416 protein-coding genes, 3 tRNA genes, 1 other RNA gene, 4 pseudogenes and 1 riboswitch (2 of these 425 only partly in view) are annotated in these 461,373 nt (G+C 46.7%); of the genes and pseudogenes, 225 read left to right on the top strand and 199 right to left on the bottom strand.

Features of this window, described 5'->3' with window-relative positions:
* Positions 1-29: the 5' end (the start) of a thiamine phosphate synthase gene (gene thiE / locus A7981_RS00530; RefSeq protein WP_067262520.1), read on the bottom strand. 607 nt of this gene lie to the left of the window's left edge; the window shows 29 of its 636 coding nt (coding positions 1-29); it begins with the start codon at positions 27-29; its stop codon lies off the left edge, out of view.
* Positions 1-837: a hydroxymethylpyrimidine/phosphomethylpyrimidine kinase gene (locus A7981_RS00535; protein WP_067262524.1), complete on the bottom strand. Its 837-nt coding sequence runs from the start codon at positions 835-837 to the stop codon at positions 1-3. Before A7981_RS00535 ends, thiE begins: the two co-directional genes overlap by 29 nt.
* Positions 838-993: 156 nt before the next feature.
* Between A7981_RS00535 and A7981_RS00540 the strand changes: the two genes are divergently transcribed.
* The 3 genes from A7981_RS00540 to A7981_RS00550 all read left to right on the top strand — a co-directional run bounded on the left by A7981_RS00540 (position 994) and on the right by A7981_RS00550 (position 3,864).
* Entirely contained in the window at positions 994-1,158 is a 165-nt protein-coding gene (locus tag A7981_RS00540) for a rubredoxin (protein ID WP_067262527.1), read from the top strand.
* A 217-nt stretch (positions 1,159-1,375) separates the two neighbouring features.
* Positions 1,376-1,888 (top strand): DUF3015 family protein, encoded by a 513-nt coding sequence (locus tag A7981_RS00545; protein WP_067262530.1) that lies wholly within the window; start codon positions 1,376-1,378, stop codon positions 1,886-1,888.
* A gap of 185 nt (positions 1,889-2,073) precedes the next feature.
* On the top strand, positions 2,074-3,864 hold the full coding sequence (locus tag A7981_RS00550) for a DUF4105 domain-containing protein (RefSeq protein ID WP_165595526.1): 1,791 nt from the start codon (positions 2,074-2,076) through the stop codon (positions 3,862-3,864).
* Between the two features lie 128 nt (positions 3,865-3,992).
* Here A7981_RS00550 and A7981_RS00555 read toward each other — a convergent pair.
* The 16 genes and pseudogenes from A7981_RS00555 to A7981_RS00630 all read right to left on the bottom strand — a co-directional run bounded on the left by A7981_RS00555 (position 3,993) and on the right by A7981_RS00630 (position 17,551).
* Positions 3,993-4,066, bottom strand: a tRNA-Gly gene (locus A7981_RS00555).
* Positions 4,067-4,226: 160 nt separating this feature from the next.
* Positions 4,227-4,784 (bottom strand): hypothetical protein, encoded by a 558-nt coding sequence (locus A7981_RS00560; protein WP_067262538.1) that lies wholly within the window; start codon positions 4,782-4,784, stop codon positions 4,227-4,229.
* An 80-nt stretch (positions 4,785-4,864) separates the two neighbouring features.
* Positions 4,865-5,071 carry a CsbD family protein gene (locus A7981_RS00565; protein ID WP_067262543.1) on the bottom strand — a complete coding sequence of 69 codons (207 nt, stop codon included), beginning with the start codon at positions 5,069-5,071 and terminating at the stop codon, positions 4,865-4,867.
* Positions 5,072-5,260: 189 nt separating this feature from the next.
* Entirely contained in the window at positions 5,261-6,232 is a 972-nt protein-coding gene (locus A7981_RS00570) for a catalase family peroxidase (RefSeq protein WP_088178035.1), read from the bottom strand.
* A 211-nt stretch (positions 6,233-6,443) separates the two neighbouring features.
* Positions 6,444-7,619 (bottom strand): FkbM family methyltransferase, encoded by a 1,176-nt coding sequence (locus A7981_RS00575; protein WP_067262550.1) that lies wholly within the window; start codon positions 7,617-7,619, stop codon positions 6,444-6,446.
* 21 nt (positions 7,620-7,640) lie between these two features.
* Positions 7,641-8,294 (bottom strand): hypothetical protein, encoded by a 654-nt coding sequence (locus tag A7981_RS00580; RefSeq protein ID WP_067262553.1) that lies wholly within the window; start codon positions 8,292-8,294, stop codon positions 7,641-7,643.
* Positions 8,294-9,445 carry an aromatic ring-hydroxylating dioxygenase subunit alpha gene (locus A7981_RS00585; protein WP_067262556.1) on the bottom strand — a complete coding sequence of 384 codons (1,152 nt, stop codon included), beginning with the start codon at positions 9,443-9,445 and terminating at the stop codon, positions 8,294-8,296. Before A7981_RS00585 ends, A7981_RS00580 begins: the two co-directional genes overlap by 1 nt.
* Positions 9,445-10,140, bottom strand: a complete 696-nt coding sequence (locus A7981_RS00590; RefSeq protein WP_067262559.1) for a DapH/DapD/GlmU-related protein — start codon at positions 10,138-10,140, stop codon at positions 9,445-9,447. The genes A7981_RS00585 and A7981_RS00590 overlap by 1 nt, the downstream gene beginning before the upstream one ends.
* A complete protein-coding gene (locus tag A7981_RS00595; protein ID WP_067262562.1) occupies positions 10,137-11,237 on the bottom strand; it encodes a Rieske 2Fe-2S domain-containing protein in 1,101 nt (366 codons plus the stop codon). Before A7981_RS00595 ends, A7981_RS00590 begins: the two co-directional genes overlap by 4 nt.
* Positions 11,237-11,875 (bottom strand): acetyltransferase, encoded by a 639-nt coding sequence (locus A7981_RS00600; RefSeq protein WP_305791262.1) that lies wholly within the window; start codon positions 11,873-11,875, stop codon positions 11,237-11,239. The genes A7981_RS00595 and A7981_RS00600 overlap by 1 nt, the downstream gene beginning before the upstream one ends.
* Positions 11,875-12,621 (bottom strand): annotated as a pseudogene (locus tag A7981_RS00605) (SDR family NAD(P)-dependent oxidoreductase); the annotation flags it as partial. The pseudogene A7981_RS00605 and the gene A7981_RS00600, both read right to left, overlap by 1 nt.
* 18 nt (positions 12,622-12,639) lie before the next feature.
* On the bottom strand, positions 12,640-13,440 hold the full coding sequence (locus tag A7981_RS00610) for an SDR family NAD(P)-dependent oxidoreductase (protein ID WP_067262569.1): 801 nt from the start codon (positions 13,438-13,440) through the stop codon (positions 12,640-12,642).
* Complete coding sequence (locus A7981_RS00615; protein ID WP_067262573.1) at positions 13,437-14,474, bottom strand: ketoacyl-ACP synthase III; 1,038 nt, start codon at positions 14,472-14,474, stop codon at positions 13,437-13,439. The genes A7981_RS00610 and A7981_RS00615 overlap by 4 nt, the downstream gene beginning before the upstream one ends.
* A 6-nt stretch (positions 14,475-14,480) precedes the next feature.
* The gene (locus A7981_RS00620; RefSeq protein ID WP_067262577.1) at positions 14,481-14,705 is read right to left on the bottom strand and encodes an acyl carrier protein; all 225 of its coding nucleotides are present in this window, start codon (positions 14,703-14,705) and stop codon (positions 14,481-14,483) included.
* Between the two features lie 27 nt (positions 14,706-14,732).
* Positions 14,733-15,881 (bottom strand): DegT/DnrJ/EryC1/StrS aminotransferase family protein, encoded by a 1,149-nt coding sequence (locus A7981_RS00625; RefSeq protein ID WP_067262579.1) that lies wholly within the window; start codon positions 15,879-15,881, stop codon positions 14,733-14,735.
* A complete protein-coding gene (locus A7981_RS00630) occupies positions 15,878-17,551 on the bottom strand; it encodes a hypothetical protein (protein ID WP_067262582.1) in 1,674 nt (557 codons plus the stop codon). Before A7981_RS00630 ends, A7981_RS00625 begins: the two co-directional genes overlap by 4 nt.
* A gap of 344 nt (positions 17,552-17,895) precedes the next feature.
* Between A7981_RS00630 and thiS the strand changes: the two genes are divergently transcribed.
* Genes thiS through A7981_RS00655 form a run of 5 tightly spaced genes read left to right on the top strand, consistent with a single transcriptional unit; the run spans position 17,896 to position 20,788 of the window.
* The gene (gene thiS, locus A7981_RS00635) at positions 17,896-18,102 is read left to right on the top strand and encodes a sulfur carrier protein ThiS (protein ID WP_067262586.1); all 207 of its coding nucleotides are present in this window, start codon (positions 17,896-17,898) and stop codon (positions 18,100-18,102) included.
* Positions 18,103-18,107: 5 nt separating this feature from the next.
* Entirely contained in the window at positions 18,108-18,887 is a 780-nt protein-coding gene (locus tag A7981_RS00640) for a thiazole synthase (protein ID WP_067262589.1), read from the top strand.
* A gap of 11 nt (positions 18,888-18,898) precedes the next feature.
* Positions 18,899-19,282 (top strand): Co2+/Mg2+ efflux protein ApaG, encoded by a 384-nt coding sequence (apaG, locus tag A7981_RS00645; RefSeq protein WP_067262592.1) that lies wholly within the window; start codon positions 18,899-18,901, stop codon positions 19,280-19,282.
* Positions 19,283-19,291: 9 nt separating this feature from the next.
* Positions 19,292-20,527 carry a murein transglycosylase A gene (locus A7981_RS00650; protein ID WP_067262594.1) on the top strand — a complete coding sequence of 412 codons (1,236 nt, stop codon included), beginning with the start codon at positions 19,292-19,294 and terminating at the stop codon, positions 20,525-20,527.
* A 51-nt stretch (positions 20,528-20,578) separates the two neighbouring features.
* A complete protein-coding gene (locus tag A7981_RS00655) occupies positions 20,579-20,788 on the top strand; it encodes an alkylphosphonate utilization protein (RefSeq protein WP_067262597.1) in 210 nt (69 codons plus the stop codon).
* A 14-nt stretch (positions 20,789-20,802) separates the two neighbouring features.
* Here A7981_RS00655 and A7981_RS00660 read toward each other — a convergent pair whose 3' ends face one another.
* The 11 genes from A7981_RS00660 to A7981_RS00705 form a co-directional block, all read right to left on the bottom strand.
* The gene (locus A7981_RS00660) at positions 20,803-21,576 is read right to left on the bottom strand and encodes a class III extradiol ring-cleavage dioxygenase (RefSeq protein ID WP_067262600.1); all 774 of its coding nucleotides are present in this window, start codon (positions 21,574-21,576) and stop codon (positions 20,803-20,805) included.
* Between the two features lie 177 nt (positions 21,577-21,753).
* On the bottom strand, positions 21,754-22,176 hold the full coding sequence (locus A7981_RS00665; RefSeq protein WP_067262602.1) for a DUF6691 family protein: 423 nt from the start codon (positions 22,174-22,176) through the stop codon (positions 21,754-21,756).
* A gap of 3 nt (positions 22,177-22,179) precedes the next feature.
* Entirely contained in the window at positions 22,180-22,614 is a 435-nt protein-coding gene (locus tag A7981_RS00670; protein WP_067262604.1) for a YeeE/YedE family protein, read from the bottom strand.
* 27 nt (positions 22,615-22,641) lie between these two features.
* Complete coding sequence (locus A7981_RS00675; RefSeq protein WP_067262606.1) at positions 22,642-23,880, bottom strand: OmpP1/FadL family transporter; 1,239 nt, start codon at positions 23,878-23,880, stop codon at positions 22,642-22,644.
* A gap of 342 nt (positions 23,881-24,222) precedes the next feature.
* Entirely contained in the window at positions 24,223-24,294 is a 72-nt protein-coding gene (pqqA, locus tag A7981_RS12365) for a pyrroloquinoline quinone precursor peptide PqqA (RefSeq protein WP_013440845.1), read from the bottom strand.
* Between the two features lie 349 nt (positions 24,295-24,643).
* Complete coding sequence (locus A7981_RS00680; RefSeq protein WP_067262607.1) at positions 24,644-24,787, bottom strand: entericidin A/B family lipoprotein; 144 nt, start codon at positions 24,785-24,787, stop codon at positions 24,644-24,646.
* 107 nt (positions 24,788-24,894) lie between these two features.
* The gene (locus A7981_RS00685) at positions 24,895-26,520 is read right to left on the bottom strand and encodes a hypothetical protein (protein ID WP_082889165.1); all 1,626 of its coding nucleotides are present in this window, start codon (positions 26,518-26,520) and stop codon (positions 24,895-24,897) included.
* A gap of 28 nt (positions 26,521-26,548) precedes the next feature.
* Positions 26,549-27,757, bottom strand: a complete 1,209-nt coding sequence (gene lplT, locus A7981_RS00690; protein WP_067262609.1) for a lysophospholipid transporter LplT — start codon at positions 27,755-27,757, stop codon at positions 26,549-26,551.
* Positions 27,758-27,852: 95 nt separating this feature from the next.
* Complete coding sequence (locus A7981_RS00695) at positions 27,853-28,926, bottom strand: amidohydrolase family protein (RefSeq protein WP_254258458.1); 1,074 nt, start codon at positions 28,924-28,926, stop codon at positions 27,853-27,855.
* A 143-nt stretch (positions 28,927-29,069) separates the two neighbouring features.
* Positions 29,070-31,205 (bottom strand): bifunctional acyl-ACP--phospholipid O-acyltransferase/long-chain-fatty-acid--ACP ligase, encoded by a 2,136-nt coding sequence (gene aas, locus A7981_RS00700; RefSeq protein WP_067262614.1) that lies wholly within the window; start codon positions 31,203-31,205, stop codon positions 29,070-29,072.
* Positions 31,206-31,244: 39 nt separating this feature from the next.
* Positions 31,245-31,550: a helix-turn-helix transcriptional regulator gene (locus A7981_RS00705; RefSeq protein ID WP_067262617.1), complete on the bottom strand. Its 306-nt coding sequence runs from the start codon at positions 31,548-31,550 to the stop codon at positions 31,245-31,247.
* Between the two features lie 158 nt (positions 31,551-31,708).
* Here A7981_RS00705 and A7981_RS00710 point away from each other — a divergent pair, with 158 nt between their 5' ends.
* The 5 genes from A7981_RS00710 to A7981_RS00730 all read left to right on the top strand — a co-directional run bounded on the left by A7981_RS00710 (position 31,709) and on the right by A7981_RS00730 (position 38,130).
* Complete coding sequence (locus tag A7981_RS00710) at positions 31,709-32,452, top strand: 2OG-Fe dioxygenase family protein (RefSeq protein WP_067262619.1); 744 nt, start codon at positions 31,709-31,711, stop codon at positions 32,450-32,452.
* A 189-nt stretch (positions 32,453-32,641) separates the two neighbouring features.
* Positions 32,642-34,483: a GGDEF domain-containing protein gene (locus A7981_RS00715; protein ID WP_067262622.1), complete on the top strand. Its 1,842-nt coding sequence runs from the start codon at positions 32,642-32,644 to the stop codon at positions 34,481-34,483.
* A 181-nt stretch (positions 34,484-34,664) separates the two neighbouring features.
* Positions 34,665-34,853 carry a hypothetical protein gene (locus A7981_RS00720; RefSeq protein ID WP_067262624.1) on the top strand — a complete coding sequence of 63 codons (189 nt, stop codon included), beginning with the start codon at positions 34,665-34,667 and terminating at the stop codon, positions 34,851-34,853.
* Between the two features lie 238 nt (positions 34,854-35,091).
* Positions 35,092-36,804, top strand: coding sequence for a YbaL family putative K(+) efflux transporter (gene ybaL / locus A7981_RS00725; RefSeq protein WP_067262626.1), 1,713 nt, complete (start codon positions 35,092-35,094; stop codon positions 36,802-36,804).
* 87 nt (positions 36,805-36,891) lie between these two features.
* Positions 36,892-38,130, top strand: coding sequence for an MFS transporter (locus A7981_RS00730; protein WP_067262629.1), 1,239 nt, complete (start codon positions 36,892-36,894; stop codon positions 38,128-38,130).
* A 34-nt stretch (positions 38,131-38,164) separates the two neighbouring features.
* Here A7981_RS00730 and A7981_RS00735 read toward each other — a convergent pair whose 3' ends face one another.
* From A7981_RS00735 to A7981_RS00790, 12 genes are all read right to left on the bottom strand, one after another.
* Positions 38,165-39,028: a transglutaminase family protein gene (locus A7981_RS00735; RefSeq protein ID WP_067266320.1), complete on the bottom strand. Its 864-nt coding sequence runs from the start codon at positions 39,026-39,028 to the stop codon at positions 38,165-38,167.
* Between the two features lie 291 nt (positions 39,029-39,319).
* On the bottom strand, positions 39,320-39,832 hold the full coding sequence (locus A7981_RS00740) for a general stress protein (RefSeq protein ID WP_067262632.1): 513 nt from the start codon (positions 39,830-39,832) through the stop codon (positions 39,320-39,322).
* Positions 39,833-39,958: 126 nt separating this feature from the next.
* On the bottom strand, positions 39,959-41,911 hold the full coding sequence (locus A7981_RS00745; protein WP_067262634.1) for an alpha-amylase family glycosyl hydrolase: 1,953 nt from the start codon (positions 41,909-41,911) through the stop codon (positions 39,959-39,961).
* Positions 41,904-44,108, bottom strand: coding sequence for an HAD-IIB family hydrolase (locus A7981_RS00750; RefSeq protein ID WP_067262637.1), 2,205 nt, complete (start codon positions 44,106-44,108; stop codon positions 41,904-41,906). The genes A7981_RS00745 and A7981_RS00750 overlap by 8 nt, the downstream gene beginning before the upstream one ends.
* A complete protein-coding gene (locus A7981_RS00755) occupies positions 44,108-45,034 on the bottom strand; it encodes a carbohydrate kinase (RefSeq protein ID WP_254258460.1) in 927 nt (308 codons plus the stop codon). Before A7981_RS00755 ends, A7981_RS00750 begins: the two co-directional genes overlap by 1 nt.
* A gap of 197 nt (positions 45,035-45,231) precedes the next feature.
* The gene (locus A7981_RS00760) at positions 45,232-46,977 is read right to left on the bottom strand and encodes a peptidase domain-containing ABC transporter (protein ID WP_067262639.1); all 1,746 of its coding nucleotides are present in this window, start codon (positions 46,975-46,977) and stop codon (positions 45,232-45,234) included.
* Positions 46,977-55,985, bottom strand: coding sequence for a calcium-binding protein (locus tag A7981_RS11970; RefSeq protein ID WP_067262641.1), 9,009 nt, complete (start codon positions 55,983-55,985; stop codon positions 46,977-46,979). Before A7981_RS11970 ends, A7981_RS00760 begins: the two co-directional genes overlap by 1 nt.
* A 106-nt stretch (positions 55,986-56,091) precedes the next feature.
* Entirely contained in the window at positions 56,092-57,420 is a 1,329-nt protein-coding gene (locus tag A7981_RS00770) for a MotA/TolQ/ExbB proton channel family protein (RefSeq protein ID WP_067262644.1), read from the bottom strand.
* Between the two features lie 36 nt (positions 57,421-57,456).
* Positions 57,457-58,755 carry an HlyD family type I secretion periplasmic adaptor subunit gene (locus A7981_RS00775; protein ID WP_067262647.1) on the bottom strand — a complete coding sequence of 433 codons (1,299 nt, stop codon included), beginning with the start codon at positions 58,753-58,755 and terminating at the stop codon, positions 57,457-57,459.
* Positions 58,755-59,486, bottom strand: coding sequence for a hypothetical protein (locus tag A7981_RS00780; protein ID WP_067262650.1), 732 nt, complete (start codon positions 59,484-59,486; stop codon positions 58,755-58,757). Before A7981_RS00780 ends, A7981_RS00775 begins: the two co-directional genes overlap by 1 nt.
* A gap of 13 nt (positions 59,487-59,499) precedes the next feature.
* Positions 59,500-61,551, bottom strand: coding sequence for a TolC family protein (locus tag A7981_RS00785; RefSeq protein WP_165595527.1), 2,052 nt, complete (start codon positions 61,549-61,551; stop codon positions 59,500-59,502).
* Positions 61,552-61,752: 201 nt separating this feature from the next.
* Positions 61,753-62,496: a dienelactone hydrolase family protein gene (locus A7981_RS00790; protein WP_067262657.1), complete on the bottom strand. Its 744-nt coding sequence runs from the start codon at positions 62,494-62,496 to the stop codon at positions 61,753-61,755.
* Between the two features lie 128 nt (positions 62,497-62,624).
* Between A7981_RS00790 and msrB the strand changes: the two genes are divergently transcribed.
* Genes msrB through A7981_RS00805 form a run of 3 tightly spaced genes read left to right on the top strand, consistent with a single transcriptional unit; the run spans position 62,625 to position 66,633 of the window.
* Positions 62,625-63,017: a peptide-methionine (R)-S-oxide reductase MsrB gene (gene msrB / locus A7981_RS00795; protein WP_067262661.1), complete on the top strand. Its 393-nt coding sequence runs from the start codon at positions 62,625-62,627 to the stop codon at positions 63,015-63,017.
* 39 nt (positions 63,018-63,056) lie between these two features.
* The gene (locus A7981_RS00800) at positions 63,057-63,413 is read left to right on the top strand and encodes a DUF4186 domain-containing protein (protein ID WP_067262664.1); all 357 of its coding nucleotides are present in this window, start codon (positions 63,057-63,059) and stop codon (positions 63,411-63,413) included.
* Positions 63,414-63,450: 37 nt separating this feature from the next.
* On the top strand, positions 63,451-66,633 hold the full coding sequence (locus A7981_RS00805; RefSeq protein ID WP_067262667.1) for a DUF748 domain-containing protein: 3,183 nt from the start codon (positions 63,451-63,453) through the stop codon (positions 66,631-66,633).
* Here A7981_RS00805 and A7981_RS00810 read toward each other — a convergent pair.
* The 3 genes from A7981_RS00810 to A7981_RS00820 are packed head-to-tail and all read right to left on the bottom strand — an operon-like array spanning position 66,630 to position 70,573.
* On the bottom strand, positions 66,630-68,714 hold the full coding sequence (locus A7981_RS00810; protein ID WP_067262670.1) for an EAL domain-containing protein: 2,085 nt from the start codon (positions 68,712-68,714) through the stop codon (positions 66,630-66,632). The genes A7981_RS00805 and A7981_RS00810 overlap by 4 nt on opposite strands.
* A gap of 43 nt (positions 68,715-68,757) precedes the next feature.
* The gene (locus A7981_RS00815; protein WP_067262673.1) at positions 68,758-69,207 is read right to left on the bottom strand and encodes a response regulator; all 450 of its coding nucleotides are present in this window, start codon (positions 69,205-69,207) and stop codon (positions 68,758-68,760) included.
* Positions 69,200-70,573, bottom strand: coding sequence for a CHASE3 domain-containing protein (locus A7981_RS00820; RefSeq protein WP_067262675.1), 1,374 nt, complete (start codon positions 70,571-70,573; stop codon positions 69,200-69,202). Before A7981_RS00820 ends, A7981_RS00815 begins: the two co-directional genes overlap by 8 nt.
* Positions 70,574-70,862: 289 nt before the next feature.
* On the opposite strand from A7981_RS00820, the gene A7981_RS00825 reads away from it, so the two are divergent.
* The gene (locus tag A7981_RS00825; protein WP_067262677.1) at positions 70,863-72,182 is read left to right on the top strand and encodes a hemolysin family protein; all 1,320 of its coding nucleotides are present in this window, start codon (positions 70,863-70,865) and stop codon (positions 72,180-72,182) included.
* 74 nt (positions 72,183-72,256) lie between these two features.
* Here the strand turns inward: A7981_RS00825 and A7981_RS00830 are convergent, their stop codons facing one another.
* Positions 72,257-72,529, bottom strand: coding sequence for an HU family DNA-binding protein (locus tag A7981_RS00830; protein WP_067262679.1), 273 nt, complete (start codon positions 72,527-72,529; stop codon positions 72,257-72,259).
* A gap of 159 nt (positions 72,530-72,688) precedes the next feature.
* Positions 72,689-72,976: a PsiF family protein gene (locus A7981_RS00835; protein ID WP_067266326.1), complete on the bottom strand. Its 288-nt coding sequence runs from the start codon at positions 72,974-72,976 to the stop codon at positions 72,689-72,691.
* A 261-nt stretch (positions 72,977-73,237) separates the two neighbouring features.
* Here A7981_RS00835 and A7981_RS00840 point away from each other — a divergent pair, with 261 nt between their 5' ends.
* From A7981_RS00840 to A7981_RS00860, 5 genes are all read left to right on the top strand, one after another.
* On the top strand, positions 73,238-73,438 hold the full coding sequence (locus A7981_RS00840; protein ID WP_067262681.1) for a hypothetical protein: 201 nt from the start codon (positions 73,238-73,240) through the stop codon (positions 73,436-73,438).
* A gap of 302 nt (positions 73,439-73,740) precedes the next feature.
* Positions 73,741-74,358, top strand: a complete 618-nt coding sequence (locus A7981_RS12230; RefSeq protein ID WP_067262684.1) for a PEP-CTERM sorting domain-containing protein — start codon at positions 73,741-73,743, stop codon at positions 74,356-74,358.
* A 319-nt stretch (positions 74,359-74,677) separates the two neighbouring features.
* Entirely contained in the window at positions 74,678-75,433 is a 756-nt protein-coding gene (locus A7981_RS00850; RefSeq protein ID WP_067262687.1) for an ABC transporter substrate-binding protein, read from the top strand.
* A 39-nt stretch (positions 75,434-75,472) separates the two neighbouring features.
* Positions 75,473-79,693 (top strand): response regulator, encoded by a 4,221-nt coding sequence (locus A7981_RS00855; RefSeq protein ID WP_067262690.1) that lies wholly within the window; start codon positions 75,473-75,475, stop codon positions 79,691-79,693.
* A gap of 30 nt (positions 79,694-79,723) precedes the next feature.
* A complete protein-coding gene (locus tag A7981_RS00860) occupies positions 79,724-80,884 on the top strand; it encodes a two-component system response regulator (RefSeq protein WP_067262693.1) in 1,161 nt (386 codons plus the stop codon).
* Positions 80,885-81,084: 200 nt separating this feature from the next.
* Here A7981_RS00860 and A7981_RS00865 read toward each other — a convergent pair whose 3' ends face one another.
* The gene (locus A7981_RS00865; protein WP_067262696.1) at positions 81,085-82,191 is read right to left on the bottom strand and encodes an NADH:flavin oxidoreductase/NADH oxidase; all 1,107 of its coding nucleotides are present in this window, start codon (positions 82,189-82,191) and stop codon (positions 81,085-81,087) included.
* A gap of 103 nt (positions 82,192-82,294) precedes the next feature.
* Here A7981_RS00865 and A7981_RS00870 point away from each other — a divergent pair, with 103 nt between their 5' ends.
* The 3 genes from A7981_RS00870 (at position 82,295) to A7981_RS00880 (ending at position 84,308) form a co-directional block, all read left to right on the top strand.
* Positions 82,295-82,603, top strand: coding sequence for a helix-turn-helix transcriptional regulator (locus A7981_RS00870; protein WP_067262699.1), 309 nt, complete (start codon positions 82,295-82,297; stop codon positions 82,601-82,603).
* A gap of 254 nt (positions 82,604-82,857) precedes the next feature.
* Positions 82,858-83,706, top strand: coding sequence for an archaetidylserine decarboxylase (asd, locus tag A7981_RS00875; protein WP_067262703.1), 849 nt, complete (start codon positions 82,858-82,860; stop codon positions 83,704-83,706).
* A gap of 131 nt (positions 83,707-83,837) precedes the next feature.
* Positions 83,838-84,308 (top strand): cytochrome c, encoded by a 471-nt coding sequence (locus A7981_RS00880; RefSeq protein ID WP_067262706.1) that lies wholly within the window; start codon positions 83,838-83,840, stop codon positions 84,306-84,308.
* A gap of 55 nt (positions 84,309-84,363) precedes the next feature.
* Here A7981_RS00880 and A7981_RS12040 read toward each other — a convergent pair whose 3' ends face one another.
* The gene (locus A7981_RS12040; protein WP_165595524.1) at positions 84,364-84,636 is read right to left on the bottom strand and encodes a hypothetical protein; all 273 of its coding nucleotides are present in this window, start codon (positions 84,634-84,636) and stop codon (positions 84,364-84,366) included.
* 62 nt (positions 84,637-84,698) lie between these two features.
* Here A7981_RS12040 and A7981_RS00890 point away from each other — a divergent pair, with 62 nt between their 5' ends.
* Positions 84,699-86,567: a methanol/ethanol family PQQ-dependent dehydrogenase gene (locus A7981_RS00890; RefSeq protein WP_067266329.1), complete on the top strand. Its 1,869-nt coding sequence runs from the start codon at positions 84,699-84,701 to the stop codon at positions 86,565-86,567.
* A 39-nt stretch (positions 86,568-86,606) separates the two neighbouring features.
* Here A7981_RS00890 and A7981_RS00895 read toward each other — a convergent pair whose 3' ends face one another.
* On the bottom strand, positions 86,607-87,038 hold the full coding sequence (locus tag A7981_RS00895; RefSeq protein WP_067262714.1) for a hypothetical protein: 432 nt from the start codon (positions 87,036-87,038) through the stop codon (positions 86,607-86,609).
* 307 nt (positions 87,039-87,345) lie between these two features.
* On the opposite strand from A7981_RS00895, the gene A7981_RS00900 reads away from it, so the two are divergent.
* On the top strand, positions 87,346-90,150 hold the full coding sequence (locus A7981_RS00900; protein WP_082889169.1) for an EAL domain-containing protein: 2,805 nt from the start codon (positions 87,346-87,348) through the stop codon (positions 90,148-90,150).
* A 32-nt stretch (positions 90,151-90,182) separates the two neighbouring features.
* Here the strand turns inward: A7981_RS00900 and A7981_RS00905 are convergent, their stop codons facing one another.
* Positions 90,183-90,875 (bottom strand): uracil-DNA glycosylase, encoded by a 693-nt coding sequence (locus tag A7981_RS00905; protein WP_067262716.1) that lies wholly within the window; start codon positions 90,873-90,875, stop codon positions 90,183-90,185.
* Positions 90,876-91,095: 220 nt separating this feature from the next.
* On the opposite strand from A7981_RS00905, the gene A7981_RS00910 reads away from it, so the two are divergent.
* Both A7981_RS00910 and A7981_RS00915 read left to right on the top strand, forming a co-directional pair.
* A tRNA-Cys gene (locus tag A7981_RS00910) sits at positions 91,096-91,169 on the top strand.
* Between the two features lie 251 nt (positions 91,170-91,420).
* The gene (locus tag A7981_RS00915; protein WP_067266334.1) at positions 91,421-93,358 is read left to right on the top strand and encodes a bifunctional diguanylate cyclase/phosphodiesterase; all 1,938 of its coding nucleotides are present in this window, start codon (positions 91,421-91,423) and stop codon (positions 93,356-93,358) included.
* Positions 93,359-93,405: 47 nt separating this feature from the next.
* Here the strand turns inward: A7981_RS00915 and A7981_RS00920 are convergent, their stop codons facing one another.
* From A7981_RS00920 to A7981_RS00930, 3 genes are all read right to left on the bottom strand, one after another.
* A complete protein-coding gene (locus A7981_RS00920) occupies positions 93,406-93,720 on the bottom strand; it encodes a thioredoxin family protein (RefSeq protein WP_067262719.1) in 315 nt (104 codons plus the stop codon).
* A gap of 7 nt (positions 93,721-93,727) precedes the next feature.
* On the bottom strand, positions 93,728-94,429 hold the full coding sequence (locus A7981_RS00925; protein ID WP_067262721.1) for a hypothetical protein: 702 nt from the start codon (positions 94,427-94,429) through the stop codon (positions 93,728-93,730).
* An 84-nt stretch (positions 94,430-94,513) separates the two neighbouring features.
* Positions 94,514-95,575 carry an AI-2E family transporter gene (locus tag A7981_RS00930; protein WP_067262724.1) on the bottom strand — a complete coding sequence of 354 codons (1,062 nt, stop codon included), beginning with the start codon at positions 95,573-95,575 and terminating at the stop codon, positions 94,514-94,516.
* Between the two features lie 175 nt (positions 95,576-95,750).
* Here A7981_RS00930 and A7981_RS00935 point away from each other — a divergent pair, with 175 nt between their 5' ends.
* Positions 95,751-96,806 carry a YihY/virulence factor BrkB family protein gene (locus tag A7981_RS00935; RefSeq protein WP_254258463.1) on the top strand — a complete coding sequence of 352 codons (1,056 nt, stop codon included), beginning with the start codon at positions 95,751-95,753 and terminating at the stop codon, positions 96,804-96,806.
* A 19-nt stretch (positions 96,807-96,825) separates the two neighbouring features.
* On the opposite strand, the gene A7981_RS00940 is transcribed toward A7981_RS00935, so the two are convergent.
* Positions 96,826-98,073, bottom strand: coding sequence for an NRAMP family divalent metal transporter (locus A7981_RS00940; protein WP_067262728.1), 1,248 nt, complete (start codon positions 98,071-98,073; stop codon positions 96,826-96,828).
* Between the two features lie 231 nt (positions 98,074-98,304).
* A complete protein-coding gene (locus tag A7981_RS00945; protein WP_067262732.1) occupies positions 98,305-100,491 on the bottom strand; it encodes a bifunctional diguanylate cyclase/phosphodiesterase in 2,187 nt (728 codons plus the stop codon).
* A gap of 453 nt (positions 100,492-100,944) precedes the next feature.
* Between A7981_RS00945 and A7981_RS00950 the strand changes: the two genes are divergently transcribed.
* Positions 100,945-101,514 carry a hemerythrin domain-containing protein gene (locus A7981_RS00950; RefSeq protein WP_067262734.1) on the top strand — a complete coding sequence of 190 codons (570 nt, stop codon included), beginning with the start codon at positions 100,945-100,947 and terminating at the stop codon, positions 101,512-101,514.
* Between the two features lie 614 nt (positions 101,515-102,128).
* Here A7981_RS00950 and A7981_RS11980 read toward each other — a convergent pair.
* From A7981_RS11980 to A7981_RS00990, 6 genes are all read right to left on the bottom strand, one after another.
* Positions 102,129-111,932: a hypothetical protein gene (locus tag A7981_RS11980; protein ID WP_067262742.1), complete on the bottom strand. Its 9,804-nt coding sequence runs from the start codon at positions 111,930-111,932 to the stop codon at positions 102,129-102,131.
* 29 nt (positions 111,933-111,961) lie between these two features.
* The gene (locus A7981_RS00965) at positions 111,962-113,212 is read right to left on the bottom strand and encodes a hypothetical protein (protein ID WP_067262745.1); all 1,251 of its coding nucleotides are present in this window, start codon (positions 113,210-113,212) and stop codon (positions 111,962-111,964) included.
* Positions 113,213-113,331: 119 nt separating this feature from the next.
* Positions 113,332-114,051, bottom strand: a complete 720-nt coding sequence (locus tag A7981_RS00970) for a hypothetical protein (RefSeq protein ID WP_067262749.1) — start codon at positions 114,049-114,051, stop codon at positions 113,332-113,334.
* Positions 114,052-114,557: 506 nt separating this feature from the next.
* A complete protein-coding gene (locus A7981_RS00980) occupies positions 114,558-114,806 on the bottom strand; it encodes a hypothetical protein (RefSeq protein ID WP_067262755.1) in 249 nt (82 codons plus the stop codon).
* A 306-nt stretch (positions 114,807-115,112) separates the two neighbouring features.
* A complete protein-coding gene (locus tag A7981_RS00985) occupies positions 115,113-115,820 on the bottom strand; it encodes an NrdJb (RefSeq protein WP_067262758.1) in 708 nt (235 codons plus the stop codon).
* A 75-nt stretch (positions 115,821-115,895) separates the two neighbouring features.
* A complete protein-coding gene (locus A7981_RS00990; RefSeq protein WP_067262761.1) occupies positions 115,896-118,049 on the bottom strand; it encodes an adenosylcobalamin-dependent ribonucleoside-diphosphate reductase in 2,154 nt (717 codons plus the stop codon).
* Between the two features lie 305 nt (positions 118,050-118,354).
* Between A7981_RS00990 and waaA the strand changes: the two genes are divergently transcribed.
* Together waaA and A7981_RS01000 are read left to right on the top strand one after the other, a co-directional pair.
* Positions 118,355-119,653 (top strand): lipid IV(A) 3-deoxy-D-manno-octulosonic acid transferase, encoded by a 1,299-nt coding sequence (gene waaA / locus A7981_RS00995; protein WP_067262765.1) that lies wholly within the window; start codon positions 118,355-118,357, stop codon positions 119,651-119,653.
* Between the two features lie 83 nt (positions 119,654-119,736).
* The gene (locus tag A7981_RS01000) at positions 119,737-121,200 is read left to right on the top strand and encodes a rhomboid family intramembrane serine protease (RefSeq protein WP_067262768.1); all 1,464 of its coding nucleotides are present in this window, start codon (positions 119,737-119,739) and stop codon (positions 121,198-121,200) included.
* Here A7981_RS01000 and A7981_RS01005 read toward each other — a convergent pair.
* The 6 genes from A7981_RS01005 to A7981_RS01030 all read right to left on the bottom strand — a co-directional run bounded on the left by A7981_RS01005 (position 121,197) and on the right by A7981_RS01030 (position 128,346).
* Positions 121,197-122,507, bottom strand: a complete 1,311-nt coding sequence (locus A7981_RS01005) for a tol-pal system YbgF family protein (protein ID WP_067262772.1) — start codon at positions 122,505-122,507, stop codon at positions 121,197-121,199. The two genes, A7981_RS01000 and A7981_RS01005, sit on opposite strands and share 4 nt — an antisense overlap.
* Before the next feature lie 16 nt (positions 122,508-122,523).
* Entirely contained in the window at positions 122,524-123,081 is a 558-nt protein-coding gene (locus tag A7981_RS01010) for an isochorismatase family protein (protein WP_067262775.1), read from the bottom strand.
* A complete protein-coding gene (locus A7981_RS01015) occupies positions 123,078-124,427 on the bottom strand; it encodes a TolC family outer membrane protein (protein ID WP_067262779.1) in 1,350 nt (449 codons plus the stop codon). Before A7981_RS01015 ends, A7981_RS01010 begins: the two co-directional genes overlap by 4 nt.
* Before the next feature lie 105 nt (positions 124,428-124,532).
* Positions 124,533-125,192 (bottom strand): protein-L-isoaspartate O-methyltransferase, encoded by a 660-nt coding sequence (locus tag A7981_RS01020; protein WP_067262782.1) that lies wholly within the window; start codon positions 125,190-125,192, stop codon positions 124,533-124,535.
* 67 nt (positions 125,193-125,259) lie between these two features.
* On the bottom strand, positions 125,260-126,648 hold the full coding sequence (locus A7981_RS01025; protein ID WP_067262785.1) for a sigma-54 dependent transcriptional regulator: 1,389 nt from the start codon (positions 126,646-126,648) through the stop codon (positions 125,260-125,262).
* Complete coding sequence (locus A7981_RS01030; RefSeq protein ID WP_082889171.1) at positions 126,649-128,346, bottom strand: sensor histidine kinase; 1,698 nt, start codon at positions 128,344-128,346, stop codon at positions 126,649-126,651.
* A 107-nt stretch (positions 128,347-128,453) separates the two neighbouring features.
* On the opposite strand from A7981_RS01030, the gene A7981_RS01035 reads away from it, so the two are divergent.
* From A7981_RS01035 to mutY, 11 genes are all read left to right on the top strand, one after another.
* The gene (locus A7981_RS01035) at positions 128,454-129,455 is read left to right on the top strand and encodes a hypothetical protein (protein WP_067262788.1); all 1,002 of its coding nucleotides are present in this window, start codon (positions 128,454-128,456) and stop codon (positions 129,453-129,455) included.
* On the top strand, positions 129,455-129,928 hold the full coding sequence (locus tag A7981_RS01040; protein WP_067262791.1) for a hypothetical protein: 474 nt from the start codon (positions 129,455-129,457) through the stop codon (positions 129,926-129,928). The genes A7981_RS01035 and A7981_RS01040 overlap by 1 nt, the downstream gene beginning before the upstream one ends.
* Before the next feature lie 74 nt (positions 129,929-130,002).
* Positions 130,003-130,111, top strand: a riboswitch (TPP riboswitch).
* 55 nt (positions 130,112-130,166) lie between these two features.
* A complete protein-coding gene (gene thiC, locus A7981_RS01045) occupies positions 130,167-132,053 on the top strand; it encodes a phosphomethylpyrimidine synthase ThiC (protein ID WP_067262793.1) in 1,887 nt (628 codons plus the stop codon).
* 75 nt (positions 132,054-132,128) lie between these two features.
* Positions 132,129-132,851, top strand: a complete 723-nt coding sequence (locus tag A7981_RS01050) for a hypothetical protein (protein WP_131800924.1) — start codon at positions 132,129-132,131, stop codon at positions 132,849-132,851.
* Positions 132,852-133,036: 185 nt separating this feature from the next.
* Positions 133,037-133,519 (top strand): cupin domain-containing protein, encoded by a 483-nt coding sequence (locus A7981_RS01055; RefSeq protein WP_067262800.1) that lies wholly within the window; start codon positions 133,037-133,039, stop codon positions 133,517-133,519.
* 630 nt (positions 133,520-134,149) lie between these two features.
* Positions 134,150-135,271 carry a pseudouridine synthase gene (locus tag A7981_RS01060; protein WP_067266337.1) on the top strand — a complete coding sequence of 374 codons (1,122 nt, stop codon included), beginning with the start codon at positions 134,150-134,152 and terminating at the stop codon, positions 135,269-135,271.
* Positions 135,272-135,285: 14 nt separating this feature from the next.
* A complete protein-coding gene (locus tag A7981_RS01065; protein WP_067262803.1) occupies positions 135,286-135,678 on the top strand; it encodes a YidB family protein in 393 nt (130 codons plus the stop codon).
* 68 nt (positions 135,679-135,746) lie between these two features.
* Positions 135,747-136,568, top strand: a complete 822-nt coding sequence (locus A7981_RS01070) for an undecaprenyl-diphosphate phosphatase (RefSeq protein ID WP_067262806.1) — start codon at positions 135,747-135,749, stop codon at positions 136,566-136,568.
* Between the two features lie 11 nt (positions 136,569-136,579).
* The gene (locus tag A7981_RS01075) at positions 136,580-137,206 is read left to right on the top strand and encodes an exopolysaccharide biosynthesis protein (RefSeq protein ID WP_067262809.1); all 627 of its coding nucleotides are present in this window, start codon (positions 136,580-136,582) and stop codon (positions 137,204-137,206) included.
* Between the two features lie 71 nt (positions 137,207-137,277).
* Positions 137,278-139,656 (top strand): AsmA family protein, encoded by a 2,379-nt coding sequence (locus tag A7981_RS01080; RefSeq protein ID WP_067262811.1) that lies wholly within the window; start codon positions 137,278-137,280, stop codon positions 139,654-139,656.
* Between the two features lie 4 nt (positions 139,657-139,660).
* Positions 139,661-140,722 (top strand): A/G-specific adenine glycosylase, encoded by a 1,062-nt coding sequence (gene mutY / locus A7981_RS01085; RefSeq protein WP_067262814.1) that lies wholly within the window; start codon positions 139,661-139,663, stop codon positions 140,720-140,722.
* 27 nt (positions 140,723-140,749) lie between these two features.
* Here mutY and fae (A7981_RS01090) read toward each other — a convergent pair whose 3' ends face one another.
* The 3 genes from fae (A7981_RS01090) to A7981_RS01100 form a co-directional block, all read right to left on the bottom strand.
* Positions 140,750-141,301, bottom strand: coding sequence for a formaldehyde-activating enzyme (gene fae / locus A7981_RS01090; RefSeq protein WP_067262817.1), 552 nt, complete (start codon positions 141,299-141,301; stop codon positions 140,750-140,752).
* A 93-nt stretch (positions 141,302-141,394) separates the two neighbouring features.
* Complete coding sequence (locus A7981_RS01095; RefSeq protein WP_067262819.1) at positions 141,395-141,844, bottom strand: GNAT family N-acetyltransferase; 450 nt, start codon at positions 141,842-141,844, stop codon at positions 141,395-141,397.
* Positions 141,828-142,013, bottom strand: a complete 186-nt coding sequence (locus A7981_RS01100; RefSeq protein ID WP_067262822.1) for a hypothetical protein — start codon at positions 142,011-142,013, stop codon at positions 141,828-141,830. The genes A7981_RS01095 and A7981_RS01100 overlap by 17 nt, the downstream gene beginning before the upstream one ends.
* Positions 142,014-142,098: 85 nt before the next feature.
* Between A7981_RS01100 and A7981_RS01105 the strand changes: the two genes are divergently transcribed.
* Complete coding sequence (locus A7981_RS01105; protein WP_067262826.1) at positions 142,099-142,479, top strand: DoxX family protein; 381 nt, start codon at positions 142,099-142,101, stop codon at positions 142,477-142,479.
* Between the two features lie 55 nt (positions 142,480-142,534).
* Here the strand turns inward: A7981_RS01105 and ispH are convergent, their stop codons facing one another.
* From ispH to A7981_RS01120, 3 genes are read right to left on the bottom strand one after another with little or no spacing between them, the layout of a single operon-like run.
* Positions 142,535-143,464: a 4-hydroxy-3-methylbut-2-enyl diphosphate reductase gene (ispH, locus tag A7981_RS01110; RefSeq protein WP_067262828.1), complete on the bottom strand. Its 930-nt coding sequence runs from the start codon at positions 143,462-143,464 to the stop codon at positions 142,535-142,537.
* A gap of 40 nt (positions 143,465-143,504) precedes the next feature.
* A complete protein-coding gene (locus tag A7981_RS01115; protein ID WP_067262831.1) occupies positions 143,505-144,416 on the bottom strand; it encodes a CobD/CbiB family protein in 912 nt (303 codons plus the stop codon).
* Entirely contained in the window at positions 144,413-144,952 is a 540-nt protein-coding gene (locus A7981_RS01120) for a hypothetical protein (RefSeq protein WP_067266340.1), read from the bottom strand. The genes A7981_RS01115 and A7981_RS01120 overlap by 4 nt, the downstream gene beginning before the upstream one ends.
* 182 nt (positions 144,953-145,134) lie before the next feature.
* Between A7981_RS01120 and purU the strand changes: the two genes are divergently transcribed.
* Positions 145,135-145,992: a formyltetrahydrofolate deformylase gene (gene purU / locus A7981_RS01125; RefSeq protein WP_067262834.1), complete on the top strand. Its 858-nt coding sequence runs from the start codon at positions 145,135-145,137 to the stop codon at positions 145,990-145,992.
* A 46-nt stretch (positions 145,993-146,038) separates the two neighbouring features.
* On the opposite strand, the gene lysA is transcribed toward purU, so the two are convergent.
* Together lysA and A7981_RS11710 are read right to left on the bottom strand one after the other, a co-directional pair.
* Complete coding sequence (lysA, locus tag A7981_RS01130) at positions 146,039-147,289, bottom strand: diaminopimelate decarboxylase (RefSeq protein WP_067262837.1); 1,251 nt, start codon at positions 147,287-147,289, stop codon at positions 146,039-146,041.
* Between the two features lie 21 nt (positions 147,290-147,310).
* Entirely contained in the window at positions 147,311-147,481 is a 171-nt protein-coding gene (locus tag A7981_RS11710) for a lipoprotein (RefSeq protein ID WP_082889173.1), read from the bottom strand.
* A 173-nt stretch (positions 147,482-147,654) separates the two neighbouring features.
* Between A7981_RS11710 and A7981_RS01135 the strand changes: the two genes are divergently transcribed.
* The 6 genes from A7981_RS01135 to A7981_RS01160 all read left to right on the top strand — a co-directional run bounded on the left by A7981_RS01135 (position 147,655) and on the right by A7981_RS01160 (position 158,269).
* The gene (locus tag A7981_RS01135; protein WP_067266343.1) at positions 147,655-148,116 is read left to right on the top strand and encodes a type IV pilin protein; all 462 of its coding nucleotides are present in this window, start codon (positions 147,655-147,657) and stop codon (positions 148,114-148,116) included.
* Between the two features lies 1 nt (position 148,117).
* The gene (locus A7981_RS01140) at positions 148,118-148,759 is read left to right on the top strand and encodes a GspH/FimT family pseudopilin (protein WP_067262841.1); all 642 of its coding nucleotides are present in this window, start codon (positions 148,118-148,120) and stop codon (positions 148,757-148,759) included.
* Positions 148,756-149,253 carry a type IV pilus modification protein PilV gene (pilV, locus tag A7981_RS01145; protein WP_067262844.1) on the top strand — a complete coding sequence of 166 codons (498 nt, stop codon included), beginning with the start codon at positions 148,756-148,758 and terminating at the stop codon, positions 149,251-149,253. Before A7981_RS01140 ends, pilV begins: the two co-directional genes overlap by 4 nt.
* Before the next feature lie 2 nt (positions 149,254-149,255).
* Positions 149,256-150,446, top strand: a complete 1,191-nt coding sequence (locus tag A7981_RS01150; protein WP_067262847.1) for a PilW family protein — start codon at positions 149,256-149,258, stop codon at positions 150,444-150,446.
* Complete coding sequence (locus tag A7981_RS01155; RefSeq protein ID WP_067262850.1) at positions 150,440-151,060, top strand: hypothetical protein; 621 nt, start codon at positions 150,440-150,442, stop codon at positions 151,058-151,060. The genes A7981_RS01150 and A7981_RS01155 overlap by 7 nt, the downstream gene beginning before the upstream one ends.
* A gap of 81 nt (positions 151,061-151,141) precedes the next feature.
* The gene (locus tag A7981_RS01160; RefSeq protein ID WP_165595528.1) at positions 151,142-158,269 is read left to right on the top strand and encodes a PilC/PilY family type IV pilus protein; all 7,128 of its coding nucleotides are present in this window, start codon (positions 151,142-151,144) and stop codon (positions 158,267-158,269) included.
* A 55-nt stretch (positions 158,270-158,324) separates the two neighbouring features.
* On the opposite strand, the gene A7981_RS01165 is transcribed toward A7981_RS01160, so the two are convergent.
* From A7981_RS01165 to A7981_RS01190, 6 genes are all read right to left on the bottom strand, one after another.
* Positions 158,325-159,338 carry a DUF3108 domain-containing protein gene (locus tag A7981_RS01165; protein ID WP_067262856.1) on the bottom strand — a complete coding sequence of 338 codons (1,014 nt, stop codon included), beginning with the start codon at positions 159,336-159,338 and terminating at the stop codon, positions 158,325-158,327.
* Between the two features lie 16 nt (positions 159,339-159,354).
* The gene (gene gshB / locus A7981_RS01170) at positions 159,355-160,302 is read right to left on the bottom strand and encodes a glutathione synthase (RefSeq protein WP_067262858.1); all 948 of its coding nucleotides are present in this window, start codon (positions 160,300-160,302) and stop codon (positions 159,355-159,357) included.
* Between the two features lie 8 nt (positions 160,303-160,310).
* Complete coding sequence (gene gshA / locus A7981_RS01175; protein ID WP_067262861.1) at positions 160,311-161,588, bottom strand: glutamate--cysteine ligase; 1,278 nt, start codon at positions 161,586-161,588, stop codon at positions 160,311-160,313.
* Between the two features lie 376 nt (positions 161,589-161,964).
* On the bottom strand, positions 161,965-163,362 hold the full coding sequence (locus tag A7981_RS01180; protein ID WP_067262864.1) for an ammonium transporter: 1,398 nt from the start codon (positions 163,360-163,362) through the stop codon (positions 161,965-161,967).
* Between the two features lie 12 nt (positions 163,363-163,374).
* Positions 163,375-163,713: a P-II family nitrogen regulator gene (gene glnK / locus A7981_RS01185; protein ID WP_067262867.1), complete on the bottom strand. Its 339-nt coding sequence runs from the start codon at positions 163,711-163,713 to the stop codon at positions 163,375-163,377.
* A 100-nt stretch (positions 163,714-163,813) separates the two neighbouring features.
* Positions 163,814-164,635: a TorF family putative porin gene (locus A7981_RS01190; RefSeq protein WP_067262870.1), complete on the bottom strand. Its 822-nt coding sequence runs from the start codon at positions 164,633-164,635 to the stop codon at positions 163,814-163,816.
* Between the two features lie 242 nt (positions 164,636-164,877).
* Here A7981_RS01190 and A7981_RS01195 point away from each other — a divergent pair, with 242 nt between their 5' ends.
* From A7981_RS01195 to metH, 4 genes are all read left to right on the top strand, one after another.
* The gene (locus A7981_RS01195; protein ID WP_082889176.1) at positions 164,878-165,144 is read left to right on the top strand and encodes an accessory factor UbiK family protein; all 267 of its coding nucleotides are present in this window, start codon (positions 164,878-164,880) and stop codon (positions 165,142-165,144) included.
* A gap of 7 nt (positions 165,145-165,151) precedes the next feature.
* Positions 165,152-166,663: a YifB family Mg chelatase-like AAA ATPase gene (locus tag A7981_RS01200; protein WP_067262873.1), complete on the top strand. Its 1,512-nt coding sequence runs from the start codon at positions 165,152-165,154 to the stop codon at positions 166,661-166,663.
* On the top strand, positions 166,605-167,708 hold the full coding sequence (locus tag A7981_RS01205; protein ID WP_254258464.1) for a VIT1/CCC1 transporter family protein: 1,104 nt from the start codon (positions 166,605-166,607) through the stop codon (positions 167,706-167,708). Before A7981_RS01200 ends, A7981_RS01205 begins: the two co-directional genes overlap by 59 nt.
* Before the next feature lie 129 nt (positions 167,709-167,837).
* Positions 167,838-171,710 (top strand): methionine synthase, encoded by a 3,873-nt coding sequence (gene metH, locus A7981_RS01210; RefSeq protein WP_067262878.1) that lies wholly within the window; start codon positions 167,838-167,840, stop codon positions 171,708-171,710.
* A 30-nt stretch (positions 171,711-171,740) separates the two neighbouring features.
* On the opposite strand, the gene A7981_RS01215 is transcribed toward metH, so the two are convergent.
* Positions 171,741-172,994: an EAL and HDOD domain-containing protein gene (locus A7981_RS01215; protein WP_067262880.1), complete on the bottom strand. Its 1,254-nt coding sequence runs from the start codon at positions 172,992-172,994 to the stop codon at positions 171,741-171,743.
* Positions 172,995-173,299: 305 nt separating this feature from the next.
* Between A7981_RS01215 and mpl the strand changes: the two genes are divergently transcribed.
* The 3 genes from mpl to A7981_RS01230 all read left to right on the top strand — a co-directional run bounded on the left by mpl (position 173,300) and on the right by A7981_RS01230 (position 176,036).
* The gene (gene mpl, locus A7981_RS01220; protein ID WP_067262882.1) at positions 173,300-174,673 is read left to right on the top strand and encodes a UDP-N-acetylmuramate:L-alanyl-gamma-D-glutamyl-meso-diaminopimelate ligase; all 1,374 of its coding nucleotides are present in this window, start codon (positions 173,300-173,302) and stop codon (positions 174,671-174,673) included.
* Complete coding sequence (locus A7981_RS01225) at positions 174,670-175,650, top strand: energy transducer TonB (RefSeq protein ID WP_082889177.1); 981 nt, start codon at positions 174,670-174,672, stop codon at positions 175,648-175,650. Before mpl ends, A7981_RS01225 begins: the two co-directional genes overlap by 4 nt.
* 74 nt (positions 175,651-175,724) lie before the next feature.
* Positions 175,725-176,036, top strand: a complete 312-nt coding sequence (locus tag A7981_RS01230) for a ferredoxin (RefSeq protein WP_067262883.1) — start codon at positions 175,725-175,727, stop codon at positions 176,034-176,036.
* 18 nt (positions 176,037-176,054) lie between these two features.
* Here the strand turns inward: A7981_RS01230 and A7981_RS01235 are convergent, their stop codons facing one another.
* Positions 176,055-176,471: an HIT family protein gene (locus A7981_RS01235; protein WP_067262885.1), complete on the bottom strand. Its 417-nt coding sequence runs from the start codon at positions 176,469-176,471 to the stop codon at positions 176,055-176,057.
* Positions 176,472-176,653: 182 nt separating this feature from the next.
* Here A7981_RS01235 and A7981_RS01240 point away from each other — a divergent pair, with 182 nt between their 5' ends.
* Genes A7981_RS01240 through A7981_RS01250 form a run of 3 tightly spaced genes read left to right on the top strand, consistent with a single transcriptional unit; the run spans position 176,654 to position 179,151 of the window.
* Positions 176,654-177,550, top strand: a complete 897-nt coding sequence (locus A7981_RS01240) for an SdiA-regulated domain-containing protein (protein ID WP_082889178.1) — start codon at positions 176,654-176,656, stop codon at positions 177,548-177,550.
* Between the two features lie 7 nt (positions 177,551-177,557).
* On the top strand, positions 177,558-178,010 hold the full coding sequence (locus A7981_RS01245; RefSeq protein WP_067262887.1) for a GNAT family N-acetyltransferase: 453 nt from the start codon (positions 177,558-177,560) through the stop codon (positions 178,008-178,010).
* A gap of 19 nt (positions 178,011-178,029) precedes the next feature.
* Positions 178,030-179,151 carry a redoxin domain-containing protein gene (locus tag A7981_RS01250; protein ID WP_067262889.1) on the top strand — a complete coding sequence of 374 codons (1,122 nt, stop codon included), beginning with the start codon at positions 178,030-178,032 and terminating at the stop codon, positions 179,149-179,151.
* Positions 179,152-179,162: 11 nt separating this feature from the next.
* Here the strand turns inward: A7981_RS01250 and lipA are convergent, their stop codons facing one another.
* From lipA to A7981_RS01305, 11 genes are all read right to left on the bottom strand, one after another.
* The gene (gene lipA, locus A7981_RS01255) at positions 179,163-180,161 is read right to left on the bottom strand and encodes a lipoyl synthase (protein WP_067262891.1); all 999 of its coding nucleotides are present in this window, start codon (positions 180,159-180,161) and stop codon (positions 179,163-179,165) included.
* Entirely contained in the window at positions 180,158-180,796 is a 639-nt protein-coding gene (lipB, locus tag A7981_RS01260; RefSeq protein ID WP_067262892.1) for a lipoyl(octanoyl) transferase LipB, read from the bottom strand. Before lipB ends, lipA begins: the two co-directional genes overlap by 4 nt.
* A 14-nt stretch (positions 180,797-180,810) precedes the next feature.
* Positions 180,811-181,077 (bottom strand): YbeD family protein, encoded by a 267-nt coding sequence (locus A7981_RS01265; RefSeq protein ID WP_067262894.1) that lies wholly within the window; start codon positions 181,075-181,077, stop codon positions 180,811-180,813.
* A 4-nt stretch (positions 181,078-181,081) separates the two neighbouring features.
* Positions 181,082-181,945: a D-amino acid aminotransferase gene (locus A7981_RS01270; RefSeq protein WP_067262895.1), complete on the bottom strand. Its 864-nt coding sequence runs from the start codon at positions 181,943-181,945 to the stop codon at positions 181,082-181,084.
* 15 nt (positions 181,946-181,960) lie between these two features.
* Positions 181,961-183,103 carry a D-alanyl-D-alanine carboxypeptidase family protein gene (locus A7981_RS01275; protein ID WP_067262897.1) on the bottom strand — a complete coding sequence of 381 codons (1,143 nt, stop codon included), beginning with the start codon at positions 183,101-183,103 and terminating at the stop codon, positions 181,961-181,963.
* A gap of 9 nt (positions 183,104-183,112) precedes the next feature.
* Entirely contained in the window at positions 183,113-184,060 is a 948-nt protein-coding gene (locus A7981_RS01280) for a septal ring lytic transglycosylase RlpA family protein (protein WP_067266355.1), read from the bottom strand.
* Between the two features lie 2 nt (positions 184,061-184,062).
* Positions 184,063-185,157, bottom strand: coding sequence for a rod shape-determining protein RodA (rodA, locus tag A7981_RS01285; RefSeq protein WP_067262898.1), 1,095 nt, complete (start codon positions 185,155-185,157; stop codon positions 184,063-184,065).
* Positions 185,150-187,081, bottom strand: a complete 1,932-nt coding sequence (mrdA, locus tag A7981_RS01290; protein ID WP_067262900.1) for a penicillin-binding protein 2 — start codon at positions 187,079-187,081, stop codon at positions 185,150-185,152. The genes rodA and mrdA overlap by 8 nt, the downstream gene beginning before the upstream one ends.
* A 3-nt stretch (positions 187,082-187,084) precedes the next feature.
* The gene (mreD, locus tag A7981_RS01295) at positions 187,085-187,564 is read right to left on the bottom strand and encodes a rod shape-determining protein MreD (protein WP_067262902.1); all 480 of its coding nucleotides are present in this window, start codon (positions 187,562-187,564) and stop codon (positions 187,085-187,087) included.
* Positions 187,551-188,492: a rod shape-determining protein MreC gene (gene mreC / locus A7981_RS01300; protein WP_067262905.1), complete on the bottom strand. Its 942-nt coding sequence runs from the start codon at positions 188,490-188,492 to the stop codon at positions 187,551-187,553. Before mreC ends, mreD begins: the two co-directional genes overlap by 14 nt.
* A gap of 85 nt (positions 188,493-188,577) precedes the next feature.
* On the bottom strand, positions 188,578-189,621 hold the full coding sequence (locus A7981_RS01305) for a rod shape-determining protein (RefSeq protein WP_067262907.1): 1,044 nt from the start codon (positions 189,619-189,621) through the stop codon (positions 188,578-188,580).
* Positions 189,622-189,793: 172 nt separating this feature from the next.
* On the opposite strand from A7981_RS01305, the gene gatC reads away from it, so the two are divergent.
* From gatC to gatB, 3 genes are read left to right on the top strand one after another with little or no spacing between them, the layout of a single operon-like run.
* Positions 189,794-190,081, top strand: a complete 288-nt coding sequence (gatC, locus tag A7981_RS01310; protein ID WP_067262910.1) for an Asp-tRNA(Asn)/Glu-tRNA(Gln) amidotransferase subunit GatC — start codon at positions 189,794-189,796, stop codon at positions 190,079-190,081.
* Between the two features lie 5 nt (positions 190,082-190,086).
* A complete protein-coding gene (gene gatA / locus A7981_RS01315) occupies positions 190,087-191,556 on the top strand; it encodes an Asp-tRNA(Asn)/Glu-tRNA(Gln) amidotransferase subunit GatA (protein ID WP_067262912.1) in 1,470 nt (489 codons plus the stop codon).
* A complete protein-coding gene (gatB, locus tag A7981_RS01320) occupies positions 191,556-193,010 on the top strand; it encodes an Asp-tRNA(Asn)/Glu-tRNA(Gln) amidotransferase subunit GatB (protein ID WP_067262913.1) in 1,455 nt (484 codons plus the stop codon). The genes gatA and gatB overlap by 1 nt, the downstream gene beginning before the upstream one ends.
* A 27-nt stretch (positions 193,011-193,037) precedes the next feature.
* Here gatB and A7981_RS01325 read toward each other — a convergent pair whose 3' ends face one another.
* The 3 genes from A7981_RS01325 to pyrE all read right to left on the bottom strand — a co-directional run bounded on the left by A7981_RS01325 (position 193,038) and on the right by pyrE (position 195,039).
* The gene (locus A7981_RS01325; RefSeq protein WP_067262915.1) at positions 193,038-193,682 is read right to left on the bottom strand and encodes a DUF4124 domain-containing protein; all 645 of its coding nucleotides are present in this window, start codon (positions 193,680-193,682) and stop codon (positions 193,038-193,040) included.
* 155 nt (positions 193,683-193,837) lie between these two features.
* Entirely contained in the window at positions 193,838-194,344 is a 507-nt protein-coding gene (locus A7981_RS01330) for a DNA-deoxyinosine glycosylase (RefSeq protein ID WP_067262916.1), read from the bottom strand.
* A 29-nt stretch (positions 194,345-194,373) separates the two neighbouring features.
* Positions 194,374-195,039, bottom strand: a complete 666-nt coding sequence (gene pyrE, locus A7981_RS01335; protein WP_067262918.1) for an orotate phosphoribosyltransferase — start codon at positions 195,037-195,039, stop codon at positions 194,374-194,376.
* Between the two features lie 26 nt (positions 195,040-195,065).
* Here pyrE and A7981_RS01340 point away from each other — a divergent pair, with 26 nt between their 5' ends.
* Positions 195,066-195,842 carry an exodeoxyribonuclease III gene (locus tag A7981_RS01340; protein ID WP_067262919.1) on the top strand — a complete coding sequence of 259 codons (777 nt, stop codon included), beginning with the start codon at positions 195,066-195,068 and terminating at the stop codon, positions 195,840-195,842.
* A 24-nt stretch (positions 195,843-195,866) separates the two neighbouring features.
* Here the strand turns inward: A7981_RS01340 and A7981_RS01345 are convergent, their stop codons facing one another.
* On the bottom strand, positions 195,867-197,111 hold the full coding sequence (locus tag A7981_RS01345) for an AmpG family muropeptide MFS transporter (RefSeq protein ID WP_067262921.1): 1,245 nt from the start codon (positions 197,109-197,111) through the stop codon (positions 195,867-195,869).
* A 47-nt stretch (positions 197,112-197,158) separates the two neighbouring features.
* On the opposite strand from A7981_RS01345, the gene A7981_RS01350 reads away from it, so the two are divergent.
* The gene (locus tag A7981_RS01350; protein WP_067262922.1) at positions 197,159-197,824 is read left to right on the top strand and encodes a sulfite exporter TauE/SafE family protein; all 666 of its coding nucleotides are present in this window, start codon (positions 197,159-197,161) and stop codon (positions 197,822-197,824) included.
* Positions 197,825-197,828: 4 nt separating this feature from the next.
* Here A7981_RS01350 and metW read toward each other — a convergent pair whose 3' ends face one another.
* Both metW and A7981_RS01360 read right to left on the bottom strand, forming a co-directional pair.
* Entirely contained in the window at positions 197,829-198,449 is a 621-nt protein-coding gene (gene metW, locus A7981_RS01355) for a methionine biosynthesis protein MetW (RefSeq protein WP_067262924.1), read from the bottom strand.
* On the bottom strand, positions 198,449-199,585 hold the full coding sequence (locus A7981_RS01360; protein WP_067262925.1) for a homoserine O-acetyltransferase: 1,137 nt from the start codon (positions 199,583-199,585) through the stop codon (positions 198,449-198,451). Before A7981_RS01360 ends, metW begins: the two co-directional genes overlap by 1 nt.
* Positions 199,586-199,605: 20 nt before the next feature.
* Between A7981_RS01360 and A7981_RS01365 the strand changes: the two genes are divergently transcribed.
* Entirely contained in the window at positions 199,606-200,160 is a 555-nt protein-coding gene (locus A7981_RS01365) for a gamma carbonic anhydrase family protein (RefSeq protein WP_067262927.1), read from the top strand.
* On the opposite strand, the gene prmC is transcribed toward A7981_RS01365, so the two are convergent.
* From prmC to hemA, 3 genes are read right to left on the bottom strand one after another with little or no spacing between them, the layout of a single operon-like run.
* Positions 200,143-200,997: a peptide chain release factor N(5)-glutamine methyltransferase gene (prmC, locus tag A7981_RS01370; RefSeq protein WP_067262929.1), complete on the bottom strand. Its 855-nt coding sequence runs from the start codon at positions 200,995-200,997 to the stop codon at positions 200,143-200,145. The two genes, A7981_RS01365 and prmC, sit on opposite strands and share 18 nt — an antisense overlap.
* A gap of 32 nt (positions 200,998-201,029) precedes the next feature.
* Positions 201,030-202,112, bottom strand: coding sequence for a peptide chain release factor 1 (gene prfA, locus A7981_RS01375; RefSeq protein WP_067262931.1), 1,083 nt, complete (start codon positions 202,110-202,112; stop codon positions 201,030-201,032).
* A 13-nt stretch (positions 202,113-202,125) separates the two neighbouring features.
* Complete coding sequence (hemA, locus tag A7981_RS01380) at positions 202,126-203,373, bottom strand: glutamyl-tRNA reductase (RefSeq protein ID WP_067262934.1); 1,248 nt, start codon at positions 203,371-203,373, stop codon at positions 202,126-202,128.
* A gap of 199 nt (positions 203,374-203,572) precedes the next feature.
* On the opposite strand from hemA, the gene rpe reads away from it, so the two are divergent.
* From rpe to hemB, 8 genes are all read left to right on the top strand, one after another.
* Positions 203,573-204,277: a ribulose-phosphate 3-epimerase gene (gene rpe / locus A7981_RS01385; RefSeq protein WP_067262937.1), complete on the top strand. Its 705-nt coding sequence runs from the start codon at positions 203,573-203,575 to the stop codon at positions 204,275-204,277.
* A 122-nt stretch (positions 204,278-204,399) separates the two neighbouring features.
* Positions 204,400-205,887 (top strand): anthranilate synthase component I, encoded by a 1,488-nt coding sequence (gene trpE / locus A7981_RS01390; protein WP_067262940.1) that lies wholly within the window; start codon positions 204,400-204,402, stop codon positions 205,885-205,887.
* 1 nt (position 205,888) lies between these two features.
* Entirely contained in the window at positions 205,889-208,477 is a 2,589-nt protein-coding gene (locus tag A7981_RS01395) for an EAL domain-containing protein (protein ID WP_067262943.1), read from the top strand.
* A gap of 96 nt (positions 208,478-208,573) precedes the next feature.
* Positions 208,574-209,140 (top strand): aminodeoxychorismate/anthranilate synthase component II, encoded by a 567-nt coding sequence (gene pabA, locus A7981_RS01400; RefSeq protein ID WP_067262946.1) that lies wholly within the window; start codon positions 208,574-208,576, stop codon positions 209,138-209,140.
* Complete coding sequence (gene trpD, locus A7981_RS01405; RefSeq protein ID WP_174545129.1) at positions 209,140-210,162, top strand: anthranilate phosphoribosyltransferase; 1,023 nt, start codon at positions 209,140-209,142, stop codon at positions 210,160-210,162. Before pabA ends, trpD begins: the two co-directional genes overlap by 1 nt.
* A gap of 10 nt (positions 210,163-210,172) precedes the next feature.
* Positions 210,173-210,643, top strand: a complete 471-nt coding sequence (locus A7981_RS01410) for a DUF3465 domain-containing protein (protein ID WP_067262952.1) — start codon at positions 210,173-210,175, stop codon at positions 210,641-210,643.
* Between the two features lie 38 nt (positions 210,644-210,681).
* Positions 210,682-211,470, top strand: a complete 789-nt coding sequence (trpC, locus tag A7981_RS01415; protein WP_067262955.1) for an indole-3-glycerol phosphate synthase TrpC — start codon at positions 210,682-210,684, stop codon at positions 211,468-211,470.
* Between the two features lie 8 nt (positions 211,471-211,478).
* Positions 211,479-212,477: a porphobilinogen synthase gene (gene hemB / locus A7981_RS01420; protein ID WP_067262957.1), complete on the top strand. Its 999-nt coding sequence runs from the start codon at positions 211,479-211,481 to the stop codon at positions 212,475-212,477.
* Here hemB and A7981_RS01425 read toward each other — a convergent pair.
* Together A7981_RS01425 and A7981_RS01430 are read right to left on the bottom strand one after the other, a co-directional pair.
* A complete protein-coding gene (locus A7981_RS01425) occupies positions 212,446-213,132 on the bottom strand; it encodes a hypothetical protein (RefSeq protein WP_067262960.1) in 687 nt (228 codons plus the stop codon). The genes hemB and A7981_RS01425 overlap by 32 nt on opposite strands.
* Before the next feature lie 26 nt (positions 213,133-213,158).
* Positions 213,159-215,516, bottom strand: a complete 2,358-nt coding sequence (locus A7981_RS01430) for a penicillin-binding protein 1A (protein ID WP_067262962.1) — start codon at positions 215,514-215,516, stop codon at positions 213,159-213,161.
* Positions 215,517-215,682: 166 nt separating this feature from the next.
* Between A7981_RS01430 and A7981_RS01435 the strand changes: the two genes are divergently transcribed.
* The 10 genes from A7981_RS01435 to A7981_RS01480 all read left to right on the top strand — a co-directional run bounded on the left by A7981_RS01435 (position 215,683) and on the right by A7981_RS01480 (position 226,224).
* Complete coding sequence (locus tag A7981_RS01435; protein WP_067262965.1) at positions 215,683-216,756, top strand: pilus assembly protein PilM; 1,074 nt, start codon at positions 215,683-215,685, stop codon at positions 216,754-216,756.
* Positions 216,753-217,346: a PilN domain-containing protein gene (locus A7981_RS01440; protein ID WP_067262967.1), complete on the top strand. Its 594-nt coding sequence runs from the start codon at positions 216,753-216,755 to the stop codon at positions 217,344-217,346. The genes A7981_RS01435 and A7981_RS01440 overlap by 4 nt, the downstream gene beginning before the upstream one ends.
* The gene (locus A7981_RS01445) at positions 217,343-217,993 is read left to right on the top strand and encodes a type 4a pilus biogenesis protein PilO (RefSeq protein WP_067262969.1); all 651 of its coding nucleotides are present in this window, start codon (positions 217,343-217,345) and stop codon (positions 217,991-217,993) included. The genes A7981_RS01440 and A7981_RS01445 overlap by 4 nt, the downstream gene beginning before the upstream one ends.
* Positions 217,994-218,046: 53 nt before the next feature.
* Complete coding sequence (locus A7981_RS01450) at positions 218,047-218,553, top strand: pilus assembly protein PilP (protein WP_067262972.1); 507 nt, start codon at positions 218,047-218,049, stop codon at positions 218,551-218,553.
* Between the two features lie 10 nt (positions 218,554-218,563).
* The gene (gene pilQ / locus A7981_RS01455) at positions 218,564-220,660 is read left to right on the top strand and encodes a type IV pilus secretin PilQ (RefSeq protein WP_067262974.1); all 2,097 of its coding nucleotides are present in this window, start codon (positions 218,564-218,566) and stop codon (positions 220,658-220,660) included.
* A 64-nt stretch (positions 220,661-220,724) separates the two neighbouring features.
* Positions 220,725-221,234, top strand: coding sequence for a shikimate kinase (locus tag A7981_RS01460; protein ID WP_067262977.1), 510 nt, complete (start codon positions 220,725-220,727; stop codon positions 221,232-221,234).
* A gap of 3 nt (positions 221,235-221,237) precedes the next feature.
* The gene (aroB, locus tag A7981_RS01465; protein ID WP_067262980.1) at positions 221,238-222,317 is read left to right on the top strand and encodes a 3-dehydroquinate synthase; all 1,080 of its coding nucleotides are present in this window, start codon (positions 221,238-221,240) and stop codon (positions 222,315-222,317) included.
* Positions 222,314-223,441 (top strand): deoxyguanosinetriphosphate triphosphohydrolase, encoded by a 1,128-nt coding sequence (locus A7981_RS01470; RefSeq protein WP_067262982.1) that lies wholly within the window; start codon positions 222,314-222,316, stop codon positions 223,439-223,441. The genes aroB and A7981_RS01470 overlap by 4 nt, the downstream gene beginning before the upstream one ends.
* 290 nt (positions 223,442-223,731) lie before the next feature.
* A complete protein-coding gene (locus tag A7981_RS01475; protein WP_067262985.1) occupies positions 223,732-224,952 on the top strand; it encodes a porin in 1,221 nt (406 codons plus the stop codon).
* Between the two features lie 111 nt (positions 224,953-225,063).
* Positions 225,064-226,224, top strand: coding sequence for a class I SAM-dependent methyltransferase (locus A7981_RS01480; RefSeq protein ID WP_067262986.1), 1,161 nt, complete (start codon positions 225,064-225,066; stop codon positions 226,222-226,224).
* A gap of 51 nt (positions 226,225-226,275) precedes the next feature.
* Here the strand turns inward: A7981_RS01480 and ntrC are convergent, their stop codons facing one another.
* The 4 genes from ntrC to glnA form a co-directional block, all read right to left on the bottom strand.
* A complete protein-coding gene (gene ntrC / locus A7981_RS01485) occupies positions 226,276-227,664 on the bottom strand; it encodes a nitrogen regulation protein NR(I) (RefSeq protein ID WP_067262989.1) in 1,389 nt (462 codons plus the stop codon).
* 26 nt (positions 227,665-227,690) lie between these two features.
* Positions 227,691-228,773 carry a nitrogen regulation protein NR(II) gene (glnL, locus tag A7981_RS01490; protein WP_067262991.1) on the bottom strand — a complete coding sequence of 361 codons (1,083 nt, stop codon included), beginning with the start codon at positions 228,771-228,773 and terminating at the stop codon, positions 227,691-227,693.
* 39 nt (positions 228,774-228,812) lie between these two features.
* Positions 228,813-229,316, bottom strand: coding sequence for a hypothetical protein (locus A7981_RS01495; RefSeq protein ID WP_067262994.1), 504 nt, complete (start codon positions 229,314-229,316; stop codon positions 228,813-228,815).
* Positions 229,317-229,441: 125 nt separating this feature from the next.
* Positions 229,442-230,851 (bottom strand): type I glutamate--ammonia ligase, encoded by a 1,410-nt coding sequence (gene glnA / locus A7981_RS01500; protein WP_067262997.1) that lies wholly within the window; start codon positions 230,849-230,851, stop codon positions 229,442-229,444.
* A gap of 245 nt (positions 230,852-231,096) precedes the next feature.
* Between glnA and A7981_RS01505 the strand changes: the two genes are divergently transcribed.
* The 3 genes from A7981_RS01505 to mtgA are packed head-to-tail and all read left to right on the top strand — an operon-like array spanning position 231,097 to position 233,068.
* Positions 231,097-231,552, top strand: coding sequence for a rhodanese-like domain-containing protein (locus A7981_RS01505; RefSeq protein WP_067263000.1), 456 nt, complete (start codon positions 231,097-231,099; stop codon positions 231,550-231,552).
* 2 nt (positions 231,553-231,554) lie between these two features.
* Positions 231,555-232,379 carry a shikimate dehydrogenase gene (gene aroE, locus A7981_RS01510; protein WP_067263002.1) on the top strand — a complete coding sequence of 275 codons (825 nt, stop codon included), beginning with the start codon at positions 231,555-231,557 and terminating at the stop codon, positions 232,377-232,379.
* The gene (gene mtgA, locus A7981_RS01515) at positions 232,376-233,068 is read left to right on the top strand and encodes a monofunctional biosynthetic peptidoglycan transglycosylase (protein WP_067263005.1); all 693 of its coding nucleotides are present in this window, start codon (positions 232,376-232,378) and stop codon (positions 233,066-233,068) included. Before aroE ends, mtgA begins: the two co-directional genes overlap by 4 nt.
* 4 nt (positions 233,069-233,072) lie before the next feature.
* Here mtgA and A7981_RS01520 read toward each other — a convergent pair whose 3' ends face one another.
* Both A7981_RS01520 and uvrA read right to left on the bottom strand, forming a co-directional pair.
* The gene (locus A7981_RS01520) at positions 233,073-233,309 is read right to left on the bottom strand and encodes a DUF2798 domain-containing protein (RefSeq protein ID WP_067263008.1); all 237 of its coding nucleotides are present in this window, start codon (positions 233,307-233,309) and stop codon (positions 233,073-233,075) included.
* A 61-nt stretch (positions 233,310-233,370) separates the two neighbouring features.
* Positions 233,371-236,184, bottom strand: coding sequence for an excinuclease ABC subunit UvrA (gene uvrA, locus A7981_RS01525; RefSeq protein ID WP_067263011.1), 2,814 nt, complete (start codon positions 236,182-236,184; stop codon positions 233,371-233,373).
* Between the two features lie 72 nt (positions 236,185-236,256).
* Here uvrA and A7981_RS01530 point away from each other — a divergent pair, with 72 nt between their 5' ends.
* The 4 genes from A7981_RS01530 to A7981_RS01545 all read left to right on the top strand — a co-directional run bounded on the left by A7981_RS01530 (position 236,257) and on the right by A7981_RS01545 (position 239,370).
* The gene (locus tag A7981_RS01530) at positions 236,257-237,642 is read left to right on the top strand and encodes an MFS transporter (protein WP_067263015.1); all 1,386 of its coding nucleotides are present in this window, start codon (positions 236,257-236,259) and stop codon (positions 237,640-237,642) included.
* A gap of 1 nt (position 237,643) precedes the next feature.
* Positions 237,644-238,138 carry a single-stranded DNA-binding protein gene (locus A7981_RS01535; RefSeq protein WP_067263020.1) on the top strand — a complete coding sequence of 165 codons (495 nt, stop codon included), beginning with the start codon at positions 237,644-237,646 and terminating at the stop codon, positions 238,136-238,138.
* 119 nt (positions 238,139-238,257) lie between these two features.
* On the top strand, positions 238,258-238,590 hold the full coding sequence (locus tag A7981_RS01540; RefSeq protein ID WP_067263023.1) for a TfoX/Sxy family protein: 333 nt from the start codon (positions 238,258-238,260) through the stop codon (positions 238,588-238,590).
* Positions 238,591-238,605: 15 nt separating this feature from the next.
* Positions 238,606-239,370, top strand: a complete 765-nt coding sequence (locus tag A7981_RS01545) for an alpha/beta hydrolase (RefSeq protein WP_067263025.1) — start codon at positions 238,606-238,608, stop codon at positions 239,368-239,370.
* Between the two features lie 108 nt (positions 239,371-239,478).
* Here A7981_RS01545 and A7981_RS01550 read toward each other — a convergent pair whose 3' ends face one another.
* Both A7981_RS01550 and A7981_RS01555 read right to left on the bottom strand, forming a co-directional pair.
* On the bottom strand, positions 239,479-240,006 hold the full coding sequence (locus A7981_RS01550) for a Spy/CpxP family protein refolding chaperone (RefSeq protein WP_067263027.1): 528 nt from the start codon (positions 240,004-240,006) through the stop codon (positions 239,479-239,481).
* Between the two features lie 189 nt (positions 240,007-240,195).
* A complete protein-coding gene (locus A7981_RS01555) occupies positions 240,196-240,897 on the bottom strand; it encodes a pirin family protein (protein ID WP_067263030.1) in 702 nt (233 codons plus the stop codon).
* 171 nt (positions 240,898-241,068) lie between these two features.
* On the opposite strand from A7981_RS01555, the gene A7981_RS01560 reads away from it, so the two are divergent.
* Complete coding sequence (locus tag A7981_RS01560) at positions 241,069-241,986, top strand: LysR substrate-binding domain-containing protein (RefSeq protein ID WP_067263033.1); 918 nt, start codon at positions 241,069-241,071, stop codon at positions 241,984-241,986.
* A 61-nt stretch (positions 241,987-242,047) separates the two neighbouring features.
* Here the strand turns inward: A7981_RS01560 and A7981_RS01565 are convergent, their stop codons facing one another.
* From A7981_RS01565 to A7981_RS01585, 5 genes are all read right to left on the bottom strand, one after another.
* Positions 242,048-242,620, bottom strand: a complete 573-nt coding sequence (locus A7981_RS01565; RefSeq protein ID WP_067263036.1) for a YceI family protein — start codon at positions 242,618-242,620, stop codon at positions 242,048-242,050.
* A gap of 86 nt (positions 242,621-242,706) precedes the next feature.
* The gene (locus tag A7981_RS01570; protein ID WP_067263039.1) at positions 242,707-243,276 is read right to left on the bottom strand and encodes a YceI family protein; all 570 of its coding nucleotides are present in this window, start codon (positions 243,274-243,276) and stop codon (positions 242,707-242,709) included.
* Positions 243,276-243,830, bottom strand: a complete 555-nt coding sequence (locus A7981_RS01575) for a cytochrome b (protein WP_067263042.1) — start codon at positions 243,828-243,830, stop codon at positions 243,276-243,278. The genes A7981_RS01570 and A7981_RS01575 overlap by 1 nt, the downstream gene beginning before the upstream one ends.
* Before the next feature lie 42 nt (positions 243,831-243,872).
* Positions 243,873-244,763, bottom strand: a complete 891-nt coding sequence (locus A7981_RS01580; RefSeq protein ID WP_067263045.1) for a pirin family protein — start codon at positions 244,761-244,763, stop codon at positions 243,873-243,875.
* Between the two features lie 33 nt (positions 244,764-244,796).
* Positions 244,797-245,399, bottom strand: a complete 603-nt coding sequence (locus A7981_RS01585) for an FMN-dependent NADH-azoreductase (RefSeq protein WP_067263048.1) — start codon at positions 245,397-245,399, stop codon at positions 244,797-244,799.
* A gap of 111 nt (positions 245,400-245,510) precedes the next feature.
* Here A7981_RS01585 and A7981_RS01590 point away from each other — a divergent pair, with 111 nt between their 5' ends.
* The gene (locus A7981_RS01590) at positions 245,511-246,419 is read left to right on the top strand and encodes a LysR family transcriptional regulator (RefSeq protein WP_067263051.1); all 909 of its coding nucleotides are present in this window, start codon (positions 245,511-245,513) and stop codon (positions 246,417-246,419) included.
* 36 nt (positions 246,420-246,455) lie between these two features.
* On the opposite strand, the gene A7981_RS01595 is transcribed toward A7981_RS01590, so the two are convergent.
* From A7981_RS01595 to A7981_RS01610, 4 genes are all read right to left on the bottom strand, one after another.
* Positions 246,456-246,986 carry a hypothetical protein gene (locus tag A7981_RS01595; protein WP_067263053.1) on the bottom strand — a complete coding sequence of 177 codons (531 nt, stop codon included), beginning with the start codon at positions 246,984-246,986 and terminating at the stop codon, positions 246,456-246,458.
* Positions 246,987-247,152: 166 nt separating this feature from the next.
* Positions 247,153-247,893 (bottom strand): phosphatase PAP2 family protein, encoded by a 741-nt coding sequence (locus tag A7981_RS01600; protein WP_067263056.1) that lies wholly within the window; start codon positions 247,891-247,893, stop codon positions 247,153-247,155.
* 377 nt (positions 247,894-248,270) lie between these two features.
* The gene (locus tag A7981_RS01605; RefSeq protein WP_067263059.1) at positions 248,271-248,549 is read right to left on the bottom strand and encodes a hypothetical protein; all 279 of its coding nucleotides are present in this window, start codon (positions 248,547-248,549) and stop codon (positions 248,271-248,273) included.
* 63 nt (positions 248,550-248,612) lie between these two features.
* A complete protein-coding gene (locus tag A7981_RS01610; protein WP_067263062.1) occupies positions 248,613-250,679 on the bottom strand; it encodes a 7TM-DISM domain-containing protein in 2,067 nt (688 codons plus the stop codon).
* A 148-nt stretch (positions 250,680-250,827) separates the two neighbouring features.
* Here A7981_RS01610 and A7981_RS01615 point away from each other — a divergent pair, with 148 nt between their 5' ends.
* From A7981_RS01615 to clsB, 11 genes are read left to right on the top strand one after another with little or no spacing between them, the layout of a single operon-like run.
* Positions 250,828-251,073, top strand: a complete 246-nt coding sequence (locus A7981_RS01615; RefSeq protein ID WP_067263065.1) for an FmdB family zinc ribbon protein — start codon at positions 250,828-250,830, stop codon at positions 251,071-251,073.
* A gap of 33 nt (positions 251,074-251,106) precedes the next feature.
* A complete protein-coding gene (locus A7981_RS01620; protein WP_067263068.1) occupies positions 251,107-251,763 on the top strand; it encodes a DUF502 domain-containing protein in 657 nt (218 codons plus the stop codon).
* A gap of 54 nt (positions 251,764-251,817) precedes the next feature.
* Positions 251,818-253,605 (top strand): aspartate--tRNA ligase, encoded by a 1,788-nt coding sequence (gene aspS, locus A7981_RS01625; protein WP_067263071.1) that lies wholly within the window; start codon positions 251,818-251,820, stop codon positions 253,603-253,605.
* A gap of 11 nt (positions 253,606-253,616) precedes the next feature.
* Positions 253,617-253,859, top strand: a complete 243-nt coding sequence (locus A7981_RS01630; protein ID WP_067263075.1) for a DUF4160 domain-containing protein — start codon at positions 253,617-253,619, stop codon at positions 253,857-253,859.
* On the top strand, positions 253,834-254,094 hold the full coding sequence (locus A7981_RS01635; RefSeq protein WP_067263078.1) for a DUF2442 domain-containing protein: 261 nt from the start codon (positions 253,834-253,836) through the stop codon (positions 254,092-254,094). The genes A7981_RS01630 and A7981_RS01635 overlap by 26 nt, the downstream gene beginning before the upstream one ends.
* Before the next feature lie 37 nt (positions 254,095-254,131).
* Positions 254,132-255,046, top strand: a complete 915-nt coding sequence (locus tag A7981_RS01640; RefSeq protein ID WP_067263081.1) for a restriction endonuclease — start codon at positions 254,132-254,134, stop codon at positions 255,044-255,046.
* Positions 255,046-255,573: an adenine phosphoribosyltransferase gene (locus A7981_RS01645; protein ID WP_067263084.1), complete on the top strand. Its 528-nt coding sequence runs from the start codon at positions 255,046-255,048 to the stop codon at positions 255,571-255,573. The genes A7981_RS01640 and A7981_RS01645 overlap by 1 nt, the downstream gene beginning before the upstream one ends.
* A complete protein-coding gene (gene nudB / locus A7981_RS01650; RefSeq protein ID WP_254258467.1) occupies positions 255,574-256,068 on the top strand; it encodes a dihydroneopterin triphosphate diphosphatase in 495 nt (164 codons plus the stop codon).
* Between the two features lie 56 nt (positions 256,069-256,124).
* Positions 256,125-257,222: a quinolinate synthase NadA gene (gene nadA / locus A7981_RS01655; protein ID WP_067263088.1), complete on the top strand. Its 1,098-nt coding sequence runs from the start codon at positions 256,125-256,127 to the stop codon at positions 257,220-257,222.
* A gap of 36 nt (positions 257,223-257,258) precedes the next feature.
* Entirely contained in the window at positions 257,259-258,011 is a 753-nt protein-coding gene (locus tag A7981_RS01660) for an endonuclease/exonuclease/phosphatase family protein (RefSeq protein ID WP_067263091.1), read from the top strand.
* Entirely contained in the window at positions 258,008-259,165 is a 1,158-nt protein-coding gene (gene clsB, locus A7981_RS01665; protein ID WP_067263094.1) for a cardiolipin synthase ClsB, read from the top strand. The genes A7981_RS01660 and clsB overlap by 4 nt, the downstream gene beginning before the upstream one ends.
* 54 nt (positions 259,166-259,219) lie before the next feature.
* On the opposite strand, the gene A7981_RS01670 is transcribed toward clsB, so the two are convergent.
* The 3 genes from A7981_RS01670 to A7981_RS01680 all read right to left on the bottom strand — a co-directional run bounded on the left by A7981_RS01670 (position 259,220) and on the right by A7981_RS01680 (position 263,058).
* Entirely contained in the window at positions 259,220-259,414 is a 195-nt protein-coding gene (locus A7981_RS01670) for a hypothetical protein (protein ID WP_067263097.1), read from the bottom strand.
* A 147-nt stretch (positions 259,415-259,561) separates the two neighbouring features.
* Positions 259,562-260,701, bottom strand: a complete 1,140-nt coding sequence (locus tag A7981_RS01675; protein ID WP_254258469.1) for an acetate/propionate family kinase — start codon at positions 260,699-260,701, stop codon at positions 259,562-259,564.
* Positions 260,677-263,058 carry a phosphoketolase gene (locus tag A7981_RS01680; protein WP_067263103.1) on the bottom strand — a complete coding sequence of 794 codons (2,382 nt, stop codon included), beginning with the start codon at positions 263,056-263,058 and terminating at the stop codon, positions 260,677-260,679. The genes A7981_RS01675 and A7981_RS01680 overlap by 25 nt, the downstream gene beginning before the upstream one ends.
* Positions 263,059-263,334: 276 nt before the next feature.
* On the opposite strand from A7981_RS01680, the gene A7981_RS01685 reads away from it, so the two are divergent.
* Positions 263,335-263,583, top strand: coding sequence for a hypothetical protein (locus tag A7981_RS01685; RefSeq protein ID WP_067263106.1), 249 nt, complete (start codon positions 263,335-263,337; stop codon positions 263,581-263,583).
* 93 nt (positions 263,584-263,676) lie between these two features.
* On the top strand, positions 263,677-264,042 hold the full coding sequence (locus tag A7981_RS01690) for a hypothetical protein (RefSeq protein ID WP_131800925.1): 366 nt from the start codon (positions 263,677-263,679) through the stop codon (positions 264,040-264,042).
* Between the two features lie 95 nt (positions 264,043-264,137).
* Here A7981_RS01690 and A7981_RS01695 read toward each other — a convergent pair whose 3' ends face one another.
* From A7981_RS01695 to fae (A7981_RS01735), 9 genes are all read right to left on the bottom strand, one after another.
* Positions 264,138-268,289 carry an OmpA family protein gene (locus A7981_RS01695; RefSeq protein WP_165595529.1) on the bottom strand — a complete coding sequence of 1,384 codons (4,152 nt, stop codon included), beginning with the start codon at positions 268,287-268,289 and terminating at the stop codon, positions 264,138-264,140.
* A complete protein-coding gene (locus tag A7981_RS01700; protein ID WP_067263113.1) occupies positions 268,286-274,438 on the bottom strand; it encodes an SdrD B-like domain-containing protein in 6,153 nt (2,050 codons plus the stop codon). Before A7981_RS01700 ends, A7981_RS01695 begins: the two co-directional genes overlap by 4 nt.
* Positions 274,439-274,608: 170 nt before the next feature.
* Complete coding sequence (locus tag A7981_RS01705; protein ID WP_067263114.1) at positions 274,609-275,310, bottom strand: response regulator transcription factor; 702 nt, start codon at positions 275,308-275,310, stop codon at positions 274,609-274,611.
* An 18-nt stretch (positions 275,311-275,328) separates the two neighbouring features.
* A complete protein-coding gene (locus A7981_RS01710) occupies positions 275,329-276,198 on the bottom strand; it encodes a dienelactone hydrolase family protein (protein WP_067263117.1) in 870 nt (289 codons plus the stop codon).
* A 34-nt stretch (positions 276,199-276,232) separates the two neighbouring features.
* Entirely contained in the window at positions 276,233-276,829 is a 597-nt protein-coding gene (locus A7981_RS01715; RefSeq protein WP_067263121.1) for an ABC-type transport auxiliary lipoprotein family protein, read from the bottom strand.
* A 61-nt stretch (positions 276,830-276,890) separates the two neighbouring features.
* Positions 276,891-277,841, bottom strand: a complete 951-nt coding sequence (locus tag A7981_RS01720; RefSeq protein ID WP_067263124.1) for an MlaD family protein — start codon at positions 277,839-277,841, stop codon at positions 276,891-276,893.
* A 3-nt stretch (positions 277,842-277,844) separates the two neighbouring features.
* A complete protein-coding gene (locus A7981_RS01725; RefSeq protein ID WP_067263127.1) occupies positions 277,845-278,636 on the bottom strand; it encodes an ABC transporter ATP-binding protein in 792 nt (263 codons plus the stop codon).
* Positions 278,633-279,748 (bottom strand): ABC transporter permease, encoded by a 1,116-nt coding sequence (locus A7981_RS01730; protein ID WP_067263131.1) that lies wholly within the window; start codon positions 279,746-279,748, stop codon positions 278,633-278,635. The genes A7981_RS01725 and A7981_RS01730 overlap by 4 nt, the downstream gene beginning before the upstream one ends.
* Positions 279,749-279,912: 164 nt before the next feature.
* Positions 279,913-280,461, bottom strand: coding sequence for a formaldehyde-activating enzyme (fae, locus tag A7981_RS01735; RefSeq protein ID WP_067263136.1), 549 nt, complete (start codon positions 280,459-280,461; stop codon positions 279,913-279,915).
* A 130-nt stretch (positions 280,462-280,591) separates the two neighbouring features.
* On the opposite strand from fae (A7981_RS01735), the gene A7981_RS01740 reads away from it, so the two are divergent.
* The 4 genes from A7981_RS01740 (at position 280,592) to A7981_RS01755 (ending at position 284,973) form a co-directional block, all read left to right on the top strand.
* Positions 280,592-281,011 carry a secondary thiamine-phosphate synthase enzyme YjbQ gene (locus A7981_RS01740; RefSeq protein ID WP_067263141.1) on the top strand — a complete coding sequence of 140 codons (420 nt, stop codon included), beginning with the start codon at positions 280,592-280,594 and terminating at the stop codon, positions 281,009-281,011.
* 130 nt (positions 281,012-281,141) lie between these two features.
* The gene (locus tag A7981_RS01745; protein ID WP_067263143.1) at positions 281,142-282,383 is read left to right on the top strand and encodes a Bcr/CflA family multidrug efflux MFS transporter; all 1,242 of its coding nucleotides are present in this window, start codon (positions 281,142-281,144) and stop codon (positions 282,381-282,383) included.
* Positions 282,384-282,493: 110 nt separating this feature from the next.
* Entirely contained in the window at positions 282,494-283,099 is a 606-nt protein-coding gene (locus A7981_RS01750; protein ID WP_067263146.1) for an NAD(P)H-dependent oxidoreductase, read from the top strand.
* 35 nt (positions 283,100-283,134) lie between these two features.
* Positions 283,135-284,973 carry a monovalent cation:proton antiporter-2 (CPA2) family protein gene (locus A7981_RS01755; protein ID WP_067263149.1) on the top strand — a complete coding sequence of 613 codons (1,839 nt, stop codon included), beginning with the start codon at positions 283,135-283,137 and terminating at the stop codon, positions 284,971-284,973.
* On the opposite strand, the gene A7981_RS01760 is transcribed toward A7981_RS01755, so the two are convergent.
* Complete coding sequence (locus A7981_RS01760) at positions 284,964-285,392, bottom strand: CBS domain-containing protein (RefSeq protein WP_067263153.1); 429 nt, start codon at positions 285,390-285,392, stop codon at positions 284,964-284,966. The two genes, A7981_RS01755 and A7981_RS01760, sit on opposite strands and share 10 nt — an antisense overlap.
* A gap of 123 nt (positions 285,393-285,515) precedes the next feature.
* Here A7981_RS01760 and A7981_RS01765 point away from each other — a divergent pair, with 123 nt between their 5' ends.
* The 22 genes from A7981_RS01765 to xerD all read left to right on the top strand — a co-directional run bounded on the left by A7981_RS01765 (position 285,516) and on the right by xerD (position 300,307).
* Positions 285,516-286,025 carry a MarR family winged helix-turn-helix transcriptional regulator gene (locus tag A7981_RS01765; RefSeq protein WP_067263156.1) on the top strand — a complete coding sequence of 170 codons (510 nt, stop codon included), beginning with the start codon at positions 285,516-285,518 and terminating at the stop codon, positions 286,023-286,025.
* A 58-nt stretch (positions 286,026-286,083) separates the two neighbouring features.
* Positions 286,084-286,467 carry a nuclear transport factor 2 family protein gene (locus A7981_RS01770; protein ID WP_067263159.1) on the top strand — a complete coding sequence of 128 codons (384 nt, stop codon included), beginning with the start codon at positions 286,084-286,086 and terminating at the stop codon, positions 286,465-286,467.
* 23 nt (positions 286,468-286,490) lie between these two features.
* The gene (locus A7981_RS01775; protein ID WP_067263161.1) at positions 286,491-287,402 is read left to right on the top strand and encodes a DMT family transporter; all 912 of its coding nucleotides are present in this window, start codon (positions 286,491-286,493) and stop codon (positions 287,400-287,402) included.
* A gap of 59 nt (positions 287,403-287,461) precedes the next feature.
* On the top strand, positions 287,462-288,187 hold the full coding sequence (locus tag A7981_RS01780; protein ID WP_067263164.1) for a YebC/PmpR family DNA-binding transcriptional regulator: 726 nt from the start codon (positions 287,462-287,464) through the stop codon (positions 288,185-288,187).
* Positions 288,184-288,729, top strand: a complete 546-nt coding sequence (ruvC, locus tag A7981_RS01785; RefSeq protein ID WP_067263167.1) for a crossover junction endodeoxyribonuclease RuvC — start codon at positions 288,184-288,186, stop codon at positions 288,727-288,729. The genes A7981_RS01780 and ruvC overlap by 4 nt, the downstream gene beginning before the upstream one ends.
* A complete protein-coding gene (gene ruvA / locus A7981_RS01790) occupies positions 288,726-289,307 on the top strand; it encodes a Holliday junction branch migration protein RuvA (protein WP_067263170.1) in 582 nt (193 codons plus the stop codon). Before ruvC ends, ruvA begins: the two co-directional genes overlap by 4 nt.
* Positions 289,308-289,313: 6 nt before the next feature.
* Positions 289,314-290,351, top strand: coding sequence for a Holliday junction branch migration DNA helicase RuvB (gene ruvB / locus A7981_RS01795; RefSeq protein WP_067263175.1), 1,038 nt, complete (start codon positions 289,314-289,316; stop codon positions 290,349-290,351).
* Positions 290,339-290,758 (top strand): tol-pal system-associated acyl-CoA thioesterase, encoded by a 420-nt coding sequence (gene ybgC / locus A7981_RS01800; protein ID WP_067263180.1) that lies wholly within the window; start codon positions 290,339-290,341, stop codon positions 290,756-290,758. The genes ruvB and ybgC overlap by 13 nt, the downstream gene beginning before the upstream one ends.
* Positions 290,755-291,432, top strand: coding sequence for a protein TolQ (tolQ, locus tag A7981_RS01805; protein WP_067263183.1), 678 nt, complete (start codon positions 290,755-290,757; stop codon positions 291,430-291,432). Before ybgC ends, tolQ begins: the two co-directional genes overlap by 4 nt.
* 2 nt (positions 291,433-291,434) lie before the next feature.
* On the top strand, positions 291,435-291,830 hold the full coding sequence (locus A7981_RS01810; protein WP_067263185.1) for an ExbD/TolR family protein: 396 nt from the start codon (positions 291,435-291,437) through the stop codon (positions 291,828-291,830).
* 5 nt (positions 291,831-291,835) lie between these two features.
* Entirely contained in the window at positions 291,836-292,621 is a 786-nt protein-coding gene (locus A7981_RS12370) for a cell envelope integrity protein TolA (RefSeq protein ID WP_067263187.1), read from the top strand.
* 108 nt (positions 292,622-292,729) lie between these two features.
* The gene (gene tolB, locus A7981_RS01820) at positions 292,730-293,983 is read left to right on the top strand and encodes a Tol-Pal system beta propeller repeat protein TolB (RefSeq protein WP_254258524.1); all 1,254 of its coding nucleotides are present in this window, start codon (positions 292,730-292,732) and stop codon (positions 293,981-293,983) included.
* Between the two features lie 46 nt (positions 293,984-294,029).
* Positions 294,030-294,557: a peptidoglycan-associated lipoprotein Pal gene (pal, locus tag A7981_RS01825; protein WP_067263193.1), complete on the top strand. Its 528-nt coding sequence runs from the start codon at positions 294,030-294,032 to the stop codon at positions 294,555-294,557.
* A gap of 23 nt (positions 294,558-294,580) precedes the next feature.
* Positions 294,581-295,399, top strand: coding sequence for a tol-pal system protein YbgF (ybgF, locus tag A7981_RS01830; protein WP_067263196.1), 819 nt, complete (start codon positions 294,581-294,583; stop codon positions 295,397-295,399).
* Between the two features lie 43 nt (positions 295,400-295,442).
* Positions 295,443-296,084: a 7-carboxy-7-deazaguanine synthase QueE gene (queE, locus tag A7981_RS01835; protein WP_067263199.1), complete on the top strand. Its 642-nt coding sequence runs from the start codon at positions 295,443-295,445 to the stop codon at positions 296,082-296,084.
* Positions 296,081-296,773 carry a 7-cyano-7-deazaguanine synthase QueC gene (gene queC / locus A7981_RS01840; RefSeq protein ID WP_067263202.1) on the top strand — a complete coding sequence of 231 codons (693 nt, stop codon included), beginning with the start codon at positions 296,081-296,083 and terminating at the stop codon, positions 296,771-296,773. The genes queE and queC overlap by 4 nt, the downstream gene beginning before the upstream one ends.
* A 102-nt stretch (positions 296,774-296,875) precedes the next feature.
* Entirely contained in the window at positions 296,876-297,124 is a 249-nt protein-coding gene (rpsP, locus tag A7981_RS01845; RefSeq protein WP_067263204.1) for a 30S ribosomal protein S16, read from the top strand.
* 20 nt (positions 297,125-297,144) lie between these two features.
* Positions 297,145-297,633 carry a ribosome maturation factor RimM gene (gene rimM, locus A7981_RS01850; RefSeq protein ID WP_067263208.1) on the top strand — a complete coding sequence of 163 codons (489 nt, stop codon included), beginning with the start codon at positions 297,145-297,147 and terminating at the stop codon, positions 297,631-297,633.
* An 8-nt stretch (positions 297,634-297,641) separates the two neighbouring features.
* Positions 297,642-298,412, top strand: a complete 771-nt coding sequence (trmD, locus tag A7981_RS01855; protein ID WP_067266376.1) for a tRNA (guanosine(37)-N1)-methyltransferase TrmD — start codon at positions 297,642-297,644, stop codon at positions 298,410-298,412.
* A gap of 18 nt (positions 298,413-298,430) precedes the next feature.
* Positions 298,431-298,832, top strand: a complete 402-nt coding sequence (gene rplS / locus A7981_RS01860) for a 50S ribosomal protein L19 (RefSeq protein ID WP_067263211.1) — start codon at positions 298,431-298,433, stop codon at positions 298,830-298,832.
* A gap of 112 nt (positions 298,833-298,944) precedes the next feature.
* Complete coding sequence (locus tag A7981_RS01865; protein ID WP_067263215.1) at positions 298,945-299,412, top strand: methylated-DNA--[protein]-cysteine S-methyltransferase; 468 nt, start codon at positions 298,945-298,947, stop codon at positions 299,410-299,412.
* Positions 299,393-300,307 (top strand): site-specific tyrosine recombinase XerD, encoded by a 915-nt coding sequence (gene xerD / locus A7981_RS01870; protein ID WP_254258472.1) that lies wholly within the window; start codon positions 299,393-299,395, stop codon positions 300,305-300,307. The genes A7981_RS01865 and xerD overlap by 20 nt, the downstream gene beginning before the upstream one ends.
* Here the strand turns inward: xerD and A7981_RS01875 are convergent.
* The gene (locus tag A7981_RS01875) at positions 300,304-300,660 is read right to left on the bottom strand and encodes a dihydroneopterin aldolase (RefSeq protein WP_067263220.1); all 357 of its coding nucleotides are present in this window, start codon (positions 300,658-300,660) and stop codon (positions 300,304-300,306) included. The two genes, xerD and A7981_RS01875, sit on opposite strands and share 4 nt — an antisense overlap.
* A 61-nt stretch (positions 300,661-300,721) precedes the next feature.
* Here A7981_RS01875 and plsY point away from each other — a divergent pair, with 61 nt between their 5' ends.
* On the top strand, positions 300,722-301,324 hold the full coding sequence (gene plsY, locus A7981_RS01880; RefSeq protein ID WP_067263224.1) for a glycerol-3-phosphate 1-O-acyltransferase PlsY: 603 nt from the start codon (positions 300,722-300,724) through the stop codon (positions 301,322-301,324).
* A 2-nt stretch (positions 301,325-301,326) separates the two neighbouring features.
* Here plsY and tsaD read toward each other — a convergent pair whose 3' ends face one another.
* Complete coding sequence (tsaD, locus tag A7981_RS01885; protein WP_067263227.1) at positions 301,327-302,364, bottom strand: tRNA (adenosine(37)-N6)-threonylcarbamoyltransferase complex transferase subunit TsaD; 1,038 nt, start codon at positions 302,362-302,364, stop codon at positions 301,327-301,329.
* Between the two features lie 116 nt (positions 302,365-302,480).
* Between tsaD and rpsU the strand changes: the two genes are divergently transcribed.
* From rpsU to A7981_RS01910, 5 genes are all read left to right on the top strand, one after another.
* The gene (gene rpsU, locus A7981_RS01890) at positions 302,481-302,693 is read left to right on the top strand and encodes a 30S ribosomal protein S21 (protein ID WP_067263231.1); all 213 of its coding nucleotides are present in this window, start codon (positions 302,481-302,483) and stop codon (positions 302,691-302,693) included.
* Between the two features lie 9 nt (positions 302,694-302,702).
* A complete protein-coding gene (locus tag A7981_RS01895) occupies positions 302,703-303,149 on the top strand; it encodes a GatB/YqeY domain-containing protein (protein ID WP_067263234.1) in 447 nt (148 codons plus the stop codon).
* Between the two features lie 91 nt (positions 303,150-303,240).
* Positions 303,241-305,031, top strand: a complete 1,791-nt coding sequence (locus A7981_RS01900) for a DNA primase (RefSeq protein WP_067263236.1) — start codon at positions 303,241-303,243, stop codon at positions 305,029-305,031.
* A 91-nt stretch (positions 305,032-305,122) separates the two neighbouring features.
* Complete coding sequence (gene rpoD / locus A7981_RS01905) at positions 305,123-307,039, top strand: RNA polymerase sigma factor RpoD (protein ID WP_067263240.1); 1,917 nt, start codon at positions 305,123-305,125, stop codon at positions 307,037-307,039.
* A 9-nt stretch (positions 307,040-307,048) separates the two neighbouring features.
* Positions 307,049-307,127 (top strand) — tRNA-Ile (locus A7981_RS01910).
* 1 nt (position 307,128) lies between these two features.
* Here A7981_RS01910 and A7981_RS01915 read toward each other — a convergent pair.
* The 7 genes and pseudogenes from A7981_RS01915 to A7981_RS01940 form a co-directional block, all read right to left on the bottom strand.
* Positions 307,129-307,602: pseudogene (locus tag A7981_RS01915) on the bottom strand (site-specific integrase); the annotation flags it as partial.
* A gap of 157 nt (positions 307,603-307,759) precedes the next feature.
* A complete protein-coding gene (locus A7981_RS01920) occupies positions 307,760-308,371 on the bottom strand; it encodes a tetratricopeptide repeat protein (protein WP_067263243.1) in 612 nt (203 codons plus the stop codon).
* Positions 308,346-309,410: an RHS repeat-associated core domain-containing protein gene (locus A7981_RS01925; RefSeq protein WP_067263247.1), complete on the bottom strand. Its 1,065-nt coding sequence runs from the start codon at positions 309,408-309,410 to the stop codon at positions 308,346-308,348. Before A7981_RS01925 ends, A7981_RS01920 begins: the two co-directional genes overlap by 26 nt.
* A gap of 166 nt (positions 309,411-309,576) precedes the next feature.
* Positions 309,577-309,762: pseudogene (locus A7981_RS12400) on the bottom strand (hypothetical protein); the annotation flags it as partial.
* Positions 309,763-309,908: 146 nt separating this feature from the next.
* Complete coding sequence (locus A7981_RS01930) at positions 309,909-310,223, bottom strand: hypothetical protein (RefSeq protein WP_067263250.1); 315 nt, start codon at positions 310,221-310,223, stop codon at positions 309,909-309,911.
* Complete coding sequence (locus A7981_RS01935) at positions 310,223-312,940, bottom strand: RHS repeat-associated core domain-containing protein (protein WP_082889181.1); 2,718 nt, start codon at positions 312,938-312,940, stop codon at positions 310,223-310,225. Before A7981_RS01935 ends, A7981_RS01930 begins: the two co-directional genes overlap by 1 nt.
* Entirely contained in the window at positions 312,937-314,724 is a 1,788-nt protein-coding gene (locus A7981_RS01940) for an RHS repeat protein (protein ID WP_165595530.1), read from the bottom strand. The genes A7981_RS01935 and A7981_RS01940 overlap by 4 nt, the downstream gene beginning before the upstream one ends.
* 987 nt (positions 314,725-315,711) lie before the next feature.
* Here A7981_RS01940 and A7981_RS01945 point away from each other — a divergent pair.
* From A7981_RS01945 to A7981_RS01955, 3 genes are all read left to right on the top strand, one after another.
* Positions 315,712-316,152 (top strand): hypothetical protein, encoded by a 441-nt coding sequence (locus tag A7981_RS01945; RefSeq protein WP_067263261.1) that lies wholly within the window; start codon positions 315,712-315,714, stop codon positions 316,150-316,152.
* Positions 316,153-316,298: 146 nt separating this feature from the next.
* Complete coding sequence (locus A7981_RS01950; RefSeq protein ID WP_067266379.1) at positions 316,299-318,344, top strand: LTA synthase family protein; 2,046 nt, start codon at positions 316,299-316,301, stop codon at positions 318,342-318,344.
* A gap of 57 nt (positions 318,345-318,401) precedes the next feature.
* Positions 318,402-319,343 (top strand): SdiA-regulated domain-containing protein, encoded by a 942-nt coding sequence (locus A7981_RS01955; protein WP_254258473.1) that lies wholly within the window; start codon positions 318,402-318,404, stop codon positions 319,341-319,343.
* Positions 319,344-319,689: 346 nt separating this feature from the next.
* Here the strand turns inward: A7981_RS01955 and A7981_RS01960 are convergent, their stop codons facing one another.
* Positions 319,690-320,223: a hypothetical protein gene (locus tag A7981_RS01960; protein ID WP_067263265.1), complete on the bottom strand. Its 534-nt coding sequence runs from the start codon at positions 320,221-320,223 to the stop codon at positions 319,690-319,692.
* 139 nt (positions 320,224-320,362) lie between these two features.
* Positions 320,363-321,292: a rhodanese-related sulfurtransferase gene (locus A7981_RS01965; protein ID WP_067263268.1), complete on the bottom strand. Its 930-nt coding sequence runs from the start codon at positions 321,290-321,292 to the stop codon at positions 320,363-320,365.
* A gap of 304 nt (positions 321,293-321,596) precedes the next feature.
* Between A7981_RS01965 and A7981_RS01970 the strand changes: the two genes are divergently transcribed.
* Together A7981_RS01970 and A7981_RS01975 are read left to right on the top strand one after the other, a co-directional pair.
* On the top strand, positions 321,597-323,816 hold the full coding sequence (locus A7981_RS01970; protein WP_067263271.1) for a TonB-dependent siderophore receptor: 2,220 nt from the start codon (positions 321,597-321,599) through the stop codon (positions 323,814-323,816).
* 112 nt (positions 323,817-323,928) lie between these two features.
* The gene (locus tag A7981_RS01975; protein ID WP_067263274.1) at positions 323,929-324,612 is read left to right on the top strand and encodes a Fe2+-dependent dioxygenase; all 684 of its coding nucleotides are present in this window, start codon (positions 323,929-323,931) and stop codon (positions 324,610-324,612) included.
* Positions 324,613-324,619: 7 nt separating this feature from the next.
* Here the strand turns inward: A7981_RS01975 and A7981_RS01980 are convergent, their stop codons facing one another.
* A complete protein-coding gene (locus A7981_RS01980; RefSeq protein WP_067263277.1) occupies positions 324,620-325,906 on the bottom strand; it encodes a YhjD/YihY/BrkB family envelope integrity protein in 1,287 nt (428 codons plus the stop codon).
* Between the two features lie 68 nt (positions 325,907-325,974).
* Complete coding sequence (gene pip / locus A7981_RS01985; protein ID WP_067263281.1) at positions 325,975-326,934, bottom strand: prolyl aminopeptidase; 960 nt, start codon at positions 326,932-326,934, stop codon at positions 325,975-325,977.
* 300 nt (positions 326,935-327,234) lie between these two features.
* Between pip and A7981_RS01990 the strand changes: the two genes are divergently transcribed.
* The 4 genes from A7981_RS01990 (at position 327,235) to A7981_RS02005 (ending at position 332,307) form a co-directional block, all read left to right on the top strand.
* Complete coding sequence (locus A7981_RS01990; RefSeq protein ID WP_067263284.1) at positions 327,235-329,112, top strand: methanol/ethanol family PQQ-dependent dehydrogenase; 1,878 nt, start codon at positions 327,235-327,237, stop codon at positions 329,110-329,112.
* Between the two features lie 155 nt (positions 329,113-329,267).
* Positions 329,268-330,161, top strand: a complete 894-nt coding sequence (locus tag A7981_RS01995; protein ID WP_067263287.1) for a quinoprotein dehydrogenase-associated putative ABC transporter substrate-binding protein — start codon at positions 329,268-329,270, stop codon at positions 330,159-330,161.
* Between the two features lie 136 nt (positions 330,162-330,297).
* Positions 330,298-330,831, top strand: a complete 534-nt coding sequence (locus tag A7981_RS02000) for a c-type cytochrome (RefSeq protein WP_067263291.1) — start codon at positions 330,298-330,300, stop codon at positions 330,829-330,831.
* A 141-nt stretch (positions 330,832-330,972) separates the two neighbouring features.
* Positions 330,973-332,307 (top strand): NAD(P)/FAD-dependent oxidoreductase, encoded by a 1,335-nt coding sequence (locus tag A7981_RS02005; RefSeq protein WP_067263294.1) that lies wholly within the window; start codon positions 330,973-330,975, stop codon positions 332,305-332,307.
* Positions 332,308-332,424: 117 nt separating this feature from the next.
* Here the strand turns inward: A7981_RS02005 and lplT (A7981_RS02010) are convergent, their stop codons facing one another.
* The 6 genes from lplT (A7981_RS02010) to A7981_RS02035 form a co-directional block, all read right to left on the bottom strand.
* Positions 332,425-333,600, bottom strand: coding sequence for a lysophospholipid transporter LplT (gene lplT / locus A7981_RS02010; RefSeq protein WP_067263297.1), 1,176 nt, complete (start codon positions 333,598-333,600; stop codon positions 332,425-332,427).
* An 89-nt stretch (positions 333,601-333,689) separates the two neighbouring features.
* Entirely contained in the window at positions 333,690-335,087 is a 1,398-nt protein-coding gene (locus A7981_RS02015) for a PhoH family protein (protein ID WP_067263301.1), read from the bottom strand.
* 49 nt (positions 335,088-335,136) lie between these two features.
* The gene (locus tag A7981_RS02020) at positions 335,137-335,592 is read right to left on the bottom strand and encodes a peroxiredoxin (RefSeq protein ID WP_067263304.1); all 456 of its coding nucleotides are present in this window, start codon (positions 335,590-335,592) and stop codon (positions 335,137-335,139) included.
* Positions 335,593-335,710: 118 nt separating this feature from the next.
* Entirely contained in the window at positions 335,711-337,171 is a 1,461-nt protein-coding gene (locus tag A7981_RS02025) for a HAMP domain-containing sensor histidine kinase (RefSeq protein ID WP_067263307.1), read from the bottom strand.
* Between the two features lie 5 nt (positions 337,172-337,176).
* Positions 337,177-337,944: an energy transducer TonB gene (locus A7981_RS02030; protein ID WP_067263310.1), complete on the bottom strand. Its 768-nt coding sequence runs from the start codon at positions 337,942-337,944 to the stop codon at positions 337,177-337,179.
* Positions 337,945-338,091: 147 nt separating this feature from the next.
* Positions 338,092-339,015 carry a quinoprotein relay system zinc metallohydrolase 2 gene (locus A7981_RS02035; RefSeq protein ID WP_067263314.1) on the bottom strand — a complete coding sequence of 308 codons (924 nt, stop codon included), beginning with the start codon at positions 339,013-339,015 and terminating at the stop codon, positions 338,092-338,094.
* A 220-nt stretch (positions 339,016-339,235) separates the two neighbouring features.
* Between A7981_RS02035 and A7981_RS02040 the strand changes: the two genes are divergently transcribed.
* A complete protein-coding gene (locus A7981_RS02040; RefSeq protein ID WP_067263317.1) occupies positions 339,236-340,189 on the top strand; it encodes a beta-propeller fold lactonase family protein in 954 nt (317 codons plus the stop codon).
* Between the two features lie 65 nt (positions 340,190-340,254).
* Entirely contained in the window at positions 340,255-340,854 is a 600-nt protein-coding gene (locus tag A7981_RS02045; protein WP_067263321.1) for a cytochrome b, read from the top strand.
* A gap of 55 nt (positions 340,855-340,909) precedes the next feature.
* On the opposite strand, the gene A7981_RS02050 is transcribed toward A7981_RS02045, so the two are convergent.
* The 6 genes from A7981_RS02050 to moaA form a co-directional block, all read right to left on the bottom strand.
* Complete coding sequence (locus tag A7981_RS02050) at positions 340,910-341,713, bottom strand: quinoprotein dehydrogenase-associated SoxYZ-like carrier (RefSeq protein WP_067263324.1); 804 nt, start codon at positions 341,711-341,713, stop codon at positions 340,910-340,912.
* A 153-nt stretch (positions 341,714-341,866) separates the two neighbouring features.
* The gene (locus A7981_RS02055) at positions 341,867-343,954 is read right to left on the bottom strand and encodes a TonB-dependent receptor (RefSeq protein WP_067263327.1); all 2,088 of its coding nucleotides are present in this window, start codon (positions 343,952-343,954) and stop codon (positions 341,867-341,869) included.
* Positions 343,955-344,126: 172 nt separating this feature from the next.
* Positions 344,127-345,407 carry a gephyrin-like molybdotransferase Glp gene (gene glp, locus A7981_RS02060; protein ID WP_067263330.1) on the bottom strand — a complete coding sequence of 427 codons (1,281 nt, stop codon included), beginning with the start codon at positions 345,405-345,407 and terminating at the stop codon, positions 344,127-344,129.
* Positions 345,408-345,416: 9 nt separating this feature from the next.
* Positions 345,417-345,962, bottom strand: a complete 546-nt coding sequence (gene mobB / locus A7981_RS02065) for a molybdopterin-guanine dinucleotide biosynthesis protein B (protein ID WP_067263333.1) — start codon at positions 345,960-345,962, stop codon at positions 345,417-345,419.
* Between the two features lie 18 nt (positions 345,963-345,980).
* Positions 345,981-346,556 carry a molybdenum cofactor guanylyltransferase MobA gene (gene mobA / locus A7981_RS02070; RefSeq protein WP_067263337.1) on the bottom strand — a complete coding sequence of 192 codons (576 nt, stop codon included), beginning with the start codon at positions 346,554-346,556 and terminating at the stop codon, positions 345,981-345,983.
* Between the two features lie 38 nt (positions 346,557-346,594).
* A complete protein-coding gene (gene moaA / locus A7981_RS02075) occupies positions 346,595-347,605 on the bottom strand; it encodes a GTP 3',8-cyclase MoaA (protein ID WP_067266384.1) in 1,011 nt (336 codons plus the stop codon).
* Between the two features lie 155 nt (positions 347,606-347,760).
* On the opposite strand from moaA, the gene A7981_RS02080 reads away from it, so the two are divergent.
* The 5 genes from A7981_RS02080 (at position 347,761) to modC (ending at position 352,483) form a co-directional block, all read left to right on the top strand.
* Entirely contained in the window at positions 347,761-348,108 is a 348-nt protein-coding gene (locus A7981_RS02080; protein ID WP_067263340.1) for a winged helix-turn-helix domain-containing protein, read from the top strand.
* 150 nt (positions 348,109-348,258) lie between these two features.
* Positions 348,259-349,809 carry an OprO/OprP family phosphate-selective porin gene (locus tag A7981_RS02085; protein ID WP_067263344.1) on the top strand — a complete coding sequence of 517 codons (1,551 nt, stop codon included), beginning with the start codon at positions 348,259-348,261 and terminating at the stop codon, positions 349,807-349,809.
* Between the two features lie 75 nt (positions 349,810-349,884).
* Positions 349,885-350,652: a molybdate ABC transporter substrate-binding protein gene (modA, locus tag A7981_RS02090; RefSeq protein WP_067263347.1), complete on the top strand. Its 768-nt coding sequence runs from the start codon at positions 349,885-349,887 to the stop codon at positions 350,650-350,652.
* 51 nt (positions 350,653-350,703) lie between these two features.
* Entirely contained in the window at positions 350,704-351,414 is a 711-nt protein-coding gene (gene modB / locus A7981_RS02095) for a molybdate ABC transporter permease subunit (protein WP_067263350.1), read from the top strand.
* Entirely contained in the window at positions 351,407-352,483 is a 1,077-nt protein-coding gene (gene modC / locus A7981_RS02100) for a molybdenum ABC transporter ATP-binding protein (RefSeq protein ID WP_067263353.1), read from the top strand. Before modB ends, modC begins: the two co-directional genes overlap by 8 nt.
* Before the next feature lie 3 nt (positions 352,484-352,486).
* On the opposite strand, the gene A7981_RS02105 is transcribed toward modC, so the two are convergent.
* The 4 genes from A7981_RS02105 to trxA form a co-directional block, all read right to left on the bottom strand.
* The gene (locus tag A7981_RS02105) at positions 352,487-354,151 is read right to left on the bottom strand and encodes a glycosyltransferase family 39 protein (RefSeq protein ID WP_067263357.1); all 1,665 of its coding nucleotides are present in this window, start codon (positions 354,149-354,151) and stop codon (positions 352,487-352,489) included.
* Positions 354,152-354,336: 185 nt separating this feature from the next.
* Positions 354,337-354,579, bottom strand: a complete 243-nt coding sequence (locus A7981_RS02110; RefSeq protein WP_067263361.1) for a type B 50S ribosomal protein L31 — start codon at positions 354,577-354,579, stop codon at positions 354,337-354,339.
* Between the two features lie 152 nt (positions 354,580-354,731).
* Entirely contained in the window at positions 354,732-355,991 is a 1,260-nt protein-coding gene (gene rho, locus A7981_RS02115) for a transcription termination factor Rho (protein ID WP_067263364.1), read from the bottom strand.
* 155 nt (positions 355,992-356,146) lie between these two features.
* Positions 356,147-356,473, bottom strand: a complete 327-nt coding sequence (gene trxA / locus A7981_RS02120; RefSeq protein WP_067263369.1) for a thioredoxin TrxA — start codon at positions 356,471-356,473, stop codon at positions 356,147-356,149.
* A gap of 215 nt (positions 356,474-356,688) precedes the next feature.
* Between trxA and A7981_RS02125 the strand changes: the two genes are divergently transcribed.
* Positions 356,689-357,912 (top strand): EAL domain-containing protein, encoded by a 1,224-nt coding sequence (locus A7981_RS02125; protein WP_067266385.1) that lies wholly within the window; start codon positions 356,689-356,691, stop codon positions 357,910-357,912.
* 9 nt (positions 357,913-357,921) lie between these two features.
* Here the strand turns inward: A7981_RS02125 and A7981_RS02130 are convergent, their stop codons facing one another.
* On the bottom strand, positions 357,922-359,508 hold the full coding sequence (locus A7981_RS02130) for a hypothetical protein (protein ID WP_067263372.1): 1,587 nt from the start codon (positions 359,506-359,508) through the stop codon (positions 357,922-357,924).
* Positions 359,509-359,641: 133 nt separating this feature from the next.
* Here A7981_RS02130 and A7981_RS02135 point away from each other — a divergent pair, with 133 nt between their 5' ends.
* On the top strand, positions 359,642-360,199 hold the full coding sequence (locus tag A7981_RS02135; protein ID WP_067263374.1) for a YqhA family protein: 558 nt from the start codon (positions 359,642-359,644) through the stop codon (positions 360,197-360,199).
* Positions 360,200-360,238: 39 nt separating this feature from the next.
* Here the strand turns inward: A7981_RS02135 and A7981_RS02140 are convergent, their stop codons facing one another.
* The 5 genes from A7981_RS02140 to A7981_RS02160 are packed head-to-tail and all read right to left on the bottom strand — an operon-like array spanning position 360,239 to position 363,815.
* Positions 360,239-360,538 (bottom strand): DUF3579 domain-containing protein, encoded by a 300-nt coding sequence (locus tag A7981_RS02140; protein ID WP_067263376.1) that lies wholly within the window; start codon positions 360,536-360,538, stop codon positions 360,239-360,241.
* Positions 360,539-360,584: 46 nt separating this feature from the next.
* Positions 360,585-361,157: a BON domain-containing protein gene (locus A7981_RS12165; protein WP_067263378.1), complete on the bottom strand. Its 573-nt coding sequence runs from the start codon at positions 361,155-361,157 to the stop codon at positions 360,585-360,587.
* Positions 361,158-361,748 carry an SIS domain-containing protein gene (locus tag A7981_RS12170; RefSeq protein ID WP_067263381.1) on the bottom strand — a complete coding sequence of 197 codons (591 nt, stop codon included), beginning with the start codon at positions 361,746-361,748 and terminating at the stop codon, positions 361,158-361,160.
* A 24-nt stretch (positions 361,749-361,772) separates the two neighbouring features.
* Entirely contained in the window at positions 361,773-362,132 is a 360-nt protein-coding gene (locus A7981_RS02155; protein ID WP_254258474.1) for a YraN family protein, read from the bottom strand.
* Positions 362,133-362,144: 12 nt separating this feature from the next.
* Positions 362,145-363,815, bottom strand: a complete 1,671-nt coding sequence (locus A7981_RS02160; protein ID WP_082889185.1) for a penicillin-binding protein activator — start codon at positions 363,813-363,815, stop codon at positions 362,145-362,147.
* Between A7981_RS02160 and rsmI the strand changes: the two genes are divergently transcribed.
* A complete protein-coding gene (gene rsmI / locus A7981_RS02165; RefSeq protein ID WP_067263383.1) occupies positions 363,807-364,661 on the top strand; it encodes a 16S rRNA (cytidine(1402)-2'-O)-methyltransferase in 855 nt (284 codons plus the stop codon). The two genes, A7981_RS02160 and rsmI, sit on opposite strands and share 9 nt — an antisense overlap.
* The gene (gene pyrC / locus A7981_RS02170) at positions 364,658-365,689 is read left to right on the top strand and encodes a dihydroorotase (protein ID WP_067263386.1); all 1,032 of its coding nucleotides are present in this window, start codon (positions 364,658-364,660) and stop codon (positions 365,687-365,689) included. The genes rsmI and pyrC overlap by 4 nt, the downstream gene beginning before the upstream one ends.
* 83 nt (positions 365,690-365,772) lie before the next feature.
* On the opposite strand, the gene cyoE is transcribed toward pyrC, so the two are convergent.
* Genes cyoE through cyoA form a run of 5 tightly spaced genes read right to left on the bottom strand, consistent with a single transcriptional unit; the run spans position 365,773 to position 370,549 of the window.
* Entirely contained in the window at positions 365,773-366,723 is a 951-nt protein-coding gene (gene cyoE / locus A7981_RS02175; RefSeq protein WP_082889186.1) for a heme o synthase, read from the bottom strand.
* An 11-nt stretch (positions 366,724-366,734) separates the two neighbouring features.
* On the bottom strand, positions 366,735-367,067 hold the full coding sequence (locus A7981_RS02180) for a cytochrome o ubiquinol oxidase subunit IV (protein WP_067263389.1): 333 nt from the start codon (positions 367,065-367,067) through the stop codon (positions 366,735-366,737).
* Entirely contained in the window at positions 367,068-367,682 is a 615-nt protein-coding gene (locus A7981_RS02185; protein ID WP_067263393.1) for a cytochrome o ubiquinol oxidase subunit III, read from the bottom strand.
* A gap of 3 nt (positions 367,683-367,685) precedes the next feature.
* The gene (gene cyoB, locus A7981_RS02190) at positions 367,686-369,662 is read right to left on the bottom strand and encodes a cytochrome o ubiquinol oxidase subunit I (protein ID WP_067263396.1); all 1,977 of its coding nucleotides are present in this window, start codon (positions 369,660-369,662) and stop codon (positions 367,686-367,688) included.
* 2 nt (positions 369,663-369,664) lie between these two features.
* A complete protein-coding gene (gene cyoA / locus A7981_RS02195) occupies positions 369,665-370,549 on the bottom strand; it encodes a ubiquinol oxidase subunit II (RefSeq protein ID WP_067263399.1) in 885 nt (294 codons plus the stop codon).
* A gap of 299 nt (positions 370,550-370,848) precedes the next feature.
* Here cyoA and rnpB point away from each other — a divergent pair.
* The 23 genes from rnpB (at position 370,849) to A7981_RS02310 (ending at position 395,252) form a co-directional block, all read left to right on the top strand.
* Positions 370,849-371,180: RNase P RNA component class A (gene rnpB, locus A7981_RS02200), an RNA gene on the top strand.
* Positions 371,181-371,503: 323 nt separating this feature from the next.
* Positions 371,504-371,950 (top strand): division/cell wall cluster transcriptional repressor MraZ, encoded by a 447-nt coding sequence (gene mraZ / locus A7981_RS02205; protein ID WP_067263401.1) that lies wholly within the window; start codon positions 371,504-371,506, stop codon positions 371,948-371,950.
* Complete coding sequence (gene rsmH / locus A7981_RS02210; protein ID WP_067263403.1) at positions 371,947-372,912, top strand: 16S rRNA (cytosine(1402)-N(4))-methyltransferase RsmH; 966 nt, start codon at positions 371,947-371,949, stop codon at positions 372,910-372,912. Before mraZ ends, rsmH begins: the two co-directional genes overlap by 4 nt.
* A gap of 24 nt (positions 372,913-372,936) precedes the next feature.
* Positions 372,937-373,212: a cell division protein FtsL gene (ftsL, locus tag A7981_RS02215; RefSeq protein WP_067263406.1), complete on the top strand. Its 276-nt coding sequence runs from the start codon at positions 372,937-372,939 to the stop codon at positions 373,210-373,212.
* Entirely contained in the window at positions 373,209-374,939 is a 1,731-nt protein-coding gene (locus A7981_RS02220; RefSeq protein ID WP_067263409.1) for a penicillin-binding protein 2, read from the top strand. Before ftsL ends, A7981_RS02220 begins: the two co-directional genes overlap by 4 nt.
* Positions 374,936-376,375 (top strand): UDP-N-acetylmuramoyl-L-alanyl-D-glutamate--2,6-diaminopimelate ligase, encoded by a 1,440-nt coding sequence (locus A7981_RS02225; RefSeq protein WP_067263413.1) that lies wholly within the window; start codon positions 374,936-374,938, stop codon positions 376,373-376,375. The genes A7981_RS02220 and A7981_RS02225 overlap by 4 nt, the downstream gene beginning before the upstream one ends.
* A complete protein-coding gene (murF, locus tag A7981_RS02230) occupies positions 376,372-377,760 on the top strand; it encodes a UDP-N-acetylmuramoyl-tripeptide--D-alanyl-D-alanine ligase (protein ID WP_067263417.1) in 1,389 nt (462 codons plus the stop codon). Before A7981_RS02225 ends, murF begins: the two co-directional genes overlap by 4 nt.
* Complete coding sequence (mraY, locus tag A7981_RS02235; RefSeq protein ID WP_067263420.1) at positions 377,760-378,863, top strand: phospho-N-acetylmuramoyl-pentapeptide-transferase; 1,104 nt, start codon at positions 377,760-377,762, stop codon at positions 378,861-378,863. Before murF ends, mraY begins: the two co-directional genes overlap by 1 nt.
* 8 nt (positions 378,864-378,871) lie before the next feature.
* Entirely contained in the window at positions 378,872-380,269 is a 1,398-nt protein-coding gene (gene murD / locus A7981_RS02240; protein ID WP_067263423.1) for a UDP-N-acetylmuramoyl-L-alanine--D-glutamate ligase, read from the top strand.
* Positions 380,266-381,429: a putative lipid II flippase FtsW gene (ftsW, locus tag A7981_RS02245; protein ID WP_067263426.1), complete on the top strand. Its 1,164-nt coding sequence runs from the start codon at positions 380,266-380,268 to the stop codon at positions 381,427-381,429. Before murD ends, ftsW begins: the two co-directional genes overlap by 4 nt.
* Positions 381,426-382,511, top strand: coding sequence for an undecaprenyldiphospho-muramoylpentapeptide beta-N-acetylglucosaminyltransferase (gene murG, locus A7981_RS02250; protein WP_067263429.1), 1,086 nt, complete (start codon positions 381,426-381,428; stop codon positions 382,509-382,511). The genes ftsW and murG overlap by 4 nt, the downstream gene beginning before the upstream one ends.
* Before the next feature lie 34 nt (positions 382,512-382,545).
* Positions 382,546-383,940, top strand: a complete 1,395-nt coding sequence (murC, locus tag A7981_RS02255; protein ID WP_067263432.1) for a UDP-N-acetylmuramate--L-alanine ligase — start codon at positions 382,546-382,548, stop codon at positions 383,938-383,940.
* Entirely contained in the window at positions 383,940-384,857 is a 918-nt protein-coding gene (gene murB / locus A7981_RS02260) for a UDP-N-acetylmuramate dehydrogenase (protein ID WP_067263435.1), read from the top strand. Before murC ends, murB begins: the two co-directional genes overlap by 1 nt.
* On the top strand, positions 384,850-385,770 hold the full coding sequence (locus A7981_RS02265) for a D-alanine--D-alanine ligase (RefSeq protein WP_067263438.1): 921 nt from the start codon (positions 384,850-384,852) through the stop codon (positions 385,768-385,770). Before murB ends, A7981_RS02265 begins: the two co-directional genes overlap by 8 nt.
* Positions 385,760-386,494: a cell division protein FtsQ/DivIB gene (locus A7981_RS02270; protein WP_067263440.1), complete on the top strand. Its 735-nt coding sequence runs from the start codon at positions 385,760-385,762 to the stop codon at positions 386,492-386,494. Before A7981_RS02265 ends, A7981_RS02270 begins: the two co-directional genes overlap by 11 nt.
* A 47-nt stretch (positions 386,495-386,541) precedes the next feature.
* Positions 386,542-387,780, top strand: a complete 1,239-nt coding sequence (gene ftsA, locus A7981_RS02275) for a cell division protein FtsA (RefSeq protein ID WP_067263442.1) — start codon at positions 386,542-386,544, stop codon at positions 387,778-387,780.
* A 71-nt stretch (positions 387,781-387,851) separates the two neighbouring features.
* The gene (ftsZ, locus tag A7981_RS02280; protein ID WP_067263444.1) at positions 387,852-389,012 is read left to right on the top strand and encodes a cell division protein FtsZ; all 1,161 of its coding nucleotides are present in this window, start codon (positions 387,852-387,854) and stop codon (positions 389,010-389,012) included.
* A 135-nt stretch (positions 389,013-389,147) separates the two neighbouring features.
* Positions 389,148-390,077 carry a UDP-3-O-acyl-N-acetylglucosamine deacetylase gene (gene lpxC / locus A7981_RS02285; RefSeq protein WP_067263445.1) on the top strand — a complete coding sequence of 310 codons (930 nt, stop codon included), beginning with the start codon at positions 389,148-389,150 and terminating at the stop codon, positions 390,075-390,077.
* Positions 390,078-390,097: 20 nt separating this feature from the next.
* A complete protein-coding gene (locus A7981_RS02290) occupies positions 390,098-390,280 on the top strand; it encodes a hypothetical protein (RefSeq protein ID WP_067263447.1) in 183 nt (60 codons plus the stop codon).
* 129 nt (positions 390,281-390,409) lie between these two features.
* Complete coding sequence (locus A7981_RS02295; RefSeq protein ID WP_067263449.1) at positions 390,410-392,344, top strand: transglycosylase SLT domain-containing protein; 1,935 nt, start codon at positions 390,410-390,412, stop codon at positions 392,342-392,344.
* 94 nt (positions 392,345-392,438) lie between these two features.
* Entirely contained in the window at positions 392,439-393,386 is a 948-nt protein-coding gene (locus tag A7981_RS02300; RefSeq protein WP_067263451.1) for a complex I NDUFA9 subunit family protein, read from the top strand.
* Between the two features lie 61 nt (positions 393,387-393,447).
* Entirely contained in the window at positions 393,448-394,662 is a 1,215-nt protein-coding gene (locus A7981_RS02305) for a multifunctional CCA addition/repair protein (RefSeq protein ID WP_067263453.1), read from the top strand.
* Positions 394,663-394,814: 152 nt separating this feature from the next.
* Positions 394,815-395,252 (top strand): hypothetical protein, encoded by a 438-nt coding sequence (locus A7981_RS02310; RefSeq protein ID WP_067263455.1) that lies wholly within the window; start codon positions 394,815-394,817, stop codon positions 395,250-395,252.
* Positions 395,253-395,329: 77 nt separating this feature from the next.
* Here the strand turns inward: A7981_RS02310 and A7981_RS02315 are convergent, their stop codons facing one another.
* Genes A7981_RS02315 through argB form a run of 4 tightly spaced genes read right to left on the bottom strand, consistent with a single transcriptional unit; the run spans position 395,330 to position 398,934 of the window.
* Positions 395,330-396,766 (bottom strand): DHA2 family efflux MFS transporter permease subunit, encoded by a 1,437-nt coding sequence (locus tag A7981_RS02315; protein WP_067263457.1) that lies wholly within the window; start codon positions 396,764-396,766, stop codon positions 395,330-395,332.
* An 11-nt stretch (positions 396,767-396,777) separates the two neighbouring features.
* Positions 396,778-397,341 carry a nucleoid occlusion factor SlmA gene (gene slmA / locus A7981_RS02320; RefSeq protein WP_067263459.1) on the bottom strand — a complete coding sequence of 188 codons (564 nt, stop codon included), beginning with the start codon at positions 397,339-397,341 and terminating at the stop codon, positions 396,778-396,780.
* A 31-nt stretch (positions 397,342-397,372) separates the two neighbouring features.
* Positions 397,373-398,005, bottom strand: a complete 633-nt coding sequence (locus A7981_RS02325) for a pyrimidine 5'-nucleotidase (RefSeq protein ID WP_067263461.1) — start codon at positions 398,003-398,005, stop codon at positions 397,373-397,375.
* 44 nt (positions 398,006-398,049) lie between these two features.
* A complete protein-coding gene (gene argB / locus A7981_RS02330) occupies positions 398,050-398,934 on the bottom strand; it encodes an acetylglutamate kinase (protein WP_067263463.1) in 885 nt (294 codons plus the stop codon).
* A 126-nt stretch (positions 398,935-399,060) separates the two neighbouring features.
* Between argB and A7981_RS02335 the strand changes: the two genes are divergently transcribed.
* From A7981_RS02335 to A7981_RS02355, 5 genes are all read left to right on the top strand, one after another.
* Complete coding sequence (locus A7981_RS02335; protein WP_067263467.1) at positions 399,061-400,734, top strand: formate--tetrahydrofolate ligase; 1,674 nt, start codon at positions 399,061-399,063, stop codon at positions 400,732-400,734.
* Positions 400,735-401,035: 301 nt separating this feature from the next.
* The gene (locus tag A7981_RS02340) at positions 401,036-401,536 is read left to right on the top strand and encodes a spore coat U domain-containing protein (protein WP_067263470.1); all 501 of its coding nucleotides are present in this window, start codon (positions 401,036-401,038) and stop codon (positions 401,534-401,536) included.
* Positions 401,537-401,538: 2 nt separating this feature from the next.
* Positions 401,539-402,279, top strand: coding sequence for a molecular chaperone (locus A7981_RS02345; protein WP_067263479.1), 741 nt, complete (start codon positions 401,539-401,541; stop codon positions 402,277-402,279).
* Positions 402,251-404,614: a fimbria/pilus outer membrane usher protein gene (locus tag A7981_RS02350; RefSeq protein WP_131800926.1), complete on the top strand. Its 2,364-nt coding sequence runs from the start codon at positions 402,251-402,253 to the stop codon at positions 404,612-404,614. Before A7981_RS02345 ends, A7981_RS02350 begins: the two co-directional genes overlap by 29 nt.
* The gene (locus tag A7981_RS02355) at positions 404,611-405,114 is read left to right on the top strand and encodes a spore coat protein U domain-containing protein (protein ID WP_067263482.1); all 504 of its coding nucleotides are present in this window, start codon (positions 404,611-404,613) and stop codon (positions 405,112-405,114) included. The genes A7981_RS02350 and A7981_RS02355 overlap by 4 nt, the downstream gene beginning before the upstream one ends.
* On the opposite strand, the gene argA is transcribed toward A7981_RS02355, so the two are convergent.
* Together argA and A7981_RS02365 are read right to left on the bottom strand one after the other, a co-directional pair.
* Positions 405,111-406,676 (bottom strand): amino-acid N-acetyltransferase, encoded by a 1,566-nt coding sequence (argA, locus tag A7981_RS02360; protein WP_067263485.1) that lies wholly within the window; start codon positions 406,674-406,676, stop codon positions 405,111-405,113. The two genes, A7981_RS02355 and argA, sit on opposite strands and share 4 nt — an antisense overlap.
* A 74-nt stretch (positions 406,677-406,750) precedes the next feature.
* The gene (locus A7981_RS02365; RefSeq protein ID WP_067263488.1) at positions 406,751-407,485 is read right to left on the bottom strand and encodes a 16S rRNA (uracil(1498)-N(3))-methyltransferase; all 735 of its coding nucleotides are present in this window, start codon (positions 407,483-407,485) and stop codon (positions 406,751-406,753) included.
* 188 nt (positions 407,486-407,673) lie between these two features.
* Here A7981_RS02365 and A7981_RS02370 point away from each other — a divergent pair, with 188 nt between their 5' ends.
* The 12 genes from A7981_RS02370 to ppa all read left to right on the top strand — a co-directional run bounded on the left by A7981_RS02370 (position 407,674) and on the right by ppa (position 419,726).
* Entirely contained in the window at positions 407,674-408,231 is a 558-nt protein-coding gene (locus A7981_RS02370; protein WP_067263490.1) for a thioredoxin family protein, read from the top strand.
* Positions 408,232-408,369: 138 nt separating this feature from the next.
* Positions 408,370-409,365: a GGDEF domain-containing protein gene (locus A7981_RS02375; RefSeq protein WP_067263492.1), complete on the top strand. Its 996-nt coding sequence runs from the start codon at positions 408,370-408,372 to the stop codon at positions 409,363-409,365.
* 407 nt (positions 409,366-409,772) lie between these two features.
* Entirely contained in the window at positions 409,773-411,761 is a 1,989-nt protein-coding gene (gene tkt / locus A7981_RS02380) for a transketolase (RefSeq protein ID WP_067263495.1), read from the top strand.
* 72 nt (positions 411,762-411,833) lie between these two features.
* Positions 411,834-412,832 carry a type I glyceraldehyde-3-phosphate dehydrogenase gene (gene gap / locus A7981_RS02385; protein WP_067266390.1) on the top strand — a complete coding sequence of 333 codons (999 nt, stop codon included), beginning with the start codon at positions 411,834-411,836 and terminating at the stop codon, positions 412,830-412,832.
* Positions 412,833-412,906: 74 nt separating this feature from the next.
* Positions 412,907-414,115 carry a phosphoglycerate kinase gene (locus tag A7981_RS02390; RefSeq protein ID WP_067263498.1) on the top strand — a complete coding sequence of 403 codons (1,209 nt, stop codon included), beginning with the start codon at positions 412,907-412,909 and terminating at the stop codon, positions 414,113-414,115.
* A gap of 124 nt (positions 414,116-414,239) precedes the next feature.
* On the top strand, positions 414,240-415,676 hold the full coding sequence (gene pyk, locus A7981_RS02395) for a pyruvate kinase (protein ID WP_067263501.1): 1,437 nt from the start codon (positions 414,240-414,242) through the stop codon (positions 415,674-415,676).
* Positions 415,677-415,685: 9 nt separating this feature from the next.
* A complete protein-coding gene (fba, locus tag A7981_RS02400) occupies positions 415,686-416,729 on the top strand; it encodes a class II fructose-bisphosphate aldolase (RefSeq protein WP_067263504.1) in 1,044 nt (347 codons plus the stop codon).
* 135 nt (positions 416,730-416,864) lie between these two features.
* The gene (locus A7981_RS02405) at positions 416,865-417,284 is read left to right on the top strand and encodes a phosphate-starvation-inducible PsiE family protein (RefSeq protein WP_067263507.1); all 420 of its coding nucleotides are present in this window, start codon (positions 416,865-416,867) and stop codon (positions 417,282-417,284) included.
* 24 nt (positions 417,285-417,308) lie between these two features.
* On the top strand, positions 417,309-418,208 hold the full coding sequence (locus A7981_RS02410; RefSeq protein WP_067263512.1) for a phosphoribosylaminoimidazolesuccinocarboxamide synthase: 900 nt from the start codon (positions 417,309-417,311) through the stop codon (positions 418,206-418,208).
* Between the two features lie 62 nt (positions 418,209-418,270).
* A complete protein-coding gene (locus tag A7981_RS02415) occupies positions 418,271-418,489 on the top strand; it encodes a YkvA family protein (RefSeq protein WP_082889188.1) in 219 nt (72 codons plus the stop codon).
* Positions 418,489-419,124 carry a carbonic anhydrase gene (locus A7981_RS02420; protein WP_067263518.1) on the top strand — a complete coding sequence of 212 codons (636 nt, stop codon included), beginning with the start codon at positions 418,489-418,491 and terminating at the stop codon, positions 419,122-419,124. Before A7981_RS02415 ends, A7981_RS02420 begins: the two co-directional genes overlap by 1 nt.
* Positions 419,125-419,201: 77 nt before the next feature.
* Positions 419,202-419,726: an inorganic diphosphatase gene (ppa, locus tag A7981_RS02425; RefSeq protein ID WP_067263521.1), complete on the top strand. Its 525-nt coding sequence runs from the start codon at positions 419,202-419,204 to the stop codon at positions 419,724-419,726.
* Between the two features lie 31 nt (positions 419,727-419,757).
* Here ppa and A7981_RS02430 read toward each other — a convergent pair whose 3' ends face one another.
* Genes A7981_RS02430 through A7981_RS02445 form a run of 4 tightly spaced genes read right to left on the bottom strand, consistent with a single transcriptional unit; the run spans position 419,758 to position 422,582 of the window.
* Complete coding sequence (locus A7981_RS02430; RefSeq protein WP_067263526.1) at positions 419,758-420,570, bottom strand: ABC transporter permease; 813 nt, start codon at positions 420,568-420,570, stop codon at positions 419,758-419,760.
* Positions 420,570-421,316, bottom strand: coding sequence for an ABC transporter ATP-binding protein (locus A7981_RS02435; protein WP_254258476.1), 747 nt, complete (start codon positions 421,314-421,316; stop codon positions 420,570-420,572). Before A7981_RS02435 ends, A7981_RS02430 begins: the two co-directional genes overlap by 1 nt.
* Positions 421,313-422,113, bottom strand: a complete 801-nt coding sequence (locus tag A7981_RS02440; RefSeq protein ID WP_254258477.1) for a sulfite exporter TauE/SafE family protein — start codon at positions 422,111-422,113, stop codon at positions 421,313-421,315. The genes A7981_RS02435 and A7981_RS02440 overlap by 4 nt, the downstream gene beginning before the upstream one ends.
* Before the next feature lie 52 nt (positions 422,114-422,165).
* Positions 422,166-422,582: a DciA family protein gene (locus A7981_RS02445; protein ID WP_067263532.1), complete on the bottom strand. Its 417-nt coding sequence runs from the start codon at positions 422,580-422,582 to the stop codon at positions 422,166-422,168.
* Positions 422,583-422,610: 28 nt separating this feature from the next.
* Here A7981_RS02445 and A7981_RS02450 point away from each other — a divergent pair, with 28 nt between their 5' ends.
* From A7981_RS02450 to A7981_RS02480, 7 genes are all read left to right on the top strand, one after another.
* Positions 422,611-423,486 (top strand): M23 family metallopeptidase, encoded by an 876-nt coding sequence (locus tag A7981_RS02450; RefSeq protein WP_067263536.1) that lies wholly within the window; start codon positions 422,611-422,613, stop codon positions 423,484-423,486.
* Between the two features lie 133 nt (positions 423,487-423,619).
* Positions 423,620-426,343 (top strand): preprotein translocase subunit SecA, encoded by a 2,724-nt coding sequence (gene secA / locus A7981_RS02455; protein WP_067263538.1) that lies wholly within the window; start codon positions 423,620-423,622, stop codon positions 426,341-426,343.
* A 368-nt stretch (positions 426,344-426,711) separates the two neighbouring features.
* Positions 426,712-427,452: a hypothetical protein gene (locus A7981_RS02460; protein ID WP_067263542.1), complete on the top strand. Its 741-nt coding sequence runs from the start codon at positions 426,712-426,714 to the stop codon at positions 427,450-427,452.
* 179 nt (positions 427,453-427,631) lie between these two features.
* A complete protein-coding gene (locus tag A7981_RS02465) occupies positions 427,632-429,140 on the top strand; it encodes an ammonium transporter (RefSeq protein ID WP_254258478.1) in 1,509 nt (502 codons plus the stop codon).
* A complete protein-coding gene (locus tag A7981_RS11860) occupies positions 429,140-429,517 on the top strand; it encodes a hypothetical protein (protein ID WP_067263545.1) in 378 nt (125 codons plus the stop codon). Before A7981_RS02465 ends, A7981_RS11860 begins: the two co-directional genes overlap by 1 nt.
* Positions 429,518-429,637: 120 nt before the next feature.
* A complete protein-coding gene (locus A7981_RS02475; RefSeq protein WP_067263547.1) occupies positions 429,638-429,829 on the top strand; it encodes a DUF1289 domain-containing protein in 192 nt (63 codons plus the stop codon).
* Positions 429,830-429,882: 53 nt separating this feature from the next.
* Positions 429,883-430,230, top strand: coding sequence for a hypothetical protein (locus A7981_RS02480; protein WP_067263550.1), 348 nt, complete (start codon positions 429,883-429,885; stop codon positions 430,228-430,230).
* Between the two features lie 15 nt (positions 430,231-430,245).
* Here A7981_RS02480 and A7981_RS02485 read toward each other — a convergent pair whose 3' ends face one another.
* On the bottom strand, positions 430,246-432,624 hold the full coding sequence (locus A7981_RS02485) for an ATPase, T2SS/T4P/T4SS family (protein WP_067263552.1): 2,379 nt from the start codon (positions 432,622-432,624) through the stop codon (positions 430,246-430,248).
* A 226-nt stretch (positions 432,625-432,850) separates the two neighbouring features.
* Here A7981_RS02485 and argJ point away from each other — a divergent pair, with 226 nt between their 5' ends.
* The 4 genes from argJ to A7981_RS02505 all read left to right on the top strand — a co-directional run bounded on the left by argJ (position 432,851) and on the right by A7981_RS02505 (position 436,438).
* Positions 432,851-434,077 (top strand): bifunctional glutamate N-acetyltransferase/amino-acid acetyltransferase ArgJ, encoded by a 1,227-nt coding sequence (argJ, locus tag A7981_RS02490; RefSeq protein ID WP_067263553.1) that lies wholly within the window; start codon positions 432,851-432,853, stop codon positions 434,075-434,077.
* 74 nt (positions 434,078-434,151) lie between these two features.
* Positions 434,152-435,036, top strand: a complete 885-nt coding sequence (locus A7981_RS02495; protein ID WP_067263554.1) for an ATP-binding protein — start codon at positions 434,152-434,154, stop codon at positions 435,034-435,036.
* Between the two features lie 33 nt (positions 435,037-435,069).
* Positions 435,070-436,017: a Nudix family hydrolase gene (locus A7981_RS02500; protein ID WP_067263556.1), complete on the top strand. Its 948-nt coding sequence runs from the start codon at positions 435,070-435,072 to the stop codon at positions 436,015-436,017.
* Positions 436,010-436,438: a hypothetical protein gene (locus tag A7981_RS02505; protein ID WP_067263560.1), complete on the top strand. Its 429-nt coding sequence runs from the start codon at positions 436,010-436,012 to the stop codon at positions 436,436-436,438. The genes A7981_RS02500 and A7981_RS02505 overlap by 8 nt, the downstream gene beginning before the upstream one ends.
* 25 nt (positions 436,439-436,463) lie before the next feature.
* Here the strand turns inward: A7981_RS02505 and A7981_RS02510 are convergent, their stop codons facing one another.
* The 5 genes from A7981_RS02510 to A7981_RS02530 are packed head-to-tail and all read right to left on the bottom strand — an operon-like array spanning position 436,464 to position 439,464.
* Positions 436,464-436,907 (bottom strand): copper chaperone PCu(A)C, encoded by a 444-nt coding sequence (locus tag A7981_RS02510; protein WP_067263563.1) that lies wholly within the window; start codon positions 436,905-436,907, stop codon positions 436,464-436,466.
* 31 nt (positions 436,908-436,938) lie between these two features.
* Complete coding sequence (locus A7981_RS02515) at positions 436,939-437,136, bottom strand: DNA gyrase inhibitor YacG (protein WP_067263565.1); 198 nt, start codon at positions 437,134-437,136, stop codon at positions 436,939-436,941.
* Positions 437,137-437,162: 26 nt separating this feature from the next.
* A complete protein-coding gene (gene zapD, locus A7981_RS02520) occupies positions 437,163-437,921 on the bottom strand; it encodes a cell division protein ZapD (protein WP_067263568.1) in 759 nt (252 codons plus the stop codon).
* Between the two features lie 56 nt (positions 437,922-437,977).
* A complete protein-coding gene (coaE, locus tag A7981_RS02525) occupies positions 437,978-438,586 on the bottom strand; it encodes a dephospho-CoA kinase (protein WP_067263571.1) in 609 nt (202 codons plus the stop codon).
* Positions 438,587-438,591: 5 nt separating this feature from the next.
* Positions 438,592-439,464: an A24 family peptidase gene (locus A7981_RS02530; RefSeq protein ID WP_067263574.1), complete on the bottom strand. Its 873-nt coding sequence runs from the start codon at positions 439,462-439,464 to the stop codon at positions 438,592-438,594.
* A gap of 134 nt (positions 439,465-439,598) precedes the next feature.
* Between A7981_RS02530 and A7981_RS02535 the strand changes: the two genes are divergently transcribed.
* A complete protein-coding gene (locus A7981_RS02535) occupies positions 439,599-439,919 on the top strand; it encodes a hypothetical protein (RefSeq protein WP_067263577.1) in 321 nt (106 codons plus the stop codon).
* 48 nt (positions 439,920-439,967) lie between these two features.
* On the opposite strand, the gene A7981_RS02540 is transcribed toward A7981_RS02535, so the two are convergent.
* Positions 439,968-440,936 carry a polyprenyl synthetase family protein gene (locus A7981_RS02540; protein WP_217234047.1) on the bottom strand — a complete coding sequence of 323 codons (969 nt, stop codon included), beginning with the start codon at positions 440,934-440,936 and terminating at the stop codon, positions 439,968-439,970.
* A gap of 254 nt (positions 440,937-441,190) precedes the next feature.
* Between A7981_RS02540 and rplU the strand changes: the two are divergent.
* From rplU to A7981_RS02570, 6 genes and pseudogenes are all read left to right on the top strand, one after another.
* Positions 441,191-441,499 (top strand): annotated as a pseudogene (rplU, locus tag A7981_RS02545) (50S ribosomal protein L21); the annotation flags it as partial.
* A gap of 105 nt (positions 441,500-441,604) precedes the next feature.
* The gene (rpmA, locus tag A7981_RS02550; RefSeq protein WP_067263581.1) at positions 441,605-441,862 is read left to right on the top strand and encodes a 50S ribosomal protein L27; all 258 of its coding nucleotides are present in this window, start codon (positions 441,605-441,607) and stop codon (positions 441,860-441,862) included.
* Positions 441,863-441,964: 102 nt separating this feature from the next.
* A complete protein-coding gene (gene cgtA, locus A7981_RS02555; RefSeq protein WP_067263587.1) occupies positions 441,965-443,020 on the top strand; it encodes an Obg family GTPase CgtA in 1,056 nt (351 codons plus the stop codon).
* Positions 443,001-444,119 (top strand): glutamate 5-kinase, encoded by a 1,119-nt coding sequence (proB, locus tag A7981_RS02560; protein ID WP_067263589.1) that lies wholly within the window; start codon positions 443,001-443,003, stop codon positions 444,117-444,119. Before cgtA ends, proB begins: the two co-directional genes overlap by 20 nt.
* Before the next feature lie 48 nt (positions 444,120-444,167).
* Entirely contained in the window at positions 444,168-444,662 is a 495-nt protein-coding gene (gene purE, locus A7981_RS02565; RefSeq protein ID WP_067263591.1) for a 5-(carboxyamino)imidazole ribonucleotide mutase, read from the top strand.
* A gap of 2 nt (positions 444,663-444,664) precedes the next feature.
* Complete coding sequence (locus tag A7981_RS02570) at positions 444,665-445,819, top strand: 5-(carboxyamino)imidazole ribonucleotide synthase (RefSeq protein ID WP_067263593.1); 1,155 nt, start codon at positions 444,665-444,667, stop codon at positions 445,817-445,819.
* An 83-nt stretch (positions 445,820-445,902) separates the two neighbouring features.
* Here the strand turns inward: A7981_RS02570 and rpsT are convergent, their stop codons facing one another.
* Positions 445,903-446,166, bottom strand: coding sequence for a 30S ribosomal protein S20 (rpsT, locus tag A7981_RS02575; protein WP_067263595.1), 264 nt, complete (start codon positions 446,164-446,166; stop codon positions 445,903-445,905).
* Positions 446,167-446,376: 210 nt separating this feature from the next.
* On the opposite strand from rpsT, the gene murJ reads away from it, so the two are divergent.
* Genes murJ through lspA form a run of 4 tightly spaced genes read left to right on the top strand, consistent with a single transcriptional unit; the run spans position 446,377 to position 452,092 of the window.
* On the top strand, positions 446,377-447,915 hold the full coding sequence (gene murJ, locus A7981_RS02580) for a murein biosynthesis integral membrane protein MurJ (protein ID WP_067263597.1): 1,539 nt from the start codon (positions 446,377-446,379) through the stop codon (positions 447,913-447,915).
* A 3-nt stretch (positions 447,916-447,918) separates the two neighbouring features.
* Positions 447,919-448,830 (top strand): bifunctional riboflavin kinase/FAD synthetase, encoded by a 912-nt coding sequence (locus tag A7981_RS02585; RefSeq protein ID WP_067263599.1) that lies wholly within the window; start codon positions 447,919-447,921, stop codon positions 448,828-448,830.
* Between the two features lie 24 nt (positions 448,831-448,854).
* Complete coding sequence (gene ileS, locus A7981_RS02590) at positions 448,855-451,641, top strand: isoleucine--tRNA ligase (RefSeq protein WP_067263603.1); 2,787 nt, start codon at positions 448,855-448,857, stop codon at positions 451,639-451,641.
* Positions 451,634-452,092, top strand: coding sequence for a signal peptidase II (gene lspA / locus A7981_RS02595; protein WP_067263605.1), 459 nt, complete (start codon positions 451,634-451,636; stop codon positions 452,090-452,092). Before ileS ends, lspA begins: the two co-directional genes overlap by 8 nt.
* 26 nt (positions 452,093-452,118) lie before the next feature.
* Here the strand turns inward: lspA and A7981_RS02600 are convergent, their stop codons facing one another.
* From A7981_RS02600 to A7981_RS02625, 6 genes are all read right to left on the bottom strand, one after another.
* Positions 452,119-452,892 carry a PEP-CTERM sorting domain-containing protein gene (locus A7981_RS02600; RefSeq protein WP_067263607.1) on the bottom strand — a complete coding sequence of 258 codons (774 nt, stop codon included), beginning with the start codon at positions 452,890-452,892 and terminating at the stop codon, positions 452,119-452,121.
* Positions 452,893-453,142: 250 nt separating this feature from the next.
* A complete protein-coding gene (locus A7981_RS02605) occupies positions 453,143-454,210 on the bottom strand; it encodes a sulfate/molybdate ABC transporter ATP-binding protein (protein ID WP_067263617.1) in 1,068 nt (355 codons plus the stop codon).
* Between the two features lie 45 nt (positions 454,211-454,255).
* Positions 454,256-455,152, bottom strand: a complete 897-nt coding sequence (gene cysW / locus A7981_RS02610; RefSeq protein ID WP_067263621.1) for a sulfate ABC transporter permease subunit CysW — start codon at positions 455,150-455,152, stop codon at positions 454,256-454,258.
* Between the two features lie 9 nt (positions 455,153-455,161).
* Entirely contained in the window at positions 455,162-455,992 is an 831-nt protein-coding gene (gene cysT / locus A7981_RS02615) for a sulfate ABC transporter permease subunit CysT (RefSeq protein ID WP_067263624.1), read from the bottom strand.
* 162 nt (positions 455,993-456,154) lie between these two features.
* On the bottom strand, positions 456,155-457,024 hold the full coding sequence (locus tag A7981_RS02620; protein ID WP_067263626.1) for an EAL domain-containing protein: 870 nt from the start codon (positions 457,022-457,024) through the stop codon (positions 456,155-456,157).
* A 62-nt stretch (positions 457,025-457,086) separates the two neighbouring features.
* Entirely contained in the window at positions 457,087-458,070 is a 984-nt protein-coding gene (locus tag A7981_RS02625; protein ID WP_067263628.1) for a sulfate ABC transporter substrate-binding protein, read from the bottom strand.
* Positions 458,071-458,408: 338 nt separating this feature from the next.
* Between A7981_RS02625 and epsC the strand changes: the two genes are divergently transcribed.
* The 3 genes in view from epsC to A7981_RS02640 are tightly spaced (at most 46 nt apart) and all read left to right on the top strand, a layout consistent with a single transcriptional unit that may run on beyond the window.
* Positions 458,409-459,404: a serine O-acetyltransferase EpsC gene (gene epsC / locus A7981_RS02630; protein ID WP_067263634.1), complete on the top strand. Its 996-nt coding sequence runs from the start codon at positions 458,409-458,411 to the stop codon at positions 459,402-459,404.
* Positions 459,405-459,450: 46 nt separating this feature from the next.
* On the top strand, positions 459,451-460,368 hold the full coding sequence (locus tag A7981_RS02635) for a family 2A encapsulin nanocompartment shell protein (protein WP_067263636.1): 918 nt from the start codon (positions 459,451-459,453) through the stop codon (positions 460,366-460,368).
* Positions 460,355-461,373, top strand: partial view of a family 2A encapsulin nanocompartment cargo protein cysteine desulfurase gene (locus tag A7981_RS02640; RefSeq protein WP_067263639.1) — the 5' portion only. Its footprint extends 808 nt past the window's final position; only the first 1,019 of its 1,827 coding nucleotides appear in the window; the start codon lies at positions 460,355-460,357; its stop codon lies off the right edge, out of view. Before A7981_RS02635 ends, A7981_RS02640 begins: the two co-directional genes overlap by 14 nt.

The raw sequence follows: 461,373 nt of genomic DNA on the forward strand, positions 1-461,373 counted from the left end.
TTAATCTGGTTTGCCTTCATCTTCTTCATCGCGCGCCCAGAACATGCGGTCTGGAATATGTTGTCCCATGCCAGGGCGGAAAGCATGTTTCAGTGTTTGCCATGTGTATTCCTGCGCTTCGGCGAGTGCTTCTTCCATACTCAAGCCGTGTGCAATACAAGCGGCAATCGCTGAGGTCAGGGTGCAACCGGAGCCATGAAAGCTCCCGGCCAGACGTTCCCAGCTATAGGCTTTAATGAGTTTATCTTGTCCGTAAAGTGTATTGATCACATTCGGCGAGCGTTCGTGCGTGCCTGTGATCAGCACATATTCGGAACCCATCGCAAGCAATCGCTCTGCGCTTTCATCGAGAGATGCATTTTCGGCATCGTCCGAGTCATCATCGTAGAAAGCCAATCGGCGCGCTTCAAGACTATTCGGGGTGATTAATGTGGCTTGAGGAATGAGCAGATCGATCATTGCCGCCTGCATCTCTTCATTGGCAAGCTCGTCACCACGGCCTGAAGACAGAATCGGATCTATCAGCAATGGCGTATCGGGGTAATCGGCCATGATCTCGGCGATAACGGCGATATTCTCGATACTGCCCAGCATGCCTATTTTGAATGCGGAAACATGCATGTCTTCCAGAATCGTGCGTGCTTGCTCGTTTACCCAATCGGCATCAAACACCATGATGTTATCAACACCAACAGTATCTTGAACGGTGATCGCTGTGACCACAGACAATGGATGGCAGCCTATGCTGGCTAGGGTCAGAATATCGGCTTGTATCCCCGCACCGCTACTTGGATCAGTGGCTGCAAAGGTCATCACGGCGGGTGGCATCAGGGTCATAATAATGTTTGTTTGATGAATGTAGTTTAAAAACAGGGCTTATTTATCAAACATCAGAAAGCAGTCGCTTAAGGATTATTGTGGAAAGTAAGATAGCATTTTAGCTTAAAATCACACCGTTAAACATCAAAGCGATATCGCGAAAGTCATAAGCCCATGAAAACTTGGATGTGCAATATCTGCGGCTGGATATACGAAGAAGAAAAGGGGTGCCCTGAAGATGGTATTCTACCGGGTACCAAGTGGGAAGATGTGCCAGTGAATTGGACTTGCCCAGAATGTGGTGCGCGCAAAGAAGATTTTGAGATGATCGAGTTATAACTGGAGCGGGTGATGGGAGTAAATGCTCTGCCAGAAAGTCCTTATAAAGTTAAAGTGGTACATTAAATTTTTTGGAATTCGGGCTATTTCTTGACAAGCATATTGACCACCCATAGTATGGGATGGCATTAGTTTAAGTTATTAAAAAAACATTACGAAGTCATTAAACGCTTCTAAATTTAAGCTTTATTTTTCAAACTGTCTCAGGGGAATTTCAATGGTAACAATTAAAAAAAATGTATTAGTATCTGCACTTCTTATTGCTATGGTTGGCCTTAGCTCTATGGCACATGCTGACGATACTAAAAAGGCGGGTACTGGACCTAATCCTTACTCCGATTGCGGTATTGGTGCTGCGTTATTTTCTAACACAAACTGGGCTGCTGTTACCTCTAATGTCATATGGGATTTAGGATCAACAGCGATTACTTCTGCCACTGCTTCACCTGAGACTTGCTCTGGTAAGAATGTAAAAACCGCCTTGTTCATCCGTGATACCTATCAACAGCTGGTAGAAGAAGCTGCCAAAGGCGAAGGCACACACCTTACTGCGGCGCTCAACCTGATGGAGTGTGGGTCAGCTCAACAAGGTGTGGCTATTCAATCTGTACGTGAATCTATGAGCCACGTGATTGCTCAACCAAACTACCAAGACCAAACTAACCTAGAAAAGTCGGCTGACTTTTTTAAAGTGATCAACAATGCAGTAGTAAGCAGCTGCAGCGTCTAATTTAATTTATTCGTCTAGGTGCAGAAAGCAGGCTTAAAGCCTGCTTTTTTATTATGTATAAAATTAATTGGATGTTCGCTTTTGTTATTGCTTTAATAAGCTGTAACTCAATATCTTGCTACGCTCAGCCCTTAGATGAACGCACTATATCGCGTCTCGCTGCTGATTCCGTATGGTTAAGGCTTTTGCATTTCGAGACCCCCGTAGCCATCCCTGGCAACTCTAAAAGTGCCATTCATAGCGAGAACTTCTTTCGCTCTCCATCTGGCGCATATGATGCAAGAAAAGAGCTTGAAGCAACTCTGGCAGAGATGGAGCGCATCAATACAGAACCTAATAAAGATATACGTTGTCGTTTTCCTGCCCGTGTTTCCTGGATTGAAGCGCAAACTGGCATAAAAGATGATGTGGATACCAAGCAACTTTGCCCAGCATTTTATGCATGGGCGCATGGTAACAATGATGAAGCGATTGATAGGCGTATTACTTCCATCAGCATCGTGCTGGCGACAGGCTATCTAGGTAATCCAGCTTCGTATTATGGTCACACGCTCTTGAAGTTTAATAGCCACGGGTCGGATACATCTTTAGACTTGTTGGATAAAACCGTGAATTACGGTGCTTTTTCAACACACGGTGATAATCCTGCAACCTATATCATCAAAAGCATACTGGGTGGTTATGATGCTGGCTTTAGTCAGATCGATTTTTATTTTCACGAGAACATGTATGGCGAAAATGAAAACCGCGATCTGTGGGAGTATCAACTTGATTTACCGCAAGCAGATGTCGATTTTGTAGTAGCGCACGCATGGGAGGTGTTGGGGAAAGAATATACCTATTATTTCTTTCGCCAGAACTGTGCTTATCGCATGGCTGAGATTGTGCAAGTATTGCCAGGGCTCGATATTATTCCCCACGACCGCCCATTTACTATCCCGCAAACACTCACCCAAAAACTTGCTCACGCCACTTATGCTGGCCATCCTCTAATCGCTAAGGTGGTGTATTACCCGTCACGCCAATCACGCTTTTATGACAAGTACTCAAAACTGAAGCCGCAACAAATGGCTCTTTTGAAACACATGGTCCGACAAGGGGTTGATATCAACATTGCTGATGTTAAAGCATTGCCTGTGGATGCTAAGCAGCAGGTTATTGATGGTGTCATCGATTACTATCGATTTGCCAACGAAAATCCACAGGCGCCAACTTCGCAACTAGATCCGAATTATCTTAAGGCAGTTACCGCCCGTTTTGTGCTGCCGCCTGGCAATAGCCAAGAAGCAATACAACGTGATGTGTCACCAGATATGGGACGTCCGCCTAGCTGGGCCCAACTTGGCGGAATATATTCCAGCCATGATGGAAACGCTATCAGCTTACGCATACGTCCAGCTTATTACGACCAGTTAGACGGAGATGGTAGCCATGTACGTAATGCGTCACTGAGGATGGGAGATACACAGCTTTCGGTGAAAGAAGGCAATATCAAACTACATCGTTTTGATCTCGTTTCCGTGGACTCAGTCAATCCCGGTATTTCTGGTTTGCCAAGTGACCGTGGCTTAGCCTGGAAAGTACGTGTAGGTGCTGAGCAAGGTATCACTGGATGCCTTGATTGCTTGGTTGCGCGTAGTCAGGCAGATGTTGGTATGGGCAGGCAAGTTACCCAACATACATTTCTTGCTGGCTATGTGGGGGGTGGTCTTCAGACTGACAGGTATGATCAAGGAACGGCGTTTGCAAGAGCATCAATCGATGTGATTTCACGTTTTGATGAATATGGCTTAGGTATGAGAGCCAATATTGAACATCGACAGGGGCTTGAGTCTAGTATTCAAGCCCAACTGTTTTTTCGGGGGGAAATTCGATGGGCAATATTGCCAAGTATAGATTTACGACTTAATTATGAACATAGTGACGGACCAGGTAGCGGACAAGTCTTAAACGCAGGTATTGGTTCATATTGGTAGCAAGATTAATTGGTGATTAATAAAATAGGTTTATATAGTGGGGGAATCTAGGTTTGAGAGATGCTCTGTAGCGAACTGCTTGGCTCGAAGTTCCAAAAAGTCTTTCCTCACACTTTTTAAAACGTCTATGGAGCGGGTGACGGGAATCGAACCCGCGTATCGAGCTTGGGAAGCTAGCGTTCTACCATTGAACTACACCCGCGCAAAAGCAGGTGGCATTTTATCACTAGTTGGTTTTATGTTTCATAGATTATCTTCTTGCCTGCTCTGATGCTAGCCCCGTCTTACCGATTGACTTTAATGCGATTAAGAAGTTACCGTGTTTGAAAACTAGGTAGCTTCTTAAATTAATTTGCTTAAACTTATTGTTTATAGAGCTTTTTAGCGTTGTTTTCACAGGTATCTCTAGCATTTCCTGAAAGCATGTCACATTTTTTAAGTGCCACTGTGTAATCGGCCTCGACTTTTTTGTCGGTGGCTTCTTTTCTGGCTTCATACACTTTTCGGTTGGCTTCTATATCAGCTAATGCGCTATCCCTTTCCGCTTTTGCTTTGGCAAGACACAAAGCCTTGGTGTCACCAGCATAGTCATCACAGACCTGCTCTGACACATTGTAATTACCATTTGCCTTTTCACGTGCGGCTGCCAGATAGGCTGTATTGGTGCCTTTATAGCGCGCCTCTAATACTGACTGCGACGTGCTTTTTATGGTTTTTGCCTGCTCGAGACAGATGTCTTTTTTGTTACCAGAAAAGTCTTCGCAACTGGCCTTGTCGGCATTGTAAGTCACGTCTATCTGGTTCATGCCAGTATCGTATTCCATCTCGCTGATGGTTTCGGCGCTTGCAGAATTTGTGAGCCCAGAACTTGCGATCAATAATGTGAGCAAGCTTGAGACAGTCAGGGTGAGAATGCGCATGTGTGCTCCTAACATTGCGTGAAATTACCGCGCTTGGAAGCGCGGTAATTTAAAAGCCTAAAAAGACTCAGTGTCTAGGCTTAATGCTTAGAACAGCTTTTATTGAAACTGGTAATCTGTTTCTCAGCTTCATCTTTGGAGATACCGTAAAGCTCTTGTAGTTTTCCTGAAAGCATCTCGCGGTTTCCCTTGATCTGTTCTACATGGTCATCGGTTAGCTTGCCCCATTGTTGACGAGCTTTACCTTTAAGTTGTTTCCAGTTGCCTTCAACTTGATCCCAATTCATAGTTTTCTCCTCATTTAGAATGAAAGACATAATCGAGTGCTTTTAAATGACTCGACCATGTGGACATCATAAAGCTGGCTAAGATTTGTTGAAGTCGGTAGCTAACTGAAACCAATGTGGGAGAGCGCTGACAGCCTAAGCTGTCAGCAGGATGAGAAAATGGGGCAGCCGTGAAAGCTGTCCGGTAATTTACTGACCTATGCGGCGGCTAAAACTAATGGCATAGGCCGCAGGGCGGGCCAGCAAGATCGGGTCACTGGATGGACTGATGCCATCAGGGAGAAGCAAGGGATTGAACATAATGCTTTTCTCTGCTTGCTGGCTATCAGCTACCACTGCTTTTAAGGCTAAGGTACCGAGTTCCACCAGTTTTCTGTCATTCGGCCAAACAGCGGTTGGATCGTTGATCGGGTCATCCTTTTCTGCCAACTGTACATAGATCTTGAACTTGGCCTCACCACTTTTCAGGCGTTCAGGCAGCTCTTTCATTAAGTAATTGGGGTCTGCTATTGCAAGCTGTTCGGCAGGCAAGGATTGTTCGCCTGCGACTGGTAGGATACGGTAGCGACCATAATGGCTCTCGCCTTTGGCATTAGTGAAATTGAATGCATTCACACCATAGAATGCGAGTGTGGTGAAGCTTAAAGGGGCTGGTTTGGGGGTGGTGACAAACTTCAATGCGGCAGGGTGCGTACCCAAAAATTGCTCAATCGGTGATGGTTTTGGGGCATCTGTTCCGCTGGCGGCGACTGCATTTAGTAACCCTAGGAAATCTTCCGGGTTGGATACCGGAAAACCGTTGTAAGAGATACTGACGATATCGGTTAAACCACCATCTGGCAGGCTGAATCGAATCGCGATGCCATGCGGGCTTGCATTGTTATCAGCATCTGGCATGACTGGCACACCTGTCGCATTGGAGAATCTTACCGTCACAGGCGTACTCTCTTTTTGTAAATGTGGTGCCTTACTCAAGCTGGCTGCTTCGGCGGTTGGCGTGAATGTGCCTGTTGCCATGATGCCTTTGGCATGGTTAGCCCTGAAACCTTTATAAGGCCCATGTGCAAGCTTTGTGAGTGTATTTACCAGTTGCTCGACAACGGGTTTTGTATTCTCGGCAGCATCTTGTGCATGAACATTTAGTGCGAGACTGAATACCATCAAGCCCAGAATGAGGCCACCTGCGGTATGGGTTGTTATTCTAGGGATAGAACAGGCGCTTTGCATGACGAACCTTTCTGGAATGATTAGCAGATGAAAAGCCAATAAAGATTGTGGTATTTAGCTTTTGAAGCATCATATTACAGACGCTTCTTGACTGCTAGATGACATGGCTCTTTCATATTTTTTAGCGATAAACAAAGCAGAATGGTCAGGCAACCCATTTCTGCGGTTCAACGCCAGACTCAGGTGACGCATAGAGTACCAAGTCATAATAATAACTACCATTATGCTGACGTATGCGGTAATGATAATCGCCCGCTAGTGTATCAATCTTCTCTATTACGTCGAGCAGATCCAATGCATAGTGATACACGCATGCGGCAATGCGGGGGCGATCATTTGCTAATAACCGCTTTGCACCTTGCAGGGTTTTAGGCTCATAGCCTTCTACATCCATTTTGAGAAAGCTCATGTGTTCCAGCTCATTATCCAAACTGGTGGTCTCGACCAATACATTGCCCTCTGCCGATACGGAGCTCGACATGGTGCCGGTTTGGTGAAATCTTAACGTCTCGGCTTGATATGAAACGGCCTTATTGATCAGCTTTAGGTTATCTAGAGGTAGCGTGGAAAGTTTAGACAGTACTTTAAAGTTGAATTCATCAGGCTCAAAGCCTGTGATGCTGGCATATTGCCAATCGGTCGCGCTAAGAAATTTATTGATGATGGGGCCTTGGTAAGCACCGCAATCAACATAGTGTTCGCGGCTACCTAAGCGAAACGTCGTGGGTTGTGCATAAGGGGAGAAATACTCTTCAGTCGGATTTGACCAGACTTTTAATAGAGGGGCACGGTCAAACGTTAAACGCAGCAATAGATTCGCGTAGAGTGTTTCTTGGCTGAAATCATCATCAAACCGTTCCGCAAGGCGAAGAAAGTCATCGAGCCTCTCTAGTGTTTTTTGGCGGTAGACATTCACGGATTCATATACCGAGAATCGATCAAACTGTGCTTGAGCTACGGTGCAATCCCACAGCTCAATACCAGCCTCACGACTGAGTGCGGTAAATAAAGACCGTGCCCAAGGAGATGCTGAGAAATCCAGTGCGATCGCTTTGGGATATTGGCCTGCGCGCTCCAGAAACTCTTTTGTCGACCAGCGTGGTATTCCAAATATATGCGTTTCTGTGGAAACGTCATCTATTGCCGCGATAGGTTGTTTAAGCTGTTCTGCGATTGCCTGGCAATGCATGGAACCTAACCCGGAAAGCGGTGCAAAGAAAAATACCGGACGGTCTATCAAATCAGGAATGATTGGCCCCGCAGAGTTCTTTGCTGCTTCTAGTACTGCTGCTTTGTATATGTCTTTATTGTTGTGGGACATGGCTAGACCTTCGTAGATATTTTAAGATAATGAATGGGTATTTGCGTTGCGGTTTTCAACAATCACGATGTCTTCGTCAAAAGCCGCATATATAAAGGTCTTGGCTGGAATATGCTGGGAGAATTTACCCGGTTTATCTACAACACTTAGTTTGCCGATCTCAATATGATCAGTAACGATAACACCATGTCCAAGTGTGGCATTTGCACTGACTTTTACTTGGGCGCCAATGACGACACCAGGTGCTATCCATGCGGAGTGTGCGATGACAGTATTACTACCAATATTTGTACCTGCCCCTATGACTACGTTGTACCCGATCTGGCAATGATGGTCGATGATTGCACCGCTACCGATGAAGCTGTTCTCACCAACCTTTGTGGTCTTGGCGACTAATGTACCTTGGCAGATCAATGGCGGCATTTTGAATCCACGGGATTTGATTTCTGCCATCAATTCATAGCGTCTGAAATTAAGAAATTGATCATCGAAAGCAACAAATGCAGTGCAGCGCTTTGCGTCGATGGCATCCAGTTCGCTTAAGTCAAAACGATATGCATTATCCTGTTGTAAGCGGATGCCAATGATTTCCAGATCCGGCTCGATCTCTTGCCATGATGCGATTGCGAGATCCACTTGGGGAGCGCTGCCAATAATGAGTTTTGTGGCTGCCATTAGAGTGTGACCTTGCCTTCCATTACATCCATATACCAATCTTGAATCGCACTGATACCATATTCATAATCACCTAGCACTGCATGGGCCGCATTGCTGTGCAAACCAGCCTGAATGTTTTCCATCACCTCAAAATCTTCTCGCAATACTGTATCTGCGCCCATCAGATGCGCGTGTAATACCGCCGCAGAAGTGGCATAAGGACGTTTTTTCTTTGCTGTGACGTAATAGATCATGACATCTGTACGATCAGCAGATACCGGTTGGTGATGCTCGATGATAAAAGAATAGCCCCCGCTGCCGGATGCAATGTGCAGATTGGGAAATATTAGCCAGTTGTAATACCAGTCTTTATCACTATAACGCTCAACATACTCATGCCAAGCATAGGATTCCCGCGTTTTTATAGGCTCATCAGGCCCGCCATTACTGAATCCAGCTAATAAATCTAGCGCTTGCTGGTGATCTTTTGTACCGTTGGCATGGTACTGCTTGGCATGTTTGATGGCGGTTTCATCCATCGCCACCTGGAATCTCACGTTCTGGTAAAGCGAACGTGAATGCAGATAACGTGGATGATGGCCATCGCGCAGATTCTCATAAGCCAGTTTCCAATTTAATTTGGTTTTGTACGTTGTAAATAGCACTTCACTATCAAATGCATTGGAGACATCTTCCAGTTGGGCTATCAGCGCTTGGTTGAACTGAGCATTCAGTGGTAAAGAGTCGGCTGCCAGATTAATGAAAACGAGGTTACCGATAGTTTCCAGCCTGAATCGTTTAAGGCCTAAGCATTCACGTTCCTGTTGTTCATAGCGAAAAACTTCATGTTCAAATGGCATATTTTCCACTTTGCCATCGCTGCTATATTTCCAGCCATGGTAGCCACATACCAGTGACCTGATGCCATGGGCTTGAGTTTGTAATGGATTTTGTCGATGCGCGCAGAGGTTCTCAAACGCACGCAATTCACCATTGAAGTTTTGTATGACAATCGGGATGCCGCCGATATTGCGCGTAATAAAGCTATTGTGTTGTGCCAACATCATTTTTAAACCGACAAACTGCCATAAAGGCTTGAATAGCAATTCACGCTCGCGTTGAAACCAGTCTTGCGAGATATAAGCTTGTGGTGGCATTCTCGACTGCATTATTTGCTAGCCTCTTTTGCCGTTATATCTGTTTGGGGCATCGTCTTATTGGCGGATTTACTTGTATAAATATGCACGGCTGATGGGAAGAGGCTATCAATGAATGTACCCTCAGCTAAAGACGTTAAATAAGCACCCGGCATATCTATTGAGCAATGACGGCCTACGGTGATATTAGCGCCCAGATTGATGTCAGAGCCTATGACGACATGTTGCCCCACTTTCACATATTGTCCTATCGATGCACCTGAGCCGACCCAGCAATTTGCGGCAATCTGTGCACCATAATCTATTCTGGCACCTGTATTGATCAATGTATTGTTGCCGATGCTTGCACCAGAAGCGATGATCGCGCCGGCCCCAATCCAGCAATTTTCCCCTATACGACTATCAGGAGCAATGATCGCACTTGGGTGAATCAAAGTCGTGGATTTCAAACCTAGTAAGCGTGCTTGACCATAGATCTCAAGTCTGGCGAAATTAAGAGCATTTTGGTCGATTGCTGCAAATATCTCTATCTCGGTGTTGTTTAATAGACTCAGTTGTTCATTCACAGCATTTGCCGCGTCATCGGTTGAGTCTAAGCGTATAAGTTGTAATTTACGCTCACCTTGAGATAGTTGCGGCCAAGTGCTGGCGATTGTCTCAAACACAATGCCGCAACCTATTAATACTAGATCAGGTGGCTGGGTCATGGTTGAGTTTCCATCAGGTCAAGATATACCTCGGCAACGTTTTGCAGTTGCACTTCATAAGCACCGTGATAGCTTGGTTTTCCGTTGTCATACAGATTAGATTGCAATCCTTCAAGTAATGCACGGTCTTCATCCAGTACGCGCTTTTCGCTTTTGAGATACCCCCACAAGATTGCAGATAACGCACGGATCTTATTGGTTTCCCGCGCTGTCATTAAACTTAGTCTCACATCGGTAAGACTTGCACTGATCGGGTCGAATTGTTGAATGAGGAATATGAGCCCGCCAACAGAGATGAAATTGACGTTTGGGTAAATGAAATGGGTATGAAATGTATCAGGCTCACCAAACCCTTCGACTGAGGCTTGCCAAGGCCATTTCTTTACCTGCATTTCCATGGTGGAGGCGTAACTCAAGCTGGATAAAAGCGTTTTCTCAGGCAATGCTTTGCGAGCGGGGGCACTTGAGATTGCAGCTTTGTTAATCAATGGTTTAAAAGTTTGCGGATGTACGAAGGGTATATGGTTGTAATCCAGAACATTTTCAAAATTCAATTTCCAGTTGAATTGAGATGGCACACTGGTATGGATGACTTGTGATGAAAAGTAACCAGAAATCGTCGTAAGTTGTTGCCGGAACTCATCTGTAAACTGTTCCTCGATAGGTAATGGATCAGCATCTATGTTGATAAAAATGAGGTTGCCGATTATTTCTATCGCAAATTGGCGCAAACAAAGCTTTTCTTTTTCATCCGCAGTGAAATGATATAAAGCTTCTTGATGCGGAATGCTTTTGACATGCCCATCATCCGTGTAGCTCCAGCCATGATAACGACACGCGAGCTTGCGTTGACCATACGCTTCTAGTTGCAGAGGGGCTTGCCGATGGGCACATTGATTCTCAAATGCCTTGATCTCCCCGGCAAAGTTTTGAATCAGGATGGGTATGCCGCCAATGGTTCGCGTCAAAAAAGCATCTGGTTCACTGAGTAAGGTGCGTAATCCGGCAAAAATCCATAACTTAGAGAAGATTTGTTTTTGCTCTTTGGCAAAGATATCCGGGTCTATATAGTGTTTCTGAGAAAGCTTGGAAAGCATTACTTGAACTCGAAGCGCTTGGCCGGATTACCAAATACGGTCACGCCAGCAGGCACGTTAGCGACGACGACGCTTCCGGCACCGATGATGGCACCATCACCGATTTTGACTCGGGGTAATATCGTGGCATGGGGGTGAATAACCACATCATTGCCAATCACGGCGTCACCCCCACAAAATACGAAATTACCGATATGGCAGAATTCACCAATCTTGACGCCATGCCCGATGATGGATGAGCCTAAAATGGTAACGAACCTGCCAATTTGAGCATCTACACTGATAGAAACATTGTCATCAAAAATACAGCCTAGCCCAATGGTCGCACGTTCTCCCAGACGCAGATTCTTACGTAATATAAAGAAATCCGCATCTTGTTCGCGCAATGGTGCTGTATAGGTTCGGCGATCTGCTGGTGATCCTAATGCATTGATAAAGATATCACCTGGTTCAATCTTATAGCTTAATGGATCGCCCAGAATCGGTACGTCAGGCAGGCCTTCAATATCAGCTCGATTGTCGAGGAATCCTTTGATATCCCAGTCTTTCTGGTACGCTGAATCTTCGCGTAACATCCACAATATGCTGCGACCATAACCACTAGCCCCGATAATAATCACATGTTTTGGCGCGCTCACTATGCGTACTCCAGGCCACCATCCATTGCGAATACCGTACCTGTCACCACACGGCTTGCGTCAGATAATAAATACAGGCAAGCTTGGGCGATATCCGCTGGTTGGCCGACGCCTAACGGATAGCGTTTGCTGATTTCATCGAACCAAGGACGATCTTCGGTCGTCAGGGTAGTTTCTACCAAGGCAGGGCATAATGTATTCACGCGAATCTTGCGACGGGCAAGCTCTAGCGCCATCGGGCGCATCACACCAATCAACGCTGCTTTAGAGCCAGCATACGGGCCTACACCGACCGTGCCGCTTAATGCTGCTACAGATGACATGAAGATGATAGAGCCGCCATTTGTGATTAATTGCTTTGCCAGCAGGTGACGAGTAAGCATGACTGGAGATGTGTAATTAGTTGCCATTACTTCGCTGAGATGAGTCTCACTAACCAGTTTCATTGGCGATAGACCGCGAATGCCTGCGCAATGCACGACACCATCCACCTTGCCGCATTCGACTGCAACATTCATGAGCTTATCCATATCGGTCAACTCGGCGATGATGCTACGGTGCCCACTACCCAACAGTGATTTGAGTGTCTCATCCAAGCGTTGTTGATCGCGACCGCAAATCACCAGTTTTGCACCCGCTGCTGCGAGATATTTGGCTGTTTCCTGCCCCAAACCTTTAGATGCGCCTGTGATAAGAATCGTCTTGCCTGCCAAACCGAACAGCGTCGCGGCTACAAGCTCGGGTGTAATTTCGTTATCAACCATTTATAGCCTCATCGCTATCGAAAGACCGCCATCAATGGTCAGAATGCTGCGTGTGACCCATCGACTGGCGGGTGATAGTAGATAGACTACGCCTGGCGCAATATCCGTGCTTTCGATCTTGCCCATAGGCGTCAGCTCAGATTGTTTGTCCATATCGATCATGGTGCCTAAGCTTTCAAGCATTGGCGTATCTACATAGCCGGGCGCAACATAGGTCGCGCGGATATTTTGCTTGCCATGCTCAAGCGCAAGGGTGCGGATATACGATTCCAACGCTGCTTTTGAAGCGGCATAGCCTGCGCTGGCAGAAGGGCAGGCGCGTGATGCTAGTGCCGTCACATAAACCAATGACGCACCCGTATTGAGCTTTTTCTTGTATAGCAATCGTTGTGTCAGGTTGGCTGGTGCAAGGTAATTGACCGATAACATCTGTTGCAGGTGCTTTTCATTCGCCATACGTACAGGCGCTAATGAGGCTGCACCTGCGCAATAGGCGAGACCATCATAAAGAGGGGCGGCTTCAATCAATGCTTCGCGGGTATCAACTTCTGTTAAGTCACCGATGATCATTTGGTGATCAGTACCATATAACTGATCAAGCACAGCCTGCAAACGTTCTGCTGAACGGCCATTGATGACTAATGTTGCACCCAGACTTGCGCATAATATGGCAACCGCCTTGCCTATGCCGGATGATGCACCCGTCACAAGGATGGTTCTACCCTCGAGAACAAAATTCTCTGTGCCGTTGAATGCCGGTGCGCTGACTGAACTTGTATTGACTATACTAGTATCGCTCATGCCTCGATCAATTCCGGGAATTTGGCGCCTTCTATCTCAATCACACAGCTTCCCCATGATAGGCCTATCCCAAAGCCTGAAAGCAGGAGTGTGTTATGCCCAGATTCCAATGCCTCTCGAATACGGGCAGTCATGGTGACAGGGATGGATGCCCCGCTGGTATTGCCAAAATCATGGAGCGTCATCGGTACTTTTTCAGGCGTCAGCCCTAATTTTTTACGGATAGTCTCATTGATCATTCGATTCGCCTGATGGAACAGGAAATAATCGATCTTGTCTTTATCGTAGCCTGAATATTCCAATAGGCTATTTACTGCTGGTGGTATTTGTTGGGTAGAAAAACTCAAGACCGCCGGACCATCCAGAATCAAACCAGCTTCGGTGCGCCAATTGCCATTCTCGTCTTTATGCGGTACTAAATGATGTACCGCTGTTGGTTGCCGATGGCCGCCAACTGGCAACATGATGGCTTGGTAGCCGCTACCATCGCTATTGAGGTCAAAATACATCGGTGGTGCGGATGGGTCATACTCTAAAGCGGTTGCGGTACCGGCATCGGAGAAGAGTGGGTCGATCACGGTCGCGCATTTATCACCGACAAGCACCAAGCCCTTTTTGATGGTACCTGCCGAGATCATGCAGCCGAGAATATACAGTGCGAACGGGTAACCGGAACAACCTAAATTCACATCAAATGCGATCGTCGTTTTGGTAAGTTTTAATCTATCCTGCAAGATGATTGCAGTCGCAGGGATCAGATAATCCGGCGATTGCGTCACCACGATGAGTGCTTCCACATCCTCTTTCTGCCAGCCGATCTCTTCGAGCAGTTTTTCTGTCGCTACAAATGCCAGATCAGAGAAACATTGCCATTCAGAGCATATACGCCGATGCGATATGCCGATATTGCGCACCAAGCGTTCACGCTCAGATTGCATGTGTGGCGGGCAGTCATCGATATTCGAAAGAATACGTTTCGGCACACAGGTCGTCATGCCGACATATTTGACATTCTTTAATGTGGATTGCGACATGTTGATCTAGCTTGTCAGTTTATAGATATCGTTTAATACGACACACTTTACCAAGTCATTGCCCGTAATGGTTTTGCTGTATTCCATATCACACATGACGATCACACCTAACGCGGCAAGGGAATCCCATTCAGGCAAAGTCAGTAACTCTGTGTCAGCAGTCAGCTCTACAGGTTCTTGAAAGTCTACGGCTTCAGTAAATTTTTCAATGAATGTTTCAATTGTATCCATTTGGTTCCCTAATTAAACTTGATGTGGTTAGTGATTATTTGATACTACCTTATTAACGATATCGGCAATTTGTTGGATTTGTTCAGTCGTTATAAAAACAGAAAACGGCAGGCCGATAAGGTCAGTAGCTATTTTGTCAGCTTCTGTCGTATCCAGATGGATGACCGGGCCGATCTTTTTTGCGTGTTGATGTAATAATGGCTGATACCAGCGTCTTGTGCCAATGCCTTTTTCTGCGCAGATACGTTCAAGGTATTCTCGTTTTGCGCTTGAGCCTACACGTATGCTGAGCGTATTGGGTGCTGCTAATATATCTCCGGATTGCCAAGTGATGGCATTGTTACAAGCATCATCAAGGGTTTGGCGATAATGCGCATAGATCGTTTGGCGTTTTTCCGCTTGTGCATCCCAAGAATCCAGACTCGCCAAGCCAACCGCCGCATGGAACTCTGATAATTTGGCATTGCTGCCAGCATAGGATAGCTGTCCAACAGGAAGATTAGCATCCGGGTTCAAATTGATACCGAAATTACTAAGCTGTGCAATCAGAGCAGTGGTTTTTCCGTCGCCGCAGACAACAAAGCCGCCCTCACCTGCAACAAGGGATTTTGTGGCATGCATACTGAATACGACAGGGATATCCGATGCGGTTACCCACTGGCTGCCGAAAGCGCCTGCGGCATCGATCACGATGCGGATACCTGTGGATTTCTGGAATTCACTCCACGCCACGGTATCTTGTGGTTGACCGAAAGTCGCAACGACCAATGCCGCTTTCGCGTTACTTTCTTTTATCACGTTCTTTGCGATATCTGGGGTCAGTAACCAGCTCGCAGGGTCAATGTCTGTGACGACCGGAATATGCCCGGCGTGGATAACAGCAGTCAATGTTGCAACAAAAGTAAGTGCTGGTACGAGTATGTGTGAACCTTTAGGCAAATCCAGACTGCTCAACGCGAGCTCAAGACCTAAGGTGGCGCTGCTTGTTGTGACGACTTGTAGGGTGTGTGAACTATGCGCTTGAAAGCGTTCTGCAAGGCGGCTCTCCAGCTCTTTCACCAAAGGGCCGAAGTTGGAATAATGCCTTTTTTCATCGATTCGCCCCAAATATGGCCAAAGTGCCTCGCGATCAGGCACTTGTGGCAAAAGTAGAGGAATGGATATTGGTAAGCTCATTTAGCTGATGGTTGCTCTGGCGATAACGTTTTTATTGATTCGACTTCATTACCTATATCGTATCCTGAATGGAGATATTGTGGATTACCCGTGATGAAATTAAACCACATCAGTCGATAGGCATTTTCAAGTTCAATACAGCGGGCTTTGTAACCCATTAAAGCACTTGCCCGCATTCTATCTCTAATGGTTTTTCTATGCATGGCCAAGCTTGCGGGATCATTAAGTAGCAGTAAGGCTATTTTTACATATTCATCTTCATTACTTGCGACTAATAGATGTAATCCTAGCCCTTGTAAAGTGCGGGCACTCGATGCTGAAACGGATTCAGCAGAATCCAGCGCCACGACCGGCAACCCCATCCAAAGTGCGTGTAGAGTTGTTGTTCCGCCAGATATGGGAAATGTATCCAACGCAACATCGGCGATAAATCCACGTTCCATGAATTCGCTTAAGGGAACCGTGGGAGAAATGAAGACCCTGTCCATTGGTAGTCCGAACTGTTCTAACTTTGGTTGCAGCGTGGAGAGAGCATCTTCTTGATTGATTTCCTGCACATGAATCAATAGTCTGGCATCTTCCTGCTGCTCTAGTATGCGTCCCCACAATTGGAGCATCTCATCGGTGATCTTTTTGGAGCTATTCAGGGATACAAGTGTGGGCGCGCCATTCGCCAACATCGGCGGCTCAAGTGCGAGAGGCGATTCAGGTGGTGGTGTATAGCTCGCCATGCATGCCACACGAAATAACTTCTCAACGTAATACTGATCGTTACCTACCGGATCCATACCGTAATCCGTGATACGGTAATCCATCGCTTGCATGCCCAATGTGCCGCCGATGTAACCTAGCCAAGTGACTTGGACAGGTGCTGCCCTACGTGCAAATACGAATAATTTATGGCCTTGCGTATGGCCCGAAAGGTCGATCAGGATATCGATCTTATGTTTGCGGATCAGCGTGAATAGCGCATCATCATTCATGCCAGAAACATCGAACCAATTGGGTACCAGCTTCTTTAATCTATCGGTGACCTTGTCTTTGGCCTTGCTGGTAGAGAAAACGAATACATCCACATTTTCAGGGTCATGGTTGGCAAAGACTGGCTCTAAAAAAAAGGCGATAGAGTGTTCGCGCATATCGCCTGAAACATAACCAACACGCAGTTTGCGCATTGGTGAAAGGTCTATGCTGAATGGTTTGGATTTTGATATCAGCGGGTCGGCAAAACGTTTTCCCCAGTTCTGATAAAGCGCCAGTTTTTCTGTGGGGTCACTATTTGCGATGCTCCTGATATGCGCACGCTCCAAGGCAATCACATAATCATCTGGTCGAATAAGTGCTGCGCGGTCAATGAGGTCACAAGCTTCTGCTTGCCTGCCTAAATAGAAATAGCAGACTGCCATTCCGTAGAGGGTATCTGTCTCGTTCGGGGCTAAAGTACGCACAAATTCAAATGCTTCGGCAGATTGGCGATATTGTCTGGCGCGCATCAAGACATAACCGATTCTTGTCCATACCGTGACTTGTTCTGCAGGCGTGGCATCTGTTCCTAAAGCTGAAAGTGCGGCCGTGAACTTCGTCAATGCCGACCAGTAGTCGCCAGTAGTTTCGGCTTCTAAACCCTGCTGGAATAATTTCTTTGATTGATTTGAAACAGATGTCGACAATATGTTTTCTTTAGCTGATCAGCATGCTTGTAATTTTATTTCACCCTTTAAAATGTTAAAGAGCGCTGATTAAACTCTACCTTTAATCTTTTATAGTCGTTGCATCGATTATAAGGATATTTTGCCATCATATTACTGATTTGCCCGCGCGCTTGCTAGATATGCGTTTAACCAGCTCATAAGAAAGCAAAAGATGCACTGCATGTAGGTTTGCTAATTGGGGGTGAACCTACGTAAAATACGTAAAGTCTCTACTCAGTAGCGTCATCGCTATTTTGAAGCGACTGAATTTTTTGAAATATATCTTTAGGCTCACTTGTTCACGCTCACATGGCAGTACTCAATTGATTCATCTAACTATCAACGGTAATCCACGGCAGTTTGAGGTCGCGCAACTAACGGTTGCGGGGCTTGTCGAAACGCTCGGTTTGATCGGTAAGCGTTTGGCGATAGAGCGCAATGGCGAAATCGTGCCGCGCAGCCTATTTGCAGATACTGCATTATTAGAAGGTGATCAATTGGAAATTGTTGGCGCAGTGGGGGGCGGTTAATTTTTATGCATACACTCGAGATAGCAGGCAAGACTTATAACTCACGTTTGCTGGTGGGCACTGGTAAATACAAAGACTTTACGGAAACTCGCGCGGCAATCGATGCTAGCGGTGCCGAGATCGTCACAGTGGCCATTCGCCGTACTAATATCGGCCAGAATGCAGGCGAGCCGTCGCTTTTAGATTATCTGCCACCGGAAGAATTTACCTATCTGCCCAATACGGCAGGCTGTTATTCCGCTGATGATGCGATTCGTACTTTACGCCTTGCGCGGGAGTTGTTGGATGGGCACACACTGGTAAAGCTTGAAGTATTAGGCGATCAGCAAACCTTGTACCCGAATGTCGTCGAGACCATCAAAGCGGCTGAGGTATTGGTCAAAGAAGGCTTCGATATCATGGTCTATACCTCGGATGACCCCATCATTGCCCGCCAACTTGAAGAGATTGGCTGCTGCGCTGTGATGCCGATGGCATCCTTGATTGGTTCCGGCATGGGGATTCTGAACCCGTGGAATCTGCAGATTATCATTGAGAATGCTAAAGTGCCTGTGCTGGTAGACGCTGGCGTTGGCACAGCTTCTGATGCAGCGATTGCGATGGAGTTAGGCTGTGATGGCGTGCTGATGAATGCAGCAATCGCTGGCGCGCAAAATCCTGTATTGATGGCAACCGCGATGCGAAAAGCAGTGGAAGCTGGTCGCGAAGCATTTTTGGCTGGCCGTATGCCAAAAAAACTATATTCTGCTGCACCAAGTTCTCCGACTACAGGGCTTATTGCCTAAGGCTATCGATGATGAGTAGCGATAAACGTTATGAATTTTCGGTGAGTGTTCAAACGTTATTCATCGCAGAGCAATCCGATATCGAACAGAACCGTTACGTGTTCTCTTATACGATTCGTATCGCAAACACGGGTAATGTATCAGCACAATTGATTAGCCGTCACTGGGTCATCACTGATGCCGGGGATAGCGTGCAAGAAGTACGCGGCCTTGGCGTGATCGGTGCGCAGCCATTACTAAAGCCCGGCGAACACTTTGAATATACAAGTGGCACCGTCATCAAGACTCCTACTGGAAAGATGCATGGCACTTACCAAATGGTGGCTGAAGATGGCAAACAATTCGACACGTCTATCCCGTCATTCACCTTAACTATGCCACGCGTGCTTCACTAAGTTATCTTTATGTATCGCTATATACCCGTTTTACTCGCTTTATTGCTTGCTGCCTGCGGTTCGCAAGAGGTCAAACCGACACCAACTGCTTGTCGTTGCGCAGTTGATGCTGAGCACCCTGCTGTACCAATCCCTGAAGTGCAAAAGCCGCAGCTTGAGCCTAAAACTGCTGAAATAAAGATTCCAGATTATGGCTTGCTACGTCCTGCAAATTGGCAGGATGTGGAGTCCATTCAGCAAGATAATTTAGTGCAAGCTTGGCCTGCATGGATGCAAAGCTGCTCGGCGTTAAAAACTAAACCTGCTTGGCAGAATGTTTGTGAGATCGCAGCAACCATGAATAACCCTGATCCAGTGGCGATTCAGCAATACTTCAAACAGTATTTCAACGTCTATGCTACGACCAATGTTGATAGCACCGATACAGGTATGATCACTGGTTATTATGAGCCTCTGCTCAAAGGTAGCCCTGTGAAGACGGATACCTATAAATACCCTTTGTATAGCAGGCCGGATGACCTCATTACGGTAGAGCTCGCGAGCCTATTCCCCGAGCTTGCCAACAAACGTGTGCGTGGGCGCGTCGTGGGTACTAAGCTGATTCCTTATTACAGCCGTAGCGAGATCGATGCCAATCAATCGCCATTGCAAGGAGCGGAGTTGCTATGGGTCAATGACCCGATCGACCTATTCTTTTTGCAGATACAAGGCTCTGGCCTTGTCGTGCTTGATAATGGTCAACAGATACATGTCGGCTATGCAGATCAGAATGGTCAGTCTTATCAATCGATTGGGCGTGTGTTGATTAACCGTGGCGAATTGAGCGCCGATAAAGCGTCGATGCAAGGCATCAAGAACTGGGCGCGTAATAATGTCGATAAGCTACAGGATCTGCTGAATACTAATCCAAGTTATGTGTTCTTCCGTGAGTTGCCTAAGGGATTGCCAGGGCCACTCGGTGCTTTGGGTGTGCCCATTCTGGCCGAGCGTGCGGTCGCAGTCGACCCTCGCTTTATTCCGCTTGGCGCCCCAATATTCTTGGCGACGACCTATCCTAACAGTAGCAAGCCATTAAATCGCTTGATGATGGCACAAGATACCGGTGGTGCCATCAAGGGCGGGGTTCGTGCAGATTTCTTCTGGGGTGCGGGCAATGAAGCAGGTAAACAGGCTGGTGCCATGAAACAAAAAGGTAAGATTTGGGTGTTCCTACCCAAAGAATTCGTCTTACCCGGCCTTCAATAGCCTAGTCTTCAAAAGTTAGATAAATTAGAAACCACTAAATTAGAAAACACGATGAGCGCAAAAGACAGTAATGGCAATGAATTAAATGAAGGTGACGCCGTTCAAGTGATTAAAGATTTGAAGGTTAAAGGATCATCTATTACTTTAAAGCGCGGCAAGGTCTTCAAAAGCATTCATCTGACAGAGGATGATGAAGAGGTTGAATGCCGTGAGGGTAAGACTACCATCGTACTGAAGACCTGTTTCTTGAAAAAAGTCTGAATCGATTCAGACTTTTAATCCCAAACGTAAGTATCCATCGCCAGAATACCAAACGTGGTTTCTGGCGCATAACGCCTGACATTCTCTCTATCTTTAGCAGCACCCAGCGCTACAAATAAAGGGCTGAGGTGATCCTCATGCGGATGTGCTCTTACGCCACCGGGTGCAAGTGCGCGGTAATTAAGTAAGGCATCAGTATCGTTATGTTCGATCTTGTCGGCGATCCAGTTCGCAAATTGCAGAACGTAATCTAATGAGAGTGCCTCACGGTTCATACTGAAGAAATCACTCAGGTTATGTGTCACAGCCCCTGAACATAAGATCATCACGCCATCATCTTGCAAAGGACTGATTGCCTGCCCTAACTGATAATGTTCTGCAGGGCCAAGATGGCTTTGTATTGATAACTGCGTAACAGGAATATCTGCTTGTGGGTAAAGCAGCATCAATGGCACCCATGCACCATGATCAAGACCGCGATCCAATGAAGTGGTGATAGGAATATTCGCTTGCTCCAACACATCGACCACCTGTTTTGCCAGCCCAGGTGCGCCATTTGCCGGATATTGCATCTTGTACATCTCTGGGGGGAAGCCGCCAAAATCGTGAATTGTTTCTGGTTTCTCTGCAAAACTGACTTGCGCCGCTTTTGTATCCCAATGTGCAGATATGACCAGAATGGATGTTGGTCGCGGTAATGACGTACCTAATTCGCTGAGCATGCGCCCAGTCTCGCCAGGCTCCATTGCCAATGTCGGTGCCCCATGCGAGATAAAAAGAGTCGTCATTTTTTAGTGTGGCAGTGTTTTAAAGAGTGAGTGGTGCTTTAAGGGCGGGAAATAATCTTTTGCTTACTAGCAGTGTAGTTAAAAATGCGATGAAGTGGCAACTGCTTAAGACCCATTAAACATCTTTTAGGCTAGAAAATATTTAGAAGCAACCTATCGATTGGCCTGAGTTGGCAATTATTTAGATAGAAGACGCTTTATTAACAACTCATAAAATACCATGCCCGCAAGCATGGCGATTGAAAACAAGACGGGTGCAACATCACCGATTGCTACACTGACAATCGCTGGACCGGGGCAATATCCAGCAAGCCCCCAACCTATGCCGAATATAATGGCACCGACGATAAGTGGAGCATCTAAATCCCGCTTGGCTGGAATCTCTATGTGTTCACCCAGCGCGGAATGAGGGTTGACCTTTGCTTTGCGAAAAGCGAAATAGGCAATCGAGATCGCACCAATCATAACAAACGCCAGCGATGGATCCCAGTTACCCGCAACGTCAAGAAAACCGATGACTTTTGCCGGATTGGTCATGCCAGAAATGATCAAGCCCAACCCAAAAATAAGACCTGCAATCAATGAAGATAGGTATGCCATGGCTTAAGTTTTAATGAACAGGTGATGGGTCAAGTAAACAACCAATGCTGCACTCAGCATAAAAATAATAGTGGCGGCTATGGAGCGCAGTGAAAGTCTTGATATCCCGCAAATACCATGTCCGCTTGTACATCCAGAACCATAACGAGTGCCAAACCCGACCAGTAAGCCCGCGATGATAATGGTGCTCCACCCGCCTTGGGTAGCAGCAATTGGTAAAGGATGGAATAAAGCATAAATAAGCGGTGCTAAGATTAGTCCGGTAATAAAAGCGAATCGCCAGCCCAGCTCCCGTTTTTTTGCGGATAATGCCTCACCAAGAATGCCACTGATGCCAGCAATCTTGCCATTGATGAGCAATAATATCGAGGTGGCTACGCCGATTAATATTCCGCCAAGCAGTGAGCTCCATGGCGTGAATTCCGACCAATTAATCATTGCTTATCCATCGTCTTGGTTAATCTTTTATAGTACCCAGCTATAGGATACACCAATCGCATCTTGGTACATCTTCAGGTTTGCATTGCCGCCGCCAAAAGCGTTAGGGATTGATTGATCGCCTTTCACGGTATTTTCGAATGCATGGATATAACTGAAAGATAACTCGCTCTTATTTTCAAACTTCCAGCTTCCACCGAATGTAATATGGTCTTCAATAATGCCGGGAGCCAATACATTAAATAAAGTCTGGCTATCTGATATCGGCTGGGTGGAATGATTATATCCAGCGCGCAAAGTCAGCGTATCGTTATAGGCATATATCGCCCCTAATTTATAAACAGTCACATCTTTCCAACCAAATCCCGGGGCATTGCTGGAGCCTAATGGTGAAGTGAGCGCCCCCGGGTTACTGATCGCATCTACGTCACCATATAAAATACGTTGTACATCACCAGCCAATGTGAAACTGGGTGTAACTTTTAAAGCGGCACCAATGCCGTAAGTCGCGGGAATGTCGAAGCTACCGTTATCCGCGAATAATCCCTTATATCGGTCAAATTTTGTTGTATAGGTTTTGGTTTGGTAGGTAGCGCCTAAGGTAATCGCATCGGTTACTTGACCGACCCAACCGATATGTAATCCCGCACCGTAGGAAGAATCCGTGCCTTTATCGGTCACATGATCGGGTGAGGCAGAAAATGCAGGATTATCAAAATTCTGTAAGCCGCGTGCTTTGAATAACTGGTATGCAAGGTTCAGGCTGATACCGATAGATTGTGTGGGTGTTACCTTCCATGAAATCGTCGGTGAAACGAACAGCTGGACTAGATTAACGCCTGCCCGAGTATTACCGAACAAGGGGAATCCATCCTTGTAATCTGTATTCAGCCCACCATTTCCGTAAACACTTATCCCTGCTGCTAGATCTTGGTTGATCTGGTGCTTATAAGCGACCTCGGGAATCACGAAATTCTCGGTATCGTTAGCATCATACGTACCATTCACGGGCGCTAAACTTCCTGTGATCTCAGATTCTCTTTGCGGGCGAAACCACGTTGCACCTACATAGAATTGATCTTCAACCCATGAGATGCCGGCAGGGTTTGTAGCGCCCGCAATCGCATCTTGCGGTAAAGCGATACCTACACCACCCGCAGATTGGGATTTGATACCATAACCGTGCGTGAAATATCCATCGGTTGCATAAGCATTAGTCGCAGAAAATAGTAAGGTCAGTGTTAAGACTTTATAGGTGAACTTCATGGATATCCTCATTACTTAAAGTTTGAGCATCTCAATAAAAAAGGAGGCTAGTGTGGGTACACTAGCCTCCTGAATGCTTGGTGGGCTTTTGCTACTGGAGATGATAATTACATGAGATTAATATAATAAAGTTTATATATAATTCAAAAGAATATTTACTGATATGAATATATGGATTTCACATATTGAATATGTGTGAATACAGCTTAAGATTCGTGATACATATGGCCATAGCCAACGATCTTGCGTTATTGGCTATGACTTCTTGCATCGCGTGCATACAGCAAACAAAAAGGGAGCAATTGCTCCCTTTTTAGTCATACAGTCGTTAATTTTTAAAGATTAACGATTGCAAACGTACATTGTTACTTCAAAGCCGAAACGCATTTCGGTAGCTTCTGGTTTAGTCCACATAATGTTCTCCTAAGTAGTTTTATGTTGTCGTGTTGATGCAAATCTAATTCACATCATCATGAAACACACTTTACTCTTCAGTCAGCTATATCAATCTGCCTAAAGTCATGAAAAACGACTCATGATTTTCATTAGATTAAGTGGTAACTATATATTTAACAGGACTAGACAACCTCACTATATTCAGGACTATTTTATGAACCTGTACAGTCAGGTATATAGTTACCGATTAAGTAGTTTTAGCCATCAAATAAAACAGGTTAATCAATAAAACGGAACTTGAGACTGCATAAATCATGAATTTGATTAGCATGATCGCCTCCATTTTTCTAAGATTCAGCGTTAAGGGCTAATTCTTTTGTGCTTTATCAGCGGAGTTTTCAATTTTCTCACCGCCTGTTTGCACATCCTGACCTACGCCGCGTATGGTATTACAGCCAGAGAGAATCAGCATGACACTTACTAAAAGACCGAATGTGATTTTTGTTAGCATTTTATTTATTCCTATGAGAGTTCGTTGATTGCACTCTATAGGTGCCACTGTGTTTAGTCATCCGGTGTTCAGCTGAATCTTATGTAAGAAAATACTGACGAAAAACGCTAGAAAAACAATCGCTTGATCAACCTGAAAACTAACCAGAATAGCCCTGCCAATAATGCGAAGGAGAGTAATACGGGCAAAGGTATCGGTAATCGGAACGCTTTTTCTGTGGCAAGACCATCCCGCATTTCGTCCGGAAAAGGTCTAGGTTGAGTCGGTATGATTTTCCACTGACTTTTATCTTTAGGTGTTTCTGCCAGATATTGATCAAATGAATAAACAGGTGCAAGGCCATAAGCGCGTTCAGATGGCACTTGAGGAATATGTACGTAAATGATCGCTTCAATATTCTCTACCAGTTTTTGTTCGTATGCCGTCAGTTGACGGGATGATTGGCGCTGCACTAATGATAGTAAGTCGTTACCTATCGCATCAAAGGCTACGGATGGATAAAGTCGAGTCTTTTCTTCAGTCAGATAATCGTAGATATCTCTTCCGGAAGTGATGCTACGCTCTGTGATCGATACGTAAAACCATGCAATAATCGCTTTCAGATAGCCTTCGGGACCTGTCTTGGGTATGTTCCAACCCAATGTGCGGAAAGTATCGATACTGATACCAGCGCAATTGGCCTGCGCATGGTCATAGATAAGATCGTGCCGATAAAAATGCTGATAGACCCGGTTAGAAGCCGCCTGATAAGTCAGTGCTGATTGTTTGTCTTTCATGATGGCTACGATCATGTACGAAGGCCGATAAAGCGACTGGCCGCTATTCAGATCCATCAGATATTTGTCAGCAGGCGTGACGGCGGCAATAATACCTTTTTCACCATATGCGTCCAGGTTGTAGAAGTTATTGACCAACCATTGTGACCAGTTGCCATCGGCCGTATATTGCCCGGTCAGGATAGCGAAATGGCCGCCATGCGCTTCATCGTCATCGCCTTGAGCACCGTTTAACATCGCGCCAATGACGGCTTTATCTGACCAATTGCGTTCTTGTCCGGGTGCACTTTCCCATAGCACACGAGTTGTATAGGGTTTCTGAGCACCACCATGATCCGATTGCACCAATTGTTTGAGAGATTCGCTAGCGGCGAGTGGGTGATAAGGGCTCTCACTGCCAATGTTGTAATCAAGTGGCCAGATAGTCTTCGCGACAAATTGATTGTGAGTGTTTAATTCGCCACGCATGCTTAATGGCCGCTGCGCATAGAAATCCCAGCTTGATTGGTTCAGGTAAGACAAGTTAGTGGGAATCTTGGGAACCACATTGAATGCCATTTCGATACCATCATCACCAATGATGTTTTTGTGGTCTACAGACAATCGCGCAGATGGAATCATTTGCCTGGAGCCCAGCCAGATTGCTGCTGGCAGTGCGGACAAATCATCATTCGTTACCGTTTTGAGCCATGTCGCCACATCTGCTTGTGCACGCTCAGTGGTTGAGTAGCCTGCTATTTTTCGCGCATCATTCGCGATGGCAATTGGCTCTTCCTCAAAATACCAGAGCGCCTGCTTGATTGGTCCACAGTCTTTACAGTTCCCATCTGCAATCTTCAGCGCGCTACTCGGATATAACCCCAAGTAAGGCACGTTTAATGCGTCGACTGCCGCGTTAGATATACTGCTTTGCAAGAGCGTGGCGACGCATGCCGCAACGGCAAAATGTTTATTCATTTGATCGGTTTGCCTTGTTCAGATGATTTTAAGCGCGACGGACTTTTGACCAAGCCAGAGCGCTGATCGCTATAAACACGACTGCCCCAAATGCAACAGCAGATGTCACTACCGGCGTGCCTTGTTTATCCAGCAGGGTATAAAAACCGATCATCAGTAACATACAGATATTCTCAAACAGGTTTTGCACAGCAATCGCATGACCAGCACCTACGCTCTCATGGCCTTTCTCCTGCAGTAATGCGTTTAGAGGAACCACATAGAAACCGCCGCATATGCCAATCGCGATCAACATAAAGATCGCCATATAGAGATTATTAACAAACGCAAATGCCATGATCAAACCACCGATCAGAACTCCTGCTGGCAAGCTGCGATTCACCGATTTCAGGCTTACATATTTAGCGGCGGCAAATGCTCCCAGTGCAATGCCGATAGCTACTGCGCCACTCAGATAAGCGGGTGTACTGAGGTCATGGATATTCAGCGCAACGGGTACCCATGCCACTAACAGAAAGCGTAACGTGCTGCCCGCACCCCAGAATACACTGGTACCAATCAGTGAAAAACGGGCATCGCTATTGCTGAACAAACTACGTACCGCATTGACGAAATCTTTAAGCAGTACCATCGGGGCAAAGTGCGCTAAAGGATGTGCAGGCGTTAAACGGGGGATCAGAAGATTTGCCGCTGCCGCGACAAGATAACAGCCAGTGATTGCGGTCAGTGCGCCAGTTACAGATTGGTCTGCCAGCAAACCGCCAGCCACAGCACCTAGCAGAATGGCAACAATCGTGGAACCTTCCATCATGCTGTTTGCGGTGACCAGTTTATCCTTGCCTACCAGCTCACTCAAAATGCCATACTTGGCAGGTGAATACGCTGCGGCACCTATTCCCACCATGCCGTACGCCAACAAGGGGTGTAACCCTGAAAGCATCGCGCCAGCACCTAAAAATTTAAGTCCATTGGCGATTAACATCACACGACCTTTAGGTAGCGCATCTGCAAAGGGCCCAACAAATGGCGCTAATATGATGAATGCCACCACAAAGAACTCTTGTAGTAGCGGGGTTTGCCACGCAGGCGCCGCTTGTGATTGCAATAGTGCAATTGCTGCAAATAGCAGTGCGTTATCAGCTAATGCTGAAATGAATTGCGCTAGAAGAACCGCGACCATGCCTCTAGAAAGTAGGCTTGTTTCTGATCTAGGAATATGCCCTGTTAGGTTTTGCATCGAATGCTCCCTGAGTTTATTGTTTTCTATAATCTAAATTTATTGTATTAATTTGAAATCAATTACTGTTTGCTTAAATAAAAAGAAATATCACGTTATATTTTCTGAAAAACGGATCTCGTTTCAAAAACCTTACTTGGAAAACTTTTCCCATTCCATTGAATAAGGCGCTTGACTGCAAAGTCGAACATTAGTGGATGATATGAGTGCAACTCTTTCAAAAACGGCAGCGCTGTTTCATCTAACAATCCCATGCTTGCTAGTTTAGTTACGCTAATGAGCGGAAGAATTGCAGGTAATGGATAATCCGAACCATTTGTAAGTCTATCCAACCAATCACTGTTTTCAAGAATGGTTGGGATGGCGGCTGCATGGTTGATCAAAGTTATTGCTGAAATCTCCCCGTACAACAGCTCCTTGTATCTTGGATCATTCATCAGGCGAACGAATAGCTCTAGGCTCCTCACCTTTTTTCCACCATTATCTAAGTCATTGTCATATCCATCAGATGCACAGTGGGCTAATACGACTTGTACGCCAGCATCCAACGCTCGCCTTATTTTTAATGGGTTGCCGTAACTTTGATCACCACCTTGCACTGCACTTTCTGCTCCTGTATGGCTAATGATGGGAATTCTCAAGCGACTTGCTGCTCGATAAAACGCATCACATTTTTCTGATGCAGTGTCTATCCCCATGCCCGATGGTAGCCATTTGATTGCTCGCGCACCTTCGGCATGTGCTTTTTCTAAAGCGTCTACTGCATCAACTCTATAAGGGTGTATTGATGCGACCCATTCAAAATATTGTGAGTATTCTTTAGCGACCTGCGCGGCATATGTATTTGGAATATGAAAGATAGATTGATTACGATCTATATTGCCTTGGCTGTCGTGAAACCAGTCAAAGGCAAACAGCATCGCCTTACACCCGTTAGGCATCTCGGACATTAGAGCCACAAGTCGATCAACATAGCTCTTATCCACTTGTTGGGCATCTACGCAACCACCATGCATGTAAAAAGTCTTTTGTATCTTAAGTATGGGGTGTAACAAACTATCCATGTTGGGATTAAACCAAACTCCGCTGCCACTATCCCCGACACCTATGAGGTGAACATGCCCATCCCATACATTCGCAGGGTTAATACCAGCCCATATTTTTTTCATCAATAGATGATTAGAAAGATGGTCGGGCATGCCGGTAAGACAAGGGTTGATCAAGCCAGATTCTGGCCATAATTTATATGCGCCCAATGCGACACTAGATAATCCGAGGGCAGATATCCCTACCATAAATTGGCGGCGATTCATTAGGATTGCTCTGCCATGTTTTTGAGGGTTACATAGTCTGTCTTGCCAGTGCCTAACAACGGCAGCTCCGAGACTACAACGATCTTGCGTGGTATGGCGATTTCGGGGGCCCCCAGTTTTTTTGCACTGCTCTGTAACACTTCGCGATTCAAACTGGTATCGGTAGTAAACAGTACGATGTTTTCGCCCCGTTGAGCATCTGCCTGTGTGCTAGCCGCATGCTGATGTTCCGGGGATGCTTGATTAGCAATCTGTTCCACAGTTTCGAGCGAGACCATCTCGCCCGCGATTTTGGCAAAGCGTTTAACGCGGCCAAGTATCTTAACGAAGCCATTCTCATCGATATTGACGATATCCCCTGTGTTATACCAGCCATCTTCCGGCGCTTTTAATACCCCGGGGTTGTCATATAGATAATAGCCAAGCATGACATTAGGCCCTTTGACTGACAGCAGGCCGCCGTTTTCTATACCGGGAACATGTTCAAGTCTTGCGTGTAATCCCGGTAGTAAAGGTCCAACCGTACCAGCAAGGTTTGCCATCGGCGTATTAACTGCGAGTACAGGCGCGCATTCGGTAGCGCCATAACCTTCAAGAATGCGTAAGCCAAATTTATCTGTCCACGCTTTCCGTACCTCATCATTGAGTTTCTCGGCGCCCGCGACGACATAGCGCAGTTTGTAGAAGTCATAGGGGTGTGCAAATTTTGCGTAATTAGCTAAGAATGTACTGGTGCCGAAAAGCACTGTGCAGCCACGGTCATAAATCACTTCAGGAATGACGCGATAATGTAGTGGCGATGGATACAGGAACAGTTTGCTACCTGTGACTAATGGCATGATGCCGCCGCACGTGAAACCAAAGGCATGGAATAAAGGTAGCGCGATCATGAATTTATCGCTAGGTGAGAAATCAACGACTGCGCGAATCTGTGCGATATTTGCCAGAATGCTGTGATGCGAGTGCACAACCCCTTTAGGTTTGCCTTCTGATCCTGAGGTAAACAGGATGACCGCAGGGGCATCTGGTTCTGTATTGCTCACCGCCCAACTAGGTAGCCAAAGGGCATAAGCCATTAACCATATTTTATCGATTAAGCTGAATTTGCTACGTAGGTCTTCCAGATAAATGATGTTCACTTTCTGAAGGCCGCTAACAATCTCGGTGAGCTTTGCGGCCTCAAGAAATTGGCGCGAGGTGAGCACAGTTTTTATATTCGCAGCGATGCATGCGTTTTGTAGCCCGGCAGTCCCCGCTGTGTAATTCAGCATGGCAGGTACACGTTGCATAGCGCTCATGCCGAAGATGAGGCAAACGGTATTTGTGACGTTAGGCATCAATAAACCGATGGCTTCGCCGCGGCTACTGATCTTTTCTGTCAGGCGCCCAAGCGCCAGACTCTTTTTCAGCAGATCGCCATAATTTTCTTCTTCTTGACGCATATCCTCGACAAGTAAAGTCTTGCGGCCGTGAATATTGATGGCATCAAGAAATGCGCTGAATAAGGTCTGTACAGGTCGGGATGCAAAAAGCATGTCCTGCATGATGCGGCGCATCGCGTCGCCTGCCATGCGGCGGCGTAGTTTTGCTGTTGGCGCATCTGGCATCTTGAGATGCGTGGCAGGTAAAATCGAAAGTGTGATTTTGGGGAACAGTGATTTCGGGTATTTTCCTGAAACTCTGCTGAAATAAGAACGGGCAGCGCCGTCTAGACGTATCGGTAAAATAGTTGCTCCTGTTTTTGCGGCGACAAATCCTGGCCCGTCATAGACTTTCATCAGGCTGCCGGTGACGGTGATTCGTCCTTCAGGAAAGATAACCACTGACTCGCCAGCCTCTAATAGCTTGATTACCTTCTTCATTGCTAAAGGGCTGGTAGGATTGACTGCGAGGTAAGGCGTTAAGCGTAATATCTGCCGAAAGCCCCAATGATTAAGTACGGTTGTATGAACGACAAATGTTGCGCGGATGGGCAGGAAAAGCCCAAGTAAGAAGCCATCAAGGAATGATTCATGGTTGGCAATGATCAGAAGCGGATTTTTTCCAGTGGCTGAATTTTTAGGCACATTGGATTTACCATGCAACTCGATCCTGAAAAATAGTCTGCTAAGTATTCTTAAAATTGCTGCAACCATGTTGATTTCCCCTTGTATCGCTTAATCTAATGATGTGTTTTATATTTCAGTTTCGACGTAATTCAATACGCTTTTAAGTGCTGTTGCCATTAATGCTTTATTGATCCAGAAGAACACTTCTTTTCCGACTTTTTCACTTTGTAGAATGCCACTGTCTCTTAATACGTTAAGGTGGTAAGTGACAGCGCTTCTGCTTAATGTCGATGCAGCGACAATCTGTGTGATATGCATGCGTTCATTGGGTTCGAATGCGAGCAATATACGTTGCCTTTGTTCATCGCCAAGCGCCACAAAGATTTTTGAGGTGCCTGACCAATCTGATGGAATTGTTTCGATTGTTTTCATAACTATATAATTAGTTATTTAGTTATATGTGTCAATAGGTTTTTTGTATTTATATTTACTTGGTCATTATTTGGTGGATAGTGTGATTAATAGTGACCAGTTTAATAGACACTGCGCCGCAGTTTGCCTAATATGCCTATCTTTCCACGGCGCACCACATGACAAATCATTTAATCAATAATCCAGCCTTAAATGCACTCTGTAAGCAGATAGAGCAGGCTGGATTTTGTTTTGCGCCCACAGCAGATATCAAGCACTGGTTGCAGGTACTTAATGAGCATGGCCTAAACGACTGGGATGCGTTTTCTCAGAGTTGGAATGATATGCCGCTGGACGAATATATGGCGGATGGCGGTAGATATCGTCGTCGACGTCATGCCACGCTTAGCGCTGAAAGTGGCGTAATCAGCCTGGAACCGCATCAGCCGCATTATCAGAGCCGTGATTACAATACCCTGAATGGAGGTATCCCACGACAGTATGAGCCGATTGCCAATGCGGTCATGCTGGGGAATACCATGCAGGGATTACTTAGATTTTGTGATGAGCTCTTCGGCAAGATGTCGGTCAACCCGCGCTGGCACATTGAGTGTCATCAGTTTCGTATCGAGGCGAATCACGCTGAATTAGGCAAACCTGCGCCAGAAGGTATTCATCGTGATGGCGTCGACTTCGTTCTGGTGTTGATGGTGAAACGCGTCAATATATCCAGCGGCACAACGACGATGCATGATCTTGAGCAGCGCACGCTGGATAGTTTTACGCTGACAGAACCTCTGGACTGTGCCATTGTGAATGATAAACGCTGTATGCATGGGGTGACGCCGGTTGAGCAAATCGACCCCAATCAGCCTGCTTATCGTGATGTGCTCGTGATTACTTTCAAGAACCTGAATGATTGATTGATAGTTAAGGTCTGGGAATTAAGATTTTGAGAATTAAGGGATTAAACCTCATTAACTCCATGATTGATTTGATCGTGATTGCGGTATGTTGATGAGATTGATTATTCTAGGCAGGGTATACCCTACGTATTTGCCTGAAATATCCGTTATTAAATAGATGACTTTTATAGAGTTGATCATCGAGCTATGGACAAAAATAGTAAATCAATCGAAATAGCACGCCAGACCTTATTACAACTTACTGCCCGAAAGATTCCGCCAACGCCGGATAATTATCGGAGCGTCTACGACGAGATCAGCGGCATCGTCTCTATCGACCATTCAAAAGAACTTGCCAGAACCTTAGATAGTGTTTTGCAAGAAGCCGGGCATAAGCAGCCAAAATATATCGTCGCGGCACAGGCCATTGCGAACCAGATTGAGAAGCGGGATTGGGCCAAACTGGAAGACCAGTTGCGTAAGCTGATTCCTGTAGGAGCAACGGATGGGGAAAATGTAAGTTGGCCGATGGTGTTGCGCAATCTGTTGAGGCAGCTTGAGGTCAGCCATAAAGGGATTACCGTCACCCGTAAAAAAGAAGGCCTGAATAAAGTACTGACAAATTTTGGGCAAGACCCTGATTTATTAGTACAGAAGATTCATGGGCTGGTTTCTTCCTGGGGAACGGGTGCCGCAACCGAGGGCGCGATAGAAACTCCCGCCTCGGCATCGCCCATTGTGCAAAATTCGGCTGGGGCATCAACGGCGACAACTCAAAAAAGTATCGGCGCTGATGGTGAGTCAGGAGAGTTTGCAGGGCTATGGCGTGACATGGTGATCAAGTCATTAGATCTGGTCTTGATTCCGCAGTTAAAAAATAACCCGGGTGCCGAGGCACGTGCCAAGACATTACTGGCTGGCGTGCAATCTGCGAAGACCAAGTCAGATGTACAGGCGCAAGCTGAAGCTTTAAAGTCGATCTTGTTCACATGCGAGATGCAGTACGATGCGCAGAGTCGTATGCACGAGGCACTGTTACAAATACTGCGATTGCTACTTTCTAGTATGGGTGAGCTTGTCATCGAAGATAAGTGGCTGCATGGCCAGATATTGCTGATTAACGACATATTGAGCCTGCCATTGAATATCGAGGTGCTTTATAACGCCGAAAGCAGTCTGAAAGATCTCATCTTTAAGCAAGGCAAGATCAAGCCTGGTTTGGTTGATGCGCAAGAGACCTTGAAGCGAATGGCATCCACGTTTGTGGATCGATTGGTTGATTTGGCTGAAACTACGGACGATTACCAAGCCAAGATTCAGGGTTATCAACAGAAGATCACGACGACAAAAGATATTCACGAGCTGAATACGCTGTTGGATAACCTGATGGAAGATACGCGCGTGATGGGTCTGAGTGCGCAGCGTTCACGGGATATTCTTACTGAGACGCAGCAAAAGGTAAAAGAAGCCGAGCTTAAGATTATTGAGCTGACTAACCAGCTTGAACACATTAGCGAAGTGGCACATGAAGACTACCTGACAGGAACACTTAATCGTCGTGGTATGGATGAGGCCTTAGAGCGAGAGTTTAGTCGTGCAGAACGCTATAACGTAGCACTTTCTATCGCCATGATGGATATTGACCACTTTAAAAAGATCAATGACACCATGGGTCACACAACAGGTGATCAGGCACTGGCGCATTTGGCGAATGTGATCAAAAAGACCTTGCGGACGACGGATGTGATTGCGCGATACGGTGGCGAGGAGTTCATTATCATCTTGCCGGGAACCGAGTTGTCGGAGAGTATTACTATCGTGACCCGTGCGCAACGCGAGCTAACCAGAAATTTCTTTATGCATAATAATGAGCGTGTATTGATTACATTTAGTGCGGGGGTTGCGCAACGGTTACCGGGTGAGGATGTGAACGCGATGATTCCCCGTGCCGATGCTGCCTTATATCAGGCTAAGCAGAGTGGGCGTAATCGGGTAATCGGCGCAGACATGCCGGATGCTGAGGCTGAACCGCCAATCGATTCAGAGTGATTAAGACAAAGTAGTGATATTTACTGCGTAGGTAATAAGGAAAATGTTTATTTTATGAAGTGTCATCAACGTTTCATAAAATAAACAGATACTGGTCAGGAATTTTTTAGATCAGATATCGTCTGAAAGCGGGCTAGGACAAAATTCTGGCCCGATTTAATGAGTCCCAAAAGGAAATGAAATGCAACCACTTAGTAAAGTCGAGGGGTTTTTTACCTCTCAATCCTATGCAATTCCTCATTTAGCAACACTTCATACTAGTCCCGTAAAAATCAATGCTCGAGTAAATTCAAATCAGTTTGATCAACAAGCGCAGGAAGAAAGAAGTCAGTTAGTGAAAATGCTGGCTGATTGTGGCGATTGTATTTAATCGACTGTCGTTCTAGATTCATTTGCCATAAGTAACGCGATCAGGAATTTTCTGCTGAGAATTCCTGATCGTTTTTATGCGGTGAGGCTGTGTGCTCCACAGTTGCTTTGAGGTTTGCGTTGTTTGAATAGTTTGCCTAATGATAAACTCGGGATAAATCTATGGATTACGCTGTCTGAAAAGTTAGTACAGATTGCAACTCCCTCAAAACATAACTCATCATAAGAAAGTAAGCTGAATGCCGCATGACGTTAGCCTGATCACAACCATTGCTGCAGGCCTTGGCCTCGCATTGATTTTCGGCTTTATTGTCGCCCGTTTACGCATGCCGCCATTAGTCGGTTATTTATTAGCTGGTATCGTCATTGGCCCCGGTACACCAGGGTTTGTTGCGGATGTCGAGCTTGCCGGACAGTTAGCTGAGATCGGTGTGATCTTGCTGATGTTTGGTGTTGGCCTGCATTTTTCCCTGAATGATCTATTGTCAGTTAAACGCATTGCTGTGCCCGGCGCATTGGTACAGATATTAGTCGCTACCTTAATGGGGATGGGAACTGCGCTTTACTGGGGCTGGAGTATTGGTGGCGCATTAGTATTTGGCCTTTCGCTCTCTGTGGCGAGTACGGTTGTATTATTACGCGCACTTGAATCCAGAGGCGTGCTTGAATCGATCAATGGGCGAATTGCTGTAGGCTGGTTGATCGTCGAAGATCTCATTATGGTGCTGGTGCTGGTATTGTTGCCGGTTGTGGCAGGGTTGCTTGGCGGCGAACATGTTACTGCTGCTGGTGACGCCGATACCAGCGTATGGGCGACGATAGGCATTACCTTGGCCAAAGTGACGGCATTCATCGTATTGATGCTAGTGGTGGGGCGCCGTGCTTTCCCACGTTTACTTTGGCTCGTTGCGCGGACAGGCTCTCGTGAATTATTCACCTTATGCGTGATCGCTGCTGCACTCGGTGTAGCTTATGGGTCAGCAAAACTGTTCGATGTGTCATTTGCCCTAGGCGCCTTCTTTGCGGGCATGATGATGCGTGAGTCAGAGTTCAGTCATCGTGCTGCCGAAGAGTCATTGCCATTACGTGATGCGTTCTCCGTTCTATTCTTTGTTTCTGTTGGCATGTTATTCGACCCGCATATTCTGCTTGATGAGCCCCTGAAGGTATTGGCGGTTGCTGTCATCATCATGTTGGGTAAGACATTAGCTGCGATAGGTCTGGTGATCGCTTTTCGGTATCCGCTTAATACGGCACTTACCGTGGGCGCAAGTCTGGCGCAGATCGGTGAGTTCTCGTTCATTCTTGCCGGCATGGGTATTACCCTGAAGCTCTTGCCTGCTGAAGGTCAAAGCCTTATTTTGGCAGGTGCTTTGATCTCTATCGCATTCAATTCCTTGGTATTTGCAGCGATCAAGCCAGTGCAGAATTTTCTGCGCGCACGTTCGCCAATGGCGCGAAAACTGGAATTGCGTGATGATCCATTGGCACAGCTACCGATGTCAGTTGGCCACGATTATCTGACTGGTCAAGTCGTTATCGTTGGATATGGGCGTGTGGGGCGTCGTATCGCTAATTCCTTACAGGAGCAGAATATTCCTTACGTGATCGCAGAACAGAATCGCGAGTTGGTGGGCAAGCTCCGCGCAAAGGGAATTGCTGCTGTCTCGGGTGATGCCGCCGAGCCTGCCGTACTGATACAGGCACATATTGCACGTGCTGGTATGTTGGTGATTGCCACACCTGATACTGTCAGTGTGCGGAAGATGGTAGAGACAGCCCGAATGCTTAACCCAGCGATCGAGGTCATTGTGCGCACGCATAGTGAGGAAGAAGCCGAGCTGCTTGCAAGAGCTAATTTGGGTAAAATATTTATGGGTGAGCATGAGCTGGCATTAGGCATGACCAAGCATGTATTACTGCGTATGGGCGTTCCACAAGATGCACATTGAAATAAATCTATAACTGCACTGCTAATTTCGCTGTAATCTCTTAAAATAGCAGACCCATCGGCAGTCACGAATTCCAGCGAAATTTTCATGCAGCAATCCACAACCTTTTTCCCTCAGGCTGTTTTAAAGAACCGTAACTTTATCAAGTTGCTAATCTTTCGCATGCTGATCGTATTTTCATACCAGATCGTTGCGGTCGTTGTTGGCTGGCACATCTATCAGATCACTCATGACCCATTCTCTTTGGGGTTGGTTGGTCTGGCAGAAGTGATTCCCTATATGTGTAGTGCCTTGTTTGCAGGGTATGCGGTCGATCATCATTCACGGCGCTTGTTTGGCGTGTTTGCCAGTGTGGTGTTATGTATCAACTCTTTCTGGCTTGCAGGGGTTGCACACGGCTTGGTCGGCGGTGAGTCATCGCTATGGATATATGCGTCTATCGCGTTCATTGGATTTGCGCGGGCATTTATTGGGCCTACGTATGGGTCTCTGTTTGCTTTGATCTTACCGCGTGAGCAATATCAGCGTGCAGCAGGCGTAGGAACCTCTATATTTCAGATTGGTTTGGTTTTCGGCCCGGCTATTGGTGGCGCTTTGGTCGGGTGGGCAGATATCACAACGGCTTATATTGTCGGTGCTGTCTTTGCGGGAGCCGCTGCCATCGCATTATTATTTCTGCGGGTGAAAGAGCCAAAGGCGGCAGAGAGTGCCCCTGTATTCAAGAGTATTGCAGAAGGTTTACGATTCGTTTTTGGTAACCAAATTATTCTCGGTGCACAGGCGTTGGATATGTTTGCTGTTCTATTTGGTGGTGCCGTTGCTATGTTGCCAGCATTTATCCACGATATATTTAATCATGGGCCTGAGGGCTTGGGTATCTTGCGAGCAGCCCCAGCTATTGGTGCGATTCTGATGGGAATCATGTTGACACGGCACCCTTTGAATAAGAATTCAGGACGTTGGCTGTTGCTCGCCGTGGCTGGTTTTGGTGTCACCATTATCCTGTTTGCGTTAACTACGCATTTTTGGCTGGCCGCATTCTTGTTGATGATCTCAGGGTTCTTTGACGGTGTATCCGTTGTCTTAAGAACAACCATCATGCAATTGATGACGCCTGATACTATGCGCGGTCGTGTGTCAGCTATCAATGGGATATTTATTGGCTCATCTAACGAGCTGGGCGCATTTGAATCGGGGTTAACTGCACGCATGATGGGCTTGGTACCGTCCGTGATTTTTGGCGGCGCGATGACCTTGAGTGTGGTGTTGGTTACGGCCAAGCTGGCGCCAAAATTACGCAGACTTCACCTGACCGACTTGCACTAAAAAATGGCTCATCTAAAAGTTTAAGGCGATATCCTTAGGACTGTGTAGAGAGCACATCTTCGCAGTCATAGGGCAGATCAAATCCATTGGTAGTATCATCAACAGCATCTATTGAGATAACGGGTGCCCAGGACTTGATACGGCCAAATATCGTTGCGAAAGCGACATCCGCTGCATCTCGACCTGTGCCTAATCTAATCAGCCCCATGGGGGGTGATATACCACTTGGGTCCACGATATACCAGCGACCGCTCAAATAGACTTCTACATAGGCATGAAAGTCGTAAGGGCCGTAAGAAGGGTCTGCACCGTAATCCATGCCTGTAACGAAGCGCGCAGGAATATTCACTGCACGGCATAAGGCGATCATAAGATGGGCAAAATCACGACAAACACCGGATTGCTCAATTAAAGTATCCAAGGCAGAAGTCGTCGCTTTGGTGGTACCCATCTCGAATTTGATGCGCTCACGTATCCAGTCCCGAATTGCCTTTACACGACTGAAACCGGGTTTCATTTTTCCGAATTCGCGCGCTGCGAATTTATGTAGCCTATCTGATTGGCAGTATCGACTAGGGTAGATGTAGCGCATGATCTCTTGTGGTATCTGAGAGATAGGAACCTCTTCTAAAGTAGAAGGGTCAGCATGGTAATGTGCAATATCTACACTCGCGGCATAGCTGATGTGGAGTGGGCCATTTTGCGCCTTGAATCTTGCAAAGCGGGTGCCGTAAAGCGGGTCAGTATACATATCAGCGTGCAGTGGCTGGCTGATACTGAAATGCTCGTTGATAATGGTTTGGTGAGGTGTATTAGCCGCGTGTATGTTGAGTATAAAGTCGGCGGAGGCATCTAGCACTTCATATTGCAGTTCTGCCTTGAAATTCATTCTTATCATATTAAATGCAGCTTTACTCAGTGATGGGGTAGTCAATATCAAAACGCAAGGGAGCCTATGCTCCCTTGTATTCAACGCTCAAACTTACATTAATGAATTAAGCAGGTAACTTTTCTTTTTTGTTGCTAAAGGAGTGAACAACTTTTTTCAAAACATAGCTAACTAAAAGGGTTTTAAGTAAAAATTTCATAATAATGACTCCTTGTTAAGGTGGTTCCATTGTAGTGCCTCAATACATGCCGGATTATCGGCATTTAACTGATTGTGATGTAGGAATAACCAGCACAATACTTAGATCTTGGCGACATACATCTCGCTCTTGCCAGCACTTGAGAAGCCGATGATTTTCTCGGCTTTATCAGTCTCAGTTTCTGATGCTGTATTGGCAACGAGTACTACATGTCCATCATTCACCGCATCTTGAACAAAATCTGCAAAGTGTCCTTTTCGTGTGGCGATAGCAGCGCCTGCGCCAACAAATGCGCCTGTCATTGCGCCCCAGCCTATCATCATCAAGGGCCCTAACAAAGGGCTTGCTATAAAGAGGCTAACATTGGCTGCCGTGATGGCGACTTGCCCTAATGCACCAATACCAGAGCCAACTACAGTACCGATCGCCGTATCTTTGACTACATCTTTGAGGGCGTCGTTGCTATCTTCGACTTGCTTGCTATCGTCGCCGTTATGTTTGAATATATAGAGCTGTTTCGCATCAAAACCGCTTTGAGTCAGTTGTTGCTGTGCAGATTCGGCTTCTTTAAGGGTAGTATATACCCCTGCTACGCGATGGTCGTAGGTCATCATGATTCTCCTTAGCTTTACTTGGCTACATTAAGCTTATATTTGTGCTCAACGTAGGGATATAGGAGAAGTCTGATTTTAATGTAGGACTATTTGTGCACGAGTGTTTGGTACAGGATGATCTGAATTCTATATCTGTAACCAGTAAAAACCGAGTCCGGGTATAGTTAATTGGCCTTCCTGAATAGAGATCATCTCACCTGAGAGCATATCTTTAAAGCTGGTGTGTTGTAGCAATCCCCCAGTTTTTATATTGTTAAGATCCAGTGTCTGCGCATTGTTATCAAAGTTATTCACGACCAGAATACGCGATTGACTATTAATGGTATCAAAGCGGGAAAACACAAAAAGATGCAGATTATCGGTATCGAATAATTCGCGATTATTATGGTCGGCAAATGCGGGGATTTCTTTGCGGATAGCGATCATCTTCTTTAACGCAGCAAAGATTCTGTTTTCTACGGTGCCGGTCTGTGTACGGAGTGCTGCTTTTTCCCAATTCATATTCGGTCTGTGCACCCAGCGGCTGTCATTGAGCTTGTACTCGTCTTCAAGGTAAGAGACGTCATTTAGGGTACCGAGCGCATCGCCGTAATACAGTAAGGGAATGCCGCCGAAAGACATGGTGATGCTATGTAGCAATAAGATTGTTTTGATACTGGCATCAATCAATTCAGCATTATCGAGTGCCAATGCATTCTCAAGCCCCGCGAGCGAAGCCAAAGAGCCTGAAATACGCGCATCCCCCGTTCTTTCGTTACGGCCAAATGCTAAACCACGTGCGATAGAATCAGGGTGTTCGCCCGTAAAGTAATCAACTAGAAATTTTCTATGTGCTTGGGGGTCATAACCTGCGAGACGGATATCATTGTCATCGAAGCCCCAGCCGATGTCGTCATGGCAGCGTATGTAATTCAGCCAAGTGGCCTGCTCGAGTTTATTTGGTAAGTTCCTGATGCCTTTATTGAGTAATGTCGCTTTTTTGGTGGCGACGGCTTCCCAGAGTAGTGCCATGAGTGTTGCGTTATAGGCGATCTCGCATTCTTTGGCATTGATTGCATCTTCACCAAAATATTTGATAATCTCCACTGGCGCGACGATGGCTTCGGCGATAAATAACACCCCGGGTGCGACCGCTTGGCAGCAATCTTTCATCAGTTGCAATATCAGGTGGGCTTCGCGCTCATTCTGGCAAGTACTGCCTATCTTTTTCCAGAGAAATGCCACTGCATCAAGGCGAATGATATCCGCACCGTGGTTTGCCCAAAAGAGAATGATATCGAGCATCTCGATAAATACAGCGGGATTCTTGTAATTGAGGTCCCACTGGAAGTTATTGAATACTGTCATCACCCACTTGCCCATTTCTTCATCCCATGTGAAGTTGCCGGGTGCTGTTTCTGGGAAGACCTCGGGCATGGTTTCTTCATACATGTCCGGGGTCTCCCGGTCGTCAAAGACGAAGTAATAATCTTGGTATTTTTTATCGCCTTGGCGCGCCTTTTGTGCCCATTCGTGTTCATCAGACGTATGGTTGACTACGACATCCAGCGTGATCAGCATATCCCGTTTTTTGAGGTTATTGATCAAATCATCTAATGATTCAAGTGTGCCTACCGCAGGGTATATCTTGCGGAAATCGCGTACTGCATAACCACCGTCACTTTTGCCTTTCGGGCAATCAAGAATAGGCATGATGTGGATCATATTGATGCCCAAATCCTGCAGATAAAAGAGCTTGGATTTCAAACCTTCCAGATCGCCAGCAAATTCCTGACAGTAAAGGGCAAAACCAACCCATTCAGGGCTTAAAAACCAGTTGTGGTCTTTTTCCCGTTTGATATCCAGTTTTTTTAAGTGCGGTTCTCTGGCGATGTATTGCCGGATCATCATTTCCACTAGGCGATGCATCTGTGCCTTAAAGTCTGGCCTATCGCCATAGAGGCGCGAAAACAATGAGTGGATCGCGTAGAAGTTTGCACCAAGCCGGATGTAAAAATGTTGCAGGTTCTGTTTCTTTATCTCGGGCTTTAGCGCTATCAAGATGTCATTGAGTAATGAGTGCGACACCTGTTCATACATGATCCACCGCCTTTTCAGCTTGTTGGGGTTTGGTTTTGCCTGCTTCTGATTTGTTGTAGTGTTCAAGCCCTTCTATGATGCCGTTTGCATAATATTTCTCTGCAAAATAGATCTGTTCCATCCCTTTGAGCGATGCCAATTCGGGGCTATGGTTTCCCACCACGATGGCTTGCGTGTCACCTACCAGCATTTCATGGTCATTGCCTGAATCACCCGCGACAAGAAAACTTTTTAACGGCAATCCCCACTTGTAAGCCAGATAGCGTATGGCATGTCCCTTAGACGCCCTGATGGGTAAGATGTCGAGAAACTCCTCATGTGAGTAGATCAGCTGTGCATGTAATTGCAGCTCATTCAGGTAACGCGATAGCTGTTTGATGGGCGGCATCAGTTTGGAGTCTACGTTATAGCTAAGCTTGAATTCACGTTGATTCTCGGGTGCTTGCAGTGTTAAACCCGCTATATCTGAGAGTGCTTCAGCCAAGGCATCGCGCCGCCATAGATAACGTATATGATTTGCCCAGCCAATATCAGGAATAAGATTTTTGCCATAGTGGATCTCACTACCCACTGATGTGATCAATAGTTCAGGCAAAGGAACTTGCCATTTTTTAAGTATGCTCAGTGCACTCTCAAGTGGCCTGCCTGTAGCGACCCCAAAAGCTAAGTTTCCCTTGTTCTGGCTTAGCCATTCCACCAGCTTCTTCAGCCCTTGTTTATCGCCTATGAGCGTGTTGTCTATGTCGCTGATAAGTGCTTTCTTCACCAACGGCATATGAGATTTGCCTGAGTTGAGGGTGATCGCCTGTTGCCGTCTCCAGCGTTTTCGGTCACGGCGCAACATGTAACGTACTTCTTTCATGTATTTTTCAACATGGGCAGGCCAACTGTAATGGCGTTTTACGCCCGCAATACCATTCTTGGCCCATTGGCGCCATTGTTTTCTATTTGAGAGTGTTTCTACCAGTGCTGTGGCGATGGCAGTGCTTTCCAGCGTATTAGTGAGTAGTCCGCTGCGGCAATTGCGCACGATATCTTGCGGGCCGCCATCATCTGGCGCTACAAAAGGTAAGCCGCTTGCCGCTGTTTCTATCAGTGTGAGGCCAAATGGCTCAGTCAGTGCCGAATTCACGAATACTCCGCACCTGCGCGCCGCTAGTTTATAAAGCTCCGGTATTTGCTCGCGTGAGATATGTTTGGGGATAGCGACTTTGCCCCATAAATCGAAATTGTCGATATCCAGTAGCAGATCGTTCAAGACTTCTTGCTGAGATTCTTCCATCGTGCGGATATCATCCCGGTTGCCGGCCACGATGATGAGATTGGCGAGTTCCTGAAGCTGTGGGCTATTGCCATAAGCTGTAATCAAGCCTTTGAGGTTCTTTCTGAGCTCAGGGCGACATATCGTCAAAATCACCGGTTTGTCAGGTTCTGAAAGAAACCTGTCGATTTCCTGCTGGGTTTGCGATTGTGGTTTTTTTCGACCCGGCGGTGAGAAGCAGGAGGTATCGATCCCTGGTGGGATGACAACGAATCTTTGATGATCAAAATTGTGGTACATGCCATATTGCTCGGTGATCTCTTGCCGAGTGCTGGTGATCACAAGTGATGCATGCTTGAGTACTTCTTCTTCAACGCTGATGCGGCGATTGAAGTTGAATTGTTTTTCAATCGCATTGGCTTTCCTGCCGCTGGCTAGTAAGCGCTCACGTTTTGCGCGACCCAATGAATGGCCTGTGTGTATTTGAGGAATACCAAGCAAAAGGGAAAGCTGGTGTCCAACATAACCGGCATCTGCATAATGTGTATGGATGATGTCTGGTAAGCGGCCCTGATGCCGCAAGAAATGCAGGCATTGATCTACCATCTGGTCGAGGTGTGACCACAGCATCTCTTTACGTAAGTAACGTTTAGGGCCGCAAGGTAGCCGGATAATGCGCGCATTCTGCCCGATATCTTCTTCTGGTAGCGCATAGTCAGGCGCGGTCGCAGGGTCATCGATCAATCGTGTCAGCAGGTCTACCTTTGCTACGTCTTCATGTGCCCCTAGTGCGCGGGCCAGCTCTACCACATAGGCAATCTGTCCACCTGTATCAGCATCACATCCAAGCTCCAGATTCTTGCCACGGATTAATCCATGCAGGCTGATCATTAAGATATAAACGGGCGGATTATTATTGCCGAGGTCTTGCGTCATTATTGCCACTCCCTGATGAATGCATCATAAAACGACATATGATCGGGAGCAGCGCCGCGTATTCCGCAGATGGCTGCTGCGAATTCATTCGCGCGTAGTAAGGTAGTTTCCACTGGCCAATCGAGCAGGGTGCCGAGTATATAAACTGCAGAGAACCCATCACCAGCGCCTACCGTATCTACAATCTGGTTGTTTGTTTTGCTGCCTTTAACATTGAATTTCTTGCCATCACTATTGATAAGCCATGCGCCTTGGTCGCCACAAGTAATCAACATACATTGCAACTGAAAACGCTGAATTAGATTGAGTGCTTGCTCTTCTTTTGTTTGTTTCTTAAGTTGGAATATGTTTGCGAAAATGCCTAGCTCTTCTTCATTCATCTTGACGATGTCGGCATGCTCTAAAGAGTATTCCAGCGTATTTTCATCATACCAAGGTGCGCGTAGATTGATATCGACTAAGCGTAGGGCATCGGTTTCGCGGAGAAAGCTATCTAAGGTCTGTTTGGATGTAGCATGGCGTTGCGCTAGCGTGCCGAAATAGATCAACTCCGGCTTGTTTGCCTGCATCACGGAAAGCATGGCAGATTTATCTATATAGTCATAAGCTTGGTCAGCAAGTATCTCAAAACGGTGAGTGCCCTCTTCAAAGTGCACTTTTACTTGGCCGGTCGGATGGTTAACATCAAGCTGAACACCGGATATATCCATATCCCATGCATTCATCGCTGCTAATAGATCTGCTCTGAGCGCATCGTTGCCTGTTCGCGTGATGAACAGGGGATGCAAGCCAAACGCTTGCAAATGACGTCCTACATTGAATGGTGCACCACCCAGAACACGACTATCTGGAAATACATCAGCTACCACTTCACCAAAAATCGCTACCGTTCTTTGGGCGTCTACCAGTGATGATTTTGATATCACGGTTGCTCCCTTATTATTTGATATTCAGGTATTAAAGTGGGTCATGAACCCACAGTACTCTACTTATCTGAAAGTCAGAAGCGCAAAAAGTTTCCACTGCGTTTGGGACGGGCGTACATCAATTGAGGATGAATGGAGCTGGGAAGAAGGCCTAGAAAGGCATAAAGCGATTTTTTGAGAGAGGAACCTAATTGAAATCAAGCAGTGCGTAAGAGTTTATCTTTTGGGCCATCGGCGACGATCTTACCGTTATCCAGCCCGATGACACGCTGTACGATACTGAGCATGACGGCGCTGTGCGATGTCATGATCAAACTCCCAGTGCCAACGATCTCAAGCAGGCGCTCTGCCAATAGTTTTTCGCCTTCAGGATCAAGCCCCAAGCTTGGTTCGTCCAGCAATAACAAACGGCTGGGTTGTGCGAAGGTGCGGGCAAGGGCGACCTTTTGTCGTTGGCCGCCAGAAAGATTGCTACCCCGATCCGCGATTTTCATAGTCAAGGTCAAGCGTCCTTGGCGTAGTTCTTCATCCAATCCAGAGGCCCAAAGCGCCTTATCAAACTCCGGTGTTCCAGCCCTCACACCAGAAAGTAGCAAGTTGCTTTCAAGCGTGCCTGCAAATAAAACTGGGTCTTGTGGCTTATAAGCTAGCCATTGAGCGCGGTCAGCGGGGGGAATCATGCTAAGCGCATAGCCATCGATTAATATCTCACCATCATCCGGGATAGATAATCCGGCAATCGCTTTAATCAGTGTACTTTTACCAGCCCCCGGATGACCTAATAAGCCGACTTTTTCGCCAGCGGCAATGTTGAGGGTGACATTATCGAGTGATGCTGGTCTATCGGGATAGCGCTTTGTCAGTCGACGGATGGTGATGTCGCCTTTTGCTTGCGGCTTATTCACGGTAAAAGACGCATGTGCCGCAGTATCTGCTGTATCGCTCTCTTGCCCTTTTTTGCCTGCTTCTAACAATGCATCCATTCGTTTTGCGGAACGCGAAAAGTCTTCCCATTTTCCCAGTACTAGATACAGTGAGGTTACTAACATCATCGCACGCGCGGAGAGTAACGAGCATGCGATCAAACCGCCAACGGATAGCATGCGCGCCTCGATCAAGTATGCGCCCGCTGCTAATACGCATACCGTAGTGAAAGTGGACATGGATGCAGATAAAGTATTGCTGTGTCCTGATGCCAGTCGGCGATCGGCCTCAAGCTCGCTGACATGATCTGATTGAGTGCGCCATCCAGTTAATAATCTTGAAACTGAAGGTACTGTCCGCACGACTTCGATCCCTTGCATGATCTCGCCAATGAATGCCATGCGCTCTGTACCTTTGCGTTCAGCTTCACGGCTCAAACGTAAAGTGTGATTTTGCAAAACAAAGCCGATGATGGTGTAAATAATCGTGAGCACAACGACCAGAATCACTAATGGCCATGCAATAAGGCCAATTGCCAATAAATAGAGCAAGTAAAACGGTAAATCTGCGATAGCGAGTAGATAGGTTGAAGAAACGAAGCTAAGAGAGCTGGTGAGGTCCCGATAGTGGGAAAGAAAGGTTGCGACGCCGCCAGTAGGGATATCACGGTCTCCCAGCAGTTTATGCCAGAGACCTTCATCCGTTTTTCGTGACATATTGGCAGCTAATTTCTCAACTGCCCAGTTACGTGTAATCCTCATGCCTGCATCTAGTGATATAAATATCAACATGCCAATCACTAAAGCCCATAAGGTCTCAAATATGCCATTGCTGACTATTTTGTCGTAAATGAGCATTGAGAATAACGGTAATAGCAACTGACCTGAGTTAATCATCAGGCTGCCAATCCCAATCTCAACCCATTGCGTTTTGAGTAGTGGCCACAAGGTAGAAAACCCCTCGCTAAGGTCTCGAGGGGTTAACTTATCTCTTTTTGCTACAGGTGTTACAGAAGCCATTAACTTGCTTGCCAATGCACCGTTGCTAAAGCGGTATTGCTGCTATTGTAGATCGTGTAAGTTTCATTTGCGGCTCCACCTAGGTTAGATACGGAAACCAAGGCATTAGAACTATCTCTGACATATTGGCCTGATGTTAAGTCAATCGAGAACGTATCATTACTTGCTGCGCCCAAAATACTCAAAGCCGGATTTGCTAGAGTACCCGCCGTGCTGTTTGAGATAGACAGAATACTCGCTGAGTCAACGTGGAAGTCAGTCTGTATACCATCATCTTTGATATTGATATTTTCGACTTGCGTTACTATCCCTGTCAGGGTCGAAAGGCTATATACCTGCCCACCGACAAAACCACTCAAAACTAGCGTGTCGTTGTCCGCACCAGCATTCACGCTGGTGAAACGTTCATTGAAGTTCGGCCCGCCTGATGCATCTACTGAGCCGTAGATGGTGTCATTGCCCGCACCACCGGTCACGGAATCCTTACCACCCCTAGCATCTATCCAGTCAGCGCCATTTCCGCCATCTAATGTGTCGTTACCGGCATCGCCAATGATGGAGTCATTACCATCTCCGCCTAAAATTGAGTCGGTACCTGCGCCACCGTATATTGTGTCGTTCCCTGTACCCGTACCCCCGGTAGCGCTGTCATCTCCATAGATTATATCGTTGCCAGCGCCTCCATACATTAAGTCGGCACCTTGACCGCCATAGATCAGGTCATTGCCATCACCTGTTCCTGTTATATCTGCACCACCGTATACTGTGTCGTTACCGATGCCGCCATAAAGGGAGTCGGCACCGTTATTACCCGTTAGCGTGTCGTCCCCAGCACCACCACGCAGAATGTTCGCATTGCCATCACCGGTGAGGCCATCATTGTAATAAGTACCTATTAAGTGGTTTATATTAGTCAACGTATCTACACCAGCAGAATTACCGCCAGTGACAGTTGCGGAGCCCGTAGCCAAACTGGCGTTGACCGCTGTAGAAGAGTGAATATATGTGACTGTATTAGTGCCAGTACCACCATTTAAGGCGTCGTTACCGGCCATGCCTTCTAAAGTGTCATTACCAGTACCACCGGTTAGGATATTGGCACCAGCATCACCTATCAAGAAGCTGTTACCCGCAGTAACGAGCAGATTTTCGATGTTGGTTAGCGTATCGCCCACAGCATCACCAGTATAGGCGATGCTGCCAGCTATTGTAGATTCACCGCCGGTGGTGACATCATAGCTGCCAAGGGCTGCCATGATGCCTGTGCCTGTGAGTTGGACGTACACTGCTGAGGTATAGCGTGCCGTATCATTATCAGAGCCGCCTTCTATAGAATCTGCGCCTGCGCCGCCAGTCAGTGTATCGTCACCATCGCCCCCATAGAGAGTATCGGCGATAGTGCCGCTGCCACCTTCTAGCCAGTCATTACCCAAACCACCATAGATGGTATCAATCGCAGAGCCGCCGATGATACTGTCATTACCAGTGCCTGTGCCATCCAGATTATCACCGTAGATGAGATTGCCATTGTTACCACCATAGATAGTATCGTTGCCATCGCCACCATAGATGCTATTGAATCCTGAATCCGTGCCAAGTGTGTCATTCCCGCCGTAAATCAGGTCTGCACCGTCGCCGCCATATAATGTGTCTAGTCCAGTACCACCAATGATCGTATCATTCGCGACACCACCATCGACATAATCATTGCCTGCACCGGCCGTGATGGAGTCCGTTCCATTGCCGCCCAGTACGGAGTCATTGCCATTACCTGCATCAATGGTGTCGTTACCATCACCGCCATCAACGGTGTCATCACCATCGTTAGCGATCAGGATATTGGCGACAGTACTACCTGTAATGCTGTCGTTACCGTTTGCTGTGGTCAGGTTCTCAATATTGAGCGCGCGTCCAGCAACTCCGTTCACGATGCCCGTACCCAAGTCAGCGACTACCGCCGTTGTGCCTACTGTGTAGATCAGCGTATCTGTGCCAGCAGCACCATCAACGATGCCACCGGTCGTTGCTGTAGGTAACACGGCTAAAGTGATGGAATCATTACCGCCAGTGCCAATGATGTTCTCAATGGTCGTAAGCGTCGAAGTTCCACTGCCCGTACCTGTTACGGTAGCTGTACCGGTTCCGCTGGCATTTAAAACGACAGTAAGCGCACCTAATCCAACGAAACTTGCTGTATCAACCCCGTTGCCGCCAGTTAACGTGTCATTGCCGCCAGCGCCAATTAAGGTATCGTCACCATCATTGCCAACCAGTGCATTTGCAGTAGTTGTGCCGGTTAGGCTGTCGTTACCACTCGCGCCAGTGAGGTTTTCTATATTGCTGAGAACGGTCTGGCCATTGACTACGCCTGTTGTAAGGTTAGCTACTACCTGTGTCGTACCAACATTGTAGATAACAGTATCCGTACCATTACCGCCATCAATCACGCCGCCCGTACCTGCTGCGGGTAACACACCCATCGTAAATGCGTCATTGAGGCTTGTGCCAATCAGGTTCTCGATGCTGAATAATGTGTCATTGCCACTGGCGCTTGTTGCAGTCCCGTTACCTGTTGCATCCAGCACAACAGTCACAGCAGCTAAACCAGCGAAATTTGCAGTGTCAATGCCAGCATCACCGTACAAGGTGTCATTACCAACGCCGCCTGTCAGTGTGTCGTTGCCTACAGCACCGATGAGGATGTTGGCATTATCGTCACCTGTGAGGTTATCCGCAAAAGCAGAGCCTTCTAGGCCTTCTACATTGACGTAGGTATCGCCGATAGCTTCATCGGTATTGCTGGCTGGTGTGATCAGAGAGGCTGTGACCCCTGTGGTTGCGTAGCGGTAAGAGGCGATATCGGTGCCTGTGCTACCATCAAGCGCATCTGCACCAGCGCCGCCAATCAGGGTATCGTCACCTGCTTCGCCATACAAGACGTCGTTACCGTCTAACCCTTCCAGAGTGTCGCCACTTGCGCCACCATAGATAGTGTTGGCATTGCTGTCACCAAGCAATCTATCTGCGAGAGCTGTGCCGCGCAGGTTCTGGATGTCTGTATATACATCTCCGGCTGCATGGCCAGTTGCTGTCACTGTCGCACCTGTTACGCTAAGCGCAGCCGCAGCATCTAGTACGGCTACTACACCGGTCGATGCGTGTTCATAGCTGGCCATGTTATTGCCAGCCCCACCATTGAGTGTATCTGCACCATCCATACCTTCAAGCGTGTCATTATCCGCGCCGCCGTTTAAGATATTGGCATTCCCATCACCAATCAGTTGGTCGGCATAATTCGAGCCTTCAAGTATTTCGATACTGTTATAGGTATCTCCACCAGCGTGTCCGGTGGTCGTAACCAAGCCCGTGGTCATGCTGGCCACTACACCTACTGTAGAGTGGATGTAGGTAACAGTATCTGTACCATTGTCGCCGTTAAATACATCAGAGCCGTTAAGGCCTTCCAAGGTGTCGTCGCCATCGCCACCGCTTAAGATATTGGCATTATTGTCACCGTACAATGCGTCATGACCTATCGACCCGCTCAGGTTTTCAATGCTGTTATAGGTATCTCCAACCGCATCCCCTGTCGATGTTATACCCGATACATCGGATAATTCAGCGATGATGCCTGTGCTACCCGCTGTGACGCCTGTGGCATGGGCGTAACTCGCCGTATCACTGCCGATGCCGCCGTTCAGTACGTCCGCACCATCCATGCCCTCTAGAGTATCGTTGCCATCACCACCAGTAATAATGTTGGCGTTACCATCACCGATTAGTCGGTCATCATATACTGAGCCTAGCAGGTTCTGTATATTCGTGTAAACGTCTCCAACTGCATCTCCCGCAGTGGTGATATCTGATAATCCAGTAGTCAGTGTTGCCACAACGGGCGCGCCTGCATGCTCATAGCTTGCCGTGTTGTTGCCGTTGCCACCATCTAACGAGTCAGCACCGCCCAAGCCTTCGAGGGTGTCATTGCTGTCACCACCGCTCAAAATATTGTTGTTGCTATCCCCAACGAGCTGGTCGGCATAATTTGACCCGGTAAGGTTTTCTATGCCTATATAGGTATCCCCTTGTGCGTCACCAGTAGCGGCAACAAGGCCAGTCGTCAATGAAGCTACGATGGCTGATGAGGCATGGATATAAGTGGCGGTATCGTTACCATCGCCACCATTGAGCGTGTCATTGCCAGCTAGACCTTCCAGTGTGTCGTTGCCAGTATTGCCGGAAAGGTAATTTGCGCTGCTATTACCAATTAGGTAGTCGTTGAATGTTGAGCCCTCAAGGGTTTCGATGCTGGTATAAACGTCACCAGCGGCATCTCCCGTAGTCGTCACTACTGGGCCGACAGCAAATGCCGTTGTAGTCATATTGGCTACCACACCGACTCCGCCACCTAAATCAGCAGCGTGGATGTATGTCGCAGTATCGTTACCTGCACCGCCATCTAATGTATCTGCACCGTCCATGCCTTCAAGCGTATCGTTGCCACCACTACCACTTAAATAATTGGCAGTGCCATCTCCAATAAGATTGTCGTTATAGGTGGAGCCTTCCAACGTTTCGATGCTGATGTAGGTATCGCCAGCGGCATCTCCGCTCGTAATAACAGTGGGGCCAGCACTGAAGGTCGACGTCATGCTTGCGATAACAGCGGCGGTTGAGTGTGTATACGTGGCGGTGTCATTACCTGCACCACCGTCAAGCACATCAGCACCACCCATACCTTCTAAAATATCGTTATTTGCATCGCCACTCAGGGTGTTGGCGCTAGCGTTACCAATTAGGTTGTCAGCGAGAGTAGAGCCATACAGATTCTCAATGCTGGTGTAGGTATCCCCGATAGCATCACCAGTGGCCGTTACTAATCCGGTGGTCAATGAAGCTGTCACCGGGCCTGTTGCATGGATGTAGGTGGCCGTGTCGGTTCCGTCGCCGCCATTCAAGGCATCTGCGCCACCAAGGCCTTCCAGTGTGTCGTCCCCAGCACCACCTAATAGCGTATTGGCGGTGGAAGTTCCGATTAGATAGTCTTTAAAAGCTGAGCCTTCTAGTGTTTCGATACTGATGTAAGTATCACCCGCAGCATCTCCTGTTGTGGTGACGCCTGATAGGCCTGTCGTCATACTGGCAACGACGCCGATACCACCACCCAGGTCTACCGCATGGGCGTAGCTTGCGGTGTCATTGCTAGCGGTGGTGCCGCCGTCTAGTGTATCTGCGCCTGCCATACCTTCTAATGTGTCATTGCCTGTGCCCCCGTTGATCGAGTTATCGCCTCCATCGCCGATCAGTTGATCGTTATAGGCTGACCCAAGCAGATTTTGGATGTTGGTATAGGAATCGCCTGCCGCATCACCTGTAGATGAGATCAGGCTCGCAGTCAGCGAAGCGGCAACCCCTGCAGACGCATGGGCGTAACTTGCAGTGTTAGACCCCGTACCGCCGTCTAATGAATCGGCGCCAGCCAGCCCTTCCAATGTATCGTCACCACCTGCCCCGCTGATGCTGTTGGCATTGACATCACCGATCAGAAGGTCGTTTAAATTAGAGCCTTCTAGGTTTTCAATGCTGATATAGGTATCGCCATTAGCATCGCCTGATACCGTGACACCGGAAAGCCCGGTAGTAAGCGTTGCTACAACAGCACCGCTGGCATGTATGTAGCTAGCGGTATCGCTGCCATCGCTGCCGTTGAGCGTGTCGTTGCCAGCCAGCCCTTCCAGTGTATCGTTGCCGTCACCACCGTTGAGCAGATTGGCATTCGCATCACCGATCAGATTATCATCAAGATCAGAGCCCAACAGATTGTCGATATTGATGTATATATCACCTGCGGCATCATTGGTATTGGTGACACCGATACTTGTGCTGAGTGAAGCCACTACGCCAGTAGTAGCATGTGCATAACTGGCTGTGTCGCTGCCTGCGGCTAAGCCACCGTCTAGCGTGTCAGCACCTACCAGCCCTTCTAGCGTGTCATTGCCTGCACCACCGGTGATTGAATTATTGCCAGCGTCTCCGATTAAAAGATCGGCATAACTGGAACCTAAGAGGTTTTCTATGTCGCTGTAGGTATCGCCATTAGCGTCGCCAGCGTTCGTCACACCAGCAAGCACTGTCAAGCTTGCCGTGACGGCTGCATTTGCGTGCTCATAACTTGCGGTATCGATGCCGATGCCGCCGATAATAGAGTCGTTACTACCGCCCATGCCTTCCAGAGTATCGTTACCATCACCACCAGTCAGGACGTTGTTGCTGGAGTCACCGATCAAGGTGTCATTATTGATTGAGCCGGTGAGATTCTGAATGTTGATATAAGTATCGCCTACCGCAGCTGCACCACTGAGTATGATAGAGCCGGAGGTGGTGAGTGAGGCGAGCACGGCAGTACCAGCATGTTCATAACTTGCGGTATTGGTGCCAGCGCCACCATTTAATGTATCAGCACCATTTAAGCCTTCTAATGTGTCGTTACCATCGCCGCCAAGTAATTGATTGGCTGAGTTGTTGCCAATGAGCTGGTCGTCGTAGTTGGAGCCTTCAAGTATCTCGATGTCTGTGTAGGTGTCACCTGCAGCATCGTTTGTAGCTGTCACACCTGTAACGTTAATCAGGCTGGCGATGACCCCTATGCCGTTCCCTGAGACAGTTTCTAATGCAGTGCGATACGATGCCATATCAGCAGTGCCATCACCACCATCGAGGGAGTCTGCGCCTACGCCACCAATGAGCGTATCGTTGCCTGTTCCACCAATAAGCGTATCGTTGCCATCAAGGCCGGTAAGAAAATCATTCCCAATTTCGCCTGATAATGCATTGGCATCATTGTTGCCAGTTAATGTGTCGTTATAAGCAGTACCTTGGAGGTTCTCAATATCAATAAGTGTGTCAGAGCCGTTGCCATTCGTAATCGCGCCAATGCCAGATGATAGGCTAGCGTTTACTGCACTTGAGGCGTGAAGGTAGCTTGCGGTATCAATATCGGCTCCGCCGTCCAATGTATCGTTACCTCCAATACCTTCTAGAGTGTCATTACCACCTAAGCCTTCTAAAGAGGTAGCACTTGCATTCCCAATCAGGTAATCCGCCTGATTTGAGCCGATGATGTTTTGCAGATTGATATAGGTGTCGCCCGTTGCATCGCCAGTATTGACGATAGCAGCACCCAATGCAGTGGTAAGCCCTGTTGTAAACGTGGCTGTTACCCCGGCAGCAGAGTGCTCAAAACTTAAGGTGTTGGTGCCAGTGCCGCCATCTAATGTGTCGGATCCACCCATGCCCTCTAATGTATCATCGCCAACGAGGCCAAATATCTGGTTATTTAATTCATTGCCAATCAACTTATCTGCAAAGGCTGAGCCTTCCAGATTCTCGATACCGGTAAACGAATCGCCTAAAGCATCGCCAGTACCGTCAGTTGGTGTAGTCATCGAAACAGTCAGCCCCGATGCTGAGTTACGATAAGATGCGGTATCTGTGCCAGCGCCACCATTCAGCACATCTGCATCAGCGTCCCCCACCAGTGTGTCATTGCCGTCACCACCCATGAGCGTATCGATACCGCTACCACCATCTAGGCTGTCGTTGCCTTCATTGCCACTCAATGAATCGGTACCACTGCCACCCAGCAGTGTGTCGTTACCTGCATTACCATTGATTGTGTCGTTGCCATCACCGCCGCTGACAGAGTCGCGACCTGCACCAGCGCTGATATTGTCATCACCGATATTTCCATTGATATCGTATCCAACACCTCTTGCTGGCAAGATGAATATCGGTTTTCCGCCTGACGTAACACCTAAATAATCAGCACTTGTAGCAGGGTCAATATAACTAAAAAATAAGGTACTATTGGATGGAAAATTGAATTGGCCGGACTGACCATCCACCTGAGTCAATAATTGAAAACTTGCATTAAATCCAGATGTTACGCTATCTGGTGTCAGATTATATAAAACATTTAAATCAATCGTGTAAGTACCGTCAGACTGTAGAGTAAATGCTGAAGTGTTAACTTCCCATTGGCCGTTGATGAACGAAACAGTATTGCTGGCACCACTTATATCTGTAAGTGAGAATCCTGGAGCTAATGGGCCGCTGCCATCAGCCACGCCAATTGTGACTGTATTTAGTGTGTCATAACCAGCAATAGATAAATGAAGTGTTTTGCTCCATTGTGTCGCACTGGCGAAATCTGTATTAAGGGCGATCGTGCTGCCACTGGTATTGGTAACATTGATTTGTTCACGAGTAGCCTGAGCTTCAGATGTAGAGTCAGAGGCACCTACTGGTAGATCTGTCCGGAATGACGGGTCAACCTTGAATTCGCTAGAAACGAACAACTGAGCCTGAATATCTGGCACACCGATCGTGATGTCTCCAGGTGGTTGAATTTCTGGAATTTTAACGCCTACGCGGTATTGGGTAGGTTGGTCGACTCTGGGAGGAACGATAGAATCAAGGTTTTCAGTGTCATATCGCCCTGAACCACCGCTGCGGCCAATCGATGAAGAAGCGCTCATGGTTGAAGCTTTAGGCAGCGGAGAGGCAGGTGCGCTTGATGGTGCAGACTGATTCAGCGCCAGCATCATGGAGGTGATATCGGCATCACTATCTGATTCGCCTGAGGCGCGCAGCTTGGTATCGATGTTCTCACTGATGATGCGCAGACTGCCGCCATCAGCCGCATCCACATGGCCAACCTGTTTGAATAGGTCAGCAAGACTTTCTGTCTTGTCGTCAGCGAACAAGACCTTCTCAGATGTGCCCGCAATCGCGTCTAAGGCACCATTAGGGATGATGATATACGTGCCGTCAGCAAAACCAAGTACCAGATCAACGTCAGCAACATCAACAGACTTGAGCGCACCGTGGCTCTCTTTTAGGTGAACGATGCCATCAGAATCAGGATTAACGCGTATGACCTTATTGACGACATTGTTCTTTTCGATAGGAACTTGTCGATTTTCGGTCACTGCTTTTTGTGTTATTGCCATGATTCTGTACTCCTTGGTTCAAGCAAACTGGGCTACTGAAAGTTCAGTGGCCCTATGCATTGACGTGCTGCTATGAAAATAGTTTAACCCTACTCAACATTAACGGTTACTTTCTTAATTCCTGAAGCAAACTTTCCATCACAGCGCGTTGCTCTGAAGGGGAGAAGCGCGCCATCATCTCTGTAATCGCTGTGCGTAGCTCAATCGAGTCATCTGTCATTCGCGTCAACATATCACTCATTTTCGATAAGTCATTACCCTGACGTGCAGTAGTCTGAATCAGTTCGGTAAAGTGTTCATTCAACTGCGTCAACATGTCTGCATTGCCGCGCTCCATCAGACCCAAAATGGTACCAAGCTGACGACCCACACGTTGCAATTCACCACGGAACTGCGAAACTGATTCATTATGGTCGGCCATCGCGCGCATCATTTCGTTACGTTGTTTACCAAAATTATCTAGCTCAGCTTGTAGTGCACGGTCTTGCAAGCGTGAAGATTCGCTTAGGCGTTCTTCAATACGGCGTAATACACGTACTTCTTCTGTTGCGATCTCACGGCGGAATTTAGCTTCAGCCGGATCCATCTCGATTAATCGGCCAGCACTACCACCAACGCCATCTGTGCCGCCTTCTCCACCCACTGCACCGGATTGAAGTGCTGTCTTGCTGTAGGCGAAACCTTCTTGTTGCGCTAGCGCATGCTCAATATGCTGAGCAACTTCCGAGCCAAGTAGTGACATGACTTCTTGTGAACAGCGGCGCACGGAAACCATCATGAAACCGAGAATGATAGAACCCATCAAACCGTACATAGAGGCAGAGAAAGCGATACCCATAGAGCGCATCGGTGCCTTCATGCGAGCGACCATATCGCGGAATACGTCGATTGGGTTATCTACACCCACATTCACTGTAGAGAAACTGGAAATCAGAGAGGCAATGTCATCCAACGTGGCCAATAGGCCGATAAACGTACCTAGCAGGCCCATCCCGACCAATAGGCTGGTCAAGAATTGCGGCAGTGCATTACGGTTATTGAGGCGTGAGGCTGCATTATTTAATTCATTCTCTAGCGCAATCTGTTCTTGATGGCTGATATTACGGTTTGTTGAAGCAGCCATCATGCGCATGACATAAGCAGTGTCTACGTCATAATCGATAGCGCGTGCTTGCAAACGTTCTGCATCATCTCCTTCGCGTACTGCTGTCGTAAATTCATCAAGTTTGGCACCTTCTTGCATCAAACGCCGTACGTTGGCGAGGATAAGTAACCCGCCCATGATCGTGATGACGAAGATCGCGTAGTTGATCTGGGGGTGAGGGTTCTCCGCTAGCGTATTGGCAATCTGCTTATGGTAGATTGCCGCACCTATCAGCAGCAGAATGAACGGCAGCGATGTGTATAGATAGTAGATTCTTAAACGCTTCAGCATGGACGCTTACCTTTAACAAATAATCTTTTCATAAATTTAACGTGGGTCCTTAAAGACCCTGTCACTAAAACGCAGCATGGGTGAAATAAGATAGGAAAGCACAGTGCGCTTGCCTACGACAATATCGGCTGTCACCGACATGCCTGGTGAAATCGGCCCTGCACTCTTCCCTAGCTTGATGTCTTTGATACTGCCTGCATCAACTCTCACTCTGTAATAGCGTCCTTCATGTTCATCCATTAATGTGTCAGCACTTACTTCTGTCACATGGCCTGGTAGCGCGCCGTAAGTTGCGTAATCAAAGGCGCCAACGCGTATTCTTGCTGGTAGCCCGCTGCGTAGATTGGCGCGATCATCTGGTCGTGCACGAGTTTCCACGACAATGCGTTGATCTTCAGGTGTGATCTCCATTAAAGGTTCACCCGGCCTTACTACGCCGCCAACGGTCGATACCATGAGCCTATTCACGAAACCGCCTACAGGTGCACGTACGATATTGCGATCCAGCCGATCTTCATTGGTCTTGAATTCCATGCTGGATTTTTGCAGTTCTGCTCTCACCATCGTCATATCCGAAGACGCATCTGAGCGAAAACGTGCCCATAATTCACTGACTTTCGATTCCGTTTCGGCGAGAGCTGCCCTTAATCGTGGCAATGCAGCATCCGCTTCTTTAAGCTGTGACTCCATGCGCTCTAAGCGACTAGCCGTATCCAGCAATTCCATTCTTGACGCAGCCCCATTCTTATTCAGGCCCTCTATCAGGCGGAACTGTTGCCGTGCCAACTCAAGCTCAGTTGCCAAGTTGCGCTGCCGTGTTTCGATTTCAGCAATCTCACCGCGTTTTTGTGCGCTTTGGTCGCGCAGCACGCGTGACTCTTCATTCACACGCGAAAGCCGGGCTTGTAATGCCGCAGACTCCGCTTGGCGAACATCCTGATCGGTAAGATCGGATGGAAAGTCAATCGTGCTTTGTCCGCGTGACTCAGCCAGTAAGCGCGCTTCACGACCGCGCAGCGCATCACGCTTGGTGCGCTCTTGCCCCAAGTCTGAGCGTGCTTTAATGTCTGACAGTTCCATCAATGGTTGGCTAGCCTTAACAATTTCGCCCTCTTGAACCAATATCGTCCGGACAATTCCGCCTTCTAAATGCTGCACGATCTGCGATTTTCCTGCGGGCACTACACGCCCTACGGTTCTTACGATGACATCCACTTTCGCCAGCGATGACCAGATCAACAATATCAGCACGCCTGAAGCGGTGATCAGCACAAACGCACGCTGCGGCGTCATCTCAGTCCGTTGCTGTTGCAGCCATTGCTTAAATCCAGCCATTAGGGTGTACCGGCGGGATTCACCAATACCAGCGAGCTATCAGCCGTGGGTTTACCCTCTTTCACTAACACTTCGATGCGATCTGATGGCATCTTCATTTCTATGAGCAAGTTACGTACCGCCATTGCCCGGTAGAAACCCAAGCGGCGCGCTTCAGTAAAGCCTGTTGGCACCGTTACCTCAAGTTTTGCACCGCCACTGCTGATAATGCTGGCAAGTGGGCCGCGTAATTGCGCCGCTTCTGGTTCAGAAAGTGTCACAGCATCGTCAACAAAATCGACGACTAGACCACCGGTGACTTTCTCAAGTGTCGAGGTTGGTTCCTGCGAGCTTACAGTGGCTTTTACGACTTTATGCGGGCCACTTTTCCCAGGGGATTTGTCTTGTTGCAATGCCGCTAGTTCATCTTTAAGACTTTGTGTCTCTTGTTCTTTGATTTTTAGATTGGCGACTTGTTGCTTGAGGGCTTCAATTTGCTTCTCTAGCTCACTAGGGTCTTGTTGTTGCGCGCTGGTTTTAGTTGTCTCAGTGGTGTCTTTTTGTGTCGTCTCAGTCACTGGGGTGGGCGTTGTTTCATGCCGCTTGCCTAGTTCCATCGCAAAAATAAACACCGCTACTGTCATGATCACCACGACAAATAGCAGGTTCAGCACAAGGTTAGTGACCGCGTCTACATAACCCGGCCAGAAAACATCGGCTCCATCATCTCCGCCGCCGCCATCAACCTTCATGATTTTTCCTCATTTATTGCTTCACCAGTGGCACAGTCGCATTTTCCACTGGCGGTGCCAATGGAGTGATGACCACGGGATCTTCCTCTTTTACTTCAGGTTCTTTTGCTACTGGGGTAGTGGTTTGTGCTGGCGCAGTCGCTTGTACAGCTAAAGGTTCACCTTCGGGAATAGGTACATCCTTTGCGGCTATCGATTCAGCAGCTAATTCTGAGGCGCTCAATGGTTTTGCCTGACCTAATAGCCTGCTGATTTGTGATAGTGAATCTATCTCTTGTGTATGCAGGGTAACTAACCTTACACGGGCTTGGTACTGGCGATCATATACATCCAGTAAATCCAGCAACGATTGGTTACCCGCTAACATCTTTTCAGACATCGAGCTGGCGGCAGATGAAATGGCATTCAATTCCTTATAGCCGGAAACCAATTGCTCACGTGTGGCTTCCAGCGTTGCATACTGAGACACCATCGATTGTGTGATACGTCTTTGCAAATCATCCAGGCGATAACGCACTTCATCAAGACGTGCACGTTTTTCATTGGTCAGGTGGTAATCACTCCCGCCATTCAACAGGTTCCAGTTCATGACGAACATCATGCGTGTGTCATCCTGCGAGCCTACTGGGCCACCCGCATTATTGGTTTCAATTTTAGAAACCTCGATATCGAAACGTGGTGCGAATTTAGTGCGTGCTACGTTTTGGTCGATCTGTGCAGCCTTCATCTCGGCACGTAATGAAGCGACATCGGGGCTATTTGCCATGGCGATCTTGACCGCTTGAGCGACCGTATTGGGGATTGCGCCCATGTCTGAACGATCTGGCAGTTTGATTTCTTTAGGCGCGATATTGGTGAGGCGCAAGAATTCCACGCTGGCTGCAGAGTGCGCAGACTCTTGCTGTGTACGAGTAGAGCGTGCGGAAAGGCTGCGTGCGCGTACGCGTTCACGATCTGAACCACTGGAGGCACCAGCACTGGCGCGTTTATCTACATACTCAAAAAGTTTATCCAGCTGCTTTTCATAACCTACTGACAAGTCGGCGATCAAGCGGCTGGAGGTTAAACCAAGGTAAGCGGTCACTGTTGAGAGCCATGCATCTGCCTGACTGCCGCGACGGCTTTCTTCACGCGAATTTACAACAGCTTTGCGGCGCAACCAGTCGAATGTAGTTGGCAAATCCATAATAGGCTGGCGTAGGGTGATCGATTTGTCTGTACGGACATGGATGGATTTATCCACGGCCTGCCCGGTATCAGGGTCGACCACTGATGATGGGGATGATATCTCGCGGCCACGGCCGTAACGCACAGAAAGATTCGGCAATAGTAAACCGAACGCTTGTCTTGACTGTGAGTTTGCTTGGTTTACGCGTTCATCTGCAATGTGTACATCGCGACTGAATTCAACGGCGCTACTTGTAGCCGATGAAATATCGACGCGATCAACAAAGCTGGCAGGCAGTTCACCATCTTTTTGGCCGTAATCATCCAGATATTCATTATGTACTTCATTGGTGACCGCAACGGGAATCATGCTGATGCCAAATAGTCTGGACAGGCTAAGATCTTTCACGTCATTTGCAGATTCTGTTTGCGGTTGAATTGTCAGATCATTAGGTTGCAGACCAAGTGGTGCAAGTTTTGGTGGTTTAGCCTGCGCTTGTTGCTCATCAGGTAATTTTGTAATTAGTGGCGCTACTGCAGGCGTTGCTGCTGTGTTTGTTGCAGGCGCAGCCGCATTGGTATTAGGCGGAACCTGATCGAAAATAAGCTGCGGTGCAGGCAACTGCTGAATGCTCTGCGCCGTTGCTTGCACCGCAGCGCTAGCCGCATTGGCTGCTGCCGTCGCAGCATTGGCTGCAGCAGTAGCGGCAACAGCTGCGGCATTCGCTGCTTCAACGGCTGCGTGGGCTGCATCTGATGCAGCCTGTAATGAAGCCGGTATTTCCCTTTTTTCGGTAGCCTGCGGCTCGGCTGCTGATACTGTGGACGCCAGTAGCATGGGCCACATACAGTCCAGAATGATGCGTCTTTTTTTCTTTAACACATTAAACTTTCGCAATTTTTAATTATCTGGTTCTAATCAAGTCTGGTTTGATCAAGCTGCTTAATCAATATAGTAACGATCAATGTAAATCGCTAAAACTTTTAAGGTATAGCGATCCTACAGCAAATAATGTGCCATATTTAAATTATTCCATATATATCAGTCTAATAGTTTTGATTTTGAAAGTCAGCTATTAACATGCGATGGTGTTGAGAATTAGGCGGTGTGCAATGTCCTGCCAAACAGGTCAAGCGAGAGTTGGTAACCTATCATGGCTAGCTGCGGGTCGTAGCGCTCGCCTTCATCCCGCATGAATGCGTGCTGGCCATTGAATTCATGCCATGTGAAATTCAGACCTTGTTCCGTGAGTTTTTGATAAACCTCGACCCGCCCGCTGGTGGGGATGTGGTTATCTTGCTTGCCCCAGATCATCAATAATTCGCCAGTAATGTCATTTAATCGACTCATGCTGTGCTGACCCGGTTGGCTTGGCATAGTGTCGAGGTGTAAATCTGTTGCGTAGAAACAGGCTGTCGCTTTTACTTGTGGTTGTAATGCGGCACGGAAGGCCAGATGCCCACCGATACAGAAGCCCATCGCGCCGATCTGGTTACTGCTCCACGGCTGTTTTTTGACGTATTCGATCATCGCTTCGTTATCGGTGTCGTAACTTTCTACTGCTTTTGCTGCCTTATCTGCATTGCCTTTGATGCGGCCTGCATCGTCGTATCCGAGAATAGTGCCGATAGGGTTGAGCTCATGGAAAACCTCTGGTACAAGAACTGCATAACCTTGGCCTGCCATGAATCTCGCAGCGCGTTCGATAGGGCCTGTTTGTTGGAAGATCTCGGAGTAAAATAAGATGACGGGGAAGCGGCCTTCAGCCACTGGGCGATGGATATAAGTACGCATGACGCCAGTAGGTGTAGGCAAATCTGCGATATGGCTTTGAATGATCATTCGGGTCGTTCCAAAAAGATTAAAATATAGAAAAACTATTCAACCAAATTCTATATGAGTTGTTAAATATACATACAGCTTTTTATAGTTTGAGATGTTACATAATCATAAATATATTTGGAGGCGATATGGCGAAAGTGATTAAGACGGATGAGGAGTGGCAGCAGCAGCTCTCGCCGATGCAATATCAAGTGACCCGGCATGCAGCAACAGAACGGCCTGGTACCGGCATTTATAACAAGCATGATGAGCATGGTATCTATACCTGTGTCTGTTGCGGTACGCCGTTATTTGAGTCTGATACCAAGTTTGATGCAGGCTGTGGCTGGCCGAGTTACTTCGAGCCGATTAACCCTGAAAATGTGCGTGAAGAGACTGATAGATCGGTGGGTATGGTACGTACTGAAGTGATCTGTAATGTGTGTGATGCCCATCTTGGACATGTATTCCCTGATGGGCCACCACCTACGGGACTGCGTTACTGTATTAACTCTGCTTCTTTGAGCTTTGACCCGATATAGCCTGACGTGAAATTAACAAATTTGAATTAAGAAGATTTCATGCGGGATATGGAAGAGCTGTTTGCGGCTTTGGGTAGATCAGGTTTTCGTCGAGGGTTTCAGCTCAAGGTTAAAGAAAGCCAATATTTAAGGGACAAGGGTGTGGATGTCGTGCTGGCGCATGCGCGTGATTTTATTCGTCAACGCATTGCACCCGCTATCATCGCTAATGATGGAAAACAGACCCCATTTAGAGGGCATCCTGTGTTTATCGCCCAACATGCCACGGCTTGTTGTTGCCGAGGATGCCTTGAGAAATGGCACAGGATTCCACAGGGAAGGGCATTGGAACCGATAGAAGAACAGTACCTGCTAGAAGTGGTGGAGCGCTGGCTGCGTATGCAACAAAATCAGTAAGATGGCTTTATACTAAAAGTAATAAAAAAGGACTGCCATGCGTAATAAGATCATCAAGATATTAGTCAGCCTGCCATTCATGATAGTGGCGGGTTTATTTGCCGCTTATCTGCTTTTTGGCTACTTTGCTGTGGACCCGTTAGCTAAACGTATCTTGCCTTGGGTGGCCGAGAACAAGCTAGCAAGCAAAGCCACCGTTGAGAAAGTCAGTTTTGATCCCTTTGGCTTGACTGTTACCGTTGATAATCTGCGTCTGACCCAATTGGATGGCGGCGAATTAGCAGGGTTTGATCGTTTATTCGTTAATCTTGAAGTCAGCGGCATATTCAGGTTCGCATGGCGCTTGAAAGATATCCAGCTTACTGCCCCTAAAGCCAAAGTCGAAGTCGCACCAGATGGCAAACTCAACTGGGCGCAGCTGATCGCCAAGTTGAATGAAGATAAAACTGAAGATGATTCAAAAGGCATGCCACGTCTGCTGATTGATCACCTGCTGATCGAGAAGGGTGATATTCGTTATATTGATCGTAGTCGCCCTACGCCATTGAAAGTGGCGCTAGAGCCATTTGGTCTTCAGCTTGATACCTTATCCACTTTGCCAGAAGATTTGGGGGATTACTCTTTCGTTGCCAACTTACCAGAGCAGGGTGGAACGCTGAAATGGAAAGGTGAGGTCGGGCTTAATCCAATTACCTCCAAAGGTACCGTCGAGTTACAAGGGCTTAAGCTTGTCAAATTGTTGCAATTGGCAGAGCAGCCATCTTTACCAGTCAATGTTGAGAATGGAAAGATCAACACAAGCTTCGCTTATGACTTTGCAATGCAGGAAGAAAAGCCCAAGGCCACCCTGAACAATATTGCATTCGAGCTGAATGATTTTTCAGGCTTTCTTGCGGGGGCCAATGAAGCAAAAGATAGCGCAGTAAAAACCAGTGAAGCAAAAAGCACTGAGGCAAAAACTACTGTGGCATTGAAGGCACTGACTGTTAGATTGCCGCAGCTGGATTTTTCAATGCAACCAACGCCGCAGGTTAAATTTAGCGGGTTGGATATTGTGCTAAAGAATGCCTCACTTAAATATGGGGCCAGCCCGTTATTGGTGATACCGAAGGCGGCTGTGAATGATGTGGCGCTGAATCTTGCTGAGCATGATGTGAAAGTGGCTGACCTTGTATTATCTGGTGCCGCTATTCAGGCGGTGCGAGATAAAACCGGCAACACGGAATGGCAGAAGATGTTGGCTTCTCTTCATAACGTCAAACCAGTAAGCGACACACCGCCAGCTACAGTAGATGCAGAAGGGTTAACTGAACCCGCTGAGAAAACAGAGCCTATAGAACCTTGGAAAGTGGCATTGAGCCGATTCGCCATTGAGGGCACTTCGATCCATATTGAAGATCAGGCAGTGCCCACGCCAGTAGCACTCGATATACAGGATGCGATGATCGAAGTTCGCGATGCTTCAATGGATATGAAGCAAGCCTTGCCTGTAAAAGCCGCGTTCAAGATCAAACAGGGTGGGCAGTTTGATGCAGATGGCAATATCTCTCCGTCACCATTAAAAGGTGATTTGAACCTGAAACTTGCTGGTCTATCGCTCAAGCCTTTTGCGCCGTATGTGAATCAGGCAGCCATGCTTAAATTAAATGATGGGGCAGTGAATGCCTCAGGCAAGTTGGCGATTAAATCCGATAAGACTTTATCTGCTTTGTTCAAAGGTGGTTTCAGTGTGAATCAGCTTGCGATCAATGAGGAGTACGGTGGCGCATTATTCTTGGGATGGAAGAGCCTTGCCAGTGAAAGTCTGGAAGTCGGTATTGCACCTAACAGACTGTCCATGAGTGAGTTGCGCATTATTAAGCCGGTGGGCAAGTTCATTATCCATGAAGATAAGACGCTCAATGTAACGCGCATTATGCGCAAACCAGCTGAAGGAAGTGGAACGCCACCGCCTGCCAAAGTCGAAGCCAATAAAGAGGATGTATTCCCTATCACAGTAGATCGCGTACGTATCGATAATGCTAATCTGGATTTTGCTGACCTTTCTTTGACGCCGCAGTTCGGTACGCATATCAATACCCTGTCTGGTGTGATCAATGGCCTTTCAACCAATCCCAAAACCACTGCGCAAGTCGAATTGGATGGCAAGGTCGATGATTATGGATCAGCGCGTATCCGCGGGTCTGTACAACCTTTTCATGCGACAGATTTCACCGATTTAAAAGTCGTATTCCGTAATCTTGATATGAGCCGATTGACGCCTTATTCAGGCAAGTTCGCAGGACGTCGTATCGATTCTGGCAAGCTTTCAGTCGATCTTGAGTACAAGATCAAGCATCGCCAGCTTGCGGGTGAGAATCAGGTAACCATCAACAAACTAAGATTAGGTGAGCGAGTGGAAAGCCCGGACGCGATGAGCTTACCACTTGATCTTGCGATTGCATTACTGGAAGACAGTGACGGCATCATCGACCTTAACCTACCGGTGAGCGGTAATCTGGATGATCCGCAATTCAGCTATGGCAAAATTGTCTGGAAAGCATTGGTGAATGTGCTGACCAAGATCGTCACCTCACCTTTCCGCGCGTTGGGCAACTTGCTTGGCATCGAGTCGGATAAGCTGGCGGTGATCATGTTCGATCCAGGTAGCAGCGACTTGGCACCGCCTGAGCAGGAGAAACTCAAGATGATCGCACAGGCGATGATCAAACGTCCTGCATTGACTTTATCTATCGGACCTGTGTATGACACTGTTGCTGATACCCATGCGATTCAGGAGCTCACGATACGTCGTGATCTGGCCAAACAGATGGGCTTAAAAGTCGAGAACGGGCAACAAGCTGGGCCCATTGATCTGACAAACCGCAAAACCCAAGCAGCGGTTGAAGCTTTGCATAAAGCGCGTATACAGAATGCCCAGTCGAAAAAGATGCTTGATAAACTGAGCGATATTTTTACCAAGCCAAAAGAGCCTCAGCCAACGAGTGAGCAGTTACTGGCGCAATTGATTAGTAGCGTCCCTGTCGCTGAGAGTGATTTAGTCAATCTTGCAAAAGCACGTGCCAATGCGATACAACAAGCACTTATTAATACAGAGGGTTTGCCAGCTACTAGCCTCAGCATCACTGAACCGACTAAGCATACAGGGGCCAAAGATAGCGTGGACGTAAAAATGGAGCTGGGCGCAAAGGCTTTATCTGCGACAACTCCGCCGAATTAGCTGATGGGTTTTCTTTCTTTATCCAATAAAAGTTGTATTTGCTCGAACGGTACGGGTTTACTGAAATAGTAGCCCTGTACCTCGTTGCAGCCATTATCTTTCAGGAACGCTAACTGCTCGGCTGTTTCGACACCCTCTGCGATGACTTGCACCTGTAGACTGTGCGCCAGTGTGATGATCGAGCGTGAGATGATGGCATCATTCGGATCAGTTGCAATATCACGAATGAACGATTTGTCGATCTTCAGGCGGTTGATGGGGAATCGTTTCAGGTAAGCCAGACTTGAATAACCTGTGCCGAAATCATCCAGCGATAGTTGTATCCCGAGGTCATGGATTTTGCAGAGGATATTAATGGCTTCCTCTACATTATGCATGATCATGCTTTCAGTGATTTCCAGCTCAAGGTATTCGGGGCTCATTCCCGTATGCAGTAAGATTTCTTTAACGGTGTTCAGCAGGTCTTTTTGGCCTAATTGCCGAGCTGAGAGATTGATAGCAACCCGAATCGAGCTACCTTCTTTTTGCAGTTGGCAATTATTGCGGCAGGCGGTTTCCAATACCCATTTGCCGATCGGGATGATCAGTCCATTTTCTTCTGCGATTGGAATAAATCTGAGTGGGGAAATCAAACCCAGCTTCGGATGCTCCCAGCGAATAAGCGCTTCCATGCCAATGATCTGCCCAGTTGCGAGGTCGATCTGCGGCTGGTAATGCAATAACAACTCGTTTTTGCTTAACGCATGCCATAAATCTTGCTCAAGTGCCAAGTGACTGCCTAGCTCTGCATTCATCTCTTTTGCGTAGAACTGGAAGTTGTTACGGCCGTTGGCTTTTGCCCGATACATTGCGCTATCAGCATTTGACAGTAATATTTCAGGTGTTTCGCCATCTCTGGGGAAGCTAGCCAGACCGATACTACAGGTGATAGTGAGCTGTTTATCTGAAATCAGGAACGGTTGTAACAGCTCATTGCGAAAACGTTGTACGACCACCTGAGTGTTCTCTTCATGTGATTGGCTATTGAGAAGCACGACGAATTCATCGCCGCCGACTCTTGATACAGTGTCAGTGTCACGCACGCACATTAATAACCTCTGGCCGAGCATCTTAATCAGCTCGTCTCCGGCTGTATGACCAAGGCTATCATTAACCCGCTTAAAGTTATCGATATCGATGAATGCCACAGTAAATACCCATGCATGTCGTCGACCATCATGAAATGCCTGTTTGATCCGCTCTTTTAGCAGATTACGGTTTGCAAGTCCGGTGAGCATGTCATAGTTGGCCTGATGTTCAAGCGCTTCTTCGGCTTTTCTTTGTTCCGTAATATCGACTGCAATGACACCCACATGATTGAATTTGCCTTCATCATCCTCAAGTGGAAAAGTGGTGATCATCCAATAAGCCTCTTTATTGTGATGGGTGATCTGGTGTATTTTTTGTACAGATGTGCCACTTTCCAAAGCTTGCTGGTCCATCTCATCGAATTTGTTGACGACTTCCTGAGGAAACAGTTTTGCAGTATTACACCCGATGATCTCTTCATAAGGGATGTTCAGTTTTTCGGTGGCGCTTCTATTGGCAAATATATATTTCGCGTTAGCATCCTTAATGAAGGCGATGGCGGGTAGATTTTCCATGAAGACCCTGAATAAACGGGTGCTCTTATCCAGGTCTTTCTGTATGCGTTTGTGCGCTGTTTTCTCTTCTACTCTTTCAAGCGCACTCCTAACTGCACTGGGCAGGCGCGAAAGATTGCTTTTGATAATGTAGTCCACAGCACCTTGCTTCAGTGATTCGATCGCCGTTTCTTCGCCGATGGTGCCGGATACAAAAATAAACGGGATATCTGGCTTTTCTTTTCTCGCGATATGCAGTGCAGATAAGCCATCAAAGCTTGGAAGCGAAAAGTCTGAAAGGATAATATCCGGATCAAATTGATCCAGCTGGATTCTAAAATCGGATTCAGTCTCTACCCGCCGCGCCTCACATTTTATTTCTGATCTTTTTAATTCACGTAGCGTGAGCTCCGCATCCGCTGGATTATCTTCAACTAATAGAATTCGCAGTGATTGCATATCTGCACCTCTAAATGTCGTTCTTGTAAATGGTGTGCTAGGACTATTGGGTGAATTCAGGGATCTTGTTCAAGATGGTCCAGTAACAGCCTACTTTTGAAACCTCTTCAACGAATTTATCGAACTCAACCGGTTTGACGAGGTAGCTATTGACACCCAGTGCGTAGCTTCGGACGATGTCTTGTTCTTCTGCACTGGATGTCAACATCACTATCGGAATCATCTTTGCAGTGTCCGAGGCTTTTAGCCGCTGTAGTACCTCGATACCGTCTATTTTTGGCATTTTCAGGTCAAGTAATATGAGTTTCGGTTCTTTTTTGGATCGATTTGCATAATCCCCAACACGAAATATGTAATCCAAAACCTCTTGCCCATCCTTCACCCAAACTACCTCATTTGTCAGGCCTATCTTTTTAAGTGCCCGCATGGTCATCTCCGCATCGGTCGGACTATCTTCCGCAAGCAGGATACTCACTGGCTGTAAATTACTCATCTCTAGCTCCTAAAGGTAAACTAAAACTAAAAATACTTCCTTCACCTAACTGGCTTTCTGCCCATGCATGGCCGCCATGCCGCACGACGATTCTTTGTACGATCGCTAGCCCTACGCCAGTTCCAGGGAACTCATCTGTGCTATGCAACCGCTGAAAAACCCCAAATAGCTTGTTGTAGTAGCGCATATCGAAACCTGCGCCGTTATCATGTATCTCATAGACGACATCACTCCCTTTTTTGGCAGAAGTGATCTCTATTTTCGGGTCATTTTTCTTACTGCTGTACTTCACGGCATTGGATAACAGATTCATTAGCACCTGTTTGATGAGTGCCCGATCACCCCATATAGGCAATAGCTGGTTCGTATTTAAAGGAGGAAGAGGGGTTTGATGCGCTAACTGGATGTCTTTCCATACTTCATCGACTAGATGCGCCATGTCGATCTCCTCTGCTTGGATCGATTTACGGCCTGAGCGCGCAAAATCCAGAAGGTCATCAATCAACCTACCCATTTTCTGGCTGTTTGACCTAACAACAGTAAGTAAACGTTTACCTTCATCATCCAATTGCTCTGCATAGTCTTCTTCAAATATTCGGGAGTAGCCATCTATTGCCCTTAACGGCGAGCGCAGATCGTGCGATACCGAATAGCTGAAGCTTTCTAACTCTTTATTGGCCATTTCTAGTTTTGCACTGGTTTGTTCGGCATTGCGCTGGGCAATGACGCGTTTCTTGATTTCCTGTGAGGTAAGCCAGAATGAGATGAGTAATAAAACAATGGCGGATAGATTACCCATAATGATGTATTGCTTGGTCGATATGCCATCAGCTTCCACGATCTTGGAACGTTGATCCAACAACTGCTCTTCTAATATCGACATGTTGGCAATATGTACTCGAATCTCATCCATGGTCATTCTGCCGTTAACCAGCATGCCCTCTAAATCAGGATTACCTTTCCAACCGTTTTTCTGTTGGTAGGTGATGCTTAGTTCCAGATAGCGCAACTTACTTTTGACAAGATCGCTAAAGGTAAGAACAGCTTCATATTGCGGTTTGTTGTTGATGGTCAGTTGTTTGAGAAGCGCGATCTCTTTGGGCAGGTTATGCAGCGCTTTATTGTAGGGCTCAAGGAATCTCTCGTTATTAGTGAGCAGATAACCGCGTTGGCCCGTTTCGGCATCTTTCAACTCTGAAAGTGCCACATTGAGCTGAAGAAGGACACTATAGGTATGATCCACCCAGCGAGAGCTGGCGATGAACTGGTTGGTGCGCTGATAAGTGATATACGAGATCGTGATGAGTATCAACACCGCGGATGCTAATCCTAAGGTTGTCAGTGTCTCTTTACGAACATGAATCATAAAGCCCACTCCACTTAAAAACACGAGAAAGTACACCTACTTCACTTGAATCTACCAAAGCCTTAAAGTCGTTGGCATTCTAATTGTAAGTAATTGTAACTGCATCTTAAGCCAATAAAAAATTATTGGGGAGTTTATTTATATATTATTTAATCAAGTGCTTACTGAATGAACAATTATTGTCAGTTGATGAGATATCGTTCTTTTGATGAACGCTATTTAGTAATTTCTGGCAGAATACATCCATCGGAATAACAAGAAAGGAATAGGATTCACCAGAATCCGTCACATGGGTAGTAACCTGCTGTTAATTGTTTTTGCATTTTTTCTGGTACTTCTCAATGGATTTTTCGTCGCAGCCGAATTCGGGTTGGTCAAATTGCGGCAGACGCGCGTGCGTGCCATTGCCAAGGCTTTCGGCTGGCGTGGGCGTATGCTTGCTCAGGTGCATCGCAGTCTTGATGCTTATCTTTCCGCTTGTCAGCTAGGCATCACCCTCGCTTCCCTCGGCTTGGGGTGGGTAGGTGAACCTGCTTTTGCCCAATTGATCGAGCCACTACTGAGCCAGCTTGGCATTGATAATGAAAAAATGCTGCATGGCATCTCCTTCTTTGTGGCTTTCTTTACTATTTCCTATTTGCATATCGTGGTTGGCGAACTGGTGCCTAAAACCCTCGCCATCCGTGCGGCAGAAAAAATCGGCTTATGGACCGCGCCCCCGCTCTATATATTTTATTGGGTCATGTATCCCGCTATCTGGATACTTAACCAAAGCTCGAATCTTGTCTTGCGCGCCTTACATCTACAATCCATTAACCCGCAAGAGAGTCACTACTCAACAGATGAACTTAAGATGATTTTGCGTAGCTCACGAGCTGACGATAAATTCAGCCAGGCTGAGTGGCGTGTACTAGCGCAAGCCATGGATTTTAGGGATCTTGATGTATCCGATTTGATGCGTCCTTTTCATGAGGCAGTCGTGTTGCATGAACAAGATACGCTTGAAGAGAATATCAGCCGTATCACCCAGCACCGTTATAGCCGCTACCCGTATCTGGATAAATCGGGTGAAGTACTAGGGATGATCCACATGAAAGATATCTTCATTGCCAGCCAAAAAGGCAATCTGGGTGAGCATCTGGATGATCTGGTGCGCCCTATCGAGATCGTTTCTCCTGATTTGCCCGCGACTGAATTATTCCGTCGATTCCAGCAAGGAGCTCCACACATTACGGTCGTTGGTTATGAAGGTAATCCGCCGGTTGGGTTTATCACTCTGGATAACCTGTTAGGTGCATTAGTCGGTGAGATTCGTGATGAATTCCGTCAATCGCAAAGCGAATGGACAAGACTGGATGATGGTTCATTATTGGGTAAAGGCAGTTTGCCTATCCCAACCTTGGAGCGCACATTGGGCATAGATATCGAGTCAGATACTGCCGATACGATTGCTGGCCTCATCCTCTGGAAGCTTGGTGACCTGCCTGAAGAAGGGCAAAAGATCGAATTTGAGCAATTTGCCATTGTGGTCAAAAAAATGACAGGGCCGCGTATATTATTGGTACGCGTCTATCCCACGATATCAGCGGATACATCGATCAATCATTAAGATAAAGATGAGAGATTAAATAAAAACGCCAGCATGTAGCTGGCGTTTTTATTTAATCGGGTATGTCGAAAGATTTAGTTGACTGCGTCTTTCAGTGCTTTACCAGCAGTAAATGCAGGAACCTTGCGAGCAGCAATCTTGATCTCTTTACCAGTTTGTGGGTTACGGCCAGTACGTGCAGCACGGCTGCTTACCTTGAATGTACCGAAACCGATCAATGCTACTGGCTCACCTGACTTCAATGAAGAAGTGATGCTATCGGTAATTGCGGAAAGTGTCTTGCCAGCTGCTGCCTTTGAGATACCAGCCTCTGCTGCGATAACAGCGATAAGTTCAGTTTTATTCACTTAATTAGTCCCTAGTGGTTTATTGGAGAGCTTATCTTAAACTATTTTTTGGTGATGTGTAGTGGCGAACCTCACTAAAATCGCACGATTTCAGCGATATGAGCAGGTTTAAGGCGATTTTTTTCAAAATTATTCCGTTTTTGCTCTGAAGTTCGCCTGCTAACTCGATAAGCAACTTTTCATAAAGGCTTTTCTTTCGTCGCCTTTTAGCATCTTTTCTCCGGCACTTTGATTACAGGTTTTCATCTTTGTGTGCTGAGAATTGACGATTTCTTTGTCAGCCGATAAACAGTCTTTCATAAAAGCTCTGCGTTCATCACCTTTAAGCGCTTTTGTTGCAGCATCTGCATTACATGACTTCATTTTCTCTTGTTGTGGCCCAGCAAAAGCTAAGGAACTTACGACAATGCTTCCCACAATGAATAAGCCGATTAAGTATTTCTGCATGATGGTCTCCTCATAAGTTTTTAGATGCACTACTTTTAAAATCCAGAGCAGCATATATAGTCGACTTAAAGTCATGCTTAATCAATATGTGGCTGAAAGTAACTTTACAAATAATTAGGTTAACTCGTGCTGTTTTTTTTAGGCTTTTTACATTACGTAGGCGTCGATGACAATTTTTAGTAATCTCATGCATATATAGTTCACATTGTGTCAATTACGAGGCAGAATGGAACGGTTGAGTTTCAATCTCGGGGAGCCTAGATGTCGACTTTATATCGCAATGCTGGAGAAAAGAAACAAGATGTCATCGTAGCGAATATCGTGGTAGATAATGCTGTGCGTTACTCGCTTACCGAGGGCGGGCGATATTTACCGTTTAACGAGCTTGAAAAAGAGCTCATGCGTGAAGAGAAAGCGCTTGCCATGGCCAGATTGGCGATTGATAGGGCGATGCAGTTTTAGTATTTGATATTTTCGACTGCTTAAATTCTTGTGGGTTTTTCATCAAAACGGTTTAAGGGCCAACGATATTTCAGCGATTGATCATCTAACTGGTTTAATCTCGTGTCATATCAGTAGTAAATAATAAAAAATCCTGCCGATTTTTTATTAAAAATCAATCAATTATATTGAAAAATATAATCTATGATTAAACTTCAATGCTTTTGTCATAATCAGGCATGAAGTTTGCGTATAATATCTAGTTATTATTCAGTAGTTTTGACTTTAGTGTTATAAAAAATAGTATTCAAATAGGGGTAAAAATGAAATATTTTCGTTCATTATTGGTTGTTGCAGCGATTGCATTCGCTAGTGTTGCTCATGCGGCAGGCGAGTACACTGTAACTTCCTCAGCGTCAGATCTGGGTGGCAATACATGGCAGTTTGATTACACGATCACTAACGTGAATCAAGGTACTGCAGGTAGCACCTACGGGTTTGATGGTTTTGCGATCTTCATTCCAGAAACAGCCGTTGTAGTTTCCACTACATCACCAGCGCCTTATGCTGGATCGCCGGGTTACTGGGGTTTCACTGTATCACCTACAACTGATCCTGCTTTTTCAGGTTATTCAGTTGGTCAGTGGTGGGGTTACAACGTAGAGTCCGTATATCCTACAAGTTCTGTAGTTAACTTCAGCATTACTTTGAACAATGTTGCTTCTGGTTCAAATGCTGCTGGTTTAGCTTCATATTGGGGTTTTAGCAGTGAGCCTTCAGCGAACTTCTTTAACTCTTATGGTAACTATACGTTGTACGTGACTACGATTGAGAACTCACCAATTGCTGCAGTCCCTGAGCCTGAGTCATATGCGATGTTGCTTTTAGGAGTTGGTTTCATTGGTTTGTTAGCAAGACGTAGAAAAAACTTGCTGGCTTAATTAGCTGGTATGTATATAAAAAACGGGAGCATTGCTCCCGTTTTTTTATTGTCTGCGTATATCGTGCGTATTCCAGAGCAATGTAACCACCCATTAAATCCAAAGTAGTTAACTGTTCTCAGGGGTTGCCGAAAGTAAACGCTAACTGAATGTCTGTTATCGACCCAAAGCAGACTCTCAATATTAATTTATTCAATGTATCTTCGCTTGTTTTAAAACCTCGTTTTAAAGAAAGTTACGATTGGCATAGTTCTAATTGACGGCATGATTAAATGTGTTCAGAATCATTCAGAACTCCATTTAAAGCAGCCGCAAAAAAATGAAAAATATAATGCGTTTACTGTTTTTGCTTTCCTTTTCTCTGGCTTATTCATGCGCCGCTGCCCAAGACTTAAAAATTATTTTCTCAAAATATACCCCGCCCTATGTATTTGAAAACGAGACCGGGATAGTTGTAGAGATTGTACGTACTGCATTAGAAGATAAAGGCTATAAGATAAAGCCGGTGTATGTACCTATAGGTCGTGGTTTCAAGATGTTTTCTGACAAGGAGGTGGATGGCACTACCATTATTCAGGAAAACACAGGTCTGCAAGCTTATTATTCCGATGATTTCATGCAATACCATAATCTGGCATTCGCATTGAAATCTCGGAATTTCGATATACGGAGCATCAATGATCTCAGAGGTAAAACCATTATCGGCTTTCAGAGGGCAGATAGGTCACTAGGCGAGGATTTTCGGGAGATTGTTACACGTAACTCCAAATATAAAGAGCTAGCTCAACAAGAAGCTCAGGTACAAGTACTGCTTTTAGGGCGAACCGATATTGCAGTCATGGATGAGAGTATTTTTCAGTATTATCGACAGCAACTCATTAACGAAGGCAAGGCTGACAAGAATCAGGAATATGTCGGTTTCGAGATTTTCTCACCCACACCTTACAAAGCGGCATTTAAAGATCCTCAAATCCGGGATGCTTTTAACAAGGGTATTGCTGCGATGCGTAAAGATGGCCGATATGAGGCCATCTATCGTAAATACAACGGGCAGTTCTTCCCCATAAAGAAATAGGAGATGAGCTAAAGCGCTTAGCCATAACTTTTAACAACTATGAATAGATCACTTCGAGCCAAACTGGCAATTCTCCTGATTATAACGGTCACTGCTGTACTTGCTGTCTTTGGAGTTTATGGCCATCTCCAACTTAGGGAAGAGTTAAATAAAGATTTTATAGTGACTGAGAATGCCACACTTGAGCGTGTGTCTGAAAGCGTGGCAACGCCAATGTGGGAAGTCAATATTGACGCTATCACTAATATTCTGCACGCGCAATTCAGAAACCGGGATATCACATTCCTGCGAGTGGATGATAGTAATGGCAAGTTAATGGCCGCATTGGAACGGGATGTTCATGGCAATATCCTCCCTACGCAAAAAATTCCAAAACCTGATGACCTTGTAGTCAGCCAAGATGTATTTCATATCGACGATGTCACTGAGCGTATCGGAAAATTAACAATTGTTTTCACGCGCAATCGATTGGATGACACAATCGCCAGAAATGCTCAGCGATTAGTGATGGAAACATTGGTGATTGTAATAACACTCACATTCCTGCTGCTAATTAGCTTACGAATCATCTTTAAACCTATCAGGGAGCTCCGAGATGCTCTTATGCAACTGGCTAATAACAATGAGACTGGTCAGGGAAATATCTCTGAGTTACCTGAAAGTCCCCACAGAGAGCTTGCTGATGTTACCCGTGGTTTCAATCTAACTTTACGCAAGATTCGTGAAGAGGCTAGGCTAAAGGAGACAATTTTGTCTAGCAAAGCGCAGGCCGGTGAATTATCTCAGCAGTTGCAAGCCGCAGAGGATTACGTCACTTTTGGCCAACGAATGCTTAAATATCTGACCCAATGGTTAGGCGCCGATATTGCAGCCTTTTTCATAAGAGATGAAACTGGAGAACAATTCGAGTTCGTTGCAGGCCATGGAATAAGCGCCGCTCAGCGGAAGACTTTCCATTCAGGTGAAGGGCTCATTGGAGAAGCGGCACTCATTGGCGAGATAGTGACCTGTCGTGATCTAAGCCCTGATATGGTACTTATCGAATCATCTATCATCTCCACTGTACCGCGTGTTGTCTCTATCGTACCGGTTGTCGGAAGCGATGGCACTTTAGCTGTCATCGAGCTTGGTTATTTGCATGAGCCGCATTATCAGACCGAAATCTTGGCAGATGCGCTCCCAGTTATAGCTTTCAGTCTGGAATTGTTAATGAGCAAGCAGGCAATGCTTGAGGAAGTGAAACGCAAGGAAGAACAGCAGCAAGCGCTCGCAGATACCGAGGCTTGGTATCGTAGCATCATCGGTTCTGCCCCAGATGGCATGTTAGTCGTTGATGCGGGTGGCGTAATCACGCACTGCAACAACAAGATGGAAGCCATCTTTGGTTATAGTCAAGATGAGATGCTCGGAATGTCTATAGATATGTTGGTGCCGATGGATATAAGAGGCCACCATTCTCAATTAAGAGAAAGTTTTTTTGCTAAAGGTGGCTCACGCTCTATGGGCGAGGGCAAGGAATTAAACGGGTTACGGAAGGACCATAGCACTTTTCCCGTGGAAGTTAGCCTATCACTCTTACCTGCACTAGGTGGGCGCGGCCCAAGCGTATGTGCCTCAGTGCGTGACGTTACTCAAAGGGTCGCCGCAGAGAAACTCGTTCGGGAAAGTGAGAAACAGATTCGATTGATGCTGGAATCCAGTCCGGTTGCAGTTCGCGTTGCCAGCAGCGAAAGTGGTCATATTGTCTTTGCAAATCGGTCGTATGCCGATATGTTTGGCATTGACCCGACCAACATGGTTGGTTTAGATCCTGCTCGTTTTTATCAGAATGAAACTGATCTGCAGTCAGTCATGCAGCACCTTTCCGATCAACAGGATGTCATCAATCATCCGATTGGTCTCGTGCGGGAGGATGGTGCAAAGATATGGGTGCTTGCTTCGTACTTCCATATTCAATATGGCGGCGAACTATGCATTCTTGGTTGGTTCTTCGATGTCACTGAGCTCCGCCGCGCCAAAGAATTGGCAGAAGACGCTACTCGCATGAAGTCGGATTTCCTAGCTAATATGAGCCATGAGATCCGTACTCCGATGAATGCCATCATCGGAATGGCTCATTTGGCTCTCAAAACAGACTTAACACCTCGCCAGCGCGACTATGTGAAAAAGATACAAAACTCCGGCCAACATCTTTTAGGCATCATCAACGACATCTTGGACTTTTCCAAAATAGAAGCTGGTAAGCTGACTATGGAAAGTGCCGATTTCGAGCTGGACAAAGTGCTGGATAACATCAGTAACCTGATCTCGGAGAAAGCCTTCGCTAAGGGGCTGGAGCTGGTATTTGATATAGAGTCAGCAGTACCCAATCATCTCAACGGCGACTCTTTGCGCTTGGGTCAAGTTCTCATCAATTACGCCAACAATGCAGTCAAGTTTACTGAACAGGGCGAGATCGTGATATCGGCGCGCATATTGGAGAAAACTAAAGAGAACGTCCTTCTTGAGTTCTCTGTGCGCGATACTGGAATCGGCCTTACAGAAGAACAGCGAGGTAAGCTGTTCCAGTCATTCCAACAAGCCGACACCTCGACCAGTCGTAAGTATGGAGGCACCGGGCTTGGGCTTGCGATATCTCGACAACTAGCCGTTCTGATGGATGGCGAGGTTGGAGTAGAAAGTGAATATGGCAAGGGCAGCCGATTCTGGTTCACAGCACGCCTGGGTATATCCAACAACAAATCTAAACCTTTGATCCCTAAGCCCGACTTGCGTGGGCGCCGTATACTTATCGTAGACGATAACGAGATTGCTCGTCAGGTGCTTCAAGAGATGCTTGAAAGCATGACTTTTAAGGTCAATCAAGCTCCGAGCGGAGAGCGTGCACTCGAGATGATCGCTGATGCGGATAGTAACGGTGATCCTTTCGAAGTGGTATTGCTGGATTGGCGCATGCCATTGATGGACGGGATTGAGACCGCGCGTAATATCCGCAAACTACGCATACGACGTCAACCGCACATGGCGATGGTCACGGCCTATGGGCGTGAAGAAGTCATCCGCGAAGCAGAGAAAGCTGGATTTCAGGATATCTTGATCAAACCGGTGAATGCATCGATGCTGTTCGATACCACTATCCGCATTCTGGGAGATACCGAGACTGAATCTCGTTCCAGTGCCCGCGACGTTTCGACCACGGTGGAGGATCTTGCTGTCATTAAAGGTGCCTCCATCTTGTTGGTGGAAGATAACGAACTGAACCAGGAAGTCGCCAATGGCCTGCTATTAGATGGTGGGTTCAAAGTCGACATTGCAGAAGATGGCGTGCAGGCCATACGCATGATTAATGATAAAGCCTATGATGCCGTTTTAATGGATATGCAGATGCCTGTGATGGATGGCATTACTGCTACCATCGAGTTACGCAAACAACCAAAATTCGCTAGCCTGCCAATCATCGCTATGACCGCGAATGTGATGGAGCAGGATCGTCAGCGCTGCGACGAAGCTGGCATGAGTGATTTTGTTGCTAAACCAATCGACCCAGATGACTTGTTCTCAGTTTTGCTGCGCTGGATCAAACCAAGAAATGCCAAAACTCCCAAAAAAGAGCGTTCACGCAAACCTAAAGATATATCGATCACGATTCCTGTAATCGATGGCCTTGATACTGAATTGGGTCTCAAGCGTGTGTTGGGGAAAGCCCCTCTTTACATAGTACTTCTTAACAAATATGTCGTTGGTCAAAGTAAGACTGCGGAAGTGATCCGGCAGTCCTTATTAGCTAAAGATATAGACCTAGCTGAACGTACAGCCCATACAGCAAAGGCTGTATCTGGCAATATCGGCGCCACGAAATTGCAGGAACTCGCCGGAGAGCTGGAATCCATGATTCATAAACAAGATTCTTTTGATGCCATCGAATCCAAACTTGAAATCTTTGCCTCGATGCAAGAGGCGATGGTCACTGCAATTCGGCTTGCCCTTCCAAATTCTGATGAGAAAACGATCCTGATCGATGAAGTAGTGTTATCCAAAGTATTAAGAAGCCTGTCCGCCGTACTTGCTGATAACGATAGCGAAGCCAACGACATATTGGAGTTGAATTTCGCTTTATTAAGAGCTTCCACTGATCATGAGCGATTCACAGCCCTTGAAGGTGCCATCGCCCGATTTGATTATGAAACAGCACTTAATCATGTGGTGCAGATTGCCACCCTAAGGAATATCGCGCTTGATATGCCCACAACGCCCAATTGAGCTCGCTCAAACAACCAAAGGAGCTATCCCATGAACGATTCTACCTATATCGACAAACCCACTATCCTTGTCGTTGATGACACACCAGATAATCTTAGTCTCATGAGTGGTATTCTTAAAGATAGCTACAAAGTTAAAGTCGCCAACAGCGGTGAGAGAGCACTCCAAATCGCAGATTCGGTGCCATCTCCTGACCTGATTCTCCTTGACATTATGATGCCAGGAATAGATGGCTACCAAACTTGCACTCGTTTACAAACCCATGCTAATACGCGAAATGTACCTATCATTTTTCTCACAGCAAAAGCTGAGGTAGAGGATGAGACTTATGGTCTTGAATTGGGCGCTGTCGATTACATTACTAAACCAATCAGCCCACCTATCCTGCTTGCAAGAGTCAAGACCCACCTTGAGCTTAAACGCGTACAGGATTTTTTACGCGACCAGAATCAATTTCTTGAAGCTGAAGTACAAAAGCGTACAGTTGAGGTCATGGCGATTCAAGATGTGACCATACATGCTATGGCCTCGCTTGCCGAAACGCGTGACAACGAAACCGGCAATCATATTCGTCGCACCCAACACTACATCAAAGTACTGGCCGAAAAATTACGACATCATCCTCGATTTGCTTATTTCCTCGATGATGACAAAACGCTCGAGATGCTATTCAAATCAGCGCCACTCCACGATATTGGAAAAATTGGCATACCAGACCGTATTTTGCTTAAACCCGGCCGTTTTGAGCCTGAAGAGTTTGAGATCATGAAAACGCATACAACGATCGGACGAGACTCAATTCAGCATGCTGAGCAACAGCTAGGCATAGAGGTGCCTTTTTTGGCCTTAGCAAAAGAGATCGCATATGGGCATCAGGAAAAATGGGATGGTAGCGGATATCCGCAAGGCCTTGCAGGCGACGATATTCCTATTTCTGCCCGGCTAATGGCTGTGGCCGATGTTTACGATGCGCTGATTAGTAGACGTGTCTATAAAGAAGGGATGCCACATGAAAAGGCTGTTGAGATTATTCTGCAGGGACGAGCCCAGCATTTTGATCCAGATATGGTTGATGCCTTTATTGAGTTACAGGATGAGTTCAGACAAATCGCCGCTTCACATGCTGATAATGATGAGGTAATGGCTGAAAAAGCTAGCTATATGGAGATAGCTATTGCTGAGAAAATTTAACGAATTCACTTCTATAACCACTGGAAATTGCTAATTGATTATTCATTACCACATACGTGGTAATAGCCAAGATTACCGTCTTTATCAAATTCAATCGCTAAGTCTTTTAGGACTTAATTGATGGACGTCCGCTTCTGACCGAAAGCAGACATAGGAGGGAGGGTTATTCCCAACCATCCCCCATTCACTAGCTTAATTGATCAATCGGCTGTAGGGCTTTTATATCTAGACAACCAATGTGCATAAGGGGGTGGCAACACCCATGCTGGGCTGTCTTTACCCAAGACTTTCGCTGCTTCATAAGGCCAATTAGGATTTTCTAAATGAGCGCGGCCTATCATGGCTAAATCAAGTTCCTCATTGCGGATTGCCCCATCGGCCAACTTCGGTGCTCCAAATCCCCATGCGGAAGACACAGGAATTTTCGCCTCATTTCTGACACGTTGCGCTATGGGCGCCATGAAAGCGGGCCCCCAGGGAATATTGGTCTCTGGAATGGTGAAGCCTACGCTGACGCTCAGCATGTCTAGTCCATTCTGCCGCCATTCGGTGACTAATTTAATAGACTCGGTTAATGTTTCCTCATCCTTGCCATCGAATTCGAGGACACCGAACCGTGCAGTCAATGGCAAATTGTCTGGCCATACTGTTCTGACTGCGGCCAATGTTTCAAGGCTGAAACGTGCTCTATTCTCATAACTGCCCCCATACTGATCCGTTCTGTGATTAGAGTGTGGTGAGAAAAAACTCTGGGCTAAGTACCCATGAGCAAAGTGCAGTTCCAGCCATTCAAAACCAATATCAAAAGCACGCTGTGCGGCTTTGACAAAATCCTGTTGAACACGCTTTATCTCATCCACTGTCATTTCGGTGGGAATTCTTGGAAGGTCACCACCAAACGCAATAGCCGAAGGCCCTATGGGTTGCCAGGCATCTGCTCTGTCTGCAGGAATATGATCATCGCCCTCCCAGGGTATATTGGCACTGGCTTTACGACCTGCATGCGCGATCTGTATGCCAGGCACCGATCCTGCATCTTTGATTGACTTTACTATCTCACGCAGCTCTTCTGCCTGCTCATCGTTCCACAGGCCTAGGCAATAAGGAGTAATGCGTCCTTCCGGGGCAACTGCCGTCGCTTCCACAATGACCAGCCCACTTCCGCCACGGGCCAAACTTGCGTAATGGACTTTATGCCAATCGTTTACTACTCCATCTTCAGCCATATATTGGCACATAGGAGGTATAGCAATCCGGTTTTTAAGAGTAATGCCTTTAAGTTGGTAGGTTGAAAATAAATCTGACATGCGAAGTCCTTTAAGAAATCCAGAAATCAATTGGGAAATAAGTATTAATGTTCGAATATAATCGAACTATAGAATAATTTCAAGTCATGTGTTAAATTCAGTCATGCGCAAAATTAAACATCCCACCATAGATCAGGTAGAGCTCACGGACATCATGTATGCCCTCTCCGATCCAACGCGTCTTGAAATAGTTGAGTTGTTAGGCAAAACCGGTCGAAAAATGACCTGCGGTGAACTTGACCTGAATCGACCCAAGTCCAGTATGTCTCATCACTTTAAAATATTGAGGAGCGCGGGGCTCGTCGAGACCGTAATTGATGGAACCGAGCACATGAATTCGTTGAGGATTGCAGAGATTGAAGTAAAATTTCCGGGTGTATTGAGTGCTGTCTTGAAAGTCCGTGCTAGCTAGCTGGAATCAATGGAGCAGTGACTGCTATTGGCTACCAGCTGACATCTAAATTTTCAGAAATTTCCTCTAAATAATATTTAGGGCTGTTTGACCTTTAATAATTGATCAATATTGGACTGGCGCTTGATTTGGAATAGGTGGCTATTATAAGTGTGGAATAAATGCTGGATTTGGTTGGAATAATCATCTCGTAAATGACGGCGCTTAAGAATTGCTATAATGCCTATTCTCTGTAATTTATATAGGCATCCCTCGTGTTTGAACGATTGGCAGTCATTACGCAGTATGTATTACCTAAGCAACTGATTACTGTGCTTGCTGGCAAATTTGCCGGCGCTCAAGCTGGCTGGTTAACGACCAACGTCATTCAGTGGTTCATTCGGCGTTATGGCGTCAATATGGCTGAGGCTGCGAATCCTGATGTCACAGCATATCCAACTTTTAATGAGTTTTTCACCCGTGCATTAAAGTCTGGCGCTCGCCCATTGGCCGAAGCGGATTTTATTTGTCCGGTTGATGGGGCGATCAGTCAATTCGGTGCCATTGAGCAAGATCAGATATTTCAGGCTAAAGGACATGCATATTCAACCACTGCACTTGTAGGGGGTGATGTTGCGCTAGCTGCTCAATTTGAGCATGGTAGTTTTGCTACCTTATACCTTAGCCCTAAAGATTATCATCGTATTCATATGCCATGCGATGGGCGCTTGGTTCGTATGATCTATATTCCGGGAGCATTGTTCTCGGTGAACCCGACAACGGCGCGCGGTGTGCCGGGACTCTTTGCCCGCAATGAGCGTGTAGTTTGTGTGTTTGAATCTGAGCATGGCCCATTTGTTTTAACGCTGGTGGGCGCAACGATCGTGGGTAGCATGGCTACTGTATGGCATGGTGTGGTGAATCCGCCACGCAGTTCAGTGATTCGTGAGTGGCAATATCAGGATCAATCATTGATCTTTAAAAAGGGAGATGAAATCGGACGCTTCTTGCTTGGCTCAACAGTAGTGATGCTGTTCCAGAAAGATACGCTGCATTTCGATGCTACATGGCATGCGCAAAAACCTATTGTGCTTGGGGAGGCGATGGCTAGCAAGGTAGTCTAAAGCTTGTTTTTGCTGTTTACCCATCAGTCTTTTCTTACAAATGATTAAGAAGAAATCCTATATTTGATGGGGATTCCATCATTTATGCTCTGTTTGTGTTCGTTGATTGAAGAACCTGACAGGAGCGTAAAATGAAGCAACTAATCACCCTATTTTTAGTAACAACTGCATTATCTTTTGTTAGTGCTACTTATGCTGCACCAGTGCAATTTGTCGATACGCAAGAAGGTAAGCCGATGAAGATCGATGCGGCGCTTTTTGATACCGATCAATCCAAGAAATTTTTGGAAACGGGGAATAATCCTTATATTGGGAACGCAGAAGCCGCCGCTCGCGGTAAAAAGGTATTCCAGCTCTACTCATGTACGCAGTGCCATGGTGGTAATGCGCAAGGTCAGACAGGCCCAGGTTTAGTCGGGCCAAATTTTCATTATGCAAAGAATGCCACCGACAAAGGGATGTTTGAGACTATCTGGCATGGAACGAATGGTGGGATGGGTGCAAAAGGCAAGGGTCTGATGGATCCCACAGACGCAGATAATGGCATGACGCCTGATGAAGTATTAAAAGTCATCGCATGGTTACGTAGTGGCGCCAAATAATTTAAGCGCGCTGGCTTTTAGTTCTGCTCTAGAGTTAGAGAATTAGCTTTAATAACTAGCTTAAATAAGTAAAAACCTCGTTGAATGTCACTGCTAGAATAACGCTTTGGTTAAAGACGTCTGGCAGATTCATGAGGTTTTTTCTTATTTTGCTTTGTTTCATGTTGATGGTGGATTCACAGATTCTATCTGCAGCACCTGCACCTTGGTTTTTATGGCAAAGCAAAGTCAACTCAAAGATCATCTGCTCGCAGGTTCGCCCCGGTGATGGCTGGTATAAGTTACATGGATCTTTCAATAATGGCCGATGCCAGTGATGTTGACACATAAGTCATTATTCTGCAGTTTCCAATTATCTTGATCGACCTCAAATCGATATTCACTAAAGCTATGTTAAACAGTAGCCTTGCTTGGCTATGCCTTTTGATAGGGCCGGCATGCGCTATACCGGCTTATGCAAAAGATGCATTAGCTGTGCTAATGAAGGATGATGCGCAGTGGGTAAGTCAACGTAAGGATTATGCCAATCAGGGATATAGCGGTCTCAAGCAAATCAATCAGCAGAATGTTAATCAGCTAAAGGTCGCTTGGACATTTGCTCTGGGTGTTAATCGTGGGCATGAAGGTGCGCCTTTGGTGGTCGGCAACCTGATGTACGTGCATACGGCTTTTCCTAATAATGTCTATGCCTTGGATCTGAACAATCATCAAAAGATAGCGTGGTCATATTTCCCCAAGCAAGACGCCATCATACAAGCATTATTGTGTTGCGACAGCGTGAGCCGTGGTTTGGCGTATGGGGATGGCAAGATATTCTTACAGCAAAACGATGGGGTTCTGGTGGCACTGGATGCAAAAACTGGCCAGTTGATTTGGCATGTTCAAGTGACCGACCCTAAGACTGGTGCGACGAATACGAATGCGCCGCATGTGTTCAAAGATAAGGTGTTAACCGGTTGTAGTGGTGGGGAATTTGGGATTCGTTGTTTTATCGTAGCCTATGATATCCATGATGGATCACTGGCTTGGAGAGCCTATAGTACAGGGCCAGATAGTGATGTGCTGATAGGAGCCGGTTTCAATCAGGCGAATCCGCATTACAGCGCACTAGCAGTGTATGAGGATGTGAATGGGGGTAATCGAGAGGGTGGTTCATTCAGAGCATTCTCAAAAGACAAACTGACCTATCCTGAAGCTGAGCTTGGCGTGCGTACCTGGTTAAAACCACAAGCGCTCAAGCAGGGCTGGGAGCATGGCGGCGGCCCTGTGTGGGGCTGGTTCTCTTATGATCCTCTATTAAACCTGATGTATTACGGTACGGGCAATCCCTCCGTATGGAACCCTGATGTACGCCCCGGTGACAATAAATGGGCGATGACTATTTTTGCGCGTGACCTTGATACGGGTATGGCGAAGTGGGGTTACCAAGTGACTCCCCATGATGAGTGGGATTACGATAGCGTGAATGAGATCATTCTTTGGGATGATCATCATCGAAAACTGGCTACACATTTTGATCGCAATGGATTCGCCTATACCTTCAACCGCGCTGACGGAACATTACTGGTGGCCAAGAAAATGCATCCTTTTGTGAACTGGGCAACGAGCATCGATCTTACTACTGGTGTGCCGCAGAAAGATGGGCGTTATTCAACCCATGAAGATAATGCAGTGCAAGGCATTTGTCCTGCTGCAATTGGAGCAAAGAACATACAACCATCTGCCTACTCTCCGAAGACCCATCTGTTTTATGTACCGCTTAACCACCTATGCATGACCTATGAAGCGGCAGAAGCCAAATACGTTGCAGGTCAACCATGGGCTGGGGCTAGCATCACGATGTTCCCAGGCCCTGATGGGGTGATGGGTGGTTTTATGGCTTGGGATGGCCTCAAAGGGCAATCTGTTTGGTATAACCGCGAGAAATTCACGCCTTGGAGTGGGGTCTTGGCAACGGCTTCAAATCTTGTCTTTTATGGCACGCTTGATCGATGGTTCAAGGTATTGGATGCCAAAAGTGGCAAGTTACTTTGGAAAGCTCAAGTGGGTTCCGGCATCATCGGCAACCCTATGACCTATACCCATCACGGGAAACAATATGTCGCGGTGTTCTCTGGTATTGGTGGTTGGGCGGGCATCGCCCTTAACTTGGGGCTGACTGCTGATTCCGACGGCGCAGGCACTGCGGGTGCTTATCGTGAATTATCACAATACAATGCTGCCCCAGGTGGGGGAGCATTGTATGTATTCAGTTTATAGCGAGACTACCTTATAGCTTAGGGTTTAGGGCATAGGGAGTTAAGACTTAGGCGGTACTACGATTTTGCTGCTCGCTATACTGGCGATGATTTTCAATAGTTCAGTATCTCTCATGGCTGCCAGTTTCAATATACCAGCCCGCAATAGCTCGCTCTTTTTGACTGTTTGTCCTTTCGCTAAGCATCGTTCTTTCAGTTGCTGCAATTTGGCATACTCATCTGAAGGGATCGCGTAACTATCGCGAATCAGCTTGGGTTTCTTTAGCTGGGGTTTCTTTGGATCTACCTCTTTTGGCTTAATCTTTTTTGGATTTACTGGCTGCTTTGCTTCGGCGCTATGGGCGACGGTTTTCTTTGCTACTGTTTTTACTTGGCCTGTTGTAGTTTGCTTACCCGGTTTTGCTGTAACGGTTTCAGTCTCGGTTAACTTTGTTGGCAAAGGCTTTTTTGTATCTGTTTTCTTGGCGGCCATCTATATTGTCTTTAGTAAATAGGTAGCTTGCAGTATATAAAGTTTGCCCTGCACACATGTGTGATTGTTTGATGAATTTTTTATGACGATTTTAATAATAATGTGCAGGCGGGCTTGGTTTTTCAGCTGATTTAAGGAGTTTTAATAGAAGTAAATCAGCGTGTAATTCGGTATCTATATGAAATCAATTAGTTTTATCAAGATGGTGTAGAATTTACCAGAATACTTTTGATCCTTGCGATGTCATTCCGGTGCTTGACGCTCGCAACCCCACTCTAATTAGAGGTGTTGATAAAAGGTGGCATAGATGAGCGTGCCTAATCAGGATGATTATCTGCAGTTGGAAACTAGTTTCCTAAAAAAGAAGCGCCTGCTTTTTGTGCAGAGCAGGTTGCGCTCATTTTTACTCTCTTGTTTTATCTTCATGGTATTACTCAGTGCTACTTATGGTTTGTGGCATAGCGCAAATAAAGCAGCAATGAGCGAATTGCAAGCGCATTTCGATTTTCGCGTACGCGATACCATTAGCCTTATTGAACAGCGTATGTCGACTTACGAGCAGGTATTGCGTGGAGTTCAGGGATTACTGTCTGCTTCTCAGATGGTTGAACGTGACGAGTTCAAACAATATGTTGCTGCACTGAAACTTGATGAGAATTATCCTGGTATTCACGGTGTGGGTATCGCTACGATTGTTCCCTATGCAGAAAAATCTGAGCATGTCAGGCAGATACGCAGTCAGGGTTATCCCGGTTATGACATCAAACCTGCGGGTAAGCGAGCCGTGTATGTGCCGATAACCCATATGGAGCCTTTTACGGGCGCTAACCTAAAGGCATTCGGGTTCGATATCTATTCGAAACCCGAACCTTATCCGGCGATGGATAAGGCACGCGATTTAGGCATCGCGATCATTTCCGGCAAGATCAAACTGGTGCAGGATGCTGACAATGCAGCTGAAGTACCGGCGTTCGTCATGTATCTACCCTTCTATGAAAAAGGGGCTACGGTTAATACGGTAGCGCAGCGTCGTGCCCATACACTTGGCTGGGTCGATGCACCTTTCAGAATGGCTGATTTGATGGATGGCTTGGGGGGCGAGCGTGCATCTGACTTAGCTGTGCAGATTTATGATGGTGATGAAGTATCAAAAAAGACCAAGATGTATGAATCCATTGATATGTCTAAAGTGATGCTTAAGCATTCGCCTTTACTCAAGGCCACTCGACAGATGGAAGTCGTGGGTCATCACTGGACGCTAGTGGTGCAATCTCTACCTTTGTTTGAAGCCCAGCTTGATACAGAGAAGGCGCATTTTATTGCCTTTACCGGCACGACGCTGAGTTTTTTACTGGCTTGGCTGACATGGTTGCTGACGACTGGTCGTAGCCGCGCAATCGTCGTGGCCAACGCCATGACGCGCGAGTTACGCGAGAGCGAAGAGCGCTGGAAGTTCGCGCTTGAGGGGTCGGGTGATGGTGTATGGGATTGGGACATAAAGACTGGCCGTGTATTTTTATCCAAGCGCTGGAATGAGATATTAGGGTTTGACGATGTAGATACAGAAAAATATTTTGAGCAATGGAAGCTCTTGATTCATGAAGCCGACTTTAAGGAGACCATGGCTGTTTTGCAGGCCCACCTGAACAAACAGACTCCCACTTACTTTCATGAGCATCGTGTCCGTTGTCAGGATGGTAGTCTCAAATGGATACTGAGTCGTGGCATGGTGATAAGTCGTGATGTGCATGGACAGCCAATACGTATGCTGGGTACTTATACGGATATATCAACACGCAAGATGGCAGAAGCGCAGATCAGCCAACTTGCGCATTATGACGTACTGACTAATTTACCCAATCGCGCCCTGCTTCTGGATAGATTGGAGCATGAGATCAAAAAGACCAAGCGGACGGGTGCTCCTCTTGGATTGATGTTTACGGATATCGATCATTTCAAGGAAGTCAACGATACGCTTGGTCACCATATCGGCGATCTGTTGCTCAAAGAAGCGGCCCAACGCTTGCTAAGTTGTGTTCGTGAGACTGATACAGTGGCGCGGTTCGGTGGCGATGAGTTCACGATCATTCTGGGCGAGTTGGATGATATGGGCAGTGTGGATCGTATCGCCAAGGATATTCTTCACAAGTTGTCCCAACCCTTTGAGCTTGATTGTGAAGTGATTTATGTCTCTGTCAGTATCGGTATCACGCTGTATCCGCATGATGCGATAGGCGCCGAGGGGTTGCTGCAAAATGCAGACCAAGCCATGTATTCTGCAAAATCGCAGGGCCGCAATCGTTATAATTATTTTACCCGCTCCATGCAGGAGGCAGCCCAGACAAGAATGCGGCTCGCCAACGATCTTCGTACTGCCGTATCGAGTAACCAGCTATTTGTGGTGTACCAGCCGATCATTGATCTTACTACCGGGCTAGTACATAAAGCCGAAGCGCTGGTGCGCTGGCAACACCCTACCCGTGGACTTGTAAGCCCTGTTGAATTTATCCCGATTGCGGAAGAGACCGGGTTGATCATCGATGTGGGGAATTTTGTATTCGAGCAGGCTGCGATGACCGTCAAACGCTGGCGTGAATCACATCATCCTCATTTCCAGATTAGTGTTAATAATTCTCCCGTGCAGTTATATCAGGCGAATGAGTCGAACATCGATTGGTTTAGTACGCTGAAAGCGTTGGGCTTGAGCGGGCAAAGCATCTCCATAGAGATTACAGAGAGTTTGTTGATGGATGCCAGTGATATTGTCAGAGAGAAATTGCTGGCTTTTCATGATGTCGGTATGCAAGTGTCTCTGGATGATTTTGGCACAGGGTATTCATCACTTTCCTACCTTAAGAAATTCGATATTGATTACCTTAAGATAGACCAATCCTTCGTGCGTAACCTGACTTCTAACTCAGAGGATCATGTTTTGTGTGAGGCGATTATCGTGATGGCACATAAGCTCAATATTAAGGTGATTGCTGAAGGGGTTGAGACGGCAGAGCAACGCGATCTGCTATTTGCCGCTGGCTGTGATTATGCGCAAGGGTATCTGTTTGCCAAACCTTTAACGGTTAAGGATTTTGAAACCTTCATTACCTTGGCTTGATGCTAAGTCACCTGCATTAAAAGTGAGCTGAATTACCAGTCTATAGCAGGTTTGTGTAATCTGGATAAAGCTGCATTGGCTTGACTGAAAGGCTTGCTACCAAAGAATCCCCGATATACCGATAGCGGTGAAGGATGTACAGATTCGATCACGATGTGATGTGCTGCAATCAGCGCCTTATACTTTTGCGCATCTCCACCCCATAAAATAAAGATGATGCTATCTGGCCTTGCACCCAGATATTGCATCAGTGCCTGCGTGAATCGCTGCCAGTATTTTCGGTGGGCGCCTGCGATACCACCTTTTGTCGTTAATGCGGCATTTAGCAATAGCACTCCCTGCTCCGACCAGCGGCTTAGGTTTCCGGAAGAAACTTTGGATTCTCTGCCGAGATCGCTTTCTAATTCTTTCAGGATATTTTTAAGTGATGGTGGCGGGCGTACACCATCAGGTACGGAAAAAGATAATCCGTGTGCCTGTTGAATGCCTTTGTCTTCACCGTGATAGGGGTCTTGCCCGATGAGCACAACATTCACTTGTGATGGCAATACTTTGCGCAAAGCCTCAAACCATAGCCCCCTTCTTGGTCTGATATCCTGCTCATTAGCTAACATATCGGATATCTGGGTATAAAGGCTCGGTAGGTGCGGGATGGTAGTTGCCCATGCGGATGGCAGCTCTTCTAAGGGTGTCGTAGTTTCTTGCGGCTTATTTAAAATGCTCATGACGTCATTTATCTGGTTAGTTTGCGTATTGTTGCATGAATCTTTTTCTAGATGATTGCTTGAGGGAGGATTTGTTTAAATGTCGGCGATACCATAAAGAATTGTGCTTAGAGATAGTGTGTGGGCATCAGACTTCTATCCATTGCTATCTTTTGTGCCTTTTAGGGCTTGATAAGCGGGAGCATCGTCGCCATATTATACAAAACATCATAAAAGTTATGGTCGAGTGGCCGAGAGAATAGGCGAAAGATTGCAACTCTTTCTACGTTGGTTTAAGTCCAGCCTCGACCTCCACATAAGATTGCTGTAAGAAGCGATAATAAACAAAGGCCTCATTAAGAGGCCTTTGTTTATTATGTTGTTAGCTATGTAATTAACCTATCGTCTATATGAAAGCATGTTTTAATATCAAGCCAGCGGTATATTTTTTGCTTTTTAAATTAAGTGCTTATTCAGAAAGTGAATAGGTTAATAAGCACAAATATGGATCAAGAGTATTCTTGATGTTTTGCAATTAATGAATGAGAGTCGATGAGGATGTATCAGTGACCGATATTTATACTAAACCTCTATCCCGCATCAGTTGGCCTGTTGTGAAAGTGATCTTGGTATATGTGATATTCGGTTTCTTATGGATTTTCTTTAGCGACTCTATTCTTGCCTCTATTGTTTCAAGCCCCGAAGAGTTCAAGCATTACAGTATTTATAAGGGATGGGCATACATACTGGCGACCTCTCTTCTGCTTTATTTCCTAGTTCAAAAAACCCTCAAACAACAGATCAAGATCAAGCAGGATTTAAAGCTTAGTGAGGCACGCTGGAATTTTTCACTTGATGGTGCGAGTGAAGCCGGATGGGACTGCAATTTAACTACGGGTGAATTTTTTCGTTCGGGGCAATGGCATGGTATTTATGGGTATGAAGAAAGTGATATCCCATTTACCACGCAAGCCGTTAAAAGCATTATTCATCCTGATGATTTACCCAGAGTCGTCGATGAGTTGCGCCGCTATCTGGCTAAAGAAGTTCCGGTATTTATCTCTGAATTCCGTATGCAGTGTAAGGATGGCACATGGAAATGGACATTGAGCCGTGGCATGGTAGTCAGTTCAGCGCCGGATGGTAAACCTTTGCGTATGATTGGTACGCATACCGATATCAGTGAGCGTAAATATTCAGAAGCGCAGATTTATCGTCTTGCACATTATGATTTTGTCACAGGGTTGCCCAACCGAACTTCTTTTTTAAACTCGATAGATGAAGAGATCAAGAAAGCCCGGCGTGCCGAGCAACCTATTACATTGATGTATCTTGATCTGGATAAATTCAAGGAGGTGAACGATACGCTTGGACATGATGTAGGCGATCTATTACTCAAAGAGGCTGCAACGCGGTTGTTAAGTTGCGTCAGGGAGACAGATACTGTCGCCCGGCTTGGCGGGGATGAATTCACGATCATTCTGAATAACCTGGAAGATTCAGGCAGAGCAGATGACGTGGCTAGCCACATCTTAAGTAAACTGGCAGAGCCATTCCATATTCACAACGAGCTGATCCATATCACCACGAGTATCGGTATTACGGTATATCCAAACGATGCGGAAGAGGTCGATGTTTTGCTCAAGAATGCAGACCAAGCCATGTATGCTGCAAAAACGGAAGGTCGTAACTGCTACCATTATTTTACGTTATCTATGCAGCAGGCTGCGATTGCCAGAATGCACATCGCGAATGATCTGCGTAGCGCAATCACAAATCGTGAATTCAGGGTTTATTACCAGCCAATCATTGAGCTCAAGAATGGCAATATCCATAAAGCTGAGGCACTGATTCGATGGCAGCACCCCACCAATGGATTGGTCAGTCCTGCTGAGTTTATTCCGATTGCTGAAGATACCGGCCTGATCGTTGAGATCGGCGATTATGTCTTTATGGAAGTAGCCGATCAATTGGCTAAATGGAAGAATATATACCCCGATTTCCAAGTGAGCGTTAACAAATCTCCCGTACAGTTTCGTAATAATAATCGCACACAAGCCGATTGGATGGGCTATCTTGCCTCGATTGGTATCTCTGGTGAACGTATGGTGATCGAGATCACCGAAGGCTTGCTGCTCGATGCGAAAGACCCGATTGTGAATCGTCTAAAAAGCTTTCGCCAAGGCGGTATTCAGATTGCCATTGACGATTTTGGCACAGGCTATTCGTCCCTTGCTTATTTAAAGAAGTTTGAGATCGACTACGTGAAGATTGATCAATCATTCGTCAAAAATATCAAAGCCGGTTCAGATGATATGGCATTATGCGAGGCGATCATTGTGATGGCCCATACGCTGGGATTCAAAGTCATCGCCGAAGGGGTTGAGACTATTGAGCAACGTGACTTGCTTACTGCTGTCGATTGCGATTATGCGCAGGGGTACTTATTCTCGCGACCTGTTCCCATTGAAGCGTTTGAACAATTATTAGCAAATCAACCATAATGGTTAGAAGGTTTGCCTTCTGGATTGCGCCTTGTATATAGATCGTCTTACGTTGCTGTATCCAATGCTTGAGTAATCGATGCAGTATCAATAGGTCTAATAATGCGTGCAAACTCGCTTCCATTATTCAGTAAAATTAACGTAGGCCAGAGTTTGACTGCATATGAACGTCCTAGGCGTTTTCCCTTACCATCTTCGATCCTGATATGTTGCACTTGCGGATAAAGGGCAAGTGCAGATTGAATAAAAGGTTGGGCTGCTTGGCAATGTGGGCACCAGCCCGTACCAAACTCTAATACTGCCAGCCCCGATAATCTATCGGTGGTTTCGCGCGTGAGCTCTTCTAAATCAGTCTCTGTCATTCGATCATTAGAAATACATGCCGATTGAAAGTCGGGTCATATATGATTGCGTGAAATTGACTTTAGGGTCGTACGCCGCACGGATGAAGTATTTTGGCCAGTCGTAAGTAAATGCCGCACCCGTAGCACTGATTGATTTTCCATCTATATCAGCTGTTCCACTTTTATTAAATAAATCGAATGTTGTTTTATTGCCTGTCTGGGTGACGTAATGCATGAGGATATGGTCGATCTGTTGACCTTTAATCTCACGGTTATCCCTTACTCGATAAGCGGCGATATCGTTATTTTTGGAGAACTCGATACCAGCGCCATAAGTCACTGAATCATTGGGGTCAAAGTTGATGTTATCAAAGGGTTTTAGGTTAGTGCGCGAGACGCCTAAAATCGCGTGTACAGAGCCACCGATCTCAGTAAGCAACGCTAAACCCAGAAAATCATGTGTTGCTGCCTGAACGGTTGTTGTGAGTTTAAGGAATTCATTTTCATCATATCGCTCGTAACCTACGCGAGTTTGCTCAAACCCTGAAGCATCATCGTGGTAATAACCAATCCACATTTCCTGATTCTTGATCGTGGTTCTTGCATTCAGATCCTGCGCACGCAAGTCTTTAGCAGCGTAATCAGATAAGGTGATTTTATAGGCAGATTTCTCTTCATCTTTATCCACATCTTCATCTGCATACGCAATGCCAGTATTGAGTGACAAAATAAAGCTGCAATTTAAGAGGGCGGCGCATAGTCCTCCCACGTTTTTTGAGGCTATTTGGTTTAAGTATCGAGGCCGCATGATTTAGGAGCGCTCTGGATTTTTAGCGCCAGTCGAGAAGATATCCCATACCGCAATAAACATGACGGCAATGAGGGGGCCGAGAATAAAACCACTCAAGCCAAAGGCGACAATGCCGCCAAGGGTCGCGATGAGTACGATGTAATCGGGCATTTGTGTATCTTTGCCCACTAGAATCGGGCGCAGGATATTATCAACGAGACCGATCACCAATACGCCAAACGCAATCAATGTAATACCATGCCAGATATCCCCCGTCATTAATAAATACAAGGCTACGGGCGCCCATACCAAGCCTGCGCCAACGGCGGGAATCAGCGAAAGAAAAGCCATCAACACCGCCCATAACAAGGCTGCCTGAATACCTAGAATCCAGAATATCAACCCACCTAGTGCGCCTTGCACTATGGCAACAATCAGGTTGCCTTTGACCGTCGCCCGAATCACTGTGATGAACTTACTAAACAGCTCCTGCTTTTTGCTGGGTTCTAATGGAATAGCCTTGATGATGGTATTGGATAAGGAATCGCTATCTCTAACAATAAAGAAAAGCAGGTAGAGCATGATGCCGAAATTGACGGCGAACTCAAATGTCATCTGGCCTATGTTCAATGCTTGTGTTGCCATGAATTTACTACCTGCCATCATGGCTTGAGATAGTTTTTCCTGCAGGTCACCCATCGTGCCTATGCCTATACGATCCAGAAGACTGGATATCCATGTCGGCAAAGCGCTAACTGCGCGTTCAAAATAGACATTGATATTCAGCTCACCGGATTGCAGTTTTTGATATACACCAGCACCCTCTTGAACAATAAAAGTAGTGACGAGCGATAAGGGCAATATCACCATGACCAATACGAGCAAGACAGTCAAGAACGCGACCAGATTCTCCCGATTAGGCAACTTTCTCATCAGATAACGCTTGATGGGAGCAAACATAATAGCCAGCACGATGGCGCAGAAAATAACACTTAGATATGGCCAGATGACCCACCCAAAGGCGAGTGATATCAATATAAGTAGCAGCAAAAATGATTTTGTTTGTAGTTCTTTTTGAGTCATTGCTTTATCCACGCCTTAGTTTTTTGAATGACAGACTATTTATGATTACCCATATTACTTATCTTGCGTATCTGTGTATGTAGGATAAATGCCGATGTTATCGGGCATCGGCTTTTGATAAGCTGCTTTTGCACATGTATTTTGAATATTCATATGCTTCTTATTGGGTAGATTGATGGGTAATTCATTTAAGGTCAATGATATTGAGATGACAATGAAAGAGACATGGGTATTAATCAAGAGTGCATTCACTTCATGGAGTAATGATTACGCCCAAAGTATGGGGGCTGCCTTGGCCTACTACACTGTATTTTCTATCGCACCCTTGCTGCTTATTGTTATATCCATCACCGGTATTATCTTTGGGCAGGATGCCGCACGGGGTGAGATCACCGGACAACTGCAAAATCTAATGGGCGAACAAGGCGCTTTGGCGGTGCAAACTTTGCTCGAGAGTGTCAATCAGCCTACAGAGGGTATTGCCGCCACTACGATTGGTGTCATCTTGCTTCTCATTGGCGCGACCTCAGTATTCGGTGAATTACAAGATTCATTAGACAGGATATGGCGTGCGCCTTTAAGGGTGCACAGTGGTGTATGGAATCTGATTCGTGCGCGGTTGTTATCCTTTGGGATGATTCTGGGCATTGGTTTTTTATTGATGGTCTCGCTCGTATTCAGTGCGGGCTTATCTGCGATTAGTAAATGGTGGGCGCCCGTCTTTAAGGATTGGAGCGTGATCGCAGGCGTATTCAATTTTGCGTTCAGTTTTTTGCTCACGACCGGCATGTTTGCCATGATTTACAAGATCATGCCGCGTGTGAATATTCGCTGGGATGAGGTTTGGATAGGCGCTGCGATTACGGCAGCATTCTTTACTATTGGCAAATTTCTGATCGGGCTTTATATCGGCAGAAGCGCCATTACCAGTGGTTATGGTCCTGCGGGGTCGCTGTTGGCGTTGCTTTTGTGGATTTATTATTCTGCGCAGATATTCCTCATGGGTGCTGAATTCACATGGGCTTATTCGCATATATTTGGATCACGTAAGGGGAAGGATACCCCTCAGGCATTGGCAAGTGCGCTTCAAGATAGCGGCGCTAAAACACTGGAAAGTACCAGTAAGATAGCCAAAAGTGCGCGGGCAAAGCAACCAATAAAGCCTGCCACTAGAAAGAGCTCAAGTGCGGCCTCCCCTCGAAAGCCAACAACCAAGATTACTAAAAGTTAATTATTGAAGTCTCTGAGCTTCATAAACAGAACATTAAGATGACCGCTAGCGCCATGGTGATGGTCGTCACCCATCCCATTATTTTAAGATAGGGCGGTAAAGTAAAACCTCCCATCACTTTTTTATTGGTGACGACAAACATCATCATCAGCATGATAGGCACAGAGATCACGCCATTGATAACGGCACTCCAGTAAAGTGCTTTCAGGGGATTAATATTCGAGAAACATAAGCCGATGCCGATCAAAATAGAAATGGCGATAATGCTGTAGAAACCCTGCGCCTTAACCAAGTTAAGATCCAATCCTCCTGGCCATTCAAAGGTATCTGCAATCGCATAAGCAGATGCCCCCGCAAGTACCGGGACTGCGAGTAAACCAGTACCGATGATGCCCATTGCAAACAGCCAGAACGCAAATTCACCTGCAATAGGTTTTAATGCGCTAGCCGCATCGGCTGAAGTTTCGATATTGGTAATGCCATGCTGATGCAATGCTATTGCGGTAGTCAGGATGATGAAAAACGCAATCAGGTTTGAGAACCCCATACCCACATAAGTATCGATATTGATGCGCTTAAAACTTGAGTCTGCATCACTCGCATCTTGCGTGAGAGGTTTGATTGCAGGGGATGTCTTCATTTCTTCAGTCTCTTGTGCCGATTGCCAGAAGAACATATAAGGGCTGATGGTCGTACCAAGTACGGCCACAATGGTCGTGATGTATTCGTTTGACCATGTGATATCAGGGATCAGCGTACTGTAGATAACCGTGCCCCATGGGATATTCAGGGTAAATACCGAAGCAACATAGGTGAGCAGTGCCAAGGTCAGCCATTTAAGGACAAGCACATATTTTTGGTAGGGAATAAACACTTGCAGAATCAGTGTGGTGATCCCAAATCCCATCGCATATAAATGTGCTTTTCCGCCAATCAGTAATTTTAGCGCATCGCCCATCGCCGCGATATCGGCGCCGATATTGATGGTGTTTGCGATAAGCAACAGGAGCACGAGGATTTTGATGAGCCAGCCCGGGTAAAGCTTTTTCATGCCGCAGGCAATGCCTTGCCCTGTCACTCTGCCAATACGCGCGCTGATGATTTGTATCGTAGCCATCAGCGGATAAGTAAACAGCATGAGCCATAACATGCTGAAGCCAAACTGCGCACCTGTTTGAGAGTAGGTCGCTATGCCACTTGGATCATCATCTGCTGCTCCGGTGATCAGGCCGGGCCCAAGTTTTTTGTCTGTCGATTTTTTTGGCATAGAGATAAGCTTTTAGTACCTGTATACCTAAGTATTTGTCTTCAGATAAGAGAAGTCGCGTAACACCATATAGTTAGCGACATACGGCATTGCTTGATTCAGTGTATCACTAACATTCTTTATTTTTTGGCTTACTAAGCCATTCGCTTAAACTAAGTAGAGGGGTGGGATCTGAGTCAAATCAATTCACGGTTCGAGTTTCAAGTGCTGGTTAAGCCTGGGTGAATCTGACTATCCAACCGCCCATAGGATTTCGTTAATACCTAGCAGGCTAGAGAACTGAGTTGCTGCCATGGGTTTGCCGAATAAATAGCCTTGACCCTCACTGCATTTCTTTTGCTGTAGATGAATACGTTGATTCTCTGTCTCAATACCTTCAGCAATCGCTTCCAGATTAAAACTGCGTGCCATGTCTAAAGTGGAGCGAATCACGGATGCGTCTTGCTCATGTTCAAGCATGCCATGTACAAATGATTGATCAATTTTGATGCGGGTTAATGGATAAGTCTTGAGCAAACTAAAAGAGGCATACCCAGTTCCAAAGTCGTCAAAGGCTATGCCAACACCATGATCGCGCAATCTACGTAATGTTTTCAGTACCCCGTCATCGTTATCCAAAGCGATATTCTCTGTGATTTCAAGTTCTAATGCCTCTGGAGGTAAACCATGTCTATCTAGTGTTTGCATCACCTCGGCAACCAGATCTCCTACACGGAACTGCGCGCCAAATAGATTAACACCAATGCGCAGGGAAGGTGCTCCGTTACGGCGCCAATAGGCCGCTTGGGCACAAGCTTCATCTAGAACCCAAGACCCTACAGTTGCAGCGAGCGTGCCGCGTTCCAACGCTGGCAAAAACGCGATCGGTGTTAGCAGCCCTCTTTCGGGGTGGTGCCAGCGAATGAGGGCTTCCGCACCTGTAATTTCACCAGTGGCTAAATTAACTTGTGGCTGGTAGAAAAGGATAAACTCGCCCTCATCGACTGCTCGATGTAGTTCCAGCGCGTAAAGTCGTCGCGCAACCGCTTCCATGCGAAGTGCCATCACAAAAAGAAAAACTCGCCCACGCCCCAGACTTTTTGCCTTGAATAAGGCAAGGTCTGCATTACTTACCAATTCCAGTGCTTCTTGAGCCTGAAGTGGCGCAAGGGCTACCCCACAACTGGCTGCAACACGAACTTCCTGACCATCAATCACGATAGGTTGAGCAATATTGTCGATCACTGCTTCTGCCATCTGCATCGCTAAGTCTGTATCAGCCATGGAGGGCAGCAAGATGGCGAACTCATCCCCTCCAATGCGGGCAACGACCCCAATAGCATCTACTAATTTTGCCAGTCGGATAGAGACTTCTTTGAGAATACCGTCTCCTACGATATGGCCTAGGGTGTCGTTCACATCCTTAAAGCCATCCAGATCGATCATCAATACAGCGGCTGGCTCTGGTGCAGTAAGGGTATCTTCGACATTACGATAAAAGCTTGCTCGGTTCGCAAGACCTGTCAGCGGATCAATGTTGGCTTGATAGCGCAATTCAACTTCTTCAAGACGTTGTGCGGTGATGTCTTTAAGTACCGCCTCGAATCTCATATGGCCTGCATCTTTCCAACCAAACAGAGAAAATCCCAATAGAAATTCTGTTCCGTCCTTACGTAGACCGCACACCTCGGAAGGGATGGCCAGCCGATCTAAAGAACCGGAGGCGATAGCACGCGCGATGGTTTCTCGGAAGATTGGATGATCCCGCTCCGGGATTAATATCTCAACAGATTTGCCGATGCCTTCTTCTAGTGTATATCCATGGGATTGTGCTGCGGCCCTATTCCAAGATGTGATCCGGCGATTCTCGTCAAACCAGACAACAGGTGTAGTGGAGTGGCCTGCATATTCTTCAAAATCAGGTCTGGTTCGATTGCTGACTACTTCGATGCGCCTTAATTCCAGACGGTCTGACACTATTTTGGCAAGTTCGCGTAATCGTAGCTGATCTTCTTCTGAGAAATCCAGATGGGGTTTATTGTCGATGACGCATAATGCGCCCAATGCCAATCCATCCGGAGAAAGCAGCGGAACGCCAGCATAAAAACGAAGATTCGCACTACCGGTGACTAATGGATTGTCGTGAAATCGCTCATCGAGTGTTGCATCTGGAACGACCATTACATCGGATTGGTTGATGGCATGCGCACAAAAGGAGACGTCCCGGCGCATATCAACTTCGCCTACCCCGACACTCGCTGCGAAGAACACATGATCACTGCCAATCATGTTCACTGCCGCGACCGGCATGTTAAACATACGTGCAGCAATATGCACCACAGGATCCAAACTGGGCACTAGACTTTCGTCATCCAGCCCATGGTTCGATAAGGCAAGCAGTCTTTCTGACTCCGTTGAAAATATCGCGGGGCATTTCATCAAAGTCTCCTTATTTGATCGTTCAGGATTAACCTTTATGCATCGCTTTATCTTAATGTGGAGCAAAGCATAATTTATTCTATAAATAAATTGTGGAAGTTGCAAACTAAGGTAACTGGGTTGCCGCTTTTAGTCTGAAATATTGTAGGGTTTCATTTTATGTTCGACCGATATTTTGAGCTCGATGATTTATACATATCTAAGGTTTCAAACCCATCGCTTCTTCGATATCGAGGGTAGTCGATTAGAAATTCACCATCCTCGGTTCCAACGCATTTCATAGGAATGAATGGTTTAAATTTATCGCTGAATATGTAACAGCATTAGTGATAAATCTTTGAAGTATCAAATCAATTTTGTCCGTGGCCTCCTACTCATATTTCATCCTTTTATCCCTATGCAGGCAAGCGCCCTCGAGCCAAACTGGATTCTCATTCACGGAGGATCACTAAAATGGCTACTGTAAATAAGGCACCAACTAAACCCAATAAGATTACCGCCAAGAAAGGCGATGTGATCTTGCAACTAATCGCCGACCACGAAAAAGTTAAGAAACTCTTTAAGCAATACGAGAAACTCGCTAAAAAAGGAAATATTGCAGGTAAAGCGCTCATTGCTAATCAGATCTGCGCTGAGTTAACGGTACACGCAACGGCAGAAGAGGAAATCTTCTATACGAAGGCTCTGAGTGCTACTCATGATGATGATCTGATTAACGAAGCCAATGTCGAACATGACAGCGCTAAAAGCTTGATTGCGCAGATTCAAGCTCTTGACCCCTCTGACCCTATGTATGATGCAAAAGTAACCGTTCTTGGTGAATACATCGACCACCACGTTGAAGAAGAGGAAACAGAGATGTTTCCTGAGGTGCGAAAAGCTAAGGTTGATCTTGCTGCATTAGACGAAAAGCTCACCGCCCGAAAAAAGGTACTTTTTGCACAATTAACAGACAAAAACGGGGTAATCGATCAAGCCGCCTTGAAGGCTATGGCAAATAAAGTAGCTGCTCATTCACATTGAGCTCGGGAAGCTTAAAGGAGTAATTCGTTTGACTTATCTAGATGATGGATTAAATAACTTTAAGCTTCCAAAACTATTTTCTTTAGACCTTAGGTAAGGATTGGCAATTTTTAGGAAATAATTCATGCATACATTATCTTTCGAGATTAACAATATGTAGGCCGTAGCATATGCTGAAACCATTAAGAATATAAATTCAATAACTTAATAAATAAAATATAAGCAAAACTTGAAACGGATATTAACTATAAAGTGAAACTATCCTATTTTGTATAGGCATAAGATGAAACTTTCCTAATCTGCGGGATTTTAATAAATCATTACTGGATGAGAGCGCCCGTTACACATGCTCACCATTGACCATTTTTTTGCACATTTTTGATTTCAAACTTTTCCTTAATGGCTTTCATTTCTTCACTAGCTTCAAATTTCTTACAGATATCACAAGCTTCACCTTTCGATAATCGAAAGATAGATACTTCAACATGGAACTTATTTATAGATATGTAGATAGTGATTATCAATCCGTCCATCTCGCTCCAGGAGATACCATTGAGGCAGATATTTAAATAAAAACGACAACCCTAGGGTTGCCGTTTTTCTTACTTTACAAGCTATATGACTAGGAAGTCACTACTTGTTAATGCCAAACCAGCTGAGAGCTGCGCAATCTGAATAGCGGCTGCGCTACCAGCCGTATTTCCTAAAGCATCGTAGTATAAATTACCTGTTGTACTGTCATAGATTAGATAGTCATCTGCATCCTGGCCTGATGTTAGGCCCAATCCTGACTTAAATGACGACAATTGCAAATTACCTGATGATAGAAATGATGTGAAAATCTCATTTTCTAACCAGATATGGTCATCTCCGATAGTAAAATCCGTAATCGTATCTACGCTTCCCGAGGTTGAAAGAATAAATACATCATCATCTAGGCCACCAGTCAAAGTATTGTTACCGCCTAATCCGTTAAGAAGGTTGGCTGCATCATTCCCAATCAATGTGTTATTTAAGGCATTACCAGTACCGTCAATTACATTGAGATTGTTGTTGAGACCTAAACTCAGATTCTCAAGATTGATACCAAGTGTGTATGTTTGAGAAGTAATGACGGCATCATTACCTTCACCAGAATTTTCTGTAATCGTGGTCGTATTGTTGGATACTAAATACGTGTCATCTCCAACACCACCAATGAGCATGTCAGTTCCATTTATGCCATCTAATGTGTCATTGCCGTCTAGCCCCGTGAGAGTGTTATTCCCATTATTGCCAAGAATAAAATTATCCATCTCATTGCCAATACCATTCAAATTCTCGATCCCCAGATCACCTAATAAAGTCAGGTTCTCGACATTTGAAGACAATGTATAATTTGACATTGATAGAGCGGTGTCAGTGCCTTCGCCTGTATTTTCCATAATGACATCATTATCAACGTCAATAATATAGGTGTCGTTGCCTTGACCGCCTGCCAACGTGTCTCTTCCTAACCCCCCATCCAACTGATTTGCTGCTGAATTTCCTGTAAGAATATTATTCAGCTCATTTCCTTCACCATCAATCTCTGTATCTCCAAGCAAAGTCAGATTTTCAATATTGGCTGTGAGGATAAGTGATGTATAGGTTTGGATAGTATCGGTACCTTCTCCTACTAACTCCTGCACGACATCGTTCTGAGAATCAACAATATAGGTATCATCGCCCGCACCACCATAAAGTGTGTCGTTACCAACGCCACCATCTAATGTGTCATTGCCAACTAATCCGTATAAAGTATTGTTGGCATCATTACCATTAACTAAGTTATTGAGTGTATTGCCAGTTCCGCTAATAAGAGAGTTGCCGCTTAGTGTAAGGTTTTCCAAGTAGAGCCCTAATGTATAGCTAATATTGGTAACTACTGTGTCCGAACCACCAGTGGAAGTTTCGCTGATCACATCGGCAATATTATCAATGATATAAGTGTCATCACCGTTACCGCCTGTTAATGAGTCTGCACCTGCGCCACCATCCAAAGTATCGTTACCATCATTGCCATAGAGTTTGTTTATCTGGCTATTACCCGTAATGTAATTATTTAAAGCATTACCACTGCCATTGATAGCTCCAGTTTCTAGAAGGTTGAGGTTCTCTACATTTGCCGCAAGCGTGAGCGTCACTGTACTGTAAATAGTATCAATGCCTTCTTCGAGACTCTCTTGTATAGAGTCTGTCGTACTATCGACATAGTAGATATCGTCGCCAGCACCTCCTGCCATTGTATCTACACCGCCGCCGCCATCGAAGATGTTATCTGCTGCATTGCCAGTGAGTTTATTATTAGATGTGTTGCCAGTGGCATATATGGCTGCCTCTCCAAGCAAAGTGAGATACTCAAGGTTGGTACCGCTGAGCGTATAGCTGATCGTACTCTGAACGGTATCTGTACCTTCACCAACATTTTCAACAATAACATCAGTATCGCTGTCTATGATATATGTATCGTTGTGGATCCCGCCTATAAGTGTATCGTCACCACCGCCACCATCCAGTGTGTCGTGACCGTTACCACCAGTCAGGAGGTTGTTTGCGATATTGCCAATGATAATATTGGATAAAGTATTTCCTGTACCGTTGATTTCATCCTCACCAATCAAGGTTAAGTTCTCAATATTAGCAAACAAAGTTAAAGATATCGTGCTTTGAACGGTGTCATTACCATAACTTACACCTTCATTAGTTTGTAAGTTCTCAGTTACAAGATCATTTGCATGATCCACGATGTAAACATCGTTGCCGAAACCACCTTGCATCGTGTCTGCACCTTCACTACCATCAAGGGTGTCATTACCATTGTTGCCTGTTAAAAAATTATTTAGTTCATTACCTATAATAAGGTTTGCTAGACTATTACCGGTACCATTTATCGCGGTTCCTATGAGCGTGAGATTTTCGATATCGTCGCTAGCCACCGTGAAATTAACACTAGCAATTACTGTATCAATACCTTGATTAGCCGTTTCCCTAATATCATCAAGACTATTGTCTACAATATAAACATCATCTCCTAAACCCCCAATCATCGTGTCCTTACCAATACCGCCATCCAATCTATTGGAGCCCACATTTCCTGTAATAATGTTATTGAGATCGTTGCCAATTCCTTCAGAATCTCCCGTTTCAATCAACGTAAGATTTTCCACATTGGTAGATAAAGTATAAGTTTCAGCCTTGCTTTGAATTGTATCAATGCCTTCATTAAATGCTTCAATGACGACATCTAATTCGTTATCCACTACATAGACATCGTTACCAGCCCCACCTTCTAAGGTATCAATACCAACACCACCATCTAAAGTGTCGTTACCAATCAGGCCTTTTAAATTATTGCCAGCGTCATTGCCAGTGATAGCGTTATTACTGCTATTACCGGTGCCATTAAGATTTAGATTGGAAGACAACACCAGATTTTCAACATTCTCTCCTAGTGTATAAGTGATCGTGCTAATGACAGTATCTGTGCCTGCTGAGGCATTCTCTAAGACTACATCTTCTTCATTATCTACGCCGTAAGTATCGTCGCCAGCTAAACCTGCCATTGTATTGATACCGGAATTACCAAGAATCCGATTATCAGAAGAATTACCCGTACCATCAATATCATCTGTACCAGATAAAATGAGATCCTCGAAATAAGCTTGCAGAGTATATGTGACGCTACTTTCAACAGTATCTAAGCCGCCTGCGTTCGTACCATCTCCATTTTTCTCAGTGAGGATATCGGGTGCTTCATTGATAATGTAGTAATCATTACCACTTCCTCCCCTTAATGTATCAATGCCATCCCCTGCCTCTCCACCATCAAGATAATCATCACCAGAGCTACCGTATAATGAATCTGCACCTCCTTCTCCATAAAGTGTGTCGTTGCCGCTGGATCCATTTAAATAGTTTTTATAATTGTTTCCGGTGATCTCGTTATCAGAAGTGTTGCCTGTTCCATCCATGTCGCCAATACCTGAAGCGAGGGACAGGTTTTCAATATTGGCTAACAATGTATATTCGACAGAGCTGAATACGATATCGAACCCTTCATCTAGGTACTCTGTAATAACATCTGTTGAGTCAACGATATATATGTCGTCGCCCAGCCCACCAATCATCGTATCTTTTCCAGCACCTCCACTGAGCATATTGTCAGCGATATTTCCAGTGATTTGATTGGCTAGCGCGTTACCAGTACCATCTATCTCATCTTCTCCCAAAAGGATCAGATTCTCAACATTGTCTGTCAATGTATAGGTAACAGAACTCTCAACAGTATCAACTCCGCCAGTACTTACAGTTGCAATTGTTTCAATAATGACGTCATCTGTACTGTCAATCGAGTAAAAGTCGTTACCCAAACCTCCAGAAAGAGTGTCCTTCCCACCACCTCCAATTAAAGTGTCGTTGCCGTCATTTCCTAAGAGATAATTTGCCTGCAGATTGCCTTGAATGATATTGGCAGATGCATTGCCTGTACCATTGATTGCAGCATTACCCACCAGAATTAGGCTCTCAATCGCATCGCTTAGGGTATATGTAACGCTACTTTCTACAGTATCCGTTCCACCATTAGCTGCTTCAACTATCACGTCTTGACTACTATCGACTGTGTAATAATCGTCACCAGTACCTCCAGTCATAGAATCTATACCTGTACCACCATCAATAAAGTCATTGCCAGCGCCACCTAACAAGGTGTCATTCCCGGCATCGCCTAACAAGGTGTCATTGCCACTACTGCCATCTAGATTATTTGACTGGATATTACCTTGAATCAGATTATTTAATGTATTGCCTTTACCGATGACCGCACTGCCCAAAAGTGTGAGGTTTTCTACATTAGAGGCTATAACATAATTATTGATACCGGTAATAATAGTATCAATACCTTGACTGGCAGCCTCTGTGACCGTATCACTTAAACTATCAACGTAATATGTATCGTCACCACGACCACCGATCAAGGTGTCGTTTCCTGCTCCCCCATCCAGCTTATTGGCTGCAGCATTACCTGTGATCTTATTATTCAAGGCATTGCCGGTACCATCAATTGCGGCAGTACCTAAGAGGGTAAGGTTTTCTATATGTTCTGAAAGGATGTAAGTTGCTGCAGTACTTTGTACTAGGTCTACACCACCTGCATCGTTGCCGGCCGTGTTGGTTTCAAGGACAACATCACTCACACTATCTACAATATAAGTATCATTACCTGCACCCCCTGAAAGAGTATCTATACCAATACCTCCATCAAGAGTATCGTTGCCTATATCACCCTTAAGCTGGTTACGTGACATATTACCGATAAGATTATTATTTAGCGCATTGCCCATGCCGTTGATGGTAGCAATGCCTGTAAGTGTTAGGTTCTCAAGGTTAGACCCAAGCGAGTGATCAATGCTACTAAGTACCGTATCAATCTCGGTAGTCTTAGTGCTGACCTCAATAATCGTGTCACTGATGTTATCAATGACATACGTATCATTGCCATTACCACCAATCATCTGATCTGCACCTGCTCTGCCGTCAAGGGTATCGTTACCATCTAAACCGGTGAGAGTGTTATTTGCTGAATTTCCAATAATAGTATTATGCAAAGTATTACCTGTGCCAGTTAAGGCACGTTGGCCATTGCTGCCAATTTCCTCATTTAGAATGAGATTCTCTAGATAACTGCCAAGTGTATAACTAAAATTGGCATCAACCGTATCGTTCCCGCCGCTTACTGAACTATCCCCAACAAGGTCACTTGAACTGTTTACTAGGTAATAATCATTTCCGGTACCCCCATAGAGGCTGTCATTACCTAGCCCACCAATCAGTGTGTCATTGCCTGAACTGCCACTTAGCTTATTCGATAATTCATTACCGAGGAGGAGATTGTTTAGTGAGTTACCGACAGCTGTTGTAGCTACACCAAGTAATGTTAGATTTTCAACATTACTTGCAAGTGCAGATAAACTTACTGTTGTGATGACCGTGTCTATACCTTGATTGGCACTTTCGTAAATTTTATCATTGGCATTATCAAGTAAGTAAATGTCGTCGCCATAACCGCCGTACATTGAATCATTGCCGCCCATGCCGTCAATAAGATTGTCGGCGTTGTTACCATAGATCATATTAATTAAAGAATTGCCGGTAGCGTCAGTAGCCAGCAATCCACTGATATTCACTGTGTTGGTAAGAACAAGATTCTCCACATTGTCGCCAAGTGAGTAATTGATATCGCTATAGACGATATCTGCCCCGCCCGTCTTTAGAACAGCATCAGTTTCAGTGACTACATCACCTAAACTGCCAACGAGATAAGTGTCATTTCCGGCGCCACCGATCATGGTGTCTCGTCCAGTTTTGCCGCTCAGGATATCGTTGCCAGCACCGCCATCAAGTACATTGTCTGCACTGTTGCCAACGATTGTATTGTTTAAGCTATTTCCCGTGCCATTTGATGTATTGGTTCCACCTAAAGTTAGGTTCTCAACAAAGTTGCCTAATGTATAGAAAGTAAGGTTGCTTATAACTGAATCGGTTCCTTGGCCAGATACCTCTGTTACTACGTCATTTATGTTATCTACTACGTAGATATCATCACCGGCCCCACCAGCCATAGTATCTTTACCAATGCCACCATTCAGTGTGTCATTTCCCGCCAGACCGTTGAGCTTATTATCTAAAGAGTTTCCGCTAATAACATTATTAAGCTCATTTCCTGATGCGATTGTTGCAACCAGTGTGTTTGCACCTGCAACTTCGCTAAGTGTTAAGTTCTCTAATTCTTTCCCGAGTGTGTAATTAAGACTGCTAATGACGGTATCAGTACCTTCGGCTTTTTTCTCTGTGATTTTGTCAGTTAAGCTATCAATATAATAGGTATCGTTACCTAAACCTCCGATTAACGTGTCATGGCCTGCCCCGCCATCAAGAATGTTGTTATAGTTATTCCCAGTAATAACATTGTTTGAGGCATTTCCGTTCCCAACCAGAGCTTCAGCTATTAATGTGAGATTTTCAATCTCAGCGGATAGAGTATAGGTGGTTATAGAGCTTAATACTGTGTCTTTACCTTGATTTGATAATTCACTAATAACATCATTAACATGATCTACTTTAAATGTGTCATCACCTTGCCCACCTATAAGCGTATCGACACCGATGCCACCATCTAGGGTATCGTTACCCTCACCTCCCGATAATTTGTTGTTTGCAGAATTGCCAGTTAGTTTATTATCAAGAGAGTTACCTGTAGCATCTATTGTATTAGTTCCTACTAATTGCATGTTCTCTACAAAGTTTGATAATGAGTAGGTAATCGTACTGAAAACTGTGTCCGTACCTTGATTGTTAAGCTCAATAACCACATCATCTTGGTCATCAACTACATATGCATCATTGCCTTTCCCCCCTCGCATAGCGTCACCTTCAGGACCTCCAGAAAGTACATCTGCTTTACTTGTTCCGACGAGCGTATTCGCTCCTGAATCTATACCAGTTGTCCCAGTGATCCAATAATCAAGACCATATACACCACCATCAGCGAAGCCAATATATTCAACCTTGAATTTAGTTTGTTCCCAGTTTTGGATAATGATGTGATCGTCTAAACTTAATATGTAATCAATCATTTGTTGGTCGGTATTAACCGAGGCGGGGATGTCCGTATCAACAGGTTTGATACCTACAAGCAGATCATTACCAGAATGAGCTATTACTACATCAGCAAGGGATATGTTGTCGCCTAGTATTAAGGTATCTTTGTCGGCTTTAGCCGTTGCAGAGGCAACTCGTTCAATGATGGTATCTACGCTATCTCCACGTGAAAATATATAAGCATCATTTCCATAGTTCCCTGTAAGAGTATCGTTCCCTTTACCCCCTTCAAGAATGTCGCGAAGCCATCCTCCATTTAGGCTATCATTACCATCTTGTCCGAAAAGTGCTACCGTTTGTTTCGTTTCGGAACTGGTTGCACTGAAAATGTCGTTGCCCTCACTGCCTATCGCCACTTCAATATGTGCTTTAGTAAGATTCAAAGTAACGCCAGTTGTACCTGTAACTAGTACAGTATCAAAACCTTTACCTCCATCTAGCTTAAGGAGATTGTCGGAGGCATCTATGATTAAGGTATCGTCGCCACTGCCGCCGGATAGTTCATCAATACCATTTCCACCATTAAGCCAGTCATCACCACTACCACCTTTTAAAGTGTCGTTTCCATTACCGCCTTCTAAGACTACGACATCACTCCCACTTGAAGTTAGACTATCATTGCCACTCGTTCCAACGGCACCATCAAAACTTCCATTAGATATATTTAATTTAAGTTGCGCCGTCGTAGTCGATGCTAAAGTTAGCCCGCCAGATTCTGTTGTAGTAATCAAGCCATTGGTTACGCTAGTTTTCCAGCTATTTTCCTCGTAGCCAAATCCTACGTCCGCTGCAAAACCTTGTGTAATTACGGGATTGCCATTGGTATCCAGAATAACTTTATCGTAGGTTGTAAATCCACCAACTTGGTTACCACCACTACTCCAATTAGTGGAAACACTATTTAAGCTAATCGAAGTGATTCCCCATTCGTTTAAACTTTTTAATTCTCCCGCCTCGCTAACTCCATTACCATTAATGTCTTGCCATATACGTAGCCCTACAAAGCTATCATCATCAACATCAATCACGCCATCATGATTGTTATCAAACGTAGCCTTAAGTCCATCTAAATCAGAATCATCAGGATTATCTGTCCATAAAGCAAAAGACACTTCTTTTGCTTGATCAATCACGCCATCATGATCAATGTCCAATACTAATAGACCATCATCTGCACCAACCCATCCAGTATGGTTTCTATAGCCACTACCAGTCATATCAAAATAAGCCGAAGAAGTATCTCGACTGATAAGTTCAACACCATCTCCATCTAAGTCGAGGACGATAGGAAATAAAAACCCGAAAGAGAGGGAGAAGCCATCGTTATCTGCACTGAAGCCGAAAGCTAGATTATTTGGGGCTATATAAGTTGCGCTTATACTTGAGGTGCCATGGTTATTATCACCAATAACAAAAAATTGTCCTGCTGAAGATTTGTCTGCAAAGACTTTAGACAGGTCAATGCCTGAATATGAATAACTACTATATGCTTCATTACTGCCAGAGTAGGTTGATGAGGTTGGGTCAACAGGTTTATAACCGAATTTATTTAATAGCTGGTTACCAGCCCATGCCTCGTTTGTATTTTGGGTACCAGAAAAATCTCTTAATTTCCCAAGTTCTAATGCAAATACAATATCTGGCTGAAGTAGCAAATCCATATGATGAGAGATTGACGCAATATCCGAGTCAATGACTTCGGTGTTTGATGGAGACTGCTCATCAGTTACTGTAGCTTGACCTAACAAACGACCAGTTGTCAGATCAAAAGTACTCATCATGCCTATTTTGCCATTATCGTTGTAACCCGAAATGCTGATTTCGGCCTTTCCATTAGCATTTAAAGATTGATTGATTTGGAGTTCTTTGCCATCAGTTGTTTTAACTGTGAAAGAGTTACCATGATCATTTGAGTTAATCTCTGAAATATTATTGAGAACATTTGCTGCTGAACCAGCAGGAGCCTCAGCGACGCCAGGGCCAATCTGATTCATAGCTAAAGGATTCAGTGTCGAAAGTAAATGGGCTTTGCCGCCTGCATAAGCGAATAATCCCAATCCATAACCGCCAGAGACAGTTGCTGTCGCAGCACCAATTACTTCCATCGCTACATAAGGGCTGGCAAGGGTAATAGTTTGAGTTGCGATATAAAGTTGATGTTCAATCGTCGAATATTTTAGGGTAGCTATATCTCCAGAGACATTAACCTCTGTAAAAGAGTGGTCTGATTTATAAATGGAAACTACATCAGCAATGTTTTGACCCGCGAAATATTTACCTATTGTCTGAGTGGAAACTGGCAATGCATTTTGCCCATAGCCATCTAGATTGAATTCAAGCGCAAAGCTTTGAGCCATGCCTCCACCAAGGCTATGTCCATCAGCAATTATTGAGTATCCAGAATAGTTACTCTTTAATTCAGTTAGGGCATCAGCTGCCTTGTCATGTAAAGCATCATATTGCGCGAAGCCAGAATCAAGAATATCTGATTGGAAATCAGGCACGGAGTTTGAGCCTTTGAAGGCCATCACAATTTGCTGTGTGTCAGGATTAACGAAAATACGGAATTGTGTTGATCCGTTATTTGCTGTTTGTGAATTCTCCTCATTATTTATGACTATTTCATGCCAACCAAGCGCAATTACTTTTGAGGTATCTGGGTCAGATGTAGAGTTTATGGGAGCATAAGCTGCAGCAGAGAAAAGGCCAGCATTTTGCGAATTGATTGAATTCGTCATCTAAATAATCCCCTTGAAATATTTAATAATTATTTTTTTATTTTTATGATTGAGAAAATATTTTTAGTATCTTTTCCGATATCAACACTTCTGATGGTTGCTATTTCATTGACAATTTTTGAAGGTAACGCATCATCTATTTTGAAGCTTGATCTTTTGGGTTTGAATACGAAATCATTTCGCTTATTAAGGTCTGACGTATATTGCAAAATAGTTGCATATGGGTTTCTAAAATCCCGATATCCCGTCAGGAAAAACGAATGATCCTGCATTTCGATTGCTCTGGTTATCGCAAATTCATCTTGGATATCATTCGCTATATATGAATTATCACTTAAATCATCATTTAATGTTTTAATAAACATACCATCTTTGAGTACGAATGGGACTAAACGTATCGAATCCGTTGGTAAGGATTGATGGACTAACTGCATCCTTCCAATGATGCTTCTTTGTGCTATCACTTCACCATTCTGATCCACTCTTAAGACGCTAGTCATAGAAACCATACCGGAATCGTTGGGGATTCCAGGGGCAGAACCTGAGAAAACTAAATCACCATTTGACATTTGAAGCCATGTGGACTGTTCGATTGTAGGCAAGAAATCTCTAGAAATAAGTTTTCCCCATTTAATGTCACCATCATTATTCAATGCTATAAGCCAAAAGAAAGACTCCGAAAAAACTGGAGGAAACTTCCCGGGCGAGTTTGTAATAGATTTTTTTGCAGATCCTGCAAGAAAGTATCCATCTCCCCAAGAGCCACATTGACGAATGTAATTGAGCTTAAATTTCTCATCACCTTCTGGAGTCAATAACCTTTGATCGATTAGATTCCCTTTTTCATCTAACTTTGTTAAAAGGCCTTTAACCAAAGGTTTTGTTTCTTCTCCGACATTTTTGTGACCACAAAGGATTGACTGACCATTGCTTAATGAAATCGCGCCGTGGTATTGAGATGCTCGCCACGCATGAGAGTAATGGGTGTTTTCTGGAGGGATATCCGTTGGGACCGTGTATGACCATTTTTCCTCCCCTTCATCATTGAGATACGCTCCCCAAGCTTGCCGACCACCAATATATCCAGTGATGAAGTATCCGTTTCCTTTGGCAGGAGACATCGAAAAGTGAAAGGGTTGGCTGTCAGAAAGCACAATTTCTTTTTTGATCTCGAACTTTTCCGCAGCATTAACAGGTGTAGCAGAATTCATTACAACTTCTCCGATAAAAAAAACTAACATCGGAATGGATGTGAGTGATTGTTGAAACTTCTTATTCATATCATTAAGCCTCTTGATTGGAGAAAATTATTTTTCTCCATGAGTATTGTTTCTTGGTAATCAAATTCTGACAGAGTTATAAATATTGTTATTTTTCGACGTTTATAACCTTCTTGATTTTATCGTGAAACGTGGGAGTCTTCAGTCATGTTCCATTGGTCGATATATTTTGATATTTGGCTATCTATTTCTTTCCAATGACTAAAATGTTTTGCATGGGCTCTCCAAGTAATTTCTAATCCACCATATTTTTTTGTGAAATAAGTGGTTTGCATTATTGGGAATTTGGCATTAACCGAATATGGGGGCATATAGACTCTTAAAGGAATATATTCGTCCAGTGAGGCATCGCGCATTCCATAACAAATTTGAATTGGTCCCATATCTTTATCAAAAGGCTTTTCGTCGTAACACCTCAATCCATACTTATCTTCGAATTTAGATGGGTCAATGACACCGTATTTTTGTAAGCGATAGAATTGATTTGGTGGGTAAGAGCCCGGCGCACCAGGTTCAGTGCTGGCGCCTGATGCAGGTTCAATTGAAAGAACTTTAATTTCATTTTCGTCAAATTCATTTAGAAAATTGTCTGCTGTGTATCCTTGAAAATTGGGCATGAACATAGAAAAACCTAATGCTATAACCAATGGCACGCTAGCCGGCCTGGATTCCGACAATATTATTTCTGGGTGATCCTTTAGTATCCAGAATGCAGTAAATTGAGCAGGTATCTTGAAAACAAGATTATTTTCTAAACGAATCCAGTAAGGTTTTCCTGTCCAGGATTTTTGGAAATCATTTTCAGAGGTATTTAATTTGTGTGAGTTACTGCCTGTCATGGTGGTATTAAACTCTTGAGTTTTATCGCATGAAATAAGAAGTATTGTCGAAATCAGAATGCACAATACTGAAGTTTTTTTTAATGACATTTTTATCTTTAGGATTTAGTTAATTCTTTTGCTGTGGAACGAAGGCAATCAAAGATTGCGCCCATAATTTATGGTAAACATTCGATTATGGCAGTGAATGAAAGATGGCGGCTTAATAAAGCCCACAGACGAGTTAAACAACATTTCCCCTTTACAACATCAAACTTATAATTAAATTTTTATAAATTTTCTATTGATAAAATACAATTTAATAAAAAAAATAGCAATTTTTCTTAAATTAGAATATTCACTTACCTGCCCATCCATATGTAATTGAAGGCTACCCAGTGAGTGCGCGATACCTAACAGCCTTTGAAGTGACATATTCGTCAACGATTCGTATGGCATCCCGTAATCGTGTTCTATTGACCACAGCCTAGATCGCTTTTTGGAATTCCAGTGACTCTCCGGTCTATTCATCTGGATATCTGCGCCACAAGCACACTTGAGTAGGTGTGCCGGGTGCCTGTAGAAGTTTGAGTATAGTCACTATCAAGTAGGATATCAGCGTCACCTCCAGCCAGTAATCGGCCATCACCACTTAGACTAACAGTCTCTATTGCAAGGTTTTGTCCAGCTGAAATGATGCCATTAACATTAGTGATATCTTGCGCATTGAGGGTATTGTGAGTAGATGCTGCGATCGTCCCTGTATTTTCTAACAACCCATCAACTGTGACCGTGACTTCACCGACACTAGCACCAATAGTGCCCGCATTACGTACACCTAGTCCCTTAATAGAGTGCCAATTAAGTGATATTCAGACGATAAAAAAGGCACCTCAAGGGTACCTTTTTATTAGTAAAACTGCGTGAGTTTCACGTTATGCTTAATTTATTTTTATAACTTACTGATTCTTATAAAAGCGTGGTTTCATTATATGAGGCTATAGTTTCTCTTTATGCCTACGGAGTTTCACTATATGGAATTCCCTACACAATAAAAAAGGAGCCGAAGCTCCTTTTTTAATTTAACCGCATTTACTTTCGCCGCAATTTAGACACGTAAGGCACCCATCCATGATGATGGCTGCTTTGGTGCTACATTTATTGCATAACTGCGCCCCTGGTGGAAAGCCTTCCGCGTTTTTAGTATCACCCGCATGTTTTTCCATGTACTCGGCGCGTTTTTCTGCGATGAGTTTCTTTTGGTGCTGATCAGGCTCAGGTTTTTTAAGCATGCCGATTTCTTGCAAATGCTGTTCAACCACTTCACCAATCTCGGCAACCAAGCTAGGAATGTATTTGCCACCTTTTTTGAAGTAGCCACCACTGGGGTCGAATACGCTATGTAGTTCTTCTACCAAGAATGTTACATCCCCACCTTTACGGAACACGGCAGACATCACGCGTGTAAGGGCGACTATCCATTGGAAGTGATCCATATTTTTGGAGTTGATGAATATCTCGAACGGGCGGCGATGTTCTTGCGGCGTGCCTTCATTCATGATGACATCGTTGATGGTGATATAGAGTGCGTGCTCAGTCACCGGGGTTTTTACCTTGTAGGTATTACCCATGAGTTTCTCTGGGCGGCTTAGTGCTTCACCAAGCTGGATGATATCGGCAAGCTTTTGTTCCGTTGCTTTTTTTTCAGCTGCGACTTCTTCAGCTTTTGCCTTATCTTCTTCTGTGATCACGTTGTAGCCAGTGATCTTCTTTTCAATTTTAATTGCCATGTTGTTCTCCTAATGCGTCATTTTCCTGCCATGAGGGTGACGTCTGAGCAGCGGACGCTTAATCCGCTTGCTCAATTAAAACTTGCCGTAGTAGCCTTCTTTTAAAGCGTCATACAGGTTGGCCGCAGAATGAAGTTCGCCATCATATTCAATCTCTTCATTGCCTTTAGCTTCAATCACCGTGCCATCATCAAGTGTGAACTTGTAGGTGGTGTTCTCTAGGTCTTTTTCAGTGACCAATACGCCTTGGAAGGCCTCTGGGTTGAAACGGAAGGTTGTGCAACCCTTTAGACCTTTATCGTATGCATAGAGGTAGATGTTCTTGAAATCCTCATAGTCATAGTCAGTAGGTACATTGATGGTCTTCGAGATGGAGCTATCGATCCATTTTTGTGCTGCAGCTTGAATATCTACGTGTGCTTTAGCTTGAATAGTAGATGAATCCAAGAAGTAGTCAGGCAATTGCTCTTCTTCTTTATCTGAGAATGGCATCGCATTGGCATTCACAAGCTCACGATATGCAAGCAGCTCATAAGAATAGACATCGACTTTCTCTTTTGATTTCTTGCCTTCGCGAATCACATTACGTGCGTAGTGGTGCGCGAATGAAGGTTCGATACCATTGCTCGCGTTATTTGCTAGCGATAGAGAGATCGTGCCTGTCGGGGCGATCGAGCTATGGTGACTGAAACGTACGCCTTTCTTGGCAATCTGCTTGCGTAGCGAATCCGGGAACTGCTGCATGTAGCGGCTGTATAAGCCCATCAGCACTTTACCTTTGACTTTGTCGCCCAGCTTGATGCCGTCTTTTGCCATTTCAGGGCGCTTTACCAGCATGTCGGCCGTGACTTCAAACTCTTCGTCCATGATCGGTGCAGGGCCTTTTTCTTCAGCTAACTGCACGCCGATTTCCCAACCGACTGTCGCCATCACTTTGGTGACTTCTTCAGTGAACTTGAGTGACTCTTCTTCACCATATTTCAGTTTGAGCATGGTTAAAGTGGAGCCCAGACCCAAGTAGCCCATGCCGTGACGGCGTTTACGTGCGATCTCTGCACGTTGCTGCTCTAGCGGCAGGCCATTCACCTCGACCACGTTATCCAGCATACGGGTGAATGTGGCAACGACTTCACTATATTCATCCCAATCGAAACGGGCATTATCAGTGAATGGGTCGCGCACGAATTTGGTCAGGTTGACTGAACCAAGTAAGCAAGCGCCATAAGGTGGTAATGGTTGCTCGCCGCATGGATTGGTCGCGCGAATGTTTTCGCAGAACCAGTTATTGTTCATTTCGTTTACGCGGTCAATCAGGATAAAGCCCGGCTCAGCGAAATCGTAGGTGGATGACATGATGACATCCCACAGACGCTGCGCGCGTATGGTTTTATAAACGCGGCAAGCGACTTTGCCATCGGATTCGCGCGTCAGGTATTTACCTTTGACTGGCCATTCGCGCCATACCACTTGGGACTCGTCTGATAATTCTAGGTTATCGACGGTCGCCTCTTTTGAGGTGACAGGGAAAGCTAGTTTCCAATCGGTATCGGCTTTTACCGCTTCCATGAACTCTTTAGTAATCAGGCATGAAAGATTGAATTGGCGTAAACGACCAGCTTCGCGCTTTGCCTTGATGAAGTCAGTCACATCAGGGTGCGAAATATCGAAAGTCGCCATTTGAGCACCACGACGACCACCAGCAGATGATACGGTAAAGCACATCTTGTCATAGATATCCATGAATGACAGGGGGCCGCTTGTGTAAGCACCAGCGCCCGCTACAAAAGCACCTTTAGGGCGTAATGTAGAGAACTCATAACCGATACCGCAACCAGCTTTCAGTGTCAGGCCAGCTTCATGCACTTTATTCAGGATGCCATCCATGCTGTCTTCAACGATGCCGGAGACCGTGCAATTGATCGTGCTGGTGGCTGGTTTGTGCTCTTGGGCGCCGGCGTTGGATGTGATACGTCCAGCAGGGATAGCGCCACGGCGTAATGCCCATAGGAATTTTTCGTACCAGATAGAACGTTTTTCTTCGGTCTCTTCAGCGTCTGCCAATGCACGTGCTACGCGCACATAGGTATCATCAATGTTTTCATCGATAAATTTACCTTGCTTGGTCTTAAGACGATATTTTTTATCCCAAATATCCAATGAGACAGATTGCATAGGTACTTCCTGAATATCGTTATTCGCTTCTTTTAAAGCTTTGACGGCTTTAAGCATAGGGCGATCCCTTCCTGATTATTTTTATTGGGTGACTATTAAGTCTGAATTTTCAAAACTGGCAAAAATCACGGTGCACCACAAGATGTTGTGCTTGGATGCAAAATTATTCCATTTGGTAGTGTTGGTCAAGAAATTTTTTTGGTGCGCGTGCGCCATTTTGGAGCCCGAATTTGGGGCATTTTTTCAAATCAGCCTGTGCGCTTCGATTAGCGGCTAGGTGAGTCCTTGCTAACAAAATAAAAAATAAACATTTGGACATTTTCTACTGATTTGTGCATGCGTTTATGTGAGAAAATCTAGCTATGCCACGTTATTTATATACTCTGGTTTTATATCTGCTTGTTCCTTTTGCCCCAATCCGGCTTTTATGGAGAGGATTGCGGCAACCAGCCTACCGCCAACACTGGGCAGAGCGGTTCGGTTTTTACAAAACTATCCCTAGCCAACCTATCATCTGGCTACATTGTGTCTCTGTGGGTGAGACGCGCGCAGCAACACCGCTGATCGAACTATTGCAACAAAGATATCCAGATCACCAGGTATTGATCACCCATGCAACGCCGACTGGTCGGGAAACGGGAGAGCAGATTTTTGGAGATCAAGTGCTACGCGCTTATCTGCCTTACGATTTGCCAGGTGCGGTTAAGCGGTTTCTTAATCACTATAAGCCTGTGGTGGGATTGTTAATGGAAACGGAGCTTTGGTTTAACCTGATTGCTGCATGTAAGGCGCGTGACCTTCCGCTATTGCTGGTGAATGCGCGTCTCTCGCAGAAATCTGCACATGGCTATGCCCAAGTGTCGCGTTTGACTGAAAGCGCATTACACGGCCTTGTCGCTATCGCAGCCCAAACGGATATGGATGCCGAACGGTTGCAGAATCTTGGGGCGAAGAATATATCTGTTATGGGTAACCTGAAGTTTGATGTTGACCCTCCAACGGATGCTGTTGAAAAAGGGGAACAGCTACGCAGCCTATTGGGAAGAAATCGTCCGGTATTTTTAGCGGCGAGTACCCGTGAGGGGGAAGAAACGCTGATTCTCGATGCAGTTGCTGCACTACATATCCCTAATCTTTTAACCATTATCGTGCCACGCCACCCGCAAAGGTTTGAAGAAGTCGTCGCGTTGTTCAAGAAACGTGGTGTGGTCTATGAGCGGAAATCAGGATTAGGCGATGCGGAGGTATCGTCTTCAACAACGGCATTGCTTGGAGATTCAATGGGGGAGATGTTCACCTATTATGCCGCATGTGATGTGGCATTTATCGGCGGTAGTCTTTTGCCCTTGGGCGGCCAGAATCTGATTGAAGCCTGCACGATGAGCAAACCAGTATTGGTTGGCCCACATACGTTTAATTTTACGGCTGCCACTGAACAGGCGATTGCCGCCAGAGCTGCTTGGCGGGTAAAGAATACCGATGACCTCGTCGCTGCATTGCAACGACTATTTGATGATGCAGAGTTGCGCCAGAATATGGGTTGGGCCGCTTTAGGGTTTAGCCAGAGTGCGGGTGGCGCAGCACATCGCATTGCGGATTTGGTCGGACAGTATCTTCCGCATACGTATAACGCGAGCGCCAGTGAAGAAAGCGCTAAGTAAGCTTTCTCTATTAATCTATGGCAGTAAATCGCTGGGCATGCAGTGAATTAATCGAGGTTTGATTTTTAGGGGAATACAAATCGATGTTTATTATCCCAGTTGGTAACAGGGTGGATTGGAAACGACCGCCTGTCGTGACACTGCTGCTGATATTGATTAATTGTTTTGTGTTCTTCGCATTGCAAGGTAGTGATGATCGAAATGATGAGAAAGCCATGCAATATTATTTCTCATCTGATCTGCCGAAATGGGAGCTTGATCGATATACCCAATACCTGAAAAAAGAAAAAGCCCGCGTCACGCCTGAGCAGTTCGAATACTTGCTTCAAGAACAAGATACAACAACGCTTCTTATCTTGGAAAACGATGATAAGTTTATGCATGAATTACATGCAGGGCATATCGTAACGCCGCAAGCACCTGAATACCGGGAGTGGACTAAACAGCGGAATCACTATGAATCCCTAAGGTCTTTTACCAGTCGTTACGTTTACCACGCCGATGATCCCGACCCACTCAAGGCTTTCGTCTCGGCATTCATGCATGGCAGTTTCGATCATCTGCTCGGTAATATGGTGGTGCTGTTCTTGATTGGATTCTTGGTCGAGTCTGTGATTGGTAAAGCATTATTCACATTCGCATATATCAGTACCGCTTACGCAGCGGCTTATATGTATGGCTTGACGGCCGAACCTGGGTCTAGCGCTTTAGGTGCATCTGGCGCGATTGCTGGCGTGATGGGGTTATATACGGTTATTTTTGGCTTACGGAAGATTGATTTTTTCTATTCGCTGGGATTCTATTTTGACTACGTGCGCGCGCCTGCGATTGTGCTTTTACCACTTTGGCTGGGTAACGAGCTTTATCAATATTGGACAGATGACGAGGCGCATATAGCCTATATGGCACACTTCGGCGGCCTGTTAGGGGGTGCAGTCATTGGCGCCTTGTATCGTGTATTCAGGCCAGCCTTGATCAAAGAGCATCATCAAGCTGTAGATGGTAAAGAGATGGATGCCAAAGAGTTTCAACGCGGTATGGATTATTTGGGCGCCATGGAATTTCAGAAAGCACTGACTGTTTTTAAGGCATTACAAGTAAAGCATCCACGCGATATGAACATCATGCGGCTTGTGTATCGTGCTGCAAAATCTAATCCTGCAAGTGACGATTATCATCAGGCAGCATTCAATCTGCTTACATTGCCAGATATGGATGATGCTACCTCCAGCCAAACCCATGCAATATTTAAAGAGTATCTGAGTGCAGCTAAGCCTTCACCTAGAGTAAGTCAGGAGGTGGCAATCACACTAGCAAAACGATTTGCTGCTGATGGCCATCTTATGGATGCCGAGAAACTCGCTAATATGCTGCAGCGGAGTAAACCTCAACATGTAGCATTGCCCTCAGTCTTGCTGGCCTTAGCACGCGGCTATTATCGTGAGCAGCAAAAAGATAAATTCGAGACGATTTTGCAATCGCTTATTGACCAATTTCCCCAATCCCAAGATGCAGAAGTTGCAAGAGGCATGTTGCGAGTAGTCTAGCCGATGCTAGCTAGCTTATTGATCACTTGCATATATTGTTTTGCCTCAGTGGCAATTGGGTGTTCAGGGAATTTCGTTTGCAACGCTTGGAGTATCTGCATGGCCTCTTTGTACTTGCGAAAATGCTCGCACAATATTTGCGCCGAGAGTAAGTAGATTGCAGGTATCTGCGGATGGCTGGGGTATCGTTTATCAAACCGCCGCATCAGATTAAGTGCTAGTTTGTGTCGTTTAGCGACATTCGCCGCAGTGGCAAGTTCATGTACCTGATATGAATCATTGGGCTGAAAATCAGGGTCCAGTTCCAAACATTGCTCACATAGATCCAGCGCCTGGAATATACGTTTTTCATTGACGAGTTTGGTGATGAATTCACGCGCATGGTGTAATGCGGCCGCAGGCTTGTCTGCTGCTAATAAGAGCTTATGGTAGCGCTCATGCAGGTCGTTATTTTGCCATTGGGTGCGAATACTCTCTCGCAAGAGGTCGATAGCCTCTTCCTGTTGCCCATTGGCAATGAGCATTGTGAGTTTTGAAACTAATGGGTCAATCGCTTTTTTCCCCGGCGAAAGTTTGGCTTCCGCTTTTTCAAAGCTCACTGCTGCGGTGAGTCCAAGCTCTTCATGATATTGATAGAGTACATATCCCATCATGTGATAGGTAATCAGCGCAAAATAGAAACTGATGAAGTACAGCGCTGGTAACACTAACCATGAATCCAGACTTTCACTGAAAAACTCTTGTAGCCATTCTCCGCTACCGCTCAGGCTCATCAGAATAAAACACAATGCCAAGTATGGGGAGCCTATCGTTTTTATAAAAAACAGTATTTTTGCTGGATTCAGTGCTTCAAGAAGACTTCTCGTCGCCGCGATGATCATGACACCTGCTGGTGCTAACACGATCATGAGCAGCAATCCTGAGATATAACCTATTTCTGGACCAAATATAATGACAGCGAGTGCGGTGATTAAGCCGAGGATGATAAATAATATGAATTGACGAACGACTTGCCCGGTGTTGCCTACATTGCTATCCATCCTATCGGTAGGCTCATCGAATCTGCCATTGGCGGTGTGCTCTGTAACTAGAAATGCATATTTCAGAAATGGAAGCCACAGAACAAGGCTGATTATTGCCCCAAAATCACCAAGTAAAAATGCTAGAACGCCACCGATGCATGAGTACCCGATGATGCGGATCATCGCGCCTACCTGTAGTGGGTATTCGAAAAAACTTGGCAACCTGCGCCAGAATGGTGTGAAGGTTTTTGGCGTGCGAGATGAAAAATGCGTAGCGTTAGCCATGGTGGTTGCCGGCGTGTTAACGCACTAAGCGGCTTATTTGTTTGAACGCATCACCTTCTGCGGCGCGTAGCCATTCAAATACGATAGACTCTGTATTACTCACGATCACACCTGCCTGTTTTAACCTTTCGAGTGCATTTTTTTTATGTGAAGGGTCGCGTGAAATGATCGCATCTTCTGCGACGAATACTTGTTTACCTTGCTGATGCAAGCCTAACGCTGTTTGCAAAATGCAGATATGCGCCTCCATACCTGCCAATATGATTTGTGGTTTATCACCTGTTAACTGGCGATTAAATTTTGGCTCATCACAACATGAAAAGCTGATCTTTTCAATGCTAGAGGTTTTTGATAACAGAGGCGTAAGCTCCGCTAAAGTGGTGCCTAAGCCTTTAGGGTACTGCTCGGTATAAAGTGTCGAAACATCTAGTAGCGTAGCCACTTGTATCAGGATGCCGGTATTTCTTACTACCTTTTGCATTTCCTCGGCGATCATTGCTTCAGCAAGGCGGATTTGCATGTCGACCACAATGAGCTGGCTCAGATTACTTTTTGCCGTGAGCGGTATATTCATGGTTGAGTAGGCGCATTGACTAATTGCTGGTTGATGCTTACAAGATCCAGATCATTCAGTAAGCCGCTGGCAGACTTAAGCTTTAAAGCACTGAGCAAATAGGTGTAGCGTGATTGAAGTAAGTCACGTTTAGCACTGAATAATTGCTGTTGCGCATTCAGAACATCAACGCTGTTACGCACACCAACATCGTATCCCAGGTTTGTCGAATCAAGCTGGCTTTGACTGGATATGAGCGCTTGTTCATAGGCTTTGACTTGAGAGATGCTACTGGTGAGATTCAGGTAGGCTTGCTGTGTATCCAACTCAGCTTTGCGCCTTGCCGTTTCTACGTCATCTTGAGCTTTTTGTTTGTTGGCGACGGCTTCACGTACTTTAGAGTTGATCGCGCCGCCTTGATATAGGGGGATCTGTAGTTGTAAGCCAATGGTTGTGTTTTGCAGGTCACTACCAAATCCATTCGGGCTGCCGCCTGCGCGGGTATCGTTATAATTGCCTACGGCATCCAATGTCGGCAGATGGCCTGCATTCTGGCGGTCTACCTCTTTTGTCGCAATCTGCAATGCTTCTTGTTGGATATTTAAGGCAAGATTATTTTGTTCCGCAATTTCTACCCATTGCTGCATCGCACGTGGTTCTGGCAGCTCTGTTTTGATGTCGGCTTTCGCTGTGGCAAGTGCTTGCGGTAACTGACCGATTATCGATTGTATCGTCCGCTTCTTAATTTCCAGATCATTGATCGTGGCAATTTCTTGCGCCGTAGTTAAGTCAAATTTGGCTTGTGCTTCATTCACATCTGTAATGGTTGCGGTACCCACATCGAAATTGGCTTGCGCCTGTTCCAACTGGCGTGAAATTGCACTTTTCTGGGCATTGATCAGGTCGATTTTGTCTTGTGCCAGTAGCACATCAAAATAGGCTTGTGCCGTTCGCAGGATTAAATCCTGCTGGGCTAGGATAAGTTGTTTATCAGCTTGCGAGACCTGTATTTTAGATTGTTGGTATTGCAGGTAATTCTGCATGCGGAAGATGGGCTGGCTGACATTGACTCCGTAGCCAAATGTTTCATAAGACTCGCGCCCACCATTCCTGAAGACTGAGTTGTTGATATATCGAATATCGCTATCTGAATGACTGGCATTCGTGCTGAATGTCGCTGTTGGCAAATAGAGTGCTTTGCCTTGCGCTACTTTTTCCTGTGCAGCGAGATTACCACTGCGGGCAGATGCCCACACAGGGTCATTGCTTAAAGCCAGTTGATAAATATCCAGCAGGTTCTGTGCATTCTCTGCCTGTACGTTTGACCACAGCATGACCAACGCAATCGTGAGCACTTTTTTATACATAGGAATTTCTGATGGTTATCCTGCTGTTATTAGATTTTTTGCAGTATGGTTAATGATGGCTGAGTAAAACTTAATCTACCTAATTTTATAGTGTTTAGCCATCCACTAAAAACTGAAGCGCTCTGGTTGAGGGGCTTGGTTAAGTGTGGGTAGCGAAGTCTCAAATAACATATCACGTTTAAAGTGCTCAGCAGAAATACGCCGAATCATCATGGCTTCCATGACCGGTGCTTCTCCAGTCACTACGAACATGCGACCAGCGATGGCCAAGTTTTCTTGCGCATTTGCCGGGAAGACTGGCAGTGAACCGCCAAATACGATCACATCGTATGGCCCATGTGCTGCCCACCCATCAGTACCGTTACCAACTTCTAGCGTGACGTTTGAAATGCTATGCGCAGCTAAATTGTTTTTTGCAGTCAGATGTAGTTGAGGAATGATTTCGATACTATGTACATGGTTTGCCATTGCTGCGAGTAGTGCAGTCAGGTAGCCATTGCCCGTGCCGATTTCTAAGACTTTGTCTGATGGTTGGATATCCAATGCTTGCAGAATGCGACCTTCCATTTTTGGGGAAAGCATGCTCTGACCATATCCGATGGGAATCTCCAGATCAGCGAATGCCAGGCCGGTATATTGCGGTGGCACAAAAGCTTCACGTGGTACCGTTTTTAAAAGGTCTAATACACGGCTATCCAGCACCTCCCAAGTGCGAATTTGCTGCTCGATCATATTGAAGCGGGCTAGTTCTATATCTGTGTGCATAGTCGTGATCCACAAGGCATGTGAGTATTGGGCGATTATAGCGGAATGCGAGCGATTAGAATGGTATCTACGACTGTTTATCCGTTATTTTATAGCGGCTTAACTTATACCAGAGTGAGCGCTCGCTGATGTCTAAAAGTCTCGCAGCCCGGCTTTTATTACCATCGGAGGATTTAAGTGCGGTCTCAATGAGCTTTTTCTCTAAAGTTTCAACTGCCAACGGTAGTGAAAAGTTGGTTTCTGGCGTCGAAGTACTCGTCAAGGGGTCGCTCTGTTGTAATGCATGTTCGGGTTCAGTATTATTGAATTCGAGCATTTCAACGGGCAAATGCTCAGTCGTGATTGTGCGGTTACTGCAGACGATGGCAGCGCGCTCAAGTACGTTTTCTAGTTCACGAACATTCCCTGGCCAAGGATACTGCTCTAAAGCTTCTATGGCTTGGGCGTTGATATTGATTTCACGGCGTTTAAGAATATGCCTGACCAACATGGCAATATCACCTGTCCGCTTTCTGAGTGGTGGCAAATCAATGCGAAATACGTTCAGGCGGTAGTAGAGGTCTTCGCGTAACTTTCCTTCTTTAATCGCCTCTAAAGGGTCACGGTTCGTCGCGGCAACAACGCGGATATTCACTGTAATCGGATGATTGCTGCCGAGGCGTTCGATGACGCCTTCTTGTAAGGCACGTAGTAGTTTTGCCTGCAATGCGATTGGCATTTCGGTGATCTCATCGAGAAAGAGTGTGCCGCCATCCGCAAGCTCGAATTTGCCGACCCGCTCTTTAACTGCACCAGTAAATGCACCGCGTTCATGCCCGAAAAGTTCAGACTCCAGTATGTCGACCGGAATAGCCGCACAATTAACTGCCACAAAAAGTGCGTTTTTTCTCGGAGAAAGATCATGGATGGCGTGCGCAACCAGCTCTTTTCCCGTACCTGTCTCACCTGCAATCAAGGCAGTTGCTTTTTCAGGGGCTACTTGCGCAATCAATTGATGCACTTTTTGAATAGCGGCACTTCCACCAATCAGGCTTTTTACATCGCGATTCGCTTCATCACGTAAGAACTGATTTTCTATTTTAAGGCGTGTGATGGATAAAGCCTTTGTGATCGCGATCTCCAATGTTTCAAGATCAAAAGGGCGCAAGATGTAATCCGATGCGCCTAATTTCATCGCGGCTATCGCCGATGCGATCTCGCCCTGTGCTGTGACGATAATCACCGGTGTCTCGATAACCTCGTTGCGCATAGTTTCCAGCAGTTTCAGGCCATCCATCACTGGCATGTGCAGATCGCTGACGACCAAGTCAGCGCCACCCTGCCTTAATATATCAAGTGCTTCACGCCCATTTTGTGCCAAAACCGGTTGATATCCCGCCTGCCGCAGGCTGATTTCAAGCAGGCGGCGCATATTGGGCTCGTCATCCAGCGCTAATACGCGTTGTAATTTACTCATTTATTCATGACCTTCATGTGTATGATTTTGGGCCAGCATGGGCAATGTAATGCGGAATTCTGCGCCTTCCATTTTACTTGAGCTAACGTTGATCGTGCCATGGTGCGCGAGTACGATCTGCCGTGCAACAGCTAGCCCCAAGCCCACCCCACCTGCGCGTTGTGTGAAGAATGGATCGAATATCTGAGTACGTTGTTCTGGAGTGACCCCAGGCCCATTATCCGCAACAATAATCACAGCGCTCTCCATGGATTGCGCGATGCTAACAAGAATCTTGCCGTTTTCAGGGAGAATCTGGATCGCGTTCAAAATGAGATTTAGCAGCACTTGGGTGATCTGTTCTGCATCGCATAGTGCAGAGATTTGCGCTGGGCTATCACAGGTGAGGCTGATATTCTTTTTCTGTGCTTGCATGCGTAGCATGGCGACAGATTGCTGGGCGATTTCGGAGAGATCGGTAGGTAATAGTTCTGGCGTGCGCGGGCGTGCTGAGTCGATCAAGGTGGAAACCAGTTTATTCAAACGTTCTGTTTCATTGATGATGAATCCACAGACCTCTTTGCCTTCCTGACTCAGATTAGGCTCGCGTAACAGCACCTGTGCCGATGACCTTAATATGCCTAGCGGTGTACGTACTTCATGGCTCATGGCAGCTGCCATCTCACCTGCAACTGCAAGCTTTGCTGCCCGCGTCAGGTTTTCTTTCGATAGCTCAAGGTCAGAGATCATCTTGTTGAAAGCTTGCGAAAGTTGATTGATCTCTTCCGGGCCACCTAGTTGGGGGGCTAGTTCGTTTTGCGTGCGCATAAACCCGCTGGCAAATCGCGTGAGTTTTGCCAGCGGGTTGGTGATGGCGGTGGCAACAGGTACGGCAATCGCCATGGCTAGCAATACACTCAAGACCAATAAACCGATGAAGATATATGCCATGTGGCGGACAGGCGTTAGCGCTTGGGCACGATTTTGGATGATGGAAACATGCCAGTTAAAACCTGAGAACCCTTGGTAGCCGTTAGAGACAGCATTTGCTGTGAGCTTTTTCGCTTGTAGCGTCTTTTCCCAGCGTGAGGTGCTGGATAACACATTGCCTTCTGCATCTATCAATGCTGAACCGCCTCTGGCAGAGGCGGCCGATTCCAGTACGCGATGCACCTGCTCCCAATTAAATATGGCGACTAATGTGCCTGCCGACTCTCCGGTGATGAGGTCGGGAATATTGACCGAAATCGGGATGCGATCATATTGCAGCTTGGATAGCCGGATGTTGGTTTTGGATATATTCGTACTCAGCCATGGATCAAGAAGCCGTATCTTCATGCCAATCTGATTCGGGTTGCTTGAGGCGACTACGATGCCTTGGGTATCGATGACATACAGCTCTCTATAGACCTCGCCATAGCTGATTTTCAGATTATCCAGAAATTTGGAAAGCCGTTTATCAATGTCCCCTATCCTGACATCCTGCATCACTTCGAGATTGCTCCATGATGCGATATTCTGCATGCGCTCAAGCATCATACGGTCAATTTCATCTGAAGCGGCCGCCGCCTGTGATTCCATATATCGCTGGATCTCAGTCCTTAATGCATCACGTGCTTCATAAAATGCCAGACCTGTGATGAGCACCGATGGCAGTAACCCTGCCAGCAAAAATGCGCCGACCATGATGTGGTGTATAGGTAATGCTTTTTTGAGCATGTGCTTCAGCAGAAAAGGAGAAAAGAATTTAAGTTGGGCATTGTTTTAATCACTGCGCTACCATACGCAAAACTGTAAGTTCTGTAATTATCAGGCAGGATTTGAAAATGCAAACAATATTGAGAACCACCTGGTTGATAATCAGTGTAGCTGTCGGATTAGCCATCTGCAAGCCAGTATTCGCCGGTGAAGAAACGGGCACACTATTGGATGGTTTCAAGCTCGGCGGATACAGCAGTGCCGGTGTCAACCTGCATCCTAATGGCGATTTGGACGGTGCCCTGAATGAAGCCAGCCTGTTTATCAGTTGGGAAGGCAATAGTCGCCTGCGTTTTTTCTCTGAGATTGAAGTAGAGCGTCCGCTGCAGTGGGGACCCGGTGAGACGCTGACGAGTAAAGACGCGTTCATCGATATTGAGCGTTTATATCTCGACTACAACGTCTCTGAAAAAATTAACGTACGTGGGGGACGTTTTCTTACCCCTGCCGGTCAGTGGAACGTTAAGCATGCGGCACCGTTGGTCTGGACATCGTCCCGGCCGTTGGTCACCAGCCGACTTTTCCCTGAATCCATCAATGGCATCATGATCTATGGTGCTACCCCACTGGATAACAAAGCGTTCGAGTACACGTTCTATATAGATACCTTACAGCAGGATAGCCGCGACAAATATGCGATCTCCTATAAAGATGCAAAAGGGATGCGACTCGCGGTTACAGGCAAGATCAACGTAGGCTTTTCCTTACTCGATATCAGCGAGGCTGAGGTGGGCGGAGAGCGTTACCGTATGTTCGGTCTGGATTTCATGACCAAACGTAACGGTTGGGAATTCAGTGGCGAAGCGATGCAACGCTATACCACCGGTGGTGCTGATGGCGGTAGTGGTGCCTATCTTCAAGGTGTTGCGCCGCTTGGCAATAACTGGTTTGCCGTTTCGCGGGTTGAGAATTTCAAGCGCCCACTGGAGGGTTCCAGCGAGCGGTGGTTGATCGGTACGGCTTGGAAGATGACAGCCAATAAGACGATCAAAATAGAATATGTCGGCGGTGATAAAGAGCGATTTGAATCACCTAAAGGCTTATTGGCATCCTTTGCGATCCTGTTTTGATGCGTAAGTTGATTATCCTGATGGTTGTTGTGCTTGTATGGCCCGTTGTCGTGCCAGCAGCGGATAACAATGTCATTGCGATCATCGTGCAGCGTAACCAGGTGACGCATCAAATGGATACTGCCGAATTGGCACTGATCTTCTGGCGTAAAAAGCTCTATTGGGTTGATAGCAAACCGATACAAGCCGTAAACCTTGCGACTGATAACCCTATTCGCCGACAATTCTCACAAAAGATATTAGGCGGTCTGCCAGAAAGTCAGACTGACTATTGGAACACCATGTACTTCCATGGTGTCTCGCCGCCGCACGTGGTCACCTCGCAAGAGGGTATGCTGCGTTTTGTCACAGAAACAGCAGGTGCAATCGGTTACATTGATGCGTGCAAAATGGATGATCGTATCAAGACAGTTGCGTGGTTGACAGCAAACGGCACAGTGACAACTAGCCAGCCGGCACTTGATTGTAACTAGCCCTGAGAGACCCTCTAACAAGCTGAAAAATAGCGATTAAACTTGCTTTTATTGCCTTTTTCGCGTAATTTTGAGCCCATTGCTAGGGGTCTGCTGCATCGGTTAAAACGGTGTGCGCAGTGAGAAAAACCCTTTGAACCTGATGCGGGTGATGCCGCCGTAGGAAAGCACGTATGTTCCCATCCCGCATGGCGAGCTGGTGCCTCCTTGATATTTTGTCTTTCTTGAAGGAGCATCCATGAATGCCACTGATAAAAATCTCCACGCTAAGTTTGTTAATGAAACCGCAGAAATTGATGCGGGAACGACTCAGCCTTTTGCCAATTCACGCAAGATCTATGTAGAAGGTTCACGCCCTGATATCCGTGTGCCTTTTCGTGAGATAAGTCTTTCCGATACACCCTCCGCATTCGGTGCTGAAAAGAATCCACCTGTCGTTGTGTATGACACATCCGGCCCTTACACTGATCCTGAAATCAAGATCGATATTCGTGATGGTTTGCCTGCCTTACGTGCAGGCTGGATCGAAGAGCGTAACGATACCGAGCAATTGGATGGGCCAAGCTCCGAATTCGGTTTGCAACGCAAAATCGACCCTGTATTGGCAGAGATGCGTTTTAATCTCACACGCCAGCCACGTCGTGCCAAGGCTGGCATGAATGTGAGCCAGATGCACTACGCACGTAAAGGCATCATCACACCGGAGATGGAATACATCGCGATTCGTGAGAACCAGCGTCGCGAGAACATGTCCACGCTATTGCAAACGCAACATGCGGGGCATGATTTTGGCGCAGCCATCCCTAAAGTGATCACGCCTGAATTCGTCCGTGATGAAGTGGCGCGTGGCCGTGCCATTATTCCTTTGAACATCAACCATCCTGAAATCGAGCCAATGATCATTGGTCGTAATTTCTTGGTGAAGATCAACGCCAATATCGGTAACTCAGCTTTAGGTTCTTCTATCAGTGAAGAAGTGGAAAAAATGGTATGGGGCACCCGTTGGGGTGGCGATACTGTGATGGATCTTTCCACAGGTAAGAACATCCATGAAACACGCGAATGGATCATTCGTAATAGTCCAGTCCCGATTGGTACCGTGCCGATTTATCAAGCACTTGAGAAAGTGAATGGCAAGGCAGAAGACCTGACTTGGGAAATCTTCCGCGATACCTTGATCGAGCAAGCTGAGCAGGGCGTAGATTACTTTACTATCCATGCTGGCGTACGTCTGGCTTACATCCCGATGACTGCCAAACGTATGACCGGTATCGTGTCACGCGGTGGTTCGATTATGGCGAAATGGTGTTTGGCGCACCATAAGGAATCATTCTTGTATGAGCACTTTGAAGACATCTGCGAGATCATGAAGCAGTACGATGTCAGTTTCAGTTTGGGTGATGGTTTGCGTCCAGGCTCTATTTACGATGCCAACGATGAAGCGCAATTCGCTGAGTTGAAGACATTGGGTGAGTTGACACAGATCGCATGGAAACATGATGTTCAATGCATGATCGAAGGTCCTGGCCACGTACCGATGCACCTCATCAAAGAGAATATGGATCTGCAACTGGAGCATTGCGGTGAAGCTCCTTTCTACACATTAGGCCCTTTGACGACAGATATCGCCCCTGGGTATGACCACATCACATCAGGTATCGGTGCTGCGATGATCGGCTGGTACGGCTGTGCGATGCTTTGCTACGTGACACCTAAAGAGCATTTAGGCCTGCCTGATAAAGAAGATGTGCGCGTTGGTATCATCACTTACAAGATCGCCGCCCACGCTGCTGACTTGGCTAAGGGTCACCCTGGAGCGCAGATTCGTGACAATGCGTTATCTAAGGCACGTTTCGAGTTCCGTTGGGAAGATCAATTTAATCTTGGCCTTGATCCAGAAAAAGCCAAGGAATTCCATGACGAAACACTGCCGCAAGAAGGTGCTAAACAAGCGCATTTCTGTTCTATGTGCGGCCCACACTTCTGCTCAATGAAAATCTCACAAGATGTACGTGATTATGCCGCGGAACAAGGTATCAATGAGCAGGATGCACTGGTCAAAGGCATGCAGGAAAAAGCCATCGAGTTTGTGAAAAAGGGTTCTGAGGTTTATCAAAAAGTATAGTTTGAGCTACTTTTAATATTCCGGACAGCCAGCCTTGTGTTGGCTGTTTTCTTTTCCGCTAAAGCTATAAAAAATATGACCTCGCAACTAATCAAATCCTTTTTCTTCATGATCAGTTTGAATTGGGCATATGCTCAAGCTGAACCAAGTTTTCCCTTGGTATCTAACATCGCCGCTGTCTGGAATCTTTCAGCCCAGCCTTGTAATGGTGATATTGGGAGCATGATGGATCGCAGTCCAGACCAAGCCAAAATTCAGAAAGAAAAAGTATTATCCTTTCCTTCCACTGGATTCAATATTCGCGTATTCCAGCATCCCGATATAACAAACTCATACTTAAAGATATTCCTGAGTGATCGATCCAGAGGTGTTGTAGACAATTACTTTTTGATCTCTTCAGAAGATCTATCTCCGCCCGTGGCTGCGATCGTGCTTACTGAGCTTCCTTCTCAATTCGATAATTCGGATAAAGTTTTTTCTGCTGTAGAAACGCTTGAAGGTCGACTTTCAGGAGATGCTCCAAAATTCGAGAAGATCAAAGGGCCGTATGGAGATGCATTACAAATGATTACGCTTAATCGTTTGAGCTCTCAATGTTTTCCTACAGCAAAGTTTTTAATTGGGTCAGATCCTGAAGATCGCACTATAGGTATAAGCAGGTTCGTGTTTACACAGGGAAGGTTAGTAGAGTTCTCTTTGATCTTAAGATTAAAGCGTGAAATAAATGATGAGAGCGCGAGAGTCTATGCTTCCCATATTATGGATGGGTTTTGGAAATCCTTTTTTCTAAAATATTAAGAATACCATTTCGAAACACTCACTGTATCTACTTGGTAATCTCCTTATTTTCTGTACTTGCAAACCATTGAAATCATTAGGCTGCACTAATAAATACCCTCATAGCATTTAGAAGCGTTTTATTTCAATATTCTTACTCTAAATTACATCAACGCTATGCTTTGATAGCACTAAAGGGAGTAAAAATGAGGTTTATATTATTAGTTTCAATGCTTGTGCTCGCCCATATGGCCTTCGCTGAAGACAAAATCGAGCGAATGTCTTTTGATAAGATGCAATCATTTCGTCCTGATCAAGTGAAATGGAATGATGAACTTATCCTTCCCAAAGGAGCTAAAAGCTCATTACTCATAGGCGATCCGACCAAGGCTGGAGTTTTTATTGTATGGCTCAAGTTTCCACCTAACTATCCTATCCCTGCGCACACCCATCCTTTTACAGAAGTAATCACCGTACTAAAGGGAAAGCTTGGAAATGGAATGGGTAAGACTTTTGATGCTAAACATGGCGAAGTGTTGAATCAAGGAGAAAGTTTTGTTCTGCCAGCCGGCCACTCACATTACGTGTGGACGACTGATGAAGAAACCATTGTCGAACTTATCGCCACGGGGCCATGGGATATCACTTATATAAACCCTGCTGATGACCCAAGGATTAAGAAGAAATAATAGACTCTTTCGGGCGGCTATATCTAAATAGTTGTCCTATTCATCATTTACGTTTAAGGGATGACGAATTTATCCAATGTGCTCAAAGCAGTAAGGGTAGACCAGAATCTAAAAACTGCTTGGTTTATTGAGGAATCTGCAAAAGCAGTGGCTAAATTTAATAGTAGCGGGGGTGTGGTTTTAGGATCAATCTAAAACCTAGTAGGGCTGCTTGTATCATTCTTGGGCTCTGGATAATATTCATTCATCCAACGAAATGTATATTGCTTCTAGCTGTTTTTAATTGAGGCAATTTCCCTACGAAAGTGCAATTCTCTTCATAGGCTATTGGAAGCTTTTCAAGCCTTTTCTCTGATTAATGTTTCTTGCCTTAAAACAAATTTCTCAATCTTCTTAATTTGTCCATGAAGTCGAGCTCTTTTATTAATAAGCCACTTTGAGGAGTGCGGGGTTACAATTCTGACCATCTCTTAATTTATATAAATTGGGGGAGTATTTCTTGGGTAACAGCTAATACATAGCGTTTTCCGCTGAATGATTCGTAGGATGCTGCTGTCCAATTTGCATCTTATGCATTCCGGCAGGGCAAAAGAAATATCGGTAGAATGGCACAATTACAAGGAAACACTTTTGGCTACGATTAAATTAAATACTAAACCGGTGACGGCTGATAAGACTTCGCGCAAGCCCGTCAGACCATTGGACCCCAATAAGCGTACGCGCACCTCTGCGCCAGCGCCTAAGCCATTTTCAGATGAAGTCGCTAATCCGACTATTGCTACAGCTCCCGCAACTGAACAAAAACCTGTTGTCCAGAAGAGCCAAAGTCAGCGCCAGCGTAATCATCGGCATGATGGAACATTACGTGAGTCTGATGCAAAGCCTCATCTGATTCGCGATGAAACTGGTCGCGATACACCGCGCCGTGGCGGCAAAACGCGTGATGGTTTCGAGGCCGGTAATTTCAATCGTGATAGGGCGACCAACCCTATGTTCGCGCCTAAGCCCCTGCCTACGAACCCTGATCAGCCAAGATTATCTAAACGGATGACAGAGCTAGGTTTGTGTTCACGCCGTGAAGCGGATGAATGGATTTCGAATGGTTGGGTGAGTGTAGATGGCGTTGTAGTCGATGTGCTCGGTACGCGTGTTTCGCTTGATGCAACGATTGAAGTTAGCAAGGCCGCGCAACAACATCAGTCAGAAACAGTCACTATTATTCTGCATAAACCGATGGGGTATGTATCAGGTCAGGCAGAAGATGGTTACCAACCAGCGATCACGCTGATCAATCCTGATAATCACTGGGCTGAAGATCCAAGTTCGACATTTTTTAAACGCGGGCATCTACAAGGCTTGGCGCCTGCTGGGCGTTTGGATATCGATTCAACCGGTTTGCTGGTGTTTACGCAGGATGGACGTATCGCCAAGCATTTGATTGGTGAGAACTCTACGGTTGAAAAAGAATACTTGGTTCGGGTGGAAGGTACGCTATCAGCTGAAGGCTTAAAAAAGCTCAACTTCGGATTGTCACTTGACGGTGTTAACCTGAAACCAGCTAAAGTCTCATGGCAGAACGAAGACCAGTTGCGTTTTGTTTTACGTGAAGGCCGCAAGCGCCAGATTCGCCGCATGTGTGAACTCGTGGGCATACATGTGGTCGGTCTTAAACGTATACGCATCGGTAGCGTGACACTGAGTAGCTTGCCTGTAGGCGCATGGCGTTACTTACGCATGAATGAAAGATTTTAGGGGTATAGCGCTTTATGGGATTGTTTGATCGTATTGCGGGCTCAGTCGCGAGCAAGTTCGCGGGTGCCAATGGGCCGATGATCCAGTTAGCGATCGACCTGTTTAATGAACATGGTGGTTTGGTAGGCGTGCTGGATAAGTTTAAGGCGCAGGGGTTTGCTGATGAGGTCGCGTCTTGGCTGGGTGATGGAGAGAATCTGCCGATCAAACCTGCACAAGTACAAAAAGTGCTCGGACGTGAGACCTTGCAAGATATCGCAAGCAAATTCGAGATGAGTGCTAAAGAGGTCTCTGAGAAGCTGGCTGAGTACCTGCCCAAGGTGGTCGATAGATTGAGCCCCGATGGCAAAGTGCCGGTCAGCCAATCGGCATTATTGTTGCAAGCGATGTCCTTATTCAAGAGCTAGTAAGTGATTGTTTTGAGGGGCAGGTTGTCCCTTATTTATTTCATCCGATTATTTAGAATTGTTGATTTATGGATTTATTGATTTTACTGAAGGCTTTTATTCTTGGCGTGGTCGAAGGTGCGACAGAGTTCTTGCCAGTAAGCAGTACCGGGCATTTGATTGTGATTGGCGATTTGCTGAATTTCAATGACGATAAAGGCAAAGTCTTCGAGATCGTGATCCAGTTGGGTGCGATATTAGCGATTTGTTGGGAATACCGTATTCGCCTTAAGAATGTCGCACTGGGTTTAAGTAGTAGCTTACAGTCACAGAAATTCGTGCTGAATGTATTTATCGGTTTTCTCCCGGCAGCAGTGCTTGGTTTGATATTTCATCATCAGATCAAGACGTATCTTTTTTCCCCTATCAATGTCGCCGTAGCGTTGATCGTCGGTGGCTTTATTATCCTGCTCGTTGAACGTAAATATGCTTCTGCAACGCAGACAGAAGCTGTTTCGCCAACAGTCGATGCCATTACGCCGATACAGGCGCTGAAAATCGGGTTTGCGCAATCTATCGCGATGATTCCGGGCGTTTCACGTTCTGGTGCTACGATTCTTGGTGGAATGATATTTGGCCTCTCACGCCAAGCTGCAACCGAGTTTTCGTTCTTTCTGGCGATTCCCGTGATGTTTGCTGCAAGCGCGTATGATCTTTATAAGAATTGGGCATTATTCGATATTCATGATCTGCCGATTTTTGCTGTTGGCTTTATTACGGCATTTTTGGCGGCATTGATCGCGGTCAAGACATTGGTGCGTTATGTGGCCAATCATGATTTTCGTATTTTTGCTTACTACCGCATCATCTTTGGTAGTTTGGTACTTATCTATCTGTGGAAATTTGCCTGAATGTCACTTAAATGAGTAGTTATGAAGATATCGTCGCTACTCTGAATCGATTCGCGGAGGAAGCCAAGGTCAAGCCCCTGACCTTTGGTGAGGCGCTAGATAGTTTAGACCAAGCTGCTTATGCGCTGATCGCATTGATCCTCGTGTTGCCTTTTATGCAACCGGTACCCTTAGGGCCGCTGACGGTGGTCGGTGGTTTGACCTTTGCCACACTCGGATGGCAAATGTGGCGCGGCAATGATTCCCCGGTATTGCCGCAGAATATCCGTAAGATCGCGATGAGTGAGAAAACATGGCGGATACTGGTTACTGTTTGTTTAAAAGTGATCAACTTTTGTACGCGATTTACCAAGCCACGCTATTTTTCTCTAGTCAGAGGTGAGCGAGGAAGAAAGATCGGCGCAATTATCTTTATCTCCGCAGGTTTGCTGATGGCGATCCCATTTGGCGTACTGCCGTTTAATAATGTGCTGCCTGGGTTTGCGATCCTGTTTTATTGCCTGAGCCAGTTTGAAGAAGATGGCCTGATGGTCATGATCAGTTTCTTTTGGCTGATCTTTACCGTGGTATATTTTGTAATATTCTTCTTTGCCCTATGGTACTTGGGCTCTGCCGCGGTGATGCGCTGGTTTTCTTAGACACATAGTACGAGTGTTAAACTTGTACTACATGCATTAGCTACTTTTTAAGCTAAAGTCAGGATTCCCCCATGAAAAAAATGCTTAAGATATCTCTACTGATTGCAGTTAGCCTGTTGGCTTTATTGTTGATCGCTGTCGCTATCTTTGCCGCTACGTTTAATCCCAACGACTACAAGCCGCTCATCGTTAAATTGGTGCAAGAGAAAAAACAGCGCACCCTGAATATCGAAGGCGATATTAAGTTGGCTTTCTGGCCTAAGCTAGGGGCTGATTTGGGCAGGATATGGCTTTCTGAGCATGCCAGCGATAAGGAGTTCGCCTCTGTCAAAGGTTTAAAAGTCTCACTTGCGCTACTACCGTTGCTAAAGAAAGAATTGGTCGTCGATACCATCTATGTCGATGGTGCCAAAGCCAATATCGTGCGTTTTAAAGATGGCACGACCAATATAGACGATCTGCTCAGCCAAGAGGAGGGCGCATCCGAACAAGTTAAATTCGATATCGATGGTGTGAACGTGACAGATTCAGCCGTGAGCTTTACTGATGAGCCGGCGAATACCAAATATGCATTAAATAAATTCAACCTTAAGGCAGGCCATGTGGCATTAGGGGTGCCATTCGATCTGGCAGCGGACTTTGCAATAGAGGCAAGTAAACCTACAGTGCTTGCTACTGCCGATATTCAAGGTAATTTCATGGCCGATCCTGAAACTCAACATTTTGTAGCCAAAGGCCTGAATGTATTGGTTAAGGGTAATCTCGCGACCTTGAATGATGCTGAAGTGAAGCTCGCGGGCGATATAGATGCCAAGCCTGAAAATATGGAAGTGCTGGTAGATAGCCTGAAGCTTGCCGCAATCGGCATGCTTGATGGTGCGAAGGTCAAGGCCGAATTCGCGGCGCCTTCACTCGTCATCCAGAACGACAAAGTGAGCGGTAAAACAGCTAAGCTTGATGTTCAACAGGAAAAAGGCAGCGATACACTAAAAGCTAAGTTGCAGATCGCAGATATCAGCGGTTCACCAACCGCGATTCGAAGTAGCGCCATCAGTGGTGAAATCTCTGCTGACCAGGGCACGCGTCACTTGGTGGGGAAATTCTCTTCGCCTTTTACAGGCAATATTGAAAAGCTAATTTTTGATCTCCCCAAGTTGGTAGGTAATGTCGATGTCAAAGATTCCGCTATCCCTAAAGGGGCACTAAAAGCTGATTTTGCGCTGAATGTTCATGCCGATATCAAACAGGAGAAAGTCAGTAGCAATTTCAATTTGGCCATAGATGAATCTAAGATTAAAGGCATGCTTGGTATTAACCGCTTTGCGCAACCGACCCTAGATTTTGATATCGATATCGACAAACTGGATGCCGATCGTTATATCGTTAAGTCAGCTGGCTCAGCCAAACCTGCAACTGCAGAACAAAAAACGGCTAACCCGAAAACCACGGATACGCCAATCGACCTCAGTGGATTGAAACAATTCAATGCCAATGGCGAGTTACGTATCGGCTGGCTAAAACTGGCCAACGTGAGAAGTACCAATGTGCGCATCAAACTCAAGGCTCATGACGGTGTAGCAGAGTTAATACCTTTCTCAGCATCTTTATATGAAGGTACGATGAATGGTGCCTTGAAAGTGGATGCGCGTAGTACGCCGAATATCAGCTTTAAGCAGAATATGAAGAATATTGCGATTGGCCCCTTGCTGACGGACGCGATCAACAACGATATGTTGAACGGTAAAGGTAATCTGGATATAGATATCACGACACAAGGGGCGACAGTCAATGCCCTGAAAAAAGTCTTGAACGGCACTCTAGCCATGAATCTGGCAGATGGGGCTGTGAAGGGAATCGATATTGCAGGCACTTTGCGTAGCGTAAAAGATAGGCTCAACGTACTAAAAGGGCAGAGCAAAATTGAAGGTGATAAAAGCAAGAAAACGGATTTTAGTGGGCTGCTCGCCAGCTTCAATATAAAGAATGGCGTTGCTCACAATGACGACCTGAGCATGAAAGCTCCACTATTCCGTATCACCGGTAGAGGTGATATCGATATCTATAATGAAACCATCGATTACCTCGCAAAGCCTACCGTAGTCAATACGCTAAAAGGGCAAGGTGGCGCTGATTTGGAGGCGATGAATGGCCTGACTATCCCCATCAAGTTGACTGGCACTTTTGCCAAACCTGAGTATGCGATTGATTTCGCCGGGTTAGCGGCTGCTGTTGCCAAGAATAAACTGCTTGATGGTGTCGGTGGTAGTAAAGGTGACGCTATCAAAGGCCTGCTAGGCGATGGCAACAAAGAGGATGCGTTGAAATCGCTCTTGGGAAATAAGAAAAAGAATGAAACGAAACCAGCGGATGATAGCCAAGCCCCTGCACCTGCAAAACCGACATCAAAAGAAAAAGCTGAAAAGAAGTTGAATAAACTATTAGGGTTTTAACACGATGCAAGACTTTTCAACTCGCTTGATCGTTTGGCAAAAAGTGCATGGTCGCCACGACTTGCCTTGGCAGAATACGCGCGACCCTTATGCCATATGGGTATCTGAGATCATGCTGCAACAAACGCAAGTGGCTGCTGTCATCGGGTATTACCAGAAGTTTATGCAGCGCTTTCCTACTGTTGCCAGTCTTGCCGCTGCAAGTCAGGAAGAAGTGCTGCAATACTGGAGCGGTCTTGGCTATTACTCACGTGCACGCAATCTGCATAAAGCGGCAGGTATCATCATGGAAGAACATGCTGGTGATTTCCCGCAAGATGTTGAAGCCATTCAGGCGCTACCCGGTATTGGGCGCTCTACTGCGGCGGCCATTGCCTCGTTTGCTTTCGATCAGGTAAAGGCGATTCTGGATGGCAACGTAAAACGGGTATTCGCACGCCACTTTTTAGTGGAGGGTTGGCCAGGATTACCAAAGGTTGAAAATAAGCTCTGGTTACTTGCCGAAGCGTTGCTACCAGAGACCGATATGGTCGCCTATACACAAGGCTTGATGGATCTAGGTGCAACCCTTTGTACGCGTAGCAAGCCCAAATGTATGAGCTGCCCCCTCCAACATAGTTGTGCTGCATTCGCTCAAGGCAAGGTGGCAAGCCTACCTACTTCCAAACCACGCAAAGCCACACCAGAAAAACATACCACGATGCTCATTGTGCGTAGTGGAAATGAGGTGATGTTAGAGAAACGTGCGTCGACAGGCATTTGGGGTGGTCTTTGGAGCTTTCCCGAGATGATGGCAGATGAATCTCCTGAGACAGTATCCAAATGTCGTTTGGGTCTTGAGGTGGAGGTGGCGCCGCCGCTTGCATTGCTGACCCATGCATTTACACACTTTAAACTGCATATCTCGCCCCAGCCCGTATGGGCTGCGGCAAAATCGCTTCAGGCGGCTGAGCCTAATTACATCTGGCTGGATATTGAAGATGCCATTGGGGCGGCATTACCTACGCCGGTACGTAAGATATTGCTCGACCTGAAATCAAAAAAGCAGCCTGAGCTGCCTTTTTGATAAACATGGTGATTTACTTGGTATCGATTAGATATCGCCCCAAGACTCTTCCCACATACAGTGCTTGATCTTATGACGATTAGCAATCAATTCATCAATCGTTGGTTCATCGTTCAATGCACGTTTAATCGCTAGTTTGGTCGCATCGTAGTTATTCTTGTACATGTCGGCTTTATCCAACTTGCCTTCTTTCGCTAATGCAGCGCAACCTGGATCGATCCATACAAGGCTGATGATGCAAAGGTCATTCACTTGGTCTTTAGGGATGATGCCTTCGATCACACAGTCCAGAATCGCATCGGCAGTTGCAGCCTGAACCACGCCACCGAACAATTCGATATTGATGGAGTCTTTTAACGTGACTTTTGGCACCATCATCGTCGCTGGGCGCACCAGTTGATTGATATCGCGCACTGCGAACATGGCAGTGTGGCCTTTGCTTTGCGCCATCATGTTAGCGAATGAAGTGCCGACAGGGCCATCAACAGCGCCGATCAGGATTTCCGGCATAGCAGCCGTGACGTCTTTGCCTTCGCTAAAAATAGTGGCTTCGCCAGCCTTGAAAATGATCTTTGACATCTGAAAATCCTTAACATGAAGAGAGTGAAACCGCATATTTTACCCAAGCCATCCCGCATCGGCAAATAAACAGACGATAAGGTGTTCGTTAAATCAAATGCTTAAATCCAAGACCATGTCTTTGTGCGGTATGCCAGCATCGATATATTCGCTACTACATATAGAAAAACCTGCCTTCTGGTAAAAAGCGAGGGCATGCATCTGGGCTGATAGTTTTATCTCAAACCATTGCTCTCGTCTGCATATAGCAATCGCTGCTGCCAAAATCGAGTGGCCGATCCCCATATTCCGGTATGCATTTAATACCGCCATTCTGCCGATAATGCCGCCTTGCAGGATACGGGCACAGCCGATAGGGGTCTCATTGTCTAGTGCCAGAATGTGGATTGCACTATCATCCAAACCATCCCACTCGAGCGCTATAGGGACTTGCTGCTCTTCAATGAATACCTGTGACCTAATGGTTTTTAACGCAGCGCCTGCCGCATCCCAGTTAACTTCCTGAATACGGAAATTATGCGCAGGATTATTCTGTTGTCGCATCGATCTGGCGCTTTGTTTCTTCGGCAGATTGCTGTACTGTCGCATCCACCGTTTTTGCTTTCTCCAGCACCGCTCGCGGCCCTTCAGCGATCTTGGGCGTAGCGTCTTTGTCTTGTGAGCAAGCGATTAAAACAAGCGATAAGCAAAGAATGAGCGTAATAAGCTTCATGCGATATCCTTTCAGGTGTTGCAGGCCGTGTTTGTTACAGGCATTATGCCGATTCGCGAAATTCTAACCATTAGAAAGCAAATCAATGAATAAAATTATGAGCCTTGTTGGGCGTTTATTGTTAGCGCAGATTTATTTGTTATCGATCATTATTCAACTGGCTATTATTATGAAGAATCCAGAAGGGTATGATGCTTATCGTGCATATCTTGGCGAGCATGGCCTAGGTAGCTTATTTCCACCTTTAATGATTCTGATCCAATTAGTCGCTGGTCTTGCATTGTTCGTCGGATATAAAACTAAATTCAGTGCTTATACCTTGGCTATTTATTCCGTATTCGTTGCCTGTGTATTAAAGATGAATGATCCTATTGGCTTTATGCAATATATGGCAATTGCGGGTGGATTCTTGATTCTGGCCTTAAATCCCAAGACTGCATTCAGTTTGGATAACCTGAAGAAATAATCGAATCGATACACTAGAAAACAAAGGGCACATGATAGTGCCCTTTGTTTTCTAGTTATGCTGTCGCCAGATTTCGCGGTAGTTTAAATACCACGTTCTCTACAACACCTTGTAGCTCAGTCACTTGTGCATTCGTCAGTGATTGTATTTTCAATATGACCGCTTTTACTAGGACTTCGGGTGCAGAAGCACCCGCCGAGATGCCAATACGCTTCTTGCCGACTAACCATTGCGGGTCAAGGTAGCTGGCATTATCAACCATGTAAGATTCAATTCCCTGATTCTGTGCCACTTCTCGCAACCTGTTTGAGTTTGAGCTGTTAGGTGAGCCCACTACAATCACGAGGTCGCAGTCTTTTGCCATCACTTTAACGGCATCTTGTCGATTTTGCGTGGCATAACAGATGGAGTCGCTCTGTGGTGGGCTGATATCAGGGAATCGTTCTTTCAATGCGGTGACGATGGATGCAGCATCATCGATAGAAAGGGTTGTTTGTGTCACGTAAGCCAGTTTGTGACTGTCTTTAACTTGCAGCTTAGCCACATCTTCCGGCGTTTCGACCAAATACATCCCACTTTCAGATTGCCCCATGGTGCCTTCAACCTCTGGGTGACCCTTGTGGCCGATCATGACGATCTCTTTACCAGCATTTCGCATCTTGGCTACTTCAATGTGGACTTTAGTCACTAACGGGCAGGTAGCATCGAATACCTGCAAGCCACGTATCTCCGCATCTGCGCGTACATCTTTTGACACACCGTGAGCGCTAAAAATCACAGTATTGCCAGCTGGTACTTCATCCAGCTCTTCGATGAATACCGCGCCTTTGCGTTTCAGTTCATCTACTACAAATTTGTTGTGTACAACTTCATGGCGTACGTAGATAGGGGCGCCGAATTTTTCCAGCGCCTGCTCTACGATGATGATCGCACGATCTACGCCAGCACAAAAGCCGCGTGGGTTAGCAAGTAAAATATCCGTCATTTATTCTCTTTCATGGCAGGCCAAGCCGTGTAATTCAAACTTAATTTCCAAGCCAATGTGCAAAAGTCAGCAATAATACCAGCGCTACTATTAATACAAGAACACGCCAAACCAGACCGACAGCACTTCTTAGATAATCCGCATCAGCTTCACTGCCCAAGCCCATCTCTGGGCGAAATTGTAAAACACCGCGATACGCTAATGGCTCCCCAAGCCTGACGCCTAATGCCCCTGCTCCACTTGCGAGGATGATGCCAAGCGCTTTATCCGGCCATTGATCAGCTTGCGTACGCCAGCAATATACCGCATCTTCAAAATCGCCGACGATCGCAAAGCAGCTAGCGGTAATGCGAGTCGGCAACCAGTCCAGCCACTCAAAGACTTGATGCGCGAACTGGTGATACCCCTGGTCTTTCGCAGGCCACTCAAGTTTTTGCAAGTGTGTTAACCGGTAGAGCAGTGCGCCAGCGGGGCCTAATAATACAAACCAGAAGATAGGCGCGAACAACCCTTGATGGGATCGTCTTAGACCAGTTTCTATACTGATTCTGGCAACTTCAGCCGAAGTGTAATTGTCTGTTTCAGCGAGCTCCCATTGATGGAGCAGATATCGCGCTTGATCGATATTACGGTCACTCAGTGCAGCAGCGATCTTTTCTGCATGCTGGCTAAAATAGCTAAAACGCAGGGTCAGGTAGAGTGATACCACACCAAATAATATGCCGAGCAGACTGTTGATCTCAAGCAAGATAAAATATACAAAACCAACCAGTACCACAGGTAAGAATACCCCTAGCACCCATGCAATCACGCCATGTAATTTCTTGCCGCCATTAAAATTGCGTTCTATTAATTGCGCATACGGCAAAAATGCATACTTCAGCCAGTCTGGCCGTGTATGCGGACGATAATAGGTAAGTGCTAGTGCGCCAATCAGTGCGATAAAGTTCATCGTGTATCAACCTCTGTAACTTGATCAGATGTTAAGGGCATTTCTACGCGTAATACGCTGTGATCGTAAATCTCCAATGTCGGTAAATGCAATGTCGTTTTGTGTTCTTTTGTATAGTCTAATAGGGCAGAGTACGCCTTACCATAGGCGAATAATGGATGCGCCTTGATTTCGGCAACCACGACTTCTCTTTTTGCAATCGTATCTACTTTTAATGGCGCTTTCGGCTCTGCATCAGCACTGATCAAGAAACCCGTGCGTGCGAGCAATTTATCTTGTGGAGTCGTGCGCGGATCCGTCATGACCAGCGTGACTTCTGAGCCGGGCACAATGCCTTGTAGTTTTAACTGAAATGATACTTCGTTCTGTGTCTTCATCAATTTTGAGTACAAGCCCTGTGCATCCAGGTAAACATAGCGATAACCGCCGTACTCACCGCTTTGTAGCGTAGTCGTCGAAAATAAACCCCACCACCATAGCATGGCTGTTACAGGTAATAAGAATGCAATTAGAAAGTAAGGTAGCTGTTTTTTCACAAGAATTTTTTCACAATAGCGGCATGCGCCATGACTCAATATGCCTATTTATGCGACATGATTGAAAATCTATTAAAAAGATACCACAACCCTGCCTCCCTTGCACTTATTCAGTGCCCTGTTAATCTTGCTATAATGCTGTTTTAGCCTGATTTGATTACCTAAAATAATCACAAATACGCATGTCAAAAAACACTGCTACATTATTAGTTACGTGCCCTGACCGCAAAGGCATCGTTGCTGCTATCGCTGACTTTCTATATCGGCATGACGCTAATATCTTGCATGCGGATCAGCATCAAGATGCCGAGAACAATCTTTTTCTTATGCGTGTCGAGTGGAGTCTTGAAGGTTCGGCTATCAATGCAGATAACTTCTCAATAGATTTTTCTCCAATCGCATCTCAGTTCGAGATGACATGGCAGCTTAAGTTGGCGCAAAAACGTCCACGCATGGCCATCATGGTCTCCCAGTATGACCATTGTTTGGTGGATTTGTTACATCGCCATCAAAGTGGCGAGTTTGCCTGCGATATCCCGTTGATCATCAGTAATCATCGAGATGCTGAGCGGTTGGCTGAGTTCTACGGCATTCCTTTTCACTATATCGAAGTCACTAAAGAAAATAAGGCCGAGGCTGAAGCCCAGCAGTTTGCTTTGTTCGATGAATTTGAGATCGATCTGATTGTGCTTGCGCGATATATGCAGATATTGTCCCCAGATTTCGTGCGGCGATATCCCGAGCGAATTATCAATATCCATCACTCTTTCTTACCCGCCTTTATTGGGGCTCGCCCCTATCACCGTGCATTTGAGCGCGGCGTCAAACTCATCGGTGCGACCAGTCATTACGTGACCGAGGTGTTGGATGAAGGGCCAATCATCGAGCAGGATATCGACCGTATCTCGCATCGTGATCAAGTAGAAGATTTGATACAAAAGGGCCGAGATTTGGAGCGTATCGTGTTGTCGCGTGCGGTGCGCTGGCATATCGAGAATCGTATTCTGCTATATGCAAACAAGACGGTGATCTTTGATTAAGCAATGAATCCGACAATAAAAAGCCCAGCAATGCTGGGCTTTTTATTTAGCTGCTTTGTATGATTTTTTCCAGTGCGAATAGCTGGGGAATGCGCTCACGCTCTCTAATCAAATGCACTTGATCTCCATCTACCATCACCTCAGCGGCGCGCGGACGAGTATTGTAATTCGAGCTCATGCTCATGCCATATGCACCAGCAGACATAATGGCGAGTAGGTCGCCTTGTTCTAATGCTAGTTTGCGATCATGACCTAGAAAATCTCCGCTTTCGCATACCGGGCCTACGATCTCATATTCAGTCGCTTCAGTCGTCCGTGGGTTGACCGCGACTATCTCGTGGTAGGCATCATATAAAGCCGGGCGCATCAAATCGTTCATTGCGGCATCAACAATAGCAAAATTCTTTGCTTCCGTATGTTTCAAGTATTCGACTTTTGTCAGTAAAACCCCCGCATTGCCTACGAGTGCCCGGCCAGGTTCGAATACCAGTTTTACTTTGCGATCACCGAGTTTCGCCAACATCGCTTTTGCATAATCCGAAAAGTCAGGTGGCGTTTCATCGCTATAGCAAATGCCAATACCGCCGCCCGCATCGATATGCTGGATATGGATGCCCGCATCCTCAAGTTGATCCACCAAGGCCAACACGCGATCAAATGCATCCAGAAATGGTGATAGCTCAGTTAGTTGTGAGCCGATATGGCAATCAACGCCATGTATGTCGATATTCGCCATGCCTGCGGCACGCGTATAAAGCGTAAATGCATCTTCATAGGCTACACCGAATTTATTATTCTTCAGTCCGGTTGAAATGTAAGGGTGCGTTTTTGCATCCACATTCGGGTTAACGCGCAATGAAACGGGTGCCTTCTTCCCCAAACTCTCAGCAACGCTATTGAGTCGCTCAAGCTCACTCGCCGATTCAACGTTAAAGCAAAAAATGCCTGCTTCGAGTGCGGCATGCATTTCTGATTCTGTTTTCCCCACGCCGGAGAATACGACTTTATTCGGGTCGCCACCCGCTGCCAAAACGCGTGCCAACTCGCCACCAGAAACGATATCGAAACCAGCCCCCAATCGTGCGAATAGATTCAATATAGCCAGACTCGGGTTCGCCTTCACTGCGAAGCATACTAGATGCTCTGTACCAGCAAAGCCTTCATCAAAGCGTTGATACGCTGACGCCAATGCCTCTTTTGAATATACATAGCAGGGTGTTTCAAATTTAGTCGCTATTTTTGTAAGCGATACATCTTCTGCGTGGAGTTCACTACTTTTTAGGCTAAAGGGATTCAAGATTGTGTCTAATCTGTATATTTAATAAGGAGTGCTGTCATTCTTGGGAGATTTCGGAGATGGCATCTTTTCTTTCGAATCACCAGATGAAGTACCTTGAGGATACTGCTTTTCAGGAATATAAAGCGGCCCTTTTGTGCCACATGCGGTGAGCGTGAAACAAACTAAAATCCCTGCAATGCTGATTCGCATATAGAACTCTCGAATTTATCCTGAATGAATGGTTTTTATTTTAACATAAGCAGCTTATTAACTTTAGCGTATGCCTTATTTAACCGCTCAAGCATGAAAATCTACCGATTGTCGGTTTTAGGTAGATATTGCGATTGGGTGTGGCATTATTCAGGATGGGAAAAGGGGTCGACATGCAAACTGTTAATCAAAGTAAAAAGTGTTTAGGTATTAGCTCAAAATACACGTGCAGGGGTTTTAGTTTGATTGAGTTAATGATTGTGGTAGTGATTGTTGTTATTTTATCCGCTATCGCTATACCAAGTTATTCTAACTACGTCATTCGAGCAAAAGTAACAGAAGCAACTTCAGAGCTAGCTACAAAAAGAGTGCAGATGGAGCAGTATTATCAGGATAACCGTCAATATGCACAAACAGCAACCGCATGTGCAGATTCACAATCCGCTAACTTCAGCTTTACATGTGTTGCCGATGCTAATACATATACGATTACGGCTACTGGTAAAAATGCGATATCTGGATTTACTTATACAATTGATCAAGCCAATGTAAAGACTTCAAATATTACCTCACCTGCGGATTGGGCTTCTACCAGTAGTAATTGCTGGGTCACCAAGCAAGGTGGGGCTTGCTAAAATGAAAATCGCATCCTCAGGGTTTTCACTGATAGAGCTCATGGTAGGGCTTGCTATACTGGTTATCTTGCTTATTGCTGGTGTACCTGCTTTGAGTAGTTGGATGCAGAATGCGCAGATTCGCAATGAGGCAGAGTCTATACAAAATGCCTTGCAATTGGCTCGTGCTGAAGCGGTACGTAGGAATACTGTGGTGAGGTTTCAATTAGTGAATACTATAGAATCAGGGTGTGCTACATCTACGCAGGGCACAAGCTGGGTCGTAAGCCTTGATAATGCGACGGGGGCATGTGATGCAATCCCCATGCAAGATGGAGTTGCCGGAGATCAAACACCAAGAATTATACAAAGAAATGCTGCTACATCCGCCGCACCTAATGTGGTGGTCAATGCTACGTTGGCTACTATTTCGTTTAATGGGTTTGGCCGACAGGAGTCGGTCTCAGTTTCTGGTGGGGGCGTTACACCAAGCCCGCCAGAGCAAGTGAATATCGTGATAACAAATCCTACAGGTGGAGCTTGTGCGAGTTCAACAAATCAGAACAATCCTATGCGCTGTTTAAATATTGTTGTTTCTCCAGGGGGGAATGTGCGGATGTGTGATCCTGCACTCAATCTTTTAGATACTCAGGGATGCGGATGATGCAAAAACGACAAAGTGGTGTGATGCTTCTCGAGGCATTAATTGCTATTTTGATTTTCTCTATGGGCATTTTAGCGATTGTTGGTTTGCAGGCCTCTGCAATTAAACTCTCAGGCGATGCAAAGTATCGCGCGGATGCAAGTTTGTTGGCTAATGAACTGATTGCCCAGATGTGGGTAAGTGATCGTTCATCTGCTACTTTGCAAGCTTCTTATGCAACGCCATCTGGGAGTGCTCCTGCCGGGTCAACTCCTTCCAGTTCTGCGATTACACCATACAGCGATTGGCTTGGTGAAGTGTCTAAATCTCTTCCTGGCGTTGATCAAAATCCTCCTACTGTTACTGTTGTCGCTGAGGAGTCTTTGCCAGCGCAAAATGAATCCATCATTTTGACTAGTTTGGTAACGATAACGCTTAGATGGATATCTCCAGGTGAGACAAATGTGCATAGTTATGTTGTGAATGCAAAAGTAGTGGATACGCAGGAAAAATAAAAATGAAGAGCCTAGATTATTCAGTACTTCATCATGCTCAATCCCGTTTGAGTAGTGATATGCATTTCAAACATAAAGCCGGCTTCACTCTTGTAGAGATTATGGTAGCAATGGTGATAGGTATGTTGGCTATTATTGTTGTTATGCAAGTATTTGCCGGATTTGAAGGACAGAAGCGTTCGACCACTGGCGGTGGAGATGCGCAGAATGGTGGCGCTATAGCGTTGAATGAGCTTCAGCGAATAGTTAGAGAGTCTGGTTATGGCATCAACTCTATTGATATTCTTGGTTGTACAGTGACTTTACCTAGCGGAGGCGTTTTCCCGTTAATGCCCGTTACTATTAACAGTGCCGCTGTTCCTGCTGGTGATGCTGATACTGATACATTGTTGGTATTTTCTGGCACAAATAATAGCTCCATTGAAGGTGCCAAGATCACCGCACAGATTGTGCAGAATAATTACACTGTAGATTCGTCAGGCGCTTTTCAGGTAGGTGATATGGTCACAACCATTCCGAAGAATAGGCCAACGCCTTGCAATTTGACATTGGAGGCTGTGACTGCTGTCTCAACTCCTAATGTCTCTGTAGCTACTGGAGAGGCTGATCGGGGAGAGGGAACGCTTTTCAACATGGGAGCCACACCCAGAATCCTAGCTTATCGAGTGGTAAACAGTAATCTTACAGTTTGCGATTATTGGGCAAATAATTGTGGGGATGCGGGGCTTGCGAATAATCTGGCCGTATGGGTGCCCATTGCAGAGGATATCGTCAGTATGCGTGCTCAGTACGGTAACGATGTCACTAGTGCGAGCTCTGCAAATATGGATGGTGTGGTGGATGAATACAGTCAGGCTATCCCAAATATTCCAACACAACCTTTTGGCGTTGTAAAGGATGAGTGTAATGCTATTCGGATAGCAGCAATTCGCATGGTACTGGTTGTTCGTAATTCGCAGCCTGAAAGAACCATTGTTACTGACTCTGCTCCGGTTTGGCGCGGAACAACTGCTACTACACTCGCTACTAGTGCCCCTCCGATTAATCTCAGCCCATTGGTTATTAATCTAAGTCAAACGGTTGATCCATCACTTCCATTCACTTGGCAGAATTTTCGATACAAGACTTTTCAGACTGTCTCGCCAATACGAAATATCACATCTGTCATTTCTGATGGAGTGTCGGCATGTTAAGGCGTGATGTAAAAATCTACTCACAGGGATTTAAACGGCAAAATGGTGTGGCGCTATTTGTTGTGTTAATCGTGCTTGTAGCCATGACTTTGGCCGCAATTGCTTTAGTTCGCTCGGTTGATACAACCAATATCGTTGCAGGAAACTTGGCATTTCAACAGGCTGCAACCAATTCTGGAGATAACGGGACTGAGCAAGCCATTGTTTGGCTTGAGCAAGCAAATAAGGATCCTGTGAGCCTTCATCTGAGTCAACTTGGGAGTGGGTACTCAGCGACGAGAGGAGCTCCAGCCGCTACATTTTCTTGGGATACCGCAACTTCTGGTACAGGTGCAATTACCCCAGTGACTTTGGCAGCGGATGCTGCTGGTAATAGGGTTAGCTACATTATTCAAAGACTGTGTGATGCGCCAGGAAATCCTTTGGATCACAATCCTGTTACAGGCCCTAATTGCGACAAGCCTAGGCTAACTCAAGCTAATCTAGAAGGCAATTCAAATGTTGTAAATGCTGATCGAATATATCTTTCTAATGATGCATATTACCGCATCACAACTCGTATCGAAGGTCCACGTAATACTTTGAGTTATACCCAATTAATTGCAGCGATGTAAGAATCTGAAGGAATGATCATGAAGAAAACGATAGCATTGCATAAATTAACTAAGGTAATTATATGTTTATCATGGTTGTTTTTGGCGATTCCATCAGCTAACAGTGCTGTTACAGATCTTGCCACTCAGCCGATTACAAAAGATACATCTGCAAGCGGTATAAAACCTAACCTCATGTTTGTGTTAGATGACTCTGGGAGTATGCAGTCGGACTTTCTTCCAGATTGGGCTGACCCTCTGCTCTCTCTTCCATATTTGTTTAAGAACGCTTCATATAATGGCATCGCTTATAACCCTGGGATCTACTATCGTGCACCTGCGATGTATGATGCAGTAGGCGCCTTAGATACAACGACATATCCAAGCCAGACCGGAACCAGTGCGGCTGCGGGGGCGAATACTTCCTCTAGCTTCCCGAACTGGACTGCTGTAAAGAATGATGGTTATGGGGTGCAGGCCACTACAACTGCCAATTTAGTTGATAAGGCACTGTTTTATACAACCGTTCCCGGTGAGTATTGCACAAGCCCACAATTAAAAAATTGCACTGCATCGAGTGTACCTACTGGGGCTTATACTTATCCAGCCCCATTACGTTGGTGTAATACGATGGCACAAGCGCTGGGCAATACTGCTGGTGCACAGAATGTTTGTCAGGCCGCACAAATTGCATCCACTGCTAACAATACAACGAATGGCATCACTAGCTATACTTTTGCACGCTCACCAGTCTTAGGTAAAGTAGCAACCATTACGTTTGGGGGTGCGGGTACTTTATCAATCACTAGTATCACTGGCGATGCTGGAGTGCGCATCAACGCAGCAACGATTACAGGCGCAATCACAACTAGTCCGGAAGACATAACTGCCTTATTAAATAGTATTGTTACCAACATTAATGCATGTACTACTACTTTAACTGGGGGGTGTACTGCAACTGGTTACAGCGCAGCAACGGATGGGATTAGTCTTATCATGATTGCCTCCCCTGCTGCTGCAACAGGGACGCCAGTGGTGACAAGAACAGTGACGGGTAGTCCTACTGTAACTGGTACTGCTTTTAGCAATAATGGTATTGGCTCAGTTATTACAACTCAAATTATTTCAAGCAATGACGCATACCCTTATCCTGGCACATCCACAAAGGCATCGACTCGCATAGATTGTGCAGGTACTACATGTACTTATACTGAAGAAATGACCAATTATGCTAACTGGTGGGCATATTATCGTACCCGTATGCAAACGATGAAAACTGGCGCCAGCCTTGCATTCTCAACGGTTGATGATAAATTTCGCGTAGGCTATTTCAGTCTCAATAATGGTAGTAGCCTTGTTAACTCAAGCAATAGTGATTTTCTTGATATTAAAGCATTTAGCGGAGCACATAAACATGCTTGGTATGCTAAATTCTTCAATGCTACTCCTTTTGGGGGTACGCCATTGCGTACCGCATTGTCTAGAGCGGGTCAGATTTATGCGGGCACACTTGATAGTCTATATGACGTGACTATCACAGATCCTCTACAATATTCGTGTCAGAGTAATTTTACGATTCTGTCTACAGACGGCTATTGGAACGATAGTGTATTACCTACACGGCTTGATAAAACTACAGCAATTGGTCAGCAAGATGGAGATGAAGTTCGCCCATATTATGATGGCACTTTATATGATCGCACTTCAACGCAAACCCTTGAATCTAAGAAACAAGTGGGTGAAACAACATTTGTTATTAAGACACGTTCTATTCAGCTTAAAGCTACAACTAGCAGATTAACTAAGGCTGTTCAAACTACTACGACATATCCTGCCCAAGTTCAAACCTCTACTTTACAGAGAAGGCAGTCGAGATTAACTTCAACTACTTATCCACTTCAACAAACAAAAACATACCTGCAAAGCACCACCTACAAGGCGCAGAAGACTACTATCTATTTGCAAAAAACCACCTATCCTCTGATTCAGACAACTAGGAAATTAACTCAGACTACTTATCCCTTACAAAAGACCACTACCTATTTGCGAAAAACCACCTATCCTCTGATTCAGACAACTAGGAAATTAACTCAGACTACTTATCCTATCCAACAGACTACAACGACTTTACAGAAGAAGGTGTATCCAATAACCCGCACGTCTTATAAGCTACAAGCGGCTGATAATTATGTACAAATGAGAACATCAGTCTCCACCAATGGTGGCGACTCCTACGGGCCTTATTCTGAGTGGGCAAATGCAGCGACATGTACCGAAAATCTTGTTGGAGCCACAACTGGATCTGGTGCTAGTGCAGTTACAACTAAAACACAATGTCGTTACTCTAGTACGACCTATATCCCTGATTTGACCTCATGCACAACTGCCAATCCTGCAGCTTATACAGGTACTGTTAGAAGTTGTACTTACCAGGCATCAACTACATCTACTGTCACTGCATGTTCAGTGGCGGATGGCACTTCACCGACTCCCAATACTCAAGTGGAGAAGGTGCAATGTGCTTATTCGGCAACCCCTAGTAGCACAACAAATACAAGTACTGCCTCTTGTACAGACGTAACTTCTTCAACTTTTGCTGAACCTAAAGTCACTTGTACTTATGGCGGGGCTACGACTTCCACAGTGAGCTCTTGTACAGTTGATACCACAGGTACGACTAGTGGTGGAGTCACCACTAGAGCTAGTTGTGCATACTCAACTACAGCAAGCGGCACTACCCCTGGATTAAGTGCTTGTACAAATTCAACTACCCCATCTTCTGCAAACGGTACTGTTTGGAGTTCAGCACAAACTAGTTGTGCATATGCAGCCACTACTTCAACATCAACAGAGACAAGTTGCACTGTTAATACACAAGATAGCGGGGCTGCAAAAACGCAGGAAGTCAGCTGTGCTTATTCAGGTACGATTGCCACGGGGCCAACGAATACAGATACTTGTACAGCTGTAAACTCATCAGGCACTAACGATGGGTCAGTGTGGGCTGGGCCGAGAACCACATGTGCCTATGGCGGGGCAAGTACGGTGGCGGCCGCAACGTGTACTGTAGATACTACTGGCACTCTAGTGGGTGGTGTCATGACTAGAACATCTTGTGGGTATTCAACTACAGCAAGCGGTACTACCAGTGGATTAAGCGCTTGTACCAATTCCACAACACCATCTTCTGCAAATGGAACTCTCTGGAGTTCAGGTCAAACCAGTTGTATTTATGCACCTTCAACATCAACATCAACAGAGACAAGTTGCACTGTTCATTTACAGGATGGCGGGGCTGCAAAAACGCAGGAAGTCAGCTGTGCTTATTCAGGTACGATTGCTACAGGTCCAACGAATACAGATACTTGTACAGCTATTAATTCATCAGGCAACACCAATGGGACAGTGTGGGCTGGGCCGAGAACGGTATGTGCGTATGGTGGAGCAACTACCGTTACTAATTTAAATAGTTGCACATCATCTACTGGAGATGATAGCAATGGAACAGGAACGCCTGGTGGCGTATTAAGTAATAGTACATGTTCTTATATGACGACCGGCACTACTGTAATTAAAGTTTCTTCGTGTACCCCTGTTGCACAGGATACAGTGAACTATACTAATCAGGTGGTATGTGGTTACGGGAGTGCCGAGGTAACTACGGTTACCACTGGAGTTACCACACCATCAACTTGTAATCCAAATCCTCAATCCACAGGAGCCCCCTATTCTGCAACAGCTATAAGTTGTTTGTATCTCGCACCTACTGTAGCTTCAGATCAAGCAACATGCTCCCCTAAAGCGCAGTCTTCGTCATCTGCAACAGCATGGGAAGGACCTGCAGTTACTTGTGCTTATCAAGCCTATACTCCATGGGTAAATGCAACTGCAGCATGTACTACAGTTGCGCAGTCACCGTCTTCAGATGCCATTTGGCAAACTGCGGTAGGTTGTCAATATACGTCGCCTGTTGCAAGCTATGCTGATACTTGTACTGGAAATTCAATAGCACAAAACTATGTCAATCTAACGGCTAAATCATGTACAACTGGACCATATGTGGTTGCAGGTACTTCTGCATCTACAATAGTAGATACTTGTACGCCTGGCACAACTTCTCCGGTTGCGACTAATCCTGGTACTGCAGTTACTGCAACGACATGTGCATACAATGCCGCCGTCACAACGGATGTGGGGTCTTGTACGAATGTTGCTGCTACTTCTACTACAACCAATGGTGTTGCTGCGCAAACCGCAGTGACATGTTCTACTACTGACACTGGTTTCGTAGCTTCACCATCGTGTGCACCTATCGGAACATATCCTAATGGATATGATGGAACTGGAAAGATCGTAGTCTGTTCAAATACGGGCTTAACCACGAATGTCGCTGTGTCATCATGCAGTGCAAGCACCGGCAGCACACCAGATTGGATACAGAAAACCTGTTCAACGTTGTATGAAACTAGTCCGACTCCTGTACAAACCTGTGCTGCTGGTACTACAGGAGATACAGGTAATAATAGTACTTCGTATATTGCAACCACATGTACGGTCACGTCCCCTACCGCGACCGTCAGTAGTTGTACTGCAGAATCGGTACCTACCGCGCCATATTGGAGAACCGTGACTTGTACATTGAGTGAGAATGGACCAACCAACACATTGGCCGATGTTGCAGAATATTATTATAAAACTGATTTACGGAGCACAGCGTTAAGTAGTAAATGTGATGGCACACCAGTTTCTACTGGTGCTACGGCCAATGATGTTTGTGAAAATGTTAACAATATATCTCAAAATATGCGTACGTTTACCTTAGGCCTTGGGGCTTCAGGGTTCATGCAATACTCTTCTAGCTATGAGTCGGGAGGAGTAGAAGGCAGCGCTGACTATGATGCTGTAAAGAACGGTACATCCGTTGACATTACAGGCCCTAATGGTGTTTGTGCATGGCAAAGTAGTGGTCAGTGTAATTGGCCAAAACCCGAAAGCAATGACCAATCAGGCATTGATGACTTATGGCATGCCGGAGTGAATGGGCGAGGAGCATATTTTAGTGCAACAGATCCTGATTCTTTAGCCAGTAGCATCTCTAGTGCATTAGCAAGTGTTGCTGCTACTGAGGGATCTGCTTCTCCATCTACTACGACAAACGTTAATCTGACTGAAGGATCAGTGATCTACTCTGGAGTATTCACCAATGCCTATTGGACTGGTGATGTTTTGAGATATCAGATTAATAATTCCACAGGTGCTTCTAGTGATATTGCCGACTGGTCTGCACAAAACAAGTTAGATGTGAGAAGTGGTAGATTGATATACACGTATGATAGTTCTGCTGCCAATGGCCTTAAAGAATTCACAGCTACGAATTATGCTGCTGACAGCAATTTCCTTAGACCACATATAGCAACTGGTGAATTGGGATTAACTCAATATATGTGTACTTCCCCGACGGTGTGTTTGACTGATACTGACAAAACTAGTGGGGAAGGGGCAAATCTCGTGAATTTCTTACGAGGTACGCGTACAAATGAAGGGCTCTCTAACACTAAGTACTATCGTGTAAGGCAACATATACTTGGCGATATAGTCAATGCGCAGCCAGCTTATGTAGGTGTCCCGCGCTTTGGTTACGGAGATCTCGGGTATACCACCTTTGTGAATGCAAATGTCAATCGTAAAGCAATGGTTTACGCTGGAGCTAATGACGGTATGTTGCATGCATTTAAAGCAACTGGCAGTGCAACCGCAGAGGCCGCAATTACTGCATTGTCCGCTGATCCAACTGATCCGCTCAAACAAACGGCTGTAGATACAGCCATTGCAGCTGATGTTGCTGCCGGTGTTGATGGAGGAAGAGAGGAATGGGCTTATATCCCAGCATCAGTGAGACCAAACCTTTATAAATTAGCCGACAAGAATTACTCGAGTAAACATCAGTATTACGTTGATGGCACTCCGGTAACGGGCGACATATGTATTAATAATTGCGGTACAAGCTCCGCTGAGTGGAGAACCATATTAGTTGGGGGGCTTAATAGAGGCGGGCGTAGTTATTACGCTTTAGACATTACTGATCCAACTGCCCCTCAAGCTTTGTGGGAATTTAAAGATACAAACCTAGGCTATAGCTATGGCAATCCTGCCATTGCCAAAGTTAAAAATGATGATGGCACCTTTACTTGGGCAGTTATCTTTACTTCAGGCTATAACAATGTGCCTAATGCTGATGGCGCAGGTGGTGATGGCGTTGGTCGGCTCTATATACTAGATGCTTATTCTGGTACTTCAATTAGAGAGATATCTACTGGCTATGGTAGTGCGGGATCGCCAAGTGGGCTGGCCAAAATTGCAGTTGAAGTTATTGATCCAGTATCTGATGCTTCTGCTATAGCAGCGTATGGTGCAGACTTATACGGAAATTTATGGCGATTTGATATCAGCAATGTATTAGGTGCAAGCGGATATGATGCTCAATTGATCACTGTTTTGCATGATGAAGATGGTAACCGCCAACCTGTTACGACTATCCCGCAAGTTGGTAGGGTCAATGGTCAGACAATGATTTATGTTGGTACAGGGAGTTTCCTTGCCCTATCGGATGCGGCCATTACAAGTACGCAAACTGTCTATGCAGTCAAAGATACTAAACTTGCGAATACAGACTCTGCAACTGCGCTTTACAGCAATGTGCGAGAAAGTTTGGTAGAACAGGTACTTACAAAAGTTGATGTGAATGATTATAAGTCGACCCGCACTATCTCAACCAACGCTGTAAATTTAAGTACTACAGGAGGTTGGTTCGTTGACTTGATAGATATTGGTGAACGTGCCAATACAAATATTGACTTATCTGGAGGTAAAGTAACATTCACAACAAACGTGCCCAATGATGAAGCATGTAGCCTAGGAGGATATAGCCTTATATATTCACTTGACTATCGTACAGGATCGGTCTCTAGCTCTACTGGTATTGCTGGGGTTTTCTTATCAGACTCATTAGCGTCTGGTGCAACAAGTGTAGGGCTCTCACCAGGTAGTAATAGTAATAACGGAGGTAATGGTTCTGGGGGTCCTACCGATCCAAATGCTACAGATCCAACTAAGTCGCCGACTTGTGCTCTTGTAACTTTGGCAGATGGTAATACAAGATGTATTAAATTTGCATCGGGTAAAACTACAAAAAATACACGTAGAGCATCCTGGCGCGAATTGACAGAATAAATAGTGATGGGTTTGAAAAAAGCGGTTATCTAAAAATAACCGCTTTTTTTATAGATTAGTTCTTAATTGATATGCTGAGTGTTGTCTGTATGGTGACAATATTATTGTTATCTTTATGCCTTAATTTTAGTGGCAAGTAATTAAAGTCAGGGGATAACCAGATTTCTATTATTTCATCTGTATCATCAGCGATCAGAGTAACCTTTGATGCTCTTAATTTTCCTAGATTCTGGTTATCTATAAATGTTAATTCAGGCGGCTGGTAATGATACGAATGAATTGATCTTCCATCAGATAATAATACCGCACCACCTTGGATTGACGGTGGAGACAGCATAAATTGATAGAGTAGGCTTTGTTTGTCCATAATATTGTCGGGAAGCCTGCCTTGACTCGGTGGGAAGTGTCCCGATACCTCACCAATAGCCATTAATGATGCGGCTACAGATCCTTGTCTTACATAAACTGAAGGGCTAAGAATATTTCTGAACACTCTTCCCTTAATATTGATGCTCCAATTTTCATCGGAGAGTGTGTTGGGAATCTTCTGAATGTTTATTTGATAATGGTCACTATCTTCTGTAGTAAATTGATGTAGCCCGTACCCTATTAATTTATTGTCGTTTTCTGAATATAACTCAAACTCCATTTCAGCAGATGTTGGTGGCATAAGAGTTTGAGAGGGAAGGCTCGATGATGGTATTTGGCTGTCTGCCTTGAGGTGCGTGAGACTACTATTTGGCAATTCGTTAGAATTATCCTGTTTTAAAGAGGAAATCTGGTCAGTGTTTTTATACCCAGAATTCTCTTGCGCAACCATCTTTGTATCTGAATTAATCAGATTAGATTTTATATTTGTGGGTTGAGTATTGTTAACAATATCTTCATGGCTGTTGGTCACTGAAGAATTAACTGTAGATAAGCTGACTTCTATGGGGCTTGTCCGTGCTATATTTGCACTAGTATGAACTCTAATCCCAGTTATCCATGCTAAATGTAGTAATAGAGATATTAGTATTGCAATAAGTAGGGCGTAATTTTTGCAAGGAACATACTCGCGAATTTTCATTGGCACTCAATAAAAGTTATTTATCAGTATTAAGAGCATGTTCTAATTTATCGATAAATTGACTCGCTGGGTCAAATTCAGTTTGTTTAGCGATTTCAACCATGCCGGTGGGGCTTGTAACATTTACCTCTGTGAGATGCTCACCTATGACATCGAGCCCAACTAGAAAAAGTCCATGCGCTTTCATTTCTTTTCCAACAGCGGCTGCGATCTCAACATCCCGTTCTGTTAGTTTTTGCGCTACACCAGTACCTCCAGCAGCAAGATTCCCACGTGTTTCTCCGGCTTTGGGGATGCGCGCAAGTGCATAAGGGATAGGATCACCATTAATCAAGATGATACGTTTATCTCCCTGTTTGATTTCTGGGAGATAGCGTTGTGCCATAATGGTTTGGTGTTCAAAATTGGTGATGGTTTCCAAAATTACACTAATATTGGGATCATCATGCCTTAATCTGAATATGCTACTGCCGCCCATTCCATCTAGTGGTTTGACGACAATATCCCCATATTCTTTTAGAAAGTCTCTGATAAGCTCGTTATTTCGTGTTACCAAAAATTCTGGCGCAAACTTTGGAAAATGCGTGATCCCTAACTTTTCATTCCAGCTACGAATAGAGTCTGGGCTATTAAAGACTTTTGCACCTTGTTTCACGGCCAGTGAAAGTAGATAAGTGCTATAGAGGTATTCGTTATCGAATGGAGGATCTTTGCGCATGATGATGGCATCGAACTCACTAGGGCTACCTTCGCTTTTCTCAGCCAGCTTATACCAAGTATCTCCATCACTGAAAGTAAATGCTTGCGTAATCAAGCACACTTTCTCGTTGCGTAGAATCACATCACCCTGCATGGCGATAAATAATGCATGGCCGCGTTTGCTCGCCTCGCGCATGATGGCAAGGCTCGTATCTTTATAAGTTTTTAGCTTATCTAAAGGGTCGAGGATGAATACGATGCGCATGATATTTTTTAAGCTAGCGGATCAGATTCTTGCAGTTCTATAGCCGCTGCAAGTAAAGCCAAACGGGCAACTACCCCATAAGCATAGAAGCGATTTGGCGGTGCATCGGGGGCACCACCGCAATCGGGTAATGAGCAAGAGTTCTCAAAGGCTAGAGGCTCAAAGTGCATGCCTGGCGCATTGAGGTTCTCGTCAATGCCACGGCTAGTGTGAACGCGATAGAAACCGCCAACGACATAATGATCCATCATATAGATAACTGGTTCTGCAACAGCTTCATGAAGGTACTCAAATGTGTAGACGCCTTCTTGAATGATCACTTCAGAGACTTGCATGCCTTCTTTTACAACTGACATTTTGTTACGTTGTTTGCGGTTTAGGTCTCTCACATCGTCAGGGCTCTTAACCGTCATGATGCCCATGCCGTAGGTGCCTGCGTCCGCTTTAACAATCACGAAGGGCTCTTGATCTACGCCATACTGATCATATTTTAATTTTATTTTGGCTAAAAGAGTTTCAACTTTAGAGGCCAGCTCTTCTTCCCCTATCCGGGCGTGAAAGTCTATCCCGCTAGAATGGTCAAAGTAAGGGTTAATCAGCCACTCATCAATATTAAGCAATTCTGCAAAAGCTTTTGCGACTTTGTTATAGGCTGCGAAATGCTGAGATTTTCGACGTGTTGCCCATCCTGCATGCAGTGGCGGGATGACAGTTTGTTCCAGATTTTTCAATATATCAGGAACACCGCCCGACAAATCATTGTTTAATAAAATGGCACAACTATCAAATCCCTCTAATACCAGCCGATTTCCACGCCGTTGTACTGGTTCTAGCAATAGACTATGTCCATCATGAGTTTCAAGATAAGTAGGCTCAGTAATTTCGGGAGAAATGCTGCCAATCCTAACATCTAACCCGGCCTGCCGAAGTATATTTGCCAGGGCAGCAATATTGCGCAAATAGTAAGTATTGCGCGTATGGTTCTCGGGAATCAGTAGCAGTCGATGTGCCTCTGGGCATACTTTTTCGACTGCAATCATCGTTGCTTGAACGCAAAGCGGTAGAAAGTCAGGATTCAGGTTATTGAACCCGCCCGGAAAAAGATTGGTATCGACTGGGGCTAGTTTGAATCCTGCATTACGTAAGTCTACGGAGGCGTAAAAAGGCGAACTATATTCTAGCCATTGTGAGCGGAACCAATGCTCAATTTTTGGCATGGCGCCTAGAAGACTTTTTTCTAATGAAAGTAATGGGCCAGTTAATGCTGTAGTGAGATGAGGAACCATATTGAGATAGCAAAATTGAATCTCTAGATTCTAGCTTAGTTGCAGGGGCTGTGGCGAAAAAAACGGGCGCATATGCGCCCGAAGAGGAGGAGATAAAGCATGGAAACCGAGCAGTAATGTTCTGATAGTCTTTCGACATGGAGAAGCAATTATGCTTAATCTATAACTAGCAATAGTTATGCCAATCTTATTGGCGTGCTTGGAATGGCTTAGATAGCTGAATTCTGATAATAACTATCATGATGAGATATGTGGATTGCACGATAATGGTGCGAATTGAACTAAGTATTAATTAATGTTTCTGCATAAACAGTAAAAATAAAAACGGGCACATATGTGCCCGTTTTTATTAATAAACTACTTAAGTACGAGTAGATTAATAGTGGTAAGCGCGTTCACCGTGCTCTGTCGTGTCTAAGCCTTCACGCTCAGACTCTTCACTTGCACGCAGGCCGATAACCAAGTCAACAATCTTCAAGATGATATAAGTGATTACACCACCCCAAACAATTGTTACGCCAACAGCAGCAGCTTGTGCATACATCTGGCTACCCATGGTAACGCCTTCAGCATAGCCAACGCCGCCAAAATCAGCCGACATCAGAACGCCTGTGCCCAGTGCGCCGATTAAACCAGCAACGCCGTGGATACCGAATACATCTAGAGAATCATCGTAGCCTAACCAGCTCTTCAGGCTTGTAACAGCCCAGAATGCGATTACGCTTGCAACGAAACCAAGAACGATAGAACCAACAGGGCCAAGGAAACCACATGCTGGAGTAATCGCAACTAGGCCAGCTACAGCACCAGAAACCGCACCTAGAAGTGATGGTTTGCCGCGAACGATCCATTCAGCAAAGATCCAACCCAATACAGCAGCAGCTGTAGCAGCTTGTGTGTTGATCATAGCAAGAGCAGCAGTGCCGTCAGCAGCTAATTCACTACCAACGTTAAAGCCGAACCAACCTACCCACAGTAAAGATGCACCAATCATTGTCATGGTGATGCTGTGTGGAGGCATTGGCTCTTTACCGTAACCGATACGTTTGCCGATCACTAAAGCACCAACTAATGCTGCAATACCAGCGTTCATGTGAACAACAGTACCACCAGCAAAGTCCTTAGCGCCAAGCTCGCTCAAGAAACCACCGCCCCATACCATGTGTGCGATTGGGATATAAACGAATGTTACCCAAAGTGCCAAGAACACGAGTACAGCCGAGAACTTAGTACGCTCAGCAAAACCACCAACAATCAGCGCTGGTGTAATAGCTGCGAAAGTTAACTGGAATGTGATGAATACATACTCTGGGATAGTGCCTTGTAGAGAGTCAGGTGTAACGCCAGCTAGTAGCGCTTTACTTAAGCCACCCACGTATTGATTTAAGCCACCGCCATCAGTGAATGCAAGGCTATAACCATACAGCACCCAGATAATAGACATCAATGCAGTCGTGACAAATACTTGTGTCAATACAGATACCATATTCTTTGTGCGAACAAGGCCACCGTAGAACAATGCCAAGCCGGGAACAATCATCGCTAATACCAATACGGTAGCAACGATCATCCATGCAGTATCACCTGAGTCCAACTTTGCTTCTTCTTCAGCGGCTGGCGCTTCTTCAGTTGCAGCAGGTGCTGCGGCTTCAACTGCTGGTGCAGCTTCAGTCGCCACCGGGGCTTCAGCTGCTGGTACTTCATCTTCGGCAAAGCTAAGGCCGCCAAAGCCTAGTGCACTTACCAAAGCAATCATAGATAGAATTCTTTTCATTTCATACTCCTGTTAAAGCGCGTCAGGACCGGTTTCACCGGTGCGGATACGATAAACTTGTTCTAGATTAAAGACAAAAATCTTGCCATCGCCAATTTTCCCTGTGGTGGCAGACTTTTCGATAACTTCGATTACTTGATCGAGCATATCGTCTTTAATAGCAACTTCGAGTTTAACTTTAGGTAGAAAGTCGACTACATATTCAGCGCCACGGTATAACTCTGTGTGCCCTTTTTGACGACCAAACCCTTTAACTTCGGTCACGGTAATGCCTTGTACGCCAATAGCGGATAAAGCTTCGCGGACTTCGTCAAGCTTGAATGGCTTGATGATAGCGGATACGAATTTCATGCGTGTCTCCTGATTTAGGTGTTATAAAAGTAATGAGGCGGGTTGCTCATCCGCCTCATCCCAGTACTACTTTATGACAAGCTAACCAATGATGTATTGATTAGAATGTTTTTTGAACGTAGAAAGTGACTGCATCACGACCCAAGTTACGGTTGTTGGTGCCTGGGTTTTTCCAGCCATCAGCACCTGCATCTGTACCTGTGTAGTAACCACCAACGTTTACGCCATTATCCCAAGCCTTGTTAACGCCAAACTTCCAGTCAGTGTAGGAATATAGCTTATCGTTATCGGCAGAAGCTCCACCTGATACCGTAGTTTTCCCATCAAAGTATTGATAACCAACGTGCGCCAGCAATGAATAGCCGCTATCACCAATGGCATAAACATAGCTTAGGTCAGCATAGTTAGAACCGCGACCATTTTCAATACCAAAGGCATCTGTAGAAACAACGTAAGAATCTTTGAATGTAAGGCCATTCCAACCCAATGCACCATATACTTCTGTGGTGTTTGGATCAGCAAAACCATTTTGATTCAACCCTTTAGCTGTATCGCCTGGGTAAATGTATTGCAAAGCACCCACATCATAAGTAATGCCAGTGTCGCCGATTTCAGCTTTGTAACCGCCATAGATGTCCCACTCTAGGCTAGAATCTTTCTTGTAGCCGCCATCTTTAACCCAGCTTACATTAGAACCCCAAGAGCCAGCGTAGAAACCACTTTCGTGAGAAAGATCGATACCACCTTGAAGAGCTGGCTCTCTACCTGTTTGTGTAAGGCCACGGAAGATGTATTGGCTATATAGGCCAACGTTGTAAGAAACAGTGTAAGGAGACGCTGGAGCAGCAGCCTCTTCAGCCATTACGGCAGCTGGTACAGAGAATGCACCTAAAACAGCTGCAAGTAGAAGCGATTTACGCATTGAATTTCCTTTCAAGTAAATAAAAACAACAAAATTGAGCAACGAACAACAAGCAACACTTATGCCAAAAAAACAAGGCTATGAAAAACATGCAGTTACAATGCTAAAATAAACTCCAACATGAGGCAATGTGAATATGGCCTTATTTGTAGCATGTGCATGCACTGACGGAGTGCGTGTTTATTATGCAAAATGCACCAAAAGTGATGAGTTATTAGCTGGTTTACGATCGGGAGAATACAGTGGCCGCAAGATTTATTGAAGAATTATCATTAAAAATCATGGATATATATAACTCATCTCCTGCTGAGGATTTGAAAGTTAATTCGCAGGCACTATTGCAGGGCGTTTTTTCCAAACTGGAGCTGGTATCGCGGGAAGAATTTGACGTGCAAGCCCATTTGTTGCGGGATTCAAGGCAAAAACTAGCAGCTTTAGATGTTAGGCTTGAGGTGTTGGAACAAAACATCACAAAGCTTGAATCTTTGTTGTATAAACGCAACAAATAGGCCATCAATGAGTCTTGCTATTGTTAAAAGCCGCGCTTTGGCTGGAATGGATGCACCTGAAGTGATCGTTGAAGTGCATCTCGCAAATGGATTGCCAAGTTTTACTATCGTTGGTTTGCCTGAGACTGAGGTAAAAGAAAGTAAGGATAGAGTGCGTGCTGCCTTGCAGACAAGTCAGTTTGATTTTCCGGCTCGGCGTATTACGGTAAATTTGGCACCTGCTGATTTACCTAAGGAAAGTGGCCGATATGATCTACCCATCGCGTTAGGAATCCTTGCAGCTTCCGGGCAGATACCATCTGAGGGATTAGATAACTACGAAGTGGCTGGCGAATTAGCGTTAACTGGAGAACTTCGCCCTATTCGCGGTGCACTGGCAATGGCTGTGAGCATGAAATATGGTGCGCAAGCAGGACGACGTTCTGCGCGGGCATTTATTTTGCCGACAGACAATGCAGCAGAGGCTGCTTTAGTGAAAGATACAGCAATATTGCCTGCACGCTCTCTGTTAGAAGTCTGTGCGCATTTGGCAGGACATACTTTAATTGCTGAATATTCTGCAGAAGTCGATCCTCATCCTATCGAGTATCCTGACTTTAGTGAGGTGAAGGGGCAATCATTGCCTAAGCGAGCTTTAGAGATCGCTGCTGCTGGTGGACATAGTTTGCTGATGTCTGGCCCTCCTGGGACGGGGAAGTCGATGTTGGCGAGCCGGTTTCCGGGGATATTGCCTGCGATGACTGAACAAGAAGCGCTTGAGTCTGGCGCTATTCAATCTTTAAGTGCGGCATATAAAATTGACCATTGGGGGAGGCGACCATTTAGGGCCCCTCACCATACGGCGTCAGGCGTTGCACTGGTCGGTGGTGGCAGTATCCCACGGCCGGGTGAAATATCACTGGCACATCATGGGGTGTTATTTCTTGATGAACTGCCTGAATTCGATCGAAAAGTGCTTGAAGTATTACGCGAGCCCTTAGAGTCTGGACATATTACGATTTCGCGGGCCGCACGTCAGGCTGATTTCCCCGCTTCATTTCAATTGTTGGCGGCGATGAATCCTTGCCCATGTGGGTATTCTGGGCACCATAATAATAAGTGCCGGTGTACGCCAGACCAAATTGCTCGATATCGTTCAAAAATCTCTGGTCCTTTGCTAGATCGAATCGATTTGCATATTGAAGTGCCTGCGCTAAAAGATAACGAATTAACTGGTGTGGCTACAGGAGAGGCCAGTGCCCTTATCCGTCAACGGGTTGAGCATGCGCGAGGTATCCAGATCAAGCGTCAGGGTAAAGCTAACTTTTTGTTGGGTAGTAAAGAAGTTGACCAACATTGTATCGTCGATGAGGCTGGTTTAACTCTGCTGAAGCAGGCCATTAGTAAACTCAATCTATCGGCAAGGGCATATCATCGAATCTTGAAAGTGGCGCGTACAATCGCGGACTTGGCTAGCGAAGATGTTATTCAGTCTAAGCATATTGCTGAAGCGGTGCAATATCGCCGCCATGGAGCTTAGTTTGACTACGCATGCGCTGGATAGCTGGAAAGAAGAAAAGCGTTCAGCTTATCTGTACCGACAAATATCTATGACTGAATCTGATGCGTCGCGTAAGAAATTGTTTATGCGCTTATCAGAAGAGGCTGAGAATCAAGCTAATTTGTGGATGAGCGTGATTGAAAAATCCGATAGCCATATACCTTATATATATGTACCTGATTCGCGGACTAAATTCGTTGCGTGGTTGGTCCGTAAATTAGGGCCAAAGAGAATCAGGCCAGTATTGGCCGCGATCAAGATTCGCGGACTGTCAGTATATTCAAGTCTATATAATACAGGACATCCTGCGCCGCAAAATTCGGGCGAGATTGAAGATCGTCACCGTGGTGCAAGTAGTGGTGGTGGTTTTCGCGCGGCGGTATTTGGCGTGAATGATGGCTTGGTCTCTATCGCTTGCTTGGTGATGGGCGTTGCTGGCGCTGCGAGCACGAACACAACGATTTTATTGACCGGGGTTGCAGGGTTATTGGCTGGCGCATTTTCAATGGCGGCTGGTGAATATATCTCCATGCGTTCGCAACGTGAGATGTTTGAATACCAGATAGGGTTGGAGCGTGCGGAATTGGCCCAATATCCTGAAGAAGAAGCCGGTGAGTTGGCCTTGATCTATATGGCACGCGGTATGACAGAGGATGAGGCCAAACCTTTGGCCGCCCGTATTGTTGCGAACCCAAAATTAGCTTTGGATACGCTTGCCCGCGAAGAATTGGGGTTGAATCCTGATGAGCTTGGTTCGCCTTGGTTTGCAGCCATCTCCTCTTTCTTCGCATTTTTATGCGGCGGTTTGGTGCCTTTATTGCCTTATTTGTTTGGTAATCAGCAATATATGCTTCAAGTCTCTATTGCATTGACGGCAATGGCTTTATTTTTGATTGGCGCTATTCTTTCTTTGTTTACGGGGCGCAATGCATTTAAGGGCGGGGTGAGAATGCTGTTGATTGGCACTTCTGCCGGATTGTTGACCTATGGGATAGGTCATTTTCTAGGTGCAAGCTTGATATAAGTTGCCTTGCTCTCCATCTAAGTTAATGCATGCCAAGCTAACGTATAAGAGTGCCTCTACTTCGTCTATGCTTGGACTATAATAGCGCCCGATAAATCGTATTAGCTGTTCTGCTTTTGAAAGTTTTTAATGAAACAAGACGTTATTTCTTCTACTGAGACCCTGCTTCGGGACATTCTGTCACGCCGCATCATGATTCTTGATGGTGCGATGGGGACGATGATTCAGCAATATAAGCTGACGGAAGAAGATTATCGTGGCGGCCCCCAAGGACGTTTTATCGATTTTAAAGCCCCTGATGGTGCAGAGAATTTTTGCGCAAAAGGGAATACATGTGGATGTGGCAAATCCCATGAGCCGCCGCAACAGCACCTCATACCATCAACCTCGCGCGAGCTTTTTGTTAAAGGCAATAACGAGCTGTTGACGCTGACGCAGCCTCACATCATTCAAGAGATTCATGAGCAATATCTGGCTGCAGGTGCAGATATCATCGAAACCAATACGTTTGGTGCTACGGGGGTTGCGCAAGATGATTACCATATGGCGCATCTGGCCTATGAGATGAATTTTGAGGCGGCAAAGCTTGCGCGTGCAGCTTGCGATAAATACTCATCACCTGACAAGCCGCGTTTTGTTGCGGGGGCATTGGGGCCTACACCAAAGACTGCCTCTATTTCTCCAGATGTGAATGATCCGGCAGCACGTAACATCACCTTTGACCGTTTGGTCGAATCTTATCTTGAGCAAACGATAGGGCTGGTGGATGGAGGTGCTGATATTTTGATGGTCGAGACCATTTTTGATACGCTCAACTGCAAAGCAGCTTTGTTTGCGATTGATAGCTTCTTTGCACAAAGTGGAAAACGTTTACCTATCATGATCTCCGGTACGGTCACGGATGCCTCGGGACGAATTCTGTCTGGACAGACCGTTCCTGCCTTCTGGAACTCTGTGCATCATGCTAGGCCGCTTACTATCGGGTTGAACTGTGCATTAGGTGCGGCACTGATGCGTCCTTATGCAGAGGAGCTCTCAAAAGTTGCCGATACGTTCGTTTGCATCTATCCGAATGCAGGTTTGCCGAATCCGATGTCAGATACAGGCTTTGATGAAGAGCCTAAAGATACATCTTCGTTGTTAAAAGAGTTTGCTGAAAGCGGTTTTGTGAATATCGCTGGTGGATGTTGCGGTACAACGCCTGCACATATTAAAGCGATTGCAGATGAGTTAAAGATCATCGAACCACGTCGTATACCGGATGTGTCTGCAGCGACAAGGCTTTCAGGTCTTGAGCCTTTTACTATCGATGAGACCTCGTTATTTGTGAATGTGGGTGAGCGTACCAATGTGACAGGCTCTAAAGCCTTTGCGCGCATGATTCTCAATGGGCAATATGAAGAGGCACTGATCGTCGCGCGACAACAGGTTGAGAACGGTGCGCAAGTCATCGATATCAACATGGATGAAGGTATGTTGGATGCGATCGCTGCCATGACGCATTTCTTGAATCTTGTTGCATCAGAGCCAGATATCGCGCGCGTGCCCATCATGATCGATTCATCTAAATGGTCGGTGATCGAGGCAGGTCTTAAATGTGTGCAAGGTAAATCTATCGTCAACTCGATCTCAATGAAAGAGGGCATCGATGAATTCCTGCGGCAGGCCGAGCTTTGCCGTCGTTATGGCGCCGCTGTAATTGTCATGGCCTTTGATGAAAAAGGGCAGGCAGATACCTTTGAACGCAAGATCGAGATATGTAAACGCGCCTATGATTTACTGGTGGATCAAGTTGGATTTCCACCAGAAGATATCATCTTTGACCCGAATATTTTCGCGATAGCCACTGGTATCGAAGAGCATAATAATTATGCCGTGGATTTTATCAACGCCACCCGCTGGATACGTGAAAATCTGCCGCATGCCAAGATATCCGGGGGTGTATCGAATGTGAGTTTCAGTTTCCGTGGTAATGATCCTGCACGAGAGGCCATTCATACCGTATTCCTCTACCACGCGATTAAAGCCGGTATGACAATGGGTATCGTCAATGCGGGCATGGTAGGTGTCTATGATGATCTACCTGCTGAGCTGCGTGAGCGCGTTGAAGATGTGGTGCTTAACCGCCGTGAAGATGCGACTGAACGCATGATCGAGATCGCATCTACACTGACTGCTGGCGGTAAAAAAGAAGCGGCTACCCTAGAGTGGCGAGGTACGCCGGAGAGCCCTGTATCTGTGTCGCAACGTTTATCGCATGCGATGGTACATGGCATTACGGAATATATCGTCGAAGATACGGAGGAAGCGCGCCAAGAGGTTATGGCGAAAGGCGGACGCCCGATCCATGTGATCGAAGGGCCACTCATGGATGGTATGAATGTCGTCGGTGACCTGTTTGGGCAGGGAAAGATGTTTCTCCCGCAAGTCGTAAAATCAGCGCGTGTGATGAAGCAAGCGGTTGCGCATTTGATACCGTTTATTGAAGAAGAGAAACAGCAGGAAGAAAAAAGGACAGGTATCGTCGCCAAGCCCAAAGGCAAAGTTGTCATCGCGACGGTTAAAGGCGATGTGCATGACATCGGCAAGAACATTGTTTCCGTCGTGTTGCAATGTAACAACTTTGAAGTGGTCAATATGGGTGTGATGGTGCCCGCTGCTGAGATTCTTGCGATGGCAAAATCGGAGAACGCTGACATTATTGGCTTGTCAGGCCTGATTACGCCTTCATTGGAAGAAATGGCGTATGTGGCTAGAGAAATGCAGCGCGATCCGCATTTTCATGGTTTGAAGATGCCCTTGCTGATTGGTGGCGCTACTACCTCACGCGCGCATACTGCAGTGAAGATCGCCCCACATTATGATGGCCCAGTCATCTATGTCCCTGATGCTTCACGCTCTGTTGCGGTGATGCAATCGTTGCTGACGCCTGAACATAAAGATACCTACATCGCCGAGATCGCCACCGATTATGAGCGTGTGCGTGTGCAGCATGCCAATAAAAAAGGTACGCCGATGTTGTCTATCGCCGATGCGCGTGCCAATAAAGCAGTGCTGGATTTTACGCAAGCACATGCACCTGTTAAGCCAAAGTTCATTGGTCGTCGCGTTTTCAAGAATATCGATCTTGCGACGATTGCAGAATATATCGACTGGGGCCCATTCTTCCAGACTTGGGATCTTGCTGGTTTTTACCCCGCGATTCTGACTGATGAGGTGGTGGGTGAGGCTGCCACCAAGTTATTTGCTGAAGGTCAGGCGATGCTGAAGAAGATCATCGATGGGCGCTGGTTGACTGCCAATGGTGTGGTTTCGCTATTGCCAGCGAATAGCGTGAATGACGATGATATCGAGATATATACGGATGAAAGCCGTAGCCAAGTGGCGTTCACTTACTATGGATTACGTCAGCAAACTGTCAAACCAGTGATCGATGGTGTGGCGAGACCCAACCAATGTCTTGCAGACTTTATCGCACCTAAATCTTCAGGCATTGCTGATTATATCGGCATGTTTGCAGTCACGGGCGGCTTGGGTATCGAGAAGCATGAGAAGCGTTTTGAAGACCAGCATGACGATTACAGCAGCATTATGTTGAAGTCCTTAGCCGATAGATTGGCGGAAGCATTTGCGGAGTACATGCATGAGCGCGTGCGTAAAGATCTATGGGGCTATGCTACGAATGAAAGCTTAAGCAAAGAAGATTTGATCAAAGAGGATTACCAAGGTATTCGCCCTGCGCCAGGTTATCCGGCTTGCCCAGACCATACGGTTAAACCAGACATGTTCAAATGGATGCAGTGCGAAGAAATCGGCATGATTCTAACTGACTCGCTCGCAATGATGCCTGCATCGGCGGTATCAGGATTCTATTTCGCGCATGCTGAATCCAAGTATTTCAGCGTAGACAAGATAGGCGATGACCAGCTCAACGATATGGCTGCACGACGCGGCTTGCCCAAAGACTATCTCGAACGCTGGCTGGCACCGAACTTAAGCTGAGGAATTGGCAGTTAAGTAATCGGAAGCAGATTAAGCTACTTCCTTATTCAGCTCATTTGCCCATTGGATTGCTTGTAACTGGATAGCCGTAAAATCATGGACGCTCAGGCCAAGCGCATGGATATGCGTGGTTGCGGCTTTAAAATCGTTGAGCTCCATTAATTCAGCTAGCTCAAGTAACTTACCAAGCGTGCCTGACTTGGTTAATATTGCCTGCTCAACAGCTTCTACCAACCCAATCTGTTTCAATATGTCGGCGAGCGGGACTTGAAGCAGTGCCTCAATGAGGGAAAGCATCCCCACCATGAATGCCTGATCGCCAAATGTGCGGTCATTATTCAATTGCAGTGCGATCAATTCCATCAAGCGGGCACGGTTTGCCACTTGTTGCATCAAAGTATTAGCAACATTGCCTTCTGGGGAGACATACAGCAATAGCTGCACCCAGCGTAGAAGCTGTTTTTGCCCTAACACCACAATCGCCTGACGTAATGAGCCGATCTGTTGCCGCCCGCCACTGATGCCCACGGAGTTCACCAGACGCAGCAAACTGACTGTGAGATTGGGGCTTTCCTTGAATGGTTTTTCCAGCTCGTTGACATTGGCGTCGCCGATCAGCATCCCCATGATGCGCATGAGCGTCATTTGGCTAGGCTGAGGTTTTTTACCTTGCAGGATGACCGGATGTGCGAAAAAATAACCTTGGAATAACGAGAAGCCGAGTTCTGCACATCGTTGAAACTCACTTTCAGCCTCTACTTTTTCGGCAAGCAATAAAGCGTTGGTTCGTTGCCTGAGCTGTGCAATCACCTGAGGTAAAGTATCAAGCGGCGTTAACGTAAGGTCGATCTTGACGATATCGATCAATGGCAAGATAGGGTCATACTCAGTGCGATAGATAAAGTCATCCAGAGAGAGCCTGAAACCCATATCTTTCAACTCTTCACATCGTGTAATCAGTTGTGTGCTGATCGGCACATCTTCAAGAATCTCAAGGATCACGCGGTCATGCGGTAGTAACTCAATGGTTTCGCTCATCAACAAACTTGCTGACACATTGATGAACGCATCGTTGTTGCCAAGTACGTGTTCTACGCCAAATTGGCTAAGCATATTCACGATGACGGTCGAGGTCGCATGGATATCATCGACCACATCCACACCTATACTATCTTCTGAGCGGAATAATAGTTCGTACGCGACGATTTTCTTTTCTGGCGATAATATTGGCTGTCTGCCAAGGAAAATTTCTGATGTGAATGATTCAAGAACAGCTTCGCTCATTTACTACGCCTCGTTATTCTAAAAAGTTACCTGACTTTTACTGCAACTATCGCTTATCATTACGCAACTCAGGCCATTTCGTAAAGCGAAATAGTGGGTATGCATGCTTTGAGTGACCAACTTTGAACGATAGTATTAAATTTTACTTAGAAGTACTGAAATTGGCTCAGTTTACATATGTAAATGTTTTCATGAGTCTGCATAAAACGAGACTATCGATTAGCAATGTTCGTGACGATTTTAAAAGCGCATATCTGGATTTACCTAGTCAATATTCAGCTTTCATTTTTTAAGAATAAACATCGATGCATATTCATATTTTAGGTATTTGCGGCACTTTTATGGGCGGGATCGCCGTTCTGGCAAAGGCCGCCGGACACAAAGTCACAGGTAGTGATGTGAATGTCTATCCACCGATGAGCACCCAGCTAGAAGCCCAAGGCATCGAGCTGATCGAAGGGTTTTCTCCCGAACAAACCAATCTTAATCCGGATGTCTATGTAATAGGCAATGTAGTCTCACGTGGTAATCCCCTGATGGAAGAGATACTTAATCGTGGTTTGCCTTATGTTTCCGGCCCACAATGGCTTGCAGAGCATGTGTTGCAGGATAAGTGGGTACTCGCTGTCGCCGGTACCCATGGCAAGACCACCACCAGTTCTATGCTTGCATGGATATTGGAATATGCAGGCTTGGCACCTGGTTTTTTGATTGGCGGCGTACCCCAGAATTTTGGCATATCTGCACGTTTACCGCAGGCACCTAAACAAGAGCCCACAGGAAAATCACCATTCTTTGTGATCGAAGCGGATGAATACGATACGGCTTTTTTCGATAAACGCTCCAAGTTTGTGCATTACCATCCACGCACGGCGGTGCTGAATAACCTTGAATTCGATCATGCGGATATCTTTGCTGATTTGAATGCCATAGAAACGCAATTTCATCATCTGGTACGTACTGTGCCGGGGGAGGGGCTGGTTGTTGTCAATGGCAGAGAGGAGAGCTTGCAACGTGTGTTACAAAAGGGTTGCTGGACACCTGTAGCGCTTTTTGGCAGTGATAGCGGTTGGCAAACAGGTGAGGTGGATGCAAATGGTGGATGTGCGGTGACCTTCGAGGGTAAACATCAAGGTTATCTGGCCTGGGAATTGCTCGGTGAGCATAACCGCATGAATGCGTTAGCTGCCTTGGCTGCAGCTCGTCATGTGGGTGTTACCGTTGAGGTCGGGCTTGCGGCTTTAGCGGAATTCCAGAATGTGAAGCGCCGCATGGAGATACGCGGTGTGGTCAAGGATGTCACGGTTTATGATGATTTTGCGCACCACCCTACGGCAATTGCCACCACGGTCGCTGGTTTGCGAGCAAAAGTTGGCGATGCCCGTATTCTTGCCGTGCTCGAGCCAAGGTCGAATACGATGAAACTAGGCGTGATGAAAGAGGCTTTGCCAGCCAGTTTGACAGAGGCCGACCACGTGTTTTGTTATAGCGCTAATCTAGGTTGGGATGTAACTTCAGTATTAGCTCCTATCAAGAATAAATCCCTGATATTTGATGATATGACCCAATTGGTTACAGCCATCACGTCTGAAGCCAGGCCGGGCGATCATATTCTTGTCATGAGTAATGGCGGTTTCGGCGGCATCCATACCAAGTTATTGGAAAGGCTAGGCGGTTGAGGCTGTCTGACCTGAACAATATAACTGGAAAACAGTGGCTCGCTAACTTGGGGCCTTTAGGCATCACTTTAGTGGTGTCGTTGGTGATCCATGCGGTACTGATTATTGCGATTACCTTTGAACCGCCTGTTTTGAAACTGTTTAAAGATCGCATGCCGCCTTTGGATATTGTGCTGGTCAATTCAAAGACAGAAAGCAAACCTAATAAAGCTGATCTGTTGGCACAGGCGAATCTTAATCGTGGCGGTAATACGGAAGATGACCGCAGAATGAAGTCTGCGTTGCCGCCACCAAAAGAAACCCCGCCCGAACTTACTAAGAAGCCTGAACTTCAGGCGCGCCCATCTGCCAAGATCGTGGCAGATGTAACGACAGAGGCTGAACGCCGGCAGCAACATATCGCTGACCTGGAGCGGCAGGCGCAGGAGCTCATGTCGCAGATCAATTCTACTTATAAGGTTGAGAGCAAACCGACGCAAAAATCTGCTGCACCAGACCCCGCTAAAAGTCTGAAAGACCCGACGGCAAAAGTCAGTGGAGTAGATTTGATGGCAAGTAGTCTTGATATTGCGCGCCTTGAAGCGCAGATCGCAAAGCAACAGGATGATTACCAGAAGCGACCCAAAAGAAAATATATCGGTGCTCGCACGCAAGAGTATCGCTTTGCCGCGTATGTCGAATCATGGCGGCAAAAGGTCGAGAAGATCGGGAACATGAATTATCCGGAGGCTGCAAAAGACCAAAAGCTTTATGGCCAATTACGTATGACGGTATCTATCAGATCGGATGGCTCGATTGAGAGTATCGAGGTCAACCAAAGCTCTGGTTATAAAGTGCTGGACGATGCGGCAAAACGGATTGTGGAAATGGCAGCGCCTTATGCTGTTTTCCCAGAGGATATCAAAAAAGATACAGATATACTGGGCATTACAAGAACATGGACGTTTACTAAAGAAGATAGCTTAAGCAGCGAATAGATTCTGCTGTTTAAAACTTTAGATGGATCTTAAGCTCCAATGTGGGCCTGATTAAACTTTAAAGAAGATTGAGAATGAGCAGCTATTTTCAGCACCATGTATTTTTTTGTCTCAACCAGCGCGCTGCTGGTGAGGAGTGTTGTGCAAATCTCGGTGCAGAAGCTGCATTTAACCATATGAAGTCGCGCGTTAAAGAACTACGCTTACACAAAGACCATCAAGTGCGCATCAACCGTGCCGGATGTCTAGATCGTTGTTCTGAAGGCCCGGTGCTGGTGGTTTATCCTGAAGCAATCTGGTATCAGTTTGTGGATAACGACGATATAGAGGAGATTATTGAATCCCATCTACTCAATGGAAAACCAGTCGAACGTTTGATGATCTGATTGAGGCTAGCTTAACTTTTAGCCCAACCTCTTTTGAATCGCCGTTTTGAGTGTTAATGCAGTTGCTTCATCAATGGGGTGCGGAGGCATTTCGCGTGTGCTGTTTCCCCATATCGGATTCGGAAAATTCCTATCAAGTGTGAAGCGGGGAATGACATGCCAGTGCAGGTGTGGTGTCATATTGCCGAGACTGGCTAGATTGATCTTGTCAGGTTGCATGACATCTCGCACCGCTTGTTCGACAGCAAAAACGACGGTCATCAAATGATCCCGTTCTTTTGGGGTTAAATCAGTCATTTCTTTTACGTGCTGGTTTAATATGACACGACAAAAGCCCGGGTAGTCTTCATCTTTGATCAGGACAACACGGCAAAATGCGTCTTGCCATATCAGGTCGCCTCCCGGGGTATTACAAAGCTCGCAGGATGTTTGCATTGACTCTCGAATCTATTGATGGGTTATTTGATACTAAATTGTGATAGCAACATGAAGTTTTATAGGCATAAACCGTGCTAGTAAAACGCCATGCTACAGTTATTCGCTATTTTGCGTTTTAAGTAGTGCTTTAGTTAAGACATTATAAAAGTAAGGAATTATAAATTAGTACATTAAGATTTTTGCCAAAAGGCAAAGTGATTGTTGGTATTTTCATTGTGGGCACCATCGCTGCTTTTATTTATGGGTTGAGATTAGAGTCGCTCGGGTGGCATATATGGCAATTCGGCTCCAAAGAGCAGGCATCGCAATTTGGTCTGCAAAAATACCGGGTGGAAATAGAAGGCTTAAAGATCGCCAATGTTGGCGATGATCTTTCCGGCCTGACCTATAACGAAGAGCGCAATACTTTATTTACTGTGTCGAATAGGCATCCACAGTTGTTCGAGCTAAGCCTCGATGGCAAAGTGTTACGCAAAGTAGATTTACAGGGGGCGGGTGATATCGAAGGCATTACCCATGTAAAAGGTAATCTGTATATCGTTGTGAACGAGCGCCAGCGAAAACTGATGTTGATCGATTTGCCAGATCATGTTGAAACCATCGATGTAAGTCGTGTGCCACAGATCACCTTAGGCATAGACCCGGTAGGCAATAAAGGATTTGAAGGCGCCTCTTGGGATGGACGTAATAATCGATTATTGATTGTGAATGAGAGAAGTCCAAAGCGAGTGCTTGCAATCAGGGGATTCATTGATGCAACATTGAATCAGGATTTACAGTTGCATGTGGAGGATGTGAAACAGGCGCATGCGGCCTTTAAGAAATTGCGTGATTTTTCGTCTCTTACTTATCATGATGCAACGGGTCATTTATTCTTGCTGAGTGATGAATCGCGGATGATCGTTGAAATAGATACAGAGGGAAAAATCGCTGGAAGCCTGGCCTTGTGGAAAGGGTTTCATGGCTTGAAGCGTAATATTCCTCAAGCTGAAGGTATGACGATTGGGCCAGATAAACGTATTTACGTTGTAAGCGAACCCAACCTTTTCTATGTGTTTAAGCCGAATAATATTTGATTGTTAAATGGAATTTATCGAGATCGTATTTGATTCGCCCATGTATCAGGCAGAGCTTGAGTTAAGGAATAGTATTTTGAGAGCGCCGCTTGGTCTTGCGCTCTCGGTCGAAGACCTGAAGAATGAGGAGCTGCAATTACATTTTGGAATAGTCGAGTCAGATACTTTGTTGGCCTGTCTGGTCATCAAGCCGATTGATCAATCTCAAGTCAGGCTACGCCAAATGGCGGTTGCTAAAACACATCAAGGTAAAGGCCTGGGTAGCTTATTGGTTAGCCAGACTGAAAGCATGTTGAGAGCGCGAGGTTTTAATGAAGTGTTGCTCCACGCAAGACAAACCGCGATTGGGTTTTATCAGCATCTCGGATATTCAATATCCGGCGAGCTATTCACTGAAATCGGTATTCCCCATATCAATATGAATAAAGCTATATTCAGTCCAGCCAGGTTGATAGATTAGATTTTAAGAGCAAACTTACATGTCCCAGACTCGGAAAAATAAACTCTCTCTTGGCGAGCCTGCGCCTTGGTTTAAATGTAGAGGCCAAACTAATAACCAGTTTGGCTTCGATACGATTGCCGGGCGTTATGTGGTGTTGAGTTTTTTTGAAAGTGCGGCAAGTAACTCAGGTATCGAATTCATTAAAAAGCTGAAGACTTTAAATACTTTATTTGATGATACCAATCTCTGTTTTTTTGGCGTGTCGACTAATCCTGATGATGAGAAGCTAAAGCGCGTTCAAGACCGTGTTCCCGGTATTCGCTATTTTTGGGATTTTGATCACGCTGTCAGCAAACTATATGGCGTAATACAGGATGATGCTTCATATCAGCATCTGACTTATGTTTTAGACCCGATGTTGCGTATCGTCGCAATTTTTCCTGATGTTAGTGAGCCAAATAGCTTTCAGCAGTTAAGAGATTTTCTGCATGCACTACCAAAGATTGCGCCCGCTTTTATTTCCCAGCCGCAGGCACCGGTATTAACGATTCCCTATATTTTTGAACCAGAACTCTGCAAAGCGCTGATCGATTATTATGCGCGCCAAGGGGGTGAAGACTCAGGGTTTATGCGAGAGGTGAATGGCCGCACTGTCGGGGTAATCGATTATGCACATAAGCGCCGTTCAGATTGCAGCATAGAGGATGAGCGATTACGTAATGCCTGTATGGTGCGTATACATGATCGACTGGTGCCCGAGATCAAGAAAGCCTTCCAATTCAGTGTCACAAGAATGGAGCGCTATATCATAGCTTGCTATGATGGCTCAGAAGAAGCGCATTTCCGTGCGCATCGAGATAACACCACCAAAGGGACGGCACATCGGCGATTCGCAGTTTCCCTATTTCTTAACTCTGGTGAATATGAAGGCGGCCATCTGCGCTTTCCTGAGTTTGGCTCAGGCTTGTATTCTGCGCCGGTCGGTGGTGCGGTCGTATTCTCATGTTCTTTGCTGCATGAAGCTACGATTGTCACGAAAGGGCAGCGGTATATGTTCCTGCCGTTTTTGTATGATGACGCTGCGAGCAAGATTCGTCAGGAGAATGCCCAATTTCTCGATGCAGGTGCGCCACCCATACGTAACGATGTGGAAGTTTAGCGTTACTAAATTTAAAGCGCAGACATGCCTGCTTGTTGGTCTGCATGGTAACTTGAGCGCACCATCGGGCCGCAGGCTGCATGCGTGAAACCCATTGCTAGGGCTTCCTGCTCGAATTGTTCAAAACGTTGTGGGGTGACGAACCGCATCACAGGTAAATGATGCGGACTTGGTTGCAAGTATTGCCCAAGTGTCAGCATGGTGACATTGTGCGCACGTAAATCGCGCATGACTTCAAGAATCTCTTCATCCGTTTCGCCAAGACCCAGCATCAGACCGGATTTAGTTGGTACATCAGGGTACATCTCACGAAACTGCTTCAGCAAGGTGAGCGAGTCATGGTAATTCGCACCCGGTCTGGCTTGTTTGTATAAACGGGGTACGGTTTCCATATTGTGATTCATCACATCGGGCGGTGCTGATTGCAATGTCTGGATAGCGCGGTCTAGCTTACCGCGAAAATCAGGCACCAAGACTTCTATCTTGATCTCTGGTGAATATGCGCGAACAGTCTTGATGCAATCGACAAAATGCTGTGCGCCACCGTCTTTGAGATCGTCCCGGTCTACACTGGTGATGACGACGTATTTGAGCCGCATCTGGGCGATCGTGCGCCCGAGATTCTCCGGTTCATTCACATCGGGTGGTAGCGGTTTGCCGTGCGCGACATCGCAAAATGGGCAGCGACGTGTGCAGATATCGCCCAGAATCATGAAAGTGGCGGTGCCGCCACTAAAGCATTCGCCGATGTTGGGGCATGAGGCTTCTTCACATACGGTATGCAGATTGTTTTCACGCAAGACCTGTTTGATCTCCTGAAAACGTGCGCTATCCGGTACCTTCATACGTATCCATTCCGGCTTGCGCATTGCGGGCACTGGAATGATCTTGATTGGGATGCGCGCAGTCTTGGCCTGGCCAGTCTCTTTGTGGCCTGGCTCTTTACGCTGCGGGATAGACCGTTCGGACGATGTCAGATCGGCACTTATAGGTTCTGCTATTTCATTCATATCGTATTCTCGGCACAGGCGCTAGTATAACTTAGCTGCTGCATCAATGCTTTAAGTAAGCTATCGGCCGCGCTCTGCATTGTCAGCGATAAGCCGAGATCTTTTGTTTGTGTGACTTGCAAGCCAGCATAGCCGCATGGGTCTATGGCTGTGAAAGGGGATAGATCCATATCAATGTTCAGGCTTAAACCGTGATAGCTGCACTGATTCTTCAGTCGCAGCCCTAATGAGGCGATCTTGCTTTCGTTCACATAAACACCAGGGGCATCAGGTTTTGCTACAGCCTTGATCTTATGTTCTGCTAACAATTCGATGATGGCATTTTCCATCGCGCTGACAAGATGACGAACCGATAGATGTTTACGTTTTAGGTCTATCAATAGATAAATCACGAGCTGCCCCGGGCCGTGATAAGTGATTTTCCCACCCCGATCTGCCAGCACTACAGGAATATCTTTTCTATCAGGATAGCGGACGTTCTTGCGATTAAGCCCCAAGGTGTAGACAGGATCATGTTCGGTGACCCATAACTCATCCGCTGTATCTTCAGTGCGGCGGGCAGTGAAATCCTGCATGGCATGCCATGTGGTTTCGTAGGCAGTCTTGCCGAGTTGACGGACAATGAGGTTCTGCATGAATCAGGTGGTACTTAGAGTACGTATTTGACTAATGGGTGTGACGTGAGCGCGCGGTATATATTATCCAGATGCGGTCTGGATGTCGCATAGACCGTGCAGGTCAGGCTGATATATTTGCCGCCGGAGCTGGCACGCATCTCGATACGGTCTGCACCGAATTCTGGATGGTGCTCACGGATGACTTCAATGATGATGTTGGTGAATTCATCATGTGTTTCGCCCATCACCTTGATAGGGAAATCGAGAGGGAATTCGATAAGCTCTTCTTGATCTGCCATACATTTAATCCGTTCTGTGGCGCATCACCAAGTCTTTGTAGTCTTGGTATAGCTGGTACATTTCTTCGAAAATAGGACCCGGTTTGCCATCGCCTACTGACTTACCATCGAATGTCGTGATGGCGAGTACTTCTTTTGTCGATGAGGTGATCCATAACTCATCTGCGGCGCGTATGCGCGATTCTGCAAACTTGCCGATCTCGATGGGCATATGATTGGCTTCTGCTAGTTCCAGTACTATATCGTATGTGATACCGGGTAGCATATGGTGGTCTTTTGGCGGTGCCAGTATGACGCCATCTTCAACAGCGAAGATGTTGCTCGCTGCACCTTCAGTCAATATACCATCACGAAACAGCACTGTTTCAATAGCATCTTCATCAAGCGCCATCTGGCGTAGCAATATATTCGGCAGGAGTGAGATAGCTTTAATGTCGCAGCTATCCCAGCGAATATCGTTAGCACTGATGGCCATCACGCCTTGTTTCACTTGTAGCGCTGGTGGTGTCAGTAAAGCATTGCTCATCATGAACACCGTAGGCTTTACCCCTTTGGGGAAAGCATGGTCACGTGGCGCCACTCCGCGGGTGATGTGGATATAGAGCGACTGATCTTCCGCTGGGTGTTTCTCGATTAATTCGCGTAAGAGGTTTTCCCATTCGTCATCCGTATAGGGGTTCTCAATACGAATGGCCGCCAGACTATTACCCATGCGTTTCAGGTGTTCACGTAGCCTGAAAGGAAAGCGTGAATATACGGGGATGAGTTCATAAATGCCATCACCAAAAATAAACCCACGATCAAGTACCGGAACATGTGCTTCCTCAATAGGAAGAAACTTGCCATTCAGGTAAACGATCTGGCTCATTTGGAAAATCCGCGATTATTGCAGCATTAACTTGATGCTATCCCATGCACGGCCAAATATGCCGGCGATCTCGATTTTCTTTGCTGCAACCAGTTTGCGTTCATCCACTACTTTGTCATCAATTGTGAACTGAATCGTACCAACTTCTTGTCCTGCACTGATAGGTGCGATTAAAGGTTGTTTGCTGATGACTTTGGCTTTAACTCTAGCGTATTCACCTTTTGGTAATGTGACAAACAGGTCATTGGCTACAGTGGCGACAATGGTGTTCTCTGAGCCTTTCCAAACCTTTAATGTATTGATGGTTTGACCACGTTTATAAACAAGGCGTGATTCAAAGAACTGGAAGCCGTAATTTAATAATTTCTGGCTTTCTGTCGCGCGGGCGCTATCTGATGGCGTGCCAAGCACTACCGAGATCAGGCGCGTATCGCTGCGTTTAGCCGAAGCGATCAGGCAGTATCCCGCTGATTCAGTATGACCTGTCTTCATGCCATCCACAAATGGGTCAAGCCACAACAGGCGATTGCGGTTAGGTTGAGTGATCTTGTTGTAGGTATATTCTTTAGTGGAGTACAAACGTTTGTATTGATCAGGAAAATCCTGAATCAGTGCCGCTGCAAGCAGTGAAAGATCATATGCCGTCGTGTAATGCTGCGCATCCGGCAGGCCAGTGGCATTCATGAAGTGTGTATTCGTCATGCCTAAGCGTGCAGCTTCTTTGTTCATGAGATCGGCAAATGCTTCTTCAGTAACGGCAATTCCTTCTGCCAAGGTAATGGATGCATCGTTGCCCGATTGAATAATCATGCCATGCAGCAGCTCATCCACTGTTACAGGTTTATTCGGCTCAACGAACATTTTGGAGCCTTCAACTTTCCATGCTTTAACACTCACCGGTAATGTTTGCGTTAACTCAAGGTGACCGTTCTTCAATGCTTTGAATGAAAGATAGGCCGTCATTAATTTGGTTAATGATGCAGGTTCCACGCGCGCATTGCCTTGTTGCTGGGCAACGATATTGCCGCTATTAAAGTCACGTAGCACATAGGATTTAGCCGCTAGTGTCGGCGGTGGTGGAATGTCAGCGGCGGCCTGCGCTACGTTTAAAAAAGAGAGGGAGAGAAGTAAGGCTGATAATTTGAATATATAAGACATGGTTTCCAATTACTTACGAATAACAATAGCATTGGTGCTAAGCACTTGCTTGATTTGAGCGGCAGCACGGTCGGCTTCTTCACGGTTTACGTAAGGTCCGAGCAGTACACGGTAGGTGCCAGTATTATACCAGCTAGCGATAGACACGTTCCCCACCAGATTGTTCTGGCGCAACTTGTCTTTTAATCCTTCTGCATTCGATTCGATCTTGAATGCACCCACTTGAACATAGTCGCCATTCACAGGCATTGTTTCCGGCACGGGATTCACAAATGCAGTCGTGCTTTCTGCAAGGGGTTGGCTCACGGGCGGTAGCGGCGTCTCGATTGGTGGTGTGGGCTGGGACGAAGCCTTGCCGGGGCGGGTATCTATGGCTTCAACCTCAACGAGCCCGCTACCCTTGCCAATCAAACGTAATTTGTAGGCAGCAGCATAAGAAAGATCAATCAGGCGGTCGCTATGGAAAGGCCCGCGATCATTGATGCGCACGATTACCGAGCGACCATTTTCTGGGTTGGTGACACGCACATAGCTCGGCAAGGGCAAGACGGTATGTGCGCCTGTCATGCCATACATGTCATATAACTCGCCGCTGGAAGTTTTCTGGCCGTGATAGCGTTTGCCATACCAAGATGCAATACCCGTTTGCTTATAAGGAACATACACCGTCATCGGCGTATAGCGCGTGCCAAGCGCGCTATAGGGTCTATTGGCACGTGCTAGAGGAACTTCAGCACGCGGCACAGCATCAGGAATGCCATCAATATCGGCTGGCGGATTATCGCCCGGGCCATCATCCAGATAATAACCACCACCTTTTTTAGCGATTGGTGGGGGCGGTGCTTTGCTGCCGCTGCTCACTGTTGGCTGCGATGTGGGTTTTACACTTGTTGTTCCGCCGCAAGCCGCAAGTATCAATGTTAAAGAAAGAACCAAAAATAGGCGCGTAGATTTCATCATCAGGTAGTCACCAGTTTCTTATGGGTATGAATGCTCATCAAAATACCAAAACCAAGCATAAGCGTTACTAAAGAAGTACCGCCATAGCTAATCAAGGGTAAGGGCACTCCTACGACAGGTAGAATGCCACTCACCATGCCGATATTGACAAAGATATAAGTGAAAAATGCCAATGTAATACTGCCAGCAAGCAGTCGGCAGAAGGTATTTTGCGCTTGGGCGGAGATCACAAGGCCACGCGCAATAATGAGCGTAAAGAGTAACAGTAGCAGGCAATTGCCTAATAAGCCAAATTCTTCACCGAATACCGCAAAAATGAAATCGGTAGTGCGTTCAGGCAGAAAGTCTAATTGTGCCTGTGTTCCATTGAGCCAGCCTTTGCCCGCGAGGCCGCCTGATCCCAGAGCGATCGTGGCTTGTATCGTATGATAGCCTGAGCCTAGTGGGTCTTGATAAGGGTCGAACAGTATCTCAATGCGTTTTCTTTGGTAGTCATGTAGCAATGACCACAATATGGGAGTGCTTGCCCCGATCAGGACGGCGCCGCCGATCAGTAGTCGCCAGCTGAGGCCTGCAAAGAATAATACATAAAAGCCAGATGCCCCGATGAGTAACGACGTGCCAAGATCAGGTTGCTTCATGATTAGTAGCACTGGGATGGCTAATAATATTGCGCCGACGACATGATCCGAAAATTGGATTGTTCCCTCACGTTTTGCAAAATACCAAGCCAGTAACATGGGAACTGCGATCTTCATGAGCTCGGAAGGCTGGATGCGCACAATGCCAAGATGCAGCCATCTGCGAGCGCCGTGGCTAATCTCACCGAAAAAATAGACGCCGATCAGCAATATCATCCCGAACGCATATAAAGGTAATGCCGCACGCTGCAAGTGTTGGGGTGGAATATTGGCGGCTATCCACATAGCACCTGTCGCGATGATGATATTGGCAAACTGTGAGGCGATGCGGTCAACGTTCTGACCTGATGCGCTATAAAGCACAAACAGCCCAATCAGCAGCGTGAAGAACAGGCAGCTCATCAGAAATGAGTCGATGTGCTTAATCAGATAACTCATGAGTTGTCTAATCATGAGGTGGCTCCTCTCCTTCATGCCCAGCCTCTGGTAGCGAAGCGGCATCTTTCGGGATGGACGGCTCAGCCGGCATTTTGCCTAATAGGTAATAATCCATGACTTTGCGTGCTACGGGCCCAGCCGTGGAGCCACCATGGCGGCCATTCTCGACGATGACGGCAATGGCAATGGTCGGATCTTCTGCGGGTGCATAAGCAATAAAGAGTGCATGATCCAGATGGCGCTCTGCCATTTTGCTTTCGTTGTATTTTTCATTTTGCTTGATACCGACCACTTGTGCCGTCCCCGATTTCGCAGCAATGGCATAAGGAGCGCCCGCACCCACAGAGGCAGCTGTACCTCCCGGTAGCGTTACATCGATCATGCCCGCTCTTACGATATCGATGTTTTTTTGTTCCAGCGGGATGCGGTCATTGGTGATCATTTGGATAGGGCGCGTGATACCGCTGAGATTCTCCTGAATGCTGGATACCAGACGAGGGCGTATTCCTACGCCGTTATTGGCTAATGTCGCAGTTGCTTGGGCTAACTGTAGAGGCGTAGTTAAAGTATAGCCTTGACCGATGCCGACAATGACGGTTTCTCCCGGAAACCATTTTTGTTTCCAGCGTTTGGCTTTCCATGCAGGCGTTGGCAATAAACCATCTGATTCGCCAACAATATCAATCCCTGTTTTTTTGCCAAAACCAAAATGACTGACGAACTCCGCAAGTCTGTCGATGCCAAGCTCCATTGCTAAGCCATAGAAGAAAGTATCACATGAGATTGTAATCGCGCGTCTGACATCTACTTGGCCATGGCCCGCTGGCTTCCAGTCTCGATAACGATGTGAACTACCGGGCAGCATAAAATAGCCGGGGTCGCTGATGCTGAATGGAGGTTCCCGCTTGCCGTTTTCAAGTCCTGCAAGGGCAACAAATGGTTTGAATGTTGAGCCAGGGGGGTATACGCCGCGTAACGGACGATTGACTAGCGGCTTATCCAGTGATTCATTCAGTGCTTTCCAGCTCTCACTATCTATACCATCTACAAACAGGTTTGGGTCATAAGTCGGTTGGCTCACATAGGCTAAGATTTCCCCATTTTTCGGGTTAATTGCCACCAGCGCCCCACGATAATCCCCAAACGCGTCTTCTGCGATTTTTTGCAGTTTGCTATCTATAGATAAAATCAGATTATCCCCTGGAATAGGTGCAGTGCTAGAAAGTACGCGCACAGCATGGCCATCCGCATCTATCTCCACCTGCTGGAAACCTGTCGTGCCATGCAAACTGCGCTCGTATGACTGTTCGAGCCCGCTTTTACCAATATGGTCAGAGCCTTTGTAGTTCGACAGGTCTTCTGATTCTTTTAGGGATGCAAGGTCTTTATCGTTGATACGACCAATATAACCAATTAAGTGGGAGCCCAATCTGCCTTCTGGGTAGTGGCGAAAAAGTCGTGATCTGATCTCAACGCCGGGGAATCTGTAGCGATTGACCGCAAACTTGGCGGCTTCTGTCTCATTTAGATGCGTGCGGATAGGCACGCTCTCGAAGCTATGGCTTTGCGTGCGTAGTTTTTTAAAGTTTTTGCGATCTAGGCTACCGATTTCAACGAAATGGCTGAGTTCTTCTATCGTCGCCTCGACGTTCTTTACTTTGGATGGCGTGATTTCGAGCGTATAAACGAAAAAATTGTGCGCGAGAATCACACCATTGCGATCAAGGATCAAGCCGCGATTAGGGACGATAGGTACCAAGGATATACGATTGTTCTCTGCCATCGTCTGGTAGTAATCGTATTTGGCATACTGTAGAAAAAAGAAACGGCTAGCCAGAACCCCAAAACATACCAGCACGAAAATCGCAGCGACAGCTAGCCTGAAGCGAAAATTGTACTGTTCCAGCTGGTAATTTTTAATCTCTGAGCGTGATCTCATGCATCAATTCTTATCAGCGTGAGTTTCAATGCCAATGCGCGAGAACATGATGAATTGCCATAGCAGAATCCCGCTCACGCATGGCAGAAGGTAACTCCACCCCGGACTTTCGCCGCCAGCAAATAACTTCAGCATCCACAATGTGAGTTGATTCAGAATAAGTAGTATGAATATATAACCAGACTGCTGCCAGATGTTAAATAAAGTGAGGCGGCGCTGGTAAGTGACGGCAAAAAAAGCAGTCACCGCATAAGCCAGCCCACACTGACCAAACAGCCCGCCGCTAGCCAGATCGATTAGCAAGCCTGCAAACCATGCCGTGCCGATATTGCAAAGTCTGGGGGAGCGTAACAGCCAGTAAAGTAATACCAGTAAAACAAAATCCGGCCGGATAAGTAAGCCCACTCCAGACCAAGGCAATAAGTAGCAGATAAACGCTACAAAAAGGCTTAAGTACATGGATTTGAGTTTAGCGGCTTGCATTATCCGCTTTCGGTTCTGATAATTCCGGCGTGATCGGTTTTGTTTTTTTGCTGATGGCGCGAGGGCTCATCGCATTTGGGTCTGGCAAATCGATCAGTAGTAACTGTTTATGGTTTTCGATGCCTGCACTCGGTTTACCCAGGATGCTGGCAAATGGCGAATTGGGATTGCGCTCGATATTGATGACTTCTGCAACAGCTAAGCCGGTCGGGTATACGCCATCAATACCGGAGGTGACCAGTTTATCGCCTTTGCGAATGTCGACATTGGCAGGCAGATACGGCAAGTCGATGCGTGTATCCTTGCCATGCCCAAATGCGATTGCGCGCAGGCCATTGCGTTCAACCTGAACGGGGATCGCCAGTTCTTTATCTGTAATCAACGTGACTTCACTACTGAAGGGGTAGACTTTCGTAACTTGTCCGATCACACCATCGGCATCTACGACGGCTTGCCCTTCAAGGATATTGTTCCTTGAGCCTAGATTGACGATCACTTTGTGCGTGAACGGATCACGACCCATATGCAGTATCTCGCCCATTTTTGCTGGCTGAGCCGAGCTTTGGGCGGCATCCAGTAAATTTCTTAAGTGTGCATTCTCGGTTTCGAGTGATTTGAAGCGTTGAAGCTCTGCGCTTTGCATCACTGCTTGTGTGTTTAGTCGTTGATTCTCTGATAATAGGCTGTTGTGGGTGACGAAATAATCCTTGGTGTTTTTGTATACATTGGCAGGGGTATTTGCCAGTATTTGTAAGGGATATAGTAGTGCGACGAAACCTTGGCGAATCTCAATCAAATAGTGAAGACGAGAGTCTGTCGCCATCAGGGATAGCGATAAAGCGGCAAAGAAGATGAGTCTGGCGAACGGGCTGGGGCCGCGTACAAAAAAAGCCGGAGTATATTGATTGTCAATTGCGCGACGCGGCATTGAAGTTTGGCCCTAATCTCAAACTCTTAAAATACAAAAAGCAGGCCGTATAACGGCCTGCGTGGTCAATCAATTACTTAAACGATCACTCGTCAGCAAACACGTTACCCAGTCTATCCATTTCTTCTAGCGCACGGCCACAGCCACGCGCCACGCATGTGAGTGGGTCTTCTGCCACGATCACAGGTAAACCGGTTTCTTCTAGTAGAAGGCGATCAAGATCGCGAAGTAATGCGCCACCGCCAGTGAGTACCATGCCTTTTTCAGCGATGTCTGCACCAAGTTCAGGGGGGGTTTGTTCAAGTGCCGATTTAACTGCACCTACGATGGCATTCAACGGCTCGGTCAATGCTTCCAATATCTCATTACTGGAGATCGTGAATTTGCGTGGCAGGCCTTCTGCAAGATTGCGGCCCGTGACTTCCATCTCTAATACTTCAGACCCCGGGAATGCTGAACCAATCTTCTTCTTGATCAGCTCTGCCGTTGGCTCGGAAATCTGCATGCCATAGTTACGGCGAATGTAATCAATAATGGCTTGATCAAATTTATCACCACCAACGCGTTCTGATTTTGCGTAAACAATACCGCCTAGTGAAATCACACCGACTTCCGTTGTGCCGCCGCCAATATCTACGACCATAGAGCCTGTCGCCTCAGCAACCGGCATATCTGCGCCGATCGCTGCTGCCATCGGTTCTTCGATCAGGTAAACCTGTCTTGCGCCAGCACCGATCGCTGATTCGCGAATAGCGCGACGTTCAACTTGTGTCGAGCCAACGGGTACACAGATGATGATGCGGGGGTTTGGTGAGAATAAACGGGATTCGTGGATCTTCTTGATGAAGTACTTGAGCATTTGCTCGGTGATCGTAAAGTCTGCGATCACGCCATCTTTCATCGGCCGAATCGCCGTGATATTGGCTGGTGCGCGACCTAGCATACGTTTGGCTTCAAGCCCAACTGCGAGCAAGGTCTTTTTGCCTGCTGGGCCACCTTCCTGGCGAATCGCAACAACAGAAGGCTCATCGAGGACGATGCCTTTGCCACGCACGTAAATCAGGGTGTTAGCGGTGCCTAAGTCGATGGCGAGATCATTGGAAAAATAACTGTTTAAAATACCGAACATTGTTTGTATATCCTGAGCGAACCGCCGCGTGCGTCTATAGTGTAGAGGCTGCGGCTGAAGATGTGCATAAAATCAAGGTATAATACCCCATGTAGTGCCGAATTTTAAGACCGATTTTGATTTTAGGCCGTTAATTTTGCTAACGGACGATTTTATTTAAGTGTGAACGTATATGTCTTTGACTACTGCTGACGTTAAACGCATGGCACATCTTGCCCGTATTGAGGTGAGTGATGACGATGCGGAAGCTACCCTGAAAAAACTTTCCGGCATTTTAAAACTGATCGAACAGATGCAATCTGTTGATACGACTGGCATCCAGCCTATGTCGCATTCACAGGATCTCGTGCAGCGCCTGCGAGAAGATGTCGTGACTGAGACTAATCAGCGTGAATCTTTTCAGGCGATTGCGCCAGCCGTTGAAGACGGTCTTTATCTCGTCCCCAAAGTCATCGAATAACAAACATGATAAATAGTAGCTTAAAGCAGCTAGGCACTTTGCTTGCCGAAAAAAAGATATCCAGCGTTGAGCTGACTCAGCAATTTCTGGATCGTATAGACCAACATAATCCTGAGATCAACGCCTATATCGCGTTGGATAAAGAGATCACGCTGGCACAGGCTAAAGCGGCAGACCAAAGAATTGCACAGGGTTCAGCCACTGCGCTGACTGGTATCCCAATCGCCCAGAAAGATATTTTTGTCGCTAAAGGTTGGCAGACTACTTGTGGCTCGAAGATGCTGGAAAATTTTATCGGCCCTTACGATGCGCATGTCATCAAACAGTTTGATACAGCAGGTGCGGTCAACCTCGGCAAGACCAACATGGATGAGTTCGCCATGGGGTCATCCAATGAGACGAGTTATTTCGGCAAGGTGCAAAACCCGTGGGATCGTAGCCGTGTACCAGGAGGTAGCTCAGGCGGTAGTGCAGCCGCAGTGGCTGCGCGCTTATGCGCAGCTGCTACAGGTACTGATACTGGTGGTTCTATTCGTCAACCGGCTTCGCTTTGTGGTTTGTCTGGCCTTAAACCTACGTATGGGTTGGTATCACGCTACGGCATGATCGCTTTTGCATCTTCACTGGATCAAGCCGGGCCAATGGCTAAATCCTGTGAAGATATGGCATTGATGATGAATGTGATGACAGGTTTTGACGAACGCGATTCGACGAGCCTGCAACGCGAGAAAGAAGATTACACCCGTGATCTGAATAAACCATTGGCGGGCTTACGTGTCGGGTTGCCAAAAGAATATTTCGCCGAAGGCCTGGGCGCTGATGTCGCGAAAGTGATTGAAGAAGCTATTGCTGAGTATCGCAAGCTGGGTGCCGAGATCGTGGATATTAGCTTGCCGAATACGCAGCTTTCCATTCCTGTTTATTACGTATTGGCTCCCGCGGAAGCTTCAAGCAATCTATCTCGTTTTGACGGTGTGCGTTATGGTCACCGCGCCGCACAATATGATGATTTGATGGATATGTACTGTAAGAGCCGTGCCGAAGGTTTTGGCGCGGAAGTGAAGCGCCGTATCCTGATCGGTACTTATGTATTGAGTGCGGGTTATTACGATGCCTATTATCTTAAAGCACAGCAGATACGCCGCCTAATCGCGCAAGACTTTGAAGAGGCTTTCAAACATTGCGACATCATTCTTGGTCCGACGGCGCCTTCTACCGCTTTTAAAGCCGGTGAAAAAGCTGATGATCCGGTCTCGATGTATTTGCAGGATATCTATACGATTGCCGTGAATTTGGCCGGTTTGCCGGGGATGAGCATTCCAGCAGGATTCACGCAAACTGTTGACGGAAAATCTTTGCCTGTCGGTTTACAGATCATCGGTAATTATTTTGATGAAGCTCGCATGCTGAATGCTGGTCATGCGTATCAACAAGTCACAGATTGGCATAGCCGTATGCCTGAGGGAATCGCATAATGGAATGGGAAGTCGTTATCGGGCTGGAAACGCATACCCAGCTGCAAACCAAATCCAAGATATTTTCCGGTAGCAGTATCGCTTTCGGCGCAGCGCCTAATACACAAGCCAGTGCTGTTGATATCGCTTTGCCTGGTGTGTTGCCTGTATTGAATAAAGAGGCTGTTCAATGTGCGATCAAATTCGGATTGGCTGTCGATGCCGAGATTTCCCCGCGCTCAGTATTCGCGCGTAAAAACTACTTTTATCCTGATCTGCCAAAAGGTTATCAGATCAGTCAATATGAATTACCGGTCGTTGGTAAAGGCTCACTGACGATTCATGTCGGTGCGTCAGCAGGTAATGAAAATGGTTACGAGAAGACGATTAATATTACCCGCGCGCATTTGGAGGAAGATGCAGGTAAATCCGTTCATGGGGCAAGTGAAGGCATGTCGGGTATTGATCTGAATCGCGCAGGCACACCGTTATTGGAGATCGTCACTGAACCCGATATGCGCTCTGCGGCAGAAGCCGTTGCTTACGCCAAAAAACTGCATGAGCTAGTCCAATGGATAGGCATTTGCGATGGCAATATGCAGGAAGGTAGTTTTCGTTGTGATGTGAACGTATCTGTACGCAAAAAAGGTGCCGAGAAGCTTGGGACGCGTCGTGAGATCAAGAACCTGAATTCTTTCCGCTTTATGCAACAGGCGATTGAATATGAGACCCGCTGGCAGATAGAAACATTGGAAGATGGCGGCACGATCCAACAGGCAACCGTGTTGTTCAACCCTGATACGGGCGAGACAAAAGCGATGCGCTCGAAAGAAGAGGCCAATGACTATCGCTACTTCCCTGATCCGGACTTACTGCCTTTGCAGATCACCGCAAGCGATATTGAGGCGATAAAAGCCGTGATGCCTGAATTGCCTGCTGATATGAAAGCTAGGTTTGAAGGTGAGTATTCGCTTTCAGCTTATGATGCAGCGGCATTGACTGCATCGCGTGGCATTGCAGATTATTTTATCGCTACGACAGCGGCTTTTGGCGGTGATGCCAAGATCGCGGCAAACTGGGTCATGGGTGCGGTTGCCGCAAAATTGAATGAAGAAGGTAAAGATATTTCTGCATCCCCAGTTTCACCAACTGCGCTTGCAAGCCTGCTCAAGCGTATTGCAGATAACACTATCTCCAATAAAATAGCGCGAGAAGTGTTTGAGGCGATGTGGGCTGGTGAGGGAGATGCAGACCACATCATCGATAAAAAAGGGTTGAAACAGGTGACCGACAGCGGTGCTATCGAATCTATCATTGATGAAGTGCTGGCTGCAAATGCTGCCATGGTTGAGGAATTCAAGGCCGGTAAAGAAAAGGCTTTTAATGCATTGGTAGGTCAGGCGATGAAAGCTTCAAAAGGCAAGGCGAACCCTGCGCAAGTGAACGAGTTGCTTAAGAAGAAGCTGGCAAGCTAAGTGATTAAAACCTCTAGTTTAGAGGTTTTAATCTTCTGTTTTAGTGCCTGCAGCTTTTTCTTTCAGTGAGATAAAGCGTTGCTTATCTATATCGAAACGGGCCCGTGTCGCATCCATACTGGCTAAGCGTTGTTTGATCTGCTCATCGATATTGCTGATTTCAGTTTTGGCATCTAAGAGTTCCTTATTTACCTCGTCAGGTAACGGCTTTTTGCGATTATTAAAGCCATCTACTCTTTTCTGAATATTACCCAAGCGTACAACAGTACCTTCCCTGCGTTGTTTCAGGCCGGTAATCGTGATCTCGTCCATTTGCAGATTACGGTCGCGCGCGAGATCGATTTCTTCTTGGGTGGTATATGAGGCCAGTAATGCGCGGTCACGCCTTGCCAATTCCTGATTTTTCTCAGCGACCGCCGTAGCTTGCGCGGGTGCCGCTACGTTACGTTGAATCACGATGCCTCGTGAATTAATGACGGTATTATCGCGCCCTGAATATTGTGCCGGAATGCTGTCTCCGTAGTGCGTTATTCCTTTTTCATCTACCCATTTTACGATCTTGCCACTGCCTCCCTGCTTATTGGATTCAGCGGCTATCGCCTGCTGGCAAACACAGAGTGCTGCCAAAAAAAGCAAAGCAGATGTGGCTACGGGCGACCGTAAGTTATACATATCTTTCTAAAATCCCCAGGATAGATGTGATTGCAATATTCTTTATTATGGAAAGATTCTGCGCCATATCAGGTTGACTCCGCAAATGATATCTATCGAGACGTTCTACCTAATGACAAAAAGTGTCATTATTTTAAAGAGGCATGAAAAACTGATTATTCTGTAGATTGGACGCTTTTCCAAGCAGAGAGTTTCTTCTCTTTAGATATTGAGGCATTGGCAGGGCTGGTAGATGGCAATTTCGTAAAGCGAATGTGACTAGTATTTTTTAGTGTCGGCAATATGTAGCGTTTGAATGCAGCTTCTGCTTTTGTGCCATTGAAGAAAACGGAGTGAATATGGGGGTGTAACAGGAAAAAGTGCGAGAAATCATTGGCGATGATGGATATTTCCTCAATATCACTATCTAAGCTGCCCTCTCGTTCACACTCCTGTACAACATCCCAGATGGCGATGCCATTTTGAATCAGGATCTGAAGCCTTGTTGCATATGGCAGGTGTGGCGATGCGCCAAAAAGCTCACCCATTATTTGCCAGAATAGGTTGTGCGGATGCCCGTAGTACTCTTGTTTGGTGAGCGATACCTGCCCAGGCATGGAGCCTAGGATGAGTATTTTTGCATCAGGCGCTGCTATTGGAGCGAAGCAGTTGATGATTGCCATGGTGTTTGAGTAATCGCTTAAATACAGAGTTAAATGACGCCGTAGGCTTGGCGATAGGCTTCAATCGCTGGTTTGAATGTTGCAAGCTCAGGGGCGCCTTGCAAGTATTTTATTAAATCTGCCAATCCGGCAATACTAATCACTGGTAAGCCATTTCTTTGTTCAACTTCTTGCACTGCGGACAGCTCGCCTAAGCCTCGCTCTTGCCGATCAAGCGCAATCGTGACACCGCAGGGAGTCGCATTGGCTTGCTGGATGATATCGACAGATTCGCGGATGGATGTTCCCGCCGAGATCACGTCATCCACGATCAGCACTCGCCCTTGTAAGGGTGCGCCCACGATAGTGCCCCCTTCACCGTGATCTTTGGCTTCCTTGCGATTATAGGCATAAGGCACATTGCGTCCTTGTCTTGCCAGTGCAATGACGATGCACGCTGCAAGGGTGATGCCTTTATATGCCGGGCCAAACAGCATGTCGAATTGGATACCTGATTTGATGATAGCGGCAGCATAGAATTCGCCTAGCTTCATCAGGCTTTCACCGTCATTGAAGAAGCCGGCATTAAAAAAGTAAGGGCTGAGGCGTCCGGCTTTGGTTTTAAACTCACCAAAACGCAGAACTTGTTTATTAATAGCAAACTGGATGAATTCTTGCGTAAAATCCTGAGTAGAGCTTTGGCTGGTATTGATCATGGCGACTAGATAACGAAGGGTTTGAATTGTTACGTATTATATCTGCGAATCTCAATGGCATACGCTCTGCCGTCAACAAAGGTTTTTTAACATGGATGGCAAAGCAGGATGCCGACATCATCTGCATGCAAGAACTAAAGGCGCAGGCTGATGATTTGACGCCAGAAACGTTGGCACCAGCAGGCTATCAAGGCTATTTTCATTATGCCGAGAAAAAAGGTTACAGCGGTGTTGGCATTTACTGTAGAAAAACGCCTGACGCTGTTATTGAAGGGCTCGGCCATGCAGATATCGATGCTGAAGGGCGATACATCGAGCTGCGATTCGGTAATCTAAGCGTGGTCTCCCTTTATCTTCCCTCGGGCTCAAGTGGTGAAGAGCGTCAGACGGTTAAATTCAGTGTGATGGCAAGGTTTCTTCCCCATCTGATTAATCTTAAAGCAACGGGGCGAGATGTCGTCATTTGTGGTGATTGGAACATCGCACACAAAGAGGCCGACTTGAAAAACTGGAAAGGCAACAAGAAAAACTCCGGCTTTCTGCCAGAAGAGCGGCTCTGGATGACGGAACTATTTGAGAATCATGGCTGGGTAGATGCCTACCGTTATCTGCACCCTGATACCTTGGATGAATGCTATACATGGTGGAGTAACCGCGGGCAGGCTTGGGCCAAGAATGTGGGTTGGCGTATCGATTACCAAGTCGCCACGCCTGAGATAGGTAAAAAAGCCATAAAGGCTAGTATTTATAAAGCTGAGCGTTTTTCTGACCACGCGCCTTTATTGATCGACTATCTGGCGTAATAACAAAGGCTGAGAATGAATAGTTTAATTTTCAGCCTTTGAGTTCCAAGGCGCTATTTTAAGAAGCAACAGCATGCCGGGGATGGCCGCTAAAAAACAGAACAGGAAGAAAGAAACCCAGCCAAGCATATCAACCAGATAGCCAGTGGCTGCATTGGCAAAAGTGCGGGGAACTGCTGCAAGGCTCGTAAATAGTGCGAATTGCGTTGCGCTATAAAGCGGGTCTGTATTCTTGGCGATGTAGGCAACAAAAGCCGCTGTACCTAAACCCACGCCAAAGGCTTCAATGCCAATTACGATACCTAACCATAATAGATCGTGTCCAACGACGGCTAGCCATGCAAAGCCCAATATGGCTAACATCTGTACTGCCCCAAATAGCCATAAAGCGCGGTTGATGCCCAAGCGTATCATCCATATGCCACCTAGTAATCCACCGATCACGCTGGGCCACAAACCGGCGTTCTTGGCGATCAGACCGATTTCGGTCTTACTGAAACCCATATCTAGATAGAACGGGGTAGCAAGTGCTGTGGCCATGCTATCGCCAAGCTTATAGAAGAATATGAAAGCTAGAATCAGTAAGGCGGAGTTCAGTCCGTTGCGATGAATAAATTCATTGAATGGCTCAACTACTGCCGCTTTTAGTGTTTTTGGGCGCCCCGGTTTGAGCGCTGGTTCTTTTACAACTAAAGTCATTAGGATGCCGGGCAGCATAAATAATGCCGTGATTAGGAATACACTATCCCAAGCCAGATGATCTGCAAGTATTAAAGATAGAGAGCCTGGCACTAGACCAGCGATTTTGTAGGCGTTCACATGAATGACATTGCCCATGCCTAATTCAATATCGGGCAATATCTCGCGCCGATAAGCATCAATGACGACATCTTGGCTGGCACTGAAAAATGCAACGCAAGCGGCAAGATAAGCAATCGTCCAAATATCTAAAACCGCATGTAGTTCACCAAAAAGTGGGATGCTAAGCAGCAACGCAATTTGTGACACTAATAACCAACCACGCCTGCGCCCCATCGGAGGAATGTAACGATCAAATATCGGTGCCCATAGAAATTTCCATGTGAATGGCAGCTGTATCAAAGCAAAGAGACCTATCGCTTTGAGGTTTACGCCTTCGGATCTTAGCCATGCGGGCAATAAGCTGATGAGTATGAATAATGGTAGGCCAGAGCTAAAACCAGTGAAGATGCAGATAAGCATGCGCTTGTTGAATAGCACATCGCGGATGGCAGGATTGTTTGTTGTCATGGGCGTAACATTACCCGAAATAGCATGCCTCGTGCCACAATATCGGCATGTTGGAACTCAGCTTATTTAGTGCTTTTCTGGTTGGCCTGCTTGGTGGCGGGCATTGCGTCGGTATGTGTGGCGGTATTGTCGGTGCTGTCACCATGACATTGCCGCAGAGTAAACCGAAACTTGGGTTCATCTTTAGTTATAACAGCGGGCGCATCGTTAGCTATGGTCTGGCAGGTTTGCTTGCAGGGTTCTTGGGTGCTTCAAGCTTGTTTCTTGACCATGTTCTGCCAGTACAAAAAATATTGTATGGCTTGGCAAGCGGGATGCTCGTGCTCTTAGGGTTGTATCTCGCGGGCATTTGGCATGGCGTGACTTATTTGGAGCGTATTGGTGTTGCACTATGGGTGCGGTTGCAACCCTATTCCAAGCGGTTTCTTCCAGTGCAGACCTTATCCCAAGGTTTCCTAGTCGGTGCGATATGGGGTTGGTTGCCCTGCGGGCTTGTTTATAGCGTGTTAATTGCCGCCATTGCTACAGGTAATGCATTGGATGGCGGTTTGTTAATGCTCGTCTTTGGCGTAGGTACATTACCGACTTTGCTTGCGATGGGTATGACGGCCGTTAAGCTGAAAAAGGCGTTACAGAATATTTGGCTTAGACGATTGAGTGGTTTGATCGTGCTGTATTTTGGCGTAGCCGGACTGTGGCGACTTTTATACTAAATGGCTATTCAGATTGTTGTAATCGATACATTGCCAAGCTACCTAGCAAGTTTGGCATAAAGCTAATTGGATGGCCGTTCGTTAATACAAAACGCTCTTTCACGCGAATATTGTGTTTTTCGCAGAATTCATCAAAATCCTTGATGGTGCAAAGGTGCACATTTGGTGTGTCGTACCATTGATAAGGTAGGTTTTCGGAGACAGGCATCTGCCCTGCAATGAGCTGGGAACGCAGTGGCCAGTAGCCGAAATTCGGGAATGTCACGATAGCTTCACGGCCAACACGTAACATTTCTTGGATGATGCCTTCTGTGTTTTGAACAGCTTGCAATGTCTGTGAAAGGATGACGACATCGAAAGACTTGTCATCGAATCCAGACAGTCCTGCTTCCAAGTCCATTTGGATCACATCGATATTGTTCTGCATGCTGGCGAGCCAGTTGGCATCATCTTTTTCAACGCCATAGCCGCGTACTTCCAGTGTATCTCGTAGGTAACCGAGTAATGCGCCATCTCCACAGCCAAGATCCAAAACTTTAGCACCAGCCCCTATCCATTTTGCTATTAACGCAAAATCTCTACGTTTTTTTGCGGCTTCAACAAAATTTGGTTGACTGTTTGACATTATTCGCCCTTTATCTTGATCTTGCGGAAGTAGGCACGCAGGATATTGTGATAATGCGGGTCAGGCATTAGGAAGGCGTCATGCCCGTGGGCGGCAGTCACTTCAGCGTAACTGACTGAGCGCTTATTATCGAGCAAGGCTTGTACGATTTCGCGTGAGCGTGCAGGTGAGAAGCGCCAATCACTAGTGAACGAAATCACAAGGAACTTGGCTTTAGCGCGCGCTAAAGCCGCGGCCAGATTGCCGTTGTATTCAAGCGCTGGATCATAGTAATCCAATGCACGGGTCATGCGTAAATAAGTGTTGGCATCGAACTCTGCTGCGAATTTATCGCCTTGATAGCGCAGGTAAGATTCCATTTCGAATTCGACATCAAAGCTATACTTGATCTCGCCTTCGCGTAGCTTGCGCCCGAATTTTGCACCCATCGCATCATCAGAAAGATAGGTGATGTGCCCTAACATACGGGCGATGCGTAAACCTCGTCGTGGCACGACCCCATGTTCGTAATAGTCACCACCGTAAAATTCTGGATCGGTGATGATCGCCTGACGTGCGACTTCATTGAATGCCATGTTCTGTGCTGTCAGGTTTGGCGCGGATGCGATCAGCAATGCATGTTGTATGCGGTCAGGGTAGCTCAACGTCCACTGCAAAGCTTGCATGCCACCAAGGCTGCCACCGACGACTGCTGCTAGTTGCTCAATGCCAAGATGATCCGCTAGGCGCGCTTGAGAATCTACCCAGTCTTCTACTGTGAGCAATGGGAATGTGGCGCCCCAAGGTTTTTGCTTTGCCGGATTGATGGTAGCAGGGCCGCTGCTGCCATGACAGCCCCCAAGATTATTTAAAGCTATGACAAAGAAACGATTGGTATCTAATGGTTTGCCGGGGCCGATGAGGTTGTCCCACCAGCCGGGGTGTTTGTCATTTTCACTGTGGAATCCTGCAGCATGATGGTTGCCAGAGAGTGCGTGGCAGATCATCACTGCATTGGATTTTTCGGCATTCAGGGTGCCATATGTTTCATAGACGATATCGTACTCAGGCAGGACTTCGCCGCTTTTAAGCGTGAGTAGCTTGCTAAAATGCGCTACTTGCGGGGTAACGATACCGATGGATGTTGAATCTGACATGCTCGGATTATACTACGGCTATGAGCAACGCTAAAAATCCAAATATTGAAAGTTATCAAGGCATCGCCCCTGACATTGCAGAAGGTGTCTTTATCCATCATTCTGCAACAGTGATCGGTGATGTGAGTCTTGGTGAGGATGTCTCCATTTGGCCGGGTACCATAGTGCGTGGAGATGTGAATCATATCCGCATCGGCAAAGGGAGTAATGTGCAGGATCTCAGTATGTTGCATGTTAGCCACAAGTCGAGCTGGGCACCAGATGGCTCACCGCTCATGATTGGTCAGAATGTCACGATTGGGCATCGGGTGATTTTGCATGGGTGCACTATCGAAGACGAGTGCCTGATCGGCATGGGCAGCATCGTCATGGATAATGTGATCGTGCAAAAACATGTGTTAGTGGGTGCGGGTAGTTTAGTACCAGAAGGCAAGGTGCTGGAGAGTGGATATCTCTATCTAGGCAGTCCTGCTAAGAAAGTGCGCGCATTGACTGATGCCGAGATTGCACATTTTATATATTCGGCAAATCACTACATGCGCTTAAAAAACCAGTATCTACTTCAGGCAACCTGAGGTGACGCGGAGGATACCCGCTAGGTCTTTAGTTGAATAGATATCTTGAAATCCAGCTATAGATAATAGTGCGCTTACCTGATCTGCCTGATTGTAGCCATGTTCAAGCATCAACCAGCCGTCTGCATTTAGAAACTGTTTGCTAGTTTCGATGATTTTGCGGATATCGTCTAAACCATCTATGCCTGATGCTAATGCACTTAATGGTTCGAAGCGGAGATCGTCTTGATGCAAATGCGGGTCTGTTGCTTCGATGTAAGGAGGGTTGCTGACGATGATATCGAATCTCTCATCATTGATGCTTGAGAACCAATTGCTTAATAGGAAACGAGTGTTTGAGACATTTAATGTTGTCCCGTTTTGCTTGGCAATTGCCAGTGCTTTTTCTGATCTATCAACGGCGGTTATTTGGCTTATTGGCCTGTTGATGGCGATTGCTAAGGCAATGGCGCCAGTGCCAGTGCCTAAGTCTAGTACATTGAATTTTTTGTCTTCGGGTATTTTTGCTAATGCCGCTTCGACCAATGTTTCGGTATCGGGACGTGGAATCAAGGTATCAGGTGTCACCTTGAGATCTAATCCGAAGAACTCTCGTTTGCCAGTGATGTAGGCGATAGGTTCGCCATCGATTCGGCGGGCTAGTAGTGACTCAAATCTGTCGCGTACGTCTGGTTGGATAAGGTCTTCTTCGTGTGCAATCAGCCATGCATGCGAGACATCGCCTAATGCATGCGCCAAAAGGGCGCGTACTTCTATGCGTGCCTCCGTCTGGTCATATGCCAGCTTTTCAACTAAGCGATTACGGGCGCAAGCAATTAGGTTTCTAAGGTGTGCCATTAAATGAGCTTAATCAATGCTGGCTTAAAGGCTTAATTGTCTTCGCCCAAACTCGCCAGCAAATCGGCCTGATGTTCTGCCGCTAATGCACCGATCAGCTCATCCATATCGCCCTCGGTAATCGCATCGATTTTATATAAGGTCAGATTGATCCGGTGGTCCGTGATGCGGCCTTGCGGATAGTTGTAGGTGCGAATACGTTCCGAGCGATCACCACTACCGATGAGGGATTTACGTTCGGAGGCTATCTTGGATTGTTGTTCGTTTTCCTGCTTGGCTTTGATGCGTGCTGCAAGCACTTGCATCGCCTGCGCTTTATTTGAATGCTGACTGCGGCCATCCTGACACTCAACCACAATGCCTGTAGGAAAGTGAGTGATACGTACTGCTGAGTCGGTCTTGTTGATATGTTGTCCACCAGCCCCAGAAGCGCGGAAAGTATCAATGCGGATATCAGCTGGATTAATAGTGACATCGCTGACTTCATCTACTTCAGCCAACACAGCAACCGTGCAGGCGGATGTATGGATGCGACCTTGTGTTTCTGTATCCGGTACACGCTGTACCCGATGGCCTCCGGATTCGAATTTTAGTTTGGAGTAAGCACCAAAACCTTCGATCTTCGCAATGATTTCCTTATATCCACCGACTTCAGAATCACTGGCTGACACGACGTCTACTTTCCAGCGCTGGCGTTCGGCATAGCGTGAATACATGCGGAACAAGTCACCAGCAAAGAGTGCCGATTCGTCACCACCAGTACCTGCGCGGATCTCAAGAAAGATATTGCGTTCGTCATTAGGGTCTTTGGGCAGTAGCAGTTTTTGTAATTCAATGTCGATCTGCTCGACTCGGACTTTTGCTGATTCGATCTCTTCCTGCGCGAATTCTTTCATCTCAGGGTCGCTGAGCATCTGTTGTGCTTCTTTCAGGTCAGCTTCGCATTGCTCATAAGCGCGGTATTGCTCAACGATTGGTGTGATCTCGGCATGCTCACGGGATATCTTGCGATAGTTATCCATGTTATTGGTAGCATCTTCACTACTCAACAAACGGTTAAGTTCATCTAGGCGCTCGCTCAGGGTGGCGAGCTTTTTTATCATCGAGGGTTTCATTGACCTGCAGACTTCATTGATTATTTAATTGATATAACTGGCGTAGTAGTGATTCCAGCTGTTCGTGGTTGTCGCCTTGCATATTACTCAGCGCATGGCTGGGGCCGTGCAGCAGTTTATTGGTCAATGCATTGCTCAAACTCTCGAGCACGAGGGTGGGATCTTCGCCGCGGGCAATCATTTTCTGTGCTTTTTCAAGCTCGTTGCGGCGGTATCTTTCAGCTTGATCGCGTAGCGCGCGAATCGTTGGTACAGAGTCACGCGTTTTCAGCCATTGCATGAAATTCTCTACACGTAGTTCGATAATCGCTTCTGCTTGTGTGGCAGCCTCCTGACGATTAACCAAGCCTTCTTGTACAACAGAGGCTAGATCGTCTACTGTATATAAGAATATGTCATCAAGCTCACCGACCTCTGGTTCGATATCTCTTGGTACGGCAAGGTCTACCATGAAGATAGGGCGATGCTTACGTGTTTTGATGGCGCGCTCCACCATGCCTAGTCCTAATATAGGGAGTTGGCTGGCGGTGGATGTGATGACGATATCGAACTCGCTTAATCTGTCTGGAAGATCAGCGAGTAATATCGCATCGCCACCTATGCCTTGAGCGATTGCATTACCTCGCTCAAGTGTCCGATTGGCAACGGTGATAGATTTTGGCTGGTGCGTAGCGAAATGCTCTGCGCAAAGTTCGATCATCTCCCCTGCACCGATAAACAATACTTTCTGGTTGTGCAGGCTACCGAAGATGCGTTGTGCTAGCTTGACCGATGCAGCGGCCATCGAAATAGAGCTGGCACCGATATTGGTTGCAGTGCGCACTTCTTTTGCGACAGTGAAAGTCCGCTGAAACAGCTTGTGTAGCAATGTGCCTAATGTGCCGGCATTCTCTGCGATTTTCACGGCCTGTTTCATCTGGCCAAGTATCTGTGCTTCGCCCAGCACCATGGAATCTAGGCCTGATGCCACGCGGAATGCATGTTTCACGGATTCTTGACTAGGCAAGGTGTACATATATGGCTGGATGTTTTGTGGTTGCAGCTTGTGATACTGCGCTAACCATTCCAGCGCTTTTTGCGGGTTCTCTGTATTGCAGTAAACCTCGGTGCGGTTGCATGTAGATAATATCGCTGCTTCATGGATGCCGTGCATGCTCAGGTCGCGTAATGCGTGGCCTAGCTTTTCATTCTGAAAAGCGACGTTTTCGCGGACATCAATAGGGGCAGTGGTGTGGTTTACACCCACAGTAAATAAATGCATCCGGTATTTTCCCGTATCACAGGCACTAAGGCAACAACTTCAATGGCAACAATGTCGCTTGCATCGTGAATATCATCTTGAGTGGGTGTATTGCATAAAACTTTGAATTTTCTAACCTATATCCATTCAAAAGCTGCCTTGGTCAACGAATTTTGGTTAAAATAGCAACCTTTATGTCTTTGTAACTATATTAAATATCATGGCTAAACCATTCAGAATCGCCCCTAGTATCCTTTCTGCCAACTTTGCAAAGCTCGGACAGGAGATCACCGATGTCATCACATCCGGTGCTGATATCGTCCACTTTGACGTCATGGATAACCATTACGTTCCCAATCTGACGATTGGTCCATTGGTTTGTGAGGCGATTCGCCCAGTGACAGATGCGATCATCGATGTGCATTTGATGGTGAAGCCTGTTGACCGTATCATCCCTGACTTTGCAAAAGCGGGTGCCAATATCATCACTTTTCACCCGGAAGCGTCTGACCATATTGATCGCAGCCTTTCACTGGTACGTGATAATGGCTGTAAGTCTGGCCTGGTATTTAACCCGGGTACGTCATTGAGCTATCTGGATTATGTGATGGATAAGGTCGACATGATTCTTTTGATGTCAGTAAACCCTGGTTTTGGCGGTCAGAAATTCATCCCCGGTACGTTGGATAAATTACGTGAAGCGCGTAAACGTATCGATGCTTACACAGAAAAAACCGGTCGTGAGATCTGGTTGGAGATCGATGGTGGTGTGAACGTTGCCAATATCGCCGCGATCGCTGAGGCAGGTGCAGATACATTCGTCGCTGGTTCCGCTGTATTCGGTGCGGCTAAAGATACTGACCCTAATCGTTACGACACGATTATCGGTAACCTGCGTGCTGAATTAGCCAAGGTCTCATCGTAATCAAAATGCCTTCCCCAATCTTTGAAAAACAAAATAGTTGGCGATGGTGGCGTAAATAGTCACCACATCGTTTGGCGCCGTTGAGCGCCGAAATCGCTAATTTAAGATTTTGGGGAATTTTCATGCAGCACACATTAAGTAAACAGGAATTTGAAGCCCTTGCAGGCGAGGGTTTCAACCGTATTCCGCTGGTCGTTGAGACGTATGCTGATCTCGATACACCGCTTTCACTCTACCTAAAGCTCGCTAATAAGCCATATTCCTACCTGCTTGAATCTGTTCAGGGCGGCGAGCGTTTCGGGCGGTATTCCATCATAGGCTTACCTGCAAAAACACGCATCGTGGTGCATGGCAACGATGTGAATGTGCTGCAAGATGGCAAAGTGATCGAATCATCTCGTGATGCCAATCCGCTAGACTTCGTGCAGGAATACCAAGCCAGATTCAAAGTGCCTCCGCATGAAGGTCTGCCGCGTTTTACTGGTGGTTTAGCAGGCTATTTCAGCTATGAAACGATTCGTTATATCGAACGTAGATTAGCCGCGACTAAAAAGCCTGATGCGATTGGTGTGCCGGATATCTTGCTAATGGTTTCAGAAGAGCTGGCCGTTATCGATAATTTATCTGGCAAACTTTATTTCATCGTGTATGCCAATCCGGCAGATGCGAATAGCTACGATAATGCTTTGGTGCGTTTGAATGGCTTGGTTCGCCAACTCAGAGAATCTGTGAATATCCCTGAAGCGACAGCGATGCAGGCAACCACTGCCAGCTCTGAATTTGGCGAAGATAATTTCAAGGCCGCTGTTAAAAAAGCGCAGGAATACATCATTGATGGCGACATCATGCAAGTGGTGTTGTCGCAACGCATGGCGCAGCCTTTTCTTGCGCCACCATTGTCACTTTATCGCGCATTACGCAGTTTGAACCCTTCCCCTTATATGTTTTATTACGATATGGATGACCATCATGTCGTTGGCGCTTCGCCTGAGATACTCGTGCGCCTAGAAGATGATACGGTCACCTCTCGCCCTATCGCGGGGACACGCGCACGTGGCAAGACGCGCGAGCAGGATATCGCCTTGGCTGAAGAGCTGCTAGCTGATCCAAAAGAGATCGCTGAGCATGTACAGTTGATGGATCTTGGCCGTAATGATGTCGGCCGTGTGGCACAAACTGGTACCGTAAAAGTGACAGACAAGATGACCATCGAGCGTTATTCACACGTGATGCATATTGTCTCGAATGTCGAAGGCAAGCTAAAACCCGGTATGCAGGCTATCGATGTATTAAAGGCGACATTCCCTGCTGGCACACTGAGTGGTGCTCCCAAAGTGAGGGCGATGGAGATCATTGATGAGTTGGAGCCCAGTAAACGTGGCATCTATGGTGGTGCAGTAGGCTACCTTGGTTTTAATGGTGATATGGATTTAGCAATCGCCATACGCACAGGCGTCATTAAGGATGGTATGCTCTATTCGCAAGCAGGGGCAGGCATCGTTGCAGACTCTGTTCCCGAGAGTGAATGGATAGAAACCCAAAATAAAGCGCGTGCAGTTTTACGCGCCGCGGAGATGGTACTAGCAGGTCTCGATAACAGCGAGGTTTAGCATGCCCTTACTCAATAGCTTGCGCTTACGCAGGCTGCTCGTCATCACGCTTGTCTATTTTATTATGGGCAAGTTAGGCCTCCTCATTCCCAATCTTTCACCCGGCGTTACCATGATATGGTTGCCCAGCGGCATTGCTGTAGCAGCGTTGATGCGCTGGGGATACTTCTATTGGCCAGCGATTTTCGTCGGGGCTTTTCTTGCGGATGGTAGCCAAACAGGCTTTGCCTATTTCTGGGTCTATTGCGGTATCGGTGTAGGCAGCACCGTTGCAGCCCTATTGACGACATGGCTGCTAAAACGCTTCAAATTCTCACCAACTTTAAACCATATCCGCGATATTGCCCTGATGGCATTGTTCGCAGGTTTAGGGACTGTGATCGCGGCGACCTTTGGTATCGGCAGCTTAGTCATGGGTGGCATTATCCCAACCACAGAAATCTCTGAATCATGGATGATATGGTGGGCAGGCGATACTGTTGGCGTATTACTGGCATTGCCAACTTTGCTGAATGTCTCTAAAGATAAATTGAAGCAGTTATGGAAGCAAAGCACACATTACCTTTTTTGGGTGGGTCTTGTGTTCACTTTGCAGTTGCTCATCTTCAGGTTTATTCATCCTGACTCGTGGCAATTCATGTTGCTGGCATTCATTGTATTGCCCTTGGTGATATGGGTCACGATGCGCTTTGGATTGATTGGCGCTGCATTGCTAGTGCTCGGATTGTCTGTGATATCAGTGTGGTCTGCCGCTGATGGGCAAGGGCCATTCTCGCAGCCAGACCCACATCAGACCGCATTAGAGCTCTGGGTATTTATGAGCACAATGTCTTTAGTTGTATTCCTCATCACCGTTTTGCAGGCGGAATGGCAGGCGAGTGAAAAAGCATTGCGAAGCAGTGAAGCTAAACTACGTGCGGTGATTGAGGGCGCGTTGGATGCTATCGTGACGATTGATGAGAATGGACATCTTGTCGAGTTTAATCCTGCGGCAGAGCGGATCTTTGGCTATCAACGCTCACAGGTGATTGGTCGCCCCTTAGCGGAGGTCATTATTCCGCCGCAACATAGAAAAGCCCATGCAGCAGGTCTTAGTCATTATGTTGCTACTGGCGAAAAAAAGATCTTCGATAAACGGTTGGAGCTCACTGCGGTGCGTGCAGATGGATCAGAGTTTCCAGTAGAACTCACGATCACATCGCTGGATAATTCAGGATTTCCGTTGATGACAGGCTTTATTCGCGATATCACCGAGCGTAAGCAGGCGGAACAGGAGATTCGTAACCTTGCCTTTTTCGATGCGCTGACGACCTTGCCCAATAGGCGCTTATTATTGGATCGTCTTGAACAGGCACTGAATGCGAGTAATCGTACTCAGATGCATGGCGCAGTGATCTTCATCGATCTGGATAATTTTAAGGCCTTGAATGATACGCGTGGTCATGCGGTCGGTGATCTGCTATTGATCGAGGTTGCGCAGCGCTTGCGCCAGTGTGTACGTGCCGAAGATACGGTTGCGCGTCTTGGTGGCGATGAGTTTGTGATATTACTTGAAGATCTGAGTACTGATATCACGCAATCGCTGGCGCAGGTCAAATTGGTAAGCGAAAAAGTACAGGCGGCAATCAATCAACCGTATTCACTGCAGAATTTCGAACACCATAATTCCTCGAGTATCGGCATTAGCACTTTCTGCGGTAATGATGTTAGTCCCGATGATTTGTTGAAGCGCTCTGATACTGCGATGTATCAGGCAAAGAACGCCGGGCGTAATACACTGATGTTCTTTGACCCTGCGATGCAGGCAAACCTGGAAAAGCGTATCTCTCTAGAGGCGCAACTACGTATCGCGTTAGCTCAGAATCAATTCCGTGCTTATTTCCAACCACAACTTAATTCAGAGAGAAATATCTTCGGCGCAGAGCTATTGATTCGTTGGGAGCATCCCCAGCATGGCCTGATTCTGCCAATGGAATTTATCCCAATTGCTGAAGATACGGGCCTCATCGTCCCGATCGGGCATTGGGTTTTGCAGCAAGCTTGCGAGCAGATACGGGCATGGCAAACCTTGCCGCAAGCGCAAAACTTGCGATTAGCGGTCAATGTGAGCGCGCGCCAATTCAAGCAAAGGAATTTTGTGGATGAACTGACGGCATTGATCGTAAAAACCGGCGCTAACCCAGAGTTGTTAGAGCTGGAGCTGACAGAAAGCACCTTGCTCGATAATGTTGAGGATACGGTCAAAAAGATGTTTGCTTTGCGTGCGGTCGGCGTGCATTTCTCTATGGACGATTTTGGGACGGGTTATTCGTCACTATCCTATTTAAAACAGCTGCCACTGACCCAAGTTAAGATCGATAAGTCATTTGTACGAGATATCGCGATTGATGCTAACGATGCGGCCATCGTGCAGGCGATTATTGGCATGAGCCAGACCTTAGGGTTAAGTGTGATTGCAGAAGGCGTAGAAACCGAAGCGCAGTTTGATCTGCTGAGAGAGTATGGTTGTAGGCAGTTCCAAGGCTATATGTTTGCAAAGCCTGCTCCGTTAGAAAACCTTGAAGCGATGCTACTGTCAGAGCGTGGGTAAAAACACGGGCTTTCGTTTATACGCGATTCCGGCGAAAATAGCAGGCTATTCGATTATTTTAAGTTGATCGCTCTGTAAAAAGAGCAAAGGCAAATTATGTTGTTGATGATAGATAATTATGACTCCTTCACCTATAACCTCGTGCAATATCTTGGGGAATTGGGGCAGGATGTAGTGGTTTATCGGAATGATGAGATCGATCTGGCAAAAGTGGCTGAACTTAAGCCGCGCCATATCGTGATCTCCCCGGGGCCATGTACACCAAATGAAGCGGGTATTTCGGTGCCGCTGATCAATGAGTTCGCCGGTAAGATCCCGTTGCTTGGCGTTTGCCTTGGGCATCAAAGTATAGGGCAGGCATTTGGCGGTAATATCATTCACGCCAAAAAGCTGATGCATGGTAAGACCTCGCAAGTCATGCATCAAGATGTCGGGGTATTCAAAGGGTTGCCTAATCCCTTCACTGCAACGCGTTATCACTCATTGGTAATCGAACGTGAGACTATTCCAGATTGCCTAGAGATCACTGCTTGGACTGATGATGGTGAGATCATGGGCGTGCGCCATAAGACTCTACCTGTCGAGGGCGTGCAATTCCACCCGGAATCCATCCTGACTGAGTATGGCCACGAATTGCTGGATAATTTCCTGAAAGCTTATTGATGGAAATGACGGTGAAGGCTGCATTACAAAAGCTGATAGAGCATCAGGATTTTACGCATGAAGAGATGCTCTCTATCATGCGGCAAGTCATGGCCGGCGCTTTCACTCCTGCGCAAATCGCGGGGCTGCTCATTGGCCTGCGTGTGAAAGGTGAGACGGTCGATGAGATCGCTGCTGCTGCGCAAGTCATGCGTGAGCTTGTGACGAAAGTGCAAGTCAATGATGATGCTTACCTAATCGATACATGTGGCACCGGTGGTGCTGTGAATAAAGCATTTAATGTCTCGACTTGTTCTGCTTTCGTTGCCGCAGGTGCTAACGCCAGAATCGCCAAACATGGCAACCGTGCTGCATCATCTAAAACGGGTAGTGCAGATGTGCTTGAAGCTTTAGGTGTGAATATCAACTTACAACCCGAGCAAGTAGCAGCCTGCGTAAATGAAGTGGGTATCGGTTTTATGTTTGCCCCCAACCATCACAGTGCAATGAAGCATGCCGCACCAGTGAGACGTGAATTAGGTGTACGAACGTTATTTAATTTGTTAGGGCCTTTGACCAACCCAGCTGGTGCCAAGCGGCAAGTGATGGGTGTTTTTCACAAAGATTTAGTACCTTTGCTTGCTAATGCGTTGCAACGTCTCGGTAGTGAACATGTGATGGTGGTACACAGTGCAGATGAGATGGATGAGATATCTTTCGCGGGTGATACTTACGTCGCGGAATTAAAAGATGGCGTGGTGACTGAGTACACGCTGAACCCAAAAGATTTTGGCATGCCGCTCCATCATGTTGATAGTATTCGTGTGGAAAATGCGGAAGAATCCAGTCGCCTGATTACATCTGTGCTCAATGGCGAACAAGGCCCGGCGCGCGATATCGTCTTATTGAATGCGGGTGCCGCAATCTATGTGGCTGGTGTCGAAAGCACCTTGCAGGCTGGCATCAAAAAAGCGGCTGAGGTGATAGATTCAGGCGCTGCGCTTGCCAAGTTAAATGCGCTGAAAAAGTGCAGTAACGCTTAGGCCGCCAGTTGTGTTCAAATTACTTTTGGTCATTGTTATTGCCGTCATCTACACGGCGTTCAATTACAAATCACTTGGATTAACTGATACCAAAGAACAGGCTACGCAAGCGTATGAAGTTACGCAAAATATGCGCTCAGGTGTTGCAGCGGCACAAGACATCCAAACCGCATTTGAGAGTCACATTAGTAATCTGCAGGTCAATGCAAAAGCGCAAGTAGTGAAAGTGTTGCCAGATGATAATGAGGCACCTCGCCATCAACGGTTCATTCTAAAACTTGATAATGGCATTACCCTGCTGGTGGCGCATAATATCGACCTTGCGCCACGAGTCGAGAGTCTAAATGTGGGCGATACCGTCGAATTCAACGGTGAGTATGAATGGAATGCAAAAGGTGGCGTAGTACATTGGACGCACCGTGACCCACAAGGTCGGCATGCCGATGGTTGGTTGCGGCACAATGGTAAAATATATCAGTAGATATTCGCAGGTAGATACGAAGAAAGTTTAGTGACGATATGTCCGACATTTTGAACAAGATTTTGCAGGTCAAGCAGGCTGAGGTCAGGGAGGCCATTGCCCAAAAACCGCTGATGCTTTTGCAGCGTGAGGCCATGAGTATGCCCCCCCCACGTGATTTCGTTGGCGCAATTCGCGCCAAGATTGCGGCTGGGCAGTCTGCTGTAATTGCAGAAATAAAGAAAGCCAGCCCATCTAAAGGGGTGATTCGCGAAGATTTCAGGCCCGATCAGATTGCTGCTAGCTATGCAGCCAATGGCGCCGCTTGTTTATCTGTGCTGACGGATGAGCAATTCTTCCAAGGTCGCCCTGAATATCTCAAACAAGCACGCGCAGCCTGTGATATCCCAGTGTTACGTAAAGATTTCATGATCGAGGCTTATCAAGTCTATGAAGCACGTGCAATGGGGGCAGACTGTATTTTGCTGATTGCGGCTGCATTAGACCTCCCACGTATGCGTATGCTGGAAACGATCGCACACGATTTGAATATGGCTGTACTTGTAGAAGTACACAATGCGGAAGAGTTGGAATTGGCATTGCAGCTTGAAACGCCATTATTAGGTATCAATAACCGTAACTTACGTACTTTTGAAGTGACGCTTGATACCACACTTGATCTATTAGCATCTATTCCAGAAGGCAAAATCGTTGTGACAGAATCTGGCATCTTCACTTCAGATGACGTGAATTTGATGCGCGATCATCATGTCAATACATTCTTGGTTGGTGAAGCTTTTATGCGCCAGCCTGACCCGGGTGCCGAACTTCACAAAGTGTTTGGTTAGGAGTTCTTATGGCACTCGGTCAATATCCACTCACCCGTCCTCGCCGTATGCGTCGTGATGATTTTTCGCGCAGATTAATGCGAGAGAATGTGCTGACGACTAACGACTTGATCTACCCAGTATTCGTGCTTGAAGGGTCTAAGCTCATCGAAGAAGTTACCTCGATGCCGGGTGTTAAACGCCAAAGCATTGATGAATTACTTAAGACTGCAGCCGAATGTGTCCGCTTAGGAATACCTGCATTGGCGTTATTCCCTGTCGTCAGCCAACCCTATAAAAGTTTGGATGCCAGCGAGGCATACAATCCTGAGGGCCTGATTCCAAGAACTATTAAGGCCTTAAAGGCGGCCTTTCCTGAGCTAGGTATTATCACCGATGTAGCGCTTGATCCCTATACGACGCATGGGCAAGATGGCCTTATTGACGGTAGCGGATATGTGCTTAACGATGAGACGATTGCTGTTTTGGTCAAACAAGCGCTTTGCCATGCTCAAGCAGGTGCAGATGTCGTCGCGCCCTCAGATATGATGGATGGACGTATCGGTGCGATTCGCCACGCTTTAGAGTCTGCGGGATATATCGACACGCGAATTTTGGCTTACTCCGCCAAATATGCCTCTGCATTCTATGGCCCGTTCAGGGATGCAGTAGGTTCTGCAGGTAATCTCGGTAAAAGCAACAAATATAATTACCAAATGGATCCTGCCAATACTGATGAGGCTTTAAAGGAAGTTGGGTTGGATCTGCAAGAAGGTGCAGATATGGTGATGGTCAAACCCGGTTTACCCTATCTGGATATCGTCAGGCGTGTAAAAGATGAATTTGGCGTGCCAACTTATGCTTACCAAGTCAGCGGTGAGTACGCGATGTTGAAAGCTGCGATTCAGAACGGCTGGTTGGAAGAAAAGGCCTGTGTCCTCGAGTCTTTGCTGGCATTCAAGCGCGCAGGGGCTGATGGTGTACTGACGTATTTTGCTATGGATGCTGCGCGCTGGCTAGCTGAGTAGAGCTTTCTGCCATCACACTTTCTGCGGCTAATAATTCCTGCAGGTCTTTGGTGTTGGCTTTGGTAGCATTACTGCCTGTAGTCTTGTTCTTGGTCGGTACTCGAATATCATCCAGCTCGAATATACTTAGCTTGATCAAGCCATTCGGCCCATCCAGTGTGAAGACTGGTACTTTCTTTCTGTCCTGTCCTTTTCTATCGTGGCTGCGCCTCTCGTTGCCAATACGATAAGATTTCTCATCACTCTCATACGGTATTTGCTGGTTCAGCAGAAATATTTCGACATCTTTTAGGCTATCTGCAAATAGATGAATATGCGTTTCTGCATAACTGCCCGCAGTACCATCCAACACAGAGCCAGTCAGATGTGGATTAAATCGTTCCAACAACTGCATCACCACCAGTGCATCTGATCGGAGTTGGCGTAAGGCTTGGGGTTGGCTATCACTGTTGTATATTTCGTGAAAAAGCCGAATCTCCTCCTCGATTTCTGTATTCGTCGGCAAGCAATTAGCATCCAATACACCCAGTTGGCGACCCGCTTTACGTTTTGCATAGGCATAGTCTGAGATACCATCTTCAGCCATCATGCGCGCAGCATGTTGTGCGACTAACTGTCGCAGCTGATGTTGTCGCCCACTATTATCCTTTGCCATGACACCCCTCTCAGGTATTTGCCTGTCTAGAAAAGCTGGTCCACCTTGGTGGGTTCTTGAGGATCTTTTTCTTTGGATGGTGAGAAGAATCCAGAGATCGTTTCCAGTAATGATTTATCAGGCTCAGGTGGTGGGAACTCATGATAGAAATACTCATAGATGCCAGCTTCATTATCTTCAACATGTGTCCCTTTTACCGGGTCAATCTTAATGGAATTAACACCCTCCGGTACAGTGTAAGGGTTGTCCGGCGTTCCTTTTAGCACAGGCGTCATGTAGCTGATCCATATCGGTAATGCCGCTTGCCCACCGGTTTCATTATTGCCTAGTGAGCGTGGATGGTCGAAGCCAATCCACGCCACTGCAACCTGTTTTGGGTTAAAGCCGGCAAACCATGCATCGATCTGGTTGTTGGTCGTGCCTGTCTTGCCTGCCAAATCACTACGGCCTATCTGGCGAGCCTTCGCTGCTGTACCGATTCTTGCCACATCCTGCAATATCGAAGTCATGAGGAATGCATTGCGTCCATCGATGACACGTGGCGCATCTTTTCCCGCGATTAAAGGTTTAGCCTGCTCGATCACATGGCCTTGGCTGTCGGTGATCTTGCCGATGATATAAGGTTTGACACGGTAACCGCCGTTGGCAAATATCGCATAGGCACCAGCCATCTGCCAAGGCGTGGCGGAACCTGCACCCAGTGCCATCGCCAAGTACGGAGGATGATCTTTCGGGGAAAAGCCAAATCGGCTGATGTAATCCTGCGCATAATTAACACCAATCGCCTGCAGAATGCGAATAGATACCATGTTCTTCGACTTTGTCAGCGCAGTACGTAGGCGCATAGGCCCTTCGTACTTACCATCAAAATTCTTAGGGTCCCATGATGAGCCACTACCGGTTTCTGCGGCACTCAGTGAGATCGGCTCGTCATTAATGATCGTCGCGGGTGTATAACCTTTCTCTATCGCTGCCGAGTAGATGAAAGGTTTAAAGCTTGAGCCGGGCTGTCTCCATGCTTGCGTCACATGATTGAATTTATTTCGATTAAAGTCAAAGCCGCCCACAAGTGCACGAACTGCCCCATTTTCAGGATCAACTGCCACCAATGCAGATTCTACTTGCGGCAGCTGGGCAATACGCCAGCTATCGGTTAATTTGACGATACGGACGACAGCACCAAATTTTATGCTTCTTTTTTCAGGGTCTTTCTCATTTAATGTTTTCTGAACCAACGCTAGTCCATCACCCTCAATCTCAATATTTTCCCCAGATTTTGAGTGAACGGTCACCGATTTTGGCCCGACTTTTGTAACGATTGCCGGAATCAGACCATTGAATGCCTCAATATCATCCAATGCTTTATCCATCCAGTTAACCTCGTGGTCAGTACTTGTATTGCTTGCCTGAACGACTTTCTCTGGCCCGCGATACCCATGGCGACGGTCATAATCCAGTATGCCTTGCAGAATTGCGGCATTCGCAGCCTCTTGATTACTCTTGAGTATGGTTGTGTAGACTTTCAAGCCGCTACTGTAGATATTATCTTGATAGCGCTGATACATCTCCTGTCTAACCAGTTCTGCCACATAATCTGCCGCTAGATCGCGCGATTGACGTGATGCCTTGAAACGTAAAGGTTCTTTTACCGCTGCCTCATAGCTTGGCTCATCAATGAAGCCATAGTGATACATGTTATATAGCACTTCGCGTTGCCTTTTTATGGCGCGCTTCGGGTTCACGAAAGGATTATATGCAGAAGGCGCTTTAGGCAGACCAGCTAACACAGCAGTTTCAGCTAAAGAAAGCTTATCCAATGGCTTACCAAAGTAGACTTGAGATGCCGCGGCAAACCCATAAGCGCGCTGTCCCAGATAGATCTGATTGATATAAACCTCAAGGATTTTATCTTTACTTAAGCTATGCTCGATCTTGATAGCAAGTAATGCTTCATTGATTTTGCGCTTAAAGGTTCTTTCGCTAGATAAGAAGAAATTACGTGCTACCTGCATGGTAATGGTGCTGGCACCTTCACGGCCGCCGCCAGTAATATTGTTGACTATCGCTCTTAATATGCCGCGCGTATCCACGCCGCCATGCTGGTAGAACCTTCTGTCTTCAATAGCCAGAACCGCAGACTGCATGTTTTTCGGGACATCTTCAATCTTGGTGAATGCCCGGCGCTCTTCACCGAACTCGCCTAGCAGATAACCATCTTCCGAATATACGCGCAACGGTACTTTAGGCCGATAATCTGTGAGGACTTCTAATGAGGGCAGTTCAGGGTATATTAGGGTCGCTGCCAGACCGACAAGTGCTGCGACAACCAATCCGAATACGATTGTGATCAGGATTAAGAACTGCCACCATTTTTTGGGAAACATTTGAATAACTATCTATGTGAAGTAATACAGTATGAATATACTATAAGTGTATGACCAAATAAAATAAAATTAAAAATTGCTTTACAGGGGTTAAACTTGTTGCTAGCATTTAATGTAAATTATCACTAATGTGCGTAACTACCCAATATAGAAAGGGAATTTCGGTTTGAAATTCGACTTTTTTTCAGAAAAAACACCACCACTCATTGGGGTAGATATCACATCTGCCTCAATTAAGATGGTTGAGCTGTCCAAGGGGAGCAAGGGGTCATACCACCTTGAGAGCTACGCTATTGCCCCGCTTTCTAAAGATGCGGTCGTTGATGGCAATATTGTCGAGCTTGAACAAGTCGCCGATGCCGTCAAGCGAGCCTTCAAATTATTGGGCTCTCGCGAGAAGCGGGTAGCTTTGGCTTTGCCAGCCGCGGCTGTCATTAGCAAAAAAGTCATCATGCAGGCAGGCTTACGAGAAGATGACATGGAGCTTCAAGTTGAAGCTGAGGCAAACCAATACATCCCATTTTCACTTGATGAAGTCAATATCGATTTTCAGGAACTAGGCCCTGCGCCTAATAATCCCGAAGAAGTAGAAGTGCTCATCGCCGCTTCGCGTAAAGAAAAAATTGAAGATCGCGTTGCAGCCGCAGAAGGTGCCGGCCTAAAAGTAACAGTCATGGATGTTGAAACATATGCCACGGAAGCCGCTCATTCATTAGTCGCTCAGCAACTACCAAATCGCGGCAATGAGCAAACCGTCATGATCATAGATATCGGCGCGGGCATCATGCACATTAATGTCTTGCACGATAATCAATCTGTTTATATTCGGGAGCAAGCATTTGGCGGCTCGCAACTCACTCAGGAAATCCAACGCCGCTTTGGGTTGACGCTTGAAGAGGCCGAGATCGCAAAAAGAAAAGGCGGCTTGCCTGAGAGTTACGAGCCAGAGGTTCTACAGCCGTTCGTACAAAATCTGGCATTGGAGGTTGCACGAGCGCTTCAGTTCTTTACAAGCTCCACTCAATATAACCGCGTAGATCATATTGTGCTTGCTGGTGGCTGTGCTGCCATACCTTCTGTAGATAGTATTGTGCAAGAGCGTACTCAGGTAAGTACGCTGATTGCTAATCCTTTTTATGGCATGTCCATAAGCTCTAAACTTAAGCAGCAGCAGGCTTTTGTTGATGCACCTTCGCTACTCATCGCATGCGGATTAGCCATGCGAGGTGTCTCACTATGATACGCATTAATCTACTACCTCATCGTCAGATTAAACGTGCAGAGCGTCAACGCGAGTTTAATCTTATGTTGGTGGGCACCTTACTTGTTGGCGCGGTATTAGTTTTTTCTGGGCAAGGAATTATCAGTTCAAGAATTGATGCACAGCAAAGCAGGAATGCTCGACTTGATCAAGCGATTGCTAATCTTGATAAAGAAATTAGTGTCATTAAAGACTTAAAAAGCCAGATTAGTACCGTGCTTGAACGTAAGCAAGCGGTGGAAGGACTGCAAACTAATCGAAGTCAGGCGGTCATCTTGTTAGATGAAGTGGCTCGCCAACTTCCAGAGGGCTTATATATTAAATCCATAAAACAAAAAGATAAGCTGGTGGTTTTGGAAGGTATTGCAGATACGAATGCCCGCGTTGCAACTCTGGTGCGTAATCTTTCAAGCTCAAATTGGCTTGAGTCGCCTAGTTTGGTTGAAATTAAATCGGTTGTAACTAATGGGATCAAGCAAAACGCGTTCACATTAAATGTAAACGTAAAAACTCAGCAGACATCTGATGACAATTCTAAGCCTAAAAAATCAAAGGGCAGAGCTTCATGAAATTAGATGACTTTAATAATATAGATTTTAAAAACATTGGTAATTTGCCTTTACCTGTTAAAGGGGTTTTGCTTGGTATTTTATTAGCGCTAATTGTAGCTGGTGGATATTTTGTCTTTTGGAGCCCATCGCTTGATGAACTTGCCGCAGCAAAAAACAAGGAAAGTGAGTTGCGTCAAGTGTTCCTCACGAAAAAAGGGCAGGCGATAAAACTGGAAGAGTATAAACAACAAATGGTCGAAATCGAAAAGACCTTTGGTGCTCTATTGAAGCAGCTTCCAGATAAGTCTCAAATGGATGGATTGCTCACTGATATTAATCAGGCTGGACTAGAACGTGGGCTCGAGTTCGAGTTATTTAAACCAGGTAAAGAAACATTGGCTGGTTTTTATGCTGAAATGCCGATTTCGATTAAAGTCACAGGACGTTATGATGATTTGGGGGCATTTGCGACAGATGTTTCAAAATTATCACGTATCGTCACCTTAAACGATATATCTATATCTCCAGTCAACATTAAAGATACTAAGGACAAAGGTGATTCATCCCTGTTGGTAATGGACGCAGTCGCTAAAACTTATAGATATCTTGACTCCAGTGAAGTGGCTAGTCAAAAAGCCGCTGATAAAAAAGCCATTAAAAAATAAGGGCTGAACAACAGATGCAAAATTCCTCTAATTTTTTGTTCTTTTTGCCAAAAATGGTACGGTTGCTGATACTAGCAACTGTATCGCTATTTCTTGCTTCGTGCGGGTCGAACAATCGCGATGACCTAGATCAGTTCATTTCAAATGCGGCTCAAGATATGTCTGTGAAAATTGAGCCTTTGCCAGAGGTCAAGCCCTATGTTTCGTTTGAATATAATGCTGACGGGGCATTGAATAATCCATTTAAATCACGTAAAGCGCAATCAACTGGGGGTGGTGGGATTCAACCTAATCTTGGGCGCCCGAAAGAACCTCTTGAGGCATTCCCATTGGAAAGCCTCAAATATGTAGGGTTGTTAAGTAAAGAAAAATTACAGTACGCATTGATAAAAACACCTGATAATAATGTTCAGCAGATTAAGATAGGGAATTATCTTGGGCAGAATTTTGGCATGGTCGCAGATATTACAGAGAATGAAGTGGTCGTTAAAGAAATCATTCAGGACGATTTGAGTGGTGATTGGGTAGAAAGAACTTCGCGCATTAATTTGCAAGAATAAGGGATGAGTGATGAGCCATAATAAATGGATAAATGCGTTTTCTGGATTGTTGGTCTTGATAATGGCCTGCGGATCATTGCCAGTGATGGCGGAGGATGCGCCAGAGCTAAGTAATAAAATCGAGAAGGTCGAGTTTTCTACAATGCCTGATGGACGAGTTGCTATTCGCATCCAAACTGCAAAACCCTTAACGAATATTCCACCTGGTTTTACATTAACCAACCCATCAAGAATTGCTTTGGATTTTGCTAATACAGCAAATGGTTTAACTAAGAGTAATCTACCTGCAGATCAGGGCGCTCTAAAGAGCGTGAGCCTGGCACAAGCTAAAGAGCGTACTCGTATGGTGCTCACCTTATCAAAGGCTGTGGGTTATAGTACGACGACTAATGGAAATGAAACAACCATCATTTTGCAGGCTAATGAAATCAATGCAGAAAAAACTGCTGAGGTTACTCGATTTGCAGAAGTAAAAGCCGGGGATGTACAGCATTCATTAAGAAATATAGATTTTACTAGAGGCAAAAACGGTGAAGGTCGTATTTTAGTTGACCTATCAGATGCAGCTGCGGGGATTGATATTCGCCAACAAGGAAAAACTGTCGTCGTCGATTTTATTAATACTGATATTCCTGCCAATCTGCAACGTCGTCTAAACGTGATTAATTTTAATACGCCCGTTCTCTATGTAGATGCAATGAAGCAAGGTAAAAATAGCCGGTTGATCATTGAGCCTCAAGGTAATTGGGAGCAATCTGCATATCAAACTGATAAGAAATTTATTATAGATATCAGGCCGATTATTGAGGATCCAAATAAGTTGGTGCAAGGTAGTAAAACAGGCTACGCCGGTGAGAAGTTGTCACTTAATTTTCAGAATATAGATGTGCGTTCTGTATTACAGGTTATTGCTGATTTCACGGGGCTTAATATCATTACTAGTGATTCAGTAACAGGGAATCTGACATTGCGTCTGAAAGATGTGCCCTGGGACCAAGCTCTGGATATTATCATGCAGAGCAAGGGATTAACGCAACGAAAAACGGGGAATGTTGTGTTGATTGCACCGCTAGATGAGGTGACGGCTAAGGAGAAGTTGCAACTAGAAGCAAACCAGCAGATAGAAGATCTTGAGGCATTACGTACCGAAGTATTCACCTTGAAATATCAAAAGGCAGATAACTTCAAAACAATTCTAACTGACGATAAGCAGCGAATATTGTCAAAGCGAGGGAGTGCGGTTATTGACCCTAGAACAAATACATTATTCGTCCAAGATACAGCTAAGCATCTTGAAGATATTCAACGGATTATTAATAAAATAGATATTCCTGTTAAGCAGGTGATGATTGAATCGAGGCTTGTGATTGCCGACGAAAAGTTTGGCCGTACATTGGGTGCTAAACTAGGTATTAAACAAGCTAATACTGGGTCAGATGGTGGATATGGAATTAGCAGTACTTCCACAAATGCCCAAGCGATTGCGACAGGCGCTTCTGTTACAGGGTCTCAAGATTTGAATGTAAACTTACCTGTGTCTAGCGCGTTTGGTAGCCTAGGTTTTAGTTTGTTTAGACTTCCTGCAAACTTTTTGTTAAATCTTGAGCTTTCAGCTTTGGAAACAGATAAACGAGGTAAGGTTATTTCTAGCCCACGTGTTACAACGGCGAATCAACAAAAAGCACTGATCGAGCAGGGTGTTCAAATTCCATATATTACGCCAGCTTCTGCAGCTAGTACTACACCTGCTGTGGCATTTAAGTCTGCGGTATTAAGTTTGGCTGTAACCCCGCAAATCACGCCTGACGATAAGGTGATTATGGACCTTGAAGTTAAGAAAGACCGAGTGGGTCAAATATTTAGTGGGGTTCCCTCTATTGATACACAGCGTGTACAGACGCAGGTCTTGGTATCAAATGGTGAAACGGCTGTGCTGGGTGGGATATTTGAACAAACTGAACGTAACGACGTTGAAAAAGTACCGTTCTTTGGGAATCTGCCGGTGCTTGGTAACTTGTTTAAACGTACTACCCGTCAAAATGATAAAACTGAGTTGTTGATCTTTATCACACCTAAGATTCTTGATGAAAATCTTAATGTTCGATAGTCATATCTGACAGCACGCTAGTATTGCCTTAAAATGCCTATCATGGAAATGATAGGCATTTTTTATGGATGGAAATATATTTTTAGTCGGGTTGATGGGTGCAGGGAAAACCACTGTCGGTCGTATTTTAGCCAAGCATCTCAATAAAGATTTCTATGATACTGATCACGAGATTGAACGGCGTACTGGTGTTAATATCCCGCATATATTTGAAGTTGAGGGCGAGGTCGGGTTTCGTCGACGCGAGGTGCTTGCCATTGGCGAGCTAGCCAATATGCAGAATGTCGTTTTGGCGACAGGCGGTGGTGCGGTATTGATGCAAGAGAATCGTACGGTTTTAAAAACACAGGGAGTCGTGATCTATTTACGTGCAAATGTCCATGAACTATGGCTTAGAACCCGTAATGATAAAAATCGGCCATTGTTGCAGCATGGGAATGCGCGAGAAAAGCTCGAACAGCTTTTCGGTGAGAGAGATCCTTTATATCGTGAAGTTGCATCGCATATCGTAGATACTGGCGGTTATCCTGTTAGTCATATTGTGCAGCAAATTGAAAATCTACTAGTTAAATAAATTATGCAAACACTACAAGTTTCACTTGGTGAAAGATCTTATCCGATTCATATCGGTGAGCACCTGCTTGAGCAAGCGCAGTTAATTATCCCGCACTTAAAGCGGAAACAGGTTGCGATTGTTACTAATACAACCGTTGCGCCATTGTATTTGGAGAAGTTGGCGCAGCCCTTACGCGAGGCTGGCGTATCGGTAATAGCTATTATATTGCCGGATGGCGAGGCTTATAAAAATAGCGATACGCTTAATTTAATCTATGACGCACTCTTAAAAAATAGATGTGAACGAAGCACCACGATTATTGCTTTGGGCGGTGGTGTTATTGGTGATCTAGCAGGCTATGCGGCTGCAACCTATCTCCGCGGCGTGCCATTTATACAAGTGCCTACTACCTTGCTATCGCAAGTTGATTCTTCTGTGGGTGGTAAAACCGGTATTAACCATCCACTTGGTAAGAATATGGTGGGTGCATTTTACCAGCCTCAGCTCGTATTAGCGGATATCAGTACGCTGAATACTTTGCCTGCGCGTGAATTATCTGCAGGTTTGGCTGAAGTGATTAAGTATGGGTTGATTCGCGATTTTCCATTTTTTGAGTGGCTTGAATTACATATGAATGAGCTTGTTAGTTTAGATTCAGCAGCGCTCAGCTACGCCATCTATCGATCATGTGAAAACAAGGCAGAAGTGGTCGCTGTTGATGAGCGCGAAAGTGGTGAGCGCGCTTTGTTGAATCTTGGGCATACTTTTGGACACGCAGTTGAGAATGCAATGGGCTACGGCGTTTGGCTGCATGGCGAAGCCGTTGCGGCAGGTACCATGATGGCTGCTGATCTTTCGCGTAGGATGGGCTGGTTGAACAGCGAAGAGTATGTGCGTATTGGCAATATTCTAAAAGCGGCTAATTTGCCGATAGAGGCACCCGATTTGGGGGTCGAACGTTATCTTGATCTAATGGGGCTTGATAAGAAAGTCGTAGACGGAAAAATCCGATTCGTTTTGCAGCAAGGCATCGGTAAATCTGTAGTGACTAGCGAGTATGACGTTAACCTGCTCAAGGAAACATTAAGTCTTTCATCATGAATGATCTAGCAAAGTATGCTGCTAACCCCGAGTTTAGTCGCGGGCGCCATTACAAGGAAAATGATCCTCAAGGACGTAATCAATTTCAGCGTGACCGTGACCGCATCATTCATTCGAGCGCATTTAGGCGGTTGGAATATAAAACCCAGGTATTCGTAAACCACGAGGGCGATTTATTCCGAACGCGTCTTACGCATAGCTTGGAAGTTGCACAAATCGGGCGTGCGATTGCGCGTACTTTAGGGGTGCATGAAGACTTGGTTGAAGCTATTGCATTGGCCCATGATCTTGGGCACACCCCTTTTGGCCATGCGGGGCAAGATGCACTGAATGAGTGTATGAAGGATTATGGTGGGTTTGAGCATAATCTTCAGTCATTACGTGTGATTGATTATTTAGAGCAGCGTTATGCAGATTTTGACGGATTGAACCTCACATTTGAATTACGTGAGGGTGTGTTAAAGCATTGTTCCGTCAAGAATGCGAAGCTGTTAGGTGATGTAGGTCAGCGGTTTCTGGATAAGACTCAACCTTCTTTAGAGGCGCAGGTGGCCAATCTAGCTGATGAGATAGCTTATAACAATCATGATGTGGATGATGGTCTGAGGTCTGGGCTCATTACACTTGAGCAACTTTCAGAAGTGCAGATTTTTGCTGAACATTTAGCTGCTGTGCGTGAGAAACACCCGGCACTACATGATCGACGTTTAGTGCATGAAACAATACGCAGGATGATTAATGCGCTGATCGTTGATCTTTGTGAAACCAGCTACCGTCATATTGAAGAGGCCAATCCACAAAGTATTGAGGATATTCGTCAACTGCCACAATTGATCCAGTTCAGTAACGAAATGTATCAAAGGCAGCTGGAGTTAAAGCGCTTTTTGCGAAAGAATCTTTACCAGCATTATCGTGTTCATCGCATGAGTGCGAAGGCACATCGTATTATCAGCGAGTTATTCAGTATATTCATTGCAGATACTCGATTGCTGCCAGATGAGTTTCAGGAATATGCCGCTGATGATAAGCCCAGAGCGGTTGCAGACTACATAGCCGGTATGACAGATCGCTATGCAATACGTGAACACCGTCGCTTATTCGCCATAGAAGAGCAGACTTTCTAGCACTTCAACAACGTAGTTCCTCCCTAAAATAATCTAAGTATTCATTAAATCCAATCCAGAGATGGAGCAATTATCTCGTCCATACGAAGTTACATTTTGTTGCATATAAGCAACACTTGTAACCATATTATCTTAATATGTAAATAATTGTTGCAGAGGTTACAAATCGTTAGCATACTCACGTCTAAGCTTTCCGCTAGGGAGGTGTGCAAATTCTCTTCGGGTTTGTAATAAAAAAAACTCTAGCAAGGCTGAAGAGACTTATTTAAAACGCTTTTGGAGATAATTACATGAACAAGAAATTAAGCATGGCAGTTGCTGGTGCAGTAATGGCATTCGGTGCATCTGCTGCAAATGCAGGCATCATCATCCCAGCAGGTGACTGGACTGTGGATATTGGTGGTAACGTTAACGCTTACTACACACATACTAAGTTCTCTGGTGACATCGAATCAGGCACTTCTGGTGCTTTTACTAACAAGTCAGCAAACACTGTGCAAACAGGTCTTTTGCCTTCAGCACTTGGTATCGGCGCTAAAACACGTCAGAACGATCTGGACATTGCGTTCCAATTCACATTCTTCACAGGTTCTGATTCTGGCGGTCAAGGTTCAGGCGGCAATAACAGCTTAAACATTCGTCAAGCTTATTTGACATTTGGTGATAAGAGCTGGGGTACTGTTAAAGCTGGTCGTGACTTAGGCATCTTCGCTTCTGACGCGATCCTTTCAGACATGACGTTGTTAGGCGTAGGTTCTGGCGCTGGCCATAACGGTACATCAACACTAGGTCGTATCGGTTCTGGTTACATGTACGCTGACTGGGTTGGTCAAATCAGCTACACATCACCAAACTGGGATGGCTTCAGCTTCGCCGGTGGTTTACGTCAAGGTTGGACTGGTGGCGGTGTGGGCTCTGATCAAACAAACAGCAATCTTGGCTACGAAGGTAAAGCTAGCTATGAGTGGACTGGCGATTACGCTGGTAAAGTCTGGGTTGGCGGCATCACTCAAAAACACGAAGGTACTGCAGTATTTGATAGCTACACATCACGTGGTATTGATCTAGGCGGTAAAGTTAGTTTAGCTGGTTTTGGTTTGGTTGGTTACTACTATGATGGTAAAGGCTTGTCTGGTAACGGTAATACCAATACTGGTTCAGCTGGTCTGAATGGTAACAACATCATCCTGAACGGCTTTAACTTCCTTGGCAGCAACGGTAAGACTGATGACAAGGGCGGATACGTTCAAGGTACATACATTGTTCCTGGCGTAGGTACTAAACTTGGTGCTTCTTACGGTGTGAGCAAGTCTGACGCTGATGTTGGCAACAATAACTTCAAGAACAGCTCGTGGATCATCGGCGCTTACCATCCTCTGACAAAGAGCTTGAACCTTGTTGCTGAATACACAGTAAACAAGATCGAAGGCACAAATGCTAACGGTACTGGTACTGATAACCTAGATGGTAAGGCTAAGACCATCTCTCTAGGTGCGATTCTGTTCTTCTAGGATTAAATCTTAGGATTACTTGAAGCTTGAACGGCACCGTAAGGTGCCGTTTTTTATTGCCCAAATTGTTATACTCGTCATTGTGATAATAGTTAAAATTTAAGAATGCAAATGACTAATCAAAATAATAAGCCTTCTCAGCTTCAACTGATGCAGGCATTGCAGGCCGCACATCAATTTCATGCTGCGGGTCAATTTTCTGATGCAGAGCGCCTGTGTGGAGAAATATTAACTGTCTTGCCAAAACAGGCAGATGCCATTCACTTGTTGGGTGTGATGGCATTGACTGATGGCAATATCGATAAAGCAGTTAATTACTTCGAGCGCGCGATTAAGCAAAATCCAAAGAATCCGCAGTTTTATTGTAATTTGGGGTTGGCTTTTCATGAGCAAGGATTTTTATCTGAGGCTACTAACAATTATCGTAAGGCCATAACGTTGGATGCGCGATATACGGATGCCTATTACAATCTGCATGCGGTTTTGATTAACAATAAAGACTTTAGCCAATCGATTTCGTGTTTACAGCAAGTATTGAAACTTAATCCTTATGATACTGAAGCACAGCTTATGTTGGGTATATTGTTAGATTACTCAAAGCAATATGAGCCCTCAGTTGCGTTGCTTCAAAAGCTATCGAATATTTCCCCACTCATGGATGCAAGGTTGGATGCTTGGCATTACTTCAAATCCTTAAGTCATCTCCCGAGCATTCTGGGTAGTGGGTTTGATATTTTTAAGATGGCAGTGTCTGCGGCAGATGTGAAGGGGATGGTGCTAGAGTTTGGTGTGCGTCATGGAAAATCAATTAAACAAATAGTGAAGTTGGTGGGGCAAGAAGTGCATGGATTTGATAGCTTTCAGGGTTTGCCTGAGGCATGGCATAAAGAGTCTAAAGGGAGCTACTCTACAAAAGGATTGATACCTAAAGTTCCTCCCAAGGTCAAACTGCATGCGGGATGGTTTGATGAATCGCTCCCGAAGTTTCTTGAGAGCCACCCTGAACCTGTCAGACTGATTAATATTGATTGTGATATCTATAGCTCAACCAAAACTGTATTAACAATACTTGCTCCGCAAATCGTCGTAGGCAGCGTTATTGTCTTCGATGAGTACATGGGTAATGAGCATTGGCGAGAAGATGAATTTAAAGCATTCCAAGAGGCGGTAAGCGAACATGGATGGCAATATGAGTATCTATGTATCAGTTTCTTTACTAAACAGGTAGTTGTTAGAATTACCGAGATCAAACCATCAATGACACTTAGCTAATTACTCAGATGGCTACAGTAATGCAAAAAGGCACCTATAGTGCCTTTTTGCTTATTCTTCAATGCTGAGTTCTTGAATTTTTCGGGTCAGGGTATTTCTACCCATGCCTAACTGATTGGCAGCTTCTATACGGCGTCCGCCTGTGTGAGAAAGCGCTCGGCTAATGAGTATCTTTTCAAACTCACGTGTGCGAGTTTCAAGTATCTGTTGTTCCCCACGGTTTAAGGCATCCATGACTTCTGATGCGAGCGCTTCTTGCCAAGATGATGCACTGAGTGGTTTTGCGGAATCTTCTTTGAGTTCTGGTGGAAGGTCGGCGACGTCAATATTCTGGCCTGGTGCCATAACGGTGAGCCAGTGGCACACATTCTCCAGTTGGCGAACATTTCCGCTCCAACTCATGGTGGCCAGGTAACGTAACGCTGCCGCAGAGGGTTGTTTGGTTTCAACATCCAAGTCTTGTGCGCTTTGCTGTAGAAAGTGTTTCACTAACAAAGGTACATCTTCGCGGCGTTCACGTAATGGAGGTAGGCGTAAGCGGATGACATTCAAGCGATGGAATAAGTCTTCGCGGAACAAGCCAAGTTTTACCCGCTCTTCAAGATCTTGGTGCGTTGCGGCGATGATGCGTACATTCACCTTGACTGGTTGGTGGCCGCCTACACGATAGAACTGACCATCGCATAATACGCGTAGCAGCCTTGTTTGCAGGTCAGATGGCATATCGCCGATCTCATCTAAAAACAAAGTACCGCCATCTGCTTGCTCGAATCGTCCACGTCTAGCTGCTTGAGCGCCAGTGAAAGCGCCGCGCTCATGACCGAACAGCTCAGACTCTAACAAGTCTTTAGGAATAGCAGCTGTATTGATGGCGATGAATGTTTTATCAGCACGTGGGCTATGACGATGTAATGCACTCGCGACGAGTTCTTTGCCTGTACCTGATTCACCGTTGATGAGTACGGTTGCATGAGAGCGACTTAAACGGCCAATTGCGCGAAAGACCTCTTGCATGGCTGGCGCCTGACCTATGATCTCAGGCGTTTCTTCTACCGAAACTGTTTCGGTAGCTTGGCGCATGCTCTCGTCCACTGCACGGCGAATCACTTCAACTGCCTGATCTACATCAAATGGTTTTGCAAGGTATTCAAACGCACCGCCTTGAAACGCAGCAACTGCGCTTTCTAAGTCCGAATAAGCGGTCATAATAATGACGGGAATATCCGGCAGACGTTCTTTCATGACTTGCAGGAAATCGAGGCCGGACCCATTGGGCATACGGATATCACTCACCACAACTTGCGGTTGGTCGTGATCCAATGCGTTGATTGCTTCGGGTACCGATGCAAAAGTTTTATATTCCAAGTCTGTGCGCGCAAGCGCCTTTTCAAATACCCAACGTATCGATTTGTCGTCGTCTATAATCCAAATTGATTTCATGTTTTGCCTGTCTTGATGATGACTACTTATTGTCTTGCGATATAGCCCTTCATGGCCGTTGTCTCGATGGGTAACAAGATAGTGAAGCAGGTAGAGCCTTCCTGACTATCGCACTCAATCATGCCATGGTGCTGCGTAATAAATGTTTGTGCCAGCGTTAACCCTAGCCCTGATCCACCTTCACGACCCGAGACTAGGGGGTAGAAAATACGATCTCGGATATCGGCAGGAATGCCTGGGCCGTTATCGATAATTTGTAGTTTGATGGCAACGCGGTAACGTTTTTTTGCCAGAACGACTTGTCGTTCTGCACGTGTCCTTAAGATAACACGTCCTTGCCCTTGCATCGCCTGAACAGCATTTCTTGCGATGTTTAATACCGCTTGAATGAGCTTTTCGCGGTCACCGATGACTTCGGGCAGGCTCGTATCATAATCCCGTTGGACCAATATTCCTTTGGGAGATTCCGCTAGCAACAAACTACGTACGCGCTCCAGTACCTCATGAATATTGGTGGGTTCATATTTTGGCATACGATGGGGGACTAATAATCGATCCATCAACGATTGCAGACGATCAGCTTCTTTGATAATGACTTGCGTATATTCGCGCAGGTTTACCTGTGGTAACTCATGCTCAAGCAATTGTGCCGCGCCACGCAGTCCGCCTAACGGGTTGCGAATCTCATGGGCAAGATTGCGTAACAGTTCTGCATTGGCTTGCTGCTGGATGAGCATACGCTCTTCGCGTGCAATCCTTAATTGTTGATCCATCTGCTGAAACTCGAGTACCAGACAGCTCGGCGTCATGTCGATAGGCGTGACCGTACACGTGACAGCAATGGTATTTTGCCGAATCGTAGTGATGAGGAATTCATGTTCACGAAATGGGCTATGGTTAACGATGGCATTCTCAACGGCAGAATGCAGAATTTCGCATTCCGGGAACACTTGGGCCAAGCTCTGCCCGGTTATTTGCTTGGCGCTGATGCCGAAAAGTATCTCAGCCCCCGGGTTTGCATAGGCCACGTTACGTAATTCATCGAGAACGATAACGGCAGTAGCGAGATGTTCAAGACCTGCGAATGATGAGGGGATGTTCTGAGCCATAATTCTGGATAAGCAAAAGCTAGGCCAGACGAGCGTATGTTATCTGGTGGAATCTAGCTCTTTTTGCAGCAATTGCACATTCTTCTCATGCGAGGATACTTCGTTTTTCAATCGCTCGAGATTATCTTCATACTTGGCGATTTTGCCAGACTCTCTCACGTTGGATGCACGATATACACCGGCGTTGGCTTGGTTCTCGGCGTAGGTTTTTCTTGATTCTTCCAGTGCCAGTTTCTCTGTGGCCAATTCATCTTGCAATATTTGTTTGCGTTTATTGTCCCGCAGGTTTTGTGTCTGTTTGTCTACACGTGGGAAATCTGATGGCGTCGGTGTGCGTACGCGATTACTCGGTTGAGCTTTTGAGTCACTGGCTGGTGAATCGCCAATCAATAAAAGTTTACAGTTCTTATAAGCCGCTTTTGTTTTGCTATCTGCAAAAGCAGGTTGCCCTGCATCATCAAAACATTTATAGATGTCTGCTGCAAATATGAGCTGGCTCGTGAAAAGATAGGCGGCAAAGACAATCAGTAACGTTATTTTCATGATTGGAGTGTAGTTGAGAATATAAGTGCAGGCAACGCGTGGTGACGATATTTGGTTAATTTGGGAGCATATGCAAATAAAAAGGCGGGCAATGCCCGCCTTTTTAAAGTATCAATCCAGCAGTATTAGATACTGTAGTACATGCTGAACTCAATTGGATGCGGTGTTTGACGCAGTTTTGTCACTTCATCCATCTTAAGGTCGATGTAGCTGCTGATCCAGTCTTCAGAGAACACACCACCGCGAGTCAAGAACTCGTGGTCTTTTTCGAGCGCTTCTAATGCTTGCTCGAGTGAAGATGCCACTGTTGGAATCGCTGCATCTTCTTCTGGCGGAAGATGGTACAAGTCTTTAGTTGCAGGCTCACCTGGGTGAATCTTGTTCTGAACGCCATCAAGACCTGCCATCAGCAATGCGCTGAATGCCAAGTATGGGTTAGCTGTAGGATCTGGGAAGCGTGCTTCAACACGACGTGCCTTATCAGAGTGAACGAAAGGAATACGAATAGAAGCAGAACGGTTCTTGGCAGAGTAAGCCAACTTAACTGGAGCCTCAAAGCCTGGAACCAGACGTTTGTATGAGTTAGTGCCAGGGTTGGTGATCGCATTCAACGCACGTGCGTGCTTGATGATACCGCCGATGTAGTACAGTGCAAATTCGCTCAGGCCAGCGTAGCCGTTACCTGCGAACAGGTTCTTGCCATCTTTCCATACGGATTGGTGAACGTGCATACCTGAACCGTTATCGCCAAACATTGGCTTAGGCATGAAAGTCGCTGTTTTTCCGTAAGCATGTGCAGTGTTCTGTACAACGTATTTCAGGATCTGAGTCCAGTCAGCACGTTTTGTTAAAGTGCTGAATTGTGTACCGATCTCACATTGACCAGCAGTTGCTACTTCATGGTGATGAACTTCAACAGGCACGCCCATCGCTTCAAGTGTCAGGCTCATTGCTGAACGGATGTCTTGCAATGAATCGACTGGTGGCACTGGGAAGTAACCGCCTTTGATACCAGGACGGTGACCGGTATTGCCGCCTTCGAACTTCTCGCTAGATGCCCATGCGGCTTCTTCTGAGTTGATCTTTACTGAGCTACCGCTCATGTCAACTGACCAGTTGATTGAGTCGAAGATGAAGAATTCTGGCTCTGGGCCAAAGTAAGCCGTATCGCCCAAGCCGCTTGACTTCAAGTAAGCCTCAGCGCGTTTTGCCAAGCTGCGTGGGCAACGGTCATAACCTTTGCCATCAGTAGGGTCAACCACGTCACAGCTTAAGATCAGGGTTGGCTCGTCCATGAATGGATCGATGTTTGCAGTATCTGCATCTGGCATCAATTGCATGTCTGAAGCTTGAATGCCTTTCCAGCCAGCGATGGATGAACCATCAAATGCGTGGCCTTCAGTGAATTTTTCTTCATTGAAAGCTGAGATTGGTACTGTAACGTGTTGTTCTTTACCACGGGTATCAGTGAAACGGAAATCAACGAATTTAATATCGTTTTCTTTCACCAGTTTCATTACGTCGGCGACCGCCATTTGATTCTCCTAAATGCAGTTTAGAATTAATAAAATAAGACACGTTGAACTAGCAGGAAACGTGCCCGCAGGGAAAAGCTGGATTCTCATTTTTACACATAAGGTTAGAAAAGAGAATACTGATTGACGCACCAAAAAAGAGCCATCGAAAAGATGTTGGCCTTGTTATGGTGCATATAGGCGATTGTGCAGATTTATCGCTATACTCTGCAATCATCCTACATATATTACTAAAAGGATAGGTCATGGAAACCTTAACTAAAATATTACAAAAAGCGAAGCAACGTGCTGAGGAAAATAACCTTCCCTACGCGGGGGCATTGACTCCGCAAGAAGCTCAACAGGTATTGGATTTAACAAAATCGGCCCGTCTTGTTGATGTACGGAGTCGTGCAGAGATGGAGTTGGTCGGACGGATTCCACAGGCAACCAGTATCGAATGGGCATTTTATCCCGGGTGGGAGCCTAATCAGGATTTTGCTGCGCATCTTGAAATGCAGCTTGATCGTGAATCGCTGGTGATGTTTATTTGCCGCACTGGTGGGCGCTCACACAACGCTGCAGCGCTTGCCAACAAGCTTGGCTTCACTGAAGCGTATAACGTACTTGAAGGTTTTGAAGGCGCTGCTGACCCTGTTACCAAGCAACGTGGCAATATTAATGGCTGGAAAGTCGCCTCACTGCCGTGGACGCACGGATAACAATGTCCAGCAGGTTTGCAGTGATTGGTAACCCAATCGAACATAGTAAATCACCGATAATCCATCATGCATTTGCCACGCAGATGGGTATCGAGGTCGATTATGGGCGTGTGTTATCTCCCCTTGATAGGTTTGTAGAGACAGTTCAAACCATGCGTTTGGAAGGTTATCGAGGTGCGAATGTGACTGTACCGTTTAAGCTTGAAGCTTTTAATCTTGCTAACCAACTCACCGAACGCGCGCACGATGCTGGTGCAGTCAATACATTAGTTTTTTATGAAAATGGGATTGCTGGCGATAATACTGATGGTATCGGGCTTGTTCGTGATATCCAGCAGAACCTGAAGATCGATATCAAGGATAAACGCGTGCTTTTGATTGGCGCCGGCGGCGCAGCGGAGGGTGTTTTGCATCCTGTGCTTGAGCAACAGCCCAAGCTTTTGGTGATTACCAATCGTACGTTGGATAAAGCATTGAATATGGTGAAAAAGGTTGAAGATAAAGAAAGTTTACGCTTTGTATCTGTGAATGCGCATGCATTTGAAGATATCGCGAGTCATTCTTTTGATATTGTCATCAATGCGACTTCGTCTGGCTTAAGCGATTCTGAATTGCCTTTACCGCCTAGCATCTTTGCCCAACAAGCATTGGCCTATGACATGATGTATGGGCGTGAAACCCCGTTTATCCGTTTTGCAAAGCGGCATGGTGCTGGGTTGGTTGCCGATGGCTTGGGCATGTTGGTCGAGCAGGCAGCAGAGGCATTTTATCTATGGCATGGCGTCATGCCTAAAACTGCCCCTGTGATTGCTAGCTTACGCTCATGACATTCAAACAATTCCTGCTGCGCGGCATACTGGCCTTTATCGTCCTGATTATCTTGTATCAACTTTGGATATTCCTGCATATCTGTTGGTGGGTGAACCATAACCCCTCATCGAGTGCATTTATGCAGGATCGATTGGAGATTCTGCAGGAAGATAATCCAAATGTTGAATTGAAGCATCAGTGGGTCGAGTATAAAAAGATATCAATCAATTTAAAAAGAGCCGTAATAGCTTCAGAAGATTCAAAATTCATAGACCATGAAGGTTTTGATTGGGACGGTATTCAAAAAGCGTATGAGAAGAACATGAAAAAAGGCAAGATCGTGGCTGGCGGCTCTACCATTAGCCAGCAACTTGCAAAGAACCTGTTTCTCTCGACCAAGCGCACGCCTTGGCGCAAGCTGCAAGAAGCTGCTATCACGTTGATGCTGGAGCAGATGATGAGCAAACGCCGCATCTATGAGATTTACCTAAATGTCATCGAGTGGGGCAACGGTGTCTTTGGGGCCGAAGCAGCGGCAAGGCATTATTTCCGCACAAGTGCTAGCGGGCTTGATGCATCTCAGGCTGCTAAATTGGCAGCGATGATTCCCAACCCAAGGTTTTACGATAAACATCAAACTGCGCGCGGGTTAGCCAGAAAAACTGGCATTATTCAGGTGCGGATGAATCAGGTGACTGTTCCCTGATTGACTAACTATCTTCAGCTTGGGTGACCAACGCCGCCAGTTTGCGGGCAATTGGGGCAACGATGGTGATAGCAGGGAATGCAATGACCCAAGCAGTTGCAAATGCATGCATCCAATGATAGAAAAATGCGGCATTTAGCCCGATGAGCAGAGCAGTTAAAACGCCTGACATAATAAATGCCATGAGCATGGACATAAAAAATGCAAAGGCTAGATGCGCATATTTCTTAGGTAATTTCATCGTACTATTCCAGCTAAATTTTAAATTCAGACGAAGTGTTAAATTTCAACTCCGCTAAGTATTAAAGCATCGGTTTCAGGTATTTCCCCGTGTAGCTTGCATCACTTGCAGCTACTTTTTCTGGCGTGCCTTCTGCGATTACCATGCCGCCACCATCACCACCTTCAGGCCCCATGTCGATCAACCAGTCCGCCGTCTTGATTACATCAAGATTATGCTCGATGATGACGATGGTGTTGCCGTGGTCGCGTAAGCGGTGCAATACATCCAGCAGTAACTGGATATCAGCAAAGTGCAGGCCAGTGGTCGGTTCATCGAGAATGTACAAAGTGCGCCCTGTATCGCGTTTGGAAAGCTCAAGTGCCAACTTCACGCGTTGCGCTTCACCGCCTGATAATGTAGTAGCCGATTGGCCTAGCGTGATATAGCCCAAACCTACGTCTAGCAGTGTTTTTAGTTTACGTGCGACCACAGGTACAGCGGCAAAGAATTCATGTGCCTGCTCGACTGTCATGCCTAGCACTTCATGGATGCTCTTGCCTTTGTAATGAATCTCCAGTGTTTCGCGGTTGTAGCGGTGGCCTTTACATACGTCGCAAGGTACATAGACATCGGGTAAAAAGTGCATCTCGACTCTGATGACGCCATCGCCTTGGCAGGCTTCACAACGACCACCTTTTACGTTGAATGAATAGCGTCCGGGTCCGTAACCGCGTGCACGACTTTCTGGTACGCCAGCGAATAGATCCCGTATCGGCGTGAATAGGCCTGTATAAGTTGCGGGATTGGAACGTGGCGTACGGCCAATCGGGCTTTGATCTACATCGACGACCTTATCGAAGAACTCAAGCCCTGTAATCTCTTCGAACGCTGCAGGTTCTGTAGAGCTGCCATATAAATGCTGGGCTACTACACGGTAAAGCGTATCGTTGATGAGTGTAGATTTACCTGAACCCGAGACACCAGTCACGCAGGTCAGCAGGCCGACGGGCAGATCCAGTGTCACATCTTTTAAGTTGTTGCCAGTGGCGTGAGTGAGTTTGAGCCAGCGCTTAGGGTCAGGGGCATGGCGTTTTTTCGGCACATCGATTTTTTTGGTGCCGCTGAGGTATTGCCCGGTCAGTGAGTTCTTGTTTGCCTGTATCTCTGCAGGCGTGCCTTCTGCGACGATGTGGCCACCGTGCTCACCGGCGCCGGGGCCGATATCCACCACATAATCAGCGGCCATGATCGCATCCTGATCATGCTCGACGACGATCACGCTATTGCCGATATCGCGCAGGCGAACAAGGGTTTCCAATAGACGGTCATTATCCCGCTGATGCAGGCCGATGGATGGTTCGTCCAGCACATACATCACGCCAGTCAAACCTGAACCGATCTGTGAGGCTAGACGAATACGTTGTGCTTCGCCGCCCGAGAGGGTTTCTGCCGAGCGTGACAGCGATAGATATTCAAGGCCGACATTGGTTAGGAATTTAAGGCGGTTGCTGATTTCTTTCACGATCTTGTCAGCAATTGCTAGCTTTTGGCCTGTTAATTTAAGGGTATCGAAGAAAGTGAGTGCTTGCTTTAATGGGGCTTCACAGACTTCGTGGATATTCTTTTCGCCCACTTTGACATGGCGTGCCTCACGACGTAGTCGCGTGCCACTGCAGTCAGGGCAAGATTGTGAATTCAGATATTTCGCTAGCTCTTCGCGTACGGTGAGAGAGTCTGTCTCGTGATAGCGTCGTTGCAGATTGTTCAATATGCCTTCGAATGTATGGCTCTTTTGATAGAACACGCCACGCTCATTGAGGTATTTGAATGAGATGGGTTCTTTACCGCTACCTTGTAATAACACATGCTGAATGTGCACTGGTAGTGTCTCAAATGCTTCTTCCAAATCAAATTTATAGTGATTAGCCAAGCTTTGCAGCATCTGGAAGTAGAACTGGTTACGTTTGTCCCAACCCTTGATCGCGCCAGCGGCCAGTGACAAGTGAGGAAATGCGACAACGCGTTTAGGGTCGAAAAAACTGATCTGACCTAAGCCATCACATTTGGGGCAGGCGCCCATTGGGTTATTGAACGAGAATAAGCGGGGCTCGAGTTCAGCTAGTGAGTAATCGCAGGCAGGGCAGGAGAATTTGGCTGAAAAGAGCAGCTCTTTACTTGTGTCCATCTCTACAGCAATGGCTTTGCCTTCTGCCAAGCGTAATGCAGTCTCGAAAGATTCCGCGATACGCTGCTTCATATCGACGCGTACTTTTAGGCGGTCGACCACCACATCCACTGTGTGTTTTGTAGTCTTCGCCAGTTTTGGCACTGCGTCAATTTCATACGTCTCACCGTCAACGCGTACACGTACAAAACCTTGGGCTTTGAGCTCTTCAAACAGATCGACCTGCTCGCCTTTGCGGTTGCTCACTACAGGCGCAAGAATCATCAGCTTGGTGTCTTCTGGCAGTGCTAAAACACTATCCACCATCTGGGAGACGGTCTGTGCTTCTAGTTTGATGCCGTGATCTGGACATTCTGGATCACCAGCACGTGCGTAAAGCAAACGCAGGTAATCGTGTATCTCTGTGACTGTGCCAACGGTAGAGCGTGGATTGTGCGAAGTAGATTTTTGTTCGATAGAGATCGCAGGCGATAGGCCTTCTATCAAATCGACATCCGGTTTATCCATGCGAGCCAAAAACTGTCTGGCATAGGCGGATAATGATTCTACATAACGCCTCTGGCCTTCTGCGTACAAGGTATCGAAAGCAAGTGAGGACTTGCCTGAGCCGGATAATCCCGTGATCACAATCAGCTTATTGCGTGGCAGGTCCAGTGAAACATTTTTCAGATTGTGCGTGCGTGCACCGCGTATGCGAATGTAATCCATAAACCTTGACTGACGTTAGAAGTGGCAACCTGCTAATATACGCAATTTACCGCGTTAATTTCAAATTTTTTCATGTCCCAAACAGATCGTATGTCCCCCATAGAGTTACGCGCCAGCATGAGCCTTGCATCCATCTACGGATTACGCATGTTAGGCATGTTTCTTATCCTGCCGATTTTCTCTATTTATGCTGAGGCATTACCCGGTGGAAGTGACCATTTACTGATCGGCCTGGCATTTGGTGCATATGGTCTCACACAGGCGATTTTTCAACTGCCATTCGGCATGGCATCTGATCATTTTGGCCGTAAAAAGCTAATCTATATCGGATTGGTGATCTTTGTCATCGGTAGCGGGGTAGCGGCTTGTGCCAATGATATCTACACATTGATCATCGGGCGCTCTATACAAGGGGCTGGTGCTATCTCTGCTGCGGTGACAGCACTTGTGGCTGATCTGACACGTGAACAGAACCGTACCAAAGCAATGGCGATGATCGGCATCACTATCGGTATTACATTTGCACTTTCACTTGTGTTGGCACCGGTCTTGAACCAATGGATAGGCGTGCCGGGTATTTTTGCGCTCACCGCAATACTGGCAGCCTGTGCGATTCTGACGGTGAAGTTCTTGGTGCCTGACCCTATTGTCAGTCGCTTTCATTCTGACGCGGGCACAGCACCAAAGCAGCTCAAGGAAGTATTGAAGAACACCCAGTTACTCAGGCTAAATTTTGGCATTTTTGCTTTGCATGCTGCACAGATGGCCATGTTCATCGTTGTGCCATTTGCGTTGAAGCAAGCCAGCGGTATGAATGAAAATCAGCATTGGCAGGTGTATCTGCCAGTCGTATTAATTGGTTTTGTCATGATGGTACCAGCCATCATTTATGGTGAAAAACGAGCGAAGTTGAAGCAGGTATTCGTTGCAAGTATCGTCATCATGTTAGGCGCACAACTTTTATTTGCATCGATGATCAGCCAGTTCTGGGGAATCGTCGCCTCACTTGCTTTGTATTTTCTGGCGTTTAATATATTAGAAGCCATTTTGCCATCTATCATTTCAAAGATTGCACCAGCGGCTTCAAAAGGCACTGCTATCGGGGTATTTAACACAACACAATCCCTCGGGATTTTTGTTGGTGGCGTGGCTGGTGGATATTTATCTAGCTTATCGCATGATCATGGCTATCAATTTGTATTCATATTTTGTAGCATATTGATGATTGCATGGTTAGTTAGTGCGGCAACCATGAAAGCCCCACCTGCAGTTAAGAGCAAGATGTATCATCTACCGGAAGCAAAAACCGTGGATGCACACCTGCTTGGTGCGCAGCTTGCAGCGTTGCCCGGAGTGAAAGAATCAGTGGTATTGCCGGATGAAGGTCTGGTGATGCTTAAAGTAGATATGCAGCCCGGCTTCGATGAAGCCGAAGTGTTGCGGTTGATAAAGGAATAATATGGCGTCGGTAAATAAAGTGATTCTTGTTGGTAACCTTGGACGTGATCCGGAGATTCGCTATATGCCTTCAGGTGATGCACTGGCATCGTTCAGCATTGCGACAACAGATAACTGGAAAGATAAGAACGGCCAAAAACAAGAACGTACCGAATGGCATCGCATCTCCATGTTTGGCAAGCTGGCTGAGATTTCCGGTGAGTATCTCAAAAAAGGTTCTTCCGTTTACATTGAAGGCCGTTTGCAAACCCGTAAATGGCAAGATAAAGAAGGTAACGAGCGCCAGACCACAGAAGTCGTCGCTGATCGTATGCAGATGCTTGGTGGACGTAGTGGTGGAAATACTTATGAAGTGATGGATGAAGACCAATCTGCACCTTATTCAAATCAAGAATCATCGCCAGCGCCAGCGAAGCGGCCAGCCGCTGCGCCAGCTGCGGCTAAGCCAGCTGGCGGATCAAACTTCGATGATTTTGATGATGATATTCCGTTCTAAAGCGTACCTATAAAAAGCTGTAAACTAAACCCCATATGTTTTTGATATATGGGGTTTTTGTTTGATTAAATGCTTATGGATTTAACATCAATAAAGGTGGCACATCAGCTACTGCAGACATGACAGAATTCACCGATTATCTAAGTGAAGTATTTAGGCAGTTTGGTGCTGTCCGTGTGCGTAAAATGTTTGGTGGATATGGGTTGTACCATGATGGAGTAATGTTCGGGCTGATTGCTGATGAAGTGCTTTACCTAAAAGCGGATGTATCAATCGCACATTATTTTGAAGCAAAGCATCTAGGTCAATTTGAATACAAGCGCGAAGATAAGATCGTAAAACTATCTTATTATCTTGCGCCAGAAGAAATATATGATGATGCCGATGAGGCAGAAACGTGGGCGCGGCGATCATTTCAAGTCGCTTTTCGAAATAAGAAAACTAAGAAATAACTATTACCTCGATCAATGAAATCGCAAACGCTCATTATTAAAAATAACGCTGGACTAAACCTGTCTGCAAAAATCGAGATCCCAGAAGGCGAAATGATCGGCCTAGCTATCATTGCTCCAGCCTTGGGGTGTACAAAAGATATTCTTATTGCATCCAGAACGGCACGACGCTTACTCCAATATGGAATCGCCTCTTTACGTTTGGATTTTACAGGGCTTGGGCAAAGTGATGGTGATTTCTCTTTAACGAATCTGGATACTTATATCAATGATTTAGTCAGTGTTGCAGCTTGGTTGAGAGAAAATGTAAGGGCGCCTGATTTGTTGATTGGGCATAGCTTTGGTGGTCTTGTATCGCTGTGCTCATGTGGTTTAATCCCTGAGGTGAAAGCTTGCGTCACCATTGCGACACCGAGTGATCCGACGCATATTTTGAATATCATCGGCCAACAAAAAAGTCATGAGATCGAGCAGCATGGCTCCACAATCGTTGAGATCAATAAAGAGAATTTCACACTTCGTAAGCAATTTATAGAGAATGCAAAAACATTTAACATCCTGAATACACTTGGCGGCCTCAAAACCCCGCTTTTAGTCATTCACTCACCTCGGGATGACATGGTGCCCATCAGTCATGGGCACGCTATTTTTGAGGCGGCCTCACATCCAAAAAGTTTCTTGGCGATAGAGGATGCTGACCATATGGTGTATGAACGCGCGGCTTCAGAATTTGTTGGAGACACCATAGGTTTATGGAGTACTCGATATCTCTTGGAGTAACTCTCCATTTTTAAAAGCACTTAAAGATTTAAAGTGCAAAACTAGATGCATTAAATAAATCAGGGCGACTTAGTCGCCCTGATTTATTTCTACAATCGCTATGAAAAACTAACCACGACTATGCTCTTGTTTTGGGGCGCCTTGACGGCGAGCGCGGTCATCCCATTTTTGTTTCTGCTCTGGTGTGAGTAGTGCATAAATCTGGTGCTTGGTCTCGCTATGCAATACGATCAGATCCGCTTGGATAACGGCTTGTTGGTTAGCTAGCTCTTGTACCTTTTTGCTGTCGTAAGTGGCGCCTTGGTTAGCTTCACGTAATGCCTTGGATGAGTCGCGTAATGCCTGAAATTTTTCATCACGTAACGGTTTTTGTTTTTCAAAAATCTGCTTAACTTGATCTTTTTGTTCTGCAGTTAAATCGAGCTTACGCAGATTATGCATATCGTGGCCCGCGAAACTTGGGCCGCCACGTCCACTAAATGGACCATGTTCACTATGGTTGTTGAATTCAGTTTTGTGGTTGTAATGTCCATCGCATTTTTCGCCATCGTTTGCATAGCTTGCCGCTGTGCCGAATGCAAAGAGTGAGGTGGCGAGTAAAGTGCTTAAAGCTAATTTTTGATGACCCAATTTCATTTCTATCTCCTAATGGTTAAGGCAGACTGCCTGTAAGAGATAAAACGAAACTGGAGATGAAATGGTTTACTTGCGTTGTGTAAAGTAATGTTAAGACTGAAACAGGCGCTGAATTTATCGGTTTTATTCGTACTAACCATTGCGATAGTTAAAACAAAAGCCCCGACTGGGGCTTTTGTTTTGTGCTGCTTAGTAAGGTAAATCGAATAACAATAGCTCTACTGCATTTGCTTTTGTAAACTCGATGACTGGTACATCTTTAATCTTTAGCGCATCACCAATACTTAGTTTTACGCCATTGACTTCAAGTTCACCGCGAATGGCATGCACATAAGCAGATCTACCAGCCCTTAACTCATGCTCGATATGGTCATCTTTATCTAAAATAGAAGCGTAGATGCTAGCATCTTGATGGATCAGTACAGAGCCGTCTCGCCCATCAGGTGAGCCGATGAGACGCAAGCTTCCATGTTTCGAGGCGGTGTCAAAATGCTTTTCCTCATAACTGGGTGGAATGCCTTGTACGTTAGGTTCTATCCAGATTTGCAGAAAATGCACCCGTTCATTCGCCGAGTGATTGAACTCACTATGACGAACACCGGTACCTGCACTCATGCGCTGTACGTCGCCGTAACGAATCACGGAACCTGTGCCCATGCTGTCTTTATGTTCAAGCGCACCATTCAACACATAAGTGATGATTTCCATGTCTTTATGGCCATGTGTGCCAAACCCTTGTGATGGTTGCACACGGTCTTCATTGATGACAACTAAAGGGCCGAATCCAAGTTGTTCCGGGTTGTAGTACTGACCAAAGGAGAAGGAATGGTTGGATTGTAACCAGCCATGATCAGCCGCTCCGCGTTGATTGTTTTTTAGTGTCTGTAACATGATCTTTCCTTTCCAGTTTATCTTTCCATTAGCCAATTTAATTAACATGCGATAATTTCGACTATTGATTTATTGAAATAACCGTATTTATTTAGGCGATGGATGTAGTATGTACTTAGTTATTCCGTTTGAAAAACGGAAAGATTATCAACCTATGATCGAAAATATCGAATGTTCAAAATATCATTAGATGCGCTTGAGGTGCTGGATGCTATAGATCGCTTGGGATCGTTTGCCGCAGCGGGTAATCAGCTGCATAAAGTGCCTTCCACTATTTCATATACGATTAGTAAGCTGGAGCAGGATCTCGGTGTTCAGGTGTTTGAGCGGCTCGGCCCAAAGGTGTCATTGACCAAGGCGGGTAGGGAATTGCTGCAAGAGGGGCGATACCTACTCAAGGCGGCGGAAGATTTGGAGCATAGGGTCAGGCGTGTCGCCTCTGGTTGGGAGACTGAGCTGACCATTGGGATGGACTCTGCATTTTCCCCAGTGAGTTTAATCGATGATGTAGTAGCATTTTGCGAGGTTGCTGATCGTACGCGCCTTAGGTTCTCACAGGAATCATTGTCTGGTACTTGGGAAGCGTTGTTGGATAGACGGGTTGATCTGCTGATCGGTGCGGTCGGGGAAGGCCCTTCGGGCGGTGGTTACAATACGAGCGTGATCGGATATACGCAATTCGTCTTTGCAGTCTCGCCGAAACATCCATTGGCTAGTGTTGATAAGGTACTGGATAAATCCGATCTGCATGCATATCGTGCAATTGTTGTGAGTGATTCGGTACGTAAGCTACAGCCGAGAACCGTCGGACTTCTGTTTGGGCAAGACACACTGGCATTGCCAAATATGCGCGCAAAATATGAATTTCAGTTGGCTGGTGTGGGCTTTGGATTCTTGCCGGAACCACTGGCTCGTGATGCTATCAATGCCGGGTTATTGATTGAAAAGCAGGTGAAAGAGCCAAGGCTGGCAGAACCTATCTCCATCGCATGGCGTACCAATGATGAAGGTGCCGGGTTAGTATGGTGGCGCGAGAGAATGCAGGGTTCGGATATTGTTTGTAAACTTTGGCAGGACGGTAACTTTTAGCGAAAATAAAAAAGCCCCCATGGCTAAAGCAGCTATCGGGGCTTTTTTAAAGCGTTACTAATTATTCTTTAACTGCTTCAACAGGAATCGTCAGGGTAACTTCATCGCTCACATATGGCGCATATTTGCCTGCGTTGAACTCAGAACGTTTGATCACAGTAGTTGCTGTCGCGCCGCAAGCTTCTTTTTTCAACATCGGGTGTGGCATGCACAGGAACGATTTTACGGTTAGTGTGACTGGTTTGGTCACGCCTTTTACTGTCAAGTCGCCATCAACAGATGCTACTTTGTCGCCATCGAAATTCACCTTGCTCGATTTGAATGTGATGGTTGGATATTTTGCAGTATCGAAGAAATCAACATCTTGAATATGTGTATTGAATAATGGGAAGCCGGTATTCACAGAGGTCGCATCGATGACGACATCGACACTGCCGGTTTTCGTAGCGCGGTCTAATGTGATCTTGCCAGTCGTTTTATCAAAACGGCTTAGCTGTTGTGAGTAGCCAAAATGGCTATATTCAAAACGCGGCATGCTATGGTTACTATCGATGTTGTATGTCTCTGGTGCTGCAAATGCAGCTGCTGAGAATAATAATGATGCCGTGATTGCTGCCAATGCTAGTTTGTTCATGGTGCTTCTCCTTAAAGTAATCAGTAGGTTTCAAGTAATGTGTTTATTGCATGCACTGCTTAAATCGATAAAGCTGGGTGTTAACTCTATTTTTTGGCCGCTGCCAGAATATGGAATTTGATCTGTATCTCGTTAGCGACTGTGCTGACATCTGCCCATTCGCCTTCACCAATGGCATAGTCCAGGCGCTTGATCGTGAATGCGCCGTCAAAACTAGCAGTGTTGGCATCTGGTTTGAAGGTGAAAGGGGTAGCAACTGCTAGCGTTTTACCTTTTATTGTCAGCTTGCCTTGTACTTCAAAGCGATTATTACCCAGTGGTTTAACGCCAGTAGAGACAAATGTGGCTTTCGGAAAAGCCTTGGTGTTAAACCATGCTTTTCCTACGACTTCATCATTGGCTTCATCTGACCCCGTGTCGATACTTGCGAGATCAATCTCGAATTTTGCTTGAGCGGACTCTGGTTTTGCCGGGTCGAAATCGATCTGTGCGGCAAACTTCTTGAATTTTCCTTCCAGCGGCACATTCATTTGTTTGTAGCCAAAATTGATGCTGCTTTTATCAGCAACTACCTGATTGAATTCCACTGCACTGGCGTGACCGCTCAATAGCAAAATACCAATCAATGCTAGATGTTTGATATAGATGCGGCTCATTATTTCTCTCCTAGATTAAACGGTAACATGCGACGCAATATGACGTCTTTATCAATAAAATGGTGTTTCAGAGCTGCCATGATGTGCATGCCAACCAATGCCAATAGGCTGAAATTTAACGTCTTGTGCACGATGACTAGCAGATTGCCTAACTCTCTATCCTTACTGATCAAATCAGGTAGCGGCAATATGCCGAACCAGACGGTTTGAAAACCTTTGGCTGAACTCATCAACCATCCTGATAGCGGCACAGCCACAATCAATACATAGAGCAGAATATGCGTGACATGACTTGCAAGTTTCTGCCATTGTGGCAAGCCAGCTGGCAGTGCCGGAGCCTGATGACTTATCCGCCAAAAGATGCGCAAGACAGCAAACAGGAATACCGTGACGCCTATCCATTTATGCCAACTAAACAGTTTAAGTTTATAGGGTGATAGGGGTAGATCATGCATGTAAACGCCAAGTGGAAACGCGATGAATATCAACAGCGCGATCCACCAGTGCAGGCTGATCGCAGTCATCGTATATTTTTGTAGCGAGTTAACTTGCATGCTCAACCCCTATTGTTTTTGGTATACGGCATCATCTACTTGCTAATGGATATTAGCAAACTGCCCGGACCGATAGTCATCAAGCGTTTGCAATATCTGCTCCTGCGAGTTCATCACAAAAGGACCATATTGGACGATGGGCTCATTTAACGGTTGCCCTGCAATCAATAATAGACGTGTTGCATTATCTGCCTTGATGATGACACCATCACTGTCGATATCGTTCTTCAGTATCGCCATATTCTTGATGGGTATATGCCGATTCTCAACACTTGCAGTACCGCGATATATGTATAGAAATGCATTAAAATCTGCAGGCAGCTTTTGCGTAAAACTCGTGCCCTCCGGCATATGGATATCCAGATAGATAGGCGCAGTGATATCTCGCTGTATCGCACCATCTACACCATGACTGCTACCCGCGATCACCCGTACCTTCACGCCTTGAGAGGTCGTAAATTCAGGAATCTCTTCGCTCTGGATATCGCGATACCATGGCTCTATCATCTTATCCTTAGCACTTAGGTTCAGCCAAAGCTGAAAGCCTTCCATGCTGCCTTCCTCTTGCTCAGGTAGCTCAGAGTGAATCACACCACGCCCAGCGGTCATCCATTGCACGCCACCTTGTTGTAGCAAGCCTTCATGACCTGCGCTATCGCGATGGCGCATACGTCCAGACAGCATATAGCTCACAGTTTCAAAACCACGATGTGGATGGTCGGGAAAACCACCGATATAGTCTTCAGGTTTGTCTGTACCAAATGCATCTAGCATCAAGAAAGGGTCTAATCTCCGCTGTAAGGGTTGCGTCAACACGCGTGTCAGTTTCACGCCTGCACCATCTGACGTAGCTTCGCCTATGATCAATTGCTCGATCACACGAGATTTCGAGATGGTTTCTGGTGAATATGAATTACGCACAGTATTTGTCATGATTAACTCCTTATGTTGCATTAAGGTGTCTGGTTATGCCAGTACAGCCTCTTCTATTTGTTGCAGTGCTGAAGCCAGCGCATTTTGCTCTGCCTCAGGGCCCATGGCTAAGCCTTCGGCGTACATGAAAGTGACGTCAGTCATACCCAGAAAGCCAAAGATGGTTTTTAGGTAAGGTGTTTGGGTATCTTGCGCCGTATTCTTATACATACCGCCACGTGTAAACACGACATAGACTTTTTTGCTTTTTAATAAGCCCTCTGGCCCTTGTTCTGTGTAGCGAAATGTCACTTGTGCACGCGAGATGGCATCGATCCAATTCTTCAATTGTGCAGGTATGCCGAAGTTGTACATTGGCACGCCAAGTACCACGACATCGGCTGTTTGAACCTCCGTGATCAGTGCATCGTCCACTGCGACGCGTGCTGTTTGCTCTGGTGTACGTTTATCTGCTGGTGTGAATAGTGCCTGCAATGCTTTTTCATCAAGTTCTGGATGTGCGTTGTGCCCAATGTCTCGGATGATGACTTTTGTTTCTGGGTTGCTTGCACTTAAACGCTGAACAAGAGCGCTTGCCAGTTTGGTTGAGTGAGAGCCTTCAGCGCGAGCGCTGGAATTGATTTGCAGGATATTCATGATGGCATGTTCTCGGTTGATTAAGATGTGTACACTGTACTTGTCTCAAAATGATTAATTAAGTAGGTTTATTGGATATAATTGTTCCAAAAATGGAACAAAGGATATTGCATGGAAATAGAGCCAAACGATTTATTACTGTTTGCGCGCGTTGTGGATGATGGCAGCTTCACTAAAGCTGCTGAGAATCTCAACATACCTAAATCGACGCTTTCTCGACGCGTTGCAGCATTGGAATCACAACTAGGCGAACGCCTGTTATTAAGAACTACAAGAAAGTTAACCGTCACTGATTTCGGTAATGCAGTACTTTTGCATGCGCATCAAGTGACTGCTGAGGTGGACGCCACTTTAGCGCTTACACAACATCGGCAGCTAGAACCTAGTGGCCGCTTGCGAATATCCATGCCTGGGGATTTTGCTGTCGATGTGCTCGGTGAGCTGATCACGGATTTTATCAAGCGATACCCAGCTATCGCACTTGAGATCGATATATCTCCGCGGCGGGTGGATATCATTGGCGAGAATTTTGATCTAGCGATACGCATCGGTAATCTTCCCGATGATGCATCGTTGGCTGCCAGACGTATCGCCGTCTTCTCTATGGGTTTATATGCATCGCCGGCGTATCTTAAACGTCATGGTACCCCACCGGAGCCAGAAGCCTTGATGGAGCATGATGCCCTGCATCTATTGGCGCGCAATCGAGAGCCCGTTCCGTGGCAACTCCAGCGTGGGGAGGAGCATTGGCATGGCACTCCACCGGGTCGGGCGACGATCAACTCCCCTGCGCTATTAGTGCATTTAGCACGCTCGGGGAGCGGCATTGCCATCATTGGGGAATATGCTGCTGAACCATACATAGCAAGCGGAGAACTCGTTGAAGTGCTAGGTGATTGGCGTCTACCAACAGCAACTGCATGGGCAGTATTCCCCGGTCGCCGCTTGATGCCTGCCAGAACCAGAGCGTTTCTGGATGCACTCGAGATTAAATTTTCTGAGAAAGATAGCTGCCGATGAGCCCTCATAAAAGCTCACGGCAGCAAGCGTTGGAATTTACTGGATATCACTTGACGCTGAAAGCTGTTTAATAAATTCTGTGATATTTTCTTGAATAGACTTCTCATTTGCTATTTTTAACCGTTCAATCGCTACAAACGCATCTGAAACAGTTGCTGTACCCGTTGCAGTGATAGGAAAGCTTTTTTCAAAACCTTCTTTATAAACCTTGTACGTTATAGTCGATACGACATCAAATGTTAAACCAAATAATGGTTGTTTGAGCGATATTAGATCAGCATCAATTTTAAATTGATTAGCAGAAGTATCTGCAGAATTCAGACCTGCTACAACCAATGAATCTTTAAGTGCGCCTTCAAAATTTTCTCGACTTACTTGTGACGTCCACATTGGATTTGTCGTTTTTCCACCCGTTACATTTGCAACTGTAAATTTTCCTTTTTGAGCTTGATTAACACTCAGCGCGACACTCTCTTGAATGACCATCGCTTGTTTATTTGCGGGGGATGCACACCCAGTTAATAACGCTAATAATAAGAAGGGTAAAACTATTTTGGTTTTTAACATGACTTTTCCCTGATTTTAGTTAATATATAAACTATTTTTATAAGCGCGCTATTCTTAATATCTGATTTATTTCAACGCTCTGCAATATTACAATAGATAGTGCTTAAATTAAAAAAGTCAGCTTTAGTCGCTGACTTTTTTAATTTAACTAAACCTATCAAGAGTTTTATATAGGTATTTTTTTCGGATCCATTTGCTGCATCAATTTCTTTGAAAATAACCAGAACAAGATCAGCATGACGAAAATCGTGACCCATATCGCCCATAAGGTGTGCGTAAAAAAGTGAGCGCCACGCATCGATTGTGTCCAACCCAGCCCAAATCCTATCGATAAGCCTGCAATAAATACAGCCAGTGCTTTTTTCGGGGAGTGCGGTAACCAAAGAACAGCTAAGGATGCCAGCCAAAGGCCTGTGCTAGCGTGCCCCGTGGGAAAGCAATTGCCCGCATGCCAGTTTGCTGGCACATGATCGAGTATGCGCAGATAAGGCGCATAGCCACCATAACGGTCTACATCCCAAGGACAATGGAGTGCCGAATGTTTCTTGAGTGAGCGGATGATAATGGGAAGCACCACAGACGCCAATGCGATTAATCGCAAACGATATCTTAGAAAATCCGCCATGCGTTTGATGGGGAATAAAAAATCGATGATGACGATAGCCAACACGATTACGCCAAAATCAACGAAAAAGGTCTTGAGTGCACCATGCGCAAATGCTGTGGTTAACCAAGCATCTCCCCACGGAAACTGATGTAGAACGGGATCGTAATAATAATCTTCGATGGCGATGTCTATGTCGGTGTATGTGCCGATGAATAAGAAGATGGGCGCTAATATAAGTAGTGAGAGGATCAGGACCTTATAGATTAGGGATGTTTGCTTGTTAAGGTTGTGTGGTGTCATCGTTGGGAAAATAGTGGAGCAATATATTGATCGGGTTGGTTTTTAGTTTGCTCAGCGTCACTTAATGGACGATCTTTGAGCAATCTTCCCCCTTATATTGGCAATCCATATGCCAAATATTTTTGATTTGGATTTAAGCCGCTGCCGAAAGACGAATTTCTATATAAAGATCAATTGAATCATTTATATACGGCGTGATTGAAATGCTGACGTGACGATGAATCAGAATGATTCATCAGGCATTTTTATTCAGGACGAGATAAAAATTGCGGGATTTATATGCAGAAAATGCAGAGAATTGACGGATTTTGCAGTGATCCGACTTTTTAAATATGGGGCAAATATTTTGTGGTTAGCCCTAGTTCACGTAACGCCGATTAGCGCTTACTAAAATAACCTTGCTCGCACCAGTAGTCGCTACGTTCGCTATTCTTTTGCATGAATAAATTCTTAGCAGTTTCGCAGTTACTGCTGTTATAAGGGGCGCCTTCCGCTGCATCGAATGTCGCGATGTGGATACGCGAGCTAGAACCACCGCTCATCGCACTGCTTCTATAAAGTGTATAAGTCGCTTCAGCTGTGGCGCGCTCGCTATCTACGGCTAATGCAGAAGTGTTTGCCAGTAAAAGACAGGTGGTAATCAAGGCTATTTTCATGTGACTCTCCTCAAAGATTGCATCTTGGACACATGCAACAAAAGTAAATTCGCACTCAACGATTTACTCTGGTTTTTCTGGGACGTGTTTGGGCAGTATCAAGCGAAAAGATGAGCCTTTTCCATATTCGCTTTTGATCTCAATATCCCCATGGTGTAATTGCGCGATTGATCTGGCAACATGTAATCCAAGGCCGCTGCCAGGGGTACTTTCCACCCCCTTTACTCGGGCATATTTCTTGAAAATAACTTCTAGATCCTCGGCTTTGATCCCAATGCCCTCATCCCTGATCTCTATATAACAGTGCACTTCATCTGTCGTGATCTCTACTTCAACTGCTTTCTCACTCGGCGAGTATTTGATTGCATTATCGATCAGGTTCGAGATTAATAAGCTGATGAGGTAGTCATCGCAGTGCGCAGGAATTGGCCGTTCATCACTTGTATGTATCCGAATCGTACGTGAAGTTAATTGTTTATATTGCCTCACGCAAGCACGCACAATGTCTTTTAAGTCATGTACCTCATTGATTGCACTGCTATTAATAGACTCCAATTTATCGCTTGCAAGAAAGTTGTCGAGCAATCGGCGCATGCGGAGTGTGGCACGCCGAATCTTTTGCATGGCGGGTTTAATGCGTGATTTATGATGAATGACCGTTTCATCTAAATCAGTTTCGGCCAAGCGTTGTGATGTCGTATCGATGATTGCAAGCGGTGTACGGAACTCATGTGCCGCTATCGCAAAGAACTCACGTTGCGCTGCCATCAATTGTCTTTTTGCGATGAGTGCTGATTCAAGCTTTAATTGTGCAGCCTGCCGTTCAGCGACTTCCTGAGTGAGTAACTGATTGGCAACAGCTAGCGCCTGAGCACGTTCAGTTACATTTATATTCAGTTGATGTTCACTTGCCTGGGATATATCGAGGGCATCTTGTTTTGCCTGCAACTTGTCTTTTGCGGCCTGCCTGATGACCTGAATGACACCTAATGTCATGAGTACGGTAGTCATCAGGTTCATGATGATGGGTGTGCCCATCAATGATGGCCCGTTGCCTATCGCCATGGTTCTTAAAATACCTAATATGATCGCCGGATAGGTCGCCCAGAAGGAGACAAGAAAGAACCATTTGCCAGATTGCGGTTTTCTCAGGGCATATTGGCAGGACTCAATCATCATGAGCGAGATGCCTGTAATCGACATCCATGAAGCTAAATGGCCGTTAAAAGGTAATAGGCCCGAGGCATAGATAATGCCGCTGATGAGTAGCGCTAACATGCTGATTGTGATAAGAAAATATAGTCTGGGTGAATGTTTTTTTGTATCAAACAAGAACATAAAGAAAAACAGCGACATGGCGACAAATAGGCTACCTGATCCTTTCTGGATGGAGTCCGCAACGAGTGGCGGTATGGGGAGATTGATTTGGATAATCCCTGCCATAAAGGCCTGCACAAGGCAGACCGTGATCTGGAAAGCAGCATAATAAAAAACGATGGCTTTTTTTAACCATCCCCAGAGGATAAGTGCCAGTAATGCGAGGAGTGAAATTACACCAAAGTATGCGCCGATGTAGCTATCTGGTCGCTCACGCCCAGACACAAAATCTACCGGTTTCCATAGCAATGCATTCAGGTACATCGTGCTGGTGGATTGGATGCGTAAATAGTAAGTTTGCTCGATGGAATTTTCTCCCAGCTTGATCGGGAAGATAAAGTTCCGGTAAAGAATCGGGCGATGGCCGACATCCTCATGATCTCCCAGTTTTAGCGCCTGCCATTGCCCATTGAGTGATTGGGAATATAAGGTGACATCATCCAGAATGGCGGGAGAGACTTCCAGCCAATATTCATCTTCAAGAGGATTGTTGAAACGGAGTGTGAACTTCATCCAGTAAGCGTCTTTACTGAATCCGGCTTGCCATCTCTTCGGTAGCGGAGCGAATGTGCTTTGATTGCTTGCGGATACGATATCGGTAATCTGTAGTTGGCTGGTAGGGTCGATCAGGTATCCCATGTCCTCTGTGATATCGAAGCCTTTTGGCATATCTGCAGGAACGTTGGTCGCAGCCAGTAATTGGCTGGATACCATCATCAGCGATACAAAAAGAATAGTGGAGATTTTGCGCAAGGTCGGTAAATTTAGCCTGTGTTGTCTTATATTATCCGATAAATGTCGATATGCCAGTTTAAGCACTTGATAATTAGCCCTTAATCGCCATCTGTAAGCTGCCGTGTTCGGTTATAATCCCGTTTTTGAAATTTTTCGGAGATATTGCATGCCTATCTACGATTACCAATGTACAAGCTGTGGCCTAAAAAAAGAAGTGATGCGCAAAGTGAGCGAGCCTAGCGTGACGGTTTGCCCTGAATGTGGCAAAGAGACATTTGCTAAACAGGTATCTGCGCCAAACTTCCAATTGAATGGTACTGGTTGGTATTCCACTGATTTTAAAGGTGGGAGTAAACCAGAAAAAAAGACTGAAGCGCCAGCGGCATGTGCCACTGGCTGCGCTTGTCACTAAACGCAAAAAACCATTAAACCACTTAGGTCACCCATGAGAAGCTATTTTATTACCGGTTTATTAGTACTTGTTCCGCTATCCATCACCGTATGGGTGCTGAGTACATTGATTGGCGTCATGGATCAAAGCTTGCTGCTCCTGCCTGTAGGCTGGCGGCCTGAGGCTCAGTTTGGCCGTGCGATCCCGGGTATTGGCGCTATTCTTACTTTACTCATCATCTTCGTAACGGGGCTGGTGGCAACTAACTTCTTTGGTAAGCGCCTGATCCAATTTTGGGAAGCATTATTGGCACGCGTGCCTGTGGTGAAATCCATCTATTACAGTGTCAAACAAGTATCTGATACTTTATTCTCAGATTCAGGTCAGGCTTTCCGTAAAGCTTTATTGATCCAGTATCCACGCCACGGGAGCTGGACGATTGCCTTCATGACAGGCCAGCCGGGTGGTGATGTGGCTAATCACCTTGAGGGTGATTATGTGAGCGTTTACATTCCGACTACGCCTAACCCGACTTCAGGGTTCTTTCTCATGATGCCAAAAGCAGATGTGATCGAGCTGGATATGAGTGTAGACGAAGCATTGAAATATATCATTTCGATGGGTGTGGTTACGCCGGGTACACCTTCACGTATCGTGACGGATGGCAATCTCAATTCAGAGCTTGCTGCAAAATCCGGCAATCAAGAATAAGTGCACTAACAATCCAAATCATTTAACTACTTTAATCAATCAAGAGTTTCAAATATGCGTACTCATTACTGCGGTCAGTTGAACCGCGAACACATCGGCCAAACAGTGACTTTATGCGGTTGGGCACATCGCCGCCGCGATCATGGTGGTGTTATCTTTATCGACTTGCGTGACCGTGAAGGTATGGCGCAGATTGTGATCGACCCTGATACACCAGAAGCTTTTGCGCTGGCAGAAACCGTACGTAGTGAGTTCGTGCTGAAAGTCGTCTGTAAAGTCAGGGCGCGCCCTGAGGGAACAGTGAACGCTAACATACCTACTGGTGAAGTAGAGATGCTGGCAACTGAGATCGAGATTCTTAATCCATCGCTCACGCCACCTTTCATGCTGGATGACGATAACCTGAGCGAAATGGTGCGTCTGCAACATCGCTATATCGATCTGCGTCGCCCAGCAATGCAAAAGAATCTGATGCTGCGTTATCGTGTGGCTAAAACCTTGCGTGATTATCTCGATACCAATGGGTTTATTGAGGTGGAAACACCCATGCTCACACGTAGTACACCAGAAGGTGCGCGTGATTATTTGGTACCAAGCCGCGTGCATGCGGGTCAATTCTTTGCCTTGCCGCAATCGCCACAACTTTTCAAACAATTGTTGATGGTTTCGGGATTTGATCGTTATTTCCAGATCACCAAATGCTTCCGCGATGAAGATTTGCGTGCTGATCGTCAGCCAGAATTCACTCAAGTGGATATCGAGACTTCATTCCTTGGTGAAGAAGAGATCATGAACATCGTCGAAGAGATGATTCGCCAGATGTTTAAAAAGGTTCAGGATATTGATCTGCCAGCGAAATTCGCCCGCATGCCATTCTCTGAGGCCATGAATAAATACGGCTCTGATAAGCCGGATATGCGCGTAACGCTAGAAATCACCGAGCTCAGCGATGTGATGAAAGATGTCGATTTCAAGGTCTTCGCTGGCGCAGCCAATGCCGCTGGTGGCCGCGTAGCCGCCATGCGCGTACCAAATGGCGCAGCCATCAGTCGCTCCGAGATTGATGCCTACACCGAATTCGTCAAAATCTATGGTGCCAAAGGTCTGGCATACATCAAGATCAACGACATCACCAAGCTCAATGAAGAGGGCCTGCAAAGCCCAATCGTGAAGAACATTCACGTGACCGCCCTGCAAGCGATTATTGACCGCACAGGCGCACAGAATGGCGATATCGTCTTCTTCGGCGCTGACAAAGCTAAAGTCGTGAATGAAGCACTTGGCGCCTTGCGCGTTAAAGTCGGTCACGATAAAGGCCATGTAGATGGTCGTGCCTGGGCACCGCTCTGGGTGGTTGATTTCCCCATGTTTGAACATGATGAGGAAAATGATCGTTGGGCGGCATTGCATCACCCCTTCACTTCACCAAAAGAAGGCCACGAATATCTGCTCACCAGCAACCCGGGCGCTGCACTCTCCAAAGCCTACGACATGGTGCTGAATGGCTGGGAAGTCGGTGGCGGTTCGGTGCGTATCCATAAACAAGAAGTGCAATCCAAGGTATTCGATGCACTGAAGATCAGCAAAGAAGAAGCTGAGGAAAAATTCGGCTTCTTGCTCGATGCTCTGCAATACGGAGCCCCTCCGCACGGTGGCTTGGCATTCGGTTTAGATCGTCTTGTCACGCTGATGGCGGGCGCTGAGTCTATTCGTGACGTGATCGCATTCCCTAAGACACAGCGTGCGCAGTGTCTAATGACCAATGCGCCGAATGAAGTGGATGAGAAGCAATTACGTGAATTGCATATTCGTGTGCGTACACCGAATGTCGCGGCCAGCTAAAACCAGCGCATATGCCAACCGTTCTTAGAATAGGTGCTTACCGTTTTTTCTTTTATGCTAATGAAGGTACAGAACCTGTGCATATTCATATCCAATTAGGAAGAAATTTGGCAAAGTTCTGGTTGCAACCTGTGGGGCTAGCAAGTAGTACAGGTTTTGCGGCGCAAGAGTTAACCAAGCTTTATGGCTTGGTACGGGAGAATGAGCAACTTTTTAAGGAGTCATGGCATGAGTTCTTTAACGCTACACGCTGAACCTTTAGCACAAGCTGTCAATTTGACCGATATTGAGTTGGTAGTGAGCTTAGTTGATGGCCGTGTGCTTTCAACCCCTTTGGTATGGTTTCCGCGATTGCTTTCAGCATCGCCAGACCAACGTCGGCATTACGAGTTGTTAGGCAATGGTGAGGGTATTCACTGGCCAGATGTTGATGAAGACATTAGTGTGGCGGGGCTGCTCGCTGGCAATCCTTCGGTTGAGTATGGCTAATTAACTTGCTTGCGGTAGCTTCATTTTAGGAGGTTAAATGGCGATTCCTGATTTTCAGACATTGATGTTACCAGTCCTCAAGTTTGTTGCGGACAAAAAGCAATACGTATTGAAGGATGTTGTTGAAAGTTTGGCCTTTCAATTTAACCTAACAGATGAAGATAGAAGCGAGTTGCTGCCTAGCGGTAGTGCTTTTACATTCAATAATCGTGTGGCTTGGGCAGCGTCATATCTCAAAAAAGCTCTTTTAATCTCAAGGCCTCGGCGTGGTTGTATTGAAATTACAGATAGAGGCTTAACGGTATTAAAAACAAATCCTGAGTATATCAATATGAAGTTTTTAGAGCAGTTTCCAGAATATTTGGAATTTAAAAACTCAACTTCGAGTGAGACGAATATAACCACTTTAAGTAATATTTCTTCCGAGCAAAAAAGCACTCCCGAAGAGATGTTAGCCAGCACCGCAAAAGATTTAGATGTTGCATTAGCTTATGATCTATTGGAAATTATCAAGTCTAGCTCACCTAGCTTCTTTGAAAGATTAGTCGTTCAGCTTCTGCTTGCAATGGGATACGGCGGTAGTCGTGCCGAAGCCGGCCGCGCAATTGGACAAAGTGGAGATGGTGGCATTGACGGTATTATTGATGAAGATAAGCTAGGTTTAGATTCAATTTATATACAGGCTAAACGTTGGGAAGGCACTGTTGGGCGACCTGAGATACAAAAGTTTGTGGGTGCTTTGCAGGGGAATAGAGCTCATAAAGGCGTATTTATTACTACTTCCGATTTTTCAAAAGAAGCACAAGAGTACGTAAAAAACATAAGCAATAAAGTAGTTTTAATCAATGGATTTATATTGGCTAAGCTTATGATTGAAAATGACGTGGGTGTTTCTACAATCTCAATCTACAAAGTCAAAAAAATTGATTCTGATTATTTTGTTGATGAGTAATGCCAATCAAATCGCTTATCCGTACTATTCCGCATTACCCCAAACAAGGCATCCAGTTCCGAGATATCACGACCTTGCTGAAAGACCCTATCGGGTTTCGCATTGTGATTGATGAACTGGCCAAGCGTTATTCAGAGAAAAAAATCGACAAGGTTGCAGGTATTGAAGCGCGTGGTTTTATTATCGGCGCAGCCTTGGCTTATAAGCTAGGTATGGGTTTCGTACCAGTACGTAAACCGGGTAAATTACCCTCTGAAACGATCGGTCATGATTACGCGTTGGAATATGGGTCTGACCGCGTAGAGATACATACCGATGCGATTTCGCAGGGCGAACGCATCTTGCTGGTGGATGATTTGATTGCAACAGGCGGTACTGCAGAAGCAGCCGCATTGTTGATTCAGAAGCTGGGTGGTGAAATTGTGGAATGTGCATTTGTGATTGATTTGCCAGATTTAGGTGGCACGAAACGATTAGCACAAAACGGACTCAAATCGTCTTCATTGTGTGCGTTTGAGGGTGAGTAAGTGAAGGCGAGTAAGCTCGAAAATAGTAAGTTAGAAAACCCGCTGGCCTTTAAGACGCCGGTCTCAGTTTTAGTGGTGATTCACACCACGGACTTACAAGTGCTTTTGATAGAACGTGCTGATAAAGAGGGTTTCTGGCAATCGGTGACAGGCAGTGTTGAAACTGAAGATGCTGGCTTAATTGATACAGCCGTTCGCGAAGTGATGGAAGAAACGGGCATTGATGCCATGCAACATAAGCTCACTGATTGGCAGACGTCGAATACTTACGAGATATACCCGCACTGGCGTTATCGTTATGCACCGGGCGTGATCGAGAATGTAGAACATTTATTCGGTCTTGAGTTACCTGCACCAGCGGCGATTAAACTCGCCCCTGATGAGCATGTGAATTATGAATGGGTCGATTGGCGTGAGGCGGCGAAGCGCGTGTTCTCATGGACGAATGTCGACGCATTAAGGCGATTAGGCGAGCGCCACGGTTTAACCCTATAATTTATTTAAATGATTGGAAGACCCTGATCGTCGATCAGGAGTTGGAGCAAAAGAGTATGCAAGCATCCCCGATTAAATTTGAACGTTTTCAGCACTCGCAAGATGAAGAGTGCCAACAGCGCATTATCGCCGCCAAGGAAAAGCTTGGTGATCGATTGGTGATCCTAGGCCATCATTACCAGAATGATGCTGTCTATCGTCATGCAGATTACTCTGGTGACTCGCTCAAACTTTCTCGTAATGCCGCAGAAGTAGATGCGGAATTCATCGTTTTTCTCGGGGTGCATTTCATGGCAGAGGTCGCGGATATTTTATCCCGTCCTGACCAGATCGCCATATTGCCTGACCTTGCAGCAGGCTGTTCTATGGCGGATATGGCAAATCTTGCAAAGGTCGAGCGTTCGCGCCGCGAGTTGGCCAAGTTGTTCGATTTTGATGAAGTCATCACACCAGTGACCTATATCAATTCTGCGGCTGACCTAAAAGCATTCTGCGGTGAGCATGGCGGTATCGTCTGTACTTCTACCAATGCCACCAAGATGTTGGAGTGGAGTTTTGCCAGACGTGAGAAAGTGCTGTTTTTCCCTGACCAGAATTTGGGGCGTTGGAGCGGTCACAAGATGGGTATTCCCCTTGAGCAGATGCCAGTATGGGATCCTGACCAACCCATGGGTGGGCTGACAGAAGAGCAGATTCGCGATGCAAAGATATTGTTATGGAAAGGCCATTGCGCGGTTCACCAGATGTTTCGTCCGCAGAGCATCATCAAGTTCCGTAACGAGCACCCTGATGGCATCGTCATCTCCCACCCTGAAGCGCCTTTTGAAGTTTGCTTGCAATCCGATTATGTCGGCTCGACTGAATATATCTTAAATACAGTGAGTGCAGCACCTAGCGGCACGCGCTGGCTGGTGGGTACTGAGCTTAACTTGGTGAATCGCCTTGCCGAGAAGATGAAACCGGAAGGCAAGATCGTACAATTCATGTCGCATGTCGTATGCGAGTGTTCTACGATGGCACGTATCGATCCGCAGCATTTGGCATGGACACTTGAAAACCTTGCGGAGGGTAATGTGGTTAACCGTATCCATGTGCCGCCACAAGAAGCCGAGCTTGCCAAGTTGGCATTGCAACGTATGTTGGATGCTTCTTAAACTGCGCGGAAAAAACACCATTAAGGATGATTGAATATGCAGCTCACCCTGCATGTGGCGACTTTCAATATCCATAAAGGCCTTACCAGCTTTAACGCGCGGTTTTCTCTTCATGAGCAACGAGAGTTGCTACGAAAACTTCAGGCAGACATCGTTTTTCTGCAAGAAGTGCGCGATGAACATGCCAAACACAATAAACGTTTTAGTCCTTGGCCGGAGAATGGTCAGGCTGAATTTCTGGCAGATGCTGTTTGGCCGGATTATGCGTATGGCAAGAATTCAGTGTATCCCGCAGGCCATCATGGCAATGCGTTGCTATCAAAATTTCCCATTGTAAATACAGTCAACCGCGATATTTCTGCTCATAGTTCCGAGCAGCGTGGCATGCTGCATTGTGAGATCGAAGTGCCGGGATGGGGCAAAAACTTGCATTGTATCTGTGTGCATCTAGGGTTATTTGCACGCTGGCGCAGGCAGCAGATGGTGAGCCTTCAACATTACATTGAGCAGCATGTCGCTGCGGATGCGCCCCTGATCATTGCCGGTGATTTTAACGATTGGGGCATGAGCGCGGGGCGGTTTTTTGCTGAGACCTTGCACCTGCGAGAAGTATTTGAACATAGCCATGGCAAGCCAGCGCAAAGTTTTCCTTCGTGGCTGCCTGTTTTACGGTTGGATAGAATCTATACGCGCGGATTTAATATCCGCCATGTGCAAGTGCATTCAGGCCCGCACTTCGCCAAGCTATCTGATCATGCCGTATTGACGGCGACACTGGTGCGCCAATGAGACATTTCTTTCCGGGCAATCACATCACGCTGCTGCGTAATGGAACGGAATATTTCCCTGCGCTTGAGGCGGCCATCAATGATGCGCAATTCGAGATACACATCCAGACGTTTATCTATGAGCCTGATGCGACAGGGCTGCGTATCGGCATTGCCTTAAAAAGTGCAGCACAGCGTGGGGTGAGCGTGAATCTGTTACTTGATGGCTATGGCAGTCGATATTTGCCGAAAGCTTATGTCGATGATCTGCAAGCCGGTGGTGTCAATGTCATGTTCTATCGCCCGAAGATATCGCCGTGGACATTAAAACGCAACCGCTTGCGGCGCCTGCACAGCAAAGTATCTGTGATGGATGGCAAAGTCGCATTCGTCGGAGGTATCAATATCATCGATGACATGCATGTGCCCGGACATAAAGCGCCACGTGTCGATTATGCCGTCAGCGTGCAAGGCTCGATTGTCGCGAAGATACATCATCGGGTCGATCGTTTATGGACGCGTATCGCTTGGATGCATATGCAAACGCTGCGCAAGGTGCAGTTGCCTGAGATGAAAGTGCAAGACCTGACGACAACCAATATGCGCGCTATATTTGTCATACGCGACAATGTATTGCACCGCCGTGATATCGAGCGCGCTTACTTCAATGCCATCGGTCATGCGCGTCGCGAGATATTGATCGCGAATGCCTATTTTATTCCCGGGAGGAGTTTTCGTAAGGCGCTGATCGCTGCCGCGGAACGCGGTGTAAAAATACGCCTGCTGTTACAAGGCGAGATGAGGCCGTTTCTTGGTTTTGCCACGCATGCGGTCTATAGCCTTTTTCTCCGCCACGGCATCGAAATCTATGAATATCGAAAAAGTTTTATGCATAGCAAGGTGGCGGTGATTGATGATAGATGGGCAACTGTCGGTTCTTCAAATATCGACCCCTTTAGCTTGTTGATGGCATACGAAGCCAATGTATTTGTCATTGATAGAAAGTTTGCCAACACCTTGAAAGATGACCTCGAGCGGGCGATTCATGAGGGTGCCGTACAAGTGCAATCTAACGATTGGATTCGCGGCCATTGGTTAAAACGTATTATGTCCTGGATCGTCTATGGATTCGTCAGATTTGCTGTGGGTACGATTGGATACCCTAATCGGCATTGATGAGATGGTTATATTGACTAGCTAAGCTACAAGGATTGGCTGAGATTCCAGTAACTATTTCTCTACAGAATCCCCCGAAGCTTCTATCGTAAAGTTTGCAATTTTTAGATCAGGATTTTCAGCTTCAAACTGATCGCTTCCTATTCTGTAAGCTTCCTCGATATCATTAGCAGCTATAGAGGTTTTCCAGATTGGGGAGTCACTATTTTCTTTGTCTTTTTTCCATACCGATATATCAAATAAGGCCATAGCATTTTACTTTATCTATGAAGGTGTGATGCAAGCATGCGACTTATTTGGCTATTCGACTATCAGCCGATTGCTACCGCACATGTAGGATAAACAGAGATATGAGCCATAAACTACATAAGCCATTTGGAAGCTTCTGTTGCTGGCTCAATTTGTGTTACTGAGTAAGCTTAGTACTAAGCTGTGCATTACAGCCTCTTCGTCTGTGGCTATTCTGAGTACAGGGATACTATCGCTGGCATTTAGATGCTGACTTTGTTCTAAATTGGCTGTTTGATCCAGCTTGATACCCATAAAAGCCAATGACTCACATATCAATGCTCTTATATGGGGTGAGTGGTCACCTATGCCCCCACTGAATACAAGTGCATCAATACCTCCCGTTTTAGCTGCCAGACTACCAATCGCTCCTGCTACTTGTCGGCAGAAGTAATCTATTGCTAGCTTTGCATTGGGGCTTTTACTCTTCAACAATACTTCCATTTTGTGGCTCTCGCCTAATGAGACAGCTAATAGTCCCATTTGATTGTTCACCATATCTGCCAAGGTATCGATATCATGGCGGCGTGCCAACTCCAGCATGGCACCAGGGTCGATATCGCCAGAACGTGTTGCCATGCATATGCCGCCTGCTGGCGTGTATCCCATGGTGGTATCAGTTGATAACAAGTTTTCTGTCATGCATAGACTGGCACCAGAGCCGAGATGCGCCATCACGACGCGTTTATATGCAGTTTGGCCAATTAACAATGGCAGTTGAGAGGCCAGATATGCGTAGCTCAAGCCGTGAAAACCATAGCGATGCATATTCTCGCGATTTGGTATTGGCAGCGTTTTGGCTAATGGAGACATCGTTTGGTGGAAAGCCGTATCGAAACATGCTGCTTGGGGTGCGCCAAAGTGAGATTCGCACAAGCCTACTCCTAACAGACTCATCGGCAGATGCAACGGCGCTAGAGGGATGATGCTATGTAACCTTTCCAGCTCAGCGGCATCCAGCAAGCGCGCTGACTCCACGATGTCACCGCCGTGGACAAAACGATGGGCGATGATATCCGGCTTCTCTTTTTCAAGGTCGGAGAGTAGTTCAAAATCGGAAAATAGCTCGCTAAATGCAGTGCGGCAGTCTCCTTTGGCACTTTGACCTTTAAAGTGATATTGCAAGTTTCGGCGTACACCATCCGCGCTAAAGAAACTGGCCTTTAAGCTGGATGAGCCTGTGTTGATTGCCAACACGCTCGGCTTGATGGGTGTTGCCTGACTCATACCGATTCCTGAGGTTCCCATTTCCAGTGCTTGATCTCTGGCATATCTTCTCCGTATTGGCATATGTACTGTTTATGCGCTGCCAATTTTTCGTCCATGCGCTTAATCATAGCGGCGGCCTCGGGGATATTAGGTACTCTTTTCAGGACGTCTTTTACCAGACTAAACCTATCGAGTTTATTTAACACGACCATATCGAAAGGTGTCGTGGTTGTACCTTCTTCCTGATAGCCATGCACATGCATATTGGTGTGATTGTTTCGACGATAAGCCAAGCGATGAATCAATCCGGGATAACCATGAAAGGCAAAAATAACCGGTTTATCATGAGTGAAAATGGCATCAAAAACAGCGTCCGTCATGCCATGTGGATGCACTTCTTTAGGTTGAAGCGTCATCAGATCGATCACGTTCACGTAGCGTATCTTTAATTGCGGAACGAGTTGCCTGAGTATTGAAACGGCTGCTAGCGATTCAAGAACTGGAACATCACCCGCGCTAGCGATCACCACATCAGGTTCACTGCCGTTAGTATTGCTTGCCCAATCCCAGATGCTGATGCCTTGCCTCGCATGTTCGGTCGCGGTTTTTATATCAAGCCATTGTTGCTGCGGTTGCTTTCCTGCCACGATGACATTGATCAGATCACGACTCCTCAGACAATGCGCTGTGACGGCTATTAAGCTATTGGCATCAGGCGGTAAATAGATGCGGATAGTATCGGCTTTTTTATTCGCGACATGGTCCATGAACCCCGGATCTTGATGGGAGAACCCGTTGTGATCCTGACGCCAGACATGCGAGGTCAGCAAGATATTGAGTGAGGCAACTGGTCGTCGCCAACTGATCTCACGGCATTCTTTCAGCCATTTTGCATGCTGGTTGACCATGGAATCTACAATATGAATAAATGCCTCGTAACACGAAAAAAAGCCGTGTCTACCGCTTAAGAGGTAGCCCTCGAGCCAGCCTTCGCAGGCATGCTCAGAGAGTATTTCCATCACGCCACCTTGGGTCGCGAGATATTCATCATCTTCCATTCGTGTCGACATCCACTGTCGATTGGTCACTTTAAACAGGGCACCCAAGCGATTGGATAAAGCTTCATCAGGACAAAATAAACGGAACCTGCCGATGTTGCGCTGCATGACATCGGCCAAATATTTACCCATCTCGCCTGTTGCACTGGCGATGGTGGCGCCAGGGAATGGCACTTGAACCGCATGGCTAACCTCATCAGGCAAGGCTAGATCAATGAGCAATCTGCCACCATTGCTATGGGGATTGGCACTCATTCGGCGATGTTTCTCAGGCGCTAGTGCAGCAATCTCGCTAAGCAGCTTTCCTGCATGATCGAACAACTCCTGAGGGCGGTATGATCGCATCCAGTCTTCCAAAAGCTTCACATGACCGGGATTGCCCTCAATCTCACTAAATGGGACTTGATGCGAACGAAAACTGCCTTCGCTCGGCTTGCCGTCAACAAACTTAGGCCCTGTCCAACCTTTGGGGGAGCGCAAGATGATCATCGGCCAGCGGGGGCGACTGGGCGCCTCTTGACCGCGTGCACGTGAGTGAATATCACGAATATCTGCGATGGCCTGATCCAATGTATCGGCCATTAAGGCATGCATGCTTTCCGGGTCATCACCTTCAACAAAGTAAGGTGTATAGCCATAACCCTCGAAGAGGCTTTGCAATTCATCATGGCTAATACGCGCCAATATCGTGGGGTTGGCGATCTTATACCCATTAAGATGCAAAATGGGCAGCACTGCACCATCTGTTTTGGGATTCAGGAATTTATTGGAATGCCAAGAGGTGGCCATCGGCCCCGTTTCTGCCTCGCCATCACCGATCACGCAACAGGTGATCAGATCAGGATTATCAAATACTGCCCCATAAGCATGAAATAGCGCGTAACCAAGCTCCCCACCTTCATTGATGGAACCAGGCGTGTGCGCCGATACATGGCTAGGGATGCCTCCAGGAAACGAAAATTGCTTAAAGAGCTTGCCTATACCAGCTTCATCTTGCGATATCTCTGGATAGACCTCACTATAAGTGCCTTCCAGATAAGTATTCGCGACGATGCCAGGACCGCCGTGACCAGGCCCGGTGACAAACAGGATGTTGAGATCATATTTGCGAATAACACGATTGATATGCGCATATATGAAGTTCAAGCCAGGGGTGGTACCCCAGTGTCCCAGTAAACGTGGCTTGATGTGCTCAGTAGTGAGCGGCTCTTTAAGTAATGGGTTGGCGTATAAGTATATTTGGCCAACTGAGAGGTAATTAGCTGCGCGCCAATAGGCATCGAGCAAATGGAGTTCGCGCTTTTCAGCATCCAGTAATTCAATATCCTGATTTGGCATGATGAACGCTCGCCTTCTTTATATTGAATCCCTATCCTACTGTGAATCAGGCATGGAATGTTTCTTTAAATGTTGTTTATTCGTCAGATGCTGAAATAATACAGAATCGAGTAATAATTTCATTGAATTTCCCCCAATGTTAAATAGCTGGCTACTATTGTTAGGCTAGCGTGAAGCAGAAAAGTTTGATGCTCTGGAATTAAAAAAGCTTGAGACGATTTATTTATCTAGTGTGGATAAATGCTCAAAGTGATGAAAATGCGATGGAGAAACAGCATGAAGAAAATAATGGTGGCTTTATTATTTGCAGGGTTTAGTTTGTTTGCAAATGCTGACATGCGGGATGCGCAACAACAGAACCAGATGCAGCGTATGGAAAACGAGCGCCTGCGAGATGAGCAGAGGGCATATGAGCAAAAGCGCATGGATGATCAGCGTAAACGTGAAGATGCAGATAGAGAATCACAAAAAGAATTTCAGCGAGAGCAGGATCAGCGATTTGACAAGATTTATAAAAGACCTTAGTTTTTAACAAAGATATTAGTTTTTAACGATGCAATATCGGTGGGTGGTATGCTTACTACCTTCAATTTAAGTCATAGCTAAAAGGTAACAGGCATGAGTAGGCGTTTTTTGAAGCAGATGTTGTTTTCCGTATTAATCGCATTAGCAGTGAGTGGTTGTGGCAGTATGAAAGTATGGCCGTTGAGTAGTGACACGGCAGAGGCAGACCCGCGAACCCCTGCGAATTCGACTGAGTATCAGTGCGATAAAAATAAGAAATTCTATGTACGTGCGATAGATAAAGGGGCTGCGGTGTGGGTCATCTTATCGAACCGTGAGTTTTCCCTAGCCAAAGATGCATCAGGACGTTACACCAATAGTATTGCGACGTTGACATTGGATGGTGATACGGCTGTGTTCGATGATGGGTACAAAAGTGAGTACCTGAATTGCAAAACCCAATCGAATAAATCCAAATAATCGATATTAAAAATCAGAGGGTCACTTGGATTCGCAATTTCAATCCAGAAATTTCAATCCAAGTGACCCTCTAAATTCTTCACTTATGTCTCGTGTTAAATCGTACCTAATACATTCACGAAAAAGCCGCGACTACGGTATGAAAGATTGGTCAGGTCATCAGAGTAATCGGTGAAATTGTAGCCAACCCCTGCCTTGACGCCTTTGCCCATGTGCCGATAGATGCCGAGTAATGCGCCGGCACGGGCATCTTTTGCTTCAGTAGCACTTAAGTTACGAAACTCGACGAGGGCATCCCATTCTTTAACAAAATGCCAATCAGCGCGTAACACCCAAAGATCGGCACGACTGGTGAACCACTCACCATTCACCTTGTTGTCTTTTAGCTCACCGATACGGAATGCATATTTGCCGCCCAGTGATAACCAGGGTTTGACATCGTAGATGGTGTCTACTGAGAACACCTGACTGCGCTGCGCATAGTCGGCGACCGATCCAGATGGCGCCAGTTGACCGGGAGATGGAAGATTGTAGAAGTTGGTGTACTTGAACAAGGTATTCCAACGGTCATTGCTGATGGGGCGATAGGCAGCCCCGGTCACGATCTCATGGTAATCGCCATCGTAGAATGCGCCTTGGTTGTTATCAGAGATCGACCAGTTGAGTTTGCCTAGCATTCTCCATTCGGGTGTTGCCTGATAGCCCAATGTGTTGCGGAAAAGCCATGTTTTACGCTCACCCGCTACATTGCTATCTTCATCGCGAAACTCGGCATTGCCGCTATATTTGGTCTTGTCGCGCTTGTATCCGGCAGAGATGCTTACGGCTTTACGGTCAAGGTCACCCGCTAACGGGTCTGATACCGTACCCATTTCGCCTTTACCACCGAAATTCCAGTAATCGTTGGCGGCATAATCCAAACCGAAAGCATTAATCAGGCTTTGCGGACCAGCGCCATTGGTTGAACGTGTTTCGCCGAATACGCGCATCTCATCGGACACACGGTAAGATGAGCCTGATACCAGCGTGCCTTGTCTGCCGCGCCAAACACTATCAGGGCGTTCACTTTCGACAATATAGTTGGAGTAAGCACTATGACGGTCAGAGAGACGATATTCAGTACCAAGTTTGAGGCCTGGCCCCAAATTACCCTGAGAGCCTTCGGCTACGACCTTGATTCGGTCGGTGATGCGCCAGCTCATGCCCAGACCTGCGCGGTTGTTTGGGTCACGCGTCTCATCCCGGGCCAGTGTGCCTTGCGTATAGCCGTAAGCTGCCCAGTCTTCCTTTTCATCTGGTTGACCGCCCTCTTTCAACGGGGTGTAATCCAGACGGATCTGCGTATCGGTTCGGTCACCTGTTTGCGATAGTAGCGAGCTTGCGTTGGCAACGTTGACGTTACGGTTATCCTGACGAACAGCTACACCGAGCAGCCATATCGGGCTGAGTTTTTGACGTATGCCGACCTCGCCTGCCTGCGTATCCATCGTGTCAGATTGCCTGACATCGGCTTTCGCATCGAGCTGCGTGTTTTCTGTGAGTTGAACACTACCTTTCAAACCTTGCTGGCTGACTTGCTCGCCGGTAGAGGTGATCTGTCCCGGGGCTGAGAATCCACGTTCGCGCTCCTGCGCATAGGCGGTGATTTTGCCTTTGGCACTGTCGGTGACTTCAGCTAGATCGACCGAGCCTTCAACGCGGAAAGCCTTGGCTGCCTCACCCGTGGCCGTCAAACCACTGAATGCAAAACCGCCATCCAGTGAGGTTTGCGCGCCATCGCCAGCACCATCTGACTTAGCGGTTTCTAGCTTGATATAGGTGCCGGGTTTGTAACGAATCGTTGTATCAAGCCCTTGCAGTTTCTGCTCGTTGAGGCCCTCACCCTGCTTATAGCCAGTGATACCCAGTTGCCAGTGATCATTGACCCATTGGCTGGCACGTCCGCCGACTGAGAAATTCTCAACCGACGTCAGGCCCGGTACGTATTCGTAGCTTGAGACCAAATAGAGGGCGTTGCCGTTGAGAGATGATGTGCTGATGAGACCGGAGGCTGAACCAGTCGAATTCAATGGTTCACGCAATGTGATGCGACCCTGAATATAGTTGATTTCATAGTCTTGTGCGGGCGACAGTAATTTACGCTCGATCACTAATCCTGAGTCACGGTCACGCACTTCGACCCATACGCGTTCAGAGCCCATGGTCAGTGCCTGATGACGCAAGTAGTACAGCGAACCACCAGTGCCGCGGAACTCATCGCGTGAGCCAAGTGTACCGGGATCGGCCGCAAAACCATCCACCTGCGTGGATTTTTCGCCATACGTGGTTGTGCTATCTGAGCGGTACCGTGCATTCGCACCATAAAGCCCACGTGAGTATTGAATCAGCTCAGTACCGCTCCACGATGTCTTGAAGTTACCCCACATGACGTGCGAATCACCACGTGCCAGTTTGACATAGAATTTACCCTGCGTTGGCGCATCATCTACGGTGGTGCTGTCATCGCCATAGACTGGGTAATACAGATCGGGGTTGATGTTGCGCAGCAGGTAGCGTGGGTCTTTGGATGAGAAGTTCGAGAACAGGTCTCCCAAAGGTTGCTCGCGGGTATCAGCGGCAGCGGTCAGCAGGTATTCACCTTTGACCTTGCCTTTTAGGTAGAACGCACCGCGACCATCTACATAGCCATTGCCATCGTAATGTTGTTTATCACCTGTGACTAATTGCGCGGGGCCACTCACATGGTTGTTACCTGCCGTGAGGTCACCCATGGCGACATAGAACCAGTCATCCGCTGCGATATTCAGGTTGCGCCTGAAGGTGGTAGATTCACCATCTGGTTCGATCATTTTCACTTCGACCGTGTTAGGGCCTGATGGCACGATCTGTTTCATGGCGAATTTACCAGCGCTATCTATCGGTATATCAAGCCCGAATGCCTCGATACGCTGCCCGGGTTGCAGATGGGTACCATTGACAGTGACCGTACCACCCTTGACCGCAATATTGCGCAAGCTCAGGCTGTTCTCGCCATAACCGATGAAGTCTTCCTTGCCCGGTTGCAGGTCATTATTCGCTGGCGGGTGAACCAGGAGCGTTAGCGGTTTGAGCACACTTTCATCAAAATGGCCTTGTGCATCATATACGCGCAGCAGGAACATGATTTGATCCGGTCCTGTCAGCGGTGTTTGCCACGTGGTGACGCCATTCCAGTTAACTGGCAGGATCTCAATCGGCGTTTCTTGTACTTGCTGACCCGGTTTGAATAATCGAATCTCAGCTTTCTTGATCCAAGGCAGGTAGTTTGCCCATGCGCGGAAGGTGGCTTTTTCACCACGGACGATACCGTTGGGTGTTACCCAGGCATTCATTTGCGGCAATGTAGAAAGATTGTCGAATCTCACCTGAATATCCGCTTTTTCCAGCGCGACATCCGTACAGCGCTGGCGATCAGCTTCAAGCGGCGTGTTGTTCAGGTCGAGCGGCTCACCATCTACCGAGATGCGGAAAGGTGCATTGGAATGCGCTGTCGATACGGTTTCACACGCTGAGCGGATAGGGGTGGGCAAAGGCGCGGCCAAAATGGGTTGGTCAAACCATACCCTGATTTCCACGCGGCGGTTCTTGGACATGCCGGCTGGCGAGTTATTGGCTGCGATAGGTTTGGTTTCCCCAAAGCCCTTGATGCCGACCTGCGTCTCGCTTAAGCCCATCTTTTCTTTTAGATATGCGCCAACCGACAATGCGCGTGCTTCTGATAATCCCTGATTAGTACCAAAGATTGCACGACCATTGGGGGATAAGCCTTGATTATCTGTATGGCCCGCGATATCGATACGGACACCAGGTTTGCCTGCAAGCTGTTTTACAAGATCGTCCAACTCGCTTTTTGAAATAGCGGTGAGATCAGCCTTACCGGATTCAAACTGTGCAGCGCCTGCGCGCTCGACCAGTACTCTGGTTATCTCGGGTTGGATTTGCGGTGCCGTAGCTGCCGCTGCTTTCATGGCCTGCAATATGCTACTGGTCACACCGGATGGTAGTGGGTATGCAATGCTTTGTATTTCACTGGGTGGCGGTAGTGCTGTGATCTCCACCCTGCCATTGTCTATACGCTTGCCTGTGTCGTGAATAAAGTCGGCGGCAGAGGTGTTTTGAATCGGATTTTCATTATTGAGTGCATCGGCATGGGCGTTGCCGATGATCAAACTGATCGCGAGTGCGATGGCACGTTTTGGCATGATCATGGCTGTGCCTCCAATGCTGTTTCAATCACTAGCGGGTAGGCAGGCGGATCTTGCTTATTATCTTTAGCTTTTTGTTTCCACAGCGTGCGGATGGCATCAGCTACTGCATCCAAGCGTTTCTTGGCTAGAGCAGCATCACTATTTTTTGGGTCATAAGCGATACGCAATACAGAGGGACGTTCAGCAAGGCGGTCGCAAAGGGCAGGTAATGATTGCTGCCACTCTGGTAACAGGGATGACTGATTATCTGCAAATGCACCCGCGTTCAGATCAATACGGATCACGCGATGTACGGTAGCGCCAAAGTTTAGTTTGACCATCTTGCCGCGCGTTACCCTTACATCGCGCGGATTTTCAGTCGTCATGCGATAACCGGATGGTAAGGTGCGCTCATCCAGCTTCATGACAAAATTTGCCCCATGATCACTATCCGGAATGTCAGCACAAGTGACATGGAAGCGACCTTCTGCATCTGTCGTGATCAATAAGCCACGTACAGTGACCACTCGCACATTGGCAATGCCAGGCTCGCCTTCGTCCTGATAACCATTGGCATTTTTGTCATCGAATACTTTGCCGATGATGTCGGAACAATCAAAGGTAGGGTCTGGGTTAACGCGCACAGTCGCATTTGCAACGTTGGAAACCAGCGTGCCCAGAAGGTTATTCAGTGCCCATGCCTGATTGATGTACTGGCCTTCGCCGACGCCGGTACCAACCACTAACATCAGTTTATAGGTCTTCTTTTCACCGGCGGTGAAGTTCTGATTGGCCCAAGTCAGATCGCGTCCGGCTATCGTGGGTTCTAGTGCATTGCCATTAAGCGTTGCGGAGCCACTACGGTATTTGAAGCCTGGCGGTAAGCGATCTTGTATGTTGATATTGCTTAATGCCGCAGCTAGCGTATTGGTCGCTGTGATGGTGTAAGGCACCAAGTCACCTTTGGTGACATTCACCAGCGGCGTGGTCTTGCTGATGATTAGCGCGCCACCAAGCACCGGATCGATCGGTATGTGATTGTTGATGATATTGCGGGAAGCAGCATCCAAATCGAAATTGAAATAGTAGCGAGTCGTTGTGGTACCGAAACCATTTGCAAAAGAACCATCGGCGGTGGTGGCAGTGCAGGTTGCCGGGTTGTGTGCTGTTACGCCAACCGCTGGTGCGCCATTGTTCTGTTGTACGAGTGATGGGTCACTGGTGTTGGTGACCGTTAGTGTTGCAGTACATACAGGTATCATGGTGGATGGGATCGGCGCGTATCCTTCCGGATAAGTCGTGATCGTCAGCGTATAAACGCCAGCAGGTGAGCCGGGGTTTAGTAGAAATTGATAGATACCATCTGCGCCTGTCGTCTGTGAGGCAGTACCGCCCACTACGTGTATCGCAGGGTTAAAACCAGCCGGGCCCGAGATGGTGACAGTAGCACCTGCAACGGCCAAACGTGTTACTGCATCATAGACCACACCAGCTGGGTCAAGCGGCAAGCTTTGCTCTAAGATGTTATCGCCAACATCGAGTGTAAGGCCGCTTAACGAGCCATCGGTATTGGTAGCACCTGCTGGGTTTGTCGTTGTGTTTGGGACGCCATTGGTATAACTGGCACCATCTTCATTTGGGCGTGCCTGACCGTATATCAGCCCCGTTGTTGGGTGACGGAATTGAATCTTGTAACCAGATCCCGCCGGGATGTTTGTGAATGCATAGGCACCGTTAATGCCGCTGATTTGACGAGTGATTTCTGTTGCAATCAATGTGCCGTTCTTTAGTAACTCTACAATCCATCCGTTTTGCGGTTGATCAACCGATGGGCTGCCGCTATCAAATATGCGGTCATGATTCAGATCAAGCCATACATGACCGCTGACATTGGCAACTCCCGCAGAATTAACTATTTCACCAAAGTTGTAGCCGGTGCCATTGACCCCTGATGTAGCTAGATTCACCGTGAATCGGTCATTGATATGGGCACCGATCTGTCCAATATTACCGACTTGATCGCCACCATCGTTATAGCCGACTGGCTGTGTTTCAATCACGGTATAACCTGCGCCATTGGAAAGTGGCAGCCCACTGAATATCCAGCTGCCATTGGCAGCAGTTTGTACTGTACAACTAGGAATGACCGTACAAATATTATTGCCCGTGGCCGTGGTACCAGATAAGGTCAATGTTGTACCGGGGATGCCAGGCTCAGCAGGATCAAACAGGCCATCGTTATCGTTATCAACGAATACAGTGCCGGAAAGAGAAACACTTAATTCGCCAAAGTTGTATGCGGTAGCGGCGGTATTGGCCGGGAGAACGAGCCTCAATTGGTCATTGGTGACAACCGTACCTCCTGCGCTACCCAGCGTATCCTGCCCATCGGTGTAATCTGCTGGCTGGGTTTCAACCAGGGTATAGCCACTTGCATTTGAGGGCGGTAGATTATCGAAAAGATAACTGCCGTTAACCGTTGAAGTGGTGTTTCTACTGATGGCGTTACCGTAAACATCCGTACCGGTTAGCGTCACGGTCACATTGGGTATGCCATTCTCAGATGCATCTAACACACCATTATTGTTGACATCGCCATAGACGTTACCTGCCACCGACGATTTTTGTACCGTTACCGATGTACACACCTGACTGCTATTGACTTGGCTTGGATCAGCTTCGCTGGTTTTAGCTGTCGCACAATTCTGCAATGTACCGCTTAGTGGAGCGGTGACTATTCTGACTGGAACAGTCAACGTAATAGTTGAAGCGTTAGCCAGTGCGCCAAAACCGCAAGACAGTATCTGTCCTGCCATGTTGCAAGTGCCAGTAGCATTGGTCGTGTTATTTATCCATGAAGGCGCTGCGCCGGAGAATTCCATGCCTGCGGGTAACGTATCTGTCAACGAGGTCAGCGGGCTATCGCCGGGACCATTGTTGGTCACAACCAATGTCCAGTTGAACGGTTGATTGATCTGCACAGTGGAAAGCGATGGCGTTTTGCTTAGGGCAAGGTCGACGCGTACACGTACGGTTGTCGTTTCGCCTTCGCTGTTATTGCTTGCATTGTTGTCAGTTTCATTCGCTGAAATCTGAGCAAGACTAGGATAGCTATCACCACCGGCATTCGGGGCGGTTAAAACTCTAATCGTAAGAAAGCGATTACGGGTCGCGTCAGCAGCAATGGTGTCTGATCCATTAGGGTAAGTACACGTCACTGTCAGTGCGCTTCCGCCAGTCACTGTGCTACCTACGTTGTTACAGATAGGGGCTGCTGTGGGGTTGCCGCCAATCGTGTCGCTGTCACCCAGAAAACGGATAGTTTTTCCAACAGGGGGCGTGATGGTATAGGTGAACTTTAACCCGCTAGCAAGTGACGGCCCATTGTTGACCATGTTGATGGTATAGATCACATTGTTGTTTGCATTGTCACCGCCGCTGGTGGGGTCAAAGCCAAGCGGGTCTACGTTATCGATATTGTTGATTAAGAGATCGATATCTGCGGCATCAACCGTCAGCGTTTGGTTCTGTGCGTTATTGCCATTGTCTGTGCCAGCACTGTTTTCTTTGGTAGAGGTAGTGATCGTTGCCGTGTTAGGAATAGTCCAGGTGGCACCAGCGACTTGTCCTGTTTTCCAATTAGGGCGTATCACGATGGTCACGGTCTGCTCTCCATCGCTATTTAATGTACCCACGCTACAGTTCAATGTTGGTGTTCCAGAGGGGTAGCTTGTGCCTGCTACCAAGCCGGTACAAGTTGTGCTGCCGGTTGGTGTTACTGAAAGTACGGTAAACCCTGGGTCGGCAGCATTTAGCGTAAATACATCAGTCACCACCACGTTTGCCGCTTGCGAGGGACCATTATTTTTAAAAGTTAGAACGTAGGTCGCATTAGTGCCCGCTTTGACGGTGCCGGAGGATAGGGTCTTTGAAACCATTTGGACATCTGCAATCGGTTCGATTGCAATATCAAAGGTCGCTTCATTATTGCTGCGGTCAATATCGCCTTGTGTGGTCGAGTAGGCTGAGGCGCGATTAGTATAGTTACCATCAAGCAATGGGCGGCTGGCTTGAATGGTAAACGTAACGGATTCTCCAGGTGCCAACTCATTGGTAACGCCAGCTTGTTGGGTACAAGTGACGGTTTCACCTGTTGCACAAGAGAATTTGGCTGATGATGAGATTGCCGTGATACCACTGGCCGCATATTCAGGAAGGTGCGCACTTAAATATCCAGGAATCAGGTCACTCACGACGATATTGCTTGCATTGACGTTATCAGGCGTTGCAACGTTGGTTAATACCAATGAATAAGTGAGCGTAGATTCATTAAACTCCAACGTGGCAGGTACACCACCAACGGTCGTTGCACTTTTGGTGAGTGATAGATTGATTGAGTTCGTTAACTGCGTAACGTCGACAGAAGCGGCGGCAGTCGGTATTGCAAACCAGCACTGCGCGCCTACAGTACAAGCTACGCCTGCATTGTTGGTTGCTGTTGCTGCGGCGCCAGTTGCTGTTGTGATAATGGACAGATTGTTGGTATCGGCACCATTCGCTAATATGCCGGTATAGGTACAACTCACTGAGGTATTGGCGCCCGCGGCAATTGGCGCAGCGCAGCTCCAATTGGTGCCACTGGCGCTTACAAAGGTCTCATTCGCCGTGGTAAATGTATCAGTGACGACGATTGTATTCGCCGCTGCACTATTGGGCCCCGTATTGTTGACACGCAATGTGCTGGTGATATTGCTGCCTGCTGCTACTGGGTCAGGGCTACGATTTTTGAAAATACTTAATCCGGCACCCGCTGGTGAAATATTCAGATCCACAGTCGATGTGTTATTGCTCGCTACAGGGTCTGGTGGATTGCCCGCATTATGGGCAATCGTAGCTGTGATATTGTTATAAGACTGTATGTTGGTTACGGTAGGCGCAGTCGCTACAATGCTGATTGTGTCTGTGCGATTTGCATTGAAAGTGCCGCTATTTACGCAGGTGACCAGTGTCGGGCTACCAGAAGGCGAGCATGACCAATTTGCGCCAGTGGGCGTTGCTGATACATAAGTAAAACCTGCTGGCAGCTGATAAGTGGCGGTAACGCCATTAGTCGCATTGCTTGGCCCTAGATTGGCAGGATTCAACGTAAATGTCACAGGTTGACCAGATATCCCCGGGGTCGGGTTAGGTGTGTTTTGCGTGATTCGTAAATCCGAACCGGCATTGATGGTAACTGATCCAGTCGGGCTATTATTGGCGGTATCCGGGTCGGTGACGGCCGAGGTGATGTTTGGATTAAGTGTGACGGTTCCAGACGATGCGCCAGAAACCTTTGTGATGAGGTTCAAGCCGCTAAACGTACTTCCATTTATTAACGTCGGGCCATTACAGGTCACTACATTCCCTGCCAATGAACATGAAAACCCACCACCACTTGCCGAGACATAAGTCAGCGTAGATGGCAGGGTGATACTCACTGACGTGTTGGTTGCCGTATTTGGTCCATTATTGCCGCCGCTGATAGCCCAAGTGACATTGCCCCCACCTGTTACAGGGTCTGGTGATCCAATGACAGTGGCATAAACATCCGCTCCATTATTGATGGTGGTGTTTTGGCTTTCGGTGTTATTTGCAGCATTGCTTTCTGCGCTGGCAGTGGAAGTCGTTGCTGAGAGATTGATGGTTGAACCAGTGCTGGCGGTTGTTTTTATTTGAAGGGTAATGGTTTTTGCCGAACCGCCACTTGCCGTTCCGGTCAGCGTGCCGAGGTTACACGTCACTGTTCCTGCTGCTTCACTGCAGGTAGAAATGCCATCGTCCACGGTAGCGCTTTGGTAGAGGGTCGTTGCTGGTAAGGGGATGTTAACGACGACTGCACTAGCCGGATCATCGCCATTATTATCAATGACGATAGTATAAGTAACGATACCACCTCTTGCGGCAGGGTCAGGCAGGTCGGTGAACGATGGAATCAGAATATCGACTGCTGCGAATGCAGGCAGTGTGAAGCTCATGAGTAAGGCCAACAATACCCATTTGAATTTCTTTTGTGCTCGATAAGGTAGTTGCTGGGGTGTTTGTTTTAGACTGTGTTTGTTTGGTGCTTTGATGATGCGATCAAAGCTCGCCTTTAAGGCACTTAAAGTCTGAATGCTTCCCCGTTTTTGCACACTAATCCCCTGGTATTGCTAAATAAATGACCGCAGTGAGCACTTCTTGGCTGAGCGCTAGATGGAGTGTGGATTGTAGGGAGAGGCGGGGGGTGACTCATTCACGATTTATCACAAAATACTCACCAGAAGCTCACACTCTGAGTGGCGAGGTGTGATGACTTGCTGGTTTATGGGTTGGCGTGGTCTGGGGCAAACGTGTAGCCAACACCCCTGACTGCGATCATGGGGAAGTTTTCAATACCGATTTTTGCTACTTTTTTTCTTAGGCGACTAAATAACATATCGAGCCGATGCTCATGGTAATAGTCAGCTTCACGGCGGTGCCCCAATGCTTCGATTAATTTTTCACGTGAGATGGTAATACCGGGTTGCCGTACAAGCATATTGACCAAAGTGCGTTCGGATGCCGTCATCGCAATGCGTTTGCCATGAGGTGAGATGAGGAACCAGCCTTCATTATCAAGCCGCCATTGAGTCGTGTTTTCAGGCCTAGGGGGTAATTTGATGCGTTTGGCCAGATTGAGTATATTGGCTGCAAGCTCTTTTAACTCAACCGGCTTGACTAAATAGATATCTGCGCCGCCGTGCAATCCGCGTAGTCTGTCTTCCAGCATATTGCGCGCTGTCAGCATGATGATGCCGATGTGCTTATCTACCCGCAAGTGTTCTGCGATGGAGAATCCATCTTCACCCGGCAAGCCGATATCTAGAATGATGATATCTGCCGGTTTATGCAGAAGATCACGATATAGTTCGCGCGAACCGGAAAAGCCGCGCACATCGAAATTATGCTCACGTAGACCTAAAAACATTTCTTCGCGCAGGTCTTCATCATCTTCAACTAGGCAAACGCTTACTGGATAAGGCACTTACTTAACTCCAAACTGTCATGAAAGATGGCTGGCGAGCCACACTTGCAACTTAAGCCAAGCGTTGGCTGCGATCTCTGGTTTATAACTTGGGCGGTAATCTGCAAAGAAAGCATGCCCCGCATCAGGGTAGAGCATGATCTCGGAGCCGTTGCCCGTTGCCTTCAGTAATTGCCGCATATGCTCGACGTTTGCTGTGGGAATGCTTTGGTCATTGGCGCCATACAGGCCGAGTACCGGCGTTTTTAAGCTGGTCGCGATATCAATCGGGTACTGTGGTTGCAGTTCGGTGACTTGACCTTCTAGCTTGCCATACCATGCGATGCCGGTACGTACATTGGGATTATGTGCGCAATATAACCATGTGATACGCCCGCCCCAACAAAACCCTGTGATGCCTAAACGGCTGGTATCGCCTTGCTGATGATCTGCCATCCATTTAACGGTTGCATCCAGATCTTGCATCACCTGTTTGTCTGGCACCTTGCTCACTACTTTGCTGATGATCTCTTTCATATCGGATATCTGTGAGACATCACCCTGGCGAATGAAGAGCTCAGGTGCGATAGCGGTATAACCCAATTTTGCAAGGCGGCGACATACATCACGAATATGCTCATGTACGCCAAAAATCTCCTGCACGACTAACACCACGGGAAACGAACCCGCTCTTGCCGGTTTAGCGAGATAAGCGGGAATCGAGATATCAGCGGTTGGAATACTGACTTCTTCGCTCGTGATGCCCGATGAATCGGTGAAGATGGTTTCTGCGCTGATTGGCCTGACTGCCATTGCGAAACCAGTGGCGAGTAAGCCGGTAATAAACCCTCTACGTCCGGTATGCGTATGTTCTGCAGTTTGATTCTTATTGGATTGCTTTATGGGCATGACAATCTCCTAAAATTGGCTAGTGCGGGGCTGCTTAGTGACAACCCGGTGCATTTTCAACCGCCGTGTTGCCCCAAGTGACGGCTTTTTGCAATGCAATCGAACTGGCTTTTGTCAGGGCGGCAACCCCGCCTTTTGCGTCACTGGATGATGCGGTTGCTGACTCTTCGATCATGGTGCTCGCTAATATCTTGCGGGATTTCTTTTCAATCAATATTGCATTCATCTGCACGATAGCACTACTTTTCGTTGGGCTATCGAATATATGGTCAAAAGTATCCAACTCTATTTTTAAATTGCAGTTAGGCAATGGGGTCTCGCTCGTTTTAACCACGGACCTTAATTGGAGGCTAAGCAGCTGTGCTGGTGCTGTGGTCCAGCGGCTTTCCGTGTAAGTAAGTACTTGCGCTGGGTTTTTGTAATTGAGGCGATAGCGTATTCGATTATTGTTTAATGCATCGACCGCTGTGATCGCATCGATTGCAATTTGGCTGGTCACGGTTTCTTTGGATGCTATAGACGGGACGCCAAAATCATATAAGACGGGGCCACTTTTGGCTTGCTTATCCACATTGATGCTGAGACATGCTGCTAACAGCGATGTGGTGATAAGTAATATTAAATAGCGCATATAAGCTCTCATGATTTAGATTTTACTATCGAATGGATAACTGGCGATCGATCACTGGTAATTAAGGCGCTGCTTTGAAACCTTGTTCCCCCGGGCCGGGAGCCGCTTGCGGTTTGCCGACTAATAAACTTTGCGGGTTATCTTCTATGGTATAGATCAACTGGTTGAGATTCTGCACATCCTGATTCAGGCTATCGGTCAGCCGATTGATGCGCGGGAGCGTCTCATTATTTAAAGTAATACTCAGATCGCTAGTGCTTTGTTCTACCGTTTTCGCTAAGCCTTTGACTTCTTTTGCAGTCTCGCCAAGCTCACCAAGCACAGGCTGGGCGGCATCGGCGGTCTGTTGCAAACTCTTCAATGTGTTGGCGAATTGCGTCTGATTCTTTTCGGACATCATGCCGCTGACACTATTGCCAGCCTTGGTGAGCGAACTGAGCATCGGAGTTATTTTGGTAGAGGCTTGCTCAAGATTAGATACGGTTTTATTCAGCTTCTCGGCATCCAGCTTCTTCATGATTTCGTTGGCACTAGCCGTCATCTCACTACTGCTTTTTAACAGCGTTTGAAATTGCGCGACAAGTTCAGGGCCTTTATCTGAAAGGCTGTCGAGGAAAGAGGGGCGAAGTGGAATCGTGGCACCATCTGCCAAAACAGGGGCTGTCGTGCTGCTATCATCGAGGTTAATAAAGGCTAACCCTGTCACGCCTTGTGTGCGAATCTGGGCATAGGCATCTGTACTAAGTTGCAGACTATCGTCGATCTCGATATGGATGAGGATATTGGTCTTCACTTTGGGGTCGAGGTATAGATCGGTGACTTTGCCGACTTCTACGCCGCGGAATTTTACGGATGCCTCTGTGCTGAGCCCTGTGACTGGCGTGGTGGAGACGATGACATAATCGCGCATCGATTCGCGTGAGCCGCTTAACCACCAGAACGCCATGAACAATGCGAAGCCCAGTATCAGCGTAAATAAGCCGACAGCAATGGCGTGAGAGCGGTTTTCCATAAGTTATTTAGACCTTTCCAGTCGAATACTTACACCTTCAAAAAAGTTTTTAACAAACGGGTGTTCTACTTTGCCTAGTTCCAATAACGGACACGCCGCCACGATCTTTTTATCTGCCAATACGGCAACACGGTCTGCGAGCATGACCAAAGTATCTAGATCATGCGTGACAAAAAGCACGGTCAAGCCTAATGCATGTTTAAGCTGCTTGATGAGCGATACGAATTTCTCGCTACGGTCAGGATCCAGTCCCGCAGTGGGTTCATCAAGCACTAAGAGTTCTGGTTCCAGCGCCAATGCACGCGCTAAACCAACGCGTTTTATCATGCCGCCAGAGAGTTGTGCTGGTAGAAGCTCGCCATGTTTGGGTTCTAACTCTACTAACGCTAACTTATGCATCACCAATTGGTAGATCGTATCCTCATCGAACTGCTTGAGTTCTCGCAACGGAAAAGCGATGTTGTCGAATACGGATAATGCCGAAAACAGCGCCCCTTGCTGGAACAACATGCCGAACCTATTCATCAACCGTTGCTGCGCTACCCGCTCCATCGTGAGTAGATTTTGGCCGAATAACAATATCTCGCCACTGCTAGGTGACGTGAGTCCGACGATATGGCGTAATAACGTCGTTTTGCCGCTACCCGAACCACCGACCAAGGCAATGATCTCACCGCTATTGATCTTGAGGTTAAGGCCTTTGTGGATAACGGTCGTGCCGAATTCGGTGCTGACGTTGCGAATCTCGCAGATCGTCTTATCTTCAGTGACTACTGGTGTCTGTATTTCGTTCATACGCCTATGCTTCTCGTAACGATAGCGAACCACGCATCGAGCAATATTACCGCGGTGATCGCCGTGACGACCGAGCTGGTTGTGCTGCGGCTCAAGCTCTCGGTATTCGGCATGATGCGCAAACCAAAATGACAGGCCACCAGTGTGACGACAAAGCCGAACATCAATCCTTTAATCAGGCTTAGCGTTAAATTCACTGGCTGTACGACCACCGGCAGGTAATCAAAGAAGAAATGGAAACTTAGGCCCAGCTGTATTTTTGCTGAGAGGGCTCCCCCAGCTAGTGCCCAGCCGGATGTCCACATGACGAGGAATGGCGCAACGAAAGTGAGCCCTAACACTTTTGGCAAGATGATGCGCAATATCCGGGAGATACCCATGGTCGTTAGTGCATCGATCTCTTCTGTGACGCGCATAACGCCAATTTGTGCCGTCATTGCAGAACCGGAGCGCCCGGCGATGAGAATAGCCATTAAGATAGGCCCCAATTCACGGATGATGCTAAGCCCAAGAATATTGACGATGAAGATGTCAGCACCGAACATACGCAGTTGCATGGCCATCAAATAGCTCATGGCGACACCGATCATCAGCCCAAGAATCGCAGTGACAGGCAGTGCCGTCACACCGCTCTTGTAGATGTTTGCGCAAAACTCACGCCAGGGAAAATCGTTTGGTCGCCTGATCAGATAGCCGATCTCAAACAACAGCAAACCTACAAGTTGCACAAAGTCGCGCAGGTGGCCGAGAAATATCAGGATGAGATTGCCCCAGTCTTCTATCGGGGTGAGCCAATCGAATTTCTTTTTGGCGTCTTTAAGCGTAGGCAAGCTGCTTAACATCTTGAACAACGAAGTCTGCTCTTCAGTGAGCGAGATGCGGTTATCGAGCTTGCCACCCCAACCCAGAAGTAAAACCGAGGCGCCGGCTGAATCAAGTTGTTCGACGGATTTGAGATCCCAATGCGCAAAAGGATCGACAAAAAATGGGTGCAGCGAATCCTTTAATTCGGAAAAATCATTTTCCAGCGCTCTGAGCGACCATTGCCCCAGCAAACGCACATGGCGTCGTCCTTGGCTATCTTCGTCAATCTGGAAACTTGCTGCCGTCATCCGTCACCTTTGTGATGTTACTCGAGCACTTGTACTTTAACTTTGTTGTACTTTAAATTTTGTTTTTTCGGCAAGATTTTGTTTGTACAAGATACTGATTCTTTTACAAACCTGCACTCCAAATACTGCAATGATTTTGCAGGGATGGCTATTTATATCAGCAGCTAAATCTTACCGTCTAGCCCCATCTGGAAGTATTTATGCACGATCTTCTCTTGATTTTCGAGTAGCCAATCGATGCTTGGTTCATTACTCATGGCTTTATGTATCGCTTTTGCGGTTGCTTCACGGTGAATATCGAACAGGATGCGGTGATCCAAATCATCCTGCTCGATCACTACAGGGTTCAGCCATACAGAAACAATGATGCCCAAGTCATTCGCTTTTTCTTTAGGGATATCGCCATTACGAACGGCATCTAACACACCGTTGGCAATTGCAGCTTGTACGGTGCCCATGAGGATATTGGTATAGCGGGTGTCTTTGACCGTGACCTTGCTCACCATCAATGTAGCAGGGCGCACCATGATGTCTGTATTCAATAATGCAAGAACGCGGGAGTGTCCTTTTACCTGATCGCCCAACAGTGTGCCGAAAGCGGTGCCCATCGGGCCATCCATCTCGCCAATGACGACCTCAGGTTCTGCTGCTGTGCCCACAGGGCCGCCTGCAACAAGGGCTTCACCGGTACGCATATAAATCTTTTCGCTCATTTTTCATTTCCTAACAGATTAATAATATTGTTTTAACGTAAATCGCGCTTAATTGCAAAGCGCCATGATGAGGTTTGGCGCTATATAATTTGGTTTCATCTTTCGTTTCATCCTAGGAGTATCGTTTGATATGAAAAGTTATCGCAAAGAACTATGGTTTAATCCGCCCACCCGTGTGGCCTTTATCAACATCACACCACAAGTGCGTGAGTGTTTGCGCGAGAGTGGTGTGCAGGAAGGTTTTGCCTTGGTGAATGCCATGCATATCACCGCCAGCGTCTTCATTAATGACGACGAATCAGGCCTGCATCATGATTATAAAGAATGGCTTGAACGGTTGGCGCCGCATGAGCCTATCCGTAACTATCGTCATAACGACACTGGTGAGGATAATGCAGATGCCCACATGAAGCGGCAGGTGATGGGACGAGAAGTGGTCGTGGCCATTACTGAAGGCAAGCTGGATTTTGGCCCTTGGGAACAGATTTTCTACGGTGAATTCGACGGGCGTCGTAATAAGCGTGTGCTTGTCAAAATCATCGGCGAGTAACATTCTTTTTGCAGGCATCAGGCAAACTATCGCGTGGGATGCCTGTCTAGCATCCACGCTTGATTTTTAGCGTACCCAAGCGCAGGTTTTTTCTTCGTGCGCGTAAATTCTGAAGCAAGAAAGTGTTTTAATGACATCAGATTCAAATAGAGCCAGCCACGTCTTCCCCGGTTGGGTCGTTCTGCTCGGTGTGCTCACTGCTACCGGCCCTTTAGCGATTGATATGTATTTGCCAAGTTTTACGGCGATAGCGACCGGGTTGAATGTGTCGAGTAATTCAGTCGCTTTGACGCTGGTCACATTCTTTATCGGCTTGGCTTTCGGGCAGCTGGTTTATGGACCTGTCAGTGACCGTTTTGGCCGCAAGCCGCCGCTTTATTTCGGCATGTTCTTATATGTCATCGGTTCCATCGGCTGTTATATGTCGGATAGCGTCCTAGCGTTAACTATCTGGCGCTTGGTCGAGGCCTTCGGTGCTTGTGCTGGTATGGTGATCCCGCGGGCGATCGTGCGTGATAGGGCGGCACCTAAGGATGCAGCGCGTATATTTTCTATGTTAATGCTGGTCATGGGCTTGGCCCCGATTCTTGCCCCTTTGCTAGGTGGCTGGATACTTGGTCTCTTTGGATGGCGGGCTATCTTCTTGGTATTGACGATTATCGGCTCCTTATGTTTTCTGATGATCTATCTGCGTCTTGATGAAAGTCACGATACGACCCATGAACCGCCTTTGCAGATAAAAGTCGTGGCATCTAATTACTACCGATTATTCGCCAGCCGTTCTTTTGTCGGTTATACCTTATCTGGTGGTTTGGCTATCGCGGGTATGTTCGCCTATGTGGCTGGTTCACCTTTTATCATTACTGCTTTATATGAGATTCCGCCGCAGCATTTCGGCTTGGTGTTCGGTCTCAATGCCATTGGCCTGATCGGTGCCAGCCAGTTGAATGCTTACCAGCTAAAAAGAAATGTGCCTACGCGTTTGTTACGTAATGCATTACGTGTGACAGCCTCTGCTGGTGGTGGGATGCTCTTATTGGAACTAGTATTCAGGCATCAGGGGCTTGTGCCCTTCCCTTTGATACTGATTGCACTGTTTTTATATGTTGCCAGTATCGGTTATGTCAGCCCTAATTCCAGTGCGTCTGCCTTAGCCACGCATGGCCAACAGGCAGGTACTGCTTCTGCCCTGATGGGTGCATTGCAGTTCGGCTTAGGAACAGTCGCTGGTGTTGCTATCGGCATATGGCATGATGGCAGTGCACTACCGCTTTCAGCGGTGATGGCTATTTGCGGGATAGGTGCCTGGGCCGTGCATTATTTTCTGGTGTTGCGACCTGTAAAATCTAGCCTAGCGGACGAGTCTATTTGATTTAAAAGACTGTTTGAGCCAGAAGCCGGTCATTGCAGTAAAATAAACTCAATATTCTTAAATCTCTGGTTTTGCCGGATGATATTCGCAGTCCATTCAGGAAATCATAAATGAGCAACAAGATACTCATCATATTTGCCCACCCTAATTACGAATCATCTCGTATCAATAAGGCCTTGATGGTGGCTGCACAACACAATGCAGATGTGACATTCCATGATTTGTATGAGCATTATCCCGAGCAGATGATCGATGTGTCGGTCGAGCAGGCACTTATGGAGGCGCACGATATCGTCGTGCTTCAGCATCCACTCTATTGGTATTCATGTCCTGCGTTGATGAAAAGCTGGATAGATGCTGTGCTGACCTATGGTTGGGCCCATGGGGAAGGTGGCGCGGCGTTGAAGGGAAAATCTTGGGTACATGCCATCTCTAGCGGTGGTGCAGCGGCGGTATACCAGCGTATGGCCTATAACCAATTCTCTATTGCTGAATTATTACGCCCATTTGAGCAGACCGCTACCTTGTGCGGCATGGATTATCTACAACCATTTTTGACGCAGGATGTTAACCAAGTGACGGATGCTGATCTGCAAATGCGGGCAAATCAATATGCAGCTTGGCTACAAGACCTTGTCGATGGAAATCTGCCGCCTGCCGTGCGAACAGCACATAGCGAGCAAATTGATTTCCTAGCAAATAATCTTGCTATTTAACCCCTAATATTATTTAAGAAAAAGAACTGTTATCTATGGCTGCTGCCCACCATATCCCTGACTTATTGCTACAAAGCGCGATCTATCTCGGCGTCGCGGTGATGGCAGTACCCATCTCCAAGCGTATCGGCTTGGGGTCTGTGCTTGGCTATTTGCTTGCCGGTATTTTGATCGGCCCATGGGGGCTTGGCTTGATCGACCAGTCCGAGACGGTGTTGCATTTCGCTGAATTCGGCGTGGTGATGATGTTGTTTCTGATCGGGCTTGAGTTAGAGCTCGAAAAACTGCTGGAGCTGCGCATTCCGGTATTTGGCATGGGCGGCCTGCAAGTCATATTGACGGCAGTTGCAGTCTTTGCGCTAGGACTCGCTTTTAAACTGGATTGGCGTTTATCCTTAGTCGTGGGGATGGGCGTCGCCATGTCTTCAACGGCCATCGCCATGCAGACCTTGTCTGAGCAGGGCGTACTTCAACACCCCGCTGGCAGGTCTGCGTTCTCGGTGCTGTTATTTCAAGATCTGGCTGTTATTCCCATCATGGTGTTGTTGTTGATATTAGCGCCCGGCACTGGTACTGGTGAAGGTTTGCATATCGATATATTAGCGATTGTGAAAGCCGTTGGTTTGGTCGTCCTCTTGATACTTGGGGGTAATTATCTTTTGCGCCCGGTATTGCGATACATCGCCAATACCGGACTGCGGGAGATATTTATCGCCTTTGCCTTATTTCTGATCATTGGTGTCTCCATCCTCATGACCTTGGTCGGCTTATCGATGGCGCTTGGGGCATTCATTGCAGGTCTCTTGCTGGCAGATTCTGAGTATAGGCAAGAGTTAGAGCTGGATATCGAACCATTTAAAGGCTTGCTGCTAGGGTTGTTCTTTATTGCCGTGGGGATGTCGGTGAACCTAGAGCTGATATTACAAAAGCCCTTATTCGTGCTAGGGCTGGGTGTAGGTTTTGTTTTGTTAAAAACCGGCCTATTGTTCTCGCTTGCTAAGATATTCCGCCAAAGAACAGCAGATGCTTTGCTTTTTTCGCTAACGCTATCGCAGGTGGGAGAGTTCGCCTTTGTGATATTCAACTCAGCTGCTGACAACAATATCTTCACCACAGAAACGGCCAGCCTGCTCAACTCTGTCGTGGCTATCTCCATGTTGACGACACCTTTATTGATGCTCGGCTATAACGCTTTTAATAGCCGCCGCATGAATCGCAAAGATGAGCGCCATGATGAGTTTGAGGTGCAGCGCCCCGTCATCATTGCGGGCTTTGGCCGTTTCGGTCAGGTCATTACCCGCTTGCTAAACGGCATCGGTATGCCGCCCACGGTGATTGAGCTCGACCCTAACCAGATAGAGCTGGTGCGTAATTTCGGTTTTAAAGCCTATTACGGCGACATCACCCGCCCTGACGTATTGCAAGCCGCAGGTATCGAGAATGCACGGCTATTTGTTTTGGCGATTGATAATCCTGAAGATGCATTGGCGACTGCCCGCTATGTGCAAAAGCATTACCCGCATGTGAAGATACTGGCACGGGCGCGTAACCGTACGTTTGCCGCTGACTATGTCGGCATGGATATCGAATGCGTACGCGAGACCTTCCTTTCGTCCCTGCATCTAGGCGAAAAGATATTGCGCGAGTTGGGCTACTCAGCGTTTCAGGCCTATCGAACCACTTGGCGCTTTCGACAACATGACGAGAACATGATGCGCGAGACCCACGCCATGATGGGGGATATGCAGCAACTGGTGACGCATAGTCACCGCTCCCGCGAAACGCTGGCCAATATTTTAGCGAAAGAGCTTGGTACGGAATCCCAGCCGGGTGATCTCAGCACCGGCTGGGATAAAAAGTTCGATCAGGATTGAATGTAACTTTCCAGCTGCTCGATCAAGAACTGCTGGTATTCGATCGTTTCTTTCACCAAATCGCCAATCGATAATATGCCGACGACTTTCTCACCCTCAAGCACTGGCAAGTGGCGTACGCGTTTGCCTGACATCAGGTTCATACAGTCTTCCACGGTCTCTTCCGGTGAGACTGTGATCAACTTGGATGACATGACTTCAGCCACACTGGTTGTTCTTGATGTACGGCCTTTGAGTACCACTTCGCGCGCGTAATCGCGCTCAGAGATAATCCCTAGCAGTTTCTCTTTTTGTATGACGAGCAATGCGCCTATGTGGAATTTCGCCAGAATGGTCAAGGCGTCATACACAGTGGTATCAGGGGTAACAGACAAGACATTTCTGCCTTTTGATGTAAGTAATTGCCTAACGGTTTTCATGAGCTTCTCCTCAAATTGAATCGATGAACCTGTTTTAGTTATGCACTACTGACCAATCAATATACTCCCAAAAAATCATAAATGCTTGACATAGTTAGTCAGCTAACTATAATGCAGCTAATCATGTTGCAACTACGCGATCTACCCACTAACGACACCCTACAAAAATTCGCCCAGCGGTATCCGCAGGCAGATGTCAGCGCTATTGCGACTTTCCTGCATTTACTCAGGGTAGCTACCGATTTATCAACTGCATTGGATGATTGCCTTAGCCGTCATGGGCTTTTGCAGGGGCGCTGGTGGGTGCTCATATTGCTGATGCGTGAGACCAGCTTGACCTCTGTACCTTCTGCGCTTGCAAATAAAGCAGGGGTAACGCGCGCCACGATGACAGGCTTGATCGATGGTTTGGAGCGTGATGGCTTGGTCGAGCGAATATTTGACCCGGAAGACCGTCGCCGCGTCACAATAAAATTGACGGATAAGGGTCAGTCCAAACTGGATGAGGTCATGCCTGATTATTACAGTCGATTACGCCAATGTATGGCGGGTGTTGATGAAGATAGCCGCGCGCAACTACAGACTATGCTTGGTCTGATCGATACAGGTATTCCTGAATTCACTAAAGCTTAATTTAAAGCACTTATATTTACTTAACATCACTCAATAATTTATCTCAAGGAGATTTACCATGTCTAATCAACAAGAAACTACCAAGCTTATTTCAGAGATCAATACCGCATGGGATGCTGCTTTTAACGCAGGCGATGCAGCACTGGTGACTTCGTTCTACGATGATGGCGCCACCATCTTGCCTTCAGGTTCGCCACAGATCACAGGCAAGGCGGAGATCCAGGCATTCTGGCAGAATCTATTTTCACAAGGTGTGAATGGTCATCATATCGAACTGATTGAAGTCGATGCAGATAACGGTTTGGCGTTTCAGCGAGGTAAATGGAGTGCTGGCGTGACGGATACAGCAGGAGTACGTCAATCGTTTAGCGGTAGTTTGCAATTGGTCTATCGTAAGCAGGCAGATGGCAGCTTAAAAGCGCTTAGCCATATCTGGAATTAAATATTCATTAGCGTATTCATCAGATGCATCGCTCCAATACTTTTCGCGCGTTTGCTGCATTGATCCTGTTGACCCTGCTGTGGGGTTACAACTGGGTGGTGATGAAGCATGCATTGCAGTTCGCTGGCGCATTTGAGTTTAGCGCCATGCGGACTGTTTTTGGAGCAGTCTGTCTTTTTGTAGTATTGCTCGTGATGCGCAAGCCTTTGCGCCCGAGAGAGGTTCCTACGCTGATATTGCTCGGTGTCTTGCAAACCAGTGGGTTTACTGGTCTGATCATCTGGGCGCTAGTGGAGGGCGGTGCTGGCAAAACGGCTGTGCTTACTTACACCATGCCGTTCTGGGTCATGGTGCTGGCATGGCCTTTACTTGGCGAAAAGATTCGTGATGCGCAGTGGTTCTCTGTGTTGTTTTCCTTCATGGGTTTAGTGTTCATTCTTGATCCTCTGCACCTAGGAACCGATATTTTCAGTATGGTCTTGGCTATATTGGGCGGGGTATGTTGGGCGCTTTCTGTCATCGTCGCCAAAAAGTTGCATAAACACGTGCCCGATTTCGATCTTCTATCGTTAACTGCTTGGCAGATGCTATTGGGGTCTATCCCCATTGTGATTGTCGCCTTGATTGTGCCCGCGCCGCCCATCCAATGGACGCCTGAGTTTATCGGCGATATCGTCTTCAATGCCGTGTTATGCAATGCCTTGGCTTGGATGCTATGGCTATATGCATTGCAACGCCTTTCTGCTGGCGTTGCTAGTATGACATCACTGCTTGCCCCGGTAATCGGCGTGATCGCTGCGTGGCTGCAATTGGGAGAGAAACCGGGCTCAGGTGAAATGTTCGGTATGGTGCTGATTGGCATCTCGCTCATTATTATTTCTGTGCGCAGCATCATCAAACATGAGCGGGTAGAGCCTGCAATGGGGCAGGATTAGCGCATCTCGTCTGTGGTAGAATCGCATCAAATTTTCAGGAACTGATAGGATTCTACAAAATGGCAGGGCATTCCAAATGGGCCAATATTCAGCATCGTAAAGGCCGTCAAGACGCCAAACGCGGCAAGATATTCACCAAGCTCATCAAAGAAATTACCGTATCTGCCCGTCTGGGTGGCGGTGACATCAACTTCAATCCCCGTTTACGTGCAGCAGTGGCAGAAGCCAAAGAAGAGAATATGCCTTCTGATAACATCACGCGCGCAATCAAACGTGGTACGGGTGAGCTGGAGGGTGTCAATTACGAAGAGATTCGCTACGAAGGCTATGGCATCAGTGGTGCGGCGATCATCATCGATTGCCTGACTGATAACAAGCAGCGTGCCGTTGCTGATGTGCGTCATGCATTAAGCAAGAATGGCGGTAATCTGGGGACTGATGGCTCAGTTGCCTTCATGTTCAAGCACTGCGGCACATTGGTATATGAGCCCGGCACAAGTGAAGATAAAGTCATGGAAGCTGCATTGGAGGCTGGTGCGGAAGATATCATCACCGATGAAGATGGCAGTATCGAAGTCATCACCGCCCCCGGTGATTTCACTGTCGTTAAAGAAGCGCTGGAGGCGGCAGGTCTTAAAGCTGTGCTGGCTGAAGTGACGATGAAGCCATCAAACGAAACCGTATTCACCGGTGACGATGCAGCCAAGATGCAGAAACTGCTCGATGCGCTAGAAGACCTCGATGATGTGCAGGATGTATACACGACAGCAGTTATCGAAGAGTGACCAGTTTTCGCATCCTTGGCATTGATCCTGGCCTGCGTTTGACAGGTTTTGGCGTCATTGAAAAAACTGGCGAGAAGATAAGCTATATCGCCAGTGGTACGATCAAAACCACAACGGGTAAGGGTGCAGAAATAGAAGATTTGCCTACGCGACTCAAGACCATTCTGGATGGTTTGCAGGAAGTGATTACTACCTATCACCCTGATCAGGTGTCCATCGAAAAAGTATTCGTTAACGTCAATCCGCAATCTACATTATTATTAGGTCAGGCGCGTGGTGCTGCCATTTGCGCTGCCGTCATCCAGAACCTGCCTGTGGCTGAATACACGGCCTTGCAGGTCAAGCAGTCGGTAGTGGGCAATGGCCATGCCGCGAAAGAGCAAGTGCAAGAGATGGTGAAGCGATTATTAAAACTACCAGGCCTGCCAAAGCCGGATTCGGCAGATGCACTTGCGTGTGCTATCTGCCATGCACACGGGGGGCAGGGTTTGGGTAAACTGGCAACAGCAGGATTCAGGGTAAAGGGTGGCAGGTTAATATGATTGCGCGTTTAAGCGGTACCCTCATCGAGAAGACTCCACCTCAGGTCGTCATCGACTGCAATGGTGTGGGCTATGAGTGTGAAGTGCCCATGAGTACCTTCTATAACTTACCTGCAATCGGTGAAAAAGTAGTGTTACTTACGCAATTCATTGTGCGTGAAGATGCACAACTGCTTTACGGATTTGGCAGTGATCAAGAGCGCGTGACATTCCGTCAATTGCTCAAGGTGAACGGAATCGGCGCGAAATCAGCGCTCGCTATTCTAAGTGGATTATCTGTCGATGATCTTGCGCAGGCCGTGGCATTGCAAGAACCTGCTTTGCTGACACGTGTTCCCGGGGTCGGCAAAAAAACAGCCGAACGTCTATTACTTGAGCTAAAAGATAAATTTACCATAGACGGCGTTTCGCTTTCAGGCATCACTCAAGCAAAGTCTGCCAGTGGCGATGTATTGAATGCATTGCTGGCACTTGGGTACAATGAGCGAGAAGCGCTTGCTGCAGTTAAACAATTACCTGCTGATGTCGTCGTTGCCGAAGGCATCCGCCTTGCGCTTAAATCACTCTCGAAATCTTAAATATACATGATCGAAACCGACCGTCTCATCGCCGCCGCACCAGAAAGCCCGCAGGAAGAAGCGCTTGAGCGCGCCCTGCGCCCCAAGGCGTTGGATGAGTATGTCGGCCAGGAAAAAGCGCGCGGTCAGTTGGAGATATTCATCAATGCCGCCCGTGGACGTAGCGAGGCGCTTGATCATGTATTGCTATTTGGTCCCCCTGGTTTAGGCAAGACCACATTGGCGCATATCATTGCCAAGGAGATGGGCGTTAATCTGCGTCAGACCTCCGGCCCCGTGCTTGAGCGCGCGGGTGATTTAGCTGCGCTGCTCACTAACCTTGAACCAAACGATGTGCTATTCATCGATGAGATCCATCGGCTATCTCCGGTAGTAGAAGAAATCCTCTACCCGGCAATGGAAGATTACCGTTTAGATATCATGATCGGTGAAGGCCCTGCTGCCCGTTCTGTGCGCCTTGATCTCCCCCCATTCACACTGGTCGGCGCAACGACGCGCGCAGGTATGTTGACCAACCCTTTACGTGACCGTTTCGGTATCGTCTCGCGTCTTGAGTTCTACACTTCAGAAGAACTTGCCCGCATCGTTAACCGCTCGGCTGGTTTGCTCGAAGTTGAGATGCAGGATGAAGGTGCCCTTGAGATCGCTAAACGCTCACGCGGTACACCACGTATTGCCAATCGCTTATTAAGACGTGTCCGTGATTACGCACAGGTCAAGGCAAATGGTATCGTCACTTCTGATATCGCTGATGCTGCACTGAAGATGCTTGACGTCGATAAACTCGGTTTTGATGTCATGGATAGAAAGCTATTATTGGCCGTGTTAGAAAAATTTGGTGGGGGTCCGGTGGGGCTGGATAACCTCGCCGCCGCCATCGGCGAAGAGCGTGATACCATAGAAGATGTGCTGGAACCTTACCTGATTCAGCAGGGCTACCTCATGCGCACGCCGCGTGGACGCATCGCTACCCAGCAGTCATACCAGCATTTTGGCTTGCCTTTGCCTAAAGCGTTAGCTTCTGGAGAGTTATGGCAGGAGTAAGCGAATTCAGTTGGCCTATTCGGGTCTACTACGAGGATAGTGATGCAGGTGGCGTGGTCTATCACGCCAATTATCTAAATTTCATGGAACGCGCGCGTACCGAGTGGCTGCGCCATTTGGGTTTTGAGCAAACGGAACTCAAAAGCCATCATGCGGTCTTGTTTGTTGTACGTAAGCTTGAGATACAATACAAGAAACCTGCTTGTTTTAATGATTCCCTGCTTGTGAATACACGTCTGGTGAATCTGAAAAATAGCTTAATGGAGTTTGAACAGGTTATAAAGCGTGGTGAACAAACCCTAATACAGGCAGTAGTACAGGTCGTCTGTGTCGATGCGCATAAATTTAAGCCAGTCGCAATTCCAACCCCAATTCGTAATGTCATGCTATCAATGGAGTCTGAATGAACTTAACTGACGATATGTCGCTATTTACCTTGCTGTCCGGAGCCAGTGTGCCGGTGCAGTTGGTCATGGCGATTTTACTGCTTACCTCCCTTGCTTCCTGGTGGTACATCTTTATCAAGGTATTTAGCTTAAAAGCTGCCGAACGTGAGATTGTCGATTTCGAGCAGGATTTTTGGCGCGGCGGTGATCTGAATAAGCTTTATGAGTCTGTTAATGCAGGTCGTAAACGCCCGCAAGGCATGTCCAGTATCTTTGAGGCAGGTTTTAAGGAGTTCACACGTCTTAAACGCCAAGGTGGTTTGGAAATGAGTGATATTACCGAAAGCGCTCGTCGTGCGATGCGTGCCGCGTATAACCGTGAGATGGATGATCTTGATGCCCATCTTCCTTTTCTTGCATCGGTTGGCTCAGTCAGTCCATATATCGGTTTGTTCGGTACCGTATGGGGCATCATGAATGCATTCCGTGGTTTGGCCAATATGGCGCAGGCTACATTGGCACACGTTGCCCCCGGTATCGCAGAAGCTTTGATCGCAACCGCTATCGGTCTATTTGCTGCCATCCCGGCGGTGATTGCCTATAACCGTTTTGCGTCATCTGTCGATAGGTTGGCGGTACGCTATGAAAGCTTTATGGAAGAATTCACCAACATCCTGCAACGTAACAAGGGCTAGCCATGTTACGCACGCGTAAACGCAGGATGATGAACCAGATCAACGTCGTTCCCTATATCGATGTGACGCTGGTACTGCTGATCATCTTCATGGTGACTGCGCCGATGACTAATCCGGGCGTTGTTGAATTGCCGCAGGTTGGGCAAACGCTTAAGCAAGCCGCTGCACCGATGGTGATCACGGTCAAAAAAGATGGCAATACCGAGCTGGATAATCAGGCTTTTCCCCGTGACCAATTGCTATTGAATGTACGCCAGAAACTGGAGAAGGATCCCGGTCGTTCTGTCGTGGTCGCGGCCGATGAAAAAGTCGAATACGGCAAAGTCATCGAAGTGATGGATATGCTCAAGCAGGCCAACGTAGAAAAGGTCGGGCTACTCTTTAAGCCAGTCAAATAATCAAAATGATACGCGCCCACGAAAATCCGTTGGCACTTCGCGCTGGGATACTCGCTATTCTGGTTCACGTGGTTTTGCTGGCATTGATGTTTCTCTCTTTCAATTGGCATACTGTGCAGGCAACAAGTGTTGCGCAAGTTGAGCTTTGGAATGAGATTCCTATGCCGCAGAAAGTGGCAAAGCCCTTACCTGAACCTGTGCCGGAAGAACCAAAACCTGAACCGCCAAAACCAGTGATTGAGCCACCAAAACCTGTTGAGCAAGTGCCTGAGCCTAAGGCGGAGATACAAATCAAAAAAGAGTCGGTAAAAGAAGTGAAGCCCAAAAAGGTTGAAGAAAAACCAAAAGAGCCACCTAAACCTGATCCAGTGAAACTAAAAGAAGCTGAGAAAAAGCGTCAGGACGATATACGCAAACTGCAGCAGATGTTTGCAGACGAAGATCAAAAAGCGCAGGCGCCAACTAAGGTCGTTACTGCGCCAGTGAATGATACGCCATCAGTTTCTGCGGCTACACAAAGTCAGTATGCCGGGCTTGTTGACCAGAAGATCAGGCCTTTTGTAAATAAACAGCTTTGTGGCACAGGCAAACCTGTGGTGACATTTGAAATTACATTGATGCCCACTGGTGAGATATTGGGTAGTCCGCGCCTAATCAAAGGCAGTGGTATGTCGGCTTGTGATGACTCTATCGATCGTGCGATTCGTCAGGCAAATCCTTTGCCGAAGCCTCCCGCAGAAATTTTAGCGGTATCAAGGACATTAACCCTTAACTTTCGCCCAAATGATTAGCTTTTATTTGGTAAAATAACTTTCATTCGCATTAAGGAACTTTGTGGTACTTTTTTGCCCTAAATAATAATGATAAAAATTCGATTACTACTTATATTCCTATTTTTGATGTTGCCGATGGTCGGCAAAGCTGCGCTCACGGTTGAAATCGTCGGCGGTGCTCAGCAGCAGATACCTATCGCCATCGTGCCATTTGCGCAGAATGCACCAATACCAGATGCAGTCTCGCAAGACAATATCTCGACTATCATCGGCGCTGACCTTCGCCGCAGCGGTTTGTTCCGCGTGCTGGAGACGCGTGGTGTTGCGAACCAGCCATCTACTGTTGCTGATGTGCGCTACGCGGAGTGGGCATCCATCCAAGCGCAGGCATTAACCATCGGCACTGTAGAAACTTTGCCCGGTAATCGCCTCAAGGTATCTTTCCGTTTATTGGATGTGCTTAAACAGAATCAGTTGGCTGGTGTTGAATACAATATCACTCCTGCCCAGCTTCGCATTACCGCGCACAAGATCGCAGATATCATCTATGAGAAGCTAACAGGTGAAAAAGGCGTGTTCGCTACGCGTATCAGCTATGTAAGCAAAGCAAATGGACGATATTCTCTTCAAGTAGCAGATGCTGACGGATATAACCCGCAAAGTGTCGTATCTTCACTTGAGCCGATTATTTCTCCCTCATGGTCGCCAGATGGCACAAAACTCGCTTATGTTTCATTCGAGAAGAAAAAACCAATCATCTACGTGCAGTCTCTGGTTTCTGGGCAACGTTATGTGTTGGCAAACTTTAAAGGCAATAACAGCGCGCCATCTTGGTCGCCGGATGGTAAGCGGCTTGCTATTGTTCTGACCTACGGAGCAAATTCGCAGATATATGCGATTGATGCTGATGGCACCAATTTGCGGCAACTGACAAAAAGTAGTGCGATTGATACAGAGCCAGTCTGGTCGGCAGATGCCAGCGCTATCTACTTTACGTCTGACCGGGGTGGTAGCCCGCAGATATATAAGATGTCTGCCTCTGGTGGAGATGTTAAGCGCATCACCTTCGATGGTGCGTATAATGTAAGTCCACGCCTTTCTAATGACGGTAAGTCGCTGGCTTATATCCGTCAGGAACAAGGCAGGTTCCGCGTGGCACTGCAAGACTTGGCAAGTGGGCAAGTGCAAGTGCTGAGTGATACATCATTGGATGAATCTCCTAGCTTTGCCCCGAATAACCGCATGATTTTGTATGCAACCAGCGTCAACCGCAAAGGCACGCTGGCTGCTGTTTCAACTGATGGCCGTGTAAAACAAAGGTTGAATGAGGCGATCGGTGATGTACGGGAGCCTGCTTGGAGCCCGGCATTAAACAATTGATTTGTTGTGTAATTTTTATTAAGTCGTAAATCTAAAGGAGAGAATAATGAAGAGAAATATTTTGGTTAGTGCTTTATTGGCGATGATGTTGGTTGCGTGTTCAAGCAAGCCAGTGAAAGACACTACACCAGCCCCTGTTGCAGATAAGAGCGTTGGTACAACAACTGATACTGGTTCAACTACTGGTCTTGAAAATGACTACGGTTTGACTTCTGAATTGACAGACCCTAGCAACATCTTGTCCAAGCGCAGTGTGTATTTCGCGTATGACAAAGATGAAGTGACTGCTGAGTACCGTCCATTGGTTGAAGCACATGCTAAATACCTGTTGGCACATTCAAAAGCCAAGGTCATCTTGCAAGGTAATACGGATGAACGTGGTACGCGTGAATACAACCTTTCACTTGGTCAACGCCGTGCTGTTGCAGTGAAGAGCGTATTGAATGTATTGGGTGTGCAAGATAGCCAAATCGAGACAGTCAGCTTCGGTGAAGAAAAGCCACAAGCTACTGGTACTGATGAAGCTTCATTCAGCAAGAATCGCCGTACTGATATCGTTTACGTAGGCGAATAAGCGTTTTAAAAGGTTATAAATAGATGCGTGGACTGATTCTGGCTGTATCGTGCTGGTTGGCTTTGTTGCAAACAGCACAAGCTGCAATATTTGGTGATGATGAAGCTCGTAAGAAAATCGCTGACGTGCAGCAGCAGGTGCAGACCCAGAATCAGACCCTGCAATCTCTTGATAAGCGTGTAGCCGCACTTGAGGCTGCGATCAAGGGGCAGGGGATGTTGGATTTATTGAGCCAGATTGATCAGCTCAAGCAAGAGTTAAGAACTGTAAAAGGGCAGCAGGAAGTCACTGTCCATGATGTTGAATCTACCCAGCAACGCCAGAACGATCTCTATATTGATGTCGATGGCCGTTTGCGCAAAATTGAAAGTGGCGCTGTTGCCGCTACACCGAATCCCCCAACTGACGTGCCGAATAACACGACGGCTGCTGCAAGCGTCGCTGCTGATACCCCATCAGAAGCCAAAGATTTTGAAGTCGCACAGACGTTATTGAAAACCGGAAAATACAAAGAGGCTTTTGAGGCTTTTGATAAATTCCTCCATACCTATACAACGAGTGCGCGCGTGCCAGAAGCACAGTACTCACTTGGCTTCGCACAGTTTTCTTTGAAGAACTACAAGGCTGCAATTTCTACCCAGCAAAAAGTGCTCAAACAATTTCCTGATAGCGCAAAAGCGCCAGATGCCGCATTCAATATCGCAAATGCACAGATCCAATTAGCAGATATCGAGAGTGCTAAAAAAACGTTACGCGATCTATTGGCAAAATATCCGAATAGCGAAGTCACACCTAGTGCAAAACGCCGTCTTGCTGTACTCGAATCTATCAAAACTCCGTAGTACCCTTTAAATTCGGCATTTCGCAAGCGTATAATCACGCTCCATGACATTGCGTATCCATGAAATCTTCCATTCCCTGCAAGGGGAATCATCCCGTGTAGGCTTGCCGACGGTATTCGTGCGCCTGACAGGTTGCCCGATGCGCTGCGTCTATTGTGATACCGCGTATGCATTCAAAGGCGGTAGTAATATGTCACTGGATGACATCATGGTTGAGGTGGAAAGCCACGGTACCAAATATGTCACTGTTACAGGTGGAGAGCCGCTTGCGCAAAAAGAACAGTGTTTGAATCTGCTCAAGAGATTATGTGATGCTGGCTATAGCGTCTCGCTTGAAACCGGTGGTGCGATTGATACGATGGGTGTTGATGCGCGCGTTTCAGTGATTCTGGATATCAAGACGCCTGATTCCGGCGAGCTTAAAAACAATCATTGGGATAATCTGCAACATTTGAAACCCATTGATGAGATCAAGTTCGTATTGTGTAGTCGTGAAGATTACGATTGGGCGAAGCAACTACTTGCTGAGCAGGCGTTGCATGAGAAATGCCAAGTGATTTTTTCCCCAGTGTTCAGCCAAGTGAATCCCACGGATCTTGCTGATTGGGTGTTGCAAGATAAATTGCCTGTACGTATGCAGGTGCAGTTGCACAAGATTTTATGGGGCGAGACACCAGGAAAATGAAAAAAGCAGTCGTCCTACTTTCTGGCGGACTCGATTCCGCAACGGTTTTAGCCATAGCTCGTAGTCAGGGTTATGAGTGCTATTGCCTGAGCTTGGATTATCATCAGCGTCATTCTGCTGAATTGCATGCAGCTGAGCGTGTCGCCAAGACGCTTGGCGCACAGGCACATAAAACAGTGACTTTGGATCTATCTCTATTTGGCGGGTCTGCGCTGACCGATATGAAGATCGATGTGCCGGAAGCACCATCGCAAGGTATTCCGATTACTTACGTGCCTGCACGTAACACCATTATGCTATCGCTCTCGCTTGCATGGGCTGAAGTATTAGGCGCGCAAGACATATTTATCGGCGTGAATGCCTTGGATTATTCCGGGTATCCCGATTGCCGTGGTGAGTATGTGAAAGCTTTTCAGCAGATGGCGAATCTGGCGACCAAGTCAGCAGTAGAGGGGCACGAGATTACCATTCATGCACCATTGATTGATATGACCAAAGCCGACATCATTCGGCATGGTCATGCTTTAGGGTTTGATTATGGCATGACCGTCTCATGCTATCAGGCAAATGCGCAAGCTGAGGCGTGTGGGCTGTGCGATTCATGCCGTTTTCGCCGTGAAGGTTTTGCGGCAGCAGGCGTTATTGACCCAACGATATATCAGTCAAGATATCACCCGATAGATCAATAACGGAGTTGGTTTTAGGGTGAAAAGTGAGATTTGTCTTGCCAAGCTACTAAAAAATAACGTAAAATCCGCGCCTTTCTGTGTCAATTTAAAAGAGAACAAATTATGGTGATCATTCGTCTCGCACGCGGTGGCGCGAAGAAGACCCCTTTCTATAGCGTAGTAGTTGCGGATTCACGCAACCGTCGCGATGGCCGTTTCATTGAGCGTGTTGGTTTCTACAACCCACTTGCTAAAGAAGGTCAAGAAGGTCTGCGTTTAAACAATGAGCGTATTACTCACTGGCGTAGCAATGGCGCTCAGCTTTCAGAGAGCGTATCGCGCTTGGTGAAACAGGCCGCTAAAGCAGCTTAAGTTAAACTCAGGTGAGTGAAATGGTCGTGATGGGGCGCATCGTCGCCCCTTATGGCATTTATGGCTGGCTAAAAATACAGCCCGACACTGAGATTATTGATGGCCTGCTGGACTATCAGTTTTGGTGGTTAGGCCGTGGTGATCAGTGGCAGAAATTCTCACTGGAAACCGCTAAGGTGCATGGTCAGACACTGCTCGTAAAATTAGATGGTGTGAATGATCGTGATGCAGCTTTCGCATTTAAGGGTAAACAGATTGCTGTTCCCCGCGAAGAGTTGCCAGCACCGGAAGATAATGAGTATTACTGGTCTGATCTCATCGGCTTGAAAGTGACTAATCAGCAACAGGTTGAGTTTGGTTTGATCACCGATGTTTTTGAGACTGGCGCCAATGATGTGCTGGTCGTCAAAAGCGATCAGGAGCGCTTGATCCCTTTCATCGATCAGGTCGTGCTTGAAGTGGATATACAAGCCAAGACGATGCTGGTTGATTGGGATGCTGATTTTTGAGTAAGCCATTGCAGTTTGATGTGATTACGCTGTTCCCGCAGATGTTCGATGCGATCAGCAAATACGGCATCACGGCAAGAGCGTTGGAAAAAGAGATTTATGGATTGTCATTGTGGAATCCACGCGATTTCACTACAGACAATCATCGTACGGTCGATGATAGACCCTATGGCGGTGGCCCCGGCATGGTGATGCTGGCGGAACCGTTAGAAAGAGCGATTAGTGCTGCTGTTAACAGGCAGCAGGCAGCAGGTGTAACAAAGCCTAAGGTGGTGCATCTATCGCCGCAAGGTAAGCCGCTTACCCATCAGCATGTGATGGCGTTAGCAAGCGAGCCGGGTTTGGTTTTACTTGCCAGCCGTTATGAAGGTGTGGATGAGCGATTGCTGGATCGTTTAGTGGATGAAGAGTATTCCATTGGTGATTACGTACTGTCGGGTGGTGAATTACCTGCAATGGTATTGATAGATGCAATCGTGCGGCAGTTGCCCGGTACTTTGGGTGATGCGGATTCTGCAACAGAAGATTCGTTTGTGGATGGCTTGCTGGATTGCCCGCACTATACGAGGCCAGAAGAATACGCTGGTGTGAAAGTACCTGAGATATTATTGTCAGGTAATCACGCCAAGATAAAGCATTGGCGATTGAAACAATCGCTAGCAAGAACCCGGGCAAGACGTCCGGATTTATTGGCCGTAAGGTCGTTGTCAAAAGAGGAGTCTCGGCTGCTTAAAGAACTCGATATCGAGCAATCTTCAGAGCAGGAACAAGACTCGTAAAACTAGAAGGAGCAACAAGTGGCAGATATTATTCAACAATTAGAGCAGGATGAAATTGCTCGCTTAGGTAAGACTATCCCTAGTTTTGCGCCTGGTGACACAGTCATCGTTGGTGTGAACGTGGTTGAAGGTACACGTAAACGTGTGCAGGCGTATGAAGGCGTTGTGATCGCGATCCGTAATCGTGGTCTGAACTCATCTTTCATCGTACGTAAAATCTCTTCAGGTGAAGGCGTTGAGCGTACATTCCAAACATACTCACCATTGATCGCTAGCATTGAAGTTAAGCGTCGCGGTGATGTACGCCGTAGCAAGCTTTACTACTTGCGTGAGCGCTCAGGTAAGTCAGCACGTATCAAAGAAAAACTGAAAGCGCGTGACCGTGATGTTGCGCCGCCAGAAAGTGCATCAGCAGAGTAATTTGCTGGTTCGGAAGATAAAAAGCCCCGTTATTGGGGCTTTTTTGTTTTTGTGGATTAAGGTCATTGTCAGATTGCTTGGGGTCGCTGGTAAGTTACGCTAAGATAATGCCATGGAACAATATGATGCGATCGTTCCTGCTGCCTTCGGTGCGGTAGGTATCCAAACTAAAGATGATTTCTTGATCGGTATCAGCCTACTGGTCGGGTCGCATGCAGAGAAGCGTTCTTCAGATATCTTTACCCAAAGCGTAGTCAGTCAAGTCGCTCGGTATCTAAAAGCTCCACATAACCATATGCAGGTGCCTTTTGCCGTGTCGGGCACGCATTTTCAGAAACGTGTGTGGCAGGCTATTGCGGCGATACCCAGTGGCAAAGTGTTGACGTATAGCGAGCTTGCGGCAAAAGTCGGCTCAGGTCCACGTGCCGTGGCTAATGCCTGTGGCGCGAACCATATCCCTTTGTTTGTTCCATGCCACCGGGTCGTTGCAAAAAACGGATTAGGTGGATTCATGCAAGGAACAGAGGGCGGGCTCGCAATCAAGCAATGGCTGCTTTCACATGAAAAGACGCATGCTTGACGCCAGCCAAGCTCTGCTAGATGAGTTTATCGATCGTATCTGGCTTGAAGAGGGATTAGCCCGCAACACTTTGGATAGTTATCGGCAGGATTTGAGTCAATATGCGCAATGGCTGGAAAAGACCAATGCCAAGAATCTTTTGCAGACTGAGCAGTATGATATAGAGCAATATCTGGCATTTGTGACGAAGGTCAAAGGTAGCAAAGCCAGAAGCGTTAGTCGCCTGGTTGCCAGTTTGCGCAGGTTGTATCGGTTTGCTTTGCGAGAAAACCGCATTAGCGTAGATCCTACCTTGCAAATAGAATCCCCTAAATTGCCGCGATCCTTGCCTAAAAGCCTCAGTGAGCAGGCGGTTGAGGATTTACTCAATGCGCCAAACCTTAATGAGCCACTGGGTTTGCGTGACCGCGCCATGTTGGAGGTTCTCTATGCCAGTGGTTTACGGGTATCTGAGCTGGTTGGTTTGAAAGTCACTGAAGTCAGTTTGAATGAAGGTGTGGTGAGAGCCACAGGTAAAGGCAGCAAGACGCGCTTAGTGCCCCTGGGTGAAGAAGCTGTCGATTGGGTATCGCGTTATCTGCAAGAATCGCGTCCGCAATTGCTGCAAAAAAGATTAAGCGATAGCCTGTTCGTCACTCAGCGCGGCGAGGGCATGACCCGCCAAGCCTTCTGGTACCTGATCAAGCGCTATGCTTTGGTGGCAGGTATCAATACGCATATGTCACCCCATGTTTTGCGCCATGCATTTGCTACACATCTGCTGAATCATGGTGCGGATTTACGCGTGGTGCAGATGCTTTTAGGGCATGCCGATATCTCTACCACCCAGATTTATATACATGTGGCACGTGAGCGCTTGAAACAGCTACATAGCCAACATCATCCCAGAGGTTAGGGTTTTACGCCTCTCTCAATCACTACGCCAAGTGCTTTTAGTCCCGGTAGTATCCCCGGCTTCGCTACTTTTATTTTCACCCAAGGTGCGCCAAATTCGGTTAATACGATTTGGCATAAATGTTCCGCTAACGCCTCAACCAGTTTGAAGCTGTTTGTTTTGAGCGTTTCGCGAAAGCGTGCGACAACTTGCCCATAATCTATGGTGTCTTCTATAGCATCCGTTTGGCACGATTGACTATGCGGCATAGCAATCTCAATATCTAGCACAATAGTCTGTGCAACTAGCCGTTCCCAATCTGGAACACCGAGTTTCGTTTCAACTTTTACTTCGCTAAGAAAAATAATATCCATATCGGGAAAATACTATCCATATCGTTTAGAATCCATTTCTTTGAATTTTAGAGCATCTGGGATGACTGAGCAGGCTTTTATTGAAATAGTGTTTGTTATCGGTGCTTATTTATTAGGCTCGGTATCGTTCGGTATCGTTGTAAGCAAGCTATTTGGCCTGCCTGATCCGCGTACCGTGGGCTCCGGTAATCCCGGCGCTACCAATGTATTACGAAGTGGTAAAAAACTCGCTGCTTTGTTGACTTTGTTGGGGGATGCTTTCAAAGGCTGGTTTGCCGTGTGGCTGGCAATTTTTTGTGGCCTGAGTAATGAAGTGGTCTGTTTTGTTGCTTTAGCTGTATTTATTGGACACCTTTATCCAGTCTATTACCGATTCAAGGGCGGCAAGGGCGTCGCAACAGCACTTGGGGTATTGCTTGCATTGTCAGGCTGGCTTGGGCTTGCGGTATTGCTAACTTGGGCTGCGGTATTCGCTATATCTCGCTATTCTTCCTTAGCTGCATTGGTTGCTGCTATTCTCGCACCCGCATATTCTTGGTTCCTGATTAGTTCAGTGGGCTATATCATCGTGGTATTTATTTTGACCATATTCTTGGTATGGCGGCATCGTAGCAATATTGTCAAACTACTCAATGGCACCGAATCAGGCTTCGGTAAGAAGTGAGTTTAAGTGGATGTTGATGGAGCCTGAAGCTCTGCCAGGTCCCAACGAGGTCTCACAGTAAAGCCATGATCGCCTTGCGTTGCATGATGCATACGCATGGCACCAGCAAAAGCGATCATCGCTCCGTTATCTGTGCAGAACTCTAAGCGTGGGTAATGTACCTTGCACAATTTTCGTTTTGTGGCCGCATTAAGGCTTGCACGTAAGCGTTGGTTTGCGCCAACCCCGCCCGAGACGATCAAGCTATCCAACCCTGTTTCACGTAAAGCAGACATACACTTGGTTGAGAGTACTTCAGTCACTGCCTCTTGGAAGGCATGAGCAATGTCTGCTTTAACTTGCTCGGTAAGTTCGCCATCCACCTTGTGTTGATTGACCAGTGTCAATACAGCTGTTTTCAGGCCACTGAAACTAAAGTTCAAATCCCCGCTATTGAGCATGGGTCTCGGTAGTTTGAATCGGTCAGGTGTTCCAAGTGTGGCTAATTTAGAGATAGCTGGGCCACCGGGATAGCTCAACCGTAATAATTTAGCCGTTTTATCAAAAGCTTCACCAGCGGCATCATCAAGCGTATCGCCTAGCAGTTCATATTTGCCGATACCGTCTACCCGCATCAATTGCGTATGACCACCTGACACAAGTAGCGCTACAAATGGAAAGTCCGGTGGATTATCTTCCAGTAACGGTGCCAATAAATGACCTTCCAAATGGTGCACACCGACTGTTGGCACGTCGAGCGTAAATGCGAGCGCTTCGGCGATGCTAGTGCCGACCAATAACGCACCAGATAAGCCAGGGCCTTGCGTATAGGCGATACCGTCAATGTCTTTTAATGTTAAACCAGCTTGCGTCAATACATGCTGCGTTAGTGGTATGGCACGACGGATATGGTCACGTGAAGCTAATTCTGGCACCACGCCGCCGTACTCTGCATGCATATCGATTTGAGAATGAAGCGCGTGTGCCAGCAAGCCTTTATCGGTATCGTAAAGCGCTATGCCGGTTTCATCGCAGGATGATTCGACGCCGAGAACTAACATTGAACAGTCACTAACATGGTGAATTTGAATGAAAATGCTTGATAGAGATTGATAAAACTGTAATCAACCGTTAGAATAGCAGACTTTTTCGCCCTTTCTCAAAGGAAAGTGATTTAATGTCTAGCGTACGTGTTAAAGAAAACGAGCCATTTGACGTGGCTCTGCGCCGCTTCAAGCGCATGATTGAAAAAACTGGTCTATTGACTGATTTGCGTGCTCGCGAATTCTACGAGAAGCCAACTTGGGAGCGCAAGCGTAAGGCTGCTGCTGCGGTTAAGCGTCATTATCGCCGCATCCGCAACCAAACTCTGCCAGCTAAACTTTACTAAGTTTTTGCCATGTCGTTGAAAGTTCGTATCTCTGACGACATGAAGAATGCCATGCGCGCAAAAGATGCTGCGCGTCTTGGTGCAATCAGGTTGTTACAGGCGGCTATCAAGCAGCGTGAAGTGGATGAGCGTATCGAGCTCGATGACACACAAGTCATCGAAGCTATCGAGAAGATGCTCAAGCAACGTCGTGATTCGATCTCCCAATATGAAGCTGCAAACCGTGATGATCTTGCGGATGTAGAAAAGTATGAAGTCGGTGTGTTGCAAGAGTATTTGCCGCAGGCTTTCACTGAAGATGAAGTAAAAGCCATCCTCGAACAAGTGATTATCGATACTGCAGCATCTGGGATTAAAGATATGAGCAAAGTCATGGCTGCGGTAAAGCCACAAGTGGTTGGCCGTGCTGATATGGGTAAGATATCCGGATTGATCAAGGCTAGATTAGGCGCTTGATTTCCATTTCCAGAGTGGTTTCCAGAAATTACCGATAATAAAAAGGAGCTTACGGCTCCTTTTTTGTTTTTAGGCTATTATCCATATTGCCATGATTCCTGAGTCATTTATCCAAGAGTTGCTTAATCGCGTTGATATCGTCAATGTGGTTGATCGTACTGTGCCGCTTAAAAAAGCGGGCGCGAATTACATGGCTTGCTGCCCGTTCCACAATGAGAAATCCCCTTCTTTCACGGTAAGTCCAACCAAGCAGTTCTACCATTGTTTCGGTTGTGGTGCGCATGGTACAGCGGTTGGTTTTCTCATGGAGCATCAAGGCCTCAGTTTTGTTGAGGCGATCAATGAGCTTGCCAAGCAAGTCGGGATGATCGTCCCGCAGGAGACGCGTGACAACAACGAAACCAATCAGGCCTATAAAAAAGCCATGCCGGGTTTGCAAGAGGCGATGCAGCAGGCGAGCGATTATTACCGGGTGGAGTTGAAGAAGTCTCAGCGTGCAATCGAATATTTAAAAGGCCGAGGCCTCAGTGGGCAGATCGCTGCGCGCTTTCAGATGGGCTATTCCCCTGCCGGTTGGCAAAATCTGGCTAGCGTCTTTAGTGATTACCAATCCGAAATGTTGAAGACTTCTGGGTTGGTGATCGATAACGATCAAGGGCGTCGATATGATCGCTTTCGTGATCGTGTGATGTTTCCGATCCATGACCAAAAAGGTCAGATCATTGGGTTTGGGGGGCGAGTGCTTACTACTGGTGCAGATGAGACCGCAGGGGTCTTCCCCGCTGGAGAGGCCGCTGAAGCAGCTCGATCCAGCGTGAACGATGGGCCCAAATATCTAAACTCTCCTGAAACTCCTTTGTTTCAAAAAGGTCATGAATTATACGGGTTGTATTTAGCGCGTCGGGCAATCCGTGATGCTGGTAGGGTTTTGGTCGTTGAAGGCTACATGGATGTCGTTGCGTTGGCGCAATATGGTATCGAATACGCTGTGGCTGCACTGGGTACGGCGACAACTCCCCAGCACATTACCAAACTCATGCGCCAGACGGATGAGATCGTATTCTGTTTCGATGGTGATTCGGCTGGTCAGCGTGCGGCATGGCGCGCGGCAATGAATGCCTTGCCTGCATTGACTGATGGTTTACGTTTGAGCTTCTTGTTTTTGCCTAAAGAGCATGACCCCGATAGCTATGTGCGCGAATTTGGCAAAGAGGCGTTTGAGGCTGCCATGCAAACGGCAATGCCTTTGTCTCAATACATCATTCAATATCTGAGTGCTGAGAACAAACTGCAGTCGCAAGAAGATAAAGTGCAATTTCTGAATGAGGCTGAACCTATTCTCAAGCAGATTCAGGCACCTCGACTGGCACTATTATTGCGTAAACGAGTGGCGGAGTTGGCCGACATTTCGATGGATGAAATGTCTAGCATGATCAAACTACCTGATTTGGATAGGCGCCCGACAAAATCGGCGCCACGTCAGACGCGTACTACGGTTTCTTTGCAGCGTCGATTTGTATTGATGTTGTTGATGCAGCCATCCTTGGCTGAAGAGTCTGATCTTGGTTGGGTACAAGGTAGTGCAGAAGAGGATGTTTTGGTGCAGGTAGCTTTGAAAACCGCATTAACTTATCCGCAATCCAATACTGGCTCCCTGCTTCGGCATTTGGAGGGCGAGCTGGATGGCCGATTGGTGCGTGAAATTGGCCGTGAATTAGCGATTCTTGACGATAGTCTTGATTTTGCTCTTGAATTTCAAGGCGCACGCAAGCATTTAATGGATATGTATTTGCAACGTGACCGCAGCAAATTGTTAGATACGCTCAAGGAAAAACCGCTCAGCGAATTAACCGAGCAGGAAAAAGCGCTCTTAAGGTTTTAACGGCGATTTTGCTAAAAAATGTATGTAAATTAAGTTATAATCTAGGGTTCTCCCGAAACCTTAATCAGGTTAAAAGAATTTGAGGTCAAGCATGGCTAAAGAGCAACAAAACGAAAATGTGAACGATAAGGTCGATGCTCCGGTAAACGACGCAGAAGCGCGCCGCACCAGACTTAAGTCACTGATTGTGCTTGGTAAAGAGCGTGGGTATCTAACTTACGCTGAAATCAACGATCACCTGCCTGATGATGTGCAGGATTCTGAGCAGATCGATGGCATCATCGGCATGATCAACGACATGGGTATTCAGGTGTATGAAGAAGCGCCTGATGCTGAAGTTTTGCTGATGTCCGATGCACCCCCTCCAGTTGCCGATGAAGATGCCGTTGAAGAAGCTGAGCAAGCGCTCTCTACTGTAGATTCAGAATTTGGCCGTACTACTGACCCTGTGCGCATGTATATGCGTGAAATGGGAACGGTTGACCTACTCACTCGCGAAGGCGAGATCGAGATCGCCAAACGTATCGAAGATGGTCTTAAACACATGGTGCAAGCGATTGCTGCTTGCCCGACCACCATTGCGGAATTGTTAGCACTCGTTGATAAAGTAGAAAAAGACGAACTTAGCGTTGATGACCTCGTTGATGGCTTGATCGATAGCGATGTTGGCATGGACGAAGCCATGGCTGTTGAAGCAGCTGGCGAAGAAGATGAAGAGGCTGGCGAAGAGGAAGATGAAGAGGATGATGACGGTGCCAAAGCTGCCGCTATCTCTGCTGAAGCTTTAGCACGTCTTAAGGAAGAAGTGCTGACACGTTTCGCTGTTATTCGTGCATCTAATCAGAAAATGACCCTGATTCTTGAAGCCAAAGGTTCACAGGATAAAGAATATCAAAAGCTGCAATCTGCCATTCTGGAAGAGCTGACAGCTTTCCGCTTCTCTGCAAAGCAAGTAGAAGCGTTATGTGATCATGTTCGCGGTATGGTGGATGAGATTCGCGGCCACGAGCGCAAGATCATGGAGTTCTGTGTAGATAAATCCGGTATGCCTCGCCCACACTTCATTAAAGTGTTCCCGGGCAATGAGGGCAATCTGGATTGGCTAGCTGGTGAACTGGCTGTCAATAAACCATACGTCGAACGTCTTGAGCGCTTTAAGCACTCTATCGTCGATCAGCAGCAACGTTTGCTTGATCTGCAAGCGCGTGTTGGTATTCCTATCAAGGAACTTAAAGAGATCAACAAGCAGATGTCCACTGGCGAAGCCCGTGCGCGTCGGGCCAAACGTGAAATGATCGAAGCTAACTTGCGCCTCGTGATCTCTATCGCCAAGAAATACACAAACCGTGGTTTGCAGTTCTTGGATTTGATTCAAGAAGGCAATATCGGTTTGATGAAAGCCGTAGATAAATTCGAATATCGTCGCGGTTATAAATTCTCGACCTATGCAACATGGTGGATTCGTCAGGCGATCACGCGTTCTATCGCTGACCAAGCCCGCACGATTCGTATCCCAGTGCACATGATCGAAACCATCAATAAGATGAACCGTATCAGCCGTCAGATTTTGCAAGAAACAGGTCTTGAGCCTGATCCTGCCACGTTGGCTGAAAAGATGGAAATGCCGGAAGATAAAATCCGTAAAATTCTTAAAATCTCCAAAGAACCGATTTCAATGGAAACACCAATCGGTGACGACGATGACTCACATCTTGGTGATTTTATCGAGGATATGGCAACGCTGGCACCGGTGGATGCGGCTGTTTACGCAAGCCTGCGTGATGCGACAAAAGAAGTGCTGGAGTCATTGACTGCGCGTGAAGCCAAAGTCTTACGTATGCGCTTCGGTATTGAAATGAATACTGACCATACACTGGAAGAGGTAGGCAAACAGTTTGACGTGACGCGTGAGCGTATTCGTCAGATTGAAGCAAAGGCTTTGCGTAAATTACGTCATCCAACTCGCTCAGAACGCTTACGTAGTTTCCTGGAAACAGGCAACGACTAAAAGGTTTTCGGGCCTCTAGCTCATGCTTGGTTAGAGCAGCGGACTCATAATCCGTTGGTGCTGTGTTCGACTCACAGGAGGCCCACCAACTAGATCAACGGCTTAGGATTTATTCCTAGGCCGTTTTTCTTTCGCCGGGGGGGAAAATGTGGAAACGTCACCACATTGTTTTCCGCCTTAGATTCGATCCGTGCAGCCGCAGCCGTCAGATTATCCGTTGCAAATTTCGCGTATCGATCTACCATTTCCCTAGATTTCCAGCCACCTAAGTCTTTCAGTTCATCGCAGCTTGTTCCTGCCTGTCGATGCCATGAAGCCCATGTATGCCTTAGATCATGAAAACGGAAGTCCTGAATCTCTGCTTTCTTTAAGGCATTGTGCCAAGCATCATTGGATAATTCCCATCCGATCGGCTTACCTTTATAAGTGAAGCAAAAACGTGGGTGTTTCCCGCGTTGCTGTTCCAATACTTCAATCGCATCACGATTCAGTGGTACGCCTCTCGGCGTTCCGTTCTTAGTCTGGTTTAACCAAGCTGTACGACGTACTAAATCAACTCGATCCCTCTTCACAAGATGTCATTTCTGAGCAGTGTGTTTTTCCATCGCATTGGAATTTTTTCGTATTAATAGGGGGGGTCAGGAACTATATCTATTGGTTTTGATAACCATTACCGGATTTTGATTCATATGGCCTAGTTGGCTAAGAGCAGTGTTTTTATTAATATCTTCTTAATCTAGGATCATTAGTATTTCGGTGTGAAACCAGACATGCCAGAAAGCCAGCCTTTAGCCTAAGGAAAAGACTTTTAAGAATATGCCCCTGTTCATGTTCGAGTATAGCTAAATAGGTATATCCAAAAACGGCACCTCTTTTGATAGCTTTTACAAAATATTCACGCGCTTTAAATAAATTCTTTTTAACGCCCGTTCCTTCAAGGTACATCTTGCCTAGCATTAAGTAAGCAATGTGGTTTTCAGTATCTTCATCGACTATAGAATAATAATAAAAAGCTTTTTCGTAATCCTGGATTACTCCCTTACCAAAATAGAAAATTCTACCTAAAGCAAGCCAAGCCTCAACTGCTCCGACTTCATTTACGGCCATCCGATAATAAAAAAGGGCTTTTTCAAAATCTTGATTTACACCTTTTCCACCCCTCTCATAGATGGCACCAGCAAGTGTGTTTGCATGACTATATCCATCATTAATTAGAGCAATAGTTTGAGTTAACGCTTCATAGTAATTTCCAAGTTCATACAAATTAAGAGCTTCATTAAAAAGGCGATTGTTTTGTTTAGGGAAGCTAAGGACGTTGTTGTTGATTTCCAATTTTCTTTTGTCCTATTAATTCAGCACCACGGCGAATGGATTCTTTTCGCTCAATATCTTGAATATAATCATCTGCAGGGTCACCCTTACAGATTCCTGTTCCAAGTACAAGTGCAAGAGTTGCATTTTTACATGGTTTTTTTAGTTTTGGTGCTATACGACAGACTGCTGCAGATGCTTCTGGAGCCCCAGTTGCCGCAATTGTAATGCCTGCTCCCGCTACGGCTGCAACCCCTCCGGCTTTTAAAGCAGCATGGCCCATCAGTCCAATTTGCGTAGCTTGATCTAATGTTACACCGCGCTGCAATCCACCTAGAGTTGCCCCAAGGAGTAGACCTTGCTCATCTATATAACTCACTGGGTTTCCTTCAACATAACCGTAAGCGTTTATTCCCCCTTTAAGCCCAATAGGATCACTCTCAATATATCGCCCCGTCCTAGAATTGTAATCCCGATAGTAGTTGTAGATAAGTCCACTCGCTGAATCATAAAGCTGCCCAGGGAATCGTAGATTGTATGTGAAGGTTCCCAGCCCACTTGGATTGTCATTCGGCAGATTCGCCCCAAAGGCTTCTGAGAGCTCAGGTAGCCAGTGCCATACGGTTTGATTGGCTGCATTCTTGATGCGTCTAGGCGTATTGAGGTAATCCGCAAATACAAAGTAAGTCAGGCTTTGGATCGTGCTTGTGGTGTTCGGCACGATACGCACAGCATCGGCAATCACAGCGCCATTGCCTTGGCCACTTAAGCTGACAGTCAGGTTGTTAGCAATATCCAGATCATAACTTCCCAAGTAATTCCAGGTGCCACCACTCTTGGTCTGGTCTACCGTGACAGTTGTTGGGATACTGCCAGTCGTATTGGGGTTGATGGTGTAAGTCGCATTGGTGGCATTAGTGGTTGCGGCAATCCATCTGGCATAGACACGGTAATTCTGTGTGGCAGTCGGTGTGATGCTATAGAGTACATTGTCTGCCGTACTCGCGGTCGTCGTATGGTTGACGTAATTAGTACCGTAGTGCCCGTTGACGAGCGCCAATCTACGTTAGTTGGCGCTCACAAATTTTCTGTTCGTAATTCCAGCGTCCCCCGCTATCCAAACAACTATCAATCTTGATGTGCGCTCGAATCCAAACCACAGACAGAACTACCCCCAACGCTAGGATCACAGTAATAATCCATTTCTTTAGATTCATTTTTCAACCTTAGTAACTAGATGGTAAGCCATTAGGCCTAAACGAGCTACACACCATTTCGCAAGGCAACTGAGAGTTCCTTGCGCCGCTTCTGCCTGCCGCGTTAGCGACTTGATCTGCAGCCGATGCGCTGGCAGGATATCCTTTGATGTTTTGATCAACCCATTCACGCGTATCCGAAATAATGCACGCGACTTTCTCACCAGCCGAGCACGGCGAGAAGCTTCACATCAACTGGGTGGTGCGGCCAGCATTGTCACAATTATCGTGGCCTATTCCATACGTTCAAAGTATGTCCCCTAATTTCAAACAAAATAGCACACACATTAAGTTTTTGCGATTCACTGCGTTGTGTACCAATTACCAACTAAATGAGTTAATGCTCCAATTTTATTCGTTTGTGCTGGAATACCTTTAGAGCAGTAAACCATAGCTCGTCCCTCTGTTTCATGTTCAGAAAAAACTACACAACTACCCATCGAATAAACTAAATAATCAATAAACTCATCGTCGGTTTCATCTCCCCCTGAGAGTAGTATTTTCGCTTGCTTTGTAGCAGACCATCCATGAAGCGCTACCCAACGCCAAGACCAGTTTGTAAATAACAGTGACATGGATATGGCTATTGCTACTAAAACTATAAGTGATTTTTTCATTATTTAAACCCTTGGGGAAGAACAATTAGCTTTACTCCGCCATTGTTATAATTATCTTGGAAAAGCTTATTTAGTTTGTTATACGTTGCCCGATCTGTAACCATACAACCAAGCGACACTCCGCCATTCGTACCATCTTTACCTGAATGAATTTGGGCGCCGTGCGTTATTGAACCATCAGAATTTTTGATAGTGTTCCAATCATCTGTATTAGAAACTGTTGGTCGTCCAGCGTTCTTATTTCTGTTTAATAATCCATTTATAAATGTATCAGGCAAACTAGGGCGTGGTTTTATCGAATATGTACCTGTCTGAATTTGATTGTAATTAGTAGTCCCAGTATTGAAAGTACCCGTAATACTGCTAGGCAATCCAGTTCCTGTAGCAGAAAAATAAAATCCACCACTTGGTAATGGGATTGCCGTAACCGTTGCATCTAAGCCCAACGGATCAACATAACTAAGCGGATTCCCTCCCACATAGGCATATGTGTTGATCCCACCCGCTAGCCCAATAGGATCACTCTCAATATATCGCCCCGTCCTAGAATTGTAATCCCGATAGTAGTTGTAGATAAGTCCACTCGCTGAATCATAAAGCTGCCCAGGGAATCGTAGATTGTATGTGAAGGTTCCCAGCCCACTTGGATTGTCATTCGGCAGATTCGCCCCAAAGGCTTCTGAGAGCTCAGGTAGCCAGTGCCATACGGTTTGATTGGCTGCATTCTTGATGCGTCTAGGCGTATTGAGGTAATCCGCAAATACAAAGTAAGTCAGGCTTTGGATCGTGCTTGTGGTGTTCGGCACGATACGCACAGCATCGGCAATCACAGCGCCATTGCCTTGGCCACTTAAGCTGACAGTCAGGTTGTTAGCAATATCCAGATCATAACTTCCCAAGTAATTCCAGGTGCCACCACTCTTGGTCTGGTCTACCGTGACAGTTGTTGGGATACTGCCAGTCGTATTGGGGTTGATGGTGTAAGTCGCATTGGTGGCATTAGTGGTTGCGGCAATCCATCTGGCATAGACACGGTAATTCTGTGTGGCAGTCGGTGTGATGCTATAGAGTACATTGTCTGCCGTACTCGCGGTCGTCGCATGGCTGACGTAATTAGTACCATAGTAACCAGCAATGGATATGCTGGCTGTCCAGGTGCCAGTGGCCGTGGCACTAGTGATGCTGCCTGTACTAGTGTTATCTGCCGTCCGCTGTAGCGCACTTGGACGCAGGGTCATGATCGGGGTATTACCCAACCAGACGGTTTCCTGAATCACATCACTGCCGCTGTCATACTCACCCAGTAATTGGCCTGATGTGTCATACAGGTAGCGTGTATTGTTATTATTGCGGTTAACAAACTCACCAAGTCCGTTATAGGCCAAGCTGTAGATATTGGTGCTGGCACGAGTGACTTGTTTTAAGCGACCACTATTGTAGTAGGTGTAAGTATCCTGGCCATTACCAGTGATATTGCCTGAGAGGTCATATGCATAAGTGCGTGCTGTTGGCCCAGCTTCACTACTCAGACGATTGCTGATCGGATCAATAGTATAGGCATAATTGCTGGCGTCGATGGTTAGTTGAGTGCGGTTACCATTTAGATCGTATTGATAGCCTTGGTTATAGGTTGGCGTCACGTTATTGGTGAGTCGGTCAAGATTATCGTAACTGTAACTGCTGATTGAGGTGGTGATCGGGGTGGTTGGCGTTGCAATGGCTGCGCGGTTCAGTTGAGAGATGCGGCCAGCGTTGTCATATGTGACTACTTGCAAGTCATCGCCCAGTGTCTGGGTCAATGGCCTGCCATCACTATCCAGCGTTCGGGTATAGGTTTGTCCGTTACCCCATGTCCAACTTGCAGGCGTGCCTGTTGGGAAGTACTGGATATTACCCACCATCAACACACTATCAACCCAGACCTGATTGACCTGCCCGTTGGCGTTATATTGATAGTCAACATAATGCGTGCTGGGATAGATGATACGGCTCAAGTGCCCCGTACTGTCGTACTGTATCTGTAGATCATAAATCTGGGTGCCCACGCGTTGTTGCTTGCGGATAAGGCGACCTAGGATGTCATAACTCCAGGCCGTACTCCCTGAGAGATCGGTCATTCCTGTGAGATGGCCTTTACCATTGGTGCCAGCATCATAGGTATAGGTCACTGTTTCATCAGTGACGGTACCGAGTTTATAAGTAATAGCAGTCACTCGATTAGCGGCATCATAGGTATAGGTACGAATAGCCCCACGCGCATCGGTACTGGTCTTGAGATTGCCTGCAGTATCGTAGGTATTAGTAGTGGTTCCCGTATCTGGGCTGCTACGAGTTAGCACGTCACCCAACGCATTTTTGGTATAGCTGGTCGTCAATGCTCTAGGATCTGTGATACTAGTCACATCATCCAGCGGATTATATTGACTGGTAATCGTGCCGAGTTGCCCAGTGGTGCTGGGATTGGGTTGGTTCTGCTGAATCGGGCGGTTTAAGGCATCATATTGATAGACGTTGCTATTTCCTAGACCATCCGTGACTTTGGTAGGGTTGCCAGCAGCATCGTATTCGTATTGGGTGATGGGGCTAGCAGCATATACCACCATTGGTGTAAGGCTGACCAAACCCAATGCCACAGCTATGCTGCTGGTCACTGATCGGATCAAACGTGATGAGGCGCCTGTACGTGAAGCAGGAGTGTTCATGAGTGTTTTCATCATTGAGCTCCTACCCCAGTTAACTGTTGCAGCCGATTCAGTGCGTCATAGCTTCGCGTCAATGTCTTGGTCAGGTTGCCGCTAGGGTCTTTCAGTTGCTCGCTGATGCGGTTCCCTTCAGTATCCAGTGTATAGGTAACCGTGTTATTGAGGATGTCTGCAATACCAATTAAACGATGCGCTGCATCATAGGTGTAGTTTAGATAGCTGCTGTCTGGCAATGTCAGTCTGGTTACTTGACCCACTCCGTCATATTGCAAGCTCGTGGTTAACGCCCCCACCGTCTGGGTTAGCAGACGCTGTCTCGCATCATAGGTATTGGTGGTGATCAGCCCATTGGGGTCCGTCATCTTCTCCAACTGCCCATGGTGGTTGTAACGATCGTAGGTGGTGATCTGCCCTAATTCATTGGTCAAGGTCTTTAACTGTCCACGGCAACCCAAATTCGTCACCGTACTGCCGCTGGTACTAGCAACACAAGTGGCATTGTGCGGATAGTAGGTATAAGTGCTAATGTCACTGACGTCGGTTCTGGGGCCATTGACTACTTTGGTAAGGATTAGGCCAGGAACTGTAGTTGAGTAAGTGTTGGTGATGGTAGTCGTACGAGTCACACCAAGCGCAGGGTCTGTTATCGCTAGACTACTGAGGTTGCCTTTGGTGTCATAGGTGTAGGTGGTCTGTTTGAATGGAGTGGTACTGGTAGGGGTTCCACTGCTGTTGGCACCACCAATATATTCATTGATCTGCAATGGCAAGTGCCAGGAGGTATGCCAGGTCGTAGTAATGGAGCGGGTGGTGCCAGGAGTGACAGCGCCTGTTGAGGTAAGTCCTTCAGTACGGCTGGTTTCAAGGTTGCGTAAATCATAGACATACGTACTTTTGTTGCCGTTAAAGTCATTACGGCTAGATACGTTGCCGTTCACATCGTATGTCAAGCTTAAAGCCGATGCGCTACAGCCACTGCCAGCAGGCTGGGTAATGCCTGTATTGTGTACCTGATTGAGAATAGTTGAGATACCCATAGTGCGGACAGTGCCAAGTGAATCAGTAATGTCTGTACTGGCAATGTTATAGCTCAAAGTGATCTGGCTGGCTCCCTCTGCCAAGGTTGAATTGTAGACTCGGCCTTGCGTGTCGTACCCCCATGTAGCAAAGCGATTGCTGTTTTCATCGATGATGCCGGTGAGGCTATGTGGTAGGCCACTATTTTCGTAGAGGTATTGACGTACTTTAGAATCTGCCCATGTAACATTACTTAGATTATTGTTACCGTCATAACTAAACTGAGTCGTGCTGTTATCAGGAAGGGTTACTTTTGAGATATGGGGTTTAGGGCTATAGTTGTCGTAAGTGAAAGATAGTCTCTGTCCTAATGCATTAAAAATTTGCTCAAGGCGACCATAGCCATCACGTCCCATCATAAGGGAAAATCCCGCACGGTTAGTGATAGTTAGCAACTGTCCAATCGAAGAATAGGTTTCTTTACTGTCATCGCTGGCATTTGTAATAATCCATCCACTAGTGCTGCCATCACTATTAACAGTACGTGTGAGAGTATCCGTAATATCGCCATCGGACACATAAACGCTGTTATTTAAGGTGTAGGTGATGATTTGACCACCTAGGCGGGAAGCGTAAACACTGGCAGGAGCAATGTTAGGAGTACTAGTCGTTGCCACTTCTAGTTTGAGATCATAAGAGCTGACCCATTGCTGACCATGTTCAAAAGTTGGCGTGTAAATAGCGCCGGACAGATTGCTAATATAGTCTAAGCTATAAGCCAAATTAACTGCATGAGCTCCTCTGTAAATATCCAGAGGCTCCATATTCGCTCCAGTACCTGCATTTATCGGGTCACCTACTGCTAGAGACGGCGATTTTGATTCACAACTTTTGAGGAACATTTTTTGTTGCTTGGCTTCCGATGGCGGAATGCTGCTGGCAGGAAGGGCACAACTGCCATCAGCTTGTCTAATTTCAGGGGCGACACATGATGTTGTAAATGTGCAAGTTTGAGAAAATGAGCTGTATGCAGTAGGTGTAGAACCGGTGGGGCAAACAAATTGTCGGGTAACTGGATATCCGTAAGCTGGAGAGCCATTTGATGAGCAATATTGATTCTGAGCCGACCAGATTCCAGTGAATGCTAAAGGCACCCAAGGATTGTTAGTACATGCTTGGGAAGGGCTATCCCAAAAACCTGCCGTGAGGTAGTTTACTACGTAGTATTTTGTAAATGAAACAGCAGTATCAGCATGGGCTGAATGACCTATAAGTAGGAGTAACCAAAGTGCTAAAGAATATGGAATAAATTTCTTTATTTTTTTAAGCACCCTTATTGAAGTACATGTTATCCCAGTCATTTTTATACTTTTTTAAATTTAATAATTTGATTTTCCTAATCTTACAAGATTAAAAGTGTTTTATTGTAAATATTAAACAAAGTAAAAGTTAAGGTTTTGTGTACTAATGAAATTCAGTGCTGAGTTAATGCAAATTCCCCTAATGTGACATTAATGACAACCACCAATGGTGCTTAGCGAGCGATGGCAGTAAAATTAAAAACAAAAATTAATAAGTTATTAAAACTCATAATCCGTTGGTGCTGTGTTCGACTCACAGGATGCCCACTAATCGCAATAAAGGGTAGCTTTATAGCTACCCTTTAATTTTTATACGCAGCAGACTCCACCCATTACAAACTCTGTTGTGGTTGATAGACCAATATAAGTTAAACTTTTACATTCGATTGATTCCAAAAGTTTAATGTAATGAGTAAGCATATCGGTATTCTTCTTGCCTTGATGCTTGGCCTGATCTTGACTGCTTGTAGCGTAGAGCCCAATCCCGCCTATCCCATTCTTAAAGAAATAAAAACGCAGCGGACTACATCCTCCGAGCACATTCTGGATTTTAGAAACATGGCAAATTCTGAATGGGGGCGGGTATGTTTTTTTGGCCCTTATTCAGTGAATACTAGTCAAGTTTTAGGGCTCAATTGGGAGCTAAGTGACCATGTTTCTATAAGTGATGAATCAGTTTTGACGATTGTTTTTGCATCAGACACTAAAGTGACAGAGTATGCGGTTAACCCGAGATCAAATGGTGATTTCTCTCGCATGTCAGGGATGTGCTTTCTCAGAAAAGATGCTTTATTCGTTTTGGATGAAATGGGTAAGTATATTCATAAGGTCGATGTGGTAAAACCCTGACTCATTGAGCTTTTGAATACAAGAACTTCTCTGAAAGTTATTTGAAGTATTGTGGTAGCATCTTTTCGCTAAATTAGCTGATGCATTGTTTTTGCATTCGCGATGAAAGACCATTCAAAAAATTAGGCATTCAAATCAATACACTTATGCAGCTCTCTAAACCCACCCTAAAAAGCCACCTAGCATTTACTATTTTAAGTGCGCTCATTTTGTTGCTGATGTTCTCGCTTTTGAGGCTGGCCTTACTGATCCACAATCACGACCAGATAGGCACAACTCCTTTATCTGTCGTAGCCGAAGCCTTTTTTAATGGCGTGCGTTTCGATTTGCGCGTCGTCGTCGTCGCTTGTATTCCATTGTTATTAGCGATTCTAAGTCGGCGCGCCATGGCAGCAAGACTCATGTATCGGTGGTGGTTGATCGGGTTTGCGAGCATTACTTTATTTTTAGGTATTGTTGAGCTGGATTTTTACCAATCATTCAATCAGCGCTTAAATAGTCTGGTATTTCAATATTTCAAGGAAGACCCCGCGACTGTAGTCAGCATGGTTTGGTATGGTTTCCCTGTGGCGCGGTATTTATTGGCCTGGTTAGTCGGTACATTGGTATTGGTGCAGATATTCAAATACGCAGATATTCTGACTAGGCCAGAATTAACCAATGCCTCTTTATCAACACGCTTTTTTACTCATCAGTGGTATTGGCGTTTGCTGGTCTTTATTGTCTTCTTGGCTGTTTTTATTGTGGCTGCGCGCGGTACATTGCGTCAGGGGCCTCCATTAAGGTGGGGTGATGCATTTACAACGGAGTCTATGTTTGTAAATGAGCTTGGCCTTAATGGCACACTGACTTTATATGAAGCTGCTAAAACCATGCTTTCTGACCAGCGCCAAAAGTTATGGAAATCTTCGTTGCCTGATGTGCAGGCTCAAGCAATCGTCAGAAAGATGTTGCTAACGCCTGATGACCAGTTGATTGATTCTGATATCGCTGCGGTGCGGCGTGATTTTAATCCTCCGGCAAATAACACGCTTCAGATTAAAAATGTGGTCGTGATCTTGATGGAAAGTTTCTCCGGTCAGTATGTTGGTGCGTTGGGGAACGATGACAATATCACCCCCAATTTTGACAAGTTATCGCGTGAAGGCTTGTTGTTTAATCGATTTTTCTCAAACGGAACGCATACGCATCAGGGCATGTTTGCGACAATGGCTTGTTTTCCTAATCTACCGGGGTTTGAGTATTTGATGCAAACGCCAGAGGGGCAGAATAAGTTCTCTGGATTGCCTCAGTTGTTAAGCGCGCGCGCCTTCGATAATCTTTATGTCTACAATGGTGACTTCGCTTGGGATAATCAGGCTGGGTTTTTCGGTAATCAGGGCATGTCCAATTTTATTGGACGTAAAGATTATATAAACCCTGTATTCTCTGATCCAACGTGGGGGGTCTCCGATCAGGATATGTTTGATCGTGGTGCTGTAGAGCTTGCAAAAAAAGATACTGCAAAACCTTTTTATGCGCTCTTGCAGACACTTTCCAACCATACCCCTTATGCCTTACCTAAGGATCTACCTGTTGAGCGAGTGACTGGGCATGGTTCCCTTGATGAGCATTTGACTGCCATGCGCTACTCTGATTGGGCCTTAGGTCAGTTTTTTGAGAAAGCACGCAAATCCCCTTATTTCAAGAATACGCTATTCGTTGTGGTGGGGGATCACGGGTTTGGCAGCAATATTCATCTAACCGAGATGGATCTATATCGATTCCATGTTCCCTTGTTATTTATTGCGCCTGGCATACAGGAGAAATTTGGGGCAACCAACAATGTTGTAGGCACTCAAGTGGATATAGTACCTACCATTATGGGGCGCTTAGGGGGCAATGTACGTCATCAATGTTGGGGCCGCGATTTATTGAATTTGCCAGCGGTAGATCAGGGAGAAGGTGTCATTAAACCTTCAGGCAATGATCAGACAGTCGCAATCATTCGTGATCATTATGTGCTGGTGAAAGCTAAAGGTGTAGATGCACGCTTATACGATTATCAGTTAGGTAAAGATGCAATGGTCAAGCATATTGATGATGAAGCGCGTAGTAAAGATATGCTGCTCAACTTAGAAGGTTTTTTGCAAACCGCGACAAAGAGTTTATTGGATAACACGGCTGGTGTTAACGATAGCCATGATGAGTAACCACGAAATATGGTGCTGGATTTTTATTGCAGACATGCTTAAAAAATTGGATAGGTTTTGAGCATCAATAAAAAGTTAAAAAAATTTCTTGTAGCGATAACTCTACTTTTTCTGACAGCTACATTTATCTATTTTCGTATTGATGCACTGGCAGTTTATTTGTGGCGAGAATATGGGGCTGAGCCTTTAGGTTTTAAAATCGATACGCCGCTGAATCTTCAGAACTATCGTGTTGAAATCGATGGGTTGGCTATTCCAGATGTTGAGGACGCTTCTGATCTAGCTTATAACGCTAAGCGGAAAACACTTTTTACCGTACTTAACCAGAAACCATTCATTCTCGAGTTAAGTCTCGATGGCCGCGTGTTACGTAAAATCAAAGTAAATGGTGTTACCGATATGGAAGGGATTACCCATATTGGTGAAAATCAATATGTAATCATTGATGAAAAAGCTAACCGTATTAGTCTTCTTGAGTTGAATGATGATGCAACAGAAATCGATGTTACTAATGCTCCCCATTTGGTTCTAAAAGTCGAGAGCAGCGGTAATAAAAATTACGAAGGTATCGTTTGGGATGCCCTGCATAAGCGCTTACTGCTTGTGAAAGAGCGTGACCCAAAACACCTGATATCCATTACTGGATTTGTTAAAGGCGCTTTTGATCGGCACGGCAGTGTGACTTCTATTGTTAATACCCAAGATAGTACAAAGATAGAGGAAATTGAGCATGCGGAAGACTCGATTCTACAATTGCGTGATTTATCTGCCCTGACTATTTACACAAAGACAGGCCATTTACTTTTGCTTAGTGATGAGTCGCGTATGTTGATCGAGTTAGATAAACATGGGAGATTGATCGGGTCATTAGCGCTATGGATGGGCTTTCACGGCTTGAGTAACAATGTGCCGCATGCTGAAGGTGTCGCTATTGGGGCTGATAAAAAGGTCTATGTGATTAGTGAGCCCAACCTTTTTTATGTGTTTAGCCCTATATAAAACCAATCATGCAGTAATTAACTGTTGTCTTCCATTTGTATTGAGTGATTTACGTCTTTAAAATTAGGGTAAGTCTGTGACTTTTGAGATGAGCTAATTGATGCGGTCGGGGTATACGGAGTAAGTTGTCCAAATGAATATGCTAGTGTGATCGGGCCAAAAACCAAGGCTATGATGAGTAGATTTAGTAGTTTATGCATGATGTTTTATGGTATTGACTGATTGGTATTTCAGTTTAATAAAACCTCTTTTACCAAAGCATCCGTTCTGTTCTTATAAGCATGTAGGAAATTTCTGAGACTGGCTAACCGATATGAAAAAGCCCAGTATTTACTGGGCTTTTTCATTACAGGTAGTTGTTTCTTATTTTTTGTTTGATGAGATTACGTATCGTCTGCAGATAGTTTTCATAACTACCAAAGAACCGCGCACCTTGTGTGTTACAACTCGGACAAACAATAATTTTCTCAGGGTATTCACCATCAGTTACTTTTAAGTCATGTTTGCATTTGAGGCAAAATGGCTGCAGCTCTTCAATAGCTTCATAGTCGCTACCATATTTCCATGACCATTCAGCACCATGGAATTGATCTGAGAGATAGCTTAACCATTTGGGTGTGTTGTCGCCGAAATGTTCGTAAAGCAGCTTTGATGCGATGGCAATAAGCCCTAGGGTACCTATCGTGACTAATACAACATATCCGTTATTATAATTACTGCTTTGGATTAGCCAGACCACAAATGCACGTAGGAGGGTATGTTCAAGAATTGCGACAATAAGTACAACGCTGATAACAGTGACGATAATCCAGTGTTGCGACACTTTGCGCACTAGATTCTCCAATAGTTTTTCAAGTTTGGAAATAATGGATTCCATCATCTTGATATTCTCCTGTTTTATGATTTTTTATGGCTATCGTTTTTCGGCATCAGGCACTTAGCTACTCGTCAATGCCAACCCAAAATAGTACTGTATTTTTGAGTTCTTGTAAGAATTAAAGATGCTTCAACAATCGATGCTAATTGCGCTTGATGTTGGCATTGTCTCCAATGTGTGTTTCGCCACGTTTCTTTGCTAACTCAATCTGCTTTTGCCGTTCGGTAATACTGGCACGCTTCTCTGCCGATAATTGATTAAAGCAATGGGGGCATGAAATGCCTTTAACATATTGAGATGATGCCATTTCATCTGGGGATATAGGGTGGCGACATGCATAACATTGGTCATAATCCCCTAATTCCAATCCATGCCTGACTGCAACCCGTTGGTCGAATACAAAGCATTCACCTTCCCACAAACTTTCTTCAGCAGGCACGTTCTCCAGATATTTTAATATGCCCCCCTGTAGATGGAATACCTCTTCAAACCCTTGCTCCATCATGTACGAGCTCGCTTTCTCACACCGAATACCGCCTGTGCAGAACATCGCTATTTTCTTATGTTTATTCGGGTCGAGATTCTTGCTTACGTAATCGGGAAATTCGCGAAATGTTGTAGTGTGTGGATCAACTGCACCCTGAAATGTACCAATGTCATACTCATAGTCATTGCGTGTATCAATCAATATGACATCCGGGTCAGAGATAAGTGCATTCCAATCTTCAGGTTTAACGTAAGTGCCAACCTTTTTATTTGGGTCTATCCCCGGCACACCCAGCGTGACAATTTCTTTTTTCAGGCGCACTTTCATGCGGTAAAACGGCATGGTATCGGCAAATGACTCTTTATGGTCAAGGTCTGCAAGCCTAGGGTCTGAATGCAAGTGCTCAATCAGTGTATCTATAGCTGTTCTGGTGCCTGCAACGGTACCATTGATGCCTTCCTCCGCAAGTAGCAGGGTGCCTTTTATGCCTTGGTTAATGCATAACGCTAGCAGGCTCGGTTGCATCTCCTTGTAATTCGGCAAACTGGCAAATTTATATAAAGCGGCAACGATAATATTCGACACGACTGGTTACTCCTTTCAACACCCGACATGATAAATCAATCGACTGATAAACATAATGGAATTAATGGTTTTGTGATTTAAAACGGGTACTGGATTTTTGAAGCTGTGCTATTGAGGTAGATTTTTCGTAATTAACAACTGTTGCAAATAAGCAACGAATGTTAATTCATGTAAATATTTTATTGAAATGAGAACGTTTCTCATTTATATTCTCATTCCTAAATTTAGCGCTTTTAAAGTCACTGTCCATTAGAACGACTTGAGCTGTAAACGAATTGAGTAATTATTATAAGGGGTAGTATCAATGGCAAATGCCGAGCGTAGTAAAGATGTTTTTAATGTAAGGTCAAGTCTTGCCTTGATGGCGATGGCAGTAAGTGGAACTGTCTATGCGGCAGATGAAGCTGCAACCTTGCCTGAGGTGAAGGTGAGCGCACCAAAAGATAAAGAAAAAACTGACGGATATAAAGCTGAAAAAGCATCGTCATCAAAATTTACCGCACCGCTTCTTGATACACCAAAGTCAATCACTGTGATTACCGCAGATGTAATTAAAGATACTGGCTCTGTTACTTTGGAAGACGCATTGCGTACAGTGCCTGGAATCACTTTCGGTACTGCTGAAGGTGGTGGTTCAATCGGCGATCGCCCATTTATTCGTGGTTTTGATTCTCAGTCTGCGATGTATGTTGATGGCGTGCGTAGTGTAGGTGGGCAGAGCCGTGAAGTATTTGCTGTAGATAGCATTGAGGTGCTCAAGGGCCCTAGTGGCGCTTACGATGGTCGAGGTTCAGCAGGTGGCAGTATCAATATGGTCACTAAGCAACCAAAGGCCGAGAACTTTATTGGGGGTAGTGTTGGGTTGGGAACTGATAGTTATCGCAGAGTAACTATTGATGGTAATTATGTAATTAATGAAGATATTGCTATTCGACTCGCGGCTTTAAGCCATGATGCTAATACTCCAGGTCGTGACGAAGTTGATATGAATAAATTCGGTTTCGCTCCTTCCATTACATTTGGCATGAGTTCACCCACATCATTGAATTTAAGTTACTACCATCTGAAATCAGACGATACGCCTGATTTTGGTCTGCCTTTTACTTTGGCTGGACGTAGTAAAGCAAATCCTAGTAGTCCTGCGAGTGTAGATAAAGATAATTTCTATGGTTATTCTAGCCGCGATTTTCGCAAGACGCAGGTGGATTCAGGAACCGCAACTTTTAAACATGTTTTCAATGATGATGTCGCCTTTAAAAATGTTACGCGTTACGATGTTTCAGCAAATGATTATATTGTGACTGTTCCTGATGATAGTGTAGGGAACGTAGCGAATGGCACGGTATTTCGAGCACCTAAGTCTAGAAATGCAACGACAAAGACTGTCTCAAATGTGTCGGACTTAAGTGTTGCATTTGATGCGTTTGGATTCAAGAATAAGGCTAATACCGGAATAGAGTTTTCTCATGAACGGACACATAATCGACCATATGCCTTCAATCCAAATATTACTGGCGCAGCTAGAGTTTGTACTGCAGCCATGTTAGCTAGCAATCAGTGTACGACTTTAGAAAATCCAGATCCTGATGATGCATATACTGGTGTTGTTGGTGTTAGCCCAACTTTAACAACAACAAGAACGATTACTAAGTCAGCATACGTATTTGACAGTATTGAGCTTACCAAGCAGTGGATAGCAAACTTGGGGGTGCGTTATGATGATTATGAAACTCAATCTGGAAGTTTTAATCGTGCCACAAATTTGGCTGGTGCATCGTTTGAGAATAAGAGTCATTTTTGGAATTATCAGGCAGGTTTGGTTTATAAAATTCAACCAAATGCAAGTGTCTATACATCTTGGGGAACATCATCGACACCTAGTGGATCCACTGTTGGTAATGGGTCTGATACTTTAGGGGTAAATAATGACTTGACTCCAGAGCGTAGCAGAAGCGCAGAACTGGGTGTTAAATGGGATGTGTTAGAGGATTTGGCACTTACTGCTGCAATTTTCCGTATCGAGAAAACGAATGCGCGAGTAACAGATGCTCTTGGTCTTCCCGTAAATGCTGGCGATATGCAAGTCAAAGGCTTTGAAGTGGGTGCGGCAGGCAAGATAACATCGCAATGGCAAGTCTTTACTGGATACACCTATTTGGATAGCGAAGTTGTTGATGGCGGCGGAAATGCTGCTGGGCTGGCTAATAAGGGCAATCGGTTCGCTAATACACCTAAAGATAGCGCTAGTATATGGACTACTTACGCTGTAACTCCGAAGTGGACCGTTGGTGGAGGGGCGTTTTATGGGGATAAACAGTTCGGTAACGTTGCTAATACCGTTGAAATCCCATCGTATACGCGCCTTGATGCAATGGCTAGTTACAAAATCGATAAGAATTTGGATTTAAGGTTAAATGTTCAGAATCTGACGGATGAGCGCTATTTCAGCTCGACTTATTCGACACACTATGCCGTTGTTGCACCAGGACGTCTTGCATTCTTAACATTAAACTTTAAATACTAATTTTCTGGTATAGCAAGTCTTTAAATTTAAGACTGGGGAAATCCTGTCAAGACTTCCCTGCAAAAGTGATATGCTTTTGCAGGGATTTTTTTATTTATAAGTTGATTGATTTATGTTGATAGAGATACCGAACGTACTAAGCAAGGTGCAGGTTGCCGAGTGTCGGCAATTGATGGATTCTGCCGAGTGGGTAGATGGAAATGTTACTTCCGGATACCAATCTGCACAGGTGAAAAACAATATGCAGCTGCCCGAGGGCTCGCCTGTTGCGCGCCAAATCGGCGATTTGATACAAGATGTTCTGGGGGCAAGCCCCTTATTTATTTCTGCAGCCTTGCCATTAAAGGTGTTCCCCCCATTATTTAATCGCTATGAGAGTGGTCAGGCTTTTGGTACGCATGTCGATAATGCTATTCGGCATTTGCGTGGTACCAATTTTCGTCTTCGTAGTGACCTGTCAGCCACCTTATTCTTTTCGGAGCCTGATGAATATGATGGCGGGGAGTTGACGATTGAAGATACTTTTGGAGAGCAGAAGGTAAAGCTGTCTGCCGGTTCTATGGTGTTATACCCATCTAGCAGTTTGCATCATGTTACACCGGTGACGCGCGGTAGCAGAGTTTCTTCTTTCTTCTGGATGCAAAGTATGGTGCGGGATGATGGGCAGCGTACTTTACTCTTCCAACTTGATACTGCTATACAAAAACTTACGGCTGATCGGGGTGCTAAAGACTTAGAGGTCATTAGCCTCACTGGCGTTTACCATAACCTTTTAAGGCGTTGGGCGGATAGTTAGTATTGGTTTAAACCGGTGTCTGGATATGGCTTTTTTGCAGCCTGAGCGCCATCTGTTTTAAAAAGCCCATGGTCACTTTGGAGTCACTTAGAAGTAGTATGTGAATGTTCTCGGCACTAATCACGATGATCTCGGCGCTATCTGATATGACTTTTGCGTCGGCGATTCTAGAGGTTTCTGTGAGTAAGGCCATCTCGCCAAAACTATCTCCTGCCTGTAGTTCTCGTAATATCCTGCCATCGTAGATCAGCTCAATCTTACCGCTCACCACATAATAAAGGTCATGGTTATTCTCGCCTTGCCTAAATATATAGTCACTTTGCTGAAATATCTTCCCGTAGCGCTCCATTAATTCTCGCAGGTAATTTAACTTGTCTTCTGGCATCTCGCCAAAGAGGTTCTTCAGCAGTAATACGTCTTTTTTGTGTAGGGTGGAAATGAGTTCAGTGCCCAGTAAAAATACGATAAATGTGAAATACAGCCATGCAATCGAAATAAAGATGTTTTTCATCCCGCCGAATACGTCGCTGTAGGATTGATTAAGCGATAAGAAAAGACTGAATGCCGGTTGCATCGCGACCCATACGATCCCTGTAGCAAATGCGCCGATGAGGATATGCTTAAAGGCGATTCGTGCAGGGAAAAATATACGATAGAAAATCGTAATGAGTAGCGTACTAAAGATAATCGAACTTGATGAGTTGATTAAGTGTTTGTAAGTGGCTGAAGGCTCTATAAAGGCGATGACTTTTTCTAAAATCAGCCCTAGAAACGTAAAAAGAAAAAACAGACAGAGCATCCCTAGTACAGAAAAAACGTCTTTTATTTTTCCTTTGATATAAGACGGTGCCTCAGCGATACCTGCGATCGTGTGAAAGGCTGAGCGTAATGCACCTGCTAGCGGCGTCACAATCCAAAACAGGATGAACATACCGAATGCACCCCATGCCGCTTTCTGATGTGCAGCGTTATAGACTTCAATCATGATGCGGTTACTAAACTTTGGAACCAGATTGCTGGTAAGTATCGCCAGCTTTACTAAAGCATAGTTTGATGAGACAACCAAATGGCTCAGCATGAAGAACATCAATACAGCCATAGGGATAAGCGCAAACAAAGCATAGAAAGACAAAGATGCGGCGATGCTGAAGTCATGATGACGATGAAATGCACCAAACGTCTCACGTGCAACAAAAAGAGGGGTGCTATAGCGATGCTTGGCATAAGCATCGCGTGGTTTTGTGATCGCAGGGTGATTGCTGAGGTCTTTTACTTGATCGAAATTAATAGCCAAAGCTTGAATGCCTGAATAAAGGCCCTAAGTTAAATGTCGTCAGTACAGTGGTTGAATTATTGTGCCAATTAAACATATTGCTTGAATGCCTCAGTGGCCGCTACTAAGCCTGATACAGTGCCCGGTTCCATGCCGGAATGCCCTGCATCTGGCACCATGGTGAATATAGCATGTGGCATTACCTGTTTAAGCTCCCAAGCCGTGATCGGTGGGCACACCATATCGTAGCGCCCTTGAACAATCCAAGTCGGAATATTACTTAGCTTTTCTACTTCCTTAAGCATATCTCTGTTGCCGACAAAGCAATCGTTTAATAAATAGTGCAGCTGTACTCTTGCGCGCGCCAGTTGGATATCATCTGGCGTCGGTGCGCCATTCGATGGTTGATAAGGCAGTAATGTCATGATGCTGCCTTCATAAGCATTCCAGTTCGTCGCTGCTGGAATGCTTATAGAGAGATCTTCTGAGAATATTCTTCTGGCGTAATTTTCTATTAGTTTGTCTTGCTCGCATAACGGTAAGAAAGAAGTAAGTGCGCTCCATTCTGCTGGATAAAAATGCTTTGCATCATTCAAAAACCAGTTTAATTCGGTGGATCGACTTAGAAATATGCCTCGTAATATCAACCCTGCAACCTTTTCAGGGTGTGCGGTTGCATAGGCTAATGCCAATGTACTACCCCATGAGCCGCCAAAGACTAACCATTTTTCGATTTTTAACAGGCCACGTAATTTTTCAATGTCGTTTACTAAATGGTCGGTTGTATTTTCCTCTGTACTACCAAGCGGTTTGCTGCGCCCGCAACCGCGTTGATCGAGCAAAATGATGCGGTAATAGGCAGGATCAAAAAAACGGCGTTGCCCGGGGTTGCAGCCACTACCCGGCCCGCCATGCAGAAACACTACGGGATATCCATCAGGATTGCCAGACTCTTCATAATACATTTGGTGTGAGTGCGATACATCGAGCCAGTCGCTGTGGTATGGCGTGATTTCAGGGTAGAGATTGTAAGGGTATGGGCTATTCATTTTTTGAGCTGGCTATCATTGTATTTGGCATTTCATTTCGCATTTTATTCGTTAGCGAAGTTGAATGCGAAATTGAGTGAATTTATCCTAGTGTATTTTAAGAAAAGTTAAATTGTAAATAAAATGTAAATGGAGTATTGCAAAACATTTTAGACTGTTCTAAGATGCCCGTAACTCGCTTATTGTGAGTGGAAAGCCAAATTCTAAATATGCCGTAAAAATCCTTAAATATAAATGGGTGGCGGTAATAAAAGTTTTTGCTTTGTTAACCCTTAGTAATAACAACTATGGAGATTCAAAATGGAGATGAGCAAACTAAAAGTAGCTCTTGGTGTTGCAGTTGGTATGACCATGGCGCTGCCAATGGTTGCATCAGCAGCAGCTGATCAAGAAACTGCTATGGCTAACCCAGCTAACTGGGCACACCCACGTGGTCAACACAATAACCAAGGTTATAGCGCATTAGCTGAGATCAACAAGAGCAATGTTAAGAACCTTAAAACTGCATGGACATTCGCTACTGGTGTAAACCGTGGTCATGAAGGTTCACCAGTCGTCGTTAACGGTGTTATGTATGTTCACACAGCATTCCCAAACAACGTTTACGCGCTTGATCTAAACGACAACCAAAAAATTATCTGGTCTTACTTCCCTAAACAAGATCCATCAGTTCAAGCAGTATTGTGCTGTGACAACGTAAGCCGTGGTCTTGGTTTTGGCGATGGCAAGATTTTCTTGCAACAGAACGATGGTGTTTTAATCGCTCTTGATGCTAAGACAGGTGCTAAAGTTTGGGACGTTAAAGTTAACGATCCTAAAGTTGGTGCTACTAACACAAACGCTCCACACGTAATCAAAGACAAAGTTCTGACTGGTTGCTCTGGTGCTGAATTCGGTGTTCGTTGCTTTATCGCTGCTTATAACCTGAAAGATGGTTCATTGGCATGGAAAGCATACAGCACAGGCCCTGACGCTGAAGTATTGATCGGTGCTGACTTCAACAAAGAAAATCCACAATACAGCGCGCTTTCAGTATATGAAGACGTAAACGGTGGTAACAAAGAAGGTGGCTCTTTCAAACCTATCGCTAACGACAAGTTAGTTATTGGTCAAAAAGAACTGGGCACACGTACATGGCTCAAGCCACAAGCTGTTAAAAATGGCTGGGAACACGGTGGTGGTTCTGTATGGGGCTGGTGGCCGTATGATCCTAAGTTGAACCTTGTGTACTACGGAACTGGTAACCCATCTGTTTGGAACCCAGACGTACGTCCAGGCGACAACAAATGGTCTATGACAATTTTTGCACGTGACTTGGATACAGGTATTGCAAAATGGGGTATGCAAATGACTCCACATGACGAATGGGATTACGACGGTATCAATGAAGTCGTTCTATTCGAAAAAGGTGGTAAGAAATATGCATTCCACACTGATCGTAACGGTTTCAACTACACTTTCGATGCTGTTAACGGTTCATTGTTAGTTGCTGAAAAAGCACACCCATTCATTAACTGGGCTACTAAAGTTGATCTGAAGACTGGTGTTCCAACTAAAGATGCTAAGTACTCAACTCACCAAGACTACAATGCTAAGGGTATCTGCCCAGCTGCGTTGGGTGTAAAAGACCAACAACCAATGGCCTACTCACCACGTACTGGTAACATGTACATTCCTCTTAACCACGTTTGCATGACATACGAGCCAGTTGAGTCTAAGTATGTTGCTGGTCAACCATGGGTTGGTGCTACTCTGACCATGTTTGCTGGTCCTGACGGTGTTATGGGTGGTTTCGAAGCTTGGGATCCAATCAAGGGTAAAGCAGTTTGGTACAACAAAGAGAAGTTCTCTGCATGGGGTGGCGTATTGGCTACTGCATCAGACCTAGTGTTCTACGGAACACTTGAGCGTGACTTCAAGGCTGTTGATGCTCAAACTGGTAAATTGCTCTGGAAACAACAAGTTGGTTCAGGCGTGATCGGTAATGCATTCACATACAGCAACAAGGGTAAACAATACGTTGGCGTACTGTCCGGTATCGGCGGTTGGGCTGGTGTAGCGATGAACTTGGGTCTGGATAATGATACCGACGCTCTTGGTGCCGCTGGTGGTTACAAAGAGTTAACTAAGTGGAACGCTGCTCCTGGCGGCGGTGCTCTGAACATATTTAGTCTGTAAGCTTACAAATAAATGCAAATCACCGCATTTTGATGTAAAAAGACTACATATCTAAGAACTATCCAGTAGTTTGCAAGTCATATAAACACCCCGCTTCGGCGGGGTGTTTTTTATGTGGGCGTGTATAATCACTAACGGATTAAAGAGGAAGAGTAATGTTCAAAAAACTGTCGATGTATATACTCCTTGGGGGAGTTCTTACTAGTACCTCTTTGTTTGCGGAGACGCTAGAAATTCCAACCATTAACCCTGATGAAGGACGTGTCGGGGAGGTCAGGCGAGTTGCCGACCCTACAGAATTCAAGGTATGTGCAGACCCTGACAACCTGCCATATTCCAATGTCAAGCAAGAAGGTTTTGAAGACAAGATTGCTGCGCTGATTGCAGACGATATGGGTAAGAAGCTCTCATTTGCATATGCCTACTATCGCCAAGGTTTCTTAAGAAACACGATCAACGCATATCGCTGTGATGTCATCATGAGTACAACATCAGATAATGATGCTCTGCTAACCTCGAAGCCTTATTACAGATCTACGCATGTATTCGTGTACCGCAAAGACAGCGGTTACAATATTAAAGATTGGGATGCGCCAGATTTGCATCAAGCCGTTATCGGTATTGTGGGTGAAGGTCCCGCTAGCAGACCGCTGGCTGACCATGGTCTAATGGGTAACGCAAGGCCATATCGTCTACAGCGCGACTTGAATTTTCCACCTGGATATATGATCGATGACTTGGTCAAAGGTGACATCGATGTTGCCATTATGTGGGGACCTATTGCAGGATATTATGCAAAACAGGCTAAAATACCGCTCGTTGTCGTGCCGATTCCTGAGTACGAAGATGTGAATGTGCATGGTAAAGAGAGTTGGAATATCTCGTTGGCTGTACGTAAAAAAGATAAAGAGCGCTTGGTTGCTATTCAGGAAGTGTTAGATCGTCGCCAAGATGATATCCTGAAAATATTAGATGAGTATGGCGTTCCTCACATGCCCGTTGTTGTTGGAGACAGCATCGAGAAAAAAGCACGAGAAAACCGCAAGTAAGTAGCTGTCTTGTGTTGATTAATGTTTGTAAGTCGTCAACTAACAAACTGGTGAGTCGTTATATGTAATATAGACTGGTCATGTGGTTTGGCATGATCAGCTAAAGCTTAATTTTTTACAAACCTTAGGAGATGACATGTTAGGCAATAAAGCAGTAAAAATGACGTTATTAGCTTCAATGCTCGCTTTGGGGAGTTTGACTCTTTCAACGCAAGCAAGTGCTGAATGTAAGTTCGTTTCAACGAAAGACGGTAGCCCATTGCCGATCCATGCGGTTGATACTGATACCCCAGAAGCAAAATCTTTTCTGGAAACCTGCGTAAATCCATACACTAAGTTATATGCAGATAATCCAGATCAGGCAAAAGCTGGTAAAAAGAAATTCGGTTATTACTCATGTACACAATGCCATGGTGCTAATGCAGGTGGTCAAGTAGGTCCAAGCATTACCGATGAGCGCTGGCAGTATGCAAAGCACATTACGGACAAAGGTATGTTTGAGACGATTGCTGGTGGTAGTAACGGTGGTATGTTCGCATGGCACCAACAAGTTTCAGGTAACCCTGACCTTGTACCAACAGATGATATCTTGAAGATCATTGGCTGGTTGCGTACAGAGTACAAGGGCGGTGGCGACACTCCTTGGTTGAATGAGCAGCCTGTTAAGTAATTAAGTTTTTAATTACTGATTAAGAAAGCGGTCATTGTGTAAACAGTGACCGCTTTTTTTATATGGGTTTCACCTGTGGATTAGAGTAAAATCAAGATCAGGAAAATGGTAAATCAGTTTTAATATTGGAGACGTTTAGTTATGCAATCGCAATCAGAAGCCGGTTCTGAACTTCACCACATTGTGATCGTGGGTGGAGGAGCTGGAGGGCTGGAGCTTGCTACGCGCCTTGGGAATTCCCTCGGCCGTAAAGGTAAGGCGGCAATTACGCTTATTGACCGTAACAGAACACACGTATGGAAACCCTTGCTGCATGAGATCGCCGCTGGGAGCATGAACCCTGATAAACATGAGCTTGAGTATATCGCTCAGGCGCATTGGCATAATTTCCGCTACCGTTTAGGTAGTATGGATGGTATCGACCGTGCTAAAAAAGAAGTCTACGTCACGCCTTATCATGATGAAGATGGTCATGAAATCATTCCGCGTCGGGTATTCAAATACGATACCTTGATTATCGCAGTGGGCAGCACGACCAATGATTTTGGTATTGCTGGCGCAAAAGAACATTCGATCGCGCTTGATACACAAGTGCAGGCCGAACGTTTCCATCGTCGTTTGCATAATGCCGTTGTGCGCGCGCAGACGCAGGTTGACCCGATTCAGGCGGGCCAGCTTGAGGTGGCAATCGTCGGTGCAGGCGCAACAGGCGTTGAGCTTGCTGCTGAGTTGCACAATACAACGCGTGAACTGACTGCGTATGGCATGGATAAAATCGATGCTGAAAAAGATATCAAGATATCCATCATTGAAGCGAGTGACCGTGTATTACCGGCGTTGCCACCAAGGCTTTCATTGGCAGTAGAAGAAGAGTTGAAGAAGCTTCATGTGCATGTCTATACCGGCGAGCGAGTGACTGAGGTAACTGAAAAAGGCGTCTATACGCATAGCGGACGTTTTATTCCGTCTGAATTAGTGGTTTGGGCGGCTGGTATCAAAGCGCCAGATTTCTTGAGCAATCTGGATGGATTGGAAGCGAATCGTATCAATCAGCTCGTCGTCAAAGGCACCTTACAGACGACGGTGGATGATAACGTATTTGCCTTCGGCGATTGTGCGGCATGCCCATGGCCTGGCCATGATAGCAACGTACCGCCAAGAGCACAATCTGCTCACCAGCAGTCATCGCTCTTGGTTAAGTCCATGAAGCGTCGATTGGCGGGGAAAAGTCTGCCAGAGTTTGTTTATCGGGACTATGGTTCATTAGTAAATCTGGGTGAATATACGACCGTTGGCAACCTGATGGGGTCTGTCAGCGGAGGCAGTCTCTTTATCGAGGGCTTCTTCGCACGCTTTATGTATCAGTCTTTATACAAGATGCACCTGATGGCATTGCATGGTTTTTTTGTGATGGTGTTGCAGACGCTTGCAAGGCTGATTACTCGTAGAACGGAAGCCAAGATCAAGCTGCATTAAATATTTCCTCGATATATCAGTATTTTCTTAAGCTAAAAAAACAAGCCCAACTAAAAAGTTGGGCTTGTTTTTTTTGGATTGCCGATTTAGCTAAGCGCTTGTTACCTATGCGCGGATTTATGCACTAGGCGCATTGATTTGCTTGCGATAAATCCTATAGATGCCAGCCATGCTGATGCTGACAAACAAACCAAAGGCAATGACGATGACATGAATATGTAGCTCAGCTTTTACCATCAATGTATAAGCGCTGATCAATATCGCGATACCGAGGTTTTCATTGAAGTTCTGCACGGCGATTGAGTGGCCAGCCCCTATCAATATGTGGCCACGATGTTGTAGCAATGCATTGAGTGGTACCACCAGATAGCCACTGAACATACCGATCAGGAAAAGCAGGATGCATGCGATATGCCATTCGGTCACAAATACCATCAAGATAACAAGTACGCCCATGAGAATACCCACCGGGATGACTTTTGCGGACTCTTCTAGCTTGATCATCTTGGCGGCGAATACAGAGCCGACGGCGATGCCTAACGCGACGACGACCATCAGGTAAGTAGATTGTTCCTGGCTAAAATTGAGCGCAAAGCCTGCCCAAGCGAGAACAACGAATCTTAGGGTAGCTCCTGCCCCCCAGAATAAAGTCGTGACAGCGAGTGAGACCTGGCCTTGCGCATCGTTCCATAATGCATTGAATGAGTGCCAGAAATCTTTGAGGATAAAGAATGGATTCTTTTTGGCAGGTTTATGGATAACGGCTAGCCGTGGAATATACATATTGAAACCAGCTGCCATGAGGTAAAGCACCGTGATGACGATCATGGAGACTTCGATATTGATACTTGGCAGAATCGCGCCGAGCACGGTGCCTAATACAATCGCCATGACGGTGGAGCCTTCCATCCATCCATTGGCTTTAACTAACATGTGGGGTGGTAATAATTCAGTGAGGATGCCGTATTTTGCAGGGGAGTAAGCGGCGGCTCCTATGCCTACAATGCCATATGCATAAAGGGGTGGCATGCCTAATGCCATTGCCATGCTGCCTATAAATTTGATGGCATTGGATACGAACATGACGCGTCCTTTGGGAAACGCATCTGCAATGGAGCCCACAAATGGGGCGAGAACAATATAAGAAACGACGAAGAACCATTGCAATAAGGGATCATGCCAATCAGGCGCATCAAGATCACGAAGTAAGGCGATTGCGGTGAATAGCAATGCGTTATCAGCTAGCGCAGACACGAATTGCGCTACTAATATGATGTAAAAACCTGATTTCATTATTATGTTGAACGCCAGAGCACTGCTCTGGCGCTTATCTCTTCCCGATTAAGCAAGCGCTACTATACGCTTATTATATGATGCCGTTGTTACAATGCCTCTGCTGCATAATCTGCAAGACGTGAACGTTCGCCACGAAGCAGTGTGACATGCCCGTTATGTCCCCAGCCCTTAAAGCGGTCAACCACATACGTGAGGCCAGAACTGCCTTCAGTCAGGTAAGGGGTATCGATCTGCGCGATATTGCCTAGGCATACTACTTTTGTTCCCGGGCCTGCGCGCGTGATCAATGTCTTCATCTGCTTTGGCGTCAAGTTCTGCGCCTCATCGATGATGAGGAATTTATGTAAGAAAGTACGACCGCGCATGAAGTTCAAAGATTTGATCTTGATGCGGGTGCGGATGAGGTCTTGCGTGGCAGCACGGCCCCACTCGCCAGCATCATCATCTGACTTGTTGAGCACATCGAGATTGTCTTCGAGCGCCCCCATCCATGGTGCCATTTTCTCTTCTTCTGTACCTGGCAGGAAGCCGATGTCTTCACCGACTGGCACGGTGACACGGGTCATGATAATTTCGCTGTAGATCTTTTTATCAAGCGTTTGCGTCAATGCAGATGCCAGCGTGAGTAACGTCTTGCCTGTACCTGCTTGGCCAAGCAGGGTGATGAAATCCACTTCAGGGTCCATGAGCAGATTAAGCGCAAAATTCTGTTCACGATTACGCGCGGTGATGCCCCAGATATTATGTTTTGGCTGCGAGTAGTCTTTGATCACTTCAAGTACGGCTGTGTTGCCTTTTTGTTCACGCACGATGGCATGAAACGGTTTTTCATACTCGTAATGAGCGAATTCATTGATGATGAAGCTCTTGCACAACGGGCCGGTGATGCGATAGAACATGCGGCCAGCATCCTGCCATGACTCCATCTCCTTGCTGTGTTTCTCCCAGAAATTTGCCGGTAATTCTTTCATGCCGGTATAGAGCAGATCGGTGTCTTCTAGTACCTTGTCATTGAAGTAGTCTTCAGCAGCCACACCGATCGCACGCGCTTTGATGCGGATGTTGATATCTTTACTGACAAGAATCACTTGGCGGTCAGTATGTTTCTTTTGTTGATCCAGAACCACACCCAGAATCTGGTTATCTGCTTTGCTGCCAGCAAGACCAGGTAGCTCTACACTTACTTCAGTAGTTTGTAGAAACAGGCGTCCATTGAGGTGCTTATTGCCATTGATTGCGAGCGGGCAGCCTTCTTCCAGTTTTGTCAGGTTGGTGCCAACGATCTCTTCAAGATTACGGCTGGCCTGACGTGCGTTTCTTGCAACTTCGGTCATGCCTTTTTTATTGTTGTCCAGCTCTTCCAAGGTCACCATTGGCAGGTATATATCGTGCTCTTCAAACCTGAACAGGCTTGATGGGTCATGCATGAGTACGTTTGTATCAAGTACAAATAGCTTGGTAGGGGAGGTGCTCTTTTTCGTCATGAGGATAGGCTTTCCAAGTTAACTGCTAAGTAAAAAGATGTGAATGAAATCAGAGTGATTTTATAAACTCTAGAACTTCTTGCGCATGACCATCGACTTTTACGCCGCGCCATTCGCGCACCAGAACGCCTTTTGCATCAATAATAAAAGTACTACGCTCGATCCCGCGCACCTGTTTGCCATACATATTCTTCATCTTGATGACACCGAACAGATTGCAGGCGGTTTCATCTGCATCTGAAAGTAGCTCAAAAGGAAAAGTAAATTTGGCTTTGAAGTTTTCGTGGGATTTGATGCTGTCGCGCGAGATACCGAAGATTTCAGCATTGTTTGCCTGAAATTCAGGGTAGGCATCGCGAAACTGCATACCTTGCGTGGTACAGCCCGGGGTTGAATCTTTAGGATAAAAATAAAGGATGAGGATCTTGCCGTGATAGTCAGATAACTTAAATGTTTTTCCACTAGTGGAAGGAAGTTCGAACTCAGGAATTGTTTGATTCAGCATATTTAAGTTTTGACCCTACACGCTACCATTGTTGTTAAAAATTGCGATTAAGGCAAGCCCGAAAACGACTTTTTAATAAAAGATTTTAATTGCGATTTTTAATGGGGAATCTGGTTGATTATTCAGTTTGGTGAAAGCGAGGTAATTCGAGTTCTATCAATGTGCCGCCGCCTTCGCGTGCTGAAAAAGAAATACTCCCGGATAGCGATTCGCATACCTTGAATGCAAAAGGAATCCCTAATCCTGTGCCAAAACGTTTGGTCGTAGGTCCCGGGCTGATCGCGTGTGGATCAGGGGTGAAGGGCATGCCGGGGCCTCGATCAGCGATCATGATGCGCACTGATTCTGGGGCTATATCCGCATGTACTTCGAGTTTTGAGTAATTGGGTATCGCTTCTATAGCATTTAGCAGCAAGTTATACAGTGCTTGTTCTAACAGGCTTTCATCCGTGAGCATGTGGTCATCATGTTTTTCCCACGCGGGTAATTCTAACTGTATGGATTTTTCCAGCAGTTTTTGCTGCAAGGGCACAAGGGCGCCATCGATAATGTGGCGTAGCGAAGTTTGGCTTGGCTGAGGTTTTAGGGGGTGCAGATAAGCTAGTAGAGAGCTTGTCCAGCGTTCAAGGCCATCTACAGAGCGCATGATGCCTTGTAGGGCTTCACGCGTATCTTCATCTTGCTCTGTGCTGTCTGCGACTTGTGCAGTTGCGCGGATGCTGGCTAAGGGATTACGGATGTTGTGGGCGAGCATGGGAACCAGCAGGCCTAAGGCAGCTTGCTTCTCTGTCCGCACCAGTGCATCCTGGCTGCGAGCCAGTTCCCTTGCCATGTGGTTGATTGCACTTGATAGGGTCAGCAGTTCGGCGGCACCTTCTTCAGGCACGGTATGTTCAAGCCTGCCTGCACTGATCTCGTTGGTAGCGTGCAGTATGCGGTTGATCGGTTTGACGATGGCGCGCTTAAGAAAGATACGTGAGAATAGAAATAGCAAGGTCGCTAAAGCAATGGGAATCGATAAAACAAGAATAGAACGTTGTTTGGCTTCATCCAGTTTTTGTTTGAGTTCTTGCTGTTTGAGCGTCAGCAGCTTTTCTGCACGAGCCGAGATCGCTTCATAGCGGTTAAATACACCGGATTCCAAACCTGTATTTAAGGATTGTTGTAAGGCTTCCTTCGAAAGTTTTTGCTGGTTATGGAATATTGAGCTGGTTTCCATGACGAAGGCTAAATAGCTGGCCTTCAATTCGTTGACAGCATCGAGCTCCTCTTGACCGACTGCCAGTTCGGTCAAATTGTTAAAATGGTTACGGATTGATACGGTATACGCGTCATATTCATCTTCCGCATCAGCATCCTTAAGGAAGAATGCATCGAATAATTCTTTCATTTGGCGATATAAATCACCGCGTGTTTGTTGGATCTCTTGAATGAGTAGATTGATCCGTTGTGACTCATGCGATGCCCGATCCCACATCTGGATACCGATACCGCCTGCCGTCCCTGCAAGCGCTACCAGTAAGATAAACGCTAGCTCATGGATTAACAGCAGGTCTTTGAGGGATTTTCTAGGGCGCAACGGCTTTACTCTTCAAGTTTGAATGGTATAGGCACAATAATGGTAAACGCCCGTCCACGTAAAGTGTCCGGTGGCGGTGGCAAAGGTAGCGATTTTTTTACCATCTCTAATGCTTGCTGGTCTAGTACGGCATAGTTACTCGAATGTATCACTTTGGTTGAGATGATATCGCCATTGCCATTTATTTGTATCTCTATTGTGACTTCCCCTTCCCATCCTCGCATTTGTGCCATTCGGGGGTACTGCTTATATTTGGATATTGCATCGAATAAGAGGCTCCCGTAGCGATTGCGGGCAGCCTCTATCTCATGGGTGCTGGGGCCTGTAGGCTTAGGTGGCTCAGGCGCTGTGACAGGCGTTGGCGACGCTGCGGGTGAGGCGGTTACGCTAGGCGCATCGGCTTTAGGTGCAGCTGTCATGACCGGTGGTGCAGCACTTTCGGCAGGAGGTTCCTGCGATTTCTGCGGCGATGGCGCAATGGTAGGTTTGAGCGTGGGCTTTGGTTCAGGGTTATCCGGCTTGAGCTTAGGTTTCGGGGTTTCAGGCAGTGGTTCCGGAGGCGCTTCTGTCTGTGGCTCTGACGTTGTGGCGGTCGATTCTGTTTGAGCCGATTGGGGCGCGGCTAGCTCCACTGTTAATATCTCAGGCGGCTTTTCCTCAAACTTGATATTGGGAACAAAGCACAACACCACGGCATGCAAGATGATGGAGATGATTAAGGGCTTGGTAAATCCGTGATTACCCGTGGTTTGATTGTTATTAAAAGGTGCCAAAATTTAAAATAATTGAATAGGATGTTTTATGGTTTGAATCAGCTAGCTTTCCAGCAAGTCTGGTGCGGCATATTATACTGATGTGATATTGCTAGCCATTAGATATTGGTGGTTGTTAACAGCCGCTCATTGGCTGTTATCCTGCAATTACTCCCATTCCAGCGCAGGGTATAGCATATTCACATTTCGCCGATTGACGATATCAAACAGCACCCATTTGCTCTTTTCTGAGGTAGCTGCTGTATCCATGGTTTTTTCCATCATCTCTCCTTTTTTAATGCTTGCGCGAATATCGTTCAGTAATATATTCAGGTACTGCTGTTCTTTATCTAACGCTGCTTTGACATCCTTGGTTGGCGTACCATGCCCGGGTACGACTTGTTTTGCGTCTACTGACTTCAGCTGATCAATCACGGATAGCCAACCTTTGATATCGCCATCAACGGATGGCGTGCGCTCGATAAAGAGTAGATCGCCAGTCCACAATGTCGCTGTTTTGCTATCCAGCACGGTGATATCTGTATTCGTATGTGCGGTGACATAAGCCGTCAAAATAAGTGGCCTACCCCCCAAATCAAGCTTCAGTGTTTTTTCTACCGTTTGCGTAGGCTTAACCACCTGATTGTTCTGTTCACTAGCAGCAAAATCTGCGCCTAGCCATTCTTTATTTAAGCGCAGATAAGCATCTTTGCGTAACTCCATCGCATTGGCTAATTTTGTGTGACCGACAAATGCCGGATGGTCGTCCACAAATGCTTCATTGCCTAAGATGTGATCCGGATGGATATGGGTATTGATGACATAGAGGATGGGCAAAGGCGTGATGTTTTTAATGGCTGCGCGTAGCTGTTTGCCAGTCTGTAGGCTGCCGCCAGTATCGATGACTGCGACGCCTTTCTTGCCCACAATAAAACCTATATTGCTGATATCGCCGTGATAGCCTTCTGACAGGTCTTCGTGCACACCTTGATGTACGTAGACCCCGCTCGCGATCTCATTGACCGAAAAGCTATCTGCAAGCGCTGAGGTTGATAACAGCAGCAGCGTAATAAAACGGATAATCAATGTCATGATCGAGCTTCTCCTCTCGCCTCTTTGCAAGCAGGCATGTTTTTTGCGCTCTTGCTAAAATTCAGCGCAATTTCTTATCAGCCCATTATGACATTTTAATCTGCATGTTCAATGCGTTTTACCTTATACAATAATGGAACTTGAAACGGATGTGAGCGTCTGAACGATAGTCTTACTCAATTAAGATGATGTTCAATAAAAAATGATTGGAGAAGGAATAATGCAAGAAAACCTAAAACTCAAACTATTGGCGGCCTGTATCGGCGTGATGTTTTCCGCCCCCCTCTTGGCAGCGCCAATTGCTTATTCCACAAACGAAAAAGCAGGCACGCTTTCTGTGATCGATACACAAAAGGATGAAGTGATCGATACGTTTAAAGTCGGTGAGAAACCACGTGGTGCGGCTGTTAGCCATGATGGAAAGTTTATCTTTGTCAGTGACCAGCCAAAAAATGCATTGTTAGTCATTGATTTGGAAAATAAATCTGTCGTTGATACGATTAAATTAGAGGCCTCACCTGAAGGCGTGAGTATCTCCGCTGACGGTAAATGGATTGGTGCCGCTAACGAAGAAGATAACAGTGTCTCAGTGATTGATACTACGACCCACAAACTAGCCTACAAAGTCAAAATGCAAGGGGATAACCCGGAGCATGCGGAATTCAGCCCCAATGGTAAATGGATGTATGTGAGTGCTGAAGAATCAAAATATGTTGATGTCGTTGATCTGACAAAGCGTAAATCGATCAAGCTAGTTGAAGTGGGTAACCGTCCACGCGGCATTGGTTTCTTGCCAGATAGCTCACGTGTCTATGTAGCAAACGAGCTTTCAAGCACAGTGTCTGTACTGGATACCAAAACGCATAAAGTGATTGCTAGTATTCCTGTCGGTTTGCGTTCTAATGGCGTAAAAGTGCTGCCTGATGGCAAAAAAGTGTATATTTCCAATGGTGGCGATGGTACTTTATCCGTGATCGATACCGCGACAAATAAAGTGACTTCAACCATCACTGTCGGTAAGCGCCCATGGAATATGGACATTACCCCTGACGGCAAGAAATTGTATGTTGCCAATGGTAAATCCAACTCGGTCTCTGTCATTGATACAGCAACGGATACGGTGCTAAAAGAAGTGACGGTAGGTGATACGCCTTGGGGTGTGTTTGTACGTTAATTGAAATATCCGCAAAGTGTCACTTATAGTCACTACAATACTTTGCGGCTTGTTAAGGTAATTGCATGACAGCTACCAATCGCTATACCAACACTGCAATCGTGCTGCACTGGCTTATCGGCTTTGGCATACTGGCGATGTTTGCTTTAGGTTGGTACATGAGCGACCTACCTAAAGAATCAGGCAAGCTCGCAAGTTATGACCTATTCGATCTTGGTGTCTATACCGTGCAATTGTCTGAGGCCATTTCTCCGCGCACCTTTTATTTCAATTTGCATAAATCAGTAGGTTTTAGCTTACTTTTTCTGATTATGTTCAGGTTGTATTGGCGATTCACGCATCAACCGCCTGCACTGTTGAGCAGTATGAAAAGTTGGGAGAAAACGCTTGCCCATGCCGGGCATCACACATTGTATTTGCTTATGCTGGTCATGCCTCTTACAGGGCTAATCATGACAATCTATAGTAAATATGGTTTGAAATGGTTTGATATCCCTCTGATCGGTGGATTAGATAACGCACCATTGAGAGATCTTTTTAAAGAAGCGCATGAGCTTGTAGGCCTGATATTTATTGCAGTGATTGCCTTGCACATTGCGGCTGCGTTAAAGCATAAGATCATCGATAAAGATGAGACCTTGAAGCGCATGTCATTGCATGGCTGATGCTAGAAAAGTATGAAAAAGAAAGGCGCCTGTTTGGCGCCTTTCTTTTTGGGCGTTAATTCTTTATGTTTAATTCATGTGAAAATTTACCGCCCTCATTGTCTTCAGCTTTGGCTTCAAGTAAGCCGGGCTTTGCGGGAATAAAATCAAAACGCAAGTAAGGGTCTTCACTTGTACCGACACCAAAATCTACATCCATCAACGGCTGCTGGTTATAAGTGAAATTGACTTTATTGATATAAAAGGCAGGTTTGAAACCTTGCGAGACAAGGTCTCGTTGTAAGCCAGTAAACATCGGGTGTTTGATGATAAACGTAGCAGGGGTTATGTCACCGAATTTGACAGGTGATTCGACTTGCAGTTTGATCTTGCCCGCCGCCGCGCGTATCGCTGTGTCATCACCATCTACTGCACCGCCACAGCCACCTGAAGCGCGTATCGTTGTCGAGGCCACATAGAGTTTGCCATCAGCTGTTTCGCCTACTACGTGAATGAAAGAGTCCGTTTCTAGGCGAATACGTGTAGAGAGTTGAAGTTTGCCTAGTGCCTCATGCAAATGATATGTCGCTGCTAGTGGAATAGGGTTGGCATCGACGATGACGTAAACGTTTTTGATCGCATCGGCATCTGTCTGCGATTTATCTATCGTGAGCGTGACAGGAACCTGCGCACCACTTTCTGCACGACGAGGGCCTGTGATTTTCATGAAATCGGCATCTGCTATCGTGCGCTTGGCAAAGAATGCCTCTTTGACTACAGGCCAGAGTTTATCTGAAGCTTCTGCCGCAGCTCTATTGCTGAAGCATGCCAGTAATACACTAACTATCAGCAACTGATAGATGAATGATCTTTTTTGCATGATGCTCTTCTCCTCAATGCGGGCTGATTTTTTGATTTGCAGCTTTTTATTCTGAATATGATAAATCCAGCTGAGCCTTCTTGCTACCAATACTTATGTACTGTGTGGCTAATCAATAGAGATTAAGACATCATGGCGATTCACATGTCCTATTTAGAATCTGTAATTGGCATTTAAGCCAATGAGCCAGTTTCTGCCTGCGGCAGGTTCAAAGGAACGCCCATTTGTATAATCATTAAGTTTGACTGAGCCGATGTAATCTTTATCGAATATGTTCTCAATGCGGGCATATTCACTAAAGCGCCAATTCGCAAGCTTCTGCTCAAAACCTGCTCGAATATTGAATATCGTATATGAAGGGGCGGAGTCTGTATTTAAGTCATTCACATAAGACTTACTGTTGTGCCGTGCCTCGAAAGCTGTACGAAAACCTGTGGGCGTATGTTTCCATGCGGCCTCACCGTATATTTGAGTATGGTAAGTGCCTGGAATGACATTGCCAGCTTCAATCAAGCCCGAGTTGTTAGTGAAATCTGAGTCGAACTTTGCGTTCAGCAATGTATACGCGCCGAATAAGGTTATATTGTAGGGAAGCTTAGATTCAATCGAGGCCTCTGCACCGTTTCGCTTTGTTTTATTCGCATTGGTATAACTGGTAATGCCACTCGAAACATTGCTGACGATAATTTCATCATCGGTCAATGTTTTGAATATGCTTAGATTTGCAATAGTGTTATCGGAAAGAAACGCTTTTGCCCCAATTTCCATATTACGACTTTCGCTAGGCTTTAGACCTAAGTTGGGCGTGCTAGTCGCGGCTGCATTACGATAAGCTACTTCGACAAAAGTCGGTGTTTCAAAGCCTTTGCCATAGTTTGCATATAGGTTAAACAGGGGCGTGACTTTCCATATTGCACCAAATACGGGTGTAGTTTTTTGATAGGTAAGATTGCCGCTGTTATCACCGCCTACCGCCAACAGATTGTCATCAATTTCTAGACGTATTTTTGTGTGGCGTACACCTGCATGTAAATCAAGATTTTCCAATACTGACCATTTCGCTTGGGCATATTGATCAAAGTTCTTGGCAGTGTCTTTCTCGTTACGGTTTAATACATTAATTGGCGCACCTCCCAGCAGAATATTCGTGTCTGTCCTGTCATCCGTTGATTTTCCGTAAGCTGTGCCTAGGCTGAAGGTATAGGGTTTTTCAAGGAAGCTACCTTTGTTATCCCAGCGGATATCCGTGCCATAAAACTCACGTGCAATCTTGCTCGCACGTGCATTCGTGCCAAGGGCATTGGTTGAAAGTATCTGCAGATTATCTCTTGTGCCTACATAACTAATAAATGTGAGTGAATTATCGGAGTTAATGGCATGCTCAAGATTGAACCCCACTTGCGTATTAGATCGGCTAACGCGAGTATTAGCATTGATTGCAGCGGGAACCACACTTTTGGGGTTGCTAAAAGCCATTGCCCTTGTTGACCCTAGTGGGTCGTCCGCATCCTGATCAAACCAATTGACCAACGTAGTGAGCTTGGTATCCTCATTTAGGTTGATCTTGAATTTTGCCGTGCCTTGTTCTTTCTGGTTTGCGCTGTGGTCACGGTAGCCATCTGACTTATAATTAGAATAGTTCACCAGATATTCAATTCCCTCAGATGTGCCAGCAGCACGAACTGATTCCTTTTGCGTACCATAACTACCAAACATGACGCCACCTGAAATCTCAGGGGTCTTTGGTGCATTCTCGGTTAGCATTTGTACGACACCACCGGAAGAGTTGCCGTAAAGTGCAGAGAAGGGGCCGCGCATCACTTCGATACCTCTCACAACATCAAGATCGACATTGCCCGGTTGGCCTTGGCCATCAGGCATGGTGAGCGGGATGCCATCAACATATACACGTACACCACGTACACCAAATGCAGAACGGGCGCCAAAACCGCGAGTGGATATCTGTGGGTCTTGCGCCATTTGTGTTCGATTTTGTGCAGTGATGCCGGGAACGCGAATCAAGCTTTCAGATAAGGTCATGCCTAATTGACCATCCTGAATCTGATCTTTTCTGACTAGATCGATTGCGACTGGGAGATCAAAACTCTTTTGCCCGATACGTGTGGCGGTGACGACCACTGGCGCGATGACTGATGTGTTTTCTTCATCGGCTGCAAAAGCATTATTTGCAACGCTAAAAGTACCCAATATTGCGATTGGTAAAAGTTTCTTGGCCAGCATGTTGATCTCCCTGCGTATCTGTACTTTGCAGATACAATTAGTTACATAAGGCCGCGAGCTTATTGGAAATGCGTTGAATTGAACATAGTGATTTTCATGAATTTATTTGGTATTTTCGAGAATGTGACGATATCGATACAAACTGACGAGATGGTTATGCCGATTGTTTGTACTAAATGATGCCTTCAAGAATCTGTACCTGAACGGTGGCACCAGCTTCCAGATTACCCGTGTCTGCATGCAGTACGATAAAACAATTAGCCGTAGACATGGAACTGAGTATGCCAGAGCCTTGATTGCCGGTTGGTTTTACTTTCCAGATGCCGTCATCATCAGTAAATAATATGCCCCGCTGAAATTCTGTACGGCCTTTGAGTTTTCTGATCTCTTCGGTGCAACTTACATTCAACAATGGAAGTGGGGTGGGCGATGGTTGCCCCATCAAGTAGAGCATGGCTTCCCGCACAAATTGGTAGAAAGTCACCATGACTGCGACAGGATTTCCGGGTAACCCAAAATAGTGGGCTTGACCTACTTTGCCATAGGCTAATGGTCGGCCAGGCTTCATGGCAATCTTCCAGAAAACGACTTGTCCCATTTTGGCGAGCAGCTCTTTCATGAAGTCAGCTGCACCTACAGATACGCCGCCACTGGTAATGATGACATCTGCTGCCGCTGCGGCATTCACCAAGGTTTGCTCTAGCATCTCAGGGTTATCGCCGACAACGCCCATATCGATCACTTCAACGCCTAAGCGCGTTAACATGCCATAGAGTGTGTAGCGGTTACTGTCATACACTTGCCCTGTTTTTAACACTTGGCCAATGCTGACCAACTCATCGCCTGTAGAGAAAAAAGCGACCCGCAATTTACGATACACATTAATTTGACCTACCCCAAGCGAAGCAAGCAGGCCCAGATCAGCGGCTTTGATGACATGCCCAGCCCCCAATACCACTTGGCCGATCTTCAGGTCTTCACCTGCATACCGTACATTCATCCCTTGTTTTGGGTTTTCGCTAAAGCTGATAGATTCTTCTGATATGGTGACGCGCTCTTGCGCGATGACGGTATCTGCCCCTTTAGGCAGTACGGCACCAGTCATGATACGAACACATTCACCCTGAGCAATTACACCTTCGAACGCATTGCCAGCAAAAGCGGTGCCGATGATGTGCAAACGGGATTCACCTGTTTTGGCGACATCATTTGCATTGAATGCATAACCATCCATCGCCGAGTTATCGTGGTTGGGTACGTTGGATTCGCTAATGATATCTTCTGCCAGTACACGGCCTAAAGCGCTATGTAAGGTGATATTTTCTTTTTCTGATACAGGGCTGAGATACTCGCGTATATATTTGCGTGCCTGATTCACCTGCATGGAGTTAGGATCGTAATCATCCTGACAGCTGGCATTGTTTACGAGTTCGGAAATCGATTTTGTACTCATATCTTTAGGTTAATTTTCTGCGTTCGATGTGTCTTTGAGCCAGTGCTGGATAAAGTCAGCAACAATAGGGGGATCATTTAAGTCAAGTATTGGTAATGGAGTATGAATGGCATCATCACATGCAATAGCAATGATGTCTTGATCGGTGTTCGCAAGTAAGGGCATATTCAAGCTTGGGCGATGGATCTCTATCTTGGCGATATGCGCATACTTAAAACCTTCCACCAGTATCAAGTCTACCAAACTCATATCTATATTCGCTATCAGTTCGGGCAGGTCTGGTTCATGGGCTGCATATTTTTCGGTTCGACTAAGCTCTGTCATTAGTGCCCAGCGTTGGCTTGAGGCTACCAATGTTTGCACGGCACCTGCTTCGCGTAAGCGGTAGCTATCTTTACCCGGCTTATCGATATCAAAATTGTGATGCGCATGTTTAATGATGGATGTACGAATCCCAAGTTTGGCGAGCTCGGGAATCAACTTGGTTAGTAGCGTAGTTTTCCCCATGCCGCTACTTGCGGCGCAAAAGCCGAGGATGGGTAGCGCATTATTCATTCAGGGATATGGCTCGGCTTAAGTATTTTCTAGCACCGATAGCTCATCTTTTGTATTGATGTTGCTAAAGGCTCGTAGGTTATCGTCGAATGCAACGGTGACATATTGCAGTGAGTTTTGCCAGGTTTCAACTTTACGTCCACCATTGTTGAGATAGGTTTCCAGGCTAGGTATCAAATGCCTACGATATAAACAGAATACAGGCTGTAACTGGTCGCCTGTTTTTGCAACGGCCAAGTCTGCATCATGTCTGGTTAATGCATCCATCAATCGATCAGCAAGATTGTTTGGCAGTAGTGGAGCGTCGCATGGCACAGTGAGAATATAGGCATCTTTACTGCTCAGCATGCCTTGATGCACGCCTGCCAAGGGGCCTGAAAAATCCGGCATGTCGTCTTCAATGACAGGGTAACCCAAAGTCTGATAGCGCTCTATCTCGCGGTTCGCGCTAATCATCACGTGATCTACCTGTACAGCCAGCCTTTGGATCACGTGCGCAATCATGGGTTTTTGGTTGAAGATAACCCAGCCTTTATCTACACCACCCATCCTGCTGCCTTTGCCGCCTGCTAGAATTAATCCGGTAATGCTCATGACTTAAGCTTGAAATACGCAGCAAGGGGCATCAACATTTAGCCGCCCGTCATCGACATAAAACGAATCACCGATGGGGTTGCCCGCTTGATATCAAAATCGTGACCTTTCGGTTTGATCGTCATGGAGTTAACAATCGCATCAATAAGCGGTTGATCATCATGCGGGTATTGCCTTAACAGCGGCATGAGGTCTATTTTGCTTTCTTGCCCCAAACACAGGTAGAGCTCGCCCTTGCAGGTGATGCGCACCCGATTGCATGACTCACAGAAATTATGGCTATGGGGCGATATAAACCCAACGCGCGTATTTGTATGCGGTATGCGCCAATAGTGCGCCGGCCCACCTGTAGATTCGGTACTGCTGATCAGGTTGTGATGATCTTTTAATAACTTCAACGTGGCATCATTGCTGACATAGGTGCTATCTCTTGTATGGTCGACTTCTCCCAACGGCATCTCCTCTATGTAGGAGATATCGATTTCTTGCGCAATAGCAAAGTCTAATAACGCCAATGCCTCATCATCATTAATGCCGCGCATCAACACCGTATTGAGTTTGATATTCTCGAAGCCTGCTTGCTTTGCAGCTTCAATCCCCCGTAATACTTTAGAGAGTTCACCTACGCGTGTGATTTTACGAAAACGGGTTTCGTCTAGACTATCTAAGCTGATGTTGATACGTTTTACGCCCGCTTTTTTTAGCGCCTGCGCCTGATGTTCAAGTTGTGAGCCATTCGTCGTCACCACTAATTCACGCAACCCGGGTAGGTGACCAACCTCTTCAAATAACCATAATGCATTCTTGCGCACGAGGGGCTCACCACCAGTGATCCTTACCTTGCTCACTCCCAAGTCTACAAATACTTTCACCAAGCGGGCCGATTCTTCAAGCGATAACACTTCATCTCTCGGCAGAAATGTCATGTCTTCACTCATGCAATACACGCAACGGAAATCACAGCGATCAGTGATCGAGAGGCGAATGTAATCCACCTTGCGACCAAAGCTGTCAATCAGTGTTGCTGGCGGCATTACATTTTTGCGCATGGCAAAGCGTTTATCATGTGAGTTAAGGCTTTCAATTTTATGACTTTCAACTTGCATGTACAATCAGAAATATACTTTTCTTGATGACTTGTTTATTTAAGACAGCTTGGATCGTATTTAATTTAATAACCTGATATTTTTCTTGGTGTGTATTCATGACTGCAAAGCTTAAGATTCGAATCTCGCATGGTAGTTTTACGGCAATCGGCCCTGGTAAAGCGGATTTGCTGGAAGCCATTAATGATTGCGGTTCTATTTCAGCTGCAGCCAAGAAAATGAACATGTCTTATCGGCGCGCTTGGGAACTAGTTGATGCCATGAACCGCTGTTTTCAAGAACCGCTAGTGGCCACATCGTTGGGTGGCGCACATGGTGGCGGTGCACAGGTGACAACCTTTGGTTTCCACATTCTTAAATGTTACCGAGACCTGATTTCAAAAACGCTGGTCGCGGCTGAGTTTGAGCTGAACGAGATTAATGCACGTCTAGTACCTCTAGCGTAATTTATCCCTAGCTAGTCTGTTTGGGCTAGCCCATTTAAGTCACTCTGTTTAATCACGCTTAACCATAGAATTTAGAATCCTAGGATTCAGATTGACATTTATCGTTATTCCCATTTAAATATAGCGAAATTTCTGCCATAGGATTTCTACATGGCGAAACTGCATTTAAATAATAGATTGATTCAAGGGGATATTGTGAATAAAAACCAGCGTTTCTCGAAGTGTGCACTTGCTATAGCCGTAGCGTCTCTATTTCCAATCACTACATACGCAGCAGATTTAGACCCAGAAACGCGTATCAAGCAGCTGGAACAGATGATGCAGCAAATGCAACAGCAACGTGCCGAGCAAGACAAGCAGATCGAGTTGCTAACAAAAGAGCTGGTGGGTATCGAACAGCAAGTCAGCCAGTCCAAGATCGTTAAGTCTGAAGAGAAAGGCAAAAGCGAAGGTAGCCCTGTTTATGCAGCGTTCAAAGACGGCTTAGTTTTCGATGACGCGAGTGGCAATTGGAAATTGCAGATCAATGGTCGTATACAGGCAGACTATCGGGATTATGCAGATAGTGATTGGAGAAAGGATACTTTCAGCATTCGTCGCGCACGTTTTGGCGGCACATTTACGTTCCTCAAGGATTACGCGGTTCGTGTAGAGGGCGAGTACGCAAATGCGAATGACGGTTCCAAAGGTACTACTGCATTGACTTATGGATACCTCGATATCAATTGGTGGAAGCAGGCCAAGATTCGCATCGGTCAATTTAAACCATTCTTTGGACTTGAGCGTCCGTTTAGCACCAACTTTACCGACTTTACTGAATTGTCACTTGCCACAAATAACGGTGCGATATTTAACTCGACTTATGATCGCGGCATCATGGTATTTGGTGATCCATTGCCTTGGGTGAACTACAACGTTTATGCAGTGAACGGAACAGGTCAGAATAATGATGAGTTAAACAATACAGCGACTAATGCTGGCGTGGTAACCAAAGTAGATAACACCAAAGACGTGGGCTTACGCGTGAATGCTAACTTGGCAAAGTTGCTGAGCATCGAGAATACAGTGATTCATGTCGGTGCCTCTTATAGTGACGGTAGCGTCGCTTACTCTTCTATGACAGGTACCGGTATTGCACAATCAACTGAGGCAAATGGCGTGTCATTCTTTAATGTGGCTGGTTTACAGAACGCTGATGCTGACCGTAAACGTCAAGGTATTGAAACTGCGCTTTCATATGGCCCTGTCAAACTACAGTCCGAATATATTGTATCTAATCTAAAAGGGACGCGTACAGGTGTGGATTATGATAACGATATCAAGGCTTGGTACGTTAATCTTAACTGGATGCTTACTGGCGAATCCTATGCTGATAGTTACAAGAGCGGTGTATTCGGGCGCATGAAACCAAAAAACAATATGACCATGGCTAAAGATGGCTGGGGTGCGTGGGAGCTAGGTTTACGCTATAGCAAATTCGATGCTTCAGATTTTGAAAACATGTTACCCATTGCCAATGCCGGTACAGCATTTACAGCAAAAGCTGATGCATGGACTGCTGGCGTGAAATGGATCATGAACCCCAATGCACGCATTATGCTGAACTACATCCGTACAGATTTCGATACGCCTATTACGGTTGCGGGTAAACAGGATGACCGCGAAGATGCAATTGTGATGCGTGCGCAATACGATTTCTAATTAGCGTAATTTTTGGTTACAGACTTATGCCGTTCTAGCGCGGCATTTCCTAACATAGTGAATCAGGAAGTGAATATGAATAATAAATTTTTAGCCTATTTATTGTCAGCAATGATGCTTTGTGCATCTTTTGGTGCGCATGCAGAAGATAAAAAACTGACGGTGTTTGCAGCGGCTAGTTTAACGAATGTGTTATCAGAGATCACTGCGCAGTATGAGAAAGAAAAGTCCATCAAAGTGGTGAATTCTTTTGCAGCGTCTTCTGCTCTGGCAAAACAGATTGAAAACGGGGCTCCAGCAGATATCTTTATGTCTGCGGATACTAAATGGATGAATTACCTGCAAGATAAGAAACGTATCGAAATTGACACCCGTACCGATCTTTTAGGTAACCGTCTGGTGCTTATCGCCCCTAAAGGCAAAACATTCAAGGTTGATTTTACTAAGGTATTCGATCTATCAAAAGCTTTCGATGGTCGTTTATGTACGGGGGAGCTTGATTCTGTGCCAGTAGGTATCTATGCCAAGAAAGCATTGAACAATCTGGGCTGGTGGGATGCCATCAAGACCCGCATCGTAGGCACTCAAGATGTGCGTGCCGCACTGGTGTTCGTTGAACGTGGTGAATGCACAGCAGGTATCGTGTATGAAACGGATGCCAAGGTATCGAGCAAAGTAGATATCGTGGGCGTGTTTCCTGAAAGTACGCACGACCCCATTATCTATCCGGTCGCGATGGTCATAAATGGCCAGCCAGCTAGCCTAGATTTTCTGCAATACCTTGTTTCGCCAGCGGTAGGTGAGATATTCTCTAAGTATGGATTCACTTTACTTAAAAAATAATAGCGGTAGAAATAACTACGGCAAAATTAAGCACATCATAAAAGCTGTTATATGGAGCTCTTGAGCTTTACTGCAGAAGAAACCGCAGCGTTATTACTGTCAATCAAAGTAGCGCTGTGGTGTACTGCCGCCATCATTCTTCCCGGGATATTCGTCGCATGGTTGCTTGCCAGAAAATCGTTTTTTGGCAAAACCCTACTCGATAGCCTAGTGCATATGCCGCTGGTTTTGCCTCCTGTCGTACCGGGATTTTTGCTCCTGATTCTATTGGGAAATCAAGGCATGGTAGGAAAATGGCTTAACGAAGTGTTTGGCATCAGCATCGCATTCACTTGGATAGGTGCTGTAGTCGCGTCTGCCGTGATGGCGTTCCCTTTAATGGTGCGCTCAGCGCGGCTAGCGATCACGCTGGTCGACCAGAAGTTGGAATATGCTGCCCAAACACTCGGGGCAAGACCTTTACGTGTATTTTTTACCATCACTTTGCCATTGGCTCTGCCTGGTATATTAACCGGGCTGATTCTTGCGTTTAGTCGTAGCCTTGGTGAGTTCGGTGCAACCATAACCTTTGTCGGCAATATTGAGGGCGAGACACGTACCCTACCTTTGGCTATTTATACTTATACGCAGGTTCCCGGTGGTGATGAGCCAGCCATCCGGCTTGTCATCCTGAGCATGGTCATCGCACTTTCCGCGCTGATCGCCAGCGAATTTCTTGAGCGCAAAATGACGCAACGTATCAGGGTCAACAGCAATGATTGATATCGATATGACGTTGCATCGGGGAGGATTCACGCTTGATGCCAAATTAAACCTTAGCGAATCTGTCGTTGGCTTATTTGGCCCCTCTGGTTCTGGCAAGAGTACGCTCTTGTCGTTGATGTCTGGACTGGTTAAGCCAAACAGCGGGCACTTTGTAATAGACGGCGAGCGCTTGTTCGACAGTCGCCTCGGTATAGATACTCCCATTCACCAGCGGCGAGTTGGGCTAGTGTTTCAAGAGAGCCGGTTATTTCCGCACATGTCTGTGCGGCATAACTTGTTATATGGCTTTAATCTACTCACCAAGAAAGAGCAGCGATTTGGCTTCGACCAGATTGTGGATTTGCTCGAACTCACTAGTTTGCTTGAACATAAGCCAGACCAGTTATCCGGGGGGCAAAAACAGCGTGTGGCGTTGGGGCGTACATTACTGACCTCACCAAGATTATTGCTGTTAGATGAACCTTTAGTTGCACTGGATGTGAGGCTAAAAGATCAGATATTGCCTTTTCTCCGTCGCGTGAAAGAAGAGATTCAAATTCCGATGGTATATGTCAGTCATTCCATCGATGAGATTCTTTACCTCACGCAATATATGGCGATTATCGATCAAGGAAAGATGCTTGGCGTCGGTAATTTTCATGAAGTTGTGCATGATCAGCGCGTGCTGTCACTAGCGCACTCGCTTGGACTTGAAAATGTTCTGCATGCAATCATTACCGAGCAACATGAAGCCTTAGGTTATTCGATTGTGCAATATGGCTTACAGGAAATATGCATTCCACTAAGTCAAGGTGCGGTAGGTGGGGAGGTTTCATTGTCCGTTGCAGCTTCGAATGTCGCTTTATCGAATAAGAAGCTTGAGCATGTGACGATACAGAATCAAATTCTAGGTACCATCACTGCCATCGATACCATTAGCCATCGTGCACTAGTCTCAGTAGATGTCGGGGGTAACACCATCATTGCAGAGATATCTGCAAAATCTATTCAAGACATAGACCTTAAAGTGGGTAACAAGACGTACTGCCTGATTAAGACACAGGCAATACGTTGTTATGATATTTAATATTTATTCGGTTTGCGTGTTTTCAGTACGCTGATAGAGTCGGAAATTCTCACGTCTATCGGCCGCACGTTTGCCTTGCCAGATGAGTTTCCAATCATCGCCAAGTTGCAGCCTGTTTCTGCCACGCTCATCCTGAATCAGGTAGATATCGCAACGGGTCTGTTGTGCAGATTCAGCTTTTGCTCGGAGATTCGCATGGTAATGCAGTAGGGCATGCTGTGCACTGCCTAAACCATTGCTTGCTATGCAGGTGTAATGCGCAGGGAGCGTGCTTTCGATTTTCGCCATGACAGGCGCATAGCTTTTGGCGGAATCGATCCATGGCAGCCATAGCGTCATTAATAACGTCCATGCCATTGTGATTCCTACGGCCCAGTCGGTTACGGCTGCCCGATTAGAGCGCTTGGCCTTTACTACTACTAATAGCCAGATCATGGTCACGATCAATGCAGCAGCCAGGCTTGCCCAGTGAACGCTTGTATCTTGGGAGGCCGAAAGCACTTTCATGCGTTCAGCAAGCTTTGCCGGGTAATTGGTCAGCATCGCGATCCAGCCTAACCAGATCAGGAATCCAATTATCCCGAAAAGTATCAGCCCGAACCAATTGAGCGCACCTGCGGCACCACGTTTTAATGTTTCCACACTACCACCAGCCAATACGGCAAGTGGCAGTAGCAATGGTAATGCAAATATCTCCCGCGAATCGGCCCCAAACCCGATCACAATAAGATTTATGGCAAAGAAAATGATCAATAATTGAAATCTTGGTTTTTGCAGCAAGTTTGTACGGTATCGCCACAGGCCCCAAAGGGCCAGTGGCAATGCTGGCCATGAGAACCATGCCAATGTCTTAATAAAATACAGATGGTTGAATTGATTGAATTGCGCCCAGCTGGCATACCACCAGTGAGTGAATGCTTCGGGTGAGAAATACCAGCACAGGGCTGGCCAAATCAATAACCAGGGCGTTGCTGCTATTGCACTTAACCCCAATACAATAGCATAGCTTTTGCTGCGCCATTCAGTGAATAACACAGGTAATAATAGCGCCGTTGCCACTATGCTTAGTGAGCTGATCAAGCCTGTTGATAGAAAGCTGATGCCGATCCCTGTACCCAGTAAAACACTGGCGCGAAATGGCCGTCGTTTCGCCAGTGCCAATGCATATAAGCCCATCGCAGCGCCTGTCAGGTCTGCAACCTCGGGCATCAATAAATGTGCAGATACGACTAAGCCAAGTGAGCTAATGAATATGAAGGTGGTTTGGCGCCCTGTACCTTTTCCCCATAACTCTCGCCCCAACATGCCTACCATCAGCAATGTGATCGCCATCCAGAAGCCCGAGGCGATGCGCGCAGCATCATGCATAGGTAGAATAGGTGAAAGCAGTTTTGCAAAACCCGCAGCACTTAAATAGTAGAGGGGCGGGTTCTCTATGGATGTTTGACCGGCTGCAATCGGGGTGAGCAAACCACTGCCATGCGCCATGGATTTGATAATGCTAATCGATTGAGATTCGTCGGGTTTCCATGGGCTATGGCCAATTAAGCCCAAGCAGACCCAGACGATACACAACATGATCAGTAAGCGCGTTTTTGCGTTCTCGCCGATCTTGGCGCGTGGAGTAGATAACTGGCCTTGCCAGTCGTGTTCAAGTTCAAATGCCATTTTTTGCCTTATCGTTCAGCGTGGCAGACATCAAGATGGTGTACATAGGTAAATCTGCTTGTTCAAGCAATGCACTATTGCCGATGCACATGGCGTTATTTTAGACGACCTTCTTAATCAGTAAAATAAAAAAGGCAGCCATGCTGCCTTTTTTACCATACTCATCATGAAGACGAGCATCAAAATTACATACCGTATTTTTGGCGGAATTTCTCAACGCGACCAGCAGTATCCAGAATCTTCTGTTTGCCTGTATAGAACGGGTGAGATTGTGATGAAACTTCAATCTTTACCAAAGGATATTCATTGCCATCAGTCCACTTGATTTTGTGGTTAGTTTGAATGGTTGAACGTGTAACGAACGTGAAGTCAGCGCTTACGTCTTGGAATACCACTTCGCGATATTCTGGGTGAATGTTTGGTTTCATAATTTTTACCTTAGTCTAGCCGGATTGTGCGGCAAATATTGGTTCGCAACTGTAATTTGCGAAAAGCCGAGATTATATTGATTTAATTGCGCTTTTGCAAATCACGATTGATGCATCATTAAAATTTCAGTGATTCAATTGTGCGTTCTAAATTAACCGCGGCGCATTGAGTCAAAGAAATCCGCATTGTTCTTGGTTGCCTTGATCTTGTCGAGCAGAAACTCCATGGCTTCCAAGTCGTCCATCGGGTAGAGTAACTTACGCAGTACCCAGATTTTTTGCAGGATATCTTTTTCTATCAATAGCTCTTCGCGGCGTGTACCGGATTTATTGACGTGAATAGCCGGGTAGATACGTTTTTCAGCCATGCGGCGGTCAAGATGGATTTCCATGTTGCCTGTACCCTTGAACTCTTCATAGATCACATCATCCATGCGTGAGCCGGTATCGACCAATGCAGTAGCGATAATAGTCAGTGAACCGCCTTCTTCGATATTACGTGCGGCACCGAAGAAACGTTTTGGGCGTTGTAGCGCGTTTGCATCCACACCACCCGTCAACACCTTGCCTGAGGCTGGTACGACGGTATTGTATGCACGAGCGAGGCGGGTAATCGAGTCAAGCAAAATAACAACATCTTTTTTGTGCTCAACCAAGCGTTTGGCTTTTTCCAATACCATTTCAGCTACTTGTACGTGACGCGTTGCCGGTTCATCGAACGTAGATGCAACGACCTCCCCTTTTACTGAGCGTGTCATTTCAGTGACCTCTTCAGGACGTTCATCAATCAATAGTACGATGAGGATAACGTCTGGGTGATTCGCTGTGATCGCATGCGCAATGTGCTGCATCATGACGGTTTTGCCGCTTTTTGGGCTCGCAACGAGTAGTCCGCGCTGGCCTTTGCCGATTGGGGCGATCATATCGATCACGCGGCCTGTAATATTTTCTTCACCACGAATGTCGCGTTCCAATACCAAAGGCTTGGTCGGGAATAATGGTGTCAGGTTTTCGAACAGTATCTTGTGTTTGGTATTCTCTGGCGGTTCGCCGTTAACGCTATCTACTTTTACTAAGGCAAAGTAACGTTCGCCATCTTTTGGCGTTCTGATCTCGCCCTTGATCGAATCACCTGTATGCAGGTTAAAACGACGAATCTGGGATGGAGATACATAGATGTCATCAGGCCCGGCAAGGTAAGAGGTATCGGGCGAGCGTAAGAATCCAAAGCCATCCTGCAATACTTCCAGCGTACCGTCGCCAAAGATGCTATCGCCTTTTTTGGCCTTGTTCTTCAACAAGGCAAAAATCAGGTCCTGTTTGCGGATCCGGCTTGCGCCTTCGATCTCGTTGGCAATGGCCATTTCGACTAATTCGGTTACGGGAAGGTGCTTTAGGTCTGATAGATGCATAGAGAGGACTCGCTGAAAATCGAAGCTGCTAAGGGATTGGGTGAATTACTTGAAGAATTTGAGGGTTTGACTGCTTGTGCGCTATGTTTATTTTGCGCCTGATGACTTGTTCTTAGTATTTATAACTAGAGTAATCAGGCGCAAGCGTAACGGTATTAAATGTTGCTGTCAATAAATGCAGTCAATTGGGATTTTGAAAGTGCACCGACTTTAGTTGCTTCAACATTACCATTCTTGAACAACATCAGGGTTGGAATGCCACGAATGCCGTATTTGGGAGGTGTTTGTTGATTCTCATCAATATTTAATTTAGCAACCTTAAGGCGTCCATCATATTCCTTTGCGATTTCGTCTAGAATAGGTGCAATCATTTTGCATGGTCCGCACCACTCAGCCCAGTAGTCGACAATGACTGGGGTTGATGATTGCAAGACTTCCTGTTCAAAGCTCTCGTCGCTGATATGCGTAATATGTTCGCTCATTGTGGACCTCTAAATTTGAAAAAATGGTAACCCCGACATTGGGGAGGGTGCAATTGCTATTTCGCTATCCTAGCGAAAAAAAATGCTTTAGTGAAGCACTCATCTAGGCATAGATATTGCTGCGATGATATAAGTTTCAATTTTGTGACATGTTTTTCATTGAAGGAACGCTGCTTTAAAGTATGGGCAAGAATATTACAGAGATACTTAATCTCATGCAGAAGAATACGTTTGACGCGAGCGCAGGGGGCGATAGCCATGTGCATGCGTCATATAAGGGCATGCGATTAAGTAGTGCATTCCAGCCTATCTATAGCTTGTCGCATTGTCGTATCGTTGGTTATGAGGGCTTGCTCCGAGCCACCATAGGTGAGGCTGAAACAATTGTGCCTACTGAAGTATTTGGTAGCGCACGTAGTGAGGTCGAGATTGTGCAACTGGATCGCCTATCACGCGCCTTGCATATGCATAATTTTGCCAGTCAGCATGATGATATGAATTGGCTGTTCTTGAATATCGACCCTAAAGTCATCGTGCAGGGTAAATATTACGGTTCCTTCTTTAAAGACCTGCTGGACTATTACGAGATGCCGCCTTCTCGTGTCGTCGTCGAGATCATTGAAGGCGCGATCTCTGATGAGTCGCAACTGTCGGAGTCTGTCGAGTTTTACAAAAAATTGGGTTGTCTTGTTGCGATTGATGACTTTGGTGCCGGACATTCCAATTTTGAACGCATATGGCGCCTCGCCCCTAATATCGTCAAACTTGATCGATCCATGATCGCGCAAGCCGTCGATAATCGTACCGCACGGCGAGTATTACCCGGTATCGTTTCACTGATCCACGAGGTTGGTAGTCTGGTATTGATTGAAGGCGTGGAAACGCTGGAAGAGGCCATGATCGCAATTGAGACGGACGTGGATTTTGTTCAGGGTTTCTATTTTGGTATGCCTGAAGCCAATGTTCTACAGGAAAAACAATCGAAGCAGATCGCTGATTTATTCAGGGATTACCATGACACCATGCCGCAGGAGATGCATTATAAAAAGCTGAGCAAACATATTGCCGCTTTTGCTGAAGTCGTCAGTAAGATGCAGTCTGGCTTTGCCATGGAGCAAGCTTGTCAGGGCTTGCTGGAAATCCGCGGTGTGGATCGATGTTACCTACTTAATCAATATGGTATCCAGATCGGAACGAGCATTGTGGTGCCATCCAGACAAGGTGTGGCAGATATACGCTACCATCCTCTAGCTGATGGTAATGGGGCAAACTGGATTCGACGGCCTTATTTAAGACGGGCATTGAATCGCCCTAAGGAATTACAGCTAACGCGCCCATATCTGTCAATCGCTAACGGGAAATTATGCGTGACAATCTCTATTGCGATTACAGTGCTGAATCAGATTCAGGTGTTTTGTTGTGATGTCGATTGGGAGTAAATCGACTTCCTACAGGTAGCTGAAACCGAATCGCTCAAAACTGGTGGTGCGTTCAATCAGTTTGGTAATCATGATGCGCGAGATTTTGCCGTCTTCATCTAAATCAAGAACGCGTGCCGGACTATATATGCCGCTTGGTGCGATCATCGAAGCAGATTGCTTGAGGGTGTGAACGCTCGGTAAAAGAATCACTTTCTCGAAAATACGTCTATCCGATTTGCATACACCCGCAGCTTTAGCTGCCGGTGCAATCAGATGGGCGCCAATATCAAGCTGCTCTTGTTCGTCGTTGGATACCCAGCGCACCACACCTAATGCCCATGACTGTGCTTTATCATCTTTAACGGCAAGCAGGTCACCTACTCGGATACTATCTTTAGGGTTTGCCAATTTTCTCAGGGCCATGCCGCCTGCGCTGATATTCGTCACCAACCAGCGTGAGGGTATGATCTCTTCAGGTGTTGTCGTTTGTGCGTTCCCTAACGAATATGTTGATAATTCGTCTGTGTTTTCTTCATTAGCTGGGCCAGTGTAATGTTTTTCGCCATGAATAAAGTAATGCACGGCATTGATCCCGACGGCGAGCCTTATTCCGTCACTTTTACGTGAGCGATTGAATATACGTTTTGGCGATGCACCCCAGTGCTTGATGAGGTAAGTCAGCGTGTCAATGTAACGTGGGTCTTTTGCATCGATAGGTAATTCATCAGGTGGGATAGGATTGCCGGATTGAATCAGCTGGATGTGTTTGTGCACCAGCCTTGCCAAGTCAATCGTGATAAGAATGACATCTCCCGGGCCAAGCGGATCCTTGGCATTTTTAATATAGGAGATGGGCGGGTTGTCTGAATTTAGGCTGACCAAAAATATGCCGGCAGGGTTCTCAAGCAACCCTGCATCTTGTAATCGTACATATTTCGCATTGCGTACGACATAATCTTCGACACGTCTGATATCGATAGGGGCTAAGTGCCTAGGGTAGGCCAGAGACATCAGCAAGGCCTGCTTGAAGCTCAGGCTGGGCGTGCTTTTTGTATTTTCCCCTGTAGCCACTTCAATCTCATGTAGGGATTGTTGTACCGCATACAGGTAAAGCTGATTCAGGTCGCCCCATACGCTACTTGGGGTAGCGAAATAGGTCTTGTAGTAGACCATGGCAAGTTGCCCCATGGCTTCAATGGCGCGCTGTAGTATCAGTGCGTTTGTTTTATCGCTATTCAGGCTGAAGAGCTTGTTTTGTTCATCGATCAGTGCAAGCTTATAGCCGTAACCTAACTCCAGCCAGAGTGATTCAGCAGCGCCAGCCAGTGTTTTTGCTTGGGGAGGTAGAGGCAGTGAGGCTTTGCTGTAACTATTCGCCAGCAGTTCGGATATTTGTTTGACCACTACCCGGTAGAGTTCCAGTGCTTTGACACGAGTATCGGGAGAGACTTTCTGGCGATTCAGGATCTCCATCTCTTCAAATAAGGTCGTAGCGGCTTCAAGAGGGTCTGCGATAGGGAGCTTCTCAATAAACTCACTGACTTTCTGCGGACGTGTCTCAGCTGAAATAAGCGGTTTATCTACTAAAGCAGGAATCTTAAGGCGCAACGGCATCAGGCATAGCCTCCAGTATGGATTGGAGAATAGTAAATACTCTCGCGATTTTTGTCACGGTGTATCCGTGCTCATTATTGAGATAATAAGTTGAATGTTAGAATGAACGCCAAGTTTATTTTGAGAATTTGTTATGAAATGGATAGAAAAGTTATTTGAAAGTTTTTTGTGGAATAGCCGCTTTATCATCATTTTGGCTGTCGTAGCAAGCTTGGCCGCTGGTGTGGCGATATTTTACATCGCCACAGTCGATGTTTATTTTCTGCTGCAACATGTGGCGCACTATGCAGATTCAGACTTGACCAATGAAATGCGTAAAACATTGCATGATGATACCGTTTCGCATGTGGTCGAAGTAGTGGATGGATATTTACTGGCCACCATCATGCTGATATTTTCTTTAGGGTTATATGAGCTATTCATCAGTGATATCGACGCTGCACAAGGTAGTAAGGCATCAAGTCGTGTATTGGTGATTCACGATCTGGATGATTTGAAGAACCGATTGGCCAAAGTGATCGTAATGATCATGATCGTGTCTTTATTTGAGCATGCGCTCAAGATGCAAATGACCACCACCGCTGATTTGCTGCACTTTGGCGGCAGTATCGCCTTGATTGGCTTAGCCTTATTCCTGATGCATAAAGGGGAAGAGCATCCTACCGAGAAACCTGCCGTAGAAAAGCATTAGCGGCAATTTAATTAGTGCAAGGCCTGACTTGATGAAAACCTAGTTAGGGGTGGGGATGCTGTTACCATCGGCATCCAGAATGCTGAGCTGATTCTCGTCAGCAAAATGCATCAACTGGATATAGCCTTCCGGGTTCACATCCTTGAGTTTTAAATCAACTGCAAGGCAGCGTACACCATTCACTACGCGTGGTTTGAGATAAGGGGAGTAACGCAACTTGCGATCAGCACCAAAGCTTGCATAAGTGCTGCACATACGGTCAACCCAGTCGCTGGGGCGGAATGGCTTCCCAGCGCGGGTCAGACCTTGAATAATGATTTCTTTAGGTAATGAACTCATCACAGTGCCAATAGGGGATTCAGATTGTGCGAATTATATCAGTAGCTTAATCGGTGTATTCAAAAACCTTGACGACTTTCTGCACATCACTGGTATTGCTAGCGATGTCTACTGCATCTGCCGCTTCTTGATGGCTAACGATACCCATCAGGTAAACGATACCGCCTTCTGTGATGACCTTAACGTAGTTGGTAGGAAAGCGGTTTTCCTTAACCATACGTGCTTTTACTTTTGAAGTGATGTAGGCATCATTATTGCGTTGTGGAAGCGTGCTTTTTTCTTCTACCGTCAATTCATTGGTGATACTTCTGACATTGTCGATAGTTTTCACGACTTGCTCAGCTTTTGCTTTTATCGCTTCTGTTAATGCTTCACCAGTGATCAGCACATTGCGGTTGTAGCTGGTGACATTGACATGGATATTGGCGATGCCGATGTTATCGTTAATGCTTTTTTCAGCCTTGATCTCAATGCCTTCATCTTCGATATAAGTGCCGGATGTCCGGCGGTCTGCGACCATTGCGCCACCCGCTGCTGCACCGCCGACTACCACAGGGATACAAGCTGATAGTTGTGTGGCCAGCGCCGCAGTCAGTAATAGTTTTGTTGTTAAGCGCATTTAATTCACTCCTAATAAAATACAATCGATTGCATCGCATAAGCAATGCAAGGTAAGCATATAGACTTCTTTAACGCGTGATGCGTTGTCATGAGGGACACCAATATGGATATCTGCATCGCCGAGAAGTTCAACTAAGGCGCCGCCATCGCCACCGCTAAAAGCAATTACAGCGATGTCTCGCTCTTTTGCCGCTTGAATGGCTTTGAGGATATTCTTGGAATTGCCGCTAGAGCTAATGACCAGCAGGATATCACCTGCATGCCCGAGTGCCGTGATTTGTTTTGAGAAGACTTTTTCAAAGTCGCCTTGGTTGGCGATGGATGTCAGTGTGGCGTTATCTGCACTCAAGGCAACAGCTGCAAGCCCCGGGCGCTCCAACTCATACTGATGCAACATGCGCGAGGCAAAATATTGCGCCAGTGTCGCAGCACCGCCATTCCCGCATACTAAGACTTTCTTTTCATTGAGCTGTGCTTGTGCGATCAAATCCGCTGCTTTTGCAATGGGGCCTGCGAGCAAGTCAGCCAGCTCTAGTTTTAAACGTCCACTCTCTTCAAAGTGAGTGGCTATGCGAGTGGTTAACTCCATAATCTGAGTATCTTCTTGATTAGATCAGGCATCGAACGCATTACGTATCCATTCAATATCGTGTAGGTCAAAGTTTTTCATCAGGATGGCATCAAAGCGACATGCACTATCACCATGTTGTTGTAAATAATGGGTGGCGGTGAGGATCAGTTTCTTTTGTTTTGCTGGTGTAATGCTATAAGCAGCGCCGCCAAAGTCAGTATTTTTGCGTAAGCGTACTTCAACGAATACGATGGTTTTGCCTTCCCGCATAATGAGGTCGATTTCGCCAAATCTGCATCGGTAATTCGTGCTAACGAGTATCAACCCATGTTGTTGCAAATGAATGGCAGCGAGTTTTTCTGCTTCGGCGCCGGATGATGATGTCTTGTCCTGCGCAATCACTTAGTATTTAGCTTATGGTAGTTTTTCAAGGATCACGCCATTTTTGCCAAAGCTCGCTAATGCAAGTTCACGTGATATCTCACCAGAGGTATTTAGCCGGATCTTGCCCGTAAGGCCAGTAAACGATGCTGCCTGATTCGGATGTTGGGCAATGATGGTCAATAGTTTGTAAGCATCAACGCCTAATGCAAACCAGCGTTGCATCTCACCTGGCGGCAGATTGGCTGATTCAGTCTCATATGCCGTGACCGCCGTACTGCTGTCTTCAAGTAACCAAGGCATATCCACGAACCTGATAGCGGTTAAAGGCACATCGTCCGGATTTTGCAGAATCCCGCCAAAAATGTGTGATAAACCGAATGTCGGGGTCGCTGGGTCAAGGTAAGGCCGTAATGTGCGTGCTCCATCAGCATTGGCTGCCATGAATATCATATCAGAAGGGGTATTGCCGATATCTGTTTTGATGGTGCCCAAGTCGCTGGTTGGCGTCACGGCTATTTGTAATTTTATCTGACCGCCATCAGCTACCCATGCTTCACTGAATGTCTTTGCCATGCGATTTTCCAACGGGCCATCTACCATGACGATGGTGGCTGATTGCATGCCTAATCCGCGCGCTATTCTTACAATCTGTTGCGCTTCATTGTCTATGGATAATCCATAGGTATAAAGGTTGGGGGTTGGGGGTATGCCATCGGGATTATTCAGGGCAAGTGTCGGGATATTGATCTTGCCTTGCGCGAGCGCTGTGACTTCATCTCTGGTCAATGGGCCGACGATCAACTGAGCGCCTTCATTGACTGCGCGTTGGTAGATTGTAGCGATCTCATCAGGGGCGCCATTGCTGGCATATATTTTCACTTCAGCAGTATCTTTTTGGGTTGCTTGGGCGGCCATGAAGCCACGCTCAATCGCATCTGACGCCGCATAAAAAGACTCAACCAGATAAGGCAGAATAAGTGCGATATGGTTGCCAGATGTAGCTGTCTCCGGCGTGTTCACGGGCGCTTCTTTACTAGCGAGTTGTTCCAGTAAAGGCTGCGCTATAAATGCGATGGCAGGGTGATCGGGATAAGCCACTTGCCAGCTCTTAATCGCCTGAGCATTTAGCGTGGGAGATTTGATCACGATTGCAAGGTCTATCCAGCCTTGCATGGTGGTATTCACGCTATCGCCGCGCATATCCACCAGTATGTCCTTGGATATACGTGTTAATGCTTGCCATGATGTGGTCTGTAATGCCCTGATATCATCTTCATTAGTCAAATAGCGCTCCGCAAGCAGGCGTTCCTGTAATGCACGCGATCCATCCGTCTGATTGTCATAGGCTAGTGCCAAGCTTGCATGTAAACTTGCGTTTGCTGTTGGCGAAAGCGTTTTATCCGCCTGCAAGGGTAAGAGTAGAATGAAGGTCTGATTGTAATCTTGCGTACTCGCAGCGATATTGCCTGCTAGTAATTTTGCATAGGGTGAGTTGCTGGGGATATTGGCTAAAGCGACTTGAGCGCAGGCGATGTCAGGTTTTTTCAGGCAGGCCAAACCATCCATAAAATAAGATTCAGCATTGGGTCTGGTTTGTTCCTGCGGTGATGCTGGGTTATTGCTGGAGGCTGGTGCGGCCATCAGCAAGCTGATTCCGAATAACCATTGAATAACAATGAAAGTAAGTAAACGTTGAGTCATAGCGGTACATTATATGTTGTAGCCACGCCGATTGGAAATCTACAGGATATTACCTTGCGCGCGCTTGATATTCTGAAGACGGTAGATGTTGTGGCTGCTGAAGACACGCGCCATACCGCTGGCTTACTCTCGCATTTTGCGATTCAGAAAAAGCTGGTTGCGGTGCACGAACATAACGAGCACAAATCGGCTCTTCAACTTCTTGAAAGACTGCAATCGGGCGAATCCATTGCTTTGGTGACCGATGCTGGTACGCCAGGCATTAGCGACCCCGGCGCTGTCGTTGTCGATATCCTGCGGGATGCCGGTATTACCGTTGTGCCAATTCCGGGCGCAAGTGCTGTTATCGCTGCATTGTCAGCTTCCGGTATTACAGCGAATGGCTTCACTTTTTACGGATTTTTACCCGCAAGTGGAGCACAACGCCGACGCGTGCTTGAGGAGCTAAAGCCGCAAACTAACACTTTGGTATTCTACGAAGCACCTCACCGCATATTGGATAGCATTGCTGATATGGCAACGGTGTTAGGTGCCCAGCGTAGAGTGACGATAGCACGGGAATTGACTAAGACATTTGAGACGTTTCATCGATGTGCGCTAGGTAAAGCCCTTGCCTGGCTTGAAAGTGACACCAATCAGCAGCGTGGTGAGTTTGTGATCTTGGTTGAGGCAGAAGCCGCGAAAGAGGTTGCGGATATCAGCGAAGAAACGGAACGTGTATTAAAATTACTTTTGGTCGACCTGCCTTTAAAACAGGCGGTCAAGCTGGCGACAGAAATCACGGGTGCAAAGAAAAATGCACTTTACGAATATGCACTTCAATTACAGACAAAAAACAAAGCATGAATAAACTAACTTTGACCCGCCCAGACGATTGGCATCTTCACCTGCGAGATGCCGCTGCGCTTGCTGCCGTCTTGCCCGATGCAGTGCGACAATTCGCACGGGCGATCGTGATGCCCAATTTGCGCCCACCGATCACAACGGCTGATCTGGCGATCACCTATCGTGAACGTATATTGGCGGCGTTGCCAGAAGGTGCCGATTTCAAGCCATTGATGACTTTGTATCTGACTGATAAGACCTCGCCTGAAGAGATCATTCGTGCGAAAGCGAGTGGCATCGTTCATGGGATTAAACTCTATCCAGCCGGGGCTACGACTAATTCGGATTCTGGTGTTACCAATTTGGGGCATTGCGTCAGGGCTATTGAAATGATGGAGAAACTCGGTATGCCGTTGTTAGTGCATGCTGAAGTAACAGACGCGAATATTGATGTATTCGATAGGGAAAAAGTATTTATCGACCGAAATATGCAACCTCTATTGGAGCGCTTTCCAGCATTACGTGTCGTGTTTGAGCATATCACGACAAAAGATGCGGCAGATTTCGTCACCTCAGCCTCGGCAAATGTCGCGGCGACCATCACGGCACATCATTTATTGATGAACCGTAACGATCTATTTACAGGCGGTATTCGCCCACATCATTATTGTTTGCCAGTGCTTAAGCGAGAAGAACATCGTTTGGCTTTGGTTGAGGCTGCTACTTCGGGTAATCCTAAATTCTTTTTAGGCACCGACAGTGCGCCCCATGCAAAATCTGCAAAAGAAACCGATTGCGGCTGTGCCGGTATGTACACAGCCCATGCCGCTATTGAGCTATATGCGGAGGCATTTGATAACGCAGGGGCACTGGATAAACTCGAGGCTTTTGCTAGTTTTTATGGGGCGGATTTTTACGGATTAGAGCGTAATCAGGACAAGATCACGATCACTAAACAGCCGTGGACTGTGCCTGAAAGCATTCCATTCGCTGGCGATGTACTGGTACCGTTGCGCGCAGGTGAGAAGATCGAGTGGCGTATCGTGTGAGACGAGACGGACGCGCTGGATTAGAGCGCTGGTGTAATACTTTTAAAATTTAGATCTGCTCGGCATTTAATTTTCCAAGCACATCAGATTTGCCAAGCAATAGTGCAGAAGTGATCTTTAGGCTGCCCAGCTTTTGAAAAAAAGCTGTTGGAGGTCAGAAATATCTCATGATTAGGTGCCGGATTCTTAAAGTCCACAGACATCATCACGCTTAAAGCGGTGATCGTCACTATTGAAAAAGCGAATAGCTTTTTCGCCCATCGTTGATCATTGCTTGTCTTATAACCTGACAATGCCATACCTAGCCAGTAAATGCCAATCACTGCAGCAACAGCAAGATAACTGTTGCCCGCGTATCCACTGAAAGTCAGCATTAATGTGGCGATGACGAAGGCTACGATATAAAGCACAATATGCTTTTTCGTCGTTAAAATCCCTTTTTCTACAGGGAGTACAGGTATCGAAGCCGCACGGTAATCATTCAGGCGGAAGATGGCGATGGCGTATGAATGTGGCATTTGCCACAAGCTGAATATCACCAATAAAATCGCAGCGCCCATGTCGAACTGATTGCTTACTGCGCAATAGCCGATCACTGGCGGTGCCGCGCCAGATAGACTGCCAATTAATGTGCCATAGACAGAATTACGTTTGAGGTAAAGGCTGTAAAGCCCGACATAGATTAGAAAGCCGCCCAGCGAGAACATGACGGTCAGCAGATTGGTGGTTGCGTATAAGAGGGCGATGCCTGCGATACCAAGCGCACAACCGTAAATGATCGCGGCTGTGGGAGAGATCAATCCAAGAACGAGGACGCGGTTCTTGGTTCTCTCCATCTTCTTATCGATATCACGGTCGATGTAGTTATTCAATACACAGCCAGATGCGATCACAAGCGATATGCCGAGTGCAGTCGCAATGAATAAACTGAAATCGATATTGCCTTGAGAAGCAAGAAAGAATCCGCCGGCAACCGAAACCAGGTTGCCGAAGATGATCCCTGGTTTCGTAAGAAGTAGGTATTGCTTAAACATCAGATGGGCTTTTAGTGCCTCATCATATTGTGATTAAGGTGGAACATGATCCATAGAGAACCAATCACCACGATTGCGATAATCAAAATAGTAAACACAAAAGCCAGCACGTTCCAACGCTGCTCTGATGAGTTATTCATGTGCAGGAAGTAAACCAGATGTACTAATATCTGCACCACAGCGAATAGTACGACAGCAATTAGTGTCGCCTGCGGGGTGAAGCTTGGATGCATCACCAATGCGAAGGGGATAACCGTCAGAATGATCGATAATACAAAGCCTATGATGTAAGACTTAAGACTGCCGTGGCTTGCGCCTGCATTGTCAGTATGCCCGTGTGCCATTTACATCACTCCCATCAAATAAACTACAGTAAATACGCAGATCCACACAATATCCAAGAAGTGCCAGAACAGGCTCAGGCACATCAGGCGAGTATTGTTCGTTGGTGTCAGGCCGTTCTTCCAAACCTGCGCCATCATCAAGAGCATCCAGATCAGGCCGCAAGTTACGTGCAAGCCGTGAGTGCCTACTAATGTAAAGAAGGCTGAAAGGAATGCACTGCGATCAGGGCCGTGACCAGCTGCGATCATGTGATGAAATTCATTGATTTCCATGCCCACGAAACCCAGACCAAACAGGAAGGTAACCGCCAGCCATGCGATGACACGCTGTTTGTTGCCTTTGTGCTGCGCCAACATCGCCATGCCGTAAGTGATACTACTGAATAGCAAGAGGAACGTCTCGATCAGTACATAGTCCAGTTCGAAGATGTCTTTGCCTGTAGGGCCACCCGCGAAGCTTGTGCTGAGTACAGCAAAAGCCGCGAAGATCGACGCGAACAAAATACAGTCGGTCATCAGGTAGATCCAGAAGCCGAAGACTTTCATTTCACCAGCATCATGATGCCCATGCTCTGCGGCATGTGCGTGATTGTTACTTAAGGTTTCGCTCGACATAATTTACGCCTGACTCGCTTTTGCTTGAATATGTTGATTTTCGATCTTCTCGATCTCTTTCACTGGCACGTAGTAATCAATGTCAGTGTTATAGCTGCGCACAATGACAGTGACTAGCATACCGATAGTGCCAACGATTGCCAGCCACCAGATATGCCAGATTAATGCAAAGCCGAACACAAGGCTGAATGCGCTGATCACCAAACCTGCAGCCGCGTTTCTTGGCATATGAATCTCTTCATATGGCGCAGGTTTTTGATTAACAGTGCCGTCAGCTTTCATTGCCCAGTAAGCATCCAGCTCTTTTATAACTGGTGTGTGCGCAAAGTTATAGAAAGGTGGTGGTGATGAGGTCGACCACTCGAGTGTACGTCCACCCCATGGATCGCCTGTGATGTCGCGGTTTTTCTCGCGATCACGAATACTGACGAATATCTGTAGCAACTGGAATGCGATACCAAGTGCAACGATGAATGCCCCAGCTAGTGCGACCAATAATAACGGATGCCATGCCGGATTGTCGTAATGGTTCAGACGACGTGTCATGCCCATAAAACCGAGGATATAAAGTGGCACGAATGCAACGAAGAAACCGCTGATCCAGCAGTAAGCAGCATAACGACCAAGTTTTTCGTTCAGCTTGAAGCCGAATGCTTTCGGGAACCAGTAGGCAAAGCCTGCCAAGTAACCAAATACAACACCGCCGATGATCACGTTATGGAAGTGAGCGATCAGGAACAAGCTGTTATGCAATACAAAGTCTGCACCTGGTACGGCAAGCAGAACACCTGTCATACCACCGATGGTGAATGTGATCAGGAAGCCAAGCGTCCATATGATAGGTGTTGTGAATTCAACGCGGCCACGATACATGGTGAATAACCAGTTGAATATCTTCACGCCCGTCGGGATGGAAATGATCATCGTGGCGATACCGAAGAATGCATTGACGTTAGCGCCAGCGCCCATCGTAAAGAAGTGATGCAACCATACGATGAATGACAACACGGTAATGACGATGGTCGCCCACACGAGTGAGGTGTAGCCGAATAGTTTCTTCTTGGAGAACGTCGCGACGACTTCTGAGAAGATACCGAAGGCTGGCAGAATCAGAATATACACTTCAGGGTGACCCCACGCCCAGATCAGGTTGACGTACATCATCTGATTGCCGCCAAGCTCATTGGTGAAGAAGTGCATGCCCAAATATCGATCCAGTGTCAGTAATGCGATGGTGACTGTCAGGATAGGGAATGAGGCGAGAATCAATACGTTAGTACAGAGTGCTGTCCAAGTGAATACGGGCATTTTCATCAGTGACATGCCCGGCGCGCGCATCTTCATGATGGTGACGAAGAAGTTGACCCCCGTCAGTAGTGTCCCTATCCCCGATATCTGCAATGCCCATATCCAGTAATCAACACCTACCCCCGGACTGTACTCAAGCCCTGATAAAGGTGGGTAAGCCAACCAACCGGTTTGCGCGAACTCACCAACTCCAAGAGAGATGTTGATCAGCGCGACACCGACAACGAACAGCCAAAAGCTTAGCGAGTTCAGGAATGGGAATGCAACGTCACGCGCACCAATTTGCAGTGGCACAACGATGTTCATCAAGCCCACCATGAAAGGCATGGCCATGAAGAAGATCATGATCACACCATGTGCTGTAAATATCTGGTCATAGTGATGTGGCGGTAAAAAGCCTTCAGAGCCACCTGATGCCACAGCCAATTGTGTACGCATCATGATGGCATCGGCAAAACCGCGAATCAGCATCACAAGTGCGACGACGATATACATTACACCGATCTTTTTGTGATCCACAGAAGTGAGCCATTCAGACCACAGGTAATTCCATTTCTTGAAATAAGTGATCAAAGCCGTTAAGCCTAAACCACCAAGGAATATACCCAGTAGTGTGACTACAATAATCGGCTCGTGATAAGGAACCGCGTCTAAAGTTAATTTACCGAACATGATTACTCCTTGCTCTCTGTATGTGAGGGCATTTCCATGCCAGCATGTGTATATTTAGCGACGATGTCTTCATACAGATCAGGTTTGACTGTAGCGAATAGCTCGACTGGGTTGTCTTGAGATTTAACTTCTAGCGCGGCGTATTTTTCTGCGCTTAAAGTTTCTGAAGAAGCTTTGACTTTGCTTACCCAAGCATCGAAATCTTCTTGTGGCGTCACCAAAGTATCGAATTTCATGCCAGAAAAGCCGTGACCGCTATAGTTGGCTGAGATGCCTTTGTATGTGCCAGATTCATTGGCGATGAGGTGCAGTGTATTCTTCATGCCTGCCATGGCATAGATCTGACTACCAAGTTGCGGAATGAAGAATGAATTCATCACCGTACCTGAAGTGATCTGGAACTCAACTGGCACATTGACCGGGAAAGCAAGTTGGTTGACTGTCGCGATGCCTTGTTCAGGGTAGATGAACAGCCATTTCCAATCCAGAGAGACTACTTGAATCACGATTGGTTTTGCGTCCGAAACGATAGGCTTGCGTGGATCAAGGGAGTGCGTGGTCTCCCAAGTAATCGTGCCGAGTACCAGAATAATCAGTAGCGGCACTGTCCAAACGATGGCCTCAATCTTGTTTGAGTGTGACCAGTCCGGGGTGTAAGTTGCATCTTTATTCGATGCGCGATATCGCCATGCGAATACGACTGTCATGATGATGACCGGAATCACCACGATTAGCATGAGTAAGGTCGCCGTGATGATGAGGTTCTTCTCATCTACACCAATCTGGCCTTTAGGATCCAGTAGTGCCATGTCACAGCCGCTAAGCATAAGCGTGGCGTACAGGGATGACAGTAGGCCAAAAAGTTTGGGGTATCGCTTTTTAATCATTTCACCATCTCGAAGTTGAGGAGTTTGCGTTGCGCATGAGTTTAATCAATGCCGTCCATGTGCGATGGGGAACTGAATACCCCGCATGCATGAATGGTGAGCGGAGTAAAGGGAGTGTGTGACTTGAAGATGACATCCCGTAACTTGATAAACCCTAAAGATAACCAGCCTATTATATATGAACAAGCAGCTAGTTCTCAATCACGCCATCTACTTTAGCTGAATTTATTTAGCTTGCATTCTGGCCTGTGAATATGCGTGCAGGATGCGCATCGGCATGCCGTGTTAGAATGGCATCGGAAGCTGGCTAGGCAGTCGCCGCTTGCGCAAGCAGGGGGAGGAAAGTCCGGGCTCCATAGAGCGGGATGACGGCTAACGGCCGTACGCAGCAACTTTTATATCGCAAGATATAAAGGCCAAGGCGAGGAATAGGGCCACAGAGACGAGCGTATTTAGTTACGGTGAAACGCGGTAACCTCCATCCGGAGCAAGGCCAAATAGGGTAGTAATGGCGTGGCTCGCGCTGCTACCGGGTAGGCTGCTTGAGCGCATGAGTAATTGTGCGCCTAGATGAATGACTGCTATCCGCAGAAATGCGGCACAGAACCCGGCTTATCGGCCAGCTTCCTTCTTTATATTCAAACTCCGCACGACAAAATCAAGCGCTTCGCTAATAGTCCTGATAAAGCACTTTCACTTAAAACGCTATCCCATTAATTATTAAGGGATTATTTTTTCGAGCAATTCTCGCTAAGTCATTGTCCCGTAAAGGAAAAATCATAAAAAAGGGCTTGCATCGCCCATTTTTTTTAACTATAGTGATCGGAAGTGGGGAAAAGTGGGTTTTTGTGGGAATTCTGGTCGGATTGTGAAGCTCATCTCCAAGTTTAGTTGATAGTCCGGCCAGGACTTCTTGCGGTTAAAACGCTTCGCTTCTGTCATTAAAGGGGTTTCATGTTTCGCGGTGCTACATCTTTAAATCTTGATGCAAAAGGTCGGCTTGCTGTGCCAGCTAAGCATCGCGACGCCCTGCAAGTGCAGTGTGCCGGCAACCTTGTGCTCACCGCGCATCCGCACCGTTGCCTGCTTTTATATCCTCAACCCGCATGGGAGCCTATTCAGGCGAAGATGATGTCCCTTTCCAGTTTCGATAAGCAATCCAGTGCGTTGCAACGCTTATTGGTTGGTTTTGCTGAGGATATCGATATGGATAACGCAGGCAGGATTCTGGTTTCCCCCGTGTTGCGGGAATTCGCTAGCCTTGAGAAGCAGGCGATGCTAGTCGGGCAAGGCAGTCATTTCGAATTGTGGAGTATGGATGCATGGCGTGCGCAATTGGAGCGCGCTATCGCGAATGAAGATATGGCGTTGCCCGCCGAGCTTGAAGGATTCTCCCTGTGAGCGCGCATGCTCACACCGCCCCTGATCTGTCTGTATCGCAACATATCCCGGTTTTATTGGATGAGGCAATCGACGCGTTGGCTATCAAGCCAGCGGGTACTTATGTGGATGGCACATTTGGCCGTGGTGGGCATAGCCGCAAGATTCTTTCAGCGCTTGGGGCGAATGGCCGTTTGATTGCGCTTGATCGGGATTTGTCTGCGATCAAGTCTGCTGAGGCGATTAAAGATGAGCGCTTTCAGATAAAGCATAGCCACTTTGCATCGATTAAAAAGGCTTTGCTGGAGGCGGGTATTGAGCAGGTGGATGGCATTCTGCTGGATATCGGCATCTCTTCGCCGCAGATCGACGAGGGTGAGCGTGGGTTTAGTTTTAGGTTCGATGGTCCATTGGATATGCGTATGGACCAGAGTCGCGGACAAACAGCGGCCGAATTCCTGGGGGTGGTGTCCGAGCAACAACTTATAGGGGTGATAAAAGATTATGGTGAAGAACGGTTTGCTAAGCAGATTGCAAGGGCGATTATTGCGGCGCGCACAGGGGGGGATGGCATCACCACTACAGGACAACTTGCCAAGGTCGTGGCAGGGGCGGTCCCAAAAATCGAACCTGGGCAAGACCCGGCGACGCGCACCTTTCAAGCTTTACGGATTTTCATCAATCAGGAGCTTGAAGAGTTGTCGTTAGTTTTACCTCAATGCTTGGACTTGCTGGCGCCTGAAGGGCGCTTGGCTGTCATTAGCTTTCATTCGCTGGAAGATCGCATCGTGAAAAGATTCGTCAAAAGTGAGCAGGATAGGGACGACCTGCCTGCAAACTTTCCGGTGCGTGCAAAAGACTTGCCGCAACCGCGCATGGTGGCTGTGGGGCGTGCGGTTAAACCGAGCGCTGCCGAGATCAAGCGTAACCCACGTTCACGTAGTGCTGTATTGCGCGTGGCGGAGCGAACTCATGTTGCGTAATCACGTGGTGAGTGGGTTAATCAGATGACAAGACTTAACTTGATCTTGTTCTTTGTGTTGATCGTTACCGCGCTCGGTACGATCACGGCTCAGCATAAGTCGCGCAAACTATATATAGAGTTGCAACAACATGAAGATGCGGCCAAGCAATACGATGTTGAATGGGGGCAATTGCAGCTAGAGCAAAGTACTTGGGCGATGCATGCTCGTATTGAGCAGATTGCCAGCCAGTCTTTACATATGCAGGTGCCTGATCCTAAGCGTGTGCAAGTCGTGCTACCCAATCAGGTGAATCGATGAGAACTGGGACGCTACCGCAACATATCATCCGATTGCCGGCTTGGCGTCGTCGGGTGCTATTGATCATTGTGCTGAGCGGATTCGCTGTGTTAGTCGGCAGGGGCGTGTATTTGCAAAGCCTGCATAAGGGATTTTTGCAAAAAGAGGGCGATGCGAGATATAGCCGGGCGATCAAACTTTCCGCGCATCGTGGCATGATTACAGACCGTTATGGTGAGCCTCTGGCGATCAGTACGCCTGTTGAATCCATTTGGGCGAATCCAACAGACGTCAACGCGACGACTGAACAGATTGGTAAATTGAGTAAATTACTCGACCTGAAACCGGCAGAGTTGAGCAAGAAGCTTGCTAATAATCAACGCGAATTTGTCTATGTAAAACGCAGGGTATCGCCAGAGCTTGCGCAACAGGTCATGCGCTTGAATATCGCCGGTGTATTTATGCAGCGCGAATATCGCCGTTATTATCCAGGCGGTGAAGTAACTACTCACTTGGTCGGTTTTACCGGTATTGATGAGAATGGACAGGAAGGCTACGAGCTGCAATATCAGGATTGGCTGTCAGGTAAGCCAGGTAGTCGCCGTGTCATCAAGGATCGCCAAGGTCATATCATTGAAGATTTAGAAGCAGTTAAGGTGCCGCAGGATGGGCATGATCTTGCCTTGTCGATCGACCGTAAGATCCAATATCTGGCCTATCGTGAATTGGCGCATGCCGTTGAAATAAATAAAGCGAAGGCTGGTTCTGCCATTGTGCTGGATGCCAAAACCGGTGAAGTGCTGGCAATGGTGAATTTGCCGACGTATAACCCGAATAATCCGGTGAATATGGCGGGTAGGTCACGTAATCGTGCGATTGTTGATACCTTTGAACCGGGCTCAACACTTAAACCGGTATCTGTTGGTGCTGCGCTAGAGTCGGGGCATTTTAAGCCGGATAGTCTGGTACAGACTGCGCCTGGTAGCTTTAAAATCGGCCCGGCCACTATTCATGATGCGCACACTGAGGGTCTGCTTACAGTGTCTCAGGTGATACAAAAGTCCTCCAATGTAGGTTCGGCCAAAATGGCCCTTACGCTTGAGCCGCAATATTTATGGAGTGTGTTTAACCGAATCGGTTTTGGTACACCTACCCATATCGGTTTCCCCGGTGAGGCTTCTGGCCGTTTGCGTAATTACAAGACATGGCGCCCTATTGAGCAGGCGACTATGTCTTTTGGGCATGGGATCAGTCTGACTTTATTACAGTTGGCACGTGCTTACACTGTATTTGCGAATGATGGCGAGTTGCGCCCGGTATCTTTGCTCAAACTGAAAGATGTGCCGGTGGGGCAGCAGGTATTCTCTGCGCAAACCGCGCACCAAATCAAGGATATGTTGGAGTTGGTGGTGCAGCCGGGCGGCACTGCGCCACGTGCGCAAGTGCTTGGTTATCGCGTGGCTGGTAAAACCGGAACTGCGCATAAGCTCGGCCCGGGTGGATACTTGGCGGATAAATATGTGGCTTCGTTTGTTGGCATGGCACCTGCGTCTAATCCGCGCTTGATTATCGCGGTGATGATCGATGAACCGAGTAACGGTAGTTATTACGGTGGTGCAGTTGCGGCACCCGTATTTAGCTCTGTAATGGCGGGTGCCTTGCGTATGTTGGCAATACCGCAAGATGCGCCAAACAACAATATCGTAATACCGCCTGAGAATGCGCCAGAGATCAAGGAGGTGGTATGACGACCTCTCTTTCTGAAGTACTTCAGGCTGCAAACGGCTTGACCTCTGATAGTCGTAAAGTCAAAGCCGGTGACGTTTTTGTGGCCTACTCGGGCGATAGCCATGATGGCCGTCATTTCATACCGCAAGCGATAGCCCAGGGCGCTGCTGCCGTGGTGTGGGAGCCGCAAGGATTTAGCTGGAATAACGAGTGGCGGCTTAAGCATGTTGCGGTTCCGGGTTTGCGGAAAACTGTAGGCAATATCGCAGATACGTTCTATGGCGAGCCATCGCAAAAGATGTGGGTGATTGGAGTAACTGGCACGAATGGCAAAACCTCATGCAGCCACTGGCTAGCGCAGGCATTGAATATCCTGAATCGTAAAACTGCCGTTGTTGGTACTCTTGGCAATGGGTTTATCAATGCCTTGTCTACTGCGATCAACACAACACCAGACCCGATACTTTTACATGGCATGTTGGCCGAATATTTGAAGCAAGGTGCACAGGCCATCGCGATGGAAGTCTCATCCCACGGATTGGATCAGGGGCGTGTCAGCGGTGTGCACTTTAATGTGGCTGTGCTTACAAATCTATCTCGTGACCATTTGGATTATCACGGGGATATGAATGCTTATGCCGCTGCTAAAAGATCACTATTTGCATGGGATGGCTTGGCGTGTGCTGTACTAAATGCCGATGATGTATTTGGTCGTGAGATCGCCCAAGAAATGCTGCAACGAGGTAAGCGTGTGCTTACTTATGGGTTGGATGCGGGAAATGTTCGCGGTACAGCATTACGTTTTAATGAGCATGGATTGAGCATGCATGTAGAGACGCCATTCGGTGGTGCAGATATTCAGGTTGGCGTGGTTGGGCGCTTCAATGCCTACAACGTATTGGCTGTGCTAACCGGCTTGCTGGTGTCTGATGTGGGCTTAAGTGATGCTGTCAATGCGATTGGTCAGTTAAAACCGGTGGCTGGCCGTATGCAGCAATATGGCGGCCAAGGTAAACCAGTAGTGGTGATCGATTATGCGCACACTCCAGATGCGCTTGAGAAAGTGCTAGCGGCACTGCGCGAGCAAGTGAGCGGCAAACTCGTGTGTGTGTTCGGGTGCGGTGGCGATCGTGATGCAGGTAAACGTCCCTTGATGGGCGCTGTTGCTGCGCAGTTGGCAGATGAAGTGGTAGTGACTACTGATAACCCTCGCCATGAAAAACCTGCGGAGATCATTAGCCAGATTCTTGGAGGCATAGATCAAGTCCCTTATGTCGAGATCGATAGAGAAACTGCGATCAACTTTGCTATCAGTAATGCCCAGCAGGGTGATGTTGTATTGGTTGCCGGTAAGGGGCATGAAGATTATCAGGATATCGCCGGCACGAAACATCCATTCAGCGATGAAGCCGTTGTAAAAGCAGCGCTTAATCAATATATAGGGCGGCCATCATGATGCGCCTATCTGAAGCGGCAAAAGCGCTTAATGGAAAGCTTATTGGTGAGGATGTCTTGTTCACTAGCATAGGTACCGATAGCCGCGCGATTGTAAAAGACCAATTGTTTGTGGCGCTCCGTGGTGAGCATTTCGATGGCAATGTCTATGCGCAAGAATCTATAGAAAAAGGCGCAGCAGCAGCGATGGTCTCGGACGACGCCCTCGATTTATCTGCTGGCTTGCAAGTGAGCGATACGCGATTGGCTTTGGGGCAGTTAGCAGCTTATTGGCGTAATAAATTTGATATTCCTTTAGCGGCTATCACCGGTAGCAATGGCAAGACTACCGTCAAAGAGATGCTGGCATCTATCTTACATGCGGCTGAAAGCGAATCTGCTGTGTTGTCGACCAAAGGCAACTTTAATAACGATATCGGTTTGCCACTGACCTTGCTGAAATTACGGAGCGAGCATCGCTATGCCGTGGCTGAGATGGGCATGAATCATTTGGGCGAGATTAGCTATCTGACCAAGATTGGCCGCCCGACAGTTGCGCTGATTAACAATGCGACTACGGCTCATGTGGGCGAGCTTGGTTCAGTCGAGATGATTGCACATGCCAAAGGCGAGATATTTGAAGGTCTCGCAGATGATGGCACGGCCATTATTAATGCCGATGATACGTTTGCGCCTTTATGGAAGACACTTGCAGGCAAGCGCCATATCACGACATTTGGCGTGGATGCGGTTGCTGATGTGAGTGCCGACTATCAGTTGGATAGTGATGGCAGTAGCTTGCATGTGCGGACACCATCCGGTGATATTGCTATCCGCTTACCTGTTGCAGGCTTGCACAATGTACGTAACGCACTGGCTGCGACTGCGGCAGCGCTTGCAATGGGCGTGAACCTAGCGAAGGTGAAGCAAGGTCTTGAGTCATTTGGTGGCGTTAAAGGCCGCTTGCAGCATAAAGCTGGCATCAATGGCGCCTTGGTGATCGATGATACTTATAACGCAAACCCTGCTTCTATGCGTGCCGCAATCGATGTCTTGGCAGCACGGAGTGGTAATAAGTTGCTCGTCCTTGGTGATATGGGTGAATTAGGTGATGACGCCTCGGCCATGCATACCAGCATCGGCCAGTATGCCAAACAATCTGGCATCTCCACTTTATATACGTTAGGTGAGTTAAGTCGTGACATGGCTGCGGCTTTTGGGGCGAATGCGCAACATTTTGATACTCCTGAGACGCTCGCAGCAAGTGTCGCGAAATCAATGACTACTCATTCGACTGTGCTGGTGAAGGGTTCGCGCTTTATGCGGATGGAACGTGTCGTTGGCTTGTTGGTTCAAGCAGATGAACAAAATATAAAAGCAAATATAAAAGATGGAGGAGCCCACTAATGTTGTTGGAACTCGCACGTTGGTTAGCCCACGATATACGTGGATTTAATGTATTCAACTACATCACATTGCGCGCGGTGATGGCTACTCTTACCGCATTGGGTATCTCGTTTCTGGTCGGGCCTGTGCTGATTCGTAAGCTTACTCAATATAAAGTAGGGCAATCGGTACGTGATGATGGCCCGCAGACGCATCTGGTGAAAGCAGGTACACCAACCATGGGCGGTACGCTGATTCTGGTAGCGATTGCGATATCGACCTTGTTGTGGGCCGATCTGGAAAATCGTTTCGTCTGGGTCGTGCTGATCGTGACCTTGGGTTTTGGTATTATTGGTTTCGTCGATGACTGGCGCAAGGTGGTCTACCGTAACCCTAAAGGTTTATCTGCTAAAGAAAAGTATTTCTGGCAAACCGTATTAGGCTTTGGTGCCGCTGCCTATCTTTGGTCTACCGCTACGACGTCTGCTGAGACGACTTTAATCATTCCATTCTTCAAAACAGTCGTGTTACCTCTTGGAGCAGTTGGCTTCATCGTGCTGACCTATCTGGTGATCGTTGGTAGCAGCAATGCGGTGAATCTGACAGATGGTTTGGATGGTCTTGCCATCATGCCAACTGTACTGGTAAGCAGTGCGCTAGCAGTATTTGCTTATGTGGCAGGTCACCTGTATTTCTCAAAATACCTCGGCATCCCATATGTGCCGGGCGCAGGCGAGCTGGCGGTGTTCTGCGCTGCGATGGCGGGCGCTGGTCTTGGTTTCTTGTGGTTCAACGCTTACCCGGCAGAGGTTTTCATGGGCGATGTTGGCGCGCTTGCCTTGGGTGCTGCGCTTGGTGTCGTTGCCGTCATCGTCAGGCAAGAAATCGTACTTTTTATCATGGGTGGCGTGTTCGTGATGGAGACACTATCGGTCGCCACACAGGTGACTTATTTCAAGTACACGAAAAAACGCTATGGAGAAGGGCGGCGCATATTCCTCATGGCCCCCTTGCATCACCATTATGAACAAAAAGGCTGGAAAGAGACGCAGGTCGTCGTCCGGTTCTGGATCATCACCATGATGCTGGTATTGGTTGGCCTTTCTACATTGAAGTTGAGATAGCAGAAACGATGAAACTGACGTTAACAGATAAACAGGTGCTGGTGCTGGGGCTGGGTGATACCGGTCTTTCAGCACTGCGCTGGCTTCATGGCCAGGGTGCGCGCCTGTCTGTTGCGGATTCTCGTACTGCTCCGCCTAACCTTGATTTGTTGGCAGTAGAGTTTCCAGCGTTACGTATATATGTTGGGCCATTCAAGCCAAAGATATTCGATGCGATAGACCTTGTAGTGATTAGTCCGGGTGTTGCCTTGGCTGAGCCTGAAGTACAGGCAGCAATCAAGCGCGGTATTCCTGTTGTTGGGGATGTCGAGTTGTTTGCACAGTATCGCCCACAATCTGCCAAGGTGATTGCCATTACTGGCGCCAATGGCAAGACTACGGTCACGACATTGGTCGGCGAGATGTGCAAAACGGCAGGCTTGAAAACCATCGTGGCTGGTAACATCGGCTTGCCAGTGCTTGATGCACTCGTGCTGCCAACGCCAGATGTCTATGTGTTGGAGCTTTCAAGTTTTCAACTTGAAACGACAAGCTCACTTAATGCCGATGCGGCAACGGTACTTAACGTGACTGAAGATCATATGGATCGCTATACAGGCATGATGGAATACGCGGCGGCAAAAGCCAAAGTATTCAATGGTGCCGGTGTGCAGGTGTTGAATCGTCAGGACAGCTTCAGCATTGGTATGGTGATCGATGGTCGCCAACAAGTGACCTTTGGTATGGATGCCAGCGATAAAGAATATGGTTTGGTCAATCAGGCAGGGCAACTGGCATTAGCCCACGGTAATACCGCCCTGCTAAAAACATCAGATCTTCACGTCACGGGTTTGCATAATGCAACGAATGCGCTTGCCGCCCTAGCTTTATGCCGCGCAATTGATATTGATTGGCAACCGCTCATTCAAGCTTTGCGTGATTTTAAAGGCTTGCCTCACCGTGTCGAGTGGGTGGCTGACATAGCGCAAATTGCATTTTTTGATGATTCTAAAGGAACGAATGTTGGCGCTACTTGCGCAGCATTGGCAGGTCTCAATAAACCGGGACAACCACAAAAAGTCGTCCTGATCGCAGGTGGCGATGGTAAAGGGCAAGACTTCTCACCCTTACGTGAGCCAGTGCAGACTAATGCGCGTGCAGTGGTGTTGATTGGCCGCGATGCACCGGTGATTTCTTCAGTATTAGCTGATACCGGCGTGACATTGATCAACGCAAGCACTTTGGAAGATGCGGTAGAGAAAGCATTCGCTGCTGCCAAGCCGCAAGATTCCGTTTTGCTTTCCCCCGCTTGTGCGAGTTTCGATATGTTCCGCAATTATGTGCATCGCGCGGAAGTATTCGTGAGCGCTGTACGGGCTTTAGCCAGCCGTTTGGCTGCTGCCCCTAAGTTAGGGGGAGCGCAATGATGTACATGCTAGGCGGACGTGAAAAAATCAGCTCACCCACTTATGACCAAGCCTTGTTATGGGTGACATTGATCTTGCTCGGTATCGGTCTTGTGATGGTGTATTCGGCCTCTATTGCGCTTGCCGAGGCGGATAGGGCTACAGGCCACCAGACGACTTATTTTCTGGTGCGTCAGGCAATCTATATCGCGATCAGCATTGCTGGTGGTTTTGTCGCCTTCCAAGTACCGACCGAGACATGGCAGAAGATCGCGCCTTATCTTTTCATCATGGGCATCGTGTCGCTTATATTGGTATTGATTCCCGGTGTTGGGCGCAATGTGAATGGTAGTCAACGCTGGTTATCGCTATTCGTGATCAATCTCCAGCCATCAGAATTCATGAAGTTGTTTGCCGCTATCTATGTCGCCGATTATGCGATCAGGAAATCAGCAGTGATGGATAGCTTTACGCGTGGTTTCCTGCCTATTGTCGTGGTCATGATGCTGATCGGCTGGTTGTTATTACGTGAGCCGGATTTCGGCGCATTCGCAGTGATCGCCTCTATCTCGATGGCGATTTTATGGCTTGGTGGTATCAATGCCCGCATCTTTGGTGGTTTGCTGGCTTTATTGCCTATCGCGATCGCAGGGTTGATCTGGAGCTCGCCATATCGTTTGCAGCGTGTGGTCGGTTTTATGGATCCTTGGGCAGACCCTTTCGGTAAAGGCTATCAGTTGTCGCACGCACTGATCGCGTTTGGTCGTGGAGAATGGTTTGGTGTCGGTCTTGGCGCCAGCGTTGAAAAACTGCTTTATTTGCCGGAAGCGCATACCGACTTCCTGCTTGCTGTGATTGCAGAAGAGCTTGGATTTGTCGGTGTCATCACTGTGATTGGCCTGTTCTCTTGGCTGGTATTGCGTGCCTTTGGTATTGGTAAAGAAGCCGTAGCCAATGAACGCTATTTCTCTGCTCTCTTGGCTCAAGGCATCGGTGTATGGATGGGCGTACAGGGCATTATCAATATGGGCGTGAATATGGGGTTGTTGCCTACTAAAGGCCTGACGTTGCCACTGCTCTCTTTTGGCGGCAGCGGTGTGTTGGCCAATTGCATCGGCTTGGCTTTGCTCTTACGAATCGATTGGGAAAACCGTCGTTTGCAAAAGGGCTTGCCGGTATGAGTAAGACACTCCTTATCATGGCGGCAGGCACAGGCGGGCACGTGATGCCGGGTCTGGCTGTGGCGGAAGCCATGCGCAATCGTGGATGGAATATCCATTGGCTAGGCACGCAGCATGGCATGGAAGGTCGTTTGGTGCCGCCGCACAATATCCCGATGACAGGTCTCAATTTCTCTGGCCTGCGTGGCAAAGGGTGGATGCACACGGTCAAAGGTATTTTCAAGCTTGTGGGTGCCACTCTCCAGTCATGGTCGCTTATGGGCACGTTACAGCCTAAGGTCGTGCTTGGCATGGGTGGTTACGTCACTGTGCCGGGTGGCTGGGCGGCGAGCTTGCGTAAATTGCCACTTGCCGTGGTGAATGCCGATGCAGCGCTATTGATGTCGAATCGTGCATTGGCGAATGCAGCGACTACTGTCCTGTTTGGCTTTAATGGCGGCGCTGAGTCGCTCGGTAAGCTAGCGGCAAAAGCCCATGTGACAGGCAATCCGGTTCGTAAAGAGATTACTGCATTAGCGGTACCAGAATCCAGATTCGATAAACGCAGTGGCCCGCTGAGATTATTAGTTGTGGGGGGCAGCCTAGGTGCCAGAGTATTGAACGAAACCTTGCCTCAGGCGCTTGCGATGCTCCCTGCTGAGAATCGCCCAATCGTGATGCATCAGTCAGGCGCGCAGCATGTAGAGGCTTTACAGGCTGCTTACGATGACGCAGGTGTTAGCGCCACAGTGTTGCCATTTATCGATGACATGGCAAAAGCCTATGCCGAAGCTGACCTACTGGTTTGCCGTGCAGGTGCGGTGACGGTGAGTGAGCTGGCGGTGGCTGGTGTGGCGAGTGTATTGGTGCCCTTGATCGTTTCCACAACTTCGCATCAGCAAGATAACGCACGTTGGATGGTAGAGCATGGTGCTGCGATCCACTTGCCACAGACCGAGTTGTCGCCAGAAAGCCTGGCAGAGCTATTACGTCACACCACACGTGAACAGTTATTAGGTATGGCACTTGCCGCCCGCAAACTCGGTCGACCAAGTGCTACGGAAGCTATCGCAGATGAGTTGGAGAGGATAGCCCTGCCATGAAGAATGTGAAGGTCACAAATGATGAAATCAGATCATGAAACATAAAGTCAAACAGGTACATTTCGTCGGTATCGGCGGCTCGGGCATGAGCGGTATTGCTGAGGTGCTGCTAAATCTTGGGTTTAGCATCAGTGGTTCAGACTTGGCTGACAATACGACGACAAGACGTTTATCCCGCCTAGGTGCCACTGTCTATCAAGGGCATCAGGCCGAGAATTTAGGTAAGGCTGATGTGGTCGTGGTTTCTTCCGCGGTGAACGAGGCTAATCCTGAAGTCATCGCTGCACGTGCTAATTTGATTCCTGTCGTGCCGCGTGCCTTGATGTTGGCAGAGTTGATGCGCTTCCGCCAAGGTATCGCCGTGGCTGGTACGCACGGCAAAACCACGACGACCAGCTTGATCGCCAGCATTCTCGCTGAAGCGGGTATGGATCCCACCTTCGTCATCGGCGGCAGGCTTGAAGCTGCTGGCAGCCATGCACGTTTGGGCACGGGCGAATACATCGTGGCAGAGGCAGATGAGTCGGATGCGTCATTCCTGCATCTCTCCCCTATTTTAGCGGTGGTCACCAATATCGATGCTGACCATATGGATACCTATGGTCATGATTTTGAAAAATTAAAAGGTGCCTTCATCGAGTTCCTGCAATGCCTGCCTTTCTACGGCATGGCTGTTGTTTGTATCGATGATCCGAATATCCGCGCGATATTGCCCAGTGTCACCAAACCTGTGATGCCTTATGGCTTCTCTGAAGAAGCGCGCATTCGCGCAACCAATGTACGTGCCGATGACGGCAAGATGCACTTCACTGTGCAACGTATCAACGGTGTGACGACTACGTTTGATGTCACGCTCAACTTGCCCGGTAACCACTATGTGCTCAATGCGCTGGCTGCCATCGCAATCGCGAGCGAATTGAATGTGCCCGATGCCGCGATCATCAAAGCACTTGCAGAATTTAAGGGTGTGGGTCGTCGCTTTGAACGATATGGTGAAGTGCCAGCCAAGAGCGGTGGCGAATTCACCTTGATCGATGATTATGGTCATCATCCAGTCGAAATGCAGGCAGTGATCGATGCAGCCCGTGGTGCATTCCCAGATCGCCGCCTTGTGCTCGCATTTCAGCCGCATCGTTATACCCGTACGCGCGATTGTTTTGAAGATTTCGTCAAAGTGCTTTCGGGTGCCGATATCGTCTTACTGACTGAAGTCTATTCCGCAGGTGAGCAACCGATCATCGCTGCTGATGGTCGCGCATTAGTGCGTGCTGTACGAGTGGCAGGCAAAGTCGAGCCGCTTTTTGTTGAAACAACAGCGGAGTTACCCGCCGCGATATTGGATATGGCAATCGCAGGTGATGTCGTCATCGTCATGGGTGCGGGCAGCATCGGGCAAGTCGCCGCCAATACCAAGGAGCTGGCAGCTTGATGGCGCTTCAGAATACATACGGAAAATTGCTGTTTAACGAGCCGTTGGCACGCTATACAAGCTGGCGTTGTGGCGGTTTTTCAGACCGTTTCTATATCCCTTCGGATATCGAAGACTTGTCTGTTTTCTTGCAAGGCTTGTTGGCAGAAGAGCCCGTGTATTTTCTGGGCTTGGGATCAAATCTTCTTGTTCGAGATGGTGGTGTGCGCGGCACGGTTGTGTTGATGCATAACGTACTGACTGCATTAAAGATGGATCAAGGGATGGTGTATGCAGCAGCAGGTGTGACCAGTGCCAAGTTAGCCAAGTTCTCTGCCAAGCAGCATCTTCATGGCGCTGAGTTCATGGCGGGCATTCCCGGTACCGTGGGTGGTGCACTAGCAATGAATGCTGGTTGCCACGGTAGCGAAACGTGGGAAATCGTGAAGAAAGTCGTGACAATCGATAAGCAAGGTCAATTACATGAGCGTGATAAAGCGGAATTCCAGACTACTTATCGTCATGTTGATATGCCGGATACAACGTTGGCTGGTAGTGCGCAGGCCACAGAGTGGTTTGTGGGCGCATGGTTCGATTTACATGCAGGTGAAGCTAGCGAAGCCGAGCAGAAGATCAAGAGTTTGTTGGCAAAACGTTTAGCCAGCCAGCCGCTGAATTGGCCGAATGCCGGTTCTGTATTCAGGAATCCGCAAGGTGATTTTGCTGCGCGTTTAATCGAAGCCAGCGGATTAAAAGGTTACCAAATTGGTGGTGCACAGGTATCAGAGAAGCATGCCAATTTCATCGTCAATGTAGATAAGGCCAGCGCAAAAGATATCGAAGACCTGATCGCCTATGTGCGTGAAACAGTGAAGCAGAAACAGGGTGTGGAATTGCAACAGGAAGTAAGAGTGATTGGAGAGTTGATCAATGGCTAGTGTTAACCAAATCGGTTTTGGCAAAGTCGCTGTGTTATTCGGTGGCAAATCTGGTGAGCGTGAAGTATCGCTAAAGAGCGGTGCGGCAGTGCTTGCAGCCTTGCATCGCCAGGGTGTAGATGCGCATGCTTTTGATCCAGCCGAAAAGCCATTGCACGATTTGGAGTCGTTTGATCGGGTGTTTATCGCGCTTCATGGTCGCTATGGTGAAGACGGCACTATTCAAGGTGCGCTTGAACTGATGAATATTCCTTATACCGGCAGTGGTGTCATGGCATCCAGCGTTGGTATGGATAAATGGCGTACCAAGCTACTTTGGCGTTCTGCAAATGTCATCACGCCCGATTTCGCATTGATCAATGCCAACACTGATTTTGCCGCTATTGAGCAACAACTTGGCTTGCCACTATTTGTGAAGCCCGCGAATGAAGGTTCCAGCATCGGCATCAGCAAGGTGAAGAAAGCCGGCGATCTGAAAGCCGCTTACGAGTTGGCTGCAAAATCCGACCCATTGGTGATCGCAGAACAGTTTGTCGGCGGGGGTGAGTACACCGTTGGCATTTTGGGTGATCAGGCATTGCCGATTATTCGTATCGTGCCCGCGAATGAGTTCTATGACTATGACGCCAAGTACCTGCGTGACGATACCCAATATCTTTGCCCGTGTGGCTTAAGTGCTGAAAAAGAAGCGCAGATTCAGGCTGAGGCTTTAGAGGCTTTCCGAGTAGTAGGCGGCCAAGGGTGGGGGCGCGTGGATTTCCTGATGGATGAATACGGCAAGCACTATTTCCTTGAAGTGAATACCTCTCCCGGTATGACAGACCACAGCTTGGTGCCGATGGCAGCCAAAGCGGCCGGGATGAGTTTTGATGCATTAGTCGTACATATACTGGAGCTAGCGCATGTGGGATAAGCCACAAGCCCTGAATTGGATCGCCAATTTCCTCTACGCATGTGCCGTGGTGTTGATGGTGTATGGGCTGCTATTTGTGGTGGTACATCTGCCGATCTTTCCTCTGCGTGAAGTGCGTGTGGAAGGTCAGATAAGTCATGTGACGCGTGAGCAATTGAAGTTGATCGTAGGTAAGCATTTGAGAGGTAACTTCTTCACGCTCGATCTGGCAAAGGCACGTGAGGCATTCGAGAAGCTGCCTTGGGCGCGCAATGTGAGCGTACATCGCCGCTGGCCCGACAAATTGGAAGTCGTGGTTGAAGAGCATCAGGAATTAGCGCGTTGGGGCAACATTGCACTGGTTAATACCTATGGAGAGCTGTTCCACGCAGCTTCTGATAGTGATCTGCCGGTGTTCTATGGTCCGGGCGATGGCGTGCATGAAGTCGCCGAGCACTATGGCAGATACAGTGCGCTGCTCTCAGTCACTGGAATGAAAGTATCAGAGCTGGTTCTGACGCCGCGCCGCGCATGGGAGATCAAGACCGACAAGCACATGGTGATCGAGTTGGGGCGTGAGCAGATGGATGAACGGCTTGCCAAATTTGCGAGCGTTTATAAAAACACGCTAACCAATCTCGGCGCCAATGTGCTGTATGCGGATTTGCGATATCCGAATGGATTTGCAGTAAGAAAGCCAGTGGCAACAACACCGTTGCCAAAAGTTACTACGGGAGCGGTCTGAGTTCAGGCTAATGAAATATATGACACACATGAATACTGGAGAGATCAATGAGCAGGATTAGAGATGACAAGAATCTCATCGTGGGGCTGGATATCGGCACCTCGAAGATTGTCGCGATAGTCGCCGAGTTACAACCAGAAGGCACACTCAAGGTGATCGGTCTTGGACAACACGTATCGCGCGGATTGAAAAAAGGCGTCGTCATCAATATCGACTCTACCGTGCAGGCCATTCAGCGCGCACTGGAAGAAGCCGAGCTGATGGCAGATTGCAAGATCAGCACCGTGTTCACAGGCATCGCCGGAAGTCACGTCAAGAGCTTGAATTCACATGGCATGGTCAAGATCAAGGATTCCGAGGTCACGCAGGCCGATGTAGAGCGTGTGATCGAAACCGCCCGTGCGATCGCACTGCCATCCGACCAACAGATCCTGCATATCCTCACGCAAGAATTCATCATCGATGGCCAAGAAGATGTGCGCGAACCACATGGTATGAGCGGCATGAAGCTCGAAGTGAAAGTGCATATCGTTACCGGCGCCGTGGCTGCTGCACAAAATATCGTCAAATGCATCAAGCGTTGCGGGCTGGATGTCAGTGATCTGATCTTGCAGCCCTTGGCATCAAGTCTGGCTGTGTTGACTGAGGATGAAAAAGAGTTAGGTGTGTGTCTGGTAGATATCGGTGGTGGCACTACGGACATCGCCGTATTTAAACAGGGTGCGATTCGTCATACAGCGGTAGTGCCGATCGCTGGTGATCAGATGACCAATGACATCGCCGTTGCTTTCCGTACACCAACGCAATCTGCAGAAGAGATCAAGATCAAGCACGGTTGCGCGCTACGCCAACTGGCTGATGCGCGTGAGGTTGTCGAAGTACCCGGTGTCGATGGCCGTGAGCCGCGACAGCTATCTGTGCAGACCTTGGCTGAAGTGATCGAACCCCGTGTCGTCGAGCTTTATGAATTCGTATTAGGTGAATTAAGACGCAGTGGCATGGAAGAAATGATCGCCTCTGGCATCGTCATCACGGGTGGTTCTGCCATGATGCGCGGCATGGTGGAGTTGGGTGAAGAGATATTCCACATGCCAGTACGTTTAGGAATGCCCCGATTCGTCGGTGGATTGTCAGAAGTGGTGGGAAATCCACGCTATGCAACAGGCGTGGGCTTGGTGTTGATGGGTAAGCAACAGGTGGAGCGTCAGATGCAAGGCCAAATGGAATCGACTTCATTCGGGCAGATGTTCAGCAAGATGAAGAGCTGGTTCCAGGGTAATTTTTAAGTAGTAAAGATTGCGTAGTCAGGCAGTTGTTTTTAGGCAGAAGTAAAACAGTACATACAAGGAGAAACAAGATGTTTGAAATAATGGATAGGGACTCGCAAGAGGCCGTGATTAAGGTGATCGGTGTAGGTGGTTGCGGTGGTAACGCAGTCGCCCACATGATCGAAAAAGCAGTTGGCGGCGTAGAGTTCATTTGCGCCAATACCGATATGCAAGCGCTCAAGAAGAGCCAAGCCAAGACTGTGATTCAGATCGGTACTGACATCACTAAAGGCCTAGGTGCTGGTGCACGTCCTGAGATCGGCCGTGAGTCTGCACTTGAAGACCGTGATCGCATCGCTGAGATCATCGATGGCGCTGATATGCTTTTCATCGCAGCTGGTATGGGTGGTGGTACAGGTACAGGTGCTGCACCGATCATCGCTGAAGTCGCTAAAGAAATGGGCATCCTGACTGTTGCCGTTGTAACCAAGCCATTCGCATTTGAAGGCAAGCGCACAAAGGTCGCACAAGAAGGTCTTGAAGAACTTTCCAAGCATGTTGACTCTCTTATCGTTATCCCGAATGAGAAACTGATGGAAGTATTGGGCGAAGATGTCCCTTTCCTGGAAGCATTCAAAGCGGCTAACGACGTGTTGCATAACGCTGTTGCAGGCATCGCCGAGATCATCAATTGCCCAGGCATGGTGAACGTCGACTTTGCTGACGTACGTACCGTGATGTCTGAAATGGGCATGGCGATGATGGGTTCAGCGCTGGCCACTGGCCCAGATCGTGCACGTATCGCTGCAGAACAAGCAGTAGCAAGCCCATTGCTTGAGGATGTCAACCTAGCGAATGCTAGAGGCGTTCTAGTGAATATCACTGCAAGTAGCTCTTTCAAGATGAAGGAATACTACGATGTGATGAACACGATCAAGGCCTTCACGGCTGAAGATGCAACGGTGATCGTTGGTAACGTATTTGACGAAACCATCGGCGATGGCTTACGTGTAACGATGGTGGCTACAGGCTTGAATGGTACGATGGCGCGCCGTCAGCAAAAACCTGAGTTGCGTGTGATGACACAGGTGCGTGACGGTACGACCAATCAGCCGATCTATATGGGTAACGAAGATGAGAGCCCTGCGGTATTCAGCTCCAATGGTCGTCGTTCGCAAGTAGAGGCGATGAAGATGCAAGGTGTGGAAGAATATGACATTCCTGCATTTCTGCGTAAGCAAGCCGACTAGTACTCAGTAGCTTACGAGTCGGCAAGCGCCGCAAATGTGCTATTATTTTGGGCTAACGATTTCGCATTAGCTAAGTGGGAATCTTTCTTGCTTTTATGTAAAAGCAGAAAGTATTTTTGAAGAAAGAATATAACGGTGCTCAAACAACGGACACTTAAAAACGTTATCCGCGCAACTGGTGTCGGGTTGCACAGTGGAGACAAGGTCGAGATGATCTTGCGGCCTGCTGCGCCTGACACAGGTATTGTTTTCCGTAGAACCGATCTGCCCGGTTCTGCTGAGATCAAAGTCGCTCCCCACTTTGTTACCGATACTCGCTTGTGTTCTGCCTTGGTTCACAACGAGGTTCGGATTGCGACAGTCGAACATTTGATGTCTGCACTTGCCGGTCTTGGCATCGACAATATCTATGTCGAATTGAATGCCGCTGAGATCCCTATCATGGATGGTAGCTCAGGGCCTTTCGTATTTCTTCTACAGCAAGCTGGCATCGTTGAGCAGGCTGCGCCCAAGAAATTCATTCGTATCAAAAAGACAGTTGAAGTGCATGAAGGGGATAAATGGGTGCGTTTCGACCCATATTTCGGTTTCAAGCTTGATTTCACTATCGACTTCAATCACCCGGTTTTTGAGCATAGCGGTAAACGTATCACCATTGATTTTGCTGATGACTCCTATATCAAAGAGATCAGTCGTGCGCGTACTTTTGGCTTCATGCATGAGGTCGAATACCTGCGCTCTAATGGCCTCGCGAGAGGCGGTAGTCTTGATAACGCTATCGTGCTTGATGAATACCGCGTGTTGAATAGTGATGGTTTGCGTTACGAAGACGAATTCGTTCGCCATAAGCTATTAGATGCGATTGGTGATTTGTATGTGTTGGGTCATCCATTGATCGGGTCGTTCACGGCCTATAAATCCGGTCATGCCCTGAATAACCAGATATTGCGTACTTTGCTTGCCGATGAGACAGCATGGGAGTTCGCGACATTTGATCGTTTTGAAGAGGCGCCGAGTGGGTTTCAAGTCCCTATCGGTATGCCACCTATGCTGCAATACACCTAAAGTGGCGAAGTTTTAACCATATGTTCTTTCTTCGCTTACTGGGTGTTTTAGGGTTGATTTCAGTAGCGATCTCTTTGGGTGTTTACTTTCTCTCTGGCGATAAACGCTACTTACGTTTCACCTGGCAATTGATCAAGTTCACGCTTGTATTGGTGCTTGTCACCATCGTTGTGATTGCCATTGGGCGTATCATTCTTTTCTAGTATTTTTGTCTTTGCAATCGTATTAGAAGCATCGCCATGTACATGGCTGTGTTAAGCTTTTTACGTGGCTTATGCCTTCATGCTTGTTAGGGTTTTTTTGATTCATTACGTCACTGACATAAGGTGTGCATGCGACTCTTAAAAGGCTTGTTTGGCCTGACTTTATTACTGAGCTCTCAGGCTTGGGCGCTCAGTACGGATGAATTGTTTACTAAAGCACGCGATGCTTATAAAGCACGCGATGATTTCGCTTTGTCCAACTATACCGACCAGATGCAGGCGCAGGGATATGTGCTGGCACCTTATGCCGACTATTGGTTGATGTTGCTACGCATGAGCCAGGCGGATAACCAGACCGTTCGTGCTTTTATCAATCGTTACCCGGATTTGCCATTTACCGATCGTGTACGTGGAGAATGGTTGAAAGCCTTGGGTAAACGGCAAGATTGGCAAACTTTCTTTGAAGAATTACCCAATTTCACCCGTGATGATGTCGCCGTGAGTTGTTATGCCTTGGATGGTCGTGCACAAACAGGCAATGTGGAAGCCCTCGCTTCTGGTAAATTAATATGGATGACATCAGCCGAGCAGCCCGCGAATTGCGAGCAAGTATTTGACCGTATGCAAAAAGCGCATGTGCTCAGTGACGATGATATCTGGATGCGTTTCAGGATGGCCATGCAAGACGGCAAGATCAGTGTTGCCAAGAATATCCCTAGCCGTATCTCAGGGTTCTCGAGTGCAGAGATCAAGCTGATCGATCGTGTGTATCAGAACCCGCAACAGGTGCTGGAAAAGAAAACCATCTCGCTACAAAGTCGCTACGGGCGTGAGCTTAATCTCTATGCCTTAGACCGCCTTGCCCGTACCCAACCGAGTTATGCCTTGGATATATGGCTGAAAATCCAGCCTTCTTTTAGCGCAGAGGATAAGAGTTATTTATGGGGGCGTTTTGCTTTGCATGCCGCCCGTCGTCATGATCAGGCAGCACAAGGCTGGTTTGATCGTGTACAAAAAGGTACGCTTGATAAAGAGCAATTAGCCTGGAAAGCGCGTACTGCACTGCGTGTTAAAGACTGGCCTAGCCTACAGGCAACGATCAGTGAAATGCCTGTTGCCCAGCAGGATGAATCAGTATGGCGTTATTGGAAGGGGCGGGCGCTACGTGAGCAAAAGCAGATACTTGCGGCCAATGTGATCTTCGTGCCGCTATCGCGAGAGCGTAGTTATTACGGGGTGTTGGCAGAAGAAGAGCTAGGTGATGTGATCAGCGGTGTTCCCAGCAGTTATAAGCCCGCCGAAGTCGAGATCAATACCATTGCAGGCTTGCCCGGCATACAACGTGCTGTGGAGCTATTACGCTTTGACATGCGTTGGGAATCACGCGCCGAATGGGCGTGGGCAACGCGTAATTTTGATGACAGGCAAATGATTGCCGCTGCTGAGTTGGCAGCGCGACAGCAGTGGTATGACTTGGCCATCATCACAGCGGATAAGACCAAGTTCATGCACGATTACTCCTTGCGTTATCCCACACCTTATCGTGACATGATGCAAAGTTTCTCTCGTGAGCAGAACCTTGATGAGGCATGGGTATATGGCCTCACAAGGCAGGAAAGCCGGTTTATCCATTATGCCAAGTCTGGTGTCGGGGCCGCTGGTTTGATGCAAGTCATGCCCGCGACTGCCTCATGGATAGCGAAGCGCATGGGGCTTGGCGGCTATAATAACGGCATGATTCATCAGCTGGATACCAACATTCAGCTCGGTACTTACTATATGCGCTATACGCTAGACTTGATGGATAATCAGGTGCTGATGGCAACGGCTGCTTATAATGCCGGGCCAAGCAGGGCCAAGCGCTGGGCAGCTACAGTACCGCTGGAGGGGGCGATCTATGCAGAGACGATTCCTTTCACTGAAACGAGAGGATATGTGCAAAAAGTCATGGGTAACGCTTATTTTTATGCACAGCAATTGGGTACGAAAATACAGACGCTCAAGCAGCGTATGGGTACAATTAGCGCTAGCGGCGGTACGCTTACGGTGGACGAAGCCGAGTAATAACGAAGCCTAGTAATCATGAATGCGTGCAAAAGAATAGTAAGCAGGAATAATATTAAGTGTAGGCACAATAAGAACTGATGTAGGGAAAACAATGCGTATTAAACAAGTCTGTGTGTTGGGTGGTTCAGGTTTTCTGGGCAGCGCCATCGTTCATAAGCTGAGTGCAGCGGGATATGATATCAAAGTGCTGACTCGCCGCCGTGAGGCAAGCAAGCACCTGATCTTGCTGCCCTATGTTCAAGTAGTTGAGTGCGATATCTTTAATGACGCCGCGCTTACACAGCAACTATCCGGTAGCGATGCCGTCATCAACTTGATTGGCTTGCTCCAAGAGAGTGATAAAGTTAGTTTTGAGACTGCGCATATTGAATTACCGCGCCGCGTGGCTGTGATATGCAGCAAGCTTGGCATCAAGCGATTACTCCACACAAGTGCACTGCCAGCCAGCCAAGATGCCTCCAGTGCTTATCTGCGGACTAAAGCGGCTGGTGAAGCTGCCGTGTTGGCTTTTGCCAGCGATATCAATGTGACGATCTTCCGGCCATCGTTGATCTTCGGGCGTGGTGATAGTTTTATCGGCATGTTCGCCAAACTCATCAAAGTATTACCGGTCATTATGCTCATCAAACCGGATGCCAAATTCCAGCCGATATGGGTTGAGGACGTTGCACAAGCATTTGTGAATAGTCTCGGCAATATCGAAACTTATGGCCAGCGTTATGATCTGGGCGGCCCAAGAGTCTATAGCCTGAGAGAGATCGTCGAGTTCGTGATCTTTGTCATGGGTAAAAAGCGCAAGGTCATCGGTTTGAACGACAAACTTTCCTATTATCAGGCTTACGCGATGGAAAAGTTGCCTATCAAGCTACTCACGCGAGATAACCTGCATTCGCTCGAGGTCGATAGCGTATGCGATGGAGCGATTTCTCCGACACTCGATGTTCAGCCTGCTGCGCTTGAAGCCATCGTGCCTGATTACTTGGTGAACGATAATCCGCGCAATCTATATAACAAGTTCCGTGGTCTTGCCGGACGGTAAACTTGTATGGGCTCCTATTTTTAAGGCGCGCGCTTTTCATGACGGGCTCTGAGGTGATGGCTTGAAGGTTTATACCGTAGGCGGTGCCGTCCGCGACGAGCTCCTAGGCCTCAAGGTAAAAGACCGTGACCATGTCGTTGTCGGTAGCAACCCTGCTGAGATGGAAGCCGCCGGTTATCGTCCTGTAGGTAAAGATTTCCCTGTATTTCTCCACCCTACAACGCAAGAAGAGTATGCGCTCGCGCGTACAGAGCGCAAAACGGGTAAAGGCTATAAAGGCTTTCAGGTATATGCCGCACCTGAAGTCACGCTTGAGCAGGATCTTGCACGTAGGGATCTCACAATCAATGCCATTGCGAAAGATGCAAATGGTGACTTGATCGATCCTTATGGTGGGCAGGCCGATATTCAGAGCCGTGTGCTGCGCCATGTGGGTGAAGCCTTTGCTGAAGACCCCGTCCGTATATTACGTGCGGCCCGCTTTGCTGCACGGTTCGCAGACTTTTCCGTAGCGCCTGAGACGTATGTGCTAATGAAACAAATGGTCGATGATGGTGAGGTCGATGCTTTAGTACCGGAACGTGTCTGGCAAGAGCTTGCAAAAGGCCTCATGGAAGCGAAACCATCCCGTATGTTCGAAGTCTTGCGTGAGTGCGGGGCATTAAAGCGAATATTACCTGAGGTCGATCGATTATTCGGCGTTCCACAGCCTGCCCAATATCATCCCGAGATCGATACTGGCATCCATGTGATGATGGTGCTGGATTATGCGGCCGCACAGGGCTATTCATTACCCATACGTTTCTCTGCACTGACCCATGATCTAGGTAAGGGGCTCACCCCTGCCGATATCTTGCCACGCCATATCGGTCATGAGCTGCGTAGTGTCGATCTGTTAAAAGATGTCGTTAAACGGCTGCGTGTTCCGAATGACTGTAAAGAGCTAGCCCATATCGTTGCCAAGTTTCACGGTAAAGTGCACCAGGTGAAAGAGATGCGGCTTGAGACGGTACTCAATTTTCTGATAGAGACAGATGCAATACGGCAACCACAAAGATTCAAAGAGTTTTTGCTTGCTTGTGAGAGTGATTCTCGTGGCAGAACGGGATTTGAAATGGCACCATTTCCTGAAGCTGATTTTTTATTGAAAGCCTTAACGGCTGCTACAAGTATTGATGCCGGGGCTGTGGCGCAGCAGTATGAAAATACAGAAGAAATTAAGGCAGCAGTGTTTTTAGCAAGATTGGATGCATTAAAATCTCTGGAAGCCTCTTAACGCTTAGGCATCCTCCTCTTTTATTGATGTAGGAATATTCTTACATCAGCTTGTACTTAGCACTGATAGCTAGTGCTTTCTTTGCTTCTATACAATACGCCGTGTGCTTTAGTGCTTAAGGTATCTCATTTTAAAGTTAATGAAAGTTTCACATGACCAAGAAAAGTATGTTCTTTGTAATCGCTTTATTTCTTTTCACTTCCATTGCTAATGCAGAAGTAGGCATTTCAGTGAGTGTTGGGCAGCCAGGGTTCTATGGGCAGATCGATATCGGCGACTATTATCCTCAGCCACAGGTGGTGTATGCGCAACCTGTGATTATCGAGCGCGTTCAGGTACGTCCTGCACCCATCTATTTGCATGTGCCTCCTGGACATGCCAAACATTGGTCAAGGTATTGTGGACAGTATGGGGCATGTGCCCGCCCTGTCTATTTTGTCCGCGATACTTGGTACAACGATGTATATGTGCCTAAATACCAAGCGCGCCATCATCCTGAACCACAAAAAGGTGGCCCGGGTAGGCATGATGATAAACATGGTCAAAAAGGTCGTGGCGATGACCATGGTCATGGGCCAGACAAGAAGTAACAACGGTAGGTGTGTTTTTAAGGCTTTAGAAAAGCGCAATGCAAACGATTGGCTGCATTGCGCTTTTGGACATACTTTTAATGTGGCGCATTCACCTTTGAGCCCGCAGTCGGTAATTCCACTTTCACAGCAAAACCAAGCAGGGCTGCGATGATAGCTGCGAGAGCTCCCAAGCCGAATGCCAATCGATATCCGTTATTGAGTGCGATGATCGGGTCAATCCCTTGGTCAAGTAGATTGTAAGTGAGTGCCGCGGCAGCGCTTGCCAGAATTGCTAACCCTAATGCACCGCCCATCATGAACGCTGTATTGACGATACCTGAAGCTAATCCAGATTCCTCTTGAGATACATCACCCATCGCAGCCAGCAATAGCGGGTTGAATGCGATGCCCGCGCCAAAACCGAGTAATAGCATCCCCGGTAGGACGTGCAGGTTGAAGTTCCCAGTAACAGGGGCGAACGCAAAAAGGCCAAGCCCGCTAGCGCCCAGTAGTAAGCCGATGACTAGCGGCGGCCTAATGCCGAAGCGCATGACAATCTTGGCGGAAACGCCGAGTGAAAGTACTGCCATAATCAGGTTAGATGGCAAGAACGCGAGACCTACCTGTAAGGCGCTATAGTTCAATACCAGTTGCAGATAAAGGGCTGAAATAAAGAACCATGCAAACATAGCCGCTGCCCACAATACCGCCATGATATTCACGATCGCTACGTTGCGTAACCTGAGGAAGCGCAGAGGCACGAGTGGAGCTGGAACGCGGGATTCGATGATCAGAAAGCCGATGAGTAGGGCGATAGATAGCGCCAGTAAGGTAAGCGTTTCCACCGACTGCCATCCGGCTTGATGCCCGTTGACGATGGCATATACAGCTAACATGAGGGCCGCGGTGATCGTTAATGCACCTCCGATATCCATATGTTTTATGTCAGTCTGTGGATGACCTACAGGTAAAAGTCTTAGGCAAATGGCATATACAGCGACACCTATTGGCAGATTAACGAGAAATATCCAATGCCAGCTCAATGTACTAGTCAGAATGCCGCCAAGTAGAACACCAACACTCCCGCCACCCGCACAGACGAAACCATAGATTCCCATGGCTTTTGCCCGCTCACCGGTTTCGGTAAAAAGATTCATGATGAGGGAAAGTGCAACGGCAGAGACGACTGCACCACCGATACCTTGAATCGCACGTGCTGTAATCAAGAGGGCTTGTGAATTCGCGATCCCGCATGCGAGTGAAGCGCCCGTAAAGATCACGATGCCCAGCAGAAAAAGTTTACGTTGCCCGAAAAGATCCCCAAGCCGCCCGCCAAGTAACAGAAAGCCGCCGAAGGTCAGCATGTAAGCGTTAACTACCCAAACCAGCGCTGTTTCACTAAAAGCTAAATCAGTGCGAATCGATGGCAGTGCTACATTAACGATGGTGGTGTCGAGGACAATCATCAACTCGCCTAGGCAAAGGATGATGAGCGCCAGCCAGCGTTTGCTGGCGTCGATTGAATGACTCATGGTATTCGGGGTTAGGCTAGGCCAAGCAATGCTAATTGCTGTTGCACATATTCCATTGGTTTGCGCTTGAAACCGCCCTTGGCAAATTGTTGCCAGCGCCCGATCACAAAACAAAGCATCAGGTTAGCTTGCGCATCGGGTTGTAACTGCTTGCCAGTTTGTGCTTCCGCGATACGCAGGCTTTGTTTCAGCGTGGATTCGATACGGTCAAATAATTGGTTGATACGTGTTTGCAGGCTGTCTTCTTCATTGACCAAGGCATCACCGATCAATACGCGTGTCATCCCGGGATTCTTCTCTGCGAATAACAACAGAATCATGACGATGCGTTGTGCCTGTTTCAGGCCATCAGCCTCTTCGGTGGTGATCTTGTTGATGAGGCCGAATAGCGATTGCTCGATGAACTCGATCAAACCGCCGAACATCTGCGCCTTACCCGCAAAGTGACGATACAGCGCTGCTTCGCTCACATCCAATTTTGCAGCGAGTGATGCCGTGGTGATCTTTTCGCGCTTGGGCGATTCCAACATCTTTGCTAGCGTTTCGAGGATTTGTTGTTTGCGTTCGCCTGCCATTGTTCGTCCTTATTTCTTTTATTTCCAGATATTATAACTTGATGCGAGTGAGTGCTAACACGCTATTGATTCTTGCATCTACATAGTTTGGTTTATTGAGTGTCTTCGTGACATAGACCGTTTTCATCCCCAGCCGTTTGGCTGTTCTTAATGCAGGTAAGCTGTCTTCGACCATGATGCAGTTGCCGCCGTTTACACCCAATAGTTTTAATAATCCGCTAAAGCCACGTAGGGATGGCTTAGGGTGGAATCGTGTAGATTCTATACTGAATACAGTCTCAAATATGTCCTGTATGCCAATCAAATCTAAGACTCTAGAGGCGTAAGCAATCGGTGCGTTAGTGAATACTACCTTACGTCCCCGGAGCCGTTGCAGGCTGTATCGCAGATTCTTTGCGGCAACGACCATTGCTGGTAACTCTGCAAATTGATGGGTGTTTTGCAGAAAGTGGTGCGGGTCTACGCCGTGGTGGCGTGTCAGGCCTTTAAGCGTGGCGCCATATACATTCCAGTAGTGTTGTCTTAACGCATGTGCCGCAGGTTCATCCATTTCTAGATGTTCCATCATGTAGCGCGTCATCGCCCGATTGAGATGGGGGAAGATGTGCGCGCTAGCATTATGGAGTGTGTCATCAAGATCGAATATCCAAACCTTAGCGGACATTGTTTGATTGCCAATGACTCGTTCCAAAGACACACCTACCAAACTTATTTAGCCTTGATCAGTGTGCCTACGCCTTCGTCTGTCAGCACTTCCAGCAACAAGGCATGCTCTACCCGGCCATCAATGATATGGACAGATTTAACGCCACTTCGCGCAGCATCCAATGCTGAGCTTATCTTCGGTAACATGCCGCCTGAAAGCGTGCCATCGGCGACTAAATCGTCGATCTGTTTAGGTGTCAGCCCCGTGAGCAATGTGCCGCTTTTATCCAGTACGCCGGGCGTATTCGTCAGTAAAATCAGTTTCTCCGCACCGAGTATTTCAGCGATCTTGCCAGCGACTACGTCAGCATTAATATTGTAAGTTTCACCTTCGATACCAACGCCGATAGGTGCGATCACCGGAATAAAGTCACCACCATCCAAGAAGTTAAGCAGGCTAGGGTCAATGCCCACGATATCGCCGACTTGGCCAATATCGATCATCTCATCCGGGTTTGTCAGGCTTTGAATCAGCAGTTTTTTTGCATGAATGAAATTACCATCTTGCCCCGTTAGGCCAACAGCTTTGCCGCCGTGTCTATTAATGAGGTTAACGATCTCTTTATTGACCTGGCCGCCGAGTACCATCTCCACGATATCCATGGTTTCTTCATCAGTTACCCGCATGCCTTGGATGAATTCGCCTTTTTTGCCGAGTCTATCCAATAGGTCATTGATCTGTGGGCCGCCGCCATGCACCACCACGGGGTTCATGCCGACTAGCTTGAGCAGGACGACATCGCGAGCGAAGCAGTCCTTTAAGTGCGGATCTATCATGGCATTGCCGCCGTATTTGATGACGATGGTCTTATCAAAGAAACGTTTGATATACGGTAATGCTTCAGCCAGTGTCTGGGCTTTTTGTATGGCGGTGGTCTCAGTAAGCATTGATGCACTCTAGTGAGGGAATGAAAGATTTGCGTATTTTACATTGAATATGTGACGAGGCTGTGTTCGATTTAAGCGATGTCTTCTATAATCGTTTCATAGCGACCAGAATCATTCAGGATGACCATGCCCAGTGATATAGAAATCGCTCAGCAAGCCAAGATGAAGAAGATATGCGAGATTGCAGATTCTCTTGGTTTACCTGAGGAAGCAGTCGAGCGTTACGGGCATTACAAAGCAAAGATAGACGTTGACCTGATGCAGGATTTTCAATGTCGACCGGATGGCAAGCTGATATTGGTCACGGCCATTAGCCCGACACCTGCAGGTGAAGGGAAAACCACGACTACCGTGGGTTTGGGTGATGCCTTAAGTCGAATAGGCAAAAAAGCCATGATATGCCTGCGTGAGCCAGCACTTGGCCCTGTTTTTGGCATGAAAGGCGGTGCCGCTGGCGGTGGCTATGCGCAAGTGGTGCCGATGGAGGACATCAATCTCCATTTCACGGGTGATTTTGCCGCCATTGCTTCAGCGCACAACCTGCTTTCTGCCCTCATTGATAATCATATCCATCATGGTAATACCTTAGGCATCGACCCGCGCCAAGTCACCTGGAAACGCGTGATCGATATGAATGACCGTGCATTGCGCCAAGTCGTCGTTGGTCTTGGTGGTAAGGTCAATGGGCAAGTGCGCGAAGATGGTTTTGATATCGTTGTGGCATCGGAGGTGATGGCGATATTTTGTCTTGTAAGCTCATTGCAAGAGCTCAGGCAACGCTTAGGCAATATCGTCATTGGCTACGGTTTCGATGGTCAGCGTATCAAAGCCAGTGATCTAAAAGCACATGGTGCGATGACGGTGCTGCTTAAAAACGCACTCAAGCCCAATTTAGTCCAAACGCTTGAAAATACCCCCGCATTCATTCATGGCGGACCGTTTGCGAATATCGCGCATGGTTGCAATTCATTGATCGCCACACGGCTTGCACTTAAGTTATCTGATTATGTAGTGACTGAGGCTGGTTTTGGCGCCGATCTGGGTGCGGAAAAATTCATTGATATCAAATGCCGTAAATCAGGCATCAAGCCTGATGCGTGTGTCGTCGTCGCAACCATACGTGCGCTTAAATATCATGGCGGTGTGGATGTTGATACATTGTCACAAGAAAATCTGCCTGCATTGGATGCTGGTATGGTGAATCTTGAAAAACACGTTGAAAATGTCACGCAGCATTACAAATTGCCTTGCGTTGTCTCCATCAATCGATTCACCTCGGATACAGAAGCAGAGCTGCAACTGGTGCAAAGCCGTATGGCAAGCAAAGGTGTGAATGTCGTTATTGCGGAGCACTGGGAAAAAGGATCAGCAGGGGCAGAATTACTGGCCTATGAAGTGGTCAGGTTAGCTGAAACTGCGGCATCTACCATGCAATATGTCTATGCCGATAACGATACGTTGTGGGAAAAGATGCATAAAGTAGCCACCAAGATATATGGCGCTACGGATATCACGGCCACTAGACGCCTGCGCGCACTGATTGAAAAACTCCAGACGGATGGTTATGGCCATTACCCGATATGTGTAGCAAAGACGCAATCTTCTTTTTCAACAGATGCCACTATTCGTGGGGCACCTCAAGGGCATATTGTCACTATTACTGAAGTTAGGTTAAGTGCAGGTGCTGAGTTTATTGTGATGATCTGCGACGATATCATGACCATGCCCGGACTGCCCAAAATCCCTTGTGCCACTAAGATTGATATTAATGAGCAAGGTCTTGTCATTGGCTTGTTTTGACTTTTTATAGTACCTAAAAACCTAATATCATTTTCTTTCGTCGGTAATTCCCTTTAGTTTCAACTGGATGACAAAATACGTCACCCTTATAAAAATACTTGCAAATCGTTTTTCTCAAGAGCATAGTGCATACATATTTGTTACATATTGTAACAAATATGTGAGTTAGGTGAGATGTTATGTAAGAAACATACTCTCTAGCCGATGCCGCTATCGTCATCTGGGTGAATCCGAACACCTGCAACAAACGGGCACCGACCAGACTGCATGTCTCTGTAAACTTTAGTTTTGGAGAAGCAAAATGGACAAAAAAATCAAAATAGCATTTTTGAGCGGTGTAATGCTCATTTCCTCGACCGCACAAGTGCAGGCTGCAACTGCGACAACCACGATGCTGGTTACCGCTACTGTGCTGACTAGTTGCCTTGTGACTGCGTTACCTCTTGCTTTTGGTAACTACGACCCGAGCAGTGTTACTGATCGTACAACGACTACAACGACTACCGTTACCTGCACCGGTGTCGCAAATAACTACACCCTTGCAATGAATGCTGGTACTGGTTCGGGTGCTACTGTGGCAGCACGTAAGATGACATTTGGTGCTTCAACGCTCAATTACTCAGTCTATACAACAGCGGCGCACACTACCGTATGGGGGGATGGCACAGCTGGCACTGGCACCGTAACGGGAAATGGGGTGCTGGGCGTGACTAATCACACCGTGTATGGGGTGATACCAGCAGGGCAGAGCCCCAATGCTGGTGCCTATAGCGATACGATCAATATCACACTCACATATTAGTCATGCATAGATCGTGGTGGGCAGCGACTTTTGTCGCTGTTGTGGGGCTGGCTATGCTGGTATCTGATGCCGCAGTGGGTGCAAGTGCCCTTCAGATTACGCCATTGCGGCTGGAATTCACCAAGCTGCAATCCATGACTACGCTTACTATCAAGAATCGCGGCACAACTGCGACCTTGGTACAGATGGATGTTTACAAGTGGACGCAACAAAATGGCGAGGACGTTCTTGAACCATCTCGCGATGTGCTGGTAAGCCCGCCTGTCTTTACTGTGGATCCTCATGGTGAACAGGTGATTCGTGCGGTGGTGCGCAGAAAGCCTGATGAGCAAAAAGAGATCACATATCGGTTATTTTTACGTGAGATTGCCGACCGAGCAACGGAAGAGTCGACAAATGAAACGGTGAGAGTATTGCTCGGTTTTAGTCTACCTATATTTGTGAAGCCCAATATTGCTTCCGAACACGATGTGGTATGGACTGCAAAAAAGCTAGCTGATCATAAAGTAAGCATCAAACTTAATAACCAAGGACAACAGCACCTCCAAGTATCTTCATTTCAGCTCGAAAATGAACAGGGCAAGATAATTACAGGGCAATCACAGATGTCCTATGTGCTGCCTGACAACCACCGAGAATGGATGTTAGATATAGAGGACCCTGACCCTGGCCCGACAATAAATCTGGTAGCAAAAACGGATAGTGGGGAGCTCCGTGAGAAATTGGTACTGGAGCGACCTTAGCTATTTTCTAGTATTGATGTCTTTGTGCAGTAACTTTAGTTACGGTACAGAGGTTGCAGACTATGACCAATCTGGTTTGCCACGTCCGCAGTTACATATGACCAAGAGCTTATTCCAAGAGTTGGCCTATGAAGCCAAAGTGAATGAGCAAGCCGACCAGGAGACAGTAGTGTTCCTTCGTACATCCAGTGGCTATTTGTTGGCATCCGAGGCGTTTCTGCAGCGCTCACGCATGGTATTGCCACCTGAGAGCGATGTGATTGAATATTATGGTGAGCGTTTTGTGCCCATCAATCAGCTACCTAAAGTTGATGTGAGTATCAATGAAAAAAATAGCGAGATTGCCATCACGGCACCCCCGGATATTTTTGTGCCGATTGAGATTGAGGGTAGGAAGCTGACAAAATCAGTAGCCGTTAAAGAAAATGGCGCATTCTTTAACTATGATCTGTTCGCGCAGAAATTCGATAGCGCGTCTCAATATGACGGACGTTTTGAACTTGGTATTTTTAATCATTATGGTGTCGGGCAAATGAATATACTGGCCCGGGACTTTAGTAATCAAAAAGAACTTATTCGATTAGAAACCAACTGGACAGTAGATCGTCCCGACGAGATGGCTAGTTGGCGGCTTGGTGATGGCATTAATAGTGGCGGAAGTATCGGCCGACCTATTCGTTTCGGTGGCATTCAATACAGTACCAACTTTGCAACCCAACCTGATTTTGTCGCGTTTCCTCAATATTCATTACGCGGTAGCGCAGCTTTACCATCGACCGTCGATCTCTATATCAATAATGTGCGTTCATTCAGCCAAGAGGTTGCCCCCGGTCCCTTTACGATCAATAACCTGCCTGTGTTGACTGGTAGCGGTGAAGCACGATTGGTGGTGCGAGATATGTTCGGACGTGAGCAGTTGATCTCCCAGCCCTACTATGCCAGTCGTACATTGCTAAAAAAAGGATTGAGCGATTATTCCTATGAAGGTGGGTTCGAGAGATTCAATTATGGATTCGTGAGTGATGACTATCGGGATATTTTTGCATCCGGCACCCATCGTTATGGCGTATCAGAGAAGCTCACAGTAGAGGGGCATGCAGAGGTAAAAGCCAAACAACAAACGGGGAGTATCAGCAATGTTCTTTTATTACCTAAGCTTGGCGTGCTGGATGGCACATTGGCCTTCAGTAACAGTAGCGGAAACGAGCGTGGTGGGGGACATCTTCAATCTGTCGGCTTTGAAAGGCAGAGCGCGGGGTGGAGTTATGGTTTACGCACTCAAATAGCTAGTCAAGACTTTAGGCAATTGGGTTTGCCAGAAGGGATATCCGCCCCTGCAAGGTTAAGTACGGTTTTTCTGGCATGGCATCAAGCTAATTTTGGATCGGTCAGCATGAATTATATCGACCAGAAGAACCGCGAGTTGGAAAATGCCCGGCTATTGAGTATCAATTATAGCCGCACGATTTTTGGTGACTGGTTCTTGAATGTGAATGCTTTCAAGAACCTCGAGAGTCAGGAAGGCTATACCGTCGGGTTCAATATCATCAAAGCGCTCGATAATCGTACCAGTGGCAGTATGTTCAACACCTATAGCCGTCAATTTCAGGAAAACTCTTTGCAGGTACAGCGGGCTTTACCCGCTGGCAATGGCGTTGGGTATCGTGCGCTTGTCAGCGATGGTACGTATCCTCGGCAAGAGGCGGGTGTGAGTGTGCAAAATGATATCGGTACCTATAGTGTGGATGCCTCTCACCGTAACGATATGGATGCTTATCGTATGACGGCAAGTGGGGGTGTTGCGTATGCAGGTGGGCATGCGGTATTGACTAGGCGCATTGGTAATGGATTTGCAATGGTTGATGTAGGTGGATACCCAAATGTAAAAGTATTTGCTGAGAATCAGTTGATCGGCATGACTGATAAGAACGGTATGCAGATCATTCCGAATCTGCGTGCATATCAGCGCAACCGCATCACAATTGACCCGACCGATATCCCTTTTGAAGTGCAGGTGGATGCGGTTGTCATGGAGGCTGTACCTTATTATCGCAGTGCCAGCTATTTGCGCTTTCCCATCCGAAAGGAGAAATCTGCAACGTTACACATTCGTCAGAGAAATGGTTTGCCCGTACCATCAGGTGCAGTTTTTAAGAGCGCAAAAGATGATGCTACTGGTTTTCCTGTTGCTGATCTTGGGTTTCTTTTCCTGAAGTATCTGGATAAAAAGAATCACTTTATAGGTAAATGGCAGGATAACGTCTGCGAATTCGATCTCGACTACCCTGAAACTCAAGACCCGATACCCTACTTGGGAGAGGTCTTCTGCAAATGACATCTTCATTATGGCTGTGCAGATATCCTAAGAGCGCTATTGCCGCCATTGCGATACTGATGGCGTCTTATGCGCCGCTAGCGCATGCAATTGCGATTTGTAGTGTAACCGCTACAGGGCCTGTGATTATCTACGACCCTTCAGATTCCGGTGACAACATTACCGGCGTGGGCTCGGTGACCGTATCGTGTCTGATTCTTGTACAAGTAACACCAGTGACTTATCAAATACAAATGGGGCTTAGCCCCGGTAATGCCAATTATACGAATAGGACCATGAAATTCTCGGGCAATAATCTTAACTACAATTTATATACCAACCCCGCACGCAATATCGTTTGGGGTAATGGTAGCTCTGGGACATCAACAAGAGGCGACAGTATTGCAGGGCTATTGGGAGTAACGGCTATTCCGTATGATATTTATGCACGCATCCCTGCCCATCAGTCTGTGACTGCGGGTGTTTACACCGATACGCTTAATATCCTGATTGTTTATTAGACTTTCTTGATAAAGACTTTTGAGCGGCGCTGTAGGTTGTAAAGTGCCTGCCTCTCATTAGGCAAAGCACTGACATCACGCTCTATGAATCCGCGTTCGATAAACCAATGTTCCGTACGTGTCGTCAGGACGAATAACGTCTTTAACCCTTTTACTTTTGCCTGTTCTTCACAGAATTGCAATAGACGATCTCCACGACCGCCTCGCCTGAATGAAGGGTGCACTGCCATGCAGGCAAGTTCTGCCGTTTTTTCCTTGGTGAATGGATAAAGTGCCGCGCAGCCAATGATGCGACCATCATGCTCCATCACATAGAACCGGTTGATCTCCATTTCCAGTCGCTCGCGCCCACGTCTTACCAAGACGCCTTCAGCCTCTAAAGGCTCGATGAGCTGTAATATCCCACCGACATCACCAATCTCAGCTTCACGCATCGATTCGAGCGGTGCTTCAGTAATCATGGTACCGATGCCGCTATGGGTGAATAGCTCCTGCAATATCGCACCATCTACATGGCGACTGATCATGTGCGTACGTGCAACCCCCTGATCGCAGGCCTTGATGGCCGCTGGCAGGTAATATAGTTCATCTTCACTGATATTCTGGCCGCCATTATTCTGCGTGTGGCGCAATAGATTCTTGGCCTTATCGGCTGTCATTTCGCGTAATAGCTCGCCACGGGCGTTGTGTACACCGCTGGAATCCATCAAAAAGATCAGTTTGTCGGCATCTAACGCAATGGCCGCATTGACGGCGACATCTTCCAGCGTCAAATTAAATATCTCGCCAGTGGGTGAATAGCCAAGTGGCGAGAGCAAGACGAGTTCGCCATCATCCAGTCTTTTCTGGATGCCGATATCATCGATCTTTCTTACCTCACCGGTATGTTGCAGGTCTACACCATCCAGCACGCCTAATGGTTTTGCGGTAACAAAATTCCCACTAGCCACGCGTATATCTGAACCTGCCATCGGCGAATTTACGATACCCATCGATAGTAAGGATTCGATCTCTACCCGTACAGCACCATTGGCTTCTTTTACCGCTTCCATGGCTTCGTCATCCGTCACGCGCAGGCCGTTCACGATCCTTGTTTGCAGCTTTGCGCGCTTTAGGCGCGATTCAATCTGCGGGCGTGAACCATGCACAAGTACCAGTCTTACTTCTAGGCTGGCTAACAGATTCAGATCGTGAGATAGCGCAACGAACTGCCCGTCATCAACGACTTCCCCGCCGAAGGCAATCACGAATGTACGGCCACCGAAGGCATGTATATACGGAGTTGCCGAGCGGAACCATCGCACGAAATCCTGCGGCTGTATGCTCGATTGTGTATTAGATAATGCGGTAGCTGAGGCTGGTGAATCCGTCTGTGCGTATAGGTAGGCTGGCGTGCAATCAAGTGCCGCACAGAGTTTGCGCAACATCTGCTCTGATACACCTTGCGTGCCGCGCTCTATGCGAGAGAGATTGCCGCTATCTGCGCCTACGACTTTCGCTAGTGCCTGCAAAGTCAGGTTGAGCGCTTTTCTTCTTTTACGTATCGATAGACCGATAGACATGATGACCCTTAGAGTTTCTGCGTATTTTGCATTATTATAAATAAATATACGAAAATCGCAAAAATTAAAAGAATCTAGTTGAAATCACCCCATAGCGTTTGCATCGCGGCGAGCGCTGCCATAGCGGCAGTTTCTGTGCGTAAGATGCGTTGCCCCAGTTTTACCGGCATGAACTCATGTAATGTGGCTAGTTGAATCTCGTCGTCTGTTAGCCCGCCCTCGCAGCCGATGAGTAAGCAAATATCGCCCGTTGGGGTGTTTAACGTTTTGAGTGTTTGGGTTGTATTCGGTGCAAGTGTGATGCGGGTGCCAAAATTCGGTGCACGGCTCAGCCAGTTTGGCAGCGATATTGGCGCCTCCACGGTGGGAATAAATGCCCGTCCTGACTGTTCGCTGGCAGATATGGCGATATTTTGCCAATGTTCACGACGTTTCTCCGCGCGTTCGCCGCTTAGTTTTACTACGCTGCGTTGCGTGGCGATCGGTTGGATGGCGGTAATGCCCAGTTCAACGGCTTTCTGTATCGTGAAATCCATGCGGTCGCCTGACGATATACCCTGAAGTAATGTGACCTTGATGGGCGACTCATTCTCAGCGGTTTGACTCGATTTTATTTTTACACTGACATCGTTTTTGTTGATGAATACCAGTTCCGCAAGGTAATTGATGCCGTCGCCATTAAAAAGTGTCGCGCTATTGCCCACTTGCATACGTAAGGCTCTGGACGCATGAATCGCTGAGTTGTTGGGGAGCTTGATGACCGCGCCGAGGGCAAGCTTAGTGGGGCAGTAGAAACGTGGAGATGCCATCTAATAATCCCGTGTAATCATGGAAGTAAATAATAGTGATAGAATAATTATGGTTATTCCGGTTTTGATTGATAGGCTTTGATCAAGATGCATTTTGATTAGGGTTATTTTGATTCAAGTGCATTGATTCATCATGCCTCAAGCGCATCTTAAAGTGAGCAATTTAAGGATTTTGTGGTGATATTGCAATGGTAAGTCTTCAGCCGCCTGTTTGTGATTTTGGTTGGAAAGCCCCTGATTTTAAACTCCCCGGTGTGGATGGCCGAATGTGGACGCTCGCCGATGTGCGTGGCCCTAATGGTACCCTGGTCATGTTTATCTGTAATCATTGTCCTTACGTGAAAGCTATCATGCAACGGCTGGTGGATGATGTGCGTGAGTTAAAAGCATTAGGTGTGAATGCGGTTGCCATCATGTCCAACGATGTCAATGATTACCCTGAAGATTCGTTTGAGAATATGAAGGTAATCTCCAATACATTTGATTTTTCATTTCCCTACGTACTTGACGATGCACAACTGATTGCAAAAGCTTATGATGCAGTGTGTACGCCTGATTTTTTTGGATTTAATGCCAGTCTTGAGTTGCAATACCGGGGGCGTTTCGATGCCTCAAGAAAAGAAACGGCTAATGACAGTAGCCGGGATTTGTTTTATGCCATGCGCGCAATTGCGCAGACGGGCGTTGGTCCTGTTGAGCAGATTGCGAGTATGGGCTGCTCGATTAAATGGAAAAGCGAAACTTAAGTGGCATGAATTTTGCGTTGATTTGAATGGATTTAGTCGCGTTAATTGAGCAATGATTTGCTTTGTGAGGGCGCGCAGAATAAAGGTTCTGTGTTTTTAGCCGTATTAATATTTTTAAACTAGAGTGAATCTTAAATTTTGCAATCACCCAGCATCAAAGATGTATTAGGAAAGCTGATCTCACTTACGGGTGAGCGGGATACAAATTCTTTAGAAATTTCCCTAGCGCAAACATTGTTTGATCTCGTCGCGCCGGGCGCTGTCGTGATCTATCGGGCAGTGAATATAGATAAACACATCTTCTCCGCAACGGCTATTGGCGATGAAGCCTATGATGGCATGATCCCCGACTCCTTGTTGCAGGCCTTGGAAGAGTGCGCCAGAACAGCCAAATGCGTTAGCTATAAGGGCGATGGTGCCTTGCCTGTCGAGCTTTATCCGCTGATGTGCGCAAAAAGCCAGCCTTTGGCCGTTGTCGCGATCGAATCTACCCAGCACGAAAAGCATTTTCATGAAGTCACTGAAATGCTGCTGCAGATCTACCAGAATTTTATCGGCCTTATCAACGACAATGAGCGCGACACGCTCACAGGCTTGCTGAACCGCAAGACCTTTGAACGCAAAATCGGCAAGGTTATTACGCAAATACAGAATTCAAGCAAGCGCAAGGATGACCAGTCCTCGCGTCAATATTTCCTGGCGATCTTTGATATCGACCATTTCAAGCATGTGAATGATCAATATGGTCATTTGATTGGTGATGAAGTGCTATTGCTATTCTCACAATTAATGACACAGGGTTTGCGTGATAAAGACCTGCTTTTCCGTTTTGGCGGAGAAGAATTCGTGGGCGTATTTGAGTGCTTGAATGCGGCTGAAATGCAGATGGTGCTTGATCGCTTCAGGGAAAAAGTAGGGGCTTTTTCCTTCCCGCAAGTTGGTCGCGTCACCATCAGTACCGGGTTCACCGATATTTCAGGGTTTGATGTATCGACTCAATTAATCGATCGGGCAGATTTGGCGCTCTATTATGCTAAAAATCATGGCCGTAATAGCGTGTATCGTTATGAGACGTTGATCGAGAGTGGTGAATTGCAAGAAAGCAAGATAGAAAGCGATATCGAGCTTTTCTAAAAAACCGAGTGGTTAAAATGAATGGTCGTAAAATAGCCCCGTTCTGCGGGGCTATTTTTTGTACCTTTTTAGTGAGTATGTCAGGTAATAGACCCGTCAGCCGCATGGTTTTAAATCCCGCTGATATGCGCAATATAAAATAACCCTGATAAAATGAATGGCTTGACCATTTTAATGAGCGGAAACAGGCGGTTTGCGCCGATTTCGGTCTTGCTCAAAGTGCTTAAATAAGCAATAATCACGTTTTTTAAACGCCTTTAAAAAAATATCGAAAACCAGTAGTAACATCCTGCCAGTATCAGGAATTTCGATTTAATTCATCTTGTGAAAGAATTTGAGCTTAGGTGGCTGACTGATCATTGGGTCGGCAGAGCACCTTTTCTCTTTAAACCCCTTGGGAGATATGTATGGCAGCAACCCGTGTAGATTTAGCAAATGCCATTCGTGCACTATCAATGGATGCAGTTCAGAAGGCCAATTCTGGTCACCCTGGCGCTCCGATGGGCATGGCAGAAATTGCAGAAGTATTGTGGAACCACAACCTGAGCCACAACCCAAACAACTCTAAATGGGCAAATCGTGACCGTTTTGTATTGTCTAACGGTCATGGCTCTATGTTGATTTACTCATTGCTGCATCTGACAGGCTACAACCTGCCAATCGAGCAGATCAAGACATTCCGTCAATTGCATTCACAATGTGCTGGTCACCCAGAATATGGCTACGCAGAAGGCATTGAGACCACTACTGGTCCACTAGGTCAAGGTATTGCTAACGGCGTTGGTTTCGCAATGGCTGAGAAATTGCTTGCTGACCAATTCAACAAGCCAGGCCACGAGATTGTTGACCACTATACTTATGTGTTCCTAGGTGACGGCTGTATGATGGAAGGCGTTTCCCACGAGGCTTGCGCATTGGCTGGCACATGGGGTCTGGGCAAGCTGGTTGCATTCTGGGATGACAACGGCATCTCTATCGATGGTCATATTGAAGGTTGGTACACAGATGACACGGCAGGCCGCTTCACAGCATACGGCTGGCATGTTGTTTCTGTTGATGGCCACGATTCTGCAGCTATCCAAGCCGCAATCGATGCAGCGAAAAAAGTCACAGACAAACCATCATTGATCTGCTGCAAAACGATCATTGGTAAAGGTTCTCCAAACAAATCCGGTTCACATGATTGTCACGGTTCTGCATTAGGTGATGCTGAAGTTGCAGCAACCCGTGCTGAAATCGGCTGGCCGCATGAGCCATTCGTCATTCCACAAGACGTATACGATGGCTGGAACCAAAAAGATAAAGGCGCAAAACGCGAATCTGACTGGAACGCTAAATTTGATGCATACGCTAAGGCATTCCCAGCAGAGGCAGCAGAGTTCAAACGTCGTATGAACAACGAACTGCCAACTAACTGGAAGGCTGAAACAGACAAGATCATCGCTGCTATCAACGAAAAAGCAGAAGGTGTTGCTTCACGTAAAGCATCACAAAACGCGATTACTGCATTAGCTCCATTACTGCCAGAGTTCCTAGGTGGTTCTGCTGACTTGACAGGTTCAAACCTGACAGCCGCTTCTAGCTTTAAGCATGTAAGTGCTAAAGAGCCAGGTAACTACATCTCTTACGGTGTACGTGAATTCGGTATGGCAGCGATCATGAACGGTATTGCATTGCACGGTGGCTTGTTGCCATTCGGTGGTACATTCCATATGTTCTCTGACTACATGAAGAACGGTATGCGTATGTCTGCGTTGATGCATCAACGTGTGATCTACGTGCTAACTCATGACTCTATCGGTCAAGGCGAAGATGGCCCAACTCACCAACCAGTGGAAAACACTTCTGGTCTGCGTTACATCCCACGTATGGATGTATGGCGTCCTGCTGATGCAACTGAGACTACAGTAGCTTGGGTTGCTGCAGTTGAGCGTTCAGACGGCCCAACTAGCTTGGTGCTTTCACGTCAGAACTTGCCAGGTATCAAGCACGATGCTAAAGACTTCGAAGCGATCCGTAAGGGTGGCTATGTATTGTCTGATGCGTCCGGCAAAGCTGATGTGATCATTATCGCTAACGGCTCAGAGTTGGATCTAGCTGTTAAAGCGGCTGCTGAGTTGACTGCTGCTGGTACTAAAGTACGTGTGGTTTCTATGCCATCTACTAACGTATTCGACCGCCAAGATCCAGCATACAAAGACAGCGTTCTGACCCCAGGTGTTGTTCGTGTAGCGGTTGAAGCTGCTCACCCGGACTTCTGGCGTAAGTATGTAGGTCTGGAAGGTGCTGTTGTTGGTATCGACACATTCGGTGAATCTGCACCGGGTGGCGTATTGTTGAAGCACTTCGGTTTTACAGTTGAAAATGTTGTGAAAACTGTTAAGTCAGTACTGTAAAATATAGGTAGTAAGACTAAAAAGGGGGCCTCTCTGTATGCGGCTCCCTTTTTGTTTATGGAAGGGTTGGAAATGACGATCAAAGTTGGCATTAATGGTTTTGGACGTATCGGGCGTATGGCATTCCGTGCAGCGATCAAAGACTTTAAGGATATTGAAGTTGTCGCGATCAATGACCTATTAGAGCCTGAGTATCTGGCGTATCTGCTAAAGCATGACTCTGTGCATGGGCGCTTTGATGGTGATGTTTCTGTCAGCGATAACCATCTGGTTGTGAACGGCAAGACGATTCGCCTGACTGCTGAGAAAGACCCTGCTAACCTGAAATGGCGTGAAGTGGGCGTCGAGGTCGTGATCGAAGCGACGGGTTTCTTTCTCACTGAAGAGACTTGCCAGAAGCATATTGATGCTGGTGCCAAAAAAGTCGTTCAATCTGCACCATCCAAAGATGACACGCCGATGTTCGTTTATGGGGTGAACCACGATAGCTACAAAGGTGAAGCGATCGTTTCTGCCGCCTCTTGTACGACCAATGCATTGGCACCTGTTGCTAAAGTATTAAACGATACCTTTGGTATTAAGCGCGGTTTGATGACCACCGTACATGCTGCCACAGCAACGCAAAAGACAGTTGATGGACCATCTAACAAGGATTGGCGCGGCGGTCGCGGTATTCTGGAAAATATCATCCCTTCATCTACTGGCGCTGCTAAAGCTGTCGGTAAGGTAATCCCTGAATTGAATAAGAAATTGACGGGTATGGCGTTCCGAGTACCGACATCTGACGTCTCAGTGGTTGACCTGACCTGTGAGCTGAATAAAGAAGCGACTTATGCGCAGATCGTCGATGCGATGAAGGCCGCTTCAGAAAGCGGCCCATTAAAAGGTGTGCTAGGCTTTACTAACGAGAAAGTGGTTTCTACTGACTTCCGCGGTGAGACATGTCCATCTGTCTTCGATGCGGATGCAGGCATACAGCTTGACCCGACTTTTGTGAAGGTCGTGGCTTGGTACGACAATGAATACGGCTATACATGCAATCTGATGCGCTTGGTGCAGCATATCGCCTAAATGGCAAGCTAAGCTGGTCAAGGTGAGAGGTATCGGATGTATTTGTCCGGTGCGATAAAAAATAAAGGGAAAACATGTCCGTAATAAAAATGACCGATCTGGACTTGAAGGGCAAACGCGTTCTTATACGCGAAGACTTCAATGTACCAATCGAGGCTGATGGCAGCATCGCTGACGATGCGCGTATTCGTGCCACTCTGCCAACCATACAGCATGCGGTTGCCGCAGGTGCGAAAGTCATGTTGATGTCCCATCTTGGGCGCCCTAAAGAGGGTTCATTGGATTGTCGTCCTGCTGGGGAAGATAGCTTGGCGCAGATCGCTGCCTATTTGCAAAAGCTAGTAGGTGTGGATGTTGCGTTCTACCGGGATTGGTTAGGCAAAGACAAAGCTGCTTTGGCTGGTATGAAGAATGGTGAGATCGCCATGCTTGAGAACGTTCGCTTTAATGTGGGTGAATGTAGTAACGATGAAGCGCTTTCACGCCAAATGGCTGAGCTGTGTGACATCTATGTAATGGATGCTTTTGGTAGTGCCCATCGTGCACAAGCTTCTACGCATGGCGTGGCTAAATTCGCGCCGGTCGCATGCGCTGGCCCTTTGCTAGTGAGTGAGCTGGATGCGCTTGGAAAAGCGCTGGATCAACCTGCGCACCCGATGGTCGCTATTGTCGGTGGCTCTAAAGTCTCGACCAAGCTTACTGTGATGGAATCGCTATCGCATATCGTCGATCAATTGATTGTTGGCGGTGGTATCGCGAATACATTCATTAAAGCTGCCGGACACAATGTCGGTAAATCATTATTTGAGGCAGATCTTGTTGATGTGGCGAAAAAGCTCATCGACACTGCAAAGTCTGAAGGACGTGATATCCCTATTCCCGTCGATGTAGTAGTGGGTAAGAAGTTCGACCAGAATGAAACGGCGATTACCAAAGATGTCGATGCAGTTGAAGATGACGATATGATTTTTGATATCGGTCCAAAGACTGCAGCTATCTATGCCGAGTATCTTAAAAAAGCTGGCACTATTGTATGGAATGGCCCTGTTGGCGTATTCGAGTTCGATCAGTTCGGTCAAGGCACTAAGGCGCTGGGGATGGCAATCGCCGAAAGCCCGGCATTCTCTATCGCGGGGGGTGGCGATACATTGGCAGCGATCTACAAATATGGTATCGCAGAACGTATCTCATATGTGTCGACCGGTGGTGGTGCTTTCCTTGAGTTTCTTGAAGGTAAAAAATTGCCAGCGGTTGAGATCCTGGAGCAACGTTTTTCAGCATAATTGGCTCAAGTTTTGGCTAAATCAATAAAGGGGGCAAACAGCCCCCTTTTTGTTTTCGGTGAACAGGCATACTATTAAAGCGGTCATATATATTCAATGTGTAGCAAAACAATGAGGTGAGCCATTGAATCTCCGCAAAACAAAGATCGTCGCAACGCTGGGTCCTTCGTCAAATAGTCGTGAAGTATTGGAATCACTTTTTGATGCAGGCGTAGATGTCGTCCGACTTAATTTCTCACATGGTACGGCGCAAGATCATATCGACCGTGCCATGCTGGTCAGAGAGATCGCTACAGAAAAACAGCGACCTGTTGGTATCTTGTGTGACCTACAGGGGCCTAAAATCAGAATAGGTAAATTCGTTGATGGGCGCATCCTCCTTAAAGTCGGCGATAAATTTATCTTGGATGCTCAATGCCCTTTGGGTAATCAGGAGCGAGTGGGGCTGGATTATAAGACATTGCCATCGGAAGTAGATCCGGGTGCGGTATTGCTGCTTGATGATGGTCGTATCGTCATGTTCGTCGATGCTGTGGAAGGCGAGGAGATACGGTGCACCATCAAAGTGGGCGGTATATTGTCGAATAATAAGGGCATCAACCGCATGGGTGGGGGGCTTGCGGCGGAAGCATTAACTGATAAAGACAAAGCCGATATCAAGACAGCTGCTGAATTAAAAGCGGACTATGTTGCTATCTCATTCCCGCGTAGTGGTGCCGATGTGAACCTAGCGCGTGACTTGGTGAGAGCCGCTGGCGGGCATGCCAGCATCGTTGCCAAGATCGAACGCGCAGAGGCCATTGATGCGCTGGAGGAGATCATTACAGCATCTGATGTGATCATGGTTGCACGGGGTGATTTGGGTGTTGAGGTAGGTGATGCTGTTGTCCCCGGTTTGCAAAAACGCATGATCCGGATGGCTCGTGCGCAAAATAAAGTGGTAATTACAGCTACACAGATGATGGAGTCGATGATTGCTAACCCTATCCCGACTCGGGCTGAGGTCTCTGATGTAGCGAATGCGGTGCTGGATGGCACCGATGCCGTCATGCTCTCAGCCGAAACCGCAGCAGGGCAGTACCCGATAGAGGCGGTAGCGGCCATGCATCGGGTATGTATGGAAGCCGAAAAAGAATATTACGAAGATAGCCTGAAGCCTCAGGTGAATCAGGCTTTTAAAGCAATCGATGAATCAATCGCCATGGCAACCGTATATACAGCCAAGCATCTCAAGGTAAAAGCAATTGCGGCCATCACCCAATCGGGCGCCTCGGTTCTATGGCTATCCCGCTCAAGTACCAGTGTGCCTATTTATGCGCTGACCCCTGAGCAAAGTACGCTTCGAAAACTCACTTTGTATCGTGGTGTTTACCCGTATCGTATGGAAATGGATACCAAAGATCGAGACAAAATATTGCACGATGCTGAAGAAGTGTTGTTGAGTCGTGGTGCCGTTGAGAGTAATGATTTGATCTTGCTGACCATCGGTGAGCCGATTGGTAAAGCGGGTAGTACCAACACCATGAAGATCGTTAAAGTCGGCGAGCATAGGGAAAATTAAGGAGTTCAGATGGCATTGATTACCCTGCGACAATTATTGGATCATGCCGCTGAGCACGCCTATGGCGTTCCCGCGTTCAATGTCAATAATATGGAACAGGTGCAGGCCGTTATGCAGGCGGCTGATGCATGTAACAGCCCTGTGATTATGCAGGCCTCGGCAGGTGCCAGAAAATATGCAGGTGCGGAATTTCTCCGCAGTCTGATTGATGCTGCTGTAAAAACCTATCCACATATTCCCATTGTGCTGCATCAAGATCATGGCGCTTCATTTGCGGTATGCCAGCAATCTATCGATTCAGGATTCACCAGCGTGATGATGGATGGTTCATTGTTGGACGATGCCAAGACACCTTCCAGCTACGAATATAACGTGAGTGTGACTCAGCAAGTCGCCAAGGCGGCCCATGTGGTTGGTGTTTCTGTTGAAGGCGAGCTAGGCGTGCTTGGTTCTTTGGAGTCCGGCTTGGCAGGTGAAGAGGATGGCGTTGGTGCCGAAGGGCATTTGGATCATTCGCAACTGCTAACCGACCCTGATGAAGCCGTGGATTTCGTCAACAGGACCAAGGTAGATGCCTTAGCGATAGCGATCGGCACGTCACATGGGGCTTATAAATTCACACGCCCACCTACGGGCGAGATATTGTCGGTAGACCGCATTAAATTGATACACAGTCGTTTACCGAACACGCATTTGGTCATGCACGGTTCATCTTCAGTGCCGCAAGAATGGTTGAAGATCATCAATCAATACGGTGGGGAGATTCCTGAGACCTATGGTGTGCCGGTGGAAGAGATCGTCAAAGGGATTCAACATGGTGTGCGTAAAGTGAATATCGATACTGATCTACGCATGGCATTTACTGGCGCAGTGCGTAGCTTTCTTGCGCATGATGAAAATAAAAAAGAGTTCGACCCACGAAAGATATTACTGGATGCAACTAATGCCATGCAGGCTTTATGCCGAGAGCGTTTTGAAGCCTTCGGCTCCGCAGGTAATGCCGCTAAAATAATTCCTATTTCGCTTCAAAAGATGGCTGATCGATATAAATAAGCTGCTCTCCAGTTATGTCCTTTTGGCAAAGCAGCATTTGCTATGTCTTTCTCCGGAAGAAGTGATTCTGACAACAATATCCCACTCATAGACCTCAGGTATAATATAAAAATAACAGCTTAATGAGCGCACCTTATGCAACCGAATAAATTCAGCAAATTAGGACAATCCGGCATCGGCTTCGTAGAGCAGGCAATGCTCGTCTTTATTACGCTGGCAACCATTGTTGCTACTGGCCAAGCGGTTGTGCATATATGGGTGGCGAGTGCAGTGACGGTCGCTGATCTGCTATTACTGTTCTTGTATCTTGAGATACTGACGATGCTGAACCATTATCTTGGGTCAGGTAATCTACCTGTCAGGTACCCGCTTTATATCGGCATCATCGCGTTGGCGCGATATCTGGTGCTTGATATCAAAGAGCTTGAAGCTTGGCGGATATTTGCGGTTTCAGCTTCTATTTTACTGATCGCGATTGCGATCCTGATCGTGCGATATGGACATGTGAAATTCCCATACTCAGATGCGCATGAGCATGACCATCATTCTAAATAGTGATTTGATATAAAGGTAATCGTTTTGACTACACCGCTTATGCAATCGAGTATCAAAAGCCTGAAGTTGATTAACCAAGGCAAGGTACGCGATATCTATGATGTCGATGACAACACGATGTTGTTGATCGCCAGTGATCGCCTTTCTGCTTTCGATGTGATCTTGCCAACGCCGATTCAGGGAAAGGGAACGATACTTACCGAGATTGCCAATTTCTGGTTTGCAAAATTAGGCCATATCATCCCTAATCACCTGACGGGTATAGACCCAGATTCTTTAGTGAGTGACCCTGCTGAAAAAGCGCAACTGGGTAAGCGTGCGTTAGTGGTTAAAAAGCTTAAACCGTTGCCTATCGAAGCCATTGTGCGTGGGTATCTGGCTGGGTCGGGGTGGAAGGAATACAAAGCAGAGGGCACCGTTTGCGGCATTAGTTTGCCGACGGGATTGCAGGAAGCTTCCAAATTGCCAGCACCTATCTTTACACCATCAAGCAAGGCGGATGTAGGCGATCATGATATCAACATCACCTTGGATCACGCTGCCAAACTGCTAGGCAAAGCGCTGGCTGAAAAGGTCGCCAATGTCAGTATCCAGCTATATAAAGAAGCCGCGGAATATGCGCTAACACGCGGTATTATCATTGCCGACACCAAATTCGAATTTGGTTTGGATGAGGCTGGCGAGTTGTATCTCATCGACGAGATATTGACGCCAGATTCATCACGCTTCTGGCCTGCAGATCAATATGTGGTCGGTAAGAATCCGCCAAGTTTCGATAAGCAATATGTGAGGGATTGGTTAGAGTCCACTGGCTGGAATAAAGTCGCGCCTGGGCCTGAGTTGCCATTGGATGTTGCTTTGAAAACTAGTGAGAAATATCGTGAGGCCTATAAAAAGCTCACAGGTAAAGAGTTGCTTGTCTGAAGCAAACGCTTAAACAGATATACCAGACCTTAAAGGTAGAGTTCGCAGTCTATCGCTTGGCGATGCATCATCCGCTGACGCCAAAGCTGGCAAAATTCCTGCTTTGGCTAGCGCTAGGTTATCTGCTATTACCTTTTGACCTGATTCCGGATTTTATTCCCCTGATTGGTCAACTAGATGATGTAGTGATCGTACCGGGATTGATATATCTGGCATTAAAGATGATTCCCCCTGAAATTATGATTGAATGCCGAGAGCAAGTAAGGAAAGAAATAACGTAATGACTGACTTTAATGAATTGATTACTGGTTATCGCCGTTTTCACGATAACTATTTTGCGAATGATGGATTATTATTTGCCGAGCTTGCCCATGGGCAAAAGCCCAGCACATTAGTGATCGCATGTTCTGACTCACGCGCTGACCCTGCGATCGTGATGGATTGCAAACCGGGTGACCTCTTTGTTGTCCGTAACGTTGCGAACTTGGTGCCACCTTATGAAGTGGGTGGTGGTTACCACGGTGTGAGTGCCGCGTTGGAGTTTGGTGTTTGTGCTTTAGAGGTACAGCACATCATCGTATTGGGGCATCGCCAATGCGGTGGCATTAAAGCATTGGTCGAGGGTCTGCCTGATGATGGTGAGATAGGTGAGTTTGTCAAACCATGGGTGAATATCGCGCGTCGCGCTTCTGAGCGGGTGGACGTGGATCATCCTAATTTTTCTAATGAAGAAAAGGCTTGCGCCTGTGAGCTAGGCGGTGTGCTCGTTTCCCTTGAGAATCTAGCTACCTTTCCATTCATCAAATCGCGTGTTGAACAAGGCAAGCTGAAGTTGCATGGCTGGTATTTCGATATCATCAGCGGTGAGATGTTGAGCTACAACCCAGACACACTCAAATTCAGTACCTTGGTATAAAATCCATCCCTGAATCTACAGGATAATAATTTACAGATCGTCGTATATATTTAATCGAATCAACTGAGGAAAAAGTAATGTCTTTAAGTAAAGTGCCAGCAGGCAAAGATCTGCCAAATGATTTCAACGTCATCATTGAGATCCCAATGCGTGGCGAACCGATCAAGTTTGAAGTGGATAAAGAATCCGGTGCTGTATTCGTTGACCGTTTCATGGGTACATCCATGCATTATCCATGTAACTATGGCTATATCCCGAATACATTAAGCTTGGATGGCGACCCGACTGACGTGTTGGTCGTGACCCCCATCCCATTGCAGTCAGGTGTCGTGATCCGTTGCCGCCCAATCGGCGTTTTGACGATGGAAGATGATGGTGGCATCGATGCCAAAGTATTAGCTGTGCCTATCGATAAAGTCTGTTCTTTATATAAAGATGTGAAGTCTTATAAAGACTTGCCTGAATGGACGATCGCACCTATCGCCCATTTCTTCGAGCACTACAAAGATCTGGAAAAAGGTAAGTGGGTCAAGGTTGGTGAATGGCAAGATGTTGAAGCCGCTAAAGCTGAAATTGTTTCAAGCGTCGCACGTTTCAAATAGTTATTGCATCTGAATAGTGCTCGAAAGAGCACTATTCACCCACTTGCAGTAGTAATCCGCGTTCCCTTGCTGCATGGAAGAATCTCTGGAACACGATGATCCCGGCGCTTAGCCAAACGATATTGAGTAGTCCAGCAATCACTAGTTGGTATATATCGAAATGATGCTGGAAAAGCAGCGCTCGCATGCCTTCGAATATGTGGCTCGCAGGTAGTATCCATGCAACCGGATGCAACCACGTTGGTAAGGTCGATACCGGATAGAAGACCGCACAAATAGGCTGTAATGCGAAAATGGCCGCCCATGCGATACCTTCTGCGCCCAAGCCGAACCTAAGCAATAGTCCCGCGATCACCAAACCAATACCCCATGCCATGACCAATAAGTTAAAGAAAAAAGCAATGAGCGGTAAACCCATATCAAAGAGGTTGTAATGGAATAAAGGTATGGCGACCAGCGTTGCGCCGCCGACCCCAATGAGTGTTCTTATCAGGCTTAGCAATAACAAGCTGCTGATCATTTCACCTGGTCTTAAAGGGCTAACAAACAAGTGCCCTAGATTACGTGAATAAATCTCTTCCAAAAATATAAGTGCAATACCTAATTGCCCACGAAACAAAACATCCCATAGCAGCACGGCTGAAAGTAATACGCCGGTAGCCTGTGCGACATAACTGCTATTTTGTTGCAGAAATATGGAGATGAAACCCCATAACACCATCTGCACCGTTGGCCAATAGATCATTTCGATCATGCGTGGCCATGAGGTGCGCATGAGGTAGAGATGGCGCAGAACGACAGCCCCTATACGTCGAGGCGAAAAGGCAATATCTGCTGTTGTCATCAGGCGATCACCTCATTATTGCGCGCAATATCGATGAAGACCTCTTCCATCGAACGCTTGCCATATTTCTCAACCAGCATTTCTGGCGCACCGCTGTCTACAATGCGGCCTTGGCGCATCATGATGACATCGTCTGCCATACGTTCTACTTCGGCCATATTGTGCGAGGCAAGTAATATGCTGGCGCCTGTATCCCGCTGGTATTGTTCAAGATAACTGCGGATGGAGTCTGCTGTATCAGGATCTAGCGATGCAGTCGGCTCATCCAGCAACAAAAGTTCAGGTTTGTTAAGGAGTGCTTTTGCTAGAGAAACACGGGTTTTTTGCCCGGCAGATAAACGGCCATAGCGTCTATCCAGTAAGTCGCTTAGATCAAGGGCTTCTGCAATCTCTGCGATGCGTGCTTTTAATTTTGGTAAACGGTAAAGATGACCGTATACAGTTAGATTCTCTTTCACACTAAGCCGTTGCGGTAGATCGACATAGGGCGATGAGAAATTCATGCGATGCAATAGACGATAACGGTGTTGCAGCATATCTTCACCTAATATCGTGATGCTGCCGCTTGTTGGAATCAGCAAGCCTAGCAGCATGGTGATGGTCGTTGTTTTTCCCGCGCCATTACCACCCAGTAATGCCGTAGTACTGCCTTTTCTAACCTTAAAGCTGATGCCATCTACGGCATTGATCTTTTCAAAGGTCTTATAAAGACATTCGACTTCGATGATATGTTGCCTATCGCTCAAAAGAACCCCCAAACCATTTTCAGGCCGACGATATAGAGAAGTAATGCAAAAAGGCGTTTGAGCACCACAGACGAAAGGCGTTGTGCAATAGCTGCACCGACTGGTGCTGTGAAGATGCTGATAGCAGCAATCCCGATCAGGGCTGGGATATAAATAAACCCGATACTGTATTTAGGTAAATGTTCGATACCTATGCCCGTGAAGATATACCCCGCTGTAGCTGCAACTGCTAATGGCAATCCCACTGCGGCGGATGTGCCGACCGCTTTCTGTGCAGTAAAGTTGTAATACATCAGTACAGGTACTGTTAATGAGCCGCCGCCGATCCCCACCAAACTGGAAAGCAATCCAATCATCGCGCCTGTCACCCCAGTGCCAAAGCTCCCCGGCAAATGTGTATGCGGGCTTGGTGAAAAATTCAGAGCCATTTGCGTGGCCACTACAAGTAAGAATATAGCAAAGATGATCTGTAGCCAAACGCTATGCAAACTAGCAGCGAGCAGTGCGCCAAGGACTGTGCCAAAGATAATGCTTGGCGTAATGCGTTTTACTGTATCCCAATTCACATTGCCTTTGAGGTGATGTGCCCTTGCAGAGGCAATAGACGTCAAGATGATCGTCGCCAGCGAAGTGCCCAGCGCCATGTGCATGATATGTGCTTCAGGGAAGCCTTGGCTCACGAAAGCAAACACCAGAATAGGCACGATTACCGTGCCGCCGCCAACCCCGAATAACCCTGAGAGTACGCCGGAGAATGCGCCGGCAGCAAAGTAGATTAAAAAGTCATGGAGAATCAAAAGAGATCAATACCTGATACGTTGAGTTTGTGAATGAACGCCTGTAAACCGGTCAGGTTCTGCTAGATAATCTTGCCAGCGCATCACCAAGCTCTGAACCGCTCAGTTCATCGGCTAGCTTACCCAATGATGTGGCCGCTTTTTCGCTCAACTTGCGAATGTTTTTATCAGTCTTGCGGGCGCCAGATTGCACTTGCACTTCAACGCGAATTGAAGTAACTTCGAGTCCTTGTTTTTGCAACTTAGTTAATAAACTCGGCAGTAATAATTTAATTTTAGCGGCGACTGCGCCGTTAGCTGCATATACAGTGAGTCTTTTGTGCTTCAGGGTGCCAGCCTGTGTATGTGGTCTGAGGGGTTCCGGTGTAACGGTATTCCAAGCTTGTTGTGAGGCGCTTAAGTCTTGTGCATGGCCAGATAAGGCCAAAAGCTCAGGGCTTCCTCTAAACACTGCTTTAAATTGCCGCACCGTGCGAACCTCTCAAAAGGGGAATTGCTTGAATATTATTTTTGTTTCTAACAACATGGCAAAGCCAAAGGTCCTGTCTTTACGACAAGTGATTATCGCTTTGGTTTTACTCATCGTTGCTATTGTGATGCTGACTGTGGCAATCATTCTGCCACAATCGAAGCACAAGCACCAAGGCGTCGTCCAGTCGCTTATCCCCTCAGCTCTTAATCTGCTTAATCCGCAAGAACATATCGACGCACTGGCCATTCAGCTTGGTGAGATACAGGCACGCGTGATGCGCTTGGATGCGCTCAGTGATCGATTATCCACTGTTGCGGGTATCAAGGATAAAGAAACCGAACAAGCTGTACCGCCACCTGGGCAAGGTGGCCCGGAAAAAGACGGGTATGGACTGACGGAAGAAGAGCTACAGCAAAAGATATCCGAACTGATGCTCGAGCTCGATAGCAAAAGCGAGCGCCTGAATAAATTAGAAACTGCCTTGGTGCATCAGAGTATGCAGAGAAACGCCATTCCTAATATGCATCCTGTTGATGGCGCATACAACTCATCAAGTTATGGCTGGCGCGTAGACCCCTTTAGCGGAAAAATGGCATTTCATGAAGGTTTGGACTTTACTTCTGACATAGGCACCCCCATATATGCAGCAGCAGGCGGTATCGTGATTAGCGCCGAGCAGACGCCTGATTATGGTAAAATCGTGAAGATCGACCATGGTGCAGGTCTTGAAACAAGATATGCACACGCATCTCAATTGCTTGTGAAAGCAGGGGATCGTGTCGAAAAAGGGCAGTTAATTGCCAAGGTCGGTAGTACAGGGCGTTCTACGGGCGCCCATTTGCATTTTGAGGTGCGATTGAATGGCGCGCCGCTCGACCCGCGCAAGTATTTAAAGAGCTAAAAGTGCCGAAACTAAAAGTATCCAAAAGAGTTAAATTGAATTATTTGAGTGTTATATAAACAAACATTTTTATATCTAAAATTTCCCAGTCAACCTAGAGGTTTCCGCCATTGCGGAAAGTCGGTGTCACTTCATGTTATCCACGTTGTTCAAAAAAGTATTCGGTAGTCGTAACGATCGTTTAGTTAAACAGTATGCGCAGAATGTACAAGCCATCAACAACCTTGAGGCATCGTTGCAAGGTCTGAGTGATGAGCGGTTGCGTGGGAAAACTGAAGAGTTCAAGCAGCGTTATCAACAAGGCGAATCGCTGGATAAATTATTACCGGAAGCCTTTGCCGTCGTGCGCGAAGGTAGCCGCCGTATTCTGGAGATGCGTCATTTTGACGTACAGTTGATTGGTGGCATGGTATTGCACTCGGGCAAAATCGCTGAAATGCGGACGGGTGAAGGTAAAACGTTAGTAGCGACGCTACCTGCATATTTGAATGCCTTGGCTGGCAAGGGTGTACATGTTATTACCGTGAATGACTATCTGGCTAAGCGTGATGCCGAGTGGATGGCGCGTCTTTATAATTTCCTCGGGCTGACGGTTGGTATCAACTTATCGCAGATGCTGCATGCTGAAAAGCAAAAAGCCTATGCTTCTGATATCACCTACGGCACCAATAATGAATTCGGTTTCGACTACCTACGCGATAACATGGTCTATACAGCATCAGAACGTGTGCAGCGTAGCCTTAGCTATGCATTGATCGATGAGGTCGACTCCATCTTGATCGATGAGGCGCGTACACCACTGATTATTTCCGGCCAAGCGGATGACAGCATCGATCTTTATGTGCAAATCAATGGCATTGCCACAAAACTGACTCGCCAGAAAGAAGAGGAAGGCGAAGGCGATTTTTGGGTGGACGAAAAATCCCATCAGGTCATCATGTCTGAGCAAGGGCATGAACACGCTGAGCAATTACTGGCTGATGCAGGCTTGTTGTCAGAAGGCACAAGTTTGTACGATGCAGCGAGCATTACGCTGGTGCATCATATGTATGCTGCATTGCGCGCGCAATCGTTATTCCATCGTGATCAACACTATGTGGTTCGTGATGGCGAGATCGTCATTGTCGATGAGTTCACTGGCCGCATGATGCCAGGTCGTCGTTGGTCTGACGGTTTGCATCAGGCGGTTGAAGCAAAAGAAGGCATGGCGATCCAGAAAGAGAACCAGACGCTGGCTTCTATTACTTTCCAGAATTACTTCCGCATGTACGAAAAGCTTTCCGGTATGACGGGTACAGCCGATACCGAAGCATATGAATTCAACCAAATATACGGTCTTGAGACGGTTGTTATCCCGACTCATCGAGGTATGCAGCGTATTGATAACATGGATAAGGTCTATCGCACCTCCATGGAGAAATATCAGGCGGTGATTGAAGATATCCGTGAGTGCCAGAAGCGTGGTCAGCCAGTATTGGTCGGAACTACATCGATCGAGAACTCTGAGCTGATCGCTAGTTTGTTGAATAAGGCGAATCTTGAGCATCAAGTCTTGAATGCCAAGCAGCATGAACGTGAAGCGCATATCATCGTTCAGGCTGGTCGCCCGGGTATGATCACGATTGCTACTAATATGGCGGGCCGTGGTACCGACATCGTGCTAGGTGGCAATTATGAGCCTGAAGTGGCTGAGATACACGCCGATGAAACATTAAGCGAAGCAGAAAAATCTGCAAAAGTCGCAACCGCAAAAGCTGAATGGCAAAAACGCCATGATGCAGTATTGGCTTCTGGTGGTTTGCATATCATTGGTACTGAGCGCCATGAGTCGCGTCGCGTGGATAACCAACTGCGTGGCCGTGCCGGACGTCAGGGTGACCCGGGTTCCAGTCGTTTCTATTTGTCGCTTGAAGATCAGTTGTTGCGTATCTTCGCTTCTGACCGTGTATCAGCCATCATGGAACGCCTCAAGATGCCTGAAGGTGAAGCCATCGAGCATCCATGGGTGACGCGCGCTATCGAAAATGCACAACGCAAGGTCGAAGGTCGTAACTTTGATATCCGTAAGCAATTGCTTGAATATGATGACGTGTCGAACGATCAGCGCAAGGTTATCTATCAGCAGCGTAATGAGTTGCTTGAGGCTACAGATGTCGCTGAGACGATCGCTGCAATGCGTAGTGATGTGATCAACGATATCGTGGCGACACATATTCCACCCGGAACGGTAGAAGAAGAGTGGGATGTGGCATCCCTTGAGAAGACGTTGCAGGCAGAAGTCGGACTAGATCTGCCATTGCAGAAAATGCTGGAAGAAAATGCAAACCTGCACGAAGAAACATTACGTGAGCGTGTGCAGGATGCTGCGGATGAAGCTTACAAAGCCAAAGAAAGTATGGCTGGCACTGATGTGATGCGCCAGTTCGAGCGTGCTGTGATGCTGCAAAGTATAGATAATCACTGGAGAGAGCATCTTGCCGCATTGGATCACTTGCGCCAGGGTATTCATTTGCGGTCATATGCGCAAAAGAATCCAAAGCAAGAATACAAGCGCGAGGCATTCGAGTTGTTTGCAGGTTTGCTGAACACAGTGAAAAGTGAAGTCACTAAGATCACGATGCTGATACAAGTGAAGAATGAAGCCGATGTCGAAGCGGTAGAAAAGCCCGTCGAGCTTGATAACGTGCGTTATCAACATGCAGACTATGATGAGGCGCTAGGTGTGGATGATGTTCCGGTAGATGAAGAGGCCATTGCGCAAACGATTACGCGAGATGGGGTCAAGATTGGGCGCAATGATCCATGTCCATGTGGGTCAGGTAAAAAATACAAACAGTGTCACGGTAAGTTGTCTTAAATACCTTCAGACGCAATAAAAAGCCTAATGGCATCTGCCCATTAGGCTTTTTTGTTGATGGCGGTAAGCCTTAGTCTGGCATACGTTTTGCGTTAATCACTTCAAGGTGTTTAATCTTGTTGATTTAAAGTATGATTTTTATGTACTTTAAGGCCTTGGAATTAACGCATGTGATTGATTTTTCAGATTGATTAAATAAACTTTATTTGAATAAAGTAAAAATCAGTCGGGTAAGGAATGAAGGCTTCTGTCGAATAAATGACAGTAGCAAGTTTTTGGTGCACCAGATAAGCGCTATCGCCCTGCTATAGAGCGCGTGTTAGCGGATATTTTGATGATTTTGAATATTTAAGTGAGCCGTATTTTTCATGCAAAACAAATCAGGTACTTCTGAGTCTTTACGTCAGCGTCGCGCAGTCTATCATGGGCTATGTAGCGTTTTAAGCGAAGAAGATGCTGCTACAGCGCTAGATATGTGGACAGAACATTCTAAGGCATCGCAGTCTGTTTTCAGTGGTTTGAATATGTATGTACGTGAGGTTTGTACTAAATTTGGAAAAACTGATGTGCAGCGTGAGATGGCGCAGGCGATCAATCGTGCATTAATGGCAAAGCCTGCAGATTTGATTGCCCTGCCAACAGGCGAAGCTGTTGAAGCCATAGTCGTGGATGAGGTTGCAGTAAAAGCTGTACCAGAGCGGGCAGCTGTTGCTACTGCCGTTGTGACTAATGGCGCCGCATCTGAAGGTGCTAATAACACACCGGAATTTCAGACCTTTAAAATCCTGATACTTGCCCTGTTTGAGTTGGTTGACCAGCATAGTGCGACGACAGGTCTGGAGTTTCGCGATTTTGTAAAAGATGTCGTCACGCATCTACCATGGTCTGAGGCGCAGCAAGAACAATTGGTGGTATTGGTAGATACAGGCAGCACAATACAGACTCGGGCTTATCGAGCCGGTCAGCTAAAAGCTTTATTGGGGCACATTAAGTCATGGTTGGCGGATAATATGGGTGGCGCGGCAGGCGCATTGGCCATAGAGCAGGCAATGGCGGTCGCTGCTAAATCGGTATTTGGGCAGGAGTATGCTCCGAAGTCTTTTCTCTAAAGGAGCGCTTGCCAAAGAGCGTGTGTAAAGAAAAGCTTGAAAGCGAGGCCTGTTTTACCAGATATCATATTGGTACATGACTTGCTAGATTTTGATGGATGAAATATTAAAGCAGCAAAGCTGTAAACTCTTGAAGCATAACAATGAACATTAAAATAGCGGATAAGGCGAAACAATTTATGAATATACATGACACTAAAAAGTGGATGCTAATCGGGGTTTTGAATGCTTTGCTACTAGTCCCTGGGTATTCCTCTGCTGAAACAGCTACGCCTGTTGCAAAAGACCAGTCTGCCGCGATTGTCGCGCCACCGTCTGCTGATGTACCAGATTCTGCACCTGCTGAAGCTGAGGCAGTGCCTGCAGCCGCGGAGCCAGAAGTGCCAGCCCCTGTGATGGCGACGGAAGAGCATGAAGAAGACGAGGATACTGGCCCTGAAGCATCCGCTACTGAACCCTCTGTTATCGGGTTTGACAAGATTAGCGCAGGGGATACCGCATGGATGCTATCGTCAACGGCATTGGTATTGCTAATGACGATCCCTGGGTTGGCGCTATTTTACGGCGGCATGGTTCGCAAGAGAAACGTACTATCAACGGTATTGCAAAGCTTTGCGATTACCTGCTTGGTCACGGTGCTTTGGGTGGTCATTGGGTATAGCCTCGCGTTCACGCCGAACAATCTATATATCGGTAGCCTTGATCGCGTCATGCTGAACGGCCTGACCTATATCAAGGAAACTAGCCAGATTAGTGTCAGCCATATTGCTTCCACGATCCCTGAGTCAGTGTTTATTATGTTCCAGCTGACATTCGCGATTATTACCCCTGCCTTGATCACTGGTGCATTTGCTGAACGTATCAAGTTCTCTGCCATGATGGTGTTTATCGCCATTTGGACAGTCGTTATCTACGCGCCAATCGCACATTGGGTATGGGAACCAGGTGGCTGGTTAGCTTCTCAAGGGGTTCTAGACTTTGCTGGTGGTACTGTGGTGCATATTAATGCAGGCGTTGCCGGCTTGGTATGCGCCTATATGGTTGGGCCACGTCGTGGCTATGGTAAAGAGCCATTCCCTCCTTATAACCTTGTCTACACCATGATTGGCGCTTCTTTGCTATGGGTGGGCTGGTTCGGTTTCAATGCGGGTTCTGCTGTTGCCTCTGATGGCCGTGCTGGTATGGCGATGTTGGCTACACAGGTGGCCACTGGTACTGCCGTACTGACATGGATGGCTGTTGAATGGGTCAGAAAATCACGTGCTACATTGCTAGGCGCCTGCTCAGGTGCTGTTGCCGGCCTTGTTGCGATTACACCAGCCTCTGGTTTTGTCGATGTGAAAGGCGCATTGGTAATCGGGATCGCTGCGGGCTTGTTCTGCTATTGGGGTGCAACTGGCCTTAAACGTCTATTAGGGGCTGATGACGCCTTGGATGTATTTGGTATTCACGGTGTTGGCGGTATCGTTGGTGCGATCTTGACCGGCGTATTTGCAAGCAAGGCGATTAGCGGTGCTGAAGGTAGTGTGGTATCGCAGTGTATCGGTGTGCTGGTCACCCTTGTTTATAGCGGTGTTGGCACTTACATCATTCTACAAGTCGTGGATTGGGTGATCGGCCTGCGTGTATCGCCAGATGATGAGCAGGATGGTTTGGATATTTCACAACATGCTGAAAGGTTGGCTTAATGAGTGACGCAGATAAAACTGCGGTTGCGGCTCACCTGTATGTGACTTTAAGGCGAACTGCAAACCGCGTCATTGATGTGGAGTGGATGAGCAAGAATGAAGAATATGCCCGTGAGATTCTTCGACTTTCTCGTTCGCTTGGAGCAGAAGATCTAAGCCGTTATGCGGATCGTTATGAAGAGCTCATGTTTGGCAAAACAGCGGCTGTCGCACCGCCACCTGCAGTAGTGGCGCCAGTGGTCGAGAAGCCTGCCTCAACTGAAGCGCCTGCATTGCCTTCTATGTTTGATGAGGCTGCGGCATCGACCCCATCTTCAGATGGGTCTGGTGAGGGCTCTGAGGGTTCTAATGATCGTTATATCGGTCATTTGCGCTAGCATTAAATTACGCGTGCTTTGATTTGAGAAACTCTGGAATTTAATAAAAATCTGGAATATGACAAAAGGCTGGCTATAGTACAATAGCCAGCCTTTTGTATAATCAATCTGGGTTTTTGTATGGATCCTATCGCTGTTAATTCCCCCTGTATTGGTGTTTGTGCCATGAGCGAGGCTACAGGCCTATGTGTCGGTTGTTATCGAACAATCGAAGAAATACGTGGCTGGTGGGATATGCCTTCTACAGATAAACTCGGTATCCTTGAAAAAGTCGCTCAAAGACAAATGGATGCTGCCAGTTTTGACGATTAATCATCCAGATAAAAAGTCATGCCGCTTTTTATCTCATTAAATGTATATCAATCATGAAAATATTAATTACGATTATCCTTGTAGCTACCGCATTGAATAGTTATGCCGCTGATGGCTATATCTCGGGAGTTGGTGTTGAAAGCTGCGGAGATATTTTAGCCGCAGTGAACAATCACGATATTGATGAGGAGCGCTTAGAAAGCTGGACGCAGGGTTATTTCTCCGGCGCTAATATCGCCTATGGTTTGCGGTCAAAATCTGGTGATGTCAATACGGGCAGCACGGTATTGCCCAGCCGATTGATGGCGTTGGTAAAGCAAAAGTGTGAAGCAAAGATTGATTACGCTTATGCCAAAGCAGTCGATGAAGTCTACTTTGAGTTAAGGGTCGCTGGGCAGTAAGTTTAAGTCGGCGGTTTATTTTATACAGACCGCGCGTACTTGCTTCATATCTGTCACCCCTTGCAGTACTTTCTCGATGCCATCTTGTTTTAGTGTGCGCATGCCATCTTCTAATGCCGTCGCAAACATCTCTGCGACACGTGCATGCTCTTGAATGTTTTTCTTAACAGCATCGGTGCCTTCCAACAGCTCATGCAAGCCTACGCGGCCTTTGTAGCCTGTATTGCTGCATTTATCACAGCCTGTTGCCTTGTATAAAGTGAGCTGGCCTTTATCGTTACCAAAAGATTTGGTCCAGTTCTGGTAAACAGCTTTGTAGCTTCCTTCCGGGTCTTTTTTCCAGCTCACAGTGTTCTGTAATTCCAGGCAATACTCGTTGAGCATACCTTTGATTTCGTCTGCTGCTGGCGTATAGGGTTTTTTGCATTCGCATAAGCGTTTACCCAAACGCTGAGCAAGAATACCAAGTAGCGCATCTGCAAAGTTGAAGGGGTCCATGCCCATATCCAGCAAACGTACGATGGATTCCGGCGCGCTGTTCGTATGCAGTGTGGCGAATACCAAGTGACCTGTGAGTGAGGCTTCAATACCTGTTGCAACGGTTTCTTTATCGCGCATCTCACCCACCATGATGACATCTGGATCAGCCCGCAGGAATGCCTTCATCACCATAGCAAAATCTAGCCCGGCTTTTTTGTTGACCTGAACCTGACGTAAGCCTTTTTGCGTGATCTCAACCGGGTCTTCTGCTGTCCATATCTTTGTTTCGGGTGTGTTGATATAGCCAAGTGCCGAGTGAAGCGTCGTGGTTTTACCTGAGCCTGTGGGGCCGCAAACAAAGAATAAGCCGTAAGGTTTTGCGACGAGTTCTTTTAGTTTGCTATTGTTATGTGCTGAAAGACCAAGCTTATCCAATGGAATCGGCTTGCCTGCAGCCAGAATACGCATGACGATATCCTCAATACCGCCAGCAGTCGGGATAGTCGCAACGCGCAGCTCTATATCAAGTGGGCCAAATTTCTTGAATTTGATCTTTCCATCCTGCGGCTTACGTTTTTCCGAAATGTCGAGATCACACATGATCTTGATACGTGCAACCAGTGCGTTGCGATAGCTTGGCGGTACCTCGATGTAATTGACGAGCGTGCCATCTTTACGAAAGCGTATCTCTGTTTTGCCTTTTTCAGGATACGGTTCGATGTGGATATCGGAGGCACCTTGGTTATAAGCATCGATGATGATTTTATTCACCAATTTGACTAGCTCATTGTCGCTAGCGGCTGAGGCATCTTCTGCGCCAGAGGTGGTAATTTCGTCATCCTCATCCATTGAGGAAAGGATGTCGCCGATATCGCCGGAGATATTACCTGCGCCATAGAACTGGTTGACCGTTAGCGTGAAGTCACGCTGTAGGCAGCCTCGGTAACTGATCTTATTGTTACGAGGAAAGATGTTGCCGACGATACGAGAGCTTTTAATCTTCTCAGGGTCAGGTGTCAGGATGATAAGGCCTTCTTCCTTGGTCTCATCAATAGGAATCCAGCCATTGGCTAATACGTAATCCAGCTTGAGTGTTTTGAGTAGATCCATCGGCTTCATGCGGTCATGCTTGAATGACTCAAAAGGTACGCCAAAAAATGTGGAAAGCGATTTACTAATATCTGCGGCTTTTACTTCGAATTCCTCGATCAACACCTCTTCAAGATCTTGTCCTTTTTTACGGGCAGAACGCTGGGCAAGCTCTAGCTCTGCGCTTGATATCACACCTTCAGTGATCAATGTATCGTACTTGGTTTTGACGATGCCAGCAGGGGATTGGCGTTGATTCAGTGCGATGGCGAGTGTTTTTGCAAGCTCAGGCGCGCCTTCTTCTGCCATCGCAGGAAATGGCAGCCCTGACATGCTATTGATGACCTGTACCACCCCCATGAGCGAACCATCATGTTGATTGATGATGGGGAAAACCAGCATCTGTTTGGTACGGAAGCCGGTTTTCTTATCGACTTCTTTTAAAAAGTGAATCTCAGGGCTGATTTTTGCAAGCTCCACATCGTCATAGACGTCTGCGATATTGGCCATGGCTTTACTTACGGCAACATAGCCGGCAATACTTTGTGGATTGATCGCTAGCTTGAGTTCTTTGAATTCATTGAGGCCGGTTTTGACTTTTGAAACGATGGAGTTGTTATCTTCGCTGAGGACATACAGCGTTAAGCGCTCAGCCTCAAATAATGTGCGAATGTCCTGACTGACTTCCAAGATGATCTCGTCGATGTTGCGAGTCGCGTGGATCTTATTGGTAACGGCTTGGAGCTTCTTAGTGAAGGCTAGCTTGTTGCCCATTTCGGCAAGGCTGGCAGCTTCTTTATTCTGTACAGTTGCAGGACTGTTCATTGCAATAACTCTCTTATAGGGCAAAGCGTTAATAATAGTTAAACACTATCACAGCCCTGCGGAAAATCCACCTTTTAATCAGCGATATGTCTTGTTTTTGCACTGATCATGCCCGCGTACTTTGATGACAATTACATAGGGTTTGCAGTCAATTATTCTGATAGACATTTTTGTGCACGCCGAATGCGGTAAAATTGCTTATCTGGAATTATTTTTGAGAATCGTTATGCCTGTAAACCTGACCTCACCAAAAGCTGATCAGCTATATCCTGTAAAGGGAATTCAATTGGGAATTGCTGAAGCCAATATACGCAAACCCAATCGTAAAGACTTATTGGTGATGAAGCTGGGTGCAGGCACAAAAGTCGCAGGCGTATTTACCAAAAACCGTTTTTGCGCGGCACCTGTTGTGTTGTGTAAAGAGCATTTGGCAAGTGGCGCTGAAATAACCGCGCTTATCGTGAATACGGGCAATGCAAATGCAGGTACAGGCGATGAGGGCATGCAGCGGGCAAAACAAACCTGTGATGCCTTGGCTGAATTATTAGGTAGCAAGTCCGAGACAATATTGCCTTTTTCGACCGGTGTCATTCTCGAGCCGCTGCCAGTTGAGCGTGTCGTTGCCGGTTTGCCGCAATGTATTGCCGATTTGCGGGAAGATAACTGGTTGAATGCCGCTGAAGCGATCATGACGACTGATATCGTGTCCAAAGGTACGTCAAAGCAGTTAACCATCGGTGGGCATACCATCACTATTACAGGTATCGCTAAAGGTTCAGGGATGATCCACCCTAATATGGCAACCATGCTTGGATACATCGCAACGGACGCAGCGATTAGCCAAGCCGGGCTAGATGGCATCATTCAGTATGCGGTGAACCGTTCATTTAATTGTATTACGGTAGATGGCGATACTTCTACTAATGACTCACTGGTCATCATGGCGACCGGTCAATCTGGCGCGGCTGAAATATCGACGGATAGTACGGATTATGCCGTATTACGCCATGCGATCACTGAAGTGGCTATTGTGTTAGCGCAAGCGATCGTTCGTGATGGTGAAGGTGCCACTAAATTCATGACTGTTAAGGTTGAAGGTGGGCGTGATGAAGCTGAGTGCAGAAAAGTCGCTTATGCGATCTCACATTCGCCTTTGATAAAAACGGCATTCTTCGCGTCAGACCCTAATCTTGGCCGTATCTTGGCCGCGATTGGCTATGCAGGTATAGATGACTTGGATGTCAACGCGCTGAAGCTATATCTTGGTAATGTGCTGGTTGCGGAAGATGGTGGTAGAGCCAAAAGCTATGAAGAGTCTCAAGGTGCAGCGGTAATGAAAGAAGCTGAGATTCTGGTACGTGTCGTACTCAATAGAGGAGCTGCCGATGCGACGGTCTGGACTTGCGATTTCTCTTATGATTACGTCAAGATCAATGCCGATTACAGAAGTTAAGAGGTCCTCGAAGTTGAGAGTACATGGAAGTTAAAAATTAAGCAGTTCAGCAAATCATATAAAGCTAAATTAAGATGGCAAATATCGAAAATCTGATCAGTCGCGCTGAGTCGCTGATTAATAAACTTGAGGCATTTTTGCCTGCGCCAGTATCTGCGCCAGATTGGTCTGCAATCGCTTGGCGTTGGGTTGCTACGCATGGATTATCCACACAAGGTCGTGGCTATTTGCAAGCAGTGCCTCACCCACATCACATCAAACTTGATGACATTCGTAATGTGGATGAACAAAAAGCCGAGATCGTGCGGAATACCGAGCAATTCGTCAACGGCTTGCCAGCGAATAACGTATTACTGACTGGGGCGCGTGGTACAGGTAAATCCTCGCTGGTGAAGGCGCTTTTGAGTCAATTCTCAAAGCAGGGTTTACGATTGATCGAGGTCGATAAACAGGATCTTGTTGCTTTGCCGGATATCGTGGCTTTATTAAGAAATCGCCCTGAATATTTCGTCATTTTCTGTGATGATCTATCTTTTGAAGCGAGTGATCCCGGATATAAGGCTTTAAAAGTCGTGCTGGATGGATCGATCTCTGCAACATCAGATAATGTCATGGTCTACGCAACCTCTAATCGCCGTCATTTGATGCCGGAATTCATGTCTGAGAATCTGGAGACCCAATATGTCGGTGAAGAGATTCGCCCGGGCGATACGACAGAAGAGAAAGTTTCTCTGTCTGAGCGCTTTGGCATCTGGCTCTCTTTCTATGCATTCAATCAGGATGAATACCTGAAAGTTGCTCAGCAATGGTTGAAGCACTATGGCATCAAGAAAATGACCGATGATATCCAGCAAGCTGCATTATCGTTCTCCCATACCCGTGGTGCCCGTAGCGGTCGGGTTGCTTATCAGTTCGCACGTGATTATGCCGGGCGCGTGGGCTTATCTGCCAAGCGCTAGTGCGAGTTAGGTATATTTTGACTGTTAATCGTAATGAGTAAGGTCGTCAATGCTGCTGTTGCCGTATTGCTACGTGCCGATGGGCAAGTGTTGATCGCGCAGCGCCCCGAGGGTAAGCCGTGGGCTGGCTGGTGGGAATTCCCCGGTGGCAAGATCGAGTCTGGCGAGACAGCGTTAGAAGCATTGAAGCGCGAGGTAGAAGAAGAGCTCGGCTCAACGGTCATTGAGGCTTATCCATGGCTAACTCGCCATTTTGACTATCCTGATCGCTCAGTGAATCTACATTTTTTCATCGTGCGCGGGTGGCAAGGTGAGCCGCATGGACGGGAAGGGCAACAGCTTGTTTGGCAGTTTCCAGATAATCTGACAGTCAGCCCTATGCTACCAGCCAACGAGCCTATATTGAATGCCTTATGCCTGCCTTCGATATATGCAATCACAAATCTGGCCGAAAGGGGTGAGGCTTTATTCTTTATCCAGTTGGAGGCATCGCTCAAGGCGGGTTTGAAGTTGATACAAGTGCGTGAAAAGCATTTATCAGCGGGTGAATTAAAAATATTTGCACAGCGAGTCATGCAGTTAAGCAGCCCATATAGCGCAAAAGTATTGATCAATGCTGATATCGACTTGGCGTTAGAAGTAGGTGCAGATGGCGTACATCTGACGAGTGATCAATTGAGTATGCTGGACGCAAAGCCGGAAGGTCTTTTATGTGGTGCATCCTGCCATCATGCTGCTGATCTTGAAGCAGCAGCACGCCTTGGCGTAGATTTTGTCGTACTTTCACCTGTAATGAACACGCAAAGCCATCCTGAAGTTGTGTCGCTCGGCTGGGCTGCATTCTCTAAGCTCATCGAAGGATATACCCTACCGGTCTATGCGCTAGGTGGGTTAAGTAATGAAGATTTACAGCAGGCATGGATCAGCGGTGCTCATGGTATCGCCATGCAAAGATCTGTTTGGCAGGATTATCATGGATAAACGCACCTTTGCCATCTTGTTTGCTTTGCTGCTTGCGACGGCAGGTATTATTGCTTACATCTATAGTCGGCCCGTATTATCCACACCGATCATTAAGCTTGCATGTGCTGATCTGACGCAAGGGTGTGGTAACCAATTCATCACCTTAAAAGTGGATAAGCCACCTCAGATCATGAGGCCTTTTCAGCTTACGGTTGAAATGCCGCAAGCAAAAGAAATGCATGTGAGCTTTGCGATGCGAAACATGGACATTGGCTTCAATCGCTATCGACTAATCAAGCAAGCGGATGGGTGGCATGCTGAAGTGACTTTGCCTGTATGTTCGCAATCTCGTAGTGATTGGATGATGCTTGCTGAGGCTGAAACTGCAGAAGGCTTAGTGCGTTATCAGTTACCTTTTCAGGCAACGCATGACAATTAATTCAGATGTCTATTAAGTAAGTAGATTACTCGGTGTAGCTGGTTTGAATCGGCACGGTGATTCTGGTGGTGTTTTCTGAGCCATTGCCGTTCTTGAAATGTAGCGTGAATGTCACTGACTCACCAACCTGCAATGGTTTTTTCAGGCTCAATAGCATCAAGTGCAATCCCCCCGGCTCTAATTTGGTCTGCTTGCCTGCCACTAAAGCAATGTTCTCCAAAGCGCGCATCTGCATGACGCCGTCATTCATCGTCATGCTATGCATCTCTGTCTTGTCAGAAGCATCATTTTCTACAGCGACTAATTTCGTATCGATATCACTTTGTAAGCGCATATAAGCTGCCCCTACCGGCTGCCCAGGCACAGTCGCTTTTACCCAAGCCTTGCTGACGATCACATTGCCATCTGCATAGCTGCTTAGGCTAATGAGAGCAAATAGACAAACAGTAACAATTCGATTTAGTAGCATAGTTGACTGATAGCTGAATTTGGAAAAGGTTCTATTCTTCAAGTAAATCTTCAGGCTTGATCGCTTCTGGGATCGTATAGCTTTCGCTAGCCCATTCGCCTAGATCGATCATTTTGCAACGCTTTGAGCAAAAAGGCCGATACGGATTATCGCTGCTGAACTCTACAAGTGCTTTGCATTGCGGGCATGTAACCAAACGTTTTTTAATAGGTTTATCTTCTGATTGCATGACGGTGATGAATTAGCAGGGATTGGCTATAGGTTACAAAGGGTCAAAGTGAAATTCACATCCAGATCGCATTGGCGCGGCCGCTCTGTAGATTCAAGGCGATTGAAGCGGATGTTGATTGCATATTTGTTTGCGCTGACTTCAGGAAAGCATGCCAGTGTCTCGTCTACTTCTATGCGTAGCATTTGTGCTGGTTTGGTGCCCCCCAGCATTTGTTGGAAGGTACCATTGACCGCAACCAGCTTGGTGGTGGCGCCACTGCCACGTAAAATATGCAGGATGATGCGTAGTGCATCGTAAATCGGCATCAGTGGGGTCAGCCATGCATGCATATCACTTTTTCTGCGCTCATCGCTCAACCCCAGCCAGTAATGGTAAGAGGGTAGATCAAATTCACAGACGCCACCAGGTATGCCAGCCCGTTGCTTGATGCTCATGAGCCAATCGTTATCACGCAACGTCTGCCCGAGCTTGGTTGAGTTGTTGCGTAATGCCAGTGATGTCTGTTCGATATCACTTAACATCTGCCTCAATACATCTTCCGCAATGGATGGGTTGCCTAACAAGCTGTTCATGCCTATCTTTTGCCTGTCCAGCTCTTGTAGCAGATCAGCTTTTAATTCGGCACGATCAATGACATCTAGTATTTGGAATATGGAAAGTAGTGCAGTGTGATGGTGGAACTCATGCCCACCTTCAAAATTATGAAGTACTTTGGTGAACAAATCCTCTAGGCGCAGTAAGGTCCTGATACGTTCATTGAATGGATAATCGTAACTGGGCACGGGCTTTTTATTAAGCTAGAGTTAGCCGGGATTTATATTGCAGTAGATTATGAGATTTATTCGCTATCTATGCAAGCCTGAATGAATTTTTCATGCTTTTCTTTTACTTTTTCTGCCAATTCTTCAAATGATCCGGTGTTGTCGATGATGTCATTCGCAAGTGCGCGGCGATAACTCCTGGATGCCTGCGCTGCGATGATCGAACGGACGGTCGTTTCGGTCATGCCACTGCGCTCCATTGTGCGGCTGATTTGCTGGGGCTCCTCACAGTCGACAAGTAGCGTGCGCTTGACGACCCCGCTGTAACGATTTGTTTCAAAGAATAGAGGTATCGCGAGTATCTGGTATGGCGCATCCCGGTTTTTGTCGAGTTCTTGCAATGCTCTTTCGTGGATCACCGGATGTAATATCGACTCCAGCTTTTTGCGATCGGCATCTACTGCAAAGATACGTTCGCGCATGGCTGGTCGGTTCAATGCACCACTTTCAGTCACAAAGTCCTGCCCGAATGCATCTGCGATCTTTTTCATCACTGGCTGGCCCGCAGTTGTCAGATGTCGCGAGATCACATCGACATCGACGATGGGCACGCCTAGTGAGGCAAACACTTTCGCGGCTTCACTCTTGCCGGTACCTATACCACCAGTTAATGCGACGACATACATATCTCTTAGCCTCCTAAATAGATTTGTGAAAGTTGCGGACCAAAAAACAGCGCCGCTATTCCACCCAATGCAAGATAAGGACCAAATGGCATTGGCACATTACGTCCTTGTTTTGCTAATACGATTAACCCGATACCAATGATAGAGCCTGCAAGTGACGATAATAGTATGACGGCAGGCAATAGTTGCCAACCGAACCACGCACCTATGGCGGCAAGCAGTTTGAAGTCACCATAACCCATGCCTTCTTTGCCCGTCACGATCTTGAATATCCAGTAAACCGACCATAAACTTAAGTAGCCAGCCACAGCGCCTATGATGGAAGAGTGGATATCAGTGAATCCGGTATTCAGGTTGAATAGCAGACCTAACCAAAGTAATGGCAGCGTGATGTCATCAGGCAATAGCTGTGTATCAAAGTCGATAAAGGTCAGTGCAATCAGTGCAAAAGTGAATATCCATGCCGCCACAGCCATCCCTGAGTAACCGAATTTCCAACTGATCAATCCAATCAATAGGCCTGTTAGTAATTCAATGAGCGGATAGCGAATGCTAATTGCTGTTTTACAACCACGGCATTTACCTTTTAAGAGTAGATAACTGAAGACGGGAATGTTTTCGAGGGCAGTAATTTTGTGTTGGCAGTTTGGACACGCTGACCGTGGAGTAACAATGTTGTATTTAGCTTCTGTCGGGAGCTCTTCGCCTTGCAATTCTGCGCAGCTTTGGCGCCACTCGCGTTCCATTATCTTGGGCAGTCTGTGGATGACAACGTTCAAAAAGCTACCCACCATCAGGCCAAAAACAACCGAGAATGTAATGAAAAATGCGGGTTCTTCTCGTAACACATCAAGCAGATTGCTAATAAAGTCAGGCATATTTACTCAAATCATTAAACTTATCGCATCATCGCACCGTTAGATATCTTATGGCAACTCCGAATACAGTCTTGAATTACGCAAAATAGTCACCAGATTAAGCATGAACGAAACATTCTTTGAGAGGGCTACAAATGATAGAAGCTAATGTGCAACAAGCATGGGATGCTCCGGTTGTTTGTCGTGTCGAGGTCGATTTGCCGGGATGGATGGCGCAGTTGACTGGTCGGGATGACTGGCTGGTATTGGAAGAAGAGGAAGAGGAGAATCACATGAGTTTTGCGCTCAGTCTGGGCATGCAAAAAGCCGAGGTCACGCTCTATCATAGTGGCTATGCAATCGTGGATATCGACGGCAAGCCTATCTTTCAGGGTGCGCTGACTTCAGCTACCAGCAATTGCGCGCACTTGAGCTATTACAATGCGGATAGTGGCGAGCCAATCACGCTGAACTAAAAATTTCTTAGAGAAATCTCCTAGAGAAATCTCTAAGAGGATTTCTGTTTAGAAGTTTCTATTAACGGCAAACTCGGCTAAGTCGATCAATGCCTTGTGGTAGTCAGAGCGAGGTAGATGTGCGATCGCCGCACAACCCAAATCAACCTCGCTCTGCGCTATCTTTCTTACATGTTCCAACGCACCCGTATCCTTAACAGCCTGCATCACGGCCGTTAATTCTTCTAGTCCACCATGTTCGATCGCGTGGCGAATAATATTACGTTGCTCTTCATTGCCATTACGCATGGCGTAAAGTAATGGCATGGTTGGTTTGCCTTCTGCAAGATCATCACCCAGATTTTTTCCTATCTCTACGCTGTCACCACTAAAGTCCAGCACATCATCAATCAATTGGAATGCAGTGCCAAGGTGCATGCCATATTTGGCTAAAGCCTGTTCATCTCCAACTGATGCATTGCATATGATCGCCCCTAGACGCGTTGCGGCTTCAAATAGTTTTGCAGTCTTATAATGGATGACTTTTAAATAAGCTTCATCGGTTACATCGGCGTCGTGCACATTCAACAGTTGTAATACTTCGCCTTCGGCGATGATATTGGTTGCCTCTGCCAGTACTTCCATGACCCGCATATTCTGCACATTCACCATCATCTGAAAAGCGCGGGAGTAAACAAAGTCTCCTACCAAAACACTGGCGGCATTCCCAAATAGCGTATTAGCTGTGGCACGGCCACGACGCATCGCAGATTCGTCGACTACGTCATCGTGTAATAAGGTGGCTGTATGAATGAACTCGACAACAGCAGCTAGTTCATGATGTTGTTCTTGTATATTGCCGAACACGCCGGCAGAGAGTAAGACTAAGGCCGGGCGTAAGCGTTTCCCGCCACTATTTACAATGTAATCCGCAACTTGATTTACCAGAATGACATCGGAGTGCAGCGATCTGCGAATGACGGCATCGACCGCTTGCATGTCGCGCTCGATGCACGATTGAATAAATACTTGGGACACAAAAATCTGCCTGAAAAAGTTATAATAATTCTAGCATAGAGAAATCTCTAGTTAAGCCTGCATTCATTTAGCCTCTGAAAGCAATGGCAAGTATAAATGGATATCCTCACGATTCGTGCGCATTTTATGGGTTGACCATGTAAATCGATCTAAATCGTGTGATATTGGTTTTATCCCATGGTTTTTATTTGCGAAGTTGTGAATTTTCCGTATAATGCTCGATTCATTTGAACGTGTAGCGAACGAGGCTAAACATGTATGCAGTAATTAAGACTGGCGGTAAGCAATACCGTGTAACCGCTGGCGAAAGATTAAAAGTAGAAAAACTGATCGGCGATGTTGGTAGCAGCATTACCTTGGATAAGGTTTTGGTTCTCGCTGATGGCGATAATGTAACAATCGGCGCACCATTGATTGCTGGCGCTTCAGTGCAGGCAACTGTGTTGTCACACGGTCGTGGCGATAAAGTGATGATCTTCAAGTTCCGTCGTCGTAAACATTACCGCAAGACACAAGGTCATCGTCAGTCATATACTGAGATTCAAATCGGCGATATTGGTGCATCAGCAAAACCTGCTAAGGCTGCAAAAGCAGCTAAAGCTGAAAAACAGGCTGAAGCAAGCTAAGTTTATACTTGGCTCAAGCGAATTTAAGAAGGACATTAGAAAATGGCACACAAAAAAGCAGGCGGTAGTTCCCGCAACGGTCGTGATTCACATTCCCAACGATTGGGCGTAAAAGCCTTCGGCGAGCAAGTAGTTTCTGCCGGTAGCATCATTGTTCGTCAACGTGGTACACGTATGCACGCTGGTGAAAATGTTGGTATGGGTAAAGACCATACGCTTTTCGCTAAAGTGGATGGCAAAGTGGCTTTTACTATTAAAGGCGCGCTGCGTCGCAAGCTGGTCAATATTATTCCTGCTTAATAACAGTACGCTGTCATTAAAAGCCCTATCATATTGGTAGGGCTTTTTTGTTTCAGGCGTTATTCTTCAGAAGTAAAGACATAGAAAAGACGGTTCCGACTCATGAAATTTATAGACGAAGCAACTATCAAGGTGTATGCCGGCGACGGCGGCAATGGCGTTGCTACGTTCCGTCGCGAGAAATATGAGCCTATGGGCGGCCCAAGTGGGGGTGATGGTGGTCGTGGTGGTTCGATTTATGTCGTGGCTGACCGTAATATCAACACCTTGGTCGACTATCGATATACCCGTGTCTTTCGTGGCAAACGTGGTGAGAATGGGCGCAGCTCAGACCAATATGGTGCTGGCGGTGATGATATGGTGCTGCGCGTGCCTGTTGGCACGGTGATCAGCGATAAAGCTACCGAGCAGGTCATCGTCGACCTTGCCGAGCATGACCAAAGAGCGATGTTGGCAAAAGGTGGCAATGGTGGGTTGGGTAACATCCACTTCAAATCGAGTGTGAATCGTGCGCCACGCCAATGTACTAAAGGTGAGCCAGGTGAAGAGTTCGAGCTCTATTTTGAGCTTAAAGTATTGGCAGATGTCGGCCTTCTCGGTATGCCGAATGCCGGTAAATCTACGTTTATCCGTTCTGTTTCAGCAGCCAAACCTAAAGTCGCAGACTATCCATTTACAACATTGCATCCTAATCTGGGTGTCGTACGCGTGGATACCAATCGCAGTTTTGTGATTGCAGATATTCCGGGCTTGATTGAGGGCGCTGCAGAAGGCGCTGGTCTTGGACATCAATTCTTGCGCCATCTTGCAAGAACAAGGGTGTTGTTGCATTTGGTGGATATCGCGCCATTCGACGAAGCCGTGAGCCCTGTGCAGGAAGCAAAAGCGATTGTCGAAGAGCTGCGAAAATATGATGAAGAGCTTTACAATAAACCTCGCTGGTTGGTATTGAATAAAGTGGATATGCTGCCGGATGTAAAATCCGAAGTAGAGAAATTCGTTAAAGAGTATGGCTGGGAAGGCCGCTGTTTCGCGATATCTGCGATTAGTGGTATTGGTTGTAAAGAGCTGACTTATGCCATCATGGAGCATTTAGAAGCTACCCGTAAAGCTGAAGAGGACGCTCTTAAGGAAGGTCATGACATCACTGCTGCTTGATGCAAAATGTCTGGTTGTAAAAGTGGGGTCAAGCCTGGTTACCAACAATGGTGAGGGCCTTGATCAGGTTGCTATCGCGGCTTGGGCAAAGCAGATATCAGCCCTTGTTGCGCAGGGTAAGCAAGTGGTGCTGGTCTCAAGTGGTGCTGTTGCCGAGGGCATGCAACGGCTTGGCTGGAGGAAGCGGCCAACTGCTGTAAATGAATTGCAAGCTGCTGCTGCCGTTGGGCAGATGGGTTTGGTGCAGATGTATGAATCCTGCTTTAGTCAGCATGGTTTGCATACGGCCCAGATTTTGCTGACTCATGATGATCTGGCTGACCGTAAACGTTATTTAAATGCACGTACTACACTCAGGACATTGCTTGATCTGGGGGTTATCCCTATTATCAATGAGAATGATACGGTCGTTACAGATGAGATCCGTTTTGGCGATAATGACACCTTGGGCTCTCTGGTCGCTAATTTAATTGAAGCCGATGCGCTCGTTATTTTGACCGATCAATCTGGTTTATATTCGGCTGACCCGCGCAAGAGTTCTGATGCGGAATTCATACAGTATGCGATTGCTGGGGCTGCCGATCTTGAGAAAATGGCTGGCGGGGCAGGTAGCAGTATCGGTAGTGGTGGTATGTTGACCAAAGTGCTGGCGGCAAAGCGTGCGGCAAGAAGTGGAGCGCATACGATCATTGCTTCCGGTCGTGAGGCCGATGTGCTTGTGCGTTTAGCGAGTGGTGAAGCCATTGGTACCCATTTGCGCGCTGAGCAAATCAAAACCTTGGCAAAGAAACAATGGCTGGCAGATCATCTACGTTTAGCCGGTAAAGTGATTTTAGATAGCGGTGCGATCAAGGCTTTGAAACAAGATGGCAAAAGCCTATTGCCTATCGGCGTGATTGCCGTTGATGGCGATTTTGAACGTGGGGAAGTGGTTGCTTGTGTAGACGAGAGCGGCAAAGAAGTCGCAAGAGGCTTGGTCAACTATGCAGCACACGAGACTGCCCGAATTTTGCGTCAACCATCCAGCGAAATAGAACGTATCCTTGGATATGTCGATGAAGCTGAACTGATTCATCGCGATAATCTGATTTTGATATAGATGCAATATATATAAAGAAACGTAATATAAAGACACGCGGGAGATAATATGTCTGAAACCAAACCATTGGTTGCCATTATCATGGGGTCTGATAGTGATTGGCCTGTCATGAAAGCAGCAGCACAAATGCTAAGCGATTTTGGTATCGCTTATGAAGCCAAAGTTGTTTCTGCGCATCGCACGCCTGATCTGATGTTTGCGTTTGCCGAAAATGCGATAGATCAAGGATTCAAGATCATTATCGCTGGTGCTGGCGGTGCCGCGCATCTTCCAGGTATGGTCGCCGCAAAAACAACGCTGCCTGTACTTGGCGTACCCGTACCTTCCAAACATTTGCAAGGGCAGGATTCACTGCTTTCTATCGTGCAGATGCCGAAAGGGATACCAGTGGCTACTTTTGCCATCGGTGAAGCAGGTGCTGCCAATGCCGGGTTGTTTGCCGCATCTATACTCGCTACGAATGATGCTGTGCTTGCACAAAAGCTTGTCGATTTTCGTGCTGCCCAGACGAATAAAGTATTAGCCATGAATTTGTCGGAGTAATCTTGAGTCAGCCTGTTACTAGTATTCCATCGACCATATTGCCCCCGGCTATGCTTGGCATGCTGGGTGGCGGCCAGTTAGGTCGTTTCTTCGTCATCGCTGCACATGAGATGGGCTATCGCGTCACGGTATTAGATCCTGATATGAATAGTCCGGCTGGCAAGATCGCCGATGTGCATCTTTGTGCGGCTTATGATGACCAAGTTGCATTAACCGAGATGGCCAAAAGCTGTGAGGCGATCACCACAGAGTTTGAGAATGTGCCCGCTGCAACATTGGAATTCCTGGCTAAGAACCGTATTGTTCGACCGGCACCTGCTGCCGTCGCAATCGCGCAACATCGCGTATTAGAAAAAAACTTTATTCGTGATGCAGGATTGCCTGTTGCACCTTATAAAGTGATTGAAAGTGCCGATGATGTTGCTGCAACGGATGCGTCGCTATATCCTGCGATCTTAAAGGTCGCCCGTTTTGGCTATGATGGTAAAGGCCAAGCGCGAGTATCAACCGCTGAAGAAGCAAAAGATGCGTTTGAGAAATTTGGAGGTGAGACGTGCGTGCTGGAGAAGATGCTCAAGCTTGATTATGAGGTATCTGTTGTTTTGGCGCGCGATGCACAAGGACAGGTTGCAACTTTCCCTACAGCAGAAAATAGTCATCTGAATGGCATTCTTGATGTCAGCATCGTACCTGCACGAGGTAGCGAAAGTGTAAGAGAAGAGGCGCAAAAATTAGCAATAAAAGTTGCTGAGAAGCTTAATTATGTGGGTGTGCTTGGTGTCGAATTCTTCGTTTGCGATGGTCAATTGATCGTCAATGAAATGGCACCGCGTCCTCATAACTCTGCCCATTACACTATCGATGCATGTGTTACTAATCAGTTTGAGCAGCAAGTGAGGGTGCTGACAGGTATGCAGCTCGGCGCACCAAGATTACATAGCCATGCGGTTATGGTTAACATTCTTGGTGATGTATGGCGTGATGGTGAGCCTAAGTGGACGCAGTTATTTGCACATAGCGAATTAAAATTACATCTGTATGGTAAACACGAGCCGCGTGCAGGTCGTAAGATGGGGCATTTCACTGTATTGGCAGATTCGTCAGAGGCTGCGTTACATCAGGCAACTATCGCGCGTCAAGAGTTGGGTATAGGCTAAAAGTATTATTGATTAATTGAGATAGAAACAAAAAAGCCGAACATCAAGTTCGGCTTTTTTGTTTTCTCTAAAGCGTGAATCTATTAAGCAAGCGCTTTGATAGAAGCGCTCAAACGGCTCTTATGACGAGCAGCCTTGTTCTTATGAATAATCTGTTTATCGGCAATACGGTCAATGACGCTGATATTGTCGTTGTATACAGTTTGTGCAGCAGCTTTATCGCCGGCTTCGACCGCTTTGATGATCTTCTTGATCGCGGTGCGCAAAGCAGAGCGCAAGCTGGCGTTATGAGAGCGCTGCTTTACCGCTTGACGGGCACGCTTTCTAGCTTGTGCGCTATTTGCCATGGATTTTCCTAATTAGTTATCAAATACGAAGCCGAGCATATTAGCGTTTTTTATCGTGGATTGCAAGGTATGTATGAGGCTTATGCACCTAACATGTTAAAATTACGCTTTTTATGTCTTTAGATGACGGATTTTTTAGCGATTAATGGATCCGCAATTGATAAAAATCAGCCATGCTGAATCTAAACAACAATACATGATACCAGTTGAATGAACCTGCTTAGAGCCCTTGCTGCTGTTGGAAGTATGACGTTCTTATCGCGAATCCTCGGATTCGTTAGAGATACGCTCATTGCACGAGTGTTTGGTGCAGGGGTATATACGGATGCCTTTTTTGTCGCATTCAAGATACCCAACCTGTTGCGCCGACTTTTTGCTGAGGGAGCTTTCTCTCAGGCATTCGTACCTGTGCTGGCAGAGTACAAGAATCAACGCGGTGTCGAACAGACGCATAATTTAGTAAACCATGTAGCGACATTGTTGGGTTTGGCTTTGATCGTTGTGACTATATTAGGCATGATAGCCGCTCCGTGGATCGTGTATGTCAGCGCACCGGGTTTTGAGGGGGATGCAGCAAAGTTCGATCTGACGATCACTCTGTTGCGTATCACGTTTCCCTACATCTTTTTTATCTCGCTGGTCTCATTGGCTGGCGGGATTTTGAATACTTATAGCAAATTCTCGGTACCTGCTTTTACGCCTGCATGGTTGAACGTGACCTTTATCATCGCAGCACTGTTCTTTGCGCCTTATTTTGATCCGCCGATCAAAGTGCTGGCTTGGGCCGTATTTGTGGGCGGGATTTTGCAATTGGCTTTTCAGATACCTTTTTTGATTAAAATTGGATTTATCCCTCGGTTTAGATTGAATCTGCATGATGAGGGTGTCTGGCGCATTCTAAAACTGATGGGGCCTGCGATATTTGGCGTATCTATCGCGCAGATATCTTTGTTGATCAATACGATATTCGCTTCTTTTCTGGAAACAGGTAGCGTGTCATGGCTTTATTATGCAGACCGTTTGATGGAACTGCCGACGGGCATGTTGGGTGTAGGTCTGGGGACTATCTTATTGCCTAGTCTTGCCAAGTCTTTTGCCAATAAAGCCGATGATGAATATTCGCAACTCATGGATTGGGGCTTGCGCCTTACTTTGATCCTGACCTTGCCAGCAGCAGTTGCGCTTGCAGTCTTGGCTGTGCCGCTTGTGACGGGGCTTTTCCACTATGGTGCGTTTACTTCACATGATGTATCAATGACTTGCCAAGCATTGATGGCATACAGTTTGGGTCTGATCGGGTTGATCATGGTCAAGGTCTTGGCACCTGCGTTCTATGCGCGTCAGGATATCAAGACGCCTGTAAAGATCGCTTTATTCACATTGGTTTCTACGCAATTGATGAACCTCGCATTCATCGGGCCGATGAAGCATGCAGGCTTGGCGTTGGCGATTGGTCTAGGTGCGTGTCTCAATGCAGGTTTATTGTATTTTTATTTACGTCGAGCCAATATTTATCAGCCGCAAGCAGGTTGGTGGTTGTTTTTAGTGAAACTGATACTGGCTGTCGGTGTGATGGCTGTGGTGCTTTTCTTCGGTGCAGGCGACACGAATGCGTGGATGGATTATGCAATGTTGCCTAAGTTACTGCGACTGACCGCGCTGATTTTGTTGGGCGCTACCGTATATTTTGGCGCATTGTGGCTGTTGGGTTTCCGTCTGAGAGACTTTTCCCGCCGTACAGAGATATAACGCATGCAAGTTTTTCGTCATATTCCATCAGTAAAAGTTGATTCGCCTTCGCCAGCACTTGTACTTGCGATCGGTAACTTTGATGGTATGCACTTGGGGCATCAGGCATTGCTAAAGCGATTGGTCGAGGTGGCGGATGCAACTGGACTTACAGCCGCTGTGATGACGTTTGAACCACATCCGCGCGAATTCTTTACGCCAGATAATGCGCCCGCCCGGTTGACCTCGTTGCGTGAAAAATTGGAGTTTTTTGAAGATGCTGGTGTTGCGCAGGTATATATCTGCCGCTTCAATCGGCAGTTCTCAGGTTTGAGTGCCGACGTGTTCATACAGGATATCCTGCGGACAGCCTTGAATGCGCAATCGATACTTGTGGGCAATGATTTCCGTTTTGGTGCAAAACGGCACGGTAGCGTAGCTGACTTACGCGAGGCAGGCTTTGATCTTGTGGACTTTCCTGAAGTGCGTTTAGAAAGTGTACGTGTATCGAGTACAGCGGTGCGAGATGCACTAGCGGCTGGTGAGCTTGAGCTTGCTAGGGCATTGCTCGGAAGACCATATAGCATCAGCGGCAAGGTCGTACATGGTGCCAAACGCGGACGGCAATTGGGCTTTCCTACTGCAAACGTACATATGCGCCATGAACGACCTGCGCTGACTGGGGTATATGCGGTAAAATTAGATGGTTTAGCTGGTGTAGCAAATCTGGGTGTGCGGCCAACCGTGGCAGGCATTCCCAAATTGATGCTGGAAGTGCATTTATTCGATTTTGACGGTGATCTATATGATCGCCATGTGCATGTCCAGTTTCTGAAAAAGATACGTGAAGAGATGAAGTTCCCGAATTTTGATGCACTTAAACAGCAGATCGCATTTGATAGTATTGCGGCAAGAACCTATTTTTCGAATATTTAGTGATTAATTAAAAGACTTAGTGTCATGACAGACCAAAAATATCAGTTGAATCTCCCTGAAACGCCTTTTCCGATGCGTGGCGATCTTGCAAAGCGTGAGCCTGCATGGTTGAAACAATGGCAGGATCAGCAGCTTTATAAAAAGATACGTGCGGCACGTAAGGGGGCTAAGAAATTCATCCTGCATGATGGCCCGCCTTATGCGAATGGAGACATCCATATCGGGCACGCGGTAAACAAGATATTGAAAGATATCATCGTTAAATCCAAGACGATGTCAGGCTTTGATGCGCCTTATGTGCCTGGTTGGGATTGCCACGGACTGCCTATCGAGTTGATGGTCGAGAAACTGCATGGCAAGAATATCGATCCAGCCAAGTTTCGTGAGCTTTGCCGCGAGTATGCCGCTGAACAGATCGAGCGCCAGAAAAAGGACTTTATCCGTCTAGGTGTATTGGGCGATTGGGATCATCCTTACCGCACGATGGATTTCAAGACCGAAGCCGACATCATGCGTGCGTTGGGTGATATCTACAAGAATGGTTATCTCTATCAAGGCTCCAAGCCAGTACATTGGTGTGTGGATTGTGGGTCTGCATTGGCTGAAGCTGAAGTTGAGTATGAAGATAAGAATTCTCCTGCTATCGATGTCGGTTTTAAGGTCGTAGATAACGCTGCCTTGTCTAAGATGTTTGGTGTTGAGGTTGCAGGTGATGCGTATGCCGTCATCTGGACAACCACGCCTTGGACGTTGCCAGCCAATCAGGCTGTGACCGTTCATCCGGATTTCACCTATGACCTGATCAAGACCAGTAAGGGGTTGCTGATTCTTGCGCATGAGCTTGCTGAAGCTACACTTGCACGATATGGCGAAGCATCAACCCAAGTTCTTGCTTCATGCAAAGGGGTTGCACTTGAGTTTTTATCATTACAGCATCCATTCGAGAACCGTCAGGTGCCAGTCATCCTTGGTGATCATGTAACTACCGATGCGGGTACTGGCTTAGTACATACAGCGCCTGCTCACGGCCTTGAAGATTATGCGGTGGGTATGCGTTATAACCTGCCGGTGGATAATCCAGTGGGTGATGATGGCAAGTTCTATAGTCGTGTCGAGCGCTTTGCGGGCATGAGCATCTGGGATGCTAATAAAGTCGTCATCGAAACGCTGGCAGCTAGTGGCAACCTGATGGCTTCCGCGCGATTGAACCATAGTTACCCGCATTGCTGGCGCCATAAGACGCCGGTTATCTTCCGTGCGACGCATCAATGGTTCATCGGCATGAATCAAGAAGGCGTGGCGGGTAGCACATTGCGCACACTTGCTAATGCTGCGGTGGATGATACGGAGTTCTTCCCTTCATGGGGGCGCGCACGTCTGGAAGCGATGATCAAGAACCGTCCGGACTGGTGTGTGTCTCGCCAGCGTAACTGGGGTGTGCCGATGCCATTGTTCGTACATAAAGAAACCAGTGAGCTGCACCCTGATACCTCCGCGTTGCTTGAGAAAGTTGCATTACAAGTCGAACAACAAGGCATAGAAGCTTGGTTCTCTTTAGATGGCGCTGCTTTTCTGCAAGAACACGCGCCAAAGGATGCTGAGCAATATAAAAAAGTGACCGATACGCTGGATGTATGGTTTGACTCGGGTACGACACATGCTGCTGTTTTGAAGCGTCGTGAAGAGTTGCAGAGCCCTGCAGATTTGTATCTTGAAGGTTCTGACCAGCACCGTGGGTGGTTCCAGTCTAGCTTACTGACAGGTTGTGCGATCAATGGACGTGCGCCTTATGGTGCATTGCTGACGCACGGTTTCGTGGTCGATGGCAACGGTCATAAGATGAGTAAATCCAAGGGCAACGTGGTTGCGCCGCAAAAGGTTATGGATACCTACGGTGCCGATATCTTACGTTTATGGGTAGCCTCGACAGATTACTCAGGTGAATTGACGATCTCGGACGAGATATTAAAACGTGTTGCCGATAGCTATCGCCGTATCCGCAATACACTACGTTTCTTGTTATCTAATCTGGCTGATTTCGATGCTGGTAAAAACCTACTGCCTGTCGCTGAGTGGTTGGAGATCGATCGTTATGCGTTAGTACTGACGCATGATCTAGAGACCAAGTTGCTTGCAGATTATGACCGCTATGAGTTTCATTTGGCGATGCAGAAATTCGTAGGTTTTTGCTCTGAAGATCTGGGCGGTTTCTATCTCGACATCTTAAAAGATCGTCTCTACACGACAGGTGCTGATTCTCATCCTCGTCGTGCTGCGCAGAGTGCGCTTTACCATATCACTCATGCATTGATGCGTTTGATGGCCCCGATATTAAGCTTTACTGCTAATGAGATATGGCAGACTTTAGGCTTGGATGAGAATGTCAGTGTGTTTGAAGAGCTGTGGTATGAGCTTCCAGCACACGCGTTAAGCGATGCGGATATTGCTGTCTGGCAAGAGATCATCGCCGTTCGTGCTTTTGCCAATAAAGCCATCGAAGAACAACGTGCACAAAGCTTGGTAGGCTCTTCATTGCAGTCTGAGTTGGATATCTACGCCTCTGGTAAAACATATAAGGCTTTGGCTACGCTGGAGGATGATTTGCGTTTTGTACTCATCACTTCGCGTGCCAACCTGCATCAGGCAGAGGATGAGGGTGTGAGTATCAAGGTCACGCCTAGTGCACATACGAAATGTGATCGTTGCTGGCACTACCGTGCCGATGTCGGTGCCGATGCAGCGCACCCGCAAATATGCGGTCGTTGCGTGAGCAACTTGTTTGGTAAAGGCGAAGCCCGTCGCTATGCGTAAATGGTTGGCGTTAAGTGTGGTGGTGATCGCGCTCGATCTTTATACAAAGCATCTTGTGGTCAATGCGTTTGCTTATGGTGAACACCTGACGATCACCAGCTTTTTTGATTTGGTGCGTTACCATAATGAAGGTGCGGCATTTAGCTTTTTGAGTAATGCGGGAGGCTGGCAGCGTATCTTCTTTAGTGCCATTGCCGTGATCGCGTCTGTCGTGATTGTGTATTTGATGTATAAAAGCCCCAAGCAGAAACTCTTCTGTTTGGGGCTTGCCTTCATTCTTGGCGGAGCATTAGGAAATCTATATGACCGCCTAACGTTAGGCTATGTCGTCGACTTCTTGTTCTTCCATTACCAAGCTTATTATTGGCCTGCTTTCAATCTTGCTGATTCTGCGATCACGTTTGGTGTAAGTTTACTGTTGATCGACAGCTTTAAAAACAAACAACCATAATCTTATCAATCAGATTACAGGCCTATTTAGATGGCCGCTTTTCGCGCCTTGCTACGACGGCGCGCAATCAATATCACGGTACTTAGACCTGCCAATAACATCGCCCAGCTGCTCGGTTCTGGCACAGCGGTGATCAGTAACTGATCCTGTTTAGTGTCAGAGAAGGCATAGCTTAATGTGTAGCCACCAGTGGTTGTCCATGGGCCTGAAGTGATGTTATTGATGAATCCAATAGCAAGTGCATCCGCTGCTGTATTTGCAGGGCCAGTGCCACTCAAATAGATCGAACCACTGGCAAGGTCATAAGAACCCGTTTCTTCTACAATCTCCCACACGGCTAATTGCATCGCTAGCGCATAATTATTGGCTGCTGCAAGATCACTGCTGCTTGATGTGCTGATGTATGTATCGCGTAGCCCGAAGAATGTCGGCAAAGTATTCGTGATCAAACGATCAAGCGCTGATTGTTGGGTAGATGAAAAAAATGGTGATAAGCCAGTTGTTACATCAAAGCTGCTAGCCCAGCCACCGCCAATATGCCTTTCTACACACAGGCTGATTGTTTGCCCACCCATTGCAGAGATATCCCATATGCTGAGTACGCCCCAGTTATGGTATGTGTCAGTGCCGCCTTCATTAATCGTCGTGTAACTGGAATATGCTGTACGGTCAGATGCGCTAGGCCATGAGATGATGGTGCTAGCATAAGCCGAGTTAACCATGGCTGCGCAAGCAAGAATGCCTGCAGTGAACATGTTGCGGATTGTTTTTGCGTTGAATATGTTGTTGCTATGAATCATTGATTAACTTCCGATTTTAATTGTAAGTTGTTGGTATTGCATGGCTAAATCATGCCTATGTTTTTCTCAGTTGCCGCATAGTACACGAATGCCGTTCAAAAAATCAGAAAGATTAAGCAGGGATTATGCCAAATGGATGATATTTGAAAATATGGCAGGATAAAATATTTAAGAAAACCAGCGTAACTTCGATTGAGCATAGCCGAACCTGAGTAGAAACACTCAGGTTCGGCTATGTGATGGATTTGTTTTACGCGACTTGATTCAAAAACACGCGCACATTGCGTGGGCGTATAAAGACGCTTTGACCTTCGGTGAGACTAAGCTCGCGGAAACGTTCACGTGTCAGCTCAGCTTCGATCAGTTCAGGGTTATCTGCACGTTGCAGTTCTAATCTGACAAGCGGGCCGATAGCGTGAATGTAGTTAACTGTGGCTTCAAACGCATGCTCGCCATCGGCTTCTTTTAATACTTCGATATCGTGCGGACGAACATAAGCGAAAGCCGGGCTATCTTTTGTTTCTTGATGTGCATCAAGTTGAAGCTCGATGCCACCAATCTGTGCACGGCCTTCATTCACGCGGCTGTGGAACAGATTCACGTTACCAAGGAACTGGTATACGAATGGAGAGGCTGGTGCGTCGTAAACTTCCTGCGGGCTGCCAATCTGTTCAACTTGACCGTGGTTCATCACTACGATGCGGTCGGCTACTTCAAGTGCCTCTTCCTGATCATGCGTGACGAAAACGCTGGTGATATGTAGTTCGTCATGTAAGCGGCGTAACCAGCGACGAAGATCCTTACGAACCTTTGCGTCCAATGCACCGAACGGCTCATCGAGCAATAACACTTTAGGTTCTACCGCCAAGGCACGTGCCAAAGCAATACGTTGACGTTGCCCACCGGATAGTTGTGGCGGATAACGGTCTGCAAGCCAGTCCAGTTGTACCAACTCAAGTAGTTTATGAACGCGTTTGCTGATCTCCGCATCTGATGGACGAGTAGCCTTGGGGCGCACGCGTAAGCCAAAGGCTACGTTCTCGAATACCGACATATGGCGGAACAGCGCATAGTGCTGAAATACAAAGCCTACTTCACGTTCGCGTACATCGCGTTCAGTGGCATTCGAGCCATGAAAAAGGATGTTGCCGGAATCAGGTGTCTCAAGGCCCGCGATGATGCGCAGCAGGGTGGTCTTACCGCAACCTGATGGGCCGAGCAGGGCTACCAGCTCGCCACTGGGAACATCAAGGCTGATGTTCTTTAGTGCCTGAAAGCTGCCGAAGTCTTTTGTGATATTACGAATCTCGATACTCATCATTTCGCCTTTGTATTTTTTAACTGCGTATGCACTATTTGCAAATCATTCTTCTATCTGTTCATCAATAATGACATCGCGCGAAGCCTGCCATTCAATAAAACTTTTCAGCGCCAATGTCAGTAATGCCAGAAATGCCAATAACGATGCGACCGCGAATGCCGCAGCGTAGTTGTATTCGTTATAAAGAATTTCGACATGCAAGGGCATGGTATTAGTCAATCCACGGATATGGCCTGATACAACCGATACCGCGCCAAATTCGCCCATTGCACGCGCATTGGTCAGAATCACGCCATATAGCAGACCCCATTTGATATTGGGTAATGTAATGCGCCAAAGTATCTGCCAACCATTTGCACCTAATACCAGCCCGGCCTCTTCTTCCTCTTTGCCTTGCGCCTGCATCAGTGGGATCAGCTCGCGTGCGATAAAAGGGAAGGTGACGAATATCGTTGCTAATACGATACCGGGGATGGCGAAGATGACTTTATGGTCATGATCAATCAACCACTCACCAAACCAGCCTTGCATACCGAATATCAAAACATAGATCAGGCCAGCAATCACAGGCGACACTGCGAAAGGCAAATCGATCAAGGTGATCAATATGCTCTTGCCGCGGAAATCGAATTTGGCAATCGCCCAAGCTGCGGCTACACCGAAGACTAGATTCAGTGGTAATGAGATGGCTGCCGCAATTACTGTCAGCTTGATTGCGGATAAAGCATCAGGATCAACCAATGCCGCGATATAAGCTCCAAAGCCTTTGCGTAATGCTTCCGTAAACACTGCAGCAAGCGGGATGAACAGAAACAGGCTTAGAAACAATAAAGAGACAGCGATCAACGACCAACGTACCCATGCTGGCTCTGAAGTGGCACGGCTACGCGCCACCTTTTTATTGTAACTATGTAATTGTGAAACGATGGTTGCAGACATACCCTATTCCTAACGTGAAGCACTGATGCGGTGATTACTCCACCACTGCAAGCCATTGATGGCGAATAACAAGATGAATGAAATCACCAGCATGACGACAGCGACTGCTGTAGCGCCTGCATAATCATATTGTTCGAGTTTGGTGATAATGATTAGTGGCGTAATCTCAGACACCATCGGCATATTACCGGCGATAAAAATTACCGAGCCATATTCCCCGATCGCGCGGGCAAATGCCAGAGCAAATCCGGTTAACAATGCAGGCCAAAGTGCAGGCAGAATAACGCGGCTGAATGTCTGCCAGCGATTGGCACCCAAGCTGGCAGCGGCTTCTTCTGTTTCCGCTTCTAAGTCTTCAAGTACGGGTTGTACGGTACGTACCACGAAAGGCAAGCCGATAAACGTGAGGGCAACCACTACACCTAATGGCGTAAATGCGACTTTAATGCCATGCGGCTCAAGTATGCTGCCTATCCAGCCATTGCTTGCATATACCGCGGTGAGTGCGATACCCGCGACTGCTGTAGGCAGTGCGAAAGGTAGATCGACCAATGCATCTACCAGCTTCTTGCCTGGAAAGGTATAGCGTGTCAGTACCCATGCGGTCAATAAGCCGAATATGGCATTTAGCACTGCCCCGATAAGCGATGCGCCGAACGTCAATTTATAGGACGCCACCACGCGAGGCGCAGTAACCACCTGCCAGAACTCTGCCAAGCTTAGCTCTGTGGTTTTAAGGAATGCGGCCGACAGTGGGATGAGTACGATCAAGCTTAGGTAAAGCAGGGTGTAGCCTAGAGATAAGTTGAACCCCGGTAGAACGTTTTTATGTTTAGCCATTTAATTATTATCTTTTAAATTTGGACGCAAATGTAACAGAGTCCTTAAAGTTATAAAAATACTAAGTAATGATATTGATATAACAAAAAAGAATGAATGATGCTCTGCTACTAATGGCTTTTATATTTAGCTTCAATATCCTGAATTCGAGCAGTCCCAGTATTATGCGGCTGCTCGTATCGAGGGTCTGAACGCCTTGGTGGGTTGCAGGTCTTTCGCGATAGCTGGCCTCCCCAAAAAGTAACCCTGCAATAAAGTGCTGCCAGCTTCAATGGCGATATCCAGTTGTGTTTGGGTTTCTATACCTTTAATCACGGGTTGCGCGCCTAAGTCACGGATGATGCCGACTAAGCCCGGAATGATCTTGCGAATGCGCGGGTTGCGCTCTGCCTCTTGAATCAGGCTGATATCCAGTTTCACGAACTCTGGTGAGAGCTTCCACAATCTATCCAGATTCGAGTGTTTGCGACCAAAGCCATCAATGGCGATGCGGTAGCCGCGATCACGGTAGTTATCAATCGCCTCGACCAGTAGTTTTTCCTGCTCTACAACGCTTTCCTGTATTTCAATCACCACGCGATCTGTCGGTACCGAGTGCGTATGTAAAATGCGCTCGAAGACTTTGCCGTGCGCATTTACACTTACCAAAAGTTTTGGGTGTACGTTCAGGAAGAGATAGCCGTTATCGTTATATATCTCCCTGAAATTCAATACATGCAATGTGCGGCACACGCGGTCAAACTTAACAAGTCGACCTGATTCTTCAGCAAAGCTGAAAGCAAACTCAGGGCTGATTGTTTGCAGGTCACCAAGTGATGGTCTTAATAGAGCCTCATGCCCGAAAAGATCACCGGCTTCGCTATCGTAGATCGGCTGAAAAGCGCTCTTGAGCTGTATGCCCAGAAATGTACTGGTGAATTCCCCTTCCAGCTTCTCATCCAGACCGTAATCTTCCAAGTCAAGGTACAGCGCTTCACGCAGCTGCGACTTGAGTTGTTCTACATTCAGTGATCCTGTGTATTTCTCAGACATGAGTCTCTACTCCTTATTGCTAATCAATCTTGCTGTGACTTGCCTTTGTTGCTTAGGTCTTGTTACTTAGCGTAGATCTGATCAAACGTACCGCCATCGGCGAAGTGCGTTTTCTGAGCATTTGCCCATCCACCAAATACTTCATCAATCGTAAACAGGGTTAGCTGTTTGAAGTCACCTTTATGCTTAGCGGCCACAGTTTCTACACGTGGGCGCAGGTAATGTTTGACTGCAAGCTCCTGACCTTCTGGCGAATAGTGGAAGTCCAAATAGCCTTGTGCGACCGTGCGTGTTTTATGTCTATCTACAACCTTATCGACCAAGCTGATCGGGTTTTCTGCCAGTACGCTAACGGAAGGGTAAACCACCTCGAATTGGTCGCCGCCCAGCTCTTTTTTGATCAGGTTGACTTCATTCTCGAAAGTTAGCAGAGCATCACCAATATCGCGCTGTACGAAGGTCGTCGTCGCACCTCGGCCACCTGTATCCAGAACGGGTACGTTCTTGAATAATTTGGCTACGAAATCTTTCGCCTTGGCATCGTCACCGCCTTTTTTGATTACATATCCCCATGCAGCAAGATAGGCATAACGGCCATTACCTGATGTCTTAGGGTTTGCAATCACGACACCAACGCCAGGTTTGATGAGGTCGTCCCAATCCTTGATGTTTTTTGGATTGCCTTTGCGCACCAAGAATACAGTGGTAGATGCAGTCGGCGAGCTACCGTTAGGCAGGCGTTTCTGCCAATCTTTGGGGATCAAACGGCCTTTTTCGTAAAGAATATCGATATCAGTTGCTTGATTCATGGTGATGATATCGGCTTCAAGACCATCTACTACTGCACGTGCCTGTTTGCTGGAACCACCATGTGACTGGTTGATGGTGACGGTTTCGCCAGTTTTCTCTTTCCAGTATTTTGCGAAAGCAGGGTTAAAGTCTTTATAGAATTCGCGTGTTACGTCATAAGATACATTGAGTAAACTCGTGTCTGCGTGAGCTGCACTTGAGAATAACAAGGCGGCAAGGATTAAACGTTTTAACATTAAGGTTCCCCGGAAATTAAATGGCTGAAATATTGTTATGGCTGCAATATAGGCAAATCAATAAAGAATGTAAAAGAATATAAAAATATATTGTTATATATAAATGTTATTTATTATTTAATAAAGCATCTTGTACAAATGTTGCTATTGAAATCAATAATTGTGTATAGTTATAACTAAATAGAATTTATATATAAGTAAAAATTATATATAAACGACACCTAGTAATAATCTAGGTTGAATATATAGTTAGCCGACCGGACAACCGGAAGCCAGCGCGTCAAAAGACGGCTGGCTTTTTTGTTTTCTGCATTTGGTTTTTATAGCGAGTAAAACGTATGCCTGAATCATTAAATGAAGTGACATCTAGTTTGGATATATCCAAGATCGTCGCTCAGCTTCGCGCGGTCAGACTTACGTCACTTGAAAGCCGTAATCGTCGTGAAAAACCGCCAAAATTACCATCGCGCAAAGTGCTCGGGAGCATCGTGGATGGATTAGGTGCGGCGCTTTTCCCCAATCGTTTAGGCATGCCGGATATCAAAGATGATGGTATCGATTATTTCGTTGGTCATGCCCTAGATGTTGCCTTAAGGGATTTGCTGGCTCAAGTGAAATTGGAGCTGCATTTTGCTTCGGACCTGAATGCCGAGGATGGTAATGCTCTTACTGCAAGTGGGACTAGCGCTAAAGAGATCGTAAGACAATTCGCTGAATCTTTACCTGCAATACGTATGTTGCTAGATAGCGATATTCGTGCGGCTTATGAAGGTGATCCTGCTGCGCGAAGTGTGGATGAAGTACTGGTTTGCTACCCGGGCATCACCGCAATTACGCATTATCGTTTAGCACATGTGCTGCACAAGCTGGGTGTGCCGTTGATCGCAAGAATCATCTCAGAGATCGCTCATTCGTCGACGGGTATCGATATACACCCGGGCGCGCAGATTGATGAGAGCTTCTTTATTGATCATGGTACGGGTGTGGTGATTGGTGAAACAACCATTATTGGTAAGCACGTGCGCATCTATCAAGCCGTTACGCTTGGTGCTAAGCGGTTCCCAACTGATGAGAACGGTGCATTGATCAAAGGGAACGAGCGTCACCCTATAGTAGAAGACGATGTTGTCATTTATGCCGGTGCAACTATTCTCGGACGTATCACCATCGGGCATGGTTCTGCCATCGGCGGCAATGTCTGGCTTACACACACTGTTCCACCCGGTAGCAATATCACGCAAGCGCAGATGTTAAGTAATCCCGTGCATCAAGCACAGCTAGCAGCAACCACGAATTTATCAAACGGTAGTAAAGAACCAAAGCAGCAAAGCTGAAATTTTAATTTTTTAGTAGCACACTTAAATAATCAAGGAGATTTTAATGGCTGATATTCATCAAGGACATACCGCATTGGGCGATGTAGCGGCACGGACGCTTGCCAATGCGACCAAAACGGTACCCATGCTTGGCACGATTACGCCACGTTGGTTGGTACACCTCATGCAGTGGGTGCCGGTTGAAGCTGGTATCTATCGTGTTAACAAAGTAAAAGATAACCATAGCGTCGCTGTTGACTGCTCTAATAAAGACGAACGTGAATTGCCAGCGACTTTCGTTGATTACGAAGAATGGGGCCGTGAGTATGTATTGAACGCTGTGAATACAGTGGTTGATGTACATACACGTATCTCTGATCTTTACAGCAGCCCGCATAACCAGATTCGTGAGCAGTTACGTCTGACTATTGAAACGGTTAAAGAGCGTCAGGAAAGTGAATTGATTAACAACGCTGAATATGGCTTGTTGCACAATATTGCACCTGAGCAAAAGGTAAAGTCACGCACCGGCGCACCAACACCTGATGACTTTGATGAACTGATCTCACGCGTGTGGAAAGAGCCTGCATTCTTCTTGGCACATCCACAAGCGATTGCCGCATTCGGTCGCGAATGTACACGTCGTGGCGTTCCACCGCCTACAGTTGCGCTGTTTGGCTCACAATTCATTACTTGGCGTGGTATTCCATTGATTCCTTGCGACAAATTGCGGGTGACTAAAGGTAAGACGAATATTCTATTGTTGAGAACAGGTGAGAGCCGTCAAGGTGTCGTTGGTCTTTACCAACCTAATTTGCCTGGTCAACAAACCATGGGTCTTTCAGTGCGCTTTATGGGTATCAACCACAAGGCGATCGCTTCGTATCTTGTGTCCTTGTATTGTTCATTAGCTGTGCTGACTGAAGATGCGATCGCTGTGTTGGAGAATGTAGACGTAGGCAACTACTATGACTACAAGTAACCTTCACGATCTATCTTCGTTCGAACCTGAAGCGATATTAGCTGCAGTGCCGGGCGAGCATCCGCGTATGGCGGCTGGTTTGGCGATAGCCCGAGAGGCTAGCGAAAGCGGCAATCTGGATGTAGATGCCTTGGCGAAAATTGCCAATGAAGTGTTCTCGGATACGATGCCACGTGAATCCGGTTTTCCTGCGACAGATTCTTTTTCGGATAATGCGACGATCTATAGCGCAGGTAGCCCGACGATTGGTTCGCAAGTGCCAGCAGCGCCGTCAGCGATATCGGCTGTTCCATCTGGCGCTGCTGCATTGCAATCCGGTTTGCCTGATCTTGGCGGTAGCAATCCCGGCAGCATTGGCGCGCTTAATGTTTCGCCATTGCAATATACGCCGGACTTGATTGGTGAGGTTGATATCGCCAAGCTACTAGGTGATGTCGCGATTCCTTATGAGAACGAGCTAAAAGGTCTCTTTGGCGCTCAGCCGACTGCGATTCCAACAACGCAGAAGACTGGTACAAGTAGTCCTTTCTACTTTTTACAGACATCTGATAACAGTTTGCAAGCAGCGCCCGCTGCGCATCCGCCGTTTGATGCCAATCTCGTACGCAAGGATTTCCCTATCTTGCGTGAATTGGTTAATGGCAGACCATTGATCTGGTTCGATAATGCAGCTACGACACAGAAACCGCAGGCAGTGATCGATCGTATCTCATACTTTTACCAGCATGAGAACTCGAATATTCATCGTGCGGCACATGAGCTAGCTGCGCGCGCTACAGATGCATATGAAGGTGCGCGTGAGACGGTTCGTCGCTTCATCAATGCGCCTTCAATCGATAACATCGTGTTCGTACGTGGTACAACTGAAGCGATCAATCTGGTTGCCAAGACTTGGGGCAAGAAGCATATCGGCGCTGGGGATGAGATCGTTATTTCTCATCTTGAGCATCATGCGAATATCGTCCCGTGGCAACAGTTGTGTCAGGAAACAGGCGCCAAGTTAAA

Source organism: Methylovorus sp. MM2, from assembly GCF_001648895.1.
Lineage (GTDB): Bacteria > Pseudomonadota > Gammaproteobacteria > Burkholderiales > Methylophilaceae > MM1.

Bases quoted from the DNA above. Each gene is read 5' to 3' on its own strand.
- A7981_RS11710 (WP_082889173.1), bottom strand. From the start codon at position 147,481: ATGCGAATCAGCATTGCAGGGATTTTAGTTTGTTTCACGCTCACCGCA.
- A7981_RS02530 (WP_067263574.1), bottom strand. From the start codon at position 439,464: ATGCCTGACTTTATTAGCAATCTGCTTGATGTGTTACGAGAAGAACCC.
- A7981_RS01745 (WP_067263143.1), top strand. From the start codon at position 281,142: ATGACATCAGATTCAAATAGAGCCAGCCACGTCTTCCCCGGTTGGGTC.
- A7981_RS02265 (WP_067263438.1), top strand. From the start codon at position 384,850: ATGGCTAGTGTTAACCAAATCGGTTTTGGCAAAGTCGCTGTGTTATTC.
- A7981_RS01645 (WP_067263084.1), top strand. From the start codon at position 255,046: ATGCCAATCAAATCGCTTATCCGTACTATTCCGCATTACCCCAAACAA.
- A7981_RS02160 (WP_082889185.1), bottom strand. From the start codon at position 363,815: ATGACTCAACGTTTACTTACTTTCATTGTTATTCAATGGTTATTCGGA.
- A7981_RS12370 (WP_067263187.1), top strand. From the start codon at position 291,836: ATGATACGCGCCCACGAAAATCCGTTGGCACTTCGCGCTGGGATACTC.
- cysT (WP_067263624.1), bottom strand. From the start codon at position 455,992: ATGGCTAAACATAAAAACGTTCTACCGGGGTTCAACTTATCTCTAGGC.
- ispH (WP_067262828.1), bottom strand. From the start codon at position 143,464: ATGACGGATATTTTACTTGCTAACCCACGCGGCTTTTGTGCTGGCGTA.
- cgtA (WP_067263587.1), top strand. From the start codon at position 441,965: ATGAAATTTATAGACGAAGCAACTATCAAGGTGTATGCCGGCGACGGC.
- A7981_RS00680 (WP_067262607.1), bottom strand. From the start codon at position 24,787: ATGCTAACAAAAATCACATTCGGTCTTTTAGTAAGTGTCATGCTGATT.
- aspS (WP_067263071.1), top strand. From the start codon at position 251,818: ATGCGTACTCATTACTGCGGTCAGTTGAACCGCGAACACATCGGCCAA.
- A7981_RS01430 (WP_067262962.1), bottom strand. From the start codon at position 215,516: ATGTTTCCCAAAAAATGGTGGCAGTTCTTAATCCTGATCACAATCGTA.
- A7981_RS00570 (WP_088178035.1), bottom strand. From the start codon at position 6,232: ATGGTATTCAGTCTCGCACTAAATGTTCATGCACAAGATGCTGCCGAG.
- A7981_RS11970 (WP_067262641.1), bottom strand. From the start codon at position 55,985: ATGGCAATAACACAAAAAGCAGTGACCGAAAATCGACAAGTTCCTATC.
- A7981_RS00655 (WP_067262597.1), top strand. From the start codon at position 20,579: ATGAGCGCAAAAGACAGTAATGGCAATGAATTAAATGAAGGTGACGCC.
- rpe (WP_067262937.1), top strand. From the start codon at position 203,573: ATGGCTAAACCATTCAGAATCGCCCCTAGTATCCTTTCTGCCAACTTT.
- A7981_RS01135 (WP_067266343.1), top strand. From the start codon at position 147,655: ATGCAAACTGTTAATCAAAGTAAAAAGTGTTTAGGTATTAGCTCAAAA.
- A7981_RS01200 (WP_067262873.1), top strand. From the start codon at position 165,152: ATGAGTCTTGCTATTGTTAAAAGCCGCGCTTTGGCTGGAATGGATGCA.
- A7981_RS01950 (WP_067266379.1), top strand. From the start codon at position 316,299: ATGCAGCTCTCTAAACCCACCCTAAAAAGCCACCTAGCATTTACTATT.
- A7981_RS01245 (WP_067262887.1), top strand. From the start codon at position 177,558: ATGGAATTTATCGAGATCGTATTTGATTCGCCCATGTATCAGGCAGAG.
- A7981_RS02390 (WP_067263498.1), top strand. From the start codon at position 412,907: ATGTCCGTAATAAAAATGACCGATCTGGACTTGAAGGGCAAACGCGTT.
- prmC (WP_067262929.1), bottom strand. From the start codon at position 200,997: ATGGCACACCTTAGAAACCTAATTGCTTGCGCCCGTAATCGCTTAGTT.
- A7981_RS00590 (WP_067262559.1), bottom strand. From the start codon at position 10,140: ATGACCCAGCCACCTGATCTAGTATTAATAGGTTGCGGCATTGTGTTT.
- aas (WP_067262614.1), bottom strand. From the start codon at position 31,205: ATGGTTGCAGCAATTTTAAGAATACTTAGCAGACTATTTTTCAGGATC.
- A7981_RS02415 (WP_082889188.1), top strand. From the start codon at position 418,271: ATGCATCATCCGCTGACGCCAAAGCTGGCAAAATTCCTGCTTTGGCTA.
- gatB (WP_067262913.1), top strand. From the start codon at position 191,556: ATGGAATGGGAAGTCGTTATCGGGCTGGAAACGCATACCCAGCTGCAA.
- A7981_RS00665 (WP_067262602.1), bottom strand. From the start codon at position 22,176: ATGGCATACCTATCTTCATTGATTGCAGGTCTTATTTTTGGGTTGGGC.
- rho (WP_067263364.1), bottom strand. From the start codon at position 355,991: ATGCATCTATCAGACCTAAAGCACCTTCCCGTAACCGAATTAGTCGAA.
- A7981_RS00850 (WP_067262687.1), top strand. From the start codon at position 74,678: ATGAAAAATATAATGCGTTTACTGTTTTTGCTTTCCTTTTCTCTGGCT.
- murJ (WP_067263597.1), top strand. From the start codon at position 446,377: ATGAACCTGCTTAGAGCCCTTGCTGCTGTTGGAAGTATGACGTTCTTA.
- argB (WP_067263463.1), bottom strand. From the start codon at position 398,934: ATGCTTACTGAGACCACCGCCATACAAAAAGCCCAGACACTGGCTGAA.
- A7981_RS00540 (WP_067262527.1), top strand. From the start codon at position 994: ATGAAAACTTGGATGTGCAATATCTGCGGCTGGATATACGAAGAAGAA.
- lipA (WP_067262891.1), bottom strand. From the start codon at position 180,161: ATGAATGAAATAGCAGAACCTATAAGTGCCGATCTGACATCGTCCGAA.
- A7981_RS01440 (WP_067262967.1), top strand. From the start codon at position 216,753: ATGATACGCATTAATCTACTACCTCATCGTCAGATTAAACGTGCAGAG.
- A7981_RS01150 (WP_067262847.1), top strand. From the start codon at position 149,256: ATGAAGAGCCTAGATTATTCAGTACTTCATCATGCTCAATCCCGTTTG.
- A7981_RS00705 (WP_067262617.1), bottom strand. From the start codon at position 31,550: ATGAAAACAATCGAAACAATTCCATCAGATTGGTCAGGCACCTCAAAA.
- A7981_RS00585 (WP_067262556.1), bottom strand. From the start codon at position 9,445: ATGCAGTCGAGAATGCCACCACAAGCTTATATCTCGCAAGACTGGTTT.
- A7981_RS01475 (WP_067262985.1), top strand. From the start codon at position 223,732: ATGAACAAGAAATTAAGCATGGCAGTTGCTGGTGCAGTAATGGCATTC.
- rpsU (WP_067263231.1), top strand. From the start codon at position 302,481: ATGTCTAGCGTACGTGTTAAAGAAAACGAGCCATTTGACGTGGCTCTG.
- A7981_RS02015 (WP_067263301.1), bottom strand. From the start codon at position 335,087: ATGACGAAAAAGAGCACCTCCCCTACCAAGCTATTTGTACTTGATACA.
- A7981_RS01190 (WP_067262870.1), bottom strand. From the start codon at position 164,635: ATGCGTAAATCGCTTCTACTTGCAGCTGTTTTAGGTGCATTCTCTGTA.
- A7981_RS01540 (WP_067263023.1), top strand. From the start codon at position 238,258: ATGACAGAATTCACCGATTATCTAAGTGAAGTATTTAGGCAGTTTGGT.
- A7981_RS00750 (WP_067262637.1), bottom strand. From the start codon at position 44,108: ATGACGCAAGACCTCGGCAATAATAATCCGCCCGTTTATATCTTAATG.
- msrB (WP_067262661.1), top strand. From the start codon at position 62,625: ATGGCGAAAGTGATTAAGACGGATGAGGAGTGGCAGCAGCAGCTCTCG.
- A7981_RS00940 (WP_067262728.1), bottom strand. From the start codon at position 98,073: ATGCCAAAAAAATCGACAGACAAAAAACTTGGGCCCGGCCTGATCACC.
- A7981_RS02365 (WP_067263488.1), bottom strand. From the start codon at position 407,485: ATGGCATCTCCACGTTTCTACTGCCCCACTAAGCTTGCCCTCGGCGCG.
- A7981_RS02185 (WP_067263393.1), bottom strand. From the start codon at position 367,682: ATGTCGAGCGAAACCTTAAGTAACAATCACGCACATGCCGCAGAGCAT.
- pyrE (WP_067262918.1), bottom strand. From the start codon at position 195,039: ATGATCAATACCAGCCAAAGCTCTACTCAGGATTTTACGCAAGAATTC.
- A7981_RS01565 (WP_067263036.1), bottom strand. From the start codon at position 242,620: ATGAACAAACTAGCATTGGCAGCAATCACGGCATCATTATTATTCTCA.
- gap (WP_067266390.1), top strand. From the start codon at position 411,834: ATGACGATCAAAGTTGGCATTAATGGTTTTGGACGTATCGGGCGTATG.
- A7981_RS01350 (WP_067262922.1), top strand. From the start codon at position 197,159: ATGTTGGAACTCAGCTTATTTAGTGCTTTTCTGGTTGGCCTGCTTGGT.
- A7981_RS00930 (WP_067262724.1), bottom strand. From the start codon at position 95,575: ATGACTCAAAAAGAACTACAAACAAAATCATTTTTGCTGCTACTTATA.
- A7981_RS01445 (WP_067262969.1), top strand. From the start codon at position 217,343: ATGAAATTAGATGACTTTAATAATATAGATTTTAAAAACATTGGTAAT.
- A7981_RS02420 (WP_067263518.1), top strand. From the start codon at position 418,489: ATGACTGACTTTAATGAATTGATTACTGGTTATCGCCGTTTTCACGAT.
- cyoB (WP_067263396.1), bottom strand. From the start codon at position 369,662: ATGTTCGGTAAATTAACTTTAGACGCGGTTCCTTATCACGAGCCGATT.
- A7981_RS01050 (WP_131800924.1), top strand. From the start codon at position 132,129: ATGACCTCGCAACTAATCAAATCCTTTTTCTTCATGATCAGTTTGAAT.
- lplT (WP_067262609.1), bottom strand. From the start codon at position 27,757: ATGCAAAACCTAACAGGGCATATTCCTAGATCAGAAACAAGCCTACTT.
- hemB (WP_067262957.1), top strand. From the start codon at position 211,479: ATGGCACTCGGTCAATATCCACTCACCCGTCCTCGCCGTATGCGTCGT.
- pilV (WP_067262844.1), top strand. From the start codon at position 148,756: ATGATGCAAAAACGACAAAGTGGTGTGATGCTTCTCGAGGCATTAATT.
- A7981_RS01180 (WP_067262864.1), bottom strand. From the start codon at position 163,362: ATGAAAAGAATTCTATCTATGATTGCTTTGGTAAGTGCACTAGGCTTT.
- A7981_RS01635 (WP_067263078.1), top strand. From the start codon at position 253,834: ATGAGTTCTTTAACGCTACACGCTGAACCTTTAGCACAAGCTGTCAAT.
- argA (WP_067263485.1), bottom strand. From the start codon at position 406,676: ATGTCTATCGGTCTATCGATACGTAAAAGAAGAAAAGCGCTCAACCTG.
- A7981_RS01975 (WP_067263274.1), top strand. From the start codon at position 323,929: ATGTTGATAGAGATACCGAACGTACTAAGCAAGGTGCAGGTTGCCGAG.
- A7981_RS00855 (WP_067262690.1), top strand. From the start codon at position 75,473: ATGAATAGATCACTTCGAGCCAAACTGGCAATTCTCCTGATTATAACG.
- A7981_RS01865 (WP_067263215.1), top strand. From the start codon at position 298,945: ATGGAACAATATGATGCGATCGTTCCTGCTGCCTTCGGTGCGGTAGGT.
- A7981_RS02480 (WP_067263550.1), top strand. From the start codon at position 429,883: ATGAAAATATTAATTACGATTATCCTTGTAGCTACCGCATTGAATAGT.
- mreD (WP_067262902.1), bottom strand. From the start codon at position 187,564: ATGCAAGCCGCTAAACTCAAATCCATGTACTTAAGCCTTTTTGTAGCG.
- A7981_RS01305 (WP_067262907.1), bottom strand. From the start codon at position 189,621: ATGTTCGGTATTTTAAACAGTTATTTTTCCAATGATCTCGCCATCGAC.
- A7981_RS01535 (WP_067263020.1), top strand. From the start codon at position 237,644: ATGGCGTCGGTAAATAAAGTGATTCTTGTTGGTAACCTTGGACGTGAT.
- rpmA (WP_067263581.1), top strand. From the start codon at position 441,605: ATGGCACACAAAAAAGCAGGCGGTAGTTCCCGCAACGGTCGTGATTCA.
- A7981_RS01895 (WP_067263234.1), top strand. From the start codon at position 302,703: ATGTCGTTGAAAGTTCGTATCTCTGACGACATGAAGAATGCCATGCGC.
- A7981_RS02535 (WP_067263577.1), top strand. From the start codon at position 439,599: ATGATAGAAGCTAATGTGCAACAAGCATGGGATGCTCCGGTTGTTTGT.
- A7981_RS01550 (WP_067263027.1), bottom strand. From the start codon at position 240,006: ATGAAATTGGGTCATCAAAAATTAGCTTTAAGCACTTTACTCGCCACC.
- prfA (WP_067262931.1), bottom strand. From the start codon at position 202,112: ATGAAACCCTCGATGATAAAAAAGCTCGCCACCCTGAGCGAGCGCCTA.
- A7981_RS01275 (WP_067262897.1), bottom strand. From the start codon at position 183,103: ATGTCTTATATATTCAAATTATCAGCCTTACTTCTCTCCCTCTCTTTT.
- A7981_RS01530 (WP_067263015.1), top strand. From the start codon at position 236,257: ATGTCCCAAACAGATCGTATGTCCCCCATAGAGTTACGCGCCAGCATG.
- cysW (WP_067263621.1), bottom strand. From the start codon at position 455,152: ATGTCTGCAACCATCGTTTCACAATTACATAGTTACAATAAAAAGGTG.
- A7981_RS11980 (WP_067262742.1), bottom strand. From the start codon at position 111,932: ATGACGAATTCAATCAATTCGCAAAATGCTGGCCTTTTCTCTGCTGCA.
- murD (WP_067263423.1), top strand. From the start codon at position 378,872: ATGAAACTGACGTTAACAGATAAACAGGTGCTGGTGCTGGGGCTGGGT.
- A7981_RS01765 (WP_067263156.1), top strand. From the start codon at position 285,516: ATGTTGCAACTACGCGATCTACCCACTAACGACACCCTACAAAAATTC.
- A7981_RS01095 (WP_067262819.1), bottom strand. From the start codon at position 141,844: ATGCGACAACAGAATAATCCTGCGCATAATTTCCGTATTCAGGAAGTT.
- thiC (WP_067262793.1), top strand. From the start codon at position 130,167: ATGAATGCCACTGATAAAAATCTCCACGCTAAGTTTGTTAATGAAACC.
- A7981_RS01495 (WP_067262994.1), bottom strand. From the start codon at position 229,316: ATGAAAATAACGTTACTGATTGTCTTTGCCGCCTATCTTTTCACGAGC.
- A7981_RS00595 (WP_067262562.1), bottom strand. From the start codon at position 11,237: ATGCTTTCCAAGCTTTCTCAGAAACACTATATAGACCCGGATATCTTT.
- ntrC (WP_067262989.1), bottom strand. From the start codon at position 227,664: ATGAAATCAATTTGGATTATAGACGACGACAAATCGATACGTTGGGTA.
- modA (WP_067263347.1), top strand. From the start codon at position 349,885: ATGAATAATAAATTTTTAGCCTATTTATTGTCAGCAATGATGCTTTGT.
- A7981_RS02310 (WP_067263455.1), top strand. From the start codon at position 394,815: ATGACCAAGAAAAGTATGTTCTTTGTAATCGCTTTATTTCTTTTCACT.
- A7981_RS00790 (WP_067262657.1), bottom strand. From the start codon at position 62,496: ATGATCATTCAAAGCCATATCGCAGATTTGCCTACACCTACTGGCGTC.
- A7981_RS01935 (WP_082889181.1), bottom strand. From the start codon at position 312,940: ATGATGAAAACACTCATGAACACTCCTGCTTCACGTACAGGCGCCTCA.
- A7981_RS02295 (WP_067263449.1), top strand. From the start codon at position 390,410: ATGCGACTCTTAAAAGGCTTGTTTGGCCTGACTTTATTACTGAGCTCT.
- A7981_RS01695 (WP_165595529.1), bottom strand. From the start codon at position 268,289: ATGATCATGCCAAAACGTGCCATCGCACTCGCGATCAGTTTGATCATC.
- A7981_RS01100 (WP_067262822.1), bottom strand. From the start codon at position 142,013: ATGAAGCTTATTACGCTCATTCTTTGCTTATCGCTTGTTTTAATCGCT.
- A7981_RS00880 (WP_067262706.1), top strand. From the start codon at position 83,838: ATGAAGCAACTAATCACCCTATTTTTAGTAACAACTGCATTATCTTTT.
- A7981_RS01080 (WP_067262811.1), top strand. From the start codon at position 137,278: ATGAAAAAAATGCTTAAGATATCTCTACTGATTGCAGTTAGCCTGTTG.
- A7981_RS01675 (WP_254258469.1), bottom strand. From the start codon at position 260,701: ATGGGAACCTCAGGAATCGGTATGAGTCAGGCAACACCCATCAAGCCG.
- secA (WP_067263538.1), top strand. From the start codon at position 423,620: ATGTTATCCACGTTGTTCAAAAAAGTATTCGGTAGTCGTAACGATCGT.
- mpl (WP_067262882.1), top strand. From the start codon at position 173,300: ATGCATATTCATATTTTAGGTATTTGCGGCACTTTTATGGGCGGGATC.
- A7981_RS01680 (WP_067263103.1), bottom strand. From the start codon at position 263,058: ATGCCAAATCAGGATATTGAATTACTGGATGCTGAAAAGCGCGAACTC.
- A7981_RS00640 (WP_067262589.1), top strand. From the start codon at position 18,108: ATGCATACACTCGAGATAGCAGGCAAGACTTATAACTCACGTTTGCTG.
- A7981_RS01140 (WP_067262841.1), top strand. From the start codon at position 148,118: ATGAAAATCGCATCCTCAGGGTTTTCACTGATAGAGCTCATGGTAGGG.
- A7981_RS00625 (WP_067262579.1), bottom strand. From the start codon at position 15,881: ATGAGCTTACCAATATCCATTCCTCTACTTTTGCCACAAGTGCCTGAT.
- A7981_RS00675 (WP_067262606.1), bottom strand. From the start codon at position 23,880: ATGAAGTTCACCTATAAAGTCTTAACACTGACCTTACTATTTTCTGCG.
- A7981_RS01640 (WP_067263081.1), top strand. From the start codon at position 254,132: ATGGCGATTCCTGATTTTCAGACATTGATGTTACCAGTCCTCAAGTTT.
- A7981_RS02035 (WP_067263314.1), bottom strand. From the start codon at position 339,015: ATGACATTGATTATCCGTTTTATTACGCTGCTGCTGTTATCAACCTCA.
- A7981_RS01620 (WP_067263068.1), top strand. From the start codon at position 251,107: ATGAGAAGCTATTTTATTACCGGTTTATTAGTACTTGTTCCGCTATCC.
- A7981_RS01595 (WP_067263053.1), bottom strand. From the start codon at position 246,986: ATGTTAAAAACCAAAATAGTTTTACCCTTCTTATTATTAGCGTTATTA.
- A7981_RS00950 (WP_067262734.1), top strand. From the start codon at position 100,945: ATGGCTACTGTAAATAAGGCACCAACTAAACCCAATAAGATTACCGCC.
- mrdA (WP_067262900.1), bottom strand. From the start codon at position 187,081: ATGAGATCACGCTCAGAGATTAAAAATTACCAGCTGGAACAGTACAAT.
- A7981_RS00990 (WP_067262761.1), bottom strand. From the start codon at position 118,049: ATGCTTAAAGCCGTCAAAGCTTTAAAAGAAGCGAATAACGATATTCAG.
- A7981_RS11860 (WP_067263545.1), top strand. From the start codon at position 429,140: ATGAGTGACGCAGATAAAACTGCGGTTGCGGCTCACCTGTATGTGACT.
- murF (WP_067263417.1), top strand. From the start codon at position 376,372: ATGATGCGCCTATCTGAAGCGGCAAAAGCGCTTAATGGAAAGCTTATT.
- mraY (WP_067263420.1), top strand. From the start codon at position 377,760: ATGTTGTTGGAACTCGCACGTTGGTTAGCCCACGATATACGTGGATTT.
- A7981_RS01605 (WP_067263059.1), bottom strand. From the start codon at position 248,549: ATGAAAATAGCCTTGATTACCACCTGTCTTTTACTGGCAAACACTTCT.
- A7981_RS00800 (WP_067262664.1), top strand. From the start codon at position 63,057: ATGCGGGATATGGAAGAGCTGTTTGCGGCTTTGGGTAGATCAGGTTTT.
- rodA (WP_067262898.1), bottom strand. From the start codon at position 185,157: ATGATTAGACAACTCATGAGTTATCTGATTAAGCACATCGACTCATTT.
- trpE (WP_067262940.1), top strand. From the start codon at position 204,400: ATGCAGCACACATTAAGTAAACAGGAATTTGAAGCCCTTGCAGGCGAG.
- A7981_RS01360 (WP_067262925.1), bottom strand. From the start codon at position 199,585: ATGTCAGATTCAACATCCATCGGTATCGTTACCCCGCAAGTAGCGCAT.
- tolB (WP_254258524.1), top strand. From the start codon at position 292,730: ATGTTGCCGATGGTCGGCAAAGCTGCGCTCACGGTTGAAATCGTCGGC.
- A7981_RS01740 (WP_067263141.1), top strand. From the start codon at position 280,592: ATGAAAAGTTATCGCAAAGAACTATGGTTTAATCCGCCCACCCGTGTG.
- A7981_RS01990 (WP_067263284.1), top strand. From the start codon at position 327,235: ATGGAGATGAGCAAACTAAAAGTAGCTCTTGGTGTTGCAGTTGGTATG.
- A7981_RS01520 (WP_067263008.1), bottom strand. From the start codon at position 233,309: ATGAAATTACCTAAGAAATATGCGCATCTAGCCTTTGCATTTTTTATG.
- proB (WP_067263589.1), top strand. From the start codon at position 443,001: ATGACATCACTGCTGCTTGATGCAAAATGTCTGGTTGTAAAAGTGGGG.
- fae (WP_067263136.1), bottom strand. From the start codon at position 280,461: ATGAGCGAAAAGATTTATATGCGTACCGGTGAAGCCCTTGTTGCAGGC.
- queC (WP_067263202.1), top strand. From the start codon at position 296,081: ATGAAAAAAGCAGTCGTCCTACTTTCTGGCGGACTCGATTCCGCAACG.
- A7981_RS00670 (WP_067262604.1), bottom strand. From the start codon at position 22,614: ATGATTAATTGGTCGGAATTCACGCCATGGAGCTCACTGCTTGGCGGA.
- A7981_RS01250 (WP_067262889.1), top strand. From the start codon at position 178,030: ATGTCCCAGACTCGGAAAAATAAACTCTCTCTTGGCGAGCCTGCGCCT.
- uvrA (WP_067263011.1), bottom strand. From the start codon at position 236,184: ATGGATTACATTCGCATACGCGGTGCACGCACGCACAATCTGAAAAAT.
- A7981_RS00565 (WP_067262543.1), bottom strand. From the start codon at position 5,071: ATGAATTGGGATCAAGTTGAAGGCAACTGGAAACAACTTAAAGGTAAA.
- A7981_RS01005 (WP_067262772.1), bottom strand. From the start codon at position 122,507: ATGGCTAACGCTACGCATTTTTCATCTCGCACGCCAAAAACCTTCACA.
- tkt (WP_067263495.1), top strand. From the start codon at position 409,773: ATGGCAGCAACCCGTGTAGATTTAGCAAATGCCATTCGTGCACTATCA.
- mreC (WP_067262905.1), bottom strand. From the start codon at position 188,492: ATGCCGCGTCGCGCAATTGACAATCAATATACTCCGGCTTTTTTTGTA.
- A7981_RS01345 (WP_067262921.1), bottom strand. From the start codon at position 197,111: ATGACAACAAACAATCCTGCCATCCGCGATGTGCTATTCAACAAGCGC.
- nadA (WP_067263088.1), top strand. From the start codon at position 256,125: ATGCAAGCATCCCCGATTAAATTTGAACGTTTTCAGCACTCGCAAGAT.
- murC (WP_067263432.1), top strand. From the start codon at position 382,546: ATGAAACATAAAGTCAAACAGGTACATTTCGTCGGTATCGGCGGCTCG.
- epsC (WP_067263634.1), top strand. From the start codon at position 458,409: ATGCCTGAATCATTAAATGAAGTGACATCTAGTTTGGATATATCCAAG.
- mutY (WP_067262814.1), top strand. From the start codon at position 139,661: ATGCAAGACTTTTCAACTCGCTTGATCGTTTGGCAAAAAGTGCATGGT.
- A7981_RS00835 (WP_067266326.1), bottom strand. From the start codon at position 72,976: ATGCAGAAATACTTAATCGGCTTATTCATTGTGGGAAGCATTGTCGTA.
- A7981_RS01575 (WP_067263042.1), bottom strand. From the start codon at position 243,830: ATGCAAGTTAACTCGCTACAAAAATATACGATGACTGCGATCAGCCTG.
- ruvA (WP_067263170.1), top strand. From the start codon at position 288,726: ATGATTGCGCGTTTAAGCGGTACCCTCATCGAGAAGACTCCACCTCAG.
- A7981_RS01015 (WP_067262779.1), bottom strand. From the start codon at position 124,427: ATGTATAAAAAAGTGCTCACGATTGCGTTGGTCATGCTGTGGTCAAAC.
- A7981_RS00545 (WP_067262530.1), top strand. From the start codon at position 1,376: ATGGTAACAATTAAAAAAAATGTATTAGTATCTGCACTTCTTATTGCT.
- ftsZ (WP_067263444.1), top strand. From the start codon at position 387,852: ATGTTTGAAATAATGGATAGGGACTCGCAAGAGGCCGTGATTAAGGTG.
- A7981_RS12040 (WP_165595524.1), bottom strand. From the start codon at position 84,636: ATGTGTCAACATCACTGGCATCGGCCATTATTGAAAGATCCATGTAAC.
- gatA (WP_067262912.1), top strand. From the start codon at position 190,087: ATGATAAATAGTAGCTTAAAGCAGCTAGGCACTTTGCTTGCCGAAAAA.
- A7981_RS02020 (WP_067263304.1), bottom strand. From the start codon at position 335,592: ATGCTGAATCAAACAATTCCTGAGTTCGAACTTCCTTCCACTAGTGGA.
- A7981_RS00905 (WP_067262716.1), bottom strand. From the start codon at position 90,875: ATGAGCATTTTAAATAAGCCGCAAGAAACTACGACACCCTTAGAAGAG.
- A7981_RS02335 (WP_067263467.1), top strand. From the start codon at position 399,061: ATGCCCAGTGATATAGAAATCGCTCAGCAAGCCAAGATGAAGAAGATA.
- glnA (WP_067262997.1), bottom strand. From the start codon at position 230,851: ATGGCGGTCGCCGACGTAATGAAACTGGTGAAAGAAAACGATATTAAA.
- tsaD (WP_067263227.1), bottom strand. From the start codon at position 302,364: ATGTTAGTTCTCGGCGTCGAATCATCCTGCGATGAAACCGGCATAGCG.
- A7981_RS00735 (WP_067266320.1), bottom strand. From the start codon at position 39,028: ATGATAAGAATGAATTTCAAGGCAGAACTGCAATATGAAGTGCTAGAT.
- A7981_RS01730 (WP_067263131.1), bottom strand. From the start codon at position 279,748: ATGACGGCAGCAAGTTTCCAGATTGACGAAGATAGCCAAGGACGACGC.
- A7981_RS01750 (WP_067263146.1), top strand. From the start codon at position 282,494: ATGAGCAACAAGATACTCATCATATTTGCCCACCCTAATTACGAATCA.
- A7981_RS02105 (WP_067263357.1), bottom strand. From the start codon at position 354,151: ATGGCATTTGAACTTGAACACGACTGGCAAGGCCAGTTATCTACTCCA.
- aroE (WP_067263002.1), top strand. From the start codon at position 231,555: ATGTCCAGCAGGTTTGCAGTGATTGGTAACCCAATCGAACATAGTAAA.
- A7981_RS12170 (WP_067263381.1), bottom strand. From the start codon at position 361,748: ATGGAGTTAACCACTCGCATAGCCACTCACTTTGAAGAGAGTGGACGT.
- A7981_RS02005 (WP_067263294.1), top strand. From the start codon at position 330,973: ATGCAATCGCAATCAGAAGCCGGTTCTGAACTTCACCACATTGTGATC.
- A7981_RS00535 (WP_067262524.1), bottom strand. From the start codon at position 837: ATGACCCTGATGCCACCCGCCGTGATGACCTTTGCAGCCACTGATCCA.
- plsY (WP_067263224.1), top strand. From the start codon at position 300,722: ATGACTGAGCAGGCTTTTATTGAAATAGTGTTTGTTATCGGTGCTTAT.
- A7981_RS00775 (WP_067262647.1), bottom strand. From the start codon at position 58,755: ATGGCTGGATTTAAGCAATGGCTGCAACAGCAACGGACTGAGATGACG.
- A7981_RS01470 (WP_067262982.1), top strand. From the start codon at position 222,314: ATGAATGATCTAGCAAAGTATGCTGCTAACCCCGAGTTTAGTCGCGGG.
- A7981_RS01660 (WP_067263091.1), top strand. From the start codon at position 257,259: ATGCAGCTCACCCTGCATGTGGCGACTTTCAATATCCATAAAGGCCTT.
- A7981_RS01165 (WP_067262856.1), bottom strand. From the start codon at position 159,338: ATGAAAATTCGCGAGTATGTTCCTTGCAAAAATTACGCCCTACTTATT.
- A7981_RS02510 (WP_067263563.1), bottom strand. From the start codon at position 436,907: ATGCTACTAAATCGAATTGTTACTGTTTGTCTATTTGCTCTCATTAGC.
- A7981_RS00985 (WP_067262758.1), bottom strand. From the start codon at position 115,820: ATGGCAATTAAAATTGAAAAGAAGATCACTGGCTACAACGTGATCACA.
- fba (WP_067263504.1), top strand. From the start codon at position 415,686: ATGGCATTGATTACCCTGCGACAATTATTGGATCATGCCGCTGAGCAC.
- A7981_RS00745 (WP_067262634.1), bottom strand. From the start codon at position 41,911: ATGTATGAACAGGTGTCGCACTCATTACTCAATGACATCTTGATAGCG.
- A7981_RS01205 (WP_254258464.1), top strand. From the start codon at position 166,605: ATGTTATTCAGTCTAAGCATATTGCTGAAGCGGTGCAATATCGCCGCC.
- A7981_RS00825 (WP_067262677.1), top strand. From the start codon at position 70,863: ATGGGTAGTAACCTGCTGTTAATTGTTTTTGCATTTTTTCTGGTACTT.
- A7981_RS02625 (WP_067263628.1), bottom strand. From the start codon at position 458,070: ATGTTAAAACGTTTAATCCTTGCCGCCTTGTTATTCTCAAGTGCAGCT.
- A7981_RS02140 (WP_067263376.1), bottom strand. From the start codon at position 360,538: ATGAGTTCATTACCTAAAGAAATCATTATTCAAGGTCTGACCCGCGCT.
- A7981_RS02465 (WP_254258478.1), top strand. From the start codon at position 427,632: ATGAATATACATGACACTAAAAAGTGGATGCTAATCGGGGTTTTGAAT.
- metH (WP_067262878.1), top strand. From the start codon at position 167,838: ATGAAACAAGACGTTATTTCTTCTACTGAGACCCTGCTTCGGGACATT.
- pip (WP_067263281.1), bottom strand. From the start codon at position 326,934: ATGAATAGCCCATACCCTTACAATCTCTACCCTGAAATCACGCCATAC.
- A7981_RS01560 (WP_067263033.1), top strand. From the start codon at position 241,069: ATGTTCAAAATATCATTAGATGCGCTTGAGGTGCTGGATGCTATAGAT.
- A7981_RS01505 (WP_067263000.1), top strand. From the start codon at position 231,097: ATGGAAACCTTAACTAAAATATTACAAAAAGCGAAGCAACGTGCTGAG.
- A7981_RS00860 (WP_067262693.1), top strand. From the start codon at position 79,724: ATGAACGATTCTACCTATATCGACAAACCCACTATCCTTGTCGTTGAT.
- A7981_RS01960 (WP_067263265.1), bottom strand. From the start codon at position 320,223: ATGATGGAATCCATTATTTCCAAACTTGAAAAACTATTGGAGAATCTA.
- A7981_RS02055 (WP_067263327.1), bottom strand. From the start codon at position 343,954: ATGCTGGCCAAGAAACTTTTACCAATCGCAATATTGGGTACTTTTAGC.
- A7981_RS02430 (WP_067263526.1), bottom strand. From the start codon at position 420,570: ATGACAACAGCAGATATTGCCTTTTCGCCTCGACGTATAGGGGCTGTC.
- A7981_RS02475 (WP_067263547.1), top strand. From the start codon at position 429,638: ATGGATCCTATCGCTGTTAATTCCCCCTGTATTGGTGTTTGTGCCATG.
- A7981_RS01630 (WP_067263075.1), top strand. From the start codon at position 253,617: ATGCCAACCGTTCTTAGAATAGGTGCTTACCGTTTTTTCTTTTATGCT.
- A7981_RS00805 (WP_067262667.1), top strand. From the start codon at position 63,451: ATGCGTAATAAGATCATCAAGATATTAGTCAGCCTGCCATTCATGATA.
- A7981_RS00730 (WP_067262629.1), top strand. From the start codon at position 36,892: ATGCAGCAATCCACAACCTTTTTCCCTCAGGCTGTTTTAAAGAACCGT.
- A7981_RS02585 (WP_067263599.1), top strand. From the start codon at position 447,919: ATGCAAGTTTTTCGTCATATTCCATCAGTAAAAGTTGATTCGCCTTCG.
- ybaL (WP_067262626.1), top strand. From the start codon at position 35,092: ATGCCGCATGACGTTAGCCTGATCACAACCATTGCTGCAGGCCTTGGC.
- A7981_RS01670 (WP_067263097.1), bottom strand. From the start codon at position 259,414: ATGGCCTTATTTGATATATCGGTATGGAAAAAAGACAAAGAAAATAGT.
- A7981_RS00900 (WP_082889169.1), top strand. From the start codon at position 87,346: ATGAGCGTGCCTAATCAGGATGATTATCTGCAGTTGGAAACTAGTTTC.
- A7981_RS00650 (WP_067262594.1), top strand. From the start codon at position 19,292: ATGTATCGCTATATACCCGTTTTACTCGCTTTATTGCTTGCTGCCTGC.
- A7981_RS02270 (WP_067263440.1), top strand. From the start codon at position 385,760: ATGTGGGATAAGCCACAAGCCCTGAATTGGATCGCCAATTTCCTCTAC.
- pilQ (WP_067262974.1), top strand. From the start codon at position 218,564: ATGAGCCATAATAAATGGATAAATGCGTTTTCTGGATTGTTGGTCTTG.
- A7981_RS01685 (WP_067263106.1), top strand. From the start codon at position 263,335: ATGAAGAAAATAATGGTGGCTTTATTATTTGCAGGGTTTAGTTTGTTT.
- ileS (WP_067263603.1), top strand. From the start codon at position 448,855: ATGACAGACCAAAAATATCAGTTGAATCTCCCTGAAACGCCTTTTCCG.
- A7981_RS02370 (WP_067263490.1), top strand. From the start codon at position 407,674: ATGGTAAGTCTTCAGCCGCCTGTTTGTGATTTTGGTTGGAAAGCCCCT.
- A7981_RS01600 (WP_067263056.1), bottom strand. From the start codon at position 247,893: ATGACACCACACAACCTTAACAAGCAAACATCCCTAATCTATAAGGTC.
- A7981_RS02325 (WP_067263461.1), bottom strand. From the start codon at position 398,005: ATGTCCGCTAAGGTTTGGATATTCGATCTTGATGACACACTCCATAAT.
- A7981_RS01155 (WP_067262850.1), top strand. From the start codon at position 150,440: ATGTTAAGGCGTGATGTAAAAATCTACTCACAGGGATTTAAACGGCAA.
- A7981_RS02040 (WP_067263317.1), top strand. From the start codon at position 339,236: ATGCAAGAAAACCTAAAACTCAAACTATTGGCGGCCTGTATCGGCGTG.
- pyrC (WP_067263386.1), top strand. From the start codon at position 364,658: ATGAATAAACTAACTTTGACCCGCCCAGACGATTGGCATCTTCACCTG.
- A7981_RS02220 (WP_067263409.1), top strand. From the start codon at position 373,209: ATGAGAACTGGGACGCTACCGCAACATATCATCCGATTGCCGGCTTGG.
- A7981_RS01040 (WP_067262791.1), top strand. From the start codon at position 129,455: ATGCGTAAGTTGATTATCCTGATGGTTGTTGTGCTTGTATGGCCCGTT.
- A7981_RS01115 (WP_067262831.1), bottom strand. From the start codon at position 144,416: ATGAACTTTATCGCACTGATTGGCGCACTAGCACTTACCTATTATCGT.
- cyoE (WP_082889186.1), bottom strand. From the start codon at position 366,723: ATGTTTAAGCAATACCTACTTCTTACGAAACCAGGGATCATCTTCGGC.
- modC (WP_067263353.1), top strand. From the start codon at position 351,407: ATGATTGATATCGATATGACGTTGCATCGGGGAGGATTCACGCTTGAT.
- A7981_RS02600 (WP_067263607.1), bottom strand. From the start codon at position 452,892: ATGATTCATAGCAACAACATATTCAACGCAAAAACAATCCGCAACATG.
- A7981_RS02130 (WP_067263372.1), bottom strand. From the start codon at position 359,508: ATGCCGTTGCGCCTTAAGATTCCTGCTTTAGTAGATAAACCGCTTATT.
- glnK (WP_067262867.1), bottom strand. From the start codon at position 163,713: ATGAAATTCGTATCCGCTATCATCAAGCCATTCAAGCTTGACGAAGTC.
- A7981_RS00945 (WP_067262732.1), bottom strand. From the start codon at position 100,491: ATGAAATGCCCCGCGATATTTTCAACGGAGTCAGAAAGACTGCTTGCC.
- A7981_RS01585 (WP_067263048.1), bottom strand. From the start codon at position 245,399: ATGAATATCCTGCAAATCAATTCCAGCGCTCGCGCTGAAGGCTCTCAC.
- A7981_RS00780 (WP_067262650.1), bottom strand. From the start codon at position 59,486: ATGAAGGTTGATGGCGGCGGCGGAGATGATGGAGCCGATGTTTTCTGG.
- A7981_RS00660 (WP_067262600.1), bottom strand. From the start codon at position 21,576: ATGACGACTCTTTTTATCTCGCATGGGGCACCGACATTGGCAATGGAG.
- A7981_RS00965 (WP_067262745.1), bottom strand. From the start codon at position 113,212: ATGAATAAGAAGTTTCAACAATCACTCACATCCATTCCGATGTTAGTT.
- A7981_RS01760 (WP_067263153.1), bottom strand. From the start codon at position 285,392: ATGAAAACCGTTAGGCAATTACTTACATCAAAAGGCAGAAATGTCTTG.
- A7981_RS00575 (WP_067262550.1), bottom strand. From the start codon at position 7,619: ATGTCCCACAACAATAAAGACATATACAAAGCAGCAGTACTAGAAGCA.
- A7981_RS01395 (WP_067262943.1), top strand. From the start codon at position 205,889: ATGCCCTTACTCAATAGCTTGCGCTTACGCAGGCTGCTCGTCATCACG.
- A7981_RS00695 (WP_254258458.1), bottom strand. From the start codon at position 28,926: ATGAAAAAAATATGGGCTGGTATTAACCCTGCGAATGTATGGGATGGG.
- A7981_RS01425 (WP_067262960.1), bottom strand. From the start codon at position 213,132: ATGGCAAAGGATAATAGTGGGCGACAACATCAGCTGCGACAGTTAGTC.
- A7981_RS02515 (WP_067263565.1), bottom strand. From the start codon at position 437,136: ATGCAATCAGAAGATAAACCTATTAAAAAACGTTTGGTTACATGCCCG.
- trpD (WP_174545129.1), top strand. From the start codon at position 209,140: ATGGAAATGACGGTGAAGGCTGCATTACAAAAGCTGATAGAGCATCAG.
- A7981_RS00770 (WP_067262644.1), bottom strand. From the start codon at position 57,420: ATGCTGAAGCGTTTAAGAATCTACTATCTATACACATCGCTGCCGTTC.
- A7981_RS01710 (WP_067263117.1), bottom strand. From the start codon at position 276,198: ATGCCCATAAAGCAATCCAATAAGAATCAAACTGCAGAACATACGCAT.
- A7981_RS01970 (WP_067263271.1), top strand. From the start codon at position 321,597: ATGGCAAATGCCGAGCGTAGTAAAGATGTTTTTAATGTAAGGTCAAGT.
- A7981_RS01545 (WP_067263025.1), top strand. From the start codon at position 238,606: ATGAAATCGCAAACGCTCATTATTAAAAATAACGCTGGACTAAACCTG.
- clsB (WP_067263094.1), top strand. From the start codon at position 258,008: ATGAGACATTTCTTTCCGGGCAATCACATCACGCTGCTGCGTAATGGA.
- A7981_RS00895 (WP_067262714.1), bottom strand. From the start codon at position 87,038: ATGGCCGCCAAGAAAACAGATACAAAAAAGCCTTTGCCAACAAAGTTA.
- apaG (WP_067262592.1), top strand. From the start codon at position 18,899: ATGAGTAGCGATAAACGTTATGAATTTTCGGTGAGTGTTCAAACGTTA.
- A7981_RS00710 (WP_067262619.1), top strand. From the start codon at position 31,709: ATGACAAATCATTTAATCAATAATCCAGCCTTAAATGCACTCTGTAAG.
- A7981_RS00560 (WP_067262538.1), bottom strand. From the start codon at position 4,784: ATGCGCATTCTCACCCTGACTGTCTCAAGCTTGCTCACATTATTGATC.
- ppa (WP_067263521.1), top strand. From the start codon at position 419,202: ATGTCTTTAAGTAAAGTGCCAGCAGGCAAAGATCTGCCAAATGATTTC.
- A7981_RS12165 (WP_067263378.1), bottom strand. From the start codon at position 361,157: ATGCGCTTAACAACAAAACTATTACTGACTGCGGCGCTGGCCACACAA.
- A7981_RS00810 (WP_067262670.1), bottom strand. From the start codon at position 68,714: ATGCAATCACTGCGAATTCTATTAGTTGAAGATAATCCAGCGGATGCG.
- hemA (WP_067262934.1), bottom strand. From the start codon at position 203,373: ATGCATTTATTTACTGTGGGTGTAAACCACACCACTGCCCCTATTGAT.
- A7981_RS01000 (WP_067262768.1), top strand. From the start codon at position 119,737: ATGTTTATTATCCCAGTTGGTAACAGGGTGGATTGGAAACGACCGCCT.
- ftsA (WP_067263442.1), top strand. From the start codon at position 386,542: ATGAGCAGGATTAGAGATGACAAGAATCTCATCGTGGGGCTGGATATC.
- A7981_RS01945 (WP_067263261.1), top strand. From the start codon at position 315,712: ATGAGTAAGCATATCGGTATTCTTCTTGCCTTGATGCTTGGCCTGATC.
- lplT (WP_067263297.1), bottom strand. From the start codon at position 333,600: ATGAAATCAGGTTTTTACATCATATTAGTAGCGCAATTCGTGTCTGCG.
- A7981_RS01720 (WP_067263124.1), bottom strand. From the start codon at position 277,841: ATGGAAAACCGCTCTCACGCCATTGCTGTCGGCTTATTTACGCTGATA.
- A7981_RS01570 (WP_067263039.1), bottom strand. From the start codon at position 243,276: ATGAGCCGCATCTATATCAAACATCTAGCATTGATTGGTATTTTGCTA.
- A7981_RS01580 (WP_067263045.1), bottom strand. From the start codon at position 244,763: ATGACAAATACTGTGCGTAATTCATATTCACCAGAAACCATCTCGAAA.
- A7981_RS02000 (WP_067263291.1), top strand. From the start codon at position 330,298: ATGTTAGGCAATAAAGCAGTAAAAATGACGTTATTAGCTTCAATGCTC.
- pal (WP_067263193.1), top strand. From the start codon at position 294,030: ATGAAGAGAAATATTTTGGTTAGTGCTTTATTGGCGATGATGTTGGTT.
- ruvB (WP_067263175.1), top strand. From the start codon at position 289,314: ATGATCGAAACCGACCGTCTCATCGCCGCCGCACCAGAAAGCCCGCAG.
- A7981_RS00615 (WP_067262573.1), bottom strand. From the start codon at position 14,474: ATGTCGCAATCCACATTAAAGAATGTCAAATATGTCGGCATGACGACC.
- A7981_RS01280 (WP_067266355.1), bottom strand. From the start codon at position 184,060: ATGAAATCTACGCGCCTATTTTTGGTTCTTTCTTTAACATTGATACTT.
- A7981_RS00610 (WP_067262569.1), bottom strand. From the start codon at position 13,440: ATGAGCGATACTAGTATAGTCAATACAAGTTCAGTCAGCGCACCGGCA.
- A7981_RS00620 (WP_067262577.1), bottom strand. From the start codon at position 14,705: ATGGATACAATTGAAACATTCATTGAAAAATTTACTGAAGCCGTAGAC.
- A7981_RS01075 (WP_067262809.1), top strand. From the start codon at position 136,580: ATGAGTAGTTATGAAGATATCGTCGCTACTCTGAATCGATTCGCGGAG.
- A7981_RS01105 (WP_067262826.1), top strand. From the start codon at position 142,099: ATGAATAAAATTATGAGCCTTGTTGGGCGTTTATTGTTAGCGCAGATT.
- A7981_RS01875 (WP_067263220.1), bottom strand. From the start codon at position 300,660: ATGGATATTATTTTTCTTAGCGAAGTAAAAGTTGAAACGAAACTCGGT.
- A7981_RS01780 (WP_067263164.1), top strand. From the start codon at position 287,462: ATGGCAGGGCATTCCAAATGGGCCAATATTCAGCATCGTAAAGGCCGT.
- A7981_RS01055 (WP_067262800.1), top strand. From the start codon at position 133,037: ATGAGGTTTATATTATTAGTTTCAATGCTTGTGCTCGCCCATATGGCC.
- modB (WP_067263350.1), top strand. From the start codon at position 350,704: ATGGAGCTCTTGAGCTTTACTGCAGAAGAAACCGCAGCGTTATTACTG.
- A7981_RS01270 (WP_067262895.1), bottom strand. From the start codon at position 181,945: ATGAGCCAGATCGTTTACCTGAATGGCAAGTTTCTTCCTATTGAGGAA.
- A7981_RS01235 (WP_067262885.1), bottom strand. From the start codon at position 176,471: ATGCAAACATCCTGCGAGCTTTGTAATACCCCGGGAGGCGACCTGATA.
- gshB (WP_067262858.1), bottom strand. From the start codon at position 160,302: ATGCGCATCGTATTCATCCTCGACCCTTTAGATAAGCTAAAAACTTAT.
- A7981_RS01065 (WP_067262803.1), top strand. From the start codon at position 135,286: ATGGGATTGTTTGATCGTATTGCGGGCTCAGTCGCGAGCAAGTTCGCG.
- A7981_RS01365 (WP_067262927.1), top strand. From the start codon at position 199,606: ATGAGCAACGCTAAAAATCCAAATATTGAAAGTTATCAAGGCATCGCC.
- gshA (WP_067262861.1), bottom strand. From the start codon at position 161,588: ATGGTTCCTCATCTCACTACAGCATTAACTGGCCCATTACTTTCATTA.
- A7981_RS01615 (WP_067263065.1), top strand. From the start codon at position 250,828: ATGCCTATCTACGATTACCAATGTACAAGCTGTGGCCTAAAAAAAGAA.
- A7981_RS02605 (WP_067263617.1), bottom strand. From the start codon at position 454,210: ATGAGTATCGAGATTCGTAATATCACAAAAGACTTCGGCAGCTTTCAG.
- A7981_RS02500 (WP_067263556.1), top strand. From the start codon at position 435,070: ATGAGTAAGGTCGTCAATGCTGCTGTTGCCGTATTGCTACGTGCCGAT.
- A7981_RS01020 (WP_067262782.1), bottom strand. From the start codon at position 125,192: ATGCACACAGATATAGAACTAGCCCGCTTCAATATGATCGAGCAGCAA.
- A7981_RS00840 (WP_067262681.1), top strand. From the start codon at position 73,238: ATGTCGACTTTATATCGCAATGCTGGAGAAAAGAAACAAGATGTCATC.
- queE (WP_067263199.1), top strand. From the start codon at position 295,443: ATGACATTGCGTATCCATGAAATCTTCCATTCCCTGCAAGGGGAATCA.
- A7981_RS02505 (WP_067263560.1), top strand. From the start codon at position 436,010: ATGGATAAACGCACCTTTGCCATCTTGTTTGCTTTGCTGCTTGCGACG.
- trpC (WP_067262955.1), top strand. From the start codon at position 210,682: ATGTCCGACATTTTGAACAAGATTTTGCAGGTCAAGCAGGCTGAGGTC.
- glnL (WP_067262991.1), bottom strand. From the start codon at position 228,773: ATGGCTCAGAACATCCCCTCATCATTCGCAGGTCTTGAACATCTCGCT.
- A7981_RS01775 (WP_067263161.1), top strand. From the start codon at position 286,491: ATGCATCGCTCCAATACTTTTCGCGCGTTTGCTGCATTGATCCTGTTG.
- A7981_RS01755 (WP_067263149.1), top strand. From the start codon at position 283,135: ATGGCTGCTGCCCACCATATCCCTGACTTATTGCTACAAAGCGCGATC.
- mobA (WP_067263337.1), bottom strand. From the start codon at position 346,556: ATGAGCATTACCGGATTAATTCTAGCAGGCGGCAAAGGCAGCAGGATG.
- A7981_RS01770 (WP_067263159.1), top strand. From the start codon at position 286,084: ATGTCTAATCAACAAGAAACTACCAAGCTTATTTCAGAGATCAATACC.
- A7981_RS01330 (WP_067262916.1), bottom strand. From the start codon at position 194,344: ATGGCAATCATCAACTGCTTCGCTCCAATAGCAGCGCCTGATGCAAAA.
- argJ (WP_067263553.1), top strand. From the start codon at position 432,851: ATGCCTGTAAACCTGACCTCACCAAAAGCTGATCAGCTATATCCTGTA.
- A7981_RS02485 (WP_067263552.1), bottom strand. From the start codon at position 432,624: ATGAACAGTCCTGCAACTGTACAGAATAAAGAAGCTGCCAGCCTTGCC.
- A7981_RS01480 (WP_067262986.1), top strand. From the start codon at position 225,064: ATGACTAATCAAAATAATAAGCCTTCTCAGCTTCAACTGATGCAGGCA.
- metW (WP_067262924.1), bottom strand. From the start codon at position 198,449: ATGTCAAACAGTCAACCAAATTTTGTTGAAGCCGCAAAAAAACGTAGA.
- A7981_RS01930 (WP_067263250.1), bottom strand. From the start codon at position 310,223: ATGAAAAAATCACTTATAGTTTTAGTAGCAATAGCCATATCCATGTCA.
- A7981_RS01460 (WP_067262977.1), top strand. From the start codon at position 220,725: ATGGATGGAAATATATTTTTAGTCGGGTTGATGGGTGCAGGGAAAACC.
- A7981_RS00920 (WP_067262719.1), bottom strand. From the start codon at position 93,720: ATGACAGAGACTGATTTAGAAGAGCTCACGCGCGAAACCACCGATAGA.
- A7981_RS02180 (WP_067263389.1), bottom strand. From the start codon at position 367,067: ATGGCACACGGGCATACTGACAATGCAGGCGCAAGCCACGGCAGTCTT.
- A7981_RS01555 (WP_067263030.1), bottom strand. From the start codon at position 240,897: ATGTTACAGACACTAAAAAACAATCAACGCGGAGCGGCTGATCATGGC.
- A7981_RS02125 (WP_067266385.1), top strand. From the start codon at position 356,689: ATGCAGAAGAATACGTTTGACGCGAGCGCAGGGGGCGATAGCCATGTG.
- ftsL (WP_067263406.1), top strand. From the start codon at position 372,937: ATGACAAGACTTAACTTGATCTTGTTCTTTGTGTTGATCGTTACCGCG.
- rimM (WP_067263208.1), top strand. From the start codon at position 297,145: ATGGTCGTGATGGGGCGCATCGTCGCCCCTTATGGCATTTATGGCTGG.
- A7981_RS02635 (WP_067263636.1), top strand. From the start codon at position 459,451: ATGGCTGATATTCATCAAGGACATACCGCATTGGGCGATGTAGCGGCA.
- A7981_RS00580 (WP_067262553.1), bottom strand. From the start codon at position 8,294: ATGGCAGCCACAAAACTCATTATTGGCAGCGCTCCCCAAGTGGATCTC.
- slmA (WP_067263459.1), bottom strand. From the start codon at position 397,341: ATGGCAGGCGAACGCAAACAACAAATCCTCGAAACGCTAGCAAAGATG.
- A7981_RS00715 (WP_067262622.1), top strand. From the start codon at position 32,642: ATGGACAAAAATAGTAAATCAATCGAAATAGCACGCCAGACCTTATTA.
- mtgA (WP_067263005.1), top strand. From the start codon at position 232,376: ATGACATTCAAACAATTCCTGCTGCGCGGCATACTGGCCTTTATCGTC.
- rpoD (WP_067263240.1), top strand. From the start codon at position 305,123: ATGGCTAAAGAGCAACAAAACGAAAATGTGAACGATAAGGTCGATGCT.
- A7981_RS02460 (WP_067263542.1), top strand. From the start codon at position 426,712: ATGCAAAACAAATCAGGTACTTCTGAGTCTTTACGTCAGCGTCGCGCA.
- A7981_RS01025 (WP_067262785.1), bottom strand. From the start codon at position 126,648: ATGAGTAAATTACAACGCGTATTAGCGCTGGATGACGAGCCCAATATG.
- fae (WP_067262817.1), bottom strand. From the start codon at position 141,301: ATGTCAAAGATCATTTTCAAGGCTGGCGAAGCCACTATTTTTAGCGAA.
- tolQ (WP_067263183.1), top strand. From the start codon at position 290,755: ATGAACTTAACTGACGATATGTCGCTATTTACCTTGCTGTCCGGAGCC.
- A7981_RS12230 (WP_067262684.1), top strand. From the start codon at position 73,741: ATGAAATATTTTCGTTCATTATTGGTTGTTGCAGCGATTGCATTCGCT.
- A7981_RS00820 (WP_067262675.1), bottom strand. From the start codon at position 70,573: ATGATTCATGTTCGTAAAGAGACACTGACAACCTTAGGATTAGCATCC.
- ftsW (WP_067263426.1), top strand. From the start codon at position 380,266: ATGATGTACATGCTAGGCGGACGTGAAAAAATCAGCTCACCCACTTAT.
- A7981_RS01010 (WP_067262775.1), bottom strand. From the start codon at position 123,081: ATGAATATACCGCTCACGGCAAAAAGTAATCTGAGCCAGCTCATTGTG.
- A7981_RS01725 (WP_067263127.1), bottom strand. From the start codon at position 278,636: ATGAACGAAATACAGACACCAGTAGTCACTGAAGATAAGACGATCTGC.
- purU (WP_067262834.1), top strand. From the start codon at position 145,135: ATGTCAAAAAACACTGCTACATTATTAGTTACGTGCCCTGACCGCAAA.
- A7981_RS02050 (WP_067263324.1), bottom strand. From the start codon at position 341,713: ATGCAAAAAAGATCATTCATCTATCAGTTGCTGATAGTTAGTGTATTA.
- lipB (WP_067262892.1), bottom strand. From the start codon at position 180,796: ATGCAGAACCTCATTGTCCGTCAACTCGGCAAGACTGCCTACGAAACC.
- A7981_RS01450 (WP_067262972.1), top strand. From the start codon at position 218,047: ATGGTACGGTTGCTGATACTAGCAACTGTATCGCTATTTCTTGCTTCG.
- A7981_RS02340 (WP_067263470.1), top strand. From the start codon at position 401,036: ATGGACAAAAAAATCAAAATAGCATTTTTGAGCGGTGTAATGCTCATT.
- A7981_RS00970 (WP_067262749.1), bottom strand. From the start codon at position 114,051: ATGACAGGCAGTAACTCACACAAATTAAATACCTCTGAAAATGATTTC.
- A7981_RS02300 (WP_067263451.1), top strand. From the start codon at position 392,439: ATGCGTATTAAACAAGTCTGTGTGTTGGGTGGTTCAGGTTTTCTGGGC.
- A7981_RS00935 (WP_254258463.1), top strand. From the start codon at position 95,751: ATGGGTAATTCATTTAAGGTCAATGATATTGAGATGACAATGAAAGAG.
- A7981_RS01995 (WP_067263287.1), top strand. From the start codon at position 329,268: ATGTTCAAAAAACTGTCGATGTATATACTCCTTGGGGGAGTTCTTACT.
- pabA (WP_067262946.1), top strand. From the start codon at position 208,574: ATGTTGTTGATGATAGATAATTATGACTCCTTCACCTATAACCTCGTG.
- A7981_RS02110 (WP_067263361.1), bottom strand. From the start codon at position 354,579: ATGAAACCAAACATTCACCCAGAATATCGCGAAGTGGTATTCCAAGAC.
- mobB (WP_067263333.1), bottom strand. From the start codon at position 345,962: ATGAATAATGCGCTACCCATCCTCGGCTTTTGCGCCGCAAGTAGCGGC.
- A7981_RS02135 (WP_067263374.1), top strand. From the start codon at position 359,642: ATGAAATGGATAGAAAAGTTATTTGAAAGTTTTTTGTGGAATAGCCGC.
- gatC (WP_067262910.1), top strand. From the start codon at position 189,794: ATGTCTTTGACTACTGCTGACGTTAAACGCATGGCACATCTTGCCCGT.
- A7981_RS02345 (WP_067263479.1), top strand. From the start codon at position 401,539: ATGCATAGATCGTGGTGGGCAGCGACTTTTGTCGCTGTTGTGGGGCTG.
- A7981_RS01325 (WP_067262915.1), bottom strand. From the start codon at position 193,682: ATGTATAACTTACGGTCGCCCGTAGCCACATCTGCTTTGCTTTTTTTG.
- A7981_RS01900 (WP_067263236.1), top strand. From the start codon at position 303,241: ATGATTCCTGAGTCATTTATCCAAGAGTTGCTTAATCGCGTTGATATC.
- A7981_RS02045 (WP_067263321.1), top strand. From the start codon at position 340,255: ATGACAGCTACCAATCGCTATACCAACACTGCAATCGTGCTGCACTGG.
- murB (WP_067263435.1), top strand. From the start codon at position 383,940: ATGGCGCTTCAGAATACATACGGAAAATTGCTGTTTAACGAGCCGTTG.
- A7981_RS01690 (WP_131800925.1), top strand. From the start codon at position 263,677: ATGAGTAGGCGTTTTTTGAAGCAGATGTTGTTTTCCGTATTAATCGCA.
- lspA (WP_067263605.1), top strand. From the start codon at position 451,634: ATGCGTAAATGGTTGGCGTTAAGTGTGGTGGTGATCGCGCTCGATCTT.
- aroB (WP_067262980.1), top strand. From the start codon at position 221,238: ATGCAAACACTACAAGTTTCACTTGGTGAAAGATCTTATCCGATTCAT.
- A7981_RS00720 (WP_067262624.1), top strand. From the start codon at position 34,665: ATGCAACCACTTAGTAAAGTCGAGGGGTTTTTTACCTCTCAATCCTAT.
- A7981_RS00865 (WP_067262696.1), bottom strand. From the start codon at position 82,191: ATGTCAGATTTATTTTCAACCTACCAACTTAAAGGCATTACTCTTAAA.
- rpsP (WP_067263204.1), top strand. From the start codon at position 296,876: ATGGTGATCATTCGTCTCGCACGCGGTGGCGCGAAGAAGACCCCTTTC.
- xerD (WP_254258472.1), top strand. From the start codon at position 299,393: ATGAAAAGACGCATGCTTGACGCCAGCCAAGCTCTGCTAGATGAGTTT.
- glp (WP_067263330.1), bottom strand. From the start codon at position 345,407: ATGAGTACAAAATCGATTTCCGAACTCGTAAACAATGCCAGCTGTCAG.
- A7981_RS00815 (WP_067262673.1), bottom strand. From the start codon at position 69,207: ATGAGTAATTTACAGCCAGTGAGTATCCTGCTTGCGGAAGATAGTCCG.
- A7981_RS00740 (WP_067262632.1), bottom strand. From the start codon at position 39,832: ATGATGACCTACGACCATCGCGTAGCAGGGGTATATACTACCCTTAAA.
- A7981_RS01030 (WP_082889171.1), bottom strand. From the start codon at position 128,346: ATGCTCAAAAAAGCATTACCTATACACCACATCATGGTCGGCGCATTT.
- A7981_RS02290 (WP_067263447.1), top strand. From the start codon at position 390,098: ATGTTCTTTCTTCGCTTACTGGGTGTTTTAGGGTTGATTTCAGTAGCG.
- moaA (WP_067266384.1), bottom strand. From the start codon at position 347,605: ATGCGCAAAAATGTAATGCCGCCAGCAACACTGATTGACAGCTTTGGT.
- A7981_RS01715 (WP_067263121.1), bottom strand. From the start codon at position 276,829: ATGCGCTATTTAATATTACTTATCACCACATCGCTGTTAGCAGCATGT.
- coaE (WP_067263571.1), bottom strand. From the start codon at position 438,586: ATGTATGTCGTCGCATTAACTGGTGGTATAGGTACCGGCAAGAGTGAA.
- A7981_RS02315 (WP_067263457.1), bottom strand. From the start codon at position 396,766: ATGAGTCATTCAATCGACGCCAGCAAACGCTGGCTGGCGCTCATCATC.
- trxA (WP_067263369.1), bottom strand. From the start codon at position 356,473: ATGAGCGAACATATTACGCATATCAGCGACGAGAGCTTTGAACAGGAA.
- A7981_RS02085 (WP_067263344.1), top strand. From the start codon at position 348,259: ATGGCGAAACTGCATTTAAATAATAGATTGATTCAAGGGGATATTGTG.
- ybgF (WP_067263196.1), top strand. From the start codon at position 294,581: ATGCGTGGACTGATTCTGGCTGTATCGTGCTGGTTGGCTTTGTTGCAA.
- A7981_RS00890 (WP_067266329.1), top strand. From the start codon at position 84,699: ATGTTAAACAGTAGCCTTGCTTGGCTATGCCTTTTGATAGGGCCGGCA.
- A7981_RS02080 (WP_067263340.1), top strand. From the start codon at position 347,761: ATGACTGCAAAGCTTAAGATTCGAATCTCGCATGGTAGTTTTACGGCA.
- A7981_RS02355 (WP_067263482.1), top strand. From the start codon at position 404,611: ATGACATCTTCATTATGGCTGTGCAGATATCCTAAGAGCGCTATTGCC.
- A7981_RS01035 (WP_067262788.1), top strand. From the start codon at position 128,454: ATGCAAACAATATTGAGAACCACCTGGTTGATAATCAGTGTAGCTGTC.
- cyoA (WP_067263399.1), bottom strand. From the start codon at position 370,549: ATGATTAAAAAGCGATACCCCAAACTTTTTGGCCTACTGTCATCCCTG.
- purE (WP_067263591.1), top strand. From the start codon at position 444,168: ATGTCTGAAACCAAACCATTGGTTGCCATTATCATGGGGTCTGATAGT.
- A7981_RS01215 (WP_067262880.1), bottom strand. From the start codon at position 172,994: ATGAGCGAAGCTGTTCTTGAATCATTCACATCAGAAATTTTCCTTGGC.
- A7981_RS02620 (WP_067263626.1), bottom strand. From the start codon at position 457,024: ATGTCTGAGAAATACACAGGATCACTGAATGTAGAACAACTCAAGTCG.
- A7981_RS01590 (WP_067263051.1), top strand. From the start codon at position 245,511: ATGGAAATAGAGCCAAACGATTTATTACTGTTTGCGCGCGTTGTGGAT.
- A7981_RS02225 (WP_067263413.1), top strand. From the start codon at position 374,936: ATGACGACCTCTCTTTCTGAAGTACTTCAGGCTGCAAACGGCTTGACC.
- A7981_RS00870 (WP_067262699.1), top strand. From the start codon at position 82,295: ATGCGCAAAATTAAACATCCCACCATAGATCAGGTAGAGCTCACGGAC.
- A7981_RS00760 (WP_067262639.1), bottom strand. From the start codon at position 46,977: ATGGCTTCTGTAACACCTGTAGCAAAAAGAGATAAGTTAACCCCTCGA.
- A7981_RS01070 (WP_067262806.1), top strand. From the start codon at position 135,747: ATGGATTTATTGATTTTACTGAAGGCTTTTATTCTTGGCGTGGTCGAA.
- murG (WP_067263429.1), top strand. From the start codon at position 381,426: ATGAGTAAGACACTCCTTATCATGGCGGCAGGCACAGGCGGGCACGTG.
- A7981_RS01265 (WP_067262894.1), bottom strand. From the start codon at position 181,077: ATGGCAGATCAAGAAGAGCTTATCGAATTCCCTCTCGATTTCCCTATC.
- mraZ (WP_067263401.1), top strand. From the start codon at position 371,504: ATGTTTCGCGGTGCTACATCTTTAAATCTTGATGCAAAAGGTCGGCTT.
- A7981_RS01230 (WP_067262883.1), top strand. From the start codon at position 175,725: ATGAGCAGCTATTTTCAGCACCATGTATTTTTTTGTCTCAACCAGCGC.
- waaA (WP_067262765.1), top strand. From the start codon at position 118,355: ATGCCACGTTATTTATATACTCTGGTTTTATATCTGCTTGTTCCTTTT.
- rpsT (WP_067263595.1), bottom strand. From the start codon at position 446,166: ATGGCAAATAGCGCACAAGCTAGAAAGCGTGCCCGTCAAGCGGTAAAG.
- A7981_RS02405 (WP_067263507.1), top strand. From the start codon at position 416,865: ATGCAACCGAATAAATTCAGCAAATTAGGACAATCCGGCATCGGCTTC.
- A7981_RS01810 (WP_067263185.1), top strand. From the start codon at position 291,435: ATGTTACGCACGCGTAAACGCAGGATGATGAACCAGATCAACGTCGTT.
- ybgC (WP_067263180.1), top strand. From the start codon at position 290,339: ATGGCAGGAGTAAGCGAATTCAGTTGGCCTATTCGGGTCTACTACGAG.
- A7981_RS00685 (WP_082889165.1), bottom strand. From the start codon at position 26,520: ATGAATAAACATTTTGCCGTTGCGGCATGCGTCGCCACGCTCTTGCAA.
- A7981_RS02495 (WP_067263554.1), top strand. From the start codon at position 434,152: ATGGCAAATATCGAAAATCTGATCAGTCGCGCTGAGTCGCTGATTAAT.